The sequence below is a fragment of the Devosia sp. Soil_C_22 genome (genome assembly GCF_057657195.1).
Map to the genome: position 1 here is coordinate 113,290 of NZ_JBDGIY010000002.1, position 447,038 is coordinate 560,327.

At 66.2% G+C, this 447,038-nt stretch carries 442 protein-coding genes, 4 tRNA genes, 1 pseudogene, 2 riboswitches and 1 other annotated feature (2 of these 450 only partly in view); of the genes and pseudogenes, 244 read left to right on the forward strand and 203 right to left on the reverse strand.

All coding sequences use genetic code 11. The features are described 5' to 3' along the window. The 6 genes from rpoN to AC3A6I_RS17590 all read right to left on the reverse strand — a co-directional run. Positions 1-1,050: the 5' portion of an RNA polymerase factor sigma-54 gene (rpoN, locus tag AC3A6I_RS17565; RefSeq protein WP_487545156.1), read on the reverse strand. It extends 459 nt beyond the left edge of the window; the window shows 1,050 of its 1,509 coding nt (coding positions 1-1,050); it begins with the start codon at positions 1,048-1,050; its stop codon lies off the left edge, out of view. A 117-nt stretch (positions 1,051-1,167) separates the two neighbouring features. Then, a complete protein-coding gene (locus AC3A6I_RS17570) occupies positions 1,168-1,479 on the reverse strand; it encodes an HPr family phosphocarrier protein (protein WP_487545157.1) in 312 nt (103 codons plus the stop codon). Between the two features lie 60 nt (positions 1,480-1,539). Next, entirely contained in the window at positions 1,540-1,938 is a 399-nt protein-coding gene (locus AC3A6I_RS17575) for a PTS sugar transporter subunit IIA (RefSeq protein ID WP_487545158.1), read from the reverse strand. A gap of 85 nt (positions 1,939-2,023) precedes the next feature. Then, positions 2,024-2,503 (reverse strand): HPr kinase/phosphorylase, encoded by a 480-nt coding sequence (locus tag AC3A6I_RS17580; protein ID WP_487545159.1) that lies wholly within the window; start codon positions 2,501-2,503, stop codon positions 2,024-2,026. Next, on the reverse strand, positions 2,500-4,233 hold the full coding sequence (locus AC3A6I_RS17585) for a stimulus-sensing domain-containing protein (protein WP_487545160.1): 1,734 nt from the start codon (positions 4,231-4,233) through the stop codon (positions 2,500-2,502). The genes AC3A6I_RS17580 and AC3A6I_RS17585 overlap by 4 nt, the downstream gene beginning before the upstream one ends. Positions 4,234-4,305: 72 nt before the next feature. After that, positions 4,306-5,025 (reverse strand): response regulator transcription factor, encoded by a 720-nt coding sequence (locus AC3A6I_RS17590; RefSeq protein WP_487545161.1) that lies wholly within the window; start codon positions 5,023-5,025, stop codon positions 4,306-4,308. A 219-nt stretch (positions 5,026-5,244) separates the two neighbouring features. On the opposite strand from AC3A6I_RS17590, the gene pckA reads away from it, so the two are divergent. Next, on the forward strand, positions 5,245-6,804 hold the full coding sequence (gene pckA, locus AC3A6I_RS17595; protein WP_487545162.1) for a phosphoenolpyruvate carboxykinase (ATP): 1,560 nt from the start codon (positions 5,245-5,247) through the stop codon (positions 6,802-6,804). Positions 6,805-7,449: 645 nt separating this feature from the next. Here the strand turns inward: pckA and AC3A6I_RS17600 are convergent. Both AC3A6I_RS17600 and AC3A6I_RS17605 read right to left on the reverse strand, forming a co-directional pair. Next, entirely contained in the window at positions 7,450-8,286 is an 837-nt protein-coding gene (locus AC3A6I_RS17600; protein WP_487545163.1) for a cell wall hydrolase, read from the reverse strand. 350 nt (positions 8,287-8,636) lie between these two features. Then, on the reverse strand, positions 8,637-9,308 hold the full coding sequence (locus tag AC3A6I_RS17605) for an HAD family hydrolase (protein ID WP_487545164.1): 672 nt from the start codon (positions 9,306-9,308) through the stop codon (positions 8,637-8,639). Between the two features lie 80 nt (positions 9,309-9,388). On the opposite strand from AC3A6I_RS17605, the gene AC3A6I_RS17610 reads away from it, so the two are divergent. After that, the gene (locus AC3A6I_RS17610; RefSeq protein ID WP_487545165.1) at positions 9,389-9,997 is read left to right on the forward strand and encodes a DnaJ domain-containing protein; all 609 of its coding nucleotides are present in this window, start codon (positions 9,389-9,391) and stop codon (positions 9,995-9,997) included. A gap of 146 nt (positions 9,998-10,143) precedes the next feature. On the opposite strand, the gene AC3A6I_RS17615 is transcribed toward AC3A6I_RS17610, so the two are convergent. The 4 genes from AC3A6I_RS17615 to AC3A6I_RS17630 form a co-directional block, all read right to left on the reverse strand. Then, a complete protein-coding gene (locus AC3A6I_RS17615) occupies positions 10,144-11,538 on the reverse strand; it encodes a sensor histidine kinase (RefSeq protein WP_487545166.1) in 1,395 nt (464 codons plus the stop codon). Then, entirely contained in the window at positions 11,535-12,200 is a 666-nt protein-coding gene (locus AC3A6I_RS17620; RefSeq protein ID WP_487545167.1) for a response regulator transcription factor, read from the reverse strand. The genes AC3A6I_RS17615 and AC3A6I_RS17620 overlap by 4 nt, the downstream gene beginning before the upstream one ends. 5 nt (positions 12,201-12,205) lie before the next feature. Continuing rightward, complete coding sequence (locus AC3A6I_RS17625; protein ID WP_487545168.1) at positions 12,206-12,748, reverse strand: PepSY domain-containing protein; 543 nt, start codon at positions 12,746-12,748, stop codon at positions 12,206-12,208. Between the two features lie 289 nt (positions 12,749-13,037). After that, entirely contained in the window at positions 13,038-13,676 is a 639-nt protein-coding gene (locus AC3A6I_RS17630) for a biotin transporter BioY (RefSeq protein ID WP_487545169.1), read from the reverse strand. A 65-nt stretch (positions 13,677-13,741) separates the two neighbouring features. Between AC3A6I_RS17630 and AC3A6I_RS17635 the strand changes: the two genes are divergently transcribed. Then, on the forward strand, positions 13,742-14,662 hold the full coding sequence (locus AC3A6I_RS17635; protein ID WP_487545170.1) for an MBL fold metallo-hydrolase: 921 nt from the start codon (positions 13,742-13,744) through the stop codon (positions 14,660-14,662). A 94-nt stretch (positions 14,663-14,756) separates the two neighbouring features. On the opposite strand, the gene AC3A6I_RS17640 is transcribed toward AC3A6I_RS17635, so the two are convergent. Both AC3A6I_RS17640 and pdxH read right to left on the reverse strand, forming a co-directional pair. After that, positions 14,757-15,578 (reverse strand): DUF1499 domain-containing protein, encoded by an 822-nt coding sequence (locus AC3A6I_RS17640; RefSeq protein WP_487545171.1) that lies wholly within the window; start codon positions 15,576-15,578, stop codon positions 14,757-14,759. A gap of 124 nt (positions 15,579-15,702) precedes the next feature. After that, positions 15,703-16,335, reverse strand: a complete 633-nt coding sequence (pdxH, locus tag AC3A6I_RS17645) for a pyridoxamine 5'-phosphate oxidase (protein WP_487545172.1) — start codon at positions 16,333-16,335, stop codon at positions 15,703-15,705. A 109-nt stretch (positions 16,336-16,444) separates the two neighbouring features. Here pdxH and AC3A6I_RS17650 point away from each other — a divergent pair, with 109 nt between their 5' ends. Next, complete coding sequence (locus AC3A6I_RS17650; RefSeq protein ID WP_487545173.1) at positions 16,445-17,407, forward strand: DnaJ C-terminal domain-containing protein; 963 nt, start codon at positions 16,445-16,447, stop codon at positions 17,405-17,407. 185 nt (positions 17,408-17,592) lie between these two features. Here AC3A6I_RS17650 and AC3A6I_RS17655 read toward each other — a convergent pair whose 3' ends face one another. Then, positions 17,593-18,519: an L-threonylcarbamoyladenylate synthase gene (locus AC3A6I_RS17655; RefSeq protein ID WP_487545174.1), complete on the reverse strand. Its 927-nt coding sequence runs from the start codon at positions 18,517-18,519 to the stop codon at positions 17,593-17,595. 67 nt (positions 18,520-18,586) lie between these two features. Here AC3A6I_RS17655 and AC3A6I_RS17660 point away from each other — a divergent pair, with 67 nt between their 5' ends. From AC3A6I_RS17660 to AC3A6I_RS17675, 4 genes are all read left to right on the forward strand, one after another. Next, positions 18,587-19,516 (forward strand): histone deacetylase family protein, encoded by a 930-nt coding sequence (locus tag AC3A6I_RS17660; RefSeq protein WP_487545175.1) that lies wholly within the window; start codon positions 18,587-18,589, stop codon positions 19,514-19,516. Positions 19,517-19,546: 30 nt separating this feature from the next. After that, positions 19,547-19,795, forward strand: coding sequence for an exodeoxyribonuclease VII small subunit (locus tag AC3A6I_RS17665; protein ID WP_487545176.1), 249 nt, complete (start codon positions 19,547-19,549; stop codon positions 19,793-19,795). Between the two features lie 88 nt (positions 19,796-19,883). After that, a complete protein-coding gene (locus AC3A6I_RS17670; RefSeq protein WP_487545177.1) occupies positions 19,884-20,486 on the forward strand; it encodes an SCO family protein in 603 nt (200 codons plus the stop codon). Then, positions 20,483-21,220, forward strand: a complete 738-nt coding sequence (locus tag AC3A6I_RS17675) for a TlyA family RNA methyltransferase (RefSeq protein WP_487545178.1) — start codon at positions 20,483-20,485, stop codon at positions 21,218-21,220. Before AC3A6I_RS17670 ends, AC3A6I_RS17675 begins: the two co-directional genes overlap by 4 nt. On the opposite strand, the gene aroC is transcribed toward AC3A6I_RS17675, so the two are convergent. Genes aroC through AC3A6I_RS17700 form a run of 5 tightly spaced genes read right to left on the reverse strand, consistent with a single transcriptional unit; the run spans position 21,214 to position 24,814 of the window. Beyond that, positions 21,214-22,320, reverse strand: a complete 1,107-nt coding sequence (gene aroC, locus AC3A6I_RS17680; protein WP_487545179.1) for a chorismate synthase — start codon at positions 22,318-22,320, stop codon at positions 21,214-21,216. The two genes, AC3A6I_RS17675 and aroC, sit on opposite strands and share 7 nt — an antisense overlap. 49 nt (positions 22,321-22,369) lie before the next feature. Next, positions 22,370-23,119 (reverse strand): hypothetical protein, encoded by a 750-nt coding sequence (locus AC3A6I_RS17685; RefSeq protein ID WP_487545180.1) that lies wholly within the window; start codon positions 23,117-23,119, stop codon positions 22,370-22,372. Beyond that, complete coding sequence (locus tag AC3A6I_RS17690) at positions 23,116-23,301, reverse strand: AbrB/MazE/SpoVT family DNA-binding domain-containing protein (RefSeq protein WP_487545181.1); 186 nt, start codon at positions 23,299-23,301, stop codon at positions 23,116-23,118. The genes AC3A6I_RS17685 and AC3A6I_RS17690 overlap by 4 nt, the downstream gene beginning before the upstream one ends. 54 nt (positions 23,302-23,355) lie before the next feature. Beyond that, positions 23,356-23,982, reverse strand: a complete 627-nt coding sequence (locus AC3A6I_RS17695; RefSeq protein ID WP_487545182.1) for a histidine phosphatase family protein — start codon at positions 23,980-23,982, stop codon at positions 23,356-23,358. Between the two features lie 22 nt (positions 23,983-24,004). After that, complete coding sequence (locus tag AC3A6I_RS17700; RefSeq protein WP_487545183.1) at positions 24,005-24,814, reverse strand: enoyl-ACP reductase FabI; 810 nt, start codon at positions 24,812-24,814, stop codon at positions 24,005-24,007. A gap of 54 nt (positions 24,815-24,868) precedes the next feature. Here AC3A6I_RS17700 and AC3A6I_RS17705 point away from each other — a divergent pair, with 54 nt between their 5' ends. Together AC3A6I_RS17705 and AC3A6I_RS17710 are read left to right on the forward strand one after the other, a co-directional pair. Then, entirely contained in the window at positions 24,869-26,329 is a 1,461-nt protein-coding gene (locus tag AC3A6I_RS17705) for an FAD-binding oxidoreductase (RefSeq protein WP_487545184.1), read from the forward strand. Between the two features lie 44 nt (positions 26,330-26,373). After that, positions 26,374-26,931, forward strand: coding sequence for a hemerythrin domain-containing protein (locus AC3A6I_RS17710; RefSeq protein WP_487545185.1), 558 nt, complete (start codon positions 26,374-26,376; stop codon positions 26,929-26,931). Here AC3A6I_RS17710 and AC3A6I_RS17715 read toward each other — a convergent pair. Next, on the reverse strand, positions 26,928-27,680 hold the full coding sequence (locus tag AC3A6I_RS17715; protein WP_487545186.1) for an SOS response-associated peptidase: 753 nt from the start codon (positions 27,678-27,680) through the stop codon (positions 26,928-26,930). The genes AC3A6I_RS17710 and AC3A6I_RS17715 overlap by 4 nt on opposite strands. Positions 27,681-27,750: 70 nt before the next feature. Here AC3A6I_RS17715 and AC3A6I_RS17720 point away from each other — a divergent pair, with 70 nt between their 5' ends. The 3 genes from AC3A6I_RS17720 to AC3A6I_RS17730 all read left to right on the forward strand — a co-directional run bounded on the left by AC3A6I_RS17720 (position 27,751) and on the right by AC3A6I_RS17730 (position 28,934). Beyond that, positions 27,751-28,158 (forward strand): NUDIX domain-containing protein, encoded by a 408-nt coding sequence (locus AC3A6I_RS17720; RefSeq protein WP_487545187.1) that lies wholly within the window; start codon positions 27,751-27,753, stop codon positions 28,156-28,158. Positions 28,159-28,190: 32 nt separating this feature from the next. Continuing rightward, complete coding sequence (locus AC3A6I_RS17725) at positions 28,191-28,562, forward strand: TIGR02301 family protein (RefSeq protein ID WP_487545188.1); 372 nt, start codon at positions 28,191-28,193, stop codon at positions 28,560-28,562. A gap of 93 nt (positions 28,563-28,655) precedes the next feature. Next, positions 28,656-28,934 (forward strand): hypothetical protein, encoded by a 279-nt coding sequence (locus AC3A6I_RS17730; protein ID WP_487545189.1) that lies wholly within the window; start codon positions 28,656-28,658, stop codon positions 28,932-28,934. Positions 28,935-28,991: 57 nt separating this feature from the next. Here AC3A6I_RS17730 and AC3A6I_RS17735 read toward each other — a convergent pair whose 3' ends face one another. Together AC3A6I_RS17735 and AC3A6I_RS17740 are read right to left on the reverse strand one after the other, a co-directional pair. Further along, positions 28,992-29,765, reverse strand: a complete 774-nt coding sequence (locus AC3A6I_RS17735) for an outer membrane protein (RefSeq protein ID WP_487545190.1) — start codon at positions 29,763-29,765, stop codon at positions 28,992-28,994. Positions 29,766-29,856: 91 nt separating this feature from the next. Continuing rightward, positions 29,857-30,651 carry a PEP_CTERM-anchored TLD domain-containing protein gene (locus AC3A6I_RS17740; protein ID WP_487545191.1) on the reverse strand — a complete coding sequence of 265 codons (795 nt, stop codon included), beginning with the start codon at positions 30,649-30,651 and terminating at the stop codon, positions 29,857-29,859. A 224-nt stretch (positions 30,652-30,875) separates the two neighbouring features. Here AC3A6I_RS17740 and AC3A6I_RS17745 point away from each other — a divergent pair, with 224 nt between their 5' ends. Further along, positions 30,876-31,991: a helix-turn-helix transcriptional regulator gene (locus AC3A6I_RS17745; RefSeq protein WP_487545192.1), complete on the forward strand. Its 1,116-nt coding sequence runs from the start codon at positions 30,876-30,878 to the stop codon at positions 31,989-31,991. Between the two features lies 1 nt (position 31,992). Here AC3A6I_RS17745 and AC3A6I_RS17750 read toward each other — a convergent pair whose 3' ends face one another. Next, a complete protein-coding gene (locus AC3A6I_RS17750; RefSeq protein WP_487545193.1) occupies positions 31,993-33,315 on the reverse strand; it encodes a dihydroorotase in 1,323 nt (440 codons plus the stop codon). 48 nt (positions 33,316-33,363) lie between these two features. Between AC3A6I_RS17750 and ygfZ the strand changes: the two genes are divergently transcribed. From ygfZ to AC3A6I_RS17770, 4 genes are all read left to right on the forward strand, one after another. Then, entirely contained in the window at positions 33,364-34,182 is an 819-nt protein-coding gene (gene ygfZ / locus AC3A6I_RS17755; protein ID WP_487545194.1) for a CAF17-like 4Fe-4S cluster assembly/insertion protein YgfZ, read from the forward strand. A gap of 68 nt (positions 34,183-34,250) precedes the next feature. Then, on the forward strand, positions 34,251-34,655 hold the full coding sequence (locus tag AC3A6I_RS17760) for a DoxX family protein (protein ID WP_487545195.1): 405 nt from the start codon (positions 34,251-34,253) through the stop codon (positions 34,653-34,655). Positions 34,656-34,727: 72 nt separating this feature from the next. Continuing rightward, positions 34,728-35,342: an HD domain-containing protein gene (locus AC3A6I_RS17765; RefSeq protein WP_487545196.1), complete on the forward strand. Its 615-nt coding sequence runs from the start codon at positions 34,728-34,730 to the stop codon at positions 35,340-35,342. Positions 35,343-35,455: 113 nt separating this feature from the next. Beyond that, positions 35,456-35,974 (forward strand): hypothetical protein, encoded by a 519-nt coding sequence (locus AC3A6I_RS17770; protein WP_487545197.1) that lies wholly within the window; start codon positions 35,456-35,458, stop codon positions 35,972-35,974. A gap of 202 nt (positions 35,975-36,176) precedes the next feature. On the opposite strand, the gene AC3A6I_RS17775 is transcribed toward AC3A6I_RS17770, so the two are convergent. Beyond that, complete coding sequence (locus AC3A6I_RS17775; protein WP_487545198.1) at positions 36,177-37,337, reverse strand: penicillin-binding protein activator; 1,161 nt, start codon at positions 37,335-37,337, stop codon at positions 36,177-36,179. Positions 37,338-37,504: 167 nt separating this feature from the next. Between AC3A6I_RS17775 and rsmI the strand changes: the two genes are divergently transcribed. The 4 genes from rsmI (at position 37,505) to AC3A6I_RS17795 (ending at position 40,780) form a co-directional block, all read left to right on the forward strand. After that, positions 37,505-38,392, forward strand: a complete 888-nt coding sequence (gene rsmI, locus AC3A6I_RS17780) for a 16S rRNA (cytidine(1402)-2'-O)-methyltransferase (RefSeq protein WP_487545199.1) — start codon at positions 37,505-37,507, stop codon at positions 38,390-38,392. Beyond that, the gene (locus AC3A6I_RS17785; protein WP_487545200.1) at positions 38,361-38,768 is read left to right on the forward strand and encodes a YraN family protein; all 408 of its coding nucleotides are present in this window, start codon (positions 38,361-38,363) and stop codon (positions 38,766-38,768) included. Before rsmI ends, AC3A6I_RS17785 begins: the two co-directional genes overlap by 32 nt. Positions 38,769-38,909: 141 nt before the next feature. After that, on the forward strand, positions 38,910-39,854 hold the full coding sequence (gene gshB, locus AC3A6I_RS17790) for a glutathione synthase (protein WP_487545201.1): 945 nt from the start codon (positions 38,910-38,912) through the stop codon (positions 39,852-39,854). Next, positions 39,854-40,780 carry a serine hydrolase domain-containing protein gene (locus AC3A6I_RS17795; protein WP_487545202.1) on the forward strand — a complete coding sequence of 309 codons (927 nt, stop codon included), beginning with the start codon at positions 39,854-39,856 and terminating at the stop codon, positions 40,778-40,780. The genes gshB and AC3A6I_RS17795 overlap by 1 nt, the downstream gene beginning before the upstream one ends. 4 nt (positions 40,781-40,784) lie before the next feature. Here AC3A6I_RS17795 and AC3A6I_RS17800 read toward each other — a convergent pair whose 3' ends face one another. Next, entirely contained in the window at positions 40,785-41,492 is a 708-nt protein-coding gene (locus AC3A6I_RS17800; RefSeq protein ID WP_487545203.1) for a DUF930 domain-containing protein, read from the reverse strand. A gap of 104 nt (positions 41,493-41,596) precedes the next feature. Here AC3A6I_RS17800 and AC3A6I_RS17805 point away from each other — a divergent pair, with 104 nt between their 5' ends. Further along, complete coding sequence (locus AC3A6I_RS17805; protein ID WP_487545204.1) at positions 41,597-42,235, forward strand: MarC family protein; 639 nt, start codon at positions 41,597-41,599, stop codon at positions 42,233-42,235. Between the two features lie 285 nt (positions 42,236-42,520). Here the strand turns inward: AC3A6I_RS17805 and AC3A6I_RS17810 are convergent, their stop codons facing one another. The 5 genes from AC3A6I_RS17810 to AC3A6I_RS17830 all read right to left on the reverse strand — a co-directional run bounded on the left by AC3A6I_RS17810 (position 42,521) and on the right by AC3A6I_RS17830 (position 48,107). Next, complete coding sequence (locus AC3A6I_RS17810) at positions 42,521-43,351, reverse strand: GH25 family lysozyme (protein ID WP_487545678.1); 831 nt, start codon at positions 43,349-43,351, stop codon at positions 42,521-42,523. A 105-nt stretch (positions 43,352-43,456) separates the two neighbouring features. After that, complete coding sequence (locus AC3A6I_RS17815; RefSeq protein WP_487545205.1) at positions 43,457-44,290, reverse strand: hypothetical protein; 834 nt, start codon at positions 44,288-44,290, stop codon at positions 43,457-43,459. 204 nt (positions 44,291-44,494) lie between these two features. Beyond that, entirely contained in the window at positions 44,495-45,523 is a 1,029-nt protein-coding gene (locus AC3A6I_RS17820) for an ABC transporter permease (RefSeq protein ID WP_487545206.1), read from the reverse strand. Then, positions 45,520-47,094 (reverse strand): sugar ABC transporter ATP-binding protein, encoded by a 1,575-nt coding sequence (locus tag AC3A6I_RS17825; RefSeq protein WP_487545207.1) that lies wholly within the window; start codon positions 47,092-47,094, stop codon positions 45,520-45,522. Before AC3A6I_RS17825 ends, AC3A6I_RS17820 begins: the two co-directional genes overlap by 4 nt. 68 nt (positions 47,095-47,162) lie before the next feature. Further along, entirely contained in the window at positions 47,163-48,107 is a 945-nt protein-coding gene (locus tag AC3A6I_RS17830; RefSeq protein WP_487545208.1) for a substrate-binding domain-containing protein, read from the reverse strand. Positions 48,108-48,317: 210 nt separating this feature from the next. Between AC3A6I_RS17830 and AC3A6I_RS17835 the strand changes: the two genes are divergently transcribed. Beyond that, complete coding sequence (locus AC3A6I_RS17835) at positions 48,318-49,838, forward strand: YifB family Mg chelatase-like AAA ATPase (RefSeq protein WP_487545209.1); 1,521 nt, start codon at positions 48,318-48,320, stop codon at positions 49,836-49,838. Between the two features lie 14 nt (positions 49,839-49,852). Here AC3A6I_RS17835 and cfa read toward each other — a convergent pair whose 3' ends face one another. Both cfa and AC3A6I_RS17845 read right to left on the reverse strand, forming a co-directional pair. Beyond that, a complete protein-coding gene (cfa, locus tag AC3A6I_RS17840; RefSeq protein WP_487545210.1) occupies positions 49,853-50,968 on the reverse strand; it encodes a cyclopropane fatty acyl phospholipid synthase in 1,116 nt (371 codons plus the stop codon). A gap of 111 nt (positions 50,969-51,079) precedes the next feature. Beyond that, positions 51,080-51,994, reverse strand: a complete 915-nt coding sequence (locus AC3A6I_RS17845) for a phosphotriesterase family protein (RefSeq protein ID WP_487545211.1) — start codon at positions 51,992-51,994, stop codon at positions 51,080-51,082. Between the two features lie 80 nt (positions 51,995-52,074). Here AC3A6I_RS17845 and AC3A6I_RS17850 point away from each other — a divergent pair, with 80 nt between their 5' ends. Further along, positions 52,075-52,632 (forward strand): DinB family protein, encoded by a 558-nt coding sequence (locus AC3A6I_RS17850; RefSeq protein WP_487545212.1) that lies wholly within the window; start codon positions 52,075-52,077, stop codon positions 52,630-52,632. Here the strand turns inward: AC3A6I_RS17850 and AC3A6I_RS17855 are convergent. Together AC3A6I_RS17855 and AC3A6I_RS17860 are read right to left on the reverse strand one after the other, a co-directional pair. After that, on the reverse strand, positions 52,629-53,357 hold the full coding sequence (locus tag AC3A6I_RS17855) for a hypothetical protein (RefSeq protein ID WP_487545213.1): 729 nt from the start codon (positions 53,355-53,357) through the stop codon (positions 52,629-52,631). The two genes, AC3A6I_RS17850 and AC3A6I_RS17855, sit on opposite strands and share 4 nt — an antisense overlap. A gap of 85 nt (positions 53,358-53,442) precedes the next feature. Further along, a complete protein-coding gene (locus tag AC3A6I_RS17860) occupies positions 53,443-53,877 on the reverse strand; it encodes a MarR family winged helix-turn-helix transcriptional regulator (protein WP_487545214.1) in 435 nt (144 codons plus the stop codon). A 114-nt stretch (positions 53,878-53,991) separates the two neighbouring features. Between AC3A6I_RS17860 and AC3A6I_RS17865 the strand changes: the two genes are divergently transcribed. After that, complete coding sequence (locus AC3A6I_RS17865; RefSeq protein WP_487545215.1) at positions 53,992-54,429, forward strand: organic hydroperoxide resistance protein; 438 nt, start codon at positions 53,992-53,994, stop codon at positions 54,427-54,429. Between the two features lie 43 nt (positions 54,430-54,472). Here AC3A6I_RS17865 and AC3A6I_RS17870 read toward each other — a convergent pair whose 3' ends face one another. The 5 genes from AC3A6I_RS17870 to AC3A6I_RS17890 all read right to left on the reverse strand — a co-directional run bounded on the left by AC3A6I_RS17870 (position 54,473) and on the right by AC3A6I_RS17890 (position 59,173). Next, a complete protein-coding gene (locus AC3A6I_RS17870) occupies positions 54,473-55,600 on the reverse strand; it encodes an epoxide hydrolase family protein (protein ID WP_487545216.1) in 1,128 nt (375 codons plus the stop codon). A 90-nt stretch (positions 55,601-55,690) separates the two neighbouring features. Beyond that, on the reverse strand, positions 55,691-56,398 hold the full coding sequence (locus AC3A6I_RS17875) for a helix-turn-helix transcriptional regulator (RefSeq protein ID WP_487545217.1): 708 nt from the start codon (positions 56,396-56,398) through the stop codon (positions 55,691-55,693). Between the two features lie 9 nt (positions 56,399-56,407). Next, on the reverse strand, positions 56,408-57,538 hold the full coding sequence (locus AC3A6I_RS17880) for an epoxide hydrolase family protein (protein WP_487545218.1): 1,131 nt from the start codon (positions 57,536-57,538) through the stop codon (positions 56,408-56,410). A gap of 97 nt (positions 57,539-57,635) precedes the next feature. Beyond that, positions 57,636-58,172 carry a DUF1697 domain-containing protein gene (locus tag AC3A6I_RS17885; RefSeq protein ID WP_487545219.1) on the reverse strand — a complete coding sequence of 179 codons (537 nt, stop codon included), beginning with the start codon at positions 58,170-58,172 and terminating at the stop codon, positions 57,636-57,638. Then, a complete protein-coding gene (locus AC3A6I_RS17890) occupies positions 58,172-59,173 on the reverse strand; it encodes an aldose epimerase family protein (RefSeq protein WP_487545220.1) in 1,002 nt (333 codons plus the stop codon). Before AC3A6I_RS17890 ends, AC3A6I_RS17885 begins: the two co-directional genes overlap by 1 nt. Positions 59,174-59,246: 73 nt before the next feature. Between AC3A6I_RS17890 and AC3A6I_RS17895 the strand changes: the two genes are divergently transcribed. From AC3A6I_RS17895 to AC3A6I_RS17960, 14 genes are all read left to right on the forward strand, one after another. Continuing rightward, positions 59,247-60,293, forward strand: coding sequence for a LacI family DNA-binding transcriptional regulator (locus AC3A6I_RS17895; RefSeq protein WP_487545221.1), 1,047 nt, complete (start codon positions 59,247-59,249; stop codon positions 60,291-60,293). Between the two features lie 70 nt (positions 60,294-60,363). Next, positions 60,364-61,827, forward strand: a complete 1,464-nt coding sequence (gene xylB, locus AC3A6I_RS17900; RefSeq protein WP_487545222.1) for a xylulokinase — start codon at positions 60,364-60,366, stop codon at positions 61,825-61,827. Next, positions 61,824-63,131 carry a xylose isomerase gene (gene xylA / locus AC3A6I_RS17905; RefSeq protein ID WP_487545223.1) on the forward strand — a complete coding sequence of 436 codons (1,308 nt, stop codon included), beginning with the start codon at positions 61,824-61,826 and terminating at the stop codon, positions 63,129-63,131. The genes xylB and xylA overlap by 4 nt, the downstream gene beginning before the upstream one ends. A gap of 175 nt (positions 63,132-63,306) precedes the next feature. After that, positions 63,307-64,935, forward strand: coding sequence for a glycoside hydrolase family 43 protein (locus AC3A6I_RS17910; protein ID WP_487545224.1), 1,629 nt, complete (start codon positions 63,307-63,309; stop codon positions 64,933-64,935). A 229-nt stretch (positions 64,936-65,164) separates the two neighbouring features. Then, positions 65,165-67,840, forward strand: coding sequence for a DNA mismatch repair protein MutS (gene mutS, locus AC3A6I_RS17915; RefSeq protein WP_487545225.1), 2,676 nt, complete (start codon positions 65,165-65,167; stop codon positions 67,838-67,840). Next, entirely contained in the window at positions 67,821-70,625 is a 2,805-nt protein-coding gene (locus tag AC3A6I_RS17920; RefSeq protein ID WP_487545226.1) for a [protein-PII] uridylyltransferase, read from the forward strand. Before mutS ends, AC3A6I_RS17920 begins: the two co-directional genes overlap by 20 nt. Positions 70,626-70,640: 15 nt before the next feature. After that, positions 70,641-72,203 carry a murein biosynthesis integral membrane protein MurJ gene (gene murJ, locus AC3A6I_RS17925; protein ID WP_487545227.1) on the forward strand — a complete coding sequence of 521 codons (1,563 nt, stop codon included), beginning with the start codon at positions 70,641-70,643 and terminating at the stop codon, positions 72,201-72,203. Between the two features lie 223 nt (positions 72,204-72,426). Further along, entirely contained in the window at positions 72,427-73,470 is a 1,044-nt protein-coding gene (trpS, locus tag AC3A6I_RS17930) for a tryptophan--tRNA ligase (protein WP_487545228.1), read from the forward strand. A 56-nt stretch (positions 73,471-73,526) separates the two neighbouring features. Further along, complete coding sequence (locus tag AC3A6I_RS17935) at positions 73,527-74,015, forward strand: universal stress protein (RefSeq protein ID WP_487545229.1); 489 nt, start codon at positions 73,527-73,529, stop codon at positions 74,013-74,015. A 73-nt stretch (positions 74,016-74,088) separates the two neighbouring features. Further along, the gene (locus AC3A6I_RS17940; RefSeq protein WP_487545230.1) at positions 74,089-74,646 is read left to right on the forward strand and encodes a NifU family protein; all 558 of its coding nucleotides are present in this window, start codon (positions 74,089-74,091) and stop codon (positions 74,644-74,646) included. Positions 74,647-74,988: 342 nt separating this feature from the next. Beyond that, positions 74,989-75,594, forward strand: coding sequence for a tRNA (adenosine(37)-N6)-threonylcarbamoyltransferase complex dimerization subunit type 1 TsaB (gene tsaB / locus AC3A6I_RS17945; protein ID WP_487545231.1), 606 nt, complete (start codon positions 74,989-74,991; stop codon positions 75,592-75,594). After that, positions 75,591-76,067: a ribosomal protein S18-alanine N-acetyltransferase gene (gene rimI / locus AC3A6I_RS17950; RefSeq protein WP_487545232.1), complete on the forward strand. Its 477-nt coding sequence runs from the start codon at positions 75,591-75,593 to the stop codon at positions 76,065-76,067. Before tsaB ends, rimI begins: the two co-directional genes overlap by 4 nt. Positions 76,068-76,152: 85 nt before the next feature. Continuing rightward, complete coding sequence (locus AC3A6I_RS17955) at positions 76,153-76,536, forward strand: Fur family transcriptional regulator (RefSeq protein ID WP_487545679.1); 384 nt, start codon at positions 76,153-76,155, stop codon at positions 76,534-76,536. A 7-nt stretch (positions 76,537-76,543) separates the two neighbouring features. Next, positions 76,544-77,344, forward strand: a complete 801-nt coding sequence (locus tag AC3A6I_RS17960; RefSeq protein ID WP_487545233.1) for a lysophospholipid acyltransferase family protein — start codon at positions 76,544-76,546, stop codon at positions 77,342-77,344. Between the two features lie 152 nt (positions 77,345-77,496). On the opposite strand, the gene AC3A6I_RS17965 is transcribed toward AC3A6I_RS17960, so the two are convergent. Continuing rightward, positions 77,497-77,868: a VOC family protein gene (locus AC3A6I_RS17965; RefSeq protein WP_487545234.1), complete on the reverse strand. Its 372-nt coding sequence runs from the start codon at positions 77,866-77,868 to the stop codon at positions 77,497-77,499. A gap of 183 nt (positions 77,869-78,051) precedes the next feature. Here AC3A6I_RS17965 and miaB point away from each other — a divergent pair, with 183 nt between their 5' ends. The 7 genes from miaB (at position 78,052) to AC3A6I_RS18000 (ending at position 83,364) form a co-directional block, all read left to right on the forward strand. After that, the gene (gene miaB, locus AC3A6I_RS17970; protein ID WP_487545235.1) at positions 78,052-79,464 is read left to right on the forward strand and encodes a tRNA (N6-isopentenyl adenosine(37)-C2)-methylthiotransferase MiaB; all 1,413 of its coding nucleotides are present in this window, start codon (positions 78,052-78,054) and stop codon (positions 79,462-79,464) included. A gap of 96 nt (positions 79,465-79,560) precedes the next feature. Continuing rightward, a complete protein-coding gene (locus tag AC3A6I_RS17975; protein WP_487545236.1) occupies positions 79,561-80,583 on the forward strand; it encodes a PhoH family protein in 1,023 nt (340 codons plus the stop codon). 134 nt (positions 80,584-80,717) lie between these two features. Beyond that, on the forward strand, positions 80,718-81,194 hold the full coding sequence (gene ybeY / locus AC3A6I_RS17980) for an rRNA maturation RNase YbeY (RefSeq protein WP_487545237.1): 477 nt from the start codon (positions 80,718-80,720) through the stop codon (positions 81,192-81,194). A 49-nt stretch (positions 81,195-81,243) separates the two neighbouring features. Beyond that, positions 81,244-82,299: a hemolysin family protein gene (locus AC3A6I_RS17985; RefSeq protein WP_487545238.1), complete on the forward strand. Its 1,056-nt coding sequence runs from the start codon at positions 81,244-81,246 to the stop codon at positions 82,297-82,299. 4 nt (positions 82,300-82,303) lie between these two features. Further along, a complete protein-coding gene (locus AC3A6I_RS17990; protein ID WP_487545239.1) occupies positions 82,304-82,717 on the forward strand; it encodes a gamma-glutamylcyclotransferase family protein in 414 nt (137 codons plus the stop codon). Between the two features lie 40 nt (positions 82,718-82,757). Further along, complete coding sequence (locus AC3A6I_RS17995; protein WP_487545240.1) at positions 82,758-83,009, forward strand: type II toxin-antitoxin system RelE family toxin; 252 nt, start codon at positions 82,758-82,760, stop codon at positions 83,007-83,009. Continuing rightward, complete coding sequence (locus AC3A6I_RS18000) at positions 83,002-83,364, forward strand: helix-turn-helix domain-containing protein (protein WP_487545241.1); 363 nt, start codon at positions 83,002-83,004, stop codon at positions 83,362-83,364. Before AC3A6I_RS17995 ends, AC3A6I_RS18000 begins: the two co-directional genes overlap by 8 nt. Before the next feature lie 2 nt (positions 83,365-83,366). Here the strand turns inward: AC3A6I_RS18000 and AC3A6I_RS18005 are convergent, their stop codons facing one another. Continuing rightward, a complete protein-coding gene (locus AC3A6I_RS18005; protein ID WP_487545242.1) occupies positions 83,367-84,419 on the reverse strand; it encodes a serine hydrolase domain-containing protein in 1,053 nt (350 codons plus the stop codon). A 99-nt stretch (positions 84,420-84,518) separates the two neighbouring features. Between AC3A6I_RS18005 and lnt the strand changes: the two genes are divergently transcribed. From lnt to AC3A6I_RS18025, 4 genes are all read left to right on the forward strand, one after another. Beyond that, complete coding sequence (gene lnt, locus AC3A6I_RS18010; protein WP_487545243.1) at positions 84,519-86,141, forward strand: apolipoprotein N-acyltransferase; 1,623 nt, start codon at positions 84,519-84,521, stop codon at positions 86,139-86,141. Between the two features lie 132 nt (positions 86,142-86,273). Further along, positions 86,274-87,536, forward strand: coding sequence for a methionine adenosyltransferase (gene metK / locus AC3A6I_RS18015; RefSeq protein ID WP_487545244.1), 1,263 nt, complete (start codon positions 86,274-86,276; stop codon positions 87,534-87,536). 145 nt (positions 87,537-87,681) lie between these two features. Beyond that, a complete protein-coding gene (gene trmB, locus AC3A6I_RS18020; protein WP_487545245.1) occupies positions 87,682-88,413 on the forward strand; it encodes a tRNA (guanosine(46)-N7)-methyltransferase TrmB in 732 nt (243 codons plus the stop codon). A 163-nt stretch (positions 88,414-88,576) separates the two neighbouring features. After that, complete coding sequence (locus AC3A6I_RS18025; RefSeq protein ID WP_487545246.1) at positions 88,577-88,972, forward strand: winged helix-turn-helix transcriptional regulator; 396 nt, start codon at positions 88,577-88,579, stop codon at positions 88,970-88,972. Positions 88,973-89,110: 138 nt separating this feature from the next. Here the strand turns inward: AC3A6I_RS18025 and AC3A6I_RS18030 are convergent, their stop codons facing one another. Continuing rightward, positions 89,111-89,407 (reverse strand): hypothetical protein, encoded by a 297-nt coding sequence (locus AC3A6I_RS18030; protein ID WP_487545247.1) that lies wholly within the window; start codon positions 89,405-89,407, stop codon positions 89,111-89,113. 282 nt (positions 89,408-89,689) lie between these two features. Between AC3A6I_RS18030 and AC3A6I_RS18035 the strand changes: the two genes are divergently transcribed. Then, positions 89,690-90,364 carry an FAD-binding oxidoreductase gene (locus tag AC3A6I_RS18035; RefSeq protein WP_487545248.1) on the forward strand — a complete coding sequence of 225 codons (675 nt, stop codon included), beginning with the start codon at positions 89,690-89,692 and terminating at the stop codon, positions 90,362-90,364. Between the two features lie 245 nt (positions 90,365-90,609). Here the strand turns inward: AC3A6I_RS18035 and AC3A6I_RS18040 are convergent, their stop codons facing one another. Further along, a complete protein-coding gene (locus AC3A6I_RS18040; protein WP_487545249.1) occupies positions 90,610-91,608 on the reverse strand; it encodes a MerR family transcriptional regulator in 999 nt (332 codons plus the stop codon). A gap of 138 nt (positions 91,609-91,746) precedes the next feature. Between AC3A6I_RS18040 and AC3A6I_RS18045 the strand changes: the two genes are divergently transcribed. Continuing rightward, positions 91,747-92,715 carry a ketopantoate reductase family protein gene (locus AC3A6I_RS18045; RefSeq protein WP_487545250.1) on the forward strand — a complete coding sequence of 323 codons (969 nt, stop codon included), beginning with the start codon at positions 91,747-91,749 and terminating at the stop codon, positions 92,713-92,715. Positions 92,716-92,869: 154 nt separating this feature from the next. On the opposite strand, the gene AC3A6I_RS18050 is transcribed toward AC3A6I_RS18045, so the two are convergent. Continuing rightward, a complete protein-coding gene (locus AC3A6I_RS18050; RefSeq protein ID WP_487545251.1) occupies positions 92,870-93,868 on the reverse strand; it encodes a potassium channel beta subunit family protein in 999 nt (332 codons plus the stop codon). Between the two features lie 191 nt (positions 93,869-94,059). Here AC3A6I_RS18050 and rimP point away from each other — a divergent pair, with 191 nt between their 5' ends. The 7 genes from rimP (at position 94,060) to AC3A6I_RS18085 (ending at position 102,626) form a co-directional block, all read left to right on the forward strand. After that, positions 94,060-94,689 carry a ribosome maturation factor RimP gene (gene rimP / locus AC3A6I_RS18055; RefSeq protein ID WP_487545252.1) on the forward strand — a complete coding sequence of 210 codons (630 nt, stop codon included), beginning with the start codon at positions 94,060-94,062 and terminating at the stop codon, positions 94,687-94,689. A gap of 2 nt (positions 94,690-94,691) precedes the next feature. Further along, on the forward strand, positions 94,692-96,290 hold the full coding sequence (gene nusA, locus AC3A6I_RS18060) for a transcription termination factor NusA (protein WP_487545253.1): 1,599 nt from the start codon (positions 94,692-94,694) through the stop codon (positions 96,288-96,290). 19 nt (positions 96,291-96,309) lie between these two features. After that, positions 96,310-96,927, forward strand: coding sequence for an RNA-binding protein (locus AC3A6I_RS18065; RefSeq protein WP_487545254.1), 618 nt, complete (start codon positions 96,310-96,312; stop codon positions 96,925-96,927). A gap of 122 nt (positions 96,928-97,049) precedes the next feature. Beyond that, a complete protein-coding gene (gene infB / locus AC3A6I_RS18070; protein WP_487545255.1) occupies positions 97,050-99,779 on the forward strand; it encodes a translation initiation factor IF-2 in 2,730 nt (909 codons plus the stop codon). A 128-nt stretch (positions 99,780-99,907) separates the two neighbouring features. Continuing rightward, positions 99,908-100,261, forward strand: a complete 354-nt coding sequence (locus tag AC3A6I_RS18075) for a hypothetical protein (RefSeq protein WP_487545256.1) — start codon at positions 99,908-99,910, stop codon at positions 100,259-100,261. Between the two features lie 36 nt (positions 100,262-100,297). Then, complete coding sequence (locus tag AC3A6I_RS18080; RefSeq protein WP_487545257.1) at positions 100,298-100,624, forward strand: helix-turn-helix domain-containing protein; 327 nt, start codon at positions 100,298-100,300, stop codon at positions 100,622-100,624. Positions 100,625-100,718: 94 nt separating this feature from the next. Beyond that, on the forward strand, positions 100,719-102,626 hold the full coding sequence (locus AC3A6I_RS18085) for an ABC transporter ATP-binding protein (RefSeq protein ID WP_487545258.1): 1,908 nt from the start codon (positions 100,719-100,721) through the stop codon (positions 102,624-102,626). Positions 102,627-102,764: 138 nt separating this feature from the next. Here the strand turns inward: AC3A6I_RS18085 and AC3A6I_RS18090 are convergent, their stop codons facing one another. The 3 genes from AC3A6I_RS18090 to AC3A6I_RS18100 form a co-directional block, all read right to left on the reverse strand. After that, positions 102,765-105,014 (reverse strand): ATP-binding cassette domain-containing protein, encoded by a 2,250-nt coding sequence (locus AC3A6I_RS18090; protein WP_487545259.1) that lies wholly within the window; start codon positions 105,012-105,014, stop codon positions 102,765-102,767. A 214-nt stretch (positions 105,015-105,228) separates the two neighbouring features. Beyond that, positions 105,229-105,978, reverse strand: a complete 750-nt coding sequence (locus AC3A6I_RS18095) for an ABC transporter permease (RefSeq protein ID WP_487545260.1) — start codon at positions 105,976-105,978, stop codon at positions 105,229-105,231. Positions 105,979-106,204: 226 nt separating this feature from the next. After that, positions 106,205-107,152: an ATP-binding cassette domain-containing protein gene (locus AC3A6I_RS18100; protein ID WP_487545261.1), complete on the reverse strand. Its 948-nt coding sequence runs from the start codon at positions 107,150-107,152 to the stop codon at positions 106,205-106,207. Positions 107,153-107,332: 180 nt separating this feature from the next. Here AC3A6I_RS18100 and AC3A6I_RS18105 point away from each other — a divergent pair, with 180 nt between their 5' ends. The 6 genes from AC3A6I_RS18105 (at position 107,333) to pnp (ending at position 114,178) form a co-directional block, all read left to right on the forward strand. Beyond that, positions 107,333-108,142 carry a TetR/AcrR family transcriptional regulator C-terminal domain-containing protein gene (locus AC3A6I_RS18105; protein WP_487545262.1) on the forward strand — a complete coding sequence of 270 codons (810 nt, stop codon included), beginning with the start codon at positions 107,333-107,335 and terminating at the stop codon, positions 108,140-108,142. Continuing rightward, positions 108,139-108,546 (forward strand): 30S ribosome-binding factor RbfA, encoded by a 408-nt coding sequence (gene rbfA / locus AC3A6I_RS18110; RefSeq protein ID WP_487545263.1) that lies wholly within the window; start codon positions 108,139-108,141, stop codon positions 108,544-108,546. The genes AC3A6I_RS18105 and rbfA overlap by 4 nt, the downstream gene beginning before the upstream one ends. Beyond that, entirely contained in the window at positions 108,543-109,442 is a 900-nt protein-coding gene (truB, locus tag AC3A6I_RS18115) for a tRNA pseudouridine(55) synthase TruB (protein ID WP_487545264.1), read from the forward strand. The genes rbfA and truB overlap by 4 nt, the downstream gene beginning before the upstream one ends. Positions 109,443-109,564: 122 nt before the next feature. Further along, complete coding sequence (locus tag AC3A6I_RS18120) at positions 109,565-111,244, forward strand: sensor histidine kinase (RefSeq protein ID WP_487545265.1); 1,680 nt, start codon at positions 109,565-109,567, stop codon at positions 111,242-111,244. Positions 111,245-111,373: 129 nt separating this feature from the next. Further along, positions 111,374-111,643 carry a 30S ribosomal protein S15 gene (gene rpsO, locus AC3A6I_RS18125; protein WP_487545266.1) on the forward strand — a complete coding sequence of 90 codons (270 nt, stop codon included), beginning with the start codon at positions 111,374-111,376 and terminating at the stop codon, positions 111,641-111,643. A gap of 393 nt (positions 111,644-112,036) precedes the next feature. Continuing rightward, positions 112,037-114,178 carry a polyribonucleotide nucleotidyltransferase gene (pnp, locus tag AC3A6I_RS18130; protein ID WP_487545267.1) on the forward strand — a complete coding sequence of 714 codons (2,142 nt, stop codon included), beginning with the start codon at positions 112,037-112,039 and terminating at the stop codon, positions 114,176-114,178. 288 nt (positions 114,179-114,466) lie between these two features. On the opposite strand, the gene AC3A6I_RS18135 is transcribed toward pnp, so the two are convergent. Further along, entirely contained in the window at positions 114,467-116,059 is a 1,593-nt protein-coding gene (locus AC3A6I_RS18135; RefSeq protein WP_487545268.1) for a hypothetical protein, read from the reverse strand. A gap of 132 nt (positions 116,060-116,191) precedes the next feature. Here AC3A6I_RS18135 and AC3A6I_RS18140 point away from each other — a divergent pair, with 132 nt between their 5' ends. Next, a complete protein-coding gene (locus tag AC3A6I_RS18140; protein WP_487545269.1) occupies positions 116,192-116,605 on the forward strand; it encodes a YciI family protein in 414 nt (137 codons plus the stop codon). Positions 116,606-116,608: 3 nt separating this feature from the next. Here the strand turns inward: AC3A6I_RS18140 and AC3A6I_RS18145 are convergent, their stop codons facing one another. Continuing rightward, positions 116,609-116,836: a hypothetical protein gene (locus tag AC3A6I_RS18145; protein WP_487545270.1), complete on the reverse strand. Its 228-nt coding sequence runs from the start codon at positions 116,834-116,836 to the stop codon at positions 116,609-116,611. A gap of 169 nt (positions 116,837-117,005) precedes the next feature. Between AC3A6I_RS18145 and AC3A6I_RS18150 the strand changes: the two genes are divergently transcribed. Both AC3A6I_RS18150 and AC3A6I_RS18155 read left to right on the forward strand, forming a co-directional pair. Then, positions 117,006-118,067 (forward strand): LacI family DNA-binding transcriptional regulator, encoded by a 1,062-nt coding sequence (locus AC3A6I_RS18150; RefSeq protein WP_487545271.1) that lies wholly within the window; start codon positions 117,006-117,008, stop codon positions 118,065-118,067. Positions 118,068-118,103: 36 nt separating this feature from the next. Then, positions 118,104-118,403, forward strand: coding sequence for a hypothetical protein (locus tag AC3A6I_RS18155; protein WP_487545272.1), 300 nt, complete (start codon positions 118,104-118,106; stop codon positions 118,401-118,403). Position 118,404: 1 nt separating this feature from the next. Here AC3A6I_RS18155 and AC3A6I_RS18160 read toward each other — a convergent pair whose 3' ends face one another. Beyond that, on the reverse strand, positions 118,405-120,156 hold the full coding sequence (locus AC3A6I_RS18160; protein WP_487545273.1) for a GGDEF domain-containing protein: 1,752 nt from the start codon (positions 120,154-120,156) through the stop codon (positions 118,405-118,407). A gap of 244 nt (positions 120,157-120,400) precedes the next feature. Between AC3A6I_RS18160 and AC3A6I_RS18165 the strand changes: the two genes are divergently transcribed. Together AC3A6I_RS18165 and AC3A6I_RS18170 are read left to right on the forward strand one after the other, a co-directional pair. Then, positions 120,401-120,757 (forward strand): YciI family protein, encoded by a 357-nt coding sequence (locus AC3A6I_RS18165; protein WP_487545274.1) that lies wholly within the window; start codon positions 120,401-120,403, stop codon positions 120,755-120,757. Next, complete coding sequence (locus tag AC3A6I_RS18170; RefSeq protein ID WP_487545275.1) at positions 120,754-121,989, forward strand: RNA polymerase sigma factor; 1,236 nt, start codon at positions 120,754-120,756, stop codon at positions 121,987-121,989. Before AC3A6I_RS18165 ends, AC3A6I_RS18170 begins: the two co-directional genes overlap by 4 nt. On the opposite strand, the gene AC3A6I_RS18175 is transcribed toward AC3A6I_RS18170, so the two are convergent. After that, on the reverse strand, positions 121,986-123,002 hold the full coding sequence (locus tag AC3A6I_RS18175; RefSeq protein ID WP_487545276.1) for a 2-hydroxyacid dehydrogenase: 1,017 nt from the start codon (positions 123,000-123,002) through the stop codon (positions 121,986-121,988). The two genes, AC3A6I_RS18170 and AC3A6I_RS18175, sit on opposite strands and share 4 nt — an antisense overlap. Positions 123,003-123,094: 92 nt before the next feature. Here AC3A6I_RS18175 and AC3A6I_RS18180 point away from each other — a divergent pair, with 92 nt between their 5' ends. Next, on the forward strand, positions 123,095-123,661 hold the full coding sequence (locus tag AC3A6I_RS18180; RefSeq protein ID WP_487545277.1) for an SH3 domain-containing protein: 567 nt from the start codon (positions 123,095-123,097) through the stop codon (positions 123,659-123,661). A 156-nt stretch (positions 123,662-123,817) separates the two neighbouring features. Here the strand turns inward: AC3A6I_RS18180 and irrA are convergent, their stop codons facing one another. Continuing rightward, the gene (irrA, locus tag AC3A6I_RS18185) at positions 123,818-124,261 is read right to left on the reverse strand and encodes an iron response transcriptional regulator IrrA (RefSeq protein WP_487545278.1); all 444 of its coding nucleotides are present in this window, start codon (positions 124,259-124,261) and stop codon (positions 123,818-123,820) included. A gap of 161 nt (positions 124,262-124,422) precedes the next feature. Here irrA and fabA point away from each other — a divergent pair, with 161 nt between their 5' ends. Together fabA and fabB are read left to right on the forward strand one after the other, a co-directional pair. Beyond that, positions 124,423-124,935 (forward strand): 3-hydroxyacyl-[acyl-carrier-protein] dehydratase FabA, encoded by a 513-nt coding sequence (gene fabA / locus AC3A6I_RS18190; protein WP_487545279.1) that lies wholly within the window; start codon positions 124,423-124,425, stop codon positions 124,933-124,935. Positions 124,936-124,968: 33 nt separating this feature from the next. Continuing rightward, entirely contained in the window at positions 124,969-126,192 is a 1,224-nt protein-coding gene (gene fabB / locus AC3A6I_RS18195; protein WP_487545280.1) for a beta-ketoacyl-ACP synthase I, read from the forward strand. Positions 126,193-126,239: 47 nt separating this feature from the next. Here the strand turns inward: fabB and AC3A6I_RS18200 are convergent, their stop codons facing one another. The 3 genes from AC3A6I_RS18200 to AC3A6I_RS18210 form a co-directional block, all read right to left on the reverse strand. Beyond that, entirely contained in the window at positions 126,240-126,611 is a 372-nt protein-coding gene (locus AC3A6I_RS18200; protein ID WP_487545281.1) for a GFA family protein, read from the reverse strand. Positions 126,612-126,678: 67 nt separating this feature from the next. Then, complete coding sequence (locus AC3A6I_RS18205) at positions 126,679-127,893, reverse strand: MFS transporter (protein ID WP_487545282.1); 1,215 nt, start codon at positions 127,891-127,893, stop codon at positions 126,679-126,681. 241 nt (positions 127,894-128,134) lie between these two features. Next, a tRNA-Pro gene (locus tag AC3A6I_RS18210) sits at positions 128,135-128,211 on the reverse strand. A 174-nt stretch (positions 128,212-128,385) separates the two neighbouring features. Here AC3A6I_RS18210 and AC3A6I_RS18215 point away from each other — a divergent pair. After that, positions 128,386-128,460: transfer RNA gene (locus tag AC3A6I_RS18215), tRNA-Gln, on the forward strand. A 26-nt stretch (positions 128,461-128,486) separates the two neighbouring features. Here the strand turns inward: AC3A6I_RS18215 and AC3A6I_RS18220 are convergent. Beyond that, the gene (locus tag AC3A6I_RS18220) at positions 128,487-128,735 is read right to left on the reverse strand and encodes a DUF2188 domain-containing protein (RefSeq protein ID WP_487545283.1); all 249 of its coding nucleotides are present in this window, start codon (positions 128,733-128,735) and stop codon (positions 128,487-128,489) included. 253 nt (positions 128,736-128,988) lie between these two features. Between AC3A6I_RS18220 and AC3A6I_RS18225 the strand changes: the two genes are divergently transcribed. Beyond that, entirely contained in the window at positions 128,989-129,963 is a 975-nt protein-coding gene (locus AC3A6I_RS18225) for a ribose-phosphate diphosphokinase (RefSeq protein ID WP_487545284.1), read from the forward strand. 28 nt (positions 129,964-129,991) lie between these two features. Here the strand turns inward: AC3A6I_RS18225 and hemW are convergent, their stop codons facing one another. The 3 genes from hemW to rph form a co-directional block, all read right to left on the reverse strand. After that, positions 129,992-131,182, reverse strand: coding sequence for a radical SAM family heme chaperone HemW (hemW, locus tag AC3A6I_RS18230; protein ID WP_487545285.1), 1,191 nt, complete (start codon positions 131,180-131,182; stop codon positions 129,992-129,994). Between the two features lie 161 nt (positions 131,183-131,343). After that, positions 131,344-132,006 (reverse strand): non-canonical purine NTP pyrophosphatase, encoded by a 663-nt coding sequence (locus tag AC3A6I_RS18235; RefSeq protein WP_487545286.1) that lies wholly within the window; start codon positions 132,004-132,006, stop codon positions 131,344-131,346. Further along, positions 132,006-132,719, reverse strand: a complete 714-nt coding sequence (rph, locus tag AC3A6I_RS18240) for a ribonuclease PH (protein WP_487545287.1) — start codon at positions 132,717-132,719, stop codon at positions 132,006-132,008. The genes AC3A6I_RS18235 and rph overlap by 1 nt, the downstream gene beginning before the upstream one ends. Positions 132,720-132,829: 110 nt before the next feature. Between rph and hrcA the strand changes: the two genes are divergently transcribed. Together hrcA and grpE are read left to right on the forward strand one after the other, a co-directional pair. Then, on the forward strand, positions 132,830-133,909 hold the full coding sequence (hrcA, locus tag AC3A6I_RS18245) for a heat-inducible transcriptional repressor HrcA (RefSeq protein WP_487545288.1): 1,080 nt from the start codon (positions 132,830-132,832) through the stop codon (positions 133,907-133,909). Between the two features lie 91 nt (positions 133,910-134,000). Further along, on the forward strand, positions 134,001-134,618 hold the full coding sequence (gene grpE, locus AC3A6I_RS18250; RefSeq protein WP_487545289.1) for a nucleotide exchange factor GrpE: 618 nt from the start codon (positions 134,001-134,003) through the stop codon (positions 134,616-134,618). A gap of 58 nt (positions 134,619-134,676) precedes the next feature. Here grpE and AC3A6I_RS18255 read toward each other — a convergent pair whose 3' ends face one another. Genes AC3A6I_RS18255 through AC3A6I_RS18265 form a run of 3 tightly spaced genes read right to left on the reverse strand, consistent with a single transcriptional unit; the run spans position 134,677 to position 136,069 of the window. Continuing rightward, entirely contained in the window at positions 134,677-135,021 is a 345-nt protein-coding gene (locus AC3A6I_RS18255) for a hypothetical protein (RefSeq protein ID WP_487545290.1), read from the reverse strand. A 7-nt stretch (positions 135,022-135,028) separates the two neighbouring features. After that, positions 135,029-135,661 carry a bifunctional nicotinamidase/pyrazinamidase gene (gene pncA, locus AC3A6I_RS18260; RefSeq protein ID WP_487545291.1) on the reverse strand — a complete coding sequence of 211 codons (633 nt, stop codon included), beginning with the start codon at positions 135,659-135,661 and terminating at the stop codon, positions 135,029-135,031. Between the two features lie 12 nt (positions 135,662-135,673). Continuing rightward, positions 135,674-136,069, reverse strand: coding sequence for a hypothetical protein (locus tag AC3A6I_RS18265; RefSeq protein ID WP_487545292.1), 396 nt, complete (start codon positions 136,067-136,069; stop codon positions 135,674-135,676). A 165-nt stretch (positions 136,070-136,234) separates the two neighbouring features. Between AC3A6I_RS18265 and AC3A6I_RS18270 the strand changes: the two genes are divergently transcribed. The 6 genes from AC3A6I_RS18270 (at position 136,235) to AC3A6I_RS18295 (ending at position 142,861) form a co-directional block, all read left to right on the forward strand. Then, positions 136,235-136,546, forward strand: coding sequence for a hypothetical protein (locus AC3A6I_RS18270; RefSeq protein ID WP_487545293.1), 312 nt, complete (start codon positions 136,235-136,237; stop codon positions 136,544-136,546). A gap of 188 nt (positions 136,547-136,734) precedes the next feature. Next, the gene (gene dnaK, locus AC3A6I_RS18275) at positions 136,735-138,642 is read left to right on the forward strand and encodes a molecular chaperone DnaK (RefSeq protein WP_487545294.1); all 1,908 of its coding nucleotides are present in this window, start codon (positions 136,735-136,737) and stop codon (positions 138,640-138,642) included. A gap of 562 nt (positions 138,643-139,204) precedes the next feature. After that, a complete protein-coding gene (locus tag AC3A6I_RS18280) occupies positions 139,205-140,227 on the forward strand; it encodes an alpha/beta hydrolase (RefSeq protein WP_487545295.1) in 1,023 nt (340 codons plus the stop codon). A 148-nt stretch (positions 140,228-140,375) separates the two neighbouring features. Further along, positions 140,376-141,503 (forward strand): molecular chaperone DnaJ, encoded by a 1,128-nt coding sequence (dnaJ, locus tag AC3A6I_RS18285; protein WP_487545296.1) that lies wholly within the window; start codon positions 140,376-140,378, stop codon positions 141,501-141,503. Between the two features lie 171 nt (positions 141,504-141,674). After that, positions 141,675-142,250 (forward strand): NADPH-dependent FMN reductase, encoded by a 576-nt coding sequence (locus tag AC3A6I_RS18290; RefSeq protein ID WP_487545297.1) that lies wholly within the window; start codon positions 141,675-141,677, stop codon positions 142,248-142,250. Beyond that, the gene (locus tag AC3A6I_RS18295) at positions 142,250-142,861 is read left to right on the forward strand and encodes a histidine phosphatase family protein (RefSeq protein ID WP_487545298.1); all 612 of its coding nucleotides are present in this window, start codon (positions 142,250-142,252) and stop codon (positions 142,859-142,861) included. The genes AC3A6I_RS18290 and AC3A6I_RS18295 overlap by 1 nt, the downstream gene beginning before the upstream one ends. Positions 142,862-142,975: 114 nt before the next feature. On the opposite strand, the gene AC3A6I_RS18300 is transcribed toward AC3A6I_RS18295, so the two are convergent. Continuing rightward, positions 142,976-143,416, reverse strand: coding sequence for a MarR family winged helix-turn-helix transcriptional regulator (locus AC3A6I_RS18300; protein WP_487545299.1), 441 nt, complete (start codon positions 143,414-143,416; stop codon positions 142,976-142,978). A 117-nt stretch (positions 143,417-143,533) separates the two neighbouring features. Between AC3A6I_RS18300 and pyrF the strand changes: the two genes are divergently transcribed. Genes pyrF through AC3A6I_RS18315 form a run of 3 tightly spaced genes read left to right on the forward strand, consistent with a single transcriptional unit; the run spans position 143,534 to position 145,722 of the window. Further along, on the forward strand, positions 143,534-144,232 hold the full coding sequence (gene pyrF / locus AC3A6I_RS18305; protein WP_487545300.1) for an orotidine-5'-phosphate decarboxylase: 699 nt from the start codon (positions 143,534-143,536) through the stop codon (positions 144,230-144,232). Between the two features lie 53 nt (positions 144,233-144,285). Further along, entirely contained in the window at positions 144,286-145,095 is an 810-nt protein-coding gene (dapB, locus tag AC3A6I_RS18310; protein ID WP_487545301.1) for a 4-hydroxy-tetrahydrodipicolinate reductase, read from the forward strand. A gap of 12 nt (positions 145,096-145,107) precedes the next feature. Continuing rightward, positions 145,108-145,722, forward strand: coding sequence for a 2,3-bisphosphoglycerate-dependent phosphoglycerate mutase (locus AC3A6I_RS18315; protein ID WP_487545302.1), 615 nt, complete (start codon positions 145,108-145,110; stop codon positions 145,720-145,722). A 153-nt stretch (positions 145,723-145,875) separates the two neighbouring features. Here AC3A6I_RS18315 and AC3A6I_RS18320 read toward each other — a convergent pair whose 3' ends face one another. Then, positions 145,876-146,739, reverse strand: a complete 864-nt coding sequence (locus AC3A6I_RS18320; RefSeq protein WP_487545303.1) for a methylated-DNA--[protein]-cysteine S-methyltransferase — start codon at positions 146,737-146,739, stop codon at positions 145,876-145,878. Between the two features lie 50 nt (positions 146,740-146,789). Then, a complete protein-coding gene (locus tag AC3A6I_RS18325) occupies positions 146,790-147,269 on the reverse strand; it encodes a DUF2244 domain-containing protein (RefSeq protein WP_487545304.1) in 480 nt (159 codons plus the stop codon). A gap of 39 nt (positions 147,270-147,308) precedes the next feature. Between AC3A6I_RS18325 and nth the strand changes: the two genes are divergently transcribed. Beyond that, complete coding sequence (gene nth, locus AC3A6I_RS18330; RefSeq protein ID WP_487545305.1) at positions 147,309-147,980, forward strand: endonuclease III; 672 nt, start codon at positions 147,309-147,311, stop codon at positions 147,978-147,980. 85 nt (positions 147,981-148,065) lie between these two features. Here nth and AC3A6I_RS18335 read toward each other — a convergent pair whose 3' ends face one another. After that, entirely contained in the window at positions 148,066-148,518 is a 453-nt protein-coding gene (locus AC3A6I_RS18335; protein ID WP_487545306.1) for a DUF2214 family protein, read from the reverse strand. 79 nt (positions 148,519-148,597) lie between these two features. Between AC3A6I_RS18335 and AC3A6I_RS18340 the strand changes: the two genes are divergently transcribed. Both AC3A6I_RS18340 and AC3A6I_RS18345 read left to right on the forward strand, forming a co-directional pair. Next, the gene (locus AC3A6I_RS18340; RefSeq protein WP_487545307.1) at positions 148,598-149,197 is read left to right on the forward strand and encodes a TetR/AcrR family transcriptional regulator; all 600 of its coding nucleotides are present in this window, start codon (positions 148,598-148,600) and stop codon (positions 149,195-149,197) included. Between the two features lie 80 nt (positions 149,198-149,277). Beyond that, the gene (locus AC3A6I_RS18345; RefSeq protein WP_487545308.1) at positions 149,278-150,279 is read left to right on the forward strand and encodes an adenosine kinase; all 1,002 of its coding nucleotides are present in this window, start codon (positions 149,278-149,280) and stop codon (positions 150,277-150,279) included. A 79-nt stretch (positions 150,280-150,358) separates the two neighbouring features. On the opposite strand, the gene AC3A6I_RS18350 is transcribed toward AC3A6I_RS18345, so the two are convergent. The 10 genes from AC3A6I_RS18350 to AC3A6I_RS18395 are packed head-to-tail and all read right to left on the reverse strand — an operon-like array spanning position 150,359 to position 155,433. Then, positions 150,359-150,778: an endonuclease domain-containing protein gene (locus AC3A6I_RS18350; RefSeq protein WP_487545309.1), complete on the reverse strand. Its 420-nt coding sequence runs from the start codon at positions 150,776-150,778 to the stop codon at positions 150,359-150,361. A 7-nt stretch (positions 150,779-150,785) separates the two neighbouring features. Continuing rightward, positions 150,786-151,730: a type I pantothenate kinase gene (gene coaA, locus AC3A6I_RS18355; protein WP_487545680.1), complete on the reverse strand. Its 945-nt coding sequence runs from the start codon at positions 151,728-151,730 to the stop codon at positions 150,786-150,788. After that, positions 151,730-152,053, reverse strand: a complete 324-nt coding sequence (locus tag AC3A6I_RS18360; protein WP_487545310.1) for a phosphoribosyl-ATP diphosphatase — start codon at positions 152,051-152,053, stop codon at positions 151,730-151,732. Before AC3A6I_RS18360 ends, coaA begins: the two co-directional genes overlap by 1 nt. A gap of 5 nt (positions 152,054-152,058) precedes the next feature. Continuing rightward, positions 152,059-152,862 (reverse strand): imidazole glycerol phosphate synthase subunit HisF, encoded by an 804-nt coding sequence (gene hisF / locus AC3A6I_RS18365; protein ID WP_487545311.1) that lies wholly within the window; start codon positions 152,860-152,862, stop codon positions 152,059-152,061. Further along, positions 152,859-153,077, reverse strand: a complete 219-nt coding sequence (locus tag AC3A6I_RS18370) for a hypothetical protein (protein WP_487545312.1) — start codon at positions 153,075-153,077, stop codon at positions 152,859-152,861. The genes hisF and AC3A6I_RS18370 overlap by 4 nt, the downstream gene beginning before the upstream one ends. Beyond that, positions 153,074-153,385, reverse strand: a complete 312-nt coding sequence (locus tag AC3A6I_RS18375) for a hypothetical protein (RefSeq protein WP_487545313.1) — start codon at positions 153,383-153,385, stop codon at positions 153,074-153,076. The genes AC3A6I_RS18370 and AC3A6I_RS18375 overlap by 4 nt, the downstream gene beginning before the upstream one ends. Further along, positions 153,382-153,705 carry a hypothetical protein gene (locus AC3A6I_RS18380; RefSeq protein ID WP_487545314.1) on the reverse strand — a complete coding sequence of 108 codons (324 nt, stop codon included), beginning with the start codon at positions 153,703-153,705 and terminating at the stop codon, positions 153,382-153,384. Before AC3A6I_RS18380 ends, AC3A6I_RS18375 begins: the two co-directional genes overlap by 4 nt. Continuing rightward, positions 153,702-154,439, reverse strand: coding sequence for a 1-(5-phosphoribosyl)-5-[(5-phosphoribosylamino)methylideneamino]imidazole-4-carboxamide isomerase (gene hisA / locus AC3A6I_RS18385; protein WP_487545315.1), 738 nt, complete (start codon positions 154,437-154,439; stop codon positions 153,702-153,704). Before hisA ends, AC3A6I_RS18380 begins: the two co-directional genes overlap by 4 nt. Beyond that, on the reverse strand, positions 154,436-155,086 hold the full coding sequence (gene hisH / locus AC3A6I_RS18390) for an imidazole glycerol phosphate synthase subunit HisH (RefSeq protein WP_487545316.1): 651 nt from the start codon (positions 155,084-155,086) through the stop codon (positions 154,436-154,438). The genes hisA and hisH overlap by 4 nt, the downstream gene beginning before the upstream one ends. After that, on the reverse strand, positions 155,083-155,433 hold the full coding sequence (locus tag AC3A6I_RS18395; protein ID WP_487545317.1) for a hypothetical protein: 351 nt from the start codon (positions 155,431-155,433) through the stop codon (positions 155,083-155,085). Before AC3A6I_RS18395 ends, hisH begins: the two co-directional genes overlap by 4 nt. A gap of 90 nt (positions 155,434-155,523) precedes the next feature. Between AC3A6I_RS18395 and AC3A6I_RS18400 the strand changes: the two genes are divergently transcribed. Next, the gene (locus AC3A6I_RS18400) at positions 155,524-155,667 is read left to right on the forward strand and encodes a hypothetical protein (protein WP_487545318.1); all 144 of its coding nucleotides are present in this window, start codon (positions 155,524-155,526) and stop codon (positions 155,665-155,667) included. A 14-nt stretch (positions 155,668-155,681) separates the two neighbouring features. Here AC3A6I_RS18400 and hisB read toward each other — a convergent pair whose 3' ends face one another. Then, positions 155,682-156,269, reverse strand: a complete 588-nt coding sequence (gene hisB / locus AC3A6I_RS18405; protein ID WP_487545319.1) for an imidazoleglycerol-phosphate dehydratase HisB — start codon at positions 156,267-156,269, stop codon at positions 155,682-155,684. Positions 156,270-156,694: 425 nt separating this feature from the next. On the opposite strand from hisB, the gene hslV reads away from it, so the two are divergent. From hslV to AC3A6I_RS18425, 4 genes are all read left to right on the forward strand, one after another. Next, on the forward strand, positions 156,695-157,258 hold the full coding sequence (hslV, locus tag AC3A6I_RS18410; RefSeq protein WP_487545320.1) for an ATP-dependent protease subunit HslV: 564 nt from the start codon (positions 156,695-156,697) through the stop codon (positions 157,256-157,258). Beyond that, the gene (locus AC3A6I_RS18415) at positions 157,255-157,764 is read left to right on the forward strand and encodes an N-acetyltransferase family protein (protein ID WP_487545321.1); all 510 of its coding nucleotides are present in this window, start codon (positions 157,255-157,257) and stop codon (positions 157,762-157,764) included. The genes hslV and AC3A6I_RS18415 overlap by 4 nt, the downstream gene beginning before the upstream one ends. Positions 157,765-157,770: 6 nt before the next feature. Continuing rightward, on the forward strand, positions 157,771-159,072 hold the full coding sequence (gene hslU, locus AC3A6I_RS18420; protein ID WP_487545322.1) for an ATP-dependent protease ATPase subunit HslU: 1,302 nt from the start codon (positions 157,771-157,773) through the stop codon (positions 159,070-159,072). A gap of 272 nt (positions 159,073-159,344) precedes the next feature. Then, on the forward strand, positions 159,345-160,526 hold the full coding sequence (locus AC3A6I_RS18425) for a pyridoxal phosphate-dependent aminotransferase (RefSeq protein ID WP_487545323.1): 1,182 nt from the start codon (positions 159,345-159,347) through the stop codon (positions 160,524-160,526). A gap of 261 nt (positions 160,527-160,787) precedes the next feature. Here AC3A6I_RS18425 and AC3A6I_RS18430 read toward each other — a convergent pair whose 3' ends face one another. The 5 genes from AC3A6I_RS18430 to AC3A6I_RS18450 all read right to left on the reverse strand — a co-directional run bounded on the left by AC3A6I_RS18430 (position 160,788) and on the right by AC3A6I_RS18450 (position 164,999). Next, complete coding sequence (locus AC3A6I_RS18430) at positions 160,788-162,518, reverse strand: ABC transporter ATP-binding protein (protein ID WP_487545324.1); 1,731 nt, start codon at positions 162,516-162,518, stop codon at positions 160,788-160,790. A 74-nt stretch (positions 162,519-162,592) separates the two neighbouring features. Then, complete coding sequence (locus AC3A6I_RS18435) at positions 162,593-163,324, reverse strand: phosphotransferase enzyme family protein (protein ID WP_487545325.1); 732 nt, start codon at positions 163,322-163,324, stop codon at positions 162,593-162,595. A gap of 2 nt (positions 163,325-163,326) precedes the next feature. After that, complete coding sequence (locus tag AC3A6I_RS18440) at positions 163,327-163,686, reverse strand: helix-turn-helix domain-containing protein (protein ID WP_487545326.1); 360 nt, start codon at positions 163,684-163,686, stop codon at positions 163,327-163,329. Then, positions 163,683-164,261 carry a Smr/MutS family protein gene (locus AC3A6I_RS18445; RefSeq protein ID WP_487545327.1) on the reverse strand — a complete coding sequence of 193 codons (579 nt, stop codon included), beginning with the start codon at positions 164,259-164,261 and terminating at the stop codon, positions 163,683-163,685. The genes AC3A6I_RS18440 and AC3A6I_RS18445 overlap by 4 nt, the downstream gene beginning before the upstream one ends. 24 nt (positions 164,262-164,285) lie before the next feature. Further along, positions 164,286-164,999, reverse strand: a complete 714-nt coding sequence (locus AC3A6I_RS18450) for a Tim44/TimA family putative adaptor protein (protein WP_487545328.1) — start codon at positions 164,997-164,999, stop codon at positions 164,286-164,288. Positions 165,000-165,169: 170 nt separating this feature from the next. Between AC3A6I_RS18450 and AC3A6I_RS18455 the strand changes: the two genes are divergently transcribed. Together AC3A6I_RS18455 and secB are read left to right on the forward strand one after the other, a co-directional pair. Continuing rightward, positions 165,170-165,607 carry an FxsA family protein gene (locus tag AC3A6I_RS18455; protein ID WP_487545329.1) on the forward strand — a complete coding sequence of 146 codons (438 nt, stop codon included), beginning with the start codon at positions 165,170-165,172 and terminating at the stop codon, positions 165,605-165,607. Between the two features lie 77 nt (positions 165,608-165,684). Then, positions 165,685-166,194 carry a protein-export chaperone SecB gene (gene secB, locus AC3A6I_RS18460; protein ID WP_487545330.1) on the forward strand — a complete coding sequence of 170 codons (510 nt, stop codon included), beginning with the start codon at positions 165,685-165,687 and terminating at the stop codon, positions 166,192-166,194. A gap of 230 nt (positions 166,195-166,424) precedes the next feature. On the opposite strand, the gene dnaQ is transcribed toward secB, so the two are convergent. Genes dnaQ through AC3A6I_RS18480 form a run of 4 tightly spaced genes read right to left on the reverse strand, consistent with a single transcriptional unit; the run spans position 166,425 to position 169,232 of the window. Next, entirely contained in the window at positions 166,425-167,138 is a 714-nt protein-coding gene (dnaQ, locus tag AC3A6I_RS18465) for a DNA polymerase III subunit epsilon (RefSeq protein ID WP_487545331.1), read from the reverse strand. Beyond that, the gene (gene coaE, locus AC3A6I_RS18470) at positions 167,135-167,731 is read right to left on the reverse strand and encodes a dephospho-CoA kinase (protein ID WP_487545332.1); all 597 of its coding nucleotides are present in this window, start codon (positions 167,729-167,731) and stop codon (positions 167,135-167,137) included. Before coaE ends, dnaQ begins: the two co-directional genes overlap by 4 nt. Continuing rightward, positions 167,728-168,552 (reverse strand): shikimate dehydrogenase, encoded by an 825-nt coding sequence (locus AC3A6I_RS18475; RefSeq protein ID WP_487545333.1) that lies wholly within the window; start codon positions 168,550-168,552, stop codon positions 167,728-167,730. Before AC3A6I_RS18475 ends, coaE begins: the two co-directional genes overlap by 4 nt. A gap of 5 nt (positions 168,553-168,557) precedes the next feature. Next, positions 168,558-169,232, reverse strand: a complete 675-nt coding sequence (locus AC3A6I_RS18480; RefSeq protein ID WP_487545334.1) for a Maf family protein — start codon at positions 169,230-169,232, stop codon at positions 168,558-168,560. A 422-nt stretch (positions 169,233-169,654) separates the two neighbouring features. Here AC3A6I_RS18480 and hemE point away from each other — a divergent pair, with 422 nt between their 5' ends. The 8 genes from hemE to AC3A6I_RS18520 all read left to right on the forward strand — a co-directional run bounded on the left by hemE (position 169,655) and on the right by AC3A6I_RS18520 (position 178,450). Continuing rightward, positions 169,655-170,692, forward strand: coding sequence for a uroporphyrinogen decarboxylase (gene hemE / locus AC3A6I_RS18485; RefSeq protein ID WP_487545335.1), 1,038 nt, complete (start codon positions 169,655-169,657; stop codon positions 170,690-170,692). Positions 170,693-170,712: 20 nt separating this feature from the next. Then, complete coding sequence (hemJ, locus tag AC3A6I_RS18490) at positions 170,713-171,138, forward strand: protoporphyrinogen oxidase HemJ (RefSeq protein WP_487545681.1); 426 nt, start codon at positions 170,713-170,715, stop codon at positions 171,136-171,138. 171 nt (positions 171,139-171,309) lie between these two features. Continuing rightward, positions 171,310-172,575 (forward strand): transcription termination factor Rho, encoded by a 1,266-nt coding sequence (gene rho, locus AC3A6I_RS18495; protein WP_487545336.1) that lies wholly within the window; start codon positions 171,310-171,312, stop codon positions 172,573-172,575. 172 nt (positions 172,576-172,747) lie between these two features. Then, entirely contained in the window at positions 172,748-174,073 is a 1,326-nt protein-coding gene (gene mnmE, locus AC3A6I_RS18500; protein WP_487545337.1) for a tRNA uridine-5-carboxymethylaminomethyl(34) synthesis GTPase MnmE, read from the forward strand. 96 nt (positions 174,074-174,169) lie between these two features. Continuing rightward, on the forward strand, positions 174,170-176,032 hold the full coding sequence (gene mnmG, locus AC3A6I_RS18505) for a tRNA uridine-5-carboxymethylaminomethyl(34) synthesis enzyme MnmG (protein ID WP_487545338.1): 1,863 nt from the start codon (positions 174,170-174,172) through the stop codon (positions 176,030-176,032). A gap of 82 nt (positions 176,033-176,114) precedes the next feature. Further along, positions 176,115-176,741 carry a 16S rRNA (guanine(527)-N(7))-methyltransferase RsmG gene (gene rsmG / locus AC3A6I_RS18510; protein WP_487545339.1) on the forward strand — a complete coding sequence of 209 codons (627 nt, stop codon included), beginning with the start codon at positions 176,115-176,117 and terminating at the stop codon, positions 176,739-176,741. Positions 176,742-176,768: 27 nt separating this feature from the next. Beyond that, the gene (locus AC3A6I_RS18515; RefSeq protein ID WP_487545340.1) at positions 176,769-177,569 is read left to right on the forward strand and encodes a ParA family protein; all 801 of its coding nucleotides are present in this window, start codon (positions 176,769-176,771) and stop codon (positions 177,567-177,569) included. 11 nt (positions 177,570-177,580) lie between these two features. After that, positions 177,581-178,450: a ParB/RepB/Spo0J family partition protein gene (locus AC3A6I_RS18520; RefSeq protein WP_487545341.1), complete on the forward strand. Its 870-nt coding sequence runs from the start codon at positions 177,581-177,583 to the stop codon at positions 178,448-178,450. A gap of 322 nt (positions 178,451-178,772) precedes the next feature. Here AC3A6I_RS18520 and holA read toward each other — a convergent pair whose 3' ends face one another. From holA to leuS, 3 genes are read right to left on the reverse strand one after another with little or no spacing between them, the layout of a single operon-like run. Next, positions 178,773-179,792, reverse strand: a complete 1,020-nt coding sequence (gene holA, locus AC3A6I_RS18525) for a DNA polymerase III subunit delta (protein ID WP_487545342.1) — start codon at positions 179,790-179,792, stop codon at positions 178,773-178,775. Continuing rightward, the gene (lptE, locus tag AC3A6I_RS18530) at positions 179,792-180,268 is read right to left on the reverse strand and encodes an LPS assembly lipoprotein LptE (RefSeq protein WP_487545343.1); all 477 of its coding nucleotides are present in this window, start codon (positions 180,266-180,268) and stop codon (positions 179,792-179,794) included. The genes holA and lptE overlap by 1 nt, the downstream gene beginning before the upstream one ends. A gap of 22 nt (positions 180,269-180,290) precedes the next feature. Beyond that, positions 180,291-182,906: a leucine--tRNA ligase gene (leuS, locus tag AC3A6I_RS18535; RefSeq protein ID WP_487545344.1), complete on the reverse strand. Its 2,616-nt coding sequence runs from the start codon at positions 182,904-182,906 to the stop codon at positions 180,291-180,293. A 113-nt stretch (positions 182,907-183,019) separates the two neighbouring features. Between leuS and AC3A6I_RS18540 the strand changes: the two genes are divergently transcribed. From AC3A6I_RS18540 to AC3A6I_RS18550, 3 genes are all read left to right on the forward strand, one after another. Continuing rightward, complete coding sequence (locus tag AC3A6I_RS18540; protein ID WP_487545345.1) at positions 183,020-183,691, forward strand: YggS family pyridoxal phosphate-dependent enzyme; 672 nt, start codon at positions 183,020-183,022, stop codon at positions 183,689-183,691. Between the two features lie 354 nt (positions 183,692-184,045). Further along, a complete protein-coding gene (locus AC3A6I_RS18545; RefSeq protein ID WP_487545346.1) occupies positions 184,046-184,729 on the forward strand; it encodes a response regulator transcription factor in 684 nt (227 codons plus the stop codon). 126 nt (positions 184,730-184,855) lie between these two features. Beyond that, positions 184,856-185,389, forward strand: coding sequence for a cyclic nucleotide-binding domain-containing protein (locus AC3A6I_RS18550; protein ID WP_487545347.1), 534 nt, complete (start codon positions 184,856-184,858; stop codon positions 185,387-185,389). Positions 185,390-185,662: 273 nt separating this feature from the next. On the opposite strand, the gene AC3A6I_RS18555 is transcribed toward AC3A6I_RS18550, so the two are convergent. The 6 genes from AC3A6I_RS18555 to AC3A6I_RS18580 form a co-directional block, all read right to left on the reverse strand. Continuing rightward, positions 185,663-186,049: a RidA family protein gene (locus tag AC3A6I_RS18555; RefSeq protein WP_487545348.1), complete on the reverse strand. Its 387-nt coding sequence runs from the start codon at positions 186,047-186,049 to the stop codon at positions 185,663-185,665. 21 nt (positions 186,050-186,070) lie between these two features. Next, positions 186,071-186,877, reverse strand: a complete 807-nt coding sequence (xth, locus tag AC3A6I_RS18560; protein ID WP_487545349.1) for an exodeoxyribonuclease III — start codon at positions 186,875-186,877, stop codon at positions 186,071-186,073. A gap of 95 nt (positions 186,878-186,972) precedes the next feature. Next, positions 186,973-187,602, reverse strand: a complete 630-nt coding sequence (locus AC3A6I_RS18565) for a LolA family protein (protein WP_487545350.1) — start codon at positions 187,600-187,602, stop codon at positions 186,973-186,975. A gap of 261 nt (positions 187,603-187,863) precedes the next feature. Continuing rightward, positions 187,864-188,199: an ArsR/SmtB family transcription factor gene (locus tag AC3A6I_RS18570; protein WP_487545351.1), complete on the reverse strand. Its 336-nt coding sequence runs from the start codon at positions 188,197-188,199 to the stop codon at positions 187,864-187,866. Next, positions 188,199-188,843, reverse strand: a complete 645-nt coding sequence (locus AC3A6I_RS18575) for an SRPBCC family protein (RefSeq protein WP_487545352.1) — start codon at positions 188,841-188,843, stop codon at positions 188,199-188,201. Before AC3A6I_RS18575 ends, AC3A6I_RS18570 begins: the two co-directional genes overlap by 1 nt. 274 nt (positions 188,844-189,117) lie before the next feature. Further along, positions 189,118-191,784: a DNA translocase FtsK gene (locus tag AC3A6I_RS18580; RefSeq protein ID WP_487545353.1), complete on the reverse strand. Its 2,667-nt coding sequence runs from the start codon at positions 191,782-191,784 to the stop codon at positions 189,118-189,120. Positions 191,785-191,960: 176 nt separating this feature from the next. Between AC3A6I_RS18580 and dinB the strand changes: the two genes are divergently transcribed. Together dinB and AC3A6I_RS18590 are read left to right on the forward strand one after the other, a co-directional pair. Further along, positions 191,961-193,199, forward strand: a complete 1,239-nt coding sequence (dinB, locus tag AC3A6I_RS18585; protein WP_487545354.1) for a DNA polymerase IV — start codon at positions 191,961-191,963, stop codon at positions 193,197-193,199. 1,026 nt (positions 193,200-194,225) lie between these two features. Next, on the forward strand, positions 194,226-195,716 hold the full coding sequence (locus tag AC3A6I_RS18590; RefSeq protein ID WP_487545355.1) for an MDR family MFS transporter: 1,491 nt from the start codon (positions 194,226-194,228) through the stop codon (positions 195,714-195,716). A gap of 210 nt (positions 195,717-195,926) precedes the next feature. On the opposite strand, the gene ppa is transcribed toward AC3A6I_RS18590, so the two are convergent. Continuing rightward, a complete protein-coding gene (gene ppa / locus AC3A6I_RS18595) occupies positions 195,927-196,460 on the reverse strand; it encodes an inorganic diphosphatase (RefSeq protein ID WP_487545356.1) in 534 nt (177 codons plus the stop codon). A gap of 120 nt (positions 196,461-196,580) precedes the next feature. On the opposite strand from ppa, the gene AC3A6I_RS18600 reads away from it, so the two are divergent. Next, the gene (locus tag AC3A6I_RS18600; protein WP_487545357.1) at positions 196,581-197,171 is read left to right on the forward strand and encodes a hypothetical protein; all 591 of its coding nucleotides are present in this window, start codon (positions 196,581-196,583) and stop codon (positions 197,169-197,171) included. Here the strand turns inward: AC3A6I_RS18600 and AC3A6I_RS18605 are convergent. The 10 genes from AC3A6I_RS18605 to AC3A6I_RS18650 all read right to left on the reverse strand — a co-directional run bounded on the left by AC3A6I_RS18605 (position 197,142) and on the right by AC3A6I_RS18650 (position 208,562). After that, entirely contained in the window at positions 197,142-197,459 is a 318-nt protein-coding gene (locus AC3A6I_RS18605; RefSeq protein ID WP_487545682.1) for a heavy metal-binding domain-containing protein, read from the reverse strand. The genes AC3A6I_RS18600 and AC3A6I_RS18605 overlap by 30 nt on opposite strands. Before the next feature lie 2 nt (positions 197,460-197,461). Next, positions 197,462-197,893, reverse strand: a complete 432-nt coding sequence (locus AC3A6I_RS18610) for a tellurite resistance TerB family protein (protein ID WP_487545358.1) — start codon at positions 197,891-197,893, stop codon at positions 197,462-197,464. A gap of 113 nt (positions 197,894-198,006) precedes the next feature. Then, the gene (locus tag AC3A6I_RS18615) at positions 198,007-201,342 is read right to left on the reverse strand and encodes an error-prone DNA polymerase (protein WP_487545359.1); all 3,336 of its coding nucleotides are present in this window, start codon (positions 201,340-201,342) and stop codon (positions 198,007-198,009) included. Beyond that, entirely contained in the window at positions 201,339-203,054 is a 1,716-nt protein-coding gene (locus AC3A6I_RS18620; protein WP_487545360.1) for a Y-family DNA polymerase, read from the reverse strand. The genes AC3A6I_RS18615 and AC3A6I_RS18620 overlap by 4 nt, the downstream gene beginning before the upstream one ends. After that, positions 202,945-203,796 (reverse strand): ImuA family protein, encoded by an 852-nt coding sequence (locus tag AC3A6I_RS18625; protein WP_487545361.1) that lies wholly within the window; start codon positions 203,794-203,796, stop codon positions 202,945-202,947. The genes AC3A6I_RS18620 and AC3A6I_RS18625 overlap by 110 nt, the downstream gene beginning before the upstream one ends. A gap of 123 nt (positions 203,797-203,919) precedes the next feature. Further along, a complete protein-coding gene (locus AC3A6I_RS18630) occupies positions 203,920-204,408 on the reverse strand; it encodes a chemotaxis protein CheW (RefSeq protein ID WP_487545362.1) in 489 nt (162 codons plus the stop codon). Positions 204,409-204,450: 42 nt separating this feature from the next. Beyond that, positions 204,451-206,748, reverse strand: a complete 2,298-nt coding sequence (locus tag AC3A6I_RS18635; RefSeq protein WP_487545363.1) for a chemotaxis protein CheW — start codon at positions 206,746-206,748, stop codon at positions 204,451-204,453. A 51-nt stretch (positions 206,749-206,799) separates the two neighbouring features. Further along, positions 206,800-207,159, reverse strand: coding sequence for a response regulator (locus AC3A6I_RS18640; protein WP_487545364.1), 360 nt, complete (start codon positions 207,157-207,159; stop codon positions 206,800-206,802). 4 nt (positions 207,160-207,163) lie between these two features. After that, entirely contained in the window at positions 207,164-207,454 is a 291-nt protein-coding gene (locus AC3A6I_RS18645; protein WP_487545365.1) for an STAS domain-containing protein, read from the reverse strand. 67 nt (positions 207,455-207,521) lie between these two features. Continuing rightward, entirely contained in the window at positions 207,522-208,562 is a 1,041-nt protein-coding gene (locus AC3A6I_RS18650; protein ID WP_487545366.1) for an enoyl-CoA hydratase/isomerase family protein, read from the reverse strand. 44 nt (positions 208,563-208,606) lie between these two features. Between AC3A6I_RS18650 and AC3A6I_RS18655 the strand changes: the two genes are divergently transcribed. After that, entirely contained in the window at positions 208,607-209,953 is a 1,347-nt protein-coding gene (locus AC3A6I_RS18655) for an NAD(P)H-dependent oxidoreductase (protein WP_487545367.1), read from the forward strand. On the opposite strand, the gene AC3A6I_RS18660 is transcribed toward AC3A6I_RS18655, so the two are convergent. The 5 genes from AC3A6I_RS18660 to AC3A6I_RS18680 all read right to left on the reverse strand — a co-directional run bounded on the left by AC3A6I_RS18660 (position 209,943) and on the right by AC3A6I_RS18680 (position 214,751). Beyond that, positions 209,943-210,917, reverse strand: a complete 975-nt coding sequence (locus AC3A6I_RS18660) for a zinc-binding dehydrogenase (protein WP_487545368.1) — start codon at positions 210,915-210,917, stop codon at positions 209,943-209,945. The two genes, AC3A6I_RS18655 and AC3A6I_RS18660, sit on opposite strands and share 11 nt — an antisense overlap. A gap of 140 nt (positions 210,918-211,057) precedes the next feature. Beyond that, complete coding sequence (locus AC3A6I_RS18665) at positions 211,058-212,182, reverse strand: ABC transporter permease (protein WP_487545369.1); 1,125 nt, start codon at positions 212,180-212,182, stop codon at positions 211,058-211,060. A 2-nt stretch (positions 212,183-212,184) separates the two neighbouring features. Then, positions 212,185-213,132, reverse strand: coding sequence for an ABC transporter ATP-binding protein (locus AC3A6I_RS18670; RefSeq protein ID WP_487545370.1), 948 nt, complete (start codon positions 213,130-213,132; stop codon positions 212,185-212,187). Further along, positions 213,129-214,076, reverse strand: coding sequence for an HlyD family secretion protein (locus AC3A6I_RS18675; protein ID WP_487545371.1), 948 nt, complete (start codon positions 214,074-214,076; stop codon positions 213,129-213,131). The genes AC3A6I_RS18670 and AC3A6I_RS18675 overlap by 4 nt, the downstream gene beginning before the upstream one ends. A gap of 9 nt (positions 214,077-214,085) precedes the next feature. Then, the gene (locus AC3A6I_RS18680) at positions 214,086-214,751 is read right to left on the reverse strand and encodes a TetR/AcrR family transcriptional regulator (RefSeq protein WP_487545372.1); all 666 of its coding nucleotides are present in this window, start codon (positions 214,749-214,751) and stop codon (positions 214,086-214,088) included. Positions 214,752-215,011: 260 nt separating this feature from the next. Between AC3A6I_RS18680 and AC3A6I_RS18685 the strand changes: the two genes are divergently transcribed. Further along, positions 215,012-215,920: a heme-dependent oxidative N-demethylase family protein gene (locus tag AC3A6I_RS18685; protein WP_487545373.1), complete on the forward strand. Its 909-nt coding sequence runs from the start codon at positions 215,012-215,014 to the stop codon at positions 215,918-215,920. Here the strand turns inward: AC3A6I_RS18685 and AC3A6I_RS18690 are convergent. The 3 genes from AC3A6I_RS18690 to AC3A6I_RS18700 all read right to left on the reverse strand — a co-directional run bounded on the left by AC3A6I_RS18690 (position 215,885) and on the right by AC3A6I_RS18700 (position 218,674). Continuing rightward, the gene (locus tag AC3A6I_RS18690) at positions 215,885-216,634 is read right to left on the reverse strand and encodes a phosphotransferase family protein (RefSeq protein ID WP_487545374.1); all 750 of its coding nucleotides are present in this window, start codon (positions 216,632-216,634) and stop codon (positions 215,885-215,887) included. The two genes, AC3A6I_RS18685 and AC3A6I_RS18690, sit on opposite strands and share 36 nt — an antisense overlap. Next, positions 216,631-217,284: an SDR family oxidoreductase gene (locus AC3A6I_RS18695; RefSeq protein ID WP_487545375.1), complete on the reverse strand. Its 654-nt coding sequence runs from the start codon at positions 217,282-217,284 to the stop codon at positions 216,631-216,633. The genes AC3A6I_RS18690 and AC3A6I_RS18695 overlap by 4 nt, the downstream gene beginning before the upstream one ends. A 157-nt stretch (positions 217,285-217,441) precedes the next feature. Further along, positions 217,442-218,674: an AGE family epimerase/isomerase gene (locus tag AC3A6I_RS18700; RefSeq protein WP_487545376.1), complete on the reverse strand. Its 1,233-nt coding sequence runs from the start codon at positions 218,672-218,674 to the stop codon at positions 217,442-217,444. Between the two features lie 108 nt (positions 218,675-218,782). On the opposite strand from AC3A6I_RS18700, the gene AC3A6I_RS18705 reads away from it, so the two are divergent. Beyond that, the gene (locus AC3A6I_RS18705) at positions 218,783-219,133 is read left to right on the forward strand and encodes a DUF6968 family protein (RefSeq protein WP_487545377.1); all 351 of its coding nucleotides are present in this window, start codon (positions 218,783-218,785) and stop codon (positions 219,131-219,133) included. 10 nt (positions 219,134-219,143) lie between these two features. Here the strand turns inward: AC3A6I_RS18705 and AC3A6I_RS18710 are convergent, their stop codons facing one another. Beyond that, a complete protein-coding gene (locus AC3A6I_RS18710) occupies positions 219,144-220,130 on the reverse strand; it encodes a serine hydrolase domain-containing protein (protein ID WP_487545378.1) in 987 nt (328 codons plus the stop codon). A 314-nt stretch (positions 220,131-220,444) separates the two neighbouring features. Between AC3A6I_RS18710 and AC3A6I_RS18715 the strand changes: the two genes are divergently transcribed. Beyond that, complete coding sequence (locus tag AC3A6I_RS18715) at positions 220,445-220,978, forward strand: dihydrofolate reductase family protein (RefSeq protein WP_487545379.1); 534 nt, start codon at positions 220,445-220,447, stop codon at positions 220,976-220,978. A 173-nt stretch (positions 220,979-221,151) separates the two neighbouring features. Here the strand turns inward: AC3A6I_RS18715 and AC3A6I_RS18720 are convergent, their stop codons facing one another. The 11 genes from AC3A6I_RS18720 to AC3A6I_RS18770 all read right to left on the reverse strand — a co-directional run bounded on the left by AC3A6I_RS18720 (position 221,152) and on the right by AC3A6I_RS18770 (position 233,843). Then, a complete protein-coding gene (locus AC3A6I_RS18720) occupies positions 221,152-222,498 on the reverse strand; it encodes a phospholipase D family protein (RefSeq protein ID WP_487545380.1) in 1,347 nt (448 codons plus the stop codon). 69 nt (positions 222,499-222,567) lie between these two features. Continuing rightward, entirely contained in the window at positions 222,568-224,724 is a 2,157-nt protein-coding gene (locus AC3A6I_RS18725; RefSeq protein WP_487545381.1) for a sodium-translocating pyrophosphatase, read from the reverse strand. 163 nt (positions 224,725-224,887) lie between these two features. Further along, positions 224,888-225,193: a DUF167 family protein gene (locus tag AC3A6I_RS18730; protein ID WP_487545382.1), complete on the reverse strand. Its 306-nt coding sequence runs from the start codon at positions 225,191-225,193 to the stop codon at positions 224,888-224,890. Positions 225,194-225,201: 8 nt separating this feature from the next. Further along, a complete protein-coding gene (locus AC3A6I_RS18735) occupies positions 225,202-225,495 on the reverse strand; it encodes a YggT family protein (protein ID WP_487545383.1) in 294 nt (97 codons plus the stop codon). A gap of 104 nt (positions 225,496-225,599) precedes the next feature. Next, entirely contained in the window at positions 225,600-226,208 is a 609-nt protein-coding gene (locus tag AC3A6I_RS18740; protein ID WP_487545384.1) for a DedA family protein, read from the reverse strand. A 135-nt stretch (positions 226,209-226,343) separates the two neighbouring features. Continuing rightward, positions 226,344-228,158 carry a translational GTPase TypA gene (typA, locus tag AC3A6I_RS18745; RefSeq protein WP_487545385.1) on the reverse strand — a complete coding sequence of 605 codons (1,815 nt, stop codon included), beginning with the start codon at positions 228,156-228,158 and terminating at the stop codon, positions 226,344-226,346. Between the two features lie 368 nt (positions 228,159-228,526). Further along, complete coding sequence (locus AC3A6I_RS18750) at positions 228,527-228,913, reverse strand: VOC family protein (RefSeq protein WP_487545386.1); 387 nt, start codon at positions 228,911-228,913, stop codon at positions 228,527-228,529. A 43-nt stretch (positions 228,914-228,956) separates the two neighbouring features. Beyond that, positions 228,957-229,562 (reverse strand): RNA polymerase sigma factor, encoded by a 606-nt coding sequence (locus tag AC3A6I_RS18755; protein ID WP_487545387.1) that lies wholly within the window; start codon positions 229,560-229,562, stop codon positions 228,957-228,959. Between the two features lie 58 nt (positions 229,563-229,620). Next, complete coding sequence (locus AC3A6I_RS18760; RefSeq protein WP_487545388.1) at positions 229,621-231,744, reverse strand: putative bifunctional diguanylate cyclase/phosphodiesterase; 2,124 nt, start codon at positions 231,742-231,744, stop codon at positions 229,621-229,623. A 273-nt stretch (positions 231,745-232,017) separates the two neighbouring features. Continuing rightward, positions 232,018-233,244, reverse strand: coding sequence for an argininosuccinate synthase (locus tag AC3A6I_RS18765; protein ID WP_487545389.1), 1,227 nt, complete (start codon positions 233,242-233,244; stop codon positions 232,018-232,020). A 110-nt stretch (positions 233,245-233,354) separates the two neighbouring features. Continuing rightward, a complete protein-coding gene (locus AC3A6I_RS18770) occupies positions 233,355-233,843 on the reverse strand; it encodes a GNAT family N-acetyltransferase (protein WP_487545390.1) in 489 nt (162 codons plus the stop codon). An 82-nt stretch (positions 233,844-233,925) separates the two neighbouring features. Here AC3A6I_RS18770 and AC3A6I_RS18775 point away from each other — a divergent pair, with 82 nt between their 5' ends. The 3 genes from AC3A6I_RS18775 (at position 233,926) to AC3A6I_RS18785 (ending at position 237,335) form a co-directional block, all read left to right on the forward strand. After that, a complete protein-coding gene (locus AC3A6I_RS18775; protein WP_487545391.1) occupies positions 233,926-234,573 on the forward strand; it encodes a LysE family translocator in 648 nt (215 codons plus the stop codon). A gap of 145 nt (positions 234,574-234,718) precedes the next feature. Next, positions 234,719-235,570 carry a 23S rRNA (adenine(2030)-N(6))-methyltransferase RlmJ gene (locus tag AC3A6I_RS18780; protein ID WP_487545392.1) on the forward strand — a complete coding sequence of 284 codons (852 nt, stop codon included), beginning with the start codon at positions 234,719-234,721 and terminating at the stop codon, positions 235,568-235,570. Positions 235,571-235,738: 168 nt separating this feature from the next. Then, positions 235,739-235,794, forward strand: a sequence feature (sul1 is cis-regulatory element that is thought to sense ions involved in sulfur or methionine metabolism; They are found in Alphaproteobacteria). A 56-nt stretch (positions 235,795-235,850) separates the two neighbouring features. After that, positions 235,851-237,335 carry a SulP family inorganic anion transporter gene (locus AC3A6I_RS18785; protein WP_487545393.1) on the forward strand — a complete coding sequence of 495 codons (1,485 nt, stop codon included), beginning with the start codon at positions 235,851-235,853 and terminating at the stop codon, positions 237,333-237,335. A 90-nt stretch (positions 237,336-237,425) separates the two neighbouring features. Here the strand turns inward: AC3A6I_RS18785 and AC3A6I_RS18790 are convergent, their stop codons facing one another. Both AC3A6I_RS18790 and AC3A6I_RS18795 read right to left on the reverse strand, forming a co-directional pair. After that, positions 237,426-237,845 (reverse strand): GNAT family N-acetyltransferase, encoded by a 420-nt coding sequence (locus AC3A6I_RS18790; protein ID WP_487545394.1) that lies wholly within the window; start codon positions 237,843-237,845, stop codon positions 237,426-237,428. After that, a complete protein-coding gene (locus tag AC3A6I_RS18795) occupies positions 237,845-238,543 on the reverse strand; it encodes an HAD family hydrolase (RefSeq protein WP_487545395.1) in 699 nt (232 codons plus the stop codon). Before AC3A6I_RS18795 ends, AC3A6I_RS18790 begins: the two co-directional genes overlap by 1 nt. 90 nt (positions 238,544-238,633) lie before the next feature. Here AC3A6I_RS18795 and AC3A6I_RS18800 point away from each other — a divergent pair, with 90 nt between their 5' ends. Beyond that, positions 238,634-239,812: an MFS transporter gene (locus AC3A6I_RS18800; RefSeq protein ID WP_487545396.1), complete on the forward strand. Its 1,179-nt coding sequence runs from the start codon at positions 238,634-238,636 to the stop codon at positions 239,810-239,812. Here AC3A6I_RS18800 and rlmN read toward each other — a convergent pair. The 4 genes from rlmN to thpR form a co-directional block, all read right to left on the reverse strand. Next, entirely contained in the window at positions 239,802-241,025 is a 1,224-nt protein-coding gene (gene rlmN / locus AC3A6I_RS18805) for a dual-specificity RNA methyltransferase RlmN (protein ID WP_487545397.1), read from the reverse strand. The genes AC3A6I_RS18800 and rlmN overlap by 11 nt on opposite strands. A 260-nt stretch (positions 241,026-241,285) precedes the next feature. Further along, positions 241,286-241,795, reverse strand: coding sequence for an invasion associated locus B family protein (locus tag AC3A6I_RS18810; RefSeq protein ID WP_487545398.1), 510 nt, complete (start codon positions 241,793-241,795; stop codon positions 241,286-241,288). A 47-nt stretch (positions 241,796-241,842) separates the two neighbouring features. Beyond that, on the reverse strand, positions 241,843-242,382 hold the full coding sequence (locus tag AC3A6I_RS18815; RefSeq protein ID WP_487545399.1) for an invasion associated locus B family protein: 540 nt from the start codon (positions 242,380-242,382) through the stop codon (positions 241,843-241,845). Between the two features lie 193 nt (positions 242,383-242,575). Further along, positions 242,576-243,115, reverse strand: coding sequence for an RNA 2',3'-cyclic phosphodiesterase (gene thpR, locus AC3A6I_RS18820; protein ID WP_487545400.1), 540 nt, complete (start codon positions 243,113-243,115; stop codon positions 242,576-242,578). A gap of 271 nt (positions 243,116-243,386) precedes the next feature. On the opposite strand from thpR, the gene AC3A6I_RS18825 reads away from it, so the two are divergent. After that, positions 243,387-244,115, forward strand: coding sequence for a Bax inhibitor-1/YccA family protein (locus AC3A6I_RS18825; protein ID WP_487545401.1), 729 nt, complete (start codon positions 243,387-243,389; stop codon positions 244,113-244,115). Positions 244,116-244,199: 84 nt separating this feature from the next. Beyond that, positions 244,200-244,697, forward strand: coding sequence for an N-acetyltransferase family protein (locus AC3A6I_RS18830; RefSeq protein WP_487545402.1), 498 nt, complete (start codon positions 244,200-244,202; stop codon positions 244,695-244,697). Positions 244,698-244,747: 50 nt separating this feature from the next. On the opposite strand, the gene AC3A6I_RS18835 is transcribed toward AC3A6I_RS18830, so the two are convergent. The 4 genes from AC3A6I_RS18835 to acnA all read right to left on the reverse strand — a co-directional run bounded on the left by AC3A6I_RS18835 (position 244,748) and on the right by acnA (position 249,555). Then, positions 244,748-245,170: a GNAT family N-acetyltransferase gene (locus AC3A6I_RS18835; RefSeq protein ID WP_487545403.1), complete on the reverse strand. Its 423-nt coding sequence runs from the start codon at positions 245,168-245,170 to the stop codon at positions 244,748-244,750. 38 nt (positions 245,171-245,208) lie between these two features. Then, complete coding sequence (locus AC3A6I_RS18840) at positions 245,209-245,595, reverse strand: DUF2794 domain-containing protein (protein ID WP_487545404.1); 387 nt, start codon at positions 245,593-245,595, stop codon at positions 245,209-245,211. Between the two features lie 300 nt (positions 245,596-245,895). After that, the gene (locus tag AC3A6I_RS18845) at positions 245,896-246,627 is read right to left on the reverse strand and encodes a DUF1223 domain-containing protein (RefSeq protein ID WP_487545405.1); all 732 of its coding nucleotides are present in this window, start codon (positions 246,625-246,627) and stop codon (positions 245,896-245,898) included. A gap of 162 nt (positions 246,628-246,789) precedes the next feature. Next, positions 246,790-249,555, reverse strand: coding sequence for an aconitate hydratase AcnA (gene acnA / locus AC3A6I_RS18850; RefSeq protein WP_487545406.1), 2,766 nt, complete (start codon positions 249,553-249,555; stop codon positions 246,790-246,792). Positions 249,556-249,735: 180 nt separating this feature from the next. Between acnA and ccmA the strand changes: the two genes are divergently transcribed. Genes ccmA through AC3A6I_RS18880 form a run of 6 tightly spaced genes read left to right on the forward strand, consistent with a single transcriptional unit; the run spans position 249,736 to position 252,942 of the window. Continuing rightward, positions 249,736-250,368: a heme ABC exporter ATP-binding protein CcmA gene (gene ccmA, locus AC3A6I_RS18855; protein WP_487545407.1), complete on the forward strand. Its 633-nt coding sequence runs from the start codon at positions 249,736-249,738 to the stop codon at positions 250,366-250,368. Beyond that, positions 250,365-251,018, forward strand: coding sequence for a heme exporter protein CcmB (gene ccmB, locus AC3A6I_RS18860; protein ID WP_487545408.1), 654 nt, complete (start codon positions 250,365-250,367; stop codon positions 251,016-251,018). The genes ccmA and ccmB overlap by 4 nt, the downstream gene beginning before the upstream one ends. Before the next feature lie 10 nt (positions 251,019-251,028). Then, positions 251,029-251,793, forward strand: a complete 765-nt coding sequence (locus AC3A6I_RS18865; RefSeq protein ID WP_487545409.1) for a heme ABC transporter permease — start codon at positions 251,029-251,031, stop codon at positions 251,791-251,793. Further along, on the forward strand, positions 251,790-251,963 hold the full coding sequence (gene ccmD, locus AC3A6I_RS18870; protein WP_487545410.1) for a heme exporter protein CcmD: 174 nt from the start codon (positions 251,790-251,792) through the stop codon (positions 251,961-251,963). Before AC3A6I_RS18865 ends, ccmD begins: the two co-directional genes overlap by 4 nt. Further along, positions 251,960-252,511 carry a DsbE family thiol:disulfide interchange protein gene (locus tag AC3A6I_RS18875; RefSeq protein ID WP_487545411.1) on the forward strand — a complete coding sequence of 184 codons (552 nt, stop codon included), beginning with the start codon at positions 251,960-251,962 and terminating at the stop codon, positions 252,509-252,511. The genes ccmD and AC3A6I_RS18875 overlap by 4 nt, the downstream gene beginning before the upstream one ends. Positions 252,512-252,567: 56 nt before the next feature. Next, positions 252,568-252,942 (forward strand): hypothetical protein, encoded by a 375-nt coding sequence (locus AC3A6I_RS18880; RefSeq protein WP_487545412.1) that lies wholly within the window; start codon positions 252,568-252,570, stop codon positions 252,940-252,942. A gap of 102 nt (positions 252,943-253,044) precedes the next feature. On the opposite strand, the gene AC3A6I_RS18885 is transcribed toward AC3A6I_RS18880, so the two are convergent. The 5 genes from AC3A6I_RS18885 to AC3A6I_RS18905 form a co-directional block, all read right to left on the reverse strand. Then, on the reverse strand, positions 253,045-253,671 hold the full coding sequence (locus AC3A6I_RS18885; RefSeq protein ID WP_487545413.1) for a septation protein A: 627 nt from the start codon (positions 253,669-253,671) through the stop codon (positions 253,045-253,047). After that, positions 253,664-254,947: a signal recognition particle-docking protein FtsY gene (ftsY, locus tag AC3A6I_RS18890; protein ID WP_487545414.1), complete on the reverse strand. Its 1,284-nt coding sequence runs from the start codon at positions 254,945-254,947 to the stop codon at positions 253,664-253,666. The genes AC3A6I_RS18885 and ftsY overlap by 8 nt, the downstream gene beginning before the upstream one ends. Further along, positions 254,947-256,212: a tRNA (N(6)-L-threonylcarbamoyladenosine(37)-C(2))-methylthiotransferase MtaB gene (gene mtaB, locus AC3A6I_RS18895; RefSeq protein WP_487545415.1), complete on the reverse strand. Its 1,266-nt coding sequence runs from the start codon at positions 256,210-256,212 to the stop codon at positions 254,947-254,949. The genes ftsY and mtaB overlap by 1 nt, the downstream gene beginning before the upstream one ends. Position 256,213: 1 nt before the next feature. Then, positions 256,214-257,089 (reverse strand): diaminopimelate epimerase, encoded by an 876-nt coding sequence (gene dapF / locus AC3A6I_RS18900; RefSeq protein ID WP_487545416.1) that lies wholly within the window; start codon positions 257,087-257,089, stop codon positions 256,214-256,216. A gap of 273 nt (positions 257,090-257,362) precedes the next feature. Beyond that, the gene (locus AC3A6I_RS18905; RefSeq protein WP_487545417.1) at positions 257,363-257,908 is read right to left on the reverse strand and encodes a DUF2087 domain-containing protein; all 546 of its coding nucleotides are present in this window, start codon (positions 257,906-257,908) and stop codon (positions 257,363-257,365) included. Between the two features lie 244 nt (positions 257,909-258,152). On the opposite strand from AC3A6I_RS18905, the gene AC3A6I_RS18910 reads away from it, so the two are divergent. The 5 genes from AC3A6I_RS18910 (at position 258,153) to trmD (ending at position 262,197) form a co-directional block, all read left to right on the forward strand. Then, complete coding sequence (locus AC3A6I_RS18910; RefSeq protein ID WP_487545418.1) at positions 258,153-258,653, forward strand: class I SAM-dependent methyltransferase; 501 nt, start codon at positions 258,153-258,155, stop codon at positions 258,651-258,653. A gap of 249 nt (positions 258,654-258,902) precedes the next feature. Beyond that, positions 258,903-260,528 carry a signal recognition particle protein gene (gene ffh, locus AC3A6I_RS18915; protein WP_487545419.1) on the forward strand — a complete coding sequence of 542 codons (1,626 nt, stop codon included), beginning with the start codon at positions 258,903-258,905 and terminating at the stop codon, positions 260,526-260,528. A 41-nt stretch (positions 260,529-260,569) separates the two neighbouring features. Next, a complete protein-coding gene (gene rpsP / locus AC3A6I_RS18920) occupies positions 260,570-260,974 on the forward strand; it encodes a 30S ribosomal protein S16 (RefSeq protein ID WP_487545420.1) in 405 nt (134 codons plus the stop codon). Positions 260,975-261,013: 39 nt separating this feature from the next. Then, complete coding sequence (rimM, locus tag AC3A6I_RS18925; RefSeq protein WP_487545421.1) at positions 261,014-261,520, forward strand: ribosome maturation factor RimM; 507 nt, start codon at positions 261,014-261,016, stop codon at positions 261,518-261,520. Next, positions 261,517-262,197, forward strand: coding sequence for a tRNA (guanosine(37)-N1)-methyltransferase TrmD (trmD, locus tag AC3A6I_RS18930; protein WP_487545422.1), 681 nt, complete (start codon positions 261,517-261,519; stop codon positions 262,195-262,197). The genes rimM and trmD overlap by 4 nt, the downstream gene beginning before the upstream one ends. Positions 262,198-262,323: 126 nt before the next feature. Here trmD and AC3A6I_RS18935 read toward each other — a convergent pair whose 3' ends face one another. After that, positions 262,324-262,824, reverse strand: coding sequence for a copper chaperone PCu(A)C (locus tag AC3A6I_RS18935; protein WP_487545423.1), 501 nt, complete (start codon positions 262,822-262,824; stop codon positions 262,324-262,326). 100 nt (positions 262,825-262,924) lie between these two features. Beyond that, positions 262,925-263,115: riboswitch (cobalamin riboswitch) on the forward strand. Between the two features lie 59 nt (positions 263,116-263,174). Here AC3A6I_RS18935 and AC3A6I_RS18940 point away from each other — a divergent pair. The 8 genes from AC3A6I_RS18940 (at position 263,175) to AC3A6I_RS18975 (ending at position 272,196) form a co-directional block, all read left to right on the forward strand. Continuing rightward, on the forward strand, positions 263,175-263,759 hold the full coding sequence (locus tag AC3A6I_RS18940) for a HupE/UreJ family protein (protein WP_487545424.1): 585 nt from the start codon (positions 263,175-263,177) through the stop codon (positions 263,757-263,759). A 372-nt stretch (positions 263,760-264,131) separates the two neighbouring features. Next, positions 264,132-264,692, forward strand: a complete 561-nt coding sequence (gene rplS / locus AC3A6I_RS18945) for a 50S ribosomal protein L19 (RefSeq protein WP_487545425.1) — start codon at positions 264,132-264,134, stop codon at positions 264,690-264,692. A 101-nt stretch (positions 264,693-264,793) separates the two neighbouring features. Beyond that, on the forward strand, positions 264,794-265,405 hold the full coding sequence (locus AC3A6I_RS18950) for a hypothetical protein (RefSeq protein WP_487545426.1): 612 nt from the start codon (positions 264,794-264,796) through the stop codon (positions 265,403-265,405). Positions 265,406-265,628: 223 nt separating this feature from the next. Beyond that, on the forward strand, positions 265,629-266,432 hold the full coding sequence (locus tag AC3A6I_RS18955; RefSeq protein ID WP_487545427.1) for an MBL fold metallo-hydrolase: 804 nt from the start codon (positions 265,629-265,631) through the stop codon (positions 266,430-266,432). Positions 266,433-266,637: 205 nt separating this feature from the next. Continuing rightward, on the forward strand, positions 266,638-267,459 hold the full coding sequence (locus AC3A6I_RS18960) for a PadR family transcriptional regulator (RefSeq protein WP_487545428.1): 822 nt from the start codon (positions 266,638-266,640) through the stop codon (positions 267,457-267,459). A gap of 131 nt (positions 267,460-267,590) precedes the next feature. Further along, positions 267,591-270,443, forward strand: coding sequence for an FAD-binding and (Fe-S)-binding domain-containing protein (locus tag AC3A6I_RS18965; RefSeq protein ID WP_487545683.1), 2,853 nt, complete (start codon positions 267,591-267,593; stop codon positions 270,441-270,443). 99 nt (positions 270,444-270,542) lie between these two features. Beyond that, positions 270,543-270,986, forward strand: a complete 444-nt coding sequence (locus AC3A6I_RS18970) for a hypothetical protein (RefSeq protein WP_487545429.1) — start codon at positions 270,543-270,545, stop codon at positions 270,984-270,986. A 136-nt stretch (positions 270,987-271,122) separates the two neighbouring features. Further along, entirely contained in the window at positions 271,123-272,196 is a 1,074-nt protein-coding gene (locus AC3A6I_RS18975) for a GNAT family N-acetyltransferase (RefSeq protein WP_487545430.1), read from the forward strand. Positions 272,197-272,370: 174 nt separating this feature from the next. On the opposite strand, the gene AC3A6I_RS18980 is transcribed toward AC3A6I_RS18975, so the two are convergent. Next, positions 272,371-273,261, reverse strand: coding sequence for a transporter (locus AC3A6I_RS18980; RefSeq protein ID WP_487545431.1), 891 nt, complete (start codon positions 273,259-273,261; stop codon positions 272,371-272,373). Positions 273,262-273,578: 317 nt separating this feature from the next. On the opposite strand from AC3A6I_RS18980, the gene AC3A6I_RS18985 reads away from it, so the two are divergent. Continuing rightward, on the forward strand, positions 273,579-274,772 hold the full coding sequence (locus tag AC3A6I_RS18985; RefSeq protein WP_487545432.1) for a class I SAM-dependent RNA methyltransferase: 1,194 nt from the start codon (positions 273,579-273,581) through the stop codon (positions 274,770-274,772). 156 nt (positions 274,773-274,928) lie between these two features. Beyond that, positions 274,929-276,332 carry a protein adenylyltransferase SelO family protein gene (locus AC3A6I_RS18990; RefSeq protein WP_487545433.1) on the forward strand — a complete coding sequence of 468 codons (1,404 nt, stop codon included), beginning with the start codon at positions 274,929-274,931 and terminating at the stop codon, positions 276,330-276,332. Positions 276,333-276,615: 283 nt separating this feature from the next. Here AC3A6I_RS18990 and AC3A6I_RS18995 read toward each other — a convergent pair whose 3' ends face one another. Next, positions 276,616-278,790, reverse strand: coding sequence for a CHASE2 domain-containing protein (locus tag AC3A6I_RS18995; protein ID WP_487545434.1), 2,175 nt, complete (start codon positions 278,788-278,790; stop codon positions 276,616-276,618). A gap of 11 nt (positions 278,791-278,801) precedes the next feature. Continuing rightward, entirely contained in the window at positions 278,802-279,581 is a 780-nt protein-coding gene (locus tag AC3A6I_RS19000) for a FecR family protein (protein WP_487545435.1), read from the reverse strand. A gap of 187 nt (positions 279,582-279,768) precedes the next feature. Between AC3A6I_RS19000 and AC3A6I_RS19005 the strand changes: the two genes are divergently transcribed. Further along, entirely contained in the window at positions 279,769-280,155 is a 387-nt protein-coding gene (locus AC3A6I_RS19005; RefSeq protein ID WP_487545436.1) for a DUF3307 domain-containing protein, read from the forward strand. A gap of 266 nt (positions 280,156-280,421) precedes the next feature. Here AC3A6I_RS19005 and AC3A6I_RS19010 read toward each other — a convergent pair whose 3' ends face one another. From AC3A6I_RS19010 to AC3A6I_RS19030, 5 genes are all read right to left on the reverse strand, one after another. Then, complete coding sequence (locus AC3A6I_RS19010) at positions 280,422-280,946, reverse strand: Crp/Fnr family transcriptional regulator (protein ID WP_487545437.1); 525 nt, start codon at positions 280,944-280,946, stop codon at positions 280,422-280,424. A gap of 78 nt (positions 280,947-281,024) precedes the next feature. Beyond that, the gene (locus tag AC3A6I_RS19015) at positions 281,025-282,833 is read right to left on the reverse strand and encodes an IlvD/Edd family dehydratase (protein WP_487545438.1); all 1,809 of its coding nucleotides are present in this window, start codon (positions 282,831-282,833) and stop codon (positions 281,025-281,027) included. A gap of 152 nt (positions 282,834-282,985) precedes the next feature. Beyond that, on the reverse strand, positions 282,986-284,020 hold the full coding sequence (locus AC3A6I_RS19020) for a substrate-binding domain-containing protein (protein ID WP_487545439.1): 1,035 nt from the start codon (positions 284,018-284,020) through the stop codon (positions 282,986-282,988). A 32-nt stretch (positions 284,021-284,052) separates the two neighbouring features. Then, entirely contained in the window at positions 284,053-285,336 is a 1,284-nt protein-coding gene (gene eno / locus AC3A6I_RS19025) for a phosphopyruvate hydratase (RefSeq protein ID WP_487545440.1), read from the reverse strand. 6 nt (positions 285,337-285,342) lie between these two features. Continuing rightward, a complete protein-coding gene (locus tag AC3A6I_RS19030; protein WP_487545441.1) occupies positions 285,343-286,362 on the reverse strand; it encodes a phosphotransferase family protein in 1,020 nt (339 codons plus the stop codon). Between the two features lie 90 nt (positions 286,363-286,452). Here AC3A6I_RS19030 and AC3A6I_RS19035 point away from each other — a divergent pair, with 90 nt between their 5' ends. Next, positions 286,453-287,205, forward strand: a complete 753-nt coding sequence (locus AC3A6I_RS19035; protein WP_487545442.1) for an SDR family oxidoreductase — start codon at positions 286,453-286,455, stop codon at positions 287,203-287,205. A 24-nt stretch (positions 287,206-287,229) separates the two neighbouring features. Next, positions 287,230-287,718: a P-loop NTPase family protein gene (locus tag AC3A6I_RS19040; RefSeq protein WP_487545443.1), complete on the forward strand. Its 489-nt coding sequence runs from the start codon at positions 287,230-287,232 to the stop codon at positions 287,716-287,718. 151 nt (positions 287,719-287,869) lie between these two features. On the opposite strand, the gene AC3A6I_RS19045 is transcribed toward AC3A6I_RS19040, so the two are convergent. Further along, positions 287,870-288,889: an AraC family transcriptional regulator gene (locus AC3A6I_RS19045; RefSeq protein WP_487545444.1), complete on the reverse strand. Its 1,020-nt coding sequence runs from the start codon at positions 288,887-288,889 to the stop codon at positions 287,870-287,872. Between the two features lie 89 nt (positions 288,890-288,978). Between AC3A6I_RS19045 and AC3A6I_RS19050 the strand changes: the two genes are divergently transcribed. From AC3A6I_RS19050 to AC3A6I_RS19065, 4 genes are all read left to right on the forward strand, one after another. Next, positions 288,979-289,506, forward strand: a complete 528-nt coding sequence (locus AC3A6I_RS19050; protein WP_487545445.1) for a hypothetical protein — start codon at positions 288,979-288,981, stop codon at positions 289,504-289,506. A gap of 10 nt (positions 289,507-289,516) precedes the next feature. Continuing rightward, positions 289,517-289,795: a DUF4242 domain-containing protein gene (locus AC3A6I_RS19055; protein WP_487545446.1), complete on the forward strand. Its 279-nt coding sequence runs from the start codon at positions 289,517-289,519 to the stop codon at positions 289,793-289,795. 347 nt (positions 289,796-290,142) lie between these two features. After that, positions 290,143-291,090, forward strand: coding sequence for a DMT family transporter (locus AC3A6I_RS19060; protein ID WP_487545447.1), 948 nt, complete (start codon positions 290,143-290,145; stop codon positions 291,088-291,090). A gap of 68 nt (positions 291,091-291,158) precedes the next feature. Continuing rightward, positions 291,159-291,509 carry a RidA family protein gene (locus AC3A6I_RS19065; RefSeq protein WP_487545448.1) on the forward strand — a complete coding sequence of 117 codons (351 nt, stop codon included), beginning with the start codon at positions 291,159-291,161 and terminating at the stop codon, positions 291,507-291,509. Positions 291,510-291,707: 198 nt separating this feature from the next. On the opposite strand, the gene AC3A6I_RS19070 is transcribed toward AC3A6I_RS19065, so the two are convergent. Continuing rightward, a complete protein-coding gene (locus AC3A6I_RS19070; RefSeq protein ID WP_487545449.1) occupies positions 291,708-292,073 on the reverse strand; it encodes a DUF2934 domain-containing protein in 366 nt (121 codons plus the stop codon). Positions 292,074-292,231: 158 nt separating this feature from the next. Here AC3A6I_RS19070 and AC3A6I_RS19075 point away from each other — a divergent pair, with 158 nt between their 5' ends. The 7 genes from AC3A6I_RS19075 to AC3A6I_RS19105 all read left to right on the forward strand — a co-directional run bounded on the left by AC3A6I_RS19075 (position 292,232) and on the right by AC3A6I_RS19105 (position 300,435). Next, on the forward strand, positions 292,232-293,590 hold the full coding sequence (locus tag AC3A6I_RS19075; RefSeq protein WP_487545450.1) for an FAD-containing oxidoreductase: 1,359 nt from the start codon (positions 292,232-292,234) through the stop codon (positions 293,588-293,590). Between the two features lie 74 nt (positions 293,591-293,664). After that, on the forward strand, positions 293,665-293,997 hold the full coding sequence (locus tag AC3A6I_RS19080; protein WP_487545451.1) for a hypothetical protein: 333 nt from the start codon (positions 293,665-293,667) through the stop codon (positions 293,995-293,997). A gap of 107 nt (positions 293,998-294,104) precedes the next feature. Then, the gene (locus tag AC3A6I_RS19085) at positions 294,105-294,530 is read left to right on the forward strand and encodes a c-type cytochrome (protein ID WP_487545452.1); all 426 of its coding nucleotides are present in this window, start codon (positions 294,105-294,107) and stop codon (positions 294,528-294,530) included. Positions 294,531-294,681: 151 nt separating this feature from the next. After that, positions 294,682-296,160 (forward strand): DUF6600 domain-containing protein, encoded by a 1,479-nt coding sequence (locus tag AC3A6I_RS19090; RefSeq protein WP_487545453.1) that lies wholly within the window; start codon positions 294,682-294,684, stop codon positions 296,158-296,160. A gap of 190 nt (positions 296,161-296,350) precedes the next feature. After that, positions 296,351-297,334 carry an SDR family oxidoreductase gene (locus tag AC3A6I_RS19095; protein ID WP_487545454.1) on the forward strand — a complete coding sequence of 328 codons (984 nt, stop codon included), beginning with the start codon at positions 296,351-296,353 and terminating at the stop codon, positions 297,332-297,334. Between the two features lie 259 nt (positions 297,335-297,593). Beyond that, entirely contained in the window at positions 297,594-298,613 is a 1,020-nt protein-coding gene (locus AC3A6I_RS19100; RefSeq protein ID WP_487545455.1) for a serine hydrolase domain-containing protein, read from the forward strand. A 97-nt stretch (positions 298,614-298,710) separates the two neighbouring features. Beyond that, a complete protein-coding gene (locus tag AC3A6I_RS19105) occupies positions 298,711-300,435 on the forward strand; it encodes a patatin-like phospholipase family protein (RefSeq protein WP_487545456.1) in 1,725 nt (574 codons plus the stop codon). Positions 300,436-300,632: 197 nt separating this feature from the next. Here the strand turns inward: AC3A6I_RS19105 and AC3A6I_RS19110 are convergent. Continuing rightward, positions 300,633-300,707 (reverse strand) — tRNA-Gly (locus tag AC3A6I_RS19110). Between the two features lie 206 nt (positions 300,708-300,913). Between AC3A6I_RS19110 and AC3A6I_RS19115 the strand changes: the two genes are divergently transcribed. From AC3A6I_RS19115 to AC3A6I_RS19125, 3 genes are read left to right on the forward strand one after another with little or no spacing between them, the layout of a single operon-like run. Next, on the forward strand, positions 300,914-301,861 hold the full coding sequence (locus tag AC3A6I_RS19115) for a tetratricopeptide repeat protein (protein ID WP_487545457.1): 948 nt from the start codon (positions 300,914-300,916) through the stop codon (positions 301,859-301,861). A 13-nt stretch (positions 301,862-301,874) separates the two neighbouring features. Continuing rightward, positions 301,875-302,540, forward strand: coding sequence for an LON peptidase substrate-binding domain-containing protein (locus AC3A6I_RS19120; protein ID WP_487545458.1), 666 nt, complete (start codon positions 301,875-301,877; stop codon positions 302,538-302,540). Then, on the forward strand, positions 302,537-302,779 hold the full coding sequence (locus AC3A6I_RS19125; protein ID WP_487545459.1) for a Trm112 family protein: 243 nt from the start codon (positions 302,537-302,539) through the stop codon (positions 302,777-302,779). Before AC3A6I_RS19120 ends, AC3A6I_RS19125 begins: the two co-directional genes overlap by 4 nt. Positions 302,780-303,030: 251 nt before the next feature. Here AC3A6I_RS19125 and AC3A6I_RS19130 read toward each other — a convergent pair whose 3' ends face one another. Beyond that, on the reverse strand, positions 303,031-304,248 hold the full coding sequence (locus tag AC3A6I_RS19130) for an FAD-dependent monooxygenase (RefSeq protein WP_487545460.1): 1,218 nt from the start codon (positions 304,246-304,248) through the stop codon (positions 303,031-303,033). Between the two features lie 286 nt (positions 304,249-304,534). On the opposite strand from AC3A6I_RS19130, the gene AC3A6I_RS19135 reads away from it, so the two are divergent. The 4 genes from AC3A6I_RS19135 (at position 304,535) to AC3A6I_RS19150 (ending at position 310,081) form a co-directional block, all read left to right on the forward strand. Further along, on the forward strand, positions 304,535-304,873 hold the full coding sequence (locus tag AC3A6I_RS19135; protein WP_487545461.1) for a P-II family nitrogen regulator: 339 nt from the start codon (positions 304,535-304,537) through the stop codon (positions 304,871-304,873). A gap of 26 nt (positions 304,874-304,899) precedes the next feature. Further along, entirely contained in the window at positions 304,900-306,246 is a 1,347-nt protein-coding gene (locus AC3A6I_RS19140) for an ammonium transporter (RefSeq protein WP_487545462.1), read from the forward strand. 773 nt (positions 306,247-307,019) lie between these two features. Then, positions 307,020-308,825 (forward strand): ABC transporter ATP-binding protein, encoded by a 1,806-nt coding sequence (locus tag AC3A6I_RS19145; protein WP_487545463.1) that lies wholly within the window; start codon positions 307,020-307,022, stop codon positions 308,823-308,825. A 257-nt stretch (positions 308,826-309,082) separates the two neighbouring features. Continuing rightward, positions 309,083-310,081: an LLM class flavin-dependent oxidoreductase gene (locus AC3A6I_RS19150; protein WP_487545464.1), complete on the forward strand. Its 999-nt coding sequence runs from the start codon at positions 309,083-309,085 to the stop codon at positions 310,079-310,081. A gap of 156 nt (positions 310,082-310,237) precedes the next feature. On the opposite strand, the gene AC3A6I_RS19155 is transcribed toward AC3A6I_RS19150, so the two are convergent. Then, positions 310,238-310,888 (reverse strand): TetR/AcrR family transcriptional regulator, encoded by a 651-nt coding sequence (locus AC3A6I_RS19155; RefSeq protein WP_487545465.1) that lies wholly within the window; start codon positions 310,886-310,888, stop codon positions 310,238-310,240. A gap of 250 nt (positions 310,889-311,138) precedes the next feature. On the opposite strand from AC3A6I_RS19155, the gene AC3A6I_RS19160 reads away from it, so the two are divergent. Together AC3A6I_RS19160 and AC3A6I_RS19165 are read left to right on the forward strand one after the other, a co-directional pair. Next, positions 311,139-312,104, forward strand: coding sequence for a homocysteine S-methyltransferase family protein (locus AC3A6I_RS19160; RefSeq protein WP_487545466.1), 966 nt, complete (start codon positions 311,139-311,141; stop codon positions 312,102-312,104). 42 nt (positions 312,105-312,146) lie between these two features. Beyond that, positions 312,147-312,398 carry a DUF1127 domain-containing protein gene (locus tag AC3A6I_RS19165; RefSeq protein WP_487545467.1) on the forward strand — a complete coding sequence of 84 codons (252 nt, stop codon included), beginning with the start codon at positions 312,147-312,149 and terminating at the stop codon, positions 312,396-312,398. A 227-nt stretch (positions 312,399-312,625) separates the two neighbouring features. Here the strand turns inward: AC3A6I_RS19165 and AC3A6I_RS19170 are convergent, their stop codons facing one another. The 6 genes from AC3A6I_RS19170 to argC all read right to left on the reverse strand — a co-directional run bounded on the left by AC3A6I_RS19170 (position 312,626) and on the right by argC (position 319,058). Continuing rightward, positions 312,626-314,029 (reverse strand): pyridoxal phosphate-dependent decarboxylase family protein, encoded by a 1,404-nt coding sequence (locus AC3A6I_RS19170; RefSeq protein ID WP_487545468.1) that lies wholly within the window; start codon positions 314,027-314,029, stop codon positions 312,626-312,628. A gap of 268 nt (positions 314,030-314,297) precedes the next feature. Beyond that, on the reverse strand, positions 314,298-315,395 hold the full coding sequence (gene leuB, locus AC3A6I_RS19175) for a 3-isopropylmalate dehydrogenase (protein WP_487545469.1): 1,098 nt from the start codon (positions 315,393-315,395) through the stop codon (positions 314,298-314,300). Positions 315,396-315,516: 121 nt separating this feature from the next. Then, entirely contained in the window at positions 315,517-316,782 is a 1,266-nt protein-coding gene (locus AC3A6I_RS19180) for a Glu/Leu/Phe/Val family dehydrogenase (RefSeq protein ID WP_487545470.1), read from the reverse strand. Between the two features lie 179 nt (positions 316,783-316,961). Then, positions 316,962-317,351 (reverse strand): RidA family protein, encoded by a 390-nt coding sequence (locus AC3A6I_RS19185; protein ID WP_487545471.1) that lies wholly within the window; start codon positions 317,349-317,351, stop codon positions 316,962-316,964. Positions 317,352-317,371: 20 nt separating this feature from the next. Beyond that, complete coding sequence (leuD, locus tag AC3A6I_RS19190; RefSeq protein ID WP_487545472.1) at positions 317,372-317,977, reverse strand: 3-isopropylmalate dehydratase small subunit; 606 nt, start codon at positions 317,975-317,977, stop codon at positions 317,372-317,374. 130 nt (positions 317,978-318,107) lie between these two features. Then, on the reverse strand, positions 318,108-319,058 hold the full coding sequence (argC, locus tag AC3A6I_RS19195; RefSeq protein ID WP_487545473.1) for an N-acetyl-gamma-glutamyl-phosphate reductase: 951 nt from the start codon (positions 319,056-319,058) through the stop codon (positions 318,108-318,110). A gap of 172 nt (positions 319,059-319,230) precedes the next feature. Between argC and deoD the strand changes: the two genes are divergently transcribed. The 3 genes from deoD to AC3A6I_RS19210 all read left to right on the forward strand — a co-directional run bounded on the left by deoD (position 319,231) and on the right by AC3A6I_RS19210 (position 320,991). After that, positions 319,231-319,947 carry a purine-nucleoside phosphorylase gene (gene deoD / locus AC3A6I_RS19200; protein ID WP_487545474.1) on the forward strand — a complete coding sequence of 239 codons (717 nt, stop codon included), beginning with the start codon at positions 319,231-319,233 and terminating at the stop codon, positions 319,945-319,947. Then, complete coding sequence (locus AC3A6I_RS19205; RefSeq protein ID WP_487545475.1) at positions 319,944-320,564, forward strand: hypothetical protein; 621 nt, start codon at positions 319,944-319,946, stop codon at positions 320,562-320,564. The genes deoD and AC3A6I_RS19205 overlap by 4 nt, the downstream gene beginning before the upstream one ends. A 139-nt stretch (positions 320,565-320,703) precedes the next feature. After that, on the forward strand, positions 320,704-320,991 hold the full coding sequence (locus AC3A6I_RS19210; RefSeq protein WP_487545476.1) for a hypothetical protein: 288 nt from the start codon (positions 320,704-320,706) through the stop codon (positions 320,989-320,991). Positions 320,992-321,000: 9 nt separating this feature from the next. Here the strand turns inward: AC3A6I_RS19210 and AC3A6I_RS19215 are convergent, their stop codons facing one another. Continuing rightward, the gene (locus tag AC3A6I_RS19215) at positions 321,001-322,209 is read right to left on the reverse strand and encodes a GGDEF domain-containing protein (protein WP_487545477.1); all 1,209 of its coding nucleotides are present in this window, start codon (positions 322,207-322,209) and stop codon (positions 321,001-321,003) included. Positions 322,210-322,377: 168 nt separating this feature from the next. On the opposite strand from AC3A6I_RS19215, the gene AC3A6I_RS19220 reads away from it, so the two are divergent. Continuing rightward, positions 322,378-322,692, forward strand: coding sequence for a hypothetical protein (locus AC3A6I_RS19220; RefSeq protein ID WP_487545478.1), 315 nt, complete (start codon positions 322,378-322,380; stop codon positions 322,690-322,692). A gap of 125 nt (positions 322,693-322,817) precedes the next feature. On the opposite strand, the gene AC3A6I_RS19225 is transcribed toward AC3A6I_RS19220, so the two are convergent. From AC3A6I_RS19225 to leuC, 3 genes are all read right to left on the reverse strand, one after another. Then, entirely contained in the window at positions 322,818-322,976 is a 159-nt protein-coding gene (locus AC3A6I_RS19225) for a hypothetical protein (RefSeq protein ID WP_487545479.1), read from the reverse strand. Between the two features lie 18 nt (positions 322,977-322,994). Continuing rightward, on the reverse strand, positions 322,995-323,417 hold the full coding sequence (locus tag AC3A6I_RS19230; RefSeq protein WP_487545480.1) for a metallopeptidase family protein: 423 nt from the start codon (positions 323,415-323,417) through the stop codon (positions 322,995-322,997). Between the two features lie 139 nt (positions 323,418-323,556). Further along, the gene (gene leuC, locus AC3A6I_RS19235) at positions 323,557-324,960 is read right to left on the reverse strand and encodes a 3-isopropylmalate dehydratase large subunit (RefSeq protein WP_487545481.1); all 1,404 of its coding nucleotides are present in this window, start codon (positions 324,958-324,960) and stop codon (positions 323,557-323,559) included. A gap of 176 nt (positions 324,961-325,136) precedes the next feature. On the opposite strand from leuC, the gene AC3A6I_RS19240 reads away from it, so the two are divergent. Genes AC3A6I_RS19240 through vapC form a run of 3 tightly spaced genes read left to right on the forward strand, consistent with a single transcriptional unit; the run spans position 325,137 to position 330,565 of the window. Continuing rightward, a complete protein-coding gene (locus AC3A6I_RS19240) occupies positions 325,137-329,885 on the forward strand; it encodes an NAD-glutamate dehydrogenase (protein ID WP_487545482.1) in 4,749 nt (1,582 codons plus the stop codon). A 54-nt stretch (positions 329,886-329,939) separates the two neighbouring features. After that, the gene (locus AC3A6I_RS19245) at positions 329,940-330,167 is read left to right on the forward strand and encodes a type II toxin-antitoxin system VapB family antitoxin (protein WP_487545483.1); all 228 of its coding nucleotides are present in this window, start codon (positions 329,940-329,942) and stop codon (positions 330,165-330,167) included. Then, a complete protein-coding gene (vapC, locus tag AC3A6I_RS19250; protein ID WP_487545484.1) occupies positions 330,167-330,565 on the forward strand; it encodes a type II toxin-antitoxin system VapC family toxin in 399 nt (132 codons plus the stop codon). Before AC3A6I_RS19245 ends, vapC begins: the two co-directional genes overlap by 1 nt. Here the strand turns inward: vapC and purH are convergent. The 4 genes from purH to htpX all read right to left on the reverse strand — a co-directional run bounded on the left by purH (position 330,562) and on the right by htpX (position 336,472). Beyond that, positions 330,562-332,151, reverse strand: a complete 1,590-nt coding sequence (gene purH, locus AC3A6I_RS19255; protein ID WP_487545485.1) for a bifunctional phosphoribosylaminoimidazolecarboxamide formyltransferase/IMP cyclohydrolase — start codon at positions 332,149-332,151, stop codon at positions 330,562-330,564. The genes vapC and purH overlap by 4 nt on opposite strands. A gap of 254 nt (positions 332,152-332,405) precedes the next feature. Next, positions 332,406-334,040 carry a heparinase II/III family protein gene (locus AC3A6I_RS19260; RefSeq protein WP_487545486.1) on the reverse strand — a complete coding sequence of 545 codons (1,635 nt, stop codon included), beginning with the start codon at positions 334,038-334,040 and terminating at the stop codon, positions 332,406-332,408. Between the two features lie 71 nt (positions 334,041-334,111). Further along, positions 334,112-335,410: an RsmB/NOP family class I SAM-dependent RNA methyltransferase gene (locus AC3A6I_RS19265; RefSeq protein ID WP_487545487.1), complete on the reverse strand. Its 1,299-nt coding sequence runs from the start codon at positions 335,408-335,410 to the stop codon at positions 334,112-334,114. 75 nt (positions 335,411-335,485) lie between these two features. Further along, positions 335,486-336,472: a zinc metalloprotease HtpX gene (gene htpX, locus AC3A6I_RS19270; RefSeq protein ID WP_487545488.1), complete on the reverse strand. Its 987-nt coding sequence runs from the start codon at positions 336,470-336,472 to the stop codon at positions 335,486-335,488. Positions 336,473-336,564: 92 nt separating this feature from the next. On the opposite strand from htpX, the gene AC3A6I_RS19275 reads away from it, so the two are divergent. From AC3A6I_RS19275 to AC3A6I_RS19285, 3 genes are read left to right on the forward strand one after another with little or no spacing between them, the layout of a single operon-like run. After that, positions 336,565-336,768, forward strand: coding sequence for a DUF1674 domain-containing protein (locus AC3A6I_RS19275; protein WP_487545489.1), 204 nt, complete (start codon positions 336,565-336,567; stop codon positions 336,766-336,768). A gap of 54 nt (positions 336,769-336,822) precedes the next feature. Next, the gene (locus AC3A6I_RS19280; RefSeq protein ID WP_487545490.1) at positions 336,823-337,059 is read left to right on the forward strand and encodes an AbrB/MazE/SpoVT family DNA-binding domain-containing protein; all 237 of its coding nucleotides are present in this window, start codon (positions 336,823-336,825) and stop codon (positions 337,057-337,059) included. After that, positions 337,046-337,447, forward strand: a complete 402-nt coding sequence (locus AC3A6I_RS19285; RefSeq protein ID WP_487545491.1) for a PIN domain-containing protein — start codon at positions 337,046-337,048, stop codon at positions 337,445-337,447. Before AC3A6I_RS19280 ends, AC3A6I_RS19285 begins: the two co-directional genes overlap by 14 nt. Positions 337,448-337,564: 117 nt before the next feature. On the opposite strand, the gene AC3A6I_RS19290 is transcribed toward AC3A6I_RS19285, so the two are convergent. From AC3A6I_RS19290 to tsaD, 4 genes are read right to left on the reverse strand one after another with little or no spacing between them, the layout of a single operon-like run. After that, complete coding sequence (locus tag AC3A6I_RS19290) at positions 337,565-337,990, reverse strand: EVE domain-containing protein (protein ID WP_487545492.1); 426 nt, start codon at positions 337,988-337,990, stop codon at positions 337,565-337,567. Positions 337,991-337,992: 2 nt separating this feature from the next. Further along, positions 337,993-338,286 carry a YciI family protein gene (locus tag AC3A6I_RS19295; protein WP_487545493.1) on the reverse strand — a complete coding sequence of 98 codons (294 nt, stop codon included), beginning with the start codon at positions 338,284-338,286 and terminating at the stop codon, positions 337,993-337,995. Then, entirely contained in the window at positions 338,286-339,254 is a 969-nt protein-coding gene (locus AC3A6I_RS19300) for an NAD(P)H-dependent glycerol-3-phosphate dehydrogenase (protein ID WP_487545494.1), read from the reverse strand. The genes AC3A6I_RS19295 and AC3A6I_RS19300 overlap by 1 nt, the downstream gene beginning before the upstream one ends. Next, complete coding sequence (gene tsaD, locus AC3A6I_RS19305; protein ID WP_487545495.1) at positions 339,244-340,302, reverse strand: tRNA (adenosine(37)-N6)-threonylcarbamoyltransferase complex transferase subunit TsaD; 1,059 nt, start codon at positions 340,300-340,302, stop codon at positions 339,244-339,246. Before tsaD ends, AC3A6I_RS19300 begins: the two co-directional genes overlap by 11 nt. 86 nt (positions 340,303-340,388) lie before the next feature. On the opposite strand from tsaD, the gene hemC reads away from it, so the two are divergent. The 7 genes from hemC to AC3A6I_RS19340 all read left to right on the forward strand — a co-directional run bounded on the left by hemC (position 340,389) and on the right by AC3A6I_RS19340 (position 346,107). Then, positions 340,389-341,324 carry a hydroxymethylbilane synthase gene (hemC, locus tag AC3A6I_RS19310; RefSeq protein ID WP_487545496.1) on the forward strand — a complete coding sequence of 312 codons (936 nt, stop codon included), beginning with the start codon at positions 340,389-340,391 and terminating at the stop codon, positions 341,322-341,324. A gap of 18 nt (positions 341,325-341,342) precedes the next feature. Further along, complete coding sequence (locus AC3A6I_RS19315) at positions 341,343-342,077, forward strand: uroporphyrinogen-III synthase (RefSeq protein WP_487545497.1); 735 nt, start codon at positions 341,343-341,345, stop codon at positions 342,075-342,077. 21 nt (positions 342,078-342,098) lie between these two features. Next, positions 342,099-343,469, forward strand: a complete 1,371-nt coding sequence (locus AC3A6I_RS19320; protein WP_487545498.1) for a COG4223 family protein — start codon at positions 342,099-342,101, stop codon at positions 343,467-343,469. Beyond that, positions 343,466-344,863, forward strand: coding sequence for a heme biosynthesis HemY N-terminal domain-containing protein (locus AC3A6I_RS19325; RefSeq protein WP_487545499.1), 1,398 nt, complete (start codon positions 343,466-343,468; stop codon positions 344,861-344,863). Before AC3A6I_RS19320 ends, AC3A6I_RS19325 begins: the two co-directional genes overlap by 4 nt. Before the next feature lie 78 nt (positions 344,864-344,941). Continuing rightward, positions 344,942-345,017: transfer RNA gene (locus AC3A6I_RS19330), tRNA-Thr, on the forward strand. A 344-nt stretch (positions 345,018-345,361) separates the two neighbouring features. Beyond that, complete coding sequence (locus AC3A6I_RS19335) at positions 345,362-345,745, forward strand: response regulator (RefSeq protein ID WP_487545500.1); 384 nt, start codon at positions 345,362-345,364, stop codon at positions 345,743-345,745. Positions 345,746-345,765: 20 nt separating this feature from the next. Further along, positions 345,766-346,107 carry a hypothetical protein gene (locus AC3A6I_RS19340; RefSeq protein ID WP_487545501.1) on the forward strand — a complete coding sequence of 114 codons (342 nt, stop codon included), beginning with the start codon at positions 345,766-345,768 and terminating at the stop codon, positions 346,105-346,107. Positions 346,108-346,136: 29 nt separating this feature from the next. Here AC3A6I_RS19340 and AC3A6I_RS19345 read toward each other — a convergent pair whose 3' ends face one another. Continuing rightward, on the reverse strand, positions 346,137-346,472 hold the full coding sequence (locus AC3A6I_RS19345) for a hypothetical protein (RefSeq protein WP_487545502.1): 336 nt from the start codon (positions 346,470-346,472) through the stop codon (positions 346,137-346,139). 164 nt (positions 346,473-346,636) lie between these two features. On the opposite strand from AC3A6I_RS19345, the gene AC3A6I_RS19350 reads away from it, so the two are divergent. The 3 genes from AC3A6I_RS19350 (at position 346,637) to AC3A6I_RS19360 (ending at position 349,103) form a co-directional block, all read left to right on the forward strand. Continuing rightward, positions 346,637-347,053 carry a DUF1236 domain-containing protein gene (locus AC3A6I_RS19350; protein WP_487545503.1) on the forward strand — a complete coding sequence of 139 codons (417 nt, stop codon included), beginning with the start codon at positions 346,637-346,639 and terminating at the stop codon, positions 347,051-347,053. 118 nt (positions 347,054-347,171) lie between these two features. Further along, positions 347,172-347,342 (forward strand): hypothetical protein, encoded by a 171-nt coding sequence (locus AC3A6I_RS19355; protein ID WP_487545504.1) that lies wholly within the window; start codon positions 347,172-347,174, stop codon positions 347,340-347,342. A gap of 117 nt (positions 347,343-347,459) precedes the next feature. After that, positions 347,460-349,103, forward strand: a complete 1,644-nt coding sequence (locus AC3A6I_RS19360; RefSeq protein ID WP_487545505.1) for a Na/Pi cotransporter family protein — start codon at positions 347,460-347,462, stop codon at positions 349,101-349,103. Positions 349,104-349,247: 144 nt separating this feature from the next. Here the strand turns inward: AC3A6I_RS19360 and AC3A6I_RS19365 are convergent, their stop codons facing one another. Beyond that, entirely contained in the window at positions 349,248-350,000 is a 753-nt protein-coding gene (locus AC3A6I_RS19365; RefSeq protein WP_487545506.1) for a GntR family transcriptional regulator, read from the reverse strand. A 128-nt stretch (positions 350,001-350,128) separates the two neighbouring features. On the opposite strand from AC3A6I_RS19365, the gene AC3A6I_RS19370 reads away from it, so the two are divergent. Continuing rightward, positions 350,129-350,644, forward strand: coding sequence for a hypothetical protein (locus AC3A6I_RS19370; RefSeq protein WP_487545507.1), 516 nt, complete (start codon positions 350,129-350,131; stop codon positions 350,642-350,644). Here the strand turns inward: AC3A6I_RS19370 and AC3A6I_RS19375 are convergent. Beyond that, complete coding sequence (locus AC3A6I_RS19375) at positions 350,641-350,808, reverse strand: hypothetical protein (RefSeq protein WP_487545508.1); 168 nt, start codon at positions 350,806-350,808, stop codon at positions 350,641-350,643. The genes AC3A6I_RS19370 and AC3A6I_RS19375 overlap by 4 nt on opposite strands. A gap of 195 nt (positions 350,809-351,003) precedes the next feature. Between AC3A6I_RS19375 and AC3A6I_RS19380 the strand changes: the two genes are divergently transcribed. The 7 genes from AC3A6I_RS19380 (at position 351,004) to AC3A6I_RS19410 (ending at position 358,707) form a co-directional block, all read left to right on the forward strand. Next, positions 351,004-351,162, forward strand: a complete 159-nt coding sequence (locus tag AC3A6I_RS19380) for a hypothetical protein (protein ID WP_487545509.1) — start codon at positions 351,004-351,006, stop codon at positions 351,160-351,162. A gap of 56 nt (positions 351,163-351,218) precedes the next feature. Beyond that, positions 351,219-352,109: a phosphotransferase family protein gene (locus tag AC3A6I_RS19385; RefSeq protein WP_487545510.1), complete on the forward strand. Its 891-nt coding sequence runs from the start codon at positions 351,219-351,221 to the stop codon at positions 352,107-352,109. A gap of 340 nt (positions 352,110-352,449) precedes the next feature. Further along, positions 352,450-353,718: an ABC transporter substrate-binding protein gene (locus AC3A6I_RS19390; protein WP_487545511.1), complete on the forward strand. Its 1,269-nt coding sequence runs from the start codon at positions 352,450-352,452 to the stop codon at positions 353,716-353,718. A gap of 66 nt (positions 353,719-353,784) precedes the next feature. After that, entirely contained in the window at positions 353,785-354,720 is a 936-nt protein-coding gene (locus AC3A6I_RS19395) for a carbohydrate ABC transporter permease (protein WP_487545512.1), read from the forward strand. Between the two features lie 3 nt (positions 354,721-354,723). After that, the gene (locus AC3A6I_RS19400) at positions 354,724-355,557 is read left to right on the forward strand and encodes a carbohydrate ABC transporter permease (RefSeq protein WP_487545513.1); all 834 of its coding nucleotides are present in this window, start codon (positions 354,724-354,726) and stop codon (positions 355,555-355,557) included. 11 nt (positions 355,558-355,568) lie between these two features. Continuing rightward, complete coding sequence (locus tag AC3A6I_RS19405) at positions 355,569-356,594, forward strand: LacI family DNA-binding transcriptional regulator (RefSeq protein ID WP_487545514.1); 1,026 nt, start codon at positions 355,569-355,571, stop codon at positions 356,592-356,594. Positions 356,595-356,802: 208 nt separating this feature from the next. After that, entirely contained in the window at positions 356,803-358,707 is a 1,905-nt protein-coding gene (locus AC3A6I_RS19410; protein ID WP_487545515.1) for a glycoside hydrolase family 127 protein, read from the forward strand. A gap of 373 nt (positions 358,708-359,080) precedes the next feature. Here the strand turns inward: AC3A6I_RS19410 and AC3A6I_RS19415 are convergent, their stop codons facing one another. Both AC3A6I_RS19415 and AC3A6I_RS19420 read right to left on the reverse strand, forming a co-directional pair. Continuing rightward, positions 359,081-359,884, reverse strand: coding sequence for an N-acyl amino acid synthase FeeM domain-containing protein (locus AC3A6I_RS19415; protein WP_487545516.1), 804 nt, complete (start codon positions 359,882-359,884; stop codon positions 359,081-359,083). Positions 359,885-360,037: 153 nt separating this feature from the next. After that, complete coding sequence (locus tag AC3A6I_RS19420) at positions 360,038-362,374, reverse strand: putative bifunctional diguanylate cyclase/phosphodiesterase (protein ID WP_487545517.1); 2,337 nt, start codon at positions 362,372-362,374, stop codon at positions 360,038-360,040. Between the two features lie 255 nt (positions 362,375-362,629). Here AC3A6I_RS19420 and AC3A6I_RS19425 point away from each other — a divergent pair, with 255 nt between their 5' ends. Continuing rightward, positions 362,630-362,920: a 4a-hydroxytetrahydrobiopterin dehydratase gene (locus AC3A6I_RS19425; protein WP_487545518.1), complete on the forward strand. Its 291-nt coding sequence runs from the start codon at positions 362,630-362,632 to the stop codon at positions 362,918-362,920. Positions 362,921-363,095: 175 nt separating this feature from the next. On the opposite strand, the gene AC3A6I_RS19430 is transcribed toward AC3A6I_RS19425, so the two are convergent. Continuing rightward, a complete protein-coding gene (locus tag AC3A6I_RS19430) occupies positions 363,096-363,425 on the reverse strand; it encodes a nuclear transport factor 2 family protein (protein ID WP_487545519.1) in 330 nt (109 codons plus the stop codon). 60 nt (positions 363,426-363,485) lie between these two features. Between AC3A6I_RS19430 and AC3A6I_RS19435 the strand changes: the two genes are divergently transcribed. From AC3A6I_RS19435 to AC3A6I_RS19465, 7 genes and pseudogenes are all read left to right on the forward strand, one after another. Next, a complete protein-coding gene (locus AC3A6I_RS19435; RefSeq protein WP_487545520.1) occupies positions 363,486-364,499 on the forward strand; it encodes a zinc-dependent alcohol dehydrogenase family protein in 1,014 nt (337 codons plus the stop codon). Positions 364,500-364,658: 159 nt separating this feature from the next. Beyond that, a pseudogene (locus tag AC3A6I_RS19440) lies at positions 364,659-366,416 on the forward strand (cation:proton antiporter domain-containing protein); the annotation flags it as partial. Positions 366,417-367,071: 655 nt separating this feature from the next. Next, positions 367,072-367,500 carry an RrF2 family transcriptional regulator gene (locus AC3A6I_RS19445; RefSeq protein WP_487545521.1) on the forward strand — a complete coding sequence of 143 codons (429 nt, stop codon included), beginning with the start codon at positions 367,072-367,074 and terminating at the stop codon, positions 367,498-367,500. A gap of 454 nt (positions 367,501-367,954) precedes the next feature. Continuing rightward, on the forward strand, positions 367,955-368,986 hold the full coding sequence (locus AC3A6I_RS19450; RefSeq protein WP_487545522.1) for a sulfate ABC transporter substrate-binding protein: 1,032 nt from the start codon (positions 367,955-367,957) through the stop codon (positions 368,984-368,986). A gap of 31 nt (positions 368,987-369,017) precedes the next feature. Beyond that, positions 369,018-369,932, forward strand: a complete 915-nt coding sequence (gene cysT / locus AC3A6I_RS19455) for a sulfate ABC transporter permease subunit CysT (RefSeq protein ID WP_487545523.1) — start codon at positions 369,018-369,020, stop codon at positions 369,930-369,932. Continuing rightward, positions 369,925-370,821: a sulfate ABC transporter permease subunit CysW gene (cysW, locus tag AC3A6I_RS19460; RefSeq protein ID WP_487545524.1), complete on the forward strand. Its 897-nt coding sequence runs from the start codon at positions 369,925-369,927 to the stop codon at positions 370,819-370,821. Before cysT ends, cysW begins: the two co-directional genes overlap by 8 nt. Positions 370,822-370,850: 29 nt before the next feature. After that, a complete protein-coding gene (locus AC3A6I_RS19465) occupies positions 370,851-371,894 on the forward strand; it encodes a sulfate/molybdate ABC transporter ATP-binding protein (protein ID WP_487545525.1) in 1,044 nt (347 codons plus the stop codon). 224 nt (positions 371,895-372,118) lie between these two features. Here the strand turns inward: AC3A6I_RS19465 and AC3A6I_RS19470 are convergent, their stop codons facing one another. Continuing rightward, positions 372,119-373,042 carry a DMT family transporter gene (locus tag AC3A6I_RS19470; protein ID WP_487545526.1) on the reverse strand — a complete coding sequence of 308 codons (924 nt, stop codon included), beginning with the start codon at positions 373,040-373,042 and terminating at the stop codon, positions 372,119-372,121. A gap of 377 nt (positions 373,043-373,419) precedes the next feature. Further along, positions 373,420-373,812 (reverse strand): winged helix-turn-helix transcriptional regulator, encoded by a 393-nt coding sequence (locus AC3A6I_RS19475; RefSeq protein ID WP_487545527.1) that lies wholly within the window; start codon positions 373,810-373,812, stop codon positions 373,420-373,422. 118 nt (positions 373,813-373,930) lie between these two features. Between AC3A6I_RS19475 and AC3A6I_RS19480 the strand changes: the two genes are divergently transcribed. After that, on the forward strand, positions 373,931-374,806 hold the full coding sequence (locus AC3A6I_RS19480) for an SDR family oxidoreductase (RefSeq protein ID WP_487545528.1): 876 nt from the start codon (positions 373,931-373,933) through the stop codon (positions 374,804-374,806). 198 nt (positions 374,807-375,004) lie between these two features. On the opposite strand, the gene purU is transcribed toward AC3A6I_RS19480, so the two are convergent. From purU to AC3A6I_RS19510, 6 genes are all read right to left on the reverse strand, one after another. Beyond that, a complete protein-coding gene (gene purU, locus AC3A6I_RS19485; RefSeq protein WP_487545529.1) occupies positions 375,005-375,856 on the reverse strand; it encodes a formyltetrahydrofolate deformylase in 852 nt (283 codons plus the stop codon). A gap of 289 nt (positions 375,857-376,145) precedes the next feature. Continuing rightward, a complete protein-coding gene (gene iolB / locus AC3A6I_RS19490; protein ID WP_487545530.1) occupies positions 376,146-376,940 on the reverse strand; it encodes a 5-deoxy-glucuronate isomerase in 795 nt (264 codons plus the stop codon). Then, positions 376,921-377,157, reverse strand: coding sequence for a hypothetical protein (locus tag AC3A6I_RS19495; RefSeq protein ID WP_487545531.1), 237 nt, complete (start codon positions 377,155-377,157; stop codon positions 376,921-376,923). Before AC3A6I_RS19495 ends, iolB begins: the two co-directional genes overlap by 20 nt. A gap of 37 nt (positions 377,158-377,194) precedes the next feature. After that, the gene (gene iolE / locus AC3A6I_RS19500; RefSeq protein WP_487545532.1) at positions 377,195-378,112 is read right to left on the reverse strand and encodes a myo-inosose-2 dehydratase; all 918 of its coding nucleotides are present in this window, start codon (positions 378,110-378,112) and stop codon (positions 377,195-377,197) included. 162 nt (positions 378,113-378,274) lie between these two features. After that, positions 378,275-380,119, reverse strand: a complete 1,845-nt coding sequence (gene iolD / locus AC3A6I_RS19505; protein WP_487545533.1) for a 3D-(3,5/4)-trihydroxycyclohexane-1,2-dione acylhydrolase (decyclizing) — start codon at positions 380,117-380,119, stop codon at positions 378,275-378,277. Positions 380,120-380,270: 151 nt separating this feature from the next. Next, the gene (locus AC3A6I_RS19510; RefSeq protein ID WP_487545534.1) at positions 380,271-382,151 is read right to left on the reverse strand and encodes a bifunctional 5-dehydro-2-deoxygluconokinase/5-dehydro-2-deoxyphosphogluconate aldolase; all 1,881 of its coding nucleotides are present in this window, start codon (positions 382,149-382,151) and stop codon (positions 380,271-380,273) included. Positions 382,152-382,413: 262 nt separating this feature from the next. Here AC3A6I_RS19510 and iolG point away from each other — a divergent pair, with 262 nt between their 5' ends. Next, positions 382,414-383,400: an inositol 2-dehydrogenase gene (gene iolG / locus AC3A6I_RS19515; RefSeq protein ID WP_487545535.1), complete on the forward strand. Its 987-nt coding sequence runs from the start codon at positions 382,414-382,416 to the stop codon at positions 383,398-383,400. A gap of 333 nt (positions 383,401-383,733) precedes the next feature. After that, positions 383,734-384,561, forward strand: coding sequence for an SDR family oxidoreductase (locus AC3A6I_RS19520; protein WP_487545536.1), 828 nt, complete (start codon positions 383,734-383,736; stop codon positions 384,559-384,561). Positions 384,562-384,709: 148 nt separating this feature from the next. Here the strand turns inward: AC3A6I_RS19520 and AC3A6I_RS19525 are convergent, their stop codons facing one another. After that, positions 384,710-385,555 (reverse strand): MurR/RpiR family transcriptional regulator, encoded by an 846-nt coding sequence (locus AC3A6I_RS19525; protein WP_487545537.1) that lies wholly within the window; start codon positions 385,553-385,555, stop codon positions 384,710-384,712. 214 nt (positions 385,556-385,769) lie between these two features. On the opposite strand from AC3A6I_RS19525, the gene AC3A6I_RS19530 reads away from it, so the two are divergent. The 4 genes from AC3A6I_RS19530 (at position 385,770) to AC3A6I_RS19545 (ending at position 390,195) form a co-directional block, all read left to right on the forward strand. Beyond that, positions 385,770-386,546 carry an ATP-binding cassette domain-containing protein gene (locus AC3A6I_RS19530; protein WP_487545538.1) on the forward strand — a complete coding sequence of 259 codons (777 nt, stop codon included), beginning with the start codon at positions 385,770-385,772 and terminating at the stop codon, positions 386,544-386,546. A 167-nt stretch (positions 386,547-386,713) separates the two neighbouring features. Continuing rightward, positions 386,714-387,727, forward strand: coding sequence for an ABC transporter permease (locus AC3A6I_RS19535; RefSeq protein ID WP_487545539.1), 1,014 nt, complete (start codon positions 386,714-386,716; stop codon positions 387,725-387,727). 218 nt (positions 387,728-387,945) lie between these two features. Then, on the forward strand, positions 387,946-388,842 hold the full coding sequence (locus tag AC3A6I_RS19540) for a sugar ABC transporter substrate-binding protein (protein WP_487545540.1): 897 nt from the start codon (positions 387,946-387,948) through the stop codon (positions 388,840-388,842). A 240-nt stretch (positions 388,843-389,082) separates the two neighbouring features. Beyond that, on the forward strand, positions 389,083-390,195 hold the full coding sequence (locus AC3A6I_RS19545) for a Gfo/Idh/MocA family protein (RefSeq protein ID WP_487545541.1): 1,113 nt from the start codon (positions 389,083-389,085) through the stop codon (positions 390,193-390,195). 204 nt (positions 390,196-390,399) lie between these two features. On the opposite strand, the gene AC3A6I_RS19550 is transcribed toward AC3A6I_RS19545, so the two are convergent. The 5 genes from AC3A6I_RS19550 to AC3A6I_RS19570 all read right to left on the reverse strand — a co-directional run bounded on the left by AC3A6I_RS19550 (position 390,400) and on the right by AC3A6I_RS19570 (position 396,124). Further along, positions 390,400-391,380 carry a DMT family transporter gene (locus tag AC3A6I_RS19550; RefSeq protein WP_487545542.1) on the reverse strand — a complete coding sequence of 327 codons (981 nt, stop codon included), beginning with the start codon at positions 391,378-391,380 and terminating at the stop codon, positions 390,400-390,402. A gap of 103 nt (positions 391,381-391,483) precedes the next feature. Next, positions 391,484-391,632: riboswitch (FMN riboswitch) on the reverse strand. 271 nt (positions 391,633-391,903) lie between these two features. Then, entirely contained in the window at positions 391,904-392,713 is an 810-nt protein-coding gene (locus AC3A6I_RS19555; protein WP_487545543.1) for an ABC transporter permease subunit, read from the reverse strand. Then, the gene (locus tag AC3A6I_RS19560) at positions 392,714-393,670 is read right to left on the reverse strand and encodes an ABC transporter permease subunit (RefSeq protein WP_487545544.1); all 957 of its coding nucleotides are present in this window, start codon (positions 393,668-393,670) and stop codon (positions 392,714-392,716) included. A gap of 151 nt (positions 393,671-393,821) precedes the next feature. Next, positions 393,822-394,970, reverse strand: coding sequence for an ABC transporter ATP-binding protein (locus tag AC3A6I_RS19565; protein WP_487545545.1), 1,149 nt, complete (start codon positions 394,968-394,970; stop codon positions 393,822-393,824). Between the two features lie 71 nt (positions 394,971-395,041). Continuing rightward, a complete protein-coding gene (locus AC3A6I_RS19570) occupies positions 395,042-396,124 on the reverse strand; it encodes a polyamine ABC transporter substrate-binding protein (protein WP_487545546.1) in 1,083 nt (360 codons plus the stop codon). 487 nt (positions 396,125-396,611) lie between these two features. Here AC3A6I_RS19570 and AC3A6I_RS19575 point away from each other — a divergent pair, with 487 nt between their 5' ends. From AC3A6I_RS19575 to AC3A6I_RS19585, 3 genes are all read left to right on the forward strand, one after another. Next, on the forward strand, positions 396,612-397,121 hold the full coding sequence (locus AC3A6I_RS19575) for a hypothetical protein (RefSeq protein ID WP_487545547.1): 510 nt from the start codon (positions 396,612-396,614) through the stop codon (positions 397,119-397,121). Positions 397,122-397,327: 206 nt separating this feature from the next. Then, complete coding sequence (locus AC3A6I_RS19580; RefSeq protein ID WP_487545548.1) at positions 397,328-398,251, forward strand: pseudouridine-5'-phosphate glycosidase; 924 nt, start codon at positions 397,328-397,330, stop codon at positions 398,249-398,251. Next, positions 398,248-399,138 carry a carbohydrate kinase family protein gene (locus AC3A6I_RS19585; RefSeq protein WP_487545549.1) on the forward strand — a complete coding sequence of 297 codons (891 nt, stop codon included), beginning with the start codon at positions 398,248-398,250 and terminating at the stop codon, positions 399,136-399,138. The genes AC3A6I_RS19580 and AC3A6I_RS19585 overlap by 4 nt, the downstream gene beginning before the upstream one ends. A gap of 263 nt (positions 399,139-399,401) precedes the next feature. On the opposite strand, the gene AC3A6I_RS19590 is transcribed toward AC3A6I_RS19585, so the two are convergent. The 4 genes from AC3A6I_RS19590 to AC3A6I_RS19605 form a co-directional block, all read right to left on the reverse strand. Further along, the gene (locus AC3A6I_RS19590) at positions 399,402-401,948 is read right to left on the reverse strand and encodes an ABC transporter permease (protein WP_487545550.1); all 2,547 of its coding nucleotides are present in this window, start codon (positions 401,946-401,948) and stop codon (positions 399,402-399,404) included. After that, a complete protein-coding gene (locus tag AC3A6I_RS19595) occupies positions 401,945-402,640 on the reverse strand; it encodes an ABC transporter ATP-binding protein (protein WP_487545551.1) in 696 nt (231 codons plus the stop codon). Before AC3A6I_RS19595 ends, AC3A6I_RS19590 begins: the two co-directional genes overlap by 4 nt. Positions 402,641-402,753: 113 nt before the next feature. Continuing rightward, positions 402,754-404,193, reverse strand: coding sequence for a M81 family metallopeptidase (locus tag AC3A6I_RS19600; RefSeq protein ID WP_487545552.1), 1,440 nt, complete (start codon positions 404,191-404,193; stop codon positions 402,754-402,756). Further along, positions 404,193-405,368: an MFS transporter gene (locus tag AC3A6I_RS19605; protein WP_487545553.1), complete on the reverse strand. Its 1,176-nt coding sequence runs from the start codon at positions 405,366-405,368 to the stop codon at positions 404,193-404,195. The genes AC3A6I_RS19600 and AC3A6I_RS19605 overlap by 1 nt, the downstream gene beginning before the upstream one ends. Before the next feature lie 325 nt (positions 405,369-405,693). Between AC3A6I_RS19605 and AC3A6I_RS19610 the strand changes: the two genes are divergently transcribed. The 26 genes from AC3A6I_RS19610 to AC3A6I_RS19735 all read left to right on the forward strand — a co-directional run bounded on the left by AC3A6I_RS19610 (position 405,694) and on the right by AC3A6I_RS19735 (position 432,418). Next, the gene (locus tag AC3A6I_RS19610; RefSeq protein WP_487545554.1) at positions 405,694-406,857 is read left to right on the forward strand and encodes a Gfo/Idh/MocA family protein; all 1,164 of its coding nucleotides are present in this window, start codon (positions 405,694-405,696) and stop codon (positions 406,855-406,857) included. A gap of 14 nt (positions 406,858-406,871) precedes the next feature. Next, positions 406,872-407,759: a carbohydrate ABC transporter permease gene (locus AC3A6I_RS19615; protein WP_487545555.1), complete on the forward strand. Its 888-nt coding sequence runs from the start codon at positions 406,872-406,874 to the stop codon at positions 407,757-407,759. An 86-nt stretch (positions 407,760-407,845) separates the two neighbouring features. After that, positions 407,846-408,688: a carbohydrate ABC transporter permease gene (locus AC3A6I_RS19620; RefSeq protein WP_487545684.1), complete on the forward strand. Its 843-nt coding sequence runs from the start codon at positions 407,846-407,848 to the stop codon at positions 408,686-408,688. Between the two features lie 71 nt (positions 408,689-408,759). Next, positions 408,760-409,983, forward strand: coding sequence for an ABC transporter substrate-binding protein (locus AC3A6I_RS19625; protein ID WP_487545556.1), 1,224 nt, complete (start codon positions 408,760-408,762; stop codon positions 409,981-409,983). A gap of 80 nt (positions 409,984-410,063) precedes the next feature. Further along, positions 410,064-411,146, forward strand: a complete 1,083-nt coding sequence (locus AC3A6I_RS19630) for an ABC transporter ATP-binding protein (protein ID WP_487545557.1) — start codon at positions 410,064-410,066, stop codon at positions 411,144-411,146. 23 nt (positions 411,147-411,169) lie between these two features. After that, positions 411,170-412,036 carry a MurR/RpiR family transcriptional regulator gene (locus tag AC3A6I_RS19635; RefSeq protein WP_487545558.1) on the forward strand — a complete coding sequence of 289 codons (867 nt, stop codon included), beginning with the start codon at positions 411,170-411,172 and terminating at the stop codon, positions 412,034-412,036. A 32-nt stretch (positions 412,037-412,068) separates the two neighbouring features. Then, on the forward strand, positions 412,069-414,108 hold the full coding sequence (locus tag AC3A6I_RS19640) for a beta-N-acetylhexosaminidase (RefSeq protein ID WP_487545559.1): 2,040 nt from the start codon (positions 412,069-412,071) through the stop codon (positions 414,106-414,108). A 465-nt stretch (positions 414,109-414,573) separates the two neighbouring features. Then, positions 414,574-415,314 carry a phosphonate metabolism transcriptional regulator PhnF gene (gene phnF / locus AC3A6I_RS19645; protein WP_487545560.1) on the forward strand — a complete coding sequence of 247 codons (741 nt, stop codon included), beginning with the start codon at positions 414,574-414,576 and terminating at the stop codon, positions 415,312-415,314. After that, a complete protein-coding gene (phnG, locus tag AC3A6I_RS19650; RefSeq protein ID WP_487545561.1) occupies positions 415,307-415,735 on the forward strand; it encodes a phosphonate C-P lyase system protein PhnG in 429 nt (142 codons plus the stop codon). The genes phnF and phnG overlap by 8 nt, the downstream gene beginning before the upstream one ends. Then, positions 415,735-416,274: a phosphonate C-P lyase system protein PhnH gene (gene phnH / locus AC3A6I_RS19655; RefSeq protein ID WP_487545562.1), complete on the forward strand. Its 540-nt coding sequence runs from the start codon at positions 415,735-415,737 to the stop codon at positions 416,272-416,274. Before phnG ends, phnH begins: the two co-directional genes overlap by 1 nt. Beyond that, positions 416,274-417,356 carry a carbon-phosphorus lyase complex subunit PhnI gene (locus AC3A6I_RS19660; protein WP_487545563.1) on the forward strand — a complete coding sequence of 361 codons (1,083 nt, stop codon included), beginning with the start codon at positions 416,274-416,276 and terminating at the stop codon, positions 417,354-417,356. Before phnH ends, AC3A6I_RS19660 begins: the two co-directional genes overlap by 1 nt. Next, positions 417,353-418,267 (forward strand): alpha-D-ribose 1-methylphosphonate 5-phosphate C-P-lyase PhnJ, encoded by a 915-nt coding sequence (locus tag AC3A6I_RS19665; RefSeq protein WP_487545564.1) that lies wholly within the window; start codon positions 417,353-417,355, stop codon positions 418,265-418,267. Before AC3A6I_RS19660 ends, AC3A6I_RS19665 begins: the two co-directional genes overlap by 4 nt. Next, entirely contained in the window at positions 418,264-419,085 is an 822-nt protein-coding gene (locus AC3A6I_RS19670; protein WP_487545565.1) for an ATP-binding cassette domain-containing protein, read from the forward strand. The genes AC3A6I_RS19665 and AC3A6I_RS19670 overlap by 4 nt, the downstream gene beginning before the upstream one ends. A 10-nt stretch (positions 419,086-419,095) precedes the next feature. Further along, entirely contained in the window at positions 419,096-419,836 is a 741-nt protein-coding gene (locus tag AC3A6I_RS19675; RefSeq protein WP_487545566.1) for a phosphonate C-P lyase system protein PhnL, read from the forward strand. Further along, a complete protein-coding gene (locus AC3A6I_RS19680) occupies positions 419,823-421,025 on the forward strand; it encodes an alpha-D-ribose 1-methylphosphonate 5-triphosphate diphosphatase (protein ID WP_487545567.1) in 1,203 nt (400 codons plus the stop codon). The genes AC3A6I_RS19675 and AC3A6I_RS19680 overlap by 14 nt, the downstream gene beginning before the upstream one ends. A 168-nt stretch (positions 421,026-421,193) precedes the next feature. Further along, on the forward strand, positions 421,194-422,024 hold the full coding sequence (gene phnC / locus AC3A6I_RS19685; protein ID WP_487545568.1) for a phosphonate ABC transporter ATP-binding protein: 831 nt from the start codon (positions 421,194-421,196) through the stop codon (positions 422,022-422,024). A 47-nt stretch (positions 422,025-422,071) separates the two neighbouring features. Beyond that, on the forward strand, positions 422,072-422,989 hold the full coding sequence (phnD, locus tag AC3A6I_RS19690; protein ID WP_487545569.1) for a phosphonate ABC transporter substrate-binding protein: 918 nt from the start codon (positions 422,072-422,074) through the stop codon (positions 422,987-422,989). 228 nt (positions 422,990-423,217) lie between these two features. Next, positions 423,218-424,102: a phosphonate ABC transporter, permease protein PhnE gene (phnE, locus tag AC3A6I_RS19695; protein WP_487545570.1), complete on the forward strand. Its 885-nt coding sequence runs from the start codon at positions 423,218-423,220 to the stop codon at positions 424,100-424,102. A 1-nt stretch (position 424,103) separates the two neighbouring features. Then, on the forward strand, positions 424,104-424,958 hold the full coding sequence (gene phnE / locus AC3A6I_RS19700) for a phosphonate ABC transporter, permease protein PhnE (RefSeq protein ID WP_487545571.1): 855 nt from the start codon (positions 424,104-424,106) through the stop codon (positions 424,956-424,958). A 185-nt stretch (positions 424,959-425,143) separates the two neighbouring features. Then, complete coding sequence (locus AC3A6I_RS19705) at positions 425,144-426,739, forward strand: ABC transporter substrate-binding protein (protein ID WP_487545572.1); 1,596 nt, start codon at positions 425,144-425,146, stop codon at positions 426,737-426,739. A gap of 36 nt (positions 426,740-426,775) precedes the next feature. Then, positions 426,776-427,819, forward strand: coding sequence for an ABC transporter permease (locus AC3A6I_RS19710; protein ID WP_487545685.1), 1,044 nt, complete (start codon positions 426,776-426,778; stop codon positions 427,817-427,819). Between the two features lies 1 nt (position 427,820). Next, positions 427,821-428,753: a nickel transporter permease gene (gene nikC / locus AC3A6I_RS19715; protein WP_487545573.1), complete on the forward strand. Its 933-nt coding sequence runs from the start codon at positions 427,821-427,823 to the stop codon at positions 428,751-428,753. After that, on the forward strand, positions 428,750-429,604 hold the full coding sequence (locus AC3A6I_RS19720; RefSeq protein WP_487545574.1) for an ABC transporter ATP-binding protein: 855 nt from the start codon (positions 428,750-428,752) through the stop codon (positions 429,602-429,604). Before nikC ends, AC3A6I_RS19720 begins: the two co-directional genes overlap by 4 nt. Continuing rightward, positions 429,601-430,377, forward strand: a complete 777-nt coding sequence (locus AC3A6I_RS19725; protein WP_487545575.1) for an ABC transporter ATP-binding protein — start codon at positions 429,601-429,603, stop codon at positions 430,375-430,377. Before AC3A6I_RS19720 ends, AC3A6I_RS19725 begins: the two co-directional genes overlap by 4 nt. Before the next feature lie 47 nt (positions 430,378-430,424). Continuing rightward, positions 430,425-431,570: a mandelate racemase/muconate lactonizing enzyme family protein gene (locus AC3A6I_RS19730; protein ID WP_487545576.1), complete on the forward strand. Its 1,146-nt coding sequence runs from the start codon at positions 430,425-430,427 to the stop codon at positions 431,568-431,570. A gap of 131 nt (positions 431,571-431,701) precedes the next feature. After that, on the forward strand, positions 431,702-432,418 hold the full coding sequence (locus AC3A6I_RS19735; RefSeq protein WP_487545577.1) for a FadR/GntR family transcriptional regulator: 717 nt from the start codon (positions 431,702-431,704) through the stop codon (positions 432,416-432,418). Positions 432,419-432,421: 3 nt separating this feature from the next. Here the strand turns inward: AC3A6I_RS19735 and AC3A6I_RS19740 are convergent, their stop codons facing one another. The 3 genes from AC3A6I_RS19740 to AC3A6I_RS19750 form a co-directional block, all read right to left on the reverse strand. Continuing rightward, positions 432,422-433,135: a ribonuclease activity regulator RraA gene (locus AC3A6I_RS19740; protein ID WP_487545578.1), complete on the reverse strand. Its 714-nt coding sequence runs from the start codon at positions 433,133-433,135 to the stop codon at positions 432,422-432,424. A gap of 81 nt (positions 433,136-433,216) precedes the next feature. Beyond that, positions 433,217-434,038, reverse strand: a complete 822-nt coding sequence (locus AC3A6I_RS19745) for an NAD-dependent epimerase/dehydratase family protein (RefSeq protein ID WP_487545579.1) — start codon at positions 434,036-434,038, stop codon at positions 433,217-433,219. Positions 434,039-434,051: 13 nt separating this feature from the next. Continuing rightward, positions 434,052-434,774, reverse strand: a complete 723-nt coding sequence (locus tag AC3A6I_RS19750; RefSeq protein WP_487545580.1) for a FadR/GntR family transcriptional regulator — start codon at positions 434,772-434,774, stop codon at positions 434,052-434,054. 227 nt (positions 434,775-435,001) lie between these two features. Here AC3A6I_RS19750 and AC3A6I_RS19755 point away from each other — a divergent pair, with 227 nt between their 5' ends. The 7 genes from AC3A6I_RS19755 (at position 435,002) to AC3A6I_RS19785 (ending at position 444,463) form a co-directional block, all read left to right on the forward strand. Next, positions 435,002-436,189: a mandelate racemase/muconate lactonizing enzyme family protein gene (locus tag AC3A6I_RS19755; protein WP_487545581.1), complete on the forward strand. Its 1,188-nt coding sequence runs from the start codon at positions 435,002-435,004 to the stop codon at positions 436,187-436,189. Positions 436,190-436,436: 247 nt separating this feature from the next. Continuing rightward, on the forward strand, positions 436,437-438,344 hold the full coding sequence (locus tag AC3A6I_RS19760; RefSeq protein ID WP_487545582.1) for an ABC transporter substrate-binding protein: 1,908 nt from the start codon (positions 436,437-436,439) through the stop codon (positions 438,342-438,344). 69 nt (positions 438,345-438,413) lie between these two features. Further along, positions 438,414-439,397, forward strand: a complete 984-nt coding sequence (locus AC3A6I_RS19765) for an ABC transporter permease (protein WP_487545686.1) — start codon at positions 438,414-438,416, stop codon at positions 439,395-439,397. A gap of 4 nt (positions 439,398-439,401) precedes the next feature. Then, the gene (locus AC3A6I_RS19770) at positions 439,402-440,541 is read left to right on the forward strand and encodes an ABC transporter permease (protein WP_487545583.1); all 1,140 of its coding nucleotides are present in this window, start codon (positions 439,402-439,404) and stop codon (positions 440,539-440,541) included. Between the two features lies 1 nt (position 440,542). Continuing rightward, positions 440,543-442,279, forward strand: coding sequence for a dipeptide ABC transporter ATP-binding protein (locus tag AC3A6I_RS19775; RefSeq protein WP_487545584.1), 1,737 nt, complete (start codon positions 440,543-440,545; stop codon positions 442,277-442,279). Between the two features lie 14 nt (positions 442,280-442,293). After that, a complete protein-coding gene (locus AC3A6I_RS19780; RefSeq protein ID WP_487545585.1) occupies positions 442,294-443,505 on the forward strand; it encodes a mandelate racemase/muconate lactonizing enzyme family protein in 1,212 nt (403 codons plus the stop codon). 10 nt (positions 443,506-443,515) lie between these two features. Beyond that, positions 443,516-444,463, forward strand: a complete 948-nt coding sequence (locus AC3A6I_RS19785; RefSeq protein WP_487545586.1) for a dihydrodipicolinate synthase family protein — start codon at positions 443,516-443,518, stop codon at positions 444,461-444,463. A gap of 1 nt (position 444,464) precedes the next feature. Here AC3A6I_RS19785 and AC3A6I_RS19790 read toward each other — a convergent pair whose 3' ends face one another. Next, a complete protein-coding gene (locus AC3A6I_RS19790) occupies positions 444,465-444,992 on the reverse strand; it encodes a PadR family transcriptional regulator (RefSeq protein ID WP_487545587.1) in 528 nt (175 codons plus the stop codon). Further along, positions 444,989-447,038: the 3' portion of an efflux RND transporter permease subunit gene (locus AC3A6I_RS19795; RefSeq protein ID WP_487545588.1), read on the reverse strand. The gene runs 1,085 nt beyond the window's last position; the window shows 2,050 of its 3,135 coding nt (coding positions 1,086-3,135); its start codon lies beyond the right edge, outside the window; the stop codon is at positions 444,989-444,991. The genes AC3A6I_RS19790 and AC3A6I_RS19795 overlap by 4 nt, the downstream gene beginning before the upstream one ends.

Genomic DNA, 447,038 nt, shown 5'->3' on the forward strand with positions numbered 1-447,038 from the left:
GTCGAGACTCTTGGCCAGCCAGTTGGCGGTCGCCAGGCAATCGGTGAGGAAGGCCTTCTCGGCCACATCGCGGGTCTTGCGGGTGACCGACGCATAATAGGTGCGGTTGACCAGCACCTGGGGCAGCACCTCGGCATTGAGCTCGATCTGCCATTCGCCGCCAGCCCCGGGACGCACGAACACATCGGGCACGACGGCCTCGACCGGGCCGGCCTCGAAGGCGCGCCCAGGCCTGGGGTCGAGCTGCTTCAGCTCCACCAGCATATCGGCGAGATCCTCACGATCGACGCCGACGGCGCGCAGCAGGGCGGGCATATCATGGCTGGCGACAAGCTCGAGGTTGTCGAGCAATCGGAGCATCAGCGGATCAAGCCGGTCGCGCTCTCGCAGTTGGAGGGCGAGACATTCGCGCACATCGCGGGCAAATACGCCAATCGGATCGCAGGTCTGTAGCTTTTCCAGCACGGCCTCGACCGTTTCGAGCGGCGCGCCGAGCTGTTCGGCCACGATCTCGAGCTCGACGGCGAGATAGCCGGCCTCGTTGAGGCTGTCGGTCAGGAACTGCGCGATCAGCCGCTCGGCCGGATCGGACATGATGAGGCCGGCCTGGGCGGCGAGGTGATCGGCCAGCGTGGGGCGGGCAGCGACGAACTGGTCGATGTCGGGGGCCTCGCCCTCCCCCGAACCGGAACGTTCGGTCCAGGGCTGGGCCTCGGCCTGCCGGTCGGCAGTCGCGGTATCGGGGAAGACGTTCTCCGCTTCAGTGTCGTAGCCGTTGGCGATCGAATCCTCCGACTGGACGCGATCGGCATAATCGACGGTATCCTCGGCAGCATTGAGCTCGGTCGGGCGCTCGGGCAGCTCGCTGGAATCGGTCTCGGTCGGCTCCCCGTCCTCGCGCTCGAGCAGCGGGTTGCGCAGTAGCTCGGCTTCGATGAAGGCGCTGAGCTCGAGGTGCGACAGCTGCAGCAGCCGGATCGACTGCATCAGCTGCGGGGTGAGCGTCAGGCTCTGGCCCTGGCGAACCTCAAGCCGTGGCGTCAAGGCCATTCCGTCTTACCCCGCGGCATTCAAATCAAAGGCTTTCCCGGGGCGACCATGCCTCATCACGGCCGCGAGGGCAAGAAGCGTGCCAGTCGCAGGGAGCGCATGCCTAGGTCGATAAATTCAGGCCGGAGCGCCGTCGGCGTCCTCGTCGAAGCCGTTGTTGACGAGGGTAGTGATGGCGTCGAGCGCCTCGCGCGCCTGCTTGCCCGTCGCCTGGACGAGGATGGTCGAGCCGGGGCCGGCGCCCAGCATCATCAGGCCCATGATGGAGTTGCCGTTCACGGCCTGGCCGTCGCGCACGACCTTGATCTCGGCATCGAAGCACTCAGCAGTACGCACGAAACGCGCCGAGGCGCGGGCATGCAGGCCCTTGCGATTGACGATGGTCAATTGCTGCGCGAGGGCCCGATCCGAACTTGCTGCTGTATCCATCGGCCGAACATGCCGGAAATCCAGCCAATCGCCAAGTGTGACGTGAGGCCCAACGGGGCGTCAGCCGCCAAGCGTTTCGCTGGCGACGTTGATATACTTGCGGCCCGCTTCGGCGGCTGCGGTGACCGCCTTCTTGATCTCGAGATCGGCGCGGACGCGGGCAAGCTTCACCAGCATGGGCAGGTTCACGCCGGCGATCACTTCGACGCTGCGCTGCTGCATGATGGAAATAGCGAGGTTCGACGGGGTGCCGCCGAACATGTCGGTGAGGATGACGACACCCTGCCCCTGCTCGGCGCGCTCGACGGCGTTGAGAATATCGTCGCGGCGCTGTTCCATGTCGTCATCGGGACCAATAGCGACGGTCTCGATACCCTCCTGTGGGCCGACGACATGCTCCAGGGCGGACTTGAATTCGACGGCGAGGGCCCCGTGGGTCACCAGAACCATACCGATCATGCAATATCCCCGGAGTGGTCCTGCAGGTGCTGGCCGGACAGAAACCCGGCAGCCAGTGGGAGTCTTGCCCCATGGGCGGGGTGATTCAAGTGATTTTTTGTCGCGTCCCGAGCCGTGGTGAACCCAGAGCGTTAACAGCCTCGTTGACGAGCAGGCACTGATGCCGTGCGTCGATGATTCCTGCCCGGGGAACAGGGGCCCGGGCCAGGTGGACGCCGAACAGCTCGGCGGCGAACTGGTCCGGCTCGGGCATGCGCACGAGTTCGTCAACGAGATCAACAACGAGGTGAAGCGGCGCGAATGCGGTGTGGGCACGCTGGACGATACCGCGGCCGCGGAGCTCGATGAGGCCGGCAATGTTAGGGGCCGGCGACATGATGAGGCCGCCGTCGCGCTCCGCCAACTCCACGCGATCGTCGGAGACGAGACTCGCGATCTCGCCACGGCTCTGCCAGCGGTCGAGCAGATCGAGCGCCAGCACGGATTTGCCGCTGCCCGAGGGTCCGCGGATGATGAGGCCAACGGTACCGAGCACGAGTCCGGTGGCGTGGACGTTGTGGCTCACCGCCGCTTCTCGGCGACGGCGCGGCGCAGTTTGACGGTGAACAGCGCGCCGCTTCGATCGGTGCGGTTCTCGGCCTGCACCGTTCCGCCGTGGGCTTCGACGATCTGCTTGGAAATGGCGAGGCCGAGGCCGGAATGGTCGCCAAAGTGCTCGCCGTCGGGGCGATCGGTATAGAAGCGCTGGAAGATGCGGGTGATGTCGCCGCGGATGCCCGGCCCCTCGTCGGAAACCGTGATGGTGATGGTGTCTTCGTCGCTGCGCACCATGACCTGCACCTTACCGCCCTCGGGCGAGAAGGACACGGCGTTGTCGATGAGGTTGTTGATCACCTGCGCCAGCCGGCTGTCGTGGCCGAGAGTAACCGGCACATAGCGGCTGATGTGCTTTTCGAACGCCACGTCGACCTTGCGCGAGGCGGCGACATCGCGCTGGATCGAGGCCATTGTCTCAGCGAGCTGGGCGATGTCGACACGCTCGGCGCTCTGCCGGGCCAGCTCGGCATCGAGCCGGCTGGCGTTCGAAATATCCGAGATCAGCCGGTCGAGCCGGCGGACGTCGTGCTGGATGATGGCATTCAGCCGTTCGCGATCCTCGGCGCGGCGGGCACGCGGCAGGGTTTCGACGGCGGAGCGCAGCGAGGTCAGCGGGTTCTTGAGCTCATGCGCCACGTCGGCGGCGAAGCGCTCGATGGCTTCGATGCGGCCGTAGAGCGCGGAAGTCATCGAGCGCAGGGCCTTGCTGAGATGGCCGACCTCGTCGGTGCGCTGCGGGAATTCCGGGATTTCGGCACGGCTGGTGATGGTCGACTGCACCTTTTCGGCGGCACTCGCCAACCGGCGTAGCGGACCGGCAATGGTGCCGGCAAGCAGCAGCGACAGGACGATCTGCACGGCGGCGGCGACCAGCGCGATGCGGAGGATCCCCCAGCGCTCGGACGACGCGATCTGGTCGATGTCGCCGGGCTGGGTGGAGAGCAGCAGCACACCGACATTGGCACGCACGCGCTGCACCGGCACGGCGACCGAGACAACGAGCTGGCGTTTGCTGTCGACGCGCACGATGGCGCTGGACGAGCCGGCCAGCGCGGCGGCGACCTCGGGGTAGCGGGTGCCTTCGTCGGCGCCATACTCCTGGTACTGCGGGTAGCTGTCGCCCGGCAGCAGGTCGGCGATGGCGTTCCACCAGTCGAAGAGGAAGAAGCTGCCATTGTCCTGCGGGCGGGTGATCTGCCGCAGCACCTCGCCACGCGCATAGAGATTGGCGCTGTCGAGGATGAGCAGCCCGCCCTGATCGTAGATGCGGGCCCGGGTGCGGGTCGGAGTGACGAGGTTGCGCAGCAGCGGTGCCACCCGCTCGGGATTGATCGGGAATTCGAGGCTGGGATCGAAAAAGCTCAGCGGCGAGATGGCGTTGTCACCCTGCAGCTCAAGCAGCCGGTCCGGGTTCACGGTGATCACATCGCTGTCGACCGTGGCCGACGCGGCAATGGCGGCGGCGATGATCTCACCCTGGACGCGCAGGCTCTGCACGCGCGCCTCGATCAGGCCGGTGCGCCACTGGTTGAGGAACAGGATGCCGATGACCAGCACGGCGAGGCCGATCAGGTTCAGCACCAGGATGCGGCGGGCGAGGCTCGAGAAGATGGTCAGCGCCAGGAGGCGCTGGATCTGCTTGACGGCCGTGAGGACGAAGTGGCCAACGGCGCCGGCCACTTGATTAGCCTTCGACATGGCACTGGCCTCCGCGGACGCGGGTGCGGAACCCGGCGGATCCTGTTCGGTGACGGCCAAAGTTCGAGCCCCTTATTGCTCCTTGAAGCGGTAGCCTACGCCGTACAGCGTTTCGATCATCTCGAAATCGTCGTCAACCGCTTTGAATTTCTTGCGCAGCCGCTTGATGTGGCTGTCGATGGTACGGTCGTCGACATAGACCTGGTCGTCGTAGGCCGCATCCATCAGTGCGTTGCGCGACTTCACCACGCCGGGACGGAGCGCGAGGGCCTGCAGGATCAGGAACTCGGTGACGGTGAGTGTGACGCGCTGGCCCTTCCAGGTGCAGGTATGCCGCTCCTCGTCCATCACCAGCGCGCCGCGCTCGATCAGCGCCTTGCTCGGGGTGGCCTCCGAACCCGGCGAGCCAGGCGCGGCACTCGGATCGCGCGGGGCGGCGCGGCGGAGCACCGACTTGACGCGCTCGACCAGCAGGCGCTGGCTGAACGGCTTGGTGATGAAGTCGTCGGCGCCCATCTTCAAACCGAACAGCTCGTCGATCTCCTCATCCTTACTGGTGAGGAAGATCACCGGCACGTCGGACTTCTGGCGCAGGCGGCGGAGCAGTTCCATGCCGTCCATGCGCGGCATCTTGATATCAAGGATGGCAAGATCCGGCCGGTCGGAGGTCAGCCCTTCGAGGCCGGAGGCCCCGTCGGTATAGGTGGCGACAGTATAGCCTTCCGCCTCCAGCGTCAGGGACACGGAGGTGAGAATGTTACGGTCGTCGTCCACCAGAGCGATCTTGGGCATTGGGCTCCCTTTCGAGGTTTCGGCCGGCAAATCAACGCGTGCCCAGCCGAATTGCGGCGGACATTGACTGCCACAATTGCGCATAAATAAGGCGCGCGGCCCATCAACGCTAGTATGGCAAGCCCCACCGAAGTTGCAGAACTTCCGAATTAAGCCGGATTTCGGGATGTTCCAGCCAACATAACGCGACCTAACGTCCGGCCATTCCGACTAGGGGTAATGGCCATGGGTCACGAGATTCACAACCAGCTGGCACGCCGGATCGCCAAATCGGCGCGCGTGCAGTGGGACGAACTGCTGCCCACGCTGGTGGAGACGGCGCTGCGCGATGGCGAGGGCCGGCTCGCCGCCGGCGGCGCATTGGCGGTGACGACCGGGGTGTTCACCGGCCGCTCGGTGAAGGACAAGTTCATCGTCCGGGACACGACGACCGAGCATCGGGTGTGGTGGGACAACAACCAGCCACTGGCGCCGGAGCATTTCGAGCTGCTGCTCGAGGACATGCTGGCGACGCTCGACGGCAGAGCGCTGCATGGCCAGCACCTCCTCGCCGGGGCTGATCCACGCGAGCAGATGAAAATCGCGGTGCTGACCGAGACGGCCTGGCACGCGCTGTTCATCCGCAACCTGCTGATCCGGCCGATGGAGATCGAGGCGGCGGATGCCGATGTCACCATCCTGCATCTGCCGAGCTTTGCGGCCGACCCGACGCGGCACGGGACGCGGACCGGCACGGTGATCGCGCTCGACATGGCGCGCAAACTCGTTTTGATCGGCGGCACCGCCTATGCCGGCGAGATCAAGAAGTCGGTGTTCTCGCTGTTCAACTACCACGCGCCGCTGAACGCCACGATGCCGATGCACTGCTCGGCGAATATCGGTCGCGACGGCGATGTGGCGCTGTTCTTCGGGCTCTCAGGTACCGGCAAGACGACGCTGTCGAACGATCCGGAGCGCCTGCTGATCGGCGACGACGAGCATGGCTGGACGGCGGATGGCGTGTTCAACCTCGAGGGCGGCTGCTACGCCAAGACCGTGAACCTGTCGGCCAAAGCGGAGCCGCAGATCTTTGCGGCGACACAACGCTTCGGCACCGTGCTCGAGAATCTCAAGCTCGATGAGGGGCTAGTGCCGCTCTACGACGACATCTCGCTGACCGAGAATACCCGCGCCGCCTATCCGCTCGAAACGCTGCCGGCGGTGGCCGAAGGCGGGGTCGGCGGACGCCCACGAACCGTGGTGTTTCTGACCGCCGATGCGTTCGGCGTGCTGCCGCCGATCGCGAGGCTCACGCCGGAACAGGCGGTGTTCCATTTCCTTTCGGGTTACACGGCCAAGGTGGCGGGTACCGAGCGGGGGATCACCGAGCCGGTCGCGACCTTCTCGGCTTGCTTCGGGGCGCCGTTCATGCCGCTGCATCCGACGGTCTATGGCCGGCTGCTGGAGGAGCGATTGAGCTCGACCGGCGCGCGCATCTACCTGCTCAACACCGGCTGGACCGGCGGCGCGTACGGTGTGGGCAAGCGCATCGACATCGCCACGACGCGCCGGCTGCTGGATGCGGCTTTGTCGGGCGAGCTCGAACAGGGCGAGATGCGGACCGAACCACTGTTCGGCATGGCTGTGCCGCTACGCGTCGAAGGGGTTGCACCACGCACGCTCGACCCGCGGGCGAGCTGGGCCGATGCTGCGGCGTATGACGCGGCGGCGAGCAAGCTGCAGGAGATGTTCGCGCAGAACTATCGCAGGTTCGACGCGGTGCCTGCGGCGGCGGAGTAGATGGGCTGGGCGGCTTCGGTGCGTCGCTGAAGCAGACAACCCCCTTCCGGCCTCCCCCACAAGGGGGAGGTGAAGAGTCGGGGCTTTGCTTCGATCGTGCAGGTGAACCGGCAGGCTCCCCTCCCCCTTGCGGGGAGGGGGTGGGGGTCTATCGGTGATCACCGCACCACCCCCACCCTCGATCCCTCCCCGCAAGGGGGAGGGAGGCGGAGTGGCATGGTCCGTGACGAACTGTGCGGCTGCCTTGTGCGTGGCAGCCTCGACCCTGGAGCCCGCTCCGCATCGAGCGTCTCCCCGCGTTGCTAGCGGCGTCCCCGGCGAACCGGATCATGCCGACGTGCTTTAGGCCTGGACCGGCACGACTGCCGACCCACCCAATCTCCACCGCACCAACCACTCGTCATGATCTCGCTTCGGTGCAGCGGACGGGGGGATTGTAAGGGGTGGTGGAGAGAGGGGGATAAGATTTTGCATTGGCGCGTGTGGCCACCCCCACCCACCCGCTTCGCGGGTCCCCCCTCCCCACAAGGGGGAGGGAAAGCCGACTGCACGCTCGGTGAGCTTGGCCACGTGCGGCCTAGCGGAACATGCCGGCAAACAAAAAAAAGCCCCGTTCAGGGGCCGTTCAGCTGGCGACTGCCAAGGTCAGTTCGTCGCGTAGAAGACGTGCGAGCCGATGGCGGCGACGCGGCGGAAGGTGTTGGACCAGCGCGGGGCGACCGCGGTGGTGTGGTAGAAGAGGACCGAGTTCGGGACCACGCCGGGGCGCTCGCCACGCTGGAACTCGTAGAACGCGTCGTCGGCCATCTGCATCGAGCGGTTCCACGCCGCGCGCTCACGCCCCATATCGGAGCGGCCGTCGCAGGCGAAGGTGAACTGGCACTTGTAGCGGCCCTTGTCGGCGTTCTGGAACACCACGCCGCAAATGGTCGAGGGGTATTTCTTGCTCATCGCCCGGTTGATGATCACGTTGGCGACGGCCAGCTGGCCCTCGCGGCTTTCGCCGCGCGCTTCGTGATAGATCGCCTGCGTGAGGCAGAGGCGCTCGTCATCGGCGAGTTTCACGCGCTTGGTGGTCGGAACGAAGCCGTCCTTGGCGTAGTCGGTCAGGACCGAGGCGGTGAGCATCGGGCCGTTGGAAAGATCAGCGCTCTCGATGGCGTCGAGCGCCTGGTTCTGGCGGCGTGCGATATAGCCCATCAACACGGCCTCGGTCAGCTCGGCCTGCGGGGCCGGGACATCGAAGCCGTCGAACTTCTCCAGCTGATGCTGGCGATCGACATAGGCCTGCAGGAATTCGTTGGTCAGCTGCGGCTGGGTGGAAGCGAGGAACTCCTCGCGCTTGGTCTCGAGCGTGGGCGAGAAGGCCACGGGAACCACCAGCGATGCATCGAGTTCTTCAGCAGAGGCAGAAATAACCGTCGCCTGCAGCGAGAAGGCTGCAACGGCCACCGCCAAGGCATGCGTGAAAACACGCAGCACTGGTGCGAACGGCTTACCCCGCAATCTGCCTACCTTCCCCCGAATGCCGCCCCAGGCAGCCCTCAGATCGTCTCGTTGACCGGCGACGACCCTAGCCGAGCCGGCGCGACCATGGAACCCAGAATTTACAGTTGCTTAACCATGAACGTTAGCCTCTTAAATTGAGGTTAATGCACCCGCATCAGGGGTGAAAGCCCTGATTTGCAAGAGATTTCGGCGTGCCTAACCGGGGCTTGCGCCAATAGATAAAAGTTAATCGAACCGAATCGTTGCGCAAACACCACAGTCCTGCGGAAGCAGGTCCGCGAGACTCAACTGGCGACGATTGGTGGTTGGACCCGGTGGCCCGATCAGGCCGCGGCGAAAGCCGCCTTGCGGACTTCGTGGAGACTGTCCATCACGGCGCAGAGCGCCCGGATCTCGTCGGTGGGCGCGACGATATCGGGCACCATGACAGTCTGCAGACCCGCGGCGTGGGCAGCGCGCACGCCCATGTGGGAATCCTCGATGGCGAGGCAATCGGTCGGCGCGATGCCGATTCGCTCGGCCGCCATGAGGTACGGCTCGGGATGCGGCTTGGGGTTCACCACGTCGTCGCGGGTGACCACGGTGACGAAGGTGGAGAGCAGGCCGGCGGCGTTGAGATGGCCGAGCGCATGGTTGGAGCGCGACGAGGTGGCGACGGCGGTGGGAATGCGGCGGGCCTTGAGCTCGGCGAGGAGCTCGTGCACGCCGGCCTTGACCGGCACGGCCTCTTCCATGCGAGCGCGCATCAGCACGCGGCACTTCTCGTCGAATATGGCGTAGGGAAAGCTTACGCCATAGGCCTCGACCAGCAGCCTGTTGGTGGCCTCGTGGCTGGCCCCGACCATGGCGTGGTGGACGGCGTCGGTCATCGCCACCCCGAGTTCGCGGCTCACGTCCCAGACGATCTCCTTGAACACCAGTTCGGTGTCGAGCAGGGTGCCATCCATATCGAAGACGATGGCGGAAAAGGGTCTTAGCGGGGCGTTCGGGGACATGGGGCCGATATAGGCACATTTGCCGGCTGCCGCTACCCTTCGGCTTCAAGCGCGGGCGACGACCTGCTATGAGCGCGGCAATGAGCATGTTCGATCCCTATGACGTCCTGGGCATCGGCCGGATGGCGGCGGCCGGCGAGATCAAGCTCGCCTATCGGCGCAAGGTGCAGGTGGCCCACCCGGACCGGGGCGGCGACCCCGAGGTGTTCATCCTTGTGGTCAAGGCCTTCGGATTGCTGTCGGATCCGGACGCGCGGCGGCTGTTCGACGAGACCGGGATCATCGACGACGAGGCGGTGAAAGGCTATCGGCGCGAGGTGGCGGCGATCCTTGCCGACATGTTCGATGCGGCGGTAGGCACGGCGATCGCCACCGGGCTTAAGCTCGAGAGCGTCGACTTCATCGCGCAGATGTCATCGGCGGTGACGACCGGACTGAAGGACGCGCGGGTGACGCTCGGGCGGGTCGACGGCGAGATCAGCGCGCTGCAGGGCTTGCGCACGCGGATCCGGCGGACCGATGCCGATCGCAACATGTTCGCCGAGCGGCTCGACGCGCAGGTGAAAGGCAAGACCGAAGAGCACCACACGATCAAGCGACGCGTCGCCATGCTGGAGACGGCGCTGGCGGAGTTGGGCAATTACGAGAGCGAAATCGAGCTGATCGCGGCGCTCGAGACCGAGGCTTAGCGGGAAGCCCCTGGCGCCCCCTCTCCCTTGGGGGAGCGGGCTGGGGTGAGGGGACCTTGCCCCACGCACGGAGCTTGCGGCAAGGCCCCCTCACCCGGCCCTTTGGGCCGACCTCTCCCCCAAGGGAGAGGTAAAGGGCTTCGCCTTCAGCGCAGCGGTTTGGCCGCCCGTACCGGCATCAGCGAGCGGGCAGCGGGCAGGCGGACGCGGGCTTCGAGGCCGCCTTCGGGGGCGCGGGCGAAGCTGACGCTGCCGGCGTTGAGGGCGACCACTTCGAGCGCGATGGCGAGGCCGAGGCCGGAGCCGCGGCGGGTTTCGTCATGGCGCTGGCCGCGCTCACCGAGCCTGGCCATCTGCTCTTGGGAAAGCCCGGGGCCGTCGTCGGCGATGCGGAGCTCGACGGTACCGCCGGTGCGCCTGCCGTCGACACGGACGCGGGTACGGCCCCATTTGGCGGCGTTCTCGAGGATGACGCCGACCAGCTCCATCAGGTCGTGGCGATCAATATCGACGCGCAGGCCGGGATCGAGCGCGATGTCCCAGTCGAGTTCCTCGCCTTCCTGGGTGCGGGCCAGCACGGCGGCGGTGCGCTCGACCGCCTCGTTAAGCGAGGCGTTGAGCTGGTGGGTGCGGGTGCGCATCCTGAGCCGCGACAGGCGCAGCTGGTATTCGACGCGATCGTCCATCTCGCCGACGATGTCGTCGACCTCCGTGCCGGTTTCGGCGGCGCCGTTCGCCTTCATCGCCATGGCGAGATTGCGCAGCACCGAGAGCGGGGTCTTGAGGCCGTGGGCGAGGTCGGCGGCGCGGGCGCGGGCGAACTCCATCGACTTCTGCTGCTGGTCGAGCAATTCGTTGACCTCGCCGACGAGCGGCAGCACCTCGGCCGGGTGTTCGGTGGAGAGGCGTTGCGCCTCGCCGCGGCGGACGGCGCCGATGCCGGCGCGGAGTTTCTGCAGCGGGGTGAGGCCGAGGCGCACCTGCAGCCAGGCGGCGAGGATGAGAGCAACGGCGAGCACAGCGAGGGCGACGACGAGGTCGGAGCCGAACTGCCGGATCGATTCGTCGAGCAACTCGCGGTTTTCGGCCAGGGTGACGCGGAAGCGGCGCTCGCCGCGCGTGGTGGTGAAGCTGACCTCGCGCATGGCGGCCGACAGATGCTGCCGGCCCGGGCCATCGAGGGTGACGAAGCGTTCGGCGCCGTCGGCGGTGTTCACGCCGCCGGTCATCAGCACGACGTCCCAGAGCGAGCGCGAGCGCCAGGCGGCATCGCCAGCGAGATCCTCGATCTGCCAGTAGACGCCCGAGAGCGGGGTGGCATAGCGCGGATCGGGCAGCGGGTTGAGGGGGACCGGCTGGCTCATCTCCGGCTCGATCTGGGCAACGAGGCGGTTGAGGCTGGCGGTCAGTCCGCCGCGCATCGCGCGCTCGACATTGGCGGTGAACATCCAGCCGATGACGAAGCCGGCGACCACCAGCGCGAGCAGGATCCACAGCGCCGCGCCGCCCAGGAGCCGGAGGCGCAGCGAGCGTGGCCTCATTCGGCGAGCGTGCCCATGTAATAGCCGAAGCCGCGCCGGGTCTTGATGATGTCGGTGCCGAGCCGGCGGCGGACACGGCCGACCAGCACCTCGATGGAGTTCGAATCGCGCTCGAAATCCTGGGCGTAGAGATGCTCGGTGATCTCCATCTGCGTCACCACGCGGCCGCGCTGGTGCGCGAGGTAGGCGAAGAGCCGGTATTCCTGCGGGCTCAGGGTGATCGGCACGCCGTCGCGCGTCACCTGCTTGGTACGGGTATCGAGCACGAGGCCGTCGACCTCGATGCTGGGGGAGGCAAAGCCGGCCGAGCGGCGGACGATGGCGCGGATGCGGGCGACCACCTCCTCGACGCGGAAGGGTTTGACGACATAGTCGTCGGCGCCGGCCTCGATACCCTCGACGCGCTCCTCCCAGTGGCCGCGGGCGGTGAGAATCAGCACCGGCGGGGTGCGGCCGGCCTTGCGCCAGCGCTTGAGGATGGTGAGCCCATCAATGGTGGGCAGGCCCAGATCGAGGATGATGGCGTCGAAATCCTCGGTATCACCACGATGCCAGACGTCCTCGCCGTCGGTCTCGATCTCGGGAACGAAGCCAGCCGACTTGAGCGCCGCGCCAATGGCTTCGGCGATCCGGCGATCGTCTTCGGCAACGAGGATGCGCATATGTGCTACTCCACCGGCAGGCCGGAGCGGGCGTAGAAATAGAGGTCGCTCACCTTGCCCGCCTTCTCCAGCACCTTGAGCTCGTACAGGAGCACATCCTGCACGTCGATCAACTGTGCATCGATGATTTCACCATCGGTGATGAGGGCAGCGCGCAGCATGATCTCGTCGAGCGGCAGGGCGCGGCCGCGCCGCACCGCCTGCAGCGCGGCTTCCTGGCTGAGCATGCTGCCGGCGGCCGCGGCACCGAGCGGCTGGCCGGCGGGCCCGGCCGCGGCACCGCCGCCAGGCCCGAGGTCTACGTCGAGATCGAGATCGAGCGCGCCGAGGCCGAGGCCGCCGGAACCACCGACGCCGAGCTCGACGCCCAAATCCTTGCCCAGGTCGACATCGAGATCGACGCCCTTGCCGCCGCCGACATCGAGGTCGACACCGATGTCGCCGAGGTCGAGATCGAGCCCGAGACCCTGGGCCTGCACCGGGGCGGCCGCGAGCAGGGCCGCGACACTCACCGCCAGAAACAGCTGATTGGTCGTGCGTGGGAGCATATCGCGAGTATTAGCTTCGCGATGCTGACCAAACCCTGACACCCTCGTCTTCCGCCTACTGCGCACGGCCACGCCTCGGGCAGCCGCGTCGGCACGTCCGCCAGTCCATCGTCGCTTCCCCGCATATGCGAACCGATACCGTGACATCGCGATGATACCACGCAGAGGTTAATTCGCGCCAACGCGTAGCGCGCCGGAGCAACGCCACCGAAAGCCCGATGTTCCGGCCGCGAAAAAGCAAAGGGCCGGTCGCGAGACCGGCCCTTCGAATATGCGCGTCTGATGCGGCTCAGGCATGCTTGGGCAGGAGCTTCCAGGTGCCGACGACGGTGAGCGCGGCGAAGGCCATCTTCAGCACGTCCCACACCACGAAGGGGGCGACGGCGCCGGCCCAGGCGGTGCCGATCAGGTTGGCGGCATCGAGCCAGCCGGGGAGTGCGGCACCACTCTGCAGGATGATGTTGGCAACCACCAGCAGCCAGGTGAAGCCGAGGGCGAAGGAGACGGCATTGCCCAGCACCATGGCGCCGAACAGCACCAGTACGCGGCCCGAAGCACCCATGTCGGTGGCGCGGCCGATGATATAGGCCATGGGCAGCCAGCCGATGATGAAGCCGAAGGACGGGCTCATCAGGTAGCCGATGCCGCCGCCGCTGGCGAATACCGGGATGCCGGAGAGACCTTCGGCGATATAGAGCGCCACGGTGGCAACCCCGATGCGCCAGCCGAAGGCAGCGGCGAACAGCGCCACGGCGAACGACTGCAGGGTCACCGGCACCGGCATCACCGGCACGCTGATCTTGGCCGCGGCGGCGAGCAGGAGCGAGCCCAGGATGACCGTGCCGATGTTGAGGGCGAGACGCGCCGACTGCGACTTGGGCGAGAGCACGCCAAGAACGGTATTCGGCGTGGTGAGCGTCAAGGCCATTGCCAATCCTTCAGCAAGAGGAGAAATGTAGCGCCGATTTCTAGTCGCTCGACCAAGAGAGCGCAATGGCCGCACCGGCCCCACTTACGTTCGATACGGACTTCGATCCACAGGTTGGCCAGCCGGTTCCGGTCGCGCCAGGCGTGGTGCGCGTGAGTGCGCCCAATGCCGGGCCGTACACGTTCAAGGGCACCAACAGTTTCATCATCGGCGATGCGGCCGTGGCGGTGATCGATCCCGGGCCGGACGACAGCCGGCACCTGGCGGCGCTGCTGGCGGCGATCGGCGGCCGGCCGGTCGAAGCGATCATCCTCACCCACACCCATCTCGACCATTCGGCGCTGGTGCCGCGGCTCGTTGCGGCGACCGGAGCGCCGGTCTGGTCGGGTGGGCCGCACCGGCTGAGCAGGCTGAAGCGGTCGTTCGAAACCAATCCGGTGGGCCGCGACAGCGACTGGCGCCACCGGCCGGACCGGGTGCTGCGTGACGGCGAAGGAATCAGCGTGGGCGGAGTGGCGCTGCAGGCGATCACCACCCCCGGCCACTGCGCCAACCACCTCGCCTTCGGGCTGCCGGGCACGCCGTGGCTAATGACCGGCGACCACATCATGGGCTGGAACTCGACCCTGGTGGCGGTGCCGGACGGCTCGATGGCCGACTATCTCGCCTCGCTCGAAAAGGTGATCGGGCTCAGCTACGGCCGCTACATCCCGGCGCATGGCGGGATCATCGCCAACGGACCGGACTATGCGCAGGCGCTGCTGGCGCACCGGCAGGAGCGGAACCGTCAGGTGGTCGCGGCGGTGGAAGGCGGCGCACGGCGCGTGCGGGACCTGCTGAAGCCGATCTATCCGACGCTGTCGCCGGTGCTGCACGGCGCGGCGCTGATGACGCTCAAGGCGCATGCCGAATATCTGGCCGACCACGGCCGGATCGGCGCGACGTACGGGCTCACAGGGATGACGCTGTTTCCGGTCGGCGGATAGGTGTGCGGGGGCCCGGCGGCAGGCTAAAGCGCGGAATCCCCGCTTTCGCGGGGATGACACCGGAGTTCGGGGACCGCTTCGAAGGTGAAAAGCTCTAGGCGTCGTCCTCGTCGCCTTCGGGCACGGGCGGGGCTTCGGCGTCGGGCTCGGGGGCGGCGCCGGGTTGTGGGCCGTCGCGCAGGGTGAGAGTGATCTGGTCATCGAGCGCGACGAGGAATTCCTCGATGCGGCGGCCGTTCTCGCCGAAATCGGTGAAGCTGGCGAGCGGCACCGAGCGCATGTCGATGGTCGAGCCCTGCGCGGTGCCGGCGACGCGCAACGCCACCTCGTCGCGCCAGCCGAACAGGGTGACGGCAACGGCATTGATCTGGCCGACATCGAGCGAGGTCGGCGGCGCGCGGCGCAACCGCACATCCCAGCCGCGCTGCTCGACGAGGCGCTCGACAATGGCGAACATTTCGGTGGCATCGACCGGGTAGGAGCGGGTGCGCGCATTGGGGAAGGCCGCGGCAATCGCATCTCGCATGGCCGCGCTGGTGGGCGCGACCGGTATGGTGGAAATCAGATCGAGCGGATCGGCGACATCGGTCGTCACCTCGTTGACGACGGGATAGCGGGTCGCCTCGTAGGCAAGCCAGGCAAAGGGCAGCAGGCAGAGGATGCCGAAGACCAGACCCCACACCGCCCTGCCCCAGCCACGATCGCCGGTAAGCCACAGCCGGCCGAAAGCCCCCAGTGCGAGGAACACGGCAAGCGCCGCAATGCCCGCCGCGATCGCCTCGATGATCACGAAATCGGACGAGGCGATCATCTGCTCGCGGTGCATGAACACCGGAATCACGGTGAGCGGCACGGCGAAGCTGCCGAAGCGGCGGGCCCAGATCGCCCATTTCGAGGTGCGGATGAGGATGCGCATCGCCGCTGCCAGGTCCAGATGCAGTTAGGCATAAGCACGCCGCGCCGCTTCGTGCAAAGCCCCAGGCAAGAAAGCTGTTAGCGTGCGGCGTGTTGGCCGCACGTGGGGCGGATCGCGGGAGCGATCAGGGATAGAGCCGCTGGCGGCTCCAGCCGCCGTCGCGGCCACGGGTGAAGCGGATGCGATCGTGCAGGCGGTTGGCGCCGTCCTTCCAGAATTCCATGGTCTCGGGAATGACGCGGAAGCCCGACCAGTTGGCCGGGCGATTGACCGGCTCGTCCTCGCCGAAGCTCTTTTTCAGCGTCTCGACGCGTTCGAGCAGGGTATAGCGGTTGGCGAGCGGGCGCGACTGCTTGCTCGCATGCGCGCCGATCTGGCTCATGCGGCCGCGGGTGGAGAAATAGGTGTCAGCCTCGCCGTCGGCGACGACCTCGACCGGGCCGCGCACGCGAATCTGGCGGCGGATCGACTTCCAGTGCAGCACGAAGGCGGCGCGCGGGGTCGCGAGCAGCTGGCGGGCCTTGTCGCTCTCGAAATTGGTGAAGAAGCAATAGCCGCGATGATCGCGGGCATTGAGCAGCACCATGCGCACATCGGGGGCGCCGTGCTCGTCGACAGTGGCGAGCGCCATGGCGTGCGGGTCGTTGGGCTCGCTTTCCTGGGCGAGCACGAACCATTCCTCGAACAGCGAGCACGGGTCGATCGGGGCGCTGTCGGAATCATCGAACAGGCGGTCGGTCAGCGTCACGGCGGGCATGCCCGAATCCCCTCGTTTTGCGCCGGTCTGGACAAGCCCGGAGCCCGTGGCCATATAGGATGGGGCACGGGGCGAAAGCAATCCAGACCGTGCCGTCACAAAGGAACCCATGCGCGACCCGTATACCGTGCTCGGGGTGCCCAAGACGGTCTCGGAGAAGGACCTGAAGGCGGCCTATCGCAAGCTCGCCAAGGCACACCACCCCGACCAGAACCAGGACGACCCCAAGGCGCACGCCAAGTTCGCCGAGATTTCGTCTGCCTATGATTTTCTGTCCGACACCGAGAAGCGCGCGAGCTATGACCGCGGCGAGATCGATGCCGAGGGCAACCCGCGCTTTGCCGGCTTCAACCGCGGCGGGCGCAGCGGCGCCGGCGCGGGCTATGGTGCAGGCGCGCAAGGCGGATTTTCGGCCGAGGACATCCTCAAAGAATTCATGTCCGGCTTCGGCAACCAGCCGCGCGGCGGCACCGGGGCGCGCGGCCAAGGCGGGCAGGCGGGCTGGGACCCGTTCACCGGCACTGGCGCTGGCGGCTTTTCGAGCCGTGGCCAGAGCTATGCCGGCGACGACATCAACGCCACGGTCACGGTGACGCTCGAGCAGGCGCACCAGGGCGGCAGCGTGCCGCTGCGCATGCCGAGCGGCAAGGTGCTGAACGTCAAGCTGCCCGACAAGGTCGAGGACGGCCAGCAGATCCGGCTCAAGGGCCAGGGCACGGCCTCCCCGCTCGGCGGCCCGCCGGGCGACGCCATGGTCACGGTGAAGTTCGAGCGCCACAAGCAGTTCCGCCGCGAAGGCGCGGACCTCCGCATCGACCTGCCGGTGACGCTTTACGAGGCGGTGCTGGGCGGCAAGGTACGCGTGCCGACCCTCGATGGCGGCGCCGAGCTCAACCTGCCGGCCTCGGTGAACACCACCAAGGCGCTGCGGCTCAAGGGCAAGGGATTGCACGGCGCGGGGGATTTGTACGTCAACCTGCGGATAGTCCTGCCCGAGAATGGCGATCCGGACCTCGAGAGCCTGATGCGGTTCTGGCGGGACCAGAAGCCGTACAAGGTTAGGGATAACTAGGGCGCGGTGCCCTGTGGCACCCCCCTCCCAACCTCCCCCACAAGGGGGGAGGTGCCGTTCTGTGCACTGGGCGCGATCAAGCAACACACCGGACCCCACCTCCCCCTTGATGGGGGAGGCAAGCGCAGCTTGTGAGCGTCAGCGAACTAGCGCAGCTCGGAGGGGGTGGGGCCGCACCCACAAACCTACCCCCGCGGCGCTGCGGCGCGCTTCAGCCTGTCGTTGATCGCCTCACCCAACCCCGTGCGCGGGATTGGCGCCACTGCAATGCGCGTCGCCGTCTCATCGAGCTGGTGCAGCAGCGAGAACAGGTTTCGCGCCGCCTCGCGCAGGTCGCCGGTCGGCGACAGGTTCGCGCCGGCTGGGCCCGGGCCAAAGCCGAGCCAGGTCTCGCCGGGCTCGGGCGCCCCTGCATCCAGCCGCAGGGTCGCGTTCGGGGCGTAGTGGCTGAGGAGCATGCCGGGTGAGGTGACCTTGGCGTCCGCCGCCGCCAGCGCGACGGGCGCCCCGATTGCGGCTTCGATTTCGTCGCGCGGCAGGGCACCGGCGCGGAGCTGAGTGACCGTGTCGCCCTCCACAGCGAGAATGGTGGACTCGACGCCCGACTGCGCCGGACCACCATCGAGCACCGGCACGGCCTCGCCGAGCGAGCGGCGGACCTGGGCGGCGGTGGTGGGCGACAGTTTGCCGCTGCGGTTGGCAGAAGGGGCGGCGAGCGGGCGGCCGGCGGCGCGGATCAAAGCCTGGGCCAGCGGGTGATCGGGGATGCGGATGCCGACCGTATCGAGCCCGGCGGTGACGATGTCGCTCAGCCCGGCATCGCCTTTGCGCGGCAGCACGAGGGTCAGCGGGCCGGGCCAGAAAGCTGCGAGTTTACGGGCCAGCGGGCCGAACTCGACCAGCTTTTCAGCCATTTCCAGATCCGCGACGTGGACAATCAGCGGATTGAAGCGCGGGCGCCCCTTGGTCTCGTAGATCTTCAGCACCGCGTCCGAACTGGTCGCATCGGCGCCCAGCCCGTAGACCGTCTCGGTGGGGAAAGCGACCAGTTCACCGACCCGCAGGCGGGTGGCGAACGCATCGAGATCGCGGGGACTGAGGGCGTCGGGCATGGCGCGAGGTTTGACAAGCTCGGTGCCGCAACGTCAAGCTTGACGCTATCCGGGCAGCAGCGGATCCATGGTCACACTCTTAGTCTCACAGCGCAATTTCGAAAGCCACGTCACCCCCAGCGGGCATCCGGAGCGTCCGGACCGGCTGCGCGCGGTGGAGGAGGCCTTGTCTGCCCCCCGCTTCGACGGGCTGGAGCGGCGCGATGCACCTTTCGCGGACCTGCATCTCGCCGAGCTCGTCCATGACGAGGATTATCTCGGCATACTCACCCGGGCGCGCCCGGCCGAGGGGATCGGGCGGATCGACGAGGACACGTTCATCTCGTCGGGTTCCCTCGATGCGGCATCCACCGCGCTCGGCGGGGGACTGGCGGCACTCGAAGCGGTGGCGCTGGGCGAGGCGAGGAACGCCTTCTGCGCCGTGCGGCCGCCGGGGCACCATGCTGAGCGGCACCGGCCGATGGGGTTCTGCCTCGTCAACTCGATCGCCGTCGTGGCGCGCGAGGCGCAGCGCAAGTATGGGGCCGAGCGGGTGGCGATCGTCGATTTCGATGTGCACCACGGCAACGGCACCGAGGACATCTTCCAGGCCGACGAGAGCGTACTCTACTGCTCGAGCCATCAGATGCCGCTTTATCCCGGCACCGGAGATCCGAGTTTCATCGGGGTCGGCAATATCGTCAACGCGGCGCTCCCGGCGGGTAGTGGCAGCGAGGCGATGCGGGCAGCCTATGACGAGCGTATCCTGCCGGCCGTCGAGGCGTTCCGGCCAGATTTCCTGCTCGTTTCGGCCGGGTTCGACGCCGACTATCGCGATCCGCTGGCCGGCCTCAACTGGCGGCCCGAGGATTTTGCCTGGCTCACCGGGCGGCTGCTGGAAGTGGCCGACAAGCTGTGCGAGGGGCGGCTCGTTTCGATGCTGGAAGGCGGCTACGACCGGCAGGGCCTCGCCACCGGCGTCGCCGCGCATGTTGAAACTTTGATGTCGGCCGGTTAGCAACAGGTCCGCATACAAGGAGCCCTGCGCATGGCCGATTCCCCCATCGACGACATCAAGGCGATGAGCTTCGAGGTGGCGCTGCGCGAGCTCGAGACCATTGTCGGCAAGCTCGAAAGCGGGCAGGCGCCGCTGGCCGAGTCGATCGCCATCTACGAGCGCGGCGAGGCGCTGAAGGCGCATTGCGAAGCACTGCTGAAGGCGGCCGAGATGCGCATCGAAAAGATCACCCTGCGCAACGGCCAGCCGACGGGTACCGAGCCGCTCGACCCGCAATAGGCATCACGGCTTGGTGACTGCGACAACGCCGCGCGCCAATTGCGAGGCAGGCGGCGTTATAAGCGGCGCGAAACAAGGGGCAGATCCCATGGCCGAGACCAGTTCCACCGCGCTGCAGCGCTTCCGCCTGATCCTGTGGGGGCTGGTCATCGTCGCCGCTATCGGCGCAACGGCGCTGTTCTTCTTCCGGCCGCCCTCGGGACCGCTCGCCGTCACCGGCAAGCCGTTCACGCTCGAATCGACCGCCGGCGGCACCTTCACCGAAGCCAGCCTGCGCGGCACGCCGAGCCTGGTGTTCTTCGGCTACACGCATTGCCCCGACGTTTGCCCGACGACGCTGGCCGAGAGCACGGTGTGGAAGGAACGGCTGGGGATCAGCGACGACAAGCTGCGCGTGATCTTCGTTACGGTTGACCCCAAGCGCGACACCAAGGACGTGCTGGCCGACTACCTGAGCCCCTTCCCCGGCACCATCGGGCTGGTCGGCACGGACGCGCAGACGGCCGACGTCAAGGCCTCGTTCGGCGCCTCTTCGGAACTCACCGAGCCCGATGCCGACGGCTATTACCTCGTCAACCACACCGCGAGCGTGTTCCTGATCAACAAGGACGGGCAGTTCGAGGGAACGATCGCCTACGGCGAAAACACCGACACCGCCGTCGGCAAGATCCAGAAGCTGCTGGCTTCGTGAGCGGCCGACGCCTCGACCAGGAGATCGAGGCCCGCGGCCTGCTGCCGAGCCGGGCGCGCGCCCGTGACGCGATTTTGCGCGGCACGGTCAGCGTCAACGGGACGGTGGCGAGCAAGCCGCACCAGCCGGTCGGACCCGCCGACAGGATCATCCTTGACGACCCGGCGGCGAAGTACGTGTCGCGTGCGGCGCTTAAGCTGATCGCGGGGCTGGAAGCGGGCGGCATCGACGCGGCGGGCCGCGTCTGCCTCGATCTCGGCGCCTCGACCGGTGGCTTCACGCAGGTGCTGCTCGAGCGCGGCGCGGCCAGGGTCTACGCCGTCGATGTCGGGCACGACCAGTTGCATGAGAGCCTCAGGAACGACCGGCGCGTGATTTCGCTGGAAGGCGTCAACGGCCGCGACCTCACGACCGAACTCGTCCCCGATCCGATCGGACTGATCGTCTCGGATGTTAGTTTCGTCTCCATCCTCAAAGTGATCGATCCGGCGCTAACACTTGCCGCTCCGGGGGCGGAAGCGGTGATCCTGATCAAGCCGCAATTCGAGGTCGGCCGCGACCATATCGGCAAGGGCGGCATCGTCAGCGACGAGGAGGCCATCGCAGCGGCGGTCGAGCGGGTGGACGCCCATATGGCGGCGGCCGGATGGGCGAAGCGCTTCGACATTGCTTCGCCGATCAGCGGCGGCGACGGCAATCGCGAGATCGTCGCCGGCTTTGCCCGCGATCAGTAGCCGATGCCGCCTTCGCGCCCGGTCTGGCCGCGGTGGCGCAGGAAGTGGTCGGCGAGCACGACGGCCATCATGGCTTCGCCGATCGGCACGGCGCGGATGCCGACGCAGGGGTCGTGGCGGCCCTTGGTGACGACGTCGGTGTTCTCGTTCGCGGTGGTCACCGTCTCGCGCGGGGTGATGATCGAGGAGGTGGGCTTGACCGCAAAGCGCACGACGATCGGATCGCCGTTGGAGATGCCGCCCAGGATACCACCAGCGTGGTTCGACTTGAAATACGGCCCGGCATTGCCGGCGCGCATCTCGTCGGCATTCTCGGTGCCGGTCAGCGCGGCCGAACCCATGCCCTCGCCGATCTCGACGCCCTTGACGGCATTGATCGACATCATCGCCGAGGCGAGATCGGCGCTGAGCTTGCCGTAGATCGGGGCGCCCCAGCCGGGCGGTACGCCTTCGGCCACCACTTCGATCACCGCGCCGACCGAATTGCCGGCCTTGCGAACGCCGTCGAGATAGATCTCCCACTCCTTGGCCGCGACCGGATCGGCGCAATAAAACGGGTTCTGGTCGACCTGATCCCAATCGAAGCGCGAGTAATCTATCTTGTGCGGCCCGATCTGGACGAGGCTGGCGCGCACGGTGACATTGGGGATCACCAGCCGCGCCACGGCGCCGGCGGCGACTCGCGCTGCGGTTTCGCGGGCCGAGGCGCGGCCCGAGCCCTTGTAGTCGCGGATGCCGTATTTCTGGTGGTAGGTGAAATCGGCGTGGCCGGGCCGGTACTTGTCCTTGATCTCGGAATAATCCTTGGAGCGCTGGTCGGTGTTCTCGATCAGCAGCGAGATCGGCGTGCCGGTGGTCTTGAGCAGGCCGTCGCGTTCATCCTCGAACGTGCCCGAGAGGATCTTGACCTCGTCATCCTCGCGCCGCTGCGTGGTGAAGCGCGACTGGCCGGGCTTGCGGCGATCGAGATCACGCTGGATCACCTCGGCCGAGATCAGCAGGCCGGGCGGGCAGCCATCCACCACCACACCCAGCGCCGGCCCATGGCTTTCGCCCCAGGTGGTGAAACGGAAGAGGTGGCCGAAGGTGTTGAACGACATGAAGATGCCCCGAGGTTGAGGCGGTTCTAGGGGAGAGGGCGGCGGAAGGTCAATCCGCGCTTCGGAGCAGTTCGCGCATGACGTGGGCCTGGACGGCGGCCATCTCGATGCGGCGGAGCCATTGCAAAGGGTCGCCGTCAAAACTGTCGGCAGGCGAGCCGAACTCCTCAATGGTACGGTACTTGAGCCCATCGGCGGCGAAGTAACCAACTGAGTGTCTTAACCGCTCCGCCAGCAACGGCCACTCGACATCGTTAGCGTAGCTTTCGGCTACACTAGAGGCGACAATGTCTCGGGCCACCGAGGAGCTGAGCCGGCGTACCGCTACGAGCAGGTCCGCCCGCCGTCCGGTTGCCAGCTCATATGCTCGGTTGATTGGTGCCTCGGTCTGCTGCAGCCGTGCCGGCCAAGCGGCAAACGCCTTTGGCGAGCGCCCAACGATGAGAAAATCCACGTCCGGCTGCGCCGCGAGCACCGTGCGCAACTCGGCTGGATTGTCTCGCAGCCAATGCAGCATGTGATCCGGATCGGCGTAGAGAACTTGGTCTGTTTCCAGCTCGAGCGCCATCGACACCGCGTTGCGCCGCCCGAGTCCAATATACTGCTCACCGGTCACGTGACGTCCAACCTTGGCGCCTACTACCTCGACCATGACGCGCTCTATCGCAGGATGCGTTGCCTCGGTGAGGCTGACGGCGACGCCAGCGAAAGTAGCGCGAAATGCCGGCGCCGCCGCCTCAAACGGGGCAGCAAGCAGAGCTTCGGGGTCGTGCAGAACCGTAGCGAAGGCGGTGGTCACGAAGGACGGGGCCCGGCCACCGGCACATGTTCAGAAAGTCTTTCCTGAGCGGGCCGGATAATTAGGCGGTCCTCATCCTTCAAGACCTTTACCTCATCGCCCGAGAATTCCCAGTCTTCTGGAATTTCCAGGATCTGGTCGCCATCAAGGCGGAATATCGTCGCCGCTCGTGCTTCCGACATGCCCAGCCCCTCTCCGCATCGTCCCCGGAAGACTGCACGCTCACGTGCTGATATTCAATCGTCCCAGCTCTGGCCGGCCGGGTAGACGACGCTCTTGCCGTCGATGAAGTGCACCACCGAATCCTGCGGCGGGAACCAGTTCACGGCGCGCTCGGCGGGAAAATCCTCGATCAGGCGACGGAGAATGCGCAGGATGCCGCCATGGGCGACGACGATGGCCGGGCCATTGAGCTCGGTGGCAAAGCTCGAGACGCGCTGTGCCACGTCCTCGTAGCTCTCGCCCTCGGGTGGGCGGAAGAACCAGAAGTCGGCGTCGCGCTCGCCGGCAATGGCCATCTCGCTGGCGGTGAGATCGGTGTGCAGCTTGCCCTCGTAGATGCCGAAGGACACTTCGACCAGCCGGCTGTCGAAGGCGACTTCGGGCAGCGGGGTGGCGAAGGCCGTGCGCACGCGCTCCATGGTCTCGCGGGTGCGGCCGAGCGGGGAAGCGTGCCAGGTGAAGTCGGCCGGGCTGCGGCCGGCGCGCTCGAGCAGCTGCACCAGCAGGTGGCCGTTGAGATCAGCCTGGCCGCGTCCGATGTCGTTCAGGGGAATATCCTTGCTCCCCTGGTAGCGGCCGGCGGCATTCCAGTCGGTCTGGCCGTGGCGGATGAAGTAGAGTTCAGGCCAGACGAAGGACATGTGACGCTCGGCAGTGGAGAGATCAGGCGGCAGGAGTTGCCTCGGCCTCGTCATCGACATGCATGCCGATGATGTTGAAGCCGCAATCCACATACTGGATCTGTCCTGTGACACCCGAAGAAAGATCCGAAAGCAGGTAGAGCGCGGCGCTGCCGACTTCTTCCTGGGTGACGTTGCGCTTCAGCGGCGCGGCCTTTTCCTGGAAGTGCAGCATGGTGCGGAGGCCCGAAATGCCCGAGGCGGCGAGGGTCTTGATGGCGCCGGCCGAGATCGCGTTGACGCGGATATTGTTGGGGCCGAGGTCGTGCGCGAGATAGCGCACCGAGGCCTCGAGCGCGGCCTTGGCAACGCCCATGACATTGTAGTTCGGCACGTATTTTTCGGCGCCGTAATAGGTCAGCGTCAGCAGCGAACCGCCCGGGTTCAGCATGGCTTCGGCGCGCTTGGCGACGGCGGTGAACGAGTAGACCGAGATGTTCATGGTCAGCGCGAAATTGTCGGCGCTGGTGTTGATGTAACGGCCCTCGAGCTCTTCCTTGTTGGAAAAGCCGATGGCGTGGACGAGGAAATCCATCGTCCCCCACTTGTCCTTCAAGACGCGGAAGGTCTCGTCCATCGCTGCGTCGCTGGACACGTCGCACTCGACGAGGGTCGTCACGCCGATTTCGGCGGCGAGCGGCTCGACGCGCTTCTTCAGCGCTTCGCCCTGGTAGGAGAAGGCGATCTCGGCGCCCTGGTCGGCGAGGGCCTTGGCGATGCCCCAGGCGATCGAGCGATTGTTCGCGACGCCCATGATCAGGCCCTTCTTGCCGGCCATCAGCCCGTTCGCCATCGTCTTGCTCCGTGTTCGGTGTCGTTGGCGCCGCTTGTCGCATAGCGCCTAAAGGTGGGCAAGTTCGCCCTTGCGCCCATCCGGCCCGAAGCTAATCTGCCGGCCATGGCGCTTTCCACTGACGAAATCATCTCCGGTCTCAACACGGTGCTGGGGGCGGCCAATGTCGTCGCCGATCCGGCGCGCATGGCCAGTTATCTCAACGAGCCGCGCAAGCGCTTCCATGTCCCCGCCGTCGCCGTGGCGCTGCCGCCGGACGTGCCGGCGCTGCAGGCGCTGTGCCGCTGGGCCAACGAGAACCGCGTTGCGCTGATCCCGCAGAGCGGCAATACCGGGCTCGTCGGCGGACAGGTGCCACTCAGCGGGACCGAGGTGATTGTCAATATCGGCCGCATCAACAAGGTGCGCACGGTCAATGCCGAGGCCGGATACATGACGGTCGAGGCCGGGCTGATCCTCGAGGAAGCGCACAAGGCGGCCGAAGCGGCCGGGGCGATCTTTCCGCTCTGGCTCGCCTCGCAGGGCTCGGCCCGCATTGGCGGGGTGCTGAGCTCCAATGCCGGCGGGGTGCAGGTGCTGGCCTATGGCAATGCGCGCGAGCTGACGCTGGGCGTCGAGGCGGTGCTGGCCGATGGCCGGCTGTATCAGGGGCTCAACGCGCTGAAGAAGGACAATACCGGCTACGACCTCAAGGACCTGCTGGTCGGCGCCGAAGGCACGCTCGGCTTCATTACCGCGGCGACGGTCAAGCTGTTCCCGATGCCGGAGGGGCACCAGACGGCGATGATCAACGTGCCCTCCCCCGAGGTGGCGCTGCAGCTCTTCTACCTGTTGCGCGAGCGGACCGGCTCGCGGCTCACCGCCTTCGAGCTGATGAACCGGCTCGGCATCGATCTCGAGCTCAGGCACGGCATGATCAGCCGCGACCCGACGGCGTCGCTGTCGCCCTGGTATGTGCTGGCCGAGGTCAACCGTATGAAGGGCGGCGCACCGGGGGCGTTGCAGGCGGCGCTCGAGGAGGCGCTCGGCTCCGGGCTCGTCGAGGACGCGGTGATCGCCGAGTCGGAGGGTGATCGCGTCGCGATGTGGGCGGCGCGCGAGCTGATGAGCGACGTGCAATCGAAGGAAGGCGCCTCGATCAAGCACGACGTGTCGGTGCCGATCGGAGCGGTGCCGGAGCTGATCGCCGAGGGCACCGCCGCGGTCGAACGCGCCATTCCGGGCGTGCGACCCTGCCCGTTCGGGCACATGGGCGACGGCAATATCCACTTCAACTTCACCCAGCCCGAGGGCTGGGACGCCAAGGATTTCATGGCGCGCGAGAAGGACGCCAATGCCGGGGTCTATGCCGTGGTGCAGCGGCTGGGCGGCTCGTTCTCGGCCGAGCATGGCATCGGCCAGCTGAAGACCCAAATGCTGCGCGAGGTGAAGGACCCGGTGGCGCTCGAAATGATGCGCTCGATCAAGGCGGCGCTCGACCCCAACGGTATCCTGAACCCGGGTAAGGTACTTTAGGGTGCCTTGTTGACGGGGTGGCGCCGCCGCCCCATCTGAGCGCCATGCTTCTCAATATCGGATTTCTCGACGACGCGACGCGCCCGCCGCCGATCAGGCTCGACGGCCTCACGGAGGCGCAGCGCGAACCCGGCCGGCACCTCAAGGCGGTGCACGACCACCTGCGCGATAACATGAAAACGCTGGCGGTGCTGATCGAGCGCGCTGCCGTGGGCGGGGCCAACCCGGCGGAGGTCGCCGACGAGGCGGCCCGGCTCGCCATGGTCGCCAACTACCGCCGCTTCGGCAATCTCTGCGGCCAGCACTGCAACATCGTCCACATGCACCACTCGATCGAAGACGAGGCGGTGTTTCCCGGCATCGCCGCGCAGGGCGAGGGCTTTCGCGCCATCGCCGACCGGCTGCGGTCCGAACATGTGGTGGTGCACGAACTGCTGCTGCGCCTGATCGATGCGCTGAGCGAACTTGCCCGTGAACCCGGACCGGACCGGTTCGACGAAACTGTCGAGCTCTATCGCGCGCTGGAGCGCGTGCTGCTCAGCCATCTCGGCTACGAGGAAGAGGCGATCGGCGACGCGCTCGGCGCGTTCGGCATCGTCTAGAACAGATCGAGCTGCCCGCCGCCACCTGCGACCTTCTTCGGACGGGTGGGCTTTTCCGCATCCTCGGCGGCGAGTTCTTCCGCGCTCAGTTCGCGGATCAGCTCCGGCTCATCGATATCGGCGCGGCCGACGGCCTTGCCCACCGGGTGATACTTCAGCGAGCCCGGCGGCAGCGGCAAAGCCAGCTGGGTCGCCGCCCGCACATCGACCTCGCGGGTGTTGAGCCACAGATCGACCGCTTCGCCCTGCAGCATTGCCGGCATGCGGTCGTAAATCGAGGAGATCTCGAGGTTGGGTTCGACAGTGACGATGCAGGCGGTATCCACCTCCTCGCCATTCGGACCGGCCCAGTTGGAATAGAGTCCGGCAAAGATCATCGGCGAGCCATCGGCCATGGTGATGTAGTAGGGGCGGCGCTTGCCGTCCCTGCCCTTCATCCACTCGTAATAGCCCGAGGCGGGAACGATGCAGCGGCCGTGGCGCACCGCGTCGCGGAAGGACGGCTTTTCGGCCATGGTTTCGGCGCGGGCGTTGATCAGCAGCGAGAACTCGCGCGGATCCTTTACCCAGTTGGGGACGAACCCCCAGCGCACCAGCTGGATGGTGCGGCGACCCTGCTGCTCCCAGATGGCAGCGATCGGCTGCGTCGGCGTGATGTTGTAGCGCGGCGGAAAATCGATGCGGTTCAACAGGTTGAACAGCTCGACCAGCATCTCGGGCGGCAGGGTGGTCGCGTAGCGTCCGCACATGGATTCCGACTCCTTGTCACCGGTTAGTTAGGGCCTTGCCCGCCACAAGACAAACCCTGAACATCGCCGCATGGCCGATTCCACCCGCCCGCCCAATGCCGCCTCCGTCGCGCTGATCGAGCGCGATCGCGTGCTGCTGATCCAGCGGGCGCGAAAGCCCTATTTCGGCATGTGGAGCCTGCCGGGCGGGCGGCTCGAGCCGGGCGAGACGGCCGAGCAGGCGGCGGCGCGCGAGATCAGGGAGGAGATGGGCCTGCAGGTCTTCGCGCTTCGGCCGCTGCGGCGGATGTTCCTCGCTCAGGGCCGGTTCGTGCTGCAGGTGTTCGCCACCGAGGCGTTCGAAGGCGAGATCGTCATCGCCGCCGACGAGATCACCGACCATGCATGGGTGACGCTCGACGAGGTCGGCTTCATGCATACGACGCCCGACCTCGCCGAGGTTGTGGCCGGCGCCTTCCGCATCTTCGATCGCAGTTGAGGCGAATTGGGCTTTCCCATAAGGATGCGGCGATGCGCTCGAGCCCGATCACTGCCGCCGTGTTTGCCCTGCTGCTGGCGGCCGGGCCGGCGCACGCGGTCGACCCGCCCTACCAGGGCGAGATGGAGCGGCTTTCCGAAATCCTCGGCAGCCTCTATTTCCTCGGCCCGCTGTGCCGGCCGGAGAACCCTACCGACTGGCGGGTGCAGGCAAGCGACCTGATCGGGCTGGACGAGCCCGACGAGGACCGCCGGCAACGGCTCGCCGGCGCGTTCAATGCGGGCTACGAGGCCTATTCGCGCTTCTACCGCGTGTGCACGATTTCGGCCGAACAGGCCTTCACCCGGCTGCTGGTCGAGGCGGAGAAGACGGCGCGAGAGATCCACTCGCGCTACGCCGAATAAGTTCGGCCGGTTAACGATAATTAATCGGTGCAAATTAACCGTTTGGCGACGTCTGGGGCGCGCCCGTCACGTCGGCATGCTAACGCCGTCATCATGAAACTGAACAAAAGCATGATCGACGCGTCGGGTCTCGACCATGTCGCCGACGACGAGCGCGAAGAGCGGCAGGTGGCATTGGAATATGTCGCCGAAGCGTGGAATGCGGCCGAGGATGACGGCGTCGCCGCGTTGGCGCTGGCGCATGCCTCGCTGTTCGCCGCCATCACCTCGCTGGTCGATCATCACGGCGAAACCGCCGTCGCCGAACTGATCAGCGCCCTGCCCGACCGCATCCAGGCCGGCGAATACACGCTGAACCGGCAGTTGCAGTAGAGCGCCGGCAGGCTGCCGGCCGCCCCGGCAGACAGCCGACTCACGCGAGTGCTCGACCTAGAAGTGCCAGTTCACGCCGGCCTTCACGATGTGAAGGCTGTGGCTGACCGTGTAGTCGGACTCGTCGTTGCCCCAGTATTCACCGGTGGCCGCGGTCACATCGCCCAGATCGACATACTGGTACTCGATCTTTACGGTCGCCCTTTCGGCTATGGCATATTCAATGCCCGCGCCAGCAGTCCAGCCATAGCTGACGGACGTCTCTTCAAGCGTTTCCGGCCCGTCGCCGACGTCATTGGAATAGGTCAGGCCATCGGTCGTCGAAGCGACCGCAAGGCCGCCAGTGACGAACACCATTGCAGGGCCGTTGGCGGTGCCAAGGCGCCCGCGAAGTGTCGACAGCCAATTGTATGACGTCGCCAGCTCGTTGGTATGGACAACGTCATCGGTATCGTCCGCCGGCGTTCCCATGTCGTCCAGGAAATCGTTGCTGACGGAGCCCGATATGTTCGACCATGCCACATCGCCCTCGAGGCCGAGCATGAATGCTCCCATGTCGGCGTTGTAGCCGGCGGAAATACCGACCAGCCAGCCATCGACATCGAAACCGTCGGACAGACCGTCGATCGTGTCGCCTAGCGAGGTCAGATCGGGCGTAACGGCGCTGTCCTGGGCGCCCCAGGCGCCGCCTGCGGATACGCCAAGGTAAAAGCCGCTCCAGTCGAACACGTCGCCGGCTGGAAGCTCGGCGGCAGGCGGATCGAGAAAGTCCGCCGAGTAGCCAGCCGTGCTTGTCGCGGCGATGGCCAGCGCCAGAATCATTGTCTTCATGTTGCTTGTCCCCCAAAAGGTTGTGTGTGATAGGCGCACGCTCCGCCGGGGCGCGCATGACGCATTTGCGCTAGATGTCGCGGGCATGGTTTCAGGCGGCAAACTTTGCTCGGCCACGCTTGCGCCAGCCGAGCAGGCCGAGCGCGCCGAGACCGGCAGCCAGCATCGGCAGGGCGGCGGGGACCGGCACTGAGGCGACGGTGAACACCTCAAATGCGAGGTATCTCAGGTCCAGTCCTTCGACGAGCGTCTTTCCCATCAGGTCGGGCAGTCCGGCGCAGCCGGTCGCCAAGAGCGCTGGCGGACAGTAGGACTGGGTGTGGACATATCCTTCCATCAGCGCCGCATCGATGTAGAGGTCATGGCCGGCGCCAAACGTCGGTCCGTAGGACGCATTGTTCAGCGTCTGGTACTCGCCGGCCGCCGCAACGGTCTGGTCCCGTCGTTCACCAGTGGTCAGGTTGAAGATGAAGGCCGTCCGGTCGGCGGCGCCACTGGTTACGTTGTACGCGCCGCTAGTCGACCAGCTTTGCGGATTGTAGCCACCTATGAGCATCGTGGCGCCCGCGACAAAGCCGCCAGGGCCATTGGAATTCAGCTGCAACGCCCGGGCGATGAAAATCGTCGGGCCCTTGCCGTCTACGGCCGCATGAAACTGCTGAGCCGTGACTCCGGTCACGCCTTTGGTGAAGATGTTGGTCAGCACCAGCGAGCCGTCATAAGCCAGCGTCGGGTCGTTGATGACCCAATCCTCCAGCAGGGTCAGGTGGCTCGGCGCCAACAGCGAGGAGCCACCAATGATCGTTGCCGCCTGCGCGGCTGACGGGATCTGGAGACCCGCCGCAAGCGCGGCTACCCCAAGCAGTCCGGCAAACAGCTTCGACATCGATGACTCCCTGTTGGCGTGCGCCACCTCGGCTACAGCGGCGGGAGACCCGACATCCCTTCGCTGCGCCGTCAGGGTGCATATCGGAGGGCGAACGGCATGACGTGTTTTCGCTATGCCGGCGTGAATTTATGCGCAGGCGACAGTAACGGATGGCGTTGTCTGCTCCGTCTAGGCATGTAAATCTTGCCGCAACGATCGTTTGATTGCGCGGGGATCACCACGTGCCGACAAATGCGCGGGTTACGCAATTATTACCGGCCATCATCGAGCAGTTTTACGACGCCGCAATACGACCCGGCGGGTGGCAGGCGGCCATCGATCTGCTCAATACGGCGATGCCGTCGGTCGCCTTTGCGCTCTACGGCCACGATTACCGCAGTAATGCCAATACGGGGCAGATCTATTCGGGCTTCGATCCGCGAGCCATGCAGGATTTTGCGCGCTATTATTCGCAGGTGAATGTCTGGGCGCAGGGCTTCAGCGAGGCGCCGGTGGGCGCGCTGGTGACGTCCGACAGCTTTCTCAGCCGGGATGAGGTGAAGCGCAGCGAATATTACAACGACTGGCTGCGACCGCAGGGAGGTCAGATCACCGGCTGGGGCTGCGTGCTCTACAATGACAGGCGCCGCTTCCTCGCCATCTCGTCGACACTGCGCGAGCGCGATGCCGACGGGCTCGACGACGAACTGCGCGGGTTGATCCAGTCGGTCCTGCCGCATGTGCAGCGGGCGTTCCGGCTTGCCGGTGAAGTTGCCCGGCAGGGGCAGACCGAGGTCAGGTCATGGATCGAGCTGCTGGGCGGTCCGGCTTTCGCGCTGGACCGCACCGGCGCCGTGCTTGCCTCCAACCGACGCGCGCCGGAAGCCGCCGGCGTCGTCAGCTATGCCGGGCAAAAGCTGCTGCTGAAGGATGCCGAGGCCCAGCGCATGCTCGATCGGATCGTGCGCGATATCGCCACGCAGGGCAGCAGCCTTGCCGGCAATATCAGCATCACGACGCCGGCCGGGGAGCGATGGAGCGGCCTCGTCACCCCCGCCCCGCCAACGCTCACAGCTTCCGGTTCGCTGCTGCTCGAATATCTACCGCGCCGTGCGGTCGCGATCCTGATCCTGCATCCCGTGCCGGACGATGCCGCGACGCGACTGCGCCGCCGCTATGCCCTGTCGCCGGCGGAGGCGGACGTAGCGCTGATGCTGGGCGAGGGGTTGACGGTGGGCGAGATCGCGGACCGGCGCCAGGCCTCCACCCACACCGTGCGCAACCAGTTGCGGCACGTCTTCGACAAGACCGGGGTCAACCGGCAGGCCGAGCTGCTGCGCCTGATCCTCGAGCGCTGAACTACAGCGCTTCGAGGAAGCGCATCGGCTGGCCGATGCTTGGCGTCACCAGTTCGCCCTGCCACATCACGGTGTTGCCGCGCACGATGGTGCCCACGGGCCAGCCGGTGACCGTGACACCATCGTAGGGCGTCCAGCCGGCGCGGCTCTTGACCCAGTCATTGGTGATGGTTTCGCGGCGCTTCAGGTCGACCACGGTGAGGTCGGCGTCGTAGCCCACGGCGATGCGGCCCTTGTTGGCGATGCCGAACAGGCGGTTGGGGCCATGGCTGGTCATGTCGACGAAACGCTCGAGGCTCATGCGGCCGGCGTTGACGTGATCGAGCATGATCGGCACCAGCGTCTGGACGCCGGTCATGCCGGAATGGCTGCCCGGATAGGCGTGATCCTTTTCCTCGCGCGTGTGCGGGGCGTGGTCGGAGCCGAGGATATCGGCGACGCCGTTGTGGACGCCGGCCCAGATGCCGTCGCGATGCGCCGCGTCGCGCACCGGCGGGTTCATCTGCGCGTAGGTGCCGAGGCGCGTGTAGGCGGTTTCGTCGAGCGTCAGGTGGTGCGGCGTGACCTCGACGCTCGCCACGTCCTTATGGGCGGCGAGGAACACCATCTCCTCGGCAGTCGAGATGTGCAGCACGTGGATGCGCTTGCCGGTCTTGCGCGCGAGATTCACGAGGCGCCGGGTCGAGCGCATGGCGGTTTCGACATCGCGCCAGACCGGGTGCGAGGACGGATCGCCCGGCACGCGCAGGTGCTTGCGCTCCTCGAGGCGATACTCGTCCTCGGAGTGGAAGGCGGCGCGGCGGGAAATGGCGGCAAGGATCGCCTCGACCCCGTCATCGTCAGGCACAAGCAGCGAGCCGGTGGACGAGCCCATGAACACCTTTACGCCGGCGCAGCCGGGCAGGCGCTCGAGTGCCGGCAGATCGGCCACGTTCTCGTGGGTGCCGCCGACATAGAAGGCGAAATCGCAGTGCATACGGCGGGTGCCGGCGGCGATCTTGGCTTCGAACGTTTCGCGCGTGGTGGTCAGCGGGTTGGTGTTGGGCATTTCGAACACGCCGGTGACGCCGCCCATCACGGCGGACAGCGAGCCCGATTCGAGATCTTCCTTGTGGGTCAGCCCCGGCTCGCGGAAATGCACCTGCGTGTCGATGACGCCGGGGAGGATGTGAAGACCGGTGCAATCGACGATCTCGGCGGCATTGGCGGTGCCCAGATCGCCCAGCGCGACGATGCGACCATCGTTCGCCGCGATGTCTGTGCGGTGGGTGCCGTCATGGTTCACCACGGTGCCGTTCTTGAAGATCGTCTGATACTGCGCCATGTCTGGTGCTCCCCGGCCCGTTTCGGCCGGGTGTAGCGGAACCATTCCATGCCCACAATCCTCCGTCCGTCCCGTGCCGCCTTCCGCTTTTCGGGCCCCGAAGCGCACAAGCTGCTGTTCGATGTGGTGACCGGCCGGCTGCAACCGGAACCCGGTCCCGCAGTGTGGTGGGCGCTGCTGTCGCCGCAGGGCAAGGTCCAGGCGGAAGGGCTGAGCGGCTGGGCCGGCGACGCCTTCTGGCTCGATGTCGACCAGTCGGTCGCCGACGCGTTTTTCAGGAAGATGAAGCTCTATCGGTTGCGGGCGAAGGTGGAGATCGACGACCTCCGTGCCACCCATTCGGTGGGCTGGAGCTTTGACGGCTGGACCAGCGGGATCGGCCATGCCGATCCGCGCGGGCTGGGTGAGCGCGTCATCGCGGCGAACGAGCAGACCGGCGACTGGCTGCCCGAGGACGAGGAATATGACCGGCGCCGCATCACTGCCGGCATTCCCGAGCAGGGGCGCGATTTCGGCATCGACGAGAATTTCGCCCACGATATCGGGCTCGACATCCTCGACGGCATCGACTTCGTGAAGGGCTGCTATATCGGCCAGGAGGTCGTGAGCCGCATGAAGCATCGCGGCACGGCGCGGCGCCGGCCGGTGATCGTTTCGGGCATCGATGCGCCGACGGGAACGCCGGTGGTGGCCGGTGGCCGCGAGGCCGGCACGATCGGCCAGGTGGTCGAGGGCAGTGCGGTGGCGATCCTCCGCCTCGATCGGATCGTGGACCCGGCGGCCGTAACGGTTGACGGCAAGCCGGTCACGGTTACGCTGCCGCCCTGGGCGACGTACCAGTTCGGCGAAGCCTCGGCCGACGACTAGCGGCCAGCGGTTCCGACCGACGGATTTCACGATGGGATCCCTGCGCGCCCGATTGCGAGGAGAACCCGATGTTTGATCGACTTTCCGCCTACGCCCCCTATGGGCTCGCTGTCTTGCGCATCGTCACCGGCCTGCTGTTCGTCCATGCCGGGTTGGCCCTGTTGTTCAACTTTCCGCCGCCACCCGCCGGGCCGAGCCCGACACCACCCGAGATGATGCCGCTGATGACGACGGCCGGCGTGCTCGAACTGGTGGGCGGCGCGCTGATCCTCGTCGGCTGGCTGACGCGGCCGGTAGCCTTCGTGCTGTGCGGCTTCATGGCCGTCGCCTACTGGGGCTTCCATTTCCCGATGAACCCGTGGCCGAACAACAATCTGGGCGTCGGGGCGATCCTCTATTGCTTCATCTTCCTCTACCTGTTCCTCGCGGGAGCGGGTCCGTGGAGCATCGATGCGGCGCGCAAAACCTCCTGACCGGCCCAGCGAAATTGGCGAATCAGCCTCGCGCCCGATACCTTCCGACGCTTCGGCGGTAGGGGGTGAATGATGGCGCGAGGCAAGGAGCGGGCGTGGCAGCGCATGCTGTCGGGCAGGCGGCTCGACCTGCTCGATCCCTCGCCGCTCGATGTCGAGCTTTCCGACATTGCGCACGGCCTCGCTCGCGTGGCCCGCTGGAACGGCCAGACAGTGGGCGACTACCCGTTCACGGTGGCGCAGCACTCAATCCTGGTGCTGGAACTGTTCCGCGCCGCCAACCGCGAGGCGGACGCCCGGGCGCTGCTCTATGCGCTGCTGCACGATGCACCCGAATATGTGATGGGCGACATCATCTCGCCGTTCAAGGCGGCGATGGGCGGCAACTACAAGGAGGTGGAGAACCGGCTGCTCGGCGCGGTCCATCTCCGCTTTGCGCTACCGGCCGCGCCCCCGGTGGCGCTGGGCAAGCTGATCAAGCGGGCCGATCGCGAAGCGGCTTATCTCGAAGCGACGCACCTCGCCGGGTTCGATCATGCCGAAGCGCGAAAATTCTTCGGCGAGCCGAGCTTTCCGGTATTCGAGTTCGAGCCGTTCGAAAAGCTGATCCGGCCGTGGCCGACGCGCGAGGCGCATGATCGCTTCGTCGAGGCGGTAGAGACGCTGACCGCCGCACTGCCGGGCTGAGCCGTTTCTCCCCAGCATAGTTAACTTAACCTTAACGCGTGTTCCGTTTTGACACGCATTTGCGGTGTATGGTTGATCCGAAGTTAACGCGGCGTGTTAACGGAGGGTTAACCATGGACGCGACGAAGCTGGTGATGTTCGGCGGCGCAGGCGTATTTGCCGGCCTGCTGTTCCTGGCCCTGCCCAACTACCTGCCTGCGGCCATCGCCAGCGAAGAGCCGATGCGCACCCTGCTCAAGACGCCCAACCAGCTCTGGCCACCGGCCTTCGATCCCGACGAGCTGGTCAAGTGGGACTATTACGTGCAGTCGGGCGTGTCGGTGGAGCCGATCCGCGAATCGAGCGTGCGCAAGATCGGCTATGGCAGGACCACGATGGTCAGCGTGATGGAAACCGAGAGCGGCATCTATTCGACCGATGCGCTGGCCAGCCCGCATATCGAATATCCGGGCATCATCAAGGAGCGCAAAGCCGCCGCTCCGGAACTGCGCTACTGGGACGGCCGGCACTGGGTCGTCGCGGTGGGCGAGGCGGCGGACTCCTTCGCCTCGGTCACGACTTTCAAGGACGGCGCACTGATCACCACCGAGGGCGGCAACTGCGCCATCATCGGCAGCAGCGTGTTCTGCTAGTCAGGCTGGGTGCGTGGGGCCACCCCCACCCACCGACTACGCCGGCCCCCCCTCCCCACAAGGGGGAGGGAAACCCGACTGAAAGTTTCGGTTCTTGCACGGTCTCCCTCCCCTTGATGGGGAGGGTTAGTGGAGCTTGGCAGCTTGCTGCCTAGCGCAACTAGGGTGGGGTGGAGCCACACGCTCCGACTTCGGCGCTAACCTAAAGCTTAGCGGCCTCGGCCACATGGGCCGAGCCAATCGCCACCTGCTTGATCACCAGAGCATATTCGCTGCGTCCGTTGGGCAGGAAACGGAATACGCCGTCGCGGCCGTTGAAGCCGGCCGGCAGGGTCAGCTGCGCCTGATTGTAGCGCGGCGTGGCGTTGGCGAGCGAACCGGCATTGGCGAGGATGGTCGCTGTATAGGCGATGGTGGCCAGCTTGTGCGGGGCCGAGCCGTATTTGGCCTGATACTCCGGCAATAACGCGTTATATCCGGCGTCGTCGACAGCCGGGAAGATCGCGCCCGCGAGGGTCGTGGTGTTGAGGATGGAGGGGTCGCCATCCCAGTCGGCCGAGCCGACCAGCTGCACGCTGCCCGGCGCGATGCCGGCTTCGTTGAGCAGGTTGGCGAAGCTCGGCGCGGTGGCGCGGTCGGGCAGGAAGATCGTGTCGATCTGCCCCTGCTTGAGCAGTGGCGCCAGTTGGGTGACGACGTTGCGGGCTTCGGCCTCGGACGAAAAGCTGTAGGTGGCGCGGGCGGTGAGCCCCAGGTCGGCCATGGCCTGGCGGAAGGCGCCTTCCTGGATGCGGCCGAAATCGGTGGTTGGGAACACGCCGGCATAGGCCTTCTTGCCCAGCCGCTGCACATAGCCCATCGAGCGCTTCACCTCGCTCTCGGGCAGGACATTCAACAGGTAGACGCCCTGCCCGGCGGCGCCGGAATTGTTGGAAAAGCCGATCACCGGCACACCGGCGCCGCGCGCCACGCGGCCTACGGCGGTGACCTGGTCGGCGCGCAGCGGCCCCAGGATCAGGCTCGCACCCTCGGACAGCGCCTGCTGCGCGGCTTGCGTCGCGCCGGCGGCAGAGCTGCCGGTATCCTTCAGCGTGACGGTGATGTTCTCGGCGATGTTCGGGTTGGTCTCGACAAAGCCGATGGCCAGTTCCGAGGCATTGGCGAGCGAGGTGCCCACGGTGGCAAGGCCCGGATCGCCCGAGAGCGGCAGCAGCAGTGCCACCCGCACCGGGCCCGTTCCAAAACTCCTGCCCTGCGCGGTGGGCATGCTGCCCCCGCCGGTGCCGCCGGCCGGGCCGAAATTGAAGCCGCCGGTGGAGCAGGCGGCAAGCAGCAGGCTGGTCAGCGCAGCAAGTGCAACCATCCTGATGCCCGAAAGACCCGGGGCGCCCTGCCGACTTCCCACTTGCCTTGCCTTCGCCTCGTCCCGCACTGTGGTCCTGAACCCGCGCGCTACCATGTCGCGTATACCCAATCGGGCCTTAGTCTCAAAGGCCGGGCTTAACCGCTGCTTAACAATCCGGAGGAAGCGTGGACGACAGGCGCCGCAGCTACTTCATCGCCGGCACCGAATTCGACGCCCCGCCGCTGCAGGCAGGGCTGCACGTCGTCGCCACCCCGATCGGCAACCTCAAGGACATTACCCTCCGCGCGCTCGAAACACTCGCCGCCGCGGACCTGATCCTGTGCGAGGACACGCGCCACTCGGCGACGCTGCTCGACCATTACGGCATCCGCACGCCGAAACGCTCGCTGCACGAGCACAACGAGCGTGCCCGCATCGGCGAAGTGGTGGCGGCGATCGGCGCCGGCCAGGCGATCGCGCAGATCTCGGATGCCGGCACGCCGCTGCTCTCCGATCCCGGCTTCCCACTCGTGCGTGGGGTGCGCGAGGCCGGGCTCGAGGTGTTCGCACTGCCCGGCCCGTCGGCACTGCTCGCGGCGCTGGCTATTGCCGGGCTGCCGACGGATGCCTTCGGCTTCATCGGCTTTCTGCCAGCGAAGGCCGGTGCCCGTGCCAATGCGCTCACGGCGCTGAAAGCGCGCGCGGACACGCTGGTGTTCTACGAGTCGCCGCGCCGGCTCGACGATACGCTCGCCGCCATGGCCGAAGCGTTTGGCGCGGACCGACCGGCGGCGGTAGCGCTTGAGCTGACCAAGCGGTTCGAGCGGGTTGACCGCGGTACGCTGACCGAGCTTGCCGCACACTTTGCCGAGGGCGAGACCAAGGGCGAGGCGGTGATCCTCGTCGGCGGGGCCGAAGGCGTGGTGGTGGAAGCGGCAGACTGGCAGGCGGCGCTCGATGAGGCGCTCGTCGCCCAGCCCTTGCGCGCCGCAGTGGACGAGATCACTGCCCGCTACGGCCTCAAGCGCAAGGAGGTCTACGATGCGGCCCTCGCCCTCAAGGCCCAGGAATAGCCGCAACAACCAGACCCGCGCCGCCCGGCTCGGCGCCGAGATTTTCGGCCGCCGCGGCGAGACCATGGCGGCGTGGTACCTGCGGCTCAAGGGCTACCGCGTCATCGAAACGCGGGTGAAGACGCCGGTCGGCGAGATCGACCTCGTGGCCCGCCGTTTCGGGGTCACCGTGTTCGTCGAGGTGAAGGCACGCATGAGCCGGAACGAGCTCGGCATGGCGCTCGAAGCGGTCAATACCCGCCGCATTGCGCGGGCCGCCGAGCACTACGTGGCGCGCCACCCGGCGCTCGCCGCAACACCGCTCCGCTTCGACGTGATTTTCCTTGCGCCCATGACGTGGCCGCGCCATGTGAAGGACGCTTTTCGGGCTGGTTGAGGCGACGTACTGCCAACTCCCACCGGGTCATTCCCGCGAACGCGGGAATCTCCGTTCGGGGCGGATGCCGAACCATCGGAAACAGAGGTTCCCGCGTTCGCGGGAATGACACCGCGGGTGTCACAAGCGTTGGAGCGAAACGTGACGTTGAAGATCGCCGTGCAGATGGACCCCATCGAGAGCATCAATCCGCGAGGGGACTCGACCTTCGCGTTGATGCTGGAAGCGCAGGAGCGCCGGCACGTCGTCCACTACTACGTGCCGCAGACGCTGGCGCTGCGCGACAACAAGGTGTCGGCCGATCTCGCCCCGATCACCGTGTTCGACAAGCCCAAGGGCGAGCATTTTTCGCTCGGTGCGTTCGAGCGCGCGGACCTTTCGACCTACGACGTCGTGCTGATGCGTCAGGACCCGCCCTTCGACATGAACTACATCACGCTCACGCACATGCTCGAGCGCATCCATCCGCACACCTTCGTGGTCAACCCGCCGGCGGCAGTGCGCAATGCACCCGAAAAGATCCTCGTCACCGAGTTTCCCGAGCTGATGCCGCCGACGCTGGTGACGCGCGACCGCTCGCTGATCCACGAGTTCCGCCGCGAGCACGGCAACATCATCCTGAAGCCGCTCTACGGCAATGGCGGCGCCGGCGTGTTCCTGATCCAGCAGGGCGACCAGAACCTCAACTCGCTGATCGAGCTGTTCGAGGCCAATTTCCGCGAGCCGTTCATGGTGCAGAGCTACCTGCCCGAGGTGCGCAAGGGCGACAAGCGCATCATCCTCGTCGACGGCGAGCCGGTGGCCGGCCTCAACCGCATCCCTGCCGATGGCGAGGCACGCTCCAACATGCATGCCGGCGGGCGGCCGGAGCTGAGTGACCTCACCCCGCGCGAGCGCGAGATCTGCGCCACCATCGGGCCGGCGCTCAAGGCGCGCGACATGATCTTTGTCGGCATCGACGTGATCGGCGGCTATCTCACCGAGATCAACGTCACCTCGCCCACCGGCATCCGCGAGATCAAGCGCTTCGGCGGCCCCGACATCGCCGTGCTGATCTGGGACGCGATCGAGAAGCGGCGGCGCTGATGTTGCTCCCGCTCGCCGACCACGTTGCGCGGGCGGGGTTTCATGCGGGTACACCAGTCGCCGTGGCCCGGATCACCGATACCGGGATCGACGCTCTGGCGGCCGGCACCTGGCCGGATGGTCGGCGCGTGACGCTCGAAGACCGCTTCTATGGCGCAAGCCTTGCCAAGCAGGTGACCGCCGCGGCGGCGGCGCTGCTGGTGCGCGATGGCATCCTCGATCCGGATCAGCCGATCGGACACTGGCTGGCCGACCTGCCGGACTGGGTGCAGCCGGTCACGCCAAGCGAACTCGCCCATCATATCGCAGGCTTGCCCGGTGCGGGGGAGCTCGAGGCGCATATCAACGGCCACTGGACCGAGGCCGTGGCGATGGGGGCGCTGCACGAGACCACGACCCGGTTCACACCCGGCGAGCGCTACAGCTACTCCAATATCGGCTACGTACTGCTGGCAAAGGTGGTTGCCGCGGCGGCGGGAATGCCGTTCGCGGAGTTCGTTTCCACGCGGCTGTTCGAGCCGCACGGCCTCGCCGACATCGGTTTTGCCTCGGCGATCACTGGCTTTGCGTATACGGCCGGGCTCGGCCCGCAATTGCCGCTGACGCAAGGCGATGGCGGCCTGTGGACCACGGCCCCGGCCTTCGCGCATTGGCTGGGGCTGCAGAACGCCAACGCCTTCCACCTTGCCGCGATCATCGAGGCGCCGGGCGAGCTCCATGACGGCACGATCATCGACTATGGCTGGGGCGTCGGCCTCAGGCTGCATCGCGGATACCCGCTCTACATCCATGGGGGCGAATGGCCCGGCGCCGTCGCCAAGGCGGTGCGCTGCCCGGCCTACGGCACCGGCATCGTGGCACTCGCCGCCGGCGCGCCATTCGAGGCGATCGACCGGTTGGTCGCTTCGCTGCTGAACGAGAGCTGAGCCGCTACTCCTCGTCTTCCTCGGCGGTGAGATAGTGCTCTTCCCACAGCTCGTGCGGGACGGCGTCGCCGAGGGTGAACTCGAACGCCTCGACATGGGAGAAGTCGGCAGCGGGAGTGCAGCGGAAGCTCAGTTCGTACCATTCGCGCCGGCTGCGGAAGGCGCCGCCGGGGGCGACCAGCGCGCCGTCGCGCATGCCGGTCTCGGCCATGGCGTAGGGCACGACCATGTCGGGGTCATAGTCGGGCCGGGCGCGGCGGGCCTGCTCCATGGCTTCGATATCGCAGAGCTGCACCACCCGTTCGGGGTCGGCCAGTGTCCGCATGGCCTGGCGCAGGCGGGCGCTTTCGGGTTCGGCCAGCAGGCCGCCGGCGTAGAAGTCGGTGGCGCGGAACGGGCCGTTCGGAGCCGCCGGCGGTGCAGACTGGGTGGCCGGCTCGGCCGATGGCGATGGGGGCGCGGCGGTCTCTGCCGGGGCCGGCACGGCCAGTTGCGGTGCCGGCGCCGATGGGGCGAACAGGGCGGTGAACTGTGCCATCGACAGCAGGTCGACATCGACGCTGTGCAGCACCGGTGGCGCCACCGGCACGGACTGGCCCACCACCAGCAAAACCAGCAGAAGGCCGTGCAGCAGCAGCGATGCCGCGACGCCCCAGGATAGAGGGCGCTGCCACGTAGCTGCGGTGACGGCGACAGCGGGGATGAAGGTCACGATGTCGATCCAGTCGGCCGCAATTGCGGCGGCGGTGGGACAAGTGCCGACGGGGGGTGGCGGGTCCGCCCCGCCGCGGCTAAGGTCCGTCGCGGGGGACCTATATGCAGAACAGCTTTCTCGTCGCATTGGCGACCTTGTTCGCGACCGTCGGCGTCGCCGATATCGCGTTCCTGTTCGCCGCGCTGACGCGCCAGAACACCCCGGCCGAACGCTTCGCCATCGCGACCCGCGGCGTCCTCATCGCAACCGGCATCCTGCTGGTCTTCGGGCTCATCGGCAACGCCGTGCTCGATGTGTTCGGCATCACCATTCCGGCGCTGCGCACGGCAGGCGGCATCCTGCTGCTCCTCATTGCCATCGACATGGTGTTCGCGCGCCACTCGGGCGCCAACTCCACCACCACCGAGGAAGAAGTGGAGGCACGCCAGCGCGACGACATCGCGGTGTTCCCGCTGGCGATGCCGCTGCTCTCCGGCCCCGGCGCCATCAGCGCCATGGTGCTGCTGACCACGGGGGCACGCGACGGCATCGAATATGGCCTCGTGTTCCTGGCGCTGCTGTTGATCATGCTCGCCGCCTGGATCACGCTGCTGCTCGCCATCCCGATCCAGCGGCTGCTCGGCATTACCGGGCTGGCGGTGGTCTCGCGCATGGTCGGCATCCTGCTCGCCGCGCTGGCGGTGCAGTTCCTCATCGACGGCATCCGGACCAGCGGGCTCATCCCCGGTCTCGCCGGCTGAAAAAAGCAAAGGCCGCGGCTGGTGCCACGGCCTTGCCGGATAACATGTTCCGCCCAGGCTTACTTCTTGGCGGTCGAAGTCATGGTCGCCCCGACGGCCGGCTTGGCCGCGGCGGCCGCAAGCTTGTCCTTCTTGGGCTTTTTGGCTTCCTTGTTCTTGCGCAGTTGACCCTTGGCCATGGGTTACCTCCTCGCCAATGTCCGGCGGAACGCACCGGCGCGTTGCAGTAACGCTAGCTCTGGCGGCGGTTTGTGACAAGTTGGCGGCAAGCCGCTTGCACCGGCATTACTTCTGGCTCTGGCAGCGCCCCTGCGGACCGAGCCAGCGTACGGTGCGCGGATCGCAGCCGCTCAGCAGGAAGCTCACCCACTCGGTTTCGCTGCCGTAGAAGGCGTTGCGGTCGACCTCGGTGCGCACGCCCGACATCGTGCCGGTCTGCGTCCACTGCCAGAATAGCCACGGCCGGTCGTTATACTTGAGGTGCGGCTCGGCGGCGGTGGAGCGCAACCAGAAGGACGAGTCGAACTGCTCCCCCTCGAGGATGTCGCGGTAGAAGGTCATGTCGGTGTAGATGATCGGCACCTTGCCGGTGTGCTGCTCCATGGCGGCCAGCATGACGCGCACCTTCTCGAGGATATCGGCGCGATCGTGCCTGTTCTTGCAGCTCGAGTGGTTGTTCCATTCGAGATCGAGCACCGGGGGCAGCGCGTTCTGGTCGTTGGGCACGTTGCGCACGAACCAGGCGGCCTGCTCGGAAGCCAGCGAGCACCAGGTCATGAAGTGATAGGCGCCGCGAGCCACGCCAGCCGCGGCAGCGCCGCGCCAGTTGTCGTAGAAATTGGGGTCGATGTAGTCCTTGCCCTCGGTCGACTTGATGAACACGAAGTGCGTGCCGCCGGCCCGCGCGGCGGCCCAGTCGATCTTGCCCTGGTAACGCGCCACATCCAGCCCCTGGATCGGCAGGGCCCAGGCGCGGCGCACCCCGTCATGCGGGTCGTTGTCGCCGGGAATACCGATATAGTTGGTGGGCGAACGTCCGCAGGCCGCGAGCAGCAGCATCAGCCCCACGGCCAGAGCGGTCTTGAAACGGGGGCGGAAACTGGCGGCGAGCGGCATGCTGGACAAGGGCTTTCGCGGTTGCACGAGAGCCTTTGAATCAACATGGGCCGCTTAATAAAACCTTGCGCTAACCCTTTGTTATTGCAGCATGGTTAACGCCGATTAGTCCTTCAGGTAGCCCCAGAGCTTCAGTGCATGGGGCAGCGCCAGGGTGAAGTCGGTAAACTTGCAGTCCTCGGTCTCGCAGACCTGGAACTCGTCCCAGCCGGACGCCGGCTTGGTGCCGCTGGCGAAGGCCGCGACGATGGGGGCGAAGACCTCGTCATAGCGGCCGAGCCGCGCCGCATCGGCGAGCGTGGCGGCGCAGGCGCCGAGATAGAAACCGTCTTCGGCCGGACAGCTCCTGGCGTTGTCGGCAAGCTCGGCTTCGATGTAGCTCTTGAACTGCGGCTCGAGCGACGCGTCGTAGGGCACGCCGTCCTTGAACCGCCAGATCACCATCGGGGCGGGCGAGAAGGCGTAGGCATCGAAGGTGTAGTAGAAGCGGCCATCGCCGAGCGGCACCTCGAAGGCGCCATCGCCGTCGATATCCTGCAGCGGGATGGAACCGCCGTCATAGGTTCCGATATCGCCGACCACCAGCTCGCTGCCCACCGCGGTCACCGCGATCGACTGCATGCAGCAATGCGCACCGCCGGAATAGGCGCCGAACAGGATGCTCGGCTCACCATCCGCGCCCAGCGGGGCCGCGCCGACCACGCCATAGCCCTCGCCAAAACTCTCGAAGCTGCGCTCGAGCGTAGTGAAGCCGGGCCGCTCGACCTTGAGCGTTGCGACCCGTGCATCCTCCGGTCCGGTGGCGCCGGCGGTCACGGTCCAGTCGCCCAGCGTGTAGGCCTTGGGCTCGCCGGTCCAGTCGATCAGCGCGCCGGGCGTCATTTCCTCGGCGACGACGGGAGTGGCGAAAAGCAGGGCAGCGGCGAGCAGGATGCGCATCGGTCAAATCCTCGTTGGTGGGCTGTAGCGACACCATAGCGCGGGATGGGCCGGATGCCATGGCGATCTGCCGGCAGGGCCGACAGAGGCTACCCTCGATTGTCATCCCTGCGAAAAGCAGGGATCCATGCTGCAGCCCGCACTGGTTGAGAGTTGGATCCCTGCTTTCGCAGGGATGACAGCCGGTGGGTGGGCGCGCTTCAGCTACCCTCGCGCCGCACGCGACTTGAGCCAGCGATCGAAGGCGACGGCGACGATGAGGATCAGGCCGATGACGATGGACTGGGTGTAGCTCGAGACATTGTTGAACTGCAGGCCGTTCTGCAGCACGCCGATCAAAGCAGCGCCCACCACCGTGCCCCCGACACTGCCGATGCCACCGAACAGCGAGGTGCCGCCGATCACCACGGCCGAGATCACCGTCAGCTCGTAGCCGATGCCAGCCACGGCTTCGGCCGAGTTGAGGCGGGCCGAGAGCACGAAGGCGGCGAGCCCAGCGAAGAAGCCGACGATCACATAGACCGAGATCAGGATGCGATCGACGCGCAGGCCGGAAAGGCGAGCCGCCTCGGCATTGCCGCCCACCGCGTAGACGGCGCGACCATAGCGGGTATAGCGCAGCACGATATGGCAGATGATCGCCGCAATGGCGAAGATGATCACCGGCACCGGCACGGGGCCGATGAGCCCGGTGCCGAACCAGCGGAAATCGGGCGAGAAGCCCGAGATCGGGCCGCCATTGGAAAGCGTCAGCGTCAGGCCGCGGAAGATGGTGAGGCCACCGAGCGTCACGACGAAGGGCGGCACCTTGAGCCGGGTGATGGCGACGCCCTGCACACCACCCGCCAGCGAGCCGACGGCCAGCGCCGCGAGCAGGGCCGCGAACCAGCCGAACCCCGCTTCCGGCCCGGCCGAAAGCGACATGGTATTGGCCGTGCCGCCCTTGGCGACGATGGCCGCGCTCATGCCGCAGAGCGCCAGCAGCGAGCCGACGCTAAGGTCGATGCCGGCGGTGAGGATGACGAAGGTCATGCCCAGCGCGATCAGCCCGGTGATCGAGATCTGACGGAGGATGTTGAACACGTTGATGGGATCGATGAAGCTCGGCTTCAGCGCCGTGAACACCGCCATCAGCACGATGAGGAAGAGCAGCGGGCCGAACTGCTTCAGGATGCGGAACAAGTTGGGGCCGGATTTGGCCTCGGTCTTTGCCGGGCTTTCGGTCGTGGTCATCGGGCCTCTCCCTGCCGCTGATCGAGCGCCATCAGCGCCATGAGTTTCTCTTCGGTCGCGTCCTCGGCCCGCATTTCGCCGGTGATGCGACCCTGCCGCATGGTGACGATACGGTCCGACACCGCGAGGATTTCGGGCAGCTCGGACGAGATCACCATCACGGCGATGCCCTGCGTGGCGAGCTGGACGAGGATTTGGTGCACCTCGGCCTTGGCGCCGACATCGACGCCGCGGGTCGGCTCGTCGACGATCAGCACTTTCGGATTGCGCGCCAGCCAGCGGGCGAGGATCACCTTCTGCTGGTTGCCGCCCGACAGGCCGTCAATGGTCTGCTCGGGCGAGGCCATGCGGATGGAGAGCATCTTCTTGTAGTCGAGCAGCGCTGCCCGCTCCTTGCCTTCGGTGAGAAAGCCGAGCCGGTTGGACCAGGTGTCGAGCGTCGCCACGGCGAAATTCTGCTGGATGCCGAGCATGGAAAAGATCGCCTGGTGCTTGCGATCCTCCGGCACCAGCCCGATGCCGAGCAGCATGGCGTCTGCCGGCGATTTCGGCGCGATCGGCGCGCCGTCGAGCTCGAGCGAGCCGGCGGCGATGCGGTCGGCGCCGAAGATGGCGCGGGCGAGTTCGGTGCGGCCGGACCCGACCAGCCCGGCAATGCCGAGGATTTCGCCGGCGCGCAGGTCGAGGTCGACGCCATTGAGCACGATGGCGTGCGGCGCTTCGGGATTGCGCACCGTACGCAGGCCGCGAACCCTGAGCCGGGTTTCGCCGGCCTCGTGGCGCTGGGTCGGACGGGCATAGAGATCGGAGGCGGCGCGGCCGACCATCTTCTCGATGATCGCCGGAATGGGCACGGGCCGGCCGGACTCGCGCACCAGGTGGCCGGCAAGGCGGCCGTCGCGCAGCACGGTCATGCGGTCGCAGATGGTGCTCGCCTCCTCGAGGCGGTGGGTCACGAACATGATGGCGACGCCTTCGCCGCGAAGACGGTCCATGATGCCGAGCAGGCGCGTCACCTCGGTCTCGGTGAGCGCGGAGGTCGGCTCGTCCATGATGATGAGACGGCTTTCGAGCGACAGCGCCCGGGCGATCTCGACCATCTGCTGCTCGGCCACCGACAGCGCGGAGACCGGGGTACGCGGGTCGATGTCGAGCCCGACGCGCCCGATGATGCCGCGCGTCGCCTCGTTCATCTTCTTCCAGTCGACGAGACCCATCGGCCCGGTCGGAGCGCGGCCGATGAAGATGTTTTCGGCCACGGTGAGCGTCGGTATGAGGCTCAGCTCCTGGTAGATGGTGACGATACCGGCGCGCTTGGCCTCGTTCGGGTTGGCCGGCCGGTAGTCGGCCCCGTCGAAGCTGATGCGGCCCGAGGTTGGCGGCTGGGCGCCGGACAGGATCTTGAGCAGCGTCGACTTGCCGGCGCCATTCTCGCCCATGAGGCCGAGGATTTCGCCGCTGCGCACATCGAGCGACACGCCATCGAGCGCGACGACGCCGGAAAAATGCTTGGAGACGCCGTCGACCACGAGCAGCGGCGCCGAGCTTTGCGCAACAGCCGGTTCAGCCACCGCCTACCCCCTTGTCGGAAAACGGCAGCGCCGCCGGCGGATCGTTCCACCGGCGGCGCCCTCGCTGCTTACTGGACTTCGCCGAGGCGCTCGGCCTTGTCGAGATTGTCCGGCCCGATCACCACCGGGGTGAGCAGCACCAGCTTCTCGGCCGGCTCGGTCTTGTCCTTGGCGAAGGCCACGGCGATGCGAACGGCGGTACGCGACTGCTCGCCCGGGAACTGCTCGACGGTGCCGGCAAGCTTGCCGTCACGCACGGCGGCCAGCGCTTCGGGCAGGGCGTCGAAGCCGTAGATCTTCACGTCGGTGAAGCCGCGGGCCGCGCACGCCTCGGCCGCGCCGAGCGCCATGTCGTCGTTGGCACAGATGATCGCATCGGGCTTGCCATTGGCGGCAAGGCCCGCCTCGGTGACCGACAGGCCCTGGTCGCGGGCGAAGTTGGCGGTCTGCTCGAAGATGATCTGGTACTTGTCCTTGACCGGGTCGAGGACGTTGTGGACGCCCTTGTTGCGGTCGATCGCCGGGCCAGCGCCGGGCTGGCCCTGCAGGTGGAAGATCTTGGCGCCATCGGGGAAGGCATCGACCAGCGCCTGGGCCTCGGCCTCGCCGCCCTTGACGTTGTCGGCGCCGACATGGGCGAGAATGCCTTCCACGCCATCGACGCGCCGGTCGATGGTGACGACCGGCACGCCGGCCTGCACGGCCTGCTCGATGGCGGGCGCGAGCGCGTTCACGTCGAGCGGCGAGATGACGATGGCGTTGACCTTCTGCACGATCGCCGCCTCGATGTCGGCAGTCTGCTTGGGCGCCGAGTTCTGGCCGTCGGACTCGATGATGTTGACGCCCTGCGTGCCCGCCTCAGCCTTGATCTGGTTGAGCATGTGGACGAAGAACGGGAAGCCCAGGCTCGGCACCGAGCCGAGAATTGTCAGTTCCTGGGCAAATGCTGCTGGTGCCGCCGCGGCAAGCGCACCAAGCGCCACCGACGACAGCAGGAAACTGCGTCTGTTCACGATGTTGTCCTCCTCAAATGCAGGCGGTGCATTCACCGTCAAGCATGGGGCCAAGCTATGAAACTCCCCCAATCGGCGCAAGCGCTAACATGTTAGCATGCAGCAGATGCCGGTCGATCTGTTGTTGTGTTGCGCGTCGTTCCCTAAACGTTCTTGCGCCGTCCGTAATTCTCCTGATAGCGTCCGCTCGGGCTGTTGGGGGCTTACGGGATGGTCACGCGGGTCGCGACCGTGGCGTTTCAGGGTATCGAGGCGGTGCCGGTGGACGTGCAGGTGCAGATTGCGCCTGGCATGCCGAAATTCCTGCTCGTCGGGCTGCCCGACAAGGCGGTGAAGGAATCGAGCGAGCGGGTGCACGCCGCGCTCTACGCCTCGGGCCTCAGCCTGCCGCCCAAGCGCATCACCGTGAACCTCGCACCGGCCGACCTGCCCAAGGAAGGCAGCCACTACGACCTGCCGATCGCGCTCGGCCTGATGGCGGCCATCGGCGCCATCCCCTCCGATGCGCTCGAAGGCTATGTGGCGTTGGGTGAACTCGGGCTCGACGGGCGGCTGGCGCCGACCGCCGGCGTGCTGCCCGCGGCGATCGCGGCGCTGGGGCGCGACCTGGGCATCATCTGCGCCGAACCCTCGGGCCCGGAAGCGGCGTGGGCCGGCGACGATCTCGAGATCATTGCGCCAGATACGCTGCTGGCGCTGGTCAATCACCTGGGCGGCTACCAGCTCTGCTCGCGGCCGACGACGCGGCGCCAGCCCGACCCGGCAGCGTTGCCCGACCTCGCCGATGTGCGCGGACAGGAGGTCGCGCGCCGCGCGCTCGAAGTCGCGGCGGCCGGCGGCCACAACCTGCTGATGGTCGGCCCGCCCGGGGCCGGCAAATCCATGCTGGCGGCGCGGCTGCCCTCGATCCTGCCGCCGCTCAACCCGCGCGAACTGCTCGATGTGTCGATGATCCAGTCCATCGCCGGAGAACTCTCGGGCGGGGCGCTCAGCGACCGGCGGCCGTTCCGCTCGCCGCACCACTCGGCGTCGATGGCAGCCCTGGTTGGCGGCGGGCTGCGCGTGCGGCCGGGCGAGGCCAGCCTTGCGCATAACGGCGTACTGTTCCTCGACGAGCTGCCAGAATTCTCGCCGTCGGTGCTCGATAGCCTGCGCCAGCCGCTCGAGAGCGGCGAGACGATGATCGCGCGCGCCAACGCCCATGTCAGCTTTCCGGCCCGCTTCCAGCTGGTGGCGGCGATGAACCCGTGCAAGTGCGGCATGGCCGGCACGCCGGGCCATACCTGCAAGCGCGGTGACCGCTGCGCGTCGGACTACCAGGCGCGAGTTTCCGGGCCCTTCCTCGACCGCATCGACCTCAGGATCGACGTGCCCGCCGTCTCCGCTGCAGACATGATCGGGCCATCCACCGCCGAGCCCTCGGCCAAGGTTGCGGCGCGCGTCGTAGCGGCACGCGAGCGGCAGCGCGAGCGTTATGCCGAGGCCGGCCAGCCCGATATCTTCACCAATGCCGCTGCCGGACCGACGCTGATCGAGAAACTGGTCGATCCGGACAAGGAGAGCCAGGCGCTGCTGCTGCAGGCGGCCGAGCGCTTCAACCTGTCGGCCCGGGCCTATCACCGCGTGCTGAAAGTCGCGCGAACGCTCGCCGACCTTGCCGGGGTCGACAAGGTGGCGCGCCCGCATGTCGCCGAGGCGCTGAGCTATCGCATCAACTTCGCGGTAGCCTAGCCCCGCCAGCGTCGTCAGCTCACCCGGCGATAGCCACCGTGCACACCCTTGGGGCTCAGCACCACCTGCCAGAGCTGGATGTTGCGGGCCCGGAACATGGCGGCCATCACGCACAGGTAGAAGCGCCACATGCGATAGAAGCGCTCGCCGTATTTGTCGCGCAACTGAGGCCAGGCGGCATTGAAATTGGTCCACCAGGCCATCAGCGTGCGATCGTAGTCAGCGCCGAAATTGTGCCAGTCCTCGACCGTGAACTTATGCTCGGTGGCGCTGGCGATCTGCTTGATCGAGGGCAGCATGCCATTGGGGAAGATGTATTTTTCCACCCACGGATCGCCATGCGTCGACGAGAAATTATTGCCGATGGTGTGGAGCAGGAACAGCCCGTCGGGCTTCAGCAGCTGCCGCGCCTTGGCGAAATACGCGGCGTAGTTCTTGTAGCCGACATGCTCGAACATGCCGATCGAGATGATGCGGTCGAACTGGCCGTCGAGTGCCATGTAGTCCATCAGCCGCGTCTCGATCGGCAGGTCGCCCTTGGTCGCCTCGGCATAGGCCGCCTGCTCCTTGGAGATGGTGATGCCGACGCCCTCGATGCCATAGCGCTCGGCGGCAAATTTCAGGAAGCCGCCCCAGCCCGAGCCGATATCGAGTACCTTCATGCCCGGAGCGAGCCCGACCTTGCGGCAGATGAGATCGAGCTTGGCCTCCTGCGCGGCGTCGAGCGTTTCCGCCTCGGCCCAGTAGCCGCAGGAATAGACCATGCGCCTGTCGAGCATGCGCGAGTAGAGGTCGTTGCCGATGTCGTAGTGCTTCTCGCCCACTTCGGTGACGCGGCTGCGCTGCCGATTGAGCAGGCGGCCGCGGATGACGCTGAGCGCGAGCCCCAGGTCGGGCTTCAGATGGGCGTAGATGTCGTAGTCGAGCAGCTTGAAGATGAACTCGTCCAGCGCTTCGACATCGAACCAGCCATCCATATAGGCTTCGCCGAAGCCCAGGGTGCCATGGCTCGCCACGCGGCCCCATAGCCGGTCGTCATGAACATGCACGTCAAACGGCCGGCTACCGCCAATCTCGATGCCGGCCTCCTTCACGATACGGGTGAAATATCCCTTGGGTCCGGAGCTCATTCGCAACTCGAATTAATTAGGCTGCTAACTAATTCTAACGCCGATGGCCACCGGGCTGCAAGCAGCCGAGCGGTCAAACCAGCCATTCGGGTAGGGTCTAGCTGCGCGTGCTCAGCGGGCGAAGGTCTCGAATGGGTTCTTCACCGTCAGCTGCTCGATGGTTGCGTCGTCGACGCCGCGCTGGCGCAGCAGAGGCAGCATGACGTCGGCGAGGTGGGTGTAGCCGCGCGGGGTCCCGCCGCCGGGCTGCGCCGGATCGTACCAGCCGAGGTCGTGGCTGATCAGCAGTTGCGTCGCCTTGCCGGCTTCGAGTGCCTTGAGGATCAGCGCCGCCACCTCGTCATCGGGCGCGCGGCCGACATGATCGTATTCGATCCAGGCGCCGCGTTCGGCCACCGCGAGGTTGAGCCCGAAATCTTCCTCATGCTGGGTGTGGATCGAGATGAAGCGATCGGCGCGATAGCCCTCGGACTCGATGATATCGAGCTGATCCATCACCACCCGGCCCTTGATGGTGTGGCTGCCGATCACCGCGCCGGTGCGCTTCCCCGCCCGCGCCGCCGCCCGCAGGATGGTCTCCTCGAGCGGGGTGATGCCGTCGTCGCCGGCCGAGATCTTGATCCAGGCCGCCTTCACGCCGGTCTCGCCGACGCCCACGGTCAGATCGCGATGGAAGCGCTCCTCGAGCTCGGCCTCGCTGGCGTTGCGCACCCAATCCGGGATCCATGGCTCGCGATAGTTACCGGTCGGCACGACGATGGGGAAGCCGGTCGCCTTGCTGACTGCCAGATCGATATCGACCCTGAGCCCGACGCCACCGGTGGAACACTCTACGATGGCAGTGAAGCCGCGCGCCTTCAGCGCCTCGAGCTCCGGCCCCATCAGGCGCACCACGTCGGCCGCATCGGCCTCGGCATAGCCGGGCTGGTCGGGCGTGCGCAAATCGACGAAAACATGTTCGTGCGGCAGGATCGGTCCGAGCTCGTTGGCGCGCATGGGCCCGAGCGTCGTGTGCAGCAGTTTCATCAGCGTTCTCCCTCGGCGGCAGCATTGCCGAGGTGCGCCGCGATGTAAACGCAGCTGACCGCCACCGAGGGAGACGTGGAATGAGCATAGCCGTCCGGATCATGCGCAAGCTGGCGCAGAACAACCGGCTCGCCAATCACCGCCTGCACGCCGCGTGCCTCGCGCTCGGGCCCGGTGAGTTCGAGGCGACGCGGACGAGCTTTTTCCCCTCGCTCAAGGCGACGCTCAGCCACATCCTCACCATCGACTGGTTCTATGTCGATGCGCTCGAAGGCGGCACGCTCGGCCCGAAGGCCTGGGATCCGGAGGAGCCGTTCGACGCGATGGCGCCGCTGGCCGAGGCACAGGCCGCAGTCGATGAGCGCCTGCTCGCCTTCATTGCGACGCTGACCGACGAGAAGCTGGCGGCCGAGACACGGGTGCACCGCACCGGCCGCATCCAGGTCGAGCGCACGGACGACCTTCTCCTGCATCTGTTCATGCACCAGACGCACCATCGCGGACAGGTGCACGCCATGCTGTCCGGCGCGTCGGTCGCGCCGCCACAGCTCGACGAATTCCTCACCGCCAGCGATTTCCGCGACCGGATCGCCGATATGGCGGCGCTCGGCTGGTCCGAGGCGGAGCTGCAGCGCTAGCGCCGCACCAGCCGGTTCTTCCAGCGCCGCAGCAGGCCGATCAGCGGTATGCGATCGCGCCAGCTGCGCTCGGCAATGTCGGTCGGCGAACTGCGCTGCACCGCCCATTGCCGGACCGGCACGAGCGTCTTCACGTCCGGATTATCCTTGCGGAACCAGGAATAGGCGCCATCGACATGCATGGGCCCGCCGGCTGGATCGCCGGGCGAACGCTGGAGGATAGCTTCGAGATAGGGGATGATCCGGACGATCGCGGCCCGGCGCAGCAGCATGGCATGCGTCGTGCGCACACCCGTGCCGCTCGGAACGGGCTCGAACGGGCCGGCGCCAAGCTCGGAGTCCAGATGATAGCCCAGATAGGCCATGCCCCAGTCGCCCGCCGCCAACGTGCGCAGCTCGCCGTCGCCGGCGGAGAAAAGGGCACTGGTGAAATCGGCGTCGTCCTCGAGCACGAGGATGCTGTCGAGGCCGCGCTCGCGCGCGTCGCGCAGCACGCCGAGATGGCTCATGAAGCAACCGCGCGCGCCGATCGAGGGAAAGCCACCGGGCTCGGTGGGCCGCACGGCGTCGAACAGATGCACAGGCTCCTGATCAAGACGAAGTCCGACGCGTTCGAGCTGCTGGGCGATCTCGCGCCGCCGATCCTCGCGGTGCGCAAGATTTATCACGTAGACCCGGTCGGCCAGCGACAGCAGGCCATGTCTTGTCTCGCTCAACACAGTCATCACGCGTCGCCCTGCGCCACTTGTGCAAGCGACTACAGCATAGGAGCGCCCCGCCCGGTAGGGCTATTGTCGCCGACTGGTTAGCTCAGGCCGCCTTATCGAGATTTTCGCGCAAGGCGGCCAGCTGGCTCCGCAGGCTGTCGAGATCGGTCGCGGCGCAGTCGGAGGCATCGAGGATCATTTCGGGGAAGCCTTCGGCCGTGGCCTGCAACGCCTTGCCGGCATCGGTCAGGCGCACCAGCACCTGCCGCTCGTCGCGCTCGGAGCGGGCGCGGGTGACGAAACCGGCGGCCTCGAGCCGCTTCAGCAGCGGGGTCAGCGTGCCGGAATCGAGCATCAGGCGCTCGCCGATGCCGGAGACGGTCTGGGCGTCCTTTTCCCACAGCACCAGCAGCACCAGGTACTGCGGATAGGTGAGGCCGAGCGGACCGAGCAGGGGCTTGTAGAAGCGGTTGAAGGCATGCGCCGCCGCGTAAACTGCAAAGCAGAGCTGGTGGTCGAGCGAAAGGTTCTTGGCCATGGCGTCTCTCACATAACAAACAGTTGTGCACAATTCAATTGTACACAATCTAATTGTCGGCTATCTGACGCGACGTTGAAGCGTCCTCCCATAGCTGACAAGGGATTTTCCATCATGAAGGCCATCTACTCCACCAGCGCCACCTCCACAGGCGGCGGCCGCAACGGCGCCGCTGCCACGGCAGACGGGCGGCTCTCCGTCGCGCTCTCCATCCCCAAGGAAATGGGTGGCGATGGCGGGCCGGGCACTAATCCGGAGCAGCTGTTCGCCGCCGGCTATTCGGCATGCTTCATGGGCGCGTTCCGCGGCGCAGCGCGCAAGCTGAAGGTGAACGTGCCCGAGGCGACTGCGGTCACCGCCACCGTACGCTTCCTCGATCGCGAGGATGGGGTCGGCTACTCGATCGCGGCGGCTCTGGAAGTGAAGGCACCGGGGCTCGACCAGGCGACCATAGAGCAGGTGATGGCGCTCGCGCACGACATCTGCCCCTATTCGCACCTGATCCGGAATGTCCACGACGTGGAACTGACCGCCGTCGCCGAGGCGGCCTGACGGGTTCAGCAGGCGACGGGGACGTCCGCCGCCTGCCCTCGCCTCAGCCGATCAGGCCGCCGAAGAAGGCGCGAACATCCTCGACGAGCAGGTCCGGCGCATCGGACGCCGCGAAGTGCCCACCGCGCGGCATCTCGGTCCAGCGCACGATGTTGTTGGAGCGCCTGGCAAAGCTCTGCACCGAACGGAAATCGTAGGGGAAGGACGCGACCGCGGTCGGCGTCTCGTTGGGCATCTCGCGATAGCCAGCGCCGGTGCGGGCGTTCTCGAGATAGTTCTCGGCCGCAGTGCTGCCCGTGGCCGTGAACCAGTAGATCGAGACGTGCAGCAGGTAGCGCTCGCGATCGACGAACTTTTCGCCCTGCCCCTCGAAGCCGAAGAACAGCTCGGCGTTCCACGCCAGCAGTGCCGACGGCGAGTCGACGAGGCCAAAGCCGAGCGTGCCGGGGCGCTTGGACTGGATGTCCTGGTAGCCCGAGTATTTCTGGAACATGTCGAGATTGGCAAAGCCCTCTAGCTCGAACGGCGAGAGCCCCTCCATCTCGCCCGGCGTGCCGTTGGGGAAGGCGAAGATCTGCTGCAGATGCGTGCCCACCAGCCCATCCGGCTTGAGGATGCCGAGCTCGCGGCCGACCAGCGCACCGACGTCGCCGCCCTGCGCGCCATAGCGGGTGTAGCCGAGCCGGTGCATCAGCGTGTCCCAGGCTGCGGCGGTGCGGGCCGCGTCCCAGCCCGGCTGCAACGGCACCGACCAGCCGAAGCCGGGCAGCGACGGGATCACGAGATCGAAGGCAAGGCTGGGGTCGAGCCCGTGGGCGCGCGGATCGGTGAGCGGCCCGATCACATCGAGGAACTCGGCCACGGTCGAGGGCCAGCCATGCGTCAGGATCAGCGGGAAGGCGTTGGGTTCGCGGCTCCTGACGTGCAGGAAGTGGACGATCTGCCCGTCGATCTCGGTGGTGAACTGCGGGTAGGCGTTGAGCTTCGTCTCGACAGCGCGCCAGTCGAAATGCGCCCACTGCTCGGCCAGTTCGCGGATGAAGGGCACCGGCTGGCCGTGGGTCCAGTCCGCGGCGACCTGCTGGGGCCAGCGGGTCATGGCGAGCCGCTCGCGAAGGTCGGTGATGGCTTCGTCGGAAACGTTGATCTTGAACGGGACGATGGCGGTCATTTCCAGGTGTCCTTTCAGCCGTTGGCGGGCCAGTCCCGCCGCTGAAACCACCTTGCCCGAGGCCTGCTGACAGGGTTTGGCAGCAATGGATCAGGGCTGCGGCGCCCAGTCCGGATGGCGGCGGGCCCATTCCTCGCGCCACTCCTTGGCGAGCTGCAGGCGACGCCGGCCGTAGCGGCTTTCGGTCTCGCTGGCCGCGACGACGCGATCGGTGCGGAAGTTGCGGAACGCCTCGCGCATGCAGCACCAGGCGGCGACGATTTGCTTGCCCTCATAATAGGCGAGCTGCACCGGCCAGATGTCGCGCTCCGAGGTCTTGCCGCCCTCGTCGGCATAGCTGATGTGGAGCGCCTTCTCGTTGCGCATGGCGGCGCGCACCAGCCCAAGCACCGGCGCCGGCTCGAGCGGCCCGCGCATCAGCACCGGCCACAGGCCGGTGTCCTTGATGCGGTCGCGCAGGTCGTCGGGCGAGGCCGTGGCGATCTTGCCCAAGGCGTTCTTTGCGGCACCAGCCAGCCCGGCGTCGGGCTGGGCCTGCACCCAGCGCGCACCCAGCACCAGCGCCTCGAGCTCCTCGGGCGAGAACATCAGCGGCGGCAGGAAGAAACCGGGTCTCAGCATGTAGCCCACTCCGGCCTCGCCATCGATGGGCGCGCCCAGGCCGATGAGCGTCTGCACGTCGCGGTACATGGTCCGCACGGAGACGCCCTGTTCCTCGGCGAGCGCCGCCGCCGTCACCGGGCGACGGTGACGGCGGAGCGCGTCCATGACGGCAAACAGGCGTTCGGTCTTGTCCATGGGATGAGGTTAGCGCGCAAAGCGCCCGGCCTCACGATGAAAGGCGCGAATGTCCCCGGCAAGCACATCGGGCACTTCGAGCGCCGGGAAGTGTCCGCCCTTGCCGGCATCGTTCCAGTGGATGAGGTTCTGGAGGTTCCGCTCGCCCCAGGCCCGCGGCGCCGGCAGGTCGCTTTCGGCCGGCACCAGTACGCCCTGCGGCACATCGTGCTCAGGCATGGGCGAGGTGAGCTCGGGATCGGCGAAGGCCTCCTTGTAGAGGCGAACCGAGGAGCCGATGGTTTCGGTGAACCAGTAGACCGCGAGGATGGTCGCGAGGTCCTCGCGCCAGAACACGCTGTCGATGTCGCCGCCGGTATCGCCCCAGCGGTGAAACTTCTCGAGAATCCACGAGGCCAGCCCGGCGGGTGAATCGTTGAGGCCCACCGCCAGTGTCGTCGGCTTGGTGCCGTGGACCATCGCATAGGCGCCCTCGGCAAAGGTCGAATAGTCGACCTTCTTGAAGTACTCGACCTCCTCCGGGGTCAGCTCCGGCGGCCGCGGATAGCCCGAAAAGACGTTGCAGTAATGCGCGCCGATCAGCCGCTGCGGGTGGTGGCGCACCAGCCCGAGTATGGCGCCGCCGCCGAGGTCGGAGCCCGAGGCTAGGAAGCGCTCATAGCCCAGCTCGTCCATCAGCTTGGCCCAGAGATGGCCGATCTGCGTCAGGTTCATACCCCGCTGAGTGGGCCGGCTGGAAAAGCCGTAGCCGGGCAGCGAGGGGATTATGACGTCATAGGAAACGCCGTCCGCCTCGGCCGTCAGCCGATCGACCAGCGGCAGCAACTCGACGAAATTGCTTGGCCAGCCATTGGTGAGCAGCACCGGCGTGGGGTTGGCGCCTTTGCCGCGCACGTGGACGAAATGCACGGTCACGCCGTCGATCTCGGTGGTGAACTGGGCAAAGCCGTTGAGCCGGGCTTCTGCGGCGCGCCAGTCATACTCGCGGGCCCAGTAATCGACAAAGCCCCTCAGCCAGCCGATACTGGTGCCGTAGTCCCAGCCCACGCCCTCGAGCTCATCGGGGAAGCGGGTGGCGGCGAGCCGCGCTTGCAGGTCGGCGAGTGCGCTGTCCGAAATGGCGATCTTGAACGGCTGCATGGGTCATCTCCTTCGCGGGGACCAGCAGGACAACACCCTGCCGGAATGCGAAGTTCTTAGGCCGACCCTGCTGCCAGCCCGTGTCAGCAACCTGCACTCAGCCTTTGGCGAGCGCCGCGGCCTTGTCCGCGAGATTGGCGAAAACGCGCCAGTTGCGCATGGTCATCTTCGCGCCCAGCACTTTCTCGATGTTCAGCTTCGACGTGCTGATGCCCCGGGGATAGGCGATGACCAGGTGCTCGCCCGCCACGGCGATCTGCTCCGGCCCGACATGGCCTGTTATGACAGGCGCCCAGTCCGGCGCCGTGTGGAAGGTGCAGACGCCCATCTCGGCCGGCCGTTCCGCCGCCACGTCGGGAAACGGATTGGCCGCGACGACCTCGGCCATCTGCCCGGGCGTGCATACGAACACTTCGTTGGCCGGCCCGAGCCCGAAGCCGTCGACCACGTCCTGCACCATCTGGCGCGCGACGGCTTTGCCCTTGCGCGAACGGAACACGATATTGCCCGTATTGCCGACCGTGGTCACATCCTCGAGCCCGGCGTCCTCGCAGGCATCGCGCAACGCCGCCATCTTCATCTTGGCGTGCGTCACCGGGCCGATGGCGCGGATCAGGGCGACATAGACCGCCATCAGGCGATCTCGATATCGACCCGGTGGCTGTAGTCCCGGTCGGGGCCGTAGATGACCGACGGGAAATGCGGGTTGTTGACCGAGTCCGGGAACTCCTGGTCCTCGAGGCAGAAGCCCGAATGCTTGCCGAAGGTCTTGCCTTCGGCCGAGGCATTGGTCCACACCGAGTTGTAGACCTGCAGGCCCGCCCGGTCGGTATGGAGCTTCAGGGTCAGCGCCTTGTCGGGGCCGGTGACCACGGCCACCGGATCCTCGAACCGGCGATCGGTGTCGAGCACGGTGTTGCCGTCATAGTCGATTGCCGCGCCGTTGGCGTCGCGCATGTTCCGCCCGGCGCGGAAATCCCAGATGGTGCCGGCCGAGGGCAGGATGGCGCCGGTCGGGATCAGCATTTCGCCGAGCGCGGTATGCGCGCCGGTCGCGATCCTGTAGTGATGGTCGAGCACGTCGGCGCCGGTGCCGAGGTTGAAATACTGGTGCTGCACGACGTTGATCGGGGTGCGCCGGTCGGCCTTGGCGGCGATATCGAGGCGCAGCGTGTTGCCGGTCAGCGTATAGGTCACGGTGAAATCGACATTGCCCGGAAAGCCCATGGCGCCGTCGGGCGAATGGTGGGTGAAGCGCACCGCGTTATTGGCACTGTCGATCTCGCCGGCCCAGACCTGGCGGCCGAGCCCATCTGGCCCGCCATGCAGGGTGTGCGGGCCAAAATTCTTCGCCGTCTCGTAGGTCTTGCCGTCGAGGGTGAAGCGCCCATCCTTGATGCGGTTGGCGACGCGGCCGGCGATCGAACCGAAATACGGGGAAGCGGCCGGGTAGGAGTCGAACTGCTCGAAGCCGAGCACGACGGAGCGGAGCGCGCCCGCCATCGGCACGCGCCAATCGCGCACCACCACGCCCCAGGAAATGATATCGACTTCGGCGCCGGTGTTGCTCTTCAGCTTGAACTGGTCGACCCGCTTGCCCTCGAAGCTGCCGAAACCATCCACCGTGACACTCATTGCCGATCCCTCCGTTTTCGTGCGACGGGTTGGATAGCCGCATTCGGGGGAGAGCGGAAGGGCGGGAGAACGAATGGACGAGATCAAGCGGCGAGCGACGGTGCATGATGTGGCGCGACAGGCCGGCGTGTCGCTGGCGACGGTCGACCGCGTGCTCAATGGCCGGCCCGGCGTGCGCAGCGAGACAGCCGAGAAGGTCGCCGAGGCGATCCGGCTGCTCGATTTCCACCGCGATCTCTCCGCTTCGCTGCTGGCGCGGGCTCGCGACCTCGGCGTCACCTTCCTGATCCCCGATGGCCGCAACGAGTTCATGTTCGCGCTCGGCGCCGCCATCCAGCGCCGCGCCAGTGCCGGCAAGGGCGAACGCGTGTCGATCACAACGCGGCTCGTCCACGCCTTCGACCCTGCCGCACTCGCGTCAGCACTGGGCGAACTCGACCCCAAGACCTGCGACTGCGCCGTGGTCGTCGCCACCGAGGACGACAAGGTACGCCGCGCCATCGACCATGCCGCCCGCCGCGGTATCGCGGTGGTGACGCTGGTGTCGGACCTGCCCGGTTCGGCCCGTCGTCATTTCGTCGGCATCGACAATTTCGCCGCCGGCCGCACCGCCGCCTCGCTGATGGGGCGATTCGCCAAGCCCGGCCCGATCGGGCTGATCGCCGGCTCGCTCAACCTCGCCGACCACCACCAGCGCCGCGAGGGGTTTGAAGCGGTGCTCAAGGCGGAGTTTCCGCATCATCATATCGTCGGACCTCTCGAGGGTTATGACGACGACGCGCGCACCGAAGCGGCGGTGCTGCACATGCTGGAGCAGCCGCTCAGCGGCATCTACAACCTGGGCGCCGGCAATGCCGGCCTGATCCGCGCACTTGCCCAGTCCAAGCGGGCCGGCAAGCTGCGCGTGGTGGCGCACGAGCTGACTCCGGCGACGCGCGAGGGGCTCCTCGGCGGCGCCATCGACGTGGTGATCGACCAGAACCCGGACGGCGAAATCGCCACCGCGCTCAGCGTGGCGCAGTCGGTGGCGCTCGGCCGGCAGTCGGATCGCGAACTGCCCCCCATTGAAATCGGGCTCTATCTGCGCGACAATCTCCCCAGGGCCGAAAGAACCACCTGACTAGACCAATAATACCCGCCCGGGAGGACGTTCCGATGTGTAGTGTGACGCGTCTTGAGGTACGTGCCTCATGACCTATCTCGGCATTGATATCGGCACGTCCGGGGTCAAGGCGCTGCTCATCGACCGCAGCGGCAACGCCATCGGCGAGGCGACCGCCAAGTCGGTCGAGCCGGTGCGCCCGCATCCGGGCTGGTCGGAGCAGAATCCGTCCGACTGGTGGGGCGCCACGCAGGAAGCGCTCGACCAGCTGGCCAAGGCGCATCCGGGTGAGATGGCGGCGGTACGCGGCATCGGGCTCGCCGGCCACATGCATGGCGCCGTGCTGCTCGGGAAGGACGACGCGGTCCTCCGCCCGTGCATCCTGTGGAACGACGGCCGCTCGGCCGCCGAGTGCGCCGAGATGGAAGCGGCTCTCCCCAGCCTCCGCGACATTGCCGGCAACATCGCCATGCCCGGCTTCACCGCGCCGAAGATCGCCTGGGTGCGCAAGCACGAGCCGGCGATCTACGAGCGGATCGCCAAAGTACTGCTGCCCAAGGCCTATATCCGCCTGCTGCTGACCGGCGAGCATGTCGAAGAAATGTCCGACGCGGCCGGCACGCTGTGGCTCGATGTCGGCAAGCGCGACTGGTCGGACGAGTTGCTCGCCGTCACCGGCCTCAACCGCTCACACATGCCGCGGCTTGTCGAAGGCTCGGCCCCGTCCGGAACGCTGAAACGCGAGCTCGCCGCCCGCTGGGGCATGGGCGCCAATGTCGTCATCGCCGGCGGCGCCGGCGACAATGCGGCGGCGGCCTGCGGCATCGGCGCGATCCAGCCGGGCGAGGGCTTCGTGTCGCTCGGCACGTCCGGCGTGCTGTTCGTTTCCAACGACCGTTTCCGTCCCAACACCAAGGGCGCGGTGCACGCCTTCTGCCATGCGGTGCCCAGTACCTGGCACCAGATGGGCGTGATCCTGAGCGCCACCGACAGCCTCAACTGGCTGAGCAAGATCACCGGCCAGGATCCCGCCAAACTCGCCGGCGCGGCGGAAGCGCAGTTTGCCGGCCCGGGCGAAGAAATCTTCCTCCCCTATCTCTCGGGCGAGCGCACCCCGCACAACAATGCCAATGCACGCGGCAGCTTCGTCGGCCTCAGCCACTCCAGCGACCCCGCAAAACTCGCGCAGGCGGTGATGGAAGGCGTGACCTTTGCCTTCCGCGACTGCAAGCGGGTGCTGAACGACGCGGGCACGACGCTCGGCCAGCTCATCGCGGTGGGCGGCGGCTCGAAGTCCGAGCTGTGGCTGAAGCTCATCGCCACCAATCTCGACACCGACATCGCCATCCCCGCTGACGGCGATTTCGGTGGCGCACTCGGCGTCGCCCGGCTTGGCCTCTGTGCCGCCGAAGGCGTCGATCCCGCCGAGATCATGCTCGCACCCGCTATTCAGCGGGTCATAAAACCCGAGGCGTCGCTGGCCGACGCCTATGGGCGTCAATACGAGCGCTATCGGGCGCTCTATCCCGCCATCGAGGAGGCTCGCAAATGACCGATTTCTTCAAGGGAATCAGCCCCGTCAAGTTCGAAGGCCCGGGTTCCAAGAACCCGCTCGCCTATCGGCACTACAACAAGGACGAGATCGTCCTCGGCAAGCGCATGGAGGACCATATCCGGCCCGCCATCGCCTACTGGCATACCTTCGCCTGGGAAGGCGGCGACCCGTTCGGCGGCCGCACCTTCGACCGGCCGTGGTACGCCGGCACGCCGATGGAGGGCGCCAAGCTCAAGGCCGACGTCGCCTTCGAGCTGTTCGACCTGCTCGATGCGCCGTTCTTCTGCTTCCATGACGCCGACGTCGCTCCGGAAGGCGCGACGCTGGCTGAGAGCAACAAGAACCTGCGCACCATCACCGACATCTTCGCCAAGAAGATGCAGTCATCCCGCACCAAGCTCCTCTGGGGCACCGCGAACCTGTTCTCGAACCGCCGCTACATGGCCGGCGCCGCGACCAACCCCGATCCGGACGTGTTCGCCTATGCCGCCGGGCAGGTGAAGACCATGCTCGAGATCACCCATGAGCTGGGCGGGGCGAACTATGTGCTGTGGGGTGGCCGCGAGGGCTACGAGACGCTGCTCAACACCCGCATCAAGACCGAGCAGGATCACGCGGCGCGCTTCCTGTCGTTGGTCATCGAGCATGCCAAGAAGATCGGCTTCAAGGGCCAGCTGCTGATCGAGCCGAAGCCCCAGGAGCCGACCAAGCACCAGTACGACTATGACGTCGCGACCGTGTACGGCTTCCTCAAGACCTACGGGCTCGAAAAGGACGTGAAGGTCAACATCGAAGTCGGCCACGCCTTCCTCGCCGGCCACAGTTTCGAGCACGAACTGGCGGTCGCCGGGGGGCTCGGCATCCTCGGCTCGGTCGACGCGAACCGCAACGACCTGCAGTCGGGCTGGGACACCGACCAGTTCCCCAACAACCCGGGCGAGATGGCGCTGGCCTTCTACCAGATCCTCAAGGCCGGCGGCCTTGGCCAGGGCGGCTTCAACTTCGACGCCAAGGTGCGCCGCCAGTCGATCGACCCGGCCGACCTACTGCACGGCCATGTCGGCGGCCTCGACATCCTCGCCCGCGGCCTCAAGGGCGCCGCAGCCATGATCGAGGACGGCACTTTCGACAAGGCGCAGGACGCCCGCTATGCCGGCTGGGACAGCGCCGCGGCCAAGAAGATGCTGACCTCGGACTCGCTGGCCGATATCGCCGCGCGCGTCGAGAAGGACAACATCAACCCGCAGCCCAAGTCGGGCCAGCAGGAATATCTCGAGAACCTGGTCAACCGGTTCGTCTAGGCGAGCTCACCGGCCTCTCCGTGATCCTCCCCCGTGCAAACGGGGGAGGGGACCGCCAAAGGCGGTGGAGGGGGCGGCCACACGCACCGCACTTCCCGTCGCCCCCTCCACCAGCTTCGCTGGTCCCCTTCCCCCGCTACGCAGGGGAGGATCACCGCAACCGCCGAGCACCCCCATGCCCACCATCCGCAACCCCATCCTCCCCGGCTTCAATCCCGATCCCTCGATCCTGCGGGTCGGCGACGACTATTACATCGCCACCTCGACCTTCGAGTGGTACCCGGGCGTGCAGATCCATCATTCGAAGGATCTCGCCAACTGGGAGCTCGTGACCCGGCCGCTGACCCGCGCGAGCCAGCTCGACATGCGCGGCGATCCGGATTCGTGCGGCGTGTGGGCGCCCTGCCTCAGCCATGACGGCGAGCAGTTCTTCCTCATCTACACCGACGTGAAGCGCAAGGACGGCTCGTTCAAGGACGCGCACAACTACCTCGTCACCGCGCCCTCGATCGAAGGGCCGTGGTCAGACCCGGTCTATATGAACTCCTCGGGCTTCGATCCCTCGCTGTTCCACGACGACGACGGCAAGAAGTGGTTCGTCAACATGATGTGGGACCACCGGGCGCGGCCGCTGCGCTTTGCCGGCATCGCGCTGCAGGAGTACGACCATGCGCAGCGCAAGCTCGTCGGCCCGATCAAGAATATCTACCAGGGCACCGAGCTGAAGCTGGTCGAAGGCCCGCATCTCTACAAGCGCGTCGGCAAGGACGGGCGGCCGTGGTACTACCTGCTGACCGCCGAGGGCGGCACGGGCTACGACCACGCCGTCACCTTCGCGCGCTCGCGCAATATCGACGGGCCGTACGAAACCCATCCGATCAAGCACATCCTCACCGCCAAGGACGCGCCGCTCGCGGAGGTGCAGCGCGCCGGCCATGGCGATATCGTCGAGACGCCGGACGGCAAGACCTATCTCGTCCACCTGATGGGCCGCCCGACGACCCAGAAGCGCCGCTGCGTGCTCGGCCGCGAGACCGGCATCCAGGAAGCCTACTGGGGCGATGACGACTGGCTGTGGGTCAAGAACGGTCCCGTGCCCTCGATCGAGGTCGAGATCCCCGGCACCCGCGACGACACCGACTACTGGGCGGAGCAGCGCTACCGCTTCGATACGCTGCACCAGGACTTCCAGTGGCTGCGCACACCCGAGACCGAGCGCATCTTCAAGGTCGGCGACAACAAGCTGACGCTGATCGGGCGTGAATCGATCGGCAGCTGGTTCGAGCAGGCGCTGGTGGCGCGCCGGCAGACGCACTTCTCCTACGATGCGGAAGTGACGGTTGATTTCGATCCCGTCGACGAGCGCCAGTTCGCCGGCCTCACCGGTTATTACAGCCGCTACAACTTCCACTACATCACCGTCACCGCCCACTCTGACGGCAAGCGCGAACTGCTCATCATGAGCTCGATGGCGAGCCACCCCGACGGCAACCTCACCTTCCCCGCCGCCCCCATCCCGCTACCGCAGGATGGCCCGGTGCGGCTCAAGATCGAGATCCGCGGGCCCAGGCTGCAGTTCTTCTATGCCGCCGGAACCGCCGCGGCAGGTGGCAACTGGCAACCGGCGGGCCCGGTGCTCGACGCCTCGCTGCTGTCGGACGAATGCGGCGGCCACGCCGAGCACGGCAGCTTTACCGGCGCCTTCGTCGGCGTCGCGGCGAGCGATCTGAACGGGACGGCGAAGGAAGCGGTGTTTTCGGACTTCGTGTACCGCCCGGTGAAGGATGTGAGCGACCGGTACTAGCCACCCCTCATCCGGCGCTACGCGCCACCTTCTCCCCGACGGGGAGAAGAATTCGGATAGCCCGGTGGCCACCACTATTCCTCTCCCCGTCGGGGAGAGGGTGGATCGGCCGGAGGCCGAGACGGGTGAGGGGTGTAAGGCACCGCCGCCGGGGAAACCCGCCGCACCCCTGTTGCCCCCCACCCCCAAACCCCATAACCTCGCGGCCTTCCGCCATTCCCGCGAGACCATGGACCAAGCGCCCTATAGCGCCCCGAGCGCCACCGATGCCTCGCCCATCACCCCGATGATGGCGCAGTTCCTGGAGATCAAGGCGGTCAATCCGGGCTATCTGCTGTTCTACCGGATGGGCGATTTCTACGAGATGTTCTTCGAGGACGCCGAGATCGCGTCGCAGGCGCTCGGCATCGTCCTCACCAAGCGCGGCAAGCACCAGGGCCTCGATATCCCGATGTGCGGCGTGCCCATCCACGCCGCGCAGGATTACCTCAAGAAGCTGATCGGCCAGGGCCACCGCGTCGCCATCTGCGAGCAGGTCGAGGATCCCGCCGAGGCGAAGAAACGCGGTTCGAAGTCGCCGGTGAAGCGCGACGTTGTCCGCCTCGTGACGCGCGGCACCATCACCGAAGACGACCTGCTGCCCACGCGCGGTTCGGCCTATCTCGCCGCCCTCTCGATGGTGCGTCACGGTGAGACCGATTTCGCGCTCGCCTGGGCGGATGTGTCGACCGGCGAAACCGCGGTGCTCGACATCCCAGCCACCGCGCTCGGCGACGAACTCGCCCGTATCGGCCCGGCCGAACTGCTGCTCACCGAGGCGACGCGCACCGCGCTCAAGGACGCGCACATCCCGCTGCCCGAGACGGCGCTGGTCGATCTCGATATCGCGCAGTTCGACAGCGAGCTGGCCGGCAAGCGCATCGCGGCCGCCTTCGCCGCCGGCGAGGTCGACCCGACCGCCTATTCGCGCGCTGGCCGCGCCGCGCTCGGCGCCCTGCTCGATTATGTGCGCGAGAGCCAGAAGGGCGTGCCGGTGGCGCTGCGTCCGCCCACCGCCGAGCGGCTCGCCTCGCACATGGCGATCGATGCTGCGACGCGCACTTCGCTCGAGCTGCTCGAAACCCAGCGCGGCGAGGAAAAGGGCTCGCTGCGCCACGAGATCGACCTGACGGTCACCCCGCCCGGCTCGCGCCTCCTCGCCCGCCGGCTTGCCGCCCCGCTGTGCGTCGCGGCCGAAATCAACGCCCGGCTCGATGCGGTCGAATGCTTCCGCGCCGATGGCCTCCTGACCCAGCGGCTGCGTGGCGAGCTCAAGGCCGTGCCCGATCTTACCCGCGCCGTCACCCGCCTGGCCCTCGGCCGTGGCGGCCCGCGCGACCTCAACGCCGTGGGCGCGGCCATCGCTGCCGCCATCGCGCTATCGGAGCGGCTGATCACCATTGCCGATGCACCGCGCGAGATCGACGCCATCATCGCCCGCCTCGCCGACGCCCCCGCGGCCCTGGCCGCCGAACTGGCCGATGCCATCGATGATGAGCCGCCGCTGGTGGCGCGCGATGGCGGCTTCATTCGCCGCGGCTATGACACAACGCTCGACAACGAGCGCGCGCTGGCCTCGGAAACCCGCGCCGTGGTCGCGGCGCTGCAAGCTCGGCTGATCGAGGAAACCGACGTCCGCTCGCTGAAGATCCGGCACAATGGCGTGCTCGGCTATTTCGTCGAAGTGCCGGCCGGGCACGGCACAAAACTGCTCGAGCCGCCGCATCGCGATACCTTCATCCACCGCCAGACGCTGGCCAATGCCATGCGCTTCACCACGGCGGAGCTGGCCGACCTCGAAGGCCGCATCGCCAAGGCGCATGGCGCCGCGCTCGCCATCGAGGGCGCGATCTTCACGCGCCTCAGCGACGCAGTGGTCGTCGAGTCGACGCGCCTCCGCGCCATTGCCGATGCCCTGGCCGAGCTCGATGTCGCCACGTCGCTCGGCCATCTGGCTGCCACGCGCAATTTCTGCCGGCCAACGGTCGATGACAGCCTCGCCTTCTATATCGAGGGCGGCCGCCACCCCGTGGTCGAGACCAACGTACGGCGGGGCGGCGAGGTGTTCGTCGAGAATGGCTGCGACCTCACCGGCGGGGCGCTGTGGCTGATCACCGGCCCCAACATGGGTGGTAAATCCACCTTCCTGCGCCAGAACGCGCTGATCGCCATCCTCGCGCAGATGGGCAGCCTCGTGCCCGCCTCCGCCGCTCATATCGGCGTCGTCGACCGGGTATTCTCACGGGTCGGCGCCTCGGACGATATCGGCGGCGGGCGCTCGACCTTCATGGTCGAGATGGTCGAGACCGCCGCCATCCTCAACCGCGCCACTGCCCGCTCGCTCGTCATCCTCGACGAGATCGGGCGCGGCACCGCTACATTCGATGGCCTCTCCATCGCCTGGGCGGCGGTCGAGGCGCTGCACGACGACACCGGCTGCCGCGCCCTGTTCGCGACGCATTTCCACGAGATGACCGCGCTTTCCAAGACGCTGAAGCGCGTCTCCAACCACACCATGAAGGTGCGCGAGTGGGAAGGTGAGGTCGTGTTCCTGCACGAGGTGGCCGATGGCGCCGCCGATCGCAGCTATGGCATCCAGGTCGCCCGGCTCGCCGGCCTTCCCGAGAATGTGCTCGCCCGGGCGCGACAAGTGCTCGGCGTGCTCGAACAGCGCTCTTCCGGTGGAAAAGGCGCCGTGCTAGACGATCTTCCGCTTTTTGCGCACCAACCGCCGCCGCCGAAGCCGGCCGTTAATCCCATTCATGACATGCTCGACCAGGTCCGCCCCGACGACCTCACACCGCGACAGGCGATCGACCTGATCTACGAGCTGAAGAAAACCCGCGATGCAACTCGCCGAACTTGACGCCCGGCCACGAAAACCGAGCTTCCAGCTCACACAGTCCGACACGATCCTCGCCCAGCTGCGCGGCCTTGTCGCCGGCCACGATCCCAAGAGCGCCACCGCGCGCAGCGCCGTACTGAACCACCTCCGCTCGGTCCTCGCCGATGCGCGCAAGAGCGCCGAAGCAGAGCTGCGCGCCACCGGCAAGGGCACGCGCTGCGCCATGAACCTCAGCGCCGCCGAAGACGAGATCATCCGCGCCATCCACCATTTCGCCGTGCGCGATGTCTACCCGGTCGACAATCCGTCCGGCGCCGAAATGATATCGATCGCAGCCGTCGGCGGTTACGGCCGCGGCACGCTGGCGCCCGGCTCCGACATCGACCTGCTGTTCATCCTGCCCTACAAGCAGACGCCCTGGGGCGAGCAGATCACCGAATACATCCTCTACATGCTGTGGGATCTCGGCCAGAAGGTCGGCCACGCCGTCCGCTCGGTGGACGATTGCATCCGCATGGCGCGCTCCGACATGACGGTGCGCACCGCGACGCTCGAGGCGCGCTACCTGATCGGCGACCGTGGCCTGTTCGACCAGCTGGTGCATCGGTTCGAAACCGAGATCATGCCCAAGACCGGCCCGGAGTTCATCGCCGCCAAGATGGCCGAGCGCGATGAGCGGCACCGGCAGATGGGCAATACCCGATACGTGGTCGAGCCCAACATCAAGGACGGCAAGGGAGGCCTCAGAGACCTCCACACGCTCTTCTGGATCGGCAAGTATTTTTACCGGGTGAAGACCAGCGCCGAGCTGGTCGGCAAGGGCGTGCTCAGCGCCGAGGAATACCGCCTGTTCACGCGGGCCGAGGATTTCCTCTGGGCCATCCGTTGTCACCTGCATTTCCTCACCGGCCGGCCCGACGAGAAGCTGACCTTCGACGTGCAGCCCGACCTCGCCGACCGGCTGGGCTTTACCGAACGCGCCGGCATGCTGGCGGTCGAGCGCTTCATGAAGCGCTATTTCCTCGTCGCCAAGGATGTCGGCGACCTGACCCGCATCTTCTGCACCTCGCTCGAGTTCGACCACGCCAAGCCGCTCGACGTGGTCGGCCGCGTCCTCGCCCCGTTCAAGCGCGGCAAGGTGGCGATCAAGGGCGAGACCGATTTCGTCATCGAGGGCGGCCGGCTCAACATTGCCGGCCCCGACGTGTTCCAGAAGGACCCACGTAACCTCATCAAGGGGTTCATGCTGGCCGGGCGGCACGACGTGCATCTCCACCCCGACGCCATCAAGGCGATCCGCCGTTCGTTCAAGCTGATCGGCCCCGAACTGCGCGCCGACCGGCAGGCCAATGCCTGGTTCCTCGAGATCCTGACCGCGCCGACCTATGTCGAGCGCATCCTGCGCCAGATGAACGAGGCCGGCGTGCTCGGCCGCTTCGTGCCCGATTTCGGTAAGATCGTCGCGCTGATGCAGTTCAACATGTACCACCACTACACGGTGGACGAGCACCTGATCCGCGCCGTCGGCGTCATGGCCGAGATCGCCAATGGCGGCATGCGCGACCAGCTGCCGCTGACGCACGAGCTGCTGCCGCACCTCAACGATACGCGCCTGCTCTATGTGGCGCTGTTCCTGCACGACATCGCCAAGGGCCGCCCGGAGGATCACTCGATCGCCGGTGCCCGCATCGCGCGCAAATTCTGCCCGCGGCTGGGGCTCGATCCGGCCGAGACCGACACCGTCGCCTGGCTGGTCGAACATCACCTCTTGATGAGCGAGATCGCCCAGTCGCGCGACATCCAGGACCCGGAAACGGCACGGTCCTTCGCCGACGCGGTACAGTCGCCGCAGCGGCTGGCGCTGCTGATGATCCTCACCGCCTGCGATATCCGCGCCGTCGGCCCGGGCGTGTGGACCGGCTGGAAGGGCTCGCTGCTGCGCTCGCTCTACTACGCCACCGAGCCGCTGCTCTCCGGCGGGCACAGCCAGGTCACTCAGCGCGACCGCATCGAGGCGGCCAAAACCGTCCTGCGCGGCGCGCTCTCCGCCTGGCCGGCCAACGAAGTCGAGGCCTATGTCGGCCGCCACTACGACCATTACTGGCTGCGCGCCGAGCCCGAGCTGCAGATCGAGCACGCCAAGATGATCCGGGCCGCCGACCAGGCCGACCAGATGTTCTCGGGCTCGATCCGGGTGAAATCGTTCGAGGGCATCACCGAGGTCTCGTTCTACACCCCCGACCACCCGCGGCTGCTCTCGCTTATCGCCGGCGCCTGCACCATGGCCGATGCCTCGATCATCGGCGCGCAGATCTTCGGTACCCGCGACGGCCGCGCCATCGACACGTTCCGCCTGCGCCGCTCTTTCACCTCCGACGAGGACGAGAAGGTGCGCGCCACCCGCATCATCGACACGGTGAAGCAGCTGCTGCAGGGCAAGCGGCAGATCCTCATCGACCTGGGCAAGGAAAGTCGCCACAACAAGCGCCTCAAGCCATTCAGCCTGCCGGCGCAGGTGTCGGTGTCAAACGGCATCTCGAGCAAGTTCACCGTCATCGAGGTGATGGGTCTCGACCGTGTCGGCCTGCTGCACCAGCTCACCCGCGCCATTTCCGACCTCAACCTCACCATCGGATCCGCCCATATCGGCACCTATGGCGAAAAGGCCGTCGACGTCTTCTACGTCACCGATCTCACGGGTCACAAAATCGAGTCCAAAGCCCGCCAACGGAAGATCCACGACGAACTCCTCGCCATCTTCCAACCGCTGCCGGAGGAGGAGGAGAAGCAGGTGATGAATGGGTAGGATGCGGCCGGCCCCATGAGCCTCACCCGCAACTTCCTCTCCGTCGGCGGCCTCACCCTCGTCTCGCGTATTTTCGGCTTTTTCCGCGATGCGCTGATGGCCGCCGTGCTCGGCATTTCGCCCGTGTCCGACGCGTTCAACGCCGCGTTCCGCTTCCCCAACCTGTTCCGCCGGCTGTTTGCCGAGGGGGCGTTCAACACCGCGTTCGTACCGATGTTCTCGGGCGCGCTCGAGACGCAGGGCGCGGATGGGGCGAAGGAACTGGCGAGCCGGATCATGAGCTGGCTCGTCGCAGCCATTCTCGTCGTAACCATCCTCGTCGAGATCTTTGCGCCGCAGATCATGGTGGTGTTCGTTCCCGGCTTTGTCGGCGACCCCGAAAAGTTCGAGCTGACCGTGTTCCTCACACGGATCATGTTCCCCTATCTCGCGTGCATGTCGCTGATGGCCGCCTACGCGGCCATCCTTAATTCGATGGGCCGGTTCTTCGCTGCCGCCTTCGCGCCGATCGTGCTCAACATCGTCAATATCGGGGCGCTGATCCCGCTGGCGATCCTGACGCTCGAAGCGCCCGACACCGCCTTCTGGGTGGCGGTCGCCACCATGCTGGGCGGCATCGCGCAGCTGGCGCTGGTCTGGTGGGCCATCCGCCGCACCGGCATGACCCCGCGTATCCGCCTACCCCGCTTCGACGCCGAGGTGCGGCGGTTCTGGGTGCTGGCGGTACCGGCGATCATCGCGGGCGGTATCACCCAGATCAACATCTTCGTCGGCACGGTGATCGCCTCGGGCGCCAGCGAGGTGATGTCGATCATCTACAATGCCGACCGGCTGTACCAGCTGCCGCTCGGCATTATCGGCATCGCCATCGGCACGGTGCTGCTGCCCGAGCTTTCGCGCCACCTCAGCGCCGGCCGCGATGCCGAAGCCCGAGCCAGCCAGAGTTATGGCCTGTTCCTCTCGATGTTTCTCTCGATGCCGGCCGCCGGGGCGCTGATCGCACTGGCGCTGCCCGTGGTGCGCACGCTGTTCGAGCGCGGAGCATTCGGAGCCGGTGACAGCGTCAACGTCTCGCACGCGCTCATCGCGTTCGCGGTCGGCCTGCCGGCCTTCGTGCTCATCCGCGTGCTGCAGCCGGGGTTCTTCTCGCGCAAGGACACCAAGACCCCGACCTGGTTCGCCGCCATCTCGCTCGTCGTCAATATCGTCTTGTCGCTCGCCCTGTTCGGGCCGCTGAAGCATGTCGGCATCGCGCTCGCCACCTCGATCTCGGCCTGGATCAATGTCGCGCTGCTGGCGTTCTTCCTCGCGCGCCGCGGCCACTTCGCCATCACCGCGGCCGAGTGGCGTCAGCAGGGACTGATCCTCGCACTGACGCTGGTGATGTCCGGGGCGCTCTGGGGTTTTGTTGTCGCCCTCGGCCCGGTCTTCGATCCCGGCTATTTCTTCCCCGCGCAGGCGCTGGCGCTGCTGGCGCTCTGCGTGTTCGGCGCCGGGCTCTACTTCGCGCTGGCCCACCTCACCCGCTTGCAGCCGCTCGGCGGGCGGCTGCGGCGTTTGCGACGCCAAAAGCGCTGAGGCTTCGCCTCCCTCCCCCTTGCGGGGAGGGATCGAGGGAGGGGGTGGTTCGGTGATCACCGATAGACCCCCACCCCCAGCCCCTCCCCGCAAGGGGGAGGGGAGCCGATCGTACCAAATGCACCGGCTGCACTCCCCACTTGCAGTGGGGGCGGCGAGGGGGGTAGAGGCAGACACCTCAGTGCATCAATGCACACCCTGCATACCAATCCTCGGTAGTCCCATGTCCTTCACCCCGCGCGTCTTTTCCGGCATCAAGCCGTCCGGCGACCTGCATCTGGGCAATTATCTCGGCGCCATCCGGCGCTTCGTGCCGCTGCAGGATTCGCACGAAACGCTCTATTGCGTCGTCGACATGCACGCGATCACGGTGTGGCAGGAGCCCGAGGACCTGCGCCGCTGGACCTACGAGATCGCCGCCGCCTATATCGCGGCCGGGCTCGATCCGGACAAATCCATCATCTTCAACCAATCCCAGGTGGTGGAGCACGCCGAGCTCGCCTGGATCTTCAACTGCGTGGCGCGCGTCGGCTGGATGACGCGCATGACCCAGTTCAAGGACAAGGCGGGTGCCGAAGGCGGCGAGAACTCCGAGGCGGTGTCGCTCGGGCTGTTCGCCTATCCCTCGCTGATGGCGGCAGACATCCTGCTCTACAAGGCCACCGCCGTGCCGGTGGGCGACGACCAGCGCCAGCATCTCGAGCTGACGCGCGACATCGCCAAGAAGTTCAACCACGATTTCCGTAAGCAGATCAAAGCCATCGGCTCGGACGAAGAATTCTTCCCGTTGACCGAGACGCTCTCGACCGGCCCGGCCATGCGCGTCATGTCGCTCAAGGACGGCAAGAAGAAGATGTCGAAGTCGGACGCCTCCGACATGTCGACCATCTACATGATGGACGATGCCGAAACGATCAGTAAGAAGATCAAGCGTGCCACCACCGACGCCGACATGCTGCCCACCGAGGCGGCCGGTCTCGCCGGCCGTCCGGAAGCGGAGAACCTCGTCGCCATCTATGCTTCGCTGTCGGACCGTTCGGTCGACGACGTGCTGCGCGAGTACGGCAATAATGGTTGGGGCAAGTTCAAGCCGGCGCTGGCCGATCTCGCCGTCGCCGTGCTGTCGCCGATTGCAACGGAGATGAAGCGGCTCGTCGGCGACAAGGGCGAGATGGACAATATCCTGCGCAAGAACGCCGACCGCGCCCGCGCCATCGCGGTGCCGATCATGGACGACGTGCGCAAGATCGTCGGCTTCGTACGCTGACTGGACGCCGCCCTTTCGGTTTGGGACAATAGAGCATCCTCCAAGAGGGCGGCGCCTTGGCTGACACTGTGAACGAATACAAACGCAAGTTCCTTGTCGTCATCGACGAGAGCAAGGAAGCCGATCGCGCCATCACCTTTGCCGCCCACCGCGTCAAGCGCACCGGCGGCACCGTGGTGCTGCTCTCGGTCATCGACAGCCAGGACTTCACCCAGTTCCTCGGCGTCGAAGAGGTGATGCGCGCCGAGGCCCGCGAGGAAGCCGACCGGCTGCTCGAATCGAAGCGCGCCCGCATCGCCGCCATCGGCGAGGGCATCCGCACCGAAACGGTGATCCGCGAGGGCGATCTCGTCACCGAAATCGAGGGGCTGGTGCAGCGCGACCCCAGCATCGCCATCCTCGTGCTGGCCGCTCTGAGCGGCAAGGAAGGCCCCGGCCCCCTGGTCGCCGCCTTTGCCAGCCGCGCCGGCCAGGCGGCGCTGCCGGTCATCGTCACCATCATCCCCGGCGCCATGACCGACGAGCAGATCGTCGCGGTGACGTGAGAGGCGCGCGGCCTTGCATTGCTGAGCGCAAAACTCTATTTTAGAACCGTTCTAACACGAGATTTTCGCGGCCATGTTCATCCAGACCGAAGCGACGCCGAACCCGGCGACCCTGAAATTCCTCCCCGGCCGCGATGTGCTGGTGGGTGAACCGCGCGATTTCCGCACCATCGAATCGGCGACCATCTCGCCGCTGGCGACCGCCTTGTTCGACGTCCCCGGCGTCGAAGGCGTGTTCCTCGGTTCCGATTTCATCTCGGTGACCAAGGACAGCGCCGAGTGGAGCCACATCAAGCCGGCCATTCTCGGCGTGATCATGGAGCACTTCCTCTCCGGCCGCCCGACGCTCGATGACGGCACCGCCGCGGTATCGACCGGCGACGAGTTCTTCGAGACCGAAGACACCGAGACTGTCGAAGTGATCAAGGAACTGCTCGCCACCCGCGTCCGCCCGGCGGTTGCGATGGATGGCGGCGACATCACCTTCAAGGGCTTCAAGGAAGGCACGGTTTACCTGCACATGCAGGGCGCCTGCTCCGGCTGCCCCTCCTCGACCGCGACGCTGAAGTCCGGCATCGAGAACCTGCTCCGCCACTTCGTCCCCGGCGTCGAGGCCGTGCAGCAGGTCTGATCGGACTGGATTGAGTTTCAAACGCCCGGCCGTTGGTCGGGCGTTTTGTTTTGGGCACTGGCCTCTCCGTGATCCTCCCCCGTTTACGGGGGAGGGGGACCGCCGAAGGCGGTGGAGGGGGCGGCCACAGGCACCGAATCCAACCCGCCCCCACCCACCCGCTCCGCGGGTCCCCCCTCCCCACAAGGGGGAGGGAGACCTGACTGCAAACCCGGCGCGTGAGGCTGCCCGCGATTTCCCTCCCCTTGATGGGGAGGGGGGACCGGCGAAGCCGGTGGGTGGGGTGGAACCCCACGCACAGATGCCCGTGACAACCCCAACCCGAACGCCTATCTCTCCGCCATGACTCCCGCGCTTCTCGCCATCGATACCGCCGCTCCGCGCCTGCAGCTCGCGCTGCTGACGCCCACGCGCGTCGACACGCTCGTCGAGGACATGCCGCAGGGCCAGGCCGAGCGCATCTTTCCCGCCATCGACGAGCTGCTGGCCCGCAACGGCGTCACCTATGCGGATCTCACCCGCATCGCCGTCACCACCGGCCCCGGCTCGTTCACCGGCCTCCGCATCGGCCTCAGCGCCGCCCGCGGTCTCGGGCTGGCGCTGAACATCCCGGTCATCGGCGTGCCAAGCCTGCTCGCGCTGTCGCTCAGCACGCGCTGCGACGCGACCGCCGTGCTGCTCGACGCCCGCCGCGACGAGGCTTATTTCCAGCTCTTCTCCGGCCCCGCCATCCCGGTCGGCGAGCCGGCCATCCTGCCGATGCAGGAAGCCCGCCGCCGCGTTCCCGCCGGCGCCGAGATCCTCAGCTCGCCCTTCGTCGATATCGCCGCGCTGGCCAATCTCGCGGCCAACCTCGATCCCGCCGCCTACCCGCCGGAAGCCGCTTATATTCGCGGCGCCGACGCCAAGCCGCAGGAGAAATTCCGCGTTGCGAGGGTCAGCCCGTGAACTTCTGGCTCTCCTCCGCCACGCTCCATGTCGAGCCGGCCCGCCCCAGCGATGCCGAAACGGTGGCTCGGCTCCACGCCGAGGGGTTTTATCGCGGCTGGACGCGCGAGGAGTTCGCCGCCTACATCGCTGGTGAAGGCACCCCGGTCTATGTCGCCTGCGACAGCAAGCGGCGCATTGCCGGTTTTGCCATGCTGCGGCACCTGGGCGAGGAGGTCGAGCTCATCACCATCGCGGTCGATCGCAAGTGGCGGCGCAAGGGCGTCGGGCTGATGCTGATGCGCGCGCTGTTCCAGGCGCTGCTGCGCAGCCCGGCCAAGCGCATGCTGCTCGAGGTCGCCGCCGACAATCCGGCGGCGTTGAAACTCTACGGCAAGCTCGGCTTTGCCGCGGTCGGCGAGCGCAAGGGCTATTACCCGCGGCCGGACGGCACGCCCGCCACCGCTATTGTCATGGCGCGCGATCTTGGCTAACCCAAGCCTGAGCCAAACAAGCGGGGGGCCGCCGTTGAGCAAGCCCGTGGTCCTCACCCTCGAAGAGCAGTGTGCCGAAAAAGGCATGCGCATGACCGACCAGCGCCGCGTCATCGCGCAGGTCATCGAGCAGGCCGTCGACCATCCGGACGTCGAAGAGCTGTACCGCCGTGCCAGCGCCATCGATCCGCGCATTTCGCTGTCGACGGTCTACCGTACGCTGAACCTGTTCGAGGAAGCCGGGCTCGTCACCAAGCACGATTTCAAGGACGGCCGGGCCCGCTTCGAGCTGATCCCCGACGAGCACCATGACCACCTGATCGATATCCGCTCGGGCAAGGTCATCGAGTTCCGCAACGAGGAGATCGAGGCCATCCAGGAAGTGATCGCCAAGCGCCTCGGCTATCGCCTCGTCGACCACCGACTCGAGCTCTATGCCGTGCCGATCAAGCCGGAAGACAAGAAATGAGCGTCAGATGATTTTGCGCAGCCTGTTCTTCATCTTCCTCTATGTGCCGTTCCTGATCGTGTTCGTGCCGGTGCAGTTCCTCGTGTCGCGCAGCCCGTGGTTTTCCAACACGATCCCGCGCTGGTTCCACGCCATGGGCGCGAAGTTCCTCGGCATGAAGGTCACCGTCATCGGCGAGCCCTCGCATGACCGGCCGACGCTGATCGTCTCCAACCACGTCTCGTGGACCGACATCATCGCGGTGGGGAGCAAGGCCGACGTCACCTTCGTCGCCAAGTCCGAAATCCAGCACTGGTTCTTCGTAGGCTTCATGGCCTCGTTGCAGCGCACACTCTATGTCGATCGCAAGAAGCGCTCGGACGCGAAGCGCGTCAGCCAGGAGATGGGCAAGCGCATGGCCTCGGGCGGCGCGGTGCTGCTGTTCGCCGAGGGCCAGTCCGACCTTGGCACCCACGTGCTGCCGTTCCGCTCGGCGCTGATCGGGGCGGCCCAGCATGCCATGGAGGAAGCCGGCGCCACCGAGGTGATGATCCAGCCGCTGACCATCGCCTATACCAAGCTGCAGGGCCTTCCCGTTGGTCGCACGGACAGGTCGTTCATCGCCTGGATCAAGTCCAAGTCGGTGAAGCAGAACCTCAAGGAAATCCTCACCGGCGGCACCCGCGAAGTCACCCTCGCCTTCGGCACCCCGCGTCCGCTGACTGCGGGCGCCGACCGCAAGGCGCTGGCCAAGCAGACGGAAACCGAAGTCCGCCGCATGCTGGTGGCACTCAACCGCGGCACGCAGCTGCCGGTGGCGGCGGAGTAGTTCGGGAGCATCGGGGCCGATCCCCTCACCCGTCTCGGCCTTCGGCCGATCCACCCTCTCCCCGACGGGGAGAGGAACAGAGATGATCACCGATGCCTCCGGATTCTTCTCCCCGTCGGGGAGAAGGTGGCGCGTAGCGCCGGATGAGGGGTTCACCCCACCAAACAAAAGTAATTCCCCTCCGGGTCCGCCATCACCGTATACCCCTCGGCCTCCCGCACCACTGACGCGCCGAGCCCAAGCACCCGCGCCCGCTCGCCCGCACGATCCACCACCTCGACATCGAGGTGCATCCGCCCCTGTACCCGCCCGCGCTCGATCTCGTGGAAGCACAGCGTCGGCCCTGGCCCATCCACCATCACCACCGGATCGGTCTCCGGCGTCAGCCCCAGCGCTGCCAGCCGGGCGATCTCCTCGTCATCATAGGCCCGCACCGCATAGCCTTCGAGCACCGCCGCCCAGAAGCGCGCCAGCGGCGCGGCATGCCGGCAGTCGAACACGATTTCCTTGAGCCTCCCGGCCATTTTCTCTCACGTCCCTGTGGTAACGACGACGCCAACCAACCACAGGATGTCATCCCTGCGAAAGCAGGGATCCACCTCTCCACCAGCGCGGGCTGGCCCATGGATCCCTGCTTTCGCAGGGATGACATTCGAGTGAAAGGCGCGTTCCTTGGATTCCCGTCCCGTTCGGTGTATCTCCGCCGCATGACCGAGCACACGCCGAAGAAGCTGTTCGTCAAGACCTACGGGTGCCAGATGAACGTCTACGATTCCGATCGCATGGCCGACGCCCTCGCCCCGCACGGCTACGAGCCGGTGCAGGCGATGGAGGATGCCGACCTCGTCGTGCTCAATACCTGCCACATCCGCGAGAAGGCCTCGGAGAAGGTCTTTTCCGAAATCGGCCGCCTGCGCGAAATGCGCGACGAGCGCCGGCTCACCGGCGGCGACCTGATGATCGGCGTGGCCGGGTGCGTGGCGCAGGCCGAGGGCGACGAGATCGTCCGCCGCGCGCCGGCCGTCGACCTCGTCTTCGGCCCGCAGAGCTACCACCGCCTGCCCGAGCTGATCGCCCGAGCCCACAACGGCGCCAAGGTCGTCGACACCGACTTCCCCGAGGAAGACAAGTTCGAGCACCTGCCCGCGGCGAAGAAGGAAGTGACGGTCAAGCGCGGGCTCACCGCCTTCCTCACCGTGCAGGAGGGCTGCGACAAGTTCTGCTCGTTCTGCGTCGTGCCCTACACGCGCGGCTCGGAAACCTCGCGCCCGCTCGAGCAGGTGCTGCGCGAAGCCGAGAACCTCGCCGAAGCCGGGGTGCGCGAGCTCACCTTGCTCGGCCAGAACGTCAACGCCTATCACGGGCTCGACGCGCGTGGCCGCACCGTCGGCCTCGGCGAACTCTGCTACCGCCTGTCGCTGATCCCCGGCATCGCCCGCATCCGCTACACCACCAGCCACCCGCTCGACATGAGCGACGAGCTGATCGAGATGCATCGCGATCTCGACGCGCTGATGCCGTATCTGCATCTGCCGGTGCAGTCGGGCTCGGACCGCATCCTCAAGGCGATGAACCGCCGCCACACCGTGGCCGAGTACATGGCCGTGCTCGATCGCATCAAGGCGGCCCGGCCGGACATGGCGATGTCGGGCGATTTCATCGTCGGCTTCCCGGGCGAAACCGATGCCGATTTCGAGGACACGCTGAACATCGTGCGCGAGGTCGGCTATGCCTCGGCCTTCACCTTCAAATACTCGATCCGCCCCGGCACGCCCGGCGCCACGATGGATGGCCAGATCGAGGAAGCGATCAAGACCGAGCGCCTCGCCCGGCTCAACGAGCTGATCACCGAGCAGATGCGCGCCTTCCTGCGCTCCGTCGTCGGCCGCACCCTGCCGGTGCTGATCGAAAAGCCCGGCCGCATGCCCGGCCAGGTCGGTGGCCGCTCGCCTTACCTGCAGGCGGTGCACATGGATGGGCCGACCCGGCTCATCGGCCAGATCGTGCCAGTCGAAATCATCGCGGCGGGGAATAATTCACTGACTGGCAAGATTGTCACAGTCGCGGAACCGAATCCTGCTAGCGTTCTTGAGTCTCAAGCCGTCGCGGCCCATATCTGAGGCTGCTACTAGGAGCCTGGTCAGGAAAAGTTGTAGACTTTTCCGGTTCGACCGGGCGACCATCAAAGTGGAGCTACCAGAGATTTGAGCAGGCATTTGCCCCCGTCTTTCGACCAAGGCCCGTCCTCCCAGCTTGAACTCGCGTTTGAAGACAACAAGCTCGTCGCCCAGCTCTACGGCGATTTCGACCAGAATCTTGCCCTGATCGAGCAGCGTCTCAGCGTGCAGGCGACGCCGCGCGGCAATCACGTCATGCTGAAGGGCGGCGCCACGTCCGTCGATCAGGCCCGGCGCGTGCTGGAATCGCTCTACGAGCAGCTCGAGGAAGGCCAGCAGGTCGATGTCGCCACCGTCGACGGCGTCATCCGCATGGTCGAGACCGAGGACAGCCAGCTGACGCTGCCCACCCTCGAAAAGAAGGGTCGCGTCCGCATGGCCCAGATCGCCACCCGCAAGGCCACCATTGTCGCCCGCACCCCGGCGCAGGACGCCTATATGCGCGCCATGGACCGGGCCGAGCTGGTGTTCGGCGTCGGCCCGGCCGGTACCGGCAAGACCTATCTCGCGGTCGCCCATGCCGCGACGCTGCTCGAACGCGGCGACATCAACCGCATCATCCTTTCCCGTCCTGCCGTCGAAGCCGGCGAGCGCCTGGGCTTCCTGCCGGGCGACATGAAGGAGAAGGTCGACCCCTATCTCCGCCCGCTCTACGACGCGCTTTACGACATGATGCGCCCCGAGCATGTGGAGCGCTGCATCACCTCGGGCATCATCGAAGTGGCGCCGCTCGCCTTCATGCGCGGCCGCACCCTCGCCAACGCCGTGGTCATCCTCGACGAGGCGCAGAATACCACCTCGATGCAGATGAAGATGTTCCTGACCCGCTTGGGCGAGAACTCCAAGATGATCGTCACCGGCGATCCGACCCAGGTCGACCTGCCGCGCGGCGAGAAGTCCGGCCTCATCGAAGCGGTCGACCTGCTCGACGGCATCGAAGGCGTGCACGTGTCGCGCTTCAACGACAAGGACGTGGTGCGCCATGCGCTCGTCGGCCGGATCGTCCGCGCCTACGAGGCCGATACCGCCCGCCGGCTCGCCGCGCAGGCCCCGAAGCCGTAAACGGCGACGCTTATTCTGCCTCCCCACCGGCTGTCATCCCAGCGAAAGCTGGGATCCATGGCGCAGCCGGTGCGGGAGGGTAGTTGGATCCCTGCTTTCGCAGGGATGATACTCCGAGATGGTTCGATCACACCGTGACTAAATCGCCGCTTTCTATCGCCTTCGCGGTCAACTCCGAAGGCTGGCCCGAGGATCTCGAGGCCCTCACCGATCGCGCCATCCGCGAGGCCGTCAAGCAGGCCAAGCCCGAGATCGTCGGGGTCACCGAGCTCTCGGTCGTCCTCACCGACGATGCCGAGCAGCAGGAGCTCAACCAGCAATGGCGCGGCATCGACAAGACCACGAATGTGTTGAGCTTTCCGCAGATCGAGCCGTTCGCGCCGGTCTCGGGCCTGCTCGGCGACATCATCCTCGCGCGCGAAACGCTGGTGCGCGAAGCCGAGGAGATGGGCATCAGCTTTACGGCCCATTTCACCCATCTCGTGGTGCATGGCTTCCTGCATCTGCTCGGCTACGATCATATCGAGGACGACGAGGCCGAGGAGATGGAAGGGCTCGAAACCGAGATTCTTGCCGCACTCGGCATTGCCGATCCCTACGCCGATAGCTAGATTAGCGGCTCCGATCAATTGAAGGCTGCCCGACCCGGCGGCCACCCTGATGAACGAATCCGACACGTCGTCCTCGCCGGCCAGGAAGCCGGCCCCCGCCAAGTCGAACGGCGAGCCTCCTTCTAGTCCCGCCCCCACGCAAAGGTGGGGGCAGAAAATCTGGAACCGCCTGCGCGGCCTTGTCGCCATGCGCACGGTTTCGCTGCGCGACGACCTGGAGGTCGCGCTCGAGAACGAGGAAAACGGCGGTACCGCCGATTTCACCCAGTCCGAACGGACCATCCTCAAGAACGTGCTCGAACTCAGCGAGAAGCGGGTCGAGGACGTGATGATTCCGCGCGCCGATATCGAGGCGATCGAGAATACCGAGACGCTCGGCACGCTGGTGGCGCGCTTCCGGCAGGTCGGCCACTCGCGCATGCCGGTCTATAGCGACAGCCTCGACAACATCATCGGCCTCATCCACGTCAAGGACGCGCTGCGCCGGATCACCGAGCCGGTGACCGACCCGGAAGCGACCCAGCCGGTGAAGCTCGTCTCCACTCCGCTGCGCTCGCGGCTTGAAAAGCTCGATATCGTCCGCCAGGTGCTGTTCGTGCCGCCGCTTATGCCGGTGGGCGACCTCCTGGCGCAGATGCAGCTGAAGCGCGTGCACATGGCCGTGGTCATCGACGAGTATGGCGGCACCGACGGCCTCGTCACCATCGAGGACCTGCTCGAAGCCGTGGTCGGCGAGATCGAGGATGAGCATGACGACGATGTCGCGCTGGTCCGCAAGGTCAACTCGAACGTCTTCATCGCCTCGGCCCGCGCCGAGCTCGATGAAGTGCGCGAAGTGATCGGCCCCGATTTCGACCCCGGCAGCCATGCCGACGAAGTCGACACACTTGGCGGTCTCGTCTTCGAACTCGCCGGCCACGTCCCCGCCAAGGGCGAGATCGTCAACGGCATCAAGGGCTTCGAGTTCGAGGTGCTGCAGGCCGATAGCCGGCAGGTCAAGCGCGTCAAGATCAAGCGTTCGAAACAGCCCAAGCCGCGGCCGCCCAAGCCGCCGGTGACCAAGGCGCCCGAGGACACTACGACGGCGCCGGTCGGCGAGTCATAGCCGCATGGGCCGTCTGGTCTTCGTTTATGGCACGCTGAAACGCGCCGAACGCAATTTCGACCGCATGGCCGGCGCCCGCTTCATCGGCCCCGCCACCACACGCGACGCCGCCTTCACGCTCAACGAATACGACTCCGTCAGCCGCCCCGGCCGGTTGGTCCCCGATGTCAGCGCGGGCGGAACGCACCGCATCGCCGGCGAGCTCTTCGAAGTCGACGACGATCTGCTGGCAGCGCTCGACCTGTTCGAACGCGTCGGCGTCGACTACGAGCGCCGGACCGTCGCGCTCACCGATGGTCGATCGGCGCAGATGTACCTGCACTCGGCCAACAGCGTCCGACCGGCGCGACCAACGCTCGCCTTGGCACGCGTCGAAGGCGATGTGGTGAGCTGGTCGGATGTAGCCGGAAGCGAATAACTCGTTGTCCGCCGCTTCGCTTTGAGCTAATTGTTGACCCATGCGTGAGGTCATCTATGTGCGCACGGCAACGAAGGTCCTGCAGCGCATGCCGGCCAACGAAGCAAGACGCATCCGCGAAAAGGTATCGCAGTATGCCGAAAATCCAGCGAGCCTCGCCAACAACGTGAAGGCCCTCGTCGGGTCACCCTACATCCGCCTGCGCGTCGGCGATTGGCGGGTGATCATGGATGATCGATATCGCGTCCTTGAGGTCGTCAAGATCGGCCCTCGTGGAGATGTATATGAATAAGCTCCAGAAGATCACTACGCCCGGCGGCGAGACGATGGTTGTGATGCCCCTCGAAGAATACGAGGCGCTCATCGACGCGCTGGACATCGCAGCAGCCGACAAGGTGCTGGCCGATGTTGCAGCTGGTCGCGACGAATTCATCCCCTCAGCAATGGTCGACCGAATTCTGGACGGCGAGAACAAGATCCGTGTCTGGCGCGAGTATCGCGGCCTCTCTGCCACCGCACTGGCGCAGCAGGCCGAGATCAGCGCGGCTTATCTGTCCGAGCTCGAGACCGGCAAGAAGGAGGGCAGCGTCGCCGCCCTGGCGCGCATCGCAGCCGCCCTCCGCCTTACCATCGACGACCTGATCTAGCGTCACGCCCGCTGTAGGTTCAGCAGCACCATCTCGCGCCAGAAGCGCGTCGGGACGATCCAGCTCGACCAGTCATTGTACATGCCGAGATAGGCCACCGTGGCGGTGCCGGCTTCCGGGCAGAGGAACAGGCGCTGGCCGCCATTGCCGAAGCCGCCGGCCCAGGGCGCCTGCTTTCCCAGCGCGCGCACCGGCGCGTCGCCGAGATACCAGAGGCGCGAGTAGCCGAGGCCGTCGGGCAGGTGGATCGAGGGCGTCAGGCAGGCGTCGATCCAGGATTTCGGCACGATCTGCCGGCCGCCGTAGACGCCGCCATTGACCAGCATATCGCCGATGCGCAGCAGCCCGCGTGTCGTCAGCCGCAGGCCCGAGGCTGACGATTCCTCGCCATCGGCGCCGGCAAACCAGAAGAAGTCGTCGATGCCGAGCGGCCCGAACAGGTTTTCGCGGGCAAACCCGGTCAGCGACTGCTTGGTGCCCCGGGTGATCAGCGCGCCGATCAGCGCCACCGCGCCGCCCGAATAGATCCATTCCTTGCCCGGTTCGCCCACGATCGGCCGGTCGAGGATGAAGCGGTAGCGGTCGGGCGCCATTTCCATGGCGATCTCGGAATTGGTCGGGTCGGTGTAGGGCTTGTTTTCGTCCCACTCCATGCCCATCGCCATGTTGAAGGTGTGCTCGATCGTCACCTTGCGCCGCGCCGGGTCGGCGACGAGGTCCGGGTATTCGGGGAAGGCATCCACCACCGGCGCGTCGAGCGGCGGCACGAGTCCTTTGTCGAGCGCGATGCCGTAGAGCAGGCTCGTGATGCTCTTGGTCACCGAGCGCAGGTCGTGCAGCGTCTCGGGGCCGAACACGACAGTGCCGAGATCGTCGCCCCAGGCCTCGTCGCGACCCTCGAAATAGCGCTCCAGCACCAGCTGGCCGTTGCGGCTCACCGCCACCGTATGGAAATCGCGCAGCAGCCCCGATTCCAGCCCGGCCTCGAACTTGCGCTCGAGATTGGCGGCAAAACCGGCCGCCTCGGGCGTTGTCACGTCCCAGTTCACAGTCATGTCGTCCTACACACTCCAACTTGAGCTATCCGAGCCTTGACCGGCTGGCCGCGTCCCGCGACCTTGCCACATGCCCCTGATTCGAGCGCCCCGCGGCTGATGACCTGGCTCGCCGAGACCGTGATGCTAGCCCATGGCTGGCGCCGTTTCTTGATCCTGGTTGCGGCCGGCGCACTCGCCGCCGCGTCGGTGCCGCCGTTCTTCCTACTGCCGGCGCTGTTCCTCGCTTTGCCGGTCTGGGTGTGGGCGCTGGACGGGGCCGAGCGTAAGCGCGGCTGGCGCCTGATCCTCGGCCCGGCCTTCGCCATCGGCTTTGCCTTCGGGCTCGGCTATTTCACCGTGGCGCTGCATTGGCTCGGCGCAGCCTTCCTGCAGCAGGGCGGCATCTTCCTCGTCTTGATGCCGTTCGCCATTGTCGGGCTGGCGGCGATCCTCTCGCTGTTCTGGGGGCTCGGCAGCGCGCTCGCCCATCTCGTCTGGTCGACCGGCGGCTTCCGCATCGTAACGCTCGCCGCTTTCCTCGCGCTGGCCGAATGGGGCCGCGGACATCTGTTCTCGGGCTTTCCGTTCGACCTGATCGGCTATGCGCTCACCGCCAATGACGAGATGGCCCAGCTCGCTTCGGTGATCGGCACCTACGGCCTCACCTTCCTTGCGGCGCTCCTCGCCATGACGCCGGCGCTGATCTGGCCGGCCGACCAGCGCAACCTCGTCGCCCGGCTGCTGCCACTGTTCCTCGCCGTCGCCGCGCTCGCCGCGCAGGTCGGCTATGGCAACTGGCGGCTCACCACCACGACGCTCACCGAACGCACCGACATGCGTGTACGCATGGTGCAGCCGATGATCCTCGACCATGCCGACTGGAGCGGCGCCCAGCCGGCCGATGTGGTCAACCACCTGATCCAGCTCTCGGAAAGCAAGCTCAGCCCCACCGATAAGGGTCTGCCCGCCATCACGCACCTGATCTGGCCGGAATCGGTGTTCCCGTTCTTTCTCACCAACTATCCCGACGGCATCGCGCTCATCGCCCGCATGCTGCCGGATACGACCCTGCTGCTCACCGGCGCGCCGCGCGAAGCCCTCGATGACGACGGCCTGCCGATCCCCGACAACCCGGGCTACAACTCAATCCTTGCGCTCGACAGCAATGGCGAGATGGTCGCGAGCTACGACAAATCGCACCTCGTGCCGTTCGGGGAATATCTGCCGTTCCAGAGCTTCTGGCGCATGTTCGGTATCAACCAGTTCGTGCCCGGCACCAATGGCTGGGCCCCGGGCGATGGCCGCCGGCTGATGCGCCCGCCCGGCTCGCCGGCCTTCCTCGCGCTCGTCTGCTACGAAGCGGTGTTCCCCGGCGATATCGGCGACCCCGAGGATGTCGGGGCGGCGCAGTTCATCCTCAATGTCACCAACGACGCCTGGTTCATGGGCTCGATCGGTCCGGCGCAGCACGCGCAGCACGCCCGCATGCGCGCCGTCGAAACGGGCCTCCCCATGCTGCGCGCCGCCAATTCCGGCGTCACCCTCAGCGTCGATCCGCTCGGTCGCGTCGTCGCACAGCTGGCCGAAAACGAGATCGGCGTGCTCGACGTCGTGCCGTCCGAACCGCTGGCCGGCGGCACCATCTTCAACCGGCTCGGCGACCTGCCCTTCTGGCTGGCGGTAGCGCTCGGCATTCTCGGTTCGCTGCTGGCGGCGCGCCGGCCGCGGCGGATCGCATGAATTTTCTGCAGCGGCGCCGCATCAAGACATAAAGCTTCCTTTATATCTCTTGACCGCGCACGGTCCGAGTGGCACTAATCGCGCCAACCTCGCGTTTTTCGCGATTTATGGGCACTTTTCGGGGGTTTCGCCGTGGCTCGCACTTCCTACCTGTTCACTTCTGAATCGGTATCCGAGGGTCATCCGGATAAAGTCTGCGACCGCATCAGCGACGAGATCGTCGACCTGGTGTTCCGCGAAGCCAAGAAGACCGGCATGGATCCGGCCAAGGTGCGCATCGCCTGCGAGACGCTGGCCACCACCAACCGCGTCGTCATCGCCGGCGAAGTGCGCGTGCCCGATACGCTCTTGAAAAAGGGCAAGGACGGCAAGGTGCTGACCGATGCCTCGGGCGCCCCGGTGGTCAACCCGGCCAAGTTCAAGTCGACCGCCCGCAAGGCGATCAAGGCCATCGGCTACGAGCAGTCGGGCTTCCACTGGAAGACCGCCAAGATCGATGTGCTGCTGCACGGTCAGTCGGCCGATATCGCGCAGGGCGTCGACGAGAGTGGCAACAAGGATGTCGGCGCCGGCGACCAGGGCATCATGTTCGGCTATGCCAGCCGCGAGACCCCGGAACTGCTGCCCGCCCCGATCTACTACGCCCACAAGATCCTCGAGGCGCTGACCATTGCCCGCAAGGCCGGCGAAGGCGCCGCGATCAAGCTCGGCCCCGATGCCAAGAGCCAGGTCACGGTGAAATACGAGAACGGCCAGCCGGTCGGCGTCACCCAGATCGTGGTCTCGACCCAGCATGTCGATGCTGCGCTGACCTCCGAGGACGTGCGCCAGATCATCGAGCCCTATGTGCGCGCCGCCCTGCCGGAAGGCTGGATCGGGAAGGACACGGTCTGGCACGTCAACCCGACCGGCAAGTTCGTGGTCGGCGGCCCCGATGGCGATGCCGGCCTTACTGGCCGCAAGATCATCGTCGATACCTATGGTGGCGCGGCCCCGCATGGCGGCGGTGCCTTCTCGGGCAAGGACCCGACCAAGGTGGACCGCTCGGCCGCCTATGCGGCGCGCTATCTCGCCAAGAACGTCGTCGCTGCCGGCCTCGCCGATCGCGCCACGATCCAGCTCAGCTACGCCATCGGCGTCGCGAAGCCCCTGTCGATCTATGTCGACCTGCACGGCACCGGCAAGGTCGAGGAAAGTAAGCTCGAATCCGTGCTCGGCGAGGTGTTCGACCTCTCGCCGCGCGGCATCCGCACCCATCTCGACCTCAACAAGCCGATCTACGCCAAGACCTCGGCCTACGGCCACTTCGGCCGCAAGCCCGGCCGCGACGGCTCGTTCAGCTGGGAAAAAACCGACCTGGTCCCGGCGCTTAAGGCCGCGGTGAAGGCGGCTTGAGCCGCTGAGCTAGCCCAACCCACAGGGTCACCCCGGCGAAGGCCGGGGCCCATCCTGAGATATTTCGATCAGCCACCATATGCCGCACCACCTCAGGATGGATTCCGGCCTTCGCCGGAATGACATCGTGGTGTAGGGGACGCTCATGACTGAAAAGCCCGAGCAGCCCGCCAAACCCCACCACCCGCTGAACGTCTCCGGCGAGCCGCGCGCCTTTTTCGGGCGCCGCTCCGGCAAGCGCCTGCACAAGGGGCAGGACCGGCTGTTCAAGCAGTTCCTGCCCTCGCTCGAGATCACGCTGGGCGAGGAGACGCTCGACCCGCGCACGCTCTTTCCCACCCCGCCCGAACAGGTCGTGCTCGAGATCGGCTATGGCGGCGGCGAGCACCTCGCCCGGCAGGCGCGTGAAAACCCCGCGACCGGGTTCATCGGCTGCGAGGTATTTTCGGGCGGCATCGCCAAGCTGGTCGAAAAGATCGACGAGGACGGCCTCACCAATGTGCGCCTGTTCACCGACGATGCGCTGAAGCTGCTGCAGAAGCTGCCGGACGCCTCGCTCGACCGCGCCTACCTGCTCTATCCCGATCCGTGGCCGAAGACGCGCCACCACAAGCGCCGCTTCATCTCGCCACTGACGCTCAGCGAGCTCGCCCGCACGCTCAGGCCCGGCGCCATCTTCCACTTCGCCACCGATATCGAGGACTATGCGAACTGGACGCTGGCCCACATCCTGCGCGCCCCGGAGTTCAGTTTTGCCCCGAGCCGGCCGCGTAGCTGGCATGAGCCATACGCAGGCTGGGAGCCGACGCGCTACGAGGAAAAGGCCCGGCTGGAAGGCCGAAACATCAGCTTCTACCTGAGCTTTACGCGCAGCTGACCCATCCCGCAGCTTACCGCGATTTAACAGAACGTTTAGGCAACCCGTCATTGAAATTGCCGCGATCCCCTTCCATAAGGGGCGGCAAGCAACAATATCGTAAGCATACGTAGGATTTTGGGCGCGGCCGCGGGGGCTGGCGGCGCCGCACGGAGTTATGTTTATGGGTCAGCACCAGCCTCGGACGGCGATCAACTACATCGCCATCGAAGACATCCTGAGTAGCCGCAACAGCAAGTGGACGCTGGTGGTGATGCTGCACCTCAGGCGCGACACCATGCGGTTTTCCGAGCTGCAGCGCGATATCGGCAGCATCTCGCAGAAGGCGCTTACGTCGAGCCTCAGGGCGCTGGAGCGGGATGGCTTCATCTCACGCACCAGTTACGCCACCATTCCGCCGCGTGTCGACTACGCGGTGACCGAGCTCGGCCTCGAGGCGCTGAAGGCGTTCGAGGCCTTCGAATCGTTTGCCTCACGGCACTGGCACCAGGTCGTCGAGGCCCGAGCCACCTTCGATGCCCGCGAGGGCGACATCGAAGTCTTCCGCATCGCTACTTGACCGCCCGGATCACGGCGGTGGCCGGAATATTCCGGCTAGCCGTGATGCCTGCTGGTCGGGACGCACTCCTTGAGCGCGGCCATCTTGGTCGCGGTCCGGCCGGTCGCAACCGGCCGGATCGTGGTGAGAGGCTGCCGATCAGTCGGTAACCAGCTCAGAGGCAACGGCGCCACCATTCAGCGGGCGCAGGGTATCGAGATCGAAATACTGGAACTGGGTCGAGCCGTCCGACAGCTTGACCACGGCCCGGATGGTATCCTTGCCCGTCAGGTGCACGTCGGCAATGCCGTTATGGTCGGCAACGTTCACGCCGCGCTCCACGAGCTGAGCACCGATAAAGTCGGGGTCGAACTCACGGAAGCTGGCAAAGGCCGGCGCCGCGAAAGCCGAGGTAACGAGAACGGCCGCGAGGCCAACAGAAGCGATCTTGTTCATTTCAGTGTCCCTTTCGTTTTCTGGACAACAGGGAGATCGTCCTCCGTCCGCTGCGCCGCAAGACACAAAATCTGCATTCGCGGGGGTTGAAATTATCAATGTCGTGCAGAGGGTTACGGTCGAGATCGCCACCTTCTCGGGAGAAACCCACGTGCCTCGAGGGGGGTAGGTTTCACTTGCGAAACCAAAGCTCGCAGCGGGGCTTGCGGACGATTTGCCGACGTTTCACGCTGCAACCCGGACACCATTTCGCGTGTCTTGGTGCCAACAGGGAGCAGGCCCGTGCAGCACAGCGTAAAAATCCGGAAAATCGAAAAAATCACGCACAACGTGCGTCGCTACACGCTTGAAAAGCCCGCCGGCTTCAAGTTCGAGCCGGGACAGGCCACCGACGTGTCCATCGATCGCGAGGGTTTCCGCGAAAAGAAGAACCCCTTCACCTTCACCGCGCTCAATGACTGGGACGATCTGGAATTCACCATCAAGTCCTATTTCGACCATGACGGGGTGACCAAGGCGTTGTGGGAGCTGTCGGAAGGCGATCGCCTCATCATCCGCGACCCGTGGGGCACCATCACCTATAAGGGTCCCGGCGCCTTCATCGCCGGCGGCGCCGGCGTCACCCCGTTCATCGCCATCCTGCGCCAGCTGCAGGCCGACGGGAAACTCGACGGACACCGGCTGATCGTTTCCAACAAGCGCGCCGACGACATCATCCTCCGCTCCGAATTCGAGGCCATGGCCAATGACGGGCTTGATGTCACCTGGACGCTGACCGACGACCCCAATGCCAATGGCGTGCTGCACGAGCGCATCAACGAGACGTTCCTGCGCCGCCACGTCCACGACATCAGCCAGAACTTCTACCTCTGCGGCCCCGACGACATGGTGAAGGACCTGCGCGGCACGCTCGAAGGGCTCGGCGCGAAGACGGATGCGGTGACCTGGGAGAAGTAAGGGCGGGAAGAGTACCCCCCACCCCTGTCCCTCCCCCGCAAGGGGGGAGGTGACCTGCGCTCATAAACCTTCGTCCCACAAGGCGCGGTAGTTGTTCGAGCATCTCCCTGCCCCTTGCGGGGAGGGACAGGGGTGGGGGTATCTCTAGGGCACAACGGTGAGCAAAGGCCGCAGGCCAACTCTTCACCTCCCCCCTTGTGGGGGAGGCCGGGAGGGGGCCGTTTCTATCGGCAGGGCACGCTTCCTCAACCCGCCGGCCGAACCGCCACCGTCCCCTCAGTCCGCTTCCGCACTTCCGGGTTCGCCAGGCACATCGCCACTGCCTCGTAACCCGGCGCGCCAGGATAGGGCGCCACCAGCACCGGCGGGCTGTGATTGGCCGGGCAGAGGATGATCGCCTCGTTCGCCCCCACCGCCTCCAGGTCGAGGAACGCCGAGGACCGCGTCATCAGGAACAGCGGCCGCGCCGGATTGGCCCGGTGCCGCAGCAGCGCCACCAGCGCCTCCTGCGTCGGCTGGTCGAGCCCCTGCTCGATCAGGTCGAACACCAGGGCCGAGGGCCCCTCACGCTCGATCCAGGCGACCACCGCCAGCAGCGCGTCAGACGGCGTCGCGCCATCCTCGACCAGCCAGCCCACCGTCTCCTCCACCCGCGCGCTTACCGCCGGATCATCGAGCACGGCCGTCCGATCCAGCCCGACGAACGCGCCGCCGGGGATCGCCGCTGCGATCGCCTCGGCCAGCCGCGTCTTGCCGCTGCCGAGCGGGCCGACAATGTAGGTGATCGGCGCGATGCGGCTGAGCTCGAAGCGCTCACCGCCCCACGGCCAGGGCAGCTCGAACGCCACCGACCGAACCTCGCCCAGCACGCCTGCCACCGCACCAGCCTCCGGCGTCCGCCCTTCGGCGAGCCGTGCGCGTAGCGCCCTTACCCTCTCCATGGCGCCGGCAATATCCTTCATCCGACCGTCGAGCGCGCCCTGGTGGGCGGCGAGCGCGGCGTCGAGCGTCGCCGCATCGCCGTTCAGCACGGCGGCCACCTGGGCGAGGCTCAGTCCCAGCGCACGCAGCGCCGCGACCTCGGCGGCCCGCTCCATCTGCACCGGCCCGAAGGTGCGCCAGCCGGCTTCGCTGCGGAGCGGGCGAATGAGGCCGCGCTCCTCGTAAAGGCGCAGGGCCTTGGCCGATACACCGAGCCGCCGCGCGGCCTCGGAGGCATTCAGAAACTCATCGGTTGCGCTCACGAATCATCTCCCGTTCGTTGACCGCCCCTCTATCCGGGCTGCCCCAGGGGCCGGGTCAAGCCCGATCCGTCTTACGGCTGGGTTGCCCCTTGCCGCCCGAGCCGCCAAGGTCGCCGCCGATAATTGGAGGAATTTGGCATGCGCATCATCGTCTATGGTCTGGGCGCGGTCGGCGGGGCCCTCGCCGCGGCACTCACCCGGGCCGGCACCGAGGTCATCGGCATCGCGCGCGGCAGGATGCTGGAGGCAATCAAGGCCGACGGCCTCAACTTCCGCACCCCGGCCGGCGACGAGCGCATCCGCTTCCCGGTGGTCGGCAAGCCGTCGGAGATCGAGTTTCGCCCCGATGACGCGATCCTCCTCACCATGAAATCGCAGGATACCGCCGAGGCCCTGGATGCGCTGGTCGAAGCCGGCGCGTCCAGCCAACCGGTATTCTGCTTCCAGAACGGGCTCAACAACGAGCGGCTGGCCTTGCGCCATTTCGCCAAGGTCTACGGCGTCACCGTGATGATCCCGGCGGACTACACCACGCCGGGCGAGGTCATCTGCTACGGCACGCCACGCCACGGCATGTTCGACGTCGGCTGCTATCCGAGCGGGCTCGATGCGACCGCCAGCAAGCTCGTCGATATGCTGATCGCCGCCAACTTCGCCGCTTTCACGGCCGATGACGTGATGCAGTCGAAGCGCGGCAAGCTGCTTGAAAACCTCGGCAACGTCGTCGATGCCGCCATGGGCCACGGCAATACCGATGCCGAGACCATGGACGCGGTGCGCGCCGAAGGCCGCGCCGCCTATGGCGCCGCGGGGCTCGAGTGGAAAGCGATCAAGCGCGACGATCCGCGCCGCCAGGGCGTGGTCGACATGGGCAAGGTCGAGGGCGCGCAGCGTGCCGGCAGCTCCTCGACGCAAAGCCTCAAGCGCGGCGCCGGCAGCATCGAGACCGACTATCTCAACGGCGAGATCGCCCTGATCGGAAGGTTGGCCGGCGCCCCGGTCCCGCTCAACGCCGCCCTCGCCCAGCTCGGCCACGACCTCGTCGCCGGGAAGGCGGAAGCCGGCACCGTCACCAGCGCAGAGCTGAGGAAGCGGCTGGGGTTGTAGAACTCAGGGCCTGGCAGTCGGGCTTCCCTCCCCCTTGCGGGGAGGGATCGAGGGTGGGGGTGGTCCGGTGATTCCCGATGGACCCCCACCCCCAGCCCCTCCCCGCAAGGGGGAGGGGAGCCGTCATTGTGCGTGTCGCGACGTCGCGAGCAGCCTACAGATAACTGCGCGGGCCTTCCGGCTTGTTCGCAGCGATCTCTTCGATCCGCGCCATCACGTCCGGCGTCAGCTTGTCCTTGTGCTTCAAGGCCTCGAGATTGTCCTTGAGCTGGCTCAGCTTGGACGCCCCGAGGATCACGGTCGACACGTTCGGGTTCTTGAGGCACCAGAGCAGCGCCAGGTAGTGGATCGGGATGCCGATCTCCTTGCTGAGGTCGGCGAGCTGCTTGACCTTCGCGAGCTCGGCGCGGCCCTTGTCGCTGTCGAGCCGGGCTTTCAGCCACTCGTAGCCGGGGAGGTTCATGCGCGAGTCGGCCGGGATGCCGTCATTATACTTGCCGGTCAGGATGCCCGAGGCGAGCGGCGACCAGATCGTCGTGCCCAGCCCGAACAGGTTGTAGAGCGGCAGGAACTCGCTCTCCACCTTCTCGCGGCGGAACAGGTTGTATTCGGGCTGCTCCATGGTCGGCGGGGTGAGGCCGTACTGGCGCGCCACGGCATAGGCCTCGGTCAGCTGCTGGCTCGTCCACTCCGACGTGCCCCAGTAGATGACCTTGCCCTGCGTAATCAGATTGTGCATGGCCCGCACGGTTTCCTCGATCGGGGTGTCGAGGTCGGGGCGGTGGCAGAAATAGAGGTCGAGATAGTCGACCTGCAGGCGCTTCAGCGCGTCGTTGGCGGCATCGTGGATGTGCTTGGCCGAGAGGCCGCGCTGGATCGGCGCCTTGCCGTTGCCGCCGAAGAACACCTTCGAGCTCACCGCATAGCTGTCGCGGCTCCAGTTCAGCGCTTTCAGCGCCTCGCCCATGACGCGCTCGGCATTGCCGGTCTCGTAGCCCTCGGCATTGTCGAAGAAGTTGATGCCGTTATCGTAGGCGTGGGCCATGATCGAAGCGGCAGCGTCTTCGCCGACCTGCTTGCCGAAGGTGACCCAGGCGCCGAAAGAAAATTCGCTGACCTTGAGGCCAGACTTGCCCAAGCGGCGGTATTCCATAGCGATGTCCGTTGAGTTGGAGGCAGAAGGGAGGCCACCACTCTATCGTTCACAGACGATGGAGACAACGACAGGACCGTCATACTTGCGTGGCGGATGCATCGGCGCTATATGAGCGCCAACAACATCTCTGGCTGTAAAGCGGAGTGGGTGCCTGACCGGCCCCCGCTCTTTTTGTTTTCAGGGCCCTTATGGCGTTTGATCTGACCGAAAAGCGATACATCAAGGAAACCGGCCTCGAGGCGCGCATTGCGCGCATCGTCGAGCCCATCGCCAACGATCTCGGCTACAGCCTCGTGCGCATCAAGATGAGCCAGGAGAACGGGCTCACGCTGCAGATCATGGCCGAGGACGCGAACGGCCGCTTCACCATCACCGATTGCGAGCGGCTGAGCAAAGACGTCTCGCCGGTGCTCGACGTCGAGGATCCGATCGACCGCGAGTATCATCTCGAGGTGAGTTCGCCCGGCATCGACCGTCCGCTGGTCCGGGCCCGCGATTTCGCCACCTATATCGGCCATGAGGCCAAGATCGAGCTGACCGACCTGCTCGATGGCCGCAAGCGCTTCCGCGGCATTATCAAGGCCGTGGACGCCGACACGGTGACCATCACCCTGCCCGATGCGCCGAAAGACACCGATCCCGACCACAAGCTGCCGCTGATGCTGCTGGCCGACGCCAAGCTGGTGATGACCGACAAGCTCATGAACATGGCGCAGGTGGACCAGGAAGAATTCCCCATCGACGAAGGCGACGACATCGAGACCGTCGAGCTTCCGTCCGACGAAGATACTGCCGACTCTGCAGAGGAGACGAACTAGAAATGGCCGTTAGCGCGAACCGCCTGGAGCTGCTCCAGATCGCCGATGCCGTTGCCCGCGAGAAGTCGATCGACCGCATGATCGTCATCGAGTCCATGCAGGACGCGATCGAGAAGGCGGCCAAGACCCGCTATGGCGCCGAGACCAATGTGCGCGCCGAGATCAATCCGCGCACCGGCGAGCTGCGCCTGTGGCGGCTGCTCGAAGTGGTCGAAGCCGTCGAAGAGCCGGCCCGCCAGATTGAGCTCAAATACGCCAAGGCCAAGGCCGACGGCGCCAAGCTCGGCGATTTCCTGACCGAGCCGCTGCCGCCCATCGAATTCGGCCGCATCGCCGCCCAGTCGGCCAAGCAGGTCATCGTGCAGAAGGTGCGCGATGCCGAGCGCGACCGCATGTATGAAGAGTACATCAACCGCGTCGGCGAGATCGTCAACGGCACGGTCAAGCGCGTCGAATACGGCAACGTCATCGTCGACCTGGGCCGTGGTGAAGCCATCATCCGCCGGGACGAACTGATCCCGCGCGAGCTCTATCGCTACGGCGACCGCGTGCGCGCCTATATCTACGACGTCCGCCGCGAGCAGCGCGGGCCGCAGATCTTCCTCAGCCGCACCCATCCGCAGTTCATGGCCAAGCTCTTCCAGCAGGAAGTGCCGGAAATCTACGACGGCATCATCCATATCCGCTCGATCGCCCGCGATCCGGGCAGCCGCGCCAAGATCGCCGTGACCAGCAACGATTCCTCGATCGATCCGGTCGGCGCCTGCGTCGGTATGCGCGGCTCGCGCGTGCAGGCCGTGGTTGCGGAACTGCAGGGCGAAAAGATCGACATCATTCCCTGGACCGAGAACATCGCCGATCTCGTCGTCTCGGCGCTGCAGCCGGCCGATGTGGCCAAGGTGGTGCTCGACGAGCAGGCCGAGCGCATCGAAGTGGTGGTGCCCGACGAGCAGCTGTCGCTCGCCATCGGCCGCCGCGGCCAGAACGTGCGCCTCGCTTCGCAGCTGATCGGCTGGGATATCGACATCCTCACCGAGCAGGAAGAGAGCGAGCGCCGGCAGAAGGAATTCACCGAGCGGTCGGCTTTGTTCATGGAAGCCCTTGATGTTGACGAGATGGTTGCCCAACTACTGGCTTCCGAAGGCTTCTCGTCGGTCGAGGAACTTGCCTATATCGACCTTTCGGAAATTTCCTCGATCCAGGGCTTCGACGAAGAAACTGCCGGGGAAATCCAGCAGCGCGCGGCCGACTATCTCGCCGCCATAGAGAAGGCCAACGACGACGAGCGCATCACGCTGGGCGTTGCCGACGAGCTCTACGAAATCCCGGGCCTGAATGCGGCCATGCTCGTCGCGCTGGGCAAGGAAGACATCAAGACCGTCGAGGATTTTGCCGGCTGCGCCGCCGACGACCTCGTCGGCTGGACCGAGCGGAAGGACGGCGAGACCAAGCGTTTCGACGGCACCTTCAAGGACTTCCCGGTCAGCCGCGAGGAAGCCGAGGAAATGATCCTGCAGGCTCGCCTCAAGGCCGGCTGGATTACCGAGGCCGATCTCGCCGCGGCCGAAGAGCCGGTCGAAGAAGAAGGAGCGCCCGCGTAATCGGGCGTCTGGTTGCCCGGTGCCCGCGCGTGAAGAAACAGAACGGCAATGCGCCCTCACCCGTGAAGTGAAGCCCATTGCCGACCTCATCCGCTTCGTCGTCTCTCCCGACGGCGAGCTGGTGCCCGATACGGACGGCAAGGCCGATGGCCGCGGCGTCTGGATCAGCCTGGGCGAGAAGCAGGTCGCCGAGGCGCAGAAGAAGAAGGCCTTCGCCAGGAGCCTCAAGGCCGAGGTGAAGGTGCCGGACGACCTGAGCGGACTGACCCGGCGGCGGCTGACGGAGCGCTACCTCTCGGCGCTGTCGCTGGCCAAGAAGGCGGGGCAGCTGCTCAACGGCGCCGGCAAGGTCAAGTCCGCCATCGAGGCGGGCGAAGTACTGGCGCTCCTCACCGCGACCGATGCGGCCGAGGACGGACGGAACAAGCTCCTGGGCTCGCTCAGGGGGTATACGAAAGCGGCGGAAGAGATGGGTCTCAACCCCTCGGAAACCCCGCATTTCGAATTGCTCGATTCGGGCCAAATGGGTTTGGCACTCGGGATCGAAAATGTGATACATGCTGCGCTCACTAAAGGGGGCGCGGCCCAGGCGGCGGTGCAACGGGCCGAAAGACTAGCCCGTTACATTGCCAATTAAATGGGTTATCTGAGCGGCGCGGCAGCGCTACGCCGCCCCCTGACCCGGATTTATCGGACGTGTTCGGAAAGCGCGGCAACGCACTTTCACGGGCTCGTTTCGTGAAGGAAGACGCGGAATACATGGCTGATAACGACGACAAGCGCGAAGACTCTGGTGCCGGCGGCAAGAAGACGCTGTCATTGAAGGGGGCTCCCAACCTGGGGAACCGCCCGAACATGGCACGTTCGTCGCGGACCGTGGTCGTCGAGAAGCGCACCCGTTTCGTGCCGGCCGGTTCGCCGCCGCACGTGCCGCATGGCAATACGGGTTCGGCTCCGGCGCGCCCGCAGGGCAATGGCGCCCCCGCCGGCGGCCAGGGCCGTCCGCAGGGCTCTCCACAAGGCCGTCCGCAGGGTGGTCCGTCGCAGAACCGCGGCGGCTACGACAATCGTTCGGGCGGCTCGCGTCCGCCGATGCGCGGTGGCGCACCGGGTGGGCGTCCGGCCGGCCTCAGCGCCACGGAAGCTGATGCCCGGGCCCGCGCCCTGCGCGAAGCCGCCGGCCGCCAGGCCGAGGACGAGGCCCGCGCCCGCGCCGAGGAAGCCCGTCGCGCCGAGGAGGATGCCCGCCGCCGGGCACTCCGCGAGGAGGCCCAGCGCGCCGAGGAAGAGCGCCAGCGCGCCATCGAGGCCGAGAAGGCCGTGGCCGAGGTCGCGGAAGTTTCGACCGTATCGCGCGAGCCGCGCGTGTCGCCGGCCGCCCGTGCCGCCGAGCGTGGACCGCAGCGCCGTCCGACGCCTGCCGCTCCCGGCGCAAACGTGCCGCCCGCGCCGCCGTCCGAGGCCGATGGCCGCAAGACCCGTTCGGCTCCGGCCGCCCGGCCGCTGGTCAGCGCCAATGAGCTCGAGAATGCCCGCCGCGGCGGTGCTGCCCGCGTGCCGGCGACGCCGGAGCGGCCGACCCGCCGTGCCGGCGAGGAAGCCTTTGCCCGTTCGCGCCTGACGCTGTCGAGCGCCACCACCGAGTCCGATCGCGATCGCGGTCCCTCGCTGGCGGCCATGCGCCGCCGGCGCGACAAGAAGATGGGCCGCAACCAGCAGGCTGCACCCAAGCTTTCGCGTGAAGTGACCATTCCCGAGGCGATCACCGTCCAGGAACTGGCCAACCGCATGGCCGAGCGCGCCGTCGACGTCATCAAGATCCTGATGCAGCAGGGTCAGATGGTGAAGATCAACGATATCCTCGATGCCGACACCGCCGAACTCATCGCCACCGAGCTGGGCCACACGGTCAAGCGCGTCAGCGATGCCGACGTGGAAGAAGGCCTGTTCGACATCCCGGCCGACGACAAGGCCGAGGATCTGACCGACCGCGCGCCCGTCGTGACCATCATGGGTCACGTCGACCACGGCAAGACCTCGCTGCTCGACGCGATCCGCGAAGCCAATGTGGTCGCCGGCGAAGCGGGTGGCATCACCCAGCATATCGGCGCCTACCAGGTCGAGAAGAACGGCCAGAAGATCACCTTCCTCGATACCCCGGGCCACGAGGCGTTCACCGCCATGCGTGCCCGCGGCGCCCAGGCGACCGATATCGCGGTTCTGGTGGTGGCGGCCGATGACGGCGTGATGCCGCAGACGATCGAATCCATCAAGCACGCCAAGGCGGCCGGGGTTCCGATCATCGTGGCCATCAACAAGATGGACAAGCCGTCGGCCAACCCGACGCGCGTCCGCACCGAGCTGCTCCAGCACGAAGTGTTCGTCGAATCGATGGGCGGCGAGACGCTGGACGTCGAAGTGTCGGCGGTCACCAAGGCCGGCCTCGACAAGCTGCTCGAAACCATCCTGCTGCAGTCCGAAGTGCTCGAGCTCAAGGTTGCCCGCGACGGGCGCGCCGAGGGTCTCGTCATCGAGGCCAAGCTCGATCGCGGCCGCGGTGCGGTGGCGACCGTGCTGGTGCAGCGCGGCACGCTTCGCATCGGCGACATCCTCGTCGCCGGCACCGAGTTCGCCCGCGTCCGCGCCCTGATCAACGACAAGGGCGAGCAGGTCAAGGAAGCCGGCCCGTCCGTGCCGGTCGAGGTGCTGGGCTTCACCGGCGTGCCGAGCGCGGGCGACCGCTTCTCGGTGGTCGAGACCGAAGCCCGGGCCCGCGAGGTCACCGAGTACCGCCAGCGCGCCATCCGCGAGAAGACGGCCGGCGGCGGCGCCACCAGCCTCGAGCAGATGATGAACCAGCTCAAGGCCTCGGGCATCGCCAAGTTCCCGCTGATCATCAAGGGCGACGTGCAGGGCTCGGTCGAGGCGATCAACGCCTCGCTCAACAAGCTCTCGACCGACGAAGTGTCGGCGCAGATCCTGATGAGCGGCGTGGGCGCCATCACCGAATCCGACGTGACGCTGGCTTCGGCCTCGAATGCCATCATCATCGGCTTCAACGTCCGCGCCAACAAGCAGGCGCAGGACCTCGCCACCCGCGAGGGCATCGAGATCCGCTACTACAACATCATCTACGACCTCGTGGATGACGTGAAGGCGGCCATGTCGGGCCTGCTGAAGCCGGAGCGCCGCGAGACCTTCATCGGCTACGCCGAGATCCTCGAAGTGTTCTCGATCACCAAGGTCGGCAAGGTCGCCGGTTGCCGTGTCACCGAGGGCATCGTGGAACGCGGCGCCGGCGTGCGCCTCTTGCGCGACAACGTCGTGATCCACGAAGGCAAGCTCAAGACGCTCAAGCGCTTCAAGGACGAAGTCAAGGAAGTGCCGATGGGCCAGGAATGCGGCATGGCCTTCGAGAACTACGAAGACATCCGCGCCGGCGACGTCATCGAATGCTTCCGCGTCGAGCAGGTTACCCGGACGCTGTAAGCGAAAGGCACAATGACGAACGAAGGACCCCTGCCTCGGCAGGGGTCCTTTTGTTTGGGTAGTCAGATTGACGGTTGCAGCATGATATACGCACAGCTAACTAGGGGCCTAGTTTTGGGGGAGTCCTGATGAGTTTGCGCATTCTTCTCGCCATTGGGGCATTCTTGCTTCTTGGCTCTGTCACCTTAGCCCAGTCGCTTTCGTGCCGCTCGGACAGCTTTGGCAATACGTATTGCGACAACGGAACCAACTACCGAACTGATAGCTTCGGCAACACGTTCGACAACCACGGTAATAGTTGGCGCACCGATAGTTTCGGCAATACCTATGGAAGCGATGGCAGCTCCTACAGGACTGACAGCTTCGGAAATACGCACGACAACGAAGGAAACAGCTGGCGTACCGATAGCTTCGGCAACACTTACGGTAGTGATGGTACAACATGTCGTACCGACAGCTTCGGGAACCTCTATTGCAGCTGACGCGGTACAGCGCGCGCAAGCGCTAGGTCGAATGCAATGACCAAGCCCAAGGCACACGACAGCCAGCAGAATGTCTTCGCGGAGCTGAACCTCCCGGACGCCGAGGGGCATTTCCTCAAGGCGCAGATCGTTGCCGAACTCTACCGGGTCACCACCGAGCTGAAGCTGACGCAGGCCCGGGCGGGCGAGCTTATGGGCATTACCCAGCCGGAGGTCTCACGCATGTTCCATGGCAACTTCCGGGAGTATTCCGTCGAGCGGCTGATGGCGTTTCTGACCGCGTTCAACCAGGATGTTGAGATCGTCGTGCGGCCGCGGAAGCTTAATACTCCCGGCGAGATCACCTTCACCCGCGCTGCCTGACCGATCACCCCGCTCTAGAAAAAGTCCGAATCGGACCTATGTTGAGGACAGCCCGGGCATTGGCCCCGGGCTTTTTCCATTTCGGAGCAGGATGATGGCACGCGGACCGGCAGGCGGTGGGCGACGAGGGGGCGGCGGCCAGTACGGCGCCGACATTCCCGATACGCTGCCCTTCGACAAGGGCGAGCGGCTCAAGACCTTCCGCCATCTCGGGCGGCTGTTCGCGCAGATGTGGCGCACCAGCCCGTTCCTGCTCTCGCTCTCCATCGTCCTCCGCCTGATCGTTGCCATCCAGCCGCCGCTGGTGCTGCTGTTCACCAAGCTGATCATCGACGAGGTGGTGCACCAGACCAGCCTCGGTGTCCCCGGCCCCGAGCTCGCCGACTGGCTCGACAGCGGCCGCCTCACCTACCTGACGCTGTTGCTCGGTGGCGAGTTCGTGCTCGTCTTCGCCCGCGACGCCTTGAACCGCGCCATCAACGTCATCGACAACATCCTCGGCGAGGCGCACTCGAACGCGGTCAGCCTCGAGTTGATGCAGCACGCCGCCAATCTCGACCTCAAGCATTTCGAGCAGTCCGAGTACCAGGACAGCCTCGAGCGCGCCCGCCGCCAGGCCGCCTCGCGCTCCACCGTGATCTCGCAGCTGTTCGGCCAGGCGCAGGCGGTGATCACCGCCATCGCGCTCGCGGCGGGCCTGTTCATCTACGCCCCACTGCTGATCGGGCTGCTCGCGCTGGCGCTGATCCCGGCCGTGTGGGGCGAGTTCAAGTTCAACCGCCTCGCCTACTGGATCTCCCATTCCCGCTCCCCCGAGCGGCGGCAGCTCGAGTACCTGCGCCAGATCGGCGCCAGCGCCGAAAGCGCCAAGGAGATCAAGCTGTTCGGGCTGGGCGGCTTCCTCTCGGGCCGGTTCAAGACGCTGAGCGACCAGATCCTGATAGAGAACCGGAACCTCTCGATCCGGCGCGCCCTGCAGACGGGCCTTCTCGCGTCGATCTCGACCCTCACCTACTATGCCGCCTACGCCTACATCGTCTGGCGCACGCTGCATGGCGAGTTCTCGATCGGCACGCTGGTGTTCCTGTCGGGCAGCTTTTCGCAGCTCAACGGCTACCTGCAGCAGATCCTCATCGGCTTCACGCAGATCGCCGGGCAGTCGCTCTATCTCGACGACCTGTTCAGCTTCTTCGAGATCAAGCCGGCCATCACCGATCCCAAGAGCCCGCGCCCCTTCCCGGTCCCCGTGCGGCAGGGCATCGTGTTCGAGGATGTCGGCTTCCGCTATCCGGGCTCGGAGACCTGGGCCGTCCGCCACCTGAGCTTCACCATCCCGGCCGGCGAGACCCTCGCGCTCGTCGGCGAGAACGGCGCCGGCAAGACGACGATCGTCAAGCTCCTGACCCGCCTGTATGACCCGGACGAGGGCAGGATCACCGTCGACGGCATCGATATCCGCGCGTTCGCGCTGGCGGATCTCCGGAACCATATCGGCGCCATCTTCCAGGATTTCCTGCGCTACTCGTTCAGCGCCGCCGACAATATCGGCGTGGGCCGCATCGAGGCCGCCGCCGACCGCGACCGCATCGTCAGCGCCGCCCAACAGAGCCTCGCAGACCCGGTGATCCAGAAGCTGCCGGAAGGCTACGACCAGATGCTCGGCCGCACCTTCGCCAAGGGCCACGACCTCAGTGGCGGCGAGTGGCAGAAGCTGGCCATCGCCCGCGCCTATATGCGCGACGCCGAGATCATCATCCTCGACGAGCCCACCGCCGCGCTCGACGCCCGCGCCGAAGCCGAGGTGTTCACGCGCTTCAAGAACCTCGCCGAGGGCACGACCGCCGTGCTCATCTCACACCGCTTCTCCACCGTCCGCATGGCCGACCGCATCGTGGTGCTGGCCGACGGCAAGGTGGAAGAACAGGGCACGCATGCCGAGCTGATGGTCAATGGCGGGCGGTATGCAGAGCTGTTCGAGCTGCAGGCGGCTGGGTATCGGTGACGAGCGCGCACCCAACCTGCTCCCCTCCCCCTTGCGGGGAGGGGCCGGGGGTGGGGGTCCATCGGTGATCTCCGCTCCACCCCCACCCTCGATCCCTCCCCGCAAGGGGGAGGGAGGCGCCGACCGAGCAATCTGATCCTACCCCCGCGCCTTGAGCGCCGCCCCCGTCAAACTCCCGTTCGCGTCCAACAACCCCGCCGGCGCGCCCTCGAACACCACCGCGCCACCCTCGTGCCCGGCGCCCGGACCCATGTCGATGACCCAGTCCGCCCGGCTGATCACATCGAGATTGTGCTCGATCACCACCACGGTGGACCCCGCATCGACCAGCCGGTCGAACAGTCCGATCAGGGTGTCCACATCGTTCATGTGCAGCCCGGTGGTCGGCTCGTCGAGCACGTAGATATTGCCGGATTTGCCGAGCTCGGCCGCGAGCTTCAGCCGCTGCCGCTCGCCGCCCGACAGGGTCGAGAGCGGCTGGCCCAGCGTCAAATAGCCGAGCCCCACATCCTCGAGCCCCTGCAGGATCTTGGCGATGGCCGGCTCGGTGAAATAGGCCACCGCGTCGGTGATCGACATCTCGTAGACGTCGGAGATGGCCTTGCCGCGCAGCTTGTGCTGCAGCACCTCGTCGGTGAAGCGCTTGCCCTCGCACGTCTCGCAGACGCTCGCCACCGGGTCCATGTGGGCGAGGTCGGTGTACACGACGCCCAGCCCCTTGCAGTCCGGGCAGGCGCCTTTCGAGTTGGCCGAGAACAGCGAGGCCTCGACCCCATTCGCCTTGGCGAAGGCCTTGCGCACGTTGTCGAGAATGCCGGTATAGGTCGCGGTGTTGGACCTCGATGAACCACGGCTCAAATTCTGGTCTATGATGACGGTATTCGGGTAGTTTTTGGGTAGATTAGCCTGGACCAGCGAGCTCTTTCCCGCTCCGGCGACACCCGTCACCACGGTCAGAACGCCCTCGGGAATGCCCACCGACACATCGCGCAGGTTGTTGGTCCTCGCGTGCTCGATCTTTAGCTCGCCCCGCGGCTTGCGGCCCTCGGTCTTGATCGGCTGGTGCTTGTTGATGTGGCTGCCGGTCAGCGTGCCGCTCGCCAGAAGCCCGGCATAATCACCCTCGTAGACCACCTCGCCGCCCTTCGAACCGGCGCGCGGCCCCATGTCCACCACATGGTCGGCAATGGCGATCATGTCCGGCTTATGCTCGACGATCAGCACCGTGTTGCCCTTGTCGCGCAGCTGCTGCATCAGCCCGGCGAGCCGCCCCACGTCATGCGGATGGAGCCCAACGCTAGGTTCGTCAAACACATAGGTGATGTCGGTCAGCGACGAGCCGAGGTGCCGCACCATCTTCACCCGCTGGCTCTCGCCGCCCGACAATGTCGAGCTCTCCCGGTCGAGCGACAGGTAGCCGAGCCCGATGATCACGAGGTTTTCGAGCCGCGAGGCCAGCGCCTCGATCATCGGCTGCATCGACGGCGCTTCGAGCGCCCGGATGAAGGGCGCCAGGTCGGAGACCTGCATGGCCGAGCAGTCGGCAATCGACTTGCCGTTGAGCTTGCTGCCGATCCCCGCCGCGTTGAGCCGCGTCCCATGGCAGGCCGGGCAGACGGCGCGCGTGAAGATCAGGTCGTACTCGCGCCGGACATGCGGCTGCAGCGTCTCGGGGTCCTTGGAGCCCAGTCCCTTCTTCAGCTTGGCGACCACACCCTCATAGGTCAGCCCGATCTTGCCGACCTTGATCTTGCGGCCATCATCGAGGTTCAGCAGGTTCTCGCGCTCCTCGGCACTGTATTTGCTGATCGGCTTGTCCAGGTCGAACAGGCCGGAATTGGCGTAGATCTCCCACCACCAGCTGTCGCGGGCAAAGTCCTTGGGCAGCAGCGCGCCCTCGTTCAGCGATTTGCTCTCGTCGAGCACCGCGCTCATGTCCATGGCGGCGACCATGCCGATGCCTTCGCAATCGGGGCACATGCCGCGCGGGTCGTTGTAGGAATAGAGCCCGGGCGCGCCGAGCTTCGGCTCCGCCAGCCGCGAGAAGATCACGCGCAGCATCTGCGCGGCATCGGTCACCGTCGCCACGGTCGAGCGCGAATTGCCGCCCAGCCGTTGCTGGTCGACGATGATGGCGGCGGAGATGTTCTCGAGTTCGTCCGCGTCGGGCTGGCCATAATGCGGCATGAACTGCTGGACGAAGGCGGGATAGGTCTCGTTGATCAGCCGCTGGCTTTCGGCCGCGATGGTGCCGAAGACGAGCGAGCTTTTGCCCGAACCGGAAACGCCGGTGAACACGGTGATCTTCCGCTTGGGGATATCGAGCGAGACATTCTTGAGGTTGTTCTCCCGCGCCCCACGGATCCTGATCGAACCATACACCGACATCGCTGCGTCCTTATTTTACCGATCGGTTGAATACTGAGTCTGAACTCAGCCGTCAAGGGCGTGGGGCACCCCCACCCACCGGCTCCGCCGGTCCCCCCTCCCCACAAGGGGGAGGGAGACCCGACTGACGACCCGGTGCACCGATTTCCCTCCCCTTGATGGGGAGGGGGGACCCGCGAAGCGGGTGGGTGGGGTGGAGCCACACGCACCAGAACTACAAACTCGCCCGCCTGATCGCCCGAGCCCCGATGCTCAGCCCGACCACGGCGACAGCCAGCGCCACCACCACCCCCCACAGCACCGTCAGCGAGAAGAACTCGCCCACGAACAGTGCACGCTCAGCCTCCACCAGGTAAGTCAGCGGGTTGAACCGGCTCGCCACATACAGCCAGCCCGGGCCGTTCTCGATCGGCAGCAACACGCCGCCGAGCAGCATCAGCGGCAGCGCCACCGACTGGCTCACCATGTAGAACAGCGAGGTATTGTGCCGGGCCGCAATCGCCAGCGCATAGGACAGCGCGGCGACGCCGGCGCCGAACAGCGCCAGCACGGCCAGCCCGAAGAGCATCTGCAGCGGATGGAGCTGCATGCCGAACGGCCAGGCGAGGATGATCAGCGCCAGCGCCTGCAGGGCGAGCGGAAACATCTCCTTGAGCGAACGACCGAAGATGATGGCCGGCCGGCTCATCGGGGTCGCGAGGAAGCGCTCGAGCACGCCACTCATCAGCTCCTCGGTCAGGCTCCAGCCCACCATGGCGGTGCCGAACAGGGTGAGCATCACGATCATCCCCGGCACGAACCATTGCAACGCCGCCCCGGTCGAACCGCCGACATCGAGCAGCGGCACGAAGAAGGCGAGATAGAGGATCGGCTGCACCAGCCCGAAGGCCATCCACGACGGATCGGCCAGAGTCGGCTTCATCTCGCGATTGAACGAAGTCGCGACGTCGCGAACGAAACTCATGATTGGGTCTCCTTGGAGCATGGAAGCAGCGCCAGCCACCAGCCGGCGTTGCGCGTCGAAGGTGCAGTCGGGCCTCCCTCCCCCTCGAGGGGAGGGAACGAGGGTGGGGGTGGTGCGGTGATCATCTGGTGGACCCCCACCCCCAAGCCCCTCCCCGCAAGGGGGAGGGGAGCGAGAGATCGAGGCGCAACCAGCGCCCGCCCCCGTATCGGTGCAAACGGCCCCTTCATGCTGCGCTCTCCCGCAGCGACCTGCCGGTCAACCCAAGGAACACGTCGTCCAGCGTCGGCCGCCGCACATTGGCCGCCAGCACCCTTGCCCCACGCGCGTCGAGCGCTCGGATGAACTCGGGCAGCACGACTTCACCGCCCTTCACCGTCACGCCCACCCGCGCCCCGTCGCGCACGATGTCGCGGGCCTCGGGCAGATTGGCCGCTACTTCCGCCGCCGTCTCGGCGCCGTCCGCATCCACGGTGATGCGATCGCCGGCGAGATTGGCCTTCAGCCGCTCGGGCGTGTCGTTGGCGATCACCTGGCCGTGGTCCATGATCATCACCCGCTCGGCCATGGAATCGGCCTCGTCGAGATAGTGGGTGGTCAGGAACACCGTCATCCCGGTCGCTCGCTTGAGCTTCAGGATGTGCTCCCAGAGGTTGGCGCGGCTATGCGGGTCGAGCCCGGTGGAGGGCTCGTCGAGGAACAGGACCTTCGGGCTGTGCATAAGCCCCAGCGCCACGTCGAGCCGGCGCTTCTGCCCGCCCGACAGGGTCATGCCGGTGCGCTGCTCGAGCCCGGTCAGTTCCAGCATGCCAATCAGTTCGTCGGCGCGCCGGCGCGAGTCCGCCTTGCTCATCTGCTGCGCCAGCCCTTGCGTCACGAGCTCGTCGCGCACCCGGTGATAGCCACCGGCGCCGGCGCCCTGGCCGACATAGCCGAGATGGCGGCGCACGGCGGCGGGCTCGCGCAGCACGTCGAAGCCACCGACGCTTGCCTCACCCGCAGTCGGCGGCAGCAGCGTCGTCAGCATGCGGACCGAGGTCGATTTGCCGGCTCCGTTCGGGCCGAGGAAAGCGACCATCTCCCCCTCGGCGACATCGAGGTCGAGGCCGCGCACGGCTTCGACCGTTTCGGTCTTGCTCTTGAAACTCCGCTTCAGTCCGCGGGCATGGATCATCGGTCCCTCCTCTGTCGCAGCGGGGAAAAGCTAGCGCCAGCCACTGACATGTCGTGTCAGCAGCAGCGATTTCGACTTGCGCCTCGACATTTCCGTCGGCCGGCGCTAACAATGTGCAGTGTACGGAGTTTGCTCTAGAGCGAATCCCGTACAGTGTAAAGAGTTATTTTTGGAGCTTTGATGGCCGAGGAAATTGCCGGACGGGGCGATCCCATCCGGACGCTGGAACTGCTGTGGGGCAAGGCCCCTGCTCCGAGGCGCGGACCGAAATCGAAGGTCGGCGTCGCCGACCTGGTGGCCGCGGCCGTGGCCATTGCTGATGCCGAAGGGATAGACGCGGTATCTACCCGACGGGTTGCCGACGCGGTGGGCATCTCGCCGATGAGCTTTTACACCCATATTCCCGACAAGGCGGTGCTGCTCGACCTCATGCTGGATGCCGTGGCACGGGCGGAGGGGGACGCGCCCCCGGTGATCCAGGTATTCGATCCGGCGCAGTGGCGCGCCAATATCACCTTCCTCGCCCGCGAGTTCCGCGCCCATTATCTGCGCCATCCGTGGGTGTTGCAGATCAGCACGCACCGCCCGGCGCTCGGACCCAACACGCTGCGTGCCTACGAAACCTTCCTCAGCGCACTCGACGGCATCGGGCTCGATGAGGTCGAGATCGACATGTCGGTCACCATGTTCGCCAACTATGTCTACGGCGCCGTGCGCGACGTGGCGCGGGCCCGCATGGTCAAGGAACAGACCGGCATGAGCGACGACGAGTGGTGGTACCGGATAGCTCCCTTCCTCGAAACGATCGACTTCTCGCCCTACCCCGTGGCATCGCGCGTCGGCCCGGTCGTTGGTGAGCTCTACGGCCTCGGCGATCCGGACCGGGCCTTCGATTTCGGGTTGGGTGTCTTGCTCGACGGGCTGGAGCGGCTCGTAGCCTCCAAGGGCAAGTTGACGACAGGCAGGCAAGCGCCTAACTCGGGCAAATGAAACGCGATACCCATAAGCCGACAGGTCCGAGCCAGCGCATGCTGCGCGTCGGCGAGCTCGTGCGCCACGCGCTGTCCAACGTGCTCGCCCGGGGCGAGATCGAGGATAGCCTGCTCGAGGGCAAGGTCATCACCGTGCCCGAAGTGCGCATGACGCCGGACCTGAAACTGGCCAATGCCTATGTCATGCCGCTGGGCGGCGAGGGCGCCGAGGAAGTGGTCGCGGCGCTCAACCGCCACCATCGCTTCATCCGCGGCCGCATCGCGCCCGAGCTCGACCTCAAGTTCGCGCCCGACCTGCGTTTCTTCGTCGACAACACGTTCGATGAGTTCGGCAAGATCGACGCCCTGCTGCGCTCCGACCGCGTGCAGCGCGACCTGAACAAGGACGACGACGAGGAATGACCGGCGGGAAGCGCGCGAAACGCGACGTCTCGGGTTGGATCGTTCTCGACAAGCCGTATGACATGACCTCGACCCAGGCCGTCGGCAAAGTCCGCTGGCTGTTCGAGGCGAAGAAGGCCGGCCATGCCGGCACGCTCGATCCGCTGGCCACCGGCATCCTGCCCATCGCGCTCGGCGAAGCGACCAAGACCGTGCCCGTCATGCAGGACGGACAGAAGGTCTATCGCTTCACCATCAAGTGGGGCGAGGAGACGACGACCGACGATGCTGAAGGAATCGTCAGCAACCGTTCATCGATGCGTCCAACTGGCGATGAAATCAGGGCAGCGCTCCCGACCTTTACCGGCGAAATCATGCAGGCGCCGCCCGCCTTTTCCGCCATCAAGATCGACGGCGAGCGCGCCTACGACCTCGCCCGCGCCGGCGAGGTGGTCGAGCTCGCGCCGCGTCCGGTCTATGTCGAAGCGGTGCAACTCATTGACTCCACTGAAGAAACCGCAACGCTCGAGATGACCTGCGAGAAGGGCACCTATGTCCGCTCCCTCGCCCGCGATCTCGCCCGGCATCTGGGCACGTTCGGCCATGTCATCGCGCTCCGCCGCACCGCCGTCGGCCCCTTCTCCGAGGCCATCGCGGTCGACTTATCCACGCTGGAAGCCGCTGAAAACCGCGATTCGCTACTCCGTCCGGTCGCCGCCGGCCTCACCGGCCTCGCCGAAATTCGCCTGACGCCGGAGCAGGTTAGCACCGTACGTCACGGCAACCCGGTGCTGCTCACCGGCGCCGGCGCGCCGATCGCGCTCGATGAATGCTGGGCCAGTTGCGCCGGCGCCGCGGTGGCGCTCGGGCGGGTCGAATTCGGCCAGTTCAAGCCATCACGAGTGCTTGCAGCCTAAGCTCTCGGGTTGCAACCAAAACCATACCAGTGCGTTATGGGAGCCTAGTGCAACCAGGGGCCCAGGTATGCCTGCCGAAATTGATGGCTGACGGGACTGCCCCCGTGGAAGGCGGCGTGGCAATGCGCCGACGTGCCCCGCGTTCCCGCCCCATAGCTGTATATCTTTTCGTGCTGGCGCTGGTGGCGCTGGTACCTGCATTCGTGTTCTCGGCCGTCCTGCTGCAGCGCAACAACGAGGCACAGGAGCGGGTGGTCGAAACGCTGATCACCGGCAACGCGCGGGCCATCGTCCAGACCGTCGATCGCGAGATCAACGCCAACATCACGACGCTGCGTCTGCTCGCGACGACCCCACCGGTGACCGAAGCCGACTATCCCGAGTTCCACTCCCGGGTCACCCAGGCGCTGGCTGATACCGGCGCGTTCATCTACATCGTCCATCCCGACATGACATCGGACCTGTCGACGCGGACGCCGATTTCCGAACAGCAGCGCGTGCAGGTCAGCGATACCGAGACAGCGCAGCGCGCGCTGACCACAGGCGATGTGGCGGTGTCCGATGCGGTGATCGGCAGGCTGTCGAAGCAATGGGTGGTCAACATCCTGCTGCCGATCTTTCCCGCAGAGCGCGAGCCACTGATCCTCGGCTTCAGCCGCCCGGCCAGCCAGATGTCGCTGGCGCTCCTGGCAAGCCGCATGCCCGATGGCTGGAACGTCGCACTGGTCGACCGCAAAGGCGTCATCGTCGCCGGTTCCGGCGATGCCGGCAGCACAGGCAGCGCCTTCGACCTGCTGCCGGTGGCGGAACTAGGGTCAACCGCCGGCTGGCGGACGCTGCCGTCTTCGGCCGGCGATATCGTGGTGGTGACGCAGCAGTCGATCCTCACCGGATGGTCGCTGGTAGCCTGGGCCGACGAGGATGTGGTGCGCCGTCCCCTCAATGACGCCTTCTGGTCGCTGCTCGCCGGCGGCGTGCTGCTGGCGGCGCTGGTGGTGCTGGTCATCTACGCGGTGAGCCTGCAGATCGGGCGGTCGGTGCATGGCCTCGAGGCCGATGCCAAACGGCTGGGTGCCGGTCAGCCGGTCGAGGCGCGCTTCTATCCGATCGAGGAGATCGAGACCGTGTCGGCCGCCATCGGAGATGCCTCGCGCCGGCGACAGGCCGCGGAGACCGAGGTGCGCTTCCTGATGCGCGAGCTGGCGCATCGCTCCAAGAACCAGATGACCGTCATTGCGGCCATGGCCAAGCAGACCGCGCGTGGCGCGGAGACGGTGCCCGAATTCGTGCAGAGCTTCGAGCGGCGGATCTTCGGCCTCGCACGTTCGACCGACCTGCTGCTGGCGCACGGCGTCGCCGGCGTCGACCTGCGCGAGCTGCTGGTGGGCCAGATCGATCCGTTCTGTCCAGTCGACGGCAAGCTGGTGGTGGTCGAAGGCCCGAGCCTGCGGCTCAACGCGCAGGCTGCACAGATCCTCGGCATGGCGGCGCACGAACTCGCCACGAATGCAGTGAAGTACGGCGCCTTCTCCAAGGAGGGCGGCCACCTTGCCGTGACCTGGGAACGCGCAGGCGACGCGGTTGCCTTCGTGTGGCACGAGCAGGGCAGCGCACCGGGTGCGGCTACGCCGCGCCGCGGCTTCGGCACCACCGTGCTCGAGAACATGGTCGGCCGTTCGCTCCATGGTGAGGTGGTGCGCGAGGTGCACGAGCGCGGCATTACCTGGCGCTTCACCATTCCGCTGAGTTCGCTTGATCCCACCGAGGCGCTGAACGGCGACGGCGGCACGCCCGACAAATAACTGGTGTTCCGGGCCTGTTTCCCCTATAGAGCGCGCCAAGTTCCGGCTTGCCGGCACTGCTCATGGCTCCACCTGGACGACATCCCGGGTGTCAGCGTCCGATGATCCTCAATTGAAAGGACCAGTACGATGTCGGTTACCGCAGAGCGGAAGACTGAGCTCATCAAGGATTTCGCCACCAAGAAGGACGACACCGGCTCGCCGGAAGTCCAGGTCGCGATCCTGTCCGAGCGTATCGCCAATCTGACCGAACACTTCAAGACCCACAGCAAGGACAACCATTCCCGCCGTGGTCTGCTGAAGATGGTTTCGACGCGCCGCCGGCTTCTCGACTACGTCAAGAAGAACGACGAGACGCGCTACAAGGCGCTGATCGAGCGCCTGGGCCTGCGCCGCTAAGGCGGACGGGTTATCGACTTGGTCGCGGGGTACGCCCCGCGATCCTTTCCGGTCCATGGACCGGTCATGCGTAGGCTGACGATCTACGCGGAGCATGGCGAGATCATCGGCCGCTCACGGTGCCAGACGGCACTCTCGTTCCCGGAGCTTGTTCAGCAAAAGTTGCAGACTTTTGCGGTTCGAACGAGCGAGTACCGGCAACAGACATGAGCGGCTCATCGTCTTGTCCATGTTCCGCCCGCCTAGACAGCGGAGTCAGCGCGGAAACCGTGCCGATTTTGGGCTGGCGGACCACATGGGGTGGTTCCGTCCGCTGGCACACCGGATGAGTTCGCGGGGTGGCTACGCCCCCGCGTTCCCGCTCATTCCGGCAGAATGGAAAGACGAGGCACTATGCCCATCAAATTCGACCACCACAAAGTCGAACTCAACTGGGGCGGCCAGCCCCTCACCCTCGAGACCGGCAAGATCGCCCGCCAGGCGGACGGCGCCGTGCTCGCCACGCTGGGCGAGACCGTGGTTCTCGCCACTGTCGTTTCGGCCAAGAAGCCGAAGCCGGGCCAGGACTTCTTCCCCCTGACCGTCAACTATCAGGAAAAATACTTCGCCGCCGGCAAGATCCCGGGCGGCTACTTCAAGCGTGAAGGCCGTCCGACCGAGAACGAGACGCTGGTCAGCCGGCTGATCGACCGTCCGATCCGTCCGCTCTTCCCGGAAGGCTACAAGAACGAGACCCAGGTCATCGTCACCGTTCTCCAGCACGACATGGAGAACAACCCGGACGTGCTGGCCATGGTCGCCACCTCCGCGGCTCTGACCATTTCCGGCGTGCCGTTCATGGGCCCGATCGGCGCCGCCCGCGTCGGGTACGTTGATGGCGAGTACGTCCTGAACCTGGCGGTCGACAGACGCGCCGACAGCAAGCTCGATCTCGTCATGGCCGGCACCTACGACGCCGTGCTGATGGTGGAGTCCGAAGCTCAGGAACTGAGCGAGGAAGTCATGCTCGGCGCCGTGATGTTCGGCCATGCCGCATCGCAGAAGGTCATCGAAGCGATCATCAAGCTCGCCGAACTGGCTGCCAAGGAGCCGCGCGAGTTCACTGCTCCCGACTACTCGGCGCTCGAAAAGGACGTCCTCGCCGTTGCCGAGGCCGACCTGCGCGCCGCCTACAAGATCACCGACAAGGCCCAGCGCTACGCGGCGGTCGATGCCGCCAACGCCAAAGTGAAGGAGCACTTCGCTTCCCAGATCGAAGCTGGCACCGTGTCGGCCGAGGACCTGGGCGAAGTCGTCCATAACCTCCAGGCCAAGATCGTCCGCTGGAACATCCTCGACACCAAGACCCGCATCGACGGTCGTGACCTCGTCACCGTCCGCCCGATCCTGGCGGAAGTCGGCGTGCTGCCGCGTACGCACGGCTCGGCCATCTTCACCCGCGGCGAGACGCAGGCCCTCGTGGTCGCGACCCTCGGCACGGGCGACGACGAGCAGTTCGTCGACAGCCTCGAAGGCACCGGCAAGGTGAACTTCATGCTGCACTACAACTTCCCGCCCTACTCGGTCGGCGAAGCTGGCCGCATGGGCTCGCCCGGCCGCCGCGAAATCGGCCATGGCAAGCTCGCCTGGCGCGCCATCAACCCGATCCGCCCCAAGGCCGAAGAGTTCCCCTACACCATCCGCGTCGTCTCCGAGATCACCGAGTCGAACGGCTCGTCCTCGATGGCGACCGTGTGCGGCACCTCGCTGGCCCTGATGGATGCCGGCGTGCCGATGAAGAAGCCGGTGGCGGGTATCGCCATGGGCCTCATCCTCGAAGGCGACCGCTACGCCGTACTGTCCGACATCCTGGGTGACGAAGATCACCTGGGCGACATGGACTTCAAGGTTGCGGGCACCGCCGATGGCGTCACCTCGCTGCAGATGGACATCAAGATCGCCGGCATCACCGAGGAGATCATGAAGGTCGCGCTCGGTCAGGCCAAGGGCGGCCGCGAGCACATCCTGGGCGAGATGGCCAAGGCGCTCGACACCTCGCGTTCGAGCGTGGGCGAGTTCGCCCCGCGCATCGAGACCATCACCATCCCGACCGACAAGATCCGCGAAGTGATCGGCACCGGCGGCAAGGTGATCCGCGAGATCGTCGAGAAGACCGGTGCCAAGATCGACATCAACGACGACGGCACGGTGAAGGTCTCGTCCTCGGACGGCAAGGCGATCGACGCCGCGATCAAGTGGATCAAGGGCATCACCGATGAGCCGGAAGTCGGCGCCATCTACCAGGGCACCGTGGTCAAGACCGCCGATTTCGGTGCGTTCGTGAACTTCTTCGGCGCCAAGGACGGCCTCGTCCACATCAGCCAGCTCGCCGACCAGCGCGTGGGCAAGACCACCGACGTCGTCAAGGAAGGCGACAAGGTGTGGGTCAAGCTCCTCGGCTTCGACGAGCGCGGCAAGGTCAAGCTGTCGATGAAGGTCATCGACCAGGAGACCGGCAAGGAAAAGGCCAGGGAAGACGCTCCCGCCGCCGAGTAAGGCGCGGTCGTCGCAGGTATGAAAAGGGCCCGGATCGGATCGATCCGGGCCCTTTATTCTTAAGCCGCTGCGGCTCTCATGCGACGGAACATCAGCACCGAGATCAGGGCCGCGACAATGACCATAGCGGCGCTGACCAGTGTCGCTGCCAGCATGGTGTCGGCATAGGCGACCCGGGACGCCTCGAGCAGTGTTAGTCCACCCGCGGGCAGGTCTTCCGCGGCGGCATGGGCGCTGCCGATGCCGAGCAGCGCGATGCCGAGCGCACCGCCAAACTCCGATCTGGTTTCATGGCAGCATCACATCGGCTTCCTTGCCGTCGAGATCGTATGTCACCCAGCCACCTGTCCAGCCGTCATCCTTGCCGGCGCGGATTTCGACCAGCAGGCGGCTGTCCTCGGGGTTCATCAGCAGCGCATTGCGCGTGAAGGTGTAGCGGAACACCGCCGCACCCGGCAGGTCCATGCGCGTCAACGTGCGCGCGGCGAGAGTGCCGATTTCGGCCTCGTCCAGCGGCGAGAGCTCGGCGATGGTGAAGGTGCGAGTGGGATTGAGCTCGGCTTCCCACGGCATCGGCGTGCCGAAGCGGGTCACGGACTGGCGGTCGACGATGAAGCTCGCCATGCTGCCGGGGGCCTGCGGGTCTTCGACCAGAACGCTCCCCTGCGTGTCATTGAGCAGGATTTCGCCGTATTTGGCGTCCGGTCCGAAGGCCTGTTCAAGCCGCCGCAGCGTCTGCGCCACCGTAGCCGGCGCCAGCCACGGCTCGGCACTGGCGGCAATGCGGCTTTCGGGCAGGATGACTTCCACCACCTTGGCGCTGGCGTCGAGCAGAACCTTGCCCTCCTCGCCATCGGCCTGCCTGAGGTCGACGGTCCAGATGAGCTCGGGCTGACCGGGGCGGTCGGTCGGCTTGTCGGCATCGATATAGGTGATCTTCGCGCCCTCCGACTGGAAGGCGGCGAGCGCGGCGCGCTTGATCTCGGGGAGCTTGGCGAGATCGATCTCGGACATGGCGAACGCGGCGGTGTCGCGCATGTCGGCGAAAACGTCCTCCATCTCGAGGCCCATGGTGACGCCGCCGAGGTTCCACGAATAGTCGCGGGTCATGTTGTCCTGGGTGGCATGCTCGGCCTGGAAGAAGACGTAGCTGTTGTAGATGCGCAGTTCGTGCAGGCGCTTGCTCCCCAGCGCTTCGGCAATGCGGTGCTGGGCCTCGGCCATCGGCCAGTCATCGTCGTCGATCAGGTCGAGCCGCTGGGCCCGCGCCGTGCCGGCCAGGTCGGCCCCCAGCACATTTCCGGCAGCGTCGGCGTGGACGGTCGCGGTCTCGCGCTCGGTGCTGAGGTTGAGCGTCATCTGCACCTCGCCATAGCTCGGCTCGGGCAGGATGGAGATGCGCCGCGCGATGGTGATCGAGCCGACCTCCGGCTGCCGCTCCATCTGCGCCATGGCGATGGCCGCGGCGATCATCACGTCGATACGATCGAGCGCCACATCATCGATATCGAAGAAGCTGCCTTCGCGCTTCTTGACGATGCCGTCGCCATCGGTGGCGCGCGGGCCGGAAACGCTGTCGCGGTCGAGCACGAGAATCTTCATGCGCGAAGCAGTCCATTCGTCGGTGTAGTACTCGGCCTCGTTGCCCTGCACCCACATCAGGATCCGGTCGGCGCGGATTTCGAGTTTCGACACCGGGCGCTCGCCGCCCATGGCCTTGAATAGAGCAGCGATGGCGCGATCGCGCAGCAGCGGCGAGGTCACATAGGTGGCATCGCGAGCGTCCGGCGCGGGTGCCTCGACGGTCTTGCCGACCTGGGCGAACGCGGAAGTGGAGAAAAGGGCGAGGGCAACGAATACGGCACGCAGGATCTTCGACATGATCGGTGCTCCATCCGAGGAATCCCGGGAAGCTGCGCCCAGTTGCCTGAAGCAAGGCTGAACAGAGGGTGGCTGCGGGCGTTCGAGGTTGGCATAGTGTCGCCGCCACCACGAAAGAGGGAGAAAACCTCCATGCGTTACATGATCATCATCAAGATGACGGAACCGTCGCCGCCGCCGACCTCGGAGCAGCTGGTCGAGATGGGCAAGTACAACCAGGAGCTGATCGATGCGGGCGTGCTCCTCGCCGGCGAGGGCCTGATGCCGTCGAGCAGCGGCGCCAAGGTGAAGATCGAGGGCGGCAAGCCTGTGGTCCGTGATGGCCCGTTCGCCGAGGCCAAGGAACTGGTCGGCGGCTTCTGGATCATCAAGGCCGATACGCTCGCCGACGCGGTCGGCTGGGCCAAGAAGATCCCGCTCGGCGAGGGCGACGAGGTCGAAGTCCGCCGGGTCTCCGAGATCGAGGATTTCATGCGCGACGACATCTCGGCCGAAACGCTCGACCAGGAGGCTGCTCAGCGCAAGAGCGGCGCCTGGCCCGAGTAGGCTTCAGGCGTAGCGGTGCGTCATGGCGTCGGGGCAAACCGTCTCCGACGCCGGCATTCCGGCGCCAAGCCGGCCGCCGAACAGGGCCGCGAGCCGGCTGAACAGCTTGGGCGGCGGCCACTGGCCGGCATCGACATGAGCCTCCCAGGGCTCCTCACCCGAATTGCGGGCGAAGTCCTCGCCCCAGTGCTGGCGATAGGCATCCTTGTAGAGATAGCTGGCGGGGATCATGACAAGTTTCCTTTCGACTTGAACCGATTCAATTACCACAGGCGATGGCTCTTGAATCGGTTCAATCATATGTATGATCCACAGTGAGTCAAGCGGAAATTGAACCGATACAAGAAGCGGGCTATATGACAGGGATGTCACCCTTCGTGGCGGGAATGAAAGGCAGAACATGGCGCGCGACCTGGTGCGATTGAGCGACGTGGCAAAGGCGGCCGGCGTGTCGCAGGGCACGGCATCGAACGTATTCAGCCGCCCCAATCTCGTGCGCGAGGAGGTTCGCGAGCGCGTGCATGAAGCAGCCCGAAAGCTGGGTTATGCCGGTCCTGATCCACGCGGGCGCCTGCTGCGGGCCGGAAAATCCAATGCCATCGGCGTCGCGACGGCGGAGACACTGTCCTACTTCTTCGAAGATCCCTTCGCCCGCGAGTTGATGCGCGGCGTTTCCGAGGCCTGTGAGCAGTATGGCGCGGGCCTGGCGCTGGTGTCGGCCAAAGACGACAAGCGGCTCGCCGCCAACATCCAGAATGCGCTGGTCGACGGGTTCGTGCTGCTCTGCATCGAGAATGGCGAGCGGCTGGTCGAGCTGACCCGGGATCGTCAGCTCCCCTTCGTGGCGCTCGCCCTCGGCCGGCCCGACGACACCGTGTCGGCCATCGGCATCGACGATTATGCCGGCGCGCAGCTCGCGGCCCGGCACCTCGCCGAACTCGGCCATCGGCGCTACGGCATCCTGTCGCTCGAACTCGATGACGTGCACGAGGGACCGATCGATGCGGCCCGGCTCGAGCGCGCCATCTACTACACCTCGCGCGACCGCGCGCAGGGCTATTACGAGGAGCTGGCGCTCTACGGCGTCGATCGCGCCACCATCCCGATCTACGAGACGCGCATGAGCGAGGAGAGCGTCCGCCGCGGCGTCGACTACATCCTCTCCGCCGGTACCAGGCCGCCGACGGCCATCCTCGCCATGTCCGACCGCGTGGCACTCATCGCCATGGACGAATTGCGCAAGCGCGGCCTGTCGGTACCCGGCGACATCTCCATTGTCGGCTATGACGGCGTGCCGGAGGCCGAAACGGCCGTGCCGCCGCTCACCACCATCGCGCAACCGATCGCGGAGATCGGCCGACGGGCGGTCAAGGCCATTCTCGACCACGACGGCAAAGTGCATCGCGATACGCTGTCGGTGGAGCTCGTCGTCCGCCAGTCGACGGCGCGCGCCCGATCGTGATTTGCATGCGAGCATTGCGCTACCCACATTCAAACCATGCGCACGCTCATCGCTTCCATCGCCGTCCTAATGTTTGCCTCGCCGGCAGCGGCCTACTGCTACCAGGTGCCGGATACGGCTCAGACGGGCTATGTCGAGAACAATCTCAAGCGGACCATCTGCATCCAGGATGAGCTTGCCGACAGCACGGTGGAGCGCAGCGTCAGATCCGATTTCGACGCGACCGTAGGCAAGCTGCAGCGCGATGCCCTGCAACAGCGCCTGCAGCTCCAGCAATTGCAGACGCAGCAGATGCTGCTGCAGAACCAGCTGCTGAAGAACCAGCCAAAATACTGAGCTATTCCGCTGCCGCCCGCGGCATGTCGTCGAAACCGACCGTGGTTTCGGCGCTAACCATGGACTGGTCGAGCCGGAACGGTCGTAGCGGCGCCGTCGCGACCTGGTTGCGCCCGGCCTGCTTGGCCTTGTAGAGCGCCGCGTCGGCGGCCGAGAGCAGGTCCTGCACCGTGTTCGAGGTGTGGGGCAGCGAAGCGACACCGAACGAGGCCGAGATATCAGCGCCGTGGGTATTGCTCAGCTCCTCGATCCTGAGGCGAAGCACCTCCGCCTTATCGGCGGCCCGCTCGAGGGGACAATCGGGCAGGATGACGACGATCTCCTCTCCGCCATAGCGGCAGACAATGTCAGTCTCGCGCAGCGAGCCGGTCAGGGTGAGCGCCGAATCGCGCAGCACCTGGTCGCCGAAGGCGTGGCCGTGCTCGTCGTTGAGGCGCTTGAAGTGGTCGAGATCGACCATCAGCAGCGAGATCTCGCGGTTCTCGCGTTCGGCCAGCCGTACAAAGCGCTGTAGGCAATCCTCCATGTAGCGGCGGTTGTAGAGGCCGGTCAGCGGATCGCGCAGGGCCTGGTTCCGCAACTTTTCGCGCAGCGCCATGTTGGCAAGCGCCAGGCTCATGCCGTCGGCCAGGGCCGAGCCGAGATCGGTCACCTGCTCGAGCCGCTCGAGCGCACTGACGCCCGAGGCGAACAGCTGCAGCAGACCGACGATTTCGCCGCGCGCGATCATCGGGATTTCGAGCGTCGACTCGCCGCTCGTGGCATCGTGATGCCCGCAGCACAGCTTTGCACCGTCACCACGGTTCACGTGGGCCTTGCCCCGCTTCAGCGCCCAGCACCAGTTCGGGTTGATCGTCTCGGGCAGCCGGTCGTTCTCGGGCCGGCCCCAGGACGTCGACAGCACGAGCCGGTCGCGTGAGTTGTTGAACACGTATAGAGCGCCGGCATAGCCCGGCACGAGGTCGGCCGCGGTCGCTTTCAGAACCGCATTGGCGTCGCCATGGTCCGAGGCCGATTGCAGCACATCGGCCATCTCGAACAGGCGCGACACCTGCTCGCGCGATTTGTCGGCCTGCGATACCGCAGCAGCGCGCCGGGCCGCCTCCGAAACGCTCCAGCGGAACGCATAGATCAGGCCGAGAATGGCGAGGACGCCGGCACCCAGCTGCAGAGCCAGCACCAGCAGCGTGCCCATCTGCAACCGCTCGTCATGCATGGCGAGCCGCGCATCGGTGTCGTCGAGCACGCGCGCCATCTCGGTGCCCAGCGCCGCCTGCAGCTCGGCGGCGGGGCTGCCGGCGAGCAGGCTGTGCCCCGCTGTCTGGTCCCCGGCACCGCGCGCGGAGATTGCAGTATTCCAGTCGGCCACGAGTTCATCGATCAGCCCGCGCACCGGTCGTGGCTCTGCGCCGGCTACCGAGATGGGCGGCAGCTGATCCAGGATGTTTGCCGCCTTGCCCTGCAGCACGGCCACCTGACGGGCATGGGCCGCGAGGGCGGTAGCGTCGCCGGCGAAATAGCGCAGCGCCGCGGTCTCGCCGTCGGTGAGGGCCAGGTAGACGCCGCGCAGCTCCTGGCTCTGGGCGCGCAGCTGGGCCATGGCGCGCTGCTGCCCGCTCATGTGCACGAAGCCCACGATCGCCGTCGCCACCAGCGTGAAGACCAGCACGATCGTCGCGTGCGACAGCAGGCGCGAGCGTTGCCGCCCCGGTTGGGCGGGCCACTCGCTGATACGATTGAGGCCGGCAAACATGGTCGGGAGCCCCCACAGGCAACCGTTGATCCGGCCATGATGCCCGACATCCGCGCAGGCGCGATGCTGCATCGGCAGAAGCACTTAGCGCGGTGTGAAGCGGCGTGGTGAAACGAGACGTTACGGAATCGCTAAAAATGCGGCCGTCGACGCAGGTATTTGTCCGGCGCGCGAATTTCTGCGCAAGTCATGTCGATCGGGGCCGATGCTGTTCGACCAGTTGCATCCACCCAAGGAGCACATCATGCGCTATATCTGCCTCGTCCATGCCGCCGCCGAAGCGTTCAAGAGCCTCGATGCACCCGGCCAGAAGCAGCTCGATCGCGATTCGCTCGCCTACGACATGGAATTGCAGGCCAACGGCAACCTCGTCGTCGCCGAAGCGCTGCAACCGGCCGAGAGCGCCGTACTGGTGCGGGTGCGCGAGGGCAATGTCTCGACCACGGACGGCCCGTTCATCGAGACCAAGGAGCAGCTCGCCGGCTTCATCCTGATCGAGGCCCGCGACCTCAACGACGCGATCCGTATCGCTTCGGGCATCCCGATGGCCCGGCTCGGCACGATCGAGGTGAGGGCCATGTACGAAATCCCGACCACATGAACGTCACGCCGTCCGAAATCGATGCCGTCTGGCGGGCCGAGTCCCGCCGGGTCTTGGCAACGCTGATCCGCCTCGTGGGCGATTTCGACCGGGCCGAGGAAGCGTTGAACGACGCCTTCCTCGCCGCCGCCGAGCAGTGGCCGCGCGAAGGAATGCCGGCCAACCCGCGCGCCTGGCTGGTCTCCGCCGGGCGCTTCCGGGCCATCGACAAGATCCGGCGGCGCGCCCGTTTCGATGCGATTGCCAAAGAGCTCGCCATAGCCGACGAGGAGGCCGAAATGGCGCCCGAGGCCGAGTATATTGCCGACGACCAGCTGCGGCTGATCTTCGTGTGCTGCCATCCCGAACTGCCGCCCGACGCGCAGATCGCGCTCACCCTGCGCGAAGCCTGCGGGCTCACCACCGAAGAGATCGCCGCGGCCTTTCTCACCAAGCCCGCGACCATCGCGCAGCGCATCGTGCGGGCCAAGGCGCGAATTCGCGAGCTGCAACTGCCTTACGAGGTGCCGGGGCCCGGCGAGCTGGAGCCCCGGCTCGACCTCGTGCTCAAGACCGTCTACCTCATCTTCAACGAGGGTTATGCGGCGAGCCATGGCGATGCCGCCATTCGCTCCGAACTGTGCGCCGAGGCGATCCGCCTCACGCGCCAGGTTCGCGGCCTGCTGCGGCAGTTCGAGCCTGAGGTCGAAGGCCTGCTGGCGCTCATGCTGCTGCAGCATGCCCGCTTCCGCGCCCGTACCGATACCGCGGGCGACATCGTCCTGATGCCCGACCAGGACCGCTCGCTGTGGGACCGCACCGAGATCACCGAAGGCGTCCGCATCGTCGAGCATGCCATGTCACGCCCGCCGCTCACCGCCTATGTGCTCGAAGCCGCGATCGCGGCAACCCACGCGGTCGCGCCGACCGCCGCAGCCACCAATTGGGACGAGATCGTCCAGCTCTACGACCTGCTGCTGCGGGCCGTCCCCTCCGCCGTGATCCGGCTCAACCGCGCCGTCGCGGTCGCCATGCGCGACGGGCCGGCATCCGGCCTCACCCAGATCGACGCCCTGCTCGAAGCCGGCGAGCTCACCGGTTTTCGCTATGCCCACGCTGCCCGCGCCGACCTGCTGCGCCGCCTCGGCCGGGTCACGGAGGCGCGCGAGGCCTATGTCGCGGCACTCGAATTGACCCAGCAGGCGGCTGAGCGCCGCTTCATCGAGAAGCGGCTCAAAGAACTGGTGAACTAGCCCCGCGCCACCCGGTTACGATTGTCCGGCAATACGCGGTGCGGCGGCTGGGCGCCGTCGATGAAGGCGCGGATGTTGACGATTACCGTCTCGCCCATCTCGAGGCGGGCTTCCAGCGTCGCCGAGGCCATGTGCGCCGTCAGCACCACGCGATGCTCGCGCGCCAGCTGCACCAGCCGCGGGCTGATGCCGTTGCGGCTCTCGAACACATCGAGCGCCGCGCCCGACAGGTGCCCGGATTCGATCCCGGCGATCAGCGCCGCCTCGTCGAGCAGTTCGGGCCGCGAGACGTTGACCACGAAGGCGTCCTGCTTCATCCGCCTGAGTCGGCTGGCGCTGAGGATGTTGTGCGTGGCGCTGTTCAGCGGGGTGTGGAGCGAGACGATATCCACGGCCTCAATCATCCGGTCGAGATCATCCCAGTAGGTGGCGCCGAGCGCCTCCTCGAGCGGGGCGGGCCGGCGGTGGCGCGAGAAATAGTGGATGTTGAGCCCGAAGCCCCGGGCCCGCTGCGCCACGGCGCTGCCGATGCGCCCCAGCCCGACGATGCCGAGCGCCTTGCCGCGCAGGCGCCGGCCGAGCATCCAGGTCGGCGACCACCCAGGCCACTCGCCCGATTGCGGCACGACCTGCGCGCCCTCCACCAGCCGGCGCGGCAGCGCCAGCATCAGCATCATCGCCATATCGGCGGTGTCCTCGGTCAACACCGAGGGCGTGTTGGTGACGGTGAGCCCCGCTGCATAGGCGGCCTCGATGTCGATATTGTCGAAGCCGTTGCCGAATTGGGCGATCAGCTTCAGTTCCTTGGGCAGCTGCGCGATCAGGGCGGCGTCGAGCGGATCGTTGATCGAGGAGACCAGCACATCCCGGCCCTGCGCCCCCTCGATGATGGCATCAGGGCTGAGCACGCCATCGACCGGCTTGAAGGTCACATCGAACAGCGCCGCCATCCGCGCCTCGATCTGCTCGGGCAGGCGCCGGGTGACGAAAATCCTGGGTCGGCTGAGGCTCAAATGGGACGCCCTTTAACGACCATTAAGGTCTTTTGCCTAGTGATAGGAAAAAAGCACACCCCTGCAAAGTCATGTTCGGCCAAGTCAGCTCCATGCTCCTCACGAGGCGCGCCCACGGGCGGCAGCTCAGGGCGATTCTGAGTGCCCTCGTCGCCACCCTCATTGCCATTACCCCGGTTGCGATCGAAGCCGCGGAGGGCCCGTCCGGCCTGCCGCTGCCGCGCTTCGTCACCACGCGCAACAACCCGATCAACGTGCGGGTGGGGCCGGGCACGCGATACGATGTGGCCTGGGTCTATGTGAAGGCCGGCACGCCGGTCGAAATCATCCAGGAGTTCGACACCTGGCGCAAAATCCGCGATGCCGACGGCTCGGAAGGCTGGTTGCACCAGCAGCTGCTGACCGGCAACCGCGCCGGGCTGGTTGCGCCCTGGAAGCCGGTCGAGGAGAAAATCGCCCTGCTCTCCGCCGCCGACGAAAAGTCCGGCGTGCGGGCTTGGCTGACCCCCAACTTCCGTGTCGACATCAAGGAATGCAACGGCAACTGGTGCAAGGTCGTCGCCATGTCGCACCCGGTCACGGGCAGCGCACAAAGCTTTGAAGGCTGGCTGCACCAGGATGAACTCTGGGGCGTCTACAAGGGCGAAGAGTTCGACTGACGGCCAGCGGGCCGGAAACCCCTCTCTTGCGAAACAAGCACTGCGTCCAACAGCAACGCGCCCTCTCCCCCTTGGCGGGGGAGACGCGAGACTTTACGAGCGCAAGCGAGTTAGTCGCAGCAGAGAGGGGGTAGCGGCGGCGCGCCGAGCCCAGCCTCAGCGGCTCTTCTTCACCCGCACCACCACGTCCACATGCGTGATCTCCATGCCGCGCGGCGGCTCGGGGAGATTCTGTATGGTGATGGCCGAGGACGGGATATCGACCACCCGCTGCTCGTCCTCGAGATAGAAGTGATGGTGATCCGAGGTGTCGGTATCGAAATAGGAGCGCGAGGCATCGACAGCCACTTCGCGCAGCAGGCCCGCCTCGCGGAACTGATGCAGGCTGTTGTAGATTGTGGCCAGCGAGACGTTGACCTTGGCGGTACCCGCTTCGGCATGCAGCTGCTCGGCACTGACGTGGCGGTGCGGGCCGCCGAACAGCAGCTCGGCCAGCGCCACGCGTTGACGGGTGGGACGAAGGCCTGCCATGCGCAGCACGGCCGTCAGGCACGGACGGCGTGACGGAATGGGGCGGAGGTTCAGGCTGCGCTCGGTCATCAAGTCTCGTTTGGTGACAAGGACTGTCAGGTTGTCGCGCTTTATAACTTTGGGGCTGTCAGTGCACAAGCGCCGCTGGCACGCGGCCTTTCGCGCGCTTGACCCTATGGCGGGCGCTCTCTAGTAACGAGGCCCAATCAGCGATGGAGCAGCCCCGGCCCATGTCGGACGTGATCGAGCGCAAGAACGCCTACGACTATGACGACCTGATCCGAAGCGGCAAGGGCGAATTGTTCGGCCCCGGCTATGCGCAGCTTCCCGCTCCGCCGATGCTGATGTTCAACCGCATCACGGAAATCAGCCACGAAGGCGGCGCGCATGGCAAGGGCCTCGTCCGCGCCGAGCTCGACGTCAATCCGGACCTGTGGTTCTTCCAATGCCACTTCATCGGCGATCCGGTCATGCCGGGGTGCCTCGGCGTCGATGCCGTCTGGCAGATGCTGGGCTTTTATCTTTGCTGGGACGGTTCGCCCGGCAAGGGGCGCGCGCTGGGCTGCGGCGAAGTGAAATTTTCCGGCCAGATCACCAACGATGTCAAACTCGTCGAGTATGGCATCGACCTCAAGCGGGTGATGAAGTCCAAGCTCGTGCTCGGCATCGCCGATGGCTGGGTGAAAGCCGACGGCCAGATTATATATGAGATGAGCGGCCTTCGGGTCGGCCTGTTCACCTGACCTGACTGACTCGCAAGCGCCGGGGATCACAAGATGAGACGTGTCGTCGTCACGGGTATGGGGATCGTCTCCTCGATCGGCAACAACCTCGATGAGGTGCTTGTCAGCCTCAAGGAGGCCAGGCCCGGCATCGTGTTTGCCGAGGATTATGCCCAGCTCGGTTTCCGCTGCCAGGTTCATGGCGCACCCAAGCTCGATCCGTTCGAGGTGCTGGATCGCCGCACCACCCGTTTCATGGGTAAGGGCGCGGCCTGGAACTACATCGCCATGCAGGAGGCGATTGCAAACGCCGGCCTCGAAGAGAGCGATATTCAGAACCCGCGCACCGGTATCATCATGGGCTCGGGCGGCCCCTCGACCCGCACCGTGGTCGAAGCCGCCGACATCACCCGCGAGAAGGGTCCCAAGCGCATCGGGCCACTGGCCGTGCCCAAGGCGATGAGCTCGACCGCCTCGGCGACGCTGGCGACGCCCTTCGGCATCAAGGGCGTGAACTACACGATCAGCTCGGCCTGCGCGACGTCCAAGCACTGCATCGGCGCCGGCATGGAGCAGATCCAGTGGGGCAAGCAGGACATCGTCTTTGCCGGCGGCCACGAGGATCTCGACTGGTCGCTGTCGAACCTGTTCGATGCCATGGGCGCCATGTCTACCGACTTCAATTCGACCCCCGAAAAGGCCTCGCGCGCCTATGACAGCAAGCGCGACGGCTTCGTCATCGCCGGCGGCGCCGGCGTCCTCGTGCTCGAGGAGCTCGAGCATGCCAAGGCGCGTGGCGCGACCATCCTCGCCGAGCTCGTCGGCTATGGCGCAACGTCGGACGGCTACGACATGGTCGCCCCCTCGGGCGAAGGCGCGATCCGCTGCATGCAGCAGGCGCTGGAGACGGTGAAGGGCAAGGTCGACTACATCAACCCGCACGCCACTTCGACCCCGGTCGGCGACCTCAAGGAAATGGAAGCGATCCGCACCGTGTTCGGCTCGGGCGAAGATTGTCCACCGATCTCGGCCACCAAGTCGCTCACCGGCCATTCGCTCGGCGCCACGGGCGTCCAGGAGTCGATCTACTGCATCCTGATGATGCGGAACCGGTTCCTCTGCGAGAGCGCCAATATCGAGGAGCTGGACCCCGCGTTTGCCGACATGCCGATCCTCCGGCAGCGCCGCGACAACGTCGATATCGGCATCGCGCTCTCCAACAGCTTCGGCTTCGGCGGCACCAACGCCACGCTGGTGTTCAAGCACCCCGACGCGTGACATCCACTAGCCCCCCGCAAGCGGGGGGCCGGCGGAGGCGACAGCCCTCACCAGAGCGTGCGCCCATCGATCTCCTCGACCGGCAGCTTGCGATAGAGCGCATAGTCGTCGAGCAGCTTCACGTTGACGGCGAATTTCCGCTTCTCGGGGATGCCAGTGTCCTCGAGCGAGTAGTCCGGGCTGGTGCCATAGGTGGTGCAGCCGCAGTTCGCGCAAAAATGATGCTCGTGTAGCGGTGTGGTCGGCGAATAGATGCGGTCGTGCTCGTCGGCGATGACGCGCGGCGCGTCGACCTCGTAGTAGGCCCAGATGCCGCCGGACTTGGTGCAGTAGGTGCAGGTGCACTGCGTGGCAAGGATCGGCGGCGTCGGCAGCTCGATGCGGGTTCCGCCGCAGTGGCAGGTGGCGATGACAGTCATGACAGGCTCCGTGTCGTTCAGTGACACGAAGCTCGCACCGGCCTGCTGACAGGCTTTGTCAGCAGCCTCAACCGGACAGTGTCTGTACCTTGCGCAGGTCGGGGAAGAGCCTGGTCCACAGCGCCACCACCACGATGGTGCCGATACCGCCTACCGCCACTGCCGCCACCGGACCCATGAAACCGGCGAACACGCCTGCGCGGAACTCGCCCAACTGGTTGGAGGCGCCGATGAAGAGCGCGTTCACCGCGTTCACCCTGCCCCGCATTTCGTCGGGCGTCAGCAGCTGCACCAGCGAATGCCGGATCACGACGCTGACGGTGTCGGAGGCGCCCAGCGTCACCAGCATCGCAATCGACAGCCACAGGTTGGTGGAGAAGGCGAAGACCACGGTCGCCGCACCGAACACGGCCACGGCGATCATCATGATCTTGCCGACGCTGTGCTGGAGCGGGAAGCGCGCCAGGTAGAGCGACATCACCACCGCGCCGATGGCCGGCGCGGTACGCAGCAGGCCGAGCGCGAACGGGCCGGCCATGAGGATGTCGCGTGCATAGACGGGCAGCATCGCCGTCGCGCCGCCCAGCAGCACCGCGAACAGGTCGAGCGAGATCGTGCCCAGCATGACCGGGCGATTCCTGATGAAGGTGACGCCGGCAAACACCGCTTCCCAGGTCACCGGCGTCTTCGGCGGCGTCTTCATCGGGTGGTTGACCAGCGTCACGGCGAGGCTCGCGAGGAGGAACGCGGCCGCCGACGCCGCAAAGGGGACGACGCCGCCAAAGCCGTAGAGCAGACCGCCCAGCGCCGGGCCGATGATCAGGCCGACCTGCATGATCGAAGTCGAGGCCGCCACCGCCGTCTGCAGCTGGGCAGGCGGCACGATGGCAGGCAGCAGCGACGCCATGGCGGGACGCTCGAAGGCCTGCGCCGCGCCCAGCACCATCACGGCACCGAAAATGCCCCACACCGGCAGCCAGCCCTGCCAGATCCCGAGGGCGATGAAGACCATCACCAGCGCCTCGATCATCTGGCAGACGAGAGCGATGCGGCGGCGGTCGACCTGGTCGGCCACATGCCCGGCCACCAGCGTCAGGGCCAGCATGGGCAGGAACTGGAACAGCCCGATCAGGCCGAGGTCGAACGGGTTGCGGGTGATATCGTAGACCAGCCAGCCAACGGCCACCGACGCCCCCTGGAAGGCGACGGTCGAAAGGAAGCGCGAAGCGACGTAGAAGCGGACGGAGGGCAGACGCAGGACATGCGGCGGAGAGCTGGTCAACGCGGTGCTTGGGCTGGACCGGGCCGTTTGTGACGGATCGGTGACGGTGGGAAGCCCGACACTGCCCCAGGCGCCCGACTTTGCCAATCGGCCCTGTGGCATCAATTGGTCTGAGCGGCGAAGCAGCAGCCCAGCCTGCCGCAGTATCGGCGTCACTCTGCGGTCGATGGCGAAGACAAGCGGACGACATCGAGCGCCAGGCCAAAGAAAAACCCCGGCGCCAGAAGGCACCGGGGTTGATTGGTCGGAGTAGAGTGATTCGAACACTCGACCCCCTGCTCCCGAAGCAGGTGCGCTACCAGGCTGCGCTATACTCCGTCAGGTGCTGGCGGGGCCCAATCGAATGCCGGAATTTTCGGGAGATCCCGGCAGGCTGCCCGCTGGCTAGCGGGGCGCGTTATAGACTGGGGCATCGTCCTGTTCAAGCGGTGAACTGCACGCCGGCCCGATTGGTTGCACGCCCCAGGTGAACCGTGTAGGAACGCGCCCTGTTGGGGCGTCGCCAAGTGGTAAGGCAGCGGTTTTTGGTACCGCCATTCCTAGGTTCGAATCCTAGCGCCCCAGCCAGTTCGCTTCCGACCGGCCGCTCGCCGCTACTGCTCGTCGTCCTCAACTGAAGTTTCCGGGCGGTCGCCGCCTCTGGCGAGTTCGCTGTGCCAGCGGCCCGAGGTGTCTTCGTATTCGATGGCTTCGTCGTTGCCCGAGATTTGCTGGCGCGCTGCGGCTTCGGCCGCCGCCTTGTGGGCGAGTTCGTGCGTGCGGAACGTTTCGGAGATGACGTCGCCGACCTTGTAGGCCCAGCCGCCATCGTGCTGGACGACTTCGTAAGTCACGTGAGCCATTGGCTTTTCCCTTCGAGGTGCTGAATCGTCGGTTGCCGCCCCGTCGCGCCAGCCGTGACTCTGTTCCCGACACTTGGTCAGGCATCGACGCTACGTCAACATGCGCAGCGCTGCCATGCGCGTCGCGGGTTATGCGCTCTAGTCTCCAGGCGCTGGCTCGCGGCGAGACCGACCGATCCGGCCTTGTCGCCGCGGACGGCTTTTGCGATAAGCTGCCGGCCTCCGACCCACACATCGCCGAGGCACGCTCAGCATGAGCCAGATTGCCGTTTTCAGCGGAAGCTCCCATCCCGAGCTCGCCGCGCAAATCTGTTCCGAGCTCGGCGTGCCGCTGCTCCCCACCAAGGTCAAGCGCTTCTCCAATGACTGCATCGAGGTGCAGCTGCAGGCGAATTGCCGCGAGCAGGACGTGTTCCTGATCCAGACGCTTTCCAACCCGGTGCAGGACCACCTGGTCGAGCTGCTGCTGATGCTCGACGCAGCCCGCGGCGCCTCGGCCTCGCGCATCACCGCGGTCATCCCGCACTATGCCTATGCCCGCTCCGACAAGAAGGATCAGCCGCGTATCTCGATCGGCGGACGCCTCGTCGCCGACCTCCTCGCCACCGCCGGCGCCGACCGCGTGCTGACCATGACGCTGCACTCGCCGCAGGTGCACGGCTTCTTCTCAGTGCCTACGGATCACCTGCATGCGCTGGGCGAACTCGCCAACTATTTCCAGCGCTACGACCTCAGCCACGCCGTGGTCGTCTCGCCCGACCTCGGCAACGCCAAGAACGCCGCCGCCTTCGCCAAGCGCCTCGGCACGCCGGTCGCGGCCGGCGCCAAGGAGCGGATCAGCGATACCGAGGTGAAGATCACCGCCATCATCGGCGACGTCAAAGGCCGCGACGTCATCGTGCTCGACGACGAGATCGCCAATGGCGGCTCGATGATCGAGCTGATGCGGCACCTGCGCCAGCACGGCGCCCGCACCATCCGCATCGCCTGCACGCACGGCATCTTCGCCAAGGATGCGGTGCAGCGCCTCACCGCCCAGCCCGACCTGATCGAACTCGTCTGCACCGACACGCTGCCGATCGCCTCGGCCGGCAAGGTGGACAAGCTCACCGTACTGTCGGTGGCGCCGGCGCTGGCCGAAGCCATGCGCCGCATCAATTCGGGCGAGTCGGTGAGCGCGCTGTTCCACGAAGCGCCGCGCGACGACAAGATCGCCGCGGTGGGCTGAGGCCCGCCGCGTTTCACGTGAATCCGCCTTAGGCGGCGAGATCCGCGACCACCGCGTCGAGCACCGGCCAACCCTTGTCCGTCACGCGGATGAAGCCGTTCGGCAGCGTCTCGACGAAGCCGATCGATTTCAGCTCGGCGATCTGGCGCTCGGAAATGGCGCGGCCGGCGATGCGGTGGAAGCGGCGCGGGTCGATGCCTTCGCGCAGCCGCAGGCCCATCACCAGCATCTCGTCGCCTTCTTCCTCCCAGGTGAGGATGTCGTCGGTGACCATGCCATGGCCGCGCGCCTGCACGCGCTTGTGCCAGTCGAACGGCATCTTCTCGGTGGCGGTGGCGTGGCGCTGGTTGTTGATCAGCAGCCGCCCGTGCGCACCAGGACCGACGCCGACATATTCGCCGTAGCGCCAGTAGATCAGGTTGTGCCGGCTCTCCTGCCCGGGCCGGGCGTGGTTGGAGATCTCGTAGGCGGGCAGGCCGGCCTTGTGGGTCAGTTCCTGGGTCAGCTCGTAGAGGTCGGCGCTGGTGTCCTCGTCGGGCATCTTCAGCTTGCCGGCACGGAACAGGTCGTAATAGCGCGTACCCTGCTCGATGGTGAGCTGGTAGAGCGACAAATGCCCGGCCTCGGCCAGCCACAGCGCCTCGGTCAGCTCGTCCTCCCAGTCTTCCAGCGTCTGGCGCGGGCGGGTGTAGATGAGATCAAAGCTCGAGCGCGGGAAGATGGACTGCGCCAGCCGCACCGCGGCGATCGCCTCGTCCACCGTGTGGCGGCGACCGAGTTCGGCCAGCGGGCCTTCACGTAAGGATTGCACGCCCAGCGACACGCGGTTGACGCCGGCGGCGCGATAGCCGCGGAAACGGTCGGCCTCGACCGAGGTCGGGTTGGCCTCGAGCGTGATCTCGGCACGCGGATCGACCACCCAGTGGCCGGCGATGGCGTCGAGGATGGCTGCGACCGAGCGCGGATCCATCAGCGAGGGCGTACCGCCGCCGAAAAAGATCGACTGCACCGTGCGGCCGGGGGTCTGGCGCGCGAAGTAGGCGAGCTCGCGGGCGTAGGCCTCGACATAGGCCGCCTCGTCGAATTCGCCGCGATGGACATGCGAGTTGAAGTCGCAATAGGGGCACTTGGCGGCACAGAAGGGCCAGTGCACGTAGATGCCGAACAGGCCGTTCGAGCGCGGATCGACGGAATTGTGGCCCAGCGTCTCAGTGGACATGAGCTGATCTCTCCACTTGATCCTCCCCCGTGGAACGGGGAAGGGGGACCGCCGAAGGCGGTGGAGGGGGCGACGGGAAACGCTGGTGGGGGTGGTCGCCCCCTCCACCAGCTACGCTGGTCCCCCTCCCCCGCTGCGCAGGGGAGGATGAAGAAGCCGGGCTAGTGCTCAACGCCACCTCCCAGAACATCATCGACGAACAGGCCGAAGGCCCTGGCGCGGTGCGACAGGCCGATCTTGCCGGGCGCCCAGCTATGCTTCATCTCGGGCGGCATCTCGCCGAAGGTGATGTCAAAACCCTGCGGCATGAATACGGGGTCGAAGCCATGGCCCTGCTCGCCGCGCGGCGGCCAGACGATGGTGCCGTCGACCTTGCCGACATAGAGCTGCTCGCGCCCGTCCGGGTGCGCGAGGCAGAGCGTGGCGTTGAAGGCGCCGTGGCGGTTGCCCGGCCCATGCGCGCCGGCGGCCTGCAGCGCATCCTCGACACGGCGCATGCCGACCGAGAAATCGCGCCCGTTCGGGGTCTCGGCCCAGTTGGCCGTGTAGACGCCGGGCTTGCCGTCCAGCGCGTCGACCGACAGGCCGGAATCATCGGCCAGCGCCATGCAGTTGGCTGCCGTTGCCGCCGCATGCGCCTTGATGCGCGCATTCTCGACGAACGTCGTGCCGGTTTCCTCGGGCTCGGGCAGGCCGAGCTCGGCGGCCGAGACGATCTCGAGCCCGAAGCCGGCCAGAAGCTCCTGGAATTCCTTGAGCTTGCCCGCATTGTGGGTGGCCAGCACCAGCCGGTCACCACGCCGCAATGTGAGCTTCTCTGCCATCAGATGAGTGCCGCCTTCTGCAGGATGGTGAGCTCGCCAATGCCCTTCTCGGCCAGCGCCATCAGGCTCGCGAGTTCGTCGCGGCTGAACGGCTCCTGCTCGGCCGTGCCCTGGATTTCGACGAACTTCCCCGAGCCGGTCAGTACGAAATTGGCGTCAGTGTGGGCCTCGACATCCTCGAGATAGTCGAGATCGAGCACCGGAGTGCCGCGATAGATACCGCAGCTGATCGCCGCCACCGAATCACGCAGCGGCTCGCCCCTGGTGAGCTTGCGCTCTTTCAGCCAGCCGATGGCATCGACCAGCGCCACATAGGCGCCGGTGATCGAGGCGGTGCGGGTGCCGCCATCGGCCTCGAGCACATCGCAATCGAGCGTGATCTGGTTCTCGCCCAGCGCCTGCATGTCGACCACGGCGCGCAGCGAGCGGCCGATCAGGCGCTGGATTTCCTGGGTGCGGCCGGACTGCTTGCCCGAGGCGGCTTCGCGGCGGGTGCGCGTATCGGTCGAGCGCGGCAGCATGCCGTACTCGGCCGTGACCCAGCCGAGCCCCGAACCGCGCCGCCAGCTCGGCAGCGTGGTCTCGACTGAGGCGGTGACGTAAACGCGGGTGCCGCCGAAGCTCACGAGGCAGCTGCCTTCGGCCTTGGGCGATACATTGCGTTCGAGCGTCACGGCCCGCATTTCGTCTGGCTGGCGTCCGGAAGGGCGCATAAGGCAAATCACCGGTGTTCTGGGTCGTTAACCGCCTCTTAACCCTCGCCAGCCGTGGGAACAAGGCAGCGCAGCTTGGCGGCTCACGGCTTTCGCCCTAAATGGTGAACATGGCCGATCGGACCAAAGCCCCGGAAGACGTGCTTGCGGTACTCAGCAACCGCAGCCAGGATATTTTTCGCAAGCTCGTCGAGCGCTATCTCGACACTGGTACGCCGGTCGCCTCGCGCGACCTGGCGCGCATGCTGAGCGTTGGCCTCTCGCCCGCTTCGGTGCGCAATGTCATGGCCGATCTCGAGGATCTGGGCCTCATCGCTGCGCCGCACACCTCGGCCGGGCGGCTGCCCACGCAACAGGGCCTGCGGTTCTTCGTCGACGCCATGCTGGAGGTCGGCGCCGTCAACGAGGACGAGCGCTCCCAGATCGCCAAGCAGATCCAGGGCCCGGCCGCTTCGGGACAGGTCGAAGACGTGCTGGCCGAGGCGAGCCAGCTACTGTCGGGGCTCAGCCATGGCGCCGGCGTGGTGATCGCGACCAAGGCCGATCTCGTGCTCAAGCATATCGAATTCATCCGCCTCGATGCCGAGCGCGCCATGGTGGTGCTGGTGGGCGAGGATGGCTCGGTGGAAAACCGCATCCTGCCGCTGCCGGCGGGGCTCACCGCCAGCGCGCTGACGCAGGCTTCGAACTACCTCGCGCATTTCGCGGTGGGCAAGACCATCGGCGAGACGCTACGCGCGCTGCGCGACCAGCGCGCGCAGACACAGCACGAGCTCGACGAGCTGACGCACAAGCTGGTCGAAACCGGGCTCGCGACGCTCTCGGGCAGCGGCGCGCCGCCGACGGTGATCGTGCGTGGCCGCGCCAACCTGATCAACGACACCATGGCGTCGGAGGAGTTGAGCCGCATCCGCCAGCTGTTCGATGAGCTCGAGAGCCGCGACGGCCTGATCGAGCTGCTCGGCGATACGGAAGCTGCGCAGGGGGTGAAGATCTTCATCGGCTCGGAGAACAAGCTGTTCTCGCTCTCGGGCAGCTCGGTGATTCTTTCGCCTTACAAGGATGCCAACCAGAAGGTGGTCGGCGTGCTGGGCGTCATCGGCCCGACGCGCATCAATTACGCCCGCATCGTGCCGGTGGTCGACTACACGGCGAACGTCGTTTCGGCCATGATGGCGCGCAAGGGCTGAGGCCCGGAACCTTTCGCAGGCTTGAATCTTCCAGCTCATTGGCCGATATGCGGGGCAAACGCTCCCAGCGATCAATTTTGTCCGAGTTACGATGACCGACGAGACCAAGAAACCCGAAGACGACAAGGCCGCCGATGCAACCGTGGCCCCCGAGACGACTGCGGCCGAAAATGCTGCCGAAGCCGCGACTCCCGATCCGGCCCTGGAGCTGAAGGCCGAGAATGCCGACTTGCGCGACAAGCTGCTGCGTACCGTCGCCGAGATGGAAAACCTGCGCAAGCGCACCGAGCGCGAGATTTCCGACACCCGTTCCTACGCCATCGCCGGCTTTGCCCGCGACATGCTGACGGCTACCGATTCGCTCAGCCGCGCCCTGACCGTGCTGCCGGCCGAGGCGCGCGACAGCGCCGACGCGACCACCAAGTCGCTGATCGAAGGCATCGAGATGACCGAGCGCGAGATGCAGCGGCTGCTGGCCAAGCACGGCGTCAAGCCGATCGAGGCCGAAGGCCAGAAATTCGATCCGCACAAGCACCAGGCCATGTTCGAGGTCCCCGATCCGTCGCGCCCCGAAGGTACGGTGGTGCAGGTGGTGCAGGCCGGTTTCGCCATCGGCGACCGCGTGCTCAGGCCCGCGATGGTCGGCGTCGCCAAGGGCGGCGGCGCCAACGGCCAGCCGGCCGAAGGCAGCGTGGACAAGAGCGCCTGATCGTTGCCCAAAGCGGTGATGGTTCGAAGGGCGCTCCGGCGCCCTTTGTTTTTGCAGGCTACTGGCTCGCGAGGTCGGGGCAGGCCGTGACGTCGTATTTGGCGCCGGCGCCGCCCATCTCGTTGAGCACGCGATTGTCGTAGTCGTCGCGGAGCGTCGTGATCTCCACTTCGCTCCGGCCTTCCGCCTCGAGCATCAGGTCGGCACGCGACGCCAGATCGTCGGACCAAGCCTCGTACTGGCTGGCTTCTTCGTCCTCGCCGGCATCGGAAGCGTCGGCGGCGAGCCAGTACATGGCGCTCGAGCACCAGAGCAGGCGGTCGGTGGCGGGCGACAGCTCCTCGGCCGAAACGGCCGTGGCCATCATCCCGGCGATCATCAAGCCGACCGCAATCCCGCGCATTCGATCCTCAAGCAATGTCCCCAGCGACGAGGCGCTTGACGCCCGCCGCGTGCATGTCGTCCCAGGCCTTGGCCAGCGAGCCGCCGGTGTCGATGGCGCGGCAGGCATCCTCGATCACATAGGTCTCGAAGCCGGCATTGGCCGCGTCCACCGCCGTCCAGTTGACGCAGAAATCGGTGGCGAGGCCAGCCACGAACAGCCGCTTGAAGCCGCGCTCGCGCAGGTAACCCTCGAGCCCGGTGCGGGTCTTGCGGTCGGCCTCGCGGAAGCCCGAATAGGAATCGACCACGTCGTGATAGCCCTTGCGGATCACCATTTCGGCGTGCGGCAGCTCGATCTCGCTCGAAAACTGCGCGCCATGCGTGCCCTGCACGCAATGGTCGGGCCACAGCACCTGTGGCCCGTAGGGCAGCTCTATCACATCGAAGGGCTTCGTGCCCGGGTGGCTCGAAGCGAACGAGATATGGCCGTCGGTGTGCCAGTCCTGCGTCATCACCACATGCTTGAACTGCCGCCCGAGCCGGTTGATCAGGATGATGATCTCGTCGCCGCCGGCCACCGCGAGGCTGCCGCCGGGCAGGAAATCGTACTGCATGTCGACCACGAGCAGGAGATCATCGAGTTGCGGGGTTATGGCCATTGCGTCTCTGTCTCACTGGCCGATCAGGGCCGAACAATCCTGGAATGAAAAAGCCGGCTCTTCGCCGGAGCGGGTCGACCCATTGACGACGCGGCCCACCGCAGCCTCGAGGTCGGCGCGGAGATCGGCCAGCGCGGCATCGGAATAGCCGGATTCGAGATAGATCGGCAGGGCCCGGTTCACCAGCAGCGCCCCGCCATCGGCATAGACCTTGGCAGCCGCGAGCTTTTCGGGGGTCGCATCGGCGGGCGCGTCGCGCGTCATCAGCTCGAAAGCCGTGCCGCACCACAGGTCCATCTGCGCTTCGGCCGGCACCTCCTGCGCGAAGGCAGCAGCCGGCGCCAGTACCAGCGTCAGGACAAGAACGGTGATCCTCAGCATGGGCTCGCGGGAGTCGTGGTCGGGCAACGAGCGCTTCTTAGACCACAAGCCGGGGGCCAGCGACAAGCGGCAAGCCGGCGCACGAGTCTGCTGGGGGATGCGAGGTAAGGTTACCCGCACCACTCAAATGACTTGGCGTTTCACTTGCTGCTTACTGTCTTTCCGACTGACGCCATAGTTTTCGGGGACATGATGAAACTGCTGTGTGCATCCGCCGTTACCATGACGATCGCCCTGCTCGCCGGGCAGGCCGCTGGGGCGACCTATCCGTTCACCCTGCACAATCTGACCAACAAGGACGTCACCAAGGTATCGATCCCCAAGGGCAAGATTGTCGACTTCAAGCGTATTCCGGCCAGCCAGAGCTTCACCTTCAAGGTGGAATTCCCCGACGGTGAGTGCTTCGCGCCGCGCGTGCGGGCCAAGCTGTTTGGCGGCGAAACCGTCGACCTGGGCCGCTATAATGTGTGCTCGGGCAGCGGCATGACCATCGTGGGCCGTTGACCGAAAGGTCCATCGCGCTTTCGTGAGTTTGTGACCGGGGCCGCTTGCAGGGCCAAACACCCCCTCCTATATAGCGCTCAAGGCCCGGCGACGGGTCAATTTCAAATCGGGAACCCGGACCCCGGTGAGGGACCAGGAAACTGCCGCGAGGGGTTTCAGACGGGTTCGCCAGGAAAGAGGCAGTAGGTATGGGTAAAGTCATCGGTATCGACCTCGGTACGACCAATAGCTGCGTCGCCGTCATGGACGGCAGCGCACCCAAGGTCATCGAAAACGCGGAAGGCGCGCGCACCACGCCCTCCATGGTGGCGTTCACCAAGGACGGCGAGCGGCTCGTCGGCCAGCCGGCCAAGCGCCAGGCCGTGACCAATCCGGAAGGCACGCTGTTTGCGGTCAAGCGCCTGATCGGCCGCCGCTACAACGACCCGATGGTCGACAAGGACAAGGGCCTCGTGCCCTTCAAGATCGTCAGCGGCGACAATGGCGACGCCTGGGTCGAGGTCGAGTCCAAGAAGTACTCGCCGTCGGAAGTCTCCGCGATGATCCTCACCAAGATGAAGGAAACCGCGGAATCCTATCTGGGCGAGACGGTTACGCAGGCGGTCATCACCGTTCCGGCCTATTTCAACGATTCCCAGCGTCAGGCCACCAAGGACGCCGGCAAGATCGCCGGTCTCGAGGTGCTGCGCATCATCAACGAGCCGACGGCCGCCGCTCTGGCCTACGGTCTCGACAAGAAGAACACCGGCACCATCGCGGTCTATGACCTCGGCGGCGGTACCTTCGATATCTCGGTGCTCGAGATCGGCGACGGCGTGTTCGAAGTGAAGTCCACGAACGGCGACACGTTCCTGGGCGGCGAAGACTTCGACATGCGCCTGGTCGATTACCTCGCCGACGAGTTCAAGAAGGACCAGGGCATCGACCTGCGCAACGACAAGCTTGCGCTGCAGCGCCTGAAGGAAGCGGCTGAAAAGGCCAAGATCGAGCTCTCGAGCTCGACCCAGACCGAGATCAACCTGCCCTTCATCACTGCCGACGCCTCAGGCCCCAAGCACCTGACGCTGAAGCTCACCCGTTCCAAGCTCGAGCAGCTGGTCGAGGACCTGATCCTCAAGACCGTCGAGCCGTGCCGGCAGGCGCTCAAGGACGCTGGCGTTTCCGCTTCGCAGATCGACGAGGTCGTTCTGGTGGGCGGCATGACCCGCATGCCCAAGGTCGTCGAGACGGTGAAGAACTTCTTCGGCAAGGAGCCCCACAAGGGCGTGAACCCTGACGAAGTCGTGGCCATGGGGGCCGCCATCCAGGCCGGCGTGCTGCAGGGCGACGTCAAGGACGTGCTGCTGCTCGACGTGACCCCGCTGTCGCTCGGCATCGAGACGCTGGGTGGCGTGTTCACCCGCCTGATCGACCGCAACACCACGATCCCGACCAAGAAGAGCCAGACCTTCTCGACCGCCGAGGACAACCAGAGCGCGGTGACCATCCGCGTGTTCCAGGGCGAGCGCGAAATGGCAGCCAACAACAAGCTGCTCGGCAACTTCGACCTCGCCGGCATTCCGCCGGCCCCGCGCGGCGTGCCGCAGATCGAGGTGACGTTCGACATCGACGCCAACGGCATCGTCAACGTCTCGGCCAAGGACAAGGGCACCGGCAAGGAGCAGCAGATCCGCATCCAGGCCTCGGGTGGCCTGTCGGATGCCGACATCGAGCGCATGGTCAAGGAAGCCGAGGCCAACGCCGAAGCCGACAAGAAGAAGCGCGAGGCGGTCGAGGCCAAGAATCAGGCCGAATCGCTGATCCACTCGACCGAGAAGTCGCTGAAGGACTATGGCGACAAGGTCACCGCCGATGAGAAGGGCGCGATCGAAGCAGCGATCACCGAGCTGCGCGGTGTGATCGAAGGCGACGACGCCGAAGCGATCAAGGAAAAGACCGCAACGCTCGCGGAAGCTTCGATGAAGCTGGGCGAGGCCATGTACAAGGCCAGCCAGGCGGAAGCCGAAGCCAAGGCCGCCGGCGACGAGCCGGGCTCGGACGACGACGTGGTCGACGCCGAGTTCGAAGAGGTCAAGGACGACAAGAAGTCGGCCTAAGCTCTTCGCAGAACCAACACGGAGGCCCGGCATTGCCGGGCCTTCTTTGTTGTGGGCACCGGCCTCTCCATGATCCTCCCCCGTGCAACGGGGGAGGGGGACCAGCGAAGCTGGTGGAGGGGGCGGCCACCAGCACCGGCCACGCGGGTTAAGGCCGCTGACTGATAGAGACGGCCCCCTCCCATCCTCCCCCTTTAAAGGGGGAGGTGCCCGCCGGTTCAGTTGGCACGATCGAAGCCAGAGCCTCGACCCTTCACCTCCCCCTTTTTGGGGGAGGCCGGGAGGGGACCGTCCGTTTCGGCGACGCACCAAAGTCACCGGACGCATGCGCTCACCCCTGTTCCACGTGAATCACCAACCAAAGGCTAAGGGAAAACCTACGCCTTCAGCACCGCGCACTCTTCTCAATCCCGCCGCAAGGCGGCCCAAATGTCTTCACATCGGCCGCTAATGCTGGGGAGGTTGAGGTGGGTGCGGGATCGCCAGCAGCGATCGTACCCGGAGAAGGTGGGCACCCCAGGCCACGGGACCCGCTGGGGCGGCTTCGAGAGGTAGCGTTTCTATGTCATCGGTAGAGGTGCGGGTCTTCGCCCATAACGGCGAAACCCAAGCGGCGGACCTGCTTCCGGCCGAGCGGCTGGATGCCGACATGCAGCACGTCATCAACGTGCTCAAGACCATGGACGACAAGCGCATCGAAGCGTGCAACTCGCCCGAGGCGCGGGCGCTGCCGACGCTGGACATGGCGCTGCGCCGCATCCTGCGCGACCAGGCCGACGACATGGAGGTCGGCATGGAGATGCGCCTCATCCCCGGCCCGACCAACGATATCCGCGTGCGCGTCTACGTTCCGCACGGCGAGATCGAAAGCGGCCGGCCGCTGGTGCTCTATTTCCACGATGGCGCCTTCGTCATCGGCGATGTCGACCAATACGACGCCACCCCGCGCTTCATCGCGGCGCGCAGCAATGCGGTGGTCGTTTCCGCGCACTACCGCCAGTCGCCGGAAAACCGTTTCCCTGCCGCGCATGAGGATGCCTGGGCCGCCTGGGCCTGGCTGATCGAGCATGCCGCGAGCCTCGGCGGCGACATGAAGCGCGCCGCTATTGTCGGTGAAGGTTCGGGCGCCAATCTCGCGGTCAATGTCGCGATCCGGGCCAAGGCCGAGGACCAGCCGTTGCCGAAACATCTCGGCCTCGTCACGCCGATGGCGGCGATGCTCTACGATCTGCCCTCGCACCGCGACAACGCCGCCACCTTCCCGTGGTCGACCGCCGCCTTCGAATGGGCCACGCGAAAAATGTTCCGCAAGAAGGACGATGCGCACGACGCGCGCATGAACATCGCCGGCCGGCTCGATCTCGACGGCCTGCCGCCGGCGACGGTGATCCTCGCCGAAGCCGATCCGCTGCGCTCGGAAGGCGAGGCGCTGGCCGACGCGATGCGCCGCTCGGGCGTGTGGGTCGACGAGACCGTCTATGACGGGGTGACGCACGGCTTTTTCGGGCTCTACCGCGTCGTCAACAAGGCGCTATTCGCGCAGGGCCAGCTCAGCCGCAACCTGATCGCCGCCTTCGGTGGCTGATTCCGCCACAGCCGGTACGAATCCGGCCTGTTCCGCGCCCGGATGGGATTGAGTGCGTCCGCACCTATGGTAAGAGCGGCTGACACTCCCTATCTACGCCGATGCGCCGGAGGACGCGACGTATCGGCGACCAAGGACTAGGCGGATTTTGGCCAAACGCGATTTTTATGAAGTGCTCGGCGTGCCCAAGGGCGCCGACGAGGCGGTGCTGAAAGGCGCCTACCGCAAGCTCGCCATGCAGTTCCATCCGGACCGCAATCCGGGCAATGCCGAAGCAGAGCATCAGTTCAAGGAAATCAACGAAGCCTACGACACGCTGAAGGACCCCCAGAAGCGCGCGGCCTACGACCGCTTCGGCCATGCCGCATTCGAGAATGGCGGCGCCCGTGGTCCCGGCGGCTTCGGTCCGGAGTTCACCTCGTCGATGTCCGATATCTTCGAGGACATTTTCGGCGACTTCATGGGCGGCCAGCGCGGCCGCGGCGGCCAGTCCCGCCTGCGCGGCTCCGACCTGCGCTACAATCTCGAAATCTCGCTAGAAGAGGCCTTCACCGGCCGCACCGTCGATATCGACGTGCCCACCCTCGCCACCTGCGATACCTGCGATGGCTCGGGCGCCAAGCCGGGCACCGGCATGTCGACCTGCCGGCACTGCCAGGGCCAGGGCAAAGTCCGTGCCGCCCAAGGCTTCTTCACCATCGAGCGCACCTGCCCGATCTGCAACGGCCGCGGCCAGATTCTCGAGCAGCCCTGCACCGATTGCGGCGGCCAGGGCCGGCGCCAGCAGAACCGGACGCTCAGCGTCGATATCCCCAGGGGCATCGAGGACGGCACCCGCATCCGCCTTGCCAACGAGGGTGAAGCGGGCCTGCGCGGCGGCCCGCCGGGCGATCTCTACATCTTCATCTCGCTGAAGCCGCACGACCTGTTCCAGCGCGACGGCGCCGATCTCTATGCTCGCGTGCCCATCGCCATGACCACGGCGGCGCTCGGCGGCGAGTTCGAAGTCCCCACGCTCGACGCCGCCCGCGCCCGGGTGAAGGTCGCCAGCGGCACCCAGCCGGGCCAGCGCGTCCGCCTCAAGGGCAAGGGCATGCCGATCCTGCGCTCGAAGGATTTTGGCGATCTCTACGTCCAGCTCGACGTCGAGACGCCGCAGAGCCTTTCCAAGCGCCAGCGCGAGCTGCTCGAGGAATTCGAAAAGGAATCGACGCGGGAGAATTCCCCGACGTCCGAAGGCTTCTTCGCCAAGCTCAAGAGCATCTTCGAGGGCTGAACCCCTCACCCGTCTCGTGCTTCGCGCGATCCACCCTCTCCCCGACGGGGAGAGGAAAAGTGGTGATCACCGATCTCTCCGTATTCTTCTCCCCGTCGGGGAGAAGGTGGCGCGTAGCGCCGGATGAGGGGTCTTCGCCCCAATGCCGGAATCCGCTATCGCTGTGTCGCCATGACCGACACCGCTCCCGCTTCCCGCACCGCCATCACCATCTGCGGCTCGCTACGCACCGACGCCATCAACGAGGTGCTGCGGCGCCACATGTCGAGGAAGCTCCGTGAAGCCGGCGTCGCGGTCACCGACCTCGACCTGCGCGACTACGAGATGCCGATCTTCAACTACGACATCGAGGCGGCCGGCGAGACGCCCGATGCAGCCAAGCGCCTCGCAGAGCTGTTCCGCACCACCGACATCATCCTGATCATCTCGCCCGAGTATAATGGCGGGGTCACCCCGCTGATCGCCAATCTGGTGTCGTGGGTCAGTCGCGAGAAGCCGAACCCGTTCAAGCATGCCATTTTCGGCATAGGCGGGCTCAGCGACGGGAAGTATGCCACCATATTTGCCCTGTCCCACCTGAGGGATTCGCTGAGCAAGATCGGCGCGCTGGTGGTGCCGACGTTGCTCGGCCTCGGCCCCTACCCCGACGTGTTCGACGAGAACGGCGACCCCAACGAAGCCAACATCAAGTGGAAGGTCGGCCAGATGGTGCGCGAGCTGACCCACTTTTCGCGCGGCGGAATCTGATGAGCTACGGCCTCTACGTCACCCATCCGCAGGTGGTACAGGACCCCAATGTGCCGGTGCCGCTCTGGGGGCTTTCGGAGGTCGGCAGGGCGCGGGCGGAACGATTCGCGAACCACAAATTGCTCCAGAATGTTGCGCGCATCGTCTCGAGCCGGGAAACCAAGGCGCTCGAGCTCGCTGCAAGTCTTGCAGCGCTGTGCAAAGCGCCTGTGGAGAGCGGGGAAAACTTCGGCGAGAACGATCGCTCTAGTACCGGTTTTGTTCCGCGCGAGCGCTTCGAGCAGCTGGCGGATGCCTTCTTCGCGCATCCCGACGAGTCGGTCGAGGGCTGGGAGACGTCGCGCGCCGCGCAACGGCGCATTGTCGGCGCGGTCGAGCAGGTGCTGGCACGCCACGACCTCACCCGCCCGATCGTCTTCACCGGCCACGGCGCCGTCGGCACACTGCTGAAATGCCATCTGGGCAACCGCACCATCGCCCGCTCCGAGGACCAGCGCGTCAAGGCCGACCCGGGCGGCGGCAATGTCTTCGTGTTCCGGTTGCGCGATCGGGCGCTGCTCACCGACTGGATGGCGATGGAAGACGTGCCAGAGACCATGCCCGGAATCTGAGCTCCCCTCCCCCTTGCGGGGAGGGCCGAGGGTGGGGGGCCAACGGGGATCACTGAACCACCCCCACCCTCAATCCCTCCCCGCAAGGGGGAGGGAGGCAGATCTCGCCAAGCCTTAGCGCCCCGGGGTCCACTCCCCCAACCCGAACAGCTCGATCGCATCCTCCAGCGCCAGCTTCAGCGCATCGAGCCGCGGCACCGCGTGATCGATCTCCCGCAGCCGCACCGGCCCGGCGAGCGGTGTCGCTTCGACCAGCGCCATCCCGGCCTCGGTCAGCCCCACCACGCGGGCCCGCCTGTCCTTCGGGTCGGTCCGAACCGTCACGAGATCCATCCGCCGCAGCTCATCGATCGATTGCCCCAGTGTTGCCGGATGCGCCACCAGCGCCTTGCGCAGCGCGGCGAGCGGTAGTTGCGGGCGCTCGGCGCAAATGCGCAGCACCTGCAGCTGCAGGCCGGTAATGCCGAAGCGCTTCTTCAGTTCGGCTTCGAACGCCGCCATGGCGCGTTCGAGCCGCACCCAGGCGACGATGGCGGAAAGCGCCTGCTGCTGCATGAAAGTCCAACCGAATCCGTAATGCTATGGCGGCATAGTGAGTGGCTGCCGTCAGCCACGCAAGCCTTGACCCCGTGCCCCGATGCATGGCAAGAGCCGGAAAATCCGGAGACAGCAATGGCAGGCACCCTCATCGTGGCCCTCGATCTCGACACGCGAGACGAGGCCGAGCGTTTGGTCGCGGATCTCGGCGACGCGGTCGATTTCTACAAGATCGGCTACCAGCTGTTCTACGGTGGCGACGGCCTGAACCTGGGCAAGGCCCTACTCGCTGCCAAGAAGCGCGTGTTCTTCGATTTGAAGATGCTCGATATCGACAACACGGTCGAAAAAGGCGTCGCCGCGATCGCGCGGACCGGCGCCACGATGGTCACCGTGCACGCCTATCCTAAGGCGATGCGGGCGGCGGTGAAGGCCGCGGCAGGCGCCGACCTGACCGTGCTCGGCGTCACCGTGCTCACCTCGATGGACGATGCCGACCTCACCGAGGCCGGCTATTCCCGCGACCTCGCCGGCCTCATCTCGCTGCGTGCCGAACAGGCCAAGGCGGCCGGCATCGGCGGTATCGTCTGCTCGCCCAACGAGGCCGAGCTGGTCCGTGCCATCGTCGGCCCGAAACTCGCCATCGTCACCCCGGGTATCCGCCCCGCCGGCAGCGCGCTGGGCGACCAGAAGCGCGTCATGGGTCCGGCCGAAGCGCTGAGCGCCGGCGCCAGCCATCTGGTCGTCGGCCGGCCGATCACCGCGGCATCGAATCCGCGTGCGGCGGCGCTCGACGTCCTCGCCGAGATGGGCGGCGTGACGCGCGTCGCTTGACTGGCGGCGCGTCCGATGGGTTATAGGCGGCGCAAGCTGTTGTCGGAGCCGCCATGTCTGATCTGAAGGTCGCGATTGCCGGAGCGGGCGGCCGCATGGGTGGCGCCAATATCCGCGCCATCGCCGCGACGCCCGGCCTCGCGGTGTACTCCGCCTTCGATCGCGCCGGCGCCTCCGTGATCGGCAAGGACGCGGGCGAGCAGGCCGGCGCCGAGGCCCTGGGCATCGCCATCACTGACGATGTCGCTGCGGCGCTGGCCGGCGCCGACGCCATCATCGATTTCACCGCGCCGGCGAATTCCGTCGCCATCGCCAACGAAGCGGCGAAGCGCGGGCTGATCCACATCATCGGCACCACCGGCTGCAGCGAAGCCGACGATGCTGCCATCGCCGCCGCAGCCGCCAACGGGGCGCGCATCGTCAAGGCCGGCAATTTCTCGCTCGGCGTCAACCTGCTGCTCGGCCTCGTCAAGCAGGCGGCTGCGGCGCTGCCGGGTTTCGACGTCGAAATCCTCGAGATGCACCACAACAAGAAGGTCGATGCTCCCTCCGGCACCGCCCTGATGCTCGGCGAAGCCGCCGCGCGCGGGCGCAACATCGACCTCAAGACACATTCGGTGCGGGTGCGCGACGGCCATACCGGCCCGCGCGAAGCCGGCAGCATCGGCTTTGCCACGCTGCGCGGCGGCAACGTGATCGGGGAGCACAAGGTGATCCTCGCCGGCCCGTCCGAGCGCATCGAGCTCAATCACATCGCCGACAACCGCGCGCTGTTTGCAGACGGCGCGGTGCGGGCGGCGCTCTGGGCGCGCGACCAGCGTCCGGGGCTTTACTCCATGGCCGACGTGCTCGGCTTCAACTGACAGGACTGACTGATGACCGGTACGCTGATCCTCGTCCGCCACGGCGAAAGCGAGTGGAACCTCAAGAACCTGTTCACCGGCTGGCGCGACCCGGACCTAACCGAGAAGGGCATCGGCGAAGCCAAGGGCACCGGCGAGCGGCTGAAGAAGGCGAACATCGTCCCCGATGCCTATTTCACCTCCGACTTGCGCCGGGCCCAGCACACGCTCGACCTGCTGCTCAAGGAACTGGGCATCACCGAGGTCACGATCACCCGCTCAAAGCTCCTCAACGAGCGCGACTATGGCGATCTGAGCGGCCTCAACAAGGATGACGCGCGCAAGAAGTGGGGCGAGGATCAGGTGCTGATCTGGCGCCGGTCCTATGACGTGCCCCCGCCGGGCGGCGAAAGCCTCAAGGACACCGCGGCCCGCACGCTGCCCTATTACGAAGCCGAGATCCTGCCCCTGCTCAAGGCCGGCAAGACCGTGCTGGTCGCCGCCCACGGCAACTCGCTGCGCTCGATCGTGATGTCGATCGAAAAGCTGACGCCGGAACAGATTTTGAAGCGCGAACTCGCGACCGGCGAGCCGGTGGTTTACCAGATCGGCGCCGATGGCGAGCTGGTTGGGACGGTGACGCTTTAGCGATAGAGCCGAAGCAGACAACCCCCTCCCATCCTCCCCCATAAAGGGGGAGGTGCCTTGCCGGTGTGTTTGGCACGATCGACGCCAAAGCCTCGACTCTTCACCTCCCCCTTTATGGGGGAGGCCGGGAGGGGGGCGTCTCTATCGGTAGGCCTAAGCCCCCACCACCCCACTCTCCCACCCCAGGATCGCCCGCTTGCGCGGCACGCCCCAGTGGTAGCCCGTGAGCGCTCCGGTAGAGCCCACCACCCGGTGGCAAGGCACCACGAAGCTGATCGGGTTCTTGCCCACCGCCGCACCCACGGCCCGCGCCGCAGTCGGCCGGCCGATGTGTTGTGCGACGGTCTGGTAGGTCGTGGCCTTCCCCACCGGGATCTTCAGCAGCGTCTCCCAGACCTTGATCTCGAAGTCGGTGCCGATCAGCACCACGCGTACCGGCTCCTCGGCGTTCCAGCGGCCCGGATCGAACACCCGCGCCGCGATCGGCGCGATGGCGCCATCGTCGCGCCGATAACGCGCATTGGGCCAGCGGTTGGCAAGGTCCTCGAAGGCTTCCTCGACGCTCATCCGCTCGTCGGCAAAGCCGATGCCGGAGAGCCCATACTCGGTCATGGTCAGCACCGCCGTGCCGAAGGGCGAGGGCGCCGCGCCCCAGGTCATTTCCAGCCCCTCGCCGCGATTGCGATAGGCCCCGGGCGGCATGGCCTCGTGGGTCACGAACAGGTCGTGCAGCCGCGAGGTCGAGCTCAGGCCGACCTCGTAGGTGGTGTCGAGCACGCTCTGCTTGTCGGCTAAGAGCTTCTTGGCGTGGTTCAGCGCCACGCACTGGGCGAAGCTCTTGGGGCTCAGCCCGCACCAGCGGCGGAACAGATCGACGAGCTGGCGTTCCGTCAACCCGAGGGCGCGCGCAAAGCGCGGCAGGTCGACCTCGTCGGCCAGCGTCTCGCTCAGGTAGGCGATCGCGGCCTGCACGGTCTCGTAGTCGGAATTGGCGATGATGGTTTCGTGCTTGCTCATGATGCCAGCAAGATAGGCGCGCGCCCGCACCATTGCGACCCGGTTTTGACCTAGGCCCGCGCTCGCTTCAGCGCCGTACCGAAGGCCTTGGCGAAGCTCGATTTTTCGTCCTGGTTCAGGAACGCGCCGATCACCACGTCCTGGTCGCGGGTGCGCAAATGCAGCGCCGTGGTGCGCTCGTTGAAGTCGCGGTCGATGACCAGCTTGACGAAATAGGGATTGAACCGCGTCAGCGTCTGCTTGCCGCTGCCGTCGACCTGCTTCAGCTCGAGCTGGTCGGGCCAGAGCGTCACTTCCTCGTAGCGCTTGCCGTCGCGCTGGTGCGCCACCAGCGCCCACCATATCAGTGCCACGTCGAGCCCCATGAAGCCGACGATCGGCCAGGCGCCGAGCGAGAAAAACACGATGCCGGGGATGGTGGCGAGGATGGCGACCAGCGCCACCACGGTGCGTACGCCCTTGCGCCCCATCGAGCGGTGGGGCGTCAGCTTTGCTGCAAACAGTGGCCGTGCTTGCGTTTGTGTCGTCATCTTGGGCATCACTATAGGCCGAGAATCGGGATGACGGAAATGGCGCCGAGAAAAGTGAAGTCGTTGCCGAAGGCAGATGTCGAGGCCATTTTCGGCGCTTTTGCGGCGGCGAACCCCGAACCGCAGGGCGAACTCGAATACGTCAATCCGTTCACGCTGCTGGTCGCGGTGGTGCTCTCGGCGCAGGCAACCGATGCCGGCGTCAACAAGGCGACGCGCGGCCTGTTTGCCATCGCCGACACGCCGGAGAAGATGGCGGCGCTCGGTGTCGGCGGCATCGAGGAGCGGATCAAGACCATCGGGCTGTTCCGCAACAAGGCCAAGAACGTCTTCGCGCTGAGCCAGCTGCTGATCGAGAAGTTCAATTCGGAAGTGCCGGCCGACCGCGACGCGCTCGAAAGCCTGCCCGGCGTGGGGCGCAAGACGGCCAATGTCGTCCTCAACATCGCGTTCAAGCAGCCGACCATCGCGGTGGACACTCACCTGTTCCGCGTCGCCAACCGCACCGGGCTCGCCCCGGGGAAGACGCCGCTCGAGGTGGAACTCGGCCTCTTGAAGATCGTTCCGGAGCCCTACCTGCTCCACGCCCACCACTGGCTGATCCTGCACGGACGCTACGTGTGCAAGGCGCGCAAGCCCGAGTGCTGGCGCTGCGTCATCCGCGAGTGGTGCCGCTTCGAGTCCAAGACTCCCGCGCCGAAGGGCGCGTAAAGCATTTCACGATCAGACTGAGGGGCCGCCGTCCCACCCACGGCGTCATTCCCAAGCTTGTGGACCGCTTCGAACGTGAAACGATCTAGAACACCCCATAGCCCCGAGCCATCGCCGCGGCGAAGATCGGCACCAGTGCGACCAGCACCACCTCGATGAACAGGAAGCCGCGCATGCGGCGGATTTCCTCCGCCGGCGGGTTGAAGCTCTGGTCCGCCGCATAGGCCTTGCGCCAGCCGATATAGGCGCGGGTCGGGATCACCGACACGCCGCCCATCGCGGCGAAGGCGGCCATCTTGGCCCAGAAGGCCCAGTTGAACACGTAATACTCCCAGCCCGCGACGCCGAAGATCACGCGGATGATGCCGACGATGATGACGATGCCTGCCGCTGTGCCGTAGGCGGCATCGATCGCGGCCAGTTGGCCGATCCGCCTGCCCTCGAGCCCGGGACGCAGCAGCACGAACTCGGCCGCGAACACCGCGACCAGGGTGAAGACGGCAAGGTGGTGCAGGCCGGCGAGGATCAGGTCGAGCATCTGTCGCATCCTTTCGCCTCGACCGCGTCGAGGCAGCATGTTAACGCTGTTCGCATGCAGATAGACCTATATGTTATCAATGTCAACATCTGAACCCACCGACCGTTACCACCATGGCGACCTGAAGCGCGCGCTGGTCGAAGCCGCGCTCGAACTTCTCGCAGAAGGCGGCACCGAAGCGCTTGGCCTGCGCGAGCTGGCGCGCCGCGTCGGTGTCTCCGCCGCCGCGCCGTACCGGCATTTTCGCGACAAACAGGCGCTGATCCAGGCGGTTGCCGCCGCCGGCTTCGTGCGCTTCCTCGCCACCGTCGAGGCCGCGCGCACCGAAGGCAGCCCGCAGGAGCAGCTCGCGGAAATGGCCGAGGCCTATGTCGGCTTCGCCATCGCCAACCCGGCGCTCTACCGGCTGATGTTCTCGGCCGAGCTCGGCAAGTTCGAGGATCGCGAGCTCAAGCGCGCTGCGGACGCCGCGTATGCCAGCTTGGCTGTCACCGCGGCCAAGGTCGACCCGGACGCCCCGGGCGAGGCCGCGATCAGCGCCTGGGCCTTCGTCCACGGCCTATCGCTGCTGCTGCTCGACAACCAGCTGCTCGGCGTCACCGCCGCCACGGCCGGCCCGCTGGTGCGGCGGCTGGCGCGCCGGCACGCGTATGAGCCCCGGACAGCCGGCCCAACCTGACGTGGACGTTGCGCCGGGCGGCAATCTCCATTATTTCCGCGCGCGGGGCGCGAATTTCCATTTGATGACAAGGATGACCCATGGCCGATGGCCGTTTTGACGTGTTGACCATCGGCAACGCCATTGTCGACGTCATCGCTCCCATCGAGCATGGTTTCCTCGAGCGCGAAGGCCTCTCCGAAGGCATCATGCATCTCGTCGATGCCGAGCGTAGCGCCTACCTCTACGAGCGCATGCCCGCCGACAAGCAGCGGATCTCGGGCGGCAGCTCGGCCAACACCGCCGCCGGTGTCGCCTCGCTGGGCGGCCGCGCCGCCTTCGTCGGCAAGGTGGCCAATGACGAGCTCGGCGACGTGTTCGCCGATGATCTCAGCCGCATCGGCGTCCACTACGACGTCTCGCGCCTCGATGAAGGCCCGGCCACGGCGCGCTCGATGATCCTGCTCTCCGCCCATGGCGAGCGCACCATGAACACCTACCTCGGCGCCTGCCACCAGCTCACCACCGCCGACATCAAGGAAGACGAGATCGGCGGCGCCACCGTCACCTACATGGAAGGGTTTTTGTGGGACCCGACCGAGGCCAAGAAGGCCTTCGTCCAGGCCGCGCACTACGCCCACAAGCACGACCGGGCGGCCTCGTTTACGCTTTCCGACCCGTTCTGCGTCAACCGCTACCGCGACGAGTTCCTCGACCTGATCCGGTCCAAGACCATGGACATCATCTTCGGCAATATCGAAGAGCTGAAGGCGCTGTACCAGACCGATTTCCACGGCGCCGTGCAGGCCATCGCCAAGGATGCCGAGCTCGCCGCCATCACCATGGGTGAACAGGGCGCCATGGCCATCCACAATGGCGAGATCATCACCGTGCCGGCCTATGCCGTGCCCGAAGTGGTCGACGTCACCGGCGCCGGCGACCTCTTCGCCTCCGGCTTCCTCCTCGCCGTCGCCCGCGAACGCGACCTCAAGACCGCGCTACAGGCCGGGTGCCTCGCCGCCAGCGAAGTGATCTCGCATATCGGCGCAAGGCCGGTGAAGGATCTGCGCATGATGGCGGCGGAACAGGCGATCGGGATTTAGCTCTCCGTGATCCTCCACCGCGCAGCGGGGGAGGGGGACCAAGCGAAGCTTGGTGGAGGGGGCGGCCACCCGCACCGGTTCAACGGACTGCGAGCGCTTGCCTGATCATCGCCAGGACGCCGTCAATCGAACGATCATCGAGTATCTCCTTTGCCGGCACGCGCAGAACCCTGATGCCTTGTTCAGCCAGCCAGGCATCACGGCGCTCGTCGTGAAGTGCCTGCTCGACGAAATCATGCGCCGCACCATCGACCTCAACGGCTAAGGCGGTTCGGCTACAGTAGAAGTCGAGAACGTACGGGCCAGCGGGGTGCTGGCGCCGAAAGTGCTTTGCTAACTGTTCGCGACGCAGATGCTGCCAGAGGATGACTTCAGGCAGGCTCATATCCCTGCGCAGCATTTTGGCTCGCTTCGTCGTGACGATTGATCCGCGCACTTTGCCGCCCCCTCCACCACGCTTCGCGTGGTCCCCCTCCCCCGCTGCGCGGTGGAGGATCACCGCGACCTCAAACCTTCCTCAACGCCACCTGCTCGATCGTATGCGTCGGCCCCTTGGTCAGCACCAGGTCCGCGCGCCCCTTGGTCGGCTGGATATTGTCCCGCAAGTTCGGCAGATTGATCTCGGTCCAGGCCCACATGCCGAAGGCTTCCGCCTCCTCCGCGCTCATCTGGCTGAACTTGTGGAAGAAGCTCTTGGGGTCGGCGAAGGCGGTCTGCCGCAGCCGGCGGAAGCGCTCCATGAACCAGGCGGTGAGGTCCTTTTCCGCCGCATCGATGAAGATCGAGAAATCGAGGAAGTCCGAGGCGAACAGGATCGGCTTGCCCGATTTCGGCATGTCGCCCGGCTGCAGGATGTTGAGCCCCTCGACGATCAGGATGTCCGGCCGGTCGACGGTGACGAACTCCCCCGGCACCACGTCGTAGACGAGGTGCGAGTAGACCGGCACCTTCACGTTCGGCTTGCCCGACTTGATGTCGGAAAGGAACCGGATCAGCGCGGAACGATCGTAGCTCTCCGGAAAGCCCTTGCGGTCGGCGAGCTTCAGCTCATCGAGCCTGGCATTGGAGAACAGGAACCCGTCGGTCGTCACCAGGTCGACCTTGGGCGAGCTCGGCCAGCGCCCGAGCAGCGCCTTGAGGATGCGCGAGGTGGTGGATTTGCCCACCGCCACCGAACCGGCCACGCCGATAATGTATGGCACCTTGCGATCGTCGGTGCCGAGGAACCGGGTCGATGCCCGGTGCAGCTCCTGCGTCGCCTCGACATAGAGCGAGATCAGCCGGCTCAGCGGCAGGTAGATTTCCTCGGCTTCCTCGAACGAGATCGGATCGTTCAGCGCGCGCAGCCGCTGGATGTCGGCCGGCTCGAGCGTCATCGGCTCGTCGGCGCGAAAGCCGCTCCACTCGGCCTTGGTGAAATAGTGGTAGGGCGCGAGCCGGGTTTCCGCGATCACGCCGGCTTCCCCCGCGACGCCTTCTCCTCGAGCCCGGTCTGCGCCGTGCGGCGCTCGAGCTGCGCCATCACGTCGCTCAGCGGCACGCCGGCGGCGCGCAGCAGCACCAGCAGATGATAGAGCACGTCCGAGGCCTCGCCCTCGGTGCCCTTCTTGTCCTTCGTCACCGAGGCGATGATGATCTCGGCCGCTTCCTCGCCGAACTTCTTGGCGCAGCGCTCGACGCCGCCGGCCAGCAGTTTTGCGGTGTAGCTCTCGTCCGGCGACGCACTGGCGCGGGCGGCGATGCGCTGGTCCAGCGCTTCGAGGGTGAAACTCATCTCAATCAGGCTCCCGCGTTGCTGTCGCGCCGCATGGCGATGCCGTGGCGCTCCATGTAGTCCTTGGCTTCGCCCACGGTGAACGTGCCGAAGTGGAAGATCGAGGCGGCGAGCACGGCCGAGGCATGGCCGGTCTTCACGCCTTCGACCAGGTGGTCGAGCGTGCCGACACCGCCCGAAGCGATCACCGGCACATGCACGGCATCAGAGACGGCGCGGGTCAGCTCGAGATCGAAGCCGGACTTGGTGCCGTCGCGATCCATCGAGGTGACCAGCAGCTCGCCGGCCCCGCGCTCCACCATCTTGGCGGCGAACTCCACTGCGTCGATGCCGGTCGAGTTGCGGCCGCCATGGGTGTAGATTTCCCACTCGTCGCGGTTCTGCTGCCCCGGCGCCCGGATCTGCCGGCGCCGCGCATCGACCGAAACGACGATGCACTGGTCGCCGAACTTGTCGGCCGCCCGGGCGATGAAGTCCGGATCGTTCACCGCCGCCGAATTGATCGCCACCTTGTCCGCCCCGGCGAGCAGAAGCTTGCGGATGTCTTCGATCCGGCGCACGCCGCCGCCCACGGTCACCGGCATGAAGCAGTGCTCGGCGGTGCGCGCCACCACGTCGAAAATGGTGTCGCGGTTCTCGTGGCTGGCGGTGATGTCGAGGAAGGTCAACTCGTCGGCGCCGGCGGCGTTGTAGGCAATCGCCGCCTCCACCGGGTCGCCGGCATCGATCAGGTCGACGAACTGCACGCCCTTCACCACGCGGCCGTCCTTGACGTCGAGGCAGGGGATGATGCGGGTCTTCAAAGTCATGGCGACGGGTCCCGAGGCTTTCTCAGCTTGCCCGCTATGGCGAAACCCAAGCTGAAAATCCAGAAAAACAGGGCGAAGAGGCTGAGCGGAGCGAGAAATGGCGGCACGAGGCCGGTGATGCTGAACCAGCCGAGCGCCAATATGGGCGGTAGCGTCACCGGATACCACCAGAGGCTGACCCGCTTGATCAGAATCGGCTTGTACTTGCCGCTCATTCGAGGCCGCGCCTCCGCTTCCAGCGGCCGCGGTGCCAATAGAGCACGAGGAACCACAGGCACGCCGCGACGATACCGGCTGGCCAGGTGAACAGCGCGTAGAGAAAACTGCTCGCCATCATCTGCAGCTCCGGCGCCTTGTCGACCCCATCGACAATGCACGGGTCGAGCACGCCATTGGTGACGGTGCAGCCATGGCCCTGCGCCACGTTGGCGGCATAGACGGTGACGCCGATCGGGGCCATGGCGCCGACAAAGATCAGCGCCAGCACGATCAGGTAGGGCCACCACGGGAAACGCGGGGTCATGCCGCGTTGCTCCGTCGCCGCCAGACGAACCAGTGGATCACCAGCACGACCACCCAGGCGATCAGCGCCAGCCCGCCCAGCGGGATGGTCGCCAGCATGAACCAGCCCATCACGCCCATGGCGTAGAGCGTCTCGCCCATGTCGCTGCCGTTGACGATGCACGGGTTGGCAAAGCCCTCGTGCAGCACGCAGCCATGGCTTTCGGCGATCCAGCCGGCGATGGCGACGGCGATCACCGGCGCCAGCGCGACGAGCAGGATCAAAAGCAAGGCTACCCCGTAAACCCACCAGGGAAAGCGGCGGGCGGCGGGGGTGGTCAAGCCGCCCTCGCCTGTTTCAGCAGCGCCAGCGCTTCACGTGAATCAATGCGTCCGTCGTAGATGGCGCGGCCCGAGATCGCGCCCTCGAGGATGCGGTACTCGGGTTGCGCCAGCGTGCGGATGTCGTCCATCGAAGCGAGCCCACCCGAGGCGATCACCGGGATCGACACGGCCTTGGCGAGCTCCAGCGTCGAGGCCCAGTTGATGCCCTTCAGGATGCCGTCGCGGTCGATATCGGTGTAGATGATCGCCGCAACACCAGCGCCCTCGAAGCGCTTGCCGAGCTCGATGACGCTCAGCTCCGAAGTCTCGGCCCAGCCTTCCACCGCCACCTTGCCGCCGCGTGCGTCGATACCCACCGCGACCTGCCCGGGAAACAGCCGCGCCGCTTCCTTGACCAGCGCCGGATCGCGCACCGCGACCGTGCCGAGGATAACGCGGGCGAGGCCCTTCTCCAGCCAGCTCTCGACATGGGCGATGGTGCGGATACCGCCGCCCAGCTCCACAGGGAATTTTACCGCCTTGAGGATGGCCTCGACCGCCGCGCCGTTGACGCTCTCGCCGGCAAAGGCGCCGTTGAGGTCGACGACGTGCAGATACTCAAAGCCCTGATCCTCGAACGATTTCGCCTGCGCGGCCGGATCGTCGTTGAACACCGTCGCCTGGTCCATGTCGCCGAGCTTCAGCCGGACGCACTGGCCGTCCTTGAGGTCGATGGCGGGGAAAAGGATCACGGCTTCCACCTCAGGAAATTGCCAATCAGGGTCAGGCCGAGCGTCTGGCTCTTTTCGGGATGGAACTGCGTGCCCAGCATGTTGTCGCGGCCGACAATCGCCGTGACCTGCTGGCCGTAGTCGGCCGTCGCCACCAGCGTCTCGGGCTTCTCGGTCTGCAGGTGATAGGAGTGCACAAAATAGGCATGCAGCCCGTTCGGCCCGTCCGGAATGCCCTCGAGCAGCGGATGCTTCTGCCGGAAGGTCAGCGTGTTCCAGCCCATGTGCGGCACCTTGAGCCCGCCGGCAGGCTCGATGCGCACCACGGCGCCGGGGATCCAGCCGAGCCCCCTGGTGATCGCCTTCTCGCGGCCTTCGGTGGCCATCAGCTGCATGCCGACGCAGATGCCGAGGAACGGCACGCCGCCCCCGATCACCCGCTCCTCGAGCACCTCGACCATGCCGGTCACCGCATCGAGGCCGGCGCGGCAATCGGCGAAAGCGCCGACGCCCGGCAGCACGATACGGTCGGCGCGGCGCACCGCGTCGACATCGTCGGTGACGAGGATTTCGTCGCCGGTGCCGGCTTCACGAGCGGCACGTTCGAACGCCTTGGCGGCCGAGCGCAGGTTGCCCGAGCCGTAATCGATGATCGTTACCGTGCTCATGCCGCAGCCCGCCCTGCGAGGTAGCCGACCAGCGCCGCATCCTCGCCATCGGCAATCCAGTCGCCCTGGTAGGTGCCGGCAGCCGCCGCCTTCCGGCGCGCAAAGCCCGCGGCGGCGAAACCAAGCCAGATCGCAACCAGCACATAGAGCCAGAACGCGGCCGCGCCGCCGATCCAGAGACCGAGCAGTATCAGCCCCAGAACCTTGATCACCCACAGCCCCAGCATGGCCCAGAGCCCATGCGCGATCGCGTGGACCGGCGGCAGCAGCGCGGCGGACCAGCTGAAGCGATCTGCCACAGCGATGGGGGCTTGGTTTTCGCGGGCATATAGGGAATAGAGGGTCACGGAAATGCCTCGGTGAGCTATCGGGGACGCCATAGACGAAAAGGCCCGCCGTTGGAAGCGGGCCGAGCCTCGAGCCCAGGAGCAGGATTGATGAGCGACAACCAGGATTTCTCGCACGGCCCCGGTGAAGACGTGATCGATCCCGCAGCCGGCTTCGTCGGCTGGCTCGCCATCGGGCTGCTCGTCGTCATGGCCGTGTTCGTCGTCTTCGTGCTGAGCGCCGGCTTCCGCTGAGCTGCTAACCCAGCCTAGAGCGACCCCTTGGTCGAGGGGATCGCATCGGCAGCGCGCGGGTCGATCTCGACAGCCGCGCGCAACGCCTTGGCCAGCGCCTTGAAGGCGCTTTCGGCGACATGGTGGTTATTGTCGCCGTAGAAGGTTTCGACGTGGAGCGTGATACCGGCGTTCATCGCGAAGGCTTGGAACCACTCGCGGAAGAGCTCGGTATCCATCTCGCCCACCTTGTCGCGGGTGAACTCCACCTTCCACACCAGGAACGGCCGACCCGAGACGTCGAGCGCGACGCGGGTCAGCGTGCCGTCCATCGGCAGATCGGATGACGCGTAGCGGCGGATGCCCTTCTTGTCGCCCAGCGCCTTCTTCACCGCTTCGCCCAGCGCAATGCCCACGTCTTCCGCCGTGTGGTGGAAATCGATGTGCAGGTCGCCCTTGGCGCGCACGGTGATGTCGATCAGCCCGTGCTTGGCCAATTGGTCGAGCATGTGGTCGAGAAAGCCGATGCCGGTCTGAATGTCATGCTTGCCGGTGCCATCGAGGTTCACCGACACGGTGATGTCGGTCTCGTTGGTCTTCCGCTTGATCTCGGCAGTACGCATGGCTGGCTCCGGCTTGGTGCGCCGCCACTAGCATCTACGCGCAAAGCGATAAAGAGACGTTGCTGCAGAGGGTGCCTCCCACATGCACAGTGCTTGCGGTGAGCTTCTCCCCCTTGGCGGGGGAGAAAGCGAAAACTTGGGCTTAGCGCAGCTAAGTCCTTAGTTTTCGCAAGAGAGGGGGTCGTGGAGGGCACGAGCGCGCCACCGCACCCCCTCTCTGCTGCGACTAGTTCGCTGTCGCTCACAAGTCTCGCTTCTCCCCCGCCAAGGGGGAGAGGGTGCCTGCCATTCGCTCCGGGGTCGGGGTTTCGCAAGAGAGGGGGTGCGGTAGCGCACCAACCCAACCTCCCCAACCGGGCAGGCCAGTTTGCATTCCCCACCGCCGCGCCTAAATAAGGCACAACAGTTCTGGAGTTATTCCCCCCATGTCTCAGGACAACGAATTCCCCGGCTGGCACGGCACGACCATCGTCGCCGTCCGCAAGGGCAACAAGGTGGTGGTCGCCGGTGACGGACAGGTCTCGGTCGGCAACACCGTGATGAAGCATACCGCCAAGAAAGTCCGGCGCCTCGCCGGCGGCAAGGTGATCGGCGGCTTTGCCGGCGCCACGGCCGACGCCTTCACCCTGTTCGAGCGGCTGGAAGCCAAGCTCGTGCAGTATCCCGACCAGCTGATGCGCGCCGCCGTCGAGCTCGCCAAGGACTGGCGCACCGACCGCTACCTGCGCCGGCTCGAAGCGATGATGATCGTCGCCGACAAGACCGACACGCTGGTGCTCACCGGCACCGGCGACGTGCTGACCCCCGACCACGCCGTGATCGCCATCGGCTCGGGCGGCAACTACGCCTATTCGGCCGCCCTTGCGCTCAGCGAGAACACCGAGATGGACGCCGAGGAGATCGCCCGCAAGGCGATGAAGATCGCCGCCGAGGTCTGCATCTACACCAACGAGAACGTGACGCTCGAAACCATCGAGAACGATCAGTGAGCTTTGAGGTGCGGCGACTCGTTGCCTCCGATGCCGAGGCCTACCGGACCTTGCGCATCGAAGGGCTCCGCGATTCGCCCGCCTCGTTCGGCTCCAGCCTTGCCGAGGAGATCGACCGGCCGCCCTCGGCCTGGACCGACCGGCTCGACAAGGGCTTCGTCTTCGGCCTGTTCGACGCCACGGCGCTGGTCGGTACCGCCGGCTTTTATCGCGAGGCGATGCAGAAATCGACGCATCGCGGCCACCTCGTCGGCGTCTACCTGACGCCGCCGGCGCGCGGCAAAGGCGGTTCGGACCTGCTGATCGCCGCGGTGATCGCCGAGGCCCGCAATCACGTCCTGCAGCTGCACCTCGCGGTGACGCAGGACAACCCCCGGGCCCGCCGGCTCTACGAGCGGCACGGGTTCAAGATCTATGGGGAAGACCCGCGCGGCCTCAAGGTCGACGGCGTCTTCTACGACGACTATCTCATGGTGCTGCGCCTCGACGAGGGCAGCGGAAAGTGAAGACTGATGAGTGATACCAATTTCTCGCCCCGCGAGATCGTTTCCGAGCTCGACCGCTACATTGTCGGCCAGAAGGACGCCAAGCGCGCCGTCGCGGTGGCGCTGCGCAACCGCTGGCGCCGCCAGCAGCTGCCCGACGACCTGCGCGCCGAAGTGACGCCCAAGAACATCCTGATGATCGGGCCGACCGGCGTCGGCAAGACCGAGATTTCGCGCCGGCTGGCCAAGCTCGCCCAGGCGCCGTTCATCAAGGTCGAAGCGACCAAGTTCACCGAGGTCGGCTATGTCGGCCGCGACGTCGAACAGATCGTGCGCGACCTCGTCGAGGCCGGCATCTCGTTGCTGCGCGACAAGAAGCGCGGCGAGGTGCAGGCCCAGGCCCACCACAATGCCGAGGAGCGCGTGCTCGATGCGCTGGTCGGCTCGTCCGCCTCGCCCTCGACCCGCGAAAGCTTCCGCCAGAAGCTGCGCAACAACGAGCTCGACGACAAGGACATCGAAGTCGAGATGCAGGCCCAGGCGCCGCAGGGCGGCTTCGAGATCCCCGGCATGCCGGGCGCCAGCGTCATCAACATCCAGGATATGCTGGGCAAGGCCTTTGGCGGCCGCGGGGTCAAGCGCAAGGTCAAGGTGAAGGACGCCCACGCCCCGCTGATGGCCGAGGAAGCCGACAAGCTGCTCGACCAGGACGCGCTCCAGAAGGAGGCCATCGAGCTCGTCGAGAATGACGGCATCGCCTTCATCGACGAGATCGACAAGGTCGCGAACCGTGAAGGCGTCGGCCAGGGCCCGAGCCGCGAAGGCGTGCAGCGCGACCTCTTGCCGCTGATCGAAGGCACCACCGTCTCGACCAAGTACGGCCCGGTGAAGACCGACCACATCCTGTTCATCGCCTCGGGCGCGTTCCATGTGAGCAAGCCCTCGGACCTGTTGCCTGAATTGCAGGGGCGCCTACCGATCCGCGTCGAGCTCAGCGCGCTGAGCCGCGACGACCTGATCGGCATCCTCAACGACACCGATGCCAGCCTCATCAAGCAGTATGTGGCGCTGATGCAGACCGAGGGCCTGACGCTCGAGTTCACCCCGGACTCGATCGAGGCGATCGCGGATGCCGCCGTGCACGTCAACTCGACGGTCGAGAATATCGGCGCCCGCCGGCTCTCCACCATTCTCGAACGGCTGGTCGAGGACATCTCGTTCGACGCGCCCGACAAGGCCGGCCAGACGATCACGATCGACAAGGCTTATGTCGCCGACCGCATCGGCAAGATGGCCGCCGACACCGACCTCAGCCGCTTCGTGCTGTAAGCGACCGGCCTCTCAGTCAGTTTCTCCCCCTAGGCGGGGGAGAAAGCGAAAACTTGGGCTTAGCGCAGCCAAGTCCTTAGTTTTCGCAAGAGAGGGGGTTCTGGGAGCCACCGTGCCCACCACACCCCCTCTCTGCTGCGACTAAGCTCGCTCCGCTCGCAAGTCTCGCGTCTCCCCCGCCAAGGGGGGAGAGGCCCGACTGCCGGTCCCGGATGAGCAAGATGCCCTACTCCGCGCTTGTTGATGGAACCTGCCTAAGCCATACCAAAGGCATGGATACCCCCACCGCCCCCTTCCCCGTCATTTCCCGCCCGGCCATCCAGCAGCTGCAGAGCTCGCTCATCCGCGAGGTCGCCAACGCCGCGATGGGCCGCGCCGACGTGCTGCCGTTCTGGTTCGGCGAGTCCGACCGCCCCACTCCCGACTTCATCCGCGAGGCCGCCATCGCCTCGCTGAGCTCGGGCGAAGCCTTCTACTCGCAGAATCTCGGCCGGCCCTACCTGCGCGAAGCCATCGCGACCTATCTCAGCGACCTCCACTCGACATCCGTCGCGCCCGAGCGTATCGCCGCCGTCGGATCGGGCGTCTCCGGCTTGATGCTCGCCATGCAGCTCGTGGTCGGCGCCGGCGACCGCGTCGTTGCCGTCACCCCGCTCTGGCCCAATATCGTCGAGATCCCGAAAATCCTCGGCGCCAGCGTCGAGCGGGTGCCGCTGAAAGTCGCGAACGGCAAGTGGTCGCTCGATCTCGACCGGCTGCTCGCGGCACTGACGCCCGACACCCGCCTCGTCATCATCAATTCGCCCAACAACCCGACCGGCTGGACCATCGAGGACAGCGAAGTCGACGCGATCCTTGCCCATTGCCGCAAGCACGGCATCTGGGTGTTGAGCGACGACGTCTACGAGCGCCTCGTCCACGATCCCGCACGCAAATCGGCGCCCTCCTTCCTCGCCCGCTACGAGGCCGGCGACCGCATCCTTTCAGTCAACAGCTTCTCCAAGGCCTGGTCGATGACCGGCTGGCGCGTCGGCTGGATCGTGGCGCCCGAGACGCTGACCTCCGATCTCAGCAAGATCATCGAGTACAACACCTCGTGCATTCTCGAGCCGGTGCAGCGGGCCGCGACCATCGCCATCCAGCAGGGCGAGCCGGAAGTCGCTGCCCTCCGCCAGCGCCTCACCGCGACGCGAAACCTGCTCGTCGGCGAGCTCACCGCCATGCCCGGCGTAGTCGTCCCCGATGCCGGCGGCGCCATGTATGTGTTCTTCCGCATCGAAGGCTTTGACGACACGCTGACGCTGGCCAAGCGCCTCGTCGACGAAGCCGGACTCGGCCTCGCCCCCGGCGGCGCTTTCGGCCCGGAAGGCGACGGCTGGCTGCGCTGGTGCCACGCGGTGGAGCCGGACAAGCTGCGCGAGGGTACGGCGCGGCTGCGCAAGTTCCTGGGCTGAGCCTCAGGTGCTTCACCGACTGGAGCCGGCGCACTTGGCTCCACCCCACCCTGCTGCGCTAGGCAGCAAGCTGCCAAGCTCCGCTAGCCCTCCCCATCAAGGGGAGGGAAATCAGCGCACTGGGCTAGCAGTCGGCGTCTCCCTCCCCCTTGTGGGGAGGGGGGACCCGCGCGGCGGGTGGGTGGGGGTGGCCACACGCTCCGGCCCACGCTGACGGGCAGCCAACTTCAGACTTCGCCGGCCCCAGTTTCACGTGAATCCTCACGCCCCCTGCGCCACCTCGCCGAACTGCGCATTGTGCAACCGCGCATAGGCCCCGCGGCGATCGAGCAGCTCGCGATGCGAGCCCTGCTCGACAATCCCCTCCGGCCCCACCACCACGATCCGATCCGCGTTGCGGATCGTCGCCAGCCGGTGCGCCACCACCAGCGTTGTCCGGCCCTCGGACAGCGCCGCCAGCGCCTGCTGGATCGCGTACTCGGTCGCCGTATCCAGCGCCGAAGTCGCCTCGTCGAGGATCAGGATCGGCGGGTTCTTCAGGAAAATCCGCGCAATGGCCAGCCGCTGCTTCTGCCCGCCCGACAGCTTCAGCCCGCGCTCGCCCACTGACGTATCGAGCCCCTCGGGCAGCGACAGCACGAACTCGTCGAGCGAGGCCCGGCGCAGCGCCTCGATGATCTCCTCGTCACTTGCCCCGAGCCGGCCATAGGCGACGTTCTCGCGAATGGTCGAGCCGAACAGGAACACATCCTGCTGCACGATGCCGATCTGGCTGCGCAGCGAGGCCTGCGTCATCTCGCGGATGTCGATGCCGTCGATGGTGATCGCGCCGCCGGTCACGTCGTAGAAGCGCGGCAGCAGCGAGCAGATCGTGGTCTTGCCGGCGCCCGACGGGCCGACAAAGGCCACCGTCTCGCCAGCCCGGATCGAGAGGTTCAGCCCGTCCAGCACCTTGCCGTGCTCGGAATAGGCAAAGCTCACATCCTTATATTCGATATCGCCCTTCAGCCCCGAAACGGCCACCGCGCCCGGCCGATCCGCAATATCGGGCTCGGTATCGATCAGCGAGGTGAAGCGGCGGAAGCCAGCAATGCCCTTGGGGTAGCTCTCGAGCACCGAGGTGATCTTGTCGATGGGCCGGAAGAACACGTTCACCAGCAGCAGGAAGCCGACAAAGCCGCCATAGCTCAGCTCGCCCTGCACCACGTACCAGGTGCCGGCAACCAAGACGATCAGCTGCACCAGTCGCGTCGACAGGTAGCTCAGCGCAATCGAGGCCGTCATGTAGGCATAGGCGTTGAGCTTAGTCGCCTTGTAGCTCTCGTTGTTCTGGGCAAACAGGCCGCGCTCGTAGTCCTCGTTGGCGAACGCCTTGACCACGCGGATGCCGCCGACGCTCTCGCCGACCCGTACGTTGAAGTCGCCGACCCGCCGGAACAGGCTCTGCCAGTTCAGCGTCATCTTGGCGCCGTAGCGCGACACCAGCCAGGTCATGAACGGCACGATCGCCGTGGTCACCAGCGCCAGCTGCCAGTGCACCATGAACATCAGGATGAAGGCCCCGATGAAGGTCATGATGGCGATGAACAGGTCCTCAGGGCCGTGATGGGCCACCTCGCCCACCTCCTCGAGGTCCTTGGTCACGTGGGTGATCAGCTGGCCGGTCTTGTTGTTGTCGAAATAGCGGAAGCTCAGCTTCTGGATATGATCGAAGGCCTGCCGCCGCATCTCGGTCTCGATCGAGATGCCGAGCGCATGGCCCCAGTAGTTCACGATGGCCTGCAGCCCGGTGTTGAGGATGTAGACGCCGAGCAGCGCCGCCGCCGCAAAGGCGATCAGTCCCCAGTTCTGCCCGGGCAGCAGCCGGTCGACGAACACCTGCACGGCGATCGGAAAACCGAGCTCGAGCAGGCCGGCGAGCACGGCGCAGCCGAAATCGAGGAAGAACAGGTGCTTGTATGGGGCGTAATAGGCAAAGAAGCGGCGCAGCATGGAAACCTGTCCGGCTCGGTCATCAAATACCGGGCCTCAATAGGCGGGACCGGGGCGCCTGTCCATGGCGGAGGTCAGAGCGCCCGGACTTCGGCCAGCCGCGCCTTGGAGTAGTCGTCATCCCAGCATACGGCCGCCTCCCAGGCCGCGGAGGCCTGGGCGACGATGTCCGGCATGTCGCCCTCGAAGCCGGCAGCGTTGTGGGGTAGGTCGAGGTCGAGCTCGGGCACGTCGACATGCGCCTCATCCCAGTCGATCAGGCCGACCCGATCGGCCGTGATGCGGATGTTACGGTTGTTGGGGTCGCCATGGACGACGCGCATCGGACGTCCCGCCAGCCGCGCCCAGGCGGCTCGGCAGCGGGCCACGCCCTCCGCCGGCATGGCCTTGAGGTCGATGCGCGTGCCCCTGTCTGCCGACAGCAGGTCGATCGACGAGCGCCAGCCCGGCCGCTGCGGCCAACCCTCGGTCAGCCGGTGCAACTGGCGCAGCGTCCCGGCCACGCGACGCCAGTCGGCCTCGCTCTCGGGCGGTCCGCCCTCCACATAGCTCATCAGCATCAGGCCTTCGGCGAAAAGCCGGCCGTCCCGCGTCGGGATGGGCACCGGCACCGCCATGCCGTTCCGCTCGAGATGTTGCAGCAGCTCGCACTCCCACGCGAGGTCGGGCGCGCTCCGCCGGCCCAGCCGGCCAACCGCGAGCCTGCCGTCGACGCGCACGCTCCACACATCGTTGGCCACCCCGCCGGCCAGCCGCTCGATGCGCTCCGCATCCGCGCCCCACTGCGCCAGCGCTTCCCAGCCCATCGCTAGCGCGTCCGCCGGATCATTTCGCCGCTGAGGAAGGCCAGGTCCTCCGGCGCGAGCTTGCCGATGTCGCGCGCCAGCCGGTTGGCGAGTTCGGTCGCCTCGGGGGACATCCCGGCCGTATCGATGGTGATCTTGGGGTCGCTCATCTCGGCGAGGCGCTGCAGCTCCTCGGCGTCGTCCCAGATGACGTTGAAATAGTGGATGATCTTCTGCAGCAGCGTGAAGGTCGGCTTGCCGCGCCGGCCATGCTCGAGCGCGCTGAGATAGGCGCTCGATACGTTCAGCGCCCGCGCCATCTCCTTGAGCGTGATGCCACGCTCGTCACGCAGCTGCCGCAGCTTTGCCCCCAATGGCGTCATCGATAGTCGCGCTCCCGGCGCAGGCGGACATAGAAGGCGCCATCGCCGCCATGATGTTGCGCCGCCACATCCCAGCCGGCAACCAGGGGCGCGAGCTTGGGCTCGCTGAGCCAGAGCGGCAGCATGGCGCGCAGCACGCCGCGCTCGATGATCACCGCGGCATCGTCGCCGAGCTTTTTCAGCCCCTTGCCGGTGATCACCAGCAGCGTGCGGTCGCCGCGTTCGGAACGGGCATGGATGAAGCGGGTGAGCGCCGCATGCGCCTCGACCTGACGCATGCCGTGCAGGTCGATGGTGCCGTCGATCTCCACCCGGCCGCGCTGCACGCGCTGCTTGAGGTTGGGCTCGATCCCGGCCCGCGGCAGCTTCTGCGGCTGCCCGTTGGATTGATATGGCGGCATAACAGGCACGAACGGCCGGGGTTTCTTCACCGGTCCACTGGGAATGGGCAACGGCTCGGCCGACATGTCGACGATCGGCCTTGAGGTCCGAAGCGGCGTTACCGTGCGCGAAACATCGTGCCAAAGGTGCCAGTCGGGGAGCTGGCCCTTCCCGTCAGACCGGCGCTTGGCCATGTCAATGCCCCCGTCCAGCCGCCGTTATTCGAGCTGGCTGGTGGCGACGAGCTTCCAGTTGGGGTCGCGCGATTTCGGATTGCGCGAGAACGTCCATTCGTCGGCAATGTTGGTCACCTGGTCGGCATTGCCCTCGATCAGGGTGCCGTCCTTGTCGCGGGTGGCGGACACCACCTCGGCGTAGAAGCGGATGGTGACATTGGCGGCGCGCTTGTCGACCTCGGCCTCCGAGATCTCGACCTTGGGCAGGCCGACAAAGGTGAAATCGACCTTCCGGCCGGCGGTCTCACGATCCTTGATGACGCGCTCGAAGCCGTCATAGACGTCCTTGTCGAGCAGGTTCTTCAGCGTCTGCCGGTCGCCCTGGGCGAAGGCGGTGACAATCATCTCGTAGGCGGCCTTGGCGCCTTCCATGAAGCTCTTGGGCGAAAAGCCCGGGTCGGCGTCGGCAATGGCCTTGAGGCCAGAGGCCACCGGCTCGTTGCCGCCAGAAAGCTGGGCGATCTCGGTCTCGAGCTTGCGCTGCGCGCGCTCGGCATCCTCATTGGTCTCGGGCTGCGGGCGCGGCCGCATCTGCACGACATTCTCCTCGCCCGGTTTGGCCACGGCGGCCTCGCGGCGCTGCAGCGGCGTGCGCTCGCGGCCGGTGCGGGTGCCCAGCACCTGGCGCAGACGGAACAGCACGACAATGGCAACGCCAATGGCGATGAGCGTGGGAATATCGAAGAAATCGTCCATCGGTGGCCAAACTCGCGCCGAAGAGAGAAGGAACAGCCGGTCTACGAGGACCGGAATTTCTCCCTATATATAGGGAAACGCTCAGCCACAAACCAGTTCACGATTGGCTGAGGACGAGAACGGCCTTATGCCGCACTGCTTCAGAAAGGGTTAGCCGCGTGGGACGCCTGTTGTTTCTGCTGATCTTGGCGCTGCCGATCATCGAGATCGCCCTGTTCATCATGGTCGGCGGCGCGATCGGCCTGTTGCCCACGCTGGCGATCGTCATTCTCGCTGGCATCGTCGGCATGCTGGCGCTGCGCTGGCAGGGGATTTCGACATTCGCCCGCCTGCGCTCCAGTATGAATGGCGGCGAGCTGCCGGCCCGTTCGGTGGCCGACGCCATGATGATCGGCGTCGCCGGCGTGCTGCTGGTCATCCCGGGCTTTTTCTCCGACATCCTCGGCCTGCTGCTGCTCCTGCCGCCGGTCCGCTCGGCCATCTATGCCTGGCTGCGCTCGCGCGTGCGGGTGGTTTCCACGACCGGAGGCTATTCCGCCGGCTTCGGTCCACGCTCGATCGACAACGACACGATCGAGCTCGATTCGGACGAGTACCGGCCGCGCTGAGCCTGCCTAAAGCTTGTTCGACGCGGCCAAAGGTGCTAGCCACCCCGCCGTCCGAACGCTTCAGGAATTTGCCCATCATGGCCGACCAGACCCCCGCCGGCGCTGCGCCCATCGCCAACACGGCGCCCAGCTACAGCCTCGTGGGGCAGTATACCCGCGACCTCAGCTTCGAGAATCCGGGTGCACCGGGCTCGGTCCTGCTGGGCGGCGCCAATCCGAACTTCAATGTCGGCATCAATGTCGGGGTCAAGAAGCAGGCTGACGACCTCTATGCGGTCGAGCTGACGCTCAACGCCAAGGCCGAGCGCGACAAGACGCTGCTGTTCAATGTCGAGCTCGTCTATGGCGGCGTGTTCCGCCTGCGCAACGTCACCGAAGCCCAGCTGCCGCCGCTGCTGATGGTCGAGTGCCCGCGCCTGATCTTCCCGTTCGCCCGCCACGTGCTCGCCACCACCGTCCAGCTCGGCGGCTTCCCGCCGCTGATGATGGAGCCGGTCGATTTCATGGCGCTCTACCTGCAGAACCTCAAGAACCTGCAGGCCCAGCAAGCCGCCGGCACCGCCCCGGCCGGCAGCCAGCCGAACTAAGGTTTGGGCGGCGCTGGTCACGATCACCAGCGCCGCCCCACCACGATGTCACCCCGGCGCAGGCCGGGGCCTATCCTGAGATGCTGCCGTCAGGGCACAATCCCACGTCCCCACCAGCTGTCACCCCTGCGAAAGCAGGGGTCCAACGCGCAGCCCGCGCTGGCCGATAGATGAATCCTGCTTTCGCAGGGATGACACCCGGCGCCTGTAGCAAGAACCCCGGCAGCAACCTACTCCGCCGCCGCCACCGCCGGCTCGGCGTACTGCACCCAGATCGCATCGCCGCCGAGACCGCCGATCAGCACGGCATGGGCCTTGAGCTCGGCGTCGGTGAGCCGCGGCGCCAGCGGCACCGGACGCTGCCGGGCGGGGGCGAACACCACGGCCGAGCCGACCTCGATATGGCTGTCGGTCATCAGCCCCAGCGACACCTGGCGGCCGCCGATCAGCTCGAGATAGACGTCGGCGAGAATCTCCGAGTCGAGCAGCGCGCCGTGCAGCACGCGCTTGGAATTGTCGATGCCATAATGCTTGCACAGCGCATCGAGGCTGACGCGCGCGCCTGGATGCCGTTCACGCGCCACCATCACGGTGTCGATCACCGGGTTGGTCAGCCGTGTGCGGCCGATGCGCTCGAGTTCGTGGTTCAGAAAGCCGATATCGAACTCGGCATTGTGGATCACCAGCGTCGCGTCGGTGATGAACTCAAGGAATTCGTCGGCCTTGCTGGCAAAGAGCGGCTTGTCACGCAGGAACTCGTTGCTCAGCCCATGCACGCGAAACGCCTCTTCGGGCATGTCGCGCTCGGGGTTGAGATAGATGTGAAGGTGCCGCCCGGTCGGGATGTGGTTGAGCAGCTCGATGCAGCCGATCTCGACGATGCGGTCGCCCGACACCGGCGACAGGCCGGTGGTTTCGGTATCGAGGACGATCTCTCTGCTCATTGGCCGGCTTCAGCTCTCAGCTCTTCGACCAGTTTGCCGACCGCCGCGCGGGTCGTTTCGAGCGTGGCCGAAGTGTCGAATATGTAGGTGGCGCGTTTGATCTTTTCAGCCTGGGGGGTCTGCCGGGCAAGGATGGCGTCCAGCTTTTCCACCGTCATGCCCGGCCGGGCCAGCGCGCGCCGGCGCTGCTCGGCCTCGTCCACCGTGGTGACGATAATGCCGTCGAGCCCCCAGTCGACGCCATTCTCGAACAGCAGCGGGATATCGACCACAGCGATCGCCTCCCCCGCCGCCTCGGCCTCGGCAAGAAAGCGCCGGATCCCGGCCCGCACCAGCGGGTGGACAATGCCCTCGAGCTGGCGGATACGCTCCGGATGCCCCACCACCTGCCGGCTCAGCTTCTCCCGGTCAATCGTCCCGTCGACGGCCGCACCCGGAAACGCCGCTTCCACCGGCGCCACAGCCGCGCCGCGATAGAGCTCGTGCACATACTCGTCGGACGAAAAGGTCGGCACGCCGAGCTCGGCAAAGGCCTTGAGCACGGTCGATTTGCCGGTGGCGATAGATCCGGTGAGCCCGAGCTTGATCGTCAAAGCGTCGCCTCCACCCGGGCGCGCAACTCCGGCGTCACTTCCGGCCGCACGCCGAACCAGGCCTCGAAGCCCGGCACCGCCTGGTGCAGCAGCATGCCCAGCCCATCGACGGTCCGGAGCCCGAGCGCCCGCGCATCGGCCAGCAGCGGCGTCACCAACGGCACATAGACGATGTCGGTGACCAGCGCCGTCCTGGGCAGCAGGTTAAGGTCGAGATTCTCGAAGCGCGTATCGTGCATGCCGATCGAGGTGGTGTTGACCAGCAGCCCCGCCTCGCCGGCATATTTCGGATAGTCGGCCAGCGCACCCGGCACGAACGGCCCGCCGATCTCGCGCGCCAGCGCCTCGGCCTTTTCCGGCGTGCGGTTGAGCAGCACGATCTCCTTCAGCCCGCGCTCGCGCAGCGCCACGAGGATGGCCCGCGCCGCGCCCCCCGCGCCCAGCACGATGGCGCGCTCGAGCCCGGAATCCCAGCCCGGCGCGTTCTGGTCGAGATTGCCCAGAAAGCCCATGTAGTCGGTGTTGAAGCCGAAGATCGTGTCATCGATCGTCCGCACCAGCGTGTTCACCGCGCCGATCGTCCGCGCCAGCGGATCGACCTCGTCGCACAGCGCAAACACCGCTTCCTTGTGCGGAATGGTGACATTGCCGCCCACGAACTCGCCAAGCCTGATCCGCTCGACGAACCGCCCCAGCTCCTCGGGCGCCAAGTCGAACGGCGCATAGCTCGCCTCGAAGCCATAGCGGGCGATCCAGCTGGAATGGATCAGCGGCGAGCGCGAATGCTTGATCGGGTGGCCGATGACGAAGGCTGTTTTCACGTGAATCACTCGAAGAGGTCGGGAGCATGCTGCCGCAACGCGGCAAGCAAAGGCAGGAGCGGCAGCCCCAGAATGGTAAAATAGTCACCCTCGATGCGCTCGAACAGCCGCACTGATGGCCCTTCGAGCCGATAGGCGCCGACCGACCCGAGCGCAGCCGCGCCCTCGAGCGCCAGTATCTGATCGCGCTCGGCATCGGAGAACGCCCGCATGGTCAGCGTCGCGGTCTCCACCGCCGACCACAGCACCACGCCATCTCGCGCCAGCACCACCGCGGAATGCAGCTGATGCGTCATGCCTCGCAGCCGGTCCAGCTGGCGAGCCGCGTCAGCCATATCCTGGGGCTTGTGTAAGAGACCCGCTCCGGCGGCAATACCAAACACCGGCGTCATCCCCGCTTGCGCGGGAATGACTCCGTGCGGGAGGTTGGCCCCACTACCCTCCGCCACCGCCAGCACCTGATCTGCCCCAATCACCGCCGCGCCCGCATGATTCGTCGCCACCGACAAGGCCTTCGCCTCGGCCAGCGCCAGGGCGACCGCGACGGCATCACCGCCTTTCCCCAGCACTTCGGCCTCAAGCCCGCGCTCATCAATTGTTGCTGGACTCGCCTCGAATCGCAGCCCGGCCCCCGCCAGCAGGGTTTTTCGCGCGGCGCTCTGGGACGCAAGGATCAGCATGAGCTTCGTTTTCCACACTGTCCCCGTTGGCTCAAGCCGGCACCCGGTGGAAAATCACCCGCCGATCCCGCCACCCCGACTTCTCCCCGCTGGCTGCCGATCCGTCCACACCCCGGACCGGCTATCCGGTTAACGAGCCGTTAAAGTGAGTTACGGGGAAAACCCATTGCGCTAGGCCCACCTCCATCAACAGCCGCGTTAACGCTTCGTCAACGATTGTGGCACGGTTAACGCCCAGTTAATGCAGGCGACTCCGGCCCCCGTCCCCTGACCACGCGCACCGACGATTCACAGCCTCAGAACCCCTCCCGCCCGCGCGCTTCTGTCGCCCGGTCTTCCGTTGTGGAGGAACCGGAATTCCTGCAAAACACGCCCATGATAATGAAAATACAGAATCTACATTCTTCTGGTTGGAAGGGGCGATGACCGCACCCTCCGTGACCAAACCATTGCTCGAGACAGTACTCGGACGACGCCAGGAGCGCCTGCCGATCTGGATCATGCGCCAGGCCGGCCGCTATCTGCCCGAGTATCGCGAACTGCGCGCCACCGCCGGCAGCTTCCTCGATCTCTGCTACACGCCTGAACTGGCTGCCGAGGTTACCCTGCAGCCGCTGCGCCGCTTCGATCTCGATGCGGCGATCCTGTTCTCCGACATTCTCGTCATCCCGGACGCCCTCGGCCAGTCCGTGCGCTTCGAAGCTGGCGAAGGCCCGCTGCTCGAACCGATCACCGCCGACACCATGAGCCTGCTGCAACCCCAGCAGGCTTTGGAAAAGCTGAGCCCGGTCATCGAGACGGTTCGCCGGGTTCGTGCCGGTTTGGCTCCCGACAAGACGCTGATCGGCTTTTGTGGTTCACCCTGGACAGTTGCCACCTACATGATCGGCGGTCGCGGCTCGCCCGACCAGCATGCCGCCCGCATGTTCGCCCTCACCCAGCCTGAGCCGTTCGGGCGCCTGCTCGACATCCTCGTCGAAACCAGCATCGACTATCTGGCGGCGCAGCTGAGTGCCGGCGCCGATGTGGTGCAGCTGTTCGAGAGCTGGGCCCTCAATATCGACGAGGTCGCCTTCCGCGACTGGGTGATCGAACCCAACCGCCGGATTGTCGAGGGCGTGCGAAAGCTGGTTCCGAACGCCTCGATCATCGGTTTCCCGCGTGGCGCTGCCGGCAACCTGCCGGCCTATGCCGCCGCGACCGGCGTCAACGTGCTCGGCCTCGATTATGGCACCCCGCTCGCCTTTGCCCAGTCCCTGCCGAGCCATCTCGGCGTCCAGGGCAATCTCGACCCGCTGCGGCTTCTCGCCGGCGGCGAGCAGATGGAGCGGCGCATCATCGAGATCGTGACAGCGTTCCAGAATCGGCCCCATATCTTCAATCTTGGGCACGGCATTCTGCCGCCGACCCCGATCGCCCATGTCGAAAAGCTGATCGAAACCGTGCGGAAGGCCACCTGACGATGGACGCGTTGCTCCCCCTGCTGCCCTGGATCAAGGCGCTGCACGTGGTCTCGGTCATCGCCTGGATGGCTGGCATGCTCTATCTGCCGCGGCTCTTCGTCTACCACGCCGACGCCGAGAAGGGTTCGGTCCAGTCCGAGACGTTCAAGCTGATGGAGCGCCGGCTCTATCGCGGCATCACCACCCCGGCGATGATCGCCACCTGGGTGTTCGGCCTCTTGATGCTCGGCATCGACCACGCCATCTGGTGGGGCTTCTGGCCGTGGGTGAAAGCCGCGATGGTGCTGATCCTCTCGGGCATTCACGGCTTTTACGGTCGCCTGCTCCGCGATTTCGCCAATGACCGGAACACGAGAAGCTCAAAGTTCTTCCGCGCGATCAACGAGATCCCCTTCGTCATCGCCATCGTCATCGTCATCATGGTGATCGCAAAACCGTTCTGATCTCGCGCAGCCGTGCGGGCTCGGCTGCCGGTCGGGCCTTGAATAAGACCGCAGTTTTAGCTATCTCAAGCGCACTCGCCTGACATTAGGGCGCCTCCCCGGCGCTTTCCGGGCGCCAAACTCCCCAAATTACTGATCCCGCCACTACGTATCCCGAGGGTTTTCCACGCAATGGAAAGTATCAAGCTCAGCGAGCTTAAGGCCAAGACGCCTGCCGAACTGCTCGAGTTCGCCGAGACCTATGACGTCGAGAGTGCCTCGACGCTGCGCAAGCAGGAGCTGATGTTCGCCATCCTCAAGGAGCTGGCGGCCCGCGAAGTCGACATTACCGGCGAAGGCGTGGTCGAGGTCCTGCCGGACGGCTTTGGCTTTCTGCGCTCCCCCGACGCGAATTATCTGCCGGGTCCGGACGATATCTACGTCTCCCCGTCGCAGATCCGCCGCTTCTCACTGCGCACCGGCGACACGGTCGAAGGCCAGATCCGCTCCCCCAAAGAAGGTGAGCGCTACTTCGCCCTACTCAAGGTCAATACCATCAATTTCGAGGACCCCGAAAAGGTCCGCCACAAGATCAACTTCGACAACCTGACGCCGCTCTATCCCGATGAGCGCCTGCGTCTCGAGCTGCCGGATCCGACCAACAAGGACAAGAGCGCCCGGGTCATGGACCTGGTGGCGCCGCTCGGCAAAGGCCAGCGTGCCCTTATTGTCGCTCCACCGCGTACCGGTAAGACCGTACTGTTGCAGAATATTGCACAGTCGATCGCCATCAATCATCCCGAGTGCTACCTCATCGTGCTGCTCATCGACGAGCGGCCCGAGGAAGTCACCGACATGCAGCGCTCGGTAAAGGGAGAGGTCATCTCCTCGACCTTCGACGAGCCGGCCTCGCGGCACGTCCAGGTCGCCGAGATGGTAATCGAGAAGGCCAAGCGCCTTGTCGAGCACAAGCGCGACGTGGTGATCCTGCTCGATTCGATCACCCGCCTCGGCCGCGCCTACAACACCGTCGTGCCGTCGTCCGGCAAGGTGCTGACCGGCGGTGTCGACGCCAACGCCCTGCAGCGCCCCAAGCGCTTCTTCGGCGCGGCGCGCAATATCGAGGATGGCGGCTCGCTCACCATCATCTCGACCGCGCTGATCGATACCGGCTCGCGCATGGACGAAGTCATCTTCGAAGAGTTCAAGGGCACCGGTAACTCGGAAATCGTCCTCGACCGCAAGGTTTCGGACAAGCGCATCTTCCCGGCCATGGACGTCACCAAGTCCGGCACCCGCAAGGAAGAGCTGCTGGTCGAGCCCGACATCCTGCGCAAGATGTACGTCCTCCGCCGCATCCTCAACCCGATGGGCACGGTCGACGCCATGGAGTTCCTGATGGACAAGATCCGTCAGACCAAGACGAACTCCGACTTCTTCGACTCGATGAACACCTAGGCCTTATCTGCCGTGGAAAGGCCCCCTCACCCGCCGCTGCGCGGCGACCTCTCCCCCAGAGGGAGAGGTGGTTCAGGGGCAAGATTGTGCCTCCTCGCACCTCTCCCTCTGGGGGAGAGGTCGGCCCAAGGCCAGGTGAGGGGGCCTTTTGCCGCCTTACCGGACAACAATCATGCGTGACGGCGACACTATCGTCGCCCTCTCGTCGGGCGCCGTCCCCTCGGGCGTCGCCGTCATCCGTCTCTCCGGCCCACAAGCCGGCGAGGTGCTGACCGAGATACTCGGCACCCTGCCCGCTCCGCGAAAGCTGATACTCAGCGATATTACCCTCGACGGTGACAGGCTCGATCGCGGCCTCGTCGCCTGGATGCCCGGCCCCGCGAGCTTTACCGGCGAAGATTGCGCCGAACTCCAGGTCCACGGCTCCCCCGCCGTCGTCCGCGCGCTGCTCCGGAAACTCTCCGCCCGCGAACACATCCGGCTCGCCGAAGCCGGCGAATTCACCCGCCGCGCCTTCGAGAACGGCAAGCTCGATCTCACCGAAGTTGAAGGCCTTGGAGACCTGATCGAGGCCGAAACCGAGAACCAGCGCGCCCTCGCCTACGCGCGGCTGGACGGAGGCCTTACCCGCGAGGTTGACGGCTGGCGCGAGCGCCTGCTCAACCTCCGCGCGGAGATCGAGGCCCAACTCGATTTCTCCGACGAAGGGGATGTCGGTGCGCTGCCCTCCAGCTTTCGCGATGACCTTCTGGCGCTTCACCAGGACATCTCTCGCGTTGCCGCTTGCGTAGGACAGGGCCGCATCCTCCGGCACGGCTTTCGCGTGGTCCTCGCCGGTCCGCCCAACGCCGGCAAGTCGAGCCTGCTGAACGCGCTGTCCCGCTCCGACGCCGCGATCGTGTCGGACGAGCCCGGCACGACCCGCGACCTCAAGGAGGTGCCGCTCGATATCAACGGCCAGCTCGTCGTGCTGATCGACAGCGCCGGCCTGCGCGACACCACCTCCAAGGCCGAGGCAATCGGCGTAGGGCGCGCCCGTGCCGCCATGATTGCAGCCGACCTGATCCTATGGCTGCAGGCCCCCGATCAACCCGTCAAGGCACCCCCTACCTTTCCGGAACTTGGTGACGAGCAATGGCGCCGACCGCCGGTGCTTAGGGTCGGCACCAAGTTGGACCTCGGGCCCGTCGCTGGCAGCGAGCACGCGGTGTCTGTCCCCACCGGCGCCGGCATCGGCGAGCTGCTCAACCTGTTGTATCACGCCTCGGGAGCCAGCTCCGTCCGTGCCGGCGAAGTGCTCGTCAGCCACGAGCGGGACCGCGAGTCGCTGCTCGCTGCAGCGCTGGCCGTCGCGGAGGCGGAGGCGGACATCGGTGATCCCGAGATTGCCGCGGAACACCTGCGCCGCTCGTCGGCCGCCCTCGAACGGCTGCTCGGCCGAATGGACGCGGAGTCGGTCCTCGACCATCTTTTCTCGGCCTTCTGCATCGGCAAATGACGGCGAGGTGATTCACGTGAAACGCGGCCCAACCTGCTGGCCGGTTGATTCACGTGAAACATTGGACTAGACCGCGCCTCCATAAGGAAAGCATCGATGAGCGATTTCGGCGTCATTGTCGTAGGCGGCGGCCATGCCGGCAGCGAGGCTGCGGCGGCCTCTGCCCGCCTCGGCGTTCCCACCGCGCTCGTCACCCATAAGTTCGGCACCATCGGCGAGATGAGCTGCAATCCGGCCATCGGCGGGCTCGGCAAGGGCCATCTGGTGCGCGAGATCGACGCCATGGACGGCCTGATGGGCCGCGTCGCTGACGCCGCCGGCATCCAGTTCCGCGTGCTCAACCGCCGCAAAGGCCCGGCGGTCCGCGGCCCGCGCGCCCAGGCCGACCGGAAGCTCTATAAGCAGGCCATGCAGGCAGCGATCCTGGCGCAGTCCAACCTCACCGTGATTGAGGGCGAGGTCGACGACCTGATCGTCGAGAATGGCCGCATCACCGGCGCCGTCCTGCTCGACGGCCGCCGCTTCGGCGCCAAGGCCGTGGTGCTGACGACCGGCACCTTCCTCCGCGGCCTCATCCATCGTGGCGAAGAGACCGTGCCCGCCGGCCGCGTCGGCGAGAAGCCTGTGCTCGGCCTCTCCACCCGCCTGGAAGCCCTCGGCCTGACTCTCGGCCGTCTCAAGACCGGAACCCCTGCCCGGCTCGACGCCACCTCGATCGACTTCTCCAGCCTTGAAGAGCAGCAGGGCGACGATCCGCCGGAGCCGTTCTCGGCGCTCACCGATGCGATCACCACGCCGCAGGTCAGCTGCTTCATCACGCGCACCACGGCCGAGACGCATCGTATCATCGCGGACAATATTCATCGCTCCGCCATGTATTCCGGCCGCATCAAGAGCCGGGGCCCGCGCTATTGCCCGTCCATCGAGGACAAGATCGTCCGCTTCGCCGATCGCGACAGCCATCAGATCTTCCTCGAGCCCGAGGGCCTCGATGACAACACGATCTATCCGAACGGGCTATCGACTTCCCTGCCCGCCGAGGTGCAGGAAGCCTTTCTCAAGTCGATGCCCGGTCTTGGCAACGTCCGGATTATCCGACCGGGCTATGCGATCGAATACGACTATGTCGATCCGCGCGAGCTAAAGCCGTCGCTGGAGCTGAGGCGGTTACCCGGCCTATACCTCGCCGGCCAGATCAACGGCACCACCGGCTACGAGGAAGCCGCCGCCCAAGGCATCTACGCCGGTGCCAATGCCGGCCTTGCCGCGAGGGGCGCCGAGCCGATGCGGCTGTCGCGCACCGAGAGCTATCTGGGCGTCATGGTCGACGACCTGGTGACGCGCGGCGTGTCCGAGCCCTACCGCATGTTCACCTCGCGCGCCGAGTTCCGCCTGCACCTGCGCAGCGACAATGCCGACCAGCGCCTCACCCCCGGCGCCGTCGCCACGCGTCTTGTCGGCGAGGAACGCCGCGAGCGCTTTGCCGAGAAGCAGGCTGCGCTGGAAAGCGGCCGCAAGCTGCTCCACTCGCTGACCACGTCGCCGACCGCGGCGCGCAAGGCGGGTCTCGCCGTCAATCCCGACGGCCAGCAACGCACCGCCTTCGAGCTGCTGTCCTATCCGGAAATGGATGTCGACAAGCTCCTGCCGCTTTGGCCGGAGCTGGCAGAAGTTCCCGCACCAGTGATGGAGCAACTGGTGGTAGATGCCCAGTATGCGGTCTATCTTGACCGACAGAAGGCTGACATCGCCGCAATGAAGCGCGACGAGAGTCGGGAGATTCCGGACTGGCTTGAGTACGCCGCGTTGCCGGGGCTCTCGATGGAGCTCCGCCACAAGCTGGCCGAACGGCGTCCGGCCACCATTGCGCAGGCGCAGGCCATTGATGGCGTGACGCCGGCAGCGATCACCCTGATCCTCTCGGTCATCCGGCGCGGCAGCCTGCGCCAGGCCAGTTAAGACCACAGCCACGGTGTCATTCCCGCGAAAGCGGGAATCTAGTTGGCGGCACCACTGGATCCGGGGATGCCACGGAGTAGAAATGCCGCAATCGAGCTTCGTACACCACTTCGTGCGCCCGAAGGCGGAAGTGCAGCGCGATTTGGAATCATTTGCTGCGCTGCTGCGGAAATGGAACGCGGTGCAGAATCTGGTTTCACGTGAAACAGTGGAGCGGCTGTGGGAGCGGCACATCGTCGACTCGCTCCAGATTCTGCCGCTGGTTCGCCGCCAGGATGAACGGATTCTGGACATCGGTTCAGGCGGCGGCTTGCCGGCCATTCCCCTGGCGATTGCGCTCAAAGGTCAGGCTAGCGTTCAACTGGTCGAGCCGGTCACCAAGAAGGTCGCTTTCCTGCGCCAGGCGATCCGCGAGCTGGAACTGCCGGCCGAGGTGTTCGCCGGCCGCAGTACCGAGTTTGATTCACGTGAAACAGAGTGGAACATGATCACCTCGCGCGCGCTTGCGGCGCTGCCGGATCTGCTCGGACTTATCCACCCCTTCTTCAGCTCCGAAACCCGCGCAATCCTGCACAAAGGCCGGGATCACGCGGCCGAGTTGCAGGAAAGCCGTTTGGCTTGGGACTTCGACGTGTTAATACATGCAAGCGTCACCGATGACGCCGGCGTGCTGCTCGAGATCAGAAATTTACGTCGCAAAACCAATTAGTTGGCGGAAACGCTCGGAGTTCGTCCCTTGGCTCCTCGAATCCTGACCCTGGCCAATCAGAAGGGCGGCGTGGGTAAAACCACCACCGCCATTAACCTTGCCACGGCCTTGGCGGCCATTGGCGAGCGCGTGCTGATCGTCGACCTCGACCCGCAGGGCAATGCCTCAACCGGGCTGGGCATCACCCGCACCGGCCGTGACGTTTCCAGCTACGACCTGATGGTTGGCGAGGCCCGCATCGCCGAAGCCGCCGTGCTGACCAGCGTGCCCAATGTCGCGATCGTCCCGTCTACGCTCGACCTGCTCGGGCTCGAGCTGACCATTGCGCAGCAGGCCGACCGCGCCTTCCGGCTGCGCGATGCCTTCAAGCTGATCAACGAGCTGGTGATCGACGGCAAGCCGATCAGCTACGTGCTGATCGATTGCCCGCCCTCGCTCAACCTGTTGACTATCAACGCCCTGGTCGCGGCGGACGCCGTGCTGGTGCCGCTGCAGTGCGAGTTCTTCGCCCTCGAAGGCCTGAGCCAGCTGCTCAAGACGATCGAGCAGATCCGATCGACCCTGAACCCGCGCCTGATCGTCCAGGGCGTGGTGATGACCATGTTCGACCGCCGCAACAATTTGAGCGAGCAGGTGATCGCCGACGTGCGGGCGGAAATGGGGCCGCTGGTCTACGACACGGTGATACCGCGCAATGTTCGCTTGGCGGAGGCGCCGTCCTATGGCAAGCCGGCTTTGCTGTACGACCTGAAGAGTGCGGGGAGCCAGGCTTACCTCCGGCTCGCCACTGAAGTGATCCGCCGCGAGCGCCAGCTCGTGGCTGCATGAGGATCTAGACGATGAACGAGAAACCCTCCCGTCTCGGCCGCGGCCTCGCGGCGCTGATCGGCGACATGGCGACCATGGAAGGCGCCGCCCGCCTCGCCGATAGCGGCAGCGGCAAGCGCCTGCCGGTCGATTTCCTCATTGCCAACCGCGCCAACCCGCGCCGTGAGTTCGATGCCGAGCAACTCGAGGAACTGACCAATTCGGTGCGCGAGAAGGGCGTCATGCAGCCTTTGCTGGTCCGCCCGACCAACGATCCGAACCAGTTCGAGATCATCGCCGGCGAGCGCCGTTGGCGCGCCGCGCAGCGTGCCGGGCTCAACGACGTGCCCGTCATCGTGCGCGATGTCGACGACAAGGAAGCGCTCGAACTCGCCATTATCGAGAACGTGCAACGCGTCGATCTCAATCCGCTCGAAGAAGCAATGGGTTACGGCCAGCTGATCGAGCAGTTCGACTACACGCAGAACGACCTGGCGCAGGTCATTGGCAAATCGCGCTCGCACGTCGCCAACACGCTGCGCCTGCTCAAGCTCCCCGACGATGTCCGTGGCATGCTTTCGCGCGGCGAACTCACCGCCGGCCACGCCCGCACGCTGATCACCGCCGACGATCCTTCCGCGCTCGCCAAGCGTATCGCCGGGGGTGGGCTATCGGTGCGTGAAGCCGAGGAGCTGACCCAGCGCGAGCTCGGCGCCGCCCCGAAGCGCAAGGGCTTCCCGGCCTCCAAGGATCCCGACACCGCCGCGCTCGAAAAGCGCCTCTCCGACGTCCTCGGGCTCCACGTGTCGATCGACCACAAAGAGCAGGGCGGCCGGCTGGAGATCCGGTACCGCACGCTCGAGCAGCTCGACGGCATCTGCGTGAAGCTGGCCGGCGGCTAAGGCGCTACCGCTTCGAGGCGGGATACCGGCTGGATCTCACACCCTCAACAGGGTCACCGCGGCGTAGGCCGGGGCCAATCCTGAGATGTTTCGACCACTTCGTGACTGGTGCGTCGACCTCAGGATGGATTCCGGCCTATGCCGAAATGACACCCAGTTTGTGGAACGGCTCGCTGATCATGGCCGAGGGCGCCATTGGCCCGCGGAGGACAATGCCCGGCGTTTGCTCGTTCATCCGCCCTCAATGACCGGTTCAGAATCGGCCGCTCATCAGGTCAGGCCCACTGACCCGTAGCGGCGATGTTTCACATGAAACAGCGCGCTAACGCTCTGCCGCCATTGAGCAAATCGCCAGTAGAGCGCGATGGCCGACGACTTCTTGCAGCGCGTAGCGTTTGCGGCTGTCCGCGACCGCCAATTGCAGCCGCTCCAACGCGGCCGCCAGCGCGTCATCAGTCCACAGACGCAGTTGCCGCTCCAGCGACGAGCGGCGCGAGAAGTGCGGCTTCGGCCGTGACGAATCGAGCACACCGCCGGGCGACTGGCCGGCATCCACGGCCGTGCGCCACCGCCGCAATGTGGCGAAGTGGTTGAGAAGGCTCGCTAAAATCTGCTGGGCGTTGACGCTCTGCGCGGTCGCGCGCTCCAGCGCGACATCCATCTCCGCAGCGTGCCCGGTGGCCGCTGCGTCGATGATCTCATCGATCACCAGCGCGCTATTGTCGGCGCAGAGCAGCAAGATATCTTCGCGCGTCAGGACTTTGCTATCCTGCGCATAAAGCTCGAGCTTCTCCAGCTCGCGCCGCGTTACCTCGCGATCGTTGCCGAGCGAATCGCGCAAGGCGGCGATGGCATCCTGGTCGGCGCGGATGCCGGCCTTGTTGAAGCTGTCGGCGATCAGCCGGGTCAGCGATTCGTCGCTGTCCGCATAGCAGGGCAGGGCGCGACCCAGCTTTGCTGCTTCGACCAGAGCGCGCAGCGGATCGCGCGGCGCCAGATTGCCGGCCTCGAGGATGATGGCGGCGCCCGGATCGTCGCGCAGCTCGGTGAGCGCCATCACCAGCGACTTGCCCGCCCCGCGCACGCGGATGACCCGGCGGTCGCCGAACAGCGAGGTGGTCTTGGCCTCGACGGCGAGCCGGCTCGGGTCGGCGTCGAGCTCGGCGCCATCGAGCACGACGAGGTTCATGCTGTCGGCATCGGCGCCGGCAAAGCGGCGCGCCAGCCGCTGTCCCGTCTCCCGGACAAGCCCGGAATCCGGGCCATAGGCGAGGAAAATGCCGGTGTCGATATCGGGACGATCGAGGAAGCGGCCGACCTCGTGCGCCTTGAGCGCCGTCATCAGTTGACGGTCTGGCTCAGCGCGCCGAGCAGGGTGAGTCGGATGGTTTCGGCCAGCGAGCGAGCGGCGCGCTGATAGGCCTCGTTCTGGGCCTCGGAGGAGGCGAGCGCCTGCCGGCTGGTCGAGTAGAGCGCAGCGGCGGAGCGCGTGGTGCTGAGCAGGACCGCGTCATCCGACCCAATCAGCCGTATGGTGGCGCTTACCACGGCCTCATACTGGTCAGATGGCCGCGACACCGCGGACCGGGTGAGGTCGCGTGCCGAACTGGACGTCGTGATGACGACGCGCGGGCTCGACGGATCGGAGCTCTTGCCGAGGCGCAGCGCCAGGTCCTGATAGATGATCTGCTCGAGCCGGTTGCGCGGCTCCTCGTAGCGTAGCGCGACGCGCTCGGTGCCAAGCCCGCGCTCGCCGTAGACCGGAGTCAGCCCGGAGCAGCCGGCGAGCACAGTCGCGCCGAGAAGTCCCAGCGCCATCAAGGCGTTACGCAGAACGGGCCTAGGCGACCACATTGACGATCCTGTCCGGAACGATGACCACCTTCTTGGGCGGCTTGCCGTCCAACATGCGGGCAACCGCTTCGAGTGACAAGGCCTCTTTCTCGACCAGCGCGTTGGGCGAACCCTTGGGCACGGTGATCTCGCCGCGGCGCTTGCCGTTGACCTGCACCGGGATCACCAGGGTGTCGTCGACCAGCAGCGCGGGGTCGGATTCAGGCCAGGCCGCGTCGATCACCATGCCCGGCTGCCCCAGGGCCGACCAGGCCGTTTCGGCGAGGTGGGGCATCATCGGGGCCACCAGCTGGACCAGCACGCCTACGCCCTCGCGGGCAACGGCGGCGCGTGAGGCGGTCGCGGTTCCGCCAGCGACGAATTTCGCCAGCGCGTTGGTCAGCTCGTAGATCTGGGCCACGGCGCGGTTGAAGCGCAGGCCCTCGATCTCCTCGCCCACCTGGGCGGCGGCGCGGTGGATCACCTTGCGCAGCGCCAGCACCTCGGGATCGGCGATGATGCCATCCGTCGGCGATGCCTTCTCGGCCGCCTCCAGTACGTCGCCGACCAGCTTCCACACGCGCTGCAGGAAACGGCTGGCGCCTTCGATGCCGGCCTCGGTCCACTGCACGTCGCGCTCGGGCGGGGAGTCGGACAGCATGAACCAGCGGGCGGTGTCGGCACCGTAGGTCTTGACGATCTCGTCGGGGTCCACAACGTTCTTCTTGGACTTCGACATCTTCTCGATGGCGCCGATCTCGACCGGAGCGCCGCTCTTGGCGTGCCTGGCGGTGCGGACATCCATGCCGGTGACCACCACATCGGCCGGCGACAGCCACTCGCCGCTCGCGTCCTTGTAGGTCTCGTGGACCACCATGCCCTGGGTGAACAGACCCTTGAACGGCTCGTCGAGGTTCAGGTGGCCGGTCTTCTTCATCGCGCGGGTGAAGAAGCGCGAGTAGAGCAGATGCAGGATCGCGTGCTCGACGCCGCCGATATACTGGTCGACCGGCAGCCACTTGTTCGCGGTGGCCGGCACGGTGGGCATATCCGCATCCGGGTCGGTAAAGCGCACGAAATACCACGAGCTGTCGACGAACGTGTCCATCGTGTCGGTTTCGCGCGTCGCCGCACCGCCGCAGTTGGGGCAGGCGACGTGCTTCCAGGTCGGATGGTGGTCGAGCGGGTTGCCGGGGCGATCGAAGGTGACGTCCTCGGGCAGCACCACCGGCAGATCCTTATCGGGAACCGGCACCGTGCCGCACTTCTCGCAGTGGATCACCGGGATCGGGCAGCCCCAGTAGCGCTGGCGCGACACGCCCCAGTCGCGCAGGCGATAATTCACCTCCACGGTGCCCTGCTGACGGTTGCCGACGGCGCGGGCGCCAAAATACTCGGCGATCTTCTTTTTGGCCGCGTCAACCTCGAGTCCATCGAGGAACTCGGAGTGGAATATCCGCCCCGGGCCGGTATAGGCCTCTGCATCGACCTCGAAGCTCTCGGGATCGGCGCCTTCGGGCAGCACCACCGGCACCACCGGGAGGCCGTAGCGGCGGGCGAAATCGAGGTCGCGCTGGTCATGCGCGGGGCAGCCGAAAATGGCGCCGGCCCCGTATTCCATCAGCACGAAGTTGGCGACGTAGACGGGCAGCGTGGCGCCCGGCTTCACCGGATGCTTCACGTGCAACCCGGTGAAAACGCCGAGCTTTTCGGCCTTGTCCAGCGTCTCGGTGGCGGTGCCCTGGCGGTGCGTCTCGGCGATGAAGGCGGCAATATCGGGCCGGTCCGCCACGGCCTTGGCCAGCGGATGGTCAGCGGAAATGGCGATGAAGCTCGCGCCGAAGATGGTGTCCGGCCGGGTGGTGAACACCTCGATCGAGGCGAAATCGCCGAATTCCTCGGTCAGCTCGAACAGCAGCCGCATGCCTTCGGACTTGCCGATCCAGTTGTGCTGCATCAGGCGGACCTTGTCGGGCCACTGGTCCAGTCCGTCCAGCGCTGACAGCAGATCTTCGGCGTAGTCCGAAACCTTGAAGGCCCACTGGTTCAGCTCGCGCTGCTCGACAACGGCGCCGGAACGCCAGCCGCGGCCATCGACCACCTGCTCGTTGGCGAGCACGGTCATGTCGACGGGGTCCCAGTTCACCTTGGACTTGCGGCGGGCCACCAGGCCCTCGCGCAACATGTCGAGGAACAGCTTCTGCTGCTGGGCATAGTACTCGACGTCGCAGGTCGCGATCTCGCGCGTCCAGTCGAAGGAAAAGCCGATAGATTTCAGCTGCTTCCGCATCGCGTCGATATTGGCGTAGGTCCAGGCCTTGGGGTGGACCTTGTTCTGCATGGCGGCGTTCTCGGCCGGCAGGCCGAAGGCATCCCAGCCCATGGGGTGCAGCACGTTGAAGCCGCGCGCCCGCTTGTAGCGCGCCAGCACGTCGCCCATGGTGTAGTTGCGCACGTGCCCCATATGGATGCGGCCGGACGGATACGGGAACATCTCGAGCACGTAGTAAGGCTCGCGCGCGTCGTCGTCCTTGACGACGAAGGTCTCGGCCTCGTCCCAGGCCTTTTGCCAGCGTGGCTCTTCGACACGCGGGTTGTAGCGCTCGCTCGTTCTACCAGTCACTTCGATTGCGTCCCTGAAAGTCCCGGATTGGATTGGGATTGCGTTGCGTTGCGGGGGGTTTTTGGCTACCGGACCTTCATCAGAATTCCGTTAACCGGTCAACAGAGTGCGCCATGGAGAACGCGGCCGAACGGCTTGAGATCATCCGGCAGCGGATCGAGAAGGCACGACGCCGCTTCGGTGCGCCACCCGAGCGGGTGGAGCTGATCGCGGTCTCCAAGACCTTCGATGGCGCAGCAATCCGGCCGTTTCTTGACGCCGGCCAGCGCGTGTTCGGCGAGAACCGCGTGCAGGAGGCACAGGTCAAGTGGCCCGAGCTGCGGGCGTCCTATGACGGCATAGAACTGCACCTGATCGGTCCGCTGCAGACCAACAAGGCCCGTGACGCGGTGGCGCTGTTCGATGTGATCCAGACCGTCGATCGCGACAAGCTCGCCGGTGTGTTGAAGGCCGAGATGGAGCGGGCAGGGCGCAGGCTGCCGGTTTATGTGCAGGTCAATATCGGGCTCGAGCCGCAGAAGGCCGGAATCCCGCCAGCCGAGGCCGCGGCCTTCGTCGCGCGCTGCCGGCAGGGGCATGGCCTCGATGTCGTGGGGCTGATGTGCATCCCGCCCGACGGTGATCCGCCGGGGCCGTATTTCGCCCATCTCAACGAGCTCGGAAAGGCGGCCGGTGTCGCCAGCCTCTCGATGGGGATGAGTGGCGATTTCGAAACGGCCATCGCCATGGGCGCGACGCATGTGCGTGTCGGCAGCGCGCTGTTCGGCAGCCGACCCCCGGCATAGCCAGTTTGATATGACGGCATAGTTTCTGCTCCGGCCGCCGACGCACCGTCGTGCGACGGGCGAAGAGCTTGGGCAGGGCTTTGCTTCCTGCTGCCATCGGTTGTGGCGCATTGGCACAAGCAAGCGGGGCATAACTCCAAGTCTAGTCGTATCACGCTGGCGCAACGGCAAACATGTCAGCGAGTCGTCAGCCAATTATGGCTAAGGCTAGGCGATTAAGGGCTCGGTACGGTGAAACTCTTGCCTGTCAAATCACGTTCCTGGGCTCGGGACGGTGTCACGCCGTTTTGATTGGCCGGCGCCAAGAGCCTGCCATAACTCAGGAATTCAGAGCCGATGGCTTGGGGTAACAGCATGAATAGACGGCGCATCCTGATCGTGGACGATGATGCCGAGCTGCGGAAGACGCTCAATGAACAGCTCTCGCCCTATCGCGAGTTCGACATCGTCGAGGCGGAATCTGCGGCAGAAGCACTTGGCAAGGTCCGCGGTGCGCATGTCGATCTGATGCTGCTGGATGTCGGCCTGCCCGATATGGACGGCCGCGAGGCGGTGAAGATCCTGAGGCGCGAGGGGTTCAAGAGCCCGATCGTGCTGCTCACCGCGCAGGACAGCGATGCCGACCAGATCCTGGGCCTCGAGTCGGGCGCCAACGACTATGTCACCAAGCCGTTCCGCTTCTCGGTGTTGCTCGCTCGCATCCGCGCGGCGCTGCGCCAGCACGACCAGAGCGAGGATGTGGTCTTCACCATCGGGCCCTACAGCTTCCAGCCGGCGGCCAAACTCCTCGAGTCGGCCGACGGCGCCAAGGTGCGGCTCACCGACAAGGAAACCTCGATCCTCAAGTATCTCTACCGCCAGGGCCCCAAGACCATCACCCGGGAAATCCTGCTCAAGGAAGTGTGGGGCTACAATAACCGCGTCACCACCCACACGCTCGAAACCCACATCTACCGGCTGCGCCAGAAGATCGAGCGCGACCCGTCCAATGCCCGCCTCCTCGTCACCGAGGAAGGGGGCTACAGGCTGGTGCCCTGACGCGCCAGCTGCGCGGCGGGGGCGCGGGTCTCTCCCTTCCCGCGTCCCAGCCGTATCCCTGATTGGTGCATAACCGGCCGGTCCTGACAGGGGGCCGGCGAAATCGATTCTCCCCCGGGCAAAGAAATGCTCTATATCGACGGCCGCGGCACGGAACCGGGCGCGTCTGCGTTCGACCCTGAGACCTCGGCTTCGGAATGGGGCGGGATGCAACTCGACGACGCGGCGACGATCCTGGGACGCGCGGATTTCTTCGAAATCTGTGACGCCGAACAGCGGCGGCTGCTTGCGTTCGCCTCCGAGCGCAAGAAATTCCGGCCGGGCACGGTGATCTACGCCTCCGGCGACGTTCCCGAAGGCGCGCACGTGCTGATCTCGGGCACCGTGTCGAGCACGCCGGAAGGCGGGGAGAACAACCCGTTCCTGATTCACGAGGCCGGCGCGCTGCTCGGCGCCATGGCGCTGGTCATCGCCAAGCCGCGGCCGGTAACGATCAAGGCCATCGACACCGTCGAAACGCTGTTCGTGCCGCGCACCGCGTTCATGAAGCTGCTCAACCAGTCCCCCGGCCTCGCCCAACGCGCCGCCGACCGTATCCGCCGCGACCTCTCGGGCTATCTCGGCGCCATTGAAGGCACGCGCGGGCGGTTCAAGGGCTGAACGCTCTTCCGGTCTACACTGATCCACCCCAGCCACGGTGTCACCCCGGCGAAGGCGGGGGGCCCATCTTGAGATATTTCCATCTTTCGTGGATGTGGCGTCGACCTCAGGATGGATTCCGGCCTGCGCCGGAATGACCCAGTGGGTGTGGGACGCCAACGGCCAACTCTCGGTAGTCATCCGCGGGCTTGCCCCGCGGACCCATGGGAGTTGCGGTCATGTATAGGTGCTCGGGCATGACGGCGCGTTTGGCTAGATATCCGGCCGCGTCGGCTAGCCGATCACCGCCTCCGCTTCGATCTCGACCAGCCAGTCGGGGTCGACGAAGGCGTTCACCTGCATCAGCGTGGTGACCGGACGGATGGTGCCGAACACTTCGGCATGGGCCCGCGCGGCGTCCTTCCACAATCCGATGTCGGTGAGGATGATTCGGGTACGGGTCACGTGCTCGATACCGGCGCCGGCATCGGCGAGGGCCTTGGCGACGATCTCGAGGCAGCGTCTGGTCTGGCCGTAGACGTCGCCGATCGCCGCCGTACCGCCCTCCGCCTTGATCGGCGCGGTGCCGCCGACCACCACGATATTGCCCACCCGCACGGCGCGGGAAAAGCCGATCACCGGTTCAAGATAGGAACCGGAGCTGACGAGCTTGCGGGTCATAACGTGATTCCCCGCACTGATTCACGTGAAGCGGGTGATGACAGGCACGTGGTCGGAGGGCTTGTCGGTCCAGCCGCGGGCCGGGCGGACGATCTCGGCGCCCACGGTGCGGGCAGCGATGTCGGCGGTGGCCCAGATATGGTCGAGCCGACGGCCCTTGTTGGTCGCGTTCCAGTCCTTGGCCCGGTAGCTCCACCACGAGTAGAGCTTCTCCTCGGCCGGGAAATATTTCCGGATCACGTCGACCCAGCCATGCCCGCCTGTAAGCAGGGCGTTCAGCGCCTCGGTTTCGACCGGGGTATGGCTCACCACGTCGAGCAGCTGCTTGTGGCTCCACACGTCATGCTCGAGCGGGGCGATGTTGAAATCGCCGCAGATCAGCTGGCGCTCGCGGAAATGATCCTCGCCGAACCAGGCCTTGAGCTCGGTCAGGAAGCCCAGCTTGTGCTTGAACTTGGGGTTGATCTCCGGATCGGGCTCGTCGCCGCCGGCCGGGATGTAGAAATTGTGCACCGTCATCGGGCCGTGGCCCATGTCGACCAGCGCCGAGACGTGCCGGCTTTCCTCGATCTCGCAGAACACGCGCGAGGAGATGTCGGCGAGCGGGTATTTCGAGACGATGGCGACGCCGTGATAGCCCTTCTGGCCGTGCACCGCCTGGTGCGGGTAGCCGGCAGCGATCAGCTCCTTTCTCGGGAACTGCTCGTTGAGGCACTTGATCTCCTGCAGGCACAGCACATCGGGCTGGTACTGGCGCAGGAAATCCAGCACCAGCGGCAGCCGGATGCGGACCGAGTTGATGTTCCAGGTGGCTAGCGAAGTGGGCATGTGGGGACGCCGAAAGGGAAATGGCGCCCCTTATGCCGCCGCGAATCGGCAGGCGTAAAGCCGGAAGCGGCGAATCGCTGCCGGCTGACGCCGTCTCAGTTCTTGCGGCTTGGGGCCTTGAAGGTGGCGTCGATGGCGAAGAAGGCCGGCGGAATCTTCACGTCCTTTTCGACGTCGAACAGCGAGAAAGTCAGCTGGTTGCCCGACGGTTCGGTCAGCACCCACTGCTTCAGATCCTTGCTCGCGAGATCGAAGACCAGCGTCACCTGCACGATGCCGGCGGGCGTGTCGTCCTGCAAGGTCAGCGACAGGTAGTCTTCCGACTGGGCGATGGCGACGATATTGGCCTTGAACAGGTCGATCTCGGAATCGAGGAACTGGCGCAGCGGCACCTTGTCCTGCGGATAGGCGTATTGCGTCCGCTCCTTGCGGTCGACGACGTAGAAGCCGCGGCCGACCGAGACGATCTGCTCGGAGCTCGGCGGATTGTAACGGAACAGCACCTTGCCCGGCCGCTCGAGGAAGAAGGTGCCCTCGATGCGCTGGCCCTGCGTGTCGATCTGCAGGAAGCGGCCGACCATGGTCTTGATCGCCGAGTTGTGCTGGCTGATCTCGGTGATCAGCGCGCGCTCGGCATCAGTCAGCCGGCGCGGCTCCTGGGCCTGGGCAAGTCCGGGGAACATGGCGAGGACGGCGGCAAGGGCGAGGAAGCTGCGGCGGAGCATGAGGTTCTGCAATCCGTTGTTCGTTATTGGACGATGCACGTAGCCATCAAATGCGGCAAGAGGTGGAAGCGCCGAACAACGGCCGCAAGGGGCGGAGGTTCAAGTCTCCGTGTCGAATGACGCCGTTGCGTTGGCTATGTGCAATCCAGGCACGGAGTCATTCTCGCGAAGGCGGGAACCTCTGTTTGCCGGTGGTCAGGATAAACCCCAAGACGGAGATTCCCGCTTTCGCGGGAATGACCCGGTGGGGGAGGGGATGCTTTACTCCTTTTGCGCCCGTTCCTTCCTGCCGCGCGCCACTTCGGTGGCCAGCGCCTCGAGCTTGTGGGTCCAGAACACGCGGAAGCGGTCGAGCCATTCGTCGACGTCGCGCATGGGCGTGGTGTCGAGCGTATAGAGCCGGCGCGTCCCCGCTGGGCGGACGGTGGCGAAGCCCGACTCGCGCAGCACCTTCAGATGCTGGCTGACGGCGGCCTGGGTGATGCCGAACTCACGCGCGATCACATCCACCACCTCGCCCGAGGCGTGCTCGCGCTCGGCGAGCAGCTCGAGAATGCGGCGGCGGACGGGATCGCCGAGAACGTCGAAAGCGTGCATCAATGGCCCGAGAGGGTAGCTTCTCCCGAGTAGAACTGGCGCGTCGCCTCGGCCGCGGCAAGGGCATGCTCACTGTTCTCACCTGCCGCGATGGCGGCGGCGCCCCAGCCGTCGCTGGAAGCCCTGACCAGCGACTTGTACTCGGGCGAGCTCTCCCAGCCCGTACCTTCGGCGCGGACATCGTCCGCCGGGCGCTCGAGATGGGCGCCCAGCCCGAGGAAGCCGAGTTCCCAGCCGACGCCGACGGCGCCCGGACCGAAATTGTCCCAGTGCTCGTTGATCGGCGCGATGTGGCGCAGTTCGAGTCGGGTGCCGGTACCCTCCGCAGTGAAATTGATCTCGATCCAGCTGATCGCGCCGGCGAACTCCCAAGTGCCGGCGATGTGCTTGTGCGGCTCGCAGGCGGTGATGGTGCCCGAGGCGTTGTTCTCGACATGGAATCGACCGCCGAGCTGGAGATCGCCTGTGACGGGCGAGAACCAGCGCTTGATCCGGGCCGGCGAGGTGATGGCATCCCACAGGTCGGCGGCATCGGTATCGAACACGCGCGAGGCAATCACGGCCTTCATCGGCTGGCCGTCGCGCTCGAGATTCTCGACGGTCCGGCTCATGGCGCCGAGATGGCGGGCAAGATCGAATGGCATGCTGCGTCCTCCGTTGTATCGGTACGGACTTATATAAGTTACCGCTTATATTGTCCAGCACCGTGCATGTGGCCGCCCCCTCCACCGCCTGCGGCGGTCCCCCTCCCCCGCTGCGCAGGGGAGGATCAGGAGGCGAGATCGTGCCACAGCAAATCCTCCACCGTTTACGGGGGAGGGGGACCAGCGTAGCTGGTGGAGGGGGCGAGCCGCATACACCGGCCCAAACAAAAAGGCCCGCCGAAGCGGGCCCCTCATTCGTCCATCGCGGCCAGCCTCAGTACCCGTCGGCGTTATTCCCCACGAGGATCTCGCGCTTGCCGGCATGGTTGGCGGCGGAGATCACGCCTTCCTTCTCCATGCGCTCGATCAGCGTCGCGGCCTTGTTGTAGCCCACCGCGAGGCGGCGCTGGATATAGGAGGTGGAGACCTTCTTGTCGGTCAGCACCACGTTGACGGCCTTGTCATAGAGCTCGTCGCCCGAACCGCCGAACTCGTCGTCGCCACCGGCCATCCCACCTTCGTCCATCTCGTCCTCGTCGGCGACGATGGCTTCGAGATAGTCCGGCGCGCCCTGCGACTTCAGATGGTTGACGATGGCCTCGACTTCGCCGTCGGCGACGAACGGGCCGTGCAGGCGCCGGATGCGGCCGCCGCCGGCCATGTAGAGCATGTCGCCATTGCCGAGCAGCTGCTCGGCGCCCTGCTCACCGAGGATGGTGCGCGAGTCGATCTTACTCGTCACCATGAACGAGATGCGGGTGGGGAAGTTGGCCTTGATCGTGCCGGTGATCACGTCCACCGACGGGCGCTGCGTGGCGGTGATGACGTGGATGCCGGCGGCGCGGGCCATCTGCGCCAGGCGCTGCACCGAGCCCTCGATTTCCTTGCCGGCGACCATCATCAGGTCGGCCATCTCGTCGATGATGATGACGATGAAGGGCAGCGGCTCGAGGTTGAACTCCTCGCTCTCGTACTGCGCCTCGCCGGTCTCGCGGTCGAAGCCGGTCTGCACCGTGCGGGTGATGACCTCGCCCTTCGCCTTGGCCTCGCCGACGCGCATGTTGAAGCCGTCGATGTTGCGCACACCGATCTTGCTCATCTTGCGGTAGCGATCTTCCATCTCCCGAACCGCCCACTTGAGCGCCACCACGGCCTTGGACGGGTCGGTGACCACCGGGGTCAGCAGATGCGGGATGCCGTCATAGATCGACAGTTCCAGCATCTTGGGGTCGATCATGATCAGCCGGCATTGGTCCGGCGTCATCTGGTAGAGCAGCGACAGGATGAAGGTGTTGATACCCACCGACTTACCCGAGCCGGTGGTGCCGGCGATGAGCAGGTGGGGCATCTTGGCGAGGTCGGCGATGATCGGCTCGCCGCCAATGGTCTTGCCGAGGCAGATCGGGAGCTTGCCCTTCATCTTCTCGAAGTCGGTCGAGGCCAGCATTTCACGCAGGTATACGGTCTCGCGCTGCTCGTTGGGCAGCTCGATGCCGATGGCGTTGCGGCCGGGAACCACGGCCACGCGCACCGAGATCGCGCTCATCGAGCGGGCGATGTCGTCGGCCAGCGAGATGACGCGGCTCGATTTGATGCCGGGCGCCGGCTCGAGCTCGTAGAGCGTCACCACCGGGCCGGGGCGAACGTTGATGATGTCGCCCTTTACGCCGAAATCGGCGAGCACCGATTCGAGCTTGCGGGCCATGGCTTCGAGCCGCTCCGGCGCGTGCTCGGGGCTGGCGCCCTTGTGCTTGGGCGGGGTGAGCAGGCTCAGCGCTGGCAGTTCGAAGCCGGCGGGCTCGTCGAGGAACGAGCCCTGGGCTTCGCGGGCGGCGCGGGAGCCTTGTTGCGGACGCGGCGCGGCGGGGGTGACGCGGGGCGCCGCAGCGGCCTGCCCACCGCGTGCTGCGGGCGGCGCGTGCGGCAGCGGCGCCGAAGTGCGGGCGGCCATGGGCCCACGCAGCGGCGTCTGCATTTCCCAGCGCTGCGGCTCGGCAAAATCGTCATCCGGCTCGTCCGGATAATCGTCGAACGGGGGCTCGTCATGGGCGGCGACGATCGAGCGGCGCTCGACCATGGGCGCGTCGGGCTCGACCGAAGGCACGTTGGGGGCGCGGGCGTGGCCGTTCATGGAGGGCTCGAACGAGCCACGCAGGCTGTCGGCCTCCTTTTCGGCGGCGCGGCGCTCGGCGATGCGGATGCCGGCGCGCTTCAGCGCCGAGCGGGCGGTGAAGCCCCAGTGCACGGCGGCACCCAGGATCACGTCGAACACCGAATCGCGCTCGGGCGTATCGTCGTCTTCGTCCATCGTGGGCGCGGCAGCCGCGGTCTTCGCACCCTTGCCCTTGGCTGCGACCTTGGGCAGGTCGGGCAGCGCAACCTTGCCGAGGCCCATGGCGATCCACAGCAGCGCCAGTGCGGGCGCGGCGATGATGATCGCAAAGAGGATCGCGGTGACTGGCTGCGGCGTCTCGCCGGTCGCCATGGTGGCGAGGTTGGTAAAGCTCTGGCCGATCAGGCCGCCGAGGCCGGTCGGCAGCGGCCAGGTTTCCGGTGCGGCGACGAAGCCGAACAACCCGCAGGCCAGCACGCTGGTGCCGATCCAGGCCGGCACGCGCAACGCCATGCGCGAGGGCATGCGGCGGCGGAACATGGCCCAACCCCACAGCGCCGGCGGCACCAGCAGCACGAGAATGCCGAGACCGAACACCTGGAAGGAGATGTCGGCGATCGCCGCGCCCGGGAAGCCAAGCCAGTTCTTTGCCGGGTTGCCCGAAGCGTAGGAGAAGCTCGGATCGTCGACGGACCAGGTGGCGAGCGACACCAGCACAATCGCGACCAACCCGAGCAGCACTGCGCCCATGACGCGGGCCGGGATCTTGATGGCGATGGCAGGATTTACGTCGCGGCGGGCGTCTTCGATGAGGTGCTGTGCCGGCATCGTCTGGTTACTCTACTAATCAACGCTGACCCGGCGCGCAGACGGCGTGCCGATCCGAACCCCGATCCTAGTGGGGTAGGGTTAATCGGTCGCTAATCGCGTAACGGGCGGCTTGACTCGCGCCAGCAGATGTTCCCTTTATGTTCTCAATGCCACCCTCTGGCGGAGCCACCGGCATGACCGGCGCCACCATCCTCCATGCCGATCTCGATGCCTTTTATGCCTCGGTCGAGCAGCTGCTGAACCCACAGCTGCGCGGCAAACCGATCGCGGTCGGCGGCGGCGTGGTGCTGGCCGCCTCCTACGAGGCGAAGGCGTTCGGGGTGCATGGCGGCATGTCGGGCTGGGCGGCGAAGGAACTCTGTCCCGAGCTGATCTTCACCGGCGGGCATTTCGAGGAGTACCAGCGGCTCGGCGACGCGGCGATGGCGGTGCTCGACGACTATACGCCGCTGGTCGAACGCATCTCGATCGACGAGGCCTTTGCCGATGTCGCTGGCTGCGAACATTTGTTCGGTTCACCCGCGGAGATCGCGCAGACCATTCGGCGGCGCGTGCGCGAAGAATTGGGGCTGCCGATCTCGATCGGGGTGGCGCGCACCAAGCACCTGGCCAAGATCGGTTCACAGGTGGCCAAGCCCGACAACATGGTGGTCATCGACCCGGCCAACGAACTCGCTTTCCTGCACGACCTGCCGGTCAGCCTGATGTGGGGCGTGGGCCCGGTGACCGAAGGCAAGCTCGAGGACGAGGGCATTTTGACCATCGGCCAGCTGGCCGAAAAGAAGGTCGAGTGGGTGCAAGGCTTGCTCGGCCGCGCCACCGGCGAAAAGCTCAGCGCCCTCGCCTGGAACCGCGATCCGCGCGCCATCGTCACCAACCAGCGGGCTCGCTCGGCCGGCGCGCAATCGGCGCTGGGCCGAAAGCCCTTCGCCGAGCGGATCTGGCGCCCGACGCTCCGGCACCTCGCCGACCGCATCGCCTCGCGGCTGCGCGCCAAATCCTGGTTCGGGCACACCATCACGGTGCGGGTGCGGTTTCGCGACATGCGGGCGGTCACACGCTCGATCACCATCGACTCGCCCATGGCGGCGACGGTCAGCCTCGCCGAGATCGCCGAGGAACTGGTGCGCGTCGTCCGCACCGATCACCCTGACGAGCAGACGATCACGCTCCTTGCCATCTCGGTGGCGCAACTCGAGCGCGACCCGCTGGTCCAGCTCGAACTGCCGCTCGGCCTCAGCGACGAGGGCCAGCGCCTCGGTTCCCGCCGCGGCGGCCAACGGCTCGGCGCCGACCGCGCCATGGACCGGGTGCGCGAAAGATTCGGGCGAGAGGCCATTGCCTATGGCGGGCTCGATGCCGAACAACGCGTGCCGGACGCGTTCCGCGGCTTGGCGGAGAAGCCGCTTTAGGTCGGTGTCGCGATGTGCGCTCGAAGCCCTCCCACCCACCGGGTCACCCCGGCGCAGGCCGGGGCCCATCCTGAGGTCTCTCCTTCTAGTGCCTGCCAACCCCCTCTCTGCTGCGACTAACTCGCTACGCTCGTAAGTCTCGCCTCTCCCCCGCCGAGGGGGAGAGGGTGCGTCCCACATGCACCGGCGCGTGCTGTGATCTTCTCCCCCTTGGCGGGGGAGAAAGCGAAAACTTGGGCTTAGCGCAGCTAAGTCCTTAGTTTTCGCAAGAGAGGGGGTCGTGGAGGCCCGGTCCCCCACAATCTTATCCCCGCCCCCTCCACCCCACCTTATCCTCCCCCCACTTCCCCGCGCGGGACGGGTCGCGACGAACGGCTGCGGGGAGGTGGTTGGGTGGGTCGGCAGTCGTGCCGGTTCAGGCCAAAGCTGGAGGGGTTGGCCCGCGCCTGGCACGGGTGCAGCCGCTATCAACGCGCCCGGTCGCTTCGATGCGAAGCGGCCGGGGACCGGAAAGCTGCCGCGCATGGGCAGTGGGAGACCGGGAACGGTGCGATCAACCCTGGTCCACCGCCACCCACCCATCCGGTCCGGTCGCGATGCGGCACGGGAATTGGTCCCCGGGCTCCGACAGCCATACGCCCAAAACCCCGATCGGCCGGCGAGGCGTGCGCCTCGTTCTGTTTTTGCGGACTACCGCGTGGGGCGAACGCCTCGCCGGCCAGCGTCCCACCTGCCGTCATCCTCCGGCGCTCATGGCGGCCGGATGCTTCGGCACGGGCGAAGAAACTTAAGCGTTGACCTAAGCGCCACAAACACTTAATAGATGGCTTAACCAAATAGCCCAGCGGTCCATGTCGAATTCCACCCGCCACGTTCGTCGTGTTGGCAGCCAGAGGAGCTTTCCGTTCCCAATCGCCGCCCGCCCGTCGCAACGACGTCATGCAGAATCAGGTCTGGTCCGCCGGCCCGGATTCGGTCTAAACCACGCCCCCTTTTTGGATTCCCGTTTGTTCGAGGCGACTGCAAATGACAACTGAAGCCATTTCCGATGCGCCCCCCACGATGCTGCATGCTGCGCCCGCCGACCGTTCGGTGGCCGCGCGCAACCGCCTCGTCATCGCGCTGCTGCTCGTTTCGACCTTCGTGGTGTTTCTCAACGAAACCATCATGAGCGTCGCCATTCCGCACCTCATGAGCGATCTCGGCGTCAGCGCCGGTGCGGCGCAGTGGCTCACCACCGCGTTCCTGCTCACCATGGCGGTCGTCATCCCGGTGACCGGTTTCCTGCTGCAGGTCATAAACACGCGGCCGATCTTCATGCTCGCCATGTCGATCTTCAGCCTCGGCACGCTGATCTGCGCCGTCTCGCCCGGCCTCGAGCTGCTGGTCTTCGGTCGCGTCATCCAGGCGGTCGGCACGGCGATCATGATGCCGCTGCTGATGACCACGGTGATGACGCTGGTGCCGCCCGAATCGCGCGGCAAGACCATGGGCAACATCTCGATCGTCATGTCGGTGGCCCCGGCCATCGGCCCGACGATCTCGGGGCTGATCCTCAACTATCTCGACTGGCGCTGGATGTTCATCCTGGTGCTGCCGATCGCGCTCGGCGCCCTGGCGCTCGGCACGGCCCGCATCCAGAACGTCTCCAACCCGCGTCCGGCCCCCCTCGACGTGGTTTCGGTGATCCTCTCGGCCTTCGCCTTCGGCGGCATCGTCTACGGCCTTTCGGCCCTGGGCGAGGGCGCCGGGCATGAGCAGGCAATCCCGGCCTGGCTGCCGATCGTCGTCGGCGTCGTCGCCATGGCGGCGTTTGTCTGGCGGCAGCTGACGCTCCAGCGCGGCGATCGCGCGCTGCTCGACCTGCGCACGCTCACCCACCGCAACTACACGCTGTCGCTGATCACCATGGGCATTGCCATGATGAGCCTGTTCGGCACGGTGATCCTGATCCCCCTCTACACGGTGAACGTGCTCGGGCTCGACACCCTGCAGACCGGCCTGCTGTTGCTGCCCGGCAGCCTCCTGATGGGCCTGCTCGGCCCGATCGTCGGCCGGCTCTACGACCGGTTCGGCACCTTCCCGCTGCTGGTGCCGGGCACGGTGCTGGTCAGCCTCGTGATGTGGGCGCTGACGCTGGTCGACCAGAACACCTCGGTATGGGCGATCCTTGCCGGCCATGTGGTGATCTCGATCGGCCTGGCGCTGACCTTCACGCCGCTGTTCACCGCCTCGCTCAGCTCGCTCCCCATGCAGCTCTATTCGCATGGCAGCGCGATTCTGGGCTCGGTGCAGCAGGTGGCAGGCGCCGCCGGCATCGCCTTGTTCGTGGCGCTGATGACCCTCACCTCGACCGGGCTCGTCGCCCAGGGCGCGGTGCCGGTCGAGGCCACGGTCGGCGGCATCCACGTCGCGTTCCTGTGCGGCGCGATCATCTCGCTGTTCGCCATCGTCGCGGCGCTGTTCGTGCGCAAGCCCCCGGCCAACCCGGAAATGGCGGCGATGGGCGGCCACTGATCGCCACGCTGCTTCACGTGAATCATCGGGCGCCGGGTTCTCCGGCGCCCGTTTCATTTTGGAATGCGGGCAAAAAGAAAGGCGCTCAACCCTTTCGGGGAGCGCCTTTCCGTTGGGTCGGGACAAGGCTGCCGGGAGGGAACAGCGCCCAATCAACCAACCGTTGGCCGATATATGTGACCGGGTCGGTCGTCTTTCAAGGGGCGGGTCTTACTTGGCGTTCTTGGCGCGCTCGATCGAGTCGAGGATCACCTGGCGGGCCTCGGCGACGGTGCCGATCTTTTCGATCTTGGCCCACTTGCCGGGCTCGAGGTCCTTGTAGTGGGTGAAGAAGTGCTTCACCCGCTCGAGCTGGATCGGCTGCATGTCGGAAATGTCGTTGATGCCGTCATACATCTTGGTGAGCTTGCTGACCGGCACGGCGAGGATCTTCTCGTCCGTACCGCCATCGTCTTCCATGAACAGCACGCCGAACGGCCGGCAGCGCACCACGGCGCCGGGCACGAGCGGCCGCGAGTTCATGACGATGACGTCGAGCGGATCGCCGTCGCCGCACAGGGTGTGCGGCACGAAGCCGTAATTGCCCGGGTAACGCATCGGCGTATAGAGGAAGCGATCGACGAACAGCGCGCCCGAGGCCTTGTCGATCTCGTACTTGATCGGCTCGCCGCCCAGCGGCACTTCGATGATCACGTTGAGGTCGTCGGGAGGATTCTTGCCGATCGGGATCGCGTCGATATTCATGGAAGTGCTCTGGGTCGTCGCCTGAGGGGGAGAAGTGCGGGCCCTTTTGCCCATCCCCAGCCATGTTTGCAAGGCATCGGAACGCGTGGGGGCCATGCGAGGCCGAGGAGATTTGCCGGGATGACAGCACGATTGGCCACAAGGATCGCCGGGTTGGCGCTGGTCTGGGCGGCTTCGCCCGCCATCGCGCAGCAGATTGAATCGAGCTTTACCGATCTCGACCTCAACCTCTGCACGGTGATGCAGTCCGACGACTTCGGCTCCACCTGGGCCTGCCCCGGCCTCAAGGGCATGCCGGTAATGGTCAAGGAAGTCGACCGGCGCATGTACCTGTCGTTCGGGCTCGACTCGATGAAGGAGAAGGCGGCCGAGCAGAGCATTCCGGCGCACAACGAACTCGGCCCGGGCATCGAGTGGCGCGTCTCCAACGCCGAAGGCTATTTCAAGCCCTTCGCCGCCATCGTGCCGCTCCTCGCCGAGCCCGAGAGCGGCGAGACCCAACAGCAGGTGGCGGTGGTGATCAAGATCGCGGCCGGCGACACCTGCCACGTCGCCTATATCGATGCGCTGGCCAACGCGGACGCCCCGGAGCTGGCGCGCAAGGCCGCCGACGAGCTGGCTCCGGATTTCGACTGCGTCACGGGGAAGGTCAGTTACCCGGGGACGTTCAAAGCCTGGAGCTTAGAACCGGACGGCAGTGCCGGAGACTGACACCATCAGCATCGAGCCACCCTGGCCGACCACCTCGTAGTCGATATCGACGCCGACCACGGCATCGGCCCCGAGCCGCTCGGCTTCGGCGCGCAGCTCGCGAAACGCCTCGTTGCGGGCATCCCGGAGCGTCGATTCATAGGCGCCGGCGCGGCCGCCGACGATGTCGCGAATGCCGGCGAACAGGTCCTTGAAGATATTGGCGCCTACGATCACCTCGCCGGTGACGACGCCGAGATACTCGCGGATCGGCCGGCCCTCGAGGGTCGGGGTGGTGGAAATCAGGATCATCAGGCCCTCGCCATCTGGGCGCGCAGCACGGTGCGGTCACGCGAGGAGACGCCGATCAGCTCGGCGATGCGCCAGACCATGTTGTCCTCGAGCTCGTGGTTCTTACTGTCGGCGAAGACCACCTGCCACATCATGCGGATGATCTCGACCTTCTCCTTGTCGTCGAGCGAGCTCAGCGCCGAGGTGAAGCGATAGAAGTCGACCGATTCCTGGTCGCGCCGCGTCGCCTCGGACACCAGCTTCTCAACCTCGCCGTCGCTGAGCCCGTAATGGTCCATCAGCGTACCGGCCAGGGCCTGGCGTTCCGCCGCGGTCACGGTGCCATCGATGGCGGCGAGATGGACGAGCAGGGCCGCCACGGCAAGTTTGGGCTCCATGCTGAGCAGGGTCGCATCGGGCCGCTGAAAGATAGAGCGCAAGGCATCAAACATCGGGGGGAGTCCTTGGGAGGCTGTCGCTGAAAACATAGGGGCTCGGGCAGCGCCGCAAAAGTGGCGGAACCCTCACGTCCCGGTCAAGCCGCGGAGAGGAGATTCTTCGACGGCTAATGGAAGTTGCGGCCCGACGGCAACGCCGCGCGGGCCTGGCGTTCGAGCATTTCGGTGCGGCGGCGTTCGCCCTCGTCGCGGCCGGGGAGGGGGCCGGTGCGGCCTTCGTCGCTGCGCAGCAGGGTCGAGTCGCCAAGGTCGTGGCCCTGGGCCAGTTCGATCAGGCGCGGGGTGAAATCGGTGAAATCGCGGGAGACGATGTGGGTGACGAGACCTTCGCGCTGCAATTGCCCGCGCACGGCAAGCAGGCGCGAGCCGAGCACGACCTGTCGGTGTTTCGCGAAGGTCTTGTTCCACACGATGATGTTGGCGATGCCGGTCTCGTCCTCGAGCGTCATGAAGATCACGCCGCTGGCCGTGCCCGGTTGCTGGCGCACCAGCACCAGCCCGGCGGCTTCGACGATGCGGCCATTGGGCAGGTCGACGAGGTCGGCGCATCGGGTCGTGCCGCGCCGCTCGAGTTCGGGGCGGAGGAAGCCGACCGGGTGACCCTTCAGCGACAGCGACAGCGTCCGATAGTCGTGCACCACCGACTCGCCGCCGGGCATGATCGGCAGGTCCGCGGCCTTGTCGTCGGGCTTGGAGATGCGCTTGGCCTCGGCAAACAGCGGCAGCTGCTCGGCGCCGGCGACGCCGTTGAGGCCGCGCACGATCCACAGCGCCTCGCGGCGGCTCAGGCCCATCGAGCCGAATGCATCAGCCTCGGCCAGCTTTTCGAGCGTTGCCACCGGCACGCCGGTGCGCACCCAGAGGTCGCGGATCGAAGCGTAGCCGTCGCTACGCCGGGCAACGATCAGGTTGGCATGATCCTCCTTGAGACCGAGCACCTGCTTGAGGCCCAGCCGGATGGCCTTGGTCGACCAGATATCGTCATGCATCTCCTTGTGCTGCTTGGCGATGCGCTCACGCGCCGGAAAACCCGACTCCAGCACATGGACGAGATCGGAGAGGTTCACGTCGGCCGAGCGGACTTCGACGCCGTGCTCGATGGCGTCGCGCACGATCTGGGCCGGCGAGTAAAAGCCCATTGGCTGGCTGTTGAGCAGCGCGCAGGCGAATACATCGGGGTAATGGCACTTCATCCAGCACGACGCATAGACGAGCAGCGCGAACGAGGCGGCGTGGCTTTCGGGAAAGCCGTAGTCGCCAAAACCCTCGATCTGGGCAAAGCAGCGTTCAGCGAACTCCTGTTTGTAGTCGTTTTCAATCATGCCCGAGATGAAACGTTTCCTAAGCGTATGGATGGTGCCGTTGCGCCGGAAGGTGGCCATAGCGCGCCGGAGCTTATCGGCCTCACCGGGGGTAAAACCGGCGGCAACGATGGCGATCTGCATCGCCTGTTCCTGAAACAGCGGGATGCCGAAAGTACGTTTCATCACCTGATAGAGCTCGTCCGGCATGTCCTCGACCTTCTCGGTCCCGAGACGCCGCTTCAGATACGGATGCACCATGCCACCCTGGATCGGACCGGGGCGGACGATCGCCACCTCGATGACGAGGTCGTAGAACTCAACCGGCTTCAATCGCGGCAGCATCGACATCTGCGCCCGGCTCTCGATCTGGAACACGCCGATCGTGTCGGCCCGATGCGTCATCCGGTAGACCGGCGCCCTGACCTCGGGCTCGCCCTCCTCGGCCATCAAATCCTCGAGCTTCACGTCGCGCCCGTAATGCTGGTGCAGCAGCTCGAATGAGCGCCTGAGACAGGTCAGCATGCCGAGCGCCAGGATATCGACCTTCAGAATGCCGAGGGCGTCGATGTCGTCTTTGTCCCACTCGACGATGGTGCGGCTCTCCATTGCCGTCTTGGAGATCGGCACGAGACTTTCGAGGGAATCGCGAGTGATGACGAAACCGCCGACATGCTGGCTCAGATGTCGGGGGAAAGTCTTGAGAACCGCAACCACGTTGAACATCTGCGTCAATGTCGGATCGTCCGGGTCGAGGCCGATCATCTTGGTGCCCTCAGCCCCCGCCGCATTGCCCCAGCCCCAGTGCAGTTGGTTGAGTGCAGCGATGGTGTCGTCCGAGATGCCGAAAACTTTCGCCGTCTCGCGAATGGCACTCTTGGAGCGGTAGCAGATGACCGTCGCGGTCAGCCCGGTGCGCTTGCCGCCATACTTCTTGTAGACATATTGCATTACCTCCTCGCGCCGCTCGTGTTCGAAATCGACGTCGATGTCGGGAGGTTCGTCGCGCTCGGTGGAAAGAAACCGGCCGAAGACCAGCTTTACGACGGTCGGATCGACGGAGGTGACGCCCAGGCAATAGCAGACGGCGGAATTGGCTGCCGAACCGCGCCCCTGGCACAGGATGTTCAATTCGTGCCGCGCGTAGCGGACCACGTCCTCGACTGTGAGAAAATAGGACGCGTAGCCCTTGTACGCGATCAGGCAGAGTTCGCTCCAGACGGTACGCTTGATCTCGTCGGGGACGCCCTGGGGGTAGCGCTTTTCAGCGCCGATCCAGGTCAACCGCTCCAGCGTCTCCTGCGCCGTCTCACCATTGCCGATGGTCTCGGTGGGATAATTGTAGCGCAGCTGGTCGAGCGAGAAGTCGATCCGATCGAGCAGAAGCTGCGTCTCAGCCAGAGCCCCGGCATGGTCGGCGAACAGCCGAGCCATCTCCGATCCAGGTTTCAGGTGACGCTCGGAATTCTGCTCGAGCCGTCGTCCTGCCGTTTCGAGTGTCAGGTGTTCGCGGATGCAGGTGACCACGTCGTGCAGGATCTTGCGGTTGGGCTCGTGGTAGATCACGTCATTGGTGGCGAGCATCGGTACGCCGAGTCTGCGTGACATGTCGGCCAGTCGGTTGAGCCGGGCGCGATCGGTGCCCTTATAGGTGTGCGCGGCAGCGAGCCACACATTCCCGGGCGCGAGCGCTGCAAGCTGTCCAAGTACATTCTCCGTGGCCACCCAATCGGTCTCGTCAGGACTGAGAATCAGCAACTGACCCTCGGCAAAATCTGCGAGGTCGGCGAAGTGGAGCAGGCAGTTGCCCTTTTCATTGCCGTCGCGAAGGTTGCCTCGGCTCAACAATCGACAGAGCCGGCCATAGGCTTCGCGATCGGATGGATAGGCGATGATCTGCGGCGTGATGTCGTCGAAGATCAGACGGACACCGACCACATAGCGGAAGTCAGGAGCGCTCTCCCTGAGGTCGCGCCAGGCGATATAGCCCCGCACCACTCCGGCAAAACTATTCCGATCGGCAATGCCAACGCCGCTCATGCCCATGGCGATGGCGGCTGAGACCATCTCTTCGGGATGCGAGCCTGAACGCAGGAACGAGAAATTGCTGGTCACCACCAGCTCGGCATAGGCGGCGCTCATGCGAAGAACCCGTGCATGAACCAGCGCGGCATCTCGCCGGTGCCATAAAGACCGAGGCGGAACACCCAGAACCGTCGTCCGCCATCGTCCTCGATGACGTAGTAATTGCGGGTGACCCTGGCAGGATTGAACTGCTTGAGCCTGGTCACATGCTCGGGCTTTGCCGGCAGTTGTCTCGCCTTCTTTTCGGCCTTCTGGTCGTCCCGCGGGTCGCCGCGTCTCTCCCGCTTCTGTGCAGGCAAGGCCTGTTCGAGCGCTTCGCCCGAATGCCACCAGATGGCATCGATGGGTTCCGGCAACGAAGTCTTGGTGACGCGGTAGGATATGCGTCGCCACACCATGCGCATGGGCGGGCCATGGGGAACCTCGGCAATCACCTCGATCGGCTCGGGCAGAGGCAGCAGCCGCAGTGGGCGCACCATGTCCTTGGCAGGTACAGCCTCTGGATCATCGGGGGTACGCGCCACCACCGGCTCGAGCTTGACCGACCGCTCGGGGATGTGGGTGTTGACGAACTTGCTGCGCACCAGCGCCGCCGGCCCCAGCCGGTTGCTCATCCGGTCATAGAGCCGGTCGAGGTCGCGCGCGCCGTCATCGGTCTCGAAGGCGCCGATCTGCGTGCTTGCCATCGGCGACAGCGAGCTCGCCGCCAGCCGGATCATGTCGATGCCGAAGCCGGCATCGTACTCGCCCACCAGCCGCTCCGAGCGGTGCACGAAAAGCTGGGCGATATGGTTGGCGTCGCGCGTCGCCCGCGCCGCATTGATCGACAGCGTGATGACCTTGTGGTCGACGCGGTAGAGGAACAGGTGAAAGCTCTGCGCCCCCATCTGCTCGGCCTCGAGCCGGATGGCGAGCCGCACCGCGAGGTCGCGCGCCATCATCAGCACGTCGTCGAGATAGCCGATCGGTTCGGCAAAGCGCTGCTCGGCAAAATGCTCGGCGAGCGGAATGCGCGGGGTGATCTTCTCCTCGATCTCGCCCAGGGCCTGGTCGAGCCGGAGCAGCAGCGACAGCCCGAACCGCGCCTGCAGCGCCTTGCGCGACCGGCCATAAAGCTGGCCGATGGTCTTCAATCCCATCTGGTTGAGCCCGGCCACCTGCGCCTCGCTCAACCGCAGCGCCACTACCGGCAGGTCGGCAAGTGCCTCGCGCTGTCCCACCGGCGCGATGATTCCCGGCCGGAAATGGCTCAGCGCCCAGGCTGCCCCGACCGTATCGGCAATGGCTCCGGACACCGTGAAGCCGAGCCCACGCAGCCGCCCGACCAGTTGGGCGAGCATCTTCTCCTCGCCGCCGAACAGGTGCGCCACCCCGGTGATGTCGAGCACCAGGTCGCCATAGGCGGCGACATCGCCGAGCACCGCAACGATGGGGCTCGCATTGGAATGCCAGTCGGCGAAATCGGCGAAGATATGCTCGAGCGCGTTGCGATCGGCCTCGCGGACTTCGAGATCGGGCACGAGGGCGCGCGCATCGGAGAGGTTCTGGCCCGGCGCCAGCCCTTTTCCTGCGGCGGTAGCGTCCACGGCCATGAGCTTCATCGCGCCCTTCTGCTTCTCCCACAGCGCCAGCGGGCGCCCGGAGGCCGCAAGGGCGGGATCAGCCCGCCTGAGAGTATCGGTCGCCCAGCGCGGCAGCGACAAAGCGAGGTGACGGCGCGGCAGAGCTTTGGCCGGTCCGGCTTCCGTCTTCAGCAGAAACGAACCCATTTTCAGTCCAGTCCAGGGTTAGGCGCATGGTTTCGACCCGCGGGCTTTTCCCGGCGAGCCGCCGTTTTTCGATGTCGACGAGGTAGCGGGGCGGGCCCGGCGCCTGCGGATCGAAAGGCTGCCCGGCGCTCAGTCCGGGCTCCACCCGCCAGCGCAGTTTTGCTGCGCTCGCCTCTCGTTCCCGCCCATAGCGGATGAGGAAAACCGAGCTGCCGCCGGCCGAACTGCGCAGTGACAGTCGGCGCGACACGGTGAAATCGAGTGCCTTGGGACGCCCATGGATATCGGCGATCACCCCGGCCACGGCCCGGCAGGCAATCGCCTCCTCCATGGCCCAGAGCAGCTCGGTGAGCGAATTGGTGCGGGCGAGGATCAGCTGGTCGGGGTCGATGCCGAAGCGGTTGAGCCCCAGTGCATAGGGTACGCCCATTTCCTGGGCCTGCTCGACCAGCTGCAGATAGAGAATCGCCTGCCGACCGCCGCCGAGCAGCCCGCGCGCGAGCCCGAGCGCAAAGCCCAGTCCCGCCGTACCGTTGCGCTGTTCGTCGACGAACACCTCGTGCAACACGCCGGGCGGAATGGCGAGCAATTCCTCGATACGCGGACGCGTGTCATTAGCCGCCACCGGCCGGCCCGGCCGCGCCGCGGCAATAGCCACCCCGTCGGCCAGCACGGGCCGCTTTTCCAGCGCAGCAATCCTGCGCCGCAAGGCATCGAGATCAGCAATGGCGAGGCCCCGCATACCGAGCCTCCTATCTGCTCACGAGAGAACAAATAGGGAACACCAGAGTCCGGGGCAGAGTCAAGCCGACTCAAAAGCAAAGGCCGCCCGGAGGCGGCCTCGCACGCAAGCTTGGGCCTACGATCAGGCGTCGACGCGGGCGCCGGAGACGACGGCGTGGAGGTCGATGAGGCCGACCATGCGGCTATCGTGGGTGACGATGCCGTTGAGCAGCTCGGTGTCGATCGAGTTGCCCTCGGGGACGTTGTGGATGTCTTCCTTGGACACCGTCAGGATGTCGGACACGGCATCGACGAGGATGCCGACCCATTTGTCGCCCACCGACATCACCACCACGACGTGGTTCTTGGTCGGGGAGGTCTGGCCTTCGCCGAAGCGGGCGCGCAGGTCGAAGATCGGAACGATCGTGCCGCGCAGGTTGATCACGCCGCGCACGAAATCGCGCGTGTTGGGCAGCGGGGTCGCGCCATTCCAGGCGCGGATCTCGCGCACCGTGGTGATCTCGACGCCGTAGGTCTGCTCGCCGATCGAGAAGGCGATCAGCTGCAGGCTGTTGGCGGCCTGGGTGCCGGAGCCGTTGGTGTAGTCATCCTTGAATGCGAGGGCTTCCATGTTCTGGCCTTTCCGAACCGGCTCCTGCCGGCATCATGCCGCTCACGCGGCGCTCTTGTGGGGGGAGGAGTGGGACTTGAGGCCCTGCACGTCCACGATCAGGGCGACATTGCCGTCACCAAGGATGGTGCCGCCGGCAATGCCTTCGATGGACTGGAAGTTCTCTTCCAGCGATTTGATGACGACCTGCTGCTGGCCGATGATGTCGTCAACAATGAGCGCGACCTTCACGCCGCCCTCGGCCTCGCACAGCACTACGAAGCGGTTGTCACGCGCCACTTCGGTGGTCATCTCGAAGCGGGTGGCGAGGTCGACCACCTGTACGTACTCGCCGCGCACCTGCAGCACCTGGCCGCCAGTCGGCATGCGCGAGAAATTGGCGCGGGCGCACTGGATCGTCTCGACGATCGAGGAGAGCGGGATGACGTAGGGGCAGTGGGCGACCTTGACCAGCATGACGTCGAGCACCGCGAGCGTCAGCGGCAGCTTCAGCGTCATGCGCGTGCCGCGGCCGGCCCAGCTCTTCACATGCACCGAGCCGCCGATCTTCTTGATATTGGAGAGAACGACATCCATGCCGACGCCGCGGCCGGAAATGTCGCTCACTTCTGAGGCGGTAGAGAAGCCGGGCGCAAAGATCAGCTGGTCGATCTGCTCGTCGGAAAGCTGCTGGTCGGGGCCGACGACGCCGCGCTCGCGCGCCACCTGCAACACGCGCTCGCGGTTGATGCCGCCGCCATCGTCCTCGACGGCAATCAGGATCGAGCCGCCGGCCTGCTCGGCCGAGAGCCGCACCGTGCCCGATTCGGGCTTGCCGGCGGCGAGCCGCTTTTCCGGGCTCTCGATGCCGTGGTCGGCCGAGTTGCGGATCATGTGGGTGAGCGGATCGGAAAGCTGTTCGATGATCGTCTTGTCGATCTCGGTGTTCTCGCCGATGGTTTCGAGCCGGATCTTCTTGCCGGTCTTGCTGGCGAGCTCGCGGACGAGGCGCGGCATCCGGCTGAACACGGTCTTCACCGGTTGGGCGCGGATCGACATCACTGAATCCTGCAGGCCACGGGTGGTCTGGGCCAGGACTTCGAGGCCGCGCACCAGTTCCTGGTAGCGGGCGCGCAGGGTTTCATCCATCTGCTGGGTGAGCATGGACTGGGTGATGACCAGTTCGCCCACCATGTTGACGACGCGGTCGATCTTGTCGAGGTCGACGCGGATGGACTGCACGCCGTTGCGGCGATCTTCCTGCCCGCTCCGACGATCGTTCTCGCCCTCGAACTCGTCGGCTACGGGAGCAGCTGATTTTAACGGCGGCGGCATCACCGGCGGGGCGGCCTTGAGCGCCGGCTTCAGCGTTTCGGCCAGCTCGGCAAAGCTCAGCGGGTTCGCGCCGGCATCGGCCTCGACTTCGAGATCGGCCTCGGTATCGGCGGTCAGCGCCAGCTCGTCGTCGTCGATCGGGCCGAGCAGGTCCTCGAACGAGGGCATCGCCGCGGCTTCGAGCAGCGGCACGCGGGCGCCGAAATCAACGATACTGCCGCGGGTGATCTCGAGATCGCAATTGCCCTCGACGAACTCGAAGGCCTCGCCGATGGCGCTTTCCGAGGCGGTGGATGAGCGCAGCGCGATTTCCCAGCTGCAATAGACGCCGAAGGGCTCGAAATCGGCGAGCGCCGGGATCTCGTCGACCATGGCGCGAATGCGGATGTCGCCGAGCGTCGCCAGCTCGCGGAACAGCAGCAGCGGGTCGTTGGCGCGGGCGTAGAGTTCGGTATGCGGGGTGAAGCGGATGGTCCAGGTGCCGCTCTCGGGCGGCAGCGGCGGGGCCTCGAAGCTGTCGTCGACGACGGCGATATCGAGCGGGGTCGCCGCGAGGTCATCCTTGGCGCCGGGGATGGAGACCATCACCGGCACGAAATCGATGTCGAACTCCTCCATCGGCTCGCCCGCCAGATCGGGGTCGCCCGAGGTCAGGCCATCGAACTGCAGCTTCTCCTCGGCGCCGTAGCCGGGATCGAGCTCGATGCCGTCGCGGGCCGCCGCGACATAGTCGGCGACGATGTCGTTGGCGCGGATGCACAGGGTGGCGACGTGCTCGGTGAGCTCGATGCGGCCGTCGCGCACATGGTCGAGCAGGGTCTCATAGGCATGGGCGAAGCCGACGAGGCCGGTAAAGCCGAAGGCACCGGCGCCGCCCTTGATCGAGTGGATGGCGCGAAAGACCGCGTTCAGTCGGTCGTTCGAGCGGTCGCCTTCCTCGATGGTGGCGAACTGCTCCTCGAGCTCGAGCAGGAGCTCGGAACATTCATCGAAATACGTCGCCTTGAAGTCGTCGAGGTCGCTCAAAGTCGAGGAACCCTTCTGGGTTTTAGTTGGCCGTTCTGGCTCAGGAAGTCGTCAGTGCACGACGCGGTGGATGACCGAGATCAGCTTTTCGGGGTCGAATGGCTTCACGATCCAGCCGGTGCCGCCGGCGGCGCGGCCCTGATCGCGCTTGTCCTGGCTGGTCTCGGTGGTGAGGATCAGGATGGGGAGCGAGCTGTGCAGGCCCGTGGCACGCACATGCTTGATGAACTCGATGCCATCCATCACCGGCATGTTGATATCGGTGATGACGACGTCGACATTCTCGGTCTTCAGCACGTCGAGGCCCTGCTTGCCGTCCTCGGCCTGCAGCACCTCGAAACCGGCATTGGAGAGGGTGTGGTGGAGCATCGCCAGGATGGTCCGGGAATCGTCTACGGTCAGAACGCGCATCGCATCATCCCTCGAGAACAGGTGCAAACTGGTCGCCGAGCCCGAGACGCTCCACTGCGGAACGGAACGCCTCGCTGGCCTCGGCCACCTTGAATGGATTGTCGTTGCGCCGCGCCGTCTCGGCGGCGGCCAGCAGCATGAACAGGGCATTGGTGGCGACGCGCTCGACAGCGCCCACCTTCACGACGACGGGACCGGAGTCGATGGCATCCAGCAGCTCGTCGCGAATAGGGTCGAGCGCATCGAGATCAACAATCGCCGGCAAGGCGATGGATTTGCTGCGCGCTTCGGCCATGAAAATGGCAATGCCCCCAGTGGACTGGTCCCCGCGGGCAGCATCGGTCGGAACGGTTTAAGAAGTGCTAAGTTCGGCGACCCTCAGGCGCCGTAGCGCCGACAATTGCGGACCTGATGGCGGCCCGGTCGACGCCGGCCAGGGTGGCGGGATGCCATGCGGCATTCTGGTCCTTGTCGACCAGCACCGCGCGGACGCCTTCGGCGAAATCGGGATGCCGAGCCATGAGGCCGGCGAGGCGCAAATCGACGTCGAGCACGCCGGCGATATCGGGGATATGACGGGCGGCGAGCTGGCTGGCGTGGATGATGGCGAGGCTAGTAGGGGAGCGCCGACCGATCAGCGCCAGTTGCGGTTCGCGTTCCGCCAGGGCGAGGACGGTTTCGAGATCCTCCCAGTCGAGTCCGGCATGACGGTCGATGGCGAGGCAGAAGGCGGGCTCGCCAATCGGGGCCATCTCGGCCTGCATCACCAGGCCGAGCGCGGTTTCGACTGACGGCGCGGCCGCGGCCGCGGCAATGCCGGCGCGTACCGCCTCGATGCGGGCGGGATCGATGGGGCAGTCGGTAAGCCCCAGCGCCAGGGCGTCGGCGACGCCCACCGGCACGCCGCTCATGGCAAAGCCGAGCGCCCGCGGCAACGGAGCCTTGGCGAGGATGGCGTTGACGCCGACATCGCAGACAAAGCCGATGGCAGCCTCGGGCATGGCGAAGCGGGCGTCGGTCGTCGCAAAGCGGAAGGCGCAGTGGCCGGCAATCCCGATCCCGCCGCCCATCACTGCGCCGTACGCAATGACCGCGATGGGTTTCGAGTAGCCGGCGATCAGGCGGTTCATCGTGTACTCGGCTGAGAAATACGCGTCGGCAGCGGCCGGATCGCCATCGAGGACGAGCTTGCGCACATGCCGGACATCGCCACCGGCGCAGAAACCGCGCGGGCCGCGGCCCTCGAACAGGATCAGGCGGATGTCGTCATCGACGGCCCACTGCTCGAGCGTGCGGGTGATGCCGTCGATCATCTCGAGGCTCAGCGCGTTGATGGCTTCGGGGCGATTCAGCGCGATGATACCGAGGTGGCCTTCGCGAATAACCTCGAGCTGGCCCGTCATCTGTCAGGTTCCCATGTTGGTTGGCCGGTGGTAGAGCACCCCGCATGAAAGCCATCAATCCCCCCATTCCGCTCACCAATGTGCACCTCACGGGCATTGCGCGCGACCTGAAGGTGCGGGCCGATGCGGGGCGGCCGATCCGGGTGGGCGTGATCGGCTCGGGCGAGATGGGCACCGACCTCGTGACGCAGGGCGGACTGATGCGCGGCATCGAGATTTCCGCCATCGCGACGCGCCGGCCGCACACGGCGCGAGCCGCAATGGCCATCGCCTATGGCGACGATGCGCATGCGGTGGAAGCCGACACGCAGTCCAAGGTCACCGCGGCGATCGAGGCGGGCAAGATGGCCGTCACCTCGGCCGAGACGCTGGTGACCAACCCGCTCATCGACGTGGTGATCGACGCGACCGGCAAGCCCGGTGTCGCGGCGGACTACGACCTGATGGCGATGGAGCACGGCAAGCACCTCGTGATGATGAATGTCGAGGCCGACGTCACCATCGGGCCCTATCTGAAGCAACAGGCTGACCGGCTGGGCGTGATCTACTCGGTAGGCGCTGGTGACGAGCCGAGCTCGTGCATGGAGCTGATCGAGTTCGCCTCGGCGCTGGGCTATCGCATCGTTTCGGCCGGCAAGGGCAAGAACAATCCGCTGAACCACGACGCGGTTCCGGACGACTATCGCGAGGAAGCCGAGCGCCGCAACATGAACCCGCGCATGCTGGTCGAGTTCGTCGATGGCTCCAAGACCATGGTCGAGATGGCCTGCATCGCCAACGCCACGGGGCTGGTGCCGGACGTCCCTGGCATGCACGGGCCCAAGGCCGACCGCGACGAGATGGTGAAGGTGCTGATCCCCAAGGCCGATGGCGGCATCCTCGACAAGAAGGGCGTCGTCGATTTTACCATCGGCAAGGGCGTGGCGCCGGGCGTGTTCGTCATCGTCGAGGCCGAGCACCCACGCATCATCGAGCGCATGGACGACCTGCATGTGGGCAAGGGGCCGTATTACGCCTTCTTCCGCCCCTACCACCTGACCTCGCTGGAAGTGCCGCTTACGGCGGCGCGCATCATGCTCTACGGCAAGCCGGACATGGTGCCGATGCCCAACCCGGTGGCGGAAGTCTGCGCGGTGGCCAAGCGCGACCTCGCTATCGGCGAGACCTTCGATGCCATCGGCGAGACCTGCTATCGCAGCTTCATTCTCACCGTCGAGGATGCGCGCGCCAAGCACGCCGTGCCGGTCGGTCTGCTCGAAGGCGGCAAGGTGACGGCGCCGATCAAGAAGGGCGAACTGCTGACCCGCGCCAACGCGGCGCCTGACGCCACGACCCGCCTTTACGCGCTGCGGCAGCGGCAAGACCAGATGTTCGGGCTGGTCACGGCCTGAGGGCGATCTTGCCGGCTCGTCCCTTGGTGTTGCTCGCCTCGGCGGCTTCGGCGGCCTGAGACAGCGGGAACACCTCGGCGATAGGCAGCTTGAGCGAGCCGGCGGCGGCGCGGCGGACGAGGTCCAGGCGGGCGGCGCCGAGTTCGGCCGAGGTCATCTTCTTTTCCGGGCGTGCGCCCCAGAAGGCGCTGACGGTGGTGTTCTTGAACAGCAGGTTCTCGGCGCTGACCTGGACCGGCCGGCCGCTCAGTGCGCCGAAGGATACCAGGCGACCACCCTCGGCGACGAGGTCCATCAGGTCGTTGCTGGCGCGGCCGCCGATCGAGTCGACGGCGCGCAGGATCGGGGCACCGCCGGTAACGGCCGCGACGCGCTCCGGCCAGTTGTCATCCTCGGTGGAAACGGCGTTGCCGATGCCTTCGGCCAGCAGTTCGGCCACGGCCTCTTCGCGGCGGACGAGGTTGAGGACGTGGATGCCCTTCTCACCGGCCAGCATGGCCAGCATCTTGCCGACGGCGCCGTTGGCGGCGTTCTGGACGATCCAGTCGCCGCGCTGCACGTCGAGATCGACGAGCAGGCGCACGGCGCTCATCGGCATGGCGGTGAGCTGGCAGGCGGTGGCGTCGTCGATCTCGGGCGGCACGACCACGAGGCCGGCGGCATTGGCGAGGTAGAACTCGGCCCAGGCGCCGCTCGCGCCGCCGGTGACGCGGTCGCCGACGCCGAGATTGGTTACGCCGTCACCCAATTTGTCAACGATGCCAAGGGCTTCGGTGCCGGGATGGTGCGGCAGCGGTGGCTTCACGCCATAGTGGCCGGTGACGATCATCAGGTCGTGGTTGTGGATGGGCGAGAGCACCAGCCTTACGCGGACCTGGCCCGGACCAGGTTCGGGCAGCGGGGCCTCGATGGTGCGGAGCACCCTTGCCGGGCTGCCATAGGCCTCGAACACAACCGCCTTCATCGCCGTCTCCGCCTGTCATTGCGGTAGAGGCTTAGCGCAATCGCGGTGGCATCGCCACCTGCCGATAGGACAGTGGAGCTGCCATTAACCTCGCAGGCACGTGAACTGGTCATTAACGACAGATGAACGCCGAGCCGGCGTCAATCCAGCGTCTGCCGGTAGCGCAGCATGGCGATCGCCGAGATGGCGACGAGGATCGCGCCCAGTGCCCAGAGCTCGCCGGTGACATCGGGGAGCTCGCCGCCCTTCAGCATCACCTTGCGTACGACGCGCAGGAAGTGCGTCGCGGGCACGGCCTGGCCGATCCACTGGGCCCAGCCGGGCATGCCGGCAAAGGGGAACATGAAGCCGGAGAGCAGGATCGACGGCAGGATGGTGAAAAAGCTCAGCTGCATGGCCTGCATCTGGCTGCGCGCCGCGGTCGAGATCAGGAAGCCGAGGGCAAGGTTCACCAGAACGAAGAGGTTGAAGCCGAGGAAAAAGGCCCAGAAGCTGCCATCGAAGGGTACGCCGAACACCAGCCGGGCGGCGACGAGGAAGACCAGCGTCTGCACATAGCCGACGAAGACATAGGGCAGGATCTTGCCCAGCATCACCTCGAGCGGGCGGACCGGCGTGGCGATCAGCATCTCCATGGTGCCGCGCTCGGTCTCCTTCACGATGGCGATGGCGGTGATCATCACCATGGTCATCGACAGGATGATGGCGAGGAGGCCTGGCACGATATTGGTCGAGGTCCGGCCTTCCGGATTGAACTCGCGGTGGACGACGACGGAGAAGGGGGTCGGGCTCGCGGGTTGGGCGAGCGGGCCGGTCAGCGTCTCGGAGACCGCGACATTGACGATGCCGCTCAGCGCCGCGACCGCACCGCCGGTGGCGGACGGGTCGGAGGCGTCGGCGGCGACGAGGATTTCCGGGCTGTCGCCGCGAATCACGTCGCGCTCGAAATTCTGCGGGATGACGATGACGAAGTTGGCGTCGCCGCGGCGCAAAGCCTCCTCGCCTTCAGCGACGCTCCCCACCGGCCCACGAAAATCGAAATAGGTCGAGTTCTGCATGCCGGCAATGACGGCGCGGGTGATCGGACCGTTGTCGCCGAGTTCGACCAGGGTCGGCAGGTTGCGCGGGTCGGAGTTGATGGCGAAGCCGAACAGGAACAGCTGGATGATGGGCAGGCCGATCATCATGCCGAAGGTGATGCGGTCGCGCCGCATCTGGATGAATTCCTTGTAGAGCACGGCGCCGAAGCGGCTGGGCGAGAGCATGGTCAGGCCGCCTGCTTGCCGTCGCCGGCAAAGTTGTCGCGTGCGCCGGCCATCAGGTAGATGAAGGCCTCCTCTAGGCCCGCGACCTGCAGGCTCCAGCGATGCGTGCCCTCGGCCTTGTAGCGTTCAATGGTGGCTTCGAGCGCCGGCTTGTCGGTGCCCGAGACGTGCAGCACGGTGCCGAAGCGGGCGACCTGCACGATGCCGGCTTCCTTGAGCAGCCGGTCCTCGAGCGCGGCGAGGTCGGGGCCCTCGACCCGCCAGGTTTCGAGCCCGACCATTTCCGGGATCCTGGCCGACGGCCCGTCGATCAGCTTCCTGCCGTAGGCGATGTAAGTGATGAAATCGCACTGCACGGCCTCGTCCATGTAGTGGGTCGAGACCAGCACAGTGACGCCGGCGGCCGAGAGCCGGCGGATCTCGTCCCAGAAATCGCGCCGCGCCTTGGGATCGACACCGGCCGTGGGCTCGTCGAGCAGCAGCAGCTTGGGTTCATGCAGCAGGCAGGCGGCGAGCGCCAGGCGCTGCTTCCAGCCGCCTGAGAGCGAGCCGGCGAGCTGCCTGGCGCGGTCGGCGAGACCGAGATCGGCCAGCGCATGGTCGACGCGGGCCTTGCGGTTGTCGAGCCGATACATGCGGGCGACGAAATCGAGATTCTCGCGGATCGACAGGTCCTCGTAGTACGAGAACTTCTGCGTCATGTAGCCGACTTGCTCCTTGATCCGGTCGGCCTCCTTGCGGACGTCGAAGCCCAGGCAGGTACCCTCGCCCTCGTCGGCGGTGAGCAGGCCGCAGAGCATGCGGATGGTCGTGGTTTTGCCCGAGCCGTTGGGGCCGAGAAAGCCATAGATCGCGCCCTTGGGGACCTGGATGTCGAAGTGATCGACCACCCGCTTGGGCCCGAAATTCTTGGTCAGTCCCTTCACATCGATGACGAGCTCGCCACTCATTGGAGCCGCTCCACCGTGACCGGCTGGCCGGGGGGCAGGTCGACGCCGTCGAGCGTTGCTTCGGCAAGGAAGGTCAGCCGGTTGCGTTCATCGCGCGAGTAGATCACGGGCGAGGTGAACTGCGGCTGCGAAGCGAAGTGGGTGAGCGTCGCCGTGAGGTTGGCCGGACAACTGTCACAGGTGATGGCGACCTGCTGGCCAAGCGAAAACTCGGCGCGCACCGTCTCGGGCAGGTAGAATTTCACCTTCAGTGCGCCCTCGGGGCGGATCGAGACGACCGGCGTCCCCGCCGCGACCATCTCGCCCGGATCATAGAAAATGCGCTCGATGCGGCCGGCGGCGGGTGAGGTGACGTTGCGGTCGGCGAGGTCGTAGCTCGCCCTCTCGGCTTCCGCCTCAGCGGCAGCAAGATTGGCCTCCGCCTCGACGCGCTGGGCGTCGCGGGCGGGCAGCTCGGCAACGCGCAACTGGGCGGTGAGCTGGCGCACCAGCGCTTCGGCGCTGGCGAGCGCGTTGCGGTCCTGGTCGTAGCGGGCCTGGGTGATCAGGCCTTCGGCGAACAGCTTGCCGCTGCGCGCCGAGGTGTCGCGGGCGAGGCTCAGGTCGGCCTGGGCCTTGGCAAGGCTGGCGCGGGCAACATCGACCTCGTCCTCGCGGCCGCCGGTGGAAAGGTTGTCGAGATTGGCGCGGGCGGCCTCGACCCGGGCATTGGCGCCGGCGAGAACCGAAAGCTGCTGGTCCTGCCTGAGGCGGAACAACAGGTCGCCAGCAAGCACCATGTCACCCTCCTTGACCGTGATGGTCTCGATCGGGCCGGCCGAGGCGGGGGCGGCATAGACGTAGCGGGCTTCGACATAGCCGGAAAAACCCGGCGTCGCGTCGACGCCGAAGCCCGGAATGACGATGGCGATGAGGCCAGTAAGCCAGGCGAGGAATGCGTCCACTTCGTCCTCCTAGCTTGCCGCTGGGGTTTTTGGGCTCGGCGGGATACTCAGTCCGTCGAACAGGATGGACAGGTGATTATCGACGAGCTTGTCCATGTGCAGCCCGCCCTCGGGCGTGAGCCCGAAAATCTCGGCCATGGCGATGTGCAGCATCAGCGGGCCGATGATAGAGCGAACAGTGAGGTCGGGGTCGACCTGGCGCAGATAGCCCTGCTCGACGCCGCGGCGAATGAGACCGGTGACGACGGGCAGCACGCGGTCGAGCACTTCGGCGCGATACATGCGCGCCAGATCGGGGAAGCTCGCAATCTCGCGGAAGATCAGCTTGGGCATGGCGAGGATTTTCGGGTCGCGGAGCCGGTGCGCGATCATCTTCAGCACGGCGGTGATGACGATGCGCGGGTCGCCTTCGTAGTCGACCAGTGCGGCGAGCGCCGTGTCGGCGATGGGCACGACGGCGCGGCGGATCAGGCCTTCGACCAGCGCCTCCTTCGAGGGGAAGTAGAGATAGACGGCGCCCTTGCTGAGCCCGGCGCGCCTGGCGACGTCCTCGACGCGGGTGCCGGCAAAGCCCTTCTCGATGAACAGCGCCAGGGCAGCATCGAGCACTTCGTCGGGGCGGGCTTCGGCGCGGCGGCGGAATTTCGGGCCACGGGGTTCGGCTTGGTCGTCCATAGCGTCCACTACTAACTGACTGGTCAGTCAGTTAATAACTGACCGGCCGGTCATTTGCAAGGGGATGCTTCTTCGGGCACTGCAAGCGTTATTTCCGATCGGAAACAAGGGTCACGAGGACATCACGCGCGCCGAACGGGACGTCCGTTAGTGTCCTAACTGTCCGATGCGGCGGACCCCCGAAGCGCGACCGGTGACTGAGACCTCCCAGTCCCGGTCGCTGCTTTTTCACGGTGCCGCACTCGGCTAGGGTCGGCGCCATGACCCGCCAACTCCCCACGCCTTATGACGGCAGCTCGAAACTGTTCCAGATCGGGCTGAAGCCGCTCGATCCGGCCGAGTGGATCGATGTGGACGAGCGCCTTGAGACGCAGCTCGCCGCCAAGGACGCCATCCTCGCGAAAGAGCCCGATGCGGTGTTCAGGGCCGAGCCCGGCACCGAATCGGCGCAGGCCGAGGTGCTGGAGCTGCTGCTGGCGCATCTGCCAGTGCGGTTTCCCGAGGTCTATCGGCATACCGACAGTCACATGCGAATCGGTGCGGACCGCATGGTGGCGCTCGATGCGGGAGAACCGCCGCTGCTGACGGCCGGCCGGCTGGTGCAGGAAGACCTGATCCTGTTGCGGTGCAGGGGGGAGGGATGGGGGGTCACGGCTGGGTTTCTCGCCTTTCCATCCTCATGGTCGCTGGCCGACAAGATCGGCCGGCCGATGCATGAGGTGCATGGGCCGGTGCCGGGGTTCGGCGCAGGGTCGCGGCCGAACGAGCTGATCGGGCGGATGTTCGACAATCTCAGGCCCGAGCAGCCGTTGATTCGCTGGAACTGGTCGCTCTATGGCGACGACGAGCTGCGGCACGCGGGCGGGGCCGACTCCGCGGTGCCGCGCTTCGGGTCGGGCGAGCGGGCCGATCCGGTGTTTTTGCGCGTCGAACGTCAGACATTGCGGCGGCTGCCGGTGAGCGGGGATATCGTGTTCACGGTGCGCATCCATGTCGATCCGCTCGAGGCGCTGGAGCGGCACGCCGATGGGGGGCGGATCGCGGCGGCGGTGGCCGAGCAGATCGCGGCGCTGACACCGGAGCAGGCGGCGTACAAAGGGCTGACGCGGGAACGCGAGCGGGTGGTCCGGCGCCTACGCGAACTCGCCGGCCGCGAGGCGGCGGAGTAGCGGTTCCTCGTTGGGCACGCTTTCGCTGATGCGTGCGGCGGCGAGGACCGGAAGCCAGGCCAGGATCGCGGTCGCGGCGATGCCCGAAGCCTGGGCGTAGGCGGCCAGATAGCTGCGCGCCAGGTCGGGCAAATGCGGCAGCAGCAGCAGATAGGTGCGGCAGGCATCGGCCGCCGGCGGGCCGGAGGTGGCATCGGGCCAATCGACAATGGTCAGAGCCCCGGGCGGGCCCATCAGGTTGAGCGGGTGGAAATCGCCGTGGCACAGGCGATTGCCGTCGGGCAGGGCGGCAAGCATGGCGAGCAGCTTGTCGCGGTGCCCCTCGATGCCGGAGACGCGGGCGATGCGGGCGGCAAGACGCGGCTTCAGCGCCGCGAGGTCCGACTCGATGCAGGCATGCACCGCGACGTGCAGCCGAACCATGGCGTCGAGGGCGGCCGGGATGAGGGCGCGATCGGCAGCGGCGAGATGGCCGAGCGGCTCGCCGGCGGCGCGGGCCATGACCAGCCCCCAGCGGCCATCATACTGGCCGGCCTCGAACACGGCCGGCGAAGGCAGCCCGTGCCGTGCCACGATGGCGAGGATCGCCGCTTCGCCGAAGGCCACCGAGCGCTGCTCGGGGCGCCGGTAGAGCTTCAGCACATGCTCGCCGTAGGCATAGGTCTCGGCTTCCTTGCCGGCGCCGAGCAGGGGGCCAATGGCGGGATCGGTCATTGCGCCAGCGCGGATTTCAGCGCGGCGGCGATGGTGTGCTTGCCGCGGGTGAGCTGGAACACCTTGCGGGCGGTCTTCGGTTCCTCGAGCAGGGCGACGGTGACCGCCGCGACGTCCTCGCGCGGCACGGATTCCTCGTCGATCGCCTGCTGGCTCAACACCACCTTGCCGGTGCCGCCGCCATCGGTCAGCTCGCCGGGCTCGAGGATGGTCCAGTTGAGCGTCGAGCCGGTGATGTGCTTCGCCGCTGCCCGCTTCTGCTTGTAGTAGTCCTTCATCTCGTCGTTCATCGAACGGGTCGAAAGCCCGGTACTGGCGCCGATCGAGGAGATGGAGAGGTAGCGCTTCACCCCGGCCTTTTCGGCGGCGCGCACGGTGCGCAGCGTGCCCTTGCGGTCGAGCTCGCTCGATTCGCCCGCCGCCGAACCGGCCGCGAAAACCACGGCGTCGACGCCCTGCATGGCGTTGACGATGACGTCGAACCCGGACTTGTCGAGATCGACCAGCTGCACCTCGGCGCCGAGCTTCACCAGTTCGGCCATGTGGCGCGGGTTGCGGATGGTGCCGACGGCGGTATGTCCGGCGGCGATCAGCTTTTCGATCACCAGCTTGCCGGTGCGGCCCGAGCCGCCGATGACGGTAACGCGCATGGGGTTCTCCTCGTCGGCGAAGCGTGCCTCAAGGGCGTGGCGCGGGCAAGCGGAAGCGTCTGACGAAGGCGCGCGGCTGGTGCGTGGGGCCACCCCCACCCACCCGCTACGCGGGTCCCCCCTCCCACAAGGGGGAGGTGGGGGCCGGTGCTTGTGGCTACGCCCTGGCGGCGAGGATGCCTTTGGTGAGGCTGCCTTCGGCGGGGTAGAGCGGGATCAGGCAGGCTTGCAGGGCGTGGTAGATGTCGGCCTTGCCGGCAAACAGCGAATAGGCGGGCTGCATGTTCTCGGTCAGCTGCTCGTGCCAGCCGCCATTGTCGAGATCGAGATGGTGGCGGGCGATCACGTCCCAGATCTTGCGGTACCAGGTCTCGTGATACTGCGATGGCCGGTGGGCGATGAGGAAGGCGGCGGCGCCGATACCCTCGGCGGCCGGCCACCAGAGCTTGTGGCGCAGGTCCGGCTGATCGTTCCAGTCGAGATTGTAGAAGAAGCCGCCATACTGGTTGTCCCAGCCGAGCGTCACGGCCTGGCGGAACAGCGCTTCGGCGGCGTCCGGCATCCAGGCGTGGCGCTTGCCGCCAAGAGCCCAGAGCTGCAGCGTGAGGCGGGCCCATTCGAGCGAGTGACCGGGCGTGGTGCCGGGCGGACGGAACATCTGGTCGCCGGCATAGGCCTTGTCGACGTTCCAGCCGGCGTCGAAGTGCTCGGCCACGCGAAAACCGTTCTCGCCGGCGCGGCGGCGGATGATCAGGTCGGCGATCTGTTCGGCCTTGTTCAGGTATTCAGCATTGCCGGTGGCCTCGAAGGCGGCCATCAGCGCCTCGGTGAGGTGCATGTTGGAGTTCTGGCCGTGATAGTCGGAAATCACCGACCAGTCGGCGTTGAACTCCTCGTCGATGGCGCCGTGCCGGGCGTTCCAGAAGCGGATGTCGATCACTTCGGTGACGTCGGCGATCATCTGGTCGGCCAGCGGATGGCCGACGAGTTTTGCACTCGAGGCGGCGAGCAGCACGAAGGCGTGGCCATAGCCTTGCTTGCGACCATTGTCGGCGGCGCCGTTATCGTCCACGGCCCAGAAATAGCCGCCACGCTGGGCGTCGCGGTGGACGTTCCACAGGTAGGTCATGCCGTGGTCGACGATCGGGTCGGAGCCTGGCCGGCCGAGCAGGCTGGCGATGGCGAAGCTGTGCACCATGCGCGCCGTACCGTGGATGCCGCGCACCTGGTTGATCGGCCGGATCGGCTTGCCGCCGACATCGAGATCGTAGAAGCCGCCCGAGGGATTGACGCTGCGATTGCCGTAGAAGGCGAACAGCGCCTCGGCCTGATCGCGCAGCCACTGGCGGTGGTAGGGGCGATCGAGCCACGGAGTGGGGTTGGTCGGCATGGTGCTCCCTCGGCTTTTGGTTGGCACTAGGGCTAGCCGACGAGCAGGCGGGCGGCAATATAGCATTGCGTCACCGAGTTATCGCCGCGACCACACCTGGGCTAGAGCATGATCATCGCCACACGAACACTCACGGTCAGAACCAAGAGCGGCAGCGAAGCACAGGTCATCCTCCGGCTGTTCCTGCCCGTCGCGATCGGCAACGATTGGGATTGCCGATACGAGATCGATTGGCCCGAGGATGGATGGCCTGCCCGTACCGTCAAGAGTCACGCAGTCGGCTCGGACGCGCTGCACGCGATACAATTGGCAACGCAAAAGCTCGGCGTGGAACTGCACATGACGAGCTACCATCGCGATGGCACGATGCGTTGGGAGCACTGGGATGGCTATGGCATTGCCCTTCCGAAGGAAGGTCGCGACCTGATGCGCGGCGACGACGCCAAATTCTACGGCTGATGCGGCAAGCTCAATTGGCCGGAGGGCTGGTGGAGTTCCAGGCGCCATAGAGCGTCGAGTGCAGCAGCGGCATGTTCTCGCCGGCGCGATAAACCACCAAACCGTGCTGCGGCATCAGATAGAGCATCTGGCCGCCTTGGCCGAGCAGGTACGTGAACGGGCCCTGCAGCGCCTGACCTTCGCGGTCGAGCACGTTCTGGCGGATGTGGGCGCCGTAGTGATCCACCTGCAGCTCGCTCAGCGGCACATCAAGCCCCATGAACTCGCGCCAGAGCGGGTCGGGCAGGAAGGGCGCGTCCGGGCTGCCATTGGCGCTGAGGTAAAGGCCGATGCGGATCCAGTCGCGGGCGGTGGCGTAGATGCAGCAATAGGCCGAGACCGGCAGGCTGGCGGCGGGGCGACGCCACGTGGCGGCGCCGGCCATGGCCGGCTGCCATAGCTTTTCGGCCAGCAGCTGTTCGAGCGGACGGTCGTAGAGGCGCTCGAGGATTTCGCCGAGCAGCGCGGTGTTGACGTTCTGGTAGTTGAAGGCCTCGTCATCGGTGGTGGCGACGCGCAGGCCGGTTTCGATGGCGCCGAGGCCCTGGAAATGCAGGCGCGCCAAGGGGCCGAACGGGTTTGGCGTCGTGTCGCTGTCCTTGCCCGAGGCGGTGCCGAGCTTGCTCTCCTCGTCGAAATGGATGCCGGCGCGCATGGCGAGCAGCCGCCGCAGCGTCACATGCGCGATGCCGCGATCGTCGGGCAGCAGATCGCCGAGCGTCTGGTCGAGGCTTTGCAGCCTGCCTTCGGCCAGCGCCTTGTAGATCAGCGCGCCGACAAGGCTCTTCGCCATCGAGAACGAGTTGAAGCGGGTGGTTTCGTCGGCGCCGGCCTCGTAGTGCTCGAGCGCCAGCCCGCCATCGCGATAGACCAGCAGCGCCTTGCCGCCCTTCTCGGTAAACGTGGTGGCCAGTTCGGGGACGAGCGGCGTGGTCGCGGCGCTCGCGGTGACGTGCAAGTCGGCTGGCGTCGGGGCGCCGGCGATCTCGGCATAAGCGCCGCGGCCGGACCAGGTGAGGGCGGGAAACCCTCGAGCGCCAGCGAGGGCAGGTAGGGCGCATAGGCGAGCGCTCCACCCAGAAGGATCACCACGGGCAATCCCAGACCCAGCAGCACCCTGCGCATCGTCGATGGATTTTCCCCTTGCCCCGCGCGAATGGGTGGCAGGCTGCTTGGGCTGAATTTGGGCAGGCCGCATCGACCTCGAAATGGACACTGACATTGCCGCGCCGCCAGTATTGTTAAGTGATGGCTTAACCGATTGAGGCGCGCATGAAAACGCTGGTGACGACGCATTGGATAACGCTTGACGGCTATGTCGCCGGCCCGGGCGACTCCATGGACTGGATCAGGGCTGACGACGATCTTCGCGACTACGAGCTGGCGCTGGTCAATGCCGCCGACACGCTGCTGCTCGGACGCGCCACCTACGGGGATTTCCTCGGCTACTGGCCGGCCGTCGCCCGCGACCCCTCGGCCGAGCCCTCGCAACGGGCCTACGCCCAGCGGCTCGACCAGATGCACAAGGTGGTGGCGAGCCGCACGCTCACCGAAGGCACCTGGCCAGAGACGACGGTGATCTCCGACCTCACGGCGGAAAGCGTGGCCCAACTGAAGGCGGGCGAGGGCAGCATCGTCGTCTACGGCAGCGTCACCGTGGTGCGCGAACTGATGCGGCTGCGGCTCGTCCACCCGCTAACGGTGGGCGGCGGCACGCTGCTGTTCGATACGCGCGTCGAGCTCGAGCCGACAAGGCAGCAGGTCTTCGCGAGTGGCGTGACCCTGATGGTGCTGAGACCGGCCTGACGCCGAAACAGGAAGCCCGGGAACGCTCCCGGGCTCGCGCTGTCGATGCTGTGGGGGCTAGGCCTTGTCGGCCGCGATGATCCGGTAGCCGGCCTCGGCCAGCTTCTATGCCATGTGCGTGGTGGGGGAGCGCGATCTTTTGTCGCTTTAGGGTCGGGCACCATGCGTCGGGGTTATTCTACGTGGATCGTGACGTCGTATCCTAAGGAACGCAGGGCTTTGGACGTCCTACCGTTCCGGGGGGGAAACTTGTCAGGTAGCGCCCATCCAACCACCTCACCGAGGGCGCTGATTCCAAGACCTTGGATTTTCCACATTGGGTCGCTCACCGCCTGCCAAAGTCGCTCGGGTAATGCGGCCTCAGGGCCGCCATACAAGACGAACGCGAGCATCTCGGTGACTCGCTTGCCGCCGGCTGATTTCGACAGCCAGATTCGGGAGGACAATGCCCTGACCTTATGAGGGATGCGGTATCGAGTTCCGTCATCAGGAAGGTTAACCGACGCATTGGGTACCCGCCGGGCGTAGTCGACGATTGCGTGAATACCCAAGCTGACCTCGAGGAATTTCTCTTTGTCCATGCCTGAGAGCGAAGACTCGGAAAGTGCTGACCTAAGGAATGGCGCAGTAGTGCGTATCATATGGTCTTCGGTTTTGGGTGCTGACGGCAGTTTCGCCCACCACTCCATGGCCTCAGTTACGGCTTGTTCCCGGTCGGTCCTGTTTTTCTCGTAATGTATCTTATAGTTCGCACGCCGACCGTCGAATGTCCGCTCATAGTAATGTGCATGCAGAAATTGATCCGCTTGGGCACCGACCGGAGCACTCTCATCAATCCAGGAAGGGCGATAGCGAGCTTGGCTAACGTTTGCGCCGATGTCTCTGAGGTCTTGGAGGGTGGCATGCCACTCCGTGAGGAATCTTTCACGGCTCCTCTCGCGAGCATTTGCTTTGCCGGTTTGAGCCAGCCCTGGCCAACGTCTAAAGCTCGGGCTTTTCCAAAAAACAGTATCGTTGACCTCTGCCCTTGTTAGCTCCGCTTCGCGAGCGAGCATCACTCGATAGAGTTCTTCAGTGAGCGGGGTCGCCTTTGATTCGAGAGTCTCGAACAGCGCAAGAATTCCGTCCGCCACCACATCGTCGACCTCATCTTCCAAGAAGAAGCAGCCGGCTTCAATACCCCTGTACCATGCCGTCGTGGTCAGGTTTGCTGAGCCAATGTAAAGCCCGTAGCCGCGCCACCAGATGACCTTCGCGTGATGAAGCTCAACCAGATTGCAGACAAAGTTAGGTGACCTCCTATCGAGAAATCGTCGCAGGATGGTAGCGGGCACTGGCACGCTCTCGTCTAGGCGGCCATAGAATTTAAGGGGGATGCCGTTATCGAGGCACCAGTCGAATAGCAGAGTGCTGTCGGCGGCGTAAGCGACCGCCGCTAGGACCTCCGACGTTGCTGCCGCCGCCACCTCAGTAATGTCCCGCAGATACTCGCCATTTACCCCTCCAAGAACTAACCGCATGGACCCTCAGCTGAAAAAAAGGCCCAACCGGAGTTGGGCCTGAGAAAACCTGGAGCGTTGGTCGAACCGCTACACCCCGCCCCCGAGATGCGCCAGCACCGCGAGTAGCAGTAGCGCGACGATGTTGGTGATCTTGATCATCGGGTTGACGGCTGGGCCGGCGGTGTCCTTGTAGGGGTCGCCGACGGTGTCGCCGGTGACGGAGGCCTTGTGGGCGTCCGAACCCTTGTAGTGCTTGACGCCGTGGCTGTCGGTGAAGCCGTCCTCAAAGCTCTTCTTGGCGTTGTCCCAGGCGCCGCCGCCGGCGGTCATGGAGATGGCGACGAAGAGGCCGGTGACGATGACGCCCATCAGCATGGCGCCGAGCGCCGAGAAGGCGGCGGCGTTGCCGGCGATCCAGTAGATGGCGACGAAGACGACGATGGGCGAGAGCACCGGCAGCAGCGAGGGGACGATCATTTCCCGGATCGCGGCCTTGGTCAGCATGTCCACGGCGCGGCCGTAGTCGGGCTTGTCGGTGCCGGCCATGATGCCGGGCTTTTCCTTGAACTGGCGGCGGACTTCCACCACCACCGATTGGGCGGCGCGGCCGACGGCAGTCATCGACATGCCGCCGAACAGGAACGGCAGCAGGCCGCCGTAGAGCAGGCCGACCACGACATAGGGGTCGGCAAGCGAGAAGCTGAGATTGCCCAGCCCCTGGAAGATCGCCGGGGCGCCTTCCTGGGCGGAGAAATACTGCAGATCCTGGGTGTAGGCAGCGAACAGCACCAGCGCGCCGAGGCCGGCCGAACCGATGGCATAGCCCTTGGTGACGGCCTTGGTGGTGTTGCCGACGGCGTCGAGCGCGTCGGTGTTGTGGCGCACTTCCTTGTCGAGGCCGGCCATTTCGGCAATGCCGCCGGCATTGTCGGTGACCGGGCCGAAGGCGTCGAGCGCGACGATCATGCCGGCCAGCGCCAGCATGGTGGTGACGGCGAAGGCGATGCCGAACAGGCCCGCGAGATTGTAGGTGACGATGATGCCGACGACGATGACGATGGCCGGCAGCGCGGTCGATTCCAGCGAGACCGCGAGGCCCTGGATGACGTTGGTGCCATGGCCGGTCACCGAGGCTTCGGCGATCGAGTTGACCGGGCGCTTGTTGGTGCCGGTGTAGTATTCGGTGATGACGATAATCAGCCCGGTGATGACGAGGCCAGCAATGCCGCACCAGAACAGCGACCACGGCGTGAACTGCTTGCCGCCTTCGATGCCGAGCTGCGCGTCGAGCCCGCCGAACACCCAGGCGAGGGTGGGCAGCAGCACGATCAGCGAGAGCACGCCGGTAGCGACGAGGCCCTTGTAGAGGGCGTTCATGATGTTGTTGTCGCCACCCAGCTTCACGAAATAGGTGCCGATGATCGAGGTGATGACGCAGGCACCGCCGATGGCGAGCGGCAGTACCATGCCGGCGAGCTTGAACGCATCGGGCAGGATGATGGCGGCCAGCACCATGGTGGCGACGGCCGTCACCACGTAGGTTTCGAACAGGTCGGCGGCCATGCCGGCGCAATCGCCGACATTGTCGCCCACGTTGTCGGCAATGGTGGCCGGGTTGCGCGGATCATCCTCGGGGATGCCGGCTTCCACCTTGCCGACCATGTCGCCGCCCACGTCGGCGCCCTTGGTGAAGATGCCGCCGCCCAGACGGGCGAAGATCGAGATCAGCGAGGCGCCGAAGCCGAGGGCGACGAGCGAGTCGATGACGGTGCGGCTGGTCGGCTCGAGGCCGAGGAACTGGGTCAGCACGATGAAGTAGAGCGTCACGCCGAGGAGACCGAGGCCGGCGACGAGCAGGCCGGTCACGGCGCCGGACTTGAAGGCGAGGTCGAGGCCGCCGGCCAGCGATTTGGTCGCCGCCTGCGCCACGCGCACGTTGGCGCGCACCGAGACGTTCATGCCGATGAAGCCGGCCGCGCCGGAGAGCACTGCGCCGATGAGGAAGCCGATGGCGGCGTAGGCGCCGAGCAGGAAGAAGGCGAGCACGAAGATGACCACGCCGACGATGCCGATGGTGGTGTACTGGCGGCGGAGATAGGCGGAGGCGCCTTCACGCACGGCGGCGGAAATCTCCTGCATGCGGGCCGAGCCCGCATCGGCCTTCAAGAGGCCCTGCGTCGTGACGACGCCGTAGACGATAGAGAGCAGACCGCAGACCACGATCGCCCATAGCAATAGAGTCATAGAATTATCCCTCGGTGTGACGACACCGGGGGGCGCTCCATAGTTGCAGCAGCTTGGTGAGCCACTCCTCCTCGCCCCCGGAGTTCGCGTGCGTTTCTTGTGCCAAAACGCCGCAGTTGGTGCAATGGCGTTGTCATATTGGGGGTGGGCGGCCGGAGCGGCCTCAGCTCAGGGCCTCGAGCGCGGCGACGATCGCTTCGGTCGCACCGGCGACCCGCACGGTCTTTTGTCGGGCCGTGTCGCCGGACACGAGCGTGATTGCAGATCTCGGAACGCCGAGCGCCTTGGCCAGCAGCGCGATGACGGCGGCGTTGGCCTTGCCCTTGTCGGGCACCGCGGTCACCCGGATGCGCAGAACCGTGCTGCCGTCGTCGCGGGTTACGGTGCCGTCGATACGGTCGGCGCCGGCATTGGGGGTGACGCGCAGGAAGACCAGCACGCCAACCGGTTCGGGCCGGTAGGCCGGCATAAAGACGCCTAGAACAGGCGGCCGACAGCCCAGGAGGCGAGGAGGTTCTGCAGGAAGAAGATGATGACGAAGACGATCAGCGGCGACAAATCGAGGCCGCCCACCGGCGGGATGATGCGGCGGATGGGACGCAGGATCGGCTCGGTGATCTGGTTGAGGACGCGCCAGACCGAGTTCACGAACTGGTTGCGGGTGTTGATCACGTTGAAGCTGATCAGCCAGCTCATGATGATCATGATCAGGAAGATCCACCAGACGATGTTCAGGATGAAGCTCAGCGTCTGCAGAATGGCAAAGGTCATTGTGCGCCCTCGGGTTCGTCGCCCTATTTAGGGGGCGGCACGCCGAGCGGCAAGCGGTCGCGACGATTTAGCCTTGCAGGGCGGTGGGTTGGGCCCCAGCGCGCTCAGGACTTGGCGCCGGTCGGGCGCCAGGTGATCAGGCGGTAGACGTAGTAGAAGACGCAGAGGCCGAGGACGATGGTAGTGCCCGGGTCGAGGAAAATCTCGACCGCCTCGTAATGTTCGGCGAGCAGGAAGCCGGCCCCGATGAGGATGGTATTCCACATCAGCGCGCCGAGCGTCGAGAACAACAGGAACTGCCAGAGCGGCATGCCGGCGAGGCCGGCGGGGACCGAGATCAGCGTACGGATCAGCGGGATCAGGCGGCCGACGAAGACGATGGCCGGGCCGTAGCGATGGAACCAGCGGGTGGCGGTGTCGATCTCTTCGGCATTGAGGGTGAGCCAGCGGCCGTAGCGGTCGGCGAGCCAGCGCAGGCGATCGAGGCCGAACAGGCGTCCGGCAATGTACCAGGGCAGCATGCCGACCACGGCGCCGGCCGTCGCGGTGATCAGCACGAGCCAGAGGTTGAGCTGGCCAGTGGCGGCGGAATAACCGGCGAAGGGAATGATCAGCTCGGAGGGGATCGGCGGGAACACGCTCTCGAGCAGCATCAGCAGGAAGATGCCGACATAGCCGAGGGAATTGATGGTCTCGATGATCCAGGTGGCCATGGGTGCTCCGGGCGGTGCCGTAGGAGAGGTCGCATGGATCCCCGGGTCAAGCCCGGGGATGACGACGGTGGGGAAGGCCCAAGCGAAGATCCCCGCTTTCGCGGGGATCACCGGAACCTGAAGCGGCTATGTGCCTCAGCTCGCTTTGGCGGCGCGCATCATCTTCTTGCGCTCGTTGGGATCGAGGGCGATCTTGCGCAGGCGGATCGACTTGGGCGTGACTTCCACATACTCGTCGTCGGCGATGTAGCCGAGCGACTGCTCGAGGGTGAGCTTCTTGGGCGGGGTCAGGCGGACCGCCTCGTCCTTGCTCGTGGTGCGGATGTTGGTCAGCTGCTTGCCCTTCAGCGCATTCACTTCGAGATCGTTCTCGCGGGTGTGCTCGCCGATGATCATGCCCTCGTAGATGTCGACGCCGGGGTCGATCATCATCGGGCCGCGGTCCTCGAGGTTCCACATGGCGTAGGCCACCGACTGGCCGGTGCCATTGGAGATCAAGACGCCAGTGCGGCGGCCCGGGAGGGCGCCCTTGTAGGGCTGGTACTCGTGGAACAGGCGGTTGAAGATGGCGGTGCCGCGGGTGTCCGAGAGCAGTTCGGGCTGGTAGCCGATCAGCGAGCGGGTGGGCACGTAGAAGCGGAGGCGCGTGCGGCCGACGCCGGAGGGGCGCATGTCGACGAGGTCGCCCTTGCGCTCGGTGAGCTTCTGCACGACGACGCCCGAGTGCTCGTCATCGACGTCGATGATGACTTCCTCGATCGGCTCGAGCTTGACGCCGTTCTCCTCGCGCAGCACGACCTTGGGGCGGCCGATGGTGAGCTCGAAGCCCTCGCGGCGCATGTTCTCGATCAGCACGGCGAGCTGGAGTTCGCCGCGGCCGGCGACGTCGAAGCTGTCGTTGTCGTCGCCCTCGGTGACGCGGATGGCGACATTGCCCTCGGCCTCGCGCAGCAGGCGCTCGCGGATGACGCGGGACTGCACCTTGTCGCCCTCGCGGCCGGCCAGCGGGCCGTCATTGATGCGGAAGGTGACGGACAGGGTCGGGGGATCGATCGGCTTGGTGGCGAGCGGCTCGTTCACCTGCGGGATGGTGATGGTATGGGCGACGGTGGTCTCCTCGAGACCGGCAATGGCGACGATGTCGCCGGCTTCGCCCAGGTCGATCGGGGTGCGCTCGAGGCCGCGGAAAGCGAGGACCTTCGACACGCGGCCCTTTTCGATTTCCTTGCCATCGCGGCTGAGCGAGTGGACGGGGTCACCGGCCTTGACGGTGCCGGAGGTGATGCGGCCGGTCAGCACGCGGCCGAGGAAGGGGTTGCGCTCGATGGTGGTGACCAGCATGCGGAACGGGCCTTCTTCCACCTTGGGGGTGGGGACGTATTCGACCACCTTGTCGAGCAGCGGAGCCATGTCCTCGCGCTTGCCGTCCGGCGTCTCGGCCATCCAGCCATTGCGGCCAGAGCCGTAGAGCACCGGGAAATCGAGCTGCTCGGGAGTTGCGTCGAGGGCGATGAAGAGGTCGAAGATTTCCTCGAGCACTTCGAGGTGGCGCTCGTCGGGACGGTCGATCTTGTTGATCGCGACGATCGGGCGGAGGCCCTGGGCCAGCGCCTTGCCGAGCACGAACTTGGTCTGCGGCATCGGGCCTTCGGAGGCGTCGACGAGGATCACGACGCCATCCACCATGGAGAGGATGCGCTCGACTTCGCCGCCGAAATCGGCGTGGCCGGGCGTATCGACGATGTTGATGCGCGTGTCCTTCCAGACCAGCGAGGTCACCTTGGCCAGGATGGTGATGCCGCGCTCGCGCTCAAGGTCGTTCGAATCCATCGCCCGCTCTTCGACGCGCTGGTTCTCGCGGAAGGAGCCGGACTGCTTCAGCAGGACGTCGATGAGCGTGGTCTTGCCATGGTCGACGTGGGCAATGATTGCGATGTTCCGCAAGGACATGAGGGGGCGGCCGATCGGTTTTCCGGGAAGGTAGCCGCGCCCCATATAGGACAAGGGTCACATTCTCAAGACAATTCCCCGAATGGCAGGGTTGCGAGGGGTGAGGGCGCCCTCCGGTTTTTGCCCAGCGCGATTGCGCTCCCGAAGGCACCCTCACCGGCATGACGTTCGGTCAGCGGCGAAATCGACACCGGGGAGAGAAAAGCTTCAGCCTAGAGCGTTTCACGGTCCAAACGATCCATAAACTCCGGTGTCATTCCCGCGAAAGCGGGTATCCAGCGGCCGCATGCTTGGTGCCCCAACTGGGTTCCCGCTTCGCGGGAATGACATTGTGGGTGGGGCGCCGCCGCGGTCCGATCGTGAGCGCTCTAGCCCTTGAGCGAGCGCGGAAACTCGCCCGACTGGTAGAGGCCGAGGCCAAAACCGTCCGGATCGAGAAAATCGGCGCTCCAGCCGCCGGGGGCTTCGCTGACCGGAGTGACGATGGTGACGCCCCTGGCGGCGAGATCGGCAACGACGTCATCGATGCCGCCGTCCTCGATGGTGAAGACGATGGCCGGGCTGTCGCCGCGCTTGGCAGGCATCTCGAAGAAGACGAGCTCGAGGCCGCCGGCGAGATTGCCCTGCAGCCAAAAGGGTTCGGCGCCCTCCATACGCTCGAGGTCGAGGCCGAGGGTCTCATTGTAGAATTTCTCGGTGCGCGCGATGTCGCTGACATAGAAGACGATGCTGGCGGATTGCGGCTTGAAGCTCATGGGGGACCTCCTGTGTTTCGTTCCCGACAGCTGGTTGCCGCCGTCACGGCTTTTGTGAGTGCCGTGAGAGGTGTCGCAGTACAAAAAGATGCCCATCGGGATCGTGCGAGGCCAAGGTGCCGCCTTGCCGCAGCAGCAACGGCAACAGCGCATCGCGGATGCGGCCATAGGCGAGATCGAGGTTAAGCCCGGGCATGCCGGGCGGCATGTGGATGCCGGCGGCGCGCAGCCTCGCCTTGAGGCTGGAGATGCGCTGGCGCAGAGCGGCATCCTCCAGGCGCAGCAGGTAGGCGATCTCGCGGCGGTTGTGGCCGGTGAGGGCGAGGAGGACCACCGAACGCAGCGCCGCGGGCAGGCCCGCGAGGATCAGCTGGATGGGAAGGGCCGGTTCGGGGATGCCATCGTCCGCTGCAAGCGCGGCCCAGGCGGTTTCACGATGGCGCCGTCGGGTCGAGCCGCGCGCTGCCATGCGCGCTTGGTTGCGCACGACGCCAGTGAGCCAGCGGCCGGTACCGGGGTCGGCGAGATCGCTTCGCCCGGCGACGACAGCGGCGAGCAGCGCCTCCTGCACGACATCCTCGGCAGCACCGGGATCGCCGCATTCGCGGCGCGCGATGGCGCAGAGCTGGGCATAGCGATGGGGACGCATCAGCAGAGATTGGCAAGTCCGGCCGGCGCGGGCAACCGTGCCGAGGCCGGCCCTGTCGTCACGAAACGCGCTTGAGCCGCGGGCGGGCTTCCTCGGCCAGCATCTGGAGCGCGGCGTTGGCGCTAACGGGCGGCGAGAACAGGAAACCCTGCACCTCGCTGCAGCCCTGGGCGCGCACGGCCTCCAGCTGCTCCTCGGTCTCGATACCCTCGGCGGTGGTCGACATGCCGAGCGACTGGCCGAGCCCGATCACCGCCTTGATGATGGCGATGGCGTCGCCCTTCGATTTCAGGTCGCGCATGAAGGAGCGGTCGATCTTGATCTTGTCGAAGGGAAAGCTGCGCAGGTAGCTGAGCGAGGAATAGCCGGTGCCGAAATCGTCCATCGAGATGCGGACGCCGAGCGCGCGCAGCCTGTGCAGGGTTTTCAGAGTCTGCTCGTTGTCCGACAGCAGCAGCGACTCGGTGATCTCGAGCTCGAGCCGCGTCGGCGGAAGGCCGCTTTCGCGCAGGGCGGATTCGACGGTCTCGTAGAGGCGCTTGTTCTTGAACTGCACCGCCGAGAGGTTGACCGCGACGCGCACGCCGGCGGGCCAGGCGACCGCGGTGCGGCAGGCTTCGCGCAGCACCCACTCGCCGATCTGGACGATAAGGCCGGTTTCCTCGGCGACAGGGATGAACTCGGTGGGCGAGATCATGCCGCGCTCGGCGCTCTCCCAGCGCAGCAGGGCCTCGAAGCAGGTGACCCGGTTTTCCTTGAGCCCGATCAGCGGCTGGTAGACGAGGCGGAGTTCGCCACGGGCCAGCGCCAGGCGCAGGCCGGCCTCGATGGCGCGGCGCTTCTGGATGGCGGCATCCATGCCGCTCTCGAAGAAGTGGTAGGTCGAGCGGCCCTCGTTCTTGGCCTTGTAGAGCGCGAGGTCGGCATTCTTCATCAGGGTCTCGGCTGTCATGCCGTCCTGCGGCGCCATGGCGATGCCGACCGAGGTGCCGATGACCAGCTGGTGGCCGTCGATAGTGAAGGGGTTGGAGGTCGCCTTGACGATGCGGTCGGCGATGGCGGCGGCCTCGGAGGGCGCCTGGATGTCGCGCAGCAGCAGGGCGAACTCGTCGCCGCCGAGGCGCGCCAGCACGTCGTTTTCGCGGGTCGCGCCCCACAGGCGGGCCGAGACCTGCTGTAGCAGCTTGTCGCCCAGCGAGTGGCCGAGGGTATCGTTGACGGACTTGAAGTGGTCGAGGTCGATGCAGAGCACGGCGATGCGCTCACCGCGCAGCAGGCCCGGCTCCGCCGCTTCCATTTCCTCGAGGAACTGCACGCGGTTGGGCAGCTGGGTGAGTGCATCGTGGCGGGCGAGGTGGCGGATACGCTCTTCCTGCTGGCGCTGCTCGGTGATGTCCTCATGGGTAGTGACCCAGCCGCCATCCTTCATCGGATGGTGCTGCATCATGATGGTGCGGCCGTTGAGCTCGTGGATGTTCTTGCCGTACTCGCCGCGCTCGATCATCTCGCGGCGCCAGCGGATATAGGCATCGCGGTCGGTGCCGGCCTGCATGCCCTCGTCGAACAGGTGGCCGAGAATGTCGTCGAGCGAGGTGCCGGCGGCAAGCAGGCGCTCGGGCAGGTTGTAGATGCGCTGGTAGGGCTGGTTGCAGATCACCAGCCGGCCCCTGGCATCGTACATGCACAGGCCCTGGCTGATATTGTTGACCGCCGCGTCGAGGCGCAGGTTCTGGTGCTCGAGCTCGAGGCGGCGCTTCTGGACGATCTCGGAGGTCTCGATTTCCTCGGTCACGTCCTCATGGGTGACGACCCAGCCGAGGCCGGGCGAATAGACGTGAGCGGTCTCGACCCAGCGCCCGGCCGCGAGCCGCTCGCGCACCTTGGCGCGGGCGCCGCCGCGATTGGCGAGCAACTCGAGCTTGTAGGTGGAGAGGAACTCGTCGGGCGACTGGTCGGGGTGATTGCCCAGCTCGGAGGACAGGCGGACGATGGCCTCGAGCGTCATGCCCCGGCGGACGCGCCTGCGGGGAAAGCCGTAAATGTCGAGATAGTGCTGGTTGAACAGCACCAGCTTGAATTGCGGCGACCAGACGCAGAAGCCGTATGGAATGGATTGCAGCGCCGCATCGAGGAGCAATGCGTCGGCGGCCTTCTGCACCGGATCGATCGGAAGCGCCGTCACTTCTGGTCAGGCCCCCAAATAACCTCAAAATCAGCCCGCGACGCTAGCTGTGGGGGGTTAAGAACGCTTTAAGTGCAAGGGCTTCGCTTTACTGGAGCAGGTTGGGACCGGTCAGCGGAGAGACCATTTTCGCGCGGAGTCATTCCCGCGAAAGCTGGAACCTCTGTTTACCGGAGCGCGCAACCAAACGGAGATCCCCGCTTTCGCGGGGATGACCCGGTGGCCAATTGCGTCCAAAGTGAACACCCCCGTGGGTCGGAGGAACGTCTGTGCCTACTTGCCGGACGTCTGGATGCGGCGGGCGGCGTAGGTCTTGAGCCTGAGGCCGTTCAACCGGATGAAGCCCTCGGCATCGTGGTGATCATAGGCCACGGCGCCTTCCTCGAAGGTCACGAGGTCCATGTTGTAAAGCGAATAGGGCGACTGCCTGGCGATGACGCTGGCCGAACCCTTGTAGAGCTTCACCGTCACTTCACCGGCGACGAATTGCTGGCTCTTGTCGATCAGCGCCTGCAGCATTTCGCGCTCGGGCGAGTACCAGAAGCCGTTGTAGATGAGCTCGGCATATTTCGGCATCAGCTCATCCTTGAGATGGGCCTCGCCGCGATCGAGGGTAATCGACTCGATGCCGCGATGCGCGACCAGCAGGATAGTGCCGCCCGGGGTCTCGTAGAGGCCGCGCGACTTCATGCCGACGAAGCGGTTCTCGACCAGGTCGAGCCGGCCGATGCCGTGCTTGCCGCCGAGCTCGTTGAGCTTGGTGAGCAGCGCAGCCGGCGAGAGCTTCACGCCATTGACCGAGACCGGATCGCCCTTCTCAAAGCCAATGGTGATGATTTCGGGCTCGTTGGGCGCGTCCTCGGGGTCGACCGTCCGCTGGGCGACATAGTCGGGGGCCGGGATAGCCGGGTCCTCGAGCACCATGCCCTCGGACGAGGTATGCAGCAGGTTGGCGTCGACCGAGAAGGGAGCTTCGCCGCGCTTGTCCTTGGCAATCGGGATCTGGTTCTTCTCGGCGTAGGCGAGCAGCGCCGTGCGGCTGCGCAGGTCCCATTCGCGCCAGGGGGCGATGACCTTGAGGCCGGGCGACAGGGCGTTGGCGGTGAGCTCGAAGCGAACCTGGTCGTTGCCCTTGCCGGTGGCGCCATGGGCAATCGCATCGGCGCCGGTTTCCTCGGCGATCTCGACGAGGTGGCGGGCGATCACCGGGCGGGCGATCGAGGTACCGAGCAGATACTGGCCCTCATAGAGCGCGTTGGCGCGGAACATCGGGAAGACGAAATCGCGCACGAACTCCTCGCGCACATCGACGATGCGGATGTCCTTGATGCCGAACATCTCTGCCTTCTTGCGGGCCGGCTCCAGCTCCTCGCCCTGGCCGAGGTCAGCCGTGAAGGTAACGATCTCAGCCTGGTAGTGCTCCTGCAGCCATTTCAGCATGATCGAAGTGTCGAGGCCGCCAGAATAGGAGAGGACGATTTTCTTGATGTCTTTGCTCATTGCATCGCTTCCGAGGGACGGCGCGAACGGAGGCGCGCCAATGGGGCCGGAGAGGCCCGGAAATCGGCGCGCACCCTATTCAAGCGGCCTCGCAAGCGCAACCTTGCGCTTCAAGCGGGCTTCAGCATCACGTAGTCGGTGAACTGATACGGGCCCATCTGCACCGGCACGTGCTTTTCGACCTCGAAGCCCTGCGAGCGATAGAAAGCGATGGCGGCGGCGTTGCCGTCATTCACATAGAGCGCCACTGGCAGGTCGGGGCCGAAATGCGCGCGAGCCGTGGCGATCAGCGCCTTGCCAAGGCCGAGCCCGCGGGTCTCGGCGAGAAGATAGAGCTTCTTGATCCAGACGCGGCCATCGGCGCGGTAGGCGGAAGCGAAGCCGACATCGCGGCCGTCGATGCTGGCAATCCAGTAGCAGTGACCGCGCTCGGTGATATCGGCGGCGAGCGTATCGAGGGCGTAGATCTCGGCCAGCATGCCAGGGATGCGGTCGGCGGGCAGGATGCCGGCAAAGGCTTCGGGCCAGATGCGGTGGGCGAGGACGGCGACGCGCGACAGGTCGGGCTGATCGATGGGTATGATGGCGAAGTCGGTCATGGCGCCATACTCGTCCGCTGCAGGCGGGGCTGGCAAGCGCGGGCAGAGCGTGTCACACACGGGCCAAACCCACAGGTGCGCCATGCCAGCCTTTATTCCCGATCTGCCGGTCATGCTGGCCTTTGCCGTCGCCACCTTCGTCCTGATGATCACTCCTGGTCCGGACATGGCGCTGCAGATGAGCCGGGCGATCAACTACGGCCGGGCGCATGGGCTGGCGGCGATGTTCGGCGCGATGACGGGGATCATGGTGCATACCACCCTGGTGGCGTTCGGCATCTCGGTGCTGATCCTCGCGGCGCCGCCGCTGTTCATGGCGCTGAAGATCGCGGGCGCCTTGTACCTGATCTGGCTGGCCTGGCAGGCGGTCACCGCGGGCGGCGGCCTGCGGCTCGCGGAAGCGGGAAAGAAGTCGCCGACGCTGTGGCAGAGCTACGTGACCGGGGTGGGCATCAACCTGCTCAACCCCAAGGTGGTGCTGTTCTTCGTGACCTTCCTGCCCCAGTTCGTCGATGCGCATGATCCGGCCGCAGCGGGCAAGCTGCTGTTTCTGGGCGCGCAGTTCGTGGTGCTGTCGATCCCGCTCGGCGTGCTGATCGTGTTTGCAGCCGAATGGGTTGCCGCTGCATTCAAGCGCAGCAAATGGGTGGAGCGGGCGCTGAACTGGAGTTTTGCGGCAATCTTCACGGCGTTCGCAGCGACTATTCTCACGGCGCAGGCGAGGCACTGATGCGCTTCGTACCTGCCACCATCACCGGGTCATTCCCGCGCAAGCGGGAATCCCTGTTCGTGGGCCCCGATGGTCAAACGGGGATCCCCGCTTGCGCGGGGATGACACCGTGGGTGGGGCGGTGTCCGCGAAGAGGAGTGGCCCCATGAACTACTCGCACGCCTTCCATGCCGGGAATTTTGCCGATGTGATGAAGCACATCGTGCTGACCCGGCTGGTCGAATACCTCAAGAAGAAGGATGCCGCGTTCCGGGTAATCGATACCCATGCGGGCATCGGGCGCTACGACCTCACCGGCGAGATCGCCAAACGCTCGCCGGAATGGGTGGATGGGATCGGGCGGCTGATGAAGACCGAGCTGCCACAGAAGGCGCAGCCGCTGGTCGCGCCCTATCTCGACGTGATCCGCGAGCTGAACCCCGAGGGCGGGGTCGGCATCTACCCCGGCTCGCCGCTGCTGGTCAGAAAACTGTTCCGGCCGCAGGACCGGCTGTCGGCGCTCGAGTTGCATGTCGACTACGCTGATCGGCTCGGCAAGCTGTTCGAGGGCGACATCCAGGTGCGGGTGATCCATCTCGATGGCTGGCTGGCGCTCAACGCGCATGTGCCGCCCAAAGAGAAGCGCGGGCTGGTGCTGGTCGATCCGCCCTTCGAGGAAAAGGGCGAGTTCGACCGCATGGTCGATGGGCTGATGAAGGCGCACAAGAAGTTCGCCGGCGGGCTCTATGCGCTGTGGTACCCGCTCAAGGATACGCGCGCGGTGCACGATTTCATCTCGGCGCTGCGCGACACCGGCATTCCCAAGATGCTACGGGCCGAAATCTCGATCCGGCCGGCGGAGAACCCGCCGCGGCTGCACGGCTCGGGGCTGATCCTCGTCAATCCGCCGTTCACGCTCGAGGGCGAGCTGCGCGTGCTGCTGCCGGCGCTGGCGCAACTGCTCGGGGATGCCGGGCAGGGCCGGCACAAGCTCGAGTGGCTGCGCGGGGAAGAATAAGGGGTAGCCGAGAGACTGCACCCCTCACCCTAGCTACGCTAACTCGCTGCGCTCGAAGCTGCGCTACCCTCTCCCCTGAGGGGCGAGGGGACGGGCAATCGCTGCATCAGTTCTCCAAAGGTGCACTTGCGCGGTACCGCAACCTGCGGCAATAGGTTCGGCATTCATCACGGACCCGGTGCAATCCCGGGTGGCTCTTCCGGCCGCCGATCCGCCGGATAACCGCGCAGACCTTTTCGACGGCATTGCCGCGCCTGCGCAGTTGAAAAATCTGACATCGATGTTCTCCCTGACCTCGCTCCGCCGGACCTGGTTCGGCAATGTTCGTGCCGATTTCCTGTCCGGCCTCGTCGTCGCCCTGGCGCTCATTCCCGAAGCCATCGGCTTTTCCGTCATTGCAGGGGTCGACCCCAAGATCGGGCTCTATGCCTCGGTGGTGATTGCCACCGTCATCGCTTTTGTCGGCGGACGGCCGGCGATGATCTCGGCAGCCACCGCGGCGACGGCAGTGCTGATGACCGGCCTCGTGCGCGACCATGGCGTGCAGTACCTGTTCGCGGCGACGATCCTGATGGGCGTGTTCCAGATCGTTGCCAGCTGGCTCAAGCTGGCGCGGCTGATGCGTTTCGTTTCGCAATCTGTAATGACCGGCTTCGTCAACGCGCTGGCGATCCTGATCTTTCTCGCGCAGCTGCCGCAGCTGATCGGGGTGACGCCGGCGACGTACGGGCTGATCGCGCTGGGGCTGGCGGTGATCTACCTGTTCCCGCGGGTGACCCGAGCGGTGCCGTCGCCGCTGGTGGCGATCGTGGTGGTCACCGTGGTAGCGGTGGTGTTCGGGCTCGATATCCGGACGGTCTCGGACCTGGGCGAACTGCCGAGCGCGCTGCCGAGCTTTGCGCTGCCGCAGGTGCCGCTCACGCTAGAGACGCTGCAGATCATTGCCCCGATCGCGTTGACGCTCGCGGCGGTGGGCCTGCTCGAATCGCTGCTGACGGCCCAGATCGTCGACGACATGACCGATACCGGTTCGAACAAGCATCGTGAAACGGCGGGGCAGGGCATCGCCAACATTGCCTCGGGCCTGTTCGGCGGCATGGGCGGCTGCGCCATGATCGGGCAGTCCGTGATCAACGTGAGCTCGGGTGCACGCGGGCGGCTGTCGACGATGGTGGCGGGGCTGTTCCTGCTCGTCTTGCTGGTGCTGCTGCAGGATCTGCTCGCCATCGTGCCGGTCGCAGCGCTGACGGCGGTGATGATCATGGTGTCGGTCAACACGTTCAAGTGGCGCTCGATCGTCGAGCTCAGGATCAATCCGGTGCCGTCTTCGATCGTGATGCTGGTGACGGTGGTCACGGTCGTGGTGACACACGATCTGTCGCTTGGCGTGCTGGCCGGCGTGCTGCTGTCGGGCGTGTTCTTTGCCGGCAAGGTGTCGCGGCTGAGCAGCATGAGCTCGGAGCTCAGCGCCGACGGCAAGGCGCGGACCTATCGCGTGGCGGGGCAGGTGTTCTTTGCCTCGGCGGGGGCATTTACCGAGGCGATCGACCTGACCGAGCCCCTGGAGCGGCTGGTGATCGATGTGCACGAGGCGCATTTCTGGGACATCTCGGCCGTGGCGGCGCTCGACAAGGTGGTGCTGAAGGCACGGCGGCATGGCATGGCCGTCGAGGTGATCGGGCTCAACGAGGCGAGCGCGACCATGGTGCAGCGGTTTGCGACGCACGACAAAGCAGGTGTGGAGCCGGCGACAGCTGGGCACTAGCTGCACCGGTAGGCGTGGCCGCCCCTCCACCAGCTTCGCTGGTCCCCCTCCCCCGCCCCGCGGGGGAGGATCAGGAGAGATCGCGCCTTCCTAAAGATCGAACTCGTAGTAGTGCATGTGGTCGGATTTGCCGCCGATCTTGCTGTACAGGCCGTTGGCCTCGAGATTGTCGAGCTCGGTACCGAGCCAGGCTTCGCGGCAGCCGAGTTCGCGGGCCCAGTCGAACATGGCCTCGACCATGCGGGTAGCGATGCCCTGGCGCAGGTGGGTGGAGGCGGTGCCGACCTCGTCGACATAGAGCTCGGTCGCCTTGTCCGGGTGGCGGTGGATGACGGCGGCGCACTGGCCGACGATGGTTTCGCCGTCGAAGGCGAGGATCATCAGGTGGCCGGGCTCGCTCAGGTAGGCTTCGAGTCGCTCGGGATGGATCGGTTCATCGAATACTGCCGGGGCGATATCGCCGAAGTCGAGCTCGTCGCCGGGCTGCATGCGCTTCAGATGAATGGTCATCAGCCGATCTCCTCGATCAGGGGCAGGACGGCGGAGATTTCGGGCAGGCGGCGGAAGCGGGCGGCCCCGGCCGGCTCCTCATCGAGGTCCATCGACCAGACATATTCGGAGGGCACATGAATGCCCCAGGCGCCGGCGGCGAGCGCCGGGACCACATCGGCACGCATGGAGTTGCCGATCATCATGGCGCGGCCGGGGCCGTCGCCATGGCGGGTAAAGATGCGCTCGTAGACCGGCTGGGTCTTGTCCGAGACGATCTCGATCTCCTGGAAATAGGGCAGCAGGCCGGAAGCGGCGAGCTTGCGCTCCTGGTCGAACAGGTCGCCGCGGGTGACGACGAGCAGCTTGTGCGAGCCGGTGAGCGCCGCGAGCGTCTCGCGCACGCCGGGGAAGGGGGTGACGGGGTGGATCAGCATGGCACGGCCGAGCTCGATGATCTCACTGATCAGCGGGGCGGGCACCTTGCCGTCGGTGACGGCGATGGCGGTTTCGACCATCGAGAGGGTGAAGCTTTTCACGCCGAAGCCGTACTGGCCGACATTGGCGATCTCGGTGTCGTGCAGGCTGGTCGCCGCCTCGAGCGGTTCGGCATAGTCGGCCAGCAGCTCGACGAAGCGGTCCTTGGTGGCGACGAAGTATTTCTCGTGGTGCCAGAGCGTGTCGTCGGCGTCGAAGCCGATGGTGGTCAGATGCGTCATGGTATCCTTGTGGCGCCGGAGGGCGCCCGATAGATGTAGTGCTCCCACCTCTCCGCGTCCAACGCGGGGCTTCTCTCAGGATCGTCAATCGTGTCGTTCAGTTCCAGCCTCGCGCTGTTGCGCGTGCCGTCCTTTTCGCCGGCCGTGCTCGCGATCCTGCTGACGATCCTCGCCGAGGCGGTGGCGGGCAGCTACATGACGCTGCTGGCAGTGGAAAAGATCGGCATGTCGCCGCTGGAGCTGGGCCTGTTCCTGACGCTCGGCGCCGCATCGGGCATCGCCGTGACCACCTGGTTCGGCCACATGCACGACAGGCGGCCGAAACTCTGGCCGCTCTACCTGTCGCTGGCCGCCAAGGTGATCGGCTTTGGCCTCTGTGCCGTGGTGGCCGAGACCTGGGCGCTGCTGCTGATTGCGCTGGTGCTGCTGGGGCTGAGCAGTGCCTCGTTCGCGCTGCTGTTCGCCATCGCCAAGGGCTATCTCGACCTCGCAGGCGGCGATGCGCCGGAGCGCGGCATGGCGAGCCTGCGCATGACCTCCTCGCTCGGCTGGGCCATCGGCCCGGCGATCGGCGCCGTGCTGGTGGCATCGCTCGGTTTCGAGGGCGTCTATATCGGGGCGGCGGTCATGGCGCTGATCGGGTTCTTCGTGGTCATCGGCGCGCGCGTCCGGCCGCAGAAGGAGCCGCCGGCGCAGGCCCGGCTGACCTGGGACGTGATCCGCGCCGCGGCACCCGGGGCTTTCGCGCTCACGGCATTCCATACCGCCATGTTCATGGGCGGCAATGCGATGACCATCATCGTTGCCACCGAACTGGGCAGCGGGGTCGATGTCGGCCTGATGTTCAGCCTCTGCGCCGCCGTCGAAGTCGTGATCATGGGCGCCTTCGTGGTGCGTCCGGAACTGACCCACAGCCGGGCGCTGCTGATCGCCGGCTTCGGCATGTTCGCGGCCTATCACGTCCTGCTGGTCATGGTGCCGTCGCTCGGTGCGTTCTATGCCGGCCAGCTGCTGCGCGCCGGGGCGATCGGCATCGTCAGCATCGTGGGCATGGCGAAATTGCAGCAGATGCTGCCGGGAAGGGCGGGGGTGGCCTCGGCGCTCTACGGCAACACCATGAGCGCGGCGGCGCTGATCTCCGGGCTCGGCACGGGGCTATGGGCCAACGCTTTCGGCTACTGGTCGATCTTCTGGGTCAGCGCCGCGCTGTCGGTGCTGGGCGGCATCGTCATGGTGCGGCGACCGAAATCGGCTGCTACTACGCCGTGAGCGCGTCGCGGTCCTTCTTGCTCAGGCGCTCGGTGGCGCTCTTGAGCTGCCCGCAGGCGGCGAAGATATCGCGGCCGCGGGGGGTGCGGACCGGCGAGGCATAGCCGGCCCGGTTGACGATGTCGGCGAACTGCTCGATGCGCGACGAGGTCGAGCATTCGTAGTTGGTGCCCGGCCAGGGGTTGAACGGGATCAGGTTGATCTTGGCCGGAATGCCCTGCAGCAGCCGCACCAGCTCCCGCGCGTCGGCATCGGAATCGTTGATGTCGCGCAGCATCACGTATTCGAAGGTGATGCGCTTGGCGTTGCTCAGGCCGGGATAGTTGCGGCAGGCCTCGATCAGCTCTTTCAGCGGATATTTCTTGTTGATCGGCACCAGCATGTCGCGCAGCTCGTCACGGACGGCGTGGAGCGAAATGGCGAGCATGACGCCGATCTCGCGGCCGGTCGGCTCGATGAAGGGAACGACGCCGGAGGTCGACAGCGTGATGCGGCGCTTGCTCAGCGAAATGCCGTCGTCGGCGGAGGCGATCAGCAGGGCCTGCTTGACGTTGTCGTAATTGTAGAGCGGCTCGCCCATGCCCATCATCACCACATTGGTGATGGCGCGGCTGTCGCCTTCCGAACCACCCGAGCCGCGGGGGGCGGGCACAAGGCCATCGGTGGGACGGACACCGCCGGGGAAGTCGCCCAGCCGCTCGCGCGCCATCAGCACCTGACCGAGGATCTCTCCTGCGGTGAGGTTGCGTACCAGCTTCTGCGTGCCGGTGTGGCAGAACGAGCAGGTGAGCGAGCACCCGACCTGGGACGAGACACATAGTGTTCCGCGGTCTTCCTCGGGGATGTAGACCGTCTCGACATCGACAGGCGGCAGGCGTGGGTTCTTGGGGTCGCGGAAGCGGAACAGCCACTTGCGCGTGCCATCCACCGAGACCTGCTCGGTGACGATCTCGGGGCGGTCGAGTAGGAAGGTGTCAGCCAGCTTCTGCCGAAAGCCCTTCTGGATATTGGTCATCCGCTCGAAATCGGTGACGCCGTGGTGGTAGATCCAGTTCCACAGCTGCGAAGCGCGCATCCTGGCCTCGCGCTCGTCGAGCCCTATGCCCATCAGCGTCTCGCGCAGCTGCGGCTTCATCAGGCCGACAAGCGACTGCCGCCCGGACTGCGGGCGGTCGGGATGGGCGATGTGATCGAGGTCGAGGGCGAAGCTCACGGTGCGGGTGCTCTCTCAGCAGGCGCGGTATTATAGGGCGCGCGCTGTAACATAGTCACTGCCCCGGCGCAAAACACGGGGGCGGGAGGCAGGAATGCGAATGGTGGGGGATGTCCGACGGTTTGTCGTCCACAGGGTGTCACCCCTGCGAAGGCAGGGGTCCAGCGCGCAGCCCGAGCTGGTGGTGAGATGGATCCCTGCTTTCGCAGGGATGACAGCCGGAGTGGGACGGCGGCATAGCGTGCGCCGGGCCGAAGTGATCAGCCGGTGCAGGTCTCGATAGCGCGGCTGGCGGCGGTGGCGCCGGAGAGCGAGAAGCTCTGGGTGACGCGGATGCCCTGGTCGGAGGTGCCTTCGACGGTGACGGTCGAGCCGGCGCGCAGGGCGCTGGCAAGGTTCTCAGCCTGGGTCGGGTCGAGCAGCCAGGCGGCATCCTTGTCGGTGAAGAGTTCGAAGGTCGCGCCGCCGACATCGGCCGTCGCCGGGGTATCGGGCGCGAAGGTATAGCCAGCGACGAGGTTGAGCTCGTTGCGGACGCCTTCGGAGGGGCGGTTGGTGATGTAGAGCCAGCCGCCGGTATAGCCATCGGGGCTGGGCGAGACGTCAGTGGGTTTCGACAGCGCGAAGCAGACCGGGCCGGTGGATTCCGTCGCCGTGTAGGCGGCCCAGTCGCGGAACTCGCCAAGCAGCTTCACCGACTGTGCGAAGGCCGGCGCGACCGAGGCGGCGATGGCGATAATGACGGCGATAAGGAGCGCGCGGCTGGGCATCAAGTTCTTGTCTTTCAGACCCGACGCGGTGACGCCGGGTCGCCACATCAAGCGCAGGCTTTGGCGATTTCGTCGAGAGCGGCAGTGACACCCGACAGGTTGTAGTTGTCGGTCATGCGGTTGCCGCGAGCAGAAGTGCCGGAGACGACCAGCTTGGAACCAGCCTTGAGCGCAGCGACAAAGGCCGGCTCGTCGGCCTCGACGGCGAGCCAGGCGGCCTCGCCCTCGGTGACCATGGGGAAGTCCTTGCCATCGATGCTGGCGGTGACGTTGCCGGTGCCGAAGGCGTAGCCGACCTGGGTCTGCACCTCGTTGGAGGTGCCCAGACCCTTGCGATTGATGATGAGGAAATGGATGGGGCTGCGCCGCACCGGAGAGCCGCCCACTTCCTTGGGGCCCCAATCCTCGGGTTGGGCCGACACGTAGCACATGGCGCCATTGGCATCGGCGCCGGTCCAGGCGGTCCACGCCTTGGTGGTACCGAAGGTTCCCAGCTGCTTGATTTCCTGAGCCGAAACCGGAGCTGCCAAGGCAGCAGAAAGGCTGGCCGCAATCGCACCAGCCAGCACCAAACGAGATGATGTCATCGCCCGAACATCCTTGTCCGAAAGTTGCGCGAACAGCACTCTGGAAGGTGCCATGGTATGGTTACCAAGGTCTCAAAGCGGCTGCGCATTTTGATCATGCGCGACCTTACCGGCAATCTTGTCGGCAATTTGACACCCCGGATTACCGGGATTTCTGTTTGGGCCGCGACGGTAAAAGAAGGGTTAAGACGGCTCAAGCGGCCAGCGGATAGGCCTGCTCGACGAGATAGGGGCCGCCGCCGACCGAATCCTTGGACGAGAACAGCACGAAGCGCTGGACCTTGAACTCCAGCGGGGTGAAGCGACCGGCGCCGGCAATGAACTGCGCCACCTCCTCCGCCGAAACGCCGCGCAGGCGGGCGAGCGCCACATGCGGAACGAACCTGCGGCTTTCGGGGGGCAGGCCGCAGCGCTGCAATACCCGCTCCTGCGCGGCCTGCAGCCGCAGCAGCGCGACATTGGCGGTGCAGCCGGCGAACAGGGCGCGCGGCGTGTTGCCGCCGAACGAGCCGAGATGGTCGAGCCGGACGGTGAAGCCCTCGCTGTCGATCAACCGGTCGAGCATGTCGGTCACCTCGTTGGCGACGTGGTAGTCGACATCGCCGATGAAGCGCAGGGTGATGTGATAATTCTCGGGGTCGATCCAGCGGGCGCCGAACAGGCCGCCCCGCTTCAAGGAGAGAGCGAGGCCGACTTCGCGCGGGACCTCGATTCCGGTAAAGAGCCTGGGCATTCGACCCTCCCTTTGCCGCTACCTTCAGCACCTGATTCGGCACCAGGTGCTCATGGACCGTACCGGCGACAATGCAGTGGGGCAAGTGTGGTGTCCCGAGCGAAGGGATTGCTTCACCGCCCCGACATAAACGCTTGCCGGACTGCGACATTACGGTTCGGTGAGGTGGGGCCCGCGTACTTGTATTCACTGAGGGCTACGCTCATATTGAAGCGCTGACGGGCGCGAGAGGAGCGCCCCGCCCAGTCGCCAGGAAAGGGATTATTTCGTCATGGCTGAATTCGACCGTCCGACTATCGCCGCTCAGCGGGCCGGAACCGCCGCGGCCATCGATGAGGGCCTGCGCAGCTATATGCTGAAGGTCTACAACTACATGGGCCTGGGCCTCGTGGTCACGGGCCTGGTCGCCTACTTCACCAACCAGTGGGCGATGGCCAGCGAGGCCAACTTCAACCTGCTCTACGGCAGCCCGCTCGCCTGGGTGGTCATGCTGGCGCCGCTGGCCTTCGTGCTGGTGCTGAGCTTCGGCATCAACAAGCTCAGCGCGGGGACCGCGCAGCTGTTGTTCTGGGCCTTCGCCGCCGTGATGGGCCTGAGCCTCTCGTCGATCTTTGCCGTCTATACCGACGCTTCGATCGCCAAGGTGTTCTTCATCACCGCCGCGACCTTCGGTGCGATGAGCCTGTACGGCTATACCACCAAGCGCGACCTGACCGGCATCGGCAACTTCCTGATCATGGGCCTGATCGGCCTGATCATCGCCAGCCTCGTGAACATCTTCCTCGCCTCGTCGGCGCTCGATTTCGCGATCTCGGCGATCGGCGTGCTGATCTTCGTGGGCCTGACCGCCTACGACACGCAGAAGATCAAGGAAAGCTACGACGTCGGGCTGGGTGCCGAGGTGCTGCAGAAGGGCGCCATCATGGGTGCGCTGTCGCTCTATCTCGACTTCATCAACCTGTTCATGATGCTGCTGCGCCTGTTCGGCAACCGCGAGTAATCTCTGCGATCAGCAAGTCTGATTGGACGACATCGGAGGCCGCGATCTATCAAGATCGCGGCCTTCTTCGTTTCCGGACCCCAGATGAACGACATCAGCTTCCGCCGCTTCGAATGGCGCGATGTGCCGGCGATCACCGCGATCTATCGCCCCTATGTCACCGACACGGTGATCACCTTCGAATACGACCCGCCGGGCGAGGCGGAAATGGCGCGGCGCTTCGGCGGCATGCTGGACCTGGGGCATCCGATCATCGTGGCGGAGCGCGACGGAGAAGTGGTGGGCTATGCCTACGCCTCCTATTACCGCACGCGCATCGCCTATCGCTTCACCTGCGAGAACTCGATCTACCTGAGGCAGGACGTGGTGGGGCAGGGGCTGGGCGGGCGGCTGCTCGACCGCCTCATCGATGAAAGCCGCGCCTTCGGCTTCAAGCAGATGATCGCGGTGATCACGGCGGAACGGGCGAATTCGATCCGGCTACATAAGAAGGCAGGCTTCAAGCATGTGGGCACGCAGGAAGCGACCGGCTTCAAGTTCGATCGCTGGATCGGCGTGACCTACATGCAGCTGGCGCTGTAGGCGGCTGCCCACCCACGCGGGAGTGTGTGGATCGCCTGGACGCGAACTGCCTAGAGCCGCTTGGTCATCGGCCAGGCATCGATCCAGCGGCCGGTGTCGAGCGGGCCGGAGTCGATCCAGCCGGCATCGAGATAGAAGCGGTGCGCGGTGGTGGTCGCCTTGAGGCGGCCTTCGGTGGTGCCGGCGGCGCGCATCAACTCCTCCATGGCAGCAAGCAGGGCGCGGCTGACGCCCTCAAAGCGGTAGGCGGGGTGGACGTAGTTGAGGCCGATCTCGCTGCTACCCATGACGCAGCCAACTGCGGCGATCTCGCCGTTCCGCTCGGCAACGAGCAGCTGGGTGCCGGGGGCCTCGAGCATCTTGATGACGCCGTCGGGTGTCTTGTTGGCGGTCCAGCGTGCGATCGCTGCCGGATCGTTGTGGTGGTCGGCGGCGCAGAGCTCGGTGATCGAGGCGATCAGCGTGGCGCTCATCGCCGGGACATCGGCCAGGGTGGCCGGTCGGAGATGGATCACTTGACGACGGCGAGCTCGAGCACGCGGAGGACGTTGATGAGCTCGTGGCCACGCTTGAGGACCCGGCCGTCCTGGCCGGTGACCATGTACTGGCCCTGCCTGTTGCGCAGCCTGGGGTTCTTCTCGACCACATAGAAGGGCCGCTCGGAGGCGCGCTTGTAGATCGAGAACAGGGCCCGGTCGCGTAGGAAGTCCATGGCGTAGTCGCGCCACTCGCCCTCGGCGACCTTGCGGCCATAGACGTTGAGGATGGACTGGAGCTCCTTGCGGTCGAAGGTCACCGCCGGTGCGACGCGCGGCTTGCCAGCCGGCGCTGAAGGGCTCGGGACCGACCGAAAGTCGATCAGGAGCCCAGACCCTATATCCTCGGGTTCGTCCGCCATTCGTCTTCCCCGTCACGCAGATGTCATGATTGCGCCGTTCCGGCGGCTTGTCCAGCGCCGGGGGACGCTCATTCGCATCCGCCGCAGGCGTTAACGCAGAAACCCAAATTCGGTCACATTCCCTCCCTCATCGCGCCCGAATGGACCGGCAGCATACAACCATTGCCTCCAGTGGCCGGCATCCGGGCTGACCGAGCCCCCAAACCACGATGCCCGAATGCCGGCCGCCTCTTACATGCACCAGTCATTCTTCTCCCGTCGGCGGTCACGCCGGCGGGAGTTTTACTATGGCCGGGAGGTTTAGCGGGTGAAGGCGGCGGCGCCGAGGATCGGGCCGGGCAGGCTGGCGCGCTGTTCCTGGACAAGAATGGCAGCGCCGTTGGCATTGCCGGTCAGCACTTCGGAAAGCGGCAGCGTGAGGGTGGCGCCGGAAGCGGGATCCCACATGCCCAGCACCTGGCGGCCGGTGACGATCTGGGTGTAGCCGATCTGCTTGCCCTTGTTCTCACCGCGCTCGATGGCCACGTCGGCACGATCGAGATAGGTGACGAGCCAGATCATCGACTTGCGGTAGCCTTCATGCGCCGGGATCGAGACCTCGAGCGTATCGCCGTCGGCCTCGCTGAGCGTGACGGCGACCGGCAAGCTGGCGCCGCCGAGCGCCGAATTGATGGCGTCGCGCTTGGAGCCGACCATGCCGCCCTTGCCGTTGACGATCAGCTGCGGCGTGAAGATGCGCGAAGAGCCCCAGCTCTCGGCATAGTCGCGCTGCAGCTCGGAATTCTCCTTGGTGCCGAAGGTGTCTTCCCAGCCGATATAGTCCCAGTAGTCGACATGGTAGGCGAGCGCGACAACGTCATCGCGCTTGCCCATCTCCTCGAGCATGGCGTCGGCCTTGGGGCAGGACGAACAGCCCTGCGAGGTGAACAGCTCCAGCACCGCCTTCGGTGAAACCTTCAGCTCGCCCGCGAGGGCGGGGAGCGAAAGGCCGAACGAAATCGTGAGGGCGGCAAGGACCGGACGAAGCAGCATGGCGACTTTTGTATTGAGGCCATTGCGCCCGCGCGAGTCAAATCGACGCGAGTTTTCGTGATGGTTTCCGGGGGTGGTGCGTGAGCACGGCCACCCCTTCCATCACCGTCGGGAGTTATCCTCCCCCACGAGGCGGGGGGCAGGATACTGGGGTCCTGTCGCTTACGCCGCGACGAGGTTGCGGAGCACGTAGTGCAGGATGCCGCCGTGCTTGTAGTAGTCGAGCTCGTTGATCGTATCGATGCGGCAGCGGGTGTCGACGAACTCGATACGGCCGTCGGCGCGGACGATCTTGACCTTCACGGTGGCGCGCGGGGCGAGCTCGAGCAGGTGCTCGATCGTCACCGTCTCGGAGCCGTCGAGCTTGAGGCTCTGCCAGCTCTCGCCTTCGGCGAACTGCAGCGGCAGCACGCCCATGCCGATCAGGTTCGAGCGGTGGATGCGCTCGAAGCTCTGCGCGACCACGGCGCGAACGCCGAGCAGGCGGGTGCCCTTGGCGGCCCAGTCACGCGACGAGCCCGTGCCATATTCCTTACCGGCGAAGATCACCAGCGGAGTGTTCGACTTCTGGTAGGCCATGGCCGCGTCGTAGATCGGCATCTGGTCGCCGTTCGGACCCTTGGTGAAGCCGCCTTCGACGCCCGGGAGCATCTGGTTCTTGATGCGGATGTTGGCGAAGGTGCCGCGCATCATGACCTCGTGGTTGCCGCGGCGGGCGCCGTAGGAGTTGAAGTCCTTGGGGGCGACCTGGCGCTCGACCAGGTACTGGCCGGCCGGCGTCGAGGGCTTGAACGAGCCCGCCGGCGAGATGTGGTCTGTGGTGATCGAGTCGAGGAAGAGCGACAATACGCGCGCCTCGATGATGTCGGTGATCGGCGCCGGCTCCATGGTCAGGCCCTCGAAATAGGGCGGGTTCTGCACATAGGTGGAGCTCGAGTTCCAGCGATAGGTCTCGCCGCCCTCGACGGCGATGCCCTGCCATTTCTCGTCGCCCTTGAACACGTCGGAGTAGCGGCCGAGGAACATCTTCGGCGTGATCACGGTGCGCACGACATCCGCGATCTCCTGGTTGGAGGGCCAGATGTCCTTGAGATAGACCGGCTGGCCGTCCGAACCGGTGCCGAGCGGCTCGGTGACGAGGTTCTTGTGCATGGTACCGGCGAGCGCATAGGCGACGACCAGGGGCGGGGAGGCGAGGTAGTTGGCCCGCACGTCCGGGTTCACGCGGCCTTCGAAGTTGCGGTTGCCCGAGAGCACCGAGGCGGCGACGAGGTCGTTGGCGTTGATGCACTCGGAGATGGCCTCCGGCAGCGGGCCGGAATTGCCGATGCAGGTGGTGCAGCCATAGCCGACGAGGTTGAAGCCGAGGGCATCGAGATCGGCCTGCAGGCCCGAGGCGGTCAGGTAGTCGGTGACGACCTGCGAGCCCGGCGCCAGTGAAGTCTTCACCCACGGCTTGGCCTTGAGGCCCTTGGCGCGCGCCTTGCGGGCGAGGAGGCCGGCGGCGATCAGTACATTCGGGTTCGAGGTGTTGGTGCACGAGGTGATGGCGGCGATGACGACATGGCCGTCGTCGAGGCCGTAATCGGCGCCCTTGACCGGGAAGGCGGCTTCCTCGGGGATGTCATCGACGCCGGTGGCGCCCTCATCGACGAAGCGGCTCTCGCCGACCGAGGTGGGGAGCGCAGTGCGTTCCTTGCGGCCGACGCCCAGATCCTTCATAGCCTCGGCGAATTTCGGGGCAGCTTCGCTGAGCGCGACGCGGTCCTGCGGGCGCTTGGGTCCGGCAAGCGAGGGGACAACCGTAGTGAGGTCGAGCTCGAGCGTGTCGGTGAAGAGCGGATCGGCCGAGGTGGTGACGCGGTACATGCCCTGCGCCTCGGAATAGGCCTTGACCAGCGCGACGCGGTCGGCATCGCGGCCGGAGGTCTCGAGATAGCTCAGGGTATCGCTGTCGACCGGGAAATAGCCGCAGGTGGCGCCGTATTCGGGGGCCATGTTGGCGATGGTGGCCTGATCCTCGAGGCTCAGGTAATCGAGGCCCGGGCCGTAGAATTCGACGAACTTGCCGACCACGCCCTTCTTGCGCAGCATCTCGGTGACGGTGAGCACGAGGTCGGTGGCGGTGATGCCCTCGTTGATCTTGCCCGTCAGCTTGAAGCCGATGACTTCGGGGATCAGCATGGTGATGGGCTGGCCGAGCATGGCGGCCTCGGCCTCGATGCCGCCCACGCCCCAGCCGAGCACGGCGAGGCCATTGACCATGGTGGTGTGCGAGTCGGTGCCGACCAGCGTGTCCGGGTAGGCATAGAGTTCGCTGGAGTCCTCGTCCTTACGGGTCCAGACGGTCTGGGCCAGGTATTCGAGGTTCACCTGGTGGCAGATGCCGGTGCCGGGCGGCACGACGCGGAAGTTGTCGAAGGCTTTCTGGCCCCAGCGCAGGAACTCATAGCGCTCGCCGTTGCGCTCGTATTCGAGCTCGACGTTCTGGAGGAAGGAGAGCGGAGTGCCGAACGAGTCGACCATCACGGAGTGGTCGATGACGAGGTCGACGGGCACCAGCGGGTTGATCTTCTGCGGGTCGGCGCCGAGCTTGGCGGTGGCGTCGCGCATGGCGGCGAGGTCGACGACGGCGGGCACGCCGGTGAAATCCTGCATCAGCACGCGGGCGGGGCGGTAGCTGATCTCATGCTCGGAGACGCGGGTGCGGAGCCAGTCGGCGACGGCCTCGATGTCGGCGCGGGTGACCGTGATGCCATCCTCGAAGCGGAGCAGGTTCTCCAGCACCACTTTCATCGAGTGGGGGAGCTGCGATACGCCCTTGAGACCGTTCTTTTCGGCCAACGGGATGGAGAAGTACGTGTAGGTCTTGTCCCCGACGGTGAGGGTCGTTCTGGACTTGAAGCTGTCGAGGGATTTCGAGGTCACGGTGTCGCCTTCACGCACTGAGTTGCAAGGCGCCGCCTGGTCCTGACGCGAGACCGAAAAAGGCCCGCGGGACAAGGGGCAGGAGGTCGGTTGACTGGAAGCGTTCCAATCTAGGGCTGGCTTATAGAGAAACTAGATGACGCTTGCCAGTACCGTCATGAGTTCACTAGGCATTGCCGCATGAACGAGCCAGACCGCGTGCATTCGGCGTTTGCGCCGCTTCCGGCGTCGGCGCGCGGGCTCACCGTGGCGCGCGGCGAGCGGCTGCTGTTCGCAGAGCTGAGCTTTGCGGTGGCGCCGGGTGGCGTGCTGCTGCTGCGCGGGTCGAACGGGGCGGGCAAATCGACGCTGCTGATGACGCTGGCCGGGATCGTGCGGCCGGATGCGGGCACGGTCGAGGGGTTCGAGCGCACCGACGTGCACATGCTCGGCTACCAGAGCGGGCTCAAGGCGCGGCTGACAGTGGGCGAGAACCTCAGGTTCTGGCAGGCGATGAACGGAGGCGGTGGGCCGGGGCCGCAGGCGGCGCTGGAGCGTGTCGGGATAGGCTCGCTCGTCGAGCTCGAGGCGGGGTATCTCTCGTCCGGACAATTGCGGCGGTTGGCGTTGGCGCGGCTGCTGGTGTCGCCGCGGCGGGTGTGGTTGCTCGACGAGCCGAGTGCGACGCTGGATGCCGAAGGTGAAGTGCTGCTCGGCGCGCTGATCGATGAGCATCGCACAGCGAATGGTGTCGCGGTCATTGCAACCCATCACGACCTGCCACTTGCCGATAAAGCCGGGGTCGAGACGATCACGCTGGGGGGCGGCGCATGACGGCGTTCCGCGCATTGATCGGACGCGACCTGAAACTCGCCTTCCGCGCCGGCGGCGAGGCGCTGACGCTGGTACTGTTCTTCGTCATGGTGGCGGTGATCGTGCCGTTCGCGATCGGGCCGGACCGGCCGCAGCTCAGCCGGCTGGCGCCGGGGATCGTCTGGATCGCCGCCTTCCTCTCGATGCTGCTCGGGCTCGACCGCTTGTTCCGCACCGATGACGAGGACGGATCGCTGGTGCTGCTGCGGCACGCGGCGCTGCCGCTGGAGGCGGTGATTGCCGCAAAAGTGATCGCGCACTGGCTGGTGACGGCGCTGCCGCTGCTGCTGGCCACGCCGGTGCTGGCGCTGCTGCTCTCGATGAGTTTCGAGCAGTGGTGGCGGACGGCGCTGGCGCTGTTGATCGGCACGCCGGCGCTGGTCAGCTTCGGTATGATCGGGGCCGCGGTAACTGTGGGCTTGCGGCGCGGCGGGCTGATTGCGCCGGTGTTGATCCTGCCGCTCGCTATCCCGGTGATGATCTTCGGGGTGGGCATGATGGATCCGATGGCGGGGGGGAGCGCGACGTTATTCCTTCTTGCACTCAGCCTCGTTGTGACGGCTTTCTCCCCCTTCGCGGCTGCACTTGCCTTGCGCACGGCCGGGGAATAGAGCGAAGCGCATGTCCGTCACTACCGCCAAGCAGCCCAACTGGTTCAGCCGCCTCGCGCATCCGGGACAGTTCCTCAACTGGACGCGCTACGTGATCTGGCCGCTGGCCATCGCGACGGCGCTGAGCTTTGCCGTCGGGCTCTGGTTCGCCTTCTTCAATTCGCCCGAAGACTACCAGATGGGCGACATGGTGCGCGTCATGTACGTGCACGTGCCCAATGCCTGGCTCAGCCAGTTCGTCTATGGCGTGATGTTCTGTGCGGCGCTCGGTACGCTGATCTGGCGGCATCCGCTGGCCGATGTCGCCAACAAGGCGGCGGCGCCGCTCGGCGCTGTGTTCACGGCGCTGGCGCTCTATACCGGTGCGCTGTGGGGCCGGCCGACCTGGGGCACGTTCTGGGAATGGGACGGGCGCATGACGTCCACGCTCGTGCTGCTGCTCATCTACCTAGGCATCGTCGCGCTGTGGCGGGCGTTCGATGATCAGCTGAAGGCCGGGCGGATCATTGCCATCGTGACGCTGATCGGCGGCATCAACATCCCGATCATCAAGTTCTCGGTCGACTGGTGGAACACGCTGCACCAGCCGGCGAGCGTGTTTACCGCCAGCGGACCGCGCATGCCGGCATCGATCCTGACGCCACTGCTGGTGATGATGCTGGCCTTCACGCTGCTCGGTATCCTGCTCGGTATCGTACGGATGCGCACCGAGATCCTGCGCCGTCGCGCCGAGACCCTGAGCCGGCAGGCAGCACTGGCGGGGGCAGCGCGATGATCGGGGAAGGCGCGCATCTCGAGTTTATCGTCTGGGCCTATGCTGGCGTCGCCGTGATCACGCTCGGCCTGATCGCCTATGTGATCTGGGACGCGAGACGGGTAAAGGCGAAGCTTGCTGCACTCGATAAGGCCGGCGTCCGCCGGCGCTCGGCCGGGGCGGGCAATTGAAGCGCATCCTGCTCGCGGTTCTGCCGCTGCTCGTGCTGGTAGGGCTGGTCGCCGTGTTCGCCATGAACATGGAGCGCGACCCCAGCCTCGTGCGCTCGGTGCTGATCAACAAGCCGGCGCCGCAGTTCGCGCTCGCGGCTGTGGCGGGGACCGGGGTGGAGGGCTTCGATACGGCTTCGCTTACTGGCGAGGTGACGGTGGTCAACGTCTTTGCCAGCTGGTGCATTCCGTGCCGGGACGAACATCCGCTGATCGAGCGGCTGAAGGCCGAGACGGGCGTGCGCATCTTCGGCATCAACCAGCGCGATGCCGCCGATAACGCGGTGAAATTCCTCACCGAGCTGGGCAATCCGTACGATCGGATCGGCGGCGACACGGACAACCGCGTGTCGATCGACTGGGGCGTCTATGGCGTGCCCGAGACCTTCGTGGTCAACGCGCAAGGCATCGTGACCTTCAAGCATGTGGGACCGATTTCGCCCGAGTCGCTGGTGAAAGACGTCATTCCGGCGATCGAAGCAGCGCGGGCGGGTGGAACCGGCGCATAGCTTCGCCATTTCCTCTCCAACGCCGTCCATGCGGCGGACAACAATGGAGAGGACATATGCAAACGGGAACCAGCCTGCGTTTCATCGAAGAAGGCATGAAGGTGTTCGATCGCGAACGGCACGAGATCGGCAAGGTCGAGTATGTGCAGTTCGGCGATGACGATCCGGAGACACCTGAGGTCGAGGCCGCGGCGCCCAATACACTGCGCGACCGCGACGACAGCCTGATCGACAATATCGCCGAGGTGTTCGCGCCGGCCGACGAGGTTCCTGAGGAGCTGCGCGAAAAGCTGCTGCACCAGGGCTTCGTACGGCTCGATGCCGCCGGCCTATTCGCCTCGGATCGCTACATCACGCCCGAGCAGATCGCCTCGGTGTCCGATGATGGGCTCATGCTCAATGTGACCAAGGAACAGCTGATCAAACATTGAGGCCGGGTCATGCCCGGGCTTGACCCGGGCACCCCATGCCGAGCTTTCGGCTACCCATGTATCCGCGGGTCAAGTCCCGCGGATACAGCTGTATTGCGGAGTTTACGGCAGCGGATCCATGGGCGGGATCGGGTCGACCGGCTCGTTCGGATCAGGCGCGTATTTGGTCAGCAGCGGCAGCTGCAGCATCGAGAAGACGATGGTGATGGGCATGATGCCCCACACCTTGAAGGCCACCCAGAAATCGGTGTCGAACAGGCGCCAGACGACCTCGTTGGCGACGGCGAGGAAGATGAAGAACAGGCCCCAGTTGATGGTCAGCGCGCGCCAGCCTTCGGGCTTGAGCTTGTAGACCTCGCCGAAGACATATTTCAGCAGCGACTGGCCGAAGAACAGGCCGCCGAGCAGCGTGAGCCCGAAGAGCGAGTTCACGATGGTCGGCTTCATCTTGATGAACATGTCGTCCTGCAGAAGCAGGGTGAGCGTGCCGAAGACCAGCACCACAGCGCCGGTGACAAGCGGCATGACGGCGATCTTCTTGAGCAGCAACCAACTCAACACGAGCGACACGACCATGGCGCCCATGAACCAGGCGGTGGCCGAGAAGATGTCGTAGTTGGCGTTGACGAAGAAGAAGACCAGCAGCGGTCCGATCTCGAGCGCGATCTTGATCAGCTGCGGACGCAGCTCGTCCCAGTTCACTTCGGCGGGCTTGGTATCTTCAGTCATCAGCGGTCCTTGCGATTGCCGCGGCGAAATCGCGGGCGGCAAACGGTTCGAGATTGTCGACGCCTTCGCCGACGCCGATGAAATGCACCGGCAATGCGAATTTCCTGGCGATGGCGACGAGGATGCCGCCGCGGGCGGTGCCGTCGAGCTTGGTCATGACCAGCCCGGTGACGCCGGCACGTTTGCCGAAGATTTCGACTTGATTAAGGGCGTTCTGGCCGGTGGTGGCGTCGAGGGTCAGCAAAGTCGCGTGTGGGGCGGTGGGGTCCACCTTCCTGATCACGCGGATGATCTTTTCGAGCTCGCCCATCAGCTCGTCGCGGTTCTGGAGGCGCCCGGCGGTATCGATGAGGAGGACGTCGGAGCCTTGGGCGCGGGCCTGTTCGACGGCCTCGAAGGCGAGGCCGGACGCGTCGGAGCCGGCGGGCTTCTTGATCACCGGGGCGCCGGTGCGGTCGCCCCAGACCTGCAGTTGCTCTATCGCTGCAGCGCGAAAAGTGTCGCCGGCGGCGAGCATGACGGATTTGCCCTGAGCCGCGAACAGGCTCGCGAGCTTGCCGATGGTGGTGGTCTTGCCGGTGCCGTTGACGCCGACCATGAGGATGACGAACGGCTTGTGGATCGGGTCGAGCGTCAGCGGAATCGCAACAGGATCAAGGACTTTGACGATCTCGGCGGAGAGGATCGAGCGCACTTCGTCGCCGGTGATGTCGCGATCGAAGCGGTCGCGGCGGAGGGCGTCGGTGACCGTGGTGGCCATGTCGACGCCGAAATCGGCCTGGATCAGGATATCCTCGAGGTCGTCGAGCATGGCCTGATCGAGCTTCTTCTTGGTGAAGACAGCGGCGATCGAGCCGGTCAGCTGGTCCGAGGAGCGCTTGAGGCCGGAGGTTAACCGCTTGAGCCAGCTTTCTTTTTTCGGCGGCTCGGCGAGTGCGGTGACGGTGGGAACGGGCGGGATCGGATCGGGCTCGGCGGCGAGATCATCCTCGACTGCCTCGATATAGGCCGGGGTAGCTTCGGGCGGGCCGGCTGGCGGCTCGCGTTCCTCAACGAAATCAACGGCTTGCTCGGCTGCTTCTTCCTGCAGCGCCTCTTCGAGGGCGAGCTCCTGATCGGGCGGGAGGACGAGCGGAAGCGCTTCCATCACCTCGTCGAGGACGATTTCGGCTTCGTCCGACGGATTGGGGCTGGAGTCGGCGGTGGTCGGCGTCGCGGGCTTGTCGCCGCCGCCGAACAGGCGCTGGAAGAAGCCCTTTTTCTTTTCTTCAGCCATCAGGCGGCGGTCCTCAGGGGCTCACCGACGAGGTGCCCGTTCTCGAAATGGGTCATCAGCGCTGTCACAATCTCTCCCGCAACATGACCGGGCAATGAACAGGTTATGAACTGCTCGGTGCGTCCGATCCCGTCCTTTTCGACGAGAATGGACTCGACCTGCCCGATGCGCGAGGCCGCGAGCTTGTCGAACTGGGCGTCGCCCAACGCACGAAGACGGGCGGCGCGTTCCTTGGCAACACGCTTGTCGACCTGCGGCATGCGCGCGGCAGGGGTGCCGGGGCGGGGCGAGTAGGGGAAGGCGTGGATGTAGGTGAGGTTCGCCGTCTCGATGAACTCGAGCGAGTTCTTGAACATCGCGTCGGTCTCGGTGGGGAAGCCGGCGATGAGGTCGGCGCCGAAGACGATGTCGGGACGGAGCGAGCGGAGCTTCTCCACCACGGCGAAGGCGTCGTCGCGCAGGTGGCGGCGCTTCATGCGCTTCAGGATCATATCGTCGCCGGACTGGAGGCTGAGGTGCAAATGCGGCATCAGGCGGCGGTCGGACGCTATGGCGTCATAGAAGGCCTGGTCGGCTTCGATCGAGTCGATGGACGAGATGCGCAGGCGCGGCAGGTCGGGGACGTGGCGGAGGATCTGCTGGACCAGCTTGCCGAGCGTCGGCGTGCCGGGCAGGTCGGGGCCATAGGAGGTTATGTCGACGCCAGTGAGGACGATCTCGCGATAGCCGTTGCCGACCAGCTTCTTGATCTGCTCGACGACGAGGCCCATCGGCACCGAACGAGAGGGGCCGCGACCGAACGGGATGATGCAGAAGGTGCAGCGGTGATCGCAGCCGTTCTGGACCTGGACGAAGGCGCGGGTACGGCCATCCATGGCCTCGATCAGGTGACCGGCGGTCTCCCTGACCGACATGATGTCGTTGACCTGGACCTTGTCGTTCAAGGGCAGGCCGAATGCTATGGGGGCATAGCTTTCCGACTTCAGCTTGTCGGCATTGCCGATGACGAGATCGACCTCGGCCATGTCGCCGAACGAGCGGGCCTCGGTCTGGGCGGCGCAGCCGGTGACGATGATCTTGCGCTCGGGATTGTCGCGCCTGGCCTTGCGGATGGCTTGCTTCGCCTGCCGGACGGCCTCGGAGGTGACGGCGCAGGTGTTGATGATGATGGTGTTGTCGAGCCCGGCCTTCTCGGCCTCGGCCTTCATCACCTCGCCTTCATAGGCGTTGAGGCGGCAGCCGAAGGTCAGGGTCTCGATCGCCATCTCAGGCGACCTGCTGCTCGCGGGACCACGAGCCGGTATGGGGATCGAAGGCGCCGGAGAATTCGAGCTCGGCCGGGCCGGTTAGCAGCACATGGTCGTCGGCGCGCCACTCGATGACGAGATCGCCGCCGGGCAGGGTGACGGTGGCCTTGCGGCCGGTGCGCCTGGTGCGGGCGGCATTGACGAGGGCGGCGCAGGCGGCGGTGCCGCAGGCCTTGGTGAGGCCGGCGCCGCGCTCCCAGGTGCGCAGGATGATGTGATCGGGCGCAACGACCTGGGCGACCGAGATATTGGCGCGCTCGGGGAAGATCGGGTGGTTCTCGAGCAGCGGGCCGAAGCGGTCGAGGGCGTAGTTCCACACGTCATCCTTCACCCAGAAGGTGGCGTGCGGGTTGCCCATCGAGGCGACCGACGGGGTATGTAGCACCGGCGCGTCGATCGGCCCGACCTGGAGCTCGATGCCGGTGGTGTCGACGAACTCTTCGGCGAGCGGAATCTCCTGCCAGCCGAAACGCGGCTTGCCCATGTCGACGGTGATGAGGCCGTCGTCGCGCTCGTCGCCGGTCAGGATGCCGGCCAGCGTCTCGAAGACGAAGTGCTTGCGGCCGGTCTCGGCGCTCAGCGCCTGGACGACGCAGCGCATGCCGTTGCCGCAGGCCTGGGCCAGCGAACCATCGGAGTTGATGATCTCGATATAGTTCTCGGTGCCGGGCGTCCGCGGATCATGGATGGCCATGATCTGGTCGAACCTGGTGGCCGGATCGGCATTGATGGCGATGGCGGCGGCAGGGGTCACCCGGTCGGCACGGCCACGCATATCGGCAACGATGATCTCGTTGCCGAGCCCGTTCATCTTGAGGAATGGGGCGTTGGACATGGCGGCGCCTTGGCGGTTGTGGGGCCTATATGGCGGATGTGGGCGGAAATTGCCAGTGGCGGGGGATCTGCAGGGTGCGAAGGACGCATCGAGCGTGGGGCGCACCCCCACTCTGTCCCTCCCCCGTCCAGGGGGAGGTGACCTGCGCTCGAAAGTCATCGTTCCACAAGCACCGGCGTTTGTTTGGGCGTCTCCCTCCCCCTTGCGGGGAGGGGACAGGGGTGGGGGTATCTCTGCGAGCCAGCGGGAGAGGAATGATTCACGTGAGACAATTCACGCTTTGGCCCGCTCCGCCAGATGCGCCAGCAGCGGAGTGAGCTCGGGGGGCGGGGATTTCTCGATGCGGCGGTAGGTGCGGCCGTCGATGGTGCGTTCGAGCATCTTGCCGTCGATCATGGCGCGGCGGATCAGGGCGTGGTCGCCGAAATCGTGCCAGTCGCGGATCAGGTCGCTGATCTGGCGCTCGGTGAAGGCCTCGCCGCGCGGGATGCGCGACCACAGGACCCAGAGGCAGAGCATCTGGTGGCTGTAGCGCGAGGGCCAGTTCATCAATACGCCCAGGTCGTCGAAATAGCGGACGGCTTTCTCGACCTGGCTGAGATCGGCGCGCGGGCCGGGCTCGGCGGCGGCCTTCAGCCGGTCGGCGGCTTCGGCATCGGTACGCAAGTGCTGGTAATTGGCGAAACCGGCGGCCTTGGCCAGCATGTTGAGCAGCTCGACATGGGTCGGCGTGCCGTCATGGCTCGCGAGGCTCTGGCGCAGGGTTTTGGCGAAGGGCGACAGGTCGGCGACCTGCAGCGGAATGGCAGTTCTGGACATGACTTATCCTCTATCGTGCCGACCCGAGGCGGGTGTCGTGGTCGCCGGCTTGCGAGGGCACGAAGGACAAGTGCTGTCTCGAAAGAAAGGATATCGCAGGTTTAGCTCCCCGTGAGGGGCGGCGACGCCTGGGTGAACTGCAGACCCTGCCGACCCTATAGCGCCGGTGGGGAAAGCGGGCAATGGCCTTGTTCAGGCCACGTTCGGACGGGTAGTTCGGGACGTTGCCGGAGGGGGAGTCGAGTTGGCGGAGATTGCGAAGCGGCACCGCTGGGCAGTGGAGCTGCTGGCGCCACAGCCGGGCGAGCAGGTGCTGGAGATCGGCTGCGGGCATGGCATCGCGACCGGGCTGGTGCTGTCGGCCGGCGCGGACGTGGTGGCGGTCGACCGCTCGGGCAAGATGGTCGAGGCGTGCATCAAGCGGAACGCCGGGCTGGGGCGGCTGACGGCGTTCGAGAGCGATTTCGAGACGATGGAGCTGGGTCCGTTCGACGCAGCGCTCGCGATCAACGTCGACTTTCCCCGGCACAAGGATCGCGGCTGGGCGGCGGCCATGGCCAAGGCGGTGAAGCCGCGCGGGCGGATCGTGCTGGTGCTCGAGGCGCCGGCGATCCGAAGCGTGGACCGGTTCGCCATGCAGGCGGCCGCCAGCCTCGCCGGCGTGGGGTTCGAGGTCGACACGCAGTTCAACGACGGGATCGTGGCCGTGTCAGGCGTGCGGATTGCCGCCGACAACAGGAACTAGCGAGCGGCGGCGCAGCGGCCGATGGTGAACGGGGCGCGTGCGTTTCCTTGACTCCGCCCCATTCCTCCTCTATTCCGCGCCCCAATCCATCAGGACAAGTCTCCTGAAGGCCGACCGGGACCCGTGAAGGTATAAAGAGATCCCGGAGGCTCCCACCCGACAGCGCGATGCGCCCTCGGGTGTGTTTGGCGTTTGCGCTGATGGCCCCTACATCCCGAGCCACATGGGCACGGGAAACGAGGTAGACGGATGTTCGAGAGCCTAAGCGACCGGCTTGGTAAAATCTTCGATGGACTTCGCGGGCGCGGTGCGCTCGGCGAGAAGGACGTCGACGAAGCGCTGCGCGAAGTGCGCCGGGCGCTGCTCGAGGCCGACGTTTCCCTCGAGGTGGTCAAGGCCTTCGTCGAGCAGGTGCGCGACCGCGCCGTCGGCGTCGAGGTCACCCGTTCGGTGACGCCGGGCCAGCAGGTCGTCAAGATCGTGCATGACGAGCTGGTCAAGGTGCTGGGCGAAACCCAGGTGCCGATCGATTTCAATACCACGCCGCCGATGACCATGCTGATGGTCGGCCTGCAGGGCGCGGGCAAGACCACGCATGCCGGCAAGATCGCCAAGCGCATGAAGGAGCGGCAGGGCAAGAAGGTCCTGCTTGCCTCGCTGGACGACCGCCGCCCGGCCGCCAAGGAGCAGTTGCGCGTGCTCGGCGAGCAGATCGGCGTCGATACGCTGCCGATCCAGCAGAACGAAAAGCCCGTCGATATCGCCAAGCGCGCCCAGCGCGAGGCCCGGCTCGGCGGCTATGACGTCGTCATCCTCGACACCGCCGGCCGCACGCATATCGACGAAGAGCTGATGGCGGAAACGGCGGCGGTGAAGGCCGCGACCGAGCCTCACGAAATCCTGCTGGTCGCTGATGCGCTGACCGGCCAGGACGCGGTGAACCTCGCCCGTTCGTTCGACGAGCGCGTCGACATCACCGGTATCGTCCTCACCCGCGTCGACGGCGATGGCCGTGGCGGCGCGGCGCTCTCGATGCGGGCGGCGACCGGCAAGCCGATCAAGCTGATCGGTACCGGCGAAAAGATGGATGCGCTCGAGGATTTCCATCCCTCGCGCATCGCCGACCGCATCCTCGGCATGGGCGACATCGTCTCGCTCGTCGAGAAGGCGGCGCAGAACGTCACTGCCGAAGACGCGCAGAAGATGGCGAAGAAGCTCAAGAAGGGCGTCTTCGACCTCGACGATCTCAAGAACCAGCTGCTGCAGATGAAGAAGATGGGCGGCATGGGGTCGCTGCTCAACATGATGCCGGGCATGGGCCAGATGAAGAAGGCCATGGCCGGCGTGAACCTCGACGACAAGGTGTTCGACCGCCAGATCGCGATCATCAACTCGATGACGCTAAAGGAGCGCGGCAACCCCGACCTGCTCAACGCCAAGCGGCGCATCCGCATCGCCAAGGGCTCGGGCACCAAGGTCGAGGACGTCAACAAGCTGATGAAGCAGCACCGCCAGATGGCGGACATGATGAAGAAGGTCTCGAAGGGCGGCATGGGCGCGCTGTCGGGCATGTTCGGCGGCAAGATGGGGGGCAAGATCCCCGGGCTGGGCGATATGCCCTCGCCGGAGAACATGGATCCGGCCGAGCTCGAGCAGCTGGCGCGGCACATGGGCATCGACCCGGCGTCGATCCCGCAGCAGCAGGGCGGACCCGGCGGGGTCGGCGCGCCCAAGCAGCTCGCACCTTCCAAGCTGCCGACCGATGTCGGGCAGCTGTTGAAATCCGGTTCGGGTGGATTACCCGGGCTTGGCGGCGCACCGCGCTTTCCGGGACTTCCCGGGTTAGGCGGCGGGTTCGTGCCGAAGAAGAAATAACCCTGAACAGCAACGAACGAACTCAACTGAAGGACTGAAGAATGAGCCTGAAACTCCGCCTCGCCCGTGCCGGTACCAAGAAGCGCCCGTACTACCATGTCGTCGTCGCCGACGCCCGTTCGCCGCGCGATGGCCGCTTCATCGAGAAGATCGGCAACTACGATCCCAAGCTCGCCGACAAGGACAAGCGCGTCACCCTCGTGACCGAGCGCGTGCAGCACTGGCTGAGCGTCGGCGCGCAGCCGACCGACCGCGTCGCCCGTTTCTTCGACGCCGCGGGCCTGCTCAAGCGCGAGCCGCGCAACAACCCCGAGAAGGCCAAGCCGGGCAAGAAGGCGACCGAGCGCGCCGAAGCCAAGGCGCAGGCCGAGGCTGATCGCGCTGCCGCCGCCGCTGCCCCGGCTCCCGCCGAGGCTCCGGCCGAAGAAGCCGCCGCTACCGAGTAAGCCGTGGCTGTCGCGGGCGAAAGCGGGAGCCTCCTGCTCATGGGTCGCATCGGTGCGGCCCATGGGATCAAGGGCGAGGTGCGCATCCAGTCCTTCACCGAGGATCCGCTGGCGCTGGTCGACTATGGCCGGCTCGCGACCAACAAGCCGGGGCTTACGGTCCGCATCCTTGCGGCGCGGACCACCACCAATGTGCTGGTGGCCCGGCTCGAGGGCGTCAACGACCGCGATGCGGCGGAGAAGCTGAACGGGGTCGAGCTCTATGTCGACCGTTCGCTGCTGCCCGAGGTCGAGGACGACGACTATTATCACGCCGACCTGCTGGGCCTCAGGGCCCAGCTGAGAGACGGCACGGCGCTGGGCGTCGTGTCGGCCGTGCCGAACTACGGGGCGGGGGATATCCTCGAAGTGCGCGACGAGCGCAGCGGAGACACGTTCCTTTATCCCTTCACCAAGGCGGTGGTGCCGGAAGTGCACCTTGCCGACGGGTATCTCGTCATCGAGCCGCCGATCGAGGCGGAGCCGGGCGAAGAGGAACCCGATTGAGCTTTTCCGCGTCCGTCATCACGCTGTTTCCCGAACTGTTCCCGGGCCCGCTCGGCGCCTCGGTGATCGGGCGGGGGATGGCGGATGGGCTATGGTCGCTCAATGCCACCCAGCTGCGCGACTTCGCCACCGACCGGCACCGGACGGTGGACGATACGCCGTCGGGTGGCGGCGCCGGGATGGTGCTGAAGCCGGACATTCTCGCCAAAGCGATCGACGCGGTGGCGCCTGCGGGCGATCCGCGGCCGCGCATCCTGATGAGCCCACGCGGAAAACCGCTGACGCAGGCGCGGGTGCGCGAGCTGGCGGCGGGGCCGGGGGCGGTGATCGTGTGCGGGCGGTTCGAGGGCGTCGACCAGCGGGTGATCGAGGCGCGGGCGCTCGAGGAAATCTCGATCGGCGACTATGTGCTCGCGGGCGGCGAGGTAGCCGCCATGGTGCTGCTCGAAGCGGTGGTGCGGCTGATCCCCGGGGTGCTCGGGGCGGCCGAGAGCCATGCCGACGAGAGTTTTGAGAACGGGCTGCTCGAGTATCCGCAATATACGCGGCCGCAGGTGTTCGAGGGTCGGGAGATCCCGGCGGTGCTGACCGGCGGGGATCACGGCAAAGTCGCGAAATGGCGGCGCGCCGAGAGCGAGGCTCTCACCAAAGCGCGGCGGCCGGATTTGCTGAAGTAGGCGGACGAGAGGCCGCCCCTGCGCCTCCCTCCCCCTTGCGGGGAGGGATCGAGGGAGGGGTGGTCCGGCGATCACCGATGGACCCCCACCCCCAGCCCCTCCCCGCAAGAGGGGAGGGGAGCAAGGTCAGTGGCCCTGGTGGCCGGTCGGGGCGGTGTCGGCGTTGGGGGCGCCGATCGCGAGCGTGACCGGGACTTCGCCGGCTTTCTCGAATTTCAGCGTGAGTGCGAGGCACTCGTCGGCCTTCAGCGGCTGCGTGAGATCCATCAGCATGAGGTGGTAGCCGCCGGGATCGAGCGTGAGGCTGCCGCCCGCCGGGATTTCGAGGCCGCCTTCGACCTGGCTCATCTTCATCATGTCGCCCACCATCTGCATCTGGTGGACCTGCACCGTTCTGGCGCCTTCGGTGGAGCCGCCGAGCAGGCGGTCCGGCGCGGTCCCCCGGTTCTCGATGGTGAGGTAGCCGCCGGCCACCTTGGCCTGGGGCAGGGTGGCGCGGCTGAAGGCGCCCGAGATGGTGAGGTCGCCGGCGGTGAAGATGTCGGCCGCGCAGCCGGCGGGCTGGGCGAAGGCAGGAGTGGCGAGGAGCGAGAGGCCGAACAGGGCCGCGGCGGAGAGGTAATTCATTGCGCTGATCTCGGTTGCGACCTGCGTTTAGCGCATGCCCGCCCGCCACGTCTTGCGGCAAATCGGACAGCGGGCCCGATTGCTATCGAGGGGCCAGAATGACACAAAGGGTGTCGACGGTGCGCATCCTTCGTTCAGAAGGCGGCGTGAAACGGGAAGCCGGTGAAGTGCCGGCGCCGCCCCCGCGACTGTAACGGACCGATACTCTCCCCCGTGGTGCCACTGGTTTCGACTGGGAAGGCGGGTGAGAGGGTCCGGAGCCAGGAGACCGGCCGTCCGGTGGTGACCCAAACCGGGACCACCGAACACATGAAACGCGACAGGGACGGTGGGTCCCGATGGAGAGATTTATGCGCGCGCTGATTGCCTTCCTTTTGATTCTGCTGCCGACGGCGGCCTTCGCCCATCCGGGGCACGAACATGTGCCCGGGCTGCTGAGCGGCTTCCTGCACCCCATCGGGGGGCTCGACCACGTGCTCGCCATGGTGGCGGTCGGCGTGTTCGCCTACGTACTGGGCGGCCGTGCCCTGTGGCTGGTGCCGCTGAGCTTTGTCGCCATGATGGCGGTCGGCTTCGGGCTCGGCCTGGCGCAGGTCGACGTGCCGTTCGTGGAGCTCGGCATTGCGCTGTCCAGCGTGGTGATCGGTGGCGTCGCGGCGCTGGGCCGGCCGATGCCGGTCGTCGCCGCTTCGGCGCTGGTCGGTGTGTTCGCCGTGTTCCATGGCCACGCGCATGGCGCTGAGATGCCGGCGGGTGCCGCCGGCTTCGAGTATGCCGTGGGCTTCATCGTCGCGACGGCAGTGCTGCACCTCGCCGGCATCGGCGCCGCGATGGGCCTGGCCAAGCTCGTCGGCAAGTATGGCAAGCCGGTGGCGCAGGTGGCCGGTGGGCTGTTCGCGCTGGGCGGTGTGGGCGTGCTGGCCGGGTGGCTCTGAGGGCATAGTGCCCGGCAGCAACCCCCTCTCTTGCGAAAACTAAGGACTTAGCTGCGCTAAGCCCAAGTTTTTGCTTTCTCCCCCGGCTAGGGGGAGAGGGGCCTGGTGGGTGTCGCCGCCCCCTCCCCCGCCTTCGGCGGTCCCCCTCCCCCGTTCCGCGGGGGAGGATCACGGGAGGCCGGTGGGCCGACATAGAAGTGACATCAGATGCCCGGGAGCCCTAGACTCTCGGGCGTTCTTCATCTATAGCCCCGCTCGCTTGAGCTTCGGCTCGGCCAATAAGCGCATAACAATCCGTGCAAACAAGACCGGGCGGTCGGCGGAAACGTCGGCGAAACGCTCCATCGAAAAGATCATAACGGAAAGACTGACATGTCGAACATCATCGAACAGCTCAATAAAGAGCAGTACGACAAGCTCACCGCCAAGGCCCATCCGGAGTTCACCCATGGCGATACCGTCAAGGTGTGGGTGAAGATCCGCGAAGGCGACAAGGAACGCCTGCAGGCCTATGAGGGCGTGGTGATTGCCCGCTCCGGCGCCGGCATCATGGAGAGCTTCACCGTCCGCAAGATTTCCTACGGCGAAGGCGTGGAGCGCGTGTTCCCGGTGCTGTCGCCGAACATCGACCGCATCGAGGTGGTGAAGCGCGGCAAGGTGCGTCGCGCCAAGCTCTACTACCTGCGCGACCGTCGCGGTAAGTCCGCCCGTATCTTCGAGAATACCGGCGCTCGCACCAAGAAGATCGAAGCCGGCGAACGCACTGCCGCGCTCGAGGCCAAGAACGCCCGCGAGGCGGAGAAGATCGCCGCCGCCGAGGCGTTGGCCAAGGAGCTCGCCGAGAAGGATGCTGCCGAGGCCGCAGCAGCTGCTGCTGCCGCCGCGGAAGCCGCTGCCGCCGAGGCGCCGGCCGAAGAGACCAAGGCCGAGTAATCGGTTGATACTGTTGAGCGCGCCACAGTTTTGGCGCGACTGCAGCTAGAGTTCAGCCCGGCTTACGAGCCGGGCTTTTGATTCCAGCCGAGGGACTTGGAATGGACGCAACTCTTCAGGGCGCAGAAGAGCGGCGGCAGCTGGCGGAGGACCTGAGGTCCGAGGCGCGCAGCGTGCTGGTCGATACGGGGCTGCTGGACATGCTCAACGGCCGCTTTGGCGAAGCGGTGGTGACCGGCAGCGCCGGCTACGACCTGATGGTCTATCGCGATATCGACATCCACATGCCGTGCGAGGGCGAGCGCTGGGCCGAATGGGCGGGGCTGGCGGCCGACATCGCCATCCAGCTCAGCACCGTGGGCCTGCAGCTGCACAAGGCGAACTACCTCAACGACTATGTCGAGCCGCATCCGCTGGGGGCGGGGCTCTATTGGGGCCTCGAGTTCAAGGATTTCGCCGGCAATGGCTGGAAATGCGACATCTGGGGCTGGGAGCCATTCGATTTCGCCGTGCGCCAAGCGCGCGACGCCAACCTGCGCGCCGACCTGTCCCGCTGCGACCGCGACCTGATCCTCAAACTCAAGCACGAGGCACGGGCCCGGCCGGGCTATTATGGCGTGATGGTCTCGGGGTTCGATGTGTACCAGTTCGTGATGGCCGGCGCGGGCGAGACGCTCGATGAGCTGGAGCGTTGGAAGGGGCTGGTGGCCTAGAGGGCAGCTCGTCCGGCCTCAGAAAGGCCCCCTCACCCGGCGCTGCGCGCCGACCTCTCCCCCAAGGGAGAGGTGGTGCCGCGGCAAGATCGTGCCTCAACTCACCTCTCCCTTGGGGGAGAGGTCGGATCGCGAAGCGATCCGGGTGAGGGGGCCTTACAGCCGCCACCAGTTTCGCTAACACTTCCTCCGGACAGCACCCAATGACCGGAGGAAATCATCCATGCAATCCTACATCTGCGTCACCTGCGGCGTTGCCCATGCGCCATCCGCGGCGCCGCCGCGCCATTGCGCCATCTGCGATGACGAGCGGCAATATGTCGGGGCGGGCGGGCAGCGGTGGACGACGCTCACCGAACTGCAGGGGGAGCGCAGGAACGAGTTCCGTGACATGGAGCCGGGCATGGTGGGGATCGGTACGACGCCGTCGATCGCTATCGGCCAGCGCATGTTGCTGATCCAGCAGCCGGGCGGCGGGATTTTGTGGGAATCGACGCCGCTGGTGACGGACGAGGCGGTGCAGCGGATCAAGGAGCTGGGCGGGGTCCGGGCGATCGCGATCTCGCATCCGCATTTTTATGCCTCGATGCAGGACTGGGCCGAGGCGTTGGACGTGCCGATCCACATCCACGCGTCGAACCGGGAGTATGTGATGCGGCCGTCCGACCGCATCCGCTACTGGGACGGCGAGACGTTCGACCTGGGGCAGGGCGTGACGCTGGTGCGCTGCGGCGGGCACTTTGTCGGCTCGAGCGTGCTGCACTGGCCGGGCGCCGATGGCAAGGGCGTGCTGCTGACCGGCGATACGATCACCGTGGTGCCGGATACGCGCTGGGTGAGCTTCATGTATTCCTACCCCAACCTCATACCGCTGCCGGAACGCACGGTGCGCCAGATCGTCGGCGCGGTGGAGCCCTATGAGTTCGACCGGGTGTACGCGTCGTGGTGGGACCGGACGGTGGTGCGGGACGGCAAGGCGCGGGTGCGGGCGTCGATGGAAAGATATATCGCGGCGATACGGGGGTAGGGGTCGAGGCGCAGGGCGGAGAGTTCGGCCGCCCCCTCCACCAAGCTTCGCTTGGTCCCCCTCCCCCGCCACGCGGGGGAGGATCATGGAGCGGCAGGCCTAAGGTCAGTGTTGTTGACGTAAGATATATCTTGAGAGCTATCTTGTGCCCGCCATGGCCGAAGCATATCTTGCGGGTATCGTAAGATATATCTTGGAGCAGAAGATGCGACATCATGATGAGCGGTGGGACCGCAACTGGCGGCGGATGGAAGCCATGGCGCGACGTGGGTTTCGTCGCTTCGGACAGTTCGACGGCAATATGGCGCCGGGTGGCGAGTGGGGTGGCTTCGGGGGCAATTTCCGCATCGGGCGGATGCTGGCCTCGGGCGACCTCAGGCTCGTGGCGCTGTATCTGATCGAGCAGCAGCCGCGACACGGCTATGACCTGATCAAGGCGATCGAGGAGAAGTCGCAGGGCTTTTATTCGCCTAGCCCCGGCATCGTCTATCCGGCGCTGACCTTCCTCGAGGAGGCGGGCTACGTCACTTCGCAGGTGGACGGGAACAAGAAGCTCTACACCATTACCGACGAAGGCCGGACGCACCTGGCCGACAATCGCGAGGCGATCGAGTCGACGCTCGATTTTCTCGGCAATGTCGGCACGCGCATGAACCAGTGGCGCGATCGCATGGCGAGCCCGGATTTTCCGTTCACGCCCGAGCAGGCCGAAAAGTTGCGCGGCATGGGCAAGCGCTTTGCCGAAGGGCGCTGGTTCGGCGAGGAGGACCAGCCGCATCCGGGACATGAGCATGGCGGCCACGAGCATCCGGGCCATGGGCACTGGCGGCGGCCGGGCGAGCCGGATCGCGATATCGCCGATGTCGGGCCGGAAGTGAACGAGGCGCGCAAGGCGCTGAAGAAGGCGATCAAGGCCGCGCTGAAGCGCGGGCCGGAGCAGGAGGCGCGGGTCAGCGACATCCTGCGCCGGGCGGCCGATGATATCCGCCGCGGGCTCGGCGAGGACGAGACCGACATCGATATCTGAGCGAGATGGGCTCCGCTGCGGCGGGGCCCTTTTCCGCATTGTGGGACGAGCCGCAAGCCCGGCTTTCGCCGGACCGCGTCACGGCCTAACATGCCGCCGCTAGTCAAAGGGTGGATGTTTCCGTGAACGATATGGCCCCGATCGGGGTGGACCGCGTGGCTGCCGCGCAGGGTGTGGTGCGGCGGCTCGAGGGCGTGATCCGGGCTGACCGGATGATGACCGATCCGGTGATGACCTACGGTTATTCGGGCGATGCCAGCCACTACCGGCTGGTGCCGGCGCTGGTGGTGATCATCAACTCCGAGGACGAGGTGCGCGCGGTGATCGAAGCGGCGCGGGCCGAACGGCTGCCGCTGACGTTTCGCGCGGCGGGCACGTCGCTCAGCGGCCAGTCGATCACCGAGGGCGTGCTGGCGGTGCTGGGCGACGGGTGGCGGAAGCTCACGGTGCACGAGGGCGGCGAGCGGGTGACGCTGGGGCCGGCCAATATCGTCGCCAACGTCAACAAGGCGCTGAAGCCGTTCAACCGCAAGATCGGGCCGGATCCGGCGAGCCAGGCCACCTGCAAGATCGGCGGGGTTGTGAACAACAACTCGTCGGGCATGTGCTGCGGGGTGGCCTACAACACCTACCACACCATGCTGCGGCTCAGGGTGATGCTGGTCGACGGCACGGTGCTCGATTCGGGCGACCCGGCCTCGGTCGCGGCGTTCCGGGTGTCGCACGCCGAGCTGCTGGAGGGGCTGAGCGCGCTGCACCATGAGGTGATGGCAGATGCCGAGCTGGTGGCGCTGATCCGGGAGAAATACCGGATCAAGAATACGGTCGGCTACTCGATCAACGCGCTGATCGATTTCCATGACCCGATCGACATCCTGATCCACCTGATCGTCGGCTCGGAGGGCACGCTCGGCTTCGTGTCGGAGGTGACCTACCGGACCATTCCTGAGCATCCGTACAAGGTGACGGGGCTGATCCCGTTCCCTGATCCACACTCGTGCGGCCGCGCGATCTCTCGGCTCGCCAATGGCGGGGTGCAGCAGACGCATGGGGTGACCTCGGCGGAATATCTCGAGCGCCGGGCGCTCGAGGCGGTGGCGCACCTGCCGGTGATGAAGGCGTACGAGAAGTTCTTCACGCCGACCTCGCCGGCCATGCTGGTCGACGTGTCGGCGGAGAGCCCGGAGGAGCTGGAGAAGGAAATCGCGCTCGCCACCGCGATCCTTGCCGAAGAGGGTGCGACCGACATCGATTTCGGCGATGGCGACGGGGAGCGCGCGCACCTGCTCTGGGACATGCGCAAAGGCTTCATCCCGATGTTCGGGGCGACGCGGCCCAAGGGCACGACCATGCTGACCGAGGACGTGGCGGGGCCGGTGGAGCGGCTGGCCGATTTCGTTATCGATATGCGGAAGCTCCTCGACGAGTACGGGTATTATGACGGCGTACTGTTCGGGCACGCGCTGGCGGGGAACCTGCATTTCCAGATGGCGGCCGATTTCGGCAACCCCGAGGAGGTCGAGCGCTTCGACAAGTTCTCGATCGCGCTGGGCGACCTCGTTTCTGTGCAGTATGGCGGCTCGCTGAAGGCGGAGCATGGCACCGGGCGCGCCATCGCCTCGTTCGTCGAGCTCGAGTGGGGCACGACCGCCTACAAGGTGATGCACCGGATCAAGGCGCTGTTCGATCCCGAGGGGCTGCTGAACCCGGGGGTGCTGCTGAATGCCGACCCGCAGGTGCATGTGCACGATTTGAAGCGCATGCCGCTGGCCGACGAGATCGTCGACCTCTGTATCGAATGTGGCTTCTGCGAGCCGGCCTGCCCGAGCCACCACATGACCATGAGCCCGCGCCAGCGCATCGTGGTGACGCGCGAGAAGGCGCGGCTCAAGGCGACGGGCGAGGATCCGGCGCGGCTGGCCGAGATGGAGCGGCTGTTCGAATATGCGGGGCTCGCGACCTGCGCGGCCGGCAATGTGTGCGCGCTGCGCTGCCCGGTGGGCATCGAAACCGGCACGATGGTGATCGGCGAGCGGGCACGGCGGCGGACGGATGGCGACCGGCGGCTGGCCCACACGGTGGGTTCGCACACGGTGGCGCTCGAGCGCGGCATGTCGTTCGGCGTCGCGACGCAGGCGTTTTCGCGCACCATCATTGGCAACGGGGTGACCGACGCGCTGGCGGGATTCGCCCGCAAGGTGACGGGCGGGGCGGTGCCGCGCGTGTCGCCGGCGCTGCGACCGGGGCCGGGAGCGCCGAAGGTGGCACCGGTGGCGGATGCGCCGATGGGCAAGGTGGTGTATTTCCCCAGCTGTGCGACGCGCATGTTCGGCGCGGCGACGAGCGAGAACGGATTGGTGCCGACCACCGATGCGACGGTCGAGCTGCTGAAGCGCGTCGGCTACGACGTGGTGGTACCCGAGCACACGGAGGGCCAGTGCTGCGGTCAGCCGTTCCAGTCCAAGGGCTTTCCCGAGGAAGCCGAGCGGGTGGGCGCGAAGACGCGGGGCGAGATCGACCGGCTGGCCGAGGATGGCACCTATCCGGTGCTGACCGATGCCTCGACCTGCGCCAAGCATATGCGCGAGCATCCGGGCGCGTCGCCGGTGGCGGATTCGGCGGAGTTCCTGCTGGCCGAGGTGCTGCCCAAGCTCAAGATCACCAACAAGCTCGCGGCGGTGGCGGTGCATCACAACTGCTCGGCACAGCGGCTCAAGGAGCAGCAGGCGATCAACACCCTGGCGGCGGCGATTGCCGACAAGGTCGTGGTGCTCGATGCGATCAGCTGCTGCGGCTATGCCGGCGACAAGGGGCTGTTCGTGCCCGAGCTCAACGCGCATGCGACGCGATTCGGCAAGGCACAGATCCCGGACGGCTGCGAGATCGGGCTGTCGACGGTCTCGACCTGTGCGACGGGGCTGAGCGAGCGGATGGGGATTCCGTTCTTTTCGATCGCGAGTTTGCTGGAGAAGGTGAGCCGGTAGGGCCGCCGCGTTTGGCCGCCCCCTCCACCGCCTGCGGCGGTCCCCCTCCCCCGTAAACGGGGGAGGATTGCGGAGAGGCCGGTGAGTGGGGAGGAAGCATTGAGGCCGCATCCGCTGTTCAAGGGCTGGTCGATCCCGGCGGTGCATGGGCTGGGTGCGTTCACCCTGCGCGTGCTGACGGTCGACGATGTCGAACGGGATTTCGAGGCCGTCATGGCCAGCGCCGCCGACATCAAGTCGGCCAACCCGAACTCGACCTGGCCTCAGGGGCTGACCAAGCACGACAACCTGCTCGATCTCGCCTGGCACCAGCGGGAGTTCGAATCCCGGCGCAGCTTCACCTGGGTCATCGAGGACGCGGCCGGCGCGTATCTGGGGTGCCTCTACATCTACCCGTCGCTGAGCGGAGAGAAGTCGGCGGACGTGTTCTGGTGGTGGAAGACGGGGGCGATGGCCGACAAGGCGGCGTTCCGGTCGCTGCTGCAGGACTGGTTGGCGAGCGAGGACTGGCCGCGGCTGCGGTATGACCTGCGGGCCGAGTAAGTGCGGCTGTCGCCGATATTAAGCAAGTTTCAACCCTTTGACCGAGCACGCGACCCATTCGTTGTAAGGAGGTGCCGTCGACCGGCCGATGGAAGAGGCAGCTTTGACGGGTTTTCGCGCACGGCGCCTGAGCGGGATGGACGATCCCTTCCTCGACGAGCTCGACAGCTGGGCGCGGACGGCATTCCAGACCAGGCCCTTCCTCGCCACTTTGGCGGCGACGACGGCACCGGCGCTTGGCGCTGAGCTGGCGGTGATCGGCGTCGAGGATGCCGATGGCGCGCCGGTGGCCATATTTCCGTTCACCCTGAGCCGCGAAGGCGGGCTGCGGGTGGCCGAGGCCGTCGGGCTCGGGTGCAGCGACTATTTCGTGCCGGTTACTCCGGACAACCGGCTGCTCGCCCCCAAGGAGGCGGACGCGATCTGGTCGGCGGTGCTGGGCGCGCTGCCGGCGGCGGATGTCGCACGGCTGCGCAACGTGCCGCTCGACTATGATGGCGCGTCCCACGCGCTCACGGCGGCAAAGTTCCTGTCGCCGATGGGGCATTGCGCCTCGATCATGCCGATCGCGCGCGACGAAAAGCCATCGAGCGGTGATGCCAAACGCAAGCTCAACAAACTGCAGAAGCAGGGGCGGGTGGAGTTCGTCTGCCCGACCGATGCCTCCGGCCGGGACGAGTTGCTCGATGCGATGTTCGCACTGCGCCGGGCGCGGTTCGCCGACCTCGGGCGCTCGGACTACCTGGAGCAGCCGGGGGTCAACGCGTTCTACCGGCAGTTGGCGAGCGATCCCGGCGAGATCGTGCATCTGAGCGGACTCAAGGTGGATGGCGAGGTGCTGGCGGTGGTCTACGGGCTGCTGCGCCATGGCCGCTTCACGCTGCTCATTCCGACCATGACTTCGGACGAGAAATGGGCGTCGTTCTCGCCGGGGCTGGTGGCAATGTACCTGACCATCGAGCACGGCAAGGCGGCGGGCTGGCACATGTTCGATTTCAGCGTCGGCGACCTGCAGTACAAGTCGCGTTTCGGGGCCGAAAAGGTCGAGCTGTTCGAAGTGCAGCGCGCGTTGAGCCTCAAGGGCCTGCCGCGCGTGCTGATTGCCCGGATGCGCAGCGCGCTCAGGACGCTGCGCCTGCGTAACCCGGGCTTCATGCAGTGGCTCACCGAGTTCAGGCTGCGGCTTTCGGGCAAGCCGAGCGAGGCGTAGCGGTCAAGGCGTTGCTGGAGAAGGCCCCCTCACCCGGCCTTTGGCCGACCTCTCCCCCAAGGGAGAGGTGAGTTGTGGCGCGATCTTGCCTTTCCGCCACCTCGCCCTTTTGGGGGAGAGGTCGCCGCGTAGCGGCGGGTGAGGGGGCCCTTTGGCCGCCCAACTCCGACCCGATCAGAACCGGTAGGAGCCGGTAATCTGGAGGCCGCGGCCGCTGGTATCCGCGTCGCTCGCGTACACCACCTCTTCGTAGCTCAGCCGCAGCGACAGGGCCGGGTTGAAGGTGATGCCGAGCGTGGCGCCGAGCGCCAGGACCGACTGGGCGTCGTCGCGGGCGATGCCGTTGACCGAGGTCTCGCCACCGGTTTCGTAGTTGCCGTCGAGAGAGGCCCAGACCATGGGGCCGAAATTGCGGGTGATATGGGCCTGCAGCCCGAAGATCGGGTCCTGGCTCGACACATCGGCGCCGTACGGATCGTCGTTGTCGCCGAAGATGTGAAGGCTGGGCACGAGCTCGAACGTGGTGAGGTTCGGATCGAGCATGGTGTCGCCCAGCACATAGCTGATCGGCAACACGGTATGCAGCGACCAGCGGTTCTGTCCGAGGCTGACCATCCGGTCGGGGTCGTAGTCGCCGGTGGGGAGGTAGAGCTTGGCCCCCAGGCTCATGCGGAAGCCGGGATGGTATTGCGAATATTCGAGCGGACCCAGCGAGGGGGAACCGACGAGGCCCACGAGGCCGCCGACGAAGAGATCGCCCTGGGCGACACCCGTATCGATATTGACGACGCCGCCGCCGAGCTCGGCGTCCACACCGCCGACCGGGATGCCGATCAGGATGGCGCCGACATTGCCGAACAGGTCGAAAGTCTGGCGGTAGCTCGGCGTCGTGACAGCGACGTCGAAGACGCCGTTGGCGTTCTCGGTATGCAGGATCGTCGTCGTCAGGCTGAGGATCCTGGTGTCTTCAGGCACCAGGTGATAAGCGCGCGGGCCATCCTGCGCGAAGGCTGCGGTGAGCGTGGCAGCGAATGCCAGGACCGTTACCGTTATTCTCAGAAGCACACTTTTTCTCCCCCATGATCAGTGCACGTCGGTAACCGGCGCGGCCGGCACTGTGTTGCGAAACGACTCCGTACGTCTGTGAACGCAAGACTTCAGAACCGGAACATCGCGGGCGCCGTCGACTGTGAATCAGATTCGAGGTCGCCGCCCGTGTTGATGAGACATGCCGATTAAGTTCGGGACTAGTGTAATTCCGCCACACCGCCGATTCTTGATTTCAGTATTAATCGTTTGCTTGCATGGGAATATCGGACCAACGGCCTAGGCCCGGAGTGAGCGGGCTTACGCCTGGCACATTTCCCTGCTAGTTCGGGCAAATGACCGAACTCACCATCACTTCGCTCGGCCAGCATGGCGACGGCATTGCCGAGACGGCCACGGGGCGTGTGTTCGTGCCTTTCGCGCTGCCGGGCGAGCGCGTGGAGGCGACGGTCGAGGGCGAGCGGGCGACGGTGCTCAGCATCATCGAGCCGAGCGCCGACCGCATCGAACCGATCAGCCCGTATTTCGGCACTTGCGGCGGGTGCGCGCTGCAGCATATGGCGCCGGCCACCTACGCGGCGTTCAAGCGTGGGCTGGTGGTGACGGCGCTGGCGCATGCGAACGTCGCCGCTGAGGTCGAGCCGCTGGTCGATGCCACGGGGATGGGGCGGCGGCGGGCGACGCTGCATGTGCGCAAGGCCGGGGCCGGCTACATGCGGGCGAAATCGCACGAGGTGCTGGATATCGATGCCTGCCCGATCCTGGTGCCGAGCCTCAGCAAGGCGGCGCCGCGGATCGCGCGGGCGCTGCATGCGCTGGCCGGCGATTGCGACGCGAGCTTTACGCTGACCGACACCGGACTCGACCTGAGCGTGAAATCGGAGCGCAAGTTCAAGCCGGCGCAGGCGGCGGAGTTCGCGCGCACGCACAAGCTGGCGCGGCTGACCTTCAATGGCGAGGCGGTGTTCATGGCGTGCCCGCCGGCCGTGAAGATGGGCAAGGCGCTGGTGGAGCTGCCGCCGCTCAGCTTCCTCCAGGCGACCGAAGCGGCCGAGGCGACCTTGGCGCGGCTGGTGCTCGAGGGGATCGGGGCGGCGAAGAAGGTGGCGGACCTGTTCTCGGGAGCCGGGCCGTTCGCGCTGCGGATCGCCGAGGGGGCGCGGGTGTTTGCGGCCGATAGCGACCGGCCGGCGATCGCGGCACTGACCAAGGCGGTGAACCACGTGCAGGGGTTGAAGCCGGTGGAGGCCAAGGTGCGGGACCTGTTCCGCGATCCGCTGGCGCCGATCGAGCTCAACCCGTTCGATGCGGTGGTATTCGATCCGCCGCGCGCCGGGGCCGAGGCGCAGGCGCGGGAAATCGCACGCTCCAAGGTGAAGACGGTAGTCGCGGTGTCGTGCGAGTCGAAGACGTTTGCGCGCGATGCGGCGATCCTGATCGCGGGCGGATACCGGCTGGAGCGGGTGACGCCGGTGGATCAGTTCGCGTATTCGACGCATGTCGAGGTGGTTGGGGTGTTTCGGCGGTGAGGGGCGTGGCCAAGCCCCTCACCCGTCTCGGCCTTTGGCCGATCCACCCTCTCCCCGACGGGGAGAGGAATAGAGTGGCCACCGCACTCTCGGTATTCTTCTCCCCATCGGGGAGAAGGTGGCGCGTAGCGCCGGATGAGGGGTAGGCCACAGGTCATGACGTTCAAACCCCGCACCACCCATGCCGAACTCGGCGAGGGCTTCTTCGACAAGGTGAAGGCTGCTGCCTTCCCGCAGACGATCCTGCGTTATCGCAACCAGCGGGCGGCGGCGTCGGTAGGGTTGGATCAGCTCAGCGACGAGGAGTGGGTTGCGCATTTCGGGCGGTTCGAGCCGTTGCCGGGGTCGTTCCCGGAGCCGCTGGCGCTACGCTATCACGGGCATCAGTTCCAGACCTACAACCCGGATCTCGGCGATGGGCGCGGGTTCCTGTTCGCGCAGCTCGAGGATGTGCGCAACGGGCGGCTGATGGACCTGGGGACCAAGGGTTCTGGGCGGACGCCATGGTCGCGAGGCGGAGACGGGCGGCTGACGCTGAAGGGCGGGGTGCGCGAGGTGCTGGCGACGGCGATGCTCGAGGCGCTGGGGGTCAACACGTCGAAGTCGCTGTCGCTGATCGAGACCGGCGAGGAACTGCAGCGTGGCGACGAGCCGTCGCCGACGCGTTCGTCGGTGCTGGTGAGGCTGAGCCACGGGCATACGCGGATCGGCTCGTTCCAGCGGCTGAGCTATCTCAAGGAAGAGGCGCGGCTGGCGGTGCTGGTCGACCATTCGGTGCGCGCCTACTACCCCGAATTATGGGTGGAGGGGGACAACCACCAGGCGGCAAAATTCCTCGGTGCGGTGAGCGAGGCGGTGGCGGAGACCGGGGCGCGGTGGATCGCGGCGGGGTTCGTGCACGGGGTGCTCAACACCGACAATATCAACATCACCGGCGAGAGTTTTGACTACGGACCGTGGCGGTTCCTGCCGACCTACGATCCGAACTTCACGGCGGCCTATTTCGACGAGTGGGGGCTCTATGCGTTCGGCAAGCAGCCCGACACACTGGCCTGGAACCTGACGCGGCTGGCCGAGGTGCTGCTGCCGCTGGGTGAGCATGCCGAGATGGAAGCGGGGCTGAACCGGTTCTGGCCGGCCTTCCAGCGCTCGGTATGGGGAGCGGTGCTGGATCGGCTGGGGCTCGCGCCGCTGGGCGTCGAGCAGGATGCGGCGCTGGTGCAGGAGGTGTTCAACTTCCTCCACGAGACGCAGATGCCGTTCGAGCAGTTCTTCTTCGACTGGCGTGGCGGCGATGGCGGCCGGGCGCTGCGCAGCCCGGTAGCGGAGCATTATCGCGGGACGGCGTTCGAGACGCTGTCCGGCTTGATCGGGGCCCATCCGCGGGCGGCGAACGCCAATCTCGATCATCCGTATTTCGCGCGGCAAGTGCCGCGGACGATGCTGATCGAGGAAATGGAGGCGCTGTGGGCGCCGATCGCCGATCGCGACGACTGGTGGCCGCTGTATGAGGCGCTGGGGGAGATCGAGGAGATGCGCGAGGCTTATGCGGGGGAGTGAACTCCGCAGGAGACGGCGCATGTTGCTCCACCCCCTCCGAGCTGCGCTAGTTCGCTCACAAGCTTCGCTTGCCTCCCCCATCAAGGGGGAGGTGGGACCGGTGGGTGGGCGCAATGGTGCCGCATACACTTGGTGTCATCCCTGCGAAAGCAGGGATCCATCCTTCCGCGGGCGCGAGGCTGCGAATGGGTGACGGCGGTGCGCTTGGCCGCCCCCTCCACCGGCTTTGCCGGTCCCCCTCCCCCGCACTGCAGGGGAGGATCGTGGAGAGGCCGGTGGGCTGCTACGCGACCACGTCCGGCGTCAGCGGCTGCATGGTGGCGGTGATCTCGAAGTCGGCGCGGCGGGTGGGGAGCTTTTCGTAGAAGCTTTCGAGGCCGGGCTCGACTTGCTTCGCCAACGCCAGGCATTCGGCGATGCCGGCGCGGATGTCGCGGCCGTGGCGCAGGCCGTCCAGCACTTCGTTATGGGTCGCGCGCAGCAGCGAGAAGGCGCCGGACTTGGCGAGGGTGTCGTCGCCGACGACGAGGTAGATGCCGACGCGATCTGCCTTGCCCTTGAGCGCCAGAGCGCCGGCTTCGAGCAGGGCGTAGTCGGTGACGGCGGCGGCGGTCGGGTCGGCGCAGAGGATGTCGTAGCCGACTTCCTTGCAGGCGCTCTCGACGCGGCTCGCGACGTTCACCGTGTCGCCGAGCGCGGAATAGTCGAAGCGGGTTTCGAGGCCCATGTTGCCGACAAGGGCTTCGCCCGAGCAGAGGCCGATGCCGATGCCGAGGGCTTCGACCGGGGCCTTGGTGGCGCGGAGCTGGAAGGCGTCGGCCTGGTTCAGTTCGGCCAGCTTTTCGCGCATGCCTAGGGCGGCGCGCAGGGCCTTGCGCTCGTGGTCGGGCACGTCGACGGGTGCGTTCCAGAAGGCCATTATGGCATCGCCGATGAACTTATCGATGGTGCCGAGCCGGCCGACGATTTCGGCGCCGAGCGCACCGAACAGGGTGTTGAGGATACTCAGGATCCGGTCGGGCGCGACGCGCTCGCTGAGCGAGGTGAAGCCGCGCATGTCGGAGAACAGCACGGTGATGTGGCGTACGTCGCCGCCGAGCTTGAGGCTGTCGCCGTTCTTTTCGATCTCGCTGAGCAGGGTCGGAGCAACGTAGTAGCCGAAGGCGCGGCGGATCTGGCGCTTGGCCCGCTCGGTAGTAAGGAAGCGGAAGAAGACGAGCGCCAGATAGAGCAGCGTCAGCCCGACAAAGGGATAGCTCGGATCGAGCATGATGCCCTGGGTGATGAACATCCACCAGGAGAGACCGATGGCGCTGCCGAGGCAGAGGGCGCCGGCGAACAGCCCGGCAATGGGCCCCAGGGTGAGGACGACCAGCACGAGGACGGCGCCGAGCGCGAGGAAGCCGACGATCTCGAGGCCCATCACCCAATCGGGGCGGGTGAGGTAGCTGCCGGCGAGGATTTGCTCGATGGCCTGGGCGTGGATGGTGACACCGGGGACATTGTCGCCGAGCGTGGTGTTGTGCAGGTCGAGGAGGCCGGAGGCAGAGGTGCCGACCAGCACGATGCTGCCGGCGATACGGTCGGCGAAGTTGCGGTAGCTGGGCGAGAGGATATCGGCGGCCGAGACGATGAGGTCGTCGCGCGGGCGGCTGTAGTAGAGCCAGAGATCGCCCTGCGAAGTGGTCGGCACGGTGAAATCGCCGATGCGGACGCTGTCGACATAGCCGGCGGCCGCGGTGTCGCCGAGGACGACGACGGCACCGATGCCGAGCGCGATGCGCAGCGATTCGAGCGACAGGGTGGGGTAGATGTGCTGGCCGTTGCTCCACAGCAGCGGCAGGCGACGCACGGTGCCGGCGGCGAGATCGGAATTGAGGCTGAGCGCCGCAAGGCCGGGCGCGGCGTCGCGCAACTGCGGCAGCGGCGCGGCCACGCTACCGAGGAAGGGCAGGCCCTCGCTCGGGTCGGGTCCGGAGATGGCGAAGCCGCCCTTGGGTTGGGCGGCGAGCGGCGGGCCGGAGGTGGTGCGCGAGAAGCCGAGGACCGAGGGGGAGCGGCCGAGCGCGGTGGCGAAGATGGCGTCGTAGTCGGGCAGCGTCGTCGCGTCGATGCCGGGGATGGTCGCGGCGATGCGGCTGGGCGACATGCGGTCGGGCTCGGGGAACAGCACGTCAAAGCCGATGGCGGCGGCGCCCATTTCGGTGAGGCGGTCGGCGAGGGTGGCGAGGCGATCGCGCGGCCAGGGCCACTGGCCGAGCTCGGACAGTGCACGCTCGTCGACATCGATGACGCGGACCGGGAAATCGGCCGAGGGCCGGGGATGCAGGCGCTGGTAGAAATCGAAGGCGATCTCGCGCAGCACCTGGGTGGGGTAAGGGTCGCCGATGCGCAGCAGCGTCAGCAGGAGGACGACGAGCAGTCCGGCGAGGATGGGGAGGATACGCCGGAGCATCATGTCAGCAACGACTACGGGCCGTGGGTGAAGTCGATATTGCCGCCATCGTCATTGCCGCCGCGGTTTTCCTGCGGCTCGGAGCGCTCCCGCTCCTCGCGCTCGACCACCGACGGGGCGCGGTTGAGGCATTGGCGGGCGCCATCGACGCGGAAATCGCCGCGCAGCGGGGACTCGTCGACCGCCCAGGGGAACATGCCGCGCATCGAGGTGCGGTCGCCGCCTTGCAGCTCGAGGCCGTTGCCGAGCAGCGCCGCCTCGGAGATATCGAACATGCCGATGTCACAGACGTCCTCGACGGTCACGCACTGGCCGGCATTGTTACACATGGTCACGGCGCCGTGGTAGAGCAGCAGCGTGGCGTGGTCGGATCTGGAATTGAGGTCGAAGGCGGTGCCGCGCACGCCGATAAGGCCGGTCGGGGTCCTGATCGCATAGCTGTCCTTGGGGGCGCGACCAGTGACGAAGCGGAAGGTGCCGGAGAGCGCGTTGATGGCGAACTTGCCGGCCGAGCCATCCTCGCGCAGCAGGTAATCCTCGATGACGAGGGCCGAGTTGGGGCCGACGGTCAGCTCGGTGCGGTCGGAAAAGCGGATCTGAACGAGGCCGCGTGCATCGGTGACGACGCGATCGCCGACGAAGACGTCGGTGCCCACCACCAGCGTCCTGGCGCCCGCCTTGTCCTCGACGCGCGCGGCCGGATCGACGCCGAGCGCAGTCCCGGATGCGGCGAAAGCCGGCGCCGCGACGGGTGCGGCGAGCACGAAAGCCAGGATCCCGAGCAGCTTCAGCATGATTTCCTCCAGCCGGCGCGGGGTCTGTGTCACATGCTGGCTGAACCGTGGCTGAACAACGGCGAAACCACGTTTTGACGTGGGCTAACTCTGCGCTTGCACCCGAGGACGCATCTTGCCAAGCATTGGCGGGGGAAGAACCGGCGCGGGGCCCGCGGCGGCAGCGAGGGCGCAAGGACAAGACCGAATGGTCGCACTGTTTTTTCTGCTGTTCATCGGGCTGGAGCTCAAGCACTTCATCGCCGACTATTTCCTGCAGCCGAGCTGGATACTGATCGGCAAGGGCGATTTCCGCAAGATCGGCGGCTATGCGCATGCCGGGGCGCATGCGGTGCTGACGGCGGTGGTGCTGGTGCTGGCTGGGGTGCCGACCGACTGGCTAGTCGGGATCGTGGTGGCCGAGTTCGTGATCCACTACCTGCTGGATTACTCGAAGATCCAGTATTCGCGCGGCGTGCATATCGATACGCATCCGGCCCGGTTCTGGAGCCTGCACGGGCTCGACCAGATCGGGCACCAGCTGACCTATGCGGCGATCATCTACGCGGCGCTGATGGCCAAGGGGCTGGCCTAAGGGGCTTCCCAACCACCGGCTGTCACCCTGCGAAAGCAGGGGTCCAACTCACGTATTGTGCCGGCGGAGAGATGGATCCCAGCTTTCGCTGGGATGACAATCGAGTTTTAGGCAGCGCCGATGCCTGCCAAAACAGAGATCCCCGCTTTCGCGGGGATGACTCAGTGACTGATGACGTTTTGTTGCTTGTGGCCGCCCCCTCCACCATCCTTCGGATGGTCCCCCTCCCCCGCCCCGCGGGGGAGGATCACGGAGAGTCCGGTGCGTTACCGCCGCTTGGCACGCTTCTGTTCGTCGGGTTCGACGAGCTGGGCAAGGATCTTGTCGACGAGGTCGAGGTCGTCGCGCTTGCCTTCGGACTGCTGCTGCAGATCCACCAGGTAGGAGGTGGTGTAGTAGAGGCGGCGGGCGAGGAGGGTGGCGACGTAGAGCGCGACTTCCGGGGCGCCGCCGAGGAAGCTCAGGGCGTCGTCGATGATGTAGACTTTTATGGTCGACAGCGCCTTGACGGTCGCGCTCGAGGGCATGTCGAGCAGCACGGCCATTTCGCCGAAGATGGAGCCGGGCTCGTCGATATAGCTGACCTGGGTGTCCTTGCGCAGGACTTCGACCTGGCCGGCGGCGAGGACGAAGAGCTTGCCCTCCTGGCCACCTTCGGTGATCAACACGTGTCCGGGCCGGAAGGTGTGGACCTCACGACCCTTACAATAGTCCAGAATATCCGACATCGAGCCCTCACCCGCCTTGAGCGCGGTCGATAGTGCGCTCGAACCCACCATTTCGTCAAACATTGCGGCCGCTTGTTGGCTCATTCCCGGCAGGCGCGCAAGTGGAAAGGGCCAGCTTGAAGCTGGCCCTCTGGTCGTCGTCTAGTGGTTGTCGCGGGGCAGTCCCGCGGTCTGTGCCAGGCGCTGGTAATTCACCGCCGGCTTCAGCACGCCGCCCGAGCCGAGCTGGTCGACGAGGCCGCGCTGGATTTCCTGCCACGGGGTCTGGTGCGCCGGATACTTGTAGCCGCCGGCGGCCTCGAGCGCCTTGCGACGTTCCGCGATCTCCTCGGCGGAGATGAGGATGTCGGCGGAGCCCTTGTTGAGGTCGATGCGAACGCGATCGCCGGTCCTGAGGATGGCGAGGTTGCCGCCTGCGGCCGCTTCAGGGGAAGCGTTGAGGATGGAGGGCGAACCCGAGGTGCCGGACTGGCGGCCGTCGCCGATGCAGGCGAGCGAGGTGACGCCCTTCTTGATCAGGTAATCCGGCGGCCGCATGTTCACGACTTCGGCCGCTCCGGGATAGCCGATCGGGCCGGCGCCGCGCATGAACAACAGGGTGTGCTCGTCGATCGCCAGCGACGGATCATCGATGCGGTGGTGGTAATCCTCCGGACCGTCGAACACCACCGCCTTGCCCTCGAACATGTTCGGGTGGGCCGGGTCGGAGAGATAGCGCTCGCGGAACTCGGGCGAGATCACCGAGGTCTTCATCACCGCGTTGTCGAACAGGTTGCCGCGCAGCACGAGGAAGCCGGCGTCCTGCTTCAGCGGGTTGTCGAAGGGGCGGATGACCTTGTCGTCTTGGATCGGGGTGTTGCGGCAGTTCTCGCCGATCGACTTGCCGTTGACGGTGGGCGCGTTCTCGCGGATCAGGCCCTGCTTCATCAGCTCGTTGACCACGGCCGGCACGCCGCCGGCATGGTAGTAGTCCTCGCCCAGGTACTCGCCGGCCGGCTGCAGGTTCACCAGCAGCGGCACCTTCTGGCCGTGCTTCTGCCAGTCGTCGATCTCGAGGTCGACACCGATATGACGGGCGATGGCATTGATGTGGATGGGGGCGTTGGTAGAGCCGCCGATCGCCGAGTTGACGACGATGGTGTTGATGAAGTTGTCCTTGGTCAGGATGTCGGAGGGCTTGAGGTCCTCGTGCACCATTTCGACGATACGCTTGCCGGTGCGGTAGGAAATCTCCTGGCGGTCGCGATAAGGCGCCGGGATGGCGGCCGAACCGGGCAGCTGCATGCCCAGCGACTCGGCCAGCGAGTTCATGGTCGAGGCCGTACCCATGGTGTTGCAGTAGCCGGTCGAGGGCGCGGAGGACGCCACCAGCTCGATGAACTGCTCGTAGCCGATCTCGCCGGCGGCCATCATCTGGCGCGCCTTCCACACGATGGTGCCCGAGCCGGTGCGCTCGCCGCGGAACCAGCCGTTGAGCATCGGGCCGACCGAGAGGGCGATGGCCGGGATGTTCACGGTCGCCGCGCCCATCAGCATAGCGGGCGTGGTCTTGTCGCAGCCGATGGTGAGCACGACGCCATCGAGCGGGTAGCCGTAGAGCACTTCGACGAGGCTGAGATAGGCGAGGTTGCGGTCGAGGCCCGCGGTCGGGCGCTTGCCGGTTTCCTGGATCGGATGCACCGGGAACTCGAGCGCGATGCCGCCGGCCTCGCGGATACCTTCGCGCACGCGCTTGGCGAGCTCGAGGTGGTGGCGGTTGCACGGCGAGATGTCCGAGCCGGTCTGGGCGATGCCGATGATCGGCTTGCCCGACTGCAGCTCCTCGCGCGAAATGCCGAAGTTGAGATAGCGCTCGAGATAGAGCGCAGTCATGTCCGGGTTATCCGGATTGTCGAACCAGGCGCGCGACCTGAGCTTCTTGCCGCCGGCGGCGCCGTTACCCGAACTCATCGAAATCTCCTCGAGGCGAAAGTGCTTTGTCAGAACTTACCTAGCCCAAGCCCGTGCGGCTGGGCAGGCGTTCCTTGGTATTGTGGGGACCGTACCACAGGCGATGATAAACATCGGCAATTGCCGCTGCAATGGGCGAGACGGCAGTGCGTTCAGCCTTTGACGCGGCGTGTGCTGTCCCGTTCGAGCAGCTCGATGGGATAGTTGGAGGTCGGATCGCCGACGCTTTCGCCGTTCAGCCGGGACAGCATCATCCGTCCGGCCTTGAGGCCCATCTGGTAGCCCTCGATGTTGAGCGTGGTCAGCGAGGGCTTTACGTGCTCGGTGAAATCGAGCCCGCCGAAGCCGGCGAGCGCAACCTGACCGGGCACGCTGATGCCGCGTTCCTGCGCCCGGATGATGGCGCCGGTGGCCAGCATGTCGGTGCCGAAGAAGATGGCGTCTACGTCGGGCACATGTTCGAGGATCTGGTCGAAGGCCTGGATGCCGTCGCTGATGCGCCGTGTGCCCTCCATCGGGTGGACCAGGGCGAGCTCGGCGCCGTGCTGCTCGAGGCCCGCGCGGAAGCCGGCGATCCGCTCGGCGCCGCGCTCCGTCGTGTGGCCGCTATAGACGATGCGGCGGAAGCCCTGGTGGCCGAAGTGCCGGCCCATCAGGCGGCCGGCTTCGGCATTGGAGAAGCCGACGAGCATGTCGATGGGCTCGTCGTGGTGGCCCCACATCTCGAGGATCGGAACGCCCAGCCGGCCGATCAGCTGCCGCGTCTTTTCGGCCCGGATGACGCCGGTGAAGATGACGCCGGCGGGGCGGAAGGGCATGGCGTTGTTCACGACGTCGACCTCGACCAGTTCGGAATAGCCGATCTGGGCGAACATCAGGTGGAAGCCGCTGCCCTCGAAGGCCTCGACGATGCCCTGGATGGAGGTAGCGAAATGCGGGTTCAGCAGGCTCGACACGAACACCGTGACGATGCTGGAGCGGCCGGAACGGAGCGACGAGGCAAAGTGGTTGACCACGTAGCCGGTCTCGGCGACCGCGGCCAGGATGCGCTGGCGCGTCTCCTCGCGGACCTTTTCGGGGTAGGACAGGGCACGCGACACAGTGATCGGGGAAACCCCGGCGACGCGGGCTACGTCCTCGACGCGAACTGGGCGGTTCGCGTTTCGCCTCTTGCTACCGGATGCCAATCAATTCCCCCAAACCACATAGTCAATTCCGGTCAGCGTGGCAGACGAAATCTCCAGAATGCAGGTGACGCCCAGTCCTGCTCGATCCGGATGACCTCGTTCCACTTCGCCGTGCGTTCAGAGCGCGTCATCGATCCGACCTTGATCTGGTCGGACATGAGTCCGACGGCGAGATGACTGAGCGTTACATCTTCGCTTTCGCCCGAACGACCGGATTGGATCGTATTCCAACCTACCGACCGGGCACGGCTGCTTGCTGCAATCAATTCGCTTAAAGTGCCGCACTGATTGGATTTGAGCAATACGGAATTACAACAACCACGTGCTGCCGAGAGGGCAACACGGGACTCTGAGGTGGTCAGGTAGTCGTCGCCGATGATCTGGATCGACTTTCCGAGCCGCCTGGTGATTTCGGCGAAACCCGCGTCATCGTCTTCGGCGAGGGGGTCTTCGAGGGAGATGATGGGGTAGGTGGCGACCCATCTTGCCATGAGATCGACCATGCCGGCGCTGTCGAGCGAGCGGTTCTCGAGGGCGAGGCGATAGGCGCCGTCGGCGTAGAAGGAGGTGGCGGCGATATCGAGGGCGATGCCGATGTCGCGGCCGGGGGTAAAGCCGGCCTGCTCGATGGCGCGGGTGAGGTATTCGAGGCCTTCCTCATTGGCGGAGAAGTCCGGCCAGATGCCGCCTTCGTCGGCGACACCGTTGAGTTTTCCCTTTTGCGCCATGGCCTTACTGGCGGCGATGTAGACTTCGGCGATCTGCTCGGTGGCCTCGGCGAAGCTGTCGGCGCCGATGGCGAGGATCAGGAAATCCTGGATATCGATGCGGTTGCCGGCGTGGCGGCCGCCGCCGAAGATCTGGATCATCGGGGCGGGGGTGAAGGGCTCGTGGGGATCGAGGCCGGAAATGTGCCTAAGGTGTTGCCAGAGCGGGATTTTTCGATCGGCAGCGGCAGCCCAGGCGACGGCGGAGGAGGTGGCGACGATGGCGTTGCCGCCCAGTCGGGTCTTCTGCGGCGTGCCATCCAGCGCGATCAGGGCGGCGTCGATCTCGGACTGGCCGGCGGCGTCCAAACCCTTGAGTCGATGGGCGATTTCGGTGTTGACGGCATGCAGCGCGCCGTTGACGCCGTAGCCGCCGAGGCGGGGGCCGCCATCGCGCTTGTCGAGCGCTTCGCGGCTACCGGTGGAGGCGCCGGAGGGGGCGATGGCGCGACCCTTCGCCCCCGAGGCCAGGGTGACCTCGACTTCGACGGTGGGACGGCCGCGCGAATCCCAGACCTGGCGGCCGAGGATGGACTGGATGGCTGACATATCTGGCTACCGGTTCTGAGGGGTGGATGAATGAAGACTGTCGAGCAGATGAATGACGGTTTTCGGTGGTGTACGGATGAACGGAACCGCCCGCTCGCGGACGATTTGCCGTGCGTTTTCAGTTAGATATTCGACCGGCGACTTGCCATCGACGCGGGCCAGCATGAGGCAGGGGAGGAGCGCCGCGGTGCGGGCGTCGAGGCCGGCGCGGAGATCGGCCGGGAAGCGGCCGAGCCAGGTGCCCGCAAAAGCCTGCGCCTGATCGAGGAGTGTAGCACCGAGCGCCGGCAGGTGGATGGATTTGAGCACGAGGTGGTTGAGGCAAAAGGCGGCATCGAAGGCGGGGTCGCCATACCAGGCGCATTCGGCATCGAGCAGGACGGGGTGGCCGTCACGCTTCGAAACGAGGATGTTCTTGGGGCTGACATCGCCGTGGACGAGGGCGAGCTTGGTGCCGGCGGTGGTCGCGAGCACGGCGAGGATGCGTTCGGCGAGGTCGGGATAGCGGCTGGCGGTGAAGCGCAGGTAGGGATCGAGGCGGAGCGCGTCGATCAGGTCGTCGGTGGGAAACTCGGCGGCAGCGGTCGGATCGTTGAGCGTTGCGGCGTGGATGCGGCCGAGGGCATTGGCGACGGCGACGGGTATGGCCGGGTCGGCGCGGCCGGCGAGGAGCTCGGACTTCCAGAGCACATAATCCTGGGGCGGCAGATACTCGAGCAGGGCGATGCCGTGTTCGCGGTTTTCGCCGATCACGGCGGGCGCCGCTCCCGGGACGATGGCGCCCGCGCGGCGCAGCCAGGCGATCTCGTAGTGGTTGCGCTCGAGGGGTGCCCGCCAGTCGCTGGCGACCTTCAGCTTCTGCAGCGCGCGCTTGGCGCAGTATTGCGCGCCCGATTTCAGTTGAATGCGTACAATGTCCGAGGAGACGCCGCCGGTCAGCGGCACTACGGTCAGGCCGCCGCCCGGATCGATTCCGGCTGCGGCGAACATGGGCGGCAGGAGGGCCTCCCAGCTATCGGCTTGCATGATGTGTTCTCCCTCGGCGCAGCCTAGGGGAGGCGGAGCCGGGCGACAACGACACTAAAGGCCGGAAGCGGCCACCAAGGGAGAAGATTGATGGGGCGCCTCGAGGGCAAGGTAGTATTCATGACCGCGGCGGCGGCCGGCATCGGCGGCGCGGCGGCGACGGCATTTGCACGCGAAGGGGCGCGCGTGATCGCGACCGATCGCGATGCGGCGGGGATCGCCAAGAAGGGCGAGGAGCTGAGGGCGATCGGGCCGGGCCACGAGGCTTATGCCTTGGACGTGACCGACCATGCCGGCCTGCGCGCTGCCGCCGAGCGCCACAAAGGCGTCAACGTGCTCTACAACGGCGCGGGCTGGGTGCATCAGGGCATGTTGGGAGATACGTCGGTGGAAGACTGGCAGCGCAGCTTCGACATCAACGTGACGCCGATGTTCGTCCTGACCCAGGCGTTCCTGCCGGCCTTCATCGCGCAGGGCGGGGCGGCGATCATCAACGTCGCCTCGGTCGCGAGCTCGCTGAAGGGCGTGCCGAACCGGGTAGGCTACATGTCATCGAAGGCGGCGGTGATCGGGTTCACCAAGTCGGTGGCGTTCGACTACATGAAGCAGGGCATCCGCGCCAATGCGCTCTGCCCGGGCAGCGTCGACAGTCCGTCGCTGCACGAGCGCGCCAAGGCGCTGGGCGAGCACGACGAGATATGGAAAACCTTCATCGCCCGCCAGCCGATGGGCCGCATGGCGCAGCCGGAGGAATTGGCGCATCTCTGCGTCTATCTCGCCAGCGACGAAAGCGCCTATGCGACGGGCACCAACTTCATCGCCGATGGCGGGATCACTATGTAGGCGGGTCGGCCCTGGTTGAGCGCCATGGACAGGATCTTCATCATCGGCAATGGCGGCAGCGGCAAGAGCTGGCTGGCCGAACGGCTGGGCGAGAAGCTTGGCGTGCGGCCGGTTCATCTCGACCAACTGCACTGGTTGCCGAACTTTGCCGGCGAGCGGCCGCGCGACGAGCGTGACCGGCTGGTGGCCGAGGTTGCGGCCGGCGGCGCATGGATCATGGACGGCATTTACGGCTCCATCCTCAAGGCGGTGCTGCCGCGGGTGACGACGCTGATCTGGCTCGATGTCGCCGACGAGGAATGCGTCGCCAACCTCAAGCAGCGCGGCCAGACCGGTGGCGGCACGGCCGCGCAGTTCGAAGAGCTGCTCGACTACACGCGCGGCTATCGGCTGCGGAAGAACCACCTCAACTCGTTCGACGGCCACCAGCGGCTTTTCGACGAACATCCGCAGGGGAAGTTCAGACTATCGAGCCGGCCGGAGATCGCGGCGTTCTTAGCGCAGCTGGGGTGAGGGGGCCTTGGTTGGCCTTCGGCTGGTGTGGCGCAATCGCAAGGCCCCCTCACCTCGGTTACGCAAGGGCGCGCTGCGCCCAAGCTGCACCGTCCTCTCCCCGACGGGGCGAGGATGCGGGCAACGTCGACATGTATGTTGCGTACGGGCCCTAACTCGCGCTTGAGCTGGTGGCCGCTTGCCGCCATTCGGCCGGCCATTGGCCGACATGGCGGTGGAAGGCGCGGCTGAAGGCGGCGTCGGAGCCGTAGCCGATCTGTTCGGCGATGTCGGCTATCTTGGCCGAACTCGAGCGCAACAGCCCGGCGGCGAGCTGCATGCGCCACTCGACCAGATACTGCATCGGCGACTGGTCGAGCAGGGTGCGGAAGCGCTCGCCGAGCACCGAGCGCGAGCTGTTGGCCCGGCGCGCCAGTTCGTCCACCGACCAATCGTGGGCGGGATCGCCATGGAGGATGGCCAGCGCCCGGCCGACCACCGGATCGCGGGTGGCGGCGAGCCAGCCGCTGCCCGCCGGCGCGGTGCGCGAGTAGATGCGCAGCGCTTCGGCCAGCAGCAGCTCGGGGAGCCGCGCGGCGAGCGGCGCTTCCTTGCCCGGGAAGGGCGACTCCGCCATCACGTAGTTCATCATGGCGGTGAAGAAGTCGGCGACGGCGCCTTCGGGCCGGATGACGAAGATGGGCGGCAGGTGGCGCAGCACGCTGTTGAACAGCAACTCGTCGCAGCGGAAGTAGCCACACACGATTTCGGTTCGCGGGCCGCCGCCGTCGAGCTCGACCAGCGGCATCTGTGTCCATGGCAGCGGCGGCAGCACGCTGATGATCGGCGTCGAGCGGGTCGATAGCGGGCCGGCGCCGAGCAGATGCTGGTGGGCATGCGGCAGGATGGCGAGGTCGCCATGCTGTAACTCGTGGTGGATGCCCTCGCCATCGACCCAGGCGGCGCCGCGCCGGACGGCGTGAAACGGGATCAGCCGCTCCCAGCCCGGCGCCAGGAGGTCGATCAAATGCTGCGCGTCGGGCGTCTCGAGTGCCCAGGGCGCCCCGTAGATGCCGCGCATGAAGATCGATCCGGACAGGCGGATGTGGGCGAGCACATCGGCGAGCAGGTCGGCGCGCTCCCTCGTCTGATCCGGCGGCGTTTCGATCAAATTGGCCGGTGTCTCGATCATGGCTATTCCAGCGGCTCCAACTAAATGGATGCCCCACCGCGCGATCTACTTCGCGCGCCCCACGTCAATGGTCAAGATGGAGCAAGAAAATGACCAGGACCTCTTGGCGGATGCCCGCGCTTATTGGCGCGTTCATTCTGCCACTGCTTGCCGTGCCTGCCTTCGCGCATGAGCATGGCGGCGTTGCCGTCACCAACCCGCTGGCCGAAAAGGTGCGCGACGCCAATGCGCGCTTCGCCGATGTCGAGGTGGCCAAGGCCGAAGGCTATGCCCCGATCCCGTGCGTCTCGGGCATCGAAGGCGGCGCCATGGGCATCCACTTCGTCAATGGTGCACTGATCGAGGACAAGGCCATCGAGCTCGGCAAGCCCGAGGCGGTGATGTACGAGCCCAAGGGCGATGGCAGCATGGAGCTGGTGGCGGTCGAATACATCACGACCGAAGGGCCGGCCAACCTCGACGGGCACCTGTTCAGCTTCACCGGCTCGCCCAACCGCTACGGACTGCCGCCGTTCTACGAGCTGCATGTGTGGGCCTGGCGGGACAACCCCACCGGCACCTTTGCCGACATGAACCCCAACGTGACGTGCGACGCCGCCGTCGCCGCCCAGCAGTAAGGAGTTTCCGATGAAGCGCTATGTGATCGAACGCAATATTCCGGGCATCGGCAGCAAGACGGCAGAGGAATATCGCGAGGCCGCGCAGGTCTCGAACGAGGCCCTCGCCAAGCTCGCGCCGCGGGTGCAGTGGGTGCACTCCTACTTTGCCGGCGACATGACCTATTGCGTCTACCTGGCGGAGGACCCGGAGGACATCCGCAAGCATGCCGAGCTCAGCGGCCTTCCGGCCAACAAGATCACGCTGATCAAGGTCGTGGTCGATCCGGCCACGGCGGAAGCGGCGTGATGCAAAGCGGGACGGCGACAGCGCCGGCCCGTTGGTCGAGGTGGGGGACTGTGGCTTGGCCGCCCCCTCCACCAGCTTTGCTGGTCCCCCTCCCCCGCCCGCGGGGGAGGATCGGCGTATTGTGAGTTCGCAGAAGCGCGAGATCGACATGCGATCTGCGGGCTGGGCGAGGTGGCCTCCCGGCCAGCCGGGGCTGACCCGCAATTTCCGTCATGTGATCGATGAGCCCGCCATAGCGGCGGAGTAGGCTAGCTCGACCTTTGGAGCGATTGCCGATTCAGCCGGTTGGGGCTCATGTGAGGTGTCGGCTGTCGCGGGGGCCGTGTGGCGCAAGGAGGCGCCGGGGCGTGAGCGGACTGGCCGACGACAATCGAGAAGTGCTGGAAGTCGCCGAGGCGGGACGTATCGAGCCCGTGCCGGTGGCGGCGATGCCGCAGGGGCGGCCGCTGGTCGGGGTCGCCATGGTGATGGCGGCGGTGCTGCTGTTTGCCGCCAACGACACGGTGACCAAGCTGCTCGTCGCCGAGTATCCGGTGCCGCTGGTGGCGTTCATGCGCTACGCGGTGCAGCTGGTGCTGATGTTGATCCTTGTTGCGCCGCGCATGGGCGGGCGGATCGTCCGGACACGGCGGACGGGGCTGGTGATCGTGCGCGGGCTCTGCCTCGTCGTTTCGACGCTGTGCATGGGGCTCGCCTTCCAGCGCATGCCGGTGCCGGAATCGGTCGCGATCGTGTTTCTCGCGCCGATGCTGGTGGTGCTGGCGGCGGGGCCGGTGCTGGGCGAGAAGGTGGCGGCGGCGAGCTGGGTCGCGGCGATCGGCGGCTTTGCCGGGGTGCTGCTGATCGTCAGGCCGGGCGGCGGGCTCGATTTCTACGGCGTGATCTTCGTGCTGATCTCGGTCTCGAGTTCGGTGGTCTACTACCTCCTCTCGCGGGTGCTGGCGCATAGCGAGAGCACTGTGACGATGCTGTTCTACACCGCTGTCGTCGGTGTCGTGTGCTTCGGGGCGGCGTTGCCGTGGTCGTGGTCGGGGCCGACGCCGGATTTCGGCACGCTGCTGATGTTTTTGAGCCAGGGTGCGGCGGCGGGGCTGGGGCATTACCTGTTCACCGCCGCGCATCGCGAGGCGACGGCGTCGCTGCTGGCGCCGGTCAACTACATGCAGCTGTTGTGGGTCGGGCTGATGAGCTGGCTGCTGTTCGGGCATGTGCCGGATGGGCTGACGCTGGTGGGCATGGCGATCGTGGCGCTGGCCGGCGTAGCCATCGCGACGATCTCGACGCGGCGGCGGTAGTTTGGGCTTTCAGGGTGGGGGCGCGGCGGCTATGAGGCTTCCGCAATCTCGTTGAGGAGTTTTTTTGGATGAGCATCACCCGTCACCAGCCCGGCAAGCGCATGAGCCAGGCCGTGGTCCATGGCAACACCGTCTATCTCGCCGGGCAGGTCGCGACCGACTATAACGGCACCATCGAAAAGCAGACCGGCGAAGTGCTGGCCGCGATCGACAAGCTGCTGGCCGAGGTGGGCTCGAGCAAGTCCAAGGTGCTGTCGTGCCAGGTGGTGCTCAACAACATCGCCGATTTCGCCGCGATGAACACCGTCTATGATGCGTGGATCGACCCGGCCAATCCGCCGGCACGCGCCTGCATCGAAGCCCGCCTCGCGCATCCGGCGCTGAAGGTGGAAGTGATCGCGATCGCGGCGCTGGATTAAGCAACACGCACGGGGTCATTCCGGCGAAGGCCGGAATCCAGCTTGAGATGCCTCGGCTATCGCTGCGAGTGAGTAGATCTCAGGATGGGCCCCGGCCTGCGCCGGGGTGACCCGGTGGGTGTGGCCGCCCCCTCCACCAGCTTCGCTGGTCCCCCTCCCCCGTTGAACGGGGGAGGATCAAGAGCGGGCTTTGCCCGCTTATTTCGCCTTGGGCACCGCGGCGCGGGGCTTGGTGGCCTTCTTGGGCTTGGGCTCCTCGGCCTTGAGCTTCGGCTTGACCGCCGCTTCCTTTACCTTGGCCTTGGTGTCCTTGGTTGCCCTGAGCTTGGTCGGGCCGGCATTGGCGTTCTTGCCCCTGGTGGTCCTGGCGACGCCGTTGCCGGTGGTTTCGACGAAGGCTTTCGTCGCTTCCGCGTGGGCGAGGCTCCAGTAGTGGTCGCCGCGGCCTTCGGGGCGGCCGTCGGCTTCCCACATGTAATAGGCACGCTGGCGGATGGCGTCTTCGCTGAGCTGGCCAGCCGGGTCGGCAGGCGTGGATTTCGTTGTCTCGGATTTGGCGGGCATGCGGAATCCTCGATCCCCGGGCGCGCCGGGATGGCGCACCACCCGCAACGAGCCTAGCAGCGCCCGGTTGCGTCGCGAAAGGGGCTTGGGTGCAAGCGTGCCATGACGACTGCGTCAGGCCCGGCTAAGGTGCGCCCGCCAAGATTAGGAGCGGGTGCATGCAGACGTTCGACGCCATCGTTATTGGAGCCGGGCAGGCCGGTCCCTTTCTCGCCGTGCAGCTGGCCGAGGCCGGGCGCAAGGTGGCGCTGATCGAGCGGCGCTACATGGGCGGCACCTGCGTCAACGATGGCTGCACGCCGACCAAGACGCTGGTGGCGAGCGCGCGGGTCGCGTGGCTGGCGCGACGGGCCGCCGATTTCGGCGTCAGCACCGGGCCGGTGAGCGTCGACATGGCGGCGATCAGGGCGCGCAAGCAGGCGATGGTGATGGCCTCGCGCACCGGGCTCGAGCAGTGGATGGGGGCGACCGAGAACCTCACGGTGTTCAACGGCTCGGCGGCATTCGTTTCGCCGCACGAGGTGGAGGTGAATGGTGAGACTCTGCGGGGGGAGGAGATTTTCCTCAACACCGGCGCGCGGGCCGTGGTGCCGGACTGGGCCGCGAACCTGCCGCATCTCACCAACACATCGGTGATGGAGCTCGACACGCTGCCCGGGCACCTGGTGATCGTGGGCGGCTCCTATATCGGGCTTGAGTTTGCGCAGATGTATCGCCGCTTCGGGGCCGAAGTGACGGTGCTGGAAAAGGGCGAGCGGATCGCCGGGCGCGAGGACCCGGACGTCTCGGATGCGATACGAGATATCGTCGAGCGCGAGGGGGTGCGGATCGTCACCGGGGCATCGTGCTTTTCGGGCGAGGCGACGGCCGATGGCGTGACCGTGCGATACAACGACGGCGAGTCCGTGTCCGGCAGCCATTTGCTGCTGGCAGTGGGGCGAGTGCCCAATGTCGAGGACCTGCAGCTCGACAAGGCGGGGGTGGGGCAGGACAAGCGCGGCTATATCAGCGTGGACGACAGGCTCAGGACCAGCCAGCCGCATATCTACGCGCTGGGCGATGTGAACGGGCGCGGGGCCTTCACGCATACCTCGTACAACGACTTCGAGATCGTGTCGCAGAACCTGCTCGACGGGAAGGACCGCAAGGTGTCCGACCGGGTGCCGGCCTACGCGCTCTATATCGATCCGCCGCTCGGACGGGCGGGGATGAACGAGGCCCAGGTGCGCGAGAGCGGGCGGCCGGCGCTGGTCGCGACGCGGCCGATGAATCGGGTGAGCCGGGCCAACGAGCGCGGCGAGAACCTGGGCTTCATGAAGGTGTTCGCCGATGCCGAGACGCGAAAGATCCTCGGCGTGTCGCTGCTCGGCATCGAGGGCGACGAGGTGATGCAATCGCTGCTCGAGGCGATGGCGGCGGGGGTGAGCGTCGATACGATCATCGCCACCATGCATGTGCACCCCACGGTGAGCGAACTGGTGCCGACACTGCTGGGCGACTTAAAGCCGCTGCAATGAGTCGTGCCTTATGGATGCCATCGCGCCGGCCAAAATCACGGTACAGATGAGCGGCGCGAATCGAGGGTGGCGGCATGGCAGAGGGAAGTGAACTCAGCGATACGGTGCTGTCGTTCCGCGTGAAGCGGGCGGAGGAATTCGCGCGGCAGTGGCGGATCAATGCGCGGCGGTTGCAATCGCTGGCCTCCAACCCGACGACCCCGGCCTCGGTGCGGGCCGACGCGCTGGGAGAAGCACGCACGGCGGCCGAGATTGTCGCCAGGCGCGCCGAGGAAATGACGGCGATGGCAAAGCAGCGCGGTTTCGGCACGTGGGAGTCCGATCCGCTGATCGCGCCGCTGGTGGTGGAGATCCGGGCGGTCGAGAATGCACTCATCTATGCGGCGAACACGCTGAGCAAGAGCTAGTGCAACGAGCGTCCGTCTCCAACGTTAGGCGTGTTCGTACGGCGTTGCGGTTTGCCCATATCTGAGGCACGGTGCTGCATCGCAGAGCTGCATCCGGAGTGACAATCATGCGTCTTCTTCTTTCCAGCCTCATCCTCTCAACACTGCTGGCGGGGCCAGCGCTGGCGCAGGACGCTGCGGCGGGCGAGACGGTGTTCCGCAAGTGCATGTCCTGCCACGCGATCGGCGAAGGCGCTGCCAACAAGGTCGGCCCCGAGCTGAACGCGCTGATCGGCCGGGTCGCCGGCTCGCATCCCGATTTCAACTACTCCAAGGCCATGGTCGAAGCCGGTACGGGCGGGCTGGTGTGGACGGCCGAGACGCTGACGCCGTTCCTCACCAAGCCGCGCGATTACGTCAAGGGGACCAAGATGAGCTTCGCCGGCCTCGCCAACCCTGATGATGTGGCCAACGTCATTGCCTACCTGACGACGTTCTCGCCCGATGCCGCGGCGGCGCCGGCCGCTGCACCGGCAGCCCCGGCCGCTCAGTAGCGGCCGACGTCATTCCCCGATGGGGATGTCCGTTTGACGCCGCCGGGCCTGGCCCGGCGGCGTTTCCTTTTCCCAGTCGCAGCACCGGCAAGCGGAACCATGTGCGGATCCGGAAGTTGGGCGGAGGCGCGGTGAAGAGGAGAGAAGAACAATGAACATCAAACGCCTGCTCGCCACCATCGGCACTGCCGCAATGATTTCGGCTGCCCCGATCCTGGCCCCGCTCCCCGTACTTCCCATTGCTGCACAAGCGCAGGAGGCGCGTGTCAGCTTCAACATCTTCTTCGACCAGCTGCAGCCACACGGCGTTTGGGTGCGGCATTCACGCTTCAACTACGTGTTCTGCCCGCGGGTGGATGCGCGCTGGCGGCCCTATACGCAGGGGCGCTGGATCTACCTGCGCGACCGCGGCTGGTTCTTCCGCTCAGAGGAGCCGTTCGCCTGGGCGGTGTATCACTATGGCCGCTGGTATGACGACGAGCGGCTCGGCTGGTGCTGGGTGCCCGGCAACAAATGGGCCCCGGCCTGGGTGAGCTGGCGCCGCAGCGACGATTTCGTCGGCTGGGCGCCGCTGCCGCCCGAAAATAACGGCTTCCAGATCAATGTCGAGATCAATGTCGGCGAGCCGCCGGAACGCGACTGGGTCTTCATCCCGGTGCGGTCCTTCGTTGAACCCGAGCTGTCGGTCGACCTTGTGTTCGGCGACGAGGATCCGGAAATCTTCCGGCGTACCGAATTCGCGGGGCCGGTGATCATCCAGAACAATGTGGTGATCAACAACATCATCGACATCGACTTCATCCAGCAGCAGACCAACACCGAAGTTCAGGTGGTGGACGCGGCGCAGGTGAGCGATCCCGCCGAGGCACAGGCCCAGCCCGAGGGCGACACGATCCAGGTGTTCGCACCCGAGGTCGAGGAGCCGGAGCCCGAGGCTGCCCCGCCTGAAGCCGTGGAGCCCGAACAGGCAGTGGAAGAGCTGCCGGCGGCCCAGGAACAGCCCGCCGAAGGCGAGCAGCCGGCGGATGACGCGGCCCCCGCCGATGAGAATGCCGCTCCGGCCGATGAGGCAGCGCCGGAAGAGGGTGCCGCTCCGGCCACCGAGTGTCCGGAAGGCCAGCAACTGGTCGAGGGTGCTTGCGTGCCGGTGACCGACGAAGCTCCGGCGGAAGAGGCTGCACCTCCGGCCGAGGAAGCCGCGCCTGAAGAAGCGGCCCCTGCGGAAGAGGCTGCCCCGGCTGAGGCAGCTCCGGCCGAGGAAGCCGCTCCGACCGAGGAAGCTGCTCCGACCGAGGAAGCTGCTCCGGCCGAGCAGGCACCTGCCGAGCCGGTGACCTGCCCCGAGGGCCAGGAACTGGTCGACGGCCAGTGCGTGCCGATCGCTACCGAGCAGCCGGCCCCGGCCGAGGAAGCCGCTCCGGAAGAGACGGCCCCGGCCGAGGAGCCTGCCCCAGCCGAGGAAGCCGCGCCTCCTGCAGAGGAAGCCGCCCCGCCGGCTGAGGAAGCAGCGCCTGAAGAGGCCGCCCCTGAAGAGGCGGCTCCGGAGGAAGCTGCTCCCGCCGAGCCCGCCGCCTGTCCGGAAGGCATGGTGCTGGTCGATGGCCAATGCGTGCCTCCTCCCGCGCAGTGATCTCGATCCAGCAACATGACAGTGGCGCTCCCGCGAGGGGGCGCCATTTCATTTGCGCAAGGCCTCGTCGATGGCGCCGGGCCTCCCGCCTCAGGATGGGTTGCGCCGGCGCGATACAACCATCCGCGGCCTTGCGGGGGCGGGCGAGGGCGCACTAGGGTCCGGGCCAATCACACTTGAGGAGGATTTCATGGCGTCGGTACTTTTCGTCGGTGGAACGGGGCAGATTTCGCTGCCCTGCGTCGAACATGCGGTGGCCCAGGGGCACAAGGTGACGGTGTTCAACCGCGGCCAGCGCGATGCGGCGCTGCCGGCGGGCGTCGAGTCCATCGTCGGCGACATGAAGGATCCGGCGAGCTACGCGGAACTGGGCAAGCACAAGTTCGACGTGGTGGCGCAGTTCATGGTGTTCACGGCCGAGCAGATGGCGCAGGACATCCAGGTGTTCACCGGCAATACCGGGCAGTACATCTTCATCTCGTCGGCCTCGGTCTACGAGAAGCCGGCCAGGCACTACGTCATCACCGAGAAGACCCCGGCGGTGAACCCGTACTGGGCCTATAGCCAGGCCAAGATCGCCTGCGAGACGATGCTGAAGGCCTCTCGCGGGCTCAACTGGACCAATGTGCGGCCGAGCCACACCGTACGCACCGGCCTGCCCACCATGATGGGCGAGGGCGACATCGTAATCCGCCGCATGCAGCAGGGGAAGCCCGTCATCGTTGCCGGCGACGGCGCGACGCCGTGGACGCTGACGCGCTCGAAGGATTTCGCCGTGCCGTTCGTCAACCTGTTCGGCAAGCCGGCGGCGCTGGGCGAGGATTTCCACATCACCTCGGACCGGGCCTATAGCTGGGACCAGATCTACAGCGCCATCGGCCGCGGTGTCGGGCTCGAGCCGAAGATCGTGCATGTGCCGACCGACACGCTGGTGCGCTACAACAAGGCCTGGGAAGGCCCGCTGCTGGGCGACAAGACCTGGTCGGCGCTGTTCGACAACTCCAAGGTGAAGGGTGTCGCGGGGGATTTCGAGTGCTCCGAGAACCTCGATGAGGTGCTGGAAGAGTCGATCGGGTTTTTGAAGCAGCGGCTGGCGAGCAACGCGCCGGTGAACATGGAGCTCGATCCGCTGATGGATCGGATCACCAGCGAGCAGCTGGCGCTGGGGGCCTAATATCTGGGTGGTGAGGGCGGTGCTTGCGGTCGCCCCCTCCACCGCCTTCGGCGGTCCCCCTCCCCCGTGAAACGGGGGAGGATACGCTGGGGCACGATCTTGCCTTCATCCTCCCCTGCGTAGCGGGGGAGGGGGACCAGCGTAGCTGGTGGAGGGGGCGGCCACGCGAACCGCAAGCGCCTTAACGGGCCAGCACTCTCAATCGAGTGTGATCGTCCCGTGCATTGCTGGGGTGGGGTGAAGCCAGCATGGTGCCGGCATGAGATTCCTGAGCTCTTTCATCCTTGCCGCCGCGCTGCTTGCGACACCTGCCTTCGCCCAATCCGACGCCCTCACCTCCATCCTCGATCGCGCCGACCGGCTCGAGCCGCTCGAGGCGGTTATGGTAGCGCGGGATGGGGTGGTGATTGCCGAGCGTGGCTATGATGGGGTGTCGGTCGACGATCCGACCAATATCAAGTCGGCGTCGAAGACCATCATCTCGGCGCTGGTCGGCATTGCCATCGACAAGGGGCTGTTGACCGGCGTCGACCAGCCGATTGCGCCGATCCTGCGCGACGATATCCCCGAGGATGCCGATGCGCGCATCGAGACGATCACGGTGGGCAACCTGCTCTCGATGCAGGCCGGGTTGGCGCCGACTTCGGGGCCGAATTACGGGGCGTGGGTCGCTAGCGGGAACTGGGTGCGGGCGGCGCTGGACCAGCCGTTCGAGTCCGATCCGAGCGGGCCGATGCTCTATTCCACCGGTTCGAGCCATCTGCTCTCGGCCATCCTCACCGAAGTTGCGGGACAATCGACGCTGGCGACGGCACGCGAGTGGTTCGCGGCGGTGGATGGGTTCGCCATCGGCGGCTGGGAGCGCGATCCGCAGGGGATCTATCTTGGCGGCAACCAGATGGCGATGAGCCCGCGCTCGCTGCTGGCCTTCGGCGAGGTGTTCCGCACCGGCGGGCTGGCCGCGGACGGCACACGGGTGATTTCGGCGGACTGGATCGCGCAATCATGGACGCAGCGCACCAACTCGCGCTTCACCGGCGACGGCTACGGGTACGGCTGGTTCCTGCGCAATATCGGCGGAGCCGAGGTGAAGTTCGCCTGGGGCTTTGGCGGGCAGATGCTCTACATTGTGCCCGAGCTCGGGCTGAGCGTGGTGATGACCTCGGACGAGAGCACCCCGGCCGCCAGCACCGGACATCGCGACGACCTGCATGCGCTGCTGGCCGAGATCATCGCGGTGGTGCGGGCAACCCCGGCAGCGGCGCCGGCCGAGGGCTAAGTAGCAATCCCGACAAATCTAGCGATCGGCTTGTATTCCGAGCGGCGCTGGATCAGTTTGGCGACACTTTCGCGGGGCGGCTACGTGGGAGGACAGGATGGCATCCGACGAGCTCGGCTATGTCGCCAGTGATTTCGGCTATCCGGACAAGCAGTGCGATGTGGTGATGAAGGGCGGCGTGGCCTCGGGCCTCGTCTACCCGTTCGCTATCCTCGAACTGGCCAAGGTCTATCGCTTCCGCTCGATTGGCGGCACGTCGGCGGGCGGCATCGCGGCGGCGCTGACAGCGGCGGCCGAATATGCGCGCACCAGGCGCAACGACCCCGAAGGGTTCGTGCGGCTCGCGACGTATAGCCGGCAATTGCCCGAGTTCTTGGGCACGTTCTTCCAGCCGGCAAAGCAGTTCGCGCCGACCATGGCGTTTCTGGTCGCCTGGAAGGCGTCGAGCGGCAAGGGCGAAGTGCTGTGGGCCGCGTTCAAGGCGCTGTGGGCGCCGTTCGCGGCCGGTGCGGGCCTCGTGGCCGGCGTGATGGCGCTGTTCGGCGCCGGTGTTGCCGGCATCATCCTCGGGGCGATCGTCGGCGGCATTGCCGGGCTCATCTTCCATGCGATCTGGATCGCGCGGGCGCTCAAGGCCAACGATTACGGCATGTGCTCGGGCATGCCCGATGGCGGGATGAAGCAGCCGGCGCTGACCACCTGGCTGCACGAGGCGATCCAGAACGTCGCCTTCGGGCCGGAGGGGCGCGACAAGCCGCTGACCTTCGGCGACCTCGAGGGCGACGATCCCGATACGGCGATCAACCTCAGGATGATCACCACCAACCTGTCGATGCGGCGGCCGCATACATTGCCGGCGCTCGGGGTGCCGGCGTCGTACCGGCTCGAGGAGTGGGGGCCGCTGTTTCCCGAGCCGGTGCTGCGGCACCTCGGCGCCACCTCCGAGGAGGACAAGCGCTATGAGGGCCTGCGCAAGGCGCCGGCACCGGCGGATTTTCCGGTGCTGGTGGCGACGCGCATGAGCCTCAGCTTCCCGCTGCTGTTCCGGGCCATCCCGCTCTATGCGCGCGATTTCGAGAACTGGCGGCTGAAGGCGCAGACCGGCGTGGTCGACGGGCGGCCGGAGGTGAAGCGGCTGTGGTTCATTGATGGCGGGCTGTCGAGCAATTTCCCGATCCACCTGTTCGACGCGCTGCTGCCGTCGCGGCCGACCTTTGCGCTCAGCCTCGACGAGCTGCCAGACGGCGGCGACGAAAAGGGACCGCGCGTCATGCTGCCCAAATCGGCGCTCGATGGCGTCGGCTTGCCGATCCACGACGTGGATGGGCTGCTGGGCTATGGGCTCGGCCTGCTCGATGCGGCCAAGGACTGGCAGGACAACCTGCTGTCGAGCATGCCGGGCCAGCGTGAGCGCGTCGCCCGGGTGCTGCTGTCGAAAACCGAGGGAGGGCTCAACCTGACCATGCCGCCGGACGTTTCGCGGGCGGTGATGGGCTATGGCCGCGAGGTCGGGCAGCTGTTTGCCAACGGAGCCCTCGATTTCGACGAGCATCGCTGGCGGCGGGCGCTGGTGGCGTACGAACAGCTGGAGCTGGCGGTCGGTTCGGCGGATCGGGCGTGGACGGCGCGCGGTTACGGGGCCTGGTACAATGGCTACGCGCCCAAGACCTATGGCAAGGTGACGGCACAGGACCGGACCGATATCGGCACGCGCCTCGCGGCCTTCGCGGGGTTGGCCGGAACATTCCTGCCGGGCATCAAGAGCCGCGACCGCAAGCTGCCACGGCCGATCGGGCGGATGCGGATCGGGCCGGATGCTTGAGCGCTTCATCTGCGGGGATCATGGGCGCAGGCAACATACTCCGGCGTCATCCCCGCGAAGGCGGGGATCCAGTGGCGGCACGCCCTGGTGCCTGACTGGGTTCCCGCCTACGCGGAAATGACATCGTAGGTTGGCAAGCAAAACAAAAAGGCGCCCGAAGGCGCCTTTGTCATCGTCCCTTTGCGTAAGGGAGATAATGGAGCGGGCGAAGGGATTCGAACCCTCGACCCTAACCTTGGCAAGGTTATGCTCTACCCCTGAGCTACACCCGCACTCCAGTCTTCGTCGTCGCCAAGAGCCCGGAAGCGCTTGGCACGGCGTCGACGCGCGCCTATATGCCCAATCGAAAGCGCGTTTGCAACCCATAATTCTGGTCCGATCAAAGGCGTGCTAAAGCTTGCGTCGGAACCGCTTCAGAGCGCAGGAAACTCACGCCAGAACGGACGGGCAAGGGCCCTGATCCGGCAGGAAAAGACAGATGTCCCTCAACGATATTTCGACCGCCCCCTCCGCCAATGCGACCCCGCCGGCGGCGCTGATCAAGGACTCGAGCGACCGTGCCTTCAAGGCCGACGTGATCGATGCCTCGCTCGAAGCGCCCGTGCTGGTCGACTTCTGGGCGCCTTGGTGCGGCCCGTGCCGGCAACTGACGCCGAACCTCGAGAAGGTGATCAACGAGAAGGCCGGCAAGATCCGGCTGGTGAAGATCAATATCGACGAGAACCCCTCGATCGCGGGCCAGCTGGGCATCCAGTCGATCCCGGCAGTGTTCGCCTTTGCCGGCGGCCGGCCGGTCGATGCGTTCCTCGGCGCGATTCCCGAGAGCGAGGTGCGGCGCTTTGCCGACAAGGTGATCGCCAACGCGCCCGAGGGCCAGCCGGCGGCCGGCTCGATCGAGGAAGAGATCAAGAATGCAGTCGAGGCGGCCGGCGAGGCACTGAAGGCCGGCGATCTCAACCAGGCGGCGCAGGTCTACGGCATGGTGCTGCAGCACAAGCCCGACCATGCGGGCGCCATTGTCGGCATGGCCAAGGTGTTTCTGGCCGCGGGCGACGCCGAGCAGGCGCAGGCGGTGCTCGACACGATGCCGGAAGGCGAGCGCAAGGGCGAGGACTACACTTCGCTGGTGCAGTCGCTGAAGCTGCTCGGCGAAGCGGCCGAACTCAGCGAGACCGACGAGCTCGCGGCGCAGGTCGAAGCCAACCCGGACGACCATCAGGCGCGCTTCGACCTCGCGGTAAAGTATAATGCCGAGGGCAAGCGGCTCGAAGCGGCCGAGGCGTTGGTGGCGCTGATGAAGCGCGACCGGACCTGGAACGAGGATGGCGCTCGCAAGAAGCTGCTGGAGCTGTTCGAAGCCTGGGGCCCCAAGGACCCGGCAACGCTCAAGGGCCGGCGGCTGCTGTCGGCGCTGCTGTTCAGCTGAGGCGCGGCTCAAAATGCTGAAGCGACCGCAATCGCCAGCCGATCTGCCTGCCAGCGTGCCGGTGTTCCCGCTTTCGGGGGCACTGCTGCTGCCCTATTCGCGCCGGCCGCTGAACATCTTCGAACCACGCTATGTCGAGATGATCGACCATGCGCTGAAGGCTGACCGCCTCGTCGGGCTGATCCAGCCGCGCGACACGTCGGTGGAAAGCCCGCAGGGGCGGGCGCCGCTCGAGCGCATCGGCACGGTGGGCCGGCTGGTGCAGTTCGAGGAGGTGGACGAGGGGCGCTATTTCGTCATCCTCGAAGGCATCAGTCGCTTCGAGTTCGTGAAGGAGCTGCCGACCATGACGCCATTCCGGCGCGCCATGATCGACACGAATGCCTTCGCCTCCGATTTCGAGCGCGAGTATGGCGAGGAGAAGGTGGACCGGCCGCGCTTCCTCAAGATGATGCGCGACTATGCCGAGTTCGGCCATTTCGACCTCAACTGGGATGAGATCGAGAAGACCGGCACGGCGGACCTGGTCAATTTCTGCTGCATGGTCTCGCCCTATGGCGCGGCCGAAAAGCAGGCGCTGCTGGAAGCCGATACGCTGGAGCAGCGGGCCGAAACGCTGATCGCCATGGCCGAGTTCGAGATGGCCAAGGGCGACAACCGAACGACCACGCTCAATTGACCGATGCGGCGCGGCCACCCGCGGTGAACCCGCGCCACATCGTGGATATCCGCATGCTCGAAATGCTGGTGTGTCCTCTGACCAAGACCCGGCTGACGCTGTCGGATGATGGCAGTGAACTGATCTCGGTGGCGGCGCACCTGGCCTTCCCCATCCGCGACGGCGTGCCGATGCTGAGCCTCGACGAGGCGCGCGAGGTGGATCAGGACGAGATGGATCGGCTGCGGGGGCGGGGGTAGGGCTCCAAGACGGGGCACGTGGCTCCACCCCCTCCGAGCTGCGCTAGTTCGCTGACGCTCACAAGCTCCGCTTGCCTCCCCCATCAAGGGGGAGGTGGGGCCGGTGGGCTTCCCGGGATCCTGCCACAGACTCGGTGTCATCCCTGCGAACGCAGGGATCCATTTCTCCGCCAGCGCGGGCTGCGAGTTGGACCCCTGCTTTCGCAGGGGTGACAGCTGGTGGATGGGGCGGGATTGGCGAAATGCGTGCCCTAAATCGGCAATCCCCGCAGCAGCTTCGGCCCGTTCCGGTCCAATCCCGACGCCCGTGAGATCAGGAAATCCTTCACCGGCGGCATGCGGTCCACGACCCCCATGCCGAAGTCGCGGATGGCGCGGACGGGGGCGACGTCGTTGGAGAACAGGCGGACCATGCCGTCGGTGACGGCGACCATCAGGGCAGTGTCGAAGCGGCGCCAGCGCTGGTAGCGCTCGAGCGCATCGGCGGCGCCGGGGTCCTGGCCGAGGCGGAGTGCATCGATCGCCACCTGCGCCAGGGCGGCGACATCCTTGAGGCCGAGGTTGAGGCCCTGGCCGGCGACCGGGTGGATGACGTGGGCGGCGTCGCCGATCAGGGCGAGGCGCTCGCCGACGAAGCTTCTGGCGATCTGCAGGCGCAGCGGGAAGGATTGCAGCGGCTCCTCGAGCGTCACCTTGCCCAGCGTCGAGCCCATGACGGACTCGATCTCCGCTTCGACCTCGGGCTGGGCCCAGGTCCTGAGCTCGGCGGCGCGCTCGGGCGATTCCACCCAGACCAGCGAGGAGCGGTTACCGGGAAGCGGCAGGCTCGCGAAAGGGCCGGCCGGGCGGAAGTGCTCGTAGGCGGTGCCGTCATGCGGCAGCTCGTGCGCGATGGTCGTGACCAGTCCGGTCTGGCGATAGTCGTGGTTGACGGTGCCGATGCCGGCGCGCTGGCGCAGCCAGGACTGGGCGCCGTCGGCAGCGATCACCAGCGGAGCGGAGAGCACGCGACCGTCGGCGAGGACGAGGCGGGCGGTGCCGGGCTCGGCGGCAAAGCCGGTGATCTCGGCCGGCGCGACGATCTCGACTTCCGGCGGCAGGGCGTTGAGCAATTGCTCGATGACGAGGGCGTTGGGCACCAGATGGGCGAAAGGCTCGCCCGGGGCGACGTCGCCCTCGAAATGGAGGAAGAGGGGGCGGGAAATGTCGCCCTTGCCGGAATCGGTGATCCTCATCTGCTGCACCGGCTCGGCGCCGATGGCCATGCCGGTCCACACGCCGAGCTCGACGAAGATGCGCTTCACCCCGGCAGCCAGCGCCCAGGAGCGCTGGTCCTTCGGCACGGTGAAGGGCCGGCGGTCGACCAGGGCGATGCGCAGCCCCTTCATCGAGCGGGCGAGGGCCAGCGCCATGGTGAGGCCCACCGGGCCGCCGCCGACGATCGCGATGTCATGGTCCGTGCCGGCCATCAGGAATTCCTCCGTGCCTGCCGCTATGTGGCCCGTCACATCCGGCCTGTCCAGCCGGCGCGGTGCCGCATCCCACCTGCTCAAAAATGCAGCAGCTGCGTAAATCTTGCTCAAATGTACGGCGTTAACGTGACGGTAAGCTTGTGCGCTGGGCTGGATGCTGCCTGCCGGATCATCCAAAAGCCTATTCGAATCAGTGTGTTGCGGATTGCGGCAGCAGTTTGGCACGGCGTTTGAGTCTGACTCTGCCGATTGGAGACCATCCATCACACTGAAAGGGGCATCCATGAAGCTGGTGATAGCAATCATCAAACCGTCGCGCCTGGAGGAGGTCCGCCAGGCCCTCAACTCGCTCGACGTGCACGGCATGACGGTGACCGAAGTCAAAGGCTATGGCCGGCAGAAGGGTCACTCCGAAATCTACCGCGGCACGGAATACGCGGTGCATTTCCTGCCCAAGCTGAAGATCGAGATCGCGGTCGACGATTCACAGGCCGACGCCATTGCGACGGCCATCCGCGACAGCGCCCAGACCGGCCGCATCGGCGACGGCAAGATCTTCGTGCTCGACCTGCTGGCCGTTACCCGCATCCGCACCGGCGAGACCGGCGCGGCCGCTCTGTGATGCCGCTCATATTGGGGAAAACAACAATGACAGACTTCAAGATGCCGAAAGTCCTGGGAGCGGCGGCGTTGGCGTCGCTGGCTCTCGCGCTGCCTGCGTTCGCGCAGGACGCAGCCGCCGAGGCTGCACCCATCATCGACAAGGGCGACGTCGCCTGGATGCTGGTCTCCACCATGGTCGTGTTCGTCATGATCGTGCCGGGCCTCGCCCTGTTCTACGGCGGCCTGGTGCGCGCCAAGAACGTGCTGTCGGTGCTCAGCCAGGTGATTGCCGGCGTGTGCATGATCGCCCTGCTCTGGGTGGCCTATGGCTATTCGCTTGCCTTCGGCGGCACCGAGGGCGGCCTTTCCGCCTTCATCGGCGACTTCTCCAAGATGTTCCTGTCGGGCGTGACGATCGAGTCGACCGCGGCGACCTTCTCGGCCGGTTTCGAGCTGCCCGAGCTGGTATTCGTGGCGTTCCAGCTGACCTTTGCCTGCATCACCTCGACCCTCATCGTCGGCGGCATCGCCGAGCGCATGAAGTTCGGTGCGGTCATGCTGTTCCTCGCACTGTGGTTCACCTTCTCGTACCTGCCGATGGCGCACATGGTGTGGGCCGGCACGGGCTTCCTGTTCAACCTGGGCGCCTACGACTTCGCGGGCGGCACCGTCGTTCACATCAATTCCGGTGTGGCCGCTCTCGTCGCCGCGATCGTGCTGGGGCCGCGCACGGGCTTCCTCAAGGAACCGATCCCGCCGCATAACCTGACCATGGTGTTCATCGGCACGGGCCTGCTGTGGTTCGGCTGGTTCGGCTTCAACGCCGGCTCGAATCTCGAGGCCAACGGCCTCACCGCCCAGGCCTTCCTCAACACCATCACGGCTCCCGCCGCGGCGGCGCTGGCATGGGGCATCGGCGAGAAGTTCACCCGTGGCCATGCCAGCCTGCTCGGCTTCGCCTCGGGCGCGGTTGCCGGCCTCGTGGCGATCACTCCGGCCGCCGGCTTTGCCGGTACGATCGGCGCGATCGTGCTGGGTGCGGTTGCCGGCTTCATTTGCCTGTGGGCGGTCGTGACGCTCAAGCCGATGTTCAAGTACGACGACTCGCTCGACGTGTTCGGCATCCATGGCGTCGGCGGCATCGTCGGTGCGCTCGGCACCGCCTTCGTCGCCAACCCGGGCTTCGGCGGCTATCCGCTGGCCGACTTCGAGATGTGGGGCCAGTTCATCAAGCAGCTGACCGGCGTCGGCATCGCCATCGTCTGGTCGGGCGTGGTGGCATTCGTCGCGATCCTGATCGTCAAGGCCGTGTTCGGCGGCGCCCGCGTGTCGGAATCGGCCGAAAGCGATGGCCTCGACCTCTCGAGCCACGGCGAGCGCGCCTACAACTGACACCTGGTGTAGGCGGGTAACTCCTCCCACGCCGCCTGCATCAACCCCGGGGAGCCGCGCCGAGGGGGCGCGTCTCCCCGATCCTCGCCCCACCGCTGACCGCGGTGTCCACGACTTTCGCCGCTGACCGCGGCGTGCAGCTCGCGCACCTCTTGGCCCGCCACAGAGGCTTCCCACTCGCAACCGCGTGGGCTGCACACCCCGGTCAACGGACCGAAGCTGAACGGGCAGATGTCTTTCGCTCCGCCGAGCGAAATTTACCCTGGCTGTGCAGTTTTCGGCAGTTGACCGACCAAACGTCGCCTGGACGTGCTATAGAATGACTGCGGCTTATCCCCTTGTCGGGTGCGCCGGCAGGGAACGGAGCCGGCGGGCCCACGTTGGGGGTCCGAGAGGAGCAGGACCCATGTCGTTCAAGGAAAAGCTCAAGTTTATCGATTTTGCGTCGATTGCGGTGATGGCGCTGGCCGTGCTGGTGCCGCTGGCGATCGGACTCGCCGCCGTCTGACCGGTACATCGGTCTCGCCTACCCGAGAGACTTGCCATGGGATGGCAAAGCCATCTATGACTGAGCCTTCACTGGCCAGCCAACAGGGAGGCGCGGCATGATTGCAAATCGACTCCGCCTCCAGGGCATGACGCGACCACATCGTTAGGTCGCCCGCGGTCCGCCCGCCGGACCCCACCACCGCCGGACATTTCCCGGCCAGTTCCCATAGCAGTTTCTCTCCGGGACCGGATCGTGCGCGACAAGCGCCGTCCGGACGAACGACATGACTCAGAGGACCAAACGTAGCCAGGCCTTCCGAAAGGTGCTGGGCTTCACTGCGCGGCACTGGCGGAAGCAGCCGGTGCGCATCGCGGCCATTGTCGGCCTGTTCTTCATCGAAACCGTCACCGACATCCTGACCCCGTTCTTCGCCGGACGGCTGGTGGAGGCGGTAGCGAGCGGCGCCGCCTCGAGCGAGGTGGCGTGGAATGCGGCGATCACCGCCTTCCTCGCCATCGTGGCGCTGGGCGCGGCCTCGGTGTTGGTGCGGCAGCTCGCTTTCCGCACCATCATCCAGCTGACGCTGAGGATGATGAGCGACATCGCCCAGCAGGCATTCCACCGCGTGCAGCGCTTCTCGTCCGACTGGCACGCGAACTCGTTCGCCGGCTCGACGGTGCGCAAGATCACGCGTGGCATGTGGGCGCTCGATTCGCTCAACGACGTGATCCTGATGGCGCTGTTCCCATCGGTGGTGATGCTGGTGGGCACCAGCGTCATCCTGGGCATTTTCTGGCCGATCATCGGCATCATGGTGGGCATCGGCTCGGTGATCTACATCGCCGTCTCGGTGGTGCTTTCGACCTATTGGGTGGCGCCGGCGGCGAGCCTCGCCAACCAGTGGGATACGCGCATGGGCGGCGCGCTGGCCGATGCGGTGTCATGCAACGCGGTGGTGAAGGGCTTTGGCGCCGAGGACCGCGAGGAAGTGCGGCTATCCCATGTGGTCGACAAGTGGCGCAGCCGCACGTCGCGCACCTGGAACCGCGGCACGCTGAACGGCACGATCCAGCAGGCCATGCTGTGGGTGCTGCGCACGGTCATCATCGGCGCCGGCGTGCTGCTGTGGGCCAATGGTATGGCGAGTGCGGGCGACGTCACCTTCGTCATCACCACGTTCCTCGCGCTCCAGGGCTACCTGCGCGATATCGGCCAGCATGTGCGCAACCTGCAGCGCGCGGTGAACGACATGGAAGAGCTGGTCGGTCTCGAGGACCAGCCGCTCGGCATCGACGACAGGGCCGACGCCAAGCCGATCGCCATCAGCAAGGGCGACGTGGTGTTCGACCATGTCGACTTCCACTACGGCAAGCACACCAACCCGCTCTATCGCGACCTGACGGTGACCATTCCGTCGGGCCAGCGCGTTGGCCTCGTCGGCCATTCCGGCTCGGGCAAGACCACGTTCGTCAAGCTGATCCAGCGCCTGCACGATGTGACGGGCGGCCGGATCATGGTGGACGGGGTGGATATCCGCGACGTGCAGCAGGCCTCCTTGCGGCGGCAGATCGCCATCGTGCAGCAGGAGCCGGTGCTGTTCCACCGCTCGCTGGCCGAGAATATCGCCTATGGCAAGCCGGGCGCGTCGATGGCCGAGATCATCGAGGCGGCCAAGCTCGCCAATGCGCATGGCTTCATCGACAAGCTCGCCAAGGGCTACGAGACGCTGGTGGGCGAACGCGGCATCAAGCTCTCGGGCGGCGAGCGGCAGCGTGTCGCCATTGCCCGGGCGTTCCTGTCCGATGCCAAGGTGCTGATCCTCGACGAGGCGACCTCGAGCCTCGACAGCGAGAGCGAGCAGTTGATCCAGGAAGCGATGGAGCGGCTGATGGTTGGCCGCACCACCATCGTCATCGCGCACCGGCTGTCGACGGTGCGGGCGCTCGACCGGCTGCTGGTATTCGATGCCGGCGCCGTGGTCGAGGAAGGCACGCACGAGCAGCTGGTCAAGAAGCCGGACGGCATCTACCGGCGGCTGTTCGAGCGGCAGGCGCTGGAGCTGATCCGGGGGCTCGAGGCGGCGGAGTAAGAAGGCTCGGAAGTCGGAGTTCGGAGTTCGGAAGTAGAAGGTAGAAGGTAGAAGGTAGAAGGGGGGGCTTGGCCGAGGCGGACGGCCCCCTCCCGGCCTCCCCCATAAAGGGGGAGGTGAAGAGTAGGGGCTCTGGCTTCGATCGTGCCTCAAACGCCGGCAGAGCACCTCCCCCTTTATGGGGGAGGATGGGAGGGGGTCGTCTGTCTCGGTCGGCGCCCTTCCTTCCATCGTAAATTGCCGATACAAGCGCCAGCATGACCCTTCCGCTTTCCATCCTCGACCTCGCGCCGGTGTCGGACGGTACGTCCACCGCTACGGCGCTACAGGAAATCATCCGGCTGGCGCAACTCGGCGACGCGCTCGGCTTCACCCGTGTCTGGTACGCCGAGCATCACGGCATGCCGTCGATCGCCTCGTCCTCTCCGGAGGTGCTGATCGCCACGGCGGCGGCCAATACCGAACGCATTCGCGTTGGCTCGGGCGGGGTGATGCTGCCCAATCACGTGCCGCTGCGGGTGGTCGAAACTTACCGCACGCTGGCGGGGCTCAACCCGGGCCGGATCGACCTCGGCCTCGGCCGGGCCGGTGGCAGCGACGGGCGGACGCTGTCGGCGCTGCGCTCAGTGGGCGGGGAGTATTTTGCGCAGGAGCTGGCGGAGCTCTTGGCCTTCGAGGAGGGCAATTTCGCGCCCGACCACCCATTCCATCCGGTGCTGGTGGTGCCCGAGCGGGTAACGCTGCCGCCGATCTACCTGCTCGGCTCGAGCGGGGCGAGCGCGCAGGCGGCAGGTCAGCTGGGGGTCGGCTATTCCTTTGCCGCGCATTTCAGCCAGACCCCGGCGGCGCCAGCGTTCGAAGCTTATCGCGCCGCCTTCACGCCGACCGAGGCCTTCCCCAAGCCGCACGCGATCATTGCGCTCTCGGCGCTGGTGGCGCCGACGGACGAGGAGGCGCAGTTCCTCTCCCGCTCGCAGGAGCTGAGCTGGGCGCTGTTCCATTCGGGCGAGATCCGGAAGCTGGTGTCACCGGAAGAGGCGGCAAAGCACGAGTACACGCCGGCGCAGACGCGGATCATCGAAGGGCAGCGGCCGCTGTGGATCGTCGGCTCGCCGACGACGGTGAAGGCCGAGATCGAGCGCAAGATCGCCGAGTCGGGGGCGGACGAGGTGATGATCACCACGACGATGTGGGATTACGAGCTGCGGCTCAGGTCGTTCCGGCTGCTGGCGGAGGCGTTTGGGCTTGGGGCCTGACTGAGAGAGAGGACCCCCTCCCGGCCTCCCCCATAAAGGGGGAGGTGAAGAGTCGGGGCTTTGACTTCCATCGTGCCTCAAGCACCAGCAGGGCACCTCCCCCTTTATGGGGGAGGATGGGAGGGGGCCGTCTGTTTCGGCTGCCCCGAGGCCGCCCTAAGCCGCCTGCGCCTCTTCTTCCATCATCACCCGCGGCACCGCGCCGGCGAACACCAGCTTCACGTGCTGGCGGGCCATCAGCATCTGCTCGGGCAGCACTTCGGGGCGGCCCAGCGCCTTGGACATGATGATGCCGCCATCGATGGCGCAGCAGAGGGTGCGGGCGAGGCGGTCGGCGTCGATGGCTTCGCGCGGGGTGTAGGCCTCGAGGATGGCGACGATCATCCGGCGGAAATAGGCGTTCCAGTCCTCGACATTGGTCGTGACCATGGAGCGGACCTCGCGGTTGAACAGCCGGTCCTGGTAGCTCATCGTGGCGACGAGACAGCCGGGGTGGCCGCCGGGCAGGGCGGCGAGGTGCTCGGCGAACAGGGTGAGGCCCACCAGCAGGAATTGCAGCGGGTCGTCGGTGAGCTCGCGGGCGCGGCCGAACACGCCTTCGAGCAGGCGCTCGTTCTGGTCGCGGTAGCGAATGAGCAGGCCCTTGGCGAGCTCGTTCTTGTCCTTGAAGTGATAGAAGAAGCCCGACTTGGTGATGCCGGCCTCGGCAATCAGCTCGTCGATCGACGTGGCGCCAAAGCCCTTGGCGAGCACCGCTGCTTCAGCGATGTCCAGGATTCTCTCGCGCGTCTCGTTACCCTTCCGCATGGGCAGTCCCTCTCTCGGATTACTGTACCGCCAGTACGGTTTTGAGAACCCGATGGCCCTCGGCCGGACGCCGCCCCAAGCGACGATCCGCACCTAACCCGTTCTGGCTGCTGACCAATTTTCCGTGACACATGACTGGACCATCCGACTGCTAGCGCCGGAAAGGTAAAGTCGTCATATGTCTGCCACCCCGCGGCGAAGGGCAATAAACCTGATCGCCGCTGCAATCAAGAGCCAATGGAGAGGTTTGATGCGCTTTGAAACGCAGCAACTCCCGCAATTGAAGGGCCAGATGTTCGTCACCGATGGCGGCATCGAGACCCACCTGATCTTCAATGAAGGTCACGACGTGCCTGACATGGGCGTGTATGTGCTCAACATGAGCGATGCCGGCCGCGAGGCCATGCGCGCCTACTATCGGGCTTACATCCCGATCTGCCAGGAGGCCGGACAAGGCTTTCTGTTCGACACCAATACCTGGCGCGCCAACCCGGACTGGGGTGGGCGGGCCGGCTATGATGCCGACAAGCTGCGCGAGGCCAATATCCGGGCGGTGGAGTTCTGCCAGGAGATGCAGGCCGAGTTCGCGGCGGCCGGCGTCGACTCGATCATTTCCGGGGTCATCGGGCCGCGCCGCGACGCGTGGCAGTATGACAAGGCGATGACCGTCGAGGAGGCGATCTTCTACCACACGCCGCAGATCGAGGCCTTTGCCGCGACCGACGCCGACTACGTCACTGCCTACACGCTGACCAACGTGCCGGAGGCCGTGGGCATCGCCAAGGCGGCCAAGGCCGCGGGGCTGCCGGTGGTGTTGAGCTTCACGCTCGAGACCGACGGCAACCTGCCGGGCGGCAAGCCGCTCGAGGTGGCGATCAACGAAGTCGACGCCGCCACCGGAGACTATCCGGCCTACTACATGATCAACTGCGTGCATCCGATCCACTTCGCGCCGGTAGTCCGCCAGGGCGGCCGCTGGGTGAACCGGATCGGTGGGCTCAGGGTCAATGCTTCGATGATGAGCCATGCCGAGCTGGACAATTCGCCCACGCTCGATATCGGCAACATCGCCGATCTCGCCCAGCGCTACATGCGGGTGCTGCCGCTATTGCCCAATATCCGGGTGCTCGGCGGCTGCTGCGGCACGGACCATCGCCATATCGGCGCGATCGCCCAGAGCTGCCTGCCCGGGCATCGCCACCACCATCACCACTGAAACCCAACCGAGCGGGGGGCCCCTTCAAAAGGAACCGCTCAGATGACTACCCTCGAATTCAACGACACCGCCGTCGACACTCCCGTTAGTCCCACGCGCACCGGCTGGCTCGGCCGCTGGTTCGCGGCCCGCAGACAGAAGCGCGCGCGCCGGATGACGCTTATCGCCCTGTCGCAGATGGACGAACGCCTGCTGCACGATATCGGCATCGAGCCGTTGGACGTGAGCAACGCGCTCTCCGGACTGCAGAGCTCAGCCCTGTTCAATCCCATTGGCTGGGATGAACGGCGCTGACAGGGCGACGTGGAGGGGGTGCGGCGGCGACCCGTCCATTGGCTTGCTGCTGGCTTCGGAGCGTGGGGCCACCCCCACCCACCGGCTTCGCCGGTCCTCCCTCCCCACAAGGGGGAGGGAAATCGCGGGCAACCTCACGCACCGGGTTTGCAGTCGGGACTCCCTCCCCCTTGTGGGGAGGGGGGACCCGCGTAGCGGGTGGGTGGGGGATGGCCACACGCTCTGCCCTATCCCTTAACACCCCGCCAAGCCGCGATGATCGCATCGGCCGACATGTCGATGTCGGCCTCGGTCGTAGCCCCTGACGTCACCGAAATCCGCATCACCCAGTCGCCGCGCCACGATGCGCCGGCGACGAAGCAGGTGCCTGAGGCCACGGTGGCGGCGATCACGGCTTCGGTTGCGGCCTTGCGCTCGGCGGCGTCGCCTGAGCCGAAATTCACGATCAGCTGGTTCAGCACGACATCGTTGACGACGCGGATGCCGGGCTCGGCGCTCAACCGCTCGGCCATGCGGCGGGCGAGCGCGCAGTGGCGCTCGACCAAGGCGGCGATGCCGGCGCGGCCAAAAGTCTTGAGCAGAGCCCAGACCGGAATGCCGCGGGCCCGGCGGCTCAGTTCGGGGACGTAGTTGGAGGGCACGCGGTCGCCCTGCGAAATCGACGGCAGATAGCTCGACCATTGCGTCATGGCGCCGAGCAGCGCGTCGCGGTTCTTCACGATGGCAAAGCCGCAATCGTAGGGCGCCTGCAGCCACTTGTGGCCGTCGGTGACCCAGGAATCGGCGCCCTCGATGCCGGCGGTGAGGTGCTTCAGCGACGGTACGGCGCGGGCCCAGAGGCCGAAGGCGCCATCGACATGCACCCAGGCATCGTGGGCGTGCCCGATCTCGACGATCTCGGCGAACGGGTCGAAGGCGCCGGTGTTGATCTGGCCGGCCTGGGCGATCACCACCTTGGGGCCCTCGAGCGGCCGGATGGCGGCCGCGAGCGCGGCGGGCAGCATGCGGCCCTGCGCGTCGGTATCGACGGTGATGACGCGCTTGCGGCCGAAGCCGATCAGCTGCAGCGACGAGAACAGCGAGGAATGCGCGTCGGCGCCGATCAGCACATGCACGGGTGGGGCGCCGAACAGGCCGTCGGCGTCGGGGTCCCAGCCGGCCTTGAGCAGCGTGCCGGTGCGGGCGGCGGCGAGGCAGGTGCCGTTGGCGAGAGTGGCGCCGGTACCGAAGCCGATACCGCTTTCGGCCGGCAGGTCGAGGATGTCGAGCAGCCAGCGCTCGGCCACCTCCTCGAGCGCGGCGGCGGCCGGCGCGGTGGACTGGTAGCCGGCGTTCTGGCCCCAGGCGCTCACCAGCATGTCGGCAGCGACGCCGGCCGGGCGCGAGGCGCCCATAACCCAGCCGAAAAAGCGCGGACCGATGGTCGGCATCAGGCCGGGCGCGGCGAGGGTGGCTAGCTCCTCGATGACAGCGACGGGGTCGGCGCCGGTCTCGGGCGTCGGGCCCATGAGCCGGTCGCGCATGCCGTGATAGTCGATCGCGGGGCGAGCCGGAGCGGCGCTGAGGTTTTCGCGGTAGCGGGCGCCATGCTCGACGGCGCGAGCGAAGAGCGGTCGCAAGTCGTCAGTCATAATATGATCTCCCTCATGCCCTGATGGAGAGCATAGGGCATGTGAAGCTGGGGTGAATGGGGAGGGGAGGCCGGGGCGTATCTCTGCGGGAATCCGGCGCGTGTGGTCGCCCCCCTCCACCGCCTCGGCGGTCCCCCTCCCCCGTTTCACGGTGGAGGATCCGTTGTGGCGCGATCGTGCCCTCTTCATCCTCCCCTGCGTAGCGGGGGAGGGGGACCAGCGAAGCTGGTGGAGGGGGCGGCTACACGAACTGCAGCCGCCGACAAGCCTAAGCCTGCAGCTTGCGCAGAATCGCGGCGCCCATTTCTTCGGTGCCTACGGTCTTGCGGTTGTCCTGCGCGATGTCGGCGGTGCGCAGACCCTCGCCGAGCACGGCGGCGATGGCGGCTTCGAGGCGGTCGGCGAGGTTGACCATCTCGAACGAATAGCGCAGCGCCATGGCGAAGCTGGCGAGCATGGCGATCGGGTTGGCGATGCCCTGGCCGGCGATGTCGGGAGCCGAGCCATGCACGGGCTCGTAGAGTGCCTTGCGCTTGCCGGTCGCCGGGTCGGGCGCGCCGAGCGAAGCGGAGGGCAGCATGCCGAGCGAGCCGGTGAGCATGGCGGCAACGTCCGAGAGCACGTCGCCGAACAGGTTGTCGGTGACCATCACGTCGAACTGCTTGGGGTTGCGCACCAGCTGCATCGCGGCGTTGTCGGCGAGGATGTGGTGGAACTCGATGTCGGAGTATTCCTTGGCGATGCCCTGAGCCACTTCGTCCCACAGCACGCCCGACTTCATGACGTTCTTCTTGTCGGCCGAGTGCACCTTCTTCTTGCGGGTGCGGGCGAGATCCATGGCGACGCGGACGATGCGGTCGATCTCATAGGTCTCGTAGACCTGGGTGTCGACGCCGCGCTTCTGGCCGTTGCCCAGGTCGGTGATCTGCTTGGGCTCGCCGAAATAGACGCCGCCGGTGAGCTCGCGCACGATCAGGATATCGAGGCCTTCGACCAGCTCGCGCTTCAGCGATGAGGCATCGGCCAGCGCGGGGTAGCAGATGGCGGGGCGGAGGTTGGCGAAGAGCCCGAGATCCTTGCGCAGGCGGAGCAGGGCTGCCTCCGGGCGCACTTCGTAGGGGACCTTGTCCCACTTGGGGCCGCCCACGGCGCCGAAGATCACCGCATCGGCGGCGAGCGCCTTCTGCATGTCTTCCTCGGACACGGCGACACCGTATTTGTCGTAGGCCGAGCCACCGACTAGGCCGGTGTCGAGCTCGAAATCGGTTTCGCCCTGGCTGTTGAGCCAGAGGATCACCTTCTCGACCTCCTTCATGATCTCGGTGCCGATGCCGTCGCCGGGCAGGAGGAAGAGTTTGTGCGCCATCTGGGGTCCCTGTCGTACGCGTGGTTACGCCGCGGGGAGGCATATCGTCTTTCGACGTTGGCCTGCAAGAGTTCCGGGCCCACAGGGGTCCGGAACTAAGTCGAATGGATCAGCGTAGAGCCTAGCTGACGAAGAAGGGCTGGGTGCCGTGCGCCTCGATGGCGGTGGCGAGGCGGGACAGGGCGTGGATATAGGCGGCGGTGCGGGCGGTGACCTTGCGGTCGCGGGCAATGTCCCACACGGCGCGGCCCTCGCGCTCCATCATGCGCTTCAGGCGCACATGGATTTCGTCGAGGTCCCAGTAATAGCCCTGCCGGTTCTGCACCCACTCGAAATAGGAAACGGTGACGCCGCCGGCGTTCGCCAAGATATCGGGCAGGACGACGACGCCGCGCTCCTGCAGGATCCGGTCGCCATCGGGGGTGACCGGGCCGTTGGCGAGCTCCAGCAGCACCTTGGCCTTGATGGTTGCGGCATTGGAGGCGTCGATCATGTCCTCGAGCGCGGCCGGCACCAGCAGATCGCAGTCGATGCCGATCAGTTCTTCGGGCGTGATGACGCGGGCATTCTGCTCGGCGGCCATGGCGGTGACGGAGCGGCCGGCATTCTTGCCCTCGATCAGGCGGGCGACGTCGAGGCCGGTCTCGGCATGGATGGCGCCCGAGGAGTCGGAGACCGCGACGACGATGTCGCCGTCGGCCGCTGCGAGGCTGCCGTAGAACTGGCCGGCATTGCCGAAGCCCTGGATGGCGACGCGCATCCTGTTCGGCAGGCCGAGTTCGGCGCCGAGGTGCCGGATCAGGTAGTAGCCGCCGCGCGCGGTGGCGTCGTTGCGACCGAGCGAGCCGCCCAGCGCGATCGGCTTGCCGGTGATCACCGCCGGGGTGACGCCGCCGACGATCTGGCTGTACTCGTCGGCCATCCAGCCCATGATCATGGCATTGGTGTAGACGTCGGGCGCCGGAATGTCGCGATCGGGGCCGACGATGCGCGAGAAGCCCTGCATGTAGGCGCGCGACAGGCGCTCCAGCTCGGACTTGCTCAGCGCCCGCGGATCGACCTTCACCGCGCCCTTGCCGCCGCCATAGGGCAGGTTCATCACGGCGCACTTGAAGGTCATCCAGAAGGCGAGGGTCTCGACCTCCTCGATGCTCGAGTCGGGGTGGAAGCGGATGCCGCCCTTGGTCGGGCCGCGCGTGTCGTCATAGCGGCAGCGCCAGGCAAGGAACGACTTGCGCGAGCCGTCATCCATGCGGATGAGCAGGCGCATCTTGGTGGTCTCGCGCGGGTATTTGAGCTTCTCGATGACGTCCTGGTCGATCTTCAGGTGGCTGGCAGCCTCGTCGAGCCGCTGCAGGGCGCGATCAAGCAGGGTGTCGTCGGTCATGGAGTCCTCGGTGGCGAAATTGTAGGCGGGATGCCTGGGCGGGCGGCATTTGATGGCACAGCTTGGCAGGAAAGGGCAACCGAACTGACCGAATTGCGCGCAATTTCGCGCAGCCTGCACAGAGGACGATGTGCTGCAGGATCAAAATTTGAGCAGGGAGAAGATGACGGGCCCGGCCGTCAGCGGCCGTGGGCGCCGAGATGGGCGGTGACCTCGATCTCGAGCTTCATTTCGGGCCGGGTCAGGCCGCAGACCAGCATGGTGGCGGCGGGACGGATGTCGCGGAACACCTCACCCGCAACCTCGACCAGCGCATCGTAGTGCGCCATGTCGGTGATGTAGTAGCGCACGCGCACCACGTCCTTGATCGATGAGCCGGCCTGGTCGAGCGCATGGGCGATGGTGCGCAGGGCGTTGCGGGCCTGCTGGCCAGCGTCCTCAGGCATCACCATGGTTTCGTAGTCGTAACCGGTGGTGCCCGAGACGTAGATGGTGCTGCCATCGACGACGGCGCGCGAGTAGCCGATCCTGGCCTCGAAAGGCGAGCCGGACGAGATATGCAGCACCATGGCGAAACCCTACGCTATCGTCAGATCCAGGGGCGCTCGGCGCCGACCTTGCTCTCGAAGCTCGAAATGGCCGGATCGGCCTTGAGCGTCGCGGCGATATCGTCGAGGCCTTCGAGCAGGGTCTGCTTGCGGGCCGGATCGATATCGAAATGGATCGAGCCGCCATCGGGGCCCTGGATGGTCTGGGCTTCGAGGTCGACGGTCAGCGTGGCATTGGCGCCGCGCTCGGCGTCATCCATCAGCAGCGCCAGCTGCTCGGGCGTCACCTTGATCGGCAGGATGCCGTTCTTGAAGCAGTTGTTGTAGAAAATGTCGGCAAAGCTGGTGGAGATCACGCAGCGCACGCCGAAATCGAGCAGGGCCCACGGGGCGTGTTCGCGCGACGAACCGCAGCCGAAATTGTCGCCGGCGACGATGATCTGGCTCTTGCGATAGCCCGGCTTGTTCAGCACGAATTCGGCGTTCTCGGTGCCGTCCTCGTTATAGCGCATCTCGGAAAAGAGCGCGGTGCCGAGGCCGGTGCGCTTGATCGTCTTGAGGTACTGCTTGGGAATGATCATGTCCGTGTCGATGTTGATGATCGGCAGCGGCGCGGCGACGCCAGTCAGGGTCGTGAACTTATCCATGGCAATTACCCCTTTCGGTGGGCGTGTAATGACGCAACGCACCGGGGGAATCAAGTCGGACGTGGGTGTGCTGTACCATTGGTAGGGTAACGAGCGGTCACCCTCCCCGGTGGGGGAGGGCGAAGTGGTCTCAGGCCGCGAGACTCGTCGCCGCGTCGACGCCGAGCATCAGGTTGAGGTTCTGCACCGCGGCGCCCGAGGCGCCCTTGCCGAGATTGTCGTAGACGGCGACCAGCAAAGCCTGGGCCTTGCCGTCATTGGCGAAGACGTGCAGGCGCATGCGGTTGGTGTCGTTGTAGAGCTCGGGGTTGAGCTCGTTGCTGCGCTCGGCGTCGGCGAGCGGGGCGACTTCCACGAAGCCGCCTTCGATCGCCGCATAGTGGTCGGCGATGGCGGCGTGGATGTCGGCGCCGGTCGGCACCTTGTCGAGCGTCCACAGCTGCAGCGGCACGGCGGTGATCATGCCCTGGCGGAAATTGCCGACGGCGGGCTGGAACAGCGGGGCGTGCATGAGCCGGGCGTACTGCGCCAGCTCGGGCAGGTGCTTGTGCTTGAAGGTGAGGCCATAGAGCTGGAACGCGTTGGCGTCCTCGCCCTTCGCCTCATAGTCCTCGATCATCGAGCGCCCGCCACCGGAATAACCGGAGATGCCGTTGACGGTGACGGGGAAATCGGCCGGAATCAGCCCGGCTTCGACCAGCGGGCGGAGCGTCGCGATGGCGCCCTGCGGCCAGCAGCCGGGGTTGGCGACGCGCTTCGAACTGGCTATGGCGGCGCCCTGCGACTTGTCCATCTCGGCAAAGCCATAGGCCCAGTCCTCGGCGACGCGGAAGGCGGTCGAGGCGTCGATGACCTTGGTGGTGTCGTTCTCGATCAGCGACACGCTCTCGCGCGACGCGTCGTCGGGCAGGCAGAGGATGGCCACGTCGGCGAGGTTGAGCAGGCGCTTCCGCTCGGCGAGATCCTTGCGCTTGTCGTGGTCGATCGAGATCACTTCGAGGTCGCGCCGGCCGGCAAGGCGCTCACGGATCTGCAGGCCCGTGGTACCGGCTTCGCCATCGATGAAGATCTTTGCGACCATATCTCGTCTCCCAGGGCCCACCGGGCCCGCCCAAGGGTGAATGCGGCGCAGATATAGGGGTTGCCTCTGTCACCTGCAAAAGAAAATCAGGTGACGCGGGGGAGCGGCCTCCCCCTTGCAGGCCGGGTCGTCGCCCGGTACGCCTTCCGGTCAAAAGCCAGGAGAGATGTCGATGAGCACCCCGCATAACCACGCGAAGCCCGGCGACTACGCCGAAGCCGTGCTGCTGCCGGGCGACCCGCTGCGGGCCAAGTGGGTGGCGGAGAATTTCCTCGAGGGCGCGCGGCAGGTGAACGCGGTGCGCAACTGCCTCGGCTTTACCGGCACGTGGAAGGGCAAGCCGGTTTCGGTGCAGGCGACCGGCATGGGCCAGCCGTCGCTGTCCATCTACGTGCACGAGCTGATCAACGTCTATGGGGTCAAGAACCTGCTCCGCATCGGCACCTGCGGCGGGCTCAACGCCAAGGTGAAGGTGCGCGACGTAGTCATCGCGCAGGGCTCGTCAACGGACTCGGCGATCGTGCGCGACGCGTTCACGCCGTTCAACTTCGCCCCGCTTGCCGATTTCGGCCTGCTCCGCTCGGCGGTCGAGAAGGCCGAGGCGGCGGGGCTGCGCTATCACGTGGGCAACGTGCTCTCGTCCGATATCTTCTACCATATCGAACCGGGGCTTGCCGGCTACGGCCGGCTGCCGGCGCATGGGGTGCTGGGCGTCGAAATGGAGGCGGCGGCGCTCTATACGCTCGCCGCCCGGTTCGGGGTGAAGGCCGTCGCCATCTGCACCATGACCGACTGCCTGATCACCAAGGAAGAGATCAGCGCCGAAGAGCGGCAGAGTTCGCTGCGCGAGATGGTGACCCTGGCGCTCGATACGGCGATCGCCGCATGAGCGTGCTGGGCCGCCTCGCTTCGGCTCTCGGCCGCAACGACGAGCGGCCCAATGTCGAGCTGGCCGAAGCGCTGGCGGCAAAGCCGGACGCGGCGGCGGTCGCCGAACTGGCCGGGGCACTCAGCGGCCCGGTGGCGGTCGCCAATGACGCGATCAAGGCGCTGTACGAACTGGGGGCGCGGCGGCCGGAACTGGTCGCCACGCACCTGCCGGCCTTCCTCGGGCTGCTCGGCTCGAAGAACAACCGCAATGTCTGGGGTGCGCTGCAGGCGGTGGAGTCGGTGACCGACCTGGCGCCGGATGCTGTCTACGCGGCGCTGTCCGCGGTGCTCGCCGCGGCCGACAAGGGCTCGGTGATCGCCAAGGACAAGGCGGTGCAGATCCTCGTCAAGCTCATCGCGGCGGGGCACGCCGATGCCGTGCCGACACTGCTCGAGCGGGTGGCGGCCGGGGCGCCGAACCAGTTCCCGACCTACGCGGAACAGGCGGCGGCAGTGCTGACCGGCGCCGACCGAGGCAAGCTCGCGGCCATCCTTGCGCAGCGCGTCGCGGATATCGAGACGCCGTCGAAGCGGGCGCGGGTCGAGAAGCTGCTGAAGCGCCTGTCGAGGCCGTAAGGCCTCCACAGCTTATCCACCCACGTTTTCGTGATTAAGTTCACGTCCCGTCGTTATCAGTCTTTGCTGGGACAATCGGGCGCAGGAACGCTTTGCCCATGGTGACGTTCCGGCGTTGACTATCCGCGGGGAGGATAAGATGGACAAGCATACTCTGATCGCGCATGGCGACATCCAGCGGTGGGTCAGCTCCCACAACGGCCAGCCGGCCATTCGCCGGGTGCCCGATCCGTCGGGCCGCATGCGCTCGCGGCTCACGCTGAGCTTCGGCCGGCGCAGTGCGCCGGAGAACATGCCCGGGCTGGATGAGGGCCTGAGCCCGGTGTCGTGGTCGGCCTGGCTGGCCGAGCTCGACCGGCAGAACCTGGCGCTACGGATCCAGACCGAAGATCGTTTCGAACTGATCGACCGGCGTGACCTGAACTAGACCCGTGCCTCAGGCGGATTTGCTGAGCGAGGTGCCGGCGAGCGGATGCAGCGGCATGACGTCGGTGCCCGGGCTGGACGCGAGCGCCACGCGATCGCGCCCGTCGCGCTTGGCGGCGTAGAGGGCGGCGTCGGCCCGTCGCCGCAGCTCCGACAGGTTCTCATTGGCGATCCGTTCGGCGATGCCGAAGCTTGCCGTGCAGCGGCGATAGAGCGGCACTTCGGGGATGGCTTGCGCCGAAAAGCTCAACCGCAGGCTTTCGGCCAGCAGGCGCGCCGCGGCGGCATTGGTTTCGGGCAGGAATATCCCGAACTCCTCGCCTCCCAGCCGGCCGACGATGGCATCGGGCGGCACGGCGTCGCGCAGCAGGCGGGCAAAGGCGACGATCACCTGGTCGCCGGTGTCATGGCCAAACTCGTCGTTGACCGCTTTGAACGCATCGAGATCGGCGAGGATCAGCGCGGCCGGCATGTGGGCGCGCGCCAGGCAGGGCTCGGCCCGCTCCTCGAAGCCGCGGCGGTTGTAGAGGCCGGACAGCGGATCGGTCACCGACCGCATGGTGATGTCGACCAGCATGTCGCGCACCAGCAGCGACAGCATCAGCAGGCCGGTGGAGATGGCCAGCATGGCGCCCAGCGATTGCGAGTAGAGGGCGTATGAGGTGGCGATGTAGGTGCGGGCGCTGTCACCCGAGCCGCCCAGGAGGATCGCGGCGAAAGGCTTGGACAGGAACTGTGCGGCGCTCAGCCAGAACAGCGCGATCAGCCCGATATCGACGGGGTGGCGGCGGCGCGAGGCGAAGACCAGCCAGCCGGTATAGAGCTGCAGCAGCGCGTAGGGCGCCTGGTAGACGAGGTTGCGGGCCACGGAATCGTGCTCGAACTGGTAGCCGAACCAGTTCCCCACCACTGAGACAAGGCAGAATACCCAGACCAGCCCGGCGGGGACGTGCCGGTCGTAGCGGCGGGCAATACCCAGCGTGACCATCACCATGGTGGCCAGAAACGCCGCGAAACCAAGGGTGTAGGCAAATTGCGGGAAATCCTGCAGGGGCAGGACGAACTCGGAGATGATGTAGAAGATGCCGAACAGGTAGGCGAGCGCGAACATGGGGGCGACGCGATCGGCGCGGTTGGAAACGGCCACGACGAAGAACGCGAGCGAGAATGCCGCGGCAATGAACAGGTTGATTGCGAGAACGTAACTCGCGCCGTTCATGTCAAGATCTGCGTCCCAGGGTCCGGTTGCGAGGTTATGCGGGCCGCCGCCAAGAAGAGGTTAATGTGCGTTGACAATCCGGCGGAACACCTTCGCGCGGGCCCACTTATGGGAGCGGCGGATTCCCGCTAGACTCCCTCCAGAACAGAAGACCAGAAAGGCGTAGAAATGACCCAAGTCCTCGTCAAGCACGACGAAATCCGCCAGTGGGCGGCGGCCCGATCGGGCAATCCGGCGATCGAGGACCGGGCCACCGGCATTGGCGGTCCGCCGGTGCTGCGCATCGTGTTCGACCAGATGGCGCTGAACGCCGGCGAGAACCAGTATGGCGACCGGCTGGGTGGGCTCGATCTTGTCGACTGGGACGAGTGGTTTGCCGAATTCGACCGGCTGAACTACGGGCTGCTGGTCGAGGACGAGCGGCCGGGCGTGCTGGACGATTACTACGAGTTCGTGCCGCGGGATGGGAACCAGCGGGACTGATGGGGCGGGGCGCAAACGGCGCCCCTTTCGCCGTCCTCATTATGCCGAGGCCTGCTCGATCAGGGCGGCAATGGAGAGCGGGCTGCAGATTGTCATCAACGTCAGCGTGAACCCATAAAGGGCGATCAGGCGATAGAACTGGAACGGCTTGGCAGCTCTTTCGATGACCCCATCCTACCCAGAATGCTGCCGGTCTTGATGGCGCGGTAGATGGGCGTGCCGAAGAGCGAGTACATCCACATCGTGCTGCCGACGACGAACAGGGCGAGTATCACGCGTTCCATCCGCACTCCTCGAGCGAGCTACTCCCGCTCCGCCGCCGCCTCAATGGCTTCCATGTCGTCGTCGGAGAACCCGAAATGGTGGCCGATCTCGTGCACCAGCACGTGGGTAATGATCTCGCCCAGCGTCTCGCTGCTGTCGCTCTCAGCCCAGTAGTCGAGGATGGGGCGGCGGTAGAGCCAGACCTGGTTGGGCAGCTGGCCGGTGAACGGGCTGGCGCCGCCCTGTGGCAGGCCGACGCCGCGGAAGAGCCCGAGGATATCGAACTCCGTCTCGAGCTCCATCTCGCGCATCGTCTCTTCATCGGGAAATTCGGCGACCATGCAGGGCACGTTGCCGGCGAGGTCGCGGAATTCCTGCGGCAGGGCGGCAAAGGCCGCCGCCGCGATCTGTTCGAAGTCGTCGAGGCTGGGGGCGGCGCGGTCGGTCCAGGGATTGGTCATTGAAAAGGCCCCCTCACCCGGCGCTGCGCGCCGACCTCTCCCCCGAGGGAGAGGTGGAGTGTGCGGCCCTGGCACGGAAAGCCCTCTCCCTTTGGGGGAGAGGGTTGGGTGAGGGGGCCTTCGCCCCACTCACAAGGCGTCACTGCCACTCGCGGATGTCGACGAAGTGCCCCGCCACCGCCGCCGCCGCGGCCATGGCCGGCGAGACGAGGTGGGTGCGGCCCTTGAAGCCCTGGCGGCCCTCGAAATTGCGGTTCGAGGTCGAAGCGCAGCGCTCCTGCGGCTTCAGCTTGTCGGGGTTCATGGCAAGGCACATCGAGCAGCCCGGCTCGCGCCACTCAAAGCCCGCATCCTTGAAGATCACGTCGAGCCCTTCGGCCTCGGCCTGCTCCTTCACAAGGCCGGAGCCCGGCACGACCATGGCGTTGACGCCGGCCGCGACCTTCTTGCCGGACACCACGGCGGCGGCGGCGCGCAGGTCTTCGATGCGGCCGTTGGTGCACGAACCGATGAAAACGCGCTCGACCGGGATATCGGTGATCGGCGTCCCCGGAGTGAGGCCCATATACTCGAGCGCCCGCCACTTGGAGGCGCGCTTGTTGGCGTCCTGGATGTCGTCGGGGTTCGGCACGACGCCGTTGACCGAGATCACGTCCTCGGGCGAGGAGCCCCAGGAGACGATCGGCGGCAGCTTGGCCGCGTCGAGCACGACGACCTTGTCGTAGACGGCGTCCTCGTCGGAATAGAGCGTCTTCCAGTATTCGACGGCATGGTCGTAGGCCGCGCCCTTGGGGGCACGCGGGCGATCCTTGACGTAGGCGAAGGTCTTTTCGTCGGGCGCGATCAGGCCGGCGCGGGCTCCGCCCTCGATGGTCATGTTGCAGATGGTCATGCGGCCTTCCATCGACAGCGAGCGAATGGCTTCGCCCGCGAATTCGATGACGTGGCCGGTGCCGCCGGCAGTGCCGATCTCGCCGATGATGGCGAGGATGATGTCCTTGGCGGTGACGCCCTCGGGCAGCTGGCCATCGACACGCACCAGCATGTTCTTGGCCTTCTGCTGGATCAGCGTCTGGGTGGCGAGCACGTGCTCGACTTCCGAGGTGCCGATGCCATGCGCCAGCGCGCCGAACGCGCCGTGCGTCGAGGTGTGCGAGTCACCACACACGATGGTCATGCCGGGGAGCGTAAAACCCTGCTCGGGGCCGACGATGTGGACGATGCCCTGGCGCTTGTCGAAGGGGTCGTAATACTCGATGCCGAAATCGCGGGTGTTCTCGGCCAGCGTTTCGATCTGGATGGCGCTTTCCGGGTCCGGGTTGGGCAGCGAGCGGTCGGTGGTGGGAACATTGTGGTCCACCACGGCCAGGGTGCGCTCGGGGGCGCGGACCTTGCGGCCGTTCATGCGCAGGCCCTCGAAGGCCTGCGGGCTCGTCACCTCGTGGACCAGGTGGCGATCAATGTAAATAAGGCTGGTCCCGTCCTCGTTGTTCGAAACAAGGTGATCGTCCCAGATCTTATCGTACAGTGTCCTGCCGGCCATTTTCTTGGTGAGGTCCAACTCGGGTTAAAGGAGAGAAACGCGGCGTTCTAAGCCTCGTACGGTATGCCGGTCAAGCCGACCGAGGTCGCAAGCGTCCAGTCGGCGCGCCGGTACTCGACATTGACATATGCCGGACGCACTCTCGCCATAGACCATGGGTGGGGGAGGGTCAGCACATGAACGAGATGGCTGGAGTGGATCGGCGCGCGGAGCTCCTGGCGCGGGCGCTTGAGCATCAGGCGACGGAGCCGGGGTTTGCACGCTTCCTGCGCGCAACGATCGAAGCTACCGACCCCGAGGATCTGGCGACCCGTGCGGCCGCCGATTTCGAGGCGACCTTCCGGGCCGCCTATGGGCGGCTGGGCAAGCGCGAACTCGCCTCGCACAATATCTATATCGTCCCCTCCGAACGCGCCGGCGGCCCCGACATCGTCGAGGTGTTCTCGGCCGACATGCCGTTCATCGTCGACAGCGTGCTGGCGGCGATCCGGGCGCGCGGCGGGGTGGTGCGGCTGATCGCACATCCGATCCTGCAGTTCGACCCGGCGACCTACCGCGTGCTCGATGCGCCGCTGCCCGGCAGCCGGCTCGAAAGCTTCCTCCATATCGAGATCGACCCGCTGGCCGATATCGTGCAGCGCGAGCTGATGCATGGCGAGATCGACGACACGCTGACCGATGTCGGTCGCGCCGTCGCCGGCTGGCGGCCGATGCTGGAGCGGGTCAAGCAGGCGATGGCCGACTGGCACGCGCACGCCCCCAAGGCGCCGCCGGCCGATGTCGCCGAAGCCATCCACTTCCTCGGCTGGCTGGCCGACCACAACTTCACGTTCCTCGGCATGCGCGAGTACCGGCTCGAGGGCGACAGCCTGGTGCCGCTGCGCGACAGCGGCCGCGGCGTGCTGGAAGACCCCAACGTGATGTTCCTGCGCGCTGGCGCCAGCTTTGTCGAAATGACCGAGCAGCACCGCGCCTTCCTTGCCGAACCGGCACCGCTGATGGTCACCAAGGCCAACACGCGCTCACGGGTGCATCGCCGGGCCTACATGGATTACGTGGGGGTCAAGCTCTACGACGCCGAGGGCAATATCGCGGGCGAGCTGCGGATCCTCGGGCTGTTCACCTCGATGTCGCTCAACACGCCGAACACCGAGGTGCCGCTGATCCGGCGCAAGATCATCGAGGTGGTCAAGCGCGCCGGGCACGACCCCAAGGGTCACGCCGGCAAGGCGCTGATGGCGGCGCTCGACAGCTTTCCGCGCGACGAGCTGTTCCAGATCGACACCGACCTGCTGTTCGAGTTCGCCACCATCATGGCCGGCCTCGTCGACCGGCCGCGCGTGCGAGTGCTGAGCCGTATCGATCGGTTCGGCAATTTCGTCTCGATCTTCGTCTACGTGCCGCGCGACCGCTACGATTCCGACGCGCGGGCGCGCATCGGCGAGTTCCTCGCAGGCATCTACCAGGGCCGCGTCTCGGCCTTCTATCCGAGCTTTCCCGAAGGCGATCTCGTCCGGGTGCACTTCATCATCGGCCGCAATGGCGGGGTGGCGCCGACTCCCAGCCCGCAGGAACTCGAGGACGGGGTCATCGAGCGCATCCGCACCTTCGGCGACCGGATGGTCGCGGCGGCGGTCGATCCGGCAGGCATTGCCGATTATCTCGAGGCGTTCCCGGGCGACTACCAGGCGGTACACACCGCACGGGCGGCGATCGAAGATATCGGCATCATCCGGATGCTGCCCGACGAGCGGGCGATCGCCCTACGGCTCGGGGCGCGGGTCGACCGGCCGGCCAGCATGGGGCTCAAGGTTTACCACCGCGGCTCGCCGATCGCGCTTTCCGACCGCGTGCCGATGCTGGAAAATTTCGGCTTCCGCGTCATCGACGAGGACACGTTCACGGTCACCCCCAGCCAGGGCGCCGAGGCGTATCTCCACGACATGCTGCTCGAGGCGGACGTGCCGGTGGATCTCGATGACCGGGCGCGCGGCAGCGAGATCGAGCGCGCCATCCTCGCGGTATGGCGTGGCGAGGCGGAGAGCGACGGGCTCAACCGGCTCTCCCTCACCGCCGGGCTCGGCTGGGAGGATGTCGAAATCCTGCGGGCGTTGACGCGCTACCTCAAGCAGGTCGGCATCCCCTACTCGCGCGAGTATCTTAACGGCGTCATCGCCCGGCATGCCGATGTGGCGGCGGCGCTGACGAAACTGTTCCACGCCGAGAATAACCCGCATTTCGCCAGCACCCGCGAGGCGACGGTAGAAGAAGCGCTGGCCACCATCGCCGCGGCGATCGAGGCGACCAGTTCGCTCGACGAGGACCGCATCCTGCGCCGCTATCTCAACCTCGCGCAGGCCGTGGTGCGCACCAATGCCTACCAGCGCGATTCCGCCGGCTCGCGCCGGCCGGCGCTGGCGCTGAAGTTCGATTGTTCGAGGATCGACGGGCTGCCGGAACCAAAACCCTATCGCGAAATCTTCGTCTACTCGCCACGGGTCGAGGGCCTGCACCTGCGCTTCGGGCCGATCGCGCGCGGCGGGTTGCGCTGGTCGGACCGGCCTGAGGATTTCCGCACCGAAGTGCTGGGGCTGGTCAAAGCGCAGCAGGTCAAGAACGCCATCATCGTGCCGGTGGGCGCCAAGGGCGCGTTCGTGCCCAAGCAGACCCCGGCCGGCGCCGACCGCGAGACCGTGATGCGCGAGGGCACGAGCTGCTACAAGATCTTCGTCTCCACTCTGCTCGACGTCACCGACAATATCGAAGCCGACACGATCGTGCCGCCGCCCGACGTGCTGCGGCGCGATGGCGATGACCCGTATCTCGTGGTCGCCGCCGACAAGGGCACCGCGAGCTTTTCCGACACGGCCAACGCCATCGCGGTCGACCGCGACTTCTGGCTCGGCGATGCCTTCGCCTCGGGCGGCTCGGCCGGCTACGACCACAAGAAGATGGGCATCACTGCCCGCGGCGGGTGGGAGGCGGTCAAACGCCACTTCCGCGAGCTCGACCGCGATATCCAGACCACGCCGTTCACTGTCGTCGGCGTCGGGGATATGTCTGGTGATGTGTTCGGCAACGGCATGCTGCTGTCGTCCGAGCTACGGCTGGTCGCAGCGTTCGATCACCGCGACATCTTCATCGATCCCGACCCGGATGCGGCGGCGAGCCTCGCCGAACGGCGCCGGCTGTTCGAGCTGCCGCGCTCGAGCTGGCAGGACTACAATGCCGATCTGCTGTCGAAGGGCGGCGGCATCTATCCGCGCAGCCTCAAGACCGTGCCGCTATTTGCCGAAGCGCGGAAACTGCTCGGGCTGGGCTCGGAGCCGGTGACTCCGGCCGACGTGATGCGCGCCATCCTCAAGGCCGAAGTCGACCTGCTCTGGTTCGGCGGTATCGGCACCTACGTGAAGAGCACCGGCGAAACCGATGCGCAGGCCGGCGACAAGGCCAATGATGCGGTGCGCATCAACGGCGCCGATATCCGCGCGCTGGTGGTAGGCGAGGGCGCCAATCTCGGCGCCACCCAACTCGGGCGCGTCGAGTACGCGCTGAAGGGCGGGCGCATCAACACCGACGCCATCGACAATTCGGCCGGCGTGAATTCGTCCGATCTCGAGGTGAACATCAAGATCGCGCTCGGGGCGCTGACCCGCACCGGCCAGCTAACCACGCAGGTGCGCAACGAGTTCCTCGCCTCGATGACCGATGAGGTCGCCGAGCTGTGCTTGCGCAACAACTACCTGCAGACGCTGGCGCTGTCGGTGGAAGAGATGCGCGGGCCCTCGGCCTTTGCCGAGCATGTGGCGCTCATCGAGGCACTGGAGGACAAGGGCGAACTGAGCCGGGCGGTGGAATTCCTGCCCGACGACAGCGGCCTGCGCCATCGCAGCCAGGCGGGACGCGGGCTGACCCGGCCCGAGCTTGCCGTGCTGCTCGCCTATGCCAAGAACGACGCCAATGCGGCGCTGCTGACCACCGGCGTGCCGGACGATCCGTATCTGGGCAAGGAACTCTACCGGTATTTCCCGGCGCGGTTGACCGAGACGTTCGAGGCGACCGTCACCAACCACCGGCTGCGGCGCGAAGTGATCGCCACGGTGCTCGCCAACGCCATGATCAATCGCGGCGGGCCGGGCTTCGTCAACGAAATGACCGCCGCCTCATCGGCCGGCGCCGGGCAGGTGGCCGGCGCCTATGCGGTGGCGCGCGACGTCTACGGCACCACGGCGCTCAATTCCGAGCTCGATGCGCTCGACGGCAAACTGCCCGGCAAGACGCAGCTCAGCCTATATGCCGAGGTGCAGGCGCTCTTGAAGCGCGAAACCCTGTGGTTCCTGCGCAATGGCCGCTTCGATCGCGGGCTTGGGCCGCTGGTCGAGCGCTACAGCAAGGGCGTCGCGGACCTGTGCACGGCGCTCGCCGGCATCGGCGCGCCCTGGGTGGAAGCCGGCATTGCCGAACGCACTGGGCGGCTCGAAGCGGCCGGTGTGGAACGTGAGCTGGCGCGGCGCTTCGCCGAGCTGCCGGTGCTGACGCTCGCCACCGACATCATCCTCGTCGCCGAAAAAGCCGTGGTGCCGGTACGCGACGCGGCGGCGGCTTTCTTCGCCGTGCTCGACACGTTCGGGCTCGGCCGCGTGCTCGATGGCGGCTCGGCCATTGTCCTCTCGGACAAGTTCGACCGCATGGCCCTCGACCGGGCTCTCGCCAACCTGACGCGGGCCCAGCGCGACCTCACGGTCGATGCACTCGGCGAGCGCAAGGGCGACGTCGCCCACCGCGTCGCCGACTGGCAAGGCCAGCACGCCGAAGCCATCGCGCGGGTGGCGGCGGCGGTCCGCGACCTCACCGAAGGCGAAATGACCGTGTCACGGCTGAGTGTGGCCGCGGGGCTACTGGGAGACCTGGTGCAGGGAAGTTGAGGATCGTCGGAACGATGTGTATAATCTGATCAAGTTATACACATTGAGGCGGTGATGCGGACCAATATCGACATTGATGACGAGTTGGTAAGGCGGACAATGGAGGTCACCGGGAAGAGCACGAAGAAGGGCGCTATTGAGGAGGCCATGCGGCGTACCGTCCGCAATGAGGAGCTTCTGCAGGCTCTGGAAGGTCTTCGCGGTATTGGATGGGATGCACCTCCGATGCAGGATAGGCAGTTCGGCGAGGACGGTACGGTCTACTACGCCGATGATGAGTGATGATCGTCGTTGATAGTTCAGTATGGATCGGAGTTTTAGCCGATGCGCAAAATCCGCAAGTGGAAGCGCTTTTCGCCCTAACTGACCGTACCCAGATTCTGCTGAGCGATGTTGTGTTACTCGAAGTTCTTCGAGGCGTGCGCTCAGAGCGGATCGCACGCAGGACCCAGGATTATCTCAATCGCTTCGACATCGTGCCGATGCTCGATCCGAACATTGCAGCAAAGGCCGCGCGAAATTACCGCCAGCTGCGCTCCGTCGGGGTAACCATTCGCAACACCGTCGACCTAATAATCGGCACGTACTGCATCGAGCATGGCCACCACCTTCTCCATCGGGACCGAGATTTCGACAGGATGGAAACGCTTGGCCTGAAGGTGTACCGCCCCTCCAGCTAATGCCGGAAGTGGCGCATCCCGGTCATCACCATGGCGATGCCGGCTTCGTCGGCCGCGTCGATCACGGCCTGGTCGTTCATCGAGCCGCCGGGCTGGATGACGGCCGTGGCGCCGGCTTCCACCGCGGCGAGCATGCCGTCAGGGAAGGGGAAGAAGGCGTCGGACGCCACCACCGAACCAGCGGTCAGCGCGCCTTCGATGCCGGCGGCTTCGGCGGCGTCGATGGCCTTGCGGTGAGCGACGCGGCTTGAATCGAGCCGGCTCATCTGCCCGGCGCCGATGCCGACGGTGGCGCCATCCTTCACATAGATGATGGCGTTCGACTTGACGTGCTTGGCCACTTTCATGGCGATCTTGAGGTCGGTGAGCTCGGCCTCGGTGGGCTGCTTTTTCGTCACCACCTTGAACTCGGTGTCGTCGACATTGCGGTTGTCGCGGCCCTGCACCAGGAGGCCGCCGGCGAGCGAGCGTACCGTCAGGCCGTCCGCCTTGGGGTCGGCGAGCGCGCCGGTCAGCAGCAGGCGCAGGTTCTTCTTGGCGGCGATGATCTGGACCGCCTCATCGGTCGCGTCGGGGGCGACGATCACCTCGGTGAACACCTTTACGATCTCGGTGGCGGTCGGGCCATCGATGGTCTGGTTCAGCGCCACGATGCCGCCGAAGGCCGAAACCGGGTCGGTGCGGTGGGCCAGCTGGTAGGCTTCGATCAGCGTCTTGCCGATGGCGAAGCCGCACGGGTTGGCGTGCTTGATGATGGCGACGGCGGGCACCGCCGGATCGAACTCGGAGACCAGCTCGAAGGCGGCGTCGGTGTCGTTGAGGTTGTTGTAGCTCAGCGCCTTGCCCTGCACCTGCCGGGCGGTGGCGACGCCGGGGCGCTGCTCGCCGGTGGTGTAGAAGGCGGCCCATTGATGCGGGTTCTCGCCATAGCGCATCACTTCCTTCAGCCGGCCGGCGAAGGAGCGGTACGGCATCTCGGCATAGTCGAGGGTCCTGGCGAACCAGCCCGAGATCACCGAGTCGTAGGCGGCGGTGCGGGCATAGGCCTTGGCCGCCAGCTTCTGGCGCAGCTCATAGGGCACGCCGCCGCTCTGGGTGATATGCTCGAGCACGGCATCGTAGTCGGCGGGGTCGACCACGACGGTGGTATAGGCGTGGTTCTTGGCCGCCGAGCGGATCATGGCCGGGCCGCCGATATCGATATTCTCGATGGTCTCGTCGTAGGAGGCGCCCTTGGCGATGGTGTCCTCGAACGGGTAGAGGTTGACTACCACGAGATCGATGGCGCCGATCTCGTGCTCGTCCATCGCGGCCTTGTGGCCCGGGTTGTCGCGCACCGCGAGCAGGCCGCCATGCACTTTCGGGTGCAGCGTCTTCACCCGGCCGTCCATCATTTCGGGAAAGCCGGTGAGATCGGAGATGTCGCGCACGGCGGCGCCGGTCGAGGCGATCAGCTTGCTCGTGCCGCCGGTCGAGACCAGGTCGACGCCCAGCGCAGCCAGCTCCTTGGCGAACTCGGCCATGCCGCTCTTGTCGAACACAGACAGCAGCGCGCGCTTCACCGGAACCAGTTTGCCGTCGGACATGCCCGAAATTCTCCGCGATGTGGTTGAGTTGGGCGCTCGCTAGCACTTCGCACGGGGCATGTCATCCCCACCGATGGCAGTGCGCGGGCTTCCCCCCACCCACCGGCTCCGCCGGCCCCCCTCCCCACAAGGGGGAGGGAGATCGGTGCCCCATCCCTCCGCCTCGGATTTCCCTCCCCTTGATGGGGAGGGTAGTGGAGCTTGGCAGCTTTGCTGCCTAGCGCAACTGGGTGGGGTGGGGCGCCAACCTCTGGCTAGTACTCTTCGAGCGTGAAAATCCAGCTGACCTCGGTGGCGTCCGAGGCCAGCACTTCCAGCACCAGCTGCTTGGTGCGGTGGAAGCCGAAATAGGCGGACTGACGGACGCTATCCTCGACGCGCAGCTCGGCGCCTTCCCACAGGAAGGTCCAGATCGCGCCCGAGGCGAGCCGCAGGCGGACGAGGTCGTCGGTCACCTGCACATCGGTCTGGTGGGCGAGGTGGAAGCGGATCGCCACCGCGCCGGACACTTTCGGACGATGGCGGCTGAACCGATCCTGCCCGACCAGGGTCTTGCCCTCGGCGAGCAGCGTCAGGTGGCGCTCCAGCGTCACGCCGAAGCGCTCGGCATAGCCGTTGGTGGTGATGATCAGCGTGTCGTCGGACGTGCGCGCCTCGATCGTGCCCGGCAGGCCGAGCTGGGTCAGCCGGCCGGCCAGCGGCCCGGAGGCCGGGATGGCGGCGGCCGAGAGCGCGTTGATGGTCGGGGCCGAATGGGCGATGCCCTGCCGGAACAGCATGGCATCGGCATAGTCGGTCGGGGCCGGGCCGCAATTGCACACGATCAGGTCGCGGCCGTGGCTGAACTCGAAGGCCAGCGCGCTGGCATGGGCGTGGCGGGCATAGGCCGGGTCGGGCACGAGGCCGGAATCGGCGACGACAATCGAGCGACCGGCAATCAACCGGCCATAGCCGCCGGCGACGCCGGTCTGGCGGGCACGGGCGACGCTCTGGGCCTGGATGGCGACGATCAGGTCGTGCGGCATCTGGCCGGTGCCGTTGAAATAGGCGGGCTCGCCGGTGCCGAGCGACACCGCATCGAGAGCGCGGTGCATGCTCTCGGTCAGCTCCTCGAGCTGGCGCGAAAAGTCCTCGTAGTCGCGGCGCAGCGCCTGGCGGATGGTGGTCAGCTCGACCAGCAGCAACACCTGCACCTTGGCCGAGCGGGTGCGATGCAGCCCATCCTCGTCGATCTGCTCGTCGAGCAGTTGCAGTACGCGGCGGATGCGGGCCTCGACCTCGGCATTGGGCCGATCGGCGCACAGCGTCACCCCGACCAGCGCGATGGCGACGAGCAGCGCATCGACCGGATCGGTGGTGAGCATGGCGCGCAGCTTCAGCGACGAGATCTGGGTCGAGAGCGAGCGGTTGATCTGCTGGGCCTGCTCGGGCGAGGCACCCTCGAGCAGGATGGTGTAGTGCCTGAGCCAGTTGAGCACGCGGCGCGCCGTCAGTGACGGGCTCCAGGTGTCGCGGCTGAACTGGCCCTCACGACCGATCCAGTCGAGTGCGAGGGTGCGGGCGAAGCGCCGCTCCTCCTCGGTGCGGGCATCGCGAAAATGGCGCAGCCAGGCGAAGGCCTGCAGGTCGTCCTGCCAATCGTCGTGATCGACCTCGAGCGAGAAGGGCGAGACGCCGTGGGTGTCGACCAGCTTGCTGGCGAGCAGGTAGCGGCCCTGCATCATCTCGAGCACGGTTTCGCGGTCGGTGGGGCGGAACTCGGCGAGGGCGGCGGCGAGATTCTCATCGGTCGGTCCGGTCCAGGTCCAGCGCACCAGTGGATTGGTGACGACATGGTCGGCTGCCGACAATAGCGAGCGGCGTGCGAGGAAGCGCAGCGAATGTGCCAAGTCTTCACGTCCTCACATGCGTTGACCCAGTTCGGCGGCTCCACCGCCCCGCCAAGGGTCCGACAAACTAGTTAGCGCCGCCGCACGCGCGCAACGAAGAACCCGTCGAGTGTGCCGCCCTTATCCCCAGGAACGGAAAGTCCGGGATGGGTGCGCACGAAGCCCGCGGGGGTGAGTGCAGGCTCTAGACCGGGGAGCTCGTCGCGGTCAACGGGAACCGGTTCCACGCCGTCCTGTGCGAGCAGCCATTCCGCCTGTGCCTCGCCCTCCTGCGGCTCGAGCGAACAGACGCAATAAACCAGGGTTCCGCCCGGTTTCAGCCAGGCTAGGGCGCGTTCGATGAACCGGCGCTGAAGGGTGGCGCGCCCCGAGATGTCCCGAGCATCGCGATGCCAGATCACCTCGGGATGGCGGCGGAATGTACCGGTGGCCGAGCAGGGTGCATCGAGCAGGACGCCGTCAAATTTCTCGGACGGCTCCCACTCGAGCGCATCGGCCGTGACCAGCTCGGCTTTGTAGCCGAGCCGCTCGAGATTGGTGCCGACGCGCGCCATGCGCTCGGCATCGTTGTCGAGCGCGGTGACGGCGTAGCCGGCCTTGAGCAGCTGGGCGGTCTTGCCGCCGGGCGCGGCACAAAGGTCGAGCACGCGGGCCGCGGGCGCGAGCTTCAGCAGCCGCGCCGGAATGGCGGCAGCGGCGTCCTGCACCCACCAGCGGCCTTCGGCATAGCCGGGCAGGGCTTCGACCGGCCGGTCGCGCTCGGTGAGGCGGACGGTGTCGGCGAGCACGGGATCGGCGCCGAGCGCCTCGACCAACTCGGGGTCGTCGTCACGCAGCGTCAGGTCGAGCGGCGCGCCTTCGACCAGTGCGGTGGCAAAATCCTCGAGCCCGGCTTCGCCATAGGTATCGCGCCAGAGCGGACCGAGCGCGGCGGGGAACAGCGCCTCGTGCGGCAGATGGCGCAGCGAATGGGCCTCGGCCTGGGCGCGGCGCAGCACGGCGTTCATCAGTTTCGCCAGGTGCTGGCTCTTGCTGTCGCGCTTGGCCGCCTCGACCGCGAGGAATATGGCGGAATGGTCGCCGAGCTCGGGCAGGAAGACGAGATGGGTGAGGCTGATCCTGAGGATGGCTTCGAACGGGCCGGACTTCTTGGGCACGCCGCGCTCAAGATAGCGCGCAATCATCAGGTCGAGCTGGCCGTGGCGGCGCAGGGCCGTGGTCAGCAGCCGGTTGGCGAGCGCGCGATCGCGGCCGTCAGCAATCTCGGCAAGCGAAAAGGGGGCGAAGTTCGCCCCCCTGAGCACCGATTGCAGCCGGTCGGCGGCGAGGAGCCGGAGCGCCAGCCCCGGCGGGTTCTTCTGCTTTTTCAAGCGCAGCCTCAGTCTTGCGGATGGTCCGTGCGCCAACATTGCCCACGGATGACCCGGTGGCGCGACCTTATCGCGTCAGCCCCAGGGACCGCGAGGGCTATTGCCATCTTCGCTGATCCCTGTCGAGGGGACGCGCCAGCCGCCGCCATTCTCGCTGGGGGCGCGGCTGGGCTCGCCGAAGCGCGGCGCGGGACGGCGGCCGGTCTGGTCGACCTGCATTTCGCCGGCCAGCCGCTGCAGCTGGGCGATGCGGTTCTCGACATTGGGGTGGGTCGAGAACAGGTTGTCCATGCGCTGCCCGCTCAAGGGGTTGATGATGTACATGTGCGCCTGGGCGGGGTTGCGCTCGGCCGCGACATTGACCGTCTGGCGTGCCACCTGGCTGATCTTGCCCAGCGCCGAAGCGAGCGCCATCGGGTCGCCGAGATAGCTCGCGCCATCCTTGTCGGCTTCGTATTCGCGCGTACGGCTCACGGCCATCTGCACCAGCACCGCCGCGATGGGGGCAACGATCACGGCAATCAGCACGCCGATCGGGCCGAGCGGGTTGTCGCGGGAATTGCCGCCGCCGAAGAACAGGCCGAACTGCGCCAGCATGGAGATGGCACCGGCGAAGGTCGCGGTGATCGTCATGGTCAGCGTGTCGTGGTTCTTGATATGGGCCAGCTCGTGCGCGATCACGGCGGCGACTTCGCGCGGCTCGAGATAGCGCAGCAACCCCGCCGACACGGCGACCGCGGCATTCTGCGGGTTGCGACCGGTGGCGAAGGCGTTGGGCTGGTCGGTATCGATGACGTAAAGCTTCGGCGTCGGAATACCGGCGCGCTCACTCAGCGCCTCGACCGTGCGGTAGAGGTCGGGCTGGGTGCGCGGATCGACCTCGTGCGCATTCTGCATGCGCAGCACGAGCTTGTCGGAGTTCCAGTAGCCGAAAATGTTGGTGAGGGCGGCGACGATGAAGGCGATCCACATGCCGCCGGTACCGCCGATCAGGTATCCCACGCCCATGAACAGGGCGGTGAGCGCCGCGAGCAAGATGGTGGTGCGCAGGAAATTGAGCATCGGGGTAAGTCTTGTACCTCGTGGGTTCGTCGTTCAAATAAGATGGGACCGGGACGGGTTCCCCGCAAGAGACGTTACCGAACGGTGATATGATGACCGACGAAGCCCCGATCCCCGAGACCCCGGCCAAGCCGCTGAGCGAAGCGGCCAAGCGCGCGCTGGCGGAGGCCGAGGCGCGGCGGGCGGCGATCGACGCCAAGGCCGCCGCCGGCAAAGGCGAGAAAGGCGGCCGCGGCGGGCTCGATCCGGCCCGCTACGGCGACTGGGAAATCAAGGGGCTGACGGCAGACTTTTGATCTGCGCACCGACGCATGATATACATGGATGCAATGTATATCATGGAGGTCGCAATGAAGGTCTCGAAGTGGGGCAATAGCCTGGCGGTTCGCATTCCCGCAGAGGTCGCAGCCAAGCTCGGCATCAAGGAGGGGGATGATATCGAGCTACGTGCCAGCGAGCTCGATGGTGTCGAGTTGCTGCTCCAGGAGTCGCGGCGCAAGCGCGTCGAGCGACTAAGGGAAATAATGCAGGGCAGGCTGCCGGACGACTACAAGTTCGACCGCGAAGAAGCGAATGCCCGGCGCTAGTTTCCTCGACACGAATATACTCGTCTATTTCGCCCTTCAGCCATCGTCCCGTTCAGCCCGCGCCGCCGAGATCGTCGAGGCCGGCGGTCATATCAGCGTTCAGGTTCTCAACGAGTTCGTGAATGTTGCGCGCATGAAGATGCATATGGAGTGGCACGAGATCAGCGACGCCCTTGCGCTGATCAACGACCTGCTCGAGGTACATCCGTTGACGCTCGAGACCCATCAGGAAGCACTCATCGCGGCTGAGCGCCACAACTTCCACATCTACGATGCGACCATCATCGCCGCCGCACTCGAGTCGGGCTGTACGCTGCTCTATTCAGAAGACATGCAGCACGGTCAGCTGATCGCGGGCCGGCTGCGTATCCTCAATCCATTCGCCTAGGCCGGAGCTCAGCCGAACAGGCGGACGACGATGCCCTCTCGCCGTGATCCTCCCCTGCGCAGCGGGGGAGGGGGACCATGCGAAGCATGGTGGAGGGGGCGACCGCAAGCACTAAGCCTAAAGCCCGCCCATCTTGCAGATCAGCTTCCACTCATCCTCGGTAACCCGCGACACGGATAGCCGCGACAGCTTCACCAGCTCCATGTTGGCGAGCTCGGGCGTCGCCTTGATCGTTGCCAGCGTCACCGGCTTCGGAAACGGCTTCACCGGCAGCATGTCGACGCATTCCCAGACGATCTTGCCCTTGTCGTTGGGCTCGGCCGTGGAATCGGGGTGGGCGAGCGCCACCACCTTCATGATGCCGACGATCTCCTTGCCGATATTGGAGTGGTAGAAGAAGGCCTCTTCGCCCAGCTGCATGGCCTTCATGTTGTTGCGTGCCGTGTAGTTGCGCACGCTGTGCCACTCCTCGGGCGTGCCGCGGGCGACGACGTCGTCCCACGAGTTCACGTCCGGCTCGGATTTCATCAGCCAGTAGGCCATCCCTACCTCCCAGCGGCGTTGTTGATCGTCAGGCCCCAGCGGGAAATCTCGTAGCTTTCGAACACGCCGTGCTTGATGAACGGATCGGCCTCGAACAGCTCGGTCGCGGTCTTCAGGTCCGCCGCCTCGATGACCATGAAGCTGCCGGTGGCCTTGGCCTCCTCGGTCTGGAACGGGCCGGCGAGGATCAGCTTGTCGCCGAGGCTGTCGAGGTGCTTCAGGTGCTCGGGGCGCACCGCGAGGCGGTGGTCGAGGCCATTGGGCTTGTCCTTGGCGACGATGGAATAGAACGGCATCAGGTGTCTTCCCTCTTGAGCGGCCGCGACATGAGGCCCGCAACGATATCCGAAATTCCGGCCTGGCCGGAGAGCAGCAGGTTTACCGCATCGATCAGCGGAGCGTCGATCAGCAGTTGGTCGGCGAGCTGTTTCGCCACCGGCGCGGTGAGCACGCCCTCGGCCAGCTCGGTGCCCGGATGCGCACCGCTGCCCAGCGCCACGCCATAGCGGTAGTTGCGCGATTGGGTGGACGTGCAACTCAGCGTCAGGTCGCCCAGCCCGGCAAGGCCGGTCAGCGTGCCGGCGCTGCCGCCCATGCCGGCGACGATGCGGCTCAGTTCGGCAAAGGCGCGGGCGATCAGCGCCGAGCGGGCCGAAGCGCCGAGCCCGGCGCCTTCGACGGCGCCACAGGCCAGCGCATAGACGTTCTTCAGCGCCCCGGCGAGTTCGACCCCGATGCGGTCGTCGCTGGCATAGGGCCGGAAGGTCGGGCCGGCGAGCGCGGCGGCGATCTCGGAGGTGCGTTCGGCATCGTCGCCGGCCATCGTCACCGCCGTCGGCCGGCCAGCCGCGACGTCGCCGGCAAAGCTCGGACCGGAGAGGACGTAAGGGATGGCGTCGGGGACGATCTCGCTCAGGATTTCTGATTGGCGCTTGAGGCTTCCATGCTCCAGCCCCTTGGCCGTCAGCACCACCGGCTTGCCGGCGAGGCCGGCGGCATGTGTCCGAAGTGCGTCGCGGCTGGCCTGCGCCGGTACGGCGAGGATGGCGATGTCGAGCGTGGGCAGGGCGGTCGCGGCCCCGATCTCCGGCCGCAGCGTCACGCCCGGCAGGTGGACGCCGTTGCTGTGCCAGCTGTTGATCTCGTCGATCACCCCGGCGTCGCGCCCGACGATGGTGACGCGGCACCCGGCAATGGCGGCGGCCTGGGTGAGCGCCGTGCCCCAGGCGCCGGCGCCGATCACCGCGACGCGTTCACCCGCCATGCGCCAGCCCCATATCGGCGCTGTCGAGCGGCCAGCGCGCCCTGGCGGCGATGTCGAGCCTGTCGGTCGCGCCGAGGCCCAGCCGCTCGGCCCCGGCCCAGGCGACCATGGCGCCATTGTCGGTGCAGAGCGGGATGGGCGGGATGACCAGCTCGGCCCCTGCCGCCTCGGCCGCCCCGCGCAAAGCCGCACCGATCGCCTTGTTGGCCGCCACGCCACCGGCGACGACGAGGCGCGGCGTCTGCCCCGGCAGCTCCGCCGCATACTTCTGCAGCGCCGACTTCGCCCGCGCCGCGACAATCGCCGCCACAGTCGCCTGGAAGCTGGCACAGATGTCGGCGACGTCCTGGTCGGTCAGCGGCGCCTGCTGTTCGGCTGCCAGCCGCACGGCGGTCTTCAGCCCCGAGAAGGAGAAATCGAGCCGGTCTTCCTTGAGCAACGGTTTTGGGAACGCAAAGCGCTTGCCGTCGCCCTTCAACGCCATCTGCTCGACATGTGGACCACCGGGATTGGGCAGGCCGAGGAGTTTTGCCACCTTGTCGAAGGCCTCGCCCAGCGCGTCGTCGATGGTGGTGCCCCAGCGCTCATAGTCGCCGACGCCGCGCACCAGTACGAACTGGCTGTGCCCGCCGGACACCAGCAGCATCAGGTATGGAAACGCGATGCCGTCGGTCAGCCGCGCCGTCAGCGCATGCGCCTCGAGATGGTTCACCGCGATCAGCGGCTTGCCGAGCGCTGCCGCTATCGCTTTGGCGGTGGTGAGGCCCACCAGCACGCCGCCGATCAGGCCGGGGCCGGCTGTCGCCGCCACCGCATCGACCTCGCTCAGCTTCACCCCGGCGGATTCCGCTGCCCGGGCGATGATGTGGTCGAGATGGCTGACATGGGCGCGGGCCGCGAGCTCGGGCACCACGCCGCCATAGGGCGCGTGCTCGTCGAGTTGGCTGCGCACGATGTTCGACAGGATCTCGCCGTGGCCGGACGCGTCGCGCTCGACGATCGAGGCGGCCGTTTCATCGCAGCTGGTTTCGATACCCAAGACCTTCACACCAAAAGTCCTTCGTCTGCCTTGTCCGTGCCGCGCCGGAGGGGTAAGCCGACGCCGTCCTTTGGCCTATATAGGTGCTCATCGAAATGCAATCGGCGCCCCTCTTGCGCATCGGCACGCGCGGCTCGGTCCTGGCTCTGGCGCAGGCCGAGCTGGTGCAGCGACAGCTGGCCGAAGCGCACGGCGTCGAGCTGAGCGCCGTCGAGATCCGCGTCTTCACCACCTCTGGCGACCGCATCACCGACCGGCCGCTGAGCGAGGCGGGCGGCAAGGGGTTGTTCTCGAAAGAAATCGAAAGCGCGCTCGAAGCGGGCGAGATCGACCTCGGCGTGCATTCCAGCAAGGACCTCGCCTCGGTGTTGCCCGACGGGCTGACGCTTGCCGCCTTCATCGAGCGCGAGGATGTGCGCGACGCCTTCGTGTCGCTGAAATATGGCTCGGTCGCCGAGCTGCCGCAGGGCGCAAAGCTCGGCTCGTCCTCGATCCGCCGCGCCGCTCAGATGCTGCGGGCCCGGCCGGACCTGCAGGTCGTCGGCTTCCGCGGCAATGTCGGTACGCGGCTGGGCAAGCTCGAGGCCGGCGTCGCCGACGCGACGCTGCTCGCGGTCGCCGGACTCAACCGCCTGGGCATGGCGGACAAGATCACCGCCTATCTCAATCCGCGCGAGTTCCTGCCCGCCCCGGCCCAGGGCGCCATCGGCATCGAGGTGCGTGACGACGATGCGCGCACCCGCGAACTGGTCGCACCGCTCAACCACGCGGCTACCGCCACCACCATTGCGGCGGAGCGGGCGCTGCTCACCACGCTCGATGGTTCGTGTCGAACCCCCATCGGTGCGTTTACCGAATTGAATGGGGTTTCGTGCAGGTTGACCGCCGAAATCCTCAGCCCCGATGGTCGCGAATTCCATCGCGACACGGTCGAGGGCGCGGCCGCCGATGCAGCACGCCTCGGAACGCAACTGGGGCATCGCTTGTTGGATGCGGCAGGGCCGGATTTCCAGCGACAGTTTAGTTCATAGTTCCTTGGGGATAGATATTTGGCGACCAGGATGCTCGTGACCCGGCCTGAACCCGACGCGAGCGATACCGCCGCGCGGCTCGAGGCGCTGGACATCGCACCGGTCGTCGCCCCGATGCTGGTCTACGAGCCGCTGCTGGCCGAGCTCCCCGATCCATCCAGCGTCGCCGCCCTCGTCGTCACCAGCGCCAATGCCCTGCGCGCGCTCGACGTCGATGCCGCCATCGGCGCCTATCGCCACCTGCCGGTCTACGCCGTGGGTGACCGCACCGCGGACCTCGCCGACGTGCTCGGTTTCTCGATGGTGACGAGCGCCGGCGGTGACTTCGGCGACCTGGTCGAACTGCTTGCCCACGCCCGCATCGATGGCCCGATCTTTTATCCGGCCGGCCGCGAGCGGTCGGCCGATCTCGCGCGCTCGCTCGAACCCTTCGGCAAGACGGTCGTCACAGTTCCGGTCTACGGCATGAACCCGGCGCCAATGCTGGATGAGTCGGTCGCGGTCGCGCTGCAGAGCGGCGATATCGGCGCGGCCTTGTTCTATTCGCGCCGCACCGCCGAGGCGTTCGTGCGGCTCACCGATGGCGTGCTGGATCGCGCGGCGCGCCTGCGGCTCGGTGTCCTCTGCATGTCCGAGGCTGTTGCCGAGCCGCTGGTCGATGCCCATTTCGTGCGCGTGGGGCTCGCCGAGCGCCCCGACGAGGAGGCCATGATGGGGCTTGCCTTGTCCTTTGCGCGCGACGACAACGCTTGAATTCGAACGAGGACCTGCCGCATGGCGCAACGCAAATCGGGACCCGTGAAGCCGCCGGTCATCGACCTCACGGCGCGCGAGGCGGAAAAACCCGCAGCGCCGGCGAGCGATCCCGTGCCGCCCGAGCCCGCCGAGGCGGTCGAGCCGGCCCCCGAAGTCGTCGAGCCCGCAACGGCGGCGCCCGCCTCCCCGGCGGCCGATCCCGAGCCGGCGCCCGAACCCGACGCCAAGCCTGCGCCGCAGCCCGAACCGCCGCGCGCCGTTCCGCCGCCGCCTCCACCCCTGCCGCCGCGTCCGCAGGCGCGGCTCGCTATGCCGTGGAGCGCCATCTCTATCGCCGCTGCCGCCGGCGGGCTGATTGGCGCAGGGCTGGTCTACGCGCTCTCCAACTGGCTGCCGTTGCCCCATAGCGGCCCCGTCATCGCCGATCCGACCGCGCGCCTCGACCAGCAGGATGCCGGCCTCACCGATGTCAAACTGAACGTCTCCGACCTCGAAACGCGCCTTGCCGCCATCGAGGAGCAGGCACGGCGCACACAGGTCAGCCTCGACGCCACCATTACCCAGCTCGACAGCGGCCTGGGCGACGTGCGCCAGTCGATCGCTGCCATTCCCACGGCCGGGCCGGTCGATCTCGGCCCCCTCCAGCAGCAACTCGCCGCGCTCGAAGATCGCGTCACCGCCATCGGCGCCGGCGCGTCGAGCGGTGATGCCGCCGCGCTCGCGCAGACCATCAGCGGCATCGAAGCCGAAATCGCCGCCCTGCGCGCCGCCTCGGGCAGCGGCGAGGTCGAAGCCCAGATCGCGGCGCTGCGCGACGAGGTTGCGGCATTGCAGGGGAGTGCCCCTGCCGCTCCCGCCAATGCCGGCGATCTCGGCTCGGCGGTGCGTCTGCCGCTCGTCGTCTCGAGCCTCGAAAGTGCGTTCGCCAATGGCCGGCCCTATGCCGCCGAGCTCGACAGCCTGAGCGCCCTCGCGCCCGATCTCGCCGTGCCCGAACCGGTCACCGCTGCCGCCGCGAGCGGCCTGCCGCGTCCCGATGCGGTCGCCGCCGAACTGCAAGCCCGGGTCCCCGAAATCCTCGCCGGCCGCGCCGCCCAGAGTTCCGGCGACGTCGGCGCCGATGCGCTCGAATGGATGAAGGGCCTGCTCGCCCTGCGCCCGGTCGGCGAAATCGCCGAGGATAGTCCCGAAGCCACCGTCTCCAAGCTCGAAGCCGCCGTCGAGCGCCGCGACTTTGCCGCCGCCAGCACGTTGCTCGCGGCCCTGCCGCCCGCCATGCAGGCCGGCGCGGGCGAGGCCGGCGCGTCGATTACCGCGCTCGCTGCCGCCGACCAGTTCCTCGCCGATGTACGCGCCCGCGCCCTCGCCACGCCGGAGGCCAGCCCGTGATCCGGCTCGCCTACTGGCTCATCGGCAGCCTGCTCGTCACCGCGGCCATCGCCTGGCTGATCGGGCTACCGGGTACGCTCACCATCGAGATGCTCGGCTATCGCATGCAGCCGCGGCTGGGCGTCGCCGCCTTCCTCGCGGTGGCGACAGTGGTGGTCATCATCCTCGTCTGGGGCATCGTCAAGCGCATCGTCGCGGCGCCCTATTTCCTTGCGCGCCGCTCGCGCGAGCAGAAGAAGGAACGCGGCTATCAGTCGCTGTCCGATGGCTTCATCGCGCTGCAGGCCGGCGACGCCATGCGGGCCCGGCAGCTGGCGCGCGACGCACAGTCCAACCTGCCGCGCAATGCCGCCGCGCAACTGCTCGAAGCGCGCGCCGACCTCGCGCTCGGCGACATGCATTCGGCGCGCGAGCACTACCGGGCGCTGATCACCAACCGCAAGACCGCGCTCGCCGCGCTGTCCGGCCTCTACGACCAGGCGCGCCAGCAGGGCCGCCTCGATGCTGCGCTCACCTTCGCGCAGAAGGCCATCGACATCGCCCCCACTGCCCCCTGGGCGCGCGAGGCGGTGTTCGACGATCTCACCCGCAACGCCCGCTGGGACGAGGCGGCACGCATGGTGGCCGACGAGCCGGCGGTCACGCGCGAGGACAAGATGCGCAAGCGCCGCCGGATGGCGGTGGTCGAAACGGCGCGGGCCCAGATCGACGAGGGGCGCGATCCCAATGCGGCGCTCGAGCATGCCCTCGCGGCGCTGAAGCTGCAGGGCGATTTCGTGCCCGCCGCACTGATCGCGGCCCGCATCTACGCCAATCGCGGCGAGGCCCGCCGTGCCATGAGCCTGCTCCGCCGGGTCTGGCGCGCCACCTCGCACCCCGACGTGGCAACGCTGTTCGCCAACTCGACGTCGGGCAGCTCGGCCGTCGACCGGCTGAAGCGGGTGCGGGAGCTGATCGATACGCCGCCGCCCAACAAGGCCAGTGCGCTCGTCCTCAGCCGTGCCGCGATAGACGCCTTCGATTGGGCCACTGCGCGCCAGGCCCTTGCCAACTACACCGCGCCCGATCCGTCGCAGGCCGTGTGCCTTTTGATGGCCGAGATCGAGGAGGGTGAGAGCGGCGACAAGGGCAAGGCGCGCGACTGGCTCAACCGCGCCGTGCGCGCGCCGCGCGATCCGGTATGGACCGCCGACGGCATCACCGCCGAGGAATGGGAACCGCTCTCGCCCGTCACCGGCAAGCTCGATGCGTTCGAGTGGCGCGTGCCGACCAGCGCGGTCGCCGCCCGCACCGTCGCCGGCCCGCCGGTTCCGGTGCGCTCGACCGCCGCCGCAGAAATCACCCCGCCCAGTGCGGACAAGCCTGCCAGCCCGCTCGCCCTGCCGGAGGCCTGACGGCGGGTCTTGCGCCTGACATGCAGCGCCTGTATGAGACCCAAATCCGGCGCGTCGCCCTGGCGCAGCGCACCGTGGGCCGCATTAGCTCAGTCGGTAGAGCATCTCATTCGTAATGAGGGGGTCGCTGGTTCGAATCCGGCATGCGGCACCACCCCTTAAGGCCATCGTGATTGCTTCTGTCGGCGCGAGCCGCGTCCGGCAAGCTGCGCATTTCCGACTTCGGCGGCCTTGGCATCGCCCGCGGTGGCGGACCTTGCCGCCGTGGATGCCGGGGCCGACCATGGTGGCCCGCGGCATCGTTTATGTGCCCCGCTATTGCTTTTTTAAATGCCGGCCATCCCTGCAGGTGGTAAGTTGAAGCTAGACCGAAGGGGCTGCTGGCTTGCGTCCAGCAATGGCATTCGCCCTTCAGGCGTCCACCTTGCGCAATTGTCTGAAAGGTTCTGCCGGCAGTGCGCTCTTGCACGCCGGTCCTCAGGCCTTGGAGGACACGAAATGTCCCGCAAGCGCATACTTCTCGTAGAAGACGAACCCCTTATCTCCCTCGATATCGAGATGACTCTCGATCAGCTGGGCCATGAGGTCCTCGCCGCCCCCACCGTCGCCGAAGCGCTCGAGCGGATGGCGGCCGGAGACGTCGACCTCGCCATCCTCGACTATCACCTCAAGGAGGCCGATACGACCGAGGTCGCCGCGCAGCTGCGTCAGGCCGGTGTGCCCTTCATCGTCTGTTCGGGCAGCGTCGGCCTCGGCGAGGTCGACCGAGCCTTTGCCGGCGCGAGCTTTCTCGCCAAGCCGTTCTCGACCGATGTCCTGCTCAAGGCGGTCGAGGACGCGGCCGACGGCCTGCCCGCCTCGGGCGAACGCATCCCGGCCTAGCCGGCGAGAGGAGCAATCGCATGAGCAGCAGCTTCACCGATTTCCACCGGTCCACGCGTGCTTCGCCCGTCGACGCCACGGCCAGGCGGCAGGCGGCATTGATCGTCGGCCCGTTCCTCAAGAGCTTCGAGAGCTGGAACCAGCGGGCGGCGCGCACCGGTGCGCTGATCCTGGCGCACGCCACCACCGAGAGCGAGCGGACGAGGCACCGGAGCGATCTCGCCACTTTGCGGAATGAGGTGGAAATCGCCTATGACCAGTTCCGCGAGGTGGTGGCCGATCACCCCCGGCATGGCCGCATCGACGATGTCGACGCTGCATTCGACCGGATGCTGTCGCTGCTGAAGCGGGCAGCCGGTTGAGCCCCGGGTCCCGACGACGGGACTATGACCTAACCCTGCGTCCGCCCCAGCACCGACAGCAACCGCTCGAATGCGGCGTCGACATCGTCGATGCGGCCGTGCGGCGGTCTGCCGGCGACGGCGTCCAGGAACTCGGCATAGGCCGCCTCCACCTCGGCGCGCAGTGCGGCGAGGTCCTCGCGGTGCTGCGCCTTCTCCGCTTCGGTGGTTACATGCGACAGAATTGCGGCGCTGGCGCGCGCGGCGCGGTGGTTCCAGTCTTCGAAGCGCGTCTGGAACGGCCGGATGATCTGCAGGGCCTGCCGGCGCGCAGCGACCTCCTGCGGCGGGCGACGGCGATGTGGCGTGGAATGGAGATCGGTCATCGTGTCGAGCGGATGGTGGACTTGTGCGCCCCGAAAACTTCGATGGTCGCCGTTGGTTCCGGCATGGGGGCTTTGCCGCCGCCGCGCTTGCCCCGACGGAACCGATCCGGTCGCCGGAGCTTTCCCACTGCGGGCGCTACAAGAATGCTTAGGAGTACAAGAAAATGAAGAAACTTCTCCTTGCCTCGACGGCAATCCTCGCTCTGTCCGCCGCTCCTGTCCTCGCGCAGGATGCCGGGGCCGCCGTCGGCGGTACGGCCGGCGGCGTCAGCGGCGCGGTGGCCGGCGGCCTGATCTTCGGGCCTATCGGTGCCGTCATCGGTGGCTTCACCGGCGCCGTGATCGGCGCGGAAGCGGTCTCCGACGATTCGGTGGAATATGTGCGCGTGCATCCGACCGAGCCGGTCGTGATCGATGGCGCCGTGGAAGTCGGCTATGTCGTTCCGGATGACATCGAGGTCCATGTGATCGAGAGCGATCCGGATCACGGCTACTTCTACACCAACGACCGGGTCTATTTCGTCAATCTCAGCGATCGCACCGTGGTCTATTCCCCGGGCGTGGTCGTGGCCCAGAAGTAAGACCTGATCCATCCACGTGGAGGGTCCGCCAGGCATCGCCGGGCGGACCCTTCGTCGTTTTCGGGGCTTGCAGGTCCGGGTCCGATCGGGCGAGATGCGGCGTTTTCCGGAGGCGGGCATGCAGGCGACAAGCGAAATTGGCAAACTGAAGCGCGAGATCGCCGTGCTGCGCGAGATCGTCGGGCGGCCCAGGCCGCCGCTGACGGTGCACGAAAAGCGCTCGCTGCGCTCCGAGATTGAGCGCTGCATCCAGGATCTCGACGAGCTGCGGACCCGGCTGAGCGCCTGACGCGCCGGGCGCCTTGCGATCTCGCCACAATGCCGTGATGATCATCTATTAGTACTGCGTCGAGTTCATCTCGGCGCAGCGGTAGAAACATTCGCGCGCAGTACTAGAGAGCAGTAAGTGACGGCCTATCTATTCTTGTTGCATGTCGGCGGCGCCGTGGCGCTTCTGCTATGGGCGGTGCATATGGTGCATACGGGCACCGAGCGCGGCTGGCGGCCGGAGCTGCATGGGCTGCTGCGCGCCACCGATGGCCCGTTGCGCAGCGCGCTGGTTGGCACCGGACTCGGCTTTGGACTGCAAAGCTCGACCGCGGCGGGCATGCTTGCCGCCGCCTATGCCGGCAAGGGGATGTTCACGCTCGCCACCGGGCTCGCCATCGTGCTCGGGGCCAACCTGGGCTCCGCGCTGGTGGTGCTGATCCTCAGCCTCGACCTCAGTTTCCTGCCGCCCGTCCTGCTCATCGGCGGCGCGCTGCTGTTCTTCAAGGGCAAGGCGCGGCGGACGCGGCAGAGCGGGCGGGCGCTGGTCGGGCTGGGTCTGATCTTCGTGTCGCTGCAGATGCTGGAGCAGGCGACTGCCCCGCTCGGCGACAGCGCGTGGCTGCCGGCCGCCGTCACCTATCTCGCCGGCGATCCGCTGACGGCGCTGATCGCGGGCGCGGCCCTGGCCTGGCTGTTCCACTCCTCGGTGGCCACCATCCTGCTGCTCGTCGTGCTGGCCGCGCACGGCATGGTGCCGTTCGCGGCCGCCGCGCCGCTGCTGCTGGGCGCCAATATCGGCACGGCAATCGGGCCGTTCGTCTTGACGCGCGGCGCCAGCCCCGCGGCACGCCGGCTGATGGCGGGCAACCTGCTGTTCCGGCTGGCGGGCGCCGCGGTCGCATTACTCGCGCTCGAGTTCGGCGGCGCGGCGCTGGCGTCGCCGTTCGAGCCGACGCAGCAGCTGGTGGGCCTGCATCTCGTGTTCAACGCCGCGCTGGTGATTGCCGGCCTGCCGCTTGTCGGCGTGGTCGCCCGCCTGATGGAGCGGCTGATCAAGACGCGTGGGGAGGACCCGGCCATGGCGATCGGCGTGCCACCCAGCTGCCTCGACGAGGCAGCCGTCGACGATCCCGACATGGCGCTCGCCTCGACGACGCGCGAGCTGCTGCGCATGGCCGAGATCATCGGACGCATGTTCGAGCCGGTGATGGAAATCTACCGGCAGGGCGACGAGGCCAAGATCCGCGAGGCGCGGCTGATGGAGGCGGCGATCGACCAGGCGCAGAGCGACATCAAGCTCTACCTGGCGCGCGTCTCGTTCGACGAGGCGGGAGCGCGGCGCGGCCACGATCTCGCGGCCATCGCGGTCAACCTCGAATATGTCGGCGACGCCATCACCAAGACGCTGCTGCGGCTCGCCGAAACGCGGCATGCCCAGAAGCTGAAATTCTCGGCCAGCGGCTGGCGCGAGCTGGCCGAGCTGCACCAGCAGGTGGTCGAGAATATGCGGCTGGCGCGCAACGTGCTGGTCAGCCGCGACGTCGAGCAGGCGCGGCGGCTGGTGATCGAGAAGTCGCGTATGCGCGTCGCGGTCGAGGAAAGCCAGCGCCGCCACCTGGCGCGCCTCAAGGATGGCAGCGAGGCGAGCGTGCTGACCAGCAACCTGCATCTCGAAACGCTGCGCGCGCTCAAGACCATCAACTCGCTGATGGCCTCGATCGGCTATCTCGTCCTGCAGGAGACCGGCGCGCTGCGCACGGCGAAGGCGCCAGCGTCCTAGCGGTTCACAAACTCCGGCGTCATCCCCGCGAAGGCGGGGATCCAGCGGCCGCACGCCCAGTGCCCCGACTGGGTTCCCGCCTGCGCGGGAATGACATGGTGGGTGGGGTGCGGCCCCAGTCCGATCGTGAAGTCGTCCGGCAGCTCAGCTGCCCATCGGGCCGGGGCCGCGACGATAGACGCGCAGCTGGATCACGTCGGGCACGTGCCATTCGAGCGAGCGCATCACCGGGCGGCCGGCCATATCGTGGTCGATCTGGCGCAGGTGCTGCAGCGGCGTGCCTTCGGCCACCTCCAGCACCCGGGCGAGCGCGGCATCGGCGATCACCGGGGCGAGCACGGTGCGGGCATGATCCACGACATGGTGGCGGTCGGAGAGGAAGCGGTAGAGCGAGCCGGCGAAGGCCTCGCGGTCGCGCTCGACATCGGCGATATCGGTGGGGATCTCGTCGACCGAGTAGACCGCCGGCCGTCCGTCGGCGCTGCGCACGCGGCGGATGCGCACCACTTCGGCGCCGGGAGCGAGCGCAAGGTCGGTCAGCGTCTCCTCGCCGGCGGGAAGGCGCAGCGCCTCCAGCACCTGCTTGGACGGAGTGACGCCGATGCTCTCGAAATACTCGGTGTAGCTGAAATTGGTGTCGAGCGAATTGCGCAGGCGCGGGCCTTCGGTCACGAAGGTGCCGGAGCCCTGGCGGCGGACGACATAACCGTCCTCGATCAGGCCGCGCACCGCCTCGCGCAGGGTAATGCGGCTCACCGCGAAGCGGGCGCACAGTGCATCCTCGTTCGGCAGCTTGGTGCCGGGCGGAAACTCGCCGCCGACGATGGCGCGCCGCAGGTCGGAGCGCACCACGTCGGTTAGTAGCGGACGGGAGTTACGGGTCGGGCGGGCGCGCATGTCTGTCTTCTTGGCGGGCAGCTTGGCTAGGGCCAAGTGTAGTGGTTGGTCGTATGATGTCCATGCCCTCCCTTGGTCGCACCGCCAGTTCGGCTAAGGTGGGCACGGGGCGGTTCGGAGCGGACGGCATGAATCTCGACGTGGTGGTATGGCTGGTGGCGGGCATCGGAGTGGGCATGGGCGTCAGCCTGATGCTGCTGATCTGCTATGCCGGGCTCGAGCGCATGCGGCTGGGCCGCCGGCTCAGGCGGGTGCGGGCGGTCGAGGCGATCGCGGTGCCACAGCCGGTGGAGGCGGCGATGGCGCTGGCGCCGATCGTGGCTGAAGAACCGATCGTCGATCCGGCACCGCCATCGGAGGAACCCACAGTCGAGGCGGAGCCCATCCCCGACGCGCCGGAGCCGGAGGCGGTGGTGCCGGAGCCGGTGGAGCCGGTAGAAGCCGAATCGGCGGAGATCGAGCTCGTCGAGCCCAGGCCGCTGGTGGTCATCGAATCACTGGACGAGGAGCCGGAGGCACCGCCGCCACCGACTGAGGCCGAGGGCAGGGCGAAAAATGTCGAGGATATCTTCGCCCGCGCCTTCGCGCAGGATCGGCTGGGCCAGCCTGCACCGGGCGGTCCCGGAAGCGAAGACAAGGCCTAGCCGCGATAGATGGCGAGGGTCAGCCCGCCGAGCGCGACCAGCAAGCCGCCGAAGATATAGGCGTCGTTCGTCCTCAGCGAAATGAACGGCACCCACTCGGCGTAGTAGGGATAGACCAGGGTAAGCACGCCCAGCAGGATTACGGCCAGTCCGACTGCACGCATCGACTTCTCCAAGTGTCGACAACGGACGCAATGCCTGTTCGCTCGTCCGCATCCGGCACTGTGTCACGTTCGCGTTAATCACCGATTGCTCATCGGCCGTTCAGGCGCGTTGTGGCAACCCTGGGCTCAATCAAGCGTTGTTACGCAACACATCAGGACCGGGCCACGCGCCCGTCAGGTCCAGGAGAGACCATCATGCACAAGGCCGAACTCGAACATCTTCTCGAAAAAGCCGTCGCCGATGCCCTCGGCGTCAATCTTCCGCGTCGCCGCATCGTCATGGCGCGCTCGCGGCCGGTCGCCAAGGCGGCGCGCAAACGCGTGCATGCCGTGCGCGAACTGCATCCGGCCTGATTGGAATTCCCGCGCCGCTCCGCTAGATTCTCCTGCGCTTGCGGGGGGATAAGAAAATGCAGGAGGTGCCGGCGGCCGAGATTGCGCGCTATCGCGCGCATGTGATCGGTACGCTGCCGCAGTTCGCGGGCGGGCAATTCACCACTCTCACGCAAGGCTGGGACAGCGTCGCGCTCGAATGCGACGGCTGGATCTTCAAGTTCGCCCGTACCCCCGAGGCGGAGGTCCGGCTCCGGCGCGAAGTGGCGCTGCTGCAGTTCCTCAAGCCCCGGATCACCATGCCGATCCCGCATATGGTGTTCAACGATGGCCCGGTGCCGTTCAGCCAGCACCTCAAGATTGCCGGCAGTTCGCTGGAATCTGCCGACTACCAGCGTCTGGGCGAAGGCCAGCGCAACGCCGTCGCCACGCGCATGGCGCAGCTCTATGCCGAGCTGCACGCGCTGCCGCTCAACCGCATGCAGCAGATCGGCGCGGTCGGGGTCGACCCCTGGATGGCGCCCGACGACATCATCGCCGGCGCCGGCCCGAAGCTGCCGCGCGGCTACAAGGGCTTTCTCGAGCGCACCGTCTCGGCCTATCGCAAGCTCACCATCTCCGGCGACGAACTGGTCTACGGCTATTTCGACGGCCATGGCTGGAACATGGCATTCGACCACGAAATGGGTCTGCTCAACGGCGTGTTCGACTTCGCCGACTCGGGTTTCGGCGCCCGCCACCGCGATCTCAGCTACTCGAACTGGATCTCGGCCGACCTCACGCTCAGGATCATCGACCGCTACGAGGAGCTGACCCGGCGCGAGGTCGATCGCGACCTGGTCATGCTCTACAGCTCCGCCCTCCGCCTCGCCGAGCTGGCCGAGGGGGTCCTGACCGATGAAAGCGGGGTCGGCAACGTCACCCGCTGGGTCGACGAGCTCAAGGCCATGGGGCTGTTCCGGCGGTAGGCGTCGCGCTGGCCTACCGTCACCCGTTCATCCTCACCATCTCCCCACCCGGTGGATAGGAGAGGTCACGACCTCACAAGGGAAGTCCTTCCATCGGGCCCCTCTATTCGCCCCGCCCCCAACCCGACCCATCCGCCCCACCACGCCCCGCCCCCAACCCCCAACCAACCCAATCAAGAAAAGCTTTTCCCGACCTCTTGTCCGTGACGCCGAAACATGGCAGTCATCGCACCGAGAAAAGCTTTTCCTGTCTCTCCGGCACGGTCGAATAACGATCGGCCGGGCGAAATCGGGAAAGGCTTTTCCTGAATGCCGCGCAGGCGGCAATGGGAGGAGATGGATGACGTTTTTCAAGCTGAACAAGCTGGCGGCCGCTATTGGCGCGCTCGCCGCGATTTCGGGCCCGGTGCTGGCCCAGGACGAGGGCATGGGCGTCGATGACGGCACCCAGCTGACGCTGTGGACCCGGGCGGCGACGCAGGTGCGTGTCGACCAGTTGGTGCAGGCCTATAACGCCACGCACAAGAATCAGGTCACGGCCACCTATGTCGTGACCGACGACTACCAGACCAAGATCGGCGCCGCGGCAGCCGCCAACGGCCTGCCCGACCTGTTCTCGGCCGACGTGGTGTTCATGCCGAACTGGACCTCGGCGGGCCTGTTCCAGGACATCACCGAGCGCATCGACGGCATGCCCAATATCGAGCATGTGGCGCCCGCCGGCATCACCGTGGGCACCTGGGACGGCAAGAAATACGGCATGCCGTTCATCGCCGACCTGTCGGTGTGGATGTGGAACAAGAAGCTCTACAAGCAGGCCGGCCTCGATCCCGAGAAGGGCCCGACCACGCTGCAGGAATTCGCCGACCAGGCTCGTGCCGTGGCCAAGCTCGGCGGCGATGTCCGCGGCTCGTATTTCGGCGGCAATTGCGGCGGCTGCAACGTCTTCACCTGGTTCCCGATCGCCTGGGCCGACGGCGAGACGGCGATGAATCCCGAGGGCACCGAGGCGCATTTCAACAGCGATGAGTGGAAGGAAATCTTCCACATCTTCCGCGAAATGATCGCCGACGGCACCATGATGATGCCGGAAAGCAAGGACGAGGCCGGCCCGACCTGGACGGCGCTGTTCCCCAAGGGCGTGATCGGCGTGCAGCCGATGCCCGCCACGCAGATCTCGTCCCTCGTGGGCGGCGGGCTCGAGGACGCCGATATCGGCGTGACCCCGATCGCCGGCCTCAAGGGCGGTCAGTCGACCTTCGTGGGCGGCGACGATATCGGCATCTCGCGCGACAGCACGAAGGCCGATGCGGCGTGGAACTTCATCGCCTGGGTGCAGTCCGAGGAAGCCCAGGTCGAGGTCGTGGCCAAGTATGGCAACGTGCTGACCCGCACGGATCTGGGCGACAACAAGTACATCACCGATCCGCGCGTAAAGCTGTTCAACACCATCGGCGCCAACGGCCAGACGCCGCTCGCCAAGAATTTCGGCGCCACCTTCAACGACCCGCAGGGGCCGTGGATCGTGCTGTTCCGCGATGCGGTGTTCGAGCAGGGCGCCAACCTCGACGCCAACAACGACGCGATCAACTTCTCGCTCACCGAGTAACCCGACGCACCGGTCGGCCCGGTTCCCCGACGGGACCGGGCCGCACCCTCGAGGCGAGGACCCATCGTGACTGCAACGTCGATCTCCGAGGCCGCCGCCGTTGAACGACCGGTTCGGCGCCTGCGCACAGGCTTCCGCCGCGGCCTGGTGGGCTTTGCCTATACGCTGCCCACGCTGGCCTTCATCGTGGTGTTCTTCCTCACCCCGCTGGTGCTGGTGGCGAAGATGTCGCTGTCCAAATATGGGCTGCTGACGGGCGACGAAGGCCTCAACTTCCCGCGCAACTATCTCGCGCTGTTCCGCAACCCGCTGTTCTGGCCGTCGGTCTGGTTCACCGTGCAGTACACGGTGCTGGTCACGGTGATGCTGCTCGGGCTCGGGCTGGGCCTCGCGCTGCTGGTGCAGACGGTGACGCGCTGGACCGGGTTCCTGCGCACGGTGTTTCTGCTGCCGGTATCGCTCGGCCTCGCCGCCGCCTCGCTCCTCGCCTACGGTTTTTATTCCCCGGCTATCGGCCCGATCAGCCCGCCGCTGCAGGCGCTCGGCATCATCGACAGCCCGATCGCCTTTCTCGGCACCTCGTGGGCGGCACTGTTATCGACCACCTTCCTCGTCGTGTGGAAGTTCGCCGGCTTTTACATGCTCGTCCTCACCGTGGGCCTCCAGGCCATTCCGGACGATGTCTACGAAGCCGCTTCGCTCGATGGCGCGTCGGGCTGGCAGACATTCCGCAACATCACCCTGCCGCTGCTCAGGCCGTCGCTGTCCCTCGCGACCATCCTCTGCGTCACCGGCTCGTTGCTGGCCTTCGACCAGTTCTTCATCCTCACCAAGGGCGCACCGGACAACACCACGGTCACCGCCGTGCAGGTGATCTATCGCGAGGCGTTCCAGCGCCAGAACCTCGGCACCGCCGCCGCACTTTCGATCCTAGTGCTGGTCGTGCTGGTGCTCATCAACGCATTGCAGTTCCGCTTCCTGCGCGGAACGGAGCGGGACTAAGCCATGATTGTCGGCCAACAACATTCCGCCTTCACCCGCACGCCGTATTACGTGCTCACCGGCGGGCTTGCGATCATCTTCCTGTTTCCGCTGGTATGGAGCTTTTACGCTTCGATCAGCCCCCAGGCAGGCACGGCGCAGATCAACGGGTTCGGTTTCGGCAACTACCAGACGATGTTCGATTTCGGCGCCGGGCTGCCGGTCGTCGCCGCCAACAGCGCGGTGATCTCGATCCTCACCGTTGCCGTCACGCTCATCATCTCGACCTTGGGCGGCTATGCCTTCGCCCGCTTCAAGTTCTGGGGCAAGGACGTGCTGTTCCTGTTGACGCTGTCCATCCTGATGGTTCCCTACGCCACGCTGCTGATCCCGCTCTATGTCCTCCTCAACGCGGTCGGGCTCTCGAACTCGCTGGTCGGCGTGGCATTGATGATCGCGATGTTCCAGCTGCCCTTCGCCACCTACATGATGCGCATCTCGTTCGAAGCGATCCCGCGCGAACTGGAGGAATCGGCGCAGATCGACGGCTGCTCGAGCTTCGGCGTGCTCTGGCGCATCATGCTGCCCTCGGTCGTGCCAGGTCTGGTGACGGTAGGCCTCTTCGCCTTCCTCGCGGCGTGGAACGATTTCTTCGCCCCGCTGATCCTGCTCACGGACCCGATGAAGCAACCGCTGCCGGTGGCGGTCGCCAACCTCAGGCAACAGACCATGGGCGTCATCAATTACGGGGCGACCGAGGCGGGCGTGGTGGTCATGGCGCTGCCCTGCGTGATCCTGTTCCTGCTGCTGCAGCGCTATTACGTGCGCGGCTTCATGTCCGGGGCGGTCAAGGGCTGAGGCCAGGCGAGATGAGCCAGACGGGCAAGAAGCATCCGACCATCCGCGACGTGGCGAGCGCCGCGGGCGTGTCGCTGGGTACCGCGTCCAAGGCGCTCAACGCCAGCGGCCGGCTGCGCGAGGAAACGCGCGAGAAGGTGCGGCAGGTGGCGCGCGATCTCGGCTACCGCCCCAACGACCTGGCGCAGAGCCTGCACCGCACCCGCTCGATGACGGTGGGGATCATCTCCACCGACTCGTTCGGCCGCTTCACCCTGCCCATCTTCCAGGCGCTCGAGGAGCAGTTCGCCGATCGGGGCATCGCCATCTTCATGTGCAACGCCACCGACGATCCGGAGCGCGAGCACCAGCATCTCGACCAGTTGCTCGGCAAGCGCATCGATGGCCTCGTGGTCACCGCCCGCCGCGCCGACAAGCGCCCGCCCGTCGGGCCGTTGCCGCCGGGCATGCCGGTGATCTACGTGTTCTCGCAGGCCGATGATGACCAGTCGCTGTCGCTGTTGCCCGATGACGAGGGCGGGGCGCGGCTCGCGGTACGGCATCTTGCCGAAGTCGGGTGCACGCGCATCGCCTATGTCACCGGGCCCGAGCGGTTCGAGGCGGTACTGCTGCGCCGGCGCGGCTACCAGTCGGCGCTGGCCGAGGCCGGGCTCACCGAGTATCCGCAATATTATCGCCCGGGCGAATGGTCCGAGGCCTATGGCCGCGACGCGGTGGCAAAGCTGTTCGACGGCGTCGCCGAGCGCGACCGGCCCGACGGTATCTTCTGCGGCAACGACCAGATCGCGCGCGGCGCGGTCGAGGCGCTGCGCGAGCGCGGCATCGATATGCCGGGGCAGGTGGCCGTGGTCGGCTTCGACAACTGGAACGTCATGACCGACGCCGCCCGGCCGCCGCTGACCAGCGTCGACATGAACCTTTCCGCCCTTGGCCACGAAGCCGGGCGGCTGCTCGTCGACATGATCGGCGGCGAAACCATACGCGGCATCCGCCGCCTGCCCTGCACGCTGGTCGTCAGGGACTCATCGAGGAAATAGGACGTGTCTACGTTGAACTGCTTTGGCGATGCCATTTTGCACGAAGTCATTCCCGCGCGAGCGGGAATCTCTGTTTTCGATATGTGCCATCAAACGGAGGTCTCCGCTTTCGCGGGGATGACCCTGTGGGCAATTGCGTCCGAAGTGAACACTTCCAGGAAATAACAGCCCCCGCGCGCTCAGCGGCGAGGCCGAGAGGAGAGTTACAGTGAGCCAATACCATCCCGTGCGCTTCGTGAACGTACGCCTCGAGGGCGAGTTCTGGAAGGAGCGGCTCGACACCGTGCTGGCCCGCACCATCCCGAGCCAGCACAAGAAGCTCACCGAATACGGCTATCTCGACTCGCTCAAGCTGCCCAACCCGCCGCCGCCGCTGCGCTTCCCGCGCCACGCCAACGGGTTCACCGTGCAGGTGTTCTGGGATTCGGACATCGGCAAGTGGATCGAGGCCGCCGCCTATGCGCTCAGCCACAAGCGCGATGCCGATATCGAGGCCAAGATCGAGGCGATCGTCGACGATTTCGAGAAGGCCCAGGCGCCCGACGGCTATCTCAACTGCTGGTATCTCGGCCACGAGCCCGAGAAGCGTTGGTCGAACATGCGCGACAACCACGAGCTCTATAATGCCGGCCACATGCTCGAAGGCGCCATCGCCTACTACGAGACCACCGGCCGGCGGCGCTGGCTCGATGTCATGGAGCGCTATGTCGAGCATATCCGCCAGCGCTTCGGCACCGGCCCGGGCCAGAAGCGCGGCTACTGCGGCCACCAGGAAATCGAGCTGGCGCTGATCAAGCTCTACCACCTGACCGGCGAAAAGAAGCATCTCGACCTCGCCGCCTATTTCATCAACGAGCGTGGCCAGCAGCCGCCGCACTATTTCGACGTCGAGCGCGAGGAGCGCGAGAAGAAGGGCTGGGAGGTGCAGCGCTACACGCAGGGCACCTACGAATATTCGCAGTCGCACAAGCCGGTGCGCCAGCAGGACAAGGTGGTCGGGCACGCGGTGCGCGCCATGTACATGTACACCGCCATGGCCGACCTCGCGGTCGAGCTCAACGACGCCGGGCTGAAGCAGGCGTGCGAGACGCTGTGGCGCGACGTGATGGACACCAAGATGTACATCACCGCCGGCCTCGGGCCGTCGGCCAGCAATGAAGGTTTCACCTTCGACTACGACCTGCCCAACCAGACCGCCTATGCCGAGACCTGCGCCTCGGTGGCGCTGATCTTCTGGGCCCAGCGCATGCTGCATCTCGATCTCGACGGCAAGTATGCCGACGTGCTCGAAACCGCGCTCTACAACGGCGCGCTCTCCGGGCTCAGCCGCGACGGCGAGCACTATTTCTACATGAACCCGCTGGAGAGCAACGGCACGCCGTCGCGCTGGGACTGGCACACCTGCCCGTGCTGCACGATGAACGTATCGCGCCTCGTCGCCTCGGTCGGCGGCTACTTCGTCTCCACCGCGCCGGACGGCATCGCCTTCCACCTCTATGGCGGCATCTCGAGCACGCTCGATGTCGGCGGCACCAAGGTGGCGGTGCGCGAGGTGTCGAACTATCCGTGGTCGGGCGACATCGCGATCAGCGTCGATCCCGAGACGGAAAAGGCGTTCGACGTGAAGCTCCGCATCCCCGGCTGGTGCCATGGCGCGACCGCGAAGGTGAACGGCGAGACGGTGAAGCTCGAGCCATCCAACGGCTATGCAACCATCCACCGCACATGGAAGGCCGGCGACAGGATCAGCCTCGAGCTGCCCATGCCGATCGAGCGCATCTATGCCAACCCGCATGTGGTCATGGATGTCGGCCGCGTGGCGCTGACTCGCGGCCCGCTGGTCTACTGCCTCGAGGAGGCCGACAATCAGGGCGGCACGGTGCAGCGCTTCAAGCTGCCGCGTGGCAGCGAGATCGCGGTCAAGGAAACGAACCTGTTCGACGGCATCGTTCAGCTCACCGCTTCGGCCAAAGCCGTCGACCAGGTCGAATTCGCCCCGCTCTACCGCACCAGCCCCCCGAAAGAGACCCCGGCAACGCTCACCGCGCTGCCCTATTATCTCTGGGCCAATCGCGGGCAGGGCTCGATGGTGGTGTGGATCCCGGAGGGGTGAGGCTGCGGAGCGTGGGGCTCACCCCACCCAGTTCCGCTAGGCCGCAAACGGCCAAGCTTCACTACCCTCCCCATCAAGGGGAGGGACACCGCGCAAGAACCGAAGCCTCTAAGCCTGCAGTGGGGTTCTCGCCGGCCTCTCAGTCGGCTCTCCCTCCCCCTTGTGGGGAGGGGGGACCGGCGAAGCCGGTGGGTGGGGGTGGCCCCATGCACAGAAGTCGAGAGAGACAGCCCCCTCCCATCCTCCCCCATGAAGGAGGAGGTGCCCTGCCGGTTCACCGGGCACGATCGAAGCCAAAACCTCGCCTCTTCACCTCCCCCTTCATGGGGGAGGCCGGGAGGGGGCCGTCTGCTTCAATCAGCCCAAACCCCGCCTACTCCGCCGCCACCGGGCTCCCGTTGCCGCCGAACTGCTCGGCCAGCATGGCGCGCTCGTAGGCCAGCCGCGAGCTGGCGCGTTGCGGGGTCTCGAAATGCTCGTCCAGCGCCCGGGCGAACAGCTTTTCGCGCTCGTCCTCGGTCGACATGAAGAACGGGTAGCGCCGCAGCGTCGCCGGCAGCTTGGTGTTCACATAGGCGCCGAACAGCGTCACCGGGAAAGCCAGCCCCGGATACGTGCGCACATCCGACATTTCCTCCGAGCCGAAGACGCGGCGATAGAAGGCCGTGTGCTCGGGCCGTACCAGCGCCAGGCAGGCGTCGGCCTTGAAGAACACGGACGCCATGACGGCGATGCGCAAGGTCAGGAAGGGCAATGCCGGGTAAGCCAGCGACGCCTCGTAGTCGGCGGTGAAGCGCGAGGGATCGATGAAGGTCTCGCCGCGCTCCAGCAGCGGCGACAGAATATCCGGACAGCTCTTCATGCTCGGGCCGAAAGGATGCGTGGCCGATACGTGATGCAGCCGGATGGAGCTCACCAGTTCTCCGTCGATATGCACGCCGAATGTCATGCCATTGGGCGCAGTATCGAGATCGTCGACAACTACTCCCGCGTCGTTGAACGGCACGGATTCTTCGCGACGATAAGCTTCGTAGCGCAAGCGATAGACAGGATTGTCGGTAACATCCATCCGGACGCGGGAATACTCTACCCGATCCAGGATTTCCATAAGCGTGCCGGCAAACCGCGTCACCGGGGCAACTGACGCGGTTGCGGTCGCTTCCGTCTCAGAACGCATGAGGAACTCCGCAACTTTCACATACAGTTTAATGCTTTATTATCTATAATTAAAACGACAAATGCGCGCATCCTGATGCGCCGAATACGCATAAGTCCTGGCGAACCGAAGCGATGGACAGATTATCCTGAGATGGCAGAGGTTTAAAGGCTGTTAACCACGTTTGCGGTTAGCCGCCGCGATGCTGAGCGTCGGTTCCGGGACCGGGGCGCTCGCTGCCATGCGGTCGATCAGCTCGCCCACTTCGCGGCGCGGCAGCGGCACGCCGAACAGATAGCCCTGGATCTGGTCGATCTTGGAATGGCGCGCGATGAGGTCGAGCTGTTCCTCGGTCTCGACGCCCTCGGCGGTGACGGTCAGGTTGATGTCCTTGCCGAGCTGGGCAACGTTGGTCAGCAGCTTCAGCGAGCGCGGGTTTTCCGCGATGTCCATCACGAAGCTGCGGTCGATCTTGAGCTTGGTGAAGGGCAGGGCCTGCAGGTAGCTCAGCGACGAGTAGCCGGTGCCGAAATCGTCGAGCGCGATGCCGATGCCCTGGCGCGCGAGCTTCTGCAGGATCTTGGTGGCGGCCGTCCGCTCCTCGATCACCGCCGTCTCGGTCACTTCGATCTCGAGGCGGTGCGGAGCGAGGCCGGTCGAGGCCAGCGCCGCATTCACCATCTGGGCGACGTCGGCATTGCGGAAGTCGCGGGCCGAGATGTTCACCGATACCGATACTTCCTCGGGCCAGTTGCGGCACTCGGCCGAAGCGGCGGCCAGCACCCAGCGGGTGATGTCGGAGACGATGCCGGTTTCCTCGGCGATGGGGATGAACAGCGAAGGCGGGATCGAGCCCAGCTCCGGATGGTGCCAGCGGGCCAGCGCCTCGCAGCTCACCACGCGGCGCGTCTGCAGGTCGACGATCGGCTGGTAGAGCAGCGACAGGCCGCCCTCGGCCACGGCGAGCTTCAGGTCGGCCTTGAGCCGCTGGCGGTAGCGGTAGTCGGTATCCATCTCGTCGTGGAACACCTGGCTGCGACCCTTGCCCAGCGCCTTGGCCTTGTAGAGCGCGAGGTCCGCCTTGGTCATCAGCGCATCGAGGTCGTCATCGCCGTCGGTGACGGTGACCACGCCGATCGAGACGTTGACGGCGAAGACTTCGCCCTCGACCTCGAAAGGCCCGCGGAAGCCGCCCAGGATCGCCTCGGCGTCGGTGATGGTGTCCGAGAGCGCGACGCCGCCCGAGCGGTAGACCACGTATTCGTCGCCGCCCAGCCGGGCCACCAGGCTGTCCTTGCCGAGCACGCCGCTCAGCCGTTCGGAGGTCTCGATCAGCACGCGGTCGCCGATCAGGTGGCCCATGGTGTCGTTGACATGCTTGAAGTCGTCGATGTCGACGATCATCAGCATGGCCATGTCCTCGGCGGGCTTGCCGGTACGGGTACGGCGGCGCCGCTCGAGGTCGGCCTCGACCTGCTCGGTGAAGTAGGCGCGGTTGGGCAGGCCGGTCAGGGTGTCGTAGTGCGCCATGTAGTTGATGCGCTCTTCGGCCTTCACGCGCTCGGTGATGTCCTCGAACAGCAGCACGGTCTTGTCTTCGCGCGAGGAGACCGTCACCTCGCAATATTGCCCGTCGGCGAGCTTGAGCAGCACCTTGCCGCCGTCGCCGCCATTGACGGTATCCATCAGCTGGCTGGCCGAACGCTGCGGAATGGTGCCGCGCTCGGCGGCCGCGGCGATCATGGCGCCGAACGGCCGGCCCTCCCAGTTCCCGGGTACGAAGCCGGTGAACACCAGCCCGGCGCGGTCGTTGGCGACGGCGATGATGCCGTTCTCGTCGAGCATGCACAGGCCATGCTGCATGGTCTCGAGCGCCGTATCGAGCTCGGAGGCGAGCCGCGTCGCCTCGATCCGGCCATGCACGGCGCGCAGCAGGATGGCGCGGATATTGGCCGAGACCTTACGCAGCGAGACGACGAAGGCGATCAGCACGATGCTCAGCATGGCGGTGTGGAAGGCCCCGTCGAACAGCATGCCGATGGCCATGCCGATCGACATGATGGCGACCTGGATGGTCACCAGCCGGTCGATGGCGAAGTTGCGGCCGGCGACGCCGACGAGCACCGATACGGTCACCGAGAGCGAGCTCATCTCGGCAAAGGCGGTGTTCACCACCAGGAAGCTGTAGGCCATCCAGAACGCGTAGAGGATGGCGATGGCAGCCGCGCCCACGGTCGAGCGCAGTTCCCAGCGGTTGGCGGTGGCAACGTCGTCATCGGCGATCGGGTTGCGCTCGAAGGCACGCATGTCGATGTCGCGCGCTACGCCGACCAGCGCGAAGCCGACGGCGATAGCGACAAGCACCCAGGAGCCGGATTCGAAACCGGCGACCACCGCGACCAGGGCCGAAGACAGCGCGCCAAGCAGCATCACGCGCCGGTCCGCATACAGCGACCGGATCATCGAGACATAGTCTATGGGCGGCAGGTTCTTGTGGGCCGGCTCGAACATGGTTTCACCAAGGTGCCGGCGATCTTGCGCGGCCACGGGTTAATGGCAGCTTTCGCGACCGGTAGTGCCACCCCCTCGGCGCCCCCGACCGGGGCCGGGGGGCGGCTCATTCACCCGCAATGGTTTACCCCCCGTTCAATCCGGCCCGCAAGTTGCGTCTATCTGCCCTGTCGGCCGTTTGTGGGGGCGCTGCCACGGATCGGGCGCTTTTGGTGCGGCAGATGGCCGGGTTCATTGCAGCAGAGAGATTTGGGAATGCGCGAGAAACTGAGCGGGGAGGCCCGCGAGCAGGCATTGGGCCGGCTGAACGGCTGGATCTACGACCCGGCCGCCGACGCCATCAGCCACGATTTCAAGTTCAAGACCTTCTCGGAAGCCTTTTCGTTCATGACGCGCGTCGCGCTCGCCGCCGAGAAGATGGGCCACCATCCCGAATGGTCCAACGTCTACAACAAGGTGACGATCACGCTCACCACGCACGATGCCGGCGGGCTGACGGAAAAGGACGTCGACCTGGCGGAGAAGATAGACCGGCTGATGATCTGATCGTCACTACTACCGGTGCGGACAGAAACCCCCACCCCTGTCCCCTCCCCGCAAGGGGGAGGGAGACGCTCAAACTGATGTCTGTGGCTTACGAAGACTTGTGAGCGCAGGTCACCTCCCCCCTTGCGGGGGAGGGACAGGGTGGGGGGTGCGCAGGGCAGGATGCCGGCCCCGCCTAGCCCTCCGCAATCTCCATCTGCCGGATCAGTCCGCCCGCCAGCTCGAACGTGAACCGTCCCGGCCCGGTGAAAAAGCTCGACGCCCACAGCGTATCCACTACCACCCGGTGCGCATCCGCGCTTACCACGCCGGTGATAGTCAGCGTGCCCTTGGCGCCGATCAGCTCCTTGTCGCTCCAGCCGCGGATCGCGGCATGGCCGGCAAAGCGGCGGCCCCAGTCGATCACCACACCGTCGGTGGGGAACAGCGCCAGCACGCCGTCGGTGTCGCCGGCATTGACGCGGTCGCGGAAGGCGGCAACGGGGGCGGGGAGATCGAGTGGCATCGGAACACCTTGCGTCGCGGATCGGCTCGGCCATGATGCCAGCAAGCGGAGGAGTTTGAAATGCGCGCAGTCCGGCTCAATGCGGCAGGCCAGATGCAGGTCGAGGACGTAACCCGTCCGGTGCCGGGCCCTGGCGACCTCCTGGTGCGCGTGCTGGCCTGCGGCATCTGCGGGTCGGACCGGCACATGTATCGCGGCGAGTTTCCGACCGCCAAGCCGGTGACGCTGGGGCACGAGTTCTGCGGTGTGGTCGAGGCGACCGGTGCCGGTGTCACCCGCTTTGCGCCCGGTACGCTGATCTCGGGCGATCCCAATATCTCGTGCGGCACCTGCGAGCAGTGCCGCGCCGGCCGGCCGAACCTGTGCCCAAAACTCTCGGCCATCGGAGTGACGCGCGATGGCGGCTTTGCCGAATACGTGCTGGTTCCGGCGGGGCAGGCGGCGGCGTTGCCGCCCGGGTTCGATCCGCGCCACGGCGCCTTCTGCGAGCCGGTGTCGTGCTGCCTCCACGCCATCGATGTCGCCCGCATCCCGAAAGGCGGCTCGGTGCTGATCCTCGGGGGCGGCGTCATCGGGCTCATCATGGTCGAGCTGTCGCGGCTGGCGGGCGCCGGAACCATCGTCCTCTCCACCCGGCAGGCGGCGCGCAGGGCGCTGGCGCTGGAGCTCGGTGCGCAGCACGCCGTCGATGCTGCCAGCCCCGATGCCGACAACGAATTCCGCGCCATCCTGCCCGATGGCGCCGATGTGGTGTTCGAATGCGCCGGCGTGGGCGAAACCGTCACCCGGTCGATCGACCTGGCGAGGCGCGGCGGCGCCGTGGTGCTGTTCGGCGTCGTGCCGCAACACGACACGGTCACCGTCTCGCCTTTCGAGCTCCTGACCAAGGAATTGCGGCTCGAGGGCGCCTGGCTCAATCCCGGCACGCACGCCCGGGCCGCCGAGCTGATCGCCTCCGGAGCCTTGTCGCTCGATCGGCTCATAACGCGCAATATCGGGCTCGACGAGGTCCCTGCAGCAATTGCAGCGCCGCCGGCGCCGGGCGAGATCAAGCTGATGATGGTCGCCCGCTAGCGCGGTTCAGACGAAAGTCTGCCTGTTTGGTCGGCATTCCCATGATTTAGCCGCGTTTTCCGGGCCTCATCGGGTTGCGCGAAGGTGGGTTTCGCCCCATCTTCGTGCCTTACGCTCCTACCACAAGCCTAGGGTACTGCCCGCCGGAGGATACTGCCCATGCCCCATTCGACCCCCCTGATCTCAACGATCGTCGCGGGCCTGGTGCTGGCATTCGTCCTCGGAGCGGTGGCAAATCGCCTGCGATTGCCGCCGCTGGTCGGCTACCTGATTGCCGGCGTGCTCGTCGGCCCCAACACGCCCGGCTTCGTCGGCGACCTCGAGCTCGCGACCGAGCTCAGCGAGATCGGCGTCATCCTGCTGATGTTCGGCGTGGGCCTGCATTTCTCGCTCAAGGACCTCCTGTCGGTGCGCGCGCTGGCGGTGCCCGGCGCCATCGTGCAGATCGGCGGCGCCACCCTCATGGGCCTGGGCCTGGCGCTGCTGCTGGGCTGGGGACTGGGGGCCGGCCTCATCTTCGGCCTCGCGCTGTCGGTCGCCTCCACCGTGGTCCTGCTCAAGGCGCTGGAGGATCGGCACCAGGTCGAAAGCGACAAGGGCCGCATCGCGGTCGGCTGGCTGATCGTCGAGGACCTCGCCATGGTGCTGGCGCTGGTGCTCATTCCCTCCATTGCCGGCATCATGGGCGTGGCGGGCGCGGACCTGCACGATCCGTTCATCGATCTCGTCGAGCGCATGCTCAACATCGAGCTCGGCATCGTAGGCATCCTCGCCATCACCGTGGTCAAGCTCGCCGCCTTCGTCGGCTTCATGCTGGTGGTCGGCCGCCGGCTGATCCCCATGGTGCTGCATTACACCGCCCATACCGGCAGCCGCGAGCTGTTCCGGCTCGCCGTGCTGGCCATCGCGCTGGGCGTCGCCGCCGGTGCGGCCTACCTGTTCGGCGTGTCGCTGGCGCTGGGCGCCTTCTTTGCCGGCATGATCCTGTCGGAAAGCGAGCTCAGCCATCGTGCCGCGCAGGAAAGCCTGCCGCTGCGCGACGCCTTCTCGGTGCTGTTCTTCGTCGCGGTCGGCATGCTGTTCGACCCCACCATCCTCATCCGCGATCCCCTGCCGGTGCTGGCCACCGTGTTCATCATCGTGGTGGGCAAGTCGTTCCTCGCCTACATCATCGTGCGCGCCTTCAGGCGGCCGGTGGGCACGGCGCTGACCGTATCGGCCAGCCTGGCGCAGATCGGCGAGTTCTCCTTCATCCTCGCCAGCCTGGGTGTCGGCCTCGCCATCCTGCCGGCGGAAGGGCGGGACCTGATCCTCGCCGGCGCCATCGTGTCGATCATCCTCAATCCGCTGATCTTCATGCTGATGGACGCGGTGCGGCCCTGGCTCGAGGCCAAGGCCGGCCGCCCGGCGGAAGCGGTGGTTGCCGCAGGCGCACCCGGAGAACGCCTCGAACCCGATCTCACCGCCTCGGCGCCACGCGCGCCCGAAGTAGTGGAGGAGGAAGAGGCCCTGCCGGTGCCCACCACCAGGAGCGGCCATGTCGTGCTCGTGGGCTTCGGCCGGGTCGGCACGGTGGTCGCGCAGGCGCTGCTCGAATCGAAGGCCTCCTTCCTCGTCATCGAGGATTCCGAGGAGCGCGCCAACGCCGCGCGGGCGCTCGGCATCGAGGTGGTCCCCGGCAACGCCGCGGCGTCGCGGGCGCTCGGCCTTGCCAACGTGGCGGGCGCCGGCACGGTGGTGATCGCCATTCCCAACCCGTTCGAGGCGGGCCAGGCGACCGAGCAGTCGCGCAAGCTCAATCCCAGGGCGCTGATCGTGGCGCGCGGCCATTCCGACGAGGAAGAGGCGCATCTGAAGTCGCTCGGCGCCGATGTGGTGATCATCGGCGAGCGCGAGATCGGCCTCGGCATGGTCGATATCGTCAACCGCGACAGCCAGGCGGTGGCCGAGATCACTGCCGCCGACGCGGTCACGTCGGCGCTGGCGCCGCTCGCCGCCGCCACCGCCGGCCCGCGGCTGCCGGCCGATCCCAACATGCTTGCCGTGGCCATCGAGGCGGCGCAGGCGCAGGTGCAGCATGCCGATGCCGGCCCGGCCGAGCCGCCGGCGGTGGTTTCGTCCTATGGCGAGGAGCCTGACGAGCCGACCGATGCCGCTGAGCGCGTGGAGCCCGTCGAGGCCGAAACCCCCGAGCTCGATCCCATCTTCGTGCCCGAGGACGACGCCGAGGCGGTCGAGGCTCTGGCCGCCCTCGACGGCGTTGCGCCCGAGGATATCGTCGCGGCCGCCGAGGTCGAGGGGACCACCGAGCCGCGCGAGCCGGTGATCCCGCCGGTGCTGTCGCCGGTCGAGCGGGCGACGCCCCGGCCGTTGCAGCCGGCCAGCACCCCGGGTTCGCCGTTCGGTACCACGGCAGCAATCGCGCCGGAGCGGCCGTTCAACCCGGAAGTGCCGCCAACCGCCGAGGAGGAAGAAAAGGCCTGACCCGCTGGGTCCACAAGGCTTTGTTCACCGCAATGACACTACGCTCTCCTTGCGGCCCGCCCCGGGCCCGCACCCTTGGACCCAGGCAATGATCTCGCAAAAGGCAAAGTACGCGCTGCGGGCGCTGGTGGCGCTGTGCAAGGTGCCGGCCGGCGAGTCGCTGATGATCTCGGAAATCTCGCGCGAACGGGCGATCCCGAAGAAATTCCTCGAGCAGATCCTGCTCGAGCTCAAGCGCGCCGGCATCGTGATGAGCCGCCGCGGTCGGCTCGGCGGCTATGTGCTGCTGCGCTCGCCCGACGAGGTCACCTTCGGCGAGGTGCTGCGCCTCATCGACGGTCCGATCGCGCCGCTCCCCTGCCTGTCCAAGATCGCCTACCGCCGCTGCGTCGATTGCTCGGACGAAGCCACCTGCGAAATCCGCCACGTCTTCGCCCGCGTCACCATCGCCACGCGCGAAGTGCTGGACCGCACCACGCTCGCCGATGCCGTGATAGCGAAGGACGAGCTGGTCTAAGCCCGCTTCCATCACCAACCACCAGCTGTCACCCCAGCGAAAGCTGGGGTCCAACTTACCGCCCGCGCTGGCGGCACCATGGATCCCTGCTTTCGCAGGGATGACACTCAGTGGATGAGGCACCGCACCTCCCCAACCCCGGTGGCGCAGGCCGGGCCCATCCTGAGATCTCTCCGCATCCAGTGCCAGGAGAGGCACCCACCCCACCGCGTGGTAAGCTCCCCAAGCAACCAATCCCACCCCACCGCGTTAACGGCGGTTAACCCCGCCCGCCGGGTGCGCAAAGTCATGCTCATTCGCAGGCGCCGGCTCGAGGTTTGCGCAATGGGCGTGCGGCTGTTAGCCTCTTCCAAGAAAGCTTTTTCGCTTCCGTGACGGGACACGACCCGCGCCTTCCTTGAGAATGCCGACTAACCAGATAGAGTTATGGCAGTTGCTTCACCAGGAGGACATGATGAAGAAAACAGCCCAGTTTCTTGCGTTTGGCGGCCTTGCCGTAGCGCTCGTATTCGCTGGCGCGGTCACCGTCCGTGCCCAGGAACAGACCCTTCTCAACGTTTCGTACGATCCGACCCGTGAGCTCTATGTCGAGTTCAACGAGGCCTTCGCCAAGCACTGGAACGAGACCACCGGCGGCACCGTCACCATCGAGCAGAGCCATGGCGGCTCGGGCAAGCAGGCCCAGTCGGTGATCGATGGCCTGCAGGCCGATGTCGTCACCCTGGCGCTCGAAGGCGACATCAACGCCATCGCCGAGAAGTCCGGCCTGCTCGACGCCAACTGGCGCTCCGAGTTCGCCAACAACTCGACGCCCTATACCTCGACCATCGTCTTCCTGGTGCGCAAGGGCAATCCCAAGGGCATCCTCGATTGGGGCGACCTGACCAAGGACGGCGTCGAAGTCATCACGCCGAACCCCAAGACCTCGGGCGGCGCGCGCTGGAACTATCTCGCGGCCTGGGCCTGGTCGAACAAGACCAATGGCGGCGACGAGGCCAAGAACATCGAGTTCGTGAAGCAGCTCTATTCGCACGTGCCGGTGCTCGATACCGGGGCGCGCGGCTCCACCGTCACCTTCGCGCAGAAGGAGCTGGGCGACGTGCTGCTCGCCTGGGAGAACGAGGCGTTCCTCGTGCTCGACGAATTCGGCGCCGACAATTTCGACATCGTCTATCCGCCCTCCTCGATCCTCGCCGAGCCGCCGGTCGCCATCGTCGACAAGAATGTCGAAGCCCACGGCACCGCCGAGCTCGCCAAGGCCTATCTCGAGTATCTCTACTCGCCCGAGGGCCAGACCATCGCCGCCAAGAACCACTATCGCCCGTCTGATCCGTCGGTGGTCACCGACCAGGCGCTGGTTCAAGCCTTCCCAAACATCGAGCTGATCTCTATTGATGATCCGCTTTTCGGCGGCTGGGCGACAGCGCAGCCCAAGCATTTCGGGGACGGGGGCGTCTTTGACCAGATCTACACGCCTCAGCAGTAACGGAACCGCTGTCGCATCGCTGTCCCACCCCGTGCGGTCACGCCCGGGGTGGAGCTTTGTGAAGCCGAGCGTCGTCCCGGGTTTCGGGCTGACCTTCGGCTATACGCTGCTCTACCTGAGCCTCATCGTCCTCATTCCCATCATCGGGCTGTTCCTCAAGGCCGGCACGACGCCGTGGGAGCAGATCGTGCGTATCGCCACGGCGCCGCGTACGCTCAAGGCGCTCGAGGTCAGCTTCGGCTCCTCGCTGATCGCGGCGCTGGTCAACGTTGTCTTCGGCGTCATCGTCGCCTGGGTGCTGGTGCGCTATAAATTCCCCGGCCGGCGCATCCTCGATGCCATCGTCGACCTGCCCTTCGCGCTGCCGACGGCGGTCGCGGGTATCGCGCTCTCGACCCTTTATGCCCCCAAGGGCTGGGTCGGCTCGCTGTTCAACCCCTCCGGCCCGCTGTGGAGCTGGTGGAAGGCGCAGACCTGGCTGCCCTTCGGGCTCAACGAGTTCGCGCTCAGCTGGAAAATCGCCTACACGCCCACCGGCATCGTCATCGCGCTGATCTTCATCGGCCTGCCCTTTGTCGTGCGCACGGTGCAACCGGTGCTCGAAGAGTTCGAGCAGGAGCTCGAGGAGGCTGCCGCGACGCTCGGCGCCAGGCGCTGGCAGACCATTTCGCGGGTCATGCTGCCGCGGCTCACTCCGGCCATCCTTACCGGCTTCGCACTCGCTTTCGCGCGCGCCGTCGGCGAGTACGGCTCGGTCATCTTCATTGCCGGCAACCTGCCCAATATCTCGGAAATCGCTCCGGTGCTGATCGTCATCAAGCTCGAGGAATTCGATCAGGCCGGCGCCGCGGTGATCGCCGGCATCATGCTGATCATCGCCTTCGTCATGCTCCTCGTCATCAACCTGATCCAGGCCTGGGCGCGCCGGAGGTTCGGCTATGTTTGAGGACAAGGGCTCCGTCTACGACAGTCGCCGGCCGTTCGCGCCGCACGAGCACACCCCGCCCACGCAGGAAAAGCCGTGGGTGCGCTGGACGCTGATCGGCATCGCCGTCATTTTCATGCTGGCCGTGCTGGTGCTGCCGCTGGTGCTCGTCTTCTTCGAGGCGCTGCGGCGCGGCATCGAGACCTATTTCGAGAGCTTCGCCGATCGCAACACGCGCGCCGCCATCTCGCTGACGCTCACCGTCGCCATCATCGCGGTGCCGCTGAACCTCGTGTTCGGCGTCGCGGCGGCGTGGTGCATCTCGAAATACGAGTTCTGGGGCAAGAGCTTCCTCATCACCCTCATCGACCTGCCGTTCTCGGTGTCGCCGGTGGTGTCGGGCATGGTCTATGTGCTGCTGTTCGGCGCCCAGAGCTGGCTCGGTCCGATCCTGCGCGCCAACGGCATCGAGATCATCTTCGCGGTGCCGGGCATCGTGCTCGCTACCATCTTCGTCACCTTCCCCTTCATCGCCCGCGAGCTGATCCCGCTGATGCAGGACCAGGGTAACGGCGACGAGGAAGCAGCCTTGTCGCTTGGCGCCACCGGCTGGCAGACTTTTTGGCGCGTGACGCTGCCCAATATCAAATGGGGCCTGCTCTATGGCGTGCTGCTGTGCAATGCGCGCGCCATGGGCGAGTTCGGCGCGGTGTCGGTCGTCTCGGGCCACATTCGCGGCAAGACGACAACGATGCCGCTCGACATCGAAATCCTCTACAACGAGTACAACTTCACCGCCGCCTTCGCCGTCGCCTCGCTGCTGGCGATGCTGGCGCTGGTCACGCTGGTGATCAAGACCATTCTCGAGTTCCGCTACGGCGACGAACTCGCCGGCACCCGCCGACACTAGGCAGCAGAAAGACTTAGGGGCAGCAAAGCTTGGATATCCGCGTCGATACCGTCCGCAAGGAATTTTCGTACTACCCGGCGTTGAACGACGTCTCGCTCGATATCCGTTCGGGTGAGCTGATCGCGCTGCTCGGCCCCTCGGGCTCGGGCAAGACCACGCTGCTGCGGCTCATCGCCGGCCTCGAAATGCCGACTGCCGGCCGCATTTTCTTCGGCGACGAGGATGCGTCGTCGAAGACGGTGCAGGAGCGCAATGTCGGCTTCGTGTTCCAGGCCTATGCGCTGTTCCGCAACATGACGGTGTTGGACAACATCTCCTTCGGTCTCTCGGTCCGCCCGCGCGCCACCCGGCCGCCCAAGAACGAGATCCGCCGCCGCGCCCTCGAGCTGCTCGACCTCGTGCAGCTTTCCGGCCTCGAAAAGCGCTATCCGCAACAGCTCTCGGGCGGCCAGCGCCAGCGCGTCGCGCTCGCCCGCGCCCTCGCCATCGAGCCGCGCGTGCTGCTGCTCGACGAGCCCTTTGGCGCGCTCGACGCCCAGGTCCGCAAGGAACTGCGCAAGTGGCTGCGCGAGATCCACGACCGCACCGGCCACACCACCGTGTTCGTCACGCATGACCAGGAAGAGGCGCTCGAGCTTGCGGATCGCCTCGTGGTGATGAGCCAGGGCAAGATCGAGCAGGTCGGCACGCCCGACGAGGTCTATGACCGGCCCTCGAACCCCTTCGTGTTCAACTTCATCGGTGAATCGAGCGCACTGCCGGTCACGGTCGAAAACCACGAGCTCTGGGTCGGCGGCCGCGCCATTGGCCTCCCCGCGCCGCACGATGCGCCGGGCGAAGGCGTGCTGCATTTCCGCCCCCACGATGTCGAGCTGGTCGCCGATGGGGCCGGGGCCGCGCTCGCCGGCGTCGTCGCCGCCTCCCGCCGCGTCGGCGGCACGCGCCGCGTCGAACTCGAAATCGGCGGCGACCCGAACCGCGTCGAAATCGACCTGCCCTTCGATCACCCGGCCGGCGAAAAAACCCGCATCGCCTTCCGGCCAAAGCGCTGGCGGGTGTTTGCCAAGGGCTAGGCCCGCCGAAAATGCGGTGATCGCCTCCCTCCCCCTTGCGGGGAGGGAATGAGGGAGGGGGTGGTCCGATGATCGCTGAAGGACCCCCACCCCCAGCCCCTCCCCGCAAGGGGGAGGGGAGCCAAGACCCTTATGTATACATCGGGTGGGAGCTCTCAGTCAGGTTTCCCTCCCCTTGTGGGGAGGGGGACCCGCGTAGCGGGTGGGTGGGGGTGCCACACGCACTAGCTCTCCACCCGCTTCCCCACCGCCGTCGCCAGCCATATCCCCACGCTCACCAGCCCCAGCGCCACCAGATACCGCCACTCGAGGAACGTCTCCCCCAGCACCAGGCCGGACAGGGTCACCCCGAACACCGGAATCAGGCAGTTGAAGATGGCGATCGAGCCGATCGGATTGTGCTTGAGCAGCAGTGCCCAGATCGAAAACGCCGCCGCCGACAGCGCTCCCAGATAGACCAGCAACAGCAGCGACTCCGGCCGCAATGCGCCGAGATGCCCGCCCGTCGCCACCCCGGCGACAGTCAGCACCAGCCCACCCAGCCCGAGCTGCCAGCCGGTCATCACCAGCACGTCGAGATGCCCGCTGACGCGCTTGCCGTAGATGCCGCCGAGCGAGAACAACGCCGCCGCGATCAGGATGAAACCCTCGCCCAGCAGTGTGAAGCCGAAATCGAAGCCGGCGCCGGAGAGGTTCACCACCACCACGCCGGCAAAGCCGATCAGGCAGCCAAGCAGCCGCCGCGGCGTCAGCCGGTCATTGGCATAAAGCCAGTGCGCAAGGATGGCCGAAAAGAAGGTCGAGGACGAGGTGGTGATCGACACCTTCACGCCGGTCGTGTGGGCCAGCCCGACATAATAGAACAGGTACTGCCCGCTGGTCGAGATGAGCCCGAGCAGCCCGACCTCGCCGAGCGTTTTCGCGCTCAACCCGATCGGCCGCCGCGTCACCAGCGCATAGCCCAGCAGCAGCGCCCCCGCGAGCATGAAGCGCACCCCGGCAAACAGCATCAGCGAAGTGGTATCGGTCGGCGCAATCGCCAGCAGCGCGTAGCCGACCTTCACGGCGGGAACAGCGCTGCCCCACAGCAGGCAGCAGACGATCGCCAGGGCGAGGACGACACGGCGATCGGAGAGCGGTGAGGTCAAGGAAATGCAGCCGGAGGGTTCGGAGCGCGTAGCTACCCCCCTCCCAACCTCCCCCACAAGGGGGGAGGTGCCCACCGGTGCATTTGGCACCACCAAGCCACACCCACCGGCCCACCTCCCCCTGGATGGGGGAGGCAAGCGCAGCTTGTGAGCGCAGCGAACTAGCGCAGCTCGGAGGGGGTGGGGCAGGGTGTACTGAACGGTAATAGAGCCGCATCAGACAACCCCCTCCCATCCTCCCCCATGAAGGGGGAGGTGCCCTGCTGGTGCTTGAGGCACAATCGAAGCCAAAGCCCCGCCTCTTCACCTCCCCCTTTATGGGGGAGGTCGGGAGGGGGCCGTCTCTCTCCGTCAGGCAAGCCCTCCAAGTGTGTTGGCTAAGCCGCCCGCTTAAACTCCGCCCGCGCCACCTTGATCGCCGGGAAATGCGCAAACGCCCAATCCACCATCGCCGACAGCGGCACCAGAAAGCTGTGCCCCATCGGCGAGAGCCTGTACTCCACGCTCGGCGGCGTCGTCGGATAGACCGTGCGCTCGATCATGCCGTCCGCCTGCAGGTCGCGCAGCGTCTGGGTCAGCATGCGCTGCGAGATATCGCCGATCTCGCGTTTCAGCTCGCCAAAGCGATAGGGCCGCTCGGCCAGCGCGGTGATGATCAGCACGCTCCATTTGTCGCCGAGCTGGTCGAGCACGTTGCGCACCGGGCAGAGCGAGGGGTCGGAATATTCCGCCATGATCTTGGTCAGCGGCGCGATCGGGGTGCCGGGCATGGGGTGGTTCCTCCGCGGTAACCAGTGGCGTTGAAACTGCCGTCTTGAACGGCCGGGTAGGTTCCTGATGTATACGTGGTCTCAAAAAGAGACAACCATATCGATCCGGAGCTTATCTATGACTTCACCCACCCTGTTCGTCGCCGGCGCCGGCGGCAAGTTCGGCCGCCGCGTCGTCGAGCTGCTGGCGGAGCGCGGCTATGCCGGCAAGATCATCGCCGGCTCGCGCACTCCGGAAAAGCTGGCCGACCTCAAGGGCGTCGAGGTCCGCAAGGCCGATTTCTCCGATCCGGCCGCCTTCCAGGCCGCGCTGGCCGGGGTCGATCGGCTGCTGATCGTCTCCACCGACGTGATCGGCGAACAGCGTATCAAGCTCCACACCAATGCCGTCGCGGCCGCCAGGGCCGCCGGGATGAAGCGCATCGTCTATACCTCGATGCCGCATCCCGAGCCGGGCAACATCATCCCGATGGCGCTCGATCACTACGCCACCGAGCAGGCGATCAAGGGCACCGGCGTCGAGTACACGATCCTGCGCAACAGCTGGTACACCGAGAACCTGCTGCAGGTGCTGCCGCCGGCGCTCGCCAGCGGCAAGTGGTACTCGGCCAGCGAGCAGGGCCGCATCTCGCATGTCACCCGCGACGACACCGCCCGCGCCGCCGCCGGCGCGCTGCTCTCCGATCACACCGGCAACCGCGTCTTCACCGTCACCGGCCAGCAAGCTTTCACCAATGCCGAAATCGCCGCCATCGCCACCGACGTGCTGGGGAAGCCCATCGAGGTCGTCGACGTGCCCGACGCCGGCTACACCGAAGGCCTGAAGCAGGCCGGCCTGCCGGCCCCGGTGGCCGAGCTGCTGACCACATTCGAAATCGGCCAGCGCCACGGCATCCTCAGCATGGTCACCGATGCGGTGGAGGAGCTGTGGGGCACGCCGGCCATGACGGTGCGGGAGTTTCTGGTGGCGAACAAGGCGGGGTTGGGGGGCTGACGACCCCCTCTCTGCTGCGACTAACTCGCTGACGCTCGTAAGTCTCGCCTCTCCCCCGCCAAGGGGGAGAGGGTGCGTCTCTCACACACTGGTGCATGCGGTGTCTTCTCCCCCTAGGCGGGGGAGAAAGCGAAAACTTGGATCTTAGCGCAGCTAAGTCCTTAGTTTTCGCAAGAGAGGGGGTCGTTGTGGCCTCCCCTACCCAAACACCACCGTCTTCCGTCCATTCAGCATCACCCGGTTCTCGAGGTGCAGCTTCACCGCCCGGGCCAGCACGCGGCTCTCGATATCGCGGCCCGCCGCCACCAGGTCGTCCGGGCTCATGGCGTGCGTCACGCGCGCCGTTTCCTGCTCGATGATCGGACCTTCATCCAGCTCCGGCGTCACGTAATGCGCTGTCGCCCCGATCAGCTTCACCCCGCGCTCGTGCGCCTGGTGATACGGCTTCGCACCCTTGAACGAGGGCAGGAACGAGTGGTGGATGTTGATGATCTGGCCGTAGAGCCGGGTCGCGAAGCGGTCGCTCAGGATCTGCATGTAGCGCGCCAGCACCACCAGATCGGCGCCGGTTTCCTTGAACAGGGCGATCACCTGCTCCTCCTGCGCCGCCTTGTTGTCCTTGCCCACCGGCAGCAGGTGATACGGAATGCCCTCGAACTCTGCCGTGCGGCGGCTGTCCTCGTGGTTGGAAACGATCGCCACCACCTCGGCGTCGAGCCAGCCGACCTTGATCTGGTAGAGCAGGTGCAGCAGCGTGTGGTCGAACTTCGACACCATCACGAGGATCTTCTTGCGCCGCGCCTGGTCGACCAGCGTCGTGCGCATGCCGAACCGTTCGACCGCCGGCTTCAGCCCGCGCTCCAGCGCGTCGCGATCGACGCCCTCGGGCGCGGTGAAGGCGAGTCGCATGAAGAACTGCCCGGTCTCGCGATCCCAGAACTGGTTGGATTCAGCGATGTTGCAACCGAGGCCCGCCAGTTCCGTCGTCACCGCGGCAACAATCCCCGGCCGATCGGCACAGGAGAGGGTGAAGATGAAATTGGCAGGCATGTTGAGCTCCACACGAAAAGTCGCGGAGCGATGCACGCAATAGCGTGCAGGGTCAACTGCTTGCGGGGCGGGAGGGTTACGAGTTTGCCGGAGACGCCAAAGGCATCAGCCTGTCGCACCCCTCCCCCTTGCGGGGAGGGGCCGGGGGTGGGGGTCTATCGGCGATCACCGGACCACCCCCACCCTCGATCCCTCCCCGCAAGGGGGAGGGGTGCGGCCGCCACCGGCGCCGATTGGAGGGTCATCCCCCTCCCGGGGAGGGGTGCCATTCGCGCCGACCTCTTAAGCCTCACCCCAACATCCACTCATGCTCGGGCGCATTGTAAAACTTCCACGTCCGCTTTGGACCGGCCATGACGTTCAAATAATACACGTCATACCCCGCCACCGCGGCCACCGGGTGATAGCCGCGCGGCACCAGCACCACGTCGCCATCCTCGATCAGCATTGTCTCGTCGAGCGAGCGGTCATCGGTGAACACGCGCTGGAAGCCGAAGCCCTGGGGCTTCGAAAACCGGTGATAATAGGTCTCCTCGAGAAAGCTCTGGCGCGGCAGGTCATCCTCGTCGTGCCGGTGCGGCGGGTAGCTCGAGGTGTGGCCGCCCGGGGTGATCACCTCGACCACCAGCAGCGAGTCCGCATCCTCCGTCTCGGGCAGGATGTTGGTCGGGTAGCGCGTATTGGTGCCCTTACCGCGCGTCAGCCGCTCGGCCTGCTCAGGTCCGATCAACCGTGCCGGCCGGGCGCCGGGGGTGCCGGGCGCCGAGCACACCGCGACCTCGAGCGGGGTCAGCGCCTCGATGCGCCAGCTGGCGCCGGCCGGGGCGTAGACCGAGTGCGGCGGGCCCTCGAACGGGCTCATGCGCTCGCCGGCAAGGAAGGTCTGGCCGTCCACCTCGATGGCGGCGCGGCCCGAGATCAGCACGATGCACACTTCGCGGTCGGCAAAGCTGCCCTTGGCGATGTCGCCGGCATTGGGCAGCTTGTGCAGGTCGAAGCCGACATAGGTCCAGCCGGCAGTTTCCGGGGTGACGTGGTGGACGTGGCCGGTCGCCGCCTGCGGCTTAATTCTTAGGTTGGGCATCGTCGTGCTTCTTCAGTTCCTTGTCGAAGTTGATGCCGAACACCCACACCGCATAGGCGAGCGCAGCGGTGGTGATCAGGCCCCAGAACTGGTCGCGGGTGAAAATCCACTCCCAGCCACACCAGATGGCGATGAGAGCAATCAGGATGGCGCGCCGATAGAACGGCTTGAACCAGGGCAGGGTGAACAGCCCGGGCTTCTTCTCGGCTTCAGGCATCGGGGCTCCTCTCGTTGCGGGCAACCTATTCGATTGCTCAGCTCGTGGGAAAGCCCTTGGTCTCCACCACATAGCCCGCCGCCGTCATCACCCGCATCAGTTCGGCATGGCCGATCTGGGCCATCTGCAGCGGCGGCGCGTTCTTCGGGTCCTGCTCTGCCTCGACCACGAACCAGCCCTCATAGCCATGGTCGGCGAGGCGTTTGACGATGGCGCCGAAATCCAGCGATCCATCCCCCGGCACGGTGAAGGCGCCGAGCGCCACCGCGTCGAGAAAGCTCTGCTTCGTCCGGTCCAACCCATCCACCACGGCGCGGCGGATGTCCTTCACATGCACGTGGTTGATGCGCGCGTGGTGCCTGTCGATGGCACGCAGCACGTCGCCGCCGGCAAAGGCCAGGTGCCCGGCATCGAGCAGCAGCGGAATGCCGGCGCCCGAAGCCGCCATGAACGCATCGAGCTCGGGCTCGGTCTCCACCACCGCCGCCATGTGGTGGTGATAGCTCAGCGGCATGCCCTGCTCGGCGCACCACTCCCCGAACGCTGTGACCTTTCGCGCGTAAGCCTTCATCTCATCGTCCGACAGCTTCGGCTTGGCTGCCAGCGGCTTGCTCCGATCGCCCTGGATCGAGCGGCCGACCTCGCCATAGACGATGCACGGCGCATCCACCGCCTTGAACAGCTCGATCATGGGCGCGATGCGGTCCTTGTTGGCCGCCAGCTCCTCGTCCACCAGCGTGCCCGAAAACCAGCCGCCACACAGCGTCACGTCCGCCGCGCGCAGGATGGGCAGCATCACCGCCGGATCGTCTGGAAAACGCCGGCCCTTCTCCATGCCGGTAAACCCGGCCGAGCGCGATTGCCGCAAGCACTCCTCGAGCGACACATCATCGCTCAGCTCCGGCAGGTCGTCATTCCACCACGCAATGGGCGACATGCCCAGTTTGGCTTTCATGCTTTGGTCCTCGTCCATAAGGCCCCCTCACCCGGCCCTGCGGGCCGACCTCTCCCCCAAGAGGGAGAGGTGGTGGAAGAGCACGATCCTGCCTCAGCTCACCTCTCCCCTCGGGGGAGAGGTCGCCGCGTAGCGGCGGGTGAGGGGGCCTTTTTGCCAGCCCTACAACCGCTGCCCCTTCAGCGCGTCCTCGTATTCCTTCCGCGCCGCCTGCACCTCAGCCCGCGCCGAAACCTCCGGCACCGCCACATCCCACCAGTGCCCGCCGGCCTCCGTCGAAATCAGCGGGTCGGTGTCGATCACCAGCACGGTCGTGCGCTCCACCTTCGCCGCCTCGCGCAGCGCGCTCTCGAGCTCGGCCACCGAGAACACTTTTCGTGCCCACGCGCCCATCGCGGCGGCGTGTGCGGCGAAGTCGATCTCGGGCAGCACCTCGTGCTTGGTATCCTTCAGCAGGTTGTTGAAGTTCGCCCCGCCGGTGGCCATCTGCAGCCGGTTGATGCAGCCAAAACCGCGATTGTCGAGCACGACGATGGTGAGCTTTGCGCCCAGCTGCACCGAGCTGGCGATCTCGGAATTCATCATCATGTAGCTGCCATCGCCCAGCATCACGATCACGTCGTCATGGGGCTTGGCCAGCTTTACCCCCAGCCCGCCGGCGATCTCGTAGCCCATGGTCGAATAGCCATATTCCATATGGTACGAGCCCGGCGCGCCGGCCGGCCACAGCTTGTGCAGCTCGCCCGGCAGCCCGCCCGAGGCGCACACCAGCGTCGCCGACGAGCCGCGCGCCCGCGCCACCGCGCCGATCACCTGTGCGTCCGAGGGCAGCTCGTTGGTCGGGTCGGTCACGGCCTTCGCCGCCTTCAGCCACGCGGCCTTGGCCTCATGCGCAATCTCCACCCACGGGTGCGCGCTGTGGCGCTGGCCGAGTCCCGCATCCAGCGCCTCGAGCCCCACCTTGGCGTCAGCCACCAGCGTCAGCGCCCGGTGCTTGCCGGCATCGAAGGGCTGCGTATTGAGCCCGATGATCTTCACGCCACTCGCCTTGAACAGCGCCCACGAACCGGTGGTGAAATCCTGCAGCCGCGAGCCCACCGCCAGCACCACATCTGCCTGCTCGGCCAAATGGTTCGACGCCGACGAGCCGGTCACGCCCACCGAGCCCATGTTGAGCGGATGGTCGTGCGGCAGGCTGGATTTGCCGGCATTGGTCTCCATCACCGGAATGCCGTGCTTTTCCGCAAAGGCCCGCAGCGTCCCCGCCGCCTCCGAGTACAGCACGCCGCCGCCGGCGATGATCACGGGCTTCGTCGCTGCCTGCAGCACCGCGACGGCGCGCTCGAGCTCGCCCGGATCCGGCATCGGCCGCCGCGGCGTCCACACCCGCTCGGCGAAGAACTCTTCGGGGTAGTCATAGGCCTCGGCCTGCACATCCTGGCACAGGCTCAGCGTCACCGGCCCGCACTCGGCCGGGTCGGTCAGCACCTGCATGGCGCGGTTCAGCGCCGGGATGATCTGCTCGGGCCGGGTGATGCGGTCGAAATAGCGCGACACCGGGCGGAACACGTCATTGGCACTCACCGTGCCGTCCGAAAAACTCTCGACCTGCTGCAGCACCGGGTCGGGGGCGCGGTTGGCGAACACGTCGCCGGGCAGCAGCAGCACGGGGATGCGGTTCACATGCGCCAGCGCCGCCGCCGTCACCATGTTGGTCGCGCCGGGCCCGATCGATGAGGTCGCGGCCATGAAGCGGCGCCGGAAGCTGGCCTTGGCGAAGGCAATCGCCGCATGCGCCATGCCCTGCTCGTTATGCGCCCGATAGGTCGGCAGTTCGTCGCGTACGCCATACAGCGCCTCGCCGAAGCCCGCGACATTGCCGTGCCCGAAAATCGCGAACACCCCGCCGAAGATCGGCAGCTTCTCGCCATCGACCACGGTCATCTGCCGCGTCATGAACTTCGCCAGCGCCTGCGCCATGGTGAGGCGGATGGTCTTTTGGGTCATTGGTGATCTCCTTGGGCAGACGCCCCCCTCCCATCCTCCCCCACAAGGGGGGAGGTGCCGCATCCAGTGTAGGGCACGATCAAGCCACAAACTCGACCCTTCACCTCCCCCCTTGTGGGGGAGGCCGGGAGGGGGGAGTCTCTATCGGCGATCACGCCCCCCAAACCCCCACCAGCGCCCGGAACCGCCCGGCCATGTCGGCCACCGCTTCCTCGTCCGTCATCGCCCCAGCAAACCATGCCTTGGCCGCATCGGCAAAGATGGTCCGACCCACGGCAAATCCGCGCACAGTGCGGGAGGCATGCGCCACCGCAAGACCCTTCGCCAGCTCGTCCGCCGGCGCCTCGAGCCCGAGCAGCACGACGCCGCGGCAATAGGGGTCGCGCGTCTCGATCACCGCATCGATCTCACGCCACGCGGCCTCGTCGGCCTGCGTCTCGAGCTTCCACCAGTCGGGCTTGAGCCCGGCATCGTAGAGCTCGGCCAGCGCCCGCGCCGTCGTCCGCTGATCCACCGGCCCGGCCTTGCTCGCAATCACCTCGATCAGGATATCGCGGCCCACCTTGCGCGCGGCGTCATAGGCGACGCGCAGCGTCTCGATCTGCGCCGCCTTCAGCGCTGCCGGATCGTCCGGGTGATAGAAGCACAGCACCTTGAGGCAATGGTCCACCGGCCATTCGCCCAGCCGGCTGCCGACATCCTGCGAAAACTCGAATTGCAGCGGGCGGCTGCCCGGCAGTTCCACCGGCCGGGCGATCCAGAAATTCTTGGGCGCCTCGAACAGCGCGTCGCGGCCCCATTTGTCGTCGAGCAGCATGCCGAAGCCGTCGCGCCCCGCCGCCACTTCCGCCGCCGCCTTCACCGCCAGCACCTTGAACGCCGGGATGCGGTCGGCCTTGTCGCCCGCGATATCCTCGATCTGCTTCCTATGATCGATGGCGAAGGCCGTCAGCCGCGGCCACTGCTTCCGGCGTGTCGTCGCCCAGTGGATGTGGTTCAGCTCCTCGTCCTTGCGCAGCGCTTTGAACGTGCTGCCATGGGTGAGGAAGTGGTCGAGTTCGGTCCAGCTCGGATACTCCGGTGCGCAGAGCAGCCGGCTCACCGCGAAAGCGCCGCAGGCGTTGGCCCAGGTCGCGCTGGTGGCGAGGCTCTCGCCCTTCAACCAGCCGCGCAAAAAGCCCGACATGAACGCGTCGCCCGCGCCCAGCACGTTGTAGATCTCGATCGGAAAGCCCTGGCCGACAATGCCGGCCTCGAGGTCATCGGGGATCGCGCCATCGTAGACGATGCAGCCCTTGGCGCCGCGCTTCAGCACCACGGTCGCGTCCGACACCGCGCGGATGGCCTTCAGCGCCGCCAGCAGGTCGCCCTCGCCGCCGGCGATCAGCACCTCTTCCTCGGTGCCGACGATCAGGTCGCAGTCGGCGAGGATCGGTTTGATCTTGCCGGTCACGTAGTCCGATTTCACATAGCGCTCGAACCCGGCGGCGTGCCCGGCGAGCCCCCACAGGTTGGGCCGGTAGTCGATATCGAACACCACCTTGCGCCCGGCCGCCTTGGCGATGCGGATGGCCTTAAGCTGCGCCGCCTCGGCGTTCGGCGTCGAGAAATGCGTGCCGGTGACGACGATCGCGCCGGCCGACTGGATGAACGCCTCGTCGATATCGCTCTCGTCGAGCGCCATGTCGGCGCAGTCGGTGCGCACGAAGATCATGGGCGAAACGCCCTCGGCCTCTACCGCCAGCAGCACCAATGCGGTCAGCCGCTTGTCGTCGGTGGTGATCCCGGCAGTCTCGACGCCTTCACGCTTGAGCTGTTCCTTGATGAAGCCGCCCATCTGCTCGGCGCCGACGCGGGTGATCAGCGCCGACTTCAGCCCGAGCCGCGCCGTTCCCACGGCGATGTTCGCCGGGCAGCCGCCAATGGCCTTGGTGAAGCTGCCAATGTCCTCGAGCCGGCTGCCGATCTGCTGGCCGTAGAGATCCACGGATGAACGGCCGATGGTGATGACATCGAGCCCGGCCTCCGGCATGATCTCCCCCGTCTTCTTCTTGTCTGGACAGCTTTCAGCCGCCGTTGTATCCCTCGCGCGGATGAAACGTCAATTCCGATTTTTCCAAATTCGGAATGAACATTCTATCGTTCACGTCCGGAAGTAACGCTTTCGGACTGAGCGTGGACCAGGGCCTTTCGTCTGGCAGAAGTTCATGGACCAACCATGGACAAAGAGCAGGTTTTAGCGCGGCCAACGCGTTCAGATCGCGGTCATGGCCCGTTCACAAGGGAGGTTTGGTTTGGTCAGGTTTGCTGTCCTTGGTGCGGGTCGCATCGGCAAGGTTCATGCCGGCACCATCGCAAAATCGGATCGGGCCAGCGTCGCCTACGTGGCCGACGCCATCCCCGATGCTGCCGCGGCGCTCGCCGCCAGCGTCGGCGCGAAGACCGCCAGCGTCGAGGAGGCGATCGCCTCCGATGTCGATGCCATCCTCATCTGCACCCCCACCGACACCCATGCCGACCTGATCGAAGCCGCCGCCCGCGCCGGCAAGGCAATCCTGTGCGAAAAGCCGGTCTCGCTGTCGGTCGAGCGCATCGAGGCCTGCCTGCCGGTGGTCGAAAAGGCCGGCGTACCGCTGATGATCGGCTTCAACCGCCGCTTCGACCCGAATTTTTCTGCGCTACAGCAACGGCTTAGAGCCGGCGATGTCGGCGATGTCGAGCTCGTCACCATCATCTCGCGCGACCCCGCGCCGCCGCCGGTCAGCTACATCGAGCGCTCGGGCGGCCTCTTCCGCGACATGATGATCCACGATTTCGACATGGCCCGCTTCCTCGTCGGCGAGGAGTTCGTCACCGTCCACGCGCTCGGCGGCGCGCTGGTCGACAAGGCCATCGGCACTGCCGGCGACGTCGACACCGCCTCGGTGCAGATGCAGACCGCGTCGGGCAAGATCGCCGTCATCACCAACTCGCGCCGCGCCACCTATGGCTACGACCAGCGCCTGGAAGTGCATGGTTCCAAGGGCATGCTGCGCGCCGGCAATGTCCACATGACCACGCTCGAGCGCGCCGACGGCGCCGGCTTCACCCAGGACGTGATCCAGAACTTCTTCATCGACCGCTACGTCGCCGCCTACGCCGCCGAGGTGAACAGCTTCATCGACGCGATGGCGAACGGCACGACACCGACGCCGTCGGGCTACGATGGGTTGGCGGCCCAGAAGCTGGCGGAAGCGGCGACGCAGAGCCTCAAGACCGGGCAGGTGGTGCGGGTCGGGTAGGTAGGGCGCCTTCCGCCCCACCCTCATCCGGCCTGTCGGCCACCTTCTCCCATCAAGGGAGAAGGCCCCGACCGAGATGCTCGTGGCGGACCCTTCTCCCCTCGTGGGAGAAGGTGCCCGAAGGGCGGATGAGGGGGGCCAAGCACCCAGGCCTCTCCGTGATCCTCCCCCGCGTGCGGGGGAGGGGGACCAGCGAAGCTGGTGGAGGGGGCGGCCACACGCACCAATCCTCCACGAGGCCCCCTCCATCGTTCTTTCACGACGCCTCTTGGCTTCACCGCCCTGACGCCATAGTGTCCGGCCGCCTGCCATCCCCCTGCCGAGTCCCAGAAAATGTCCGATACGTCCTCCGCCCCCTTTGCCGGCAAGATCGCCGTTGTCACGGGCGCGGCCCAGGGTGTCGGCGAGGCGACGGCGCGGCTCCTGGCGGAGCGCGGCATTGCCGGCCTGGTGCTCACCGACCGGCAGGGCGACAAGCTCGACGCCGTCGCCAAGTCGCTCGAAACGCAGGGCGTCTCGGTCGTCACGGTCGTTGCCGATCTGTCCGATTCCGACCAGGTCGCGGAAATCATCCCGACTGCCGACGATGCGTTCGGCCGGGTTGACCTGCTCGCCAATATTGCCGGCCTGACCGATCGCGGCACCATCCTCGACACCGACCTCGCCCTGTTCGACAAGATGTTCGCCATCAACGTGCGCGCGCCGTTCTTCCTGATGCAGGACGCGATCAAGGTGATGCAGCGCGAGAAGATCTCTGGCACCATCGTCAACATCCTGTCGGTCAACGCCTATATCGGTGGCGCCAATCTCGCCGCCTACAGCGCCAGCAAGGGCGCGCTGATGACGCTGACCAAGAACACCGCCAACGCCATCAATCGCGACCGTATCCGCGTCAACGGCATCATCCTTGGCTGGGCCGACACCCCGGGCGAGCACGTGACGCTCAAGACCTTCCACGATGCCGCCGAAGACTGGCTGGCCTCGGCAGAAGCCTCGCGTCCGTTCGGCCAGCTGTTGAAGCCCGAAGGGATCGCGCGGTTGATCGCCTTCCTCGGCGGCCCGGAATCCTTCCCGATGACCGGCTCATGCGTCGAGTACGAGCAGTCCGTCATCGGCGCCTCCTCGCCGCTGCAAAGCTCCGGTTACCCGCAGAAGAAGTAGGGCCTCCAAAGGCCCCCTCACCCGGCCTTCGGCCGACCTCTCCCCCAAAGGGAGAGGTGACGTTGTGGCACGATTTTGCCCCCGGCCTACCTCTCCCTTGGGGGAGAGGTCGCCGCGCAGCGGCGGGTGAGGGGGCCTTTATGTGCCCTCAGCCTTCGGAGCGCTTGCTCGCGACCGCCACGGTCAGCGTCATCGCCAGCGCCATGGTCGCGGCCATCGAGCGAAAACCCTCGAAATCGGCCTCGACGATCTCGAGCCACGCATCGGCAATCGAGGCGATGGGCGAAAACACCGAGTCGGTGATCGACACCACTTTGGCGTGCCGGCCCTTGGCGGCGTGGGCGAGGCTCACGGTCTCGCTGGCGTACGGCGTAAAGCTGATGGCCAGCACGACGTCGCGCTCGCCGATGAAGTTGATCTGCTCGGCGCCCAGCCCGGCAATGCCATCGACCAGCACGTTGCGCACCCCGAGCTTGCCCATGGCATAGGCCATGTAGCTGGTGATCGGGAACGAGCGCCGCAGCCCGACGAGATAGATGGTCTGCGCCTTGGCGAGGATGTCGACCGCCCGCTCCAGCGTCTCGGGATCGAGTTTTACGCGCAGGTCGGCGACCGAGCGCTCGGCCGCCTCAGAAAACCCCTGCAGCAGCAGCCCGGATTTGCTGGCCTCGCCATGCTCGCGCAGCTGCTTCAGCCGCTCCTCGTAGCTCGGCACGCGGTCGCGCAGGCGGGCGCGGAACACGTCCTGCAGGTCGGAAAAACCCTGGTAGCCGAGCGCCTGGCTGAAGCGCACCAGCGTCGAGGGCTGTACGCCCGAGCGCTGCGCCACGCTCGCGGCGGTGCCGAAGGCGATGTCGTCGGGGTTGTCGAGCGCAAAACTCGCCACCTGGGTCAGCCGGCGCGGCAGGGTCGGCGCCCGCGCCGCGATCAGCGCGCGCAGGGTGGGAAAGTCCCGCGGGACCGTTTCCTCGAGCTCGATATCCCCGTCGTCCATTCCGGTGCTATACTCCCTGCCAATCGACGCTTAGGGGCGAAATGCGGCCCCACGCAAGCGCACAAGCCCTCCATGCACAGTTCCCGGCCTTCTCGACCCATTCAACGGGCGCTTGACGTCTTAACGTAGAATGGAATAAATATTCCATCAATACAGAATGCAGCACCAGACGTTCCATAAGAGGACGCTGGCGCCGTCGGGGAGGACGACGCGCATGGCAGCACCGCTGCTCGAGGCGAGGGGCATATCGAAATTCTTCGGCGCCATCACCGCGCTGCGCGACGTGAATTTTCACGTCGGGCCGGGCGAGGTGCTGGGCGTCGTCGGCGACAATGGCGCCGGCAAGTCGACGCTGATGAAGATCCTCTCCGGCCTGTTCGCGCCCAGCGAGGGCGAGCTGATCTTCAACGGCCAGCCGGTCAAGTTCGGCTCGCCCAAGGACGCGCAGAAGCTCGGCATCGAGATGGTCTACCAGGACTTCGCGCTCGCCGGGAACATGCCGATCTACGAGAACATCTATCTCGGCCGCGAGCCCGGCACCAGGTTCGGTCCGCTCACCGTCGTCGATCACAAGCGGGCGAGGAAGATGGCGTCCGACCATCTCGACCGGCTGCATATCCACGTCAAGTCGGTCGAGCAGAACACCGAGGACCTGTCGGGCGGGCAGCGCCAGGCCGTCGCCATCGCCCGCGCCACTGCCTTCGACGGCAAGCTGGTGATCATGGACGAGCCGACCGCGGCGCTCGCCATCAAGGAGGTCGGCAAGGTGCTCGATCTCGTCAAATCGCTGAAAGATCACGGCGTTGCGGTGATCATCATCTCGCACCGCATGGACGACATCTTCTACTGCTGCGACCGGGTGATGGCGCTCTACCAGGGCACCAATTTCGCCGAGGCCAACCTCGGCGCCACCACCCGCAACGAAGTCATCGGCTGGATCATGGGCACCAAGGGCCACACGTCCGGCCTCGCCCATGACAACATGCACTGAGGAGTGGAGGATGCAGCGTACCCCAACCCCTCACCCGTCCCGGCTGCGCCGGTCCACGCTCTCCCCGACGGGGAGAGGAACAGGCTGTGGCGCTGCCGGCGGGCACCGTTCTTCTCCCCGTCGGGGAGAAGGTGGCGCGCAGCGCCGGATGAGGGGAGCAAGCCCTGATGTCTGACGCCCCCGCCACCAAGTCCGGCTTTTCCATCCGCGGCCCGGGCATGTCGAAATTCCTCGAGGTCTACGGCATTGTCCTCGTCGTGATCGTAATGATGCTGGCGCTCGCGGCCATCAAGCCCGACGTCTTCCTGTCGCCGCAGAACCTCACCAACATCCTCAAGCAGAACGCCTCGCTGGCGCTCCTAGCGCTCGGCATGTACGTGGTCATCGTCACCGCGGGCATCGACCTCAGCGTCGGCTCGATCATGGCGCTCGCCATGGTGGCGCTGGCGATTGCCAGCAAAGCCGGCGTGCCCTGGCCGCTCGTGCTGCTGATCGGTCCCGCCATCGGGCTCGCGGTCGGCTGGGTGAACGGCGTCGGCCTCACGGTGCTGAAGCTGCCGCATCCCTTCATCATGACGCTGGGTACGCTGAACGTGGCGCGCGGGCTCACCTTCCTCATCTCGAACGGCGCGCCGATTTCCGGGCTGCAGCCGGAGGTGCGCTTCATCGGCCAGGCCTATTTCGGCTTCGGCCTGCCGCCGCCGGCCGGCATTCCGGCGAGCCTGATCCTCGTCGCCATCTGCGCCATCGGGCTGTGGTTCTTCCTCGAGAAGACCAATATGGGCCGGCACATCTTCGCCATCGGCGGCAATCCGCACGCCGCCCGCGTCTCGGGCATCAATGTCGATCTGACGCTGGTCGTCGTATACATGATCTCGGGCTTCATGGCTGGGCTCTCTGGCCTGCTGCTCGCCGGCCGCACCGATAGCGGCTTTCCGAATGCCGGCATCGGTATCGAGCTCGACGCCATCGCGGCAGTGATCATTGGCGGCGCCAGTTTCTTCGGCGGGCGCGGCACGGTGCTGGGCGTGCTGGCGGGCGTGCTGATCATGGGCATCCTGCGCAACGGGCTCAACATCAACAATGTGAGCGCCTTCTGGCAGCAGATCCTGATCGGCCTCGTCATCATCATCGCCGTCTATATCGACGTGCTCAGGAGGAGAGCGGCGGTCAGGCGATAGACGAATCTACGGGCGGCGGGCCCCTCACCCGTCTCGTCCCCGGCCTTCGCCGGGGCCGATCCACCCTCTCCCCGACGGGGAGAGGAATGGTGCCCTCCGGCAGCGCGGTTTTCTTCTCCCCGTCGGGGAGAAGGTGGCGCGTAGCGCCGGATGAGGGGAGGAGGTCGCGACACCAAGGGGGTCGCGCAGGTGTTTAGGTTCAAAGGGAGGAACCACCCATGAAGAAACTGCTTCTCGCCGGCGTCGCGCTCAGCGTTCTTGCCGGGCCTGCCAATGCCGCTTACGTGCTGGCCATGAAGGGCCCGGGTGCCGGCAATCCGTTCTGGGCCGCCGTCGAGGCTGGCGCCAAGGCCAAGGCTACCGAACTGGGCGTCGAACTGACCGTCGTCGCGCCGCCGGCCGAGTCGGACGTGCAGGCCCAGATCACCCAGATCGAGGACCTGATCGCGCAGGGCATCGATGGCCTCGCCATCGCCCCGACCGACCCGAACGCGCTCGCCCCCGTCGTCGATGCGGCCAAGGCGGCCGGCGTGCCGGTGGTGTTCGTCGATACCCGCGGCATCAATGAAGGTGTCACCTTCATCGGCACCAACAACGAAGTGGGCGCCGCGCTTGCCGCCAAGTATCTGTGCGACAATCTCGAAGCCGGCTCGGAAGTCGCGATCCTGCAGGGCCTGATCTCGCAGTCGACCGGCCAGGCGCGTGCCGATGGCTCCAAGAAGGGCCTCACCGATTGCGGCCTCAAGGTCGTGGCCGAGCAGACCGCCGAATGGGACCGCGCCAAGGGTCTCTCCGTGACCGAGAACATCCTCGCCGGCAACCCGAACCTCAAGGGCATCTTCGGCTCGAACGACAACATGGCGCTCGGTGCATCCGAGGCGGTGAAGGCCGCTGCGCGCACCGACATCACCATTGTCGGCTTCGATGCCAACCCCGATGCGGCGGCGGCGATCCTCGCCGGCGACATGGCGGCGACCATCGCGCAGGCCCCCGGCAACATGGGCGGCTTCGGCATCCAGGCGCTGGTCGACCTCAAGGCCGGCAAGACGCTGGATGCCTGGATCGACACCGGCACCGTGCTCGTCACCAAGGACAACGCGGCCGAGTACCAGTAAGCTCCTCCTCCGGAGCCTGCCGCCCGGCGCCTCAAGCGAGGCTCCGGGCGGATTTTTCTTCACGGCAGACAATCGAGCGGGAAGATACCCCCACCCCTGTCCCCTCCCCGCAAGGGGGAGGGAGACGCCCAAGCAAGCACCGGCGCTCGTGGAACGAAGACGTGTGAGCGCAGGTCACCTCCCCCCTTGCGGGGGAGGGACAGGGTGGGGGGTGTCTCTCAGCCCCAATGTGAGAAACGAATGACCTCCATCGGTGTCGGCCTCATCGGCACGGGCTACATGGGCAAGTGCCATGCGCTGGCCTGGAATGCGGTCAAACTCGTGTTCGGGGATGGCCCGAAGCCACGGCTCGTGCACCTCGCCGAGGTGTCACCCGAACTGGCGCATCGCCGCGCCGACGAGTTCGGGTTCGATAAATCCACCTCCGACTGGCGCGCGCTCATCGCCGATCCTGAGGTCGAGGTGGTCTCCGTCACCACCCCCAATGCCTTCCACGCCGAGATGGCGATCGCTGCGCTCGAGGCCGGCAAGCATGTCTGGTGCGAAAAGCCGATGGCGGTGGCATTGGCTGATGCGGAGCGCATGGCCGCGGCGGCGCGCGTCTCCGGCAAGGTGACCGCGCTCGGCTACAACTACATCCAGAATCCGGTGATCCGGCACATCAAGCGGCTGCTCGACGAAGGCGCCATCGGTACCGTGAACCACGTCCGCTTCGAGATGGACGAGGACTTCATGGCCGATCCCGAGGCGCTGTTCTACTGGAAGAGCGAGGCCTCGTCCGGCTACGGCGCGCTCGATGATTTCGGCGTCCACCCACTCAGCCTGATGCAGTTCCTGTTCGGCGGCGTCACCCGGGTGATGGCGCAGCTCTCCATGCCCTATCCGGACCGGCCGAGCCGCGATGGCGGCCGCCGCGCCGTCGAAACCTGGGACATCGCCTCGGTGCTGCTGGAACTGCGTAACGGCGCGGCCGGCGTCATGGCCCTCGATCGCTCGGCCTGGGGCCGCAAGGGCCGCATCGCCGTGCAGATCTTCGGCTCGAAAGGCACCATCGCCTACGACCAGGAGCGGATGAACGAGTTCCAGCTCTACACGGTCAGCGACCGCGCCACCGAGCAGGGTTTTCGCACCGTGCTCACCGCCCCGATCCATGCGCCCTACGACCGCTTCATCCCGGCGCCGGGGCACGGTCTCGGCTTCAACGAGCTGAAGATCATCGAGTGCCACGAGCTGCTGCGCGCCATCGGCGGCGAGGCGGGGCAGATCGTCGATTTCGACAAGGGGCTCGAGATCGAGCGGACGGTGCATGCCATGGCGCAAAGCCATCGCGAGGGGCGCTGGGTCGAGGTTTAGGTCGCGGAAAGGCCCCCTCACCCGGATCGCACGCGATCCGACCTCTCCCCCAGAGGGAGAGGTGATGTGGTGGCGAGGTCGTGCTCTTTCTTGACCTCTCCCTTGGGGGAGGGGTCGACGCGAAGCGGCGGGTGAGGGGGCCTTCTCTCAGGTCCCGGGGCCGCAGTCACGGCGACCCCGGGGAGCCTGAGTCGTGCAGCGAGCTCAGGCTGTGGCGAGGGTGCCGCGCCGGCCGCGGGATTCCACCCAGTAGATGAAGGCCGAGGCCGCGACGATCAGCGCCGCACCCCACCAGAACAGGTCGCCTGGCACCTGGCCGAGCACGATCCAGGCGACGAGGCCGCTCAGCGGCACCTTGGTGTCGCCGAAGGGCTGCAGGTAGGTCGCGTCGGCCACCTTGTAGGCATGGGCCATCAGATACTGCGCCACGGCCGTCAGCGCGCCGAGCAAGGCGAGCAGCCAGAGCGCGTTGCCGCCGGGGAGCGCAAACACGTTGTCGGCGAGGCCGACCGGCAGGAGCCCGGGGGTGAAGATGCCGAGGCCCCAGACGGCGAGCAGGATCAGCAGGTGGTTCGGCGTCACGAGGACGAGCAGCGACACGGTCAGCGTCTCGGGGCTCTCGCCCTTGAGCGCCAGGTACTTGGTCAGCACGTCGGTGGTGGCCCAGAGGCCGGCGGCGGCGATCGGTACGAGCGTGGTCCAGCCGAGGCTTTCGGTCCCGACGCCGGAAACGATGATGGCGCCGATGAAGCCGACGATGCCGGCGGCGATGCGGGCGGCGGAGGCGCGCTCGCCGAGGAACAGGGTCGAGCCGAGGATGATGAACAGCGGGCCGGTGGCGAGCAGGGTCACCATCTGCCAGATCGGCACGCCGGAGGCGAAGCCGTAGACGAACACATGCACGCCGAGCGCCGAAACGAAGGCGCGGATTTCATGGGCCAACGGATGGCTGGTGCGCAGGTTGTGGACGCCGATGCGCAGGATCAGCGGCAGGCTGAGCACGGCGGCGATCACATATTGCCAGAAGGCCATGCCGGTCGAGCTCATGCCGTAGCCGCCATATTCCACGGGCGTCGGCAGCAGCGATTGCAGCAGGTTGGAGCCGGCAAAGGCAAGCGCGCCCACCAGCATGAAGGCGGCGCCGACGGTGGCGGCGGTGTTGGTAGACGAGGAAACCTGGTTCATGGGTCGATCCTTTCCGTAACCAGTTCCCTCAGGGAGTTACGGGGATCGGCGATTGATCGGCTGCCCGACCGATAGGTGCGGGCGCGCAGAGACCAGCGCTAAGTCCCGTTCTCTTTCATCCGGACTATACCGTCGGCCCCGGAATTACACCGGATCTGCTGACCCCTCGGGATGACCCGAAGGCGCTCGCGGGCTTTGGGATTTCTCCCATCTACCGCCGGTGGGGAATTGCACCCCGCCCTGAGAACAACGCCATCGTGAGATGACGATGGAGATTTAGGCCGGAGCGTTGCCGCTGGCAAGGGCGGATGTGAGAACGAACTGTCGTCCAGCGGGCGAACAGTGGATGGGATTTGCGCGGAGCTGTTCGTTGGATCGCCGACAGAGACGGCCCCCTCCCGGCCTCCCCCATAAAGGGGGAGGTCAAGAGTCGCGTCTCTGTCCTCGATCGTGCCCAGCCCACCAACAGAGCACCTCCCCCTTTATGGGGGAGGCTGGGAGGGGGTCGTCTGCCGGCGCCAGGCTACGACGCCTTGCGCGCCCGGCTGCCCGACAGTCCGATCAGCGTCGCGATCACCACGCCGAGCGCCACCACACCGATGATGATGGTGGCGAGCGCATTCACGTCCGGCGACACGCCCAGGCGGATCTTGGAGAAGATCACCATGGGCAGCGTCGACGAGCCGGGGCCGGAGACGAAGCTCGCGATCACGAGGTCGTCGAGCGACAGGGTGAAGGCGAGCAGCCAGCCCGAGACCAGCGCCGGGGCGATGATGGGCAGCGTGATGTCGAAGAACACCCGCGCCGGGGTGGCGCCGAGGTCCATCGCGGCTTCCTCGAGAGACAGGTCGAGATCGGAGAGGCGCGACTGCACCACGACCGTGACATAGGCCATGCAGAAGGTCGTATGCGCGATGATGATGGTGAGGATGCCGCGGCCGGCGGGCCAGCCGAGCGTGCCTTCCATGGCGACGAACAGCAGCAGCAGCGCAAGGCCGGTGATCACGTCGGGCATCACCAGCGGCGCCGAGACCGTGCCGGCGAGCACGGTGCGGCCGCGGAAGCGTTTGAACCGCACCAGGGCTATGGCGCAGAGCGTGCCGAGGACGAGCGCCAGCGAGGCGGCGCAGAAAGCGATCTGCAGGCTCAGCCAGGCGGCGCCCAGCATCTGCTGATCGGCGAACAGCTCGGCGTACCACTTGGTGGAAAAGCCGGTCCACACCGTCACCAGCCGGTTCTCGTTGAACGAGAACACCACCAGCGAAATGATCGGCAGGTAGAGAAAGGCAAAGCCCAGCGTTGCCGCGATGGGAAGGAACCAGCCGCGTCGCATCTATCGACCCTTCTCGACCACGGCATCCTGCGCCTTCTGCAGCAGCAGGATGGGAATGACGACCACCACCAGCATGGCCACGGCGACGGCGGCGGCACGCGGCCAGTTGGTGGCGGCGAAGAACTCGTCCCACAGCACGCGGCCGATCATCAGCGTCTCCGGTCCGCCGAGCAGCGAGGGAATGACGAACTCGCCGATCGCCGGAATGAACACCAGCATCGAGCCCGCGACGATGCCGGGCAGCGACAGCGGCAGCGTCACCGACAGGAAGGTCTGCCACGGGCGCGAGCCGAGATCGGCCGAGGCCTCGAGCAGCGAGATGTCGAGCTTCACGAGGTTGGTGTAGAGCGGCAGGATCATAAAGGGCAGGTAGGTGTAGACGATGCCGACATAGACGGCGAAATCGGTCTGCATCATCACCAGCGGCTCGATGCCGAACACGCCGAGGAACTGGTTGATCACGCCATTGCCGCGCATGAAGCCACTGAGCGCATAGACGCGCAGCAGGAACGAGGTCCAGAACGGCAGGATCACCAGCATCAGCAGGATGTTGCGCCACTTCTCGGGCGCCCGCGCGATGGCATAGGCCATCGGGTAGCCGATAAAGAGCGTGATGATCGTTGCAACCAGCGCGATGCGGATCGAGCTCAGGTACGCCGCGACATAAAGCGGATCGGTGAAGAGCTTTACGTAGTTGGACAGGTGCAGGGTCAGCTGCACCGTGCCGCCTTCGGTCGAGAGCAGCTGCGAATATGGCGGGCGGCCGAACTGCTTGGTGGCGAGCGAGATGCCGAACACCACCGCCAGCGGGATCAGGAAGAACACGGTGAGCCAGATCGCCGGCGCCGCGATCACCAGCGTGCGGCCGGAAATCCCGACATCGCGCAGGCGGCGCTCGAGCCCGCTCCACGGCCTGAGGCGGCGCGGCGGCGGCAGCTGGCTGCCCATCGTGCTCATGGGAGGAGGCCCTTCCCGCGAGGGCGCAACCCGCACCGGGTCATCCCCGCGAAAGCGGGGATCTCCGTTTGGCCGCACGCTCCCAAAACAGAGGTTCCCGCTTTCGCGGGAATGACTCCGTGGGTGTGGCGAAACTCGAACACCATCGTGCTCATACCGTCAGCACCGATCCGGCATTGTCGCCCCAGGTGATGTAGACCGTCTCTTCCCACGTGATGGCGTCGGGGTTGCCGCGCACCGAGTTGGTCTGGCTGACCCGGATGCGCTTCCCGCTGTCGAGCACCACCTGGTAGAGGCTCATGTCGCCGAGATAGGCGATATCCTCGACCACGCCCTTGGTGACATTGGCGCCGAAGGTCTCCTCCGGCTGCTCGCGGCTCAGGTGCATCTTTTCGGGGCGGATGGCCCACCACAGGATCTGGTCCGGCGCGCAATCAACGCCGTGACCGACATAGATGTCGCAGCCGAGCTCGGCCGAGCGGATGCGGACATGGTCCGGCTCATCCTCGGTGACGACGCCCTCGACCATGTTGGCCGAGCCGATGAAATTGGCGACGAAGCGCGAGTTCGGGTACTCGTAGATATCGGTGGGCTCGCCGATCATGGCGATCTCGCCCTGGTTCATCACCCCGATGCGGGTGGCGAGGGTCATCGCCTCTTCCTGGTCGTGGGTGACCACGATGAAGGTGACGCCGAGGCTTTCCTGGATCTTCACCAGCTCGAACTGGGTTTCCTCGCGCAGCTTCTTGTCGAGCGCCCCGAGCGGCTCGTCGAGAAGCAGGAGTTTTGGCCGCTTGGCGAGCGAGCGGGCGAGCGCCACGCGCTGGCGCTGGCCGCCGGAGAGCTGGTTGGGCTTGCGCTTGCCGTAGTCCTGCAGCTTCACCAGCGCCAGCAGCTCGGCGACGCGGTCCTTGATCTCGCCGGCCGGCATGTTGTCGCGCTTCAGGCCATAGGCGATGTTCTGCTCCACGTTCATGTGCGGGAACAACGCGTAGGACTGGAACATCATGTTGACCGGCCGCTGGTAGGGCGGCACGTCGGTCATGTCCTGGCCGTCGATCTCGATCAGGCCGGAGGTGGGCCGCTCGAAGCCGGCGAGCATGCGCAGCAGCGTCGACTTGCCCGAGCCCGAGCCGCCGAGCAGGCAGAACAGCTCGGACTTGTAGATATCGAGCGACACGTCGTGCACCGCCGAGACGTCGCCGAACTTCTTGGTGACGTTGCGGATGCGGACGAACGGCTTGGCGGATGGGTCACGCCAGGGACGCGTTTCGAAAGCGAGTTGCGGCTTCTTGGCCATTTGCAGTCCGGCGACGCCCCCTGAACCGATAGATCGAAGGGGCGGCCTGGAGCCGCCCCTTCCCGAGTTGATTACTGCCCGGTTTTGATGCGGGTCCAGGTACGGGTCAAGACCTCTTCGAACTCCGGCGAGTGCGCCTTCATCACGAAGGCCTTGGCGACGGTTTCGGCCGGCGGATAGATGCCCGGATTGGACTTCACTTCCTCATCGACGAACTCGAGCGAGGGCAGGTTCGGGTTGGCGTAGAACACGTAGTTGGTGATCGCGGCCACGACCTCGGGCTCGAGGATGTAGTTGATGAACTTGTGGGCGTTGTCCGGATGCGGGGCATCGACCGGGATGGCGAGGAAGTCGAACAGGGTCGCCGCGCCTTCCTTGGGGATGACGTAGTTGACCTCGACGCCCTCGGCGGCATTGTCCGAGGCGATGAAGATATCGCCCGAGTAGCCGAGCGCCACGCAGATCTCGCCGTTGCCGAGATCGTCGATATACTGGCTCGAGTGGAAGTAGCGGATATACGGCTTGATCGAGTTGAGCAGGGCTTCGGCCTTGGCCAGGTCTTCCTCGCTCTCCGAGTTCGGGTCGAGCCCGAGATAGTGGAGAGCGATGCCGGTCACTTCCGACGGGCTGTCGAGCAGGCTGATGCCGCACGAGGCAAGCTTTTCGGCATATTCGGGCTTGAAGATCAGGTCCCAGCTGTCGACCGGCGCGTCGGCACCGAGCGCCTCGGTCACCTTGGCGGTGTTGTAGCCATAGCCGATGGTGTTGATCATGTAGGGCACGCCATGCCCATTGTCCGGATCCTGGCCGGCAGCCGTCGCCATCACGGCCGGGTCGAGGTTGCCCAGGTTGGTGAGCTTGGACTTGTCGAGCGGCAGGATCAGGCCAGCCTTGATCTGGCGCTCGAGGAAGTTGCCCGAGGGGACCACGATGTCATAGCCGGACGAACCGGCGAGCAGCTTGGCGTCGACGATCTCGTTATTGTCGTAGACGTCGTAGTTCACCTTGATGCCGGTCTCGGCCTCGAAATTGGCAATGGTGTCCTCGGCGATATAGTCCGACCAGTTGTAGACATTCAGCACTGGCTCTTCCTGCGCCAGAGCCGGGGCTGCGGCGAGCAGCGCGGCGAGCGCGATCATGGTCCGGGTCATCATAGAGTCGTCTCCTTGTTCGTGTGCCGCTCGGGGAGGGCGGCGCATGGCGGATGCGTCCGGCGGTTCAGGCGCCGGTTGGCATTTGCCTGGCCCCAACCAGGCAAAATGGCTTGTGCCCGGCAAGCGGGGCCGGGCGAAGATTTTACGAATTTCAATGGATACGCGGGAGGGAAGGCCAAGCAGCGCGGGCGTCGCGCCGGGTACACAGGGGGTCGCAATGTGCCCGGGTCCGGGCGGCCATCGATCCGGCGGAGGTTCCGGATCAACAATATGCGTGCGCAGTGAAGTAAACCCCTCGCCTGGCGTTGGCTCCAGCGGGGGGCAAGCTAGTGGCAAACGCACAGGCGGGCAAGGGGTTTGCCGGGTACGGGGAGCCCGTGAAACCCACCCATTCGCAGGGCGCAAAGGAGGTGTTGCCGGGATGCGACTTGCGGCCCCGCGCGAGGCGGGCGCATAGTACCCGGGCTGAAGCAGGCGGGGGTTGGCCATGGGTCGATCGCGGGCGCTGATGCTGGCAGTTACATTGTTCCTTCCGCCTGCCGGCGAAGCCGCCGCGCAGGCATTCGGAACGCCGGCATATTGGGACGGCTTCTATTTCGGCATCATGGGCGGCGCGGGGGCGGACCTCGGCGGCGGCGGGGAAGGCGCAAGGTTCGGCGTGCTCGCCGGTACCGGGGCAACCCATAACGAGGCGTTCTACTTCGGCGCCGAAGCCATGCTGGCGGCGCAGAGCGTGGCCGGCGGCGATCCTTATCTATGGCTGCAGGCCGATGGCCGGCTGGGCGCGCAGGTCACCGACGCCATGCTGCTGTTCACCGCGGCCGGTGTCGGCCTCGATGCCGAGGCGCAGGAACTGGCACTCACCGGCGCGGCCGGGGCCGAGATCACACTGGGCGACAACATCGCGCTCAGGGCCCAGTACGGGCTGCAGTACTACCCGAGCGGGCTCGGCACGTTCCACGAGGGCCTCGCTGGCGTGGTGTTCCGGTTCGAGTAGGTTCGGCGCTCACCCCACACACGGTGTCATTCCCGCCCCACCCACGGAGTCATTCCCGCGAAAGCGGGAATCCCTGTTTTGCGGCCGAAACGGAGATCCCCGCTTTCGCGGGGATGACCCGGTGGTCGTGTCGAGGCAGAGGCCCACCAGTTGCGCAGCCGCCCGATTTCGGTTCAAACGAAGCCCAGACGAATTAGGGGCAGACCTTGAGCCTGAAGAAGCACATTTCGATTTCGCCGGCGGTGAAGAAGGCGCTCAGCGCCGGGCAGCCGGTGGTGGCGCTCGAATCGACCATCATCACCCATGGCATGCCCTATCCGCAGAACCTCACGATGGCGCAGAACGTCGAGAAGGTGATCGCCGACAATGGCGCGGTGCCGGCGACGATCGCCATCATGGACGGCAAGTTCAAGGTCGGCGTTTCGGGCGACGATCTCGAGCGGCTGGCGCAGGTCGGCGGCAAGGCCGCCAAGGCTTCGCGCCGTGACGTCGCTGCGCTGCTGGCCTCCCAGCAGATTGCCGGCACGACCGTTGCCACCACGATGATGGCGGCCGAAGCGGCGGGCATCCGGGTGTTTGCCACCGGCGGTATTGGCGGCGTGCATCGCGGCGCTGAAACCACGTTCGATATCTCGGCCGATCTCGACGAGCTCGGGCGCACGCAGGTCGCGGTGGTGTGCGCCGGGGCGAAGTCCATTCTCGATATCCCCAAGACCCTCGAAGTGCTGGAGAGCAAGGGTGTCCCGGTGCTCGGATTCGGCACCGACGATTTCCCCGGCTTCTGGACGCGCCAGTCGGGCGGCAAGGTCGACCACCGGGTCGAAACCGGCAAGGATGCGGCCAAGGTGATCGCGCTGCAGTTCGCGCTCGGGTTGGGCGGCGTGCTCGTCGCCAATCCGATCCCCGAGAGCCATGCGCTGCCCACCGAGATGATCTCGGCGCGCATCGAGGAAGCGATCAGGGATGCCGATGCGCAGGGGATCGGCCGCAAGGACCTGACGCCGTTCCTGTTGAAGCGCATCTTCGAGCTCACCGAGGGCAAGAGCCTGACGGCCAATATCGCGCTGGTCGAGAACAACGCGCGCGTCGCCGCCGAGATCGCGGTGGCGCTGAGCAAGCTCGACACGTGAGCGCAGGGGGGCGGGTCATCGTCATTGGCGACGTGATGACCGACGTCATCGTCATCCCCGAAGGGCCGCTGGTGCGCGGCTCGGACCGGCGCGCCGCGATCACGCAGCGGCCGGGTGGCTCGGGCGCCAACCAGGCGGTGTGGCTGGGCGCCATGGGCACGCCGGTGAGCTTCGTGGCGCGGGTCGGGGCGACCGACAAGCCGCATCTCGAGGCGCACCTGCGCGGCTTCCATGTCGATCCGGTGCTGATTGCCGACCCGACCAGACCATCGGGCATCCTCGTCACCATCATCGACCCCGATGGCGAGCGGAGCTTCCTGACCGATCGCGGCGCCAATCTCGACCTCAGCCATTCCGACATGCCGGTCTGGCTGCTCGACGAGGCCGGCTACGTCGTCGTTTCCGGGTACTCGCTGTTCGCCGAACAGCCGCGCCACGCGGTGCGCTGGATGGCCGGCGAGGCCAGCGCGCGCAACATCCCGGTGGCGGTGGACGCGGCGTCGGTCGGCTTCGTGAAGGAGGTCGGGCCGGACAAGTTCCTCGAATGGACGCGGGGCTTCTCGACACTGTTCGCCAATGCCGACGAGGCGGTGGCGCTATCGGGCGAGACCGAGCTCGACGCGCAGATGCGTAAGCTCGGGCCGAATTACGGCCGCGTGGTCATCAAGCTGGGCGCCGATGGCGCGGCGGCGGGCGACGCGTCCGGCGTGAAGCTGCGGCTGCGTGCGCCCGTGGTGGAGGTCGTCGACACGACCGGCGCCGGCGATGCGTTCGCGGCCGCATTCATCTCGGCCGATGTCATGGGCAATGGCATCGAGACCTGCCTCAGGCGCGGCATCGCGGCTGGCTCGGCGGCAGTGACCAAGATCGGCGGGCAGCCGGACTAGCAGGGCCATGGGAGGAGCAATCGTGCCGGCCCACCGGTTCCGGTGGCCGCACCACTCCCTCAGTCGTCATCCGCGGGCTTGACCCGTGGACCCATAGGCGGCCCGAAGCTATATATGGGTGCCCGGGTCAAGCCCGGGCATGACGGCGGTTGTGGTCATCCCCTATGCCTCCCACCCACCGGGTCACCCCGGAGCAGGCCGGGGCCCATCCTGAGATAGATGCGGCTCTTGCGCCCAGGCTGTCGGATGCATCGTTCGCCCTGCTATTCTTCGCGCAGGAACCGCGCCGGCCGGGTCGACAGCGCCGACCAGGTCGTCGCCATGCCGACGATGATGGCAAGCGCCACCGTGGCGGCGATCACTACGGCGATGATCGTCGGATCGGCCCAGAAGTCGATCTCGAGTACGAACTCGACAAAGCCCCAGGTGCCGACGAGACCGAGTATGGTCGCCAGCACCGCTGCCAGCAGGCCGAGCACGCCATATTCGATGAGGTAGGAGCGGATGATGTCGCCGCGCGTCGCGCCGAGCACTTTCATCACCACCGCATCGGACTCGCGCTGCCGGCGGCCCGCCGCCATGGCGCCGGCGAGGACCAGTACGCCCGAGGCGACCGCCAGGCCGCCGATCACTTCGACGGCGGTGGTGACATTGCCGAGGATGGCAGCAAACGTGTCGAGCGCCTCACCGATCGGCAGGAAGAGCAGGTCGGGGAATTCGGCCACCAGCTGCTGCTGCAGGTCGCGCTCGGAGCCAGGCGTCGCCTTGAGCAGCCCGAGATAGGTGACGGGGTAATCTGCCAGCGCGTTGGGCGAAAGCACGAAGCCGAAGTTCACGCTGCCCGAGCGCCAGGCATAGTCGCGGAAGCTGGAGATTTTCACGTCGACCGGCTCGCCGAAAATGCGGAAGGTCAGCACGTCGCCGAGCTTCAGCCCGAGCGGTTCCTTGAGGCGCTGGAACACGGACACCTCGGGTGCGCTGATCATGTTGGGCGGCCACCAGGCGCCTTCGGTGATGGTCGATTCCGGCGGCAGCAGTTCCGACGTGGTCAGCGGAATCTCGCCTTCGAGCACGAAGCCGAACTCCGGCGGCGGCGTGCGATGCAGCTCGGCGACGGGTGTACCGTTGATCGCCTCGATGGCGCCGGTGACGAGCGGCAAGGCAGTGAAATCGGCGACCTTGCCGTTGCTGGCATCGGCAAAATCCTGGATCGACTGCGCCTCGTCCTCGAACAGGTCCATGAACACGAAGCTGGGCGCATTGGGGATCGACTCGCGGTCGAGCTGGTGACGCAGGCTGCCATCGACCAGTGCGATGAGCAGCAGCAGCGCGAGCCCCAGCCCGAGCGACAGGATCACCACCGGCGCCGGCGCTCCCGGCCGGTGGATCGACTTCACGGCATTGCGCAAGGCCGCATCGGGCAGTGGCGGCAGGCGACGCAGCCCGGCCTGCAGCAGCCAGGCGGCGGCGCGCAGCACGAGGAAGGCGGCGATGACGCCCAGCGCATACCACAGCACCAGCAGCGGCCGGTTGGTGGTGACGGCGGCGAGCGCGTAGATCAGCGCGGTGGCGACGAGCAGCGGCAGCCACAGCCCCGGCTGGATCAGGTCGCGCCAGCCGAGCCCGCCTTCGACCGCGGAGCCGGCCGAGCGGAACAGCAGCGCCGGCCGCAGCTTTTCAGCTCGTACCAGCGGCAGGTAGCCGAAGGCAAAACCGGTCAGGAGGCCGAAGCCGGCGGCAGTGAGCAGTGTCTTGGCATCGATCACCGGCGGCAGTCCGAGACCGAGCAGGCTGCCGAGAATGGGCAGCAGGATCGCGGTCAGCACCGTGCCGAGCAGCAGGCCGAGCAGGATGCCGACGGCCGTTAGGATCAGCACCTGGGTGAGAAAGTGCATCAGCACGCGCGGGCCGGTGGCGCCGAGCGCCTTCATGGTCGCGATGGAGCGCTGCCGCTCGGTGACATAAGCGGCGATGGCGTTCGACACACCGACCCCGCCGACCAGCAGCGAGGAGAGGCCGACAATGGTCAAAAAGCGCGAGAAGATATCGAAGAAGCGGCTCAGATCCTCGGTCGCCTCCTCGGGCGAGGCGATCTTCCAGCCGGCCTGCGGGAACTGGGTGCGGATGGCGCGGGCCGCCGTGTCGAAGCTCTCGCCCGGGTTCAGCAGCAGCTTGTAGCGCCAGGTGCCGATCACGCCCGGCTCGATGATGCCGGTGGCGTTGAGCGCATCGACCGACATGAACGCCGGCAGCCCGAGCTGCAGCCCGGCCGTCACCTGATCGGGCACCGTGCCGATGATACCGGTCAGCGTGAACTGTGCCTGCCCGATGGTCACCGGATCGCCGACCTTCAGTCCGAGCCGGTCGAACAGCAGCGCATCGGCGACCAGCCCGTATCGGCCGTCGCGCTCGGCCAGCAGATCGGCGAGCGGCCGGTCGCTGCCTTCGACGGTGACCGTGCCGACCAGCGGATAATTCGCGTCAACGGCGCGGATGGCGAGAAAGCTGTTGCCGCCCTCGGCATCGGCGCGGCCCTGCATCTCGACCACCTCGCCGAGCTTGCCGAGCCCCGCAAAGAAGGTGCGCTCCTCGGGCGTTGCGGCGCGATAGGTGAGGCTCGCCTCGAGATCGCCGCCGAGCAATGTGCGGGCATCGCGAAGCAGTGCCGATTGCAGCGCCGCGCCGACCGAGCCGACCAGCGTGATGGTGCCGACGCCGAGCGCGAGGCAGGCGAGGAGGATGGTGAAGCGCCTGAGGTCGCCGCGCAGGTCGCGCAGCGCGACGCGCAGCCAGCCCTGCAGCCAGCTCATGCCGGCACCAGTTCGCTGAGATGGCCCTCGTTCATGCGCAGCTGCCGGCCGGCGCGCGCCGCGAGCGAGGGATCGTGGGTGATCATCAGCACCGCGGTGCCGCGATCGCGGGCGAGCCCGAACATCAGGTCGATCACCTGCGCCCCGGTCTCCTGGTCGAGATTGCCGGTCGGCTCGTCGGCCAACAGCAGACGCGGCTCGCCGACCATGGCGCGGGCAAGCCCGACGCGCTGCTGCTCACCACCGCTCAGCGCGCTGGGCAGATGGCCGGTGCGATTGGCCAGCCCGACATCGGCCAGTGCCTTGGCGGCGCGGTCGCGGATTTTCGCCCACGGCATGCCGGGATCGGCGATCTCGAGCGTCAGCGCGACATTCTCGAGCGCGGTCAGCGACGGGATGAGGTGGAAATTCTGGAACAGGATGCCGAGGCTCTGACGCCGGAACACGGCGAGCTGGTCCTCGTTGAGGCGCGAAATCTCGGTGCCGGCGACCCGCACCGATCCTGCCGTCGCCTGCTCGAGCCCGGAGAGTACCATCAGCAGCGAGGTCTTGCCGCTGCCGGAGGGGCCGACGACCGCCACCACCTCGCCGCCCGACAGGGCGAGGTCCACATCCTTCAGAATATGCAGCGGTGTGCCACCGCTCTTGAGGTGCAGGTTGACGCCCTTGGCGTCGATCACGGGAGCGGTCATGAACGCAGAATCTCGGTGTGGTTCTATCGGAGATAAGCAGCCGATATGGCGGATCAAAGATGCCCGGCCTGCGGCACCTTAACCCGCAATCACGTTCACGCGTTCAGACACGTTCAGGCGAACGGCGCCCGCTTCGACGGCACGGCCGTAGGCGCGTAGGCGAAGTCCTTGTCGAAGGGGTAGGTCGGCACGGTCTTGCGCAGACGCGGCAGGCGCTCGACGAACTGATCGACGACGCCCGGCGACAATGCCATCAGGCTCGGATTGGCGATCGGCGCCAGCTCGGGCGACAGATAGCCCGACTTCACCACGACGATCCTGGCGTTGATCGGATCGAGGCCGAGCTTCTCGAAATCGGCGATGTCGTGGAAAGGGCGGCGGCGGGCGGTGACGACGAGGTCGATGCCGCCGATGCGCAGCACCGCTTCGCGCAGGCGCGGTTCGGCGGCTTCGAGGAGGAACGTGACCCTCGCTTCCACCGGCACCGGTCGGCTCGCGGGGTCGAGGCTGCCGCCAATGCTCACGGAAATGTCGGCTCCGAGGCCGGCCGCATAGGCGGCTTCGGTCGCGGCAGCATCGGTGATGCCGGCGAAGATCACGCCGGTCGCGCCCTGCTGCAGCAGCTCGGCCAGCACATCGGCGCGGTCGCCGACGCCACCGCCGGTGGGGTTGTCGCCGGATTCGGCGATGATCGCCGGATGGGTGGTCGCCGCGATCGCCTGCCGGACACACTCCTCGATCGTGCCGGTGGGCGGGCCGAACACGAACTCGTCGCGGACGTCCCAGTAGGACTGCGCCAGCGCTTCGGCAGCTTGGGCCAGTGCGGCTCGGTCAGTGCCGGTCATGATGGCGGCGGCGGTGGCGCGCGGCTCGTCGGCCCAGACATAGCCGACCATCAGCGAGGCATCCCAGATTTCGGGCGCGGCATCGATGGCGGGAAGGCCGGCATAGAGGCGCTTGGCCGGTTCGTCCTCGGTGCTGGTGCGTTCGCCGGGGAGCACGACCGGGATCCTGGCCCACATGATGCCGGGGCGCTCGCCGGTTTCGAGCGTGCGGACCAGCATGGTCACGGCGCGGCGCATGGTCGCCTCGACGTCGATATGCGGGGCGGTGCGGTAGGTCGAGAACATGTCGAGCGCATCGACGATGCGCTGGCTGACATTGCCGTGCAGGTCGTAGCTCGCGGCAATCGGCAGGTCGGGTCCGACCAGCTCGCGCACCGCGCTGATGAAGTCCCCCTCGGCGTCCTCCATCCCTTCGACATAGACCGCGCCGTGCATGGCGAGATAGACGCCGTCGAGCGGGCCGGCGTTGCGGATGCCGTCGAGGATTTCGGCCTTGAACGCCTCGTAGGTTTTCCGCTCCACCGGGCCGCCGGCGATGGCGCGGGCGTGGAGCGTCGGCACGAACTCGGCCGGATAGTCCTTGAGGAAGGCGAAGTAGTCCGAACCGGTGAGCGCGGCGCCGCGCAGGATGCGAAACTCCGCCTCGTGCACGAGCACCGGGTTATAGGTGCTGCACTCGGTGTGGATGCCGCCGACAACGATGCGCATCAGGCTTTTCCTTGGGCGAGCGTGGTTGTGGAGGCGGTACGGCCGAGACGGGTCGAGAGCACGAGGCTGATCACCAGCACCGGCAGCAGCGCCGCAAGGCCGGCGCGCAGGTCGATATGCTCGCCGATAAAGCCGATCAGCGGCGGGCCGACGAGGAAGCCGAGCAGCGCGATGAAGGAGAGCGTCGCCACATTGGTCGAGGCGCGGGCCGGATCGAGGTCGGCCGCGGCGGTGACGGCAAGCGGGAAGCCGACCGAGGCGCCGAGCCCGGTGATGCCGAAGCCGATCAGCGCGATGGTCATATTGGGAGCAAAGGCGAGAACGGCGATGCCGGCCAGCGCGAGGACAACGCTCAGGCGAGCGAGCAGCGGCGCGCCGATGCGCGACTTGGCCCAGTCGCCGCCGAAGCGCCCGGTGGCGACGAGCCCGGCGAAGACGGAATAGCCGATGCCGGCCTCGCCGCCGGCGCCCATCACTTCGCGCAGGAACACCGCCGACCAGTCGGCCATGGCGCCCTCGGTCATGGTGATGCCGAAGACGAAAAAGCAGATGCCGAGCAGGGCCCAGCCGGGGAGGCGCAGGCCGTGCGGCTTCTCGCCCGGCGCCGCCGTGTGGGTGTCCGGGCCGTAGTCAGGGACGAGGCGGCCGACGAGCGGGCCGATCACCAGGGTGGCGGCGCAGACGATCAGGATCGACCAGCCTGCCGCGATTCCGGCGGCGGCGAAGGCCGAGCCGATCAGGCTGCCGGTCATGATGCCGAGCGACCAGAAGCCATGTGACTTGCTCATGATCAGGCTGCCGGTGGCCTTCTCCACCTTGTCGGCCTCGACGTTGAGGCCGAGCTCGACGAAGGACAGGGTCGAGCCGCAGGCCATCAACGCGATGAACAGCAGCACCGGGTTGGGCGCGAAGGCGGGCAGGCTCACCGCGACGGCATAGAGCGCAAAGCCGATGATGATGGCGGCGCGGGCGCCGATGCGGCCGACCAGCGGCCCGGCAAAGGGCAGGGTGGAGAGCGTTCCGGCCGGCAGGCCGAGCAGCACGATGGCGAGCCCGGCGGGTCCGAGGCCGAGCGCCTGCTGCACATCCGGAATGCGCGGCAGCCAGCTGCCAAAGGCGATCGGCTGGAGAAAGAATACGAGCATGGTCAGGCGCTGCGGAGTAAGGTTGAGCACGCGCGTGCCGCCTTTCTTCTGGGAAGGTGAGCGAAGGACCCGTCCGATGTCATTGATTTTCATCGATGACGGACTGTCATTGTGTCAAGTGGTAAGTCCACATCCATACCAATTGCGACCATCTGTGCGCGAACGTGCGGCAGAGTCACTAGGCACGCTGCCTAAAACGCGAGCCTTCTGTGCGAATCCAGTGCGAATCCCACAAAATTCGCGGGTGGCTTAGATTGGTATTGAAATCCGCTCTGTCATCGTGTTGACATGGGTTCTGAATTCTGGACACGATGAAAATCGTTTACAGGTATTCCACCTGAAGAGAGGGTCAGGGATGAAGGTAGGGATTGTCGGCCTGGGGTATCGTTTGGGCTACCTGGCGCGCGTGTTCAGCGTGCAGAGCCCGGATTTCTCCGTGGTCGGCTATGTCGATCCCGCGCCGGCCGGCCTGCCCTACACGCAGCAACACGACATCCCCGTCGGCACGGCTTATGACAGCCTCGAGGTGATGCTCGATGGCGAGCAGCTCGACCTCTTGATGGTCGGTTCGCCCAACCACCTCCATCTCGATCATATCCGCACCGGGCTCGAGCGCGGGCTCAAGGTGTTCACCGAAAAGCCGGTGGTCACCTCGGTTGAGGAGACGATGGCGCTGGCGGCGCTGATCGCCGAATACGGCTCGGACAACCTGATGGTCGGGCTCGTGCTGCGCTATGCGCCGCTCTACAAGGATCTGCGCAAGGCGCAGGCCGATGGGCTGCTCGGCGACATCGTCTCGATCGAAGCGTCCGAGCACATTCCGCCCTATCACGGCGCCTTCTTCATGCGCGACTGGCGCCGCTACGAGCGCTACTCGGGCAGCTTCATGCTGGAAAAGTGCTGCCACGACCTCGACCTCTATAACGGGGTCATGGGCGCACGGCCGCGCTACGTGTCGAGCTTTGGCGGTCGGCGGACCTTCATCCCCAAGAACGCGCCGCAGGTGCACGGCATCAACGACCTCGAGGTCTATCATCGCAAGCCCAGCGGCTGGATGGGCTCGGACAAGGTGTTCGACAGCGACGGCGACATCATCGACTACCAGACGGCGATGGTGGAGTACGAGAACGGCGCCGCCTTCACCTTCCACACCAACCTCAACGTGCCGCACGATTTCCGGCGCTTCGCGGTGATGGGCGTCAAGGGCATGGCCGAGGGCGACTTCATCCGCAACTATTTCCAGGTGACGGATTCGCGCAGCTCGGACCGGCTGATCGACACCACCTACCAGCTCTCCGACCTCAGCCAGCATTATGGCGCCGACGAGCAGATGGCGACCGACATCATGGCGCATCTGATCGACGGCGCGCCGCTGCCGGTCTCGGTGGTCGATGCGCTCGAAGCGGGGCTGCTGGCGATGAGCATGGACGACGCCATGCGACAGCGCCGCGTGGTCGACATGGCGCCGATCTGGCGCGAATTCGACGGCGCCCTCGGCCGATCCGCGCAGGCCGCGTAAGGGAGGCAGGGAACATGACCGCTAACCGCAACGCCGTCATCTTCGCCCTAGCGCTCCTCGCCCCCGCGGTCGCCTACACCCTGTTCATCGTTGCCTATCCGCTGGTCGACACGGTCATCCTGTCGTTCACCAACGCGGCCTTGCGCCCGAGCTTCGACTGGGTGGGCTGGGCCAACTACCAGAAGATATTCTCGGGCACGCGTTTCACCGAGATCATCATCCGCACCATCGTGTGGACGCTGTTCTCCGTCAGCCTCAAGATGATCATCGGCACCATGGGCGCGGTGCTGCTCAACGCGGCGCTGCCGGGCCAATCGATCTTCCGCGTGCTGACCATGCCGCCCTGGATCGTGCCGATGGCCATCGGCATCTACATGTGGGGCTGGATGTATAACGGCCAGTTCGGCATGATCTCCGGGCTGCTGCAGAATTTCGGCCTCGTCAGCGGACCGATCGCCTTTCTCGGCTATGGCAACACCGCCTTCTGGGCCACCATCGTCACCGACGTGTGGATCGGCGTGCCGATGGTGACGATCTACCTGCTGGCCGCGATCCAGTCGGTGCCGCGCGACCTGCACGAGGCGGCCTGGGCCGATGGGGCCGGGCGGTTCTACCGCTTCCGCCGCATCACGCTGCCGCTGATCCTGCCGGCCATGCTGACCATGTCGCTGCTGTCGCTGATCGCGACCTTCAACTCGTTCGACATCATCTGGATCCTGACCCAGGGCGGGCCCTCGGGGCAGACCACGACGATGATCATCGACACGTTCCAGACCGGTATCCGCTCGTCGAAATACGGCGAGGGCGCGGCCCGCGCGGTGCTGATCTGCATCTTCGTGTCGGTCTTCTGCTTCCTCTACTTCCGTGCCGTCCGCCGCCTGTCGCAGGGAGAAGCGCGATGACCAGCATCACCACCGACGCCGTTTCCCGGGAGGGCACGACCACGATCCTGCCGGCCAAGCGCAGCAAGGCGAAAACCACCCGCGCCATGATCGACCGCTATCGCTGGTACGAAGTGGTGGCGCTCTATGCCGGCCTCGCGCTGTTCCTGATCTTCGTCCTCTCGCCGTTCGTCGAAGGCTTCCTCGTTTCGCTGAAGCCGCTGAGCCAGCTGTTCTCGACGCCCTACAGCTTCATCCCCGAAAACGGTTCGTTCGACGCCTACATCACGATGTGGACGAGCGTGCCGAACCTCGCGCGTTACATCTTCAACTCGCTGTTCATCGCCACGGTCGAGACGGCGATCGTCGTCGCCATCGCGGTGCCGGCGGCCTATGCCTTCGCGCGCTTCAACTTTGCCGGCGCCGGCGTGCTGCTCGCGGCCTTCCTTGCGGTCAACATGTTCTCGGGTGCGGTGCTCCTGATCCCGCTGTTCCGGCTGATGCGCGGCATCGGGCTGCTCAACACCTATTGGAGCCAGATCGTGCCGGGCGCGGCCTTCCTGATCCCGGCCTCGATCTGGCTGCTGCGCACCTACCTGATGCGCATTCCGCGCGAGCTCGACGAGGCGGCCTGGGTGGATGGCGCGTCGCGGCTCTACACCATGCGCCGGGTCATCCTGCCGCTGGCCATGCCGGGCATCGTCGTGGTCGCGATCATGACCTTCATCGGCGCCTATGCGCAGCAGTTCATCTTCGCGCTGACCTTCAACTCCAAGACCGAGTTCATGCCCCTGCCGATCGGCCTGTTCGGCTTCTTCGGCAAGCAGGAAGTGGTCTGGAACGAGCTGATGGCAGCCAGTTTCGTCGGAATCCTGCCGGTGATGATCATCATCATCTTCCTGCAGCGCTACCTCGTCGCCGGCCTCACCGCCGGGGCGATCAAGCAGTAAGCCAGGCCGGGATCAGGGGTCCCGGCCGGAGGGAAAGGCGTCCAGCCGGACGCTTATCAAGGGAGACTAAAGTGAGCAGAACGACTTCGCTTCTTGCCGTATCGCTGCTGGCGCTCGCCAGCGCCGCGCCGGCCGCCTATGCCCAGGACGTCAAGGAAATCACCTTCATCAACTGCGGCGACGAGCTGACGGCCGGCTACGCCGACTACTTCGCCGAGTGGGAAGCCGCCAATCCCGGCTTCAAGGTCGCTCCCGAAGTCGTCGGCTGGGGCCAGTGCCAGGACAAGGTGACCACGCTCGCCGCCGCCGGCACCCCGGTCGCGCTCGCCTATGTCGGCTCGCGCACGCTCAAGCAGTTCGCCCAGAACGACCTGATCGTGCCGGTGCCGATGACCGACGAGGAAAAGGGCGCCTACTATAACTATGTGCCCGACACGGTGACCTTCGAGGGCACGCAGTGGGGCGTGCCGGTGGCGTTCTCGACCAAGGCGCTGTTCTGGAACAAGGAGATCTTCGAGGCCGCCGGGCTCGATCCGGAAGTCGCGCCCAAGACCTGGGCCGAAGAGATCGCCTTCGCCAAGCAGATCGAGGACAATACCGACTTCGATGGCTTCGGCGTCGTCGCCAAGACCTTCGACAACACCATGCACCAGTTCCTGCACTGGGTGTACACCAATGACGGCCTCGTCATCGACGCGGACGGCAACATCGTGCTGAACAGCCCGCAGGTGCTCGAGGCGCTGACCGCGCTCAAGGACATCTCGGCCTATGCCGAGGAAGGCCCGACCGCCTACGAGCAGAACGAAGTGCGCGCCATCTGGCTCGACGGTACGCTCGGCATGATCCATGCTTCGGTGAACGCCGGCATCCTCGCCGACGAGGCCGGCATGAAGTGGGGCGTCGCGCCGCTGCCGCTCGGTCCGCAGGCCAAGGGCCCCGGCACGCTGCTGATCACCGACTCGCTGGCCGTGTTCAAGGGCACGGGCGTCGAAGAACAAGCGATCAGCCTCGCCAAGTTCATCACCGCTCCCGAGCGCCAGTGGGCCGCCGAGATGGCGCAGGGCCTGACCCCGCTCCGTCCGCTCGAGCCGCAGACGTCCGAGCTCGTCGCCTCCAAGCCGTACTGGCAGCCGTTCCTCGACGGCATCGAGTTCGGCGGGCCCGAGCCGCTGCTGACCGACTATATCGGCCTGCAGAACGTGATGATCGAGATGGTGCAGTCGGTGGTGACCGGCGCCGCCGAGCCGGCCGCCGCGCTCGAAAAGGCCGCTGCCGATCTCGAGCAGTACAAGTAAGACCCTCCCGGCCGCCGCGACTTCGGTTGCGGCGGTCCTCCCCCATCGCGCCGCGCGACGGCCCCATGGAGACCTCCGGATTGAGCCAGCTCAGCCTAACCCAGCTCAAGAAATCCTTCGGCGAAGCCGAGATCATCAAGGGCCTCGACCTCGAGGTGGATGAAGGCGAGTTCGTGGTGTTCGTCGGCCCCTCGGGCTGCGGCAAGTCCACGCTGCTGCGCATGATCGCGGGCCTCGAGGATGTCACCGACGGCGAGATCGTCATCGGCGGCAACGCGGTGAAGGACCTGCCGCCGGTCAAGCGCGGCATCGCCATGGTGTTCCAGAGCTATGCGCTCTACCCGCACATGTCGGTGTTCGAGAACATCGCCTTCCCGCTGCGGGTCGAAAAGCTGCCCAACGACCAGGTGAACACCCGCGTGCAGCAGGCGGCCAAGGTGCTGCAGCTCGAAACGCGGCTGCAGCAGCGGCCGGGCACGCTGTCGGGCGGCCAGCGCCAGCGCGTCGCCATCGGCCGCGCCATCGTGCGCCAGCCCAAGATTTTCCTGTTCGACGAGCCGCTCTCCAACCTCGACGCCGCGCTCCGCTCGGAGATGCGGATCGAGCTGATGGAGCTGCACAAGCGGCTCGGCTCGACCATGATCTACGTCACCCACGACCAGGTCGAAGCCATGACCATGGCCGACAAGATCGTGGTGCTGAATTCGGGTCGGATCGAGCAGGTCGGCTCGCCGCTCGAACTCTACCACAAGCCGCAGAACCTGTTCGTCGCCGGCTTCATCGGCTCGCCCAAGATGAACTTCGTCAAGGCCGTCGTGTCCTCGGTTGCCAATGGCGAAGTGGTGGTCGACCTGCGCGGCAATGGGCGGATGACGCTGCAGCGCGAGAGCGCCGATGCCGATCTTGTTGGCAAGGAAGTGACGCTGGGCATCCGGCCGGAGCACCTGACGCTGGGTTCGGGGCCGTTCACCGTGTCGGCGACGCCCAACATCATCGAGCGGCTGGGCATCCACACCATTGCCTATTGCACACTGCCCTCGGGTGAGAACTTTACCTGCCTGTTCGATGGCGATCCGGAGATCAGCGAGGGCACGGCGTTCGATGTCGGCCTCGATCCGGCCGATTGCCACCTGTTCGACACCGAGGGACGGGCGATCGCCTGATCGGTGAGGCCTGGGGAGGATTCATGCTCGACCTTGTCGGGTTCCTGCAGAGCGAGAGCGAGACGTTCACGCGATCCGAGCAGCAGCTCGCCAGGGTGATCCTTACGGACATCGCGGGGGCGCTGCGCGCCTCGATCGTCGAACTGGCGACGGCGGCCGACGTGTCGGCGCCGACGGTGACCCGCTTCTGCCGGCGGGTGGGGTGCGAGAGTTTTTCCGAGTTCAAGGTGCGGCTGGCGCAAAGCCGTTCGGTGGTGCAGCGCTACGTCAATGCGCCGGAAGGCCCGAACTCGACTGACGAGATCGCGCACACGGTGATCAACCACGCACAGGCGGCCCTGTTCTCGGTGCTCGACAGTATCGACACCGACGCGGTGGAACAGGCGGCCGACGCGATCGTGGGTTCCAGCTACCTGCTCGCGTATGGCTCGGGCGGCACCTCGTCGATGGTCGCCAGCGAGATGGAGACGCGGCTGTTCCGGCTGGGCCTCAAGATCACGGCCTCGATCGACCACCAGGCGCAGCTGATGCGCGCGGCCGGTGCGCCGCGCGGTACGGTGGTGATCGCCTCCTCGGTGAGCGGGCGCAACCGGCAGCTGGCGCAGGCTTTGCGGGTTGCCGGCGATTACGGCATGACCCGCGTGGTGCTGACCCGGCCCGGATCGCTGGTGGCGCAGGAAGCGGACATCCTGCTCGGCATCGACATCCGCGAGTCCGACGACATCCTCAGGCCGTCGCCGACGCGCTACGCCTTCCTCGCCCTCACCGATATCGTGGCGCAGGCAGTGGCGACGCGCATGAAGGCGACGGCCATTCCGGCGCTCGGACGGATCAAGCATCAGCTGATGCTGAACCGCGACGAAGACGACACCCAGCCGCTCGGCGACTGACCCACCGGACCAGCCCTTCCAGGACATTCGACATGACCAGCCTGCCCATGCTCACGCTCTCGACCACCTGGATGCCGGCGGCCGAAGGCCAGCCGCTGAGCTACGCGCTCAAGCTCAGGAATCGTGGCGATGCGCCGGTGAAGGGCTTTCGGCTCTGCTTCTCCGGTCCGGCGCGGATCGATCCGAGCGCCGATATCGAGGGCGGCACGCTCGAGTCGCGGGTATCGAACCACTCCGAGCTGTCGCCGGCGGCGGGCTATGTGCTGGAGCCGGGTGCGACCTGGCAGGTGACCGTCCGCGGCCTCAGCTATCCGCTGCGGCACTGGAGCGACGGCGCGAACAGCGCCTATGTCGTCCTCGCCGACGGCGCGATCGTGCCAGTGATCACCCAGCCGACGAACGCGCCGCGCGACAATGCTCCGCGGGTCAAGGGCGCGGCGATCTTTCCGGTGCCGGCCAAAACGCCGGTGAACCTCTCGATCATCCCGTGGCCGAAAACGGTGCGGACGACCGGGGCGCAGCCGGTGCCGGCCGGGCTCGACGTCGGCGCGCACAGTGCCGCGGGCACGGCGGCGGCTGCGGCCTTAGCCGAGCTGGTCGACAGCCTGTTCCCGGCCGAGGGGCTGAGCCGCCCGATCGCCGAGGGCGGCCTTCGGGTGACGCTGGCCGACAAGGCCGGGCTCGGCAAGGAAGCCTATGAGATCGAATTCGCGGCCAACGCTGCGACGGTGTCGGCCTCGACCGAGACCGGCTTGCTCTATGGCCTCGTCACGCTCGGGCAGATCGTGCGCGGGGCTAAGAAGCACCCGGGCAATTTCGTGTTCCCGGCCGGTGGCAGCATCGTCGACGAGCCGGCCTATGGCTGGCGCGGCACGCATATGGACGTGGCGCGGCAGTTCTACGCCACGGCAGAAGTCAGCCAGTTCCTCAAGATCCTCGCCTGGAACAAGCTCAACCGCTTCCACTGGCATCTCAGCGACGACGAGGCGTGGCGCGTCGAGATCGACGCCTATCCGGCGCTGACCACGATCGGCGCCTGGCGCGGGCATGGGCTGCCGATCCCGGCGCTGCTCGGCTCGGGGCCGCAGCCGGTCGGCGGCTATTACAGCAAGGCGGCGATCCGCGAGATCGTCGGGCTGGCCGAGCGGCTGGGCATCGCGGTGGTGCCGGAGATCGATATTCCCGGCCATTGCTACGCCATGCTGCAGGCCATCCCCGAGCTGCGCGATCCGGATGAACACGGCGACTACTTTTCGGTGCAGGGGTTCCCGAACAACTGCATCAATCCGGCCTACGAAAAGACCTACGAGGTGCTGAGCACCATCTTCGACGAGCTGGTCGAGCTGTTCCCGGCCAAGATCATCCATATCGGTGCCGACGAGGTGCCGCTCGGGGCCTGGTCCGGCTCGCCGCTGGCGCTCGAGCGCCTCAGGGTGCTGAAGGGCGAGGCTGCGGCTGCGGCGCACGCAGCTCGGCTCAACAAGACCACGAACCTCCACGGCGCCGACGATATCGAGGGCACCGGCACCGCCGTGCTGCAGGCCGAATTCCTGCATCGGGTGCAGGCGCTGCTCGCGTCGAAGGGCTGCGTCACCGGCGGCTGGGAAGAGGCGGCGCATGGCAACGTCATCGAGAAGGACAAGAGCTATCTCGTTGGCTGGCGCAATGTCGAAGTCAGCGCCAAGCTGGCCGGCGAGGGCTACGACATCGTGGTGGCGCCGGGGCAGCGCTACTATCTCGACATGGCGAACGGCATTGCCTGGTCCGAGCCGGGCGCCGGCTGGGCCGGCTGGTCGGGGCCGATGGAAACCTACGAGTTCGATCCGACCGAGGGCTGGACGACCGAGCAGAAGAAGCACTTCCTCGGCGTTCAGGCCTGCATCTGGTCCGAACCGATGACCGACCGCGCCATCTTCGACCGGCTGGTGTTCCCGCGGCTTTCCGCCATAGCCGAGACCGGCTGGACGCAGGACAGCGCGCGGTCGTGGGGCCGGTTCAGCGCCCTCGCCGGTCTGATGCCAATTCTTTACGGCAACTGGCAGACCGAGCTGCCGCAGGTGGCCGAGGAGTAAGAACCAAACGCGATTGTCGCCTCATCCACGGAGTCATTCCCGCGAAAGCGGGAACCTCTGTTTGCGGTGGTGGCAGCCAAACGGAGATCCCCGCTTTCGCGGGGATGACCCGGCGAGTGGGGATGGTCGGAGCATAACATTGCCCTCGGTGGGGACTGCCCACTGTTGGGTGCCTAAACTCGATTGTCATCCCTGCGAAAGCAGGGATCCACCGCCCCGCCAGCGCGGACCCTCCACTAATCTCGGTCCCTCCACCACCCACCGGGTCATCCCCGCGAAAGCGGGGATCTCCGTTTGGCCGCAACCACCGCGAACAGAGATTCCCGCCTTCGCGGGAATGACACCGTGGGTGGGAGCGCTCCTTCTGCGCTGCGCTTACGTCATCAAAGTGCAGGCGTTTTCTGTCACTTGGCCGTCATGCAATCGAGCTAGTTCCGAACTCATCCGAATGACTAGCAGGGTCGCATGCGCAGCCAAGGGCATACGTGGGAAACCACGCGGGACAGGATCAGCGACGAGATCGCCTCGGGGCGGCTGGCGCCGGATACGCGCCTGCCGTCGGAGCCCGAGATGTGCCGCCTGTACGGCACGCGGCGGCATTCGCTGCGCCGGGCGCTGGCCGCGCTGGAAGGCGAGGGCAAGCTGCGGACCGAGCACGGGCGCGGCACTTTCGTCGAACGCGCGCCGCTGGTGAACTATGTCATCGGCCAGCGCACGCGCTTCCGCGAGAACCTGCTGTCGCAAGGCCTGACGGCGAAGGGCCAGGGCATATCCGAAGCGCTGATTCCGGCCGACAGCCGTATCGCCAAGGCGCTCGACCTGCCGGTGGGCGCGCTGGTGCATGCCATCTGCCGGCGCGGCTTTGCCAACGACCTGCCGATCAGCCTCGGCTGGTCCTACCATGATGCTTCGCGCTTCCCCGATCTCGCCGAGAAGCGGCGGCAGGGCATCTCGGTCACCGAGGTCTACCGCGCCCACGGCATCGAGGACTACCGGCGCCTGCGCACCACCATCTTCACCCGCCCGGCCGACGAGCGCGAGGCGCCGCTGCTGATGCTGCGGCCCGGCCAGTCGGTGCTCGTCGTGCAGAAGGTCGACGTCGACAAGGCGGGCCGGCCGATCGCGTTTTCAGAGGGCGCCTGGGCCGGCGACCGCGTCCAGTTCACTTTCGACAGCAGCCCCGAGGAGAAGCACGACGATGCTTGAGAGCAATAGGCATTCCGAAGCGCTGGGCGTGCTGGCCCGCGCCGAGCCGGCGCGGCTGAAGGCGTTGGCCGAGCGGTTGCTCGAGGGGCTGGGCGACATCGAGGTCGTCACCAACCGCACTGGGCTGGTGATGGTGCCGATACGCGACACGGTCGAGAGCGCTGAGTTCTATCTCGGCGAAGTGCTGGTCAGCGAGGCACAGGTCGCCGACGCGGCCGGGCACATTGGCTACGGCATGGTCACCGGGCGTGATCTCGAACGCGCCATGGCGATGGCGGTGGTCGATCTCGCCATGGCAGCCGGGCAAGGGACGGACGAGACGGCGGCCCTGCTTGCCGATGAGCGCCGCCGCCTCACTGGGCTCGATGATGCGCGCATGCGCAGCGTCGAGGCGACGCGTGTCGAGATGGAGACGTTCTGATGTTGACGATAGCCCTTCCCGATGCGGCCGAGCTGCGGTCCAACTCGACCTTCGAAGCGCTGATGTGGGCCTTGGCCCGCCCCGGCGAAGTGCGGGCCATGCCCGAGCCGGGGCTGGCGCCGCTGGTCGAGGCACTGGTCGATATCGAGTGCCGCGCCTTCGGCGACACAGCCGAGTTGCGCCGGCTGATCGATGAAACCCGCGCAGAGGTAGCGGAGTCCGCCGGCGCCGCCGACCATGTCTTTCTCGAGCGGTTGCCGGACGACCTGACCCCCCTCAGCTTCCTGCGCTGCGGCAGCGCGCTTTATCCCGATGATGGCGCGACGGTCGGTATCGCTGCGCAGATCGGGCAGGGACAGCGGCTGCGGCTCAGCGGTCCGGGGATCGACGGGGTGCGCGAGATCGCATTGGCGCTGCCCGCAGAATTCTGGCGGTTGCGCGACGAACTCTGCCTCTATCCCGAGGGGTTCGACCTGTTCGTGGTCGATGGCGCCGATGTCGTCGGCCTGCCCCGCTCCACCCAGATCGAGGTGCTCTGATGGCTTATGTCGCGACCCGTGGTGGCGAAAAGGCCATCGACCAGGCCGAGCGGCTGTTCCGCGAACAGCTGGGGCCGATCGATGCCGAACGCGTGCGCCAGATCCAGCAGTCCATGCCCTATCTCATCGACCGCGTGATGGGCGAAGCCTCGCTCTATTCCGAGGAATTGGCGGCCCTCGCGCTGGCCCAGACCGGCGGTGAGCTCAGCGAAGCCGTGCTCGTCCTCCGCGCCTGGCGGACGACCCAGCCACGCATCGCCATCGCCGCAACGGTCGAGCAGGATCAGCTGCTGACCCACCGCCGCATCTCGGCGGCCTTCAAGGACATCCCGGGCGGCCAGATCCTCGGCCCCACCCTCGACTACTCGCACCGCGTGCTGGCGACCGACGTGCTCGAAGGCACCCCCTTCGTGCCCCCCGCCGTCGAGCCGGCTGCTACGTCGGCCCCGATGCACCAGCCCTCGCTCGCCGCCTGGCAGCGCCAGCTCGGTCTCGTCGCCCCGGCGCCCGAGCCCGCGGCCGCGGCCGCGGATATCCCCGACGTCACCCGAGAGCCGCTGCTGTTCCCCGCTTCGCGCGGCCATCGCCTCCAGAGCCTTGCCCGCGCCGAAACCGGCGGCGTGCTGGCGCTCGGCTACGCCGCCATGCGCGGCTACGGCAACGCCCACCCGACGGTGAACGAGCTCCGTCTCGCCGAAGCCGAAGTCGTCGTGCAACACCCGACCGGCACCACGTTCTCAGCCGGCCGCGTCCGCGTCAGCCAGGCCGAAGTCACCGCCAAGCGCGACCTGCTCGAACTCGGTTTCGCCGCCACCTTCGGGTGGAACGAAGTGAAGGTGATCGCCGCCGCAACGCTCGACCTCAACTCGGCCGCCGCCGAACCCGGATCGCCAGTCCAGGAAGAATTCTACCTCTACCACACCGAGAGCGTCGAAGCCTCGGGCTTCTGCATCCATTTCAAGCTCCCGCACTACGTGACCTTCCAGTCGGCGCTCGACGCAATGCGCGACGCCAAAGCCAAAAAGCAGCCCGCTCCGGCCGGCACCGCCGCCGAGCTGCGCCAAGAGGAGCCGGTGGCATGAGCCTCAAGACCCTGACCAAGCCCTGGGCCGCGACCAGCTACGGCTTCCTAGATGCCTCGGCCAAGCGCGAAGTGCGGCGCAAGCTGCTCAAGGCCATCGCCGTCCCCGGCTGCCAGATGCCCTACGCCAGCCGCGAAGTGCCGATGGCGCGCGGCTGGGGTACCGGCGGGCTGCAGGTGACGCTGACGCTGGTGAACCCCCGCTCGGTGGTGAAGGTCATCGACCAGGGCGCCGATGACGGCGTCAACGCCGCCTCGATCCGCCGCTTCATCAGCCGCGTCTCGCACGCCACCGAGACCTGGGACACGCTCGACGCCACCATCGTCCAGTCGCGCCACCGCGTGCCGGAGGAGACGATGGGCGCGGACCAGATCCTCGTCCTCCAGGTGCCCAATCCCGAGCCGCTGCGCGGGGTCGAGCCCAACATCTCGATCGCCCGGCAGATGCACGCCGACGCCGACTACGGCAAGCTGTGGCTGACGCTCTACGAGCAGCTGGTGCGCAAGGGCCGCATCATGCAGGGCGCGGCCTATCCGAGCCTCGTCAACGGCCGGCACGTGATGACGCCGTCGCCGATCCCGCGCTGGGACGTGCCCAAGCTCAACATGGCGAAACACCTGACCATCCTCTCGGCCGGGCGCGAAAAGCGGCTGTTCGCGGTGCCGCCGCATACCCGGGTCGAGCCGCTGGTCTTCTCGGACCGGCCGTATCTGGTCGAGGATCACGCGAGCCTCGTCTGCGAACGCTCGGGGCTCTCGGGCTACTTCATGAACGAGATCCCGCAGGACAATGGCGGCTCGATCTTCGAGGTCTCGGACAGCAATCTCGGCATAAAGGCCATCCGCCGCGGCGAAGGCACGCCGGTCACGGTCGGCGACACCTGGTATCGCAACGGAAAGTTCTCAGCATGAGCCCGGAAACGAGCCTGCCGCATCTGTCGCTGCTGCCGCCGCAACTGCTCGATACCCCGCCGATCGTCACCATGCGCGGCGTCAGCCGGCGCTATGGCGAGGTGGTGGCGCTGAAGGGCGTCGATGTCACGGTCTATCCCGGCGAAGTGCTGGGCATTGTCGGCGAGAGCGGCTCGGGCAAGTCGACGCTCTTGCGCACCATGAACCTCGAGGAAATCCCCGATAGTGGCGACTATCGCCTGCGCCTCCCCAATCGCGACGACGGCAACCTGTTCGAGATGGAGCGCTACCAGCAGCGCATGCTGCGCGCCCGTCATATCGGCATCGTCTACCAGAACCCGCATCTGGGCCTGCTGATGAAGCACAGCTCCAGCGGCAATGTCGCCGAGCGGCTGCTGATCGCCGGCGAGCGCAGCTTCGAAGTGCTGCGCTCAAAGGCGCGCGAAGCGCTCGATGCTTCCGAGTTCCCGCTCAACCGCATGGACCATCGTCCGGCGGACCTGTCGGGTGGCATGCAGCAGCGCGTGCAGCTCGCCAAGGCCATCGCGCTCGAGCCGGCTTTGCTGCTGCTCGACGAGCCGACCACCGGGCTCGACGTCTCCATCCAGGCGCTGGTGCTCGATACGCTGAAGCGCCTGCAGCGCGAGCGGAAAATCACCATGGTTCTGGTGAGCCATGACCTCGGTGTCATCCGGACAATGGCTGACCGTGTTCTGGTGATGCGGCGCGGCAGCATCGTCGAACAGGGGCTGGCGGACCAGGTGTTCCAGGATCCGCAGCACGCCTACACGCAGCAGCTCGTCCACGCCAAGCTATAGGGTCTTGCGCATGTCATCGCACCAAAAGCCGTTGTTGCGCGTCGCCGGTCTCACCAAGACCTTCCACATGCACCATCTCGATAGCGTGCTGCACGCCTTCGAGGGGATCAGTTTCGATCTCGACGCGGGCGAGTTCATCCTGCTGCGCGGCTCGAACGGCGCCGGCAAGTCCACCCTGCTGCGCACGCTGTGGCGCAGTTATCTGCCGGTCGGCGGCCACATCTGGTACCAGTCGCGGATGGGCGAGATCGACCTGGCGCGGGCGGCGGATGTCGATATCTCGCTGCTCAGGCGGCAGGAGATCGGCTTCGTCACCCAGTTCCTCAATGCGCGGCCGCGGGTTGCCGCCGAGGATATCGTGGCCGAGCCGCTGCGGCTTGCCGGGCGCTCAGCCGCCGAGGCGACTGAAGAGGCGCAGCACTGGCTCAACGAATTCGGCGTGCGCCGGCAGCTGTGGCGCGCCTACCCGTCGACCTTCTCGGGCGGTGAGCAGCAGAAGGTAAACCTGGCGCGAGCGCTGGTGCTGCCGCAGCGGCTGTTGCTGCTCGATGAACCGACGGCGTCGCTCGATGCCGGGGCGCGGCAGGCGTTGGTGCGCCGGCTCGGCGATCTCAAGGCCGCCGGTGTCGCCATGATCGGCGTGTTCCACTATCCTGGCGATGTGGCCGAACTCATCGATCGTGAGATCGGGCTGGTCACGCGCACCCTGTCCTCCGAAGTCAACGAGCGCGACGAATATGTGGCTGTCTGATTTTCGCCTGGTCCTTGCCGACCGCATGATCGAACGCGGTTCCATCCGCATCGAGGGTGGCGAGATCGTCGCCATCAGGGACACGCCGGTCGACGGCGCCGATATCGTCGGCGGGGGGCTGCTGCTGATGCCGGGCATGATCGACATGCATGGCGACATGATCGAGCGCGAGATGGAGCCGCGGCCCAATGTGCGCATGCCGATGGAGATGGGCCTGCGCGATCTCGACCGGAAGCTTGCGAGCTCGGGCATCACCACCGCCTATGCGGCGTTGTCGTTCAGCCCCGGTTCGACCTACGGGCATATCCGCTCCTACGAGCATACCAGCGCCATGATCCGGGCCATCCGGCAGTATCGCGACGAGCTGCTGATCGACCATCGCGTGCATGCCCGTTTCGAGGTGACCTTCCCGGCCGCCCTCGCGGTCGTGCACGAGCTGATCGCCGAAGGCTCGGTGCAGCTGATCTCGCTGTGCGACCACACGCCGGGGCAGGGGCAGTATCGCGATCTCGATCTGCAGAAGGCCAACTACGCCAAGACCAAGGGGGTCACACTCGAGCAGGCTGCCGCGCATCTCGAAGCCCGGATCGCCGAGCGCAAGGCAACGACGGGCGACCTCAACGCTACGCTCAAGGAGATCGCCCAATATTGCGCGCTGCACGGCGTGCCGCTCGCCAGCCACGACGACGACACGGTGCAAAAGGTCGAGCTGATGCAGACCCTGGGCGCCAATATCAGCGAGTTTCCGGTCACCATCGAGGCGGCGCAGGAAGCGCGGGACCGCGGCATGCTCAATGCCATGGGCGCGCCCAACGCACTGCGCGGCATGTCGTATTCGGGGAACCTTTCGGCGCGCGAAACGCATGCGGCGGGGCTGCTCGATATGTTGGCGGCCGACTACCATCCCTCGGCCATGCTGCCGGCCGTGCTGATCCTCGCCGAAACCGATCCGGACGGGCTGCCGGGAGCAGCGCGGCTGGTGTCGCTCAACCCGGCGCGCGCGCTCGGGCTCGAGGATCGCGGCGAGATCGCGGTGGGCAAGCGCGCCGACCTGATGATCGCCGACGATCACGGCGTCGGCTATGTCCGCATGGTGATGAGCAATGGCCGCATGGTCTATTCGGACGGCAAGCTCGAGGCGGCGCAAAGCCGGGTGGCGCGTCACCAAGATGTCATCCGAATGAGTTAACACGGTTATCGACACGGGGCAGTGTATCGCCGTCAGCGTACGGCACTCCCCCAACAACCGCCGGGCGGCATGAACAGCGGGCCGCTCCAGAAGTGAAAAGCGCGAAGGTCGTCGCCTGCATGGTCAGGCCACGGGCGAGGTTTGACTTGAATCTGCAAAGGGCAGGCGATGCTTGAATTCAGGAACGTCACCAAGAAATTCGGCGAAACCGTCGCGGTCGACGGCGTGTCGCTGAGTTTTGTTCCCGGGCAGATGGTCGGCATCATCGGTCGGTCGGGCGCGGGCAAGTCCACGCTGCTTCGGTTGGTCAACCGGCTCGTGGCGGCCTCGAGCGGCGACATCAGCTTCAAGGGCACCAATGTCAGCGAACTGACCGGGCGCGACCTGCGCGTATGGCGAGCGCGCTGCGCCATGATCTTCCAGCAGTTCAACCTGGTGAACCGGCTCGATGTGCTCACCAATGTGCTGATCGGACGCATCGGCACCGCCGGCACGCTGCCGGTGATGTTCAAGCACTTTCCCACCGAGGATCGGGCGCGCGCCGCCATGGCGCTCGACCGGCTCGACCTCCTCGCCCAGGCGCTGCAGCGTGCCGATACGCTGTCCGGCGGCCAGCAGCAGCGCGTAGCGATTGCCCGCACCCTCATCCAGCAGCCCGACATCATCCTCGCCGACGAGCCGATCGCTTCGCTCGATCCACGCAATGCGCGGCTGGTGATGGAGGCGCTGCGCAAGATCAACCGCGAGGACCAGATCACCGTCATCTGCAACCTCCACACGCTCGATGCGGCGCGCGCCTATTGCGATCGCATCGTCGGCATGGCGCGGGGGCGCGTCGTGTTCGACGGGGCGCCGTCCGAACTGACCAGCAGCGTCATTCAGGCCATCTACGGCAGCGATGGCGAAGACGAGGTCGACGAAAACCTGACCTCCACGATCGGGGCCACCATGGTCCCGGTGCCGGGGCGGGCCAGCGAACTGGCTGCAGCCGTGCACTAGGCCGCACCACTACCCACCGACTACCCAAGCTAAACCGGAGACTCCTCATGAACACGTTCATGGGCCGCGTTGTTGCGGCCATCGCGATGACGGCCGCGCTCGTCTCGCCGACCCTCGCCCAGAGCTGGAAAGACCAGTTCCCCGAGCTGACCATCGGCATCTCGTCGAGCGAGAACGAGACCGATGCGATCTCGCGCAACCAGCCCTATGCCGACTACATGACCCGCGAGCTCGGCGTTCCGGTGAAGCTGGTCCGCGGCACCGACTATGCCGCCGTCGTCGAAGCCATGCGCTCCGGCCACGTGCAGTTCGCCTCGGTCGGCCCTGCCGCCTATGCCCTGGCGCGCAAGATCATGGGCGAGGATATCGCGCCCGTGGCCGTTACGCTCGATAACGAAGGCAACCTCGGCTATTATTCGGTGATCGCCGTGCGTGCGGACAGCCCGTATCAGTCGATCGAGGACATCAAGGGCAAGTCCTTCGCCTTTGCCGATCCGAATTCCACGTCCGGCTTTGCCGTTCCCTCCTACTACCTCTCGACCCAGCTCAACACGACGGCCGACGACTATTTCAGCGAAGTCGCGTTCTCCGGCGGTCACGAGCAGAGCGTCATGGCGCTGGTCAACGGCACCTTCGAGGCCGTCGCCACCTCCTGGCGCAACGAGGAGTCGGGCACGATCCAGACCATGGAGCGCAAGGAACTGATCCCGGCCGGCTCGGTCCGCGTCATCTGGAAGTCGCCGGTCATCCCGAACACGCCGGTGATGATGCTCACCACGCTGCCCCAGGAACTGCAGGATGCGTTCAAGACCGCGCTGATGGCTTTCCCGGAAAAGGATCCGGAGGGTTTCAAGATCTACAGCAACGGCAATTCGAGTGGCTACGTCGAAGCCAAGCACGAAGACTATCTCGATGTGGTCGCCATCACCGAGTTCAACGCCGAAGCGCGCAAGGCCGCCCAGTAACGCAGCGGCATGACTTCCCGGCACGGAGCCTTGAGCATTTCACGATCGGACTGAAGTGGCGCCCCACCCGCGATGTCATTCCCGCGAAGGCGGGAACCCAGTCGGAGCACCGAGCGTGCGGCTGCTGGATCCCCGCCTTCGCGGGGATGACGCCGGAGTTACGGACCGCTTCGAATGTGAACTGTCTCCCGGTTCTGTGCCGGTCCTTCTTTCAAGGGTCCAGCACTCATGAACGCAATCGACGCCCAGGGGCAACGCATCGCCCAATTCAACGCGCGCTATCGGCGCGAGCAGAACATCAAGTGGGCGTGGACGGCGCTGTACGGCGTCATCTTCCTTGCCGCGCTTGCCGGTTCGGTCTGGGTCAGCGACTTCAATATTCCCGGGCTGATGAAGGGCCTGCCCAAGGCTTGGAACTATATTGCCGGCACCCTGCCGGAACTGACGCTCGAGAACCTCTGGGCCGACCTCGGCGACTGGTACTGGGGTCTCAGGAAGTGGCTCCTGCTGCTGGTCGAGACCGTGTTCATGGGGTTTGTCGGCACGGCTCTGGGCGGCCTCGGGGCGCTGCTGCTCTGCTTTGCGGCCTCGCGCAACCTCGTCGCCAACAGCTGGATCTATTTCGCCGCGCGCCGTGCGCTCGAATTCTTCCGTACCGTGCCCGAGCTGATCTTCGCGCTGATCTTTGTGTTCGCCTTCGGGCTGGGTCCGTTCGCGGGCGTACTCGCCATCGCGGTGCACACCATCGGGTCGCTGGGAAAGCTGTTTGCCGAAGTGAACGAGAATGTCGACGACAAGCCTATCGAGGGTGTGCGTGCCTCCGGCGGCAACTGGCCGATGATCATGCGGCTCGCCGTGGTGCCGCAGGCGCTCCCCAATTATGCCAGCTACCTGCTGCTGCGCTTCGAGATCAACGTGCGCGGCGCCTCGGCGCTCGGCATCGTCGGCGCCGGTGGCATCGGGCAGGAGCTCTATCTCGCCATCCGGCAGTTCGAGTATCCGGACATCTCGGCCATCCTGCTGCTGCTGATCGCGGTCACCGCCATCATCGACATCACCTGCGAAGCCATCCGCCACCGCCTGATCGGGCAGGGCGTGACGGGGAGCCACTGACATGCAGACGACGCTCGGTTCCGCCGAAATCTCCCGTGTCCGCGCCGCACATCCCGAGCTGTTCCGTCGGCCGCTCGGCCAACGGGTTCGCGACTGGGGGCTGTGGCTCGCCTTCTTCGCTGTGCTCGGCATCGGACTGGTGTGGATCGACGCTTCGCCGCTGCGCATCTGGAACGGGCTCTCCAAGCTCGGCCTGCTGGTCCGCCTGATGCTTCCACCATGGCCGGGCGAGAGCTTCTTCGAGTTCTGCATTGGCATTGCCGAAACGATCGGTATGGCCTTTCTCGGCACCCTGATCGCGGCGGTGCTGGCCGTGCCGCTCGGCTTCCTCGGCGCCAAGAACGTCGTGCCCAACAGCGTCATCCATTTCGGCCTGCGGCGCCTGTTCGACGCCTTCCGCTCGATCGACGGGCTGGTGCTGGCGCTGATCTTCGTGTCTGCCGTCGGCCTCGGGCCGTTCGCCGGCGTGCTGGCCATCGCGGTGGGCGACCTGATGGTGTTCTCGAAACTCTTCGCCGAGGCGATCGAAAACGTCGACAACAAGCCGATCGAAGGGGTGCGCGCCGCCGGTGGCGCCGGCACGCATGTCATGCGGCTCGGCGTCTTCCCGCAGGTGTTCCCGGTGATGCTGAGCCACGTGCTCTACTTCTTCGAGTCGAACGTCCGCTCGGCGACGGGGCTCGGCATCGTCGGTGCCGGCGGCATCGGTCTCCAGCTCTCGGATCGCATCCGGATCAACAACTGGCAGGAGGCGGCGTTCATCATCCTGATGATCCTCGTCACCGTCGCGGTCATCGACAACCTGTCGCGGCGCATCCGCATGAAGATCATTCAGCATGCGGGCCAAGCCCATTAGCCTGGCAGAATTCCATGGACTAACGCCGCACCAACAGGCTGTCTCCACCCGGTCGTAGGCAGCCTAACTCCGTTTGCGCCTAGTCCGTTTGTCCACATAGTTGCGAATTAATTTGACAAGATAGATGCTCCAGCCCAAGTTTCGTGGGCGCCACTCGCGTGGTGCACCCAGGAGGAGGGAGAAGCATGAGGATTAGGACCCTGGCGGCCGCCGGGCTGGTTCTGGCTGCGTCGCTGACGGCCGGCTACAGCCCCGTTCTTGCCGCGACACCGCCGAACATGCTGGTTATCGGCACCGGCCTGACCGGCATCCGCACGTTCGATCCGGCCGACAATAACGCGCGCACGGCGTCGGAGCTGATCACCAACGTCTACGACACGCTGGTCATGACGACCGCCGACGACCTGCAGACGCTCAAGCCGATGTTGGCAACCGAATGGACCACTTCAGCTGACAACAAGGTCATCACCCTCAAGCTGCGCAGCGACGCAAAATTCCACAGCGGCAACCCGGTAACGGCCGATGATGCGGCCTGGTCGCTGCAGCGCATCATCAAACTGGGCCGGGTCGGCTCGACCGATTTCGCGCTCTGGGGCTTTACGCCCGAGAATGTCGACCAGCTGATCCGCGCTGTCGATCCGACCACGCTCGAGATCGAGCTGGCCGAACCGGTCAGCGTCGATCTGGTGCTCTATTCGCTGGCTGGCGCATCGCTCGGCATCATCGACAAGCAGGTCGCGATGAGCCACGAGGTCAACGGCGACATGGGCGCCGAGTGGCTCACGGCCAACACTGCTGGCGGCGGCCCGTTCGTGCTGACGCAGTGGCGGCCGAACGAGCTCGCGATGTTCGATGCCAACAAGGACTACTGGGGCGGCGCCCCGGCGATGCAGCGCGTCGCGGTCCGCCATATTCCGGAGTCTGGCAACCTGCGTCTGCAGATCGAAGCCGGTGACCTCGACGTCGCGCATTACGTGGCGGCGGGCGATCTCGAAGCACTCGAGAGCAACACCAATGTGGTGATCGATAACGTGCCGGGCCTCGGCTTCTACTACCTGGCGCTCAACCAGAAGGACCCGGACCTGTCAAAGCCGCTGGTGCGGCAGGCCCTGCAGCATGCCTTCGACTGGGAGCCGGTCTCCAAGACCATCATGAAGTATACGGGCTTTCCATGGCAGTCGATGATCCCCAAGGGCATGATCGGCGCGCCAGAGAACGGCACCGACCGGCATAACTACGATCCGGAGCTGTCCAAGAAACTGCTGGCCGAGGCGGGCTATCCGAACGGGCTGAAGAAGCTGCTGAACCCTGCTGGTTCCGGTCACCTGCCGTGGACAGAGGCGCTTCAGGCCAGCGCCAAGGCGGCGGGCTTCGAGTTCGACCTGGTGCCGGGCGAGTTTACTCCCGCCTTCCGCGAGCGTGATTTCGTGGCCTTCACCGGCAACTCGGGCGCGCGCCTACCCGATCCGTTCGCGGTGGCGACGCAGTATGCGTACAACCCGGACAACAGCGACGAGGCGCGTCTCGCCAGCTACTACCTGTGGCGCGTCAGCCAGCAGTCCGAGGAGCTGAACGAGCTGGTCGCGCAGAGCAAGAGCGAACTCGATCCGGCCAAGCGGGCCGAACTCTTCTCCACCATGGAGCAGAAGTTCGAGGAGATGGATCCGGCACTGATCATCTTCTTCCAGCGTACGGACCCCTATGTGATCCGGACCAACGTGAAGGGCTACCTGGGCCATACGACCTGGTCCACCCGCTGGCACCCCGTCACCAAAGAGTAGGCGGTGACCTCGCTAACCACATCCGGAACCGACGGTCTGCCGAAAGGCAGGCCGTCGCCTTCCCGGGCTCGCCACCTCGCCGGCCGCATCTTCGGCCGTGTGGTGTCGATCCTCATCACCTTGATGGGCCTGCTGGCGCTGACCTTCTTCATGGGTCGGCTGCTGCCGGCCGACCCCGTGCTCGCCATTACCGGCGCAGAGGTCAGTCGCGAAGTCTATGACCGTGTCTACCACGAGCTTGGGCTGCACCTGCCGATGTGGCAGCAGTTCCTGAACTATGTCGGAAACGTGCTGACCGGAAATCTCGGCGTGTCGACCACGACCGGGCAACCAATCATCCAGGACCTGATGACGGTGTTTCCGGCGACGATCGAGCTGGCGCTGATCGCGGTGGTCGTCGGGGTTGGGCTCGGGGTCCCGCTGGGCATCACCGCCGCGGTGCACCGCGGCAAGCTCATCGACCATGTCGCCCGGCTGATCGGCCTGGCAGGTAGCTCGATCCCGAGCTTCTGGCTCGGCTTGATGGCCCTGTTTGTATTCTACGCGCAGTTGCGCTGGGTGGGCGCTTCTGGCCGCATGGAGGTCTTCTATGAGGGGCTGGTGACGCCGATGACCGGCTTCCTGCTGCTCGACTCGGCGCTGCAGCAGCAGTGGGACGTGTTCCACAGCGCGCTCAACCATATCATCCTGCCCGGCACGATCCTGGGCTATTTCTCGGTCGCCTATATCAGCCGCATGACGCGCAGCTTCATGCTGGAGCAGTTGAGCCAGGAATACATCATCGCTGCCCGCGCCAAGGGGCTGGGCAAGAACGCGGTGATCTGGCGGCATGCCTTCCGCAATATCCGCGTGCAGCTCCTGACCATCGTGGCGCTGACCTTTGGCGGCATGCTCGACGGCGCGGTGCTGATCGAGACGGTGTTCGCCTGGCCCGGGCTGGGCGGCTACCTGACTCGCGGGCTGCAGATGAACGACATGAACATCGTCATGGGGGCGGTGCTGCTGATCGGCGTCGTGTTCCTGACCATCAACTTCATCTCCGATCTCCTGTACCGGATCTTCGATCCGCGGACGCGCTGATATGACGATGCAAGCTACAAACGCTCCACCCGTCACAACCGGCCTGCGCGGTTGGCTGACGGCGCCGCAGCCCGGCAGTCGCTTCCAGGCTTCGGTGCAGCAATTCTACCAGGGTTGGCTCGCCTTCTGCGGTCATCCCCTCGGCGTGGTCGGGCTGATCATGATCCTGCTGCTGATCCTCGTCGCCGTCGCGGCGCCGCTGATCACCAGCTACGATCCGATCGCGCAGGATCTGTCGAGGCGGCTCGCCGCGCCCTCGGCCGAGCATATCCTGGGCACCGACAGTCACGGCCGGGATGTCTTTTCCCGCATCGTCTATGGGGCGCGCACAACGCTTTACATCGTGATGCTGGTGACGGTCATCGTGGCGCCGATTGGCCTGCTGATCGGCACCACCGCCGGCTATTTCGGCGGCTGGGTCGATGAGGTGCTGATGCGCATTACCGACATCTTCCTGTCCTTCCCCGGGCTGGTGCTGGCGCTGGGCTTTGCCGCGGCGCTCGGGCCGGGGATCACGAATGCCATCGTTGCGATCTCGCTGACGGCGTGGCCGCCGATCGCCCGACTGGCGCGGGCCGAAACGCTGACGCTGCGGCAGGCGGACTATATCGCGGCGGTGCGGCTGCAGGGCGCTTCGGCGCCGGCGATCATCTTCCGGCACATCCTGCCGATGTGCATTCCGTCGGTGATCGTGCGCGTGACGCTCAACATGGCGGGCGTGATCCTGACCGCGGCGGGGCTCGGCTTCCTGGGGCTCGGCGCACAGCCACCGGCACCGGAATGGGGCTCGATGGCCGCGACCGGCCGCGAGTTCATGATCGACAGCCCGTGGGTGATCGCGGCGCCCGGCATCGCTATCGCGCTGGTCAGCCTCGCCTTCAACCTGTTCGGCGACGCGTTGCGCGACGTGCTCGACCCGAGGGGCAGCGAATGACCGGCAAGCTCCTCGAAGTCGAGAACCTGCAGGTCGGGTTCGGAGGCGGCAAGGTGAAGGCGGTGCGTGGCGTCAGCTTCTCGCTGGGTCGCGAAAAGCTCGGCATCGTGGGCGAGTCCGGTTCGGGCAAGTCGACGGTGGGGCGGGCGATCATGCGGTTGCTGCCGTCGACGGCGAAGATCACCGCCGACCGGTTCGCGTTCGACGGCATCGACCTGACGCGCGCCGATGAGAGGCAAATGATGGCGCTGCGTGGGCGCCGTATCGGGCTGATCATGCAGGACCCGAAATACTCGCTCAATCCGGTGATGCCGGTGGGCGAGCAGATCGAGGAGGCGTATCGGCTGCACGGGCCCAAGGGCACCAGCCGGCAGCAGGCGCGGGCCAAGATGCTGGAAATGCTGGCGGCGGTGCAGATCCGCGATCCGGAACGGGTGGCTGGGCTTTATCCGCACGAGGTGTCGGGCGGCATGGGGCAGCGCATCATGATCGCCATGATGCTGATCGCCGAGCCGGAGATGCTGATCGCGGACGAGCCAACCTCGGCGCTGGATGTCACGGTGCGACTGGAAGTGCTCGGGCTGCTGGACGAGCTGATCGAGCGGCGGAACCTGGGGTTGATCTTCATCAGCCATGACCTGAACCTCGTGCGCGGATTCTGCGACCGGGTGCTGATCATGTATGCCGGCCGCATCGTCGAGACGATTGCGGCGGCGGAGCTCGACAATGCCAAGCATCCCTACACGCGCGGGTTGCTGGCCTCGATGCCGGTCATCGACCGGCCGCCGGCGCCGCTGCCGACGCTGAAGCGCGAGGCCTCGTGGCTGACCGACGGCGAGGTGGCGTCATGATCGGCATCAGGAACCTCAGCGTTTCGTTCGACCCGTTCGCGCCGCCAGTGGTGCGTGGGGTGAGCTTTGAGGTGAAAAGGAGCCAGGCCTTCGGACTCGTCGGTGAATCCGGCTGCGGCAAGACCACGGTCCTGCGGGCTTACTCGGGGCTGGTGCGCAACTACCATGGTGAGCTCTCGCTGGATGGCGCGCCGGTCGGCAAGCTGCGGAACAAGGCGTTCTACCGCCGGGTGCAGATGGTGTTCCAGGACCCGTACGGGTCGCTGCATCCGCGCAAGACCATCCGTTCGCAGCTGATGGAGCCGTTGCGCAACCAGGGACTGGACCGCTCAGCGGCAAAGATCGACGACGCGCTGGTGGCGGTGGGCCTCGATCCCTCGTTCAGCTATCGCTTTCCGCACCAGCTGTCGGGCGGGCAGCGGCAGCGCGTCGCCATCGCGCGGGCACTGATCCTCGAGCCGGACGTGCTGCTGCTCGATGAGCCGACCTCGGCGCTCGATGTGTCGGTGCAGGCGGAGATCCTCAACCTGCTGACGACGCTGCGAGAGGAGCGCCAGCTGACCTATCTACTGGTCAGCCACGACCTCGCCGTCATCGCTCACATGTGCAGCGAAGTGGCGATCATGCAGGCGGGCGAGATCGTCGAGCAGGTGCCGATCGAGCGCCTGCGCAGTGGAGAGCTCGAGCATCCCTATTCGCAGCGTCTGCTGGCGGCGAGCCAGACCTATGGCAAGGCCAAGCCGGTCGGGGACCGGCAGCGGCAGGACGCTTAGCCGCGAGCAGTTCAGTATTTTCAGGGTTTGAGGGGAGGAATAGCGACATGAAGATCACGGCCTTGAAGACGTATATGCAACGCGTCGACAAGCGTCCGCGCCTGCTCGTCAAGATCGAGACGGACGAGGGCATTTCGGGGTGGGGCGAGGCCTACAACCACGGCCCCGACCGCGCGCTGGTACCGCTGCTCGAGTATATGTTCATGCAGTTCCAGGGCGAAGACCCGCGCCGCATCGAATACATCAACCACAAGCTGAACCAGCAGTCGCGCTTCCCGCCGGGGGCACTGGGTTTTGCGGCGATCGCGGCGATCGACCATGCGCTGTGGGACATTGCCGGCAAGGCGGCCAACCTGCCGGTTTACATGCTGCTGGGTGGCAATGTGCGCGACAGGATCCGCGTCTACGCCACGCTGGGCAGCTTCAAGGCGCGCGATGCCGATGAGGGCGTCGATTTCATCAACAAGATCCACGCCGAGCGCGGTTACACTGCCTTCAAGTTCAGCCCCTATCGCGGCGACATGCACCAGAAGACGTGGTGGGAAGTCTGCAAGGACTCGGGCGACTATTTCGGCGAACTGCGCAAGCGCACGCCGAGCCATTTCGAGTATGCGTTCGATGCGCATGCGCGCATCTGGGAGCCGTACCAGGCGATCCAGCTGTCCGACGCGCTCGCGCCCTACAACCCGATGTTCTACGAGGAGCCGATCCGGCCCGAGCACATTCCGGCGTGGGCCGAGATGAAGGCGAAGATGCGGGTGCCGCTCGCAACCGGCGAGTCGCTCTATTCCCGCTACGAGTTCCTGTCGCTGCTGAGCGCGCGTGGGGCCGACATCATCCAGCCCGATATCTGCGTGGTGGGCGGCTTGACCGAGATGCGGCGCATCGGTGCCCTGGCCGAGGCCCACTATGTCTCGGTCGCCCCGCATAACCCGATGGGGCCGCTGGCGACGGCGCAGAACGTGCACTTCAGCGCAGTGCAGCCCAACTTCAAGATTTTGGAGTTCCACGAGGCGAAGTACGCGCCGTGGTGCAAGGATCCGTATCTGCCCGTTGACGGGCATCTCGAGCTCCGTCCGGATCGGCCAGGCTGGGGCATCGAGATCGACGAGAGCGTGCTCGACAAGGACGACTACATCCACTGGGAGCGCAAGATCGTCATCAAGCCCGACGGTGCGACGGCCTATCCCTGAGCCGCGGTCTTGCGGTATTTCCGGCGCTCTCGGGTGTAACCTGATGCATTGACAAGACGACGCCGGCTTCTGCATTCGATCCACCGGTGGGTGCCCGGCAACGGGCTGCCGCCGGCCTGCGTGAGAAGACGATGAGCAGCCTCAACATCCAACCGGCGCCCAAGCGCCGGCTTGCCGACATCCTCTACGGCCAGCTGCTTGAGCAGATCATGCAGGGCTCGCTGGTGCGCGGGCAGAAGCTGCCGAGCGAGAATGCGCTGTCCGAGGCGTTCGGCGCGTCGCGGCCGGTGGTGCGCGAGGCGTTGATGCGGCTGCAGGCCGACGGGCTGATCGAGGCACGCCGTGGATCGGGCACGTACCTCGCCCGTACGCCGCCGCCCGAGGTATCGCGCTTCGTCGAGTCGTCCGATTTCGCGCGCTACCTGCGTACGTTCGAGGTACGTATTGCGCTTGAGACGGCAACGTCCAAGTTCGCGGCGCGGCGGCGGAGCGAGGACGATCTGGCGGCGATCAAGCGCGCGATGGATTCCTTCGCGCAGGCGCTGGAGGCCGACCAGCCGGCCCGCACCCTCGACGTCGGCTTTCACCACGCCATTGCGGCGGCGACCGGCAACGACCTGTTCGTGCGCCAGCTCGCCGACCTGACGGCGGAGATCGAGGGCGTGATGAACATCGCGCTCGGTCTTACGCGGCTCGGTTCGGCGGAGCGGCGAGCGGCGGTGATGCACGAGCATCGGCAGATCGTCGATGCCATCGAGATGGGCGATGCCGATCTCGCTTCGACATATATGCGCTTCCACCTCAGCCAGGCACGGCGACGCGTCACCGACGTGACGCGCCAGCCCTGACGGCTATTCAGCCGGAACGCGTGCGGCGCGCCATTTGGCGTAATCTGCGCGGGCATCGTCCTCGGGCGGATAGAGGCCGTGGGTGCTGGCACCAGCGGCGACGCGTTCCATCACATAATCCTCGAACTGGGTCTGCTCCCACGCCTCGTCGGCGACTTCCGCCGCGATGTGCTGGGGGATGACCACGATGCCTTCGGCGTCGCCAACCAGGATATCGCCTGGATAGACCGGCACGTCGCCACAGCCGATCGGCTGGTTCACGTCGAGAGCGTGATGGCGGATCAAGTTGGTCGGGGCGCTGGGGCGGCTGTGATAGGCAGGGAAGGGTAGCCTGGCGATGTCGGGGCTATCGCGAAAACCGCCATCGGTGACGATGCCGGCCGCGCCGCGCTGGAACAGGCGGGTGACGAGGATGCCGCCGGCTGATGCCGCCGACGCATCCTTGCGGCTGTCGATCACCAGCACATGGCCTTCTGGGCAAGTTTCGATGGCGATGCGCTGCGGGTGCTTGCGGCCCTCGAAGGCGCTGGATTTATCGAGATCCTCGCGCGCCGGGATGTAGCGCAGGGTGAAGGCCGGGCCGACCATGCGCGGTGCGTCGGGATTGAGCAGATGGACGCCGCCGATGAAGGTGTTGCGGAAGCCATGCTTCATCAGTACCGAGGTGAGCGTCGGTGTCGATACGTCCCTGAGCTTGCTGCGAACGGTCTCGTCCATCTCTATTCCCCTTTGCTCCGTTCCGACGGTGCTGGCCTCGTCAGACGGTGAATGTCAGATTTCCGGCCAGCCTCAGGCGAGCTAGCGGCGACGGATAATTCCGTCGTGGTCGTAGGTACAGAAGGTCGCGCCCTGAAAATACTCGCCGACCGGGTTGGCATCGGCGGGTACCGGCTTGAAGGCGTCCGGATGCGCAAAGTCGCGGATCATGTCGCGCGGGACGTAGCCCAGTTTTTCGGCTTCGGAATTGTCCCACCAGGTGCCGCCGCCGGCTGACACACCGAACACGGTCTTCACGTCGACATCGGGGTGCGTGAGGCCGATGATGCAAAGCCGGGTGAAATCGCCGGGGCTGATCCAGACATTCAGCGAGCGCGGAGCGCGCGGCATGTCCTGCGCATTGCCGATGCGGACGATCAGGCTGCGGACGCCGTGCTTGTCGTAGTACATGCTGGCAACCAGTTCGCCCCAGCATTTGGTGAGCCCGTATATGCTGTCGGGCCGCATGGGCGCGTCGGTCGAGACGACGACATCGCGCGGATAGAAGCCGGTGGCGTGGTTGCTTGAGCCGAGTACGACGCGCGGCACACCTGCCTGGCGGGCCGCCTCGTAAAGATGGCTGGTGCCGATCACATTGGCCTGCACCATATCGGTGAGGGCCTTCTCGCTCGGAATGCCGGCGAGATGGATGACCCCGTCCATGCCCTGCATCGCCACCACGGCCTCGTCCAGCCGGGTGAGGTCGGCGCGCATGAAGGACTCGTTGGCGGCCAGTGAGGCGGGCTCGACGATGTCGACGATCCGCACGTGCTTGACCTGCGGGGAGAGGATCTTGCGCATCGCGGTCGCAACCCGACCGGACCCGCCGGTGATGGCGATGGAAAGCTGAGCTATATCGGCCATCTGCCTCTCGTTCTCACGTGTTCACGCCCTCGAACATGCGGTGCCGGGCGTTGAGGATGTGGGTGCGCATGGCGCTGGTGGCGGTGTCCACGTCGCGGCGGCGGATAGCCTCGACCACGACGACATGCTCGTCCTGGACTTCGCGCAACCGATCGTGCGGACGCCGTAGCGTGAGGTTGCGCGATACGTTCATGCCGGCCAGCACATGCGGCCGCAGCATGCGCTGCACGAGGCGGTGGTAGTTGTTGTGCGTGGCTTCGGCGATGCTCTCGTGCAGGTCGGCATCTTCCTCCGCGCCGATGAAGCCGTCCGCGATGCAGCGCTCGAGTACATCCATGGCGGCGTCGATCCGGTCGATGTCGTCCTGCTCCCAGCGCAGGGCGGCGAGGCCGGCGGCCGAAGGTTCGGTGTTGGCGCGGAACTCGAAGCACCGCTGCAAGTCGCCCAAGGTGCCGATGGGCGCGAGTTCGAGGATAGAGGGGTCGGGCTGGCGGCGCACGTAAGAGCCGGAGCCCTGGCGTGACACGACGATGCCGTCTTCCTTGAGCCGCGCCAGGGCCTCGCGCACTACGGGACGGGAGGCGCTGAACATCTGGCACAGCCGGGCTTCGGACGGCAGCCGCGCGTTGGGCGCGAAGTCGCCGCGGGTAATCATGGCAAGGATGCCGTCGTAGATGGTGGTGCTCAGCCGGAGGGGCTGGGCATCGTCGCGGGCTAAGGCGGGAGATGAGGACATGAAGGCGTTCGTTGGGATTGTTTCGGCAAATGCTCCCAGCTGTACCGCCTGCTCCTCCCAAGAGGCGGCATCGGGCGCTCGGCCCGGCTGGTCGCGTTCCTACCGCGTGCCACTCCGCTACCAGCATGTCAATACTTGTATGTTGCTGGTGAACATGTAAGCCTTCTGACTCAAACGGCCGGGATTGGTGGGGGAACCGCCGCGCACCGGCGTAGGCGAGGGGCATAATGAAGATCGATCGGATGCGGGTGTTCATGACCCGCGACAAGGACCGGCCGCGCGTACTGGTAGCGCTCGACACCGATGATGGCATCACCGGTTGGGGCGAGTGCTACAACCATGGGCCGGACCGCGGCCTGCCGCCTATCCTCGACTACTATGCCGGGTTCCTGGCCGGGCAGGACCCCATGCGGGTCGAGTATCTGACGAATTATCTGATCGTGCAGTCGCGCTTCCCGCCGGGGGCGATGGGGCTGTCGGCGATCTCGGCCATCGACCATGCGCTGTGGGACATCGCGGCCAAGGCGTTGGGGGTGCCGGTCTACCAGCTGCTGGGCGGCAAGGTGCGCGACCGGATCAAGGTCTACAACGGCGTCTATACGGCGCCCGATGTGCCGCTGGCTGTCGAGGCGTTGGACGAACTCAACACGAACTGGGGTTTCAAGGCCTTCAAGCTCAGCCCGTGGCGTAACGACATGCACGCCAATCGGTGGGGCGAGGTGGTTCGGGCGAGCGCGGAGTATTTCCGACAGCTGCGCGAAGCGGCTGATCCGGCTTACGAAATCGCCTTCGATGCGCATGCGCGCATCTTCGAGCCCGTGCAGGCGCGACAACTCGGCAACGCGCTGGCGCCGTATGATCCGCTGTTCCTCGAGGAACCGTTGCGGCCGGAGAATATCGATGCCTGGGGCGAGCTGAAGCAAGGGCTGCAATGCCGGCTCGCGACGGGCGAGTCGCTCTACAATCGCTTCGAGTTCCTGCGGCTGCTGCAGGCCAAGGGAGCCGACCTGATCCAGCCCGACATCTGTGTGGTCGGCGGTATTACCGAGATGCGCCGCATCGCGACGATTGCCGAGGCGCATTACGTGACGGTGGCGCCGCACAACCCGATGGGGCCACTGGCGACGGCCGTGAATCTGCACTTCGCCGCCGCGACGCACAACTTCACCATTCTCGAGTACCGGCTGCCGGACGGCGACAACTACATCTACGGCGGTACCGAGCTTCAAAAGAAGACCGACTCGAGCCGTTACGTCGTCGATCCGTATCTGCCGGTCGATGGCTATCTCGAGCTGCGCGAGGATCGTCCCGGCTGGGGCGTCGACATCGACCTCGAGTTCATCTCGACCGACCAGTACGTCCACTGGGAGCGCCGGGTGCCCAAGCGGCCCGATGGGTCCTACGCCTACGTCTGACGATCGTTCGGGACGCGGAGAGGAGCCGTGTTCCGCATAAGAGGGAGTGACTTGTAAGAAGTTATAAGTAGGGCGAGGCGCCGATGAGGCGTTTCGTCGACGATGAGGCTTTACTCATTGGCAGAAAAACGCTGAAAATGAGCGGGTTATGGTTGTCTCAGGAGTGTTCGCAGCTCGGAGGGCTGCTCTTGACAGTGCTTTGACAGCTTGAAAAGACTTGTAAAGTTTACCGAGGGAGGAGGAGACCATGGTAAAACTCTTGCCCGCCATCACTGGCGGCATGGTGGCCATGCTGACGCTTGCGTCGGCGGCCTGGGCGCTTGACTACAAGGAAGCGCCGGAACTGGCGGCCGCGGTGGCAGCCGGGACATTGCCGCCTGTCGCGGAACGCCTGCCGGCCAATCCCGAAGTGGTGACGCCGCTCAATGAGGTTGGCACCTATGGCGGCGTGATCCGCTACGGCCTGCGTGGCAGCTCGGATCACAACCACATCCTGCGCATGGTCGGCAACCAGGGTCTCGTGCGCTGGAATCCCGAGTTCACCGCAGTAATCCCGAACGTGGCGGAGCGCTGGGAGGTGAATGCCGACGCCACCGAATATACCTTCTACCTGCGGCAGGGCCTGAAGTGGTCGGACGGTGTGCCGTTCACCGCCGATGACGTGCTGTTCAACGTCGATGACCTGATCCGCAACCAGGAATTCGCGCCGACGCATCCGCGCTACATGTCGGATGGCGAGCCGATGACGGTGGAAAAGATCGACGACCACACCGTCAAGTTCGCGTTCAAGAAGCCTTATGGCGAGTTCCTGAACGAGCTGGCGACCCCGCTGGGCCAGCATCCGGTGCTCTACGCCAAGCACTACTGCCAGCAGTTTCATCCGACATATACGCCGGACCTGACGGCAGCGATGACTGCAGCCGGCGCGGCCGACTGGCAGACGCTGTTCCTGCAGAAGTGCGGCGACATCGAAATCCCGGCACGCTGGGGCAATGCGGAGAAGCCTACACTCGATCCATGGGTCATCAAGAGCCCGTACACGGGCGGCGCGACGCTCGTCACGCTCGAGCGCAACCCCTATTTCTGGCAGGTCGATACCGAGGGCAACCAGCTGCCCTACATCAACACGCTGTCCTCGGACGTGTCGCAGGACGTCGAAAGCCTGATGCTGTCGGTGATCGGCGGCAATATCGACTTCGGCCTGCGCCACATCGATGCGGCGGCCAACCGGCCGGTGATTGCCGAGAACCGCGAGCGCGGCAATTACCGCATGTTCGCTGCCGACCCGGGCGGCGGCCAGCACATCATGATCAACCTCAACCTCGCGCATAAGGACCCGGTGTTCCGCGAGTTGTTCAACCAGAAGGACTTCCGTGTCGCGCTGTCCATCGGGATGAACCGGCAGGAGATCATCGATACCGTGCTGCTCGGCTCGAGCGAGCCCTGGCAGCAGGGCGACTTCGAGGGATCTCCGTTCTACAACGAGCAACTGAGCACCCAGTATACCGAGTTCGATCCGGACCAGGCCAACGCGCTGCTCGACGGCCTTGGCCTCACCCGCGGCGATGACGGCATCCGTCGTATGTCGGACGGGCGACCGGTGAAATTCCTGATCGACGTGATCCCGTCGCTCAACCCGGACTTCGTCGACATCCTCGAAATGATCGAACAGCAATGGGCTGATCTGGGCGTCGACATGGACGTGAATTCGCTCGAGCGCACGTTCTTCTTCGAACGCACGTCGCAGGCCAACGACCATGACGCCGCCGTCTGGGGTGGTGGTGGCGTGCAACTGGTGGGCGTGCCGCAGCAGCTGGTGCCGATCCACCACGATGCACGCTGGGGCATCCCGTGGAGCCAGTGGTACAATACCGGCGGCAAGGAGGGCGAGGAACCGCCCGAAACCGTCAAGCAGCGTATCGCGCTCTACGACCAGTCGCGCAGCACGGGCGATCCGGAAGAACGCCGCAAGCTGCTCATGGAGATCGCCCAGATCGCCGCCGACCAGTTCGAGGTGATGGGCGTCGCCAAGGCGGCGGTGACCTACGGCATTGCCAAGAACAACCTCGGCAACGTGCCTGAGACCATGGTCAATAGCTGGTTCTGGCCGACGCCGGCGCCGGTGCTGCCGCAGACCTGGTACTACAAGCAGTAGCACCACCACCGTGCGCACGGGGCCAACTCGGCCCCGTGCCTCCCAGGCTCCAGCAGGGCAGGGCATATGCTGCTCAACTACATTATCCGGCGAACGCTCTGGGCGATCCCGTTCATGTTCGCGGCCTCGATCGTTGCCTTCGCGCTGATCACGCTGCCGCCGGGCGACTATGTGACGACCTTTGCGCAGACGCTGTCGCAGTCTGGCGACGTTGTCGACGAGGTACGGCTCGAGGCATTGCGCGAGCGCTACGGTCTCGATCAGCCTTTCATCATACAGTATTTCCGTTGGATCAGCGGCGTGCTGGTGGGCGATTTCGGCATCTCGTTCGAATGGCAGCAGCCAGTGGCGGGGCTGATCTGGGAACGGCTCGGCCTGAGCTTCGCGCTCGAGATCTCGACGCTGATCTTTGCGTGGGGCGTGGCGCTGCCGATCGGCATCTATTCGGCGGTACGGAAATATTCGATCGGCGACTATGTGGCTTCGGTCGTCGGTTTCGTCGGCCTCGCGGTGCCGAACTTCCTGATCGCGCTCGTCCTCATGTACATCGCCGTGGTCTATTTCGGCGCCGACGTTTCTGGCCTGTTCTCGCCCGAATATCGCGAGGCGCCGTGGAGCTGGGACAAGTTCCTCAATCTCCTCGCCCATATGTGGATTCCGGTCATCATCCTCGGGACGAGCACGGTCGCGGGGCTGATCCGCATCATGCGGGCCAACCTGCTCGACGAGCTCAACAAGCCCTATGTGACCACGGCGCGGGCCAAGGGACTCAGCGAGTTCAACCTGATCATGAAGTATCCGGTGCGGCTGGCGCTGAACCCGTTCGTGTCGACCATCGGCTGGGCCTTCCCGCAGCTGATTTCGGGTGCGGTGATCACCGCCTATGTGCTGGCGCTGCCGACCTCCGGCCCGCTGCTGCTGCAGGCGCTGCTGGCTCAGGACATGTACCTGGCCGGAGCGTTCATCCTGCTGCTCTGCTGCTTCTCGATCATCGGCATGCTGGTGTCCGACATCCTGCTTGCCCTCGTCGATCCGCGTATCCGGTTCAGGTGAGATGATGGCAGCTGTTGCAGATCCCCGCGCCGCAGACCTTTCGCCCGACGCTCAGGCCAACCAGTGGGTGCTGACCTGGCGCGCCTTCCGCCGCCACAAGCTGGCGCTGGTCAGCGCCGTGGTGGTGCTGCTGTTCGCGCTGGTCGGCATCTTCGCCGAGTTCCTTGCACCCTTCGATCCGAATTCGACCGCATCCAAGGACCTGTACCATCCGCCGCAGGGCATCCATTTCATCGACACGGCCGAGGATGGCAGCTGGACGATCCGGCCGTTCGTCTATGCCCTGAAGGTGACACGCGATCCGCTGACGCTGCAATCGAGCTACGCGCCGGACGAGAGCCGCAAGATTTATCTCAGCTTCTTCGGCGAGGGTTCGGACTACTCGATGTGGGGGCTGATCGACGGCAACCGCCGGCTGCTGACCACGGAGAATCCGAGAGAGCGCTTCTACCTGTTCGGGGCCGACCGGCTCGGTCGCGACGTGTTCAGTCGCACCGTGCACGGCACGCGTATCTCGATGTCCATCGGTCTGCTTGGGGTGACGCTGAGCCTGATCATCGGGCTGATCCTGGGTGGCCTGTCCGGCTACTATGGCGGCACCATCGACATGGTGGTGCAGCGACTGGTCGAGCTGATCCTGTCGCTGCCGACCATCCCGATCTGGCTAGGGCTGAGCGCGGCGCTGCCGCAGGACTGGCCGCCATTGATGCGCTACTTCTCGATCACGGTGATCCTGTCGCTGGTCGGCTGGACGGAGCTGGCGCGCGTCGTGCGCGGTCGGTTCCTCGCGCTCCGCACCGAGGACTTCGTTACCGCGGCGCGGCTCGATGGCGGCAGCCAGGGGCGCGTGATCTTCCGGCACATGATGCCCTCGATGTTCAGCCACATCATCGCCTCGGTGACGCTGGCGATCCCGGCCATGATCATCGCCGAGACGGCGCTGTCCTTCCTCGGGCTCGGGCTGATGCCGCCGACCATCTCGTGGGGCGTGCTGCTGAAAGAGGCGCAGAACGTTCGCTCGATCGCGCAGGCGCCGTGGCTGTTCATCCCCGGCGGGGCGGTGTGCCTTGCCGTGCTGGCCCTCAACTTCCTCGGCGATGGTCTTCGCGATGCCGCCGACCCCTATGCCAACGAGGGTCGCTGACATGGCCGACGACAAAGCACCGCTGCTTGAGGTCAGGAACCTCGTCACGCAGTTCGAGAGCCGGCAGGGTGCCTTCCGTGCCGTCGACGATGTCAGCCTGTCGCTGCAGGCCGGCAAGACCTTGTGCGTGGTGGGCGAAAGCGGATCGGGCAAGAGCGTGATGGCGCGCTCGATCCTGCAGATCGTCGAGAAGCCGGGCCGGATCGCGGCCGGCGAGATCATTCTCAACAAGCACCGCGACAGCCGCGGCAACACCGTGCACGGACCCATCGACCTGGTGCGGCTCGATCCGCGCTCGCAGACTATCCGCGATATTCGCGGACGCGACATTGCGATGATCTTCCAGGAGCCGATGAGCTCGCTGTCGCCGGTGCACCGGATCGGCGACCAGGTCGGCGAAGTGATCCGCGTGCACGAGAATGTCTCGAAGAAGGAGGCGCGTGACCGTACGCTCGAATTGCTGCGCAAGGTGGAGATTTCAAAGCCCGAGCAGGCGATCGACCGCTATCCGTTCGAGTACTCCGGCGGCATGCGGCAGCGCGCCATGATCGCCATGGCACTCGCCTGCAACCCCTATGTGCTGATCGCCGACGAGCCGACCACGGCGCTCGATGTGACCATCCAGGCCGAGATCCTGGCGCTGATCAAATCGCTGCAGGCCTCGAGCGACATGGCGGTGCTGTTCATCACCCACGATATGGGCGTGGTTGCCGAGATTGCCGACGACATCGCGGTGATGCGCTACGGCAAGGTGGTCGAAAGCGGCAGCGTGCACCAGATCTTCGACGCGCCGCAGCATGCTTATACCCAGCGGCTGCTGCAGGCGGTGCGCGAGCTCGACAGGCCGTCAGAGCGGCGGCTGCAGATGCGGGCCGAGCGTGGTATCGGCGAGCCGCTGCTGGTGTCCAATAAGGTGCGCAAGGAGTTCCCGCTGCCCAAGGGCTTCCTTGGGCTGAAGAAGGATATCCTCGTTGCGGTCAACGACGCCGAGCTCGAACTCAGGGCGGGAGAAAATCTCGGCATCGTCGGCGAGAGCGGTTCGGGCAAGACGACGCTCGGGCGCTGCCTGCAGCGGGTCTATTCGATCACCTCGGGCGAGATCCTCTACAAGGGCAAGGACGGCAACACCATCGACCTGGGGCCGCTGCGCGACAGCCAGCTGAAGCAGCCCTGGCGCGATATCCGCATGGTGTTCCAGGACCCGTTCGCCTCGCTCAATCCGCGCATGACCGTGGGCGAGATCATCGCAGAGCCGTTGGTGGCCAGTAATCTGATGCGCGGCCCGGAAGTTGGTCGGCGGGTGAACGAGCTGCTCGACCTTGTCGGCCTGCCGGCATCGGCAGCGACGCGCTATCCGCATGCGTTCTCGGGCGGGCAGCGGCAGCGCATCTCCATCGCGCGGGCTATCGCACCCAACCCGCGGGTGATCATCGCCGATGAGGCGACCTCGGCGCTGGATGTGAGCCTGCGGACGCAGATCCTCGATCTGCTGCTCGACCTGCAAGAGCGGCTGCAGCTGAGCTTCATCCTGATCAGCCACGACATCTCGGTGATCCGCTATTTCTGCGACCGGATCGCGGTGATGTATCGCGGACGGGTTGTCGAGATGGGCGACACGGAAACCGTCTGCACCCAACCCCAGCACGATTACACGCGCGCCCTGCTGTCAGCGGTGCCGGTGGCTGATCCCAGCCAGCGCGGCACCCGCGAACGGTTGCGGTATCGCGAAGCCAACTAGGAGGACTACGGCAGGTGAAGATTACGGAGATCAGGACCTACCTGATGCAGGTTGGTGGCCCGCTGGCGAATGTCGTTACCGACGACGCCATCGGCGGGACGAAGGGCGACTTTCGCGGCTCGCGCAACTGGCTGTTCGTCAAGGTGATGACCGACGCGGGGATTTACGGCGTGGGCGAGTGCTCGGGCTGGCCCAAGGTGATCGAGGGGGCGGTCAAGGATCTCTCCAATCTGCTTGTCGGGCAGGATCCCGGCAATATCGACCTCTTATGGAACAAGATGCACACCGCCACCATGGGCCACGGCCTGCTCGGCACGGTGGGCGGTGGCGCCATGACCGGCATCGAGATGGCGCTGTGGGATATCAAGGGCAAGGCTCTGGGCCAGCCAGTGTGGAACCTGCTCGGCGGCCGCTTCCGCGACAGGATCCCGGTCTATGGCCACGCCAAGACGCGCGAGCGCGCCGACCAGCTGCTGGCGCTCGGCTACAAGGGGCTGAAGGCGGGTGTCGTCACCTACAAGGATGTCGAGGCGGTGTTCGACCTGCGCTCGCATGTGGGGCCAGATATCGACCTGATGGTCGATGCGCATGGCCCGCCGTGGTTCACCACCGCCGATGCCATCGCGGTCGGGCGTGAGCTCGAGGGGGCGGACCTGCTGTTCTACGAGGACCCGGTGGCGCCGGAAAACCTCGACGCTCTGGCGCGGGTGCGGGACTCGGTGGATATCCCGATCGCGGCGGGCGAACGCGTGTCGACGATCTGGGGCATCCGACCCTATGTCGAGCACGAGCTGGTCGATGTGATCCAGCCCGATACCGGCCGCGCCGGCGGCATCACCCAGATGCGCAAGATGGCCGCGATGGCGGAGGCGCATTACATCACCATGGCGCCGCACTCGGGCTCGCTCGGGCCGGTGGCAGAGTTCGCCGCGCTGCACGTGATGGCGACGATCCCCAACGCGCTGCTGCTCGAAAAGCTGGAGCTGGACTGGGCCGGCCGCAACACGGTGATCACGCCCACACCGACGCTGGTCGAAGGGCATCTGCTGGTGCCCGACGTGCCGGGGCTGGGGGTCGACATCGTCGAGGACGAAGTCGCAAAATACCCCAGCAAGATGAACATCATCGTCGATTCCGGCGCTGACCACTACGAGCCGGGGACGATCGGCGAGGCTCCCTATTTCCAGACCCGCATGCGGCGCTCGAGCCTGCATCGGACCAGTTGAAGAAACGACCATGACCACCACGGCCTTCACCCCCGACCTGCTCGCCGGCTCCGTCATCTCGGTGCCACCGCTGGCGCGCCGTTCCGACTACACGCTCGACAAGGAGGGTAACCGCCAGATCCTCGCCCACCTGAAGGCCGGGGGCGTGACGACGGCGCTCTATGGCGGCAATGCCAACCTCTACAATATGGGGGTGCGCGAGTTCGGAACGCTGATCGAACAGCTCGACGAGGTTGCACCGAAGGGCAGCTGGATCGTGCCGTCGGTGGGGCCGGACTACGGCAAGGCGGAAGACCAGCTGGCGATCCTCAAGGAGAGCGCGCTGCCCACCGCCATGCTGCTGCCGCTGGTGTTTCCGGCGACTTCGGCGGGCGTCGCGATCGGCGTCCGCCGGTTGGCCGAGCGCTTCGGGCGACCGCTGATCGCCTATATCAAGGACAGCAAGTTCATCACGCCGGCCGACCTCGCCGGGTTGGTGAAGGACGGCGCTGTGTGCGCCGTCAAATATGCCATCACGCTCGCCGATCCGACCAAGGATCCGTATCTCGACGACCTGCTCGGCCGCGTGGAGCGCAAGCTCGTGGTGTCCGGCATGGGCGAGCGGCCGGCCGTGGCGCATCTGTCGGTCACTGGGCTCAACGGGTTCACATCGGGGTCGGTGTGCATCGCGCCGGGGCTGTCGCAGGCGATGCTCAAGGCGCTGAAGGCCGGCGATGTCGCCAAGGCCGAGGCGCTGCGGCAGAAGTTCCTGCCGCTCGAGGACTTGCGCGACCAGTACTCGCCGCTACGCGTGCTGCATGCGGCGGTCGCAGCCGCCGGCATCGCCGAAACCGGCCCGCTGCTGCCCTTTCTCGACCCGATCACCGACCCGGCGCTGCTGGCCCGCATCAGCGACGCGGCCAAGGCGCTGCTGGCCGAGGAGATGGCGTTCCGCGAGAGTGAGAAGGTGGTGGCTTAGGTTAGGCGCGCTCGCGTGCCTGCGACAACAGGTTCAGGAGTTCGGCAAGCGCGGTGGTACGCAGTCGCCGGAAACTGGCGATGGTATCGTGTTGCCATTGGCTGATGCTGTCGCCGGCCCTGCAGGAGGCCAGTGCCGGTGTCGGTTCGCTCTCGGCGGAGGAGAGCTGGTAGCGTACGACGGCAACGATCTCATCAAGCGCTACGAGATCGCGGAAGCGGAGCAGGATCGGGATTGCGCCGAAATCGTCGCGAGCGATCGCATCGGCGGTGATCATGTCGCGCGTTTTCGGCAGCAGGTGGAAGACGTTCTGGTCCGGCCGCCCGGCGACGGCACGTCTCGTCGAGCCGACGAGTCCTCGCTCTTCCAGATCCTTGAGCACGGCATAGATCGTTGCCTGACCGTGTCCCACATAGTGGCGCAGTTCGCCCGAGCGGATAGCGCGACGAATGTCGTATCCGCTCGCCGGCTGTTCGGCGAGCAGGGCAAGACAGACAAAGCTCAGTTTCTGGCGGTGCGCCCCCGTCATTGCGACTGGTGATGTACGAGCGTATCGGCGCTGCTGTGGTGCGCCGGCTTCCTGCCGCCGAGCAGCCGCTTCATCATCCGGCCGAAGCCGTCGACATAGGTCAGCATCACCGGCACCACGACCAGAGTCAGCAGGGTCGAGCTGATGAGGCCACCGATCACCGCATGCGCCATCGGGGCGTTCTGCGATGAGCCTTCATGGAGACTCAGGGCAAGCGGCAGCATGCCGAACACCATGGCGAGCGTCGTCATGACGATCGGGCGGAAACGCGTGCCGCCGGCCTCGACCAGTGCCTCGTAGAGGTTCCAGCCCTCGCGGACGTGCTGGTTGGCGTTGTCGACGAGCAGGATGGCGTTCTTTACCACCAGGCCCATCAGCATGATGAAGCCGATCATCGACATCATGTTGAGCGTCGAGCCGCCGATGAGGAGGCCGATCAGCACACCGATCAGGGACAGCGGCAGCGCCGCCATGATGGCGATGGGCTGGATGAAGCTGCCGAACTGGCTGGCCAGCACCAGGTAGATGAAGATGATGGCCAGCAGCAGCGCCGTGCCGGCCGCGCCGCCGATCTCGGCCAGCTGCTCGGCATCGCCGCCGAAGCTGAACCGGTAGCCGGCCGGCAGCTCGATCTCGTCGATCGCCGCCTGGATGGCGGGCATCACGTCGCCGATATTGGTGCCCGAGATATTGGCCTCGACAGTCACCTGGCGCGTGCGATCCTGGCGGTCGATCTGGGCCGGGCCGGTCGACATCTCGACAGTCGCGATATCGCCCAGCCGGACTACCGACGCGTTCGACCGGGCGATCGGCAGGTTGGTCAGCAGCTCGACATTGTCGCGCTGATCTTCGGGTAGCCGGACGACCAGCTTGTAGGTGTCTTCCTCCGGCGAGGTCCATTCGCTGACCTCTTCGCCGCTCATCATCGGCTGCAGTACGGCGCCGATCTGCTGCAGCGACACGCCCGCCTCGCTGGCAAGGTCGCGGTTGACGCGGATGCCCACCACCGGCTGCGCCGCCTGCAGCGACGTCTCGATATCGGTGAGGCCGGGAATCTCGGCCATTCTGGCTGCCAGCTGATCGGTGATCGAGGTGAGCGTGCCCATGGCCTCGCCATAGGCGACGATCTGGACCGGCTTGGTCAGTCCGCCGAAACCGCTCGACACACCCACCATGGTCTTGACCCCAGGAATCTGAGCGAGAAGCTCACGCACCTGGCCGGTCATCTCATGCGGCATCAGCTCGCGCTCGCCGGGCGGCACCAGGGCCACCACGATGGTGCCGGCGTTCACGCTCGAAGCGCCGGTGCTGCCACCGATGGTGGCGTAGGTGCGCTCGACCTCGGGCATGGTGCGCAGCAGCGCTTCGACCTGCCGGATCTTGGCGCCGGTATAGTCGAGCGAGGAGCCCTGCGGGGTCTCGATCTCGACGTTGAACTCGGAATTGTCGACAGCCGGCTGCACTTCGAAGCCGACCATCGGCACCAGCAAGAAGCTGCCGAAGAACATCGTCACGGCCACGGCCAGCGTCGTGACCCGGTGCTTCAGGCACCAGCGCAGCATGGCGCGGTAGCCGGCCGAGAGCCACTCGAAGAAGTGGTCGAACTTCGCTACGGCCCGGCCGATCGGACCGCGCCTGGCGCCCGGCTCGGAATCGGGATCGTACCAGACCGACGACATCATCGGATCGAGCGTGAAGGCCACGAACAATGAGATCAGCACCGCCACCGACACGGTGACGCCGAACTGCAGGAAGAACCGGCCCATGATGCCTTCCATGAAGGCCACGGGCAGGAACACGGCGACGATGGAGAGCGTCGTCGCCAGCACGGCGAGGCCGATCTCGTTGGTGCCGTCGAGCGCCGCCTGCACGTGGTTCTTGCCCATGTGCAGGTGCCGCATGATGTTCTCGCGCACTACGATGGCGTCGTCGATGAGGATACCCACCGACAGCGACAGCGCCATCAGCGTCATCATGTTGAGCGAGAAGCCCAGCGCGAACAGCACCGTCATCGTGCCGATGATCGAGATCGGCAGCGTCAGGGCG

Excerpts from the sequence above, each read along its gene's own strand:
- AC3A6I_RS19570 (WP_487545546.1), bottom strand. The coding sequence starts at position 396,124 with ATGATGACCCGGACCATGATCGCGCTCGCCGCGCTGCTCGCCGCAGCC.
- AC3A6I_RS18550 (WP_487545347.1), top strand. The coding sequence starts at position 184,856 with ATGCTCTATATCGACGGCCGCGGCACGGAACCGGGCGCGTCTGCGTTC.
- AC3A6I_RS18005 (WP_487545242.1), bottom strand. The coding sequence starts at position 84,419 with ATGACTGTGAACTGGGACGTGACAACGCCCGAGGCGGCCGGTTTTGCC.
- AC3A6I_RS17775 (WP_487545198.1), bottom strand. The coding sequence starts at position 37,337 with ATGGTTGCACTTGCTGCGCTGACCAGCCTGCTGCTTGCCGCCTGCTCC.
- AC3A6I_RS19530 (WP_487545538.1), top strand. The coding sequence starts at position 385,770 with ATGGCAGCACCGCTGCTCGAGGCGAGGGGCATATCGAAATTCTTCGGC.
- AC3A6I_RS18640 (WP_487545364.1), bottom strand. The coding sequence starts at position 207,159 with ATGCGCGTTCTGACCGTAGACGATTCCCGGACCATCCTGGCGATGCTC.
- AC3A6I_RS17695 (WP_487545182.1), bottom strand. The coding sequence starts at position 23,982 with ATGTCCTTCGTCTGGCCTGAACTCTACTTCATCCGCCACGGCCAGACC.
- AC3A6I_RS18940 (WP_487545424.1), top strand. The coding sequence starts at position 263,175 with ATGCGCGCGCTGATTGCCTTCCTTTTGATTCTGCTGCCGACGGCGGCC.
- AC3A6I_RS17640 (WP_487545171.1), bottom strand. The coding sequence starts at position 15,578 with ATGCGCATCCTCATCCGCACCTCGAAATGGGCGATCTGGGCCCGCCGC.
- purH (WP_487545485.1), bottom strand. The coding sequence starts at position 332,151 with ATGTCCGACGGCAAACTGGTTCCGGTGAAGCGCGCGCTGCTGTCTGTG.
- AC3A6I_RS18695 (WP_487545375.1), bottom strand. The coding sequence starts at position 217,284 with ATGCGCGTTACCGTCATCGGCGGCTCGGGCCGCACCGGCAAGCTGGTG.
- hisB (WP_487545319.1), bottom strand. The coding sequence starts at position 156,269 with ATGCGTACTGCCGAGATCAAGCGGAAGACCAACGAGACCGACATCACC.
- AC3A6I_RS18145 (WP_487545270.1), bottom strand. The coding sequence starts at position 116,836 with ATGATCCCCGCCAGCTATCTCTACAAGGATGCCTATCGCCAGCACTGG.
- AC3A6I_RS18225 (WP_487545284.1), top strand. The coding sequence starts at position 128,989 with ATGAGCCAGATTGCCGTTTTCAGCGGAAGCTCCCATCCCGAGCTCGCC.
- iolE (WP_487545532.1), bottom strand. The coding sequence starts at position 378,112 with ATGAAAGCCAAACTGGGCATGTCGCCCATTGCGTGGTGGAATGACGAC.
- hrcA (WP_487545288.1), top strand. The coding sequence starts at position 132,830 with ATGGCCGATCGGACCAAAGCCCCGGAAGACGTGCTTGCGGTACTCAGC.
- rph (WP_487545287.1), bottom strand. The coding sequence starts at position 132,719 with ATGCGCCCTTCCGGACGCCAGCCAGACGAAATGCGGGCCGTGACGCTC.
- AC3A6I_RS18050 (WP_487545251.1), bottom strand. The coding sequence starts at position 93,868 with ATGGAATACCGCCGCTTGGGCAAGTCTGGCCTCAAGGTCAGCGAATTT.
- AC3A6I_RS17735 (WP_487545190.1), bottom strand. The coding sequence starts at position 29,765 with ATGAAGACAATGATTCTGGCGCTGGCCATCGCCGCGACAAGCACGGCT.
- AC3A6I_RS19120 (WP_487545458.1), top strand. The coding sequence starts at position 301,875 with ATGCTGAAGCGACCGCAATCGCCAGCCGATCTGCCTGCCAGCGTGCCG.
- AC3A6I_RS17820 (WP_487545206.1), bottom strand. The coding sequence starts at position 45,523 with ATGACCACGACCGAAAGCCCGGCAAAGACCGAGGCCAAATCCGGCCCC.
- AC3A6I_RS18045 (WP_487545250.1), top strand. The coding sequence starts at position 91,747 with ATGCGCATCATCGTCTATGGTCTGGGCGCGGTCGGCGGGGCCCTCGCC.
- AC3A6I_RS19245 (WP_487545483.1), top strand. The coding sequence starts at position 329,940 with ATGCGGACCAATATCGACATTGATGACGAGTTGGTAAGGCGGACAATG.
- AC3A6I_RS18425 (WP_487545323.1), top strand. The coding sequence starts at position 159,345 with ATGGATACCCCCACCGCCCCCTTCCCCGTCATTTCCCGCCCGGCCATC.
- AC3A6I_RS17570 (WP_487545157.1), bottom strand. The coding sequence starts at position 1,479 with ATGGATACAGCAGCAAGTTCGGATCGGGCCCTCGCGCAGCAATTGACC.
- AC3A6I_RS18885 (WP_487545413.1), bottom strand. The coding sequence starts at position 253,671 with ATGACTGAAGATACCAAGCCCGCCGAAGTGAACTGGGACGAGCTGCGT.
- AC3A6I_RS19350 (WP_487545503.1), top strand. The coding sequence starts at position 346,637 with ATGAAGAAACTTCTCCTTGCCTCGACGGCAATCCTCGCTCTGTCCGCC.
- AC3A6I_RS17750 (WP_487545193.1), bottom strand. The coding sequence starts at position 33,315 with ATGGCGCAGTATCAGACGATCTTCAAGAACGGCACCGTGGTGAACCAT.
- AC3A6I_RS19345 (WP_487545502.1), bottom strand. The coding sequence starts at position 346,472 with ATGACCGATCTCCATTCCACGCCACATCGCCGTCGCCCGCCGCAGGAG.
- AC3A6I_RS17965 (WP_487545234.1), bottom strand. The coding sequence starts at position 77,868 with ATGGCCGGGAGGCTCAAGGAAATCGTGTTCGACTGCCGGCATGCCGCG.
- AC3A6I_RS18935 (WP_487545423.1), bottom strand. The coding sequence starts at position 262,824 with ATGAATTACCTCTCCGCCGCGGCCCTGTTCGGCCTCTCGCTCCTCGCC.
- AC3A6I_RS18520 (WP_487545341.1), top strand. The coding sequence starts at position 177,581 with ATGAACGAGAAACCCTCCCGTCTCGGCCGCGGCCTCGCGGCGCTGATC.
- rplS (WP_487545425.1), top strand. The coding sequence starts at position 264,132 with ATGTCGAACATCATCGAACAGCTCAATAAAGAGCAGTACGACAAGCTC.
- AC3A6I_RS19075 (WP_487545450.1), top strand. The coding sequence starts at position 292,232 with ATGCAGACGTTCGACGCCATCGTTATTGGAGCCGGGCAGGCCGGTCCC.
- AC3A6I_RS19660 (WP_487545563.1), top strand. The coding sequence starts at position 416,274 with ATGGCTTATGTCGCGACCCGTGGTGGCGAAAAGGCCATCGACCAGGCC.
- AC3A6I_RS17715 (WP_487545186.1), bottom strand. The coding sequence starts at position 27,680 with ATGTGCGGACGCTACGCGACCACCCTGCCGCCCGAGATGCTGGTCGAG.
- AC3A6I_RS19210 (WP_487545476.1), top strand. The coding sequence starts at position 320,704 with ATGGACAAGCATACTCTGATCGCGCATGGCGACATCCAGCGGTGGGTC.
- nth (WP_487545305.1), top strand. The coding sequence starts at position 147,309 with ATGGCGCCGAGAAAAGTGAAGTCGTTGCCGAAGGCAGATGTCGAGGCC.
- AC3A6I_RS19170 (WP_487545468.1), bottom strand. The coding sequence starts at position 314,029 with ATGACTGACGACTTGCGACCGCTCTTCGCTCGCGCCGTCGAGCATGGC.
- AC3A6I_RS19320 (WP_487545498.1), top strand. The coding sequence starts at position 342,099 with ATGGCGCAACGCAAATCGGGACCCGTGAAGCCGCCGGTCATCGACCTC.
- AC3A6I_RS18570 (WP_487545351.1), bottom strand. The coding sequence starts at position 188,199 with ATGCACGCTTTCGACGTTCTCGGCGATCCCGTCCGCCGCCGCATTCTC.
- thpR (WP_487545400.1), bottom strand. The coding sequence starts at position 243,115 with ATGCCCAGGCTCTTTACCGGAATCGAGGTCCCGCGCGAAGTCGGCCTC.
- AC3A6I_RS18865 (WP_487545409.1), top strand. The coding sequence starts at position 251,029 with ATGTCCGTCACTACCGCCAAGCAGCCCAACTGGTTCAGCCGCCTCGCG.
- AC3A6I_RS18180 (WP_487545277.1), top strand. The coding sequence starts at position 123,095 with ATGCTCCTCACGAGGCGCGCCCACGGGCGGCAGCTCAGGGCGATTCTG.
- AC3A6I_RS19215 (WP_487545477.1), bottom strand. The coding sequence starts at position 322,209 with ATGAACGGCGCGAGTTACGTTCTCGCAATCAACCTGTTCATTGCCGCG.
- AC3A6I_RS18430 (WP_487545324.1), bottom strand. The coding sequence starts at position 162,518 with ATGCTGCGCCGCTTCTTTGCCTATTACGCCCCATACAAGCACCTGTTC.
- rimM (WP_487545421.1), top strand. The coding sequence starts at position 261,014 with ATGGGTCGCATCGGTGCGGCCCATGGGATCAAGGGCGAGGTGCGCATC.
- AC3A6I_RS19435 (WP_487545520.1), top strand. The coding sequence starts at position 363,486 with ATGCGCGCAGTCCGGCTCAATGCGGCAGGCCAGATGCAGGTCGAGGAC.
- AC3A6I_RS19525 (WP_487545537.1), bottom strand. The coding sequence starts at position 385,555 with ATGGACGACGGGGATATCGAGCTCGAGGAAACGGTCCCGCGGGACTTT.
- AC3A6I_RS17760 (WP_487545195.1), top strand. The coding sequence starts at position 34,251 with ATGTTTGATCGACTTTCCGCCTACGCCCCCTATGGGCTCGCTGTCTTG.
- AC3A6I_RS17765 (WP_487545196.1), top strand. The coding sequence starts at position 34,728 with ATGGCGCGAGGCAAGGAGCGGGCGTGGCAGCGCATGCTGTCGGGCAGG.
- AC3A6I_RS19730 (WP_487545576.1), top strand. The coding sequence starts at position 430,425 with ATGAAGATCACGGCCTTGAAGACGTATATGCAACGCGTCGACAAGCGT.
- AC3A6I_RS17850 (WP_487545212.1), top strand. The coding sequence starts at position 52,075 with ATGAGCATAGCCGTCCGGATCATGCGCAAGCTGGCGCAGAACAACCGG.
- AC3A6I_RS18375 (WP_487545313.1), bottom strand. The coding sequence starts at position 153,385 with ATGACCCCGCGTTTCCCGTGGTGGCCCTACCTGATCGTGCTGGCGCTG.
- ccmB (WP_487545408.1), top strand. The coding sequence starts at position 250,365 with ATGACGGCGTTCCGCGCATTGATCGGACGCGACCTGAAACTCGCCTTC.
- AC3A6I_RS17990 (WP_487545239.1), top strand. The coding sequence starts at position 82,304 with ATGGGCCGTCTGGTCTTCGTTTATGGCACGCTGAAACGCGCCGAACGC.
- hslU (WP_487545322.1), top strand. The coding sequence starts at position 157,771 with ATGAGTGATACCAATTTCTCGCCCCGCGAGATCGTTTCCGAGCTCGAC.
- AC3A6I_RS18645 (WP_487545365.1), bottom strand. The coding sequence starts at position 207,454 with ATGGCCGAAGCGCGCAGCAAATCCATCGCCTTGCCGGCGATTGTTGAT.
- AC3A6I_RS18665 (WP_487545369.1), bottom strand. The coding sequence starts at position 212,182 with ATGCTCTCGCCCAGCCGCTTCGGCGCCGTGCTCTACAAGGAATTCATC.
- AC3A6I_RS19055 (WP_487545446.1), top strand. The coding sequence starts at position 289,517 with ATGAAGCGCTATGTGATCGAACGCAATATTCCGGGCATCGGCAGCAAG.
- AC3A6I_RS18830 (WP_487545402.1), top strand. The coding sequence starts at position 244,200 with ATGAACGACATCAGCTTCCGCCGCTTCGAATGGCGCGATGTGCCGGCG.
- leuB (WP_487545469.1), bottom strand. The coding sequence starts at position 315,395 with ATGGCGCACAAACTCTTCCTCCTGCCCGGCGACGGCATCGGCACCGAG.
- AC3A6I_RS19220 (WP_487545478.1), top strand. The coding sequence starts at position 322,378 with ATGACCCAAGTCCTCGTCAAGCACGACGAAATCCGCCAGTGGGCGGCG.
- AC3A6I_RS17985 (WP_487545238.1), top strand. The coding sequence starts at position 81,244 with ATGAACGAATCCGACACGTCGTCCTCGCCGGCCAGGAAGCCGGCCCCC.
- AC3A6I_RS19615 (WP_487545555.1), top strand. The coding sequence starts at position 406,872 with ATGACCGCTAACCGCAACGCCGTCATCTTCGCCCTAGCGCTCCTCGCC.
- phnE (WP_487545570.1), top strand. The coding sequence starts at position 423,218 with ATGAACGCAATCGACGCCCAGGGGCAACGCATCGCCCAATTCAACGCG.
- AC3A6I_RS18235 (WP_487545286.1), bottom strand. The coding sequence starts at position 132,006 with ATGGCAGAGAAGCTCACATTGCGGCGTGGTGACCGGCTGGTGCTGGCC.
- AC3A6I_RS18280 (WP_487545295.1), top strand. The coding sequence starts at position 139,205 with ATGTCATCGGTAGAGGTGCGGGTCTTCGCCCATAACGGCGAAACCCAA.
- ftsY (WP_487545414.1), bottom strand. The coding sequence starts at position 254,947 with ATGGCTGAAGAAAAGAAAAAGGGCTTCTTCCAGCGCCTGTTCGGCGGC.
- rbfA (WP_487545263.1), top strand. The coding sequence starts at position 108,139 with ATGAAACGCGATACCCATAAGCCGACAGGTCCGAGCCAGCGCATGCTG.
- AC3A6I_RS19405 (WP_487545514.1), top strand. The coding sequence starts at position 355,569 with ATGAGCCAGACGGGCAAGAAGCATCCGACCATCCGCGACGTGGCGAGC.
- AC3A6I_RS17740 (WP_487545191.1), bottom strand. The coding sequence starts at position 30,651 with ATGTCGAAGCTGTTTGCCGGACTGCTTGGGGTAGCCGCGCTTGCGGCG.
- AC3A6I_RS17875 (WP_487545217.1), bottom strand. The coding sequence starts at position 56,398 with ATGGACAAGACCGAACGCCTGTTTGCCGTCATGGACGCGCTCCGCCGT.
- AC3A6I_RS17885 (WP_487545219.1), bottom strand. The coding sequence starts at position 58,172 with ATGGCGGTCTATGTCGCCCTGATCCGCGCCATCGGCCCGGTGACGCAC.
- AC3A6I_RS19520 (WP_487545536.1), top strand. The coding sequence starts at position 383,734 with ATGTCCGATACGTCCTCCGCCCCCTTTGCCGGCAAGATCGCCGTTGTC.
- trmB (WP_487545245.1), top strand. The coding sequence starts at position 87,682 with ATGACTGAAAAGCCCGAGCAGCCCGCCAAACCCCACCACCCGCTGAAC.
- AC3A6I_RS17865 (WP_487545215.1), top strand. The coding sequence starts at position 53,992 with ATGAAGGCCATCTACTCCACCAGCGCCACCTCCACAGGCGGCGGCCGC.
- AC3A6I_RS18200 (WP_487545281.1), bottom strand. The coding sequence starts at position 126,611 with ATGACTGTCATCGCCACCTGCCACTGCGGCGGAACCCGCATCGAGCTG.
- AC3A6I_RS17710 (WP_487545185.1), top strand. The coding sequence starts at position 26,374 with ATGCTTCTCAATATCGGATTTCTCGACGACGCGACGCGCCCGCCGCCG.
- ccmA (WP_487545407.1), top strand. The coding sequence starts at position 249,736 with ATGAACGAGCCAGACCGCGTGCATTCGGCGTTTGCGCCGCTTCCGGCG.
- AC3A6I_RS19130 (WP_487545460.1), bottom strand. The coding sequence starts at position 304,248 with ATGGCCGGCACGGACCATGACATCGCGATCGTCGGCGGCGGCCCGGTG.
- AC3A6I_RS19160 (WP_487545466.1), top strand. The coding sequence starts at position 311,139 with ATGCGCTTTGAAACGCAGCAACTCCCGCAATTGAAGGGCCAGATGTTC.
- AC3A6I_RS19010 (WP_487545437.1), bottom strand. The coding sequence starts at position 280,946 with ATGTTTGACGAAATGGTGGGTTCGAGCGCACTATCGACCGCGCTCAAG.
- AC3A6I_RS18765 (WP_487545389.1), bottom strand. The coding sequence starts at position 233,244 with ATGAGCAAAGACATCAAGAAAATCGTCCTCTCCTATTCTGGCGGCCTC.
- AC3A6I_RS18400 (WP_487545318.1), top strand. The coding sequence starts at position 155,524 with ATGAGCGACAACCAGGATTTCTCGCACGGCCCCGGTGAAGACGTGATC.
- AC3A6I_RS19750 (WP_487545580.1), bottom strand. The coding sequence starts at position 434,774 with ATGTCCTCATCTCCCGCCTTAGCCCGCGACGATGCCCAGCCCCTCCGG.
- AC3A6I_RS17660 (WP_487545175.1), top strand. The coding sequence starts at position 18,587 with ATGGTCACACTCTTAGTCTCACAGCGCAATTTCGAAAGCCACGTCACC.
- AC3A6I_RS19600 (WP_487545552.1), bottom strand. The coding sequence starts at position 404,193 with ATGCGCATCGTTGTCGGCGGCATCCACACCGAGTGCAGCACCTATAAC.
- AC3A6I_RS18155 (WP_487545272.1), top strand. The coding sequence starts at position 118,104 with ATGCGCACGCTCATCGCTTCCATCGCCGTCCTAATGTTTGCCTCGCCG.
- AC3A6I_RS17880 (WP_487545218.1), bottom strand. The coding sequence starts at position 57,538 with ATGCAGCCGTTCAAGATCGCCATTTCGGACAGCGCACTCGCCGACCTG.
- AC3A6I_RS17665 (WP_487545176.1), top strand. The coding sequence starts at position 19,547 with ATGGCCGATTCCCCCATCGACGACATCAAGGCGATGAGCTTCGAGGTG.
- AC3A6I_RS19100 (WP_487545455.1), top strand. The coding sequence starts at position 297,594 with ATGAGATTCCTGAGCTCTTTCATCCTTGCCGCCGCGCTGCTTGCGACA.
- AC3A6I_RS19080 (WP_487545451.1), top strand. The coding sequence starts at position 293,665 with ATGGCAGAGGGAAGTGAACTCAGCGATACGGTGCTGTCGTTCCGCGTG.
- AC3A6I_RS19425 (WP_487545518.1), top strand. The coding sequence starts at position 362,630 with ATGCGCGAGAAACTGAGCGGGGAGGCCCGCGAGCAGGCATTGGGCCGG.
- AC3A6I_RS19000 (WP_487545435.1), bottom strand. The coding sequence starts at position 279,581 with ATGCTGAAGCTGCTCGGGATCCTGGCTTTCGTGCTCGCCGCACCCGTC.
- AC3A6I_RS18300 (WP_487545299.1), bottom strand. The coding sequence starts at position 143,416 with ATGCAGCAGCAGGCGCTTTCCGCCATCGTCGCCTGGGTGCGGCTCGAA.
- AC3A6I_RS18990 (WP_487545433.1), top strand. The coding sequence starts at position 274,929 with ATGACGTTCAAACCCCGCACCACCCATGCCGAACTCGGCGAGGGCTTC.
- dapF (WP_487545416.1), bottom strand. The coding sequence starts at position 257,089 with ATGTCCAACGCCCCATTCCTCAAGATGAACGGGCTCGGCAACGAGATC.
- AC3A6I_RS18255 (WP_487545290.1), bottom strand. The coding sequence starts at position 135,021 with ATGCGCGGGATTGCGGTCGGCTTGATGATCGCCGGGATGATGGCCACG.
- AC3A6I_RS19575 (WP_487545547.1), top strand. The coding sequence starts at position 396,612 with ATGGGTCGATCGCGGGCGCTGATGCTGGCAGTTACATTGTTCCTTCCG.
- AC3A6I_RS18270 (WP_487545293.1), top strand. The coding sequence starts at position 136,235 with ATGAAACTGCTGTGTGCATCCGCCGTTACCATGACGATCGCCCTGCTC.
- AC3A6I_RS17940 (WP_487545230.1), top strand. The coding sequence starts at position 74,089 with ATGTTCATCCAGACCGAAGCGACGCCGAACCCGGCGACCCTGAAATTC.
- AC3A6I_RS18715 (WP_487545379.1), top strand. The coding sequence starts at position 220,445 with ATGAAAACGCTGGTGACGACGCATTGGATAACGCTTGACGGCTATGTC.
- AC3A6I_RS19545 (WP_487545541.1), top strand. The coding sequence starts at position 389,083 with ATGACCTCCATCGGTGTCGGCCTCATCGGCACGGGCTACATGGGCAAG.
- mnmG (WP_487545338.1), top strand. The coding sequence starts at position 174,170 with ATGAGCGATTTCGGCGTCATTGTCGTAGGCGGCGGCCATGCCGGCAGC.
- purU (WP_487545529.1), bottom strand. The coding sequence starts at position 375,856 with ATGCCTGCCAATTTCATCTTCACCCTCTCCTGTGCCGATCGGCCGGGG.
- AC3A6I_RS17620 (WP_487545167.1), bottom strand. The coding sequence starts at position 12,200 with ATGCGCATCCTCGTTGCCGAAGACGATCGCCGGATCGCCGAAGCCATT.
- AC3A6I_RS18095 (WP_487545260.1), bottom strand. The coding sequence starts at position 105,978 with ATGAGTTTCGTTCGCGACGTCGCGACTTCGTTCAATCGCGAGATGAAG.
- dnaQ (WP_487545331.1), bottom strand. The coding sequence starts at position 167,138 with ATGAGCAGAGAGATCGTCCTCGATACCGAAACCACCGGCCTGTCGCCG.
- AC3A6I_RS19135 (WP_487545461.1), top strand. The coding sequence starts at position 304,535 with ATGAAGCTGGTGATAGCAATCATCAAACCGTCGCGCCTGGAGGAGGTC.
- AC3A6I_RS17855 (WP_487545213.1), bottom strand. The coding sequence starts at position 53,357 with ATGACTGTGTTGAGCGAGACAAGACATGGCCTGCTGTCGCTGGCCGAC.
- mnmE (WP_487545337.1), top strand. The coding sequence starts at position 172,748 with ATGCGTGACGGCGACACTATCGTCGCCCTCTCGTCGGGCGCCGTCCCC.
- AC3A6I_RS18620 (WP_487545360.1), bottom strand. The coding sequence starts at position 203,054 with ATGGGTTCGTTTCTGCTGAAGACGGAAGCCGGACCGGCCAAAGCTCTG.
- AC3A6I_RS18615 (WP_487545359.1), bottom strand. The coding sequence starts at position 201,342 with ATGAGCGCCGCCTATGCCGAGCTGGTGGTGACCAGCAATTTCTCGTTC.
- AC3A6I_RS18955 (WP_487545427.1), top strand. The coding sequence starts at position 265,629 with ATGCAATCCTACATCTGCGTCACCTGCGGCGTTGCCCATGCGCCATCC.
- AC3A6I_RS19035 (WP_487545442.1), top strand. The coding sequence starts at position 286,453 with ATGGGGCGCCTCGAGGGCAAGGTAGTATTCATGACCGCGGCGGCGGCC.
- AC3A6I_RS18770 (WP_487545390.1), bottom strand. The coding sequence starts at position 233,843 with ATGACCGACTTCGCCATCATACCCATCGATCAGCCCGACCTGTCGCGC.
- ppa (WP_487545356.1), bottom strand. The coding sequence starts at position 196,460 with ATGAATATCGACGCGATCCCGATCGGCAAGAATCCTCCCGACGACCTC.
- AC3A6I_RS18030 (WP_487545247.1), bottom strand. The coding sequence starts at position 89,407 with ATGAACAAGATCGCTTCTGTTGGCCTCGCGGCCGTTCTCGTTACCTCG.
- AC3A6I_RS18690 (WP_487545374.1), bottom strand. The coding sequence starts at position 216,634 with ATGACCGATCCCGCCATTGGCCCCCTGCTCGGCGCCGGCAAGGAAGCC.
- murJ (WP_487545227.1), top strand. The coding sequence starts at position 70,641 with ATGAGCCTCACCCGCAACTTCCTCTCCGTCGGCGGCCTCACCCTCGTC.
- AC3A6I_RS18315 (WP_487545302.1), top strand. The coding sequence starts at position 145,108 with ATGACCGGTACGCTGATCCTCGTCCGCCACGGCGAAAGCGAGTGGAAC.
- AC3A6I_RS17720 (WP_487545187.1), top strand. The coding sequence starts at position 27,751 with ATGGCCGATTCCACCCGCCCGCCCAATGCCGCCTCCGTCGCGCTGATC.
- AC3A6I_RS18025 (WP_487545246.1), top strand. The coding sequence starts at position 88,577 with ATGGGTCAGCACCAGCCTCGGACGGCGATCAACTACATCGCCATCGAA.
- AC3A6I_RS17860 (WP_487545214.1), bottom strand. The coding sequence starts at position 53,877 with ATGGCCAAGAACCTTTCGCTCGACCACCAGCTCTGCTTTGCAGTTTAC.
- AC3A6I_RS18995 (WP_487545434.1), bottom strand. The coding sequence starts at position 278,790 with ATGATGCTCCGGCGTATCCTCCCCATCCTCGCCGGACTGCTCGTCGTC.
- AC3A6I_RS18335 (WP_487545306.1), bottom strand. The coding sequence starts at position 148,518 with ATGCTCGACCTGATCCTCGCCGGCCTGCACCACCTTGCCGTCTTCACC.
- AC3A6I_RS19240 (WP_487545482.1), top strand. The coding sequence starts at position 325,137 with ATGAACGAGATGGCTGGAGTGGATCGGCGCGCGGAGCTCCTGGCGCGG.
- AC3A6I_RS18120 (WP_487545265.1), top strand. The coding sequence starts at position 109,565 with ATGCGCCGACGTGCCCCGCGTTCCCGCCCCATAGCTGTATATCTTTTC.
- AC3A6I_RS19050 (WP_487545445.1), top strand. The coding sequence starts at position 288,979 with ATGACCAGGACCTCTTGGCGGATGCCCGCGCTTATTGGCGCGTTCATT.
- AC3A6I_RS19770 (WP_487545583.1), top strand. The coding sequence starts at position 439,402 with ATGGCAGCTGTTGCAGATCCCCGCGCCGCAGACCTTTCGCCCGACGCT.
- AC3A6I_RS19595 (WP_487545551.1), bottom strand. The coding sequence starts at position 402,640 with ATGACCGCTCCCGTGATCGACGCCAAGGGCGTCAACCTGCACCTCAAG.
- AC3A6I_RS18295 (WP_487545298.1), top strand. The coding sequence starts at position 142,250 with ATGAGCTACGGCCTCTACGTCACCCATCCGCAGGTGGTACAGGACCCC.
- AC3A6I_RS19145 (WP_487545463.1), top strand. The coding sequence starts at position 307,020 with ATGACTCAGAGGACCAAACGTAGCCAGGCCTTCCGAAAGGTGCTGGGC.
- AC3A6I_RS18555 (WP_487545348.1), bottom strand. The coding sequence starts at position 186,049 with ATGACCCGCAAGCTCGTCAGCTCCGGTTCCTATCTTGAACCGGTGATC.
- AC3A6I_RS18815 (WP_487545399.1), bottom strand. The coding sequence starts at position 242,382 with ATGACATCATCTCGTTTGGTGCTGGCTGGTGCGATTGCGGCCAGCCTT.
- AC3A6I_RS19115 (WP_487545457.1), top strand. The coding sequence starts at position 300,914 with ATGTCCCTCAACGATATTTCGACCGCCCCCTCCGCCAATGCGACCCCG.
- AC3A6I_RS19045 (WP_487545444.1), bottom strand. The coding sequence starts at position 288,889 with ATGATCGAGACACCGGCCAATTTGATCGAAACGCCGCCGGATCAGACG.
- AC3A6I_RS17835 (WP_487545209.1), top strand. The coding sequence starts at position 48,318 with ATGGTCACGCGGGTCGCGACCGTGGCGTTTCAGGGTATCGAGGCGGTG.
- phnG (WP_487545561.1), top strand. The coding sequence starts at position 415,307 with ATGCTTGAGAGCAATAGGCATTCCGAAGCGCTGGGCGTGCTGGCCCGC.
- AC3A6I_RS19535 (WP_487545539.1), top strand. The coding sequence starts at position 386,714 with ATGTCTGACGCCCCCGCCACCAAGTCCGGCTTTTCCATCCGCGGCCCG.
- AC3A6I_RS18880 (WP_487545412.1), top strand. The coding sequence starts at position 252,568 with ATGCAAACGGGAACCAGCCTGCGTTTCATCGAAGAAGGCATGAAGGTG.
- AC3A6I_RS17615 (WP_487545166.1), bottom strand. The coding sequence starts at position 11,538 with ATGAGGCCACGCTCGCTGCGCCTCCGGCTCCTGGGCGGCGCGGCGCTG.
- AC3A6I_RS18730 (WP_487545382.1), bottom strand. The coding sequence starts at position 225,193 with ATGCCGGCCTACCGGCCCGAACCGGTTGGCGTGCTGGTCTTCCTGCGC.
- eno (WP_487545440.1), bottom strand. The coding sequence starts at position 285,336 with ATGTCAGCCATCCAGTCCATCCTCGGCCGCCAGGTCTGGGATTCGCGC.
- ygfZ (WP_487545194.1), top strand. The coding sequence starts at position 33,364 with ATGCCCACAATCCTCCGTCCGTCCCGTGCCGCCTTCCGCTTTTCGGGC.
- iolB (WP_487545530.1), bottom strand. The coding sequence starts at position 376,940 with ATGCCCAACCTAAGAATTAAGCCGCAGGCGGCGACCGGCCACGTCCAC.
- AC3A6I_RS19380 (WP_487545509.1), top strand. The coding sequence starts at position 351,004 with ATGCACAAGGCCGAACTCGAACATCTTCTCGAAAAAGCCGTCGCCGAT.
- AC3A6I_RS18700 (WP_487545376.1), bottom strand. The coding sequence starts at position 218,674 with ATGCCGACCAACCCCACTCCGTGGCTCGATCGCCCCTACCACCGCCAG.
- AC3A6I_RS18735 (WP_487545383.1), bottom strand. The coding sequence starts at position 225,495 with ATGACCTTTGCCATTCTGCAGACGCTGAGCTTCATCCTGAACATCGTC.
- AC3A6I_RS18985 (WP_487545432.1), top strand. The coding sequence starts at position 273,579 with ATGACCGAACTCACCATCACTTCGCTCGGCCAGCATGGCGACGGCATT.
- AC3A6I_RS18090 (WP_487545259.1), bottom strand. The coding sequence starts at position 105,014 with ATGTCGGTGTATGGTTCGATCAGGATCCGTGGGGCGCGGGAGAACAAC.
- AC3A6I_RS17770 (WP_487545197.1), top strand. The coding sequence starts at position 35,456 with ATGGACGCGACGAAGCTGGTGATGTTCGGCGGCGCAGGCGTATTTGCC.
- irrA (WP_487545278.1), bottom strand. The coding sequence starts at position 124,261 with ATGACCGAGCGCAGCCTGAACCTCCGCCCCATTCCGTCACGCCGTCCG.
- rsmG (WP_487545339.1), top strand. The coding sequence starts at position 176,115 with ATGCCGCAATCGAGCTTCGTACACCACTTCGTGCGCCCGAAGGCGGAA.
- ccmD (WP_487545410.1), top strand. The coding sequence starts at position 251,790 with ATGATCGGGGAAGGCGCGCATCTCGAGTTTATCGTCTGGGCCTATGCT.
- AC3A6I_RS17690 (WP_487545181.1), bottom strand. The coding sequence starts at position 23,301 with ATGTCGGAAGCACGAGCGGCGACGATATTCCGCCTTGATGGCGACCAG.
- AC3A6I_RS19335 (WP_487545500.1), top strand. The coding sequence starts at position 345,362 with ATGTCCCGCAAGCGCATACTTCTCGTAGAAGACGAACCCCTTATCTCC.
- AC3A6I_RS19280 (WP_487545490.1), top strand. The coding sequence starts at position 336,823 with ATGAAGGTCTCGAAGTGGGGCAATAGCCTGGCGGTTCGCATTCCCGCA.
- AC3A6I_RS19480 (WP_487545528.1), top strand. The coding sequence starts at position 373,931 with ATGACTTCACCCACCCTGTTCGTCGCCGGCGCCGGCGGCAAGTTCGGC.
- AC3A6I_RS18680 (WP_487545372.1), bottom strand. The coding sequence starts at position 214,751 with ATGGACGACCAAGCCGAACCCCGTGGCCCGAAATTCCGCCGCCGCGCC.
- AC3A6I_RS18325 (WP_487545304.1), bottom strand. The coding sequence starts at position 147,269 with ATGACGACACAAACGCAAGCACGGCCACTGTTTGCAGCAAAGCTGACG.
- typA (WP_487545385.1), bottom strand. The coding sequence starts at position 228,158 with ATGTCCTTGCGGAACATCGCAATCATTGCCCACGTCGACCATGGCAAG.
- pckA (WP_487545162.1), top strand. The coding sequence starts at position 5,245 with ATGGCCATGGGTCACGAGATTCACAACCAGCTGGCACGCCGGATCGCC.
- phnC (WP_487545568.1), top strand. The coding sequence starts at position 421,194 with ATGCTTGAATTCAGGAACGTCACCAAGAAATTCGGCGAAACCGTCGCG.
- AC3A6I_RS19510 (WP_487545534.1), bottom strand. The coding sequence starts at position 382,151 with ATGCCGGAGGCCGGGCTCGATGTCATCACCATCGGCCGTTCATCCGTG.
- pncA (WP_487545291.1), bottom strand. The coding sequence starts at position 135,661 with ATGGCCATAACCCCGCAACTCGATGATCTCCTGCTCGTGGTCGACATG.
- tsaB (WP_487545231.1), top strand. The coding sequence starts at position 74,989 with ATGACTCCCGCGCTTCTCGCCATCGATACCGCCGCTCCGCGCCTGCAG.
- AC3A6I_RS19295 (WP_487545493.1), bottom strand. The coding sequence starts at position 338,286 with ATGCCGTTCTATTCCATCGTCGCCAAGGACAAGCCCAATGGCCTCGAC.
- AC3A6I_RS18685 (WP_487545373.1), top strand. The coding sequence starts at position 215,012 with ATGACCCGCCAACTCCCCACGCCTTATGACGGCAGCTCGAAACTGTTC.
- AC3A6I_RS19450 (WP_487545522.1), top strand. The coding sequence starts at position 367,955 with ATGAAGAAAACAGCCCAGTTTCTTGCGTTTGGCGGCCTTGCCGTAGCG.
- AC3A6I_RS18450 (WP_487545328.1), bottom strand. The coding sequence starts at position 164,999 with ATGGACGATTTCTTCGATATTCCCACGCTCATCGCCATTGGCGTTGCC.
- AC3A6I_RS17670 (WP_487545177.1), top strand. The coding sequence starts at position 19,884 with ATGGCCGAGACCAGTTCCACCGCGCTGCAGCGCTTCCGCCTGATCCTG.
- AC3A6I_RS19185 (WP_487545471.1), bottom strand. The coding sequence starts at position 317,351 with ATGGTGCTGCATATCTCGTCCGGCTCGCCTTTCGAGGCCAGGATCGGC.
- AC3A6I_RS19180 (WP_487545470.1), bottom strand. The coding sequence starts at position 316,782 with ATGACCGACGACACCCTGCTTGATCGCGCCCTGCAGCGGCTCGACGAG.
- AC3A6I_RS17955 (WP_487545679.1), top strand. The coding sequence starts at position 76,153 with ATGCGCATGACCGACCAGCGCCGCGTCATCGCGCAGGTCATCGAGCAG.
- AC3A6I_RS19555 (WP_487545543.1), bottom strand. The coding sequence starts at position 392,713 with ATGCGACGCGGCTGGTTCCTTCCCATCGCGGCAACGCTGGGCTTTGCC.
- AC3A6I_RS19065 (WP_487545448.1), top strand. The coding sequence starts at position 291,159 with ATGAGCATCACCCGTCACCAGCCCGGCAAGCGCATGAGCCAGGCCGTG.
- AC3A6I_RS19640 (WP_487545559.1), top strand. The coding sequence starts at position 412,069 with ATGACCAGCCTGCCCATGCTCACGCTCTCGACCACCTGGATGCCGGCG.
- AC3A6I_RS18780 (WP_487545392.1), top strand. The coding sequence starts at position 234,719 with ATGAACTACTCGCACGCCTTCCATGCCGGGAATTTTGCCGATGTGATG.
- hemC (WP_487545496.1), top strand. The coding sequence starts at position 340,389 with ATGCAATCGGCGCCCCTCTTGCGCATCGGCACGCGCGGCTCGGTCCTG.
- AC3A6I_RS18445 (WP_487545327.1), bottom strand. The coding sequence starts at position 164,261 with ATGGCCAAGCGCCGGTCTGACGGGAAGGGCCAGCTCCCCGACTGGCAC.
- miaB (WP_487545235.1), top strand. The coding sequence starts at position 78,052 with ATGACCGAGCACACGCCGAAGAAGCTGTTCGTCAAGACCTACGGGTGC.
- AC3A6I_RS18435 (WP_487545325.1), bottom strand. The coding sequence starts at position 163,324 with ATGGGCTGGGAAGCGCTGGCGCAGTGGGGCGCGGATGCGGAGCGCATC.
- AC3A6I_RS19095 (WP_487545454.1), top strand. The coding sequence starts at position 296,351 with ATGGCGTCGGTACTTTTCGTCGGTGGAACGGGGCAGATTTCGCTGCCC.
- AC3A6I_RS19475 (WP_487545527.1), bottom strand. The coding sequence starts at position 373,812 with ATGCCCGGCACCCCGATCGCGCCGCTGACCAAGATCATGGCGGAATAT.
- AC3A6I_RS18755 (WP_487545387.1), bottom strand. The coding sequence starts at position 229,562 with ATGCGTCCCCATCGCTATGCCCAGCTCTGCGCCATCGCGCGCCGCGAA.
- AC3A6I_RS18360 (WP_487545310.1), bottom strand. The coding sequence starts at position 152,053 with ATGAGTTTCACCCTCGAAGCGCTGGACCAGCGCATCGCCGCCCGCGCC.
- AC3A6I_RS18740 (WP_487545384.1), bottom strand. The coding sequence starts at position 226,208 with ATGGCCACCTGGATCATCGAGACCATCAATTCCCTCGGCTATGTCGGC.
- AC3A6I_RS19355 (WP_487545504.1), top strand. The coding sequence starts at position 347,172 with ATGCAGGCGACAAGCGAAATTGGCAAACTGAAGCGCGAGATCGCCGTG.
- nikC (WP_487545573.1), top strand. The coding sequence starts at position 427,821 with ATGACGATGCAAGCTACAAACGCTCCACCCGTCACAACCGGCCTGCGC.
- AC3A6I_RS18835 (WP_487545403.1), bottom strand. The coding sequence starts at position 245,170 with ATGAGCGCCACGCTGATCGCCTCGATCACCGAGCTCTGCGCCGCCGAC.
- AC3A6I_RS19370 (WP_487545507.1), top strand. The coding sequence starts at position 350,129 with ATGAATCTCGACGTGGTGGTATGGCTGGTGGCGGGCATCGGAGTGGGC.
- leuC (WP_487545481.1), bottom strand. The coding sequence starts at position 324,960 with ATGGCCGGCAGGACACTGTACGATAAGATCTGGGACGATCACCTTGTT.
- AC3A6I_RS18795 (WP_487545395.1), bottom strand. The coding sequence starts at position 238,543 with ATGACGCATCTGACCACCATCGGCTTCGACGCCGACGACACGCTCTGG.
- AC3A6I_RS18590 (WP_487545355.1), top strand. The coding sequence starts at position 194,226 with ATGACAACTGAAGCCATTTCCGATGCGCCCCCCACGATGCTGCATGCT.
- AC3A6I_RS18705 (WP_487545377.1), top strand. The coding sequence starts at position 218,783 with ATGATCATCGCCACACGAACACTCACGGTCAGAACCAAGAGCGGCAGC.
- AC3A6I_RS19590 (WP_487545550.1), bottom strand. The coding sequence starts at position 401,948 with ATGAGCTGGCTGCAGGGCTGGCTGCGCGTCGCGCTGCGCGACCTGCGC.
- AC3A6I_RS17590 (WP_487545161.1), bottom strand. The coding sequence starts at position 5,025 with ATGCCCAAGATCGCTCTGGTGGACGACGACCGTAACATTCTCACCTCC.
- dapB (WP_487545301.1), top strand. The coding sequence starts at position 144,286 with ATGTCTGATCTGAAGGTCGCGATTGCCGGAGCGGGCGGCCGCATGGGT.
- AC3A6I_RS18220 (WP_487545283.1), bottom strand. The coding sequence starts at position 128,735 with ATGGCTCACGTGACTTACGAAGTCGTCCAGCACGATGGCGGCTGGGCC.
- AC3A6I_RS18135 (WP_487545268.1), bottom strand. The coding sequence starts at position 116,059 with ATGTCGAAGATCCTGCGTGCCGTATTCGTTGCCCTCGCCCTTTTCTCC.
- AC3A6I_RS18840 (WP_487545404.1), bottom strand. The coding sequence starts at position 245,595 with ATGGCGGACGAACCCGAGGATATAGGGTCTGGGCTCCTGATCGACTTT.
- AC3A6I_RS19610 (WP_487545554.1), top strand. The coding sequence starts at position 405,694 with ATGAAGGTAGGGATTGTCGGCCTGGGGTATCGTTTGGGCTACCTGGCG.
- AC3A6I_RS17895 (WP_487545221.1), top strand. The coding sequence starts at position 59,247 with ATGGACGAGATCAAGCGGCGAGCGACGGTGCATGATGTGGCGCGACAG.
- AC3A6I_RS18150 (WP_487545271.1), top strand. The coding sequence starts at position 117,006 with ATGGCGCGCGACCTGGTGCGATTGAGCGACGTGGCAAAGGCGGCCGGC.
- htpX (WP_487545488.1), bottom strand. The coding sequence starts at position 336,472 with ATGCTCAATTTCCTGCGCACCACCATCTTGCTCGCGGCGCTCACCGCC.
- AC3A6I_RS18905 (WP_487545417.1), bottom strand. The coding sequence starts at position 257,908 with ATGTCCAGAACTGCCATTCCGCTGCAGGTCGCCGACCTGTCGCCCTTC.
- AC3A6I_RS19150 (WP_487545464.1), top strand. The coding sequence starts at position 309,083 with ATGACCCTTCCGCTTTCCATCCTCGACCTCGCGCCGGTGTCGGACGGT.
- hisH (WP_487545316.1), bottom strand. The coding sequence starts at position 155,086 with ATGAGCACGGTAACGATCATCGATTACGGCTCGGGCAACCTGCGCTCG.
- AC3A6I_RS18000 (WP_487545241.1), top strand. The coding sequence starts at position 83,002 with ATGAATAAGCTCCAGAAGATCACTACGCCCGGCGGCGAGACGATGGTT.
- lnt (WP_487545243.1), top strand. The coding sequence starts at position 84,519 with ATGACCTGGCTCGCCGAGACCGTGATGCTAGCCCATGGCTGGCGCCGT.
- cysW (WP_487545524.1), top strand. The coding sequence starts at position 369,925 with ATGTTTGAGGACAAGGGCTCCGTCTACGACAGTCGCCGGCCGTTCGCG.
- mtaB (WP_487545415.1), bottom strand. The coding sequence starts at position 256,212 with ATGGCGATCGAGACCCTGACCTTCGGCTGCCGCCTCAACGCCTATGAA.
- AC3A6I_RS19375 (WP_487545508.1), bottom strand. The coding sequence starts at position 350,808 with ATGCGTGCAGTCGGACTGGCCGTAATCCTGCTGGGCGTGCTTACCCTG.
- AC3A6I_RS18650 (WP_487545366.1), bottom strand. The coding sequence starts at position 208,562 with ATGACGGGCCAGCTCGAGGTTATTCGCGAAGGCCACCTCGGTATCATC.
- hemW (WP_487545285.1), bottom strand. The coding sequence starts at position 131,182 with ATGTCCACTGAGACGCTGGGCCACAATTCCGTCGATCCGCGCTCGAAC.
- AC3A6I_RS19430 (WP_487545519.1), bottom strand. The coding sequence starts at position 363,425 with ATGCCACTCGATCTCCCCGCCCCCGTTGCCGCCTTCCGCGACCGCGTC.
- AC3A6I_RS18810 (WP_487545398.1), bottom strand. The coding sequence starts at position 241,795 with ATGCCCAGCCGCGCGCTCCTTATCGCCGTCATTATCGCCATCGCCGCC.
- AC3A6I_RS17700 (WP_487545183.1), bottom strand. The coding sequence starts at position 24,814 with ATGGCGAACGGGCTGATGGCCGGCAAGAAGGGCCTGATCATGGGCGTC.
- AC3A6I_RS19300 (WP_487545494.1), bottom strand. The coding sequence starts at position 339,254 with ATGGCGGGTGAACGCGTCGCGGTGATCGGCGCCGGCGCCTGGGGCACG.
- AC3A6I_RS19165 (WP_487545467.1), top strand. The coding sequence starts at position 312,147 with ATGACTACCCTCGAATTCAACGACACCGCCGTCGACACTCCCGTTAGT.
- AC3A6I_RS19015 (WP_487545438.1), bottom strand. The coding sequence starts at position 282,833 with ATGAGTTCGGGTAACGGCGCCGCCGGCGGCAAGAAGCTCAGGTCGCGC.
- AC3A6I_RS19005 (WP_487545436.1), top strand. The coding sequence starts at position 279,769 with ATGGTCGCACTGTTTTTTCTGCTGTTCATCGGGCTGGAGCTCAAGCAC.
- AC3A6I_RS19675 (WP_487545566.1), top strand. The coding sequence starts at position 419,096 with ATGTCATCGCACCAAAAGCCGTTGTTGCGCGTCGCCGGTCTCACCAAG.
- truB (WP_487545264.1), top strand. The coding sequence starts at position 108,543 with ATGACCGGCGGGAAGCGCGCGAAACGCGACGTCTCGGGTTGGATCGTT.
- holA (WP_487545342.1), bottom strand. The coding sequence starts at position 179,792 with ATGACGGCGCTCAAGGCGCACGAGGTCGGCCGCTTCCTCGATCGTCCC.
- infB (WP_487545255.1), top strand. The coding sequence starts at position 97,050 with ATGGCTGATAACGACGACAAGCGCGAAGACTCTGGTGCCGGCGGCAAG.
- AC3A6I_RS18370 (WP_487545312.1), bottom strand. The coding sequence starts at position 153,077 with ATGAGCGGCAAGTACAAGCCGATTCTGATCAAGCGGGTCAGCCTCTGG.
- AC3A6I_RS18320 (WP_487545303.1), bottom strand. The coding sequence starts at position 146,739 with ATGAGCAAGCACGAAACCATCATCGCCAATTCCGACTACGAGACCGTG.
- AC3A6I_RS19230 (WP_487545480.1), bottom strand. The coding sequence starts at position 323,417 with ATGACCAATCCCTGGACCGACCGCGCCGCCCCCAGCCTCGACGACTTC.
- AC3A6I_RS18290 (WP_487545297.1), top strand. The coding sequence starts at position 141,675 with ATGACCGACACCGCTCCCGCTTCCCGCACCGCCATCACCATCTGCGGC.
- AC3A6I_RS19085 (WP_487545452.1), top strand. The coding sequence starts at position 294,105 with ATGCGTCTTCTTCTTTCCAGCCTCATCCTCTCAACACTGCTGGCGGGG.
- AC3A6I_RS19775 (WP_487545584.1), top strand. The coding sequence starts at position 440,543 with ATGGCCGACGACAAAGCACCGCTGCTTGAGGTCAGGAACCTCGTCACG.
- pyrF (WP_487545300.1), top strand. The coding sequence starts at position 143,534 with ATGGCAGGCACCCTCATCGTGGCCCTCGATCTCGACACGCGAGACGAG.
- AC3A6I_RS17960 (WP_487545233.1), top strand. The coding sequence starts at position 76,544 with ATGATTTTGCGCAGCCTGTTCTTCATCTTCCTCTATGTGCCGTTCCTG.
- AC3A6I_RS18105 (WP_487545262.1), top strand. The coding sequence starts at position 107,333 with ATGGCCGAGGAAATTGCCGGACGGGGCGATCCCATCCGGACGCTGGAA.
- nusA (WP_487545253.1), top strand. The coding sequence starts at position 94,692 with ATGGCCGTTAGCGCGAACCGCCTGGAGCTGCTCCAGATCGCCGATGCC.
- AC3A6I_RS19400 (WP_487545513.1), top strand. The coding sequence starts at position 354,724 with ATGATTGTCGGCCAACAACATTCCGCCTTCACCCGCACGCCGTATTAC.
- AC3A6I_RS18340 (WP_487545307.1), top strand. The coding sequence starts at position 148,598 with ATGTCAACATCTGAACCCACCGACCGTTACCACCATGGCGACCTGAAG.
- AC3A6I_RS18085 (WP_487545258.1), top strand. The coding sequence starts at position 100,719 with ATGGCACGCGGACCGGCAGGCGGTGGGCGACGAGGGGGCGGCGGCCAG.
- AC3A6I_RS19030 (WP_487545441.1), bottom strand. The coding sequence starts at position 286,362 with ATGCAAGCCGATAGCTGGGAGGCCCTCCTGCCGCCCATGTTCGCCGCA.
- deoD (WP_487545474.1), top strand. The coding sequence starts at position 319,231 with ATGAGCACCCCGCATAACCACGCGAAGCCCGGCGACTACGCCGAAGCC.
- AC3A6I_RS18725 (WP_487545381.1), bottom strand. The coding sequence starts at position 224,724 with ATGACTCTATTGCTATGGGCGATCGTGGTCTGCGGTCTGCTCTCTATC.
- AC3A6I_RS18975 (WP_487545430.1), top strand. The coding sequence starts at position 271,123 with ATGGACGATCCCTTCCTCGACGAGCTCGACAGCTGGGCGCGGACGGCA.
- AC3A6I_RS19390 (WP_487545511.1), top strand. The coding sequence starts at position 352,450 with ATGACGTTTTTCAAGCTGAACAAGCTGGCGGCCGCTATTGGCGCGCTC.
- leuD (WP_487545472.1), bottom strand. The coding sequence starts at position 317,977 with ATGGATAAGTTCACGACCCTGACTGGCGTCGCCGCGCCGCTGCCGATC.
- AC3A6I_RS18625 (WP_487545361.1), bottom strand. The coding sequence starts at position 203,796 with ATGCGGGGCCTCGCCATTGCTGATCTCGATGCCTTGCGGCGCAGGATT.
- AC3A6I_RS19225 (WP_487545479.1), bottom strand. The coding sequence starts at position 322,976 with ATGGAACGCGTGATACTCGCCCTGTTCGTCGTCGGCAGCACGATGTGG.
- AC3A6I_RS18785 (WP_487545393.1), top strand. The coding sequence starts at position 235,851 with ATGTTCTCCCTGACCTCGCTCCGCCGGACCTGGTTCGGCAATGTTCGT.
- AC3A6I_RS17810 (WP_487545678.1), bottom strand. The coding sequence starts at position 43,351 with ATGCCGCTCGCCGCCAGTTTCCGCCCCCGTTTCAAGACCGCTCTGGCC.
- AC3A6I_RS19415 (WP_487545516.1), bottom strand. The coding sequence starts at position 359,884 with ATGCGTTCTGAGACGGAAGCGACCGCAACCGCGTCAGTTGCCCCGGTG.
- lptE (WP_487545343.1), bottom strand. The coding sequence starts at position 180,268 with ATGGCGCTGGGACTTCTCGGCGCGACTGTGCTCGCCGGCTGCTCCGGG.
- AC3A6I_RS17815 (WP_487545205.1), bottom strand. The coding sequence starts at position 44,290 with ATGCGCATCCTGCTCGCCGCTGCCCTGCTTTTCGCCACTCCCGTCGTC.
- AC3A6I_RS18720 (WP_487545380.1), bottom strand. The coding sequence starts at position 222,498 with ATGCGGTTAGTTCTTGGAGGGGTAAATGGCGAGTATCTGCGGGACATT.
- AC3A6I_RS17630 (WP_487545169.1), bottom strand. The coding sequence starts at position 13,676 with ATGGCCTTGACGCTCACCACGCCGAATACCGTTCTTGGCGTGCTCTCG.
- AC3A6I_RS19560 (WP_487545544.1), bottom strand. The coding sequence starts at position 393,670 with ATGAGCACGATGGGCAGCCAGCTGCCGCCGCCGCGCCGCCTCAGGCCG.
- AC3A6I_RS18630 (WP_487545362.1), bottom strand. The coding sequence starts at position 204,408 with ATGGAAGCCCTCGCATTCAAGGATGACTACACCAACGGCTCCGGCACC.
- AC3A6I_RS19745 (WP_487545579.1), bottom strand. The coding sequence starts at position 434,038 with ATGGCCGATATAGCTCAGCTTTCCATCGCCATCACCGGCGGGTCCGGT.
- aroC (WP_487545179.1), bottom strand. The coding sequence starts at position 22,320 with ATGTCGTTCAACACCTTCGGCCACCTCTTCCGTTTCACCACCTGGGGC.
- AC3A6I_RS19665 (WP_487545564.1), top strand. The coding sequence starts at position 417,353 with ATGAGCCTCAAGACCCTGACCAAGCCCTGGGCCGCGACCAGCTACGGC.
- fabA (WP_487545279.1), top strand. The coding sequence starts at position 124,423 with ATGTCGGACGTGATCGAGCGCAAGAACGCCTACGACTATGACGACCTG.
- AC3A6I_RS18575 (WP_487545352.1), bottom strand. The coding sequence starts at position 188,843 with ATGCCATTCGATCTTGCCCGCCATCTCGGCGCCATGAGCCGGACCGTC.
- trpS (WP_487545228.1), top strand. The coding sequence starts at position 72,427 with ATGTCCTTCACCCCGCGCGTCTTTTCCGGCATCAAGCCGTCCGGCGAC.
- AC3A6I_RS17920 (WP_487545226.1), top strand. The coding sequence starts at position 67,821 with ATGCAACTCGCCGAACTTGACGCCCGGCCACGAAAACCGAGCTTCCAG.
- AC3A6I_RS18950 (WP_487545426.1), top strand. The coding sequence starts at position 264,794 with ATGGACGCAACTCTTCAGGGCGCAGAAGAGCGGCGGCAGCTGGCGGAG.
- argC (WP_487545473.1), bottom strand. The coding sequence starts at position 319,058 with ATGGTCGCAAAGATCTTCATCGATGGCGAAGCCGGTACCACGGGCCTG.
- AC3A6I_RS18825 (WP_487545401.1), top strand. The coding sequence starts at position 243,387 with ATGGCTGAATTCGACCGTCCGACTATCGCCGCTCAGCGGGCCGGAACC.
- AC3A6I_RS18660 (WP_487545368.1), bottom strand. The coding sequence starts at position 210,917 with ATGAAGGCGGTTGTGTTCGAGGCCTATGGCAGCCCGGCAAGGGTGCTC.
- phnH (WP_487545562.1), top strand. The coding sequence starts at position 415,735 with ATGTTGACGATAGCCCTTCCCGATGCGGCCGAGCTGCGGTCCAACTCG.
- pnp (WP_487545267.1), top strand. The coding sequence starts at position 112,037 with ATGCCCATCAAATTCGACCACCACAAAGTCGAACTCAACTGGGGCGGC.
- AC3A6I_RS19620 (WP_487545684.1), top strand. The coding sequence starts at position 407,846 with ATGATCGACCGCTATCGCTGGTACGAAGTGGTGGCGCTCTATGCCGGC.
- cfa (WP_487545210.1), bottom strand. The coding sequence starts at position 50,968 with ATGAGCTCCGGACCCAAGGGATATTTCACCCGTATCGTGAAGGAGGCC.
- AC3A6I_RS18545 (WP_487545346.1), top strand. The coding sequence starts at position 184,046 with ATGAATAGACGGCGCATCCTGATCGTGGACGATGATGCCGAGCTGCGG.
- AC3A6I_RS17605 (WP_487545164.1), bottom strand. The coding sequence starts at position 9,308 with ATGTCCCCGAACGCCCCGCTAAGACCCTTTTCCGCCATCGTCTTCGAT.
- AC3A6I_RS19495 (WP_487545531.1), bottom strand. The coding sequence starts at position 377,157 with ATGCCTGAAGCCGAGAAGAAGCCCGGGCTGTTCACCCTGCCCTGGTTC.
- AC3A6I_RS17870 (WP_487545216.1), bottom strand. The coding sequence starts at position 55,600 with ATGACCGCCATCGTCCCGTTCAAGATCAACGTTTCCGACGAAGCCATC.
- AC3A6I_RS19725 (WP_487545575.1), top strand. The coding sequence starts at position 429,601 with ATGATCGGCATCAGGAACCTCAGCGTTTCGTTCGACCCGTTCGCGCCG.
- AC3A6I_RS17635 (WP_487545170.1), top strand. The coding sequence starts at position 13,742 with ATGGCCGCACCGGCCCCACTTACGTTCGATACGGACTTCGATCCACAG.
- AC3A6I_RS17805 (WP_487545204.1), top strand. The coding sequence starts at position 41,597 with ATGCAGAACAGCTTTCTCGTCGCATTGGCGACCTTGTTCGCGACCGTC.
- AC3A6I_RS17785 (WP_487545200.1), top strand. The coding sequence starts at position 38,361 with ATGCGGCCCTCGCCCTCAAGGCCCAGGAATAGCCGCAACAACCAGACC.
- AC3A6I_RS19790 (WP_487545587.1), bottom strand. The coding sequence starts at position 444,992 with ATGACGGGGGCGCACCGCCAGAAACTGAGCTTTGTCTGTCTTGCCCTG.
- AC3A6I_RS18750 (WP_487545386.1), bottom strand. The coding sequence starts at position 228,913 with ATGAGCTTCAAGCCGCAATCCGCCAGCATCGTCTTCTATGTCAGCGAC.
- AC3A6I_RS17845 (WP_487545211.1), bottom strand. The coding sequence starts at position 51,994 with ATGAAACTGCTGCACACGACGCTCGGGCCCATGCGCGCCAACGAGCTC.
- AC3A6I_RS18100 (WP_487545261.1), bottom strand. The coding sequence starts at position 107,152 with ATGATCCATGCCCGCGGACTGAAGCGGAGTTTCAAGAGCAAGACCGAA.
- phnE (WP_487545571.1), top strand. The coding sequence starts at position 424,104 with ATGCAGACGACGCTCGGTTCCGCCGAAATCTCCCGTGTCCGCGCCGCA.
- phnF (WP_487545560.1), top strand. The coding sequence starts at position 414,574 with ATGCGCAGCCAAGGGCATACGTGGGAAACCACGCGGGACAGGATCAGC.
- AC3A6I_RS19735 (WP_487545577.1), top strand. The coding sequence starts at position 431,702 with ATGAGCAGCCTCAACATCCAACCGGCGCCCAAGCGCCGGCTTGCCGAC.
- AC3A6I_RS19445 (WP_487545521.1), top strand. The coding sequence starts at position 367,072 with ATGATCTCGCAAAAGGCAAAGTACGCGCTGCGGGCGCTGGTGGCGCTG.
- AC3A6I_RS19285 (WP_487545491.1), top strand. The coding sequence starts at position 337,046 with ATGCCCGGCGCTAGTTTCCTCGACACGAATATACTCGTCTATTTCGCC.
- ffh (WP_487545419.1), top strand. The coding sequence starts at position 258,903 with ATGTTCGAGAGCCTAAGCGACCGGCTTGGTAAAATCTTCGATGGACTT.
- AC3A6I_RS19140 (WP_487545462.1), top strand. The coding sequence starts at position 304,900 with ATGACAGACTTCAAGATGCCGAAAGTCCTGGGAGCGGCGGCGTTGGCG.
- AC3A6I_RS19040 (WP_487545443.1), top strand. The coding sequence starts at position 287,230 with ATGGACAGGATCTTCATCATCGGCAATGGCGGCAGCGGCAAGAGCTGG.
- AC3A6I_RS17625 (WP_487545168.1), bottom strand. The coding sequence starts at position 12,748 with ATGCTCCCACGCACGACCAATCAGCTGTTTCTGGCGGTGAGTGTCGCG.
- AC3A6I_RS19420 (WP_487545517.1), bottom strand. The coding sequence starts at position 362,374 with ATGTTCGAGCCGGCCCACAAGAACCTGCCGCCCATAGACTATGTCTCG.
- AC3A6I_RS17575 (WP_487545158.1), bottom strand. The coding sequence starts at position 1,938 with ATGATCGGTATGGTTCTGGTGACCCACGGGGCCCTCGCCGTCGAATTC.
- AC3A6I_RS19205 (WP_487545475.1), top strand. The coding sequence starts at position 319,944 with ATGAGCGTGCTGGGCCGCCTCGCTTCGGCTCTCGGCCGCAACGACGAG.
- xylB (WP_487545222.1), top strand. The coding sequence starts at position 60,364 with ATGACCTATCTCGGCATTGATATCGGCACGTCCGGGGTCAAGGCGCTG.
- AC3A6I_RS17995 (WP_487545240.1), top strand. The coding sequence starts at position 82,758 with ATGCGTGAGGTCATCTATGTGCGCACGGCAACGAAGGTCCTGCAGCGC.
- AC3A6I_RS17910 (WP_487545224.1), top strand. The coding sequence starts at position 63,307 with ATGCCCACCATCCGCAACCCCATCCTCCCCGGCTTCAATCCCGATCCC.
- AC3A6I_RS18565 (WP_487545350.1), bottom strand. The coding sequence starts at position 187,602 with ATGCTCCGCCGCAGCTTCCTCGCCCTTGCCGCCGTCCTCGCCATGTTC.
- AC3A6I_RS19385 (WP_487545510.1), top strand. The coding sequence starts at position 351,219 with ATGCAGGAGGTGCCGGCGGCCGAGATTGCGCGCTATCGCGCGCATGTG.
- AC3A6I_RS17730 (WP_487545189.1), top strand. The coding sequence starts at position 28,656 with ATGAAACTGAACAAAAGCATGATCGACGCGTCGGGTCTCGACCATGTC.
- AC3A6I_RS17585 (WP_487545160.1), bottom strand. The coding sequence starts at position 4,233 with ATGTCGAAGGCTAATCAAGTGGCCGGCGCCGTTGGCCACTTCGTCCTC.
- AC3A6I_RS18480 (WP_487545334.1), bottom strand. The coding sequence starts at position 169,232 with ATGCTGATCCTTGCGTCCCAGAGCGCCGCGCGAAAAACCCTGCTGGCG.
- AC3A6I_RS18610 (WP_487545358.1), bottom strand. The coding sequence starts at position 197,893 with ATGTTTGATGCCTTGCGCTCTATCTTTCAGCGGCCCGATGCGACCCTG.
- AC3A6I_RS17655 (WP_487545174.1), bottom strand. The coding sequence starts at position 18,519 with ATGCCCGACGCCCTCAGTCCCCGCGATCTCGATGCGTTCGCCACCCGC.
- AC3A6I_RS17795 (WP_487545202.1), top strand. The coding sequence starts at position 39,854 with ATGTTGCTCCCGCTCGCCGACCACGTTGCGCGGGCGGGGTTTCATGCG.
- rimP (WP_487545252.1), top strand. The coding sequence starts at position 94,060 with ATGGCGTTTGATCTGACCGAAAAGCGATACATCAAGGAAACCGGCCTC.
- AC3A6I_RS17650 (WP_487545173.1), top strand. The coding sequence starts at position 16,445 with ATGCGCGACCCGTATACCGTGCTCGGGGTGCCCAAGACGGTCTCGGAG.
- hemE (WP_487545335.1), top strand. The coding sequence starts at position 169,655 with ATGACCGCACCCTCCGTGACCAAACCATTGCTCGAGACAGTACTCGGA.
- AC3A6I_RS19565 (WP_487545545.1), bottom strand. The coding sequence starts at position 394,970 with ATGGCCAAGAAGCCGCAACTCGCTTTCGAAACGCGTCCCTGGCGTGAC.
- AC3A6I_RS18075 (WP_487545256.1), top strand. The coding sequence starts at position 99,908 with ATGAGTTTGCGCATTCTTCTCGCCATTGGGGCATTCTTGCTTCTTGGC.
- AC3A6I_RS18160 (WP_487545273.1), bottom strand. The coding sequence starts at position 120,156 with ATGTTTGCCGGCCTCAATCGTATCAGCGAGTGGCCCGCCCAACCGGGG.
- iolD (WP_487545533.1), bottom strand. The coding sequence starts at position 380,119 with ATGACCCAAAAGACCATCCGCCTCACCATGGCGCAGGCGCTGGCGAAG.
- AC3A6I_RS18960 (WP_487545428.1), top strand. The coding sequence starts at position 266,638 with ATGCGACATCATGATGAGCGGTGGGACCGCAACTGGCGGCGGATGGAA.
- AC3A6I_RS19070 (WP_487545449.1), bottom strand. The coding sequence starts at position 292,073 with ATGCCCGCCAAATCCGAGACAACGAAATCCACGCCTGCCGACCCGGCT.
- AC3A6I_RS18965 (WP_487545683.1), top strand. The coding sequence starts at position 267,591 with ATGGCCCCGATCGGGGTGGACCGCGTGGCTGCCGCGCAGGGTGTGGTG.
- phnD (WP_487545569.1), top strand. The coding sequence starts at position 422,072 with ATGAACACGTTCATGGGCCGCGTTGTTGCGGCCATCGCGATGACGGCC.
- AC3A6I_RS19340 (WP_487545501.1), top strand. The coding sequence starts at position 345,766 with ATGAGCAGCAGCTTCACCGATTTCCACCGGTCCACGCGTGCTTCGCCC.
- dinB (WP_487545354.1), top strand. The coding sequence starts at position 191,961 with ATGACCGGCGCCACCATCCTCCATGCCGATCTCGATGCCTTTTATGCC.
- AC3A6I_RS19785 (WP_487545586.1), top strand. The coding sequence starts at position 443,516 with ATGACCACCACGGCCTTCACCCCCGACCTGCTCGCCGGCTCCGTCATC.
- rho (WP_487545336.1), top strand. The coding sequence starts at position 171,310 with ATGGAAAGTATCAAGCTCAGCGAGCTTAAGGCCAAGACGCCTGCCGAA.
- secB (WP_487545330.1), top strand. The coding sequence starts at position 165,685 with ATGGCCGACCAGACCCCCGCCGGCGCTGCGCCCATCGCCAACACGGCG.
- AC3A6I_RS18140 (WP_487545269.1), top strand. The coding sequence starts at position 116,192 with ATGCGTTACATGATCATCATCAAGATGACGGAACCGTCGCCGCCGCCG.
- AC3A6I_RS19720 (WP_487545574.1), top strand. The coding sequence starts at position 428,750 with ATGACCGGCAAGCTCCTCGAAGTCGAGAACCTGCAGGTCGGGTTCGGA.
- AC3A6I_RS19540 (WP_487545540.1), top strand. The coding sequence starts at position 387,946 with ATGAAGAAACTGCTTCTCGCCGGCGTCGCGCTCAGCGTTCTTGCCGGG.
- AC3A6I_RS19755 (WP_487545581.1), top strand. The coding sequence starts at position 435,002 with ATGAAGATCGATCGGATGCGGGTGTTCATGACCCGCGACAAGGACCGG.
- xth (WP_487545349.1), bottom strand. The coding sequence starts at position 186,877 with ATGCCCACTTCGCTAGCCACCTGGAACATCAACTCGGTCCGCATCCGG.
- AC3A6I_RS17890 (WP_487545220.1), bottom strand. The coding sequence starts at position 59,173 with ATGAGTGTCACGGTGGATGGTTTCGGCAGCTTCGAGGGCAAGCGGGTC.
- AC3A6I_RS18845 (WP_487545405.1), bottom strand. The coding sequence starts at position 246,627 with ATGCTGCTTCGTCCGGTCCTTGCCGCCCTCACGATTTCGTTCGGCCTT.
- fabB (WP_487545280.1), top strand. The coding sequence starts at position 124,969 with ATGAGACGTGTCGTCGTCACGGGTATGGGGATCGTCTCCTCGATCGGC.
- AC3A6I_RS18790 (WP_487545394.1), bottom strand. The coding sequence starts at position 237,845 with ATGACCATTCATCTGAAGCGCATGCAGCCCGGCGACGAGCTCGACTTC.
- AC3A6I_RS18775 (WP_487545391.1), top strand. The coding sequence starts at position 233,926 with ATGCCAGCCTTTATTCCCGATCTGCCGGTCATGCTGGCCTTTGCCGTC.
- AC3A6I_RS18345 (WP_487545308.1), top strand. The coding sequence starts at position 149,278 with ATGGCCGATGGCCGTTTTGACGTGTTGACCATCGGCAACGCCATTGTC.
- grpE (WP_487545289.1), top strand. The coding sequence starts at position 134,001 with ATGACCGACGAGACCAAGAAACCCGAAGACGACAAGGCCGCCGATGCA.
- hisF (WP_487545311.1), bottom strand. The coding sequence starts at position 152,862 with ATGACTTTGAAGACCCGCATCATCCCCTGCCTCGACGTCAAGGACGGC.
- AC3A6I_RS19740 (WP_487545578.1), bottom strand. The coding sequence starts at position 433,135 with ATGGACGAGACCGTTCGCAGCAAGCTCAGGGACGTATCGACACCGACG.
- rpsO (WP_487545266.1), top strand. The coding sequence starts at position 111,374 with ATGTCGGTTACCGCAGAGCGGAAGACTGAGCTCATCAAGGATTTCGCC.
- AC3A6I_RS18600 (WP_487545357.1), top strand. The coding sequence starts at position 196,581 with ATGACAGCACGATTGGCCACAAGGATCGCCGGGTTGGCGCTGGTCTGG.
- AC3A6I_RS19290 (WP_487545492.1), bottom strand. The coding sequence starts at position 337,990 with ATGGCCTACTGGCTGATGAAATCCGAGCCGGACGTGAACTCGTGGGAC.
- dnaK (WP_487545294.1), top strand. The coding sequence starts at position 136,735 with ATGGGTAAAGTCATCGGTATCGACCTCGGTACGACCAATAGCTGCGTC.
- AC3A6I_RS18080 (WP_487545257.1), top strand. The coding sequence starts at position 100,298 with ATGACCAAGCCCAAGGCACACGACAGCCAGCAGAATGTCTTCGCGGAG.
- pdxH (WP_487545172.1), bottom strand. The coding sequence starts at position 16,335 with ATGCCCGCCGTGACGCTGACCGACCGCCTGTTCGATGATTCCGACAGC.
- AC3A6I_RS18170 (WP_487545275.1), top strand. The coding sequence starts at position 120,754 with ATGAACGTCACGCCGTCCGAAATCGATGCCGTCTGGCGGGCCGAGTCC.
- AC3A6I_RS19705 (WP_487545572.1), top strand. The coding sequence starts at position 425,144 with ATGAGGATTAGGACCCTGGCGGCCGCCGGGCTGGTTCTGGCTGCGTCG.
- AC3A6I_RS19105 (WP_487545456.1), top strand. The coding sequence starts at position 298,711 with ATGGCATCCGACGAGCTCGGCTATGTCGCCAGTGATTTCGGCTATCCG.
- AC3A6I_RS19670 (WP_487545565.1), top strand. The coding sequence starts at position 418,264 with ATGAGCCCGGAAACGAGCCTGCCGCATCTGTCGCTGCTGCCGCCGCAA.
- AC3A6I_RS18440 (WP_487545326.1), bottom strand. The coding sequence starts at position 163,686 with ATGACGCCATTGGGGGCAAAGCTGCGGCAGCTGCGTGACGAGCGTGGC.
- AC3A6I_RS19090 (WP_487545453.1), top strand. The coding sequence starts at position 294,682 with ATGAACATCAAACGCCTGCTCGCCACCATCGGCACTGCCGCAATGATT.
- AC3A6I_RS18580 (WP_487545353.1), bottom strand. The coding sequence starts at position 191,784 with ATGCCGGCACAGCACCTCATCGAAGACGCCCGCCGCGACGTAAATCCT.
- xylA (WP_487545223.1), top strand. The coding sequence starts at position 61,824 with ATGACCGATTTCTTCAAGGGAATCAGCCCCGTCAAGTTCGAAGGCCCG.
- rpsP (WP_487545420.1), top strand. The coding sequence starts at position 260,570 with ATGAGCCTGAAACTCCGCCTCGCCCGTGCCGGTACCAAGAAGCGCCCG.
- AC3A6I_RS19550 (WP_487545542.1), bottom strand. The coding sequence starts at position 391,380 with ATGAACCAGGTTTCCTCGTCTACCAACACCGCCGCCACCGTCGGCGCC.
- hslV (WP_487545320.1), top strand. The coding sequence starts at position 156,695 with ATGTCTCAGGACAACGAATTCCCCGGCTGGCACGGCACGACCATCGTC.
- AC3A6I_RS19760 (WP_487545582.1), top strand. The coding sequence starts at position 436,437 with ATGGTAAAACTCTTGCCCGCCATCACTGGCGGCATGGTGGCCATGCTG.
- mutS (WP_487545225.1), top strand. The coding sequence starts at position 65,165 with ATGGACCAAGCGCCCTATAGCGCCCCGAGCGCCACCGATGCCTCGCCC.
- AC3A6I_RS18165 (WP_487545274.1), top strand. The coding sequence starts at position 120,401 with ATGCGCTATATCTGCCTCGTCCATGCCGCCGCCGAAGCGTTCAAGAGC.
- AC3A6I_RS18670 (WP_487545370.1), bottom strand. The coding sequence starts at position 213,132 with ATGAGTGGCGAGCTCGTCATCGATGTGAAGGGACTGACCAAGAATTTC.
- AC3A6I_RS19155 (WP_487545465.1), bottom strand. The coding sequence starts at position 310,888 with ATGCGGAAGGGTAACGAGACGCGCGAGAGAATCCTGGACATCGCTGAA.
- AC3A6I_RS19680 (WP_487545567.1), top strand. The coding sequence starts at position 419,823 with ATGTGGCTGTCTGATTTTCGCCTGGTCCTTGCCGACCGCATGATCGAA.
- vapC (WP_487545484.1), top strand. The coding sequence starts at position 330,167 with ATGATCGTCGTTGATAGTTCAGTATGGATCGGAGTTTTAGCCGATGCG.
- AC3A6I_RS18540 (WP_487545345.1), top strand. The coding sequence starts at position 183,020 with ATGGAGAACGCGGCCGAACGGCTTGAGATCATCCGGCAGCGGATCGAG.
- AC3A6I_RS19275 (WP_487545489.1), top strand. The coding sequence starts at position 336,565 with ATGACCGACGAAGCCCCGATCCCCGAGACCCCGGCCAAGCCGCTGAGC.
- AC3A6I_RS18655 (WP_487545367.1), top strand. The coding sequence starts at position 208,607 with ATGAAAGCCATCAATCCCCCCATTCCGCTCACCAATGTGCACCTCACG.
- AC3A6I_RS19635 (WP_487545558.1), top strand. The coding sequence starts at position 411,170 with ATGCTCGACCTTGTCGGGTTCCTGCAGAGCGAGAGCGAGACGTTCACG.
- AC3A6I_RS19365 (WP_487545506.1), bottom strand. The coding sequence starts at position 350,000 with ATGCGCGCCCGCCCGACCCGTAACTCCCGTCCGCTACTAACCGACGTG.
- AC3A6I_RS17725 (WP_487545188.1), top strand. The coding sequence starts at position 28,191 with ATGCGCTCGAGCCCGATCACTGCCGCCGTGTTTGCCCTGCTGCTGGCG.
- AC3A6I_RS17610 (WP_487545165.1), top strand. The coding sequence starts at position 9,389 with ATGAGCATGTTCGATCCCTATGACGTCCTGGGCATCGGCCGGATGGCG.